Source organism: Acinetobacter sp. 789_lipA (genome assembly GCF_058242845.1).
The window spans coordinates 2,075,960-2,537,332 of sequence record NZ_JBZAYS010000001.1 but is presented as its reverse complement, the minus strand read 5'-3'; the positions used below and the strand labels follow the sequence as shown (position 1 = coordinate 2,537,332).

The window sequence follows — 461,373 nt, the reverse complement described above, 5'->3', positions numbered from 1 at the left end:
GCAGCCAATATCTCCACTTCATTTGGAAGCAGTTCAACATTTTCTGAACTTGGTTGTAACTTCACTTCAACACCTGAGCTTAAGTGCTGAATATCTGTCACATCCATACCAAAACGATACTTCACACCTAACTTTTTGGTGACTTCAGCCAAACCTGTGGTGTACTTATGAATATCACCCGTCGCATCACCTTCACAATAAAATCCAGCATAATATTCGCCGGTCAATGTCGGCTCAATTTGCTTAATTTCTTCATTGCTTACGCCACAACGTTCAAGTCCACCTTTATTGAGTAAATCATTGACTCGAATGGCAACGTCATAATCTTGTTTATTATGATAAAAATGCAAAATACCACGTTTTTCTAAATTGAAATCGATTGACTCTTTATCCGCAATTTCGAACAAGCGTTGACGAGCCAATAAAGCCAAACGTACTGTTTCGTGGGTATTGGCCTCATAATGTTTAATATTGCCCAAAAATTCCATCAGCCATGCATATTTATGTACACTAAATGCAGGATTGAGCAATAAAGGAGCAGATTTTTGAGACATCCATTTCATGCCTTTCAGCACTGTCGATTTTTGGTTCCAAACTTCCGCATTGCATGCAGACAGTTGTCCACCATTTGCAAAAGAAGTTTCCATGGCTGGAAATAAATGCCGATCCACAACTGTCACTTGATAACCCAGTTGACTTAATTCATACGCAGTTGTGACGCCTGTAATTCCAGCACCAATGACAACGACATGACACATAGACACCTCCTTTTTATTGTTTGATGTCAACCCCATCTGTCATGTGTACCTGAGAGCTTCGACCTAAAACATACCATGATGTTTTAAACCATCCCCTTCGGTGAGTGATTGAACACTTCTCTCCAGAGTTTTTTCATTATTACAGTCCTTTTGCCTGAGAGTTTCCGGGGTCGTTGCTCCTTCGGCGAATGCAGAACATTTCTCTCCTGCAATAATGCTTATTATTCTATGAGCAATTTATATACCATGTAATCACCCGATTGGAAACTGCTCTTAAAGTATTATCTTTCGTTTATTTTTATAGAGCACAACCTCAGCTTAGGACAAGCGTTGCACTATACTGGCTAACATGACTATCTTTTTGCTTTAAAAGAGGACACGTACTGTCGGACATTAGCGCTATCCTAAGGTCATCTAAACATCTTTGAGCATAGGTACGGTCTATACTCTTCGGATGTTTCATTTTATTTTTTCTCAACCTTAAAAGAATGAATGAGTTGTTCTGCATCTTGATAAATTTCTTGCCAATGCGGCAGTAACTCACTATGAAATTTTATAGTGATATAACTCGTATTAAACCCATAATTGGGCTGATGTGTATTAAATTCACATTTTGTTGCCCCATCCTTAAAATAAAGACACTTAATGGTTAGGCTTACCCCTTTACCTTTACGTTCCTGCCAATACACCTTTTTTCCAACACCGTCATCACTTTTTACCTCTATTTCATAGAGTCCCAAATCTGAGTTAAATGTTTTTGTTTCATCTATCCATACTCCACTCACCTCTTCCCCACCAGAAAACATTCCTTTTCTTAAGTATTCTTTTAAAAGCAAAAACTCATTAAAAAAGTCTTTACTTCCTTGCTCCTCTTTCCAATCTGAGCGTTGGTTTAATGCTATTGTGATCTCATTTTTATACTCAGAACCTAGTCTAAAGCCTTCACTCGACGTTGTCATTTCAGGCCATTTCACTTTCAAAGCAATACTTTGAATTTGATCATCACAACCTTTGGCCTCGTGTTCTTCTTTGATATTTTTCCCCCAATAATTCACACCTTGATAAGTCACTCTGCCAAAAAGTAAATACTGCTTATCAATAAGCATGTGCCGATCACCAAATTTTCCACAAGCATATAAGCGCGCTTTAACTTTTTCAGGGTCATGCATACTGTCATAGCCGTATATCAACAATGAAATAACCAAAACTGTGAGTAATGACAAAAATATAATGGTGCCTCGTCTGACTGTGCTTATTTTTTTATTCATATCCCCCTTCCTTTTTTTCTTTTAAAAATGAACTCTCTAAATTTTCTTACTCAGTAAGACCAAATTTGGCACTTAACTTAATAGGTAAGATGCTGTTTTCTGAGTATCGTGATAACCATAGCGGGCATAATATGCCAACAGCTCTTTTCTTACATTTAAGATTAGCTTTCATACGTAAATAAAAAAAGTCAGACCGAAGTCTGACTTTAATGTGTATTCTCTTAAATATAAAGAGAATTTTCTAGTATTCAATCGGTGCAAATGGTGCAACGACGTCTGCATTTTGAGCACGATGGCGCATAAAGTGATCCATTAAAACAATCGCAAGCATTGCTTCTGCAATCGGAGCCGCACGCACACCTACACAAGGGTCATGACGACCTTTGGTTAATACGTCAGTATCTTCACGATTAATATTGATCGTTTTACCCGGTGTAGTAATAGACGCTGTTGGTTTAAGCGCAATTGCAACACGAATGGTTTGACCACTCGAAATACCGCCTAAGATGCCCCCTGCATGGTTCGCAAGAAAGCCATCAGTGGTTAACTCATCACGGCTCTCATGTCCAAACTGACCAGCAACGGCAAAACCATCGCCAATCTCAACACCTTTGACCGCATTAATGGACATCATGGCATGTGCAATATCAGCATCTAAACGATCAAAAACAGGCTCGCCCCAACCTACAGGCACTTTTTCAGCCAAAATTTCAAGCTTTGCACCGCAACTGGTACCTTGTTCACGCAATGAAGTCACAAGTGCTTCAAAACGTGGTACGGCATCGACATCGCCACAGAAAAATGGATTATTGGGTACTTCATTCCAATCCAATTTTTCAGCAATTTCAGTCCCAATTTGGGTCACATGACCACGAATTAAAATACCAAACTTTTCAGCCAAGTATTTTTTCGCAATTGCACCCGCAGCCACACGCATAGCCGTTTCACGCGCACTTGAACGGCCACCACCACGGTAATCACGAAAACCGTACTTTTGTGTATAAGTATAATCTGCATGTCCCGGACGGAAGCTTTGTGCAATATTGCCGTAATCTTTGGATTTTTGATCAGTGTTACGGATCAATAAACCAATTGGTGTGCCTGTTGTTTTACCTTCAAACACACCTGAAATGATTTCAACTTCATCAGGTTCTTTGCGCTGCGTCGCAAATTTAGAAGTGCCCGGCTTACGACGGTCTAAATCTTTTTGTAAATCATCTGCTGTAAGCTCAAGGCCCGGTGGAACACCATCCACAATCGCCATTAAGCCTACACCATGAGATTCACCACAAGTCGTTACACGGAAGAGTTGCCCTATACTATTACCTGCCATGTCTAACGACTCCTTTTATGCTTGAACAGATTGAATGAATAAATCACGGAATTGACGGCATTGAGCAGCGGTCAATGCAAAGATTCCTGTACCGCCTTTTTGGAACTGTAACCAGTAAAAATCAACAGTATTAAAGTTTTGGCGCATTGCCCATTCAGAATTACCCACTTCAATCACGATGAGACCATCTTCAGTTAAGTAATCTGGCGCTTGAGCTAACATTTTACGAACCAAATCTAAGCCATCTTGACCTGCTGCCAGAGCCAATTCTGGTTCATGGTGGAATTCTTCAGGTAAATCTGCCATGTCTTCAGCGTCCACATAAGGTGGGTTCGACACGATAAGATCATATTGATTTTCAGCAGGAATTTTGGAGAACAGGTCAGACTCAAGTAAAGCCACTTGATACTGTTTGTCGTGGTGTTCCGAGTTAATTTGAGCCACTTCTAAAGCTTCTTTAGAAATATCTGTTGCATCTACTTCTGCATCTGGGTACGCATAAGCCAAAGCAATCGCGATACAACCTGAACCCGTGCACATATCTAAAATACGTTGTGGCGTTTTTGGATTCGGGTTTTCTGGCAAGTTATTGACTGCTTCACCCATTTGTCCATTTTCACCTAAGCAATAAGGTGCAAAACGGTTTTGAATCAATTCTGCAATCGGTGAACGTGGAATCAGTACTCGTTCATCGACATAATATGGTTTGCCATCAAAATAAGCCAAATTAAGCAAATACGAAGTCGGTACTTTTTCATTAATACGACGTTCTAATAAGCTTAAAACTTCTGTCTTTTCGCTTGGTAGTAGCTTCGACTCTAAGATTTCAGCATCCGCATTCCAATCTAAAGATAAAGTTTGTAAAACCAAAGCTGAGCTTTCAGCAAAATAGTCTTCTGTACCTTGACCTAAATGTGCATCGTATTGACGTAATGCTGTCACTCCAAAACGGATAAAATCACGAATTGTGCTTAAGTTTTCAGCGGCTTCCTGTATATGTTCAGGGCTAATAGTCGGGCGATCCACTAAAGGCGTCTCCAAGGTCATAATAAAAACGCCTTATGATACCCTGTTTTTCTATGATTTATAAAGTTTTGATGCGCAGCAAACACATTTTCATACGCTTTGCTCTTATTTGCTGATACGGCCTGTACGTGCTTCGTACATATCTGCACGGGTTTGCGTCATTTGCATCAGACAAGAAATACGCTGTAATTCAGTCTTTTCATTTTTCACGATAGGTTTGTTATTACAAATCTGATCACGCTGCGCCAGCCATTGCTGATGAGACTGTTTAACTAATCCTTGCTCTTCTGCAGGAGTCTTCGCTAAATACGGCTTAAATACTTTCTTTAAGCGTTTTTTTTGTACTTTATATTCTTTACTCATGCATGCATCAATTTCACTCAACACATTGCCAGTTTGCTTCATGCATGCTTCATATTTTTTAGTTGGGCCCATTGCATAGGCTGAACCACTGAACAATCCCACAACAAGCAACGTACTGAATATTTGTTTCAATTCCTTTCCCCAAAGCAAATTTTCTTCATTCATTTTTTAATCTAGTCATTCACAACATCTACGTGCTGCAGCGCTTTAATATAACATCCTATTTTGTATGAACATACTAGCCCTCTATAAAATTTCCACCACACAGCTTTTTACATGAACTCACAGGCTTTGCATTGAAACCTGATCAAACAGCCTTATTATAAAGTGAGTTCTTCTGCCAATATTCTCCAAACTTATGAGTTATAAACACAACAACTTAATGGCGATGCGTGAACGCTATTGGAATGACACCGAAAACAATCATGTCGACACTGAAAAAGCCTATTTCCAAAAGCTGTTACAGCAACAAGGGATCTATGAATGTGCAACCATTGAAGATGCTCGATACTTCTTTTTTAGCCTACCGAGCATCATCATTGTTAAAGGTTATGCACATGGATTTATGCACCAACCGGTACAAGAAATGATCCTCCAACACATACAAATGCATAAAGATGAATTGATTCAGAAAAATACGCTTAAAGTAAAATTTCGCATGTAACAATCCCGATGAGGCTTTATTTAGATGGTTGCTTAACACTTATGGCCTTTTTTAACTCGAGATTCAGCAAGTTGAACTTTTTTAATACGTGAATACACGATATTATCCGTTACAATCTAAAATGCTGCCCTTGCTGATGAAAGGATTTTACTGAATTATGTCAGATCACAACGATAAGCTTAAACAACTGAAAACCTCCTCTATGGATCGTCGTTTATCGATTGCCAAAGCTTCGTTGCTTGCTGGAACACGTTGGGCTGCTTCTAATGCGACAACTATGTTTTCTAGCGAAGAAGAAAAAGAAAAGAAACGCAAAAAAGCAATGAAAGAACAGGCCGATTATCTTGTTTCTGAAATAGGCAAACTTAAAGGTTCTATCGTCAAAATTGGCCAAATGATGGCACTTTATGGTGAACACTTTCTACCTGAAGAAATCACGCAAGCCTTAAATACTTTAAATAATCAAACAGTCGCTTTAGCGTGGCCTGCGATAAAACAGCAACTGCACAGCCAGTTGGGTTCTAAACTAGATGATTTAACCATCGATCATGAGCCACTGGGCACTGCATCACTGGCACAAGTCCACCGTGCAACGCGTAAGTCTGATGGTTTAGAGATGGTATTGAAAATTCAATATCCAGGCGTTGCTGAAGCCATTGACTCAGATATGAGCCTGTTTAAAAACATGCTTAAACTGACACGTATGGTGCCGCAAACACGCGAATTCGACCAATGGTTCGATGAAGTTCGTGAGATGATGCACCGTGAAGTGAATTATAAAATTGAGGCTGCAACCACACGCCGCTTTGCTGCTCGCTTAAAAGAAGACCCACGCTACATCGTGCCGCAAATTATAGATGGTTACTGCACAGACCAAGTATTGTGTATGACATTTGAACGTGGCGTGCCGATTAACAGCCCTGTCATGCTGTCTCTGCCGCAAGAACGTCGCAACAAACTTGGCGAAGCATCACTTGAAATTGCGGTACGCGAGATTTTTGAATGGGGTGAAATGCAGACCGACCCGAACTTTGGTAATTACCTCGTTCGCTTAGGCAATGGCAATGACATCTTGGACAAAATCGTTCTGCTTGATTTTGGCGCAATCCGACAGTTTGATGAACACTTACTTGGTGTCGCACGTAAGCTCATTCATGCTGGGTTTAATCATAGTAGTGAAGAAATGGTTCAAGCAATGACAGGCTATGAGTTTTTCGACTCTATCCCTCAAAGCATTAAACCGGATATGGCTAAAGTCTTCTTACTTGCAACTGAAGCATTCAGCAGTCCAAGCAATAACCCAGACTTACCTACTGGTGTTATGGATGAGCACTTTGCTTATGACTGGAAAGCAAGCCAACTTCATAGCCGTGTAATGCAGCAAGCTTCAAAGTCGATGGCGTCTCGCTATTTTAGTGTTCCACCGAAAGAATTTATGTTTATCAGCCGTAAATTCATCGGTGCTTATACCTTTATGACTGTGATTGAAGCGAAAACTAATGTTCGCGCAATGGTGAAAAAATTTATCTAAAAGTACATTGACCAAAATGACGCGATGTCATTTTGGTCAATTGATCAATCATTTCAATTCCAAACGATTCAATAAAAAACTTAAAAAACAAAATATTAGAATAATTTAAAATACGCCACATACCGTTTATCTTTGACAATACGTCATGTCAGTCATGACATAGTTATTCGTGTGCCGCTATGTCAGCATAAAACCACAGAATAATTCTGCTGGATGAAAATAATGACAAATATGGTAAATAAGGCGCAGGGATTTGGCTTATCACTGATCACAAAAATGGCAAGTAGCGACGTACTTGACCAATTAAAACTTAGAAAATTTATGGAGAAATCGCTTTATCAAGGCTCAAAAGCGGGCTATAAGACTCTATCAAAAACACAAAAAGCCTTTAAAGCCAATAAAGATCTACATAAACAACGGCTCAACAATCAAGAAAAATCATTATTTGATCTGAGCTATTCAGAAGATCAGCAAATGACCATCGACACCATGTCACAGTTTGCCGCCGATATACTTTACCCATTAGCCGCAAGTGCCGATCAAAATGAAACTTTTCCAACAGAACTTTGGCAATATATCGAAGAGCTAGGTCTGAACTTTTATGCTTTGCCTGAGGCACTCGGTGGTGTCGCTGCTGAGAAAAATATTCTGAGTAATGTGCTTATCGCGGAGCATCTGGCCAAAGGTGACTTTAGTTTAGCCGCGGGTATGCTCTCTACCTTTAGTGTAATTAATGCCATTACGCAATGGGGTTCGGAGCAAGTACAAGCTTTATATTTAAACAGTTTTGCGCAAGACAGTAGCATTCGCGCTAGCTTTGCAATTCAAGAAGTTACGCCTGCTTTTAATCCTTACCAGTTAAAAACCAAAGCCATTTCACGTGATGGTCAATATTTTATTCAAGGTGAAAAGACACTGGTACTATTGGCTGAAAGTGCAGATATTTTCCTTGTCAGTGCTGAACTTAATGCTCAAACTGAAGTTTTTATTCTCAGACGGGATGAAAGTATTCAGTTTAAAAAATCTCCCGCTATGGGGCTCAAAGCAACGGAAACAGCAACTTTAATTTTTAATCAAACCCCTGCTTTACGCTTAGGTGATGAAGATTTCAACTACACGGCATTTTTAGACCTCGGCAATTTAATGTGGTGTTCAATGGCGGTCGGCACATGTGAGGCGGTCAAAAAATATTGTATTGAATATGCCAATGAACGTACCGCCTTTGGTGAACCCATTTCACATCGTCAAAGTGTTGCTTTTATGATTGCCGATATGGCCATTGAAATTGATGCAATGCGTATGCTCATTCTAAATGCCGCAAGTCTAGCTGAATCTGGGCAGACATTTCACCGTGAAGCCTATTTAGCACGCTTACTTTGTGCCGAAAAAGCCATGAAAATTGGCACCGATGGTGTACAGATTTTAGGTGGGCACGGATTCACCAAAGAACACCCTGTTGAGCGTTGGTATCGTGATTTACGTGCAACAGCGATTGTTCACTCTGGTCTACATGCATAATAAAAAGGAAAATTGGCATGAATTTACAAAACCCTAAAAAATTTAAATTACTGATTGATCAAGCCCACCAAGTGGCCATCAATGTACTTCGCCCTATCTCCCGAAAATACGACAAAGCTGAACACAGCTATCCTAAAGAACTGGATATGTTGGCATCTTTAGTCGATGGTATGAATGAAGGCGGTGAAGGTATGAACGCAGGGGCCGCTGTCGGCAAGCGAGGTACCAATGAACAAGGTAATAAAAATGGAGTGAATCTCTCTACCGCTTTAAGTGTAATTGAAATGTGTTATGGAGATACCGCTTTACTCCTATCAATGCCCCGTCAAGGGCTGGGAAACTCAGCAATTGCAGCTGTTGCCAATGAAGAGCAATTACAACGCTTCAAAAACACATGGGCAGCTATGGCAATCACTGAACCAAACTGTGGCTCGGACTCTGCCGCTATTCGCACCACGGCAATAAAAGATGGTGATGATTACATCTTAAATGGTGAAAAGATTTTCGTGACTTCGGGGGAGCGTGCCGATGCTATCGTCGTTTGGGCAACTCTGGATAAAAAATTACGTCGTTCAGCAATCAAATCTTTTGTAATTCCTAAAGGAACTGCTGGCATGACAGTGGACCGTTTAGAACTTAAGCTAGGAATCAAAGCCTCTGATACCGCAGTTATTCGTTTAATCGACTGCCGAGTGCCAGCCAATAACCTACTGGGAAATGCGGAAATTGATATTGCTAAAGGTTTTGCTGGCGTGATGGAAACTTTTGATAATACCCGTCCGCTCGTTGCAGCGATGGCTATAGGTTGTGCCAAGGCCTCACTAGAACGCATTAAAGAGATATTCAACGATTATTTAGATCCTCAGTATATAACACCATACTTACAGACGACTCATATTGCGAGCCAAATTTATCGTATGGAAGCCGAATGGGAAGCGGCACGTTTACTCACCTTAAAAGCCGCATGGATGGCAGATAACAAGAAACTGAACTCAAAAGAAGCCTCCATCTCCAAAGCCAAAGCTGGTCGAATTTGTAATGAAATTACCCTTAAGTGCGTCGAACTTGCGTCAACGGTCGGCTACAACGAAGATGAGCTTTTGGAAAAATGGGCAAGAGATTCTAAAATTCTAGATATTTTTGAAGGTACGCAACAAATTCAGCAACTCATTATCGCACGCCGTGAACTAGGAAAGTCATCGAGCGAATTGAAATAATATAAAACGTCCCATTCGGATATGTTGAAGTCATGGTTTTTATAAATAGAAGATTATGGCCTCACATTGAAAATAATATAAAGGAAGAAATTACTGGACTTAAATTCATGTTATCTAACAACGGCTTAAAATATTTCCTGCGCTTAAAAAGCGTACCACAATCACAGAGTTTAACTTTCTTAAGCATGCTTCATATTAAATGAATGCTTATAATTTTTTATGTAGCCTCACTCTATTTTTTAAATAGTATTTGTTGAGCATCATCATAAAACAAATAGCCGATACTGTTTTCTGCTATGTATAAATCACTCTTTTTTGAAATTTAAAAGTTTTTTATAAGTCGTCAACCATGTCTTTACATTAGGATTTATATTCTCCTAATTTCCACCCTAATATTTGGAGAATAGCCAGTCTTACAAATTTAGATGCTTAGACTCTGCTTAGGCTATTTATTATAAGCAATAGAAATTTTTTACTTATCCATGCAATCACTTATGGAAAACTTAAATACTTTGAGTTTATGTGACAGAACTGTCTTTGCAAGCGGCTCTACTCACCGCATAAGAATATAGATTTTTGACTAATCGCCACTATTTCGCTTAAATAAAGTACGGATTTAACAAAACCATAAAATAGTACCTTCTGTCTCAACTTGACTGTAATTGCACAGCTCAATATGATCTTCTCAGACATTACACCAATGGATATACAGTTTGCTGAATTATCAACGATACTTGCCAACACCTCATATTAAAGCTAAATCAGTTTTAATTTTAACAACAACTTTAATATTTACTGGTTGTGCATCACTGGGTGGCGGTTCCGTTGAAAAGCGTTCAGCAAAATTAGCCAATGGTATTCAAAAGGCATACGCTGTTGAACCCAATACAGCACTACGTATTGCACCCATGATTGTACAAAGTGCCGATCGCTATAATGTCGATCCATTATTAGTTGCAGCGGTCATAAGGCAAGAGTCTAGCTATAGAAATTATGCTGTTTCCCCTGCTGGTGCTATTGGACTTACTCAAGTTATCCCACGCTATTGGCAACAAACCTGCCCTGGCGATTTATTTGAAGAAGTTAATAATATTAATTGTGGTACGTATATTCTTGCCAACTATAACCAGAAAGCAGAAAGTTGGCCCAAAGCTTTGGCTTATTATAATGTCGGTCCAACAGGCTACCATTCGAGTTGGAAAATGAAGCGTCAAGGTAAGAAATACGCCAAACAGGTTAAAGCACATCAAGAAACGTTAAAAGGTGCTCTGTGACCTTTTTAAATATGACATAAAAGTCAGAAAATGCTGGCTTTTTACCATTTATATAGATACATATTCTCGGCTCTTCACTTTTTTCTCATTTATATTATTTAACCTTCCTTGCATAAAAAAATCCCCCTATCTCATTTGAGTTAGGGGGATTTAGAATTAATGAGCTGGCGATGACTTACTCTCACATGGATAACTCCACACTACCATCAGCGCTAAGAGGTTTCACTTCTGAGTTCGGGAAGGGATCAGGTGGTTCACTCTTGCTATTGTCGCCAGCACAACTGTTTATGACTATTCGTTGGGTCTTATTTACACATTGTGTATGCCTAACTTTCATCAAATGAGTTATTAACAGGTATATTTGAGTTGATTTTAACATAAAGCATAGCTTTATGTCTTGCGCTCGGACAAACATAATTAATGTTTGTTTATTTCTCGCTCATGTATCTAGCTTTATAACTAAATCAAGTTGTTTGCAGTGATTTGAACCACAACACCAACTGTTTGGGTGTTGTATAGTCAAGCCTCACGAGCAATTAGTATTGGTCAGCTTCACATATCACTATGCTTCCACATCCAACCTATCAACGTCGTAGTCTTCAACGGCTCTTTAGAGGACATAAAGTCCTAGGGAAATCTTATCTTGAGGTAGGCTTCCCGCTTAGATGCTTTCAGCGGTTATCCCTTCCGAACATAGCTACCCGGCGATGCGACTGGCGTCACAACCGGTACACCAGAGGTTCGTCCACTCTGGTCCTCTCGTACTAGGAGCAGATCCTCTCAAATTTCCAACGCCCACGGTAGATAGGGACCGAACTGTCTCACGACGTTCTAAACCCAGCTCGCGTACCTCTTTAAATGGCGAACAGCCATACCCTTGGGACCTGCTTCAGCCCCAGGATGAGATGAGCCGACATCGAGGTGCCAAACACCGCCGTCGATATGAACTCTTGGGCGGTATCAGCCTGTTATCCCCAGAGTACCTTTTATCCGTTGAGCGATGGCCCTTCCATACAGAACCACCGGATCACTAAGACCTACTTTCGTACCTGCTCGACTTGTGGGTCTCGCAGTTAAGCGCGCTTTTGCCTTTATACTCTACGCGTGATTTCCGACCACGCTGAGCGCACCTTCGTACTCCTCCGTTACTCTTTAGGAGGAGACCGCCCCAGTCAAACTACCCACCAGACATGGTCCTCGTCCCGGATAACGGGACAGAGTTAGAACCTCAATATTACCAGGGTGGTATTTCAAGATTGGCTCCACCGAAACTAGCGTCTCGGTTTCAAAGCCTCCCACCTATCCTACACAAGTAAGATCAAAGTTCAATGTCAAGCTGCAGTAAAGGTTCACGGGGTCTTTCCGTCTAGCCGCGGGTACACCGCATCTTCACGGCGAATTCGATTTCACTGAGTCTCTGCTGGAGACAGCGCCCCCATCATTATGCCATTCGTGCAGGTCGGAACTTACCCGACAAGGAATTTCGCTACCTTAGGACCGTTATAGTTACGGCCGCCGTTTACTGGGGCTTCGATCAAGAGCTTCGCTTACGCTAACCCCATCAATTAACCTTCCAGCACCGGGCAGGCATCACACCCTATACGTCCACTTTCGTGTTTGCAGAGTGCTATGTTTTTAATAAACAGTTGCAGGGGCCTGGTTTCTGTGGCTGCCAATAGCTCAAGGAGTAAATCCTATCACCGTCGGCAGCGTACCTTCTCCCGAAGTTACGGTACCATTTTGCCTAGTTCCTTCAGCAGAGTTCTCTCAAGCGCTTTGGTCTACTCGACCTGACCACCTGTGTCGGTTTCGGGTACGATTCCTATGTAACTGAAGCTTAGAGACTTTTCCTGGAAGCATGGTATCAGCCACTTCACTGTACAAGTACAGCTTGCTATCAGTTCTCAGCATACAGTACCCCGGATTTGCCTAAGATACATGCCTACAACCTTCCACCTGGACAACCAACGCCAGGCTGACTTAACCTTCTCCGTCCTCTCATCGCATTACATAGAAGTATTGGAATATTAACCAATTTCCCATCGACTACGCCTCTCGGCCTCGCCTTAGGGGTCGACTCACCCAGCCCCGATTAACGTTGGACTGGAACCCTTGGTCTTTCAGCGTGCGAGTTTTTCACTCGCATTGTCGTTACTCACGTCAGCATTCGCACTTCTGATACCTCCAGCATACTTCTCAATACACCTTCATCGGCTTACAGAACGCTCCCCTACCACTTGCAATAAATTGCAAATCCGCAGCTTCGGCATATAGTTTTAGCCCCGTTACATCTTCCGCGCAGGCCGACTCGACTAGTGAGCTATTACGCTTTCTTTAAAGGGTGGCTGCTTCTAAGCCAACCTCCTAGCTGTCTATGCCTTCCCACATCGTTTCCCACTTAACTATAATTTTGGGGCCTTAGCTGGCGGTCTGGATTGTTTTCCTCTTGACTACGGACGTTAGCACCCGCAGTCTGTCTCCCGGATAGTACTCATTGGTATTCGGAGTTTGCATCGGTTTGGTAAGTCGGGATGACCCCCTAGCCGAAACAGTGCTCTACCCCCAATGGTATTCGTCCGAGGCGCTACCTAAATAGCTTTCGGGGAGAACCAGCTATCACCGAGTTTGATTAGCCTTTCACCCCTATCCACAAGTCATCCCCTGGCTTTTCAACGACAGTGGGTTCGGTCCTCCAGTTAGTGTTACCCAACCTTCAACCTGCTCATGGATAGATCACCCGGTTTCGGGTCTACACCCAGCAACTAAACGCCCTATTAAGACTCGATTTCTCTACGGCTCCCCTATGCGGTTAACCTTGCTACTGAATGTAAGTCGCTGACCCATTATACAAAAGGTACGCAGTCACCGAACATGTCGGCTCCCACTGCTTGTATGCATGCGGTTTCAGGATCTATTTCACTCCCCTCACAGGGGTTCTTTTCGCCTTTCCCTCACGGTACTGGTTCACTATCGGTCAGTCAGGAGTATTTAGCCTTGGAGGATGGTCCCCCCATATTCAGACAAGGTTTCACGTGCCCCGCCCTACTCGACATCATCATATAAGCCCTTTCGTGTACAGGACTATCACCCACTATGGTTGCACTTCCCAGAGCATTCCACTAGAACTTATATGACTTAATGGGCTTTTCCCCGTTCGCTCGCCGCTACTGAGGGAATCTCAATTGATTTCTTTTCCTAAGGGTACTGAGATGTTTCACTTCCCCTCGTTCGCCTCGTATGACTATGTATTCATCATACGATACCTGCCTTATGACAGGTGGGTTTCCCCATTCAGAAATCTCCGGATCACAGGATATTTGCCGCCTCCCCGGAGCTTATCGCAGGCTATTACGTCTTTCATCGCCTCTGACTGCCAAGGCATCCACCACATGCACTTAATTACTTGACTATACAACCCCAAACAGTCGTAGCACCTACAAGTAGTACTAGGACAGATCGATTGCTCGATCATACAGTTTGTTGCTCTGTGTACTTAAACACTGTACAGCTTCAATTCAATTCACATACCAAAACGCTTGATTCAGTTAATTTCGCTAGTAACTCATTTCTTCAACCTTCATCAATCAGTAATAAATCACTGTTAATGTCGATCTTAAAAACGAGTATGAACAAATTATTTCAACTCAAATATATTCTGTTAATGATTTTTCCAGCCTTCGTCAGGTCAGGAAACTGTGATAAATCACAGAAGTTAATAAAATGTAAACCAATGTCTACCTCTTACTAATTTCTATAATCTAACTACTTAGCTTATATATTGAAGAACAATATATGGTGGAGACTAGGAGAGTCGAACTCCTGACCTCCTGCGTGCAAAGCAGGCGCTCTACCAACTAAGCTAAGTCCCCAGCTTATCAATAAGTCAATGTCTCTGTTTTTCTGTATTCAGCATTTAACAATGCTTGTTAGTCAGATTTGGTGGGTCTGACAAGACTTGAACTTGTGACCCCACGCTTATCAAGCGTGTGCTCTAACCAACTGAGCTACAGACCCTCAGATACATCGTCATGAAGAACAACTTGTTGTGGATTCTTACCAATCGTCAATCTTTCGTTAAGGAGGTGATCCAGCCGCAGGTTCCCCTACGGCTACCTTGTTACGACTTCACCCCAGTCATCGGCCACACCGTGGTAAGCGTCCTCCTTGCGGTTAGACTACCTACTTCTGGTGCAACAAATTCCCATGGTGTGACGGGCGGTGTGTACAAGGCCCGGGAACGTATTCACCGCGGCATTCTGATCCGCGATTACTAGCGATTCCGACTTCATGGAGTCGAGTTGCAGACTCCAATCCGGACTACGATCGGCTTTTTGAGATTAGCATCCTATCGCTAGGTAGCAACCCTTTGTACCGACCATTGTAGCACGTGTGTAGCCCTGGTCGTAAGGGCCATGATGACTTGACGTCGTCCCCGCCTTCCTCCAGTTTGTCACTGGCAGTATCCTTAAAGTTCCCGGCTTAACCCGCTGGCAAATAAGGAAAAGGGTTGCGCTCGTTGCGGGACTTAACCCAACATCTCACGACACGAGCTGACGACAGCCATGCAGCACCTGTATGTAAGTTCCCGAAGGCACCAATCCATCTCTGGAAAGTTCTTACTATGTCAAGACCAGGTAAGGTTCTTCGCGTTGCATCGAATTAAACCACATGCTCCACCGCTTGTGCGGGCCCCCGTCAATTCATTTGAGTTTTAGTCTTGCGACCGTACTCCCCAGGCGGTCTACTTATCGCGTTAGCTGCGCCACTAAAGCCTCAAAGGCCCCAACGGCTAGTAGACATCGTTTACGGCATGGACTACCAGGGTATCTAATCCTGTTTGCTCCCCATGCTTTCGTACCTCAGCGTCAGTATTAGGCCAGATGGCTGCCTTCGCCATCGGTATTCCTCCAGATCTCTACGCATTTCACCGCTACACCTGGAATTCTACCATCCTCTCCCATACTCTAGCTTCCCAGTATCGAATGCAATTCCTAAGTTAAGCTCAGGGATTTCACATCCGACTTAAGAAGCCGCCTACGCACGCTTTACGCCCAGTAAATCCGATTAACGCTCGCACCCTCTGTATTACCGCGGCTGCTGGCACAGAGTTAGCCGGTGCTTATTCTGCGAGTAACGTCCACTATCCTAGAGTATTAATCCAAGTAGCCTCCTCCTCGCTTAAAGTGCTTTACAACCAAAAGGCCTTCTTCACACACGCGGCATGGCTGGATCAGGCTTTCGCCCATTGTCCAATATTCCCCACTGCTGCCTCCCGTAGGAGTCTGGGCCGTGTCTCAGTCCCAGTGTGGCGGATCATCCTCTCAGACCCGCTACAGATCGTCGCCTTGGTAGGCCTTTACCCCACCAACTAGCTAATCTGACTTAGGCTCATCTATTAGCGCAAGGTCCGAAGATCCCCTGCTTTCCCCCGTAGGGCGTATGCGGTATTAGCATTCCTTTCGGAATGTTGTCCCCCACTAATAGGCAGATTCCTAAGCATTACTCACCCGTCCGCCGCTAGGTCGTATAGCAAGCTATACTTCCCCGCTCGACTTGCATGTGTTAAGCCTGCCGCCAGCGTTCAATCTGAGCCATGATCAAACTCTTCAGTTAAAAATCATTAGTAGCTTATGGCTACAAATCTTGGCTCATCAATTTTCTGACAAATATTTCTCAAATAAACTTCGAGTAATTCTTACCATCAATCAATGAAATATTTTCGATCGATCAATCAGTAAAAATCCACACAAGTTGTTCTTCATAATCTCTTAATGATCTTCTTACTGATTCGTCATCAGCAAGGCCTTCGCTTCAAGTTATTCACTGCATTGCGTTGGTATGCTGCGTATTCTATACAGATTTATTTGCAGCGCAAGTCATTTCATACAAATAGCTCCAAAAAACCATTTGATTGATTATTTTTAAATCAAAACACTTGATTTTGATTAAACCATGTACAATATTGTCGACTTATTCACTATATAAATGCGCTATCCAAATAATAAAAACAGCTAATGCTGTTTTTATTTAGACTATGTAAAAGCTACTGTGCTTGTTCAGCCAGCCAAGCCATAAACGCTTGTCGTTCAGTTTTAGATGCACTTTTCCAAGTATTAATTAATTGTTGAGCGTTGCTAGGGCTTGGTAGATCTTTTTGTTTCTCTGTCCCAGCTTTAGCCACAACAGCTTGTGATGTATAGACCGGTGCAGGCTGTACCACTATCGTTGCTTTTTGAGTTAAATCGGTTGGTGCGTCGCTAAATAAATTTTGAAGAATGCCTGCATTTTGAGTTTTACTGCCCTTTTGCTCAACCAGTAACTGATTCTTGGCATTGTAGAGACCAAAAATCGGCTGCTTAGCATAAGCCTTGGCATCATCATGGTTTTGCGGAGGACTGATCAGTGCCAAACGGTAAGACTGTTGGTCTTGTAAAATTGGGGTCTTAATATTCACAATCCCTGAGCGAACGATATCGTGTGAGCCAATACCTGGATGCTCTTCAAAAAACTGGGTATAGCGAACACTGATAATATTCTCACCTGCATCAATATTATATTTATTGTCAGAACTGAATAAACGACTCTTAACCTCTTGCCCATTTAAGCCTTCAATTTTTATTTCCTCTGGGGCAGTAATAGTCACTGCTGAAAATACTGAAGTACTCAACATCAATGCTGCTGTTACAAGGGTTATGCGTAAGGTCATTTTTACACTCTATCGATGGTTTATTAAAGTTTAGTTGCACTATGCAGTGTATAAATGACAATTTTATGACAATTTCTGAGCTTAGAACCAACTCGCAACTACAATATATATTGCTAAGCTTTGATATTTTAAAGATAAATCCCTAAACAAAAAAAGAGCAGATCAACTCTGCTCTTTTTCATTTTAATGACTAGCTATTAATTAAATGTTTTAAAGCGATCCACTTCCGCCATAAATGTTTTCTCACCTGCAGGTGCTTCAATCGAACCAAAAACAAGTTGAGCACGGAGTTTCCAATTTGCGGGGATATCGAAGATCTCTGTAATCTCAGCATCTACGATTGGATTGTAGTGCTGTAATGACGCACCAATATTTTGTTCAGATAACGCAGTCCATACGGCAAATTGAGCAATTGCAGAAGAATGTTCAGACCACACTGGGAAATTATCTGCATAAAGCGCAAATTGTTCCTGCAATGCTTTTACAACATCTTGGTCTTCATAAAATAAAACCGTACCATAGCCTGCAGCAAAGCTATTAATTTTGGCATTTGTGCCTTCAAAAGCAGCTTCTGGAACAATTTTACGTAAAGTTTCACGCACGATATTCCAAAATTGTAAATGCGACTCACCAAACAAAGTTACAATACGAGAAGTCTGTGAGTTAAATGCAGACGGACTGTGATTCACTGCTTCTTTAATTACAGATTCAATTTGTTCTGGTGTTAATGCTACATTTTTACCAACAGCATAAATGGTACGACGTTGTTTGATGTGGTCTAAAAATGACATGTTATTTTCCTCAGCGATCTCTCGATCTTGTTATATGCAGATTCATATTCATCATAGCTATTATTTTGAATTTGAACATGCTTAATTCAGCGACATAGTGTCTTAAAAATAGAACAATATGCCACAGGTCTAGGCCAATAAAGATTACCTCGTGTCATCATGTATAGATCATAAAGCGCTCTTCGTCTCTATGATGTTCTTTTTCTGCGACTTTTTCCTCTATCGAACCAAAGACTAATTGGGCACGTAATAGCCAATGTTTTGGAAGCTCAAAAATCTTAGAAATGTCAGCATCAATACTTGGGTTATAATGTTGCAATGAGGCACCTAAACCTGCATCTGCTAAACATGTCCATACAGCATATTGGATCAATTCAGCTAAATACACCTGACTTAAATGCACACGCTTCCCTAAAACATAAATACTACGGCGCTTTTTTAGTTGATCGATAAATGTGGTTTGTTTTAGGTCTTCTGCGTGATTTTTTTAAATTTTAAGTCTTTGGTTAAATCCGTTGTTAGAACTTGCCCAATTTTATGTAATAAAGCCATACCGTGTTCCCCAAAATGTACAGTGATGCCTATTGTGTTAGACGTTAGTGTAATCTCAGGAGAATCACTTATATTCATTAAGTGATTCCTAAATGTTTGTTTTTAAGACAAACAAATTGAATAAAAAAATAAACTCCGCATTTAGCGGAGTTTATGTGACTGATCTAACACTTTAAAAACAGTATTGTTGAATCTTATTTCTCTGTTTCGAACAAAGCAGCAACAAAGGATTTTGCAGAGAATGGACGTAAGTCGTCAATTTTCTCACCAACACCAATGAAGCGAATTGGAACATGCGTACGACTGGCAATATTAAATAGTACACCACCTTTCGCAGTGCCGTCGAGTTTGGTAATCGTCAGGCCTGTCAAACCAACTGCCTCATCAAACATTTCTACTTGATTAATCGCATTTTGACCTGTTCCTGCATCGACCACCAACATAACTTCGTGTGGCGCAGTCGCATCGATTTTTTGCATGACACGTTTTACTTTGGTCAACTCTTGCATGAGATGCCCTTTGTTATGTAAACGACCTGCGGTATCTGCAATCAAGACATCAACACCTTTCGCACGCGCACTTTCAAACGCATCGAAAATTACGGAAGCGCTATCAGCGCCATGACCCTGTGCGACTACAGCAATATTATTACGTTCACCCCAAATTTGAAGCTGTTCAGTCGCTGCCGCACGGAAAGTATCCCCCGCAGCAAGCATCACTTTCTTGCCTTCACCTTGTAAACGTTTTGCCAATTTACCAATGGTTGTGGTTTTACCCACACCGTTTACACCCACCACTAAAATCACATAAGGCGTTTTGTTCGGATCGATATGTAAAGGTTTCACACGTGGTGCAAGTAATGCCACCAACTCTTCCTGAAGTGCTTTATATAGTGAGTGCGAGTAAATTAAATCGCCACGTGCAGTACGTTCAGTTAAGTTGGTAATAATGATTTTCGTTGCATCAACACCGATATCAGCTACTAGAAGCTGTTCTTCAACTTCTTCAAGCAGTTCATCATCAATTTCCTTACCGCCGATCAAAATATTGACCATACCATCGGCAAGGTTTTTACGGGTTTTGGTTAACCCTTCTTTCATGCGGCTAAAGAAACCGCCTTTTGCAGATGCATCTGCTTCTTCTGCGCTTGTTTCAGCAACCACAACTGGACTAACAACTGTTTGCTCTTTTGTTTCAACGATTGGCACATTGACCACAGGTAAACTTGGTAGTGTGACATCGTCATCCCCGATATCAGCATCAATCAAAAATTTGTTCTGCTCATTAGATTGCTGTTGCATGCCGAATCCTTGAAAAGCACTGCGTTAAAAAAGACGGATTCTACCATAAAAGATAGGCTTTCGCTTAGCAACAATACTTTATGTAAACACTTAACAAATCAATACTTCTGGCGCTTGATCTACTTCGCATTTTTCTTAAGAATGGTTATTTATTGAAATGCTTTAACTTCACTTCAACCTGAGCCCAAATTTTATATGCATCACTTATTAGTCACGCATTCTTATAAAAAAAGTTTAGTTGCACTGGGTTTAACTCTACTTTGTTTACCTATTACCACCCATGCACAAATACGCAGCGAACTTACCCGCAGTAGTTTTGAAACCACTTTAAGCAATGGCTTACAGGTGATTATCCGTGAAGATCACCGCTCCCCGATGGTCATGACCCAAATTTGGTACAAAGTCGGTAGCACTGATGAGTCTGGAAATATAACGGGTATTTCGCACGTACTGGAACATATGATGTTTAAAGGCACATCCAAGGTCCCCAATGACGAATTCAGTCGCTTAAGTCGAATTTATGGCGGTACAGTAAATGCCGCAACATTTACCAATTACACCAATTACTATCAGCTTTATCCCAAAACTTACTTTCCGATGGCTTTAGAGCTTGAAGCGGATCGTATGCGCAATCTCTTACTACGGAAACAAGACTTTGACCCTGAAATTAAAGTGGTGATGGAAGAGCGACGCCTGCGTACCGATGACAACCCCCGCTCACTCGCTTTCGAACGTTTCAAATGGATTTCGTATCCCACGAGTCACTATCGTCAACCCGTCATTGGCCACATGAAACACTTGCAAAATATAAGTCTAGATGACGTGAAGCAGTGGTATCAAAAATGGTATAGCCCAAACAATGCGATCTTGGTGATTGTGGGTGATGTCAATGCAGAATCCGCCCTCAGACAAGTTCAAAAATACTTTGGTGACATCAAAAGCCATCCAACACCTGTACGCAATGATGTGACTGAGTTTGAGAACGTTGGCTACCGTCATATGGAGCAAAATACCAATGTTGAGGTGCCAAATTTATATATGGCTTGGAATGTCAAATCGCTTGCAACAGCAAGCAATCCAGAAAATGTTTACGCGCTCACACTTATTCGAAGCTTGTTAGATAGCGGGATCAGCTCTCGATTACAACAACGCCTTGTACGCGACAAAAAATTAGCGACCGCACTGAGTGTCAGTTATGACCCCTATAACCGTGGAGACAGTTTGTTTAGTATCTCTGCACTTCCAGTCACTGGCGTGGAACTTCCTGAGCTACAAAAAGCCATTGAATATGAAATTGAGCGACTCAAAACAGAACTTGTTCAACCACAAGAGCTTGAACGGATTAGCACACGCTTTGTTGCAAACTTAATTTATGGCCAAGATGACATTATCGGGCAAGCAAAGATGATTGGAAACTTAGCCGTGAATGGCTTGAATTATCGACTAATGGATCAGCTTCCACAGCATTTTGAAGCGGTTACACCTGAAGATATTCAGCACGTTGCTCAAACTGCTTTTATCAGAGATAACTTAAGTACGTTGTACCTTGAACCAGAAAAGTAGGCCGCAAAATAATGAAAAATCAAAAGACCGCCTTTCGCCTGCTATTTATTACCATGTCTGCTTTTTGCACTACCAATGTAATTGCAGATGTAAGTACAAGTAGTGTTAGCAATGATGACCCACGTACATTACAGTCTATTGCTTCTCTACAAAGCTTAAAACAAGTTCAAACTAGCGACCTTTATACAGCACCACATGTACATGAACTTAAAAACAAATACAAAGTTCGAAGTCTATTTGTTGAGTCACCCGCCTTACCTATGGTGGATATTCAACTTACCTTTAATGCAGGCTCTGCACGAGATATAGAAGTAGAAAAAGGACTATATGGCGTTGCCAATATGGCGGCACAACTCATCGATGAAGGCACTACGCAACGTGATGCAGTTGAAATCGCGAATGCCTTTGAACAAGTCGGGGCTCGTTTTAGTGTAGCTGCACACCGTGACATGTTTGTGGTTCGACTGCGTTCGTTGTCTGACCCTAAAAAACTAGATGCTGCGGTAAGTACGATGCTTGAAGTATTAAAAGACTCTACTTTTAAAAATAACAGTATTAGTTTGATGGTGAGCAATACTCAAGTAGGTCAGAAGCAATTGAAAGAGAGCCCGAGTCGATTGATGAGCATTCGTTTCTATCGTGCGCTCTACGGTTCACACCCTTATGCGGAACCGATTACGGGAACCAATGGCAGTATTAAAAAAATTACGACTCAGCACTTAAAAAAATTCAGAGATGAATTTCTGGTTAGTCAAAATATGAATATTGCACTGACAGGCCAACTCAGTGTTAAACAAGCGCAGAAACTGGCTGAACGAATAAGTGCAGCCCTTCCGCAAGGTAAAGAAGCAAAGCCACTTGCTGTACCACAAGATAAACCTAACTTTGATATTCAACATATTGTATTTAATTCAACTCAAGCCCACGTCACCATGGGACATCTATCAACCACGCGGGATGATCCTGATCGTTTGGCGCTCGAACTGGCTAACCGTATGTTGGGTGGGGGTGGATTTAGCTCCATTTTAATGAAAGAACTACGCGTTAAACGTGGATACACCTATGGAGCAAACAGTGCTTTTACATTTAGTCAAGCGGCTGGAAGTTTTAGTCTAAGTTATTCAACCCAGCAAGATCAGCTCATGGACAGCATACAAGTGGCGCATAAAGCCCTAGTTGACTTTGTCCATCAACCAATTGATGCACAGCAGTTAGAAGAAACTAAAGCCGGTATGTTACGCAGCCTACCTAACAGCTATAGCAGCAATGCAAACATCAATGCACAACTCGGCTCTATAGGGTTTTATCAGCAAGATGCGAATTATTTAGCAGACTACCCAAAACGTTTAGCTACAATCACGCCTTTAGATGTTCAAAATGCGATACGTAAACATATTCACCCTGAGAGTCTTACCCTTGTGATTGTCAGTAACGCCTTAGATAAAGAGCAACTTCGACATATTTTAGAATTGAATCTTGATCCGAACATTAAGCAAAGCATACCGCATCCTGATCAAATTCCTGCGATTATTGAACCTCCGGAGCCAATGCCGGAAGCTGCTTCGCCCGATTCTGTTCAAACTGATGAGCCTGCATTAATCTAAAGTAATCAATATAGGAAATCTGGTTTTCCAAAACCAGATCTTGTGCCATCTCTTGTGTTTCTGGGAAAGTCGCTTGATGAGATAAGCGACTTACATTTTCAAATTGGCTTGGAGAAATGGGTCGAGATAAGGCAATACTCGATAAAATGACAATAAGCATAATGATCGATGCCATCAGACCATTATAAATTTGTACAAGCGTAATCTGTGATTTTAATTTAAGAATTTTTTGGATCGCAATGTGCATAACCTACCTCTAGTGAAACTAGTGTAAGTAGCGAATTGCATAATCACAAGTTGAAATGCTGAAAAATGCCCCCCATTAATGCTAAAGAGGACATAATTTCAGCAAGTCAGATTGTTTGTAAAGCAAAAGTCTAACCAACAATGCTACGAATAACTGCAAAATAGAGCACCAAGGCAATTACCCCCAATGCAATCATAATGGCGAAAGCCCCAACACCATTTTCTGCATCTGCAGGGTGTGCAGGATCGTCATCGGCAATACGTCTTAGCTCCCCATTGTATGTTTCATAAAAATCAGCCCGTTGATTTTCATCAAGCTGACGTGTGAAATCATAAACTCGTTTACGTTGTGCCAAACAAAAATCCCCAAGATGAATTTCTTGATGGAAAACTGCTTCATCTAATAGCGTTCGGTGATATTGCGCCAACGCTACAATTTGAGAAACAGTTGGAGGCATATCAAAATCAAAACCGTCTAATGTATTTGTCATGTTATTCTCCTTATAAAATACAGTTTCCTGTTTTATTATCATATTCAATCTTTTGATTGTTCATTGTTTAATCATGTAAACAAAATAAGATAAAGAATACTCGACAATATATTTGACAATTCCAGCAATTTGTAATAAATATTTAACATTAGCGTGATATTTATATCTAAAGGTAAAATTACCTTTAAGTGATCATAATTAGAATAAGGAGCTTAATATGATTCAACAAATCTCTCATCATGACTTAGAACATGCGTATGCGGATGCAGTAAACACCATTCAATCACAAATGAACTTCGTAGAAGCAGTACAACAGTTAGAAAGCGTTGCACGCGCTGGCCACGGTAAAGCAGCACTGTTTTTGGCAGAACTTTATTATCAAGGTTTCCGCGTAGAACGTGACTCGCTGAAAGCACAATACTGGCAACAGCTTGCCACCATGAAAGCATAATAAAACGTCACCTAGGTGGCGTTTTTTTTGAGGCTAACATTTTGATATGACATATTTATTTACATAGTTATGCAAAGCTTACACTGAACTTTCATCTTAATTATTTAAAATAGCGTCATGTTCCTTACTGACATAACGCTATGTACAAAATTTTAAAACTCCAACCGATTTCAAATCATTTATATTTAAAAATCAATATTCTAAGAGGCATGATGTACTGCGGTATTCTTTGGGGGCTTTACAACACTGAACAGCAAGGCTGGGCGATGACCTCAGATCATGATGACTATGTTTTCCCTTTTTGGCTCAATGGTTTACACGCACATCAATATGCTCAATTGCACTGGCCAAACTATATTCCTAAAAAAATCACACCGCAGGATTTCCAGAGCGCATTACTGCCTACTCTATCACGCTTAAAAGTCACCCCTGCGCTATGTAATGGCACAAAGCGTATGAAGCTCAGTACGTCTCAAATGCGTCACTTTTTCTTCAATGACGCTATTCTAGAGCCAGCTTAAGGTTCATTGAGAACAATAAAGTTCAATGAACTTATTATTTTATTGAGAGCTATGACTGTAAAGTATTTGCTTTTTTTTTAAATCGCGCTAATTTAAATATAAAACAATAACCACAACTGAGGATATGCCCTATGACCAATGTTGCTCAAGTATTAAAAGATAAAGCACATCAAGCAATCTACACCATCAGCCCTGAAGCCACGGTTCTTGAAGCAATTTCACTTATGGCAGATAAAGGCATTGGTGCACTTGTGGTCACACAAGAAGAACGTGTTGTAGGTATATTGTCCGAACGTGACTATATGCGCAAAGTCATGTTGATGGAACGTACTTCAAAGCAAACCACAGTCAATGAAATTATGACAGCAAAAGTACTGACGGTCACAACAGCAGTTACGGTTGAAGAATGTTTAGACCTGATGACAGATCGCCACCTACGTCACTTGCCTGTGGTTGAACAAGATAAATTATTAGGACTCATTTCTATTGGTGACTTGGTAAAAGCGGCAATGGATGATCAAAAGAAACTGATTGAGCAACTACAACAGTATATTTCAGGTTAAGTTTTAATGTTTAGGTGTTCAAGCATAAACATATACTCAGCATTGGCTATTAATGATAAAAACGAGATCATAAAAAATCCCTGCTCTAAGTAGGGATTTTTATATAACTATGAGAGGCTTAAAATTTAATTCAGACCTAATTTTGCAGCAACATAGTCTGCATCTTTGTCGCCACGACCAGATACGTTCACCACAATTTTAATATCTTTGGCCAACTTTGGAGCTTCACGAAGTACCCACGCCACGGCATGTGAACTTTCAAGCGCAGGTACAATTCCTTCAACTCGCGACAACCGCATAAATGCATCCAAGCACTCTTGATCAGTCGCAGTGGTGTATTCAACACGACCCAAGTCTTTCAGTAGACTGTGCTGTGGCCCGACACCAGGATAATCTAAACCTGAAGCAATCGAATGCACTGGTAACGGTTCACCTTGATCATTTTCAAGTACATAACACGCCATACCATGAATCTGACTTGGTTTACCTAAAGTTAAGGTTGCCGAGTGCATGTCGGTATCTAAACCATGACCTGCTGGTTCGACACCAATCAGTTTCACATCTACATCGTTTAAAAATGCGGTGAAAGCACCCATAGCATTTGAACCGCCACCCACACATGCAACCATATAATCTGGGTTAGCACCAAAGCGATCATGGGTTTGTGCTTTAATTTCTTTACCAATAATCGACTGGAAGTCTCGCACCATCATTGGAAATGGATGTGGCCCAACAACCGAACCAATAGCATAGATATAATGGGTTGGATCTTTTAAATACTCTTCAAAAGCACTGTCCACAGCATCTTTCAATGTTGCAGTACCACGTGTCACTGAAATGAGTGTTGCTCCAAGGATTTTCATTTTGACGACATTGGGATGTTCTTTTTCAATATCCACCTGCCCCATATGAATTTCACATGGAATCCCCACCAAAGCACAGGCTGTTGCTAATGCAACGCCGTGTTGACCTGCACCCGTTTCTGCAATCACTTTGGTTTTACCCATATATTTTGCAAGCAGCGCTTCACCCAAACAGTGATTAATTTTATGTGCGCCTGTGTGGTTTAAGTCTTCACCCTTTAGATATATCTTTGCCCCGCCCAACTGTTCAGATAACCGTTTTGCATAAAACAACGGACTTGGACGACCAACATAGTGTGCAAACAGTTCAGCAAGTTCAGTTTGAAATTCTTCTGTTACACGAATTTGCTCGTAAGCGACTTTAATGTCATCCATTGCCACTTTTAAGTGAGGTGGGATAAACTGACCGCCATAGTTCCCAAAAAAGCCCGCGTCATTCGGCAAAGCAATACCATTAATTTGATGATCCATTTTTTATGATCCTTATTCTTAAAATGTGCTTTCTTTCCAGCTTTATCGTGCTAAATACTTAGTCATATCCTCAACGCCTTTGAGGGTCATTGGGTACATATGGTCTTCAAAAATTTGCTTAATCAAACCAATCGTATGGGTGTAATGCCAATAACGATCTTCTTCTGGGTTCAACCATGCTGTTTTTTCAAAATGGTTACGTAAACGCTGTAGCCAAACATTGCCTGCTTCATCATTCATATATTCAACCGAACCACCCACAGAATTGAGCTCATAAGGTGCCATAGAAGCATCCCCAACCACAATTACACGATAGTCGCGTCCATAGGTATTGAATAAATCCCATGTATTCATTCGGGTGCTTGAGCGACGTACATTGTCTTTCCAAACATAGTCATATAAACAGTTATGGAAATAGAAATACTCTAAGGTTTTAAACTCAGTTTTCGCCGCACTAAAAAGTTTTTCGCATTGTGCAATGTGTGAATCCATCGATCCACCCACATCAAACAACATCAGCACCTTAATGCGATTACGACGTTCAGGCACGAGCTGCACATCGAGTATGCCTTGCTTCGCGGTTTCACGAATTGTACCGTCGATGTCTAACTCTTCAGCCGCACCTTGTCTGGCAAACTTACGCAAACGACGCAATGCCATTTGCATCTGACGCGTTCCGAGAATTTGATCATCATCCAAATTCTGATATTTACGTTGTTCCCAAACTTTTACAGCAGAACGTTTACGTCCCGGCCCACCAATACGCACCCCTTCAGGATGATCACCATAAGCACCAAATGGAGACGTTCCTCCAGTGCCGATCATCTTGTTTCCACCCTGATGTTTCTTATGCTGTTCACGCAAGCGTTCTTCCAGCATTTTCATGAGTTCTTCTAATGAACCTGCTTTCTTTAATTCTTCACGCTGCTCAGGAGTTAGATGCTTTTCTAAGAGTTCTAAATCGAACCAGTCTTTCGGTAACTTTTGAACTTTATTGAGTAAATCATCTAAATCAAAAGTTGAAATTCCATCAAAATAGTCCTTCATACCTCGGTCAAATTTGTCAAAGAAGCGTTCATCTTTCACCATAATGGTTTTGGCGAGTTGATAAAACTCTTCTTGATCGGCAAAGACCAAACCTGAAGCAACAGCTTCATTCAAATCGATCAGTTCACGCGTCGAGACAGGAACACCGTATTTGCGTAAGGTATAAAACAAGCGCACAAACATGCGTGTTTCTCCTTTAGCGACGTGACGTGAAGGCTAAACGCTCAAGCAACTGTACATCTTGTTCGTTTTTAATGAGTGCGCCATATAAAGGTGGAATGGCTTTAGACTTATCATGATTACGCAGTACATCTTCTGGCATATCGTCGGCCATGAGCAAGCTTAACCAGTCAATCAACTCAGAGGTTGATGGTGGTTTTTTTAGACCCGGAACTTGACGTAATTTGAAGAAAACTTGTAATGCTTCATTGACCAATGCCGTTGAAATTTGCGGGAAATGAACATCGATAATTTCACGCATGGTTGCGTCGTCTGGAAATTCAATATAATGGAAGAAACAACGACGCAAGAATGCGTCTGGAAGTTCTTTTTCATTATTTGAAGTAATAATCACAATAGGACGTTGTGATGCAGTAATGGTTTCGCCCGTCTCATATACATAGAAAGACATCTTATCCAATTCATGCAACAAGTCGTTTGGAAACTCAATGTCCGCCTTATCAATTTCATCAATCAATAAAACACAACGTTCTTCACTGGTGAATGCTTCCCACAATTTACCCGGTTTAATATAGTTTTTAATGTCATAAACACGGTCGTCACCCAGTTGGCTGTCACGTAGACGTGAAACCGCATCATACTCATATAAACCTTGCTGGGCTTTTGTGGTTGACTTGATGTGCCAAGTCAATAATTTTAAGCCTAAGCTCTCAGCCACTTGTTCAGCCAGTAAAGTTTTGCCCGTACCCGGCTCACCTTTGACCAATAAAGGCTTTTGTAAGCTACGTGCAGCTTTTACAGCAAGTTTTAAACTATCGGTAGCGATGTACTGATCTGTACCCGTAAATTGTTGTGTTTCAACAGACATGATTAAACCTTATTTTTATTAATTACAGCGGTGAATGATTGTTACTGATAACTACTTTGGTTTTATTAGCCACATATTTTGACCAAAAGAAACCGATCACAAGCCCCACACCCATGACAAAGAGAATCAGTGACAAATTTGACCAAATGAGTGCTGATTCTTTCGTTAACACACCGAAAAGCAAGCCAAAAATAGCCGGTGCAATCGATGAATTTGGCCCTTCGGAAACCGTTGGCGTCAATAAAATGGCAAAGATCATCATCCATGTGATGCCACCCAACAGCTTCGGTAGACGTGTGGCAATGGAATACCAACACCACAAAATCAGCAAACTGCCCAAAAGGTAAACTGTGACAGCAATACTGTCTTCAGGAATTGAATCGAGCATTGAAAGAAAACTATCCACGGTGCAACTCCTGAATTATGCTTTATGCGCCACGAAGGCCTTCTGGTGCCGCAGCGTTCGGATTGATTAATCCTTCTGGCGGCATTTGTAGAAAGAAGCCTTGAGTTTGAATCGAATCCATGACATGCAATACATTTACACGGGCCAATTTACGCGCTTCACTCAGCTCTAATGACATCACAAAAGTCGCTCGACCAAATGCAACACGAACAGCTTCAGGTAAAACATTCAATGGGCTAAAATCTTCAACGGCTTGATCGGCTTCAGTTGGACAAGCAATATAAAGATACATTTCATCTTTTTTACTTGATTTATAAATAGAACATTGCATATCTAAAACAGCACTCAAATAACTCAAGCCACAGGATACATCAAATAAAAGCAGCTGACATTAGTCATGATTAACGCATCAGTCGTGATTTTGTATAAATATTCAAACTTCAGACCAATTGACTAATTATTAATCCATGACTTTCATTTGCGTCGAAAGATAGCTTTCATCACGGCGTAGGAGTTGAATTAAAGGTTGGGTTAACAAATCATAGCGCCAACCTAATAAATAATCAGGCAAGTCTTGCTCATCATTATGAAAAACGACATGCTGATGTAAGGCATTCATCCACTTTTTGCGCATCAACACTTCTTTAGGAATGCTGGTTTCATTGACCACATTTTGAATTAAGTGATCAATCTTCTCCCCCACATCTTTTGAAGAGTGACGGATGGGACGTGCCATGCGTAGCGGCCAATCTGCTTGCTCAGGCAAGAACTTCACCAAATCTAAAATGGTTTTGCCGTGCTCGCGGACGACGTTTTGACGTATGTTTTTTACACCCGATAACTGAAACGCATTTTTCGGATTTTTCTCAACCAAATCAATCATGCTTGAGTTTTTCAAAATGAAACTACGTGGTGTATTTAGCGCTTTCACCATGTGTTCACGCCATACAGCCAACTGCTGCAACTGCATTAACTGACGACGTGAATGTCGATAGTTACCAATATCTTGATAGAGTAAATGCAAAGGCGTTTCTGTCGCGATCTCTTGCGTCAGATGCTGACAGTCTTCAAGTGCAAAATGTAAGAGTGACTTTGAATCAAGTTCTTGTTTAACTTTTTCAGAGAGATTCATTAAGTACAGCACATCGTTTGCCGCATAGCTCAATTGTGCAGGGCTTAATGGACGTGCCAACCAGTTTGAACGCGTTTCCCCTTTGTCGATATCGACATCCAACATTTGTTTCAGTGCATTTTGATAGCTCACTTGTAGACCATGTCCTAAGAAAGACATGCCCACTTGGGTATCAAATACATTGTTTAAGGTTTTATGCTGTGCATAGTGATAAATCAGGTCGATATCTTCACTACAGGCATGAAAGACATTTTGCTGTGCACGAAAAAGTTTATTCCAAAATTCAGTTAAATCGAGTGTCGTACCATCGAGTAAATAGACATTGTTTTCGACATTGATTTGAAATACGCCTAACTTTGGCCATAAGGTATCGACTTTGATGAATTCTGTATCGAGTCCATAGACTTCGTTACGATCCATTTTTTCTAAGACTGGTGTTAAGTCTTGTTGCTGCTGAATAAACTGAAACATATCCTACTGCGTCTAATGCTAGATGCTCTTTGGGCTATCTTACCTGAATAAGATGATTTAGCTATCAAGATTTCTAAGGGTTTTTTAATTATTTGCCGTTTTTTGTGATTTTTTTATACAACTAGATTCAAATTAATATTTTTTTTATCTTACTCAAGATTTCAATCTTGTAGCTCAACTAAAAAATGAAACAAGTATCGAAATACTTATTTCATTCGCATTCTATTATGTACAGCTTGGCTTAAGGTATGGCTATCGACATATTCAAGTTCACCACCCTGTGGTACGCCTTGTGCAATACGCGTCATTTGGATCGGTAAATGTTTCGTTGCCTCAACCAAATAATGCGCTGTGGCCTGACCTTCTACCGTTGCATTGGTCGCCAAAATCACTTCTGTTACTTTACCATCGCCTAAACGCTGGATTAGATAAGGAATGCCGATCTCTTCAGGCCCAACACCATCAAGTGGGGATAAATGCCCACCCAATACATGATACTTACCACGGAAACTGCCACTTTGCTCAATCGCCATCACATCTGCTGGAGACTCAACCACACAAAGTAGTTGATCGTCACGTTCATGCGAGATGCAAATATCACAAACTTCGTTTTCAGTCAGTGAGTGACACAAACTGCATTCGTGAATATAGCTGGTGGCTTCGTTCAAAGCATGTGCAAGACCCACAGCCCCTTCACGATTTTTCATAATCAGATGAAGCGCCATGCGCTGAGCCGATTTTGGCCCAACACTTGGCAAAATACGTAAAGCTTGTACCAATTGATCAAAACGATCGCTAAACACTATACGTATTCCTTAATTAGAATAAACCAGCTAGACCTGGTGGTAAGCCTGCACCTGAGTTCGCAGCTTTCATACGCTCTTCAGTGATTACTTCGGCTTGACGTGCAGCATCATTCATTGCCGCAGCAATTAAGTCTTCAATCATATCTGCATCATCTTGCAATAATTCAGGATTGATTTCGATACGTTTTACCACATTACGGCAAGTCATCGTCACTTTAACCAAACCACCACCAGCTTCAGCATGCACTTCAGTTTGCGCAAGCTCTTCTTTAGCTTTTTTAATGTTGCTTTCCATGTCTTTTTGCATGCGTTGAGCTTGTTGCATTAACATATTAATGTTCATTAAAATCTCCGAACATAAAATTAAAAAATTAGATTAAGTCTAAACCACGTGTGATATCGCGAATAATATCATCAATATCTTCTAAACCAACAGAAACACGAATTAAACCTTCACGAATTCCTGCGGCTTGTTTCGCTTCTGGTGAAAGTTTGCCATGGGTAGTCGTTGCAGGATGGGTAATGGTCGATTTGGCATCGCCCAAGTTGCCTGTAATTGAAATAAACTGAGTATTGTCAATAACAGTCCATGCCCCTTCGCGCTCGCCTTTCACTTCAAAAGAAACGATCCCACCAAAGCCTGTTTGTTGCTTCGCTGCAAGTTCATGCCCAATATGCTCTGGTAAACCTGCGTAATACACTTTTTCGACTTTCGGGTGTGTATTTAAGAATTCTGCCAGCTTTTGCGCACTTGCTGAGTGCTCACGCATACGTAAACGTAAAGTCTCTAAGCCTTTTAAAAATACCCATGCATTGAAAGGACTCATTGAAGGCCCTGTAGTACGCACATAACCAAATACTTCTTCGAGTAGTTTATGACTACCCACTACTGCACCACCAAGAGCACGACCTTGACCATCCAAATACTTCGTCGCTGAATAAATCACCAAGTCCGCACCAAACTCAATTGGACGCTGTAATACTGGTGTGCAGAAACTATTATCAATCGCTAAAAGTGCGCCATTGGCATGTGCGATATCAGCAAGTGCTTGAATGTCTGCCACTTCAGCCAAAGGATTCGACGGAGACTCAACAAAGAGCAATTTAGTTTCAGGCTTAACGGCATTTTTCCATGCATCTAAATCTGTTAAATCGACAAAGTCGACAGTTACACCAAACTTAGCCACATATTTTTCAAACAAAGATACGGTCGAACCAAATACCGCACGTGAACAAATCACATGATCGCCCAGTTTTAAAAATGACATTGCCACGGCCATAATTGCGGCCATACCTGAACTGGTTGCCACTGCCCGCTCTGCACCTTCTAAAGCTGCAAGGCGTTTTTCAAACATTGCAACAGTTGGGTTGGTAAAACGCGAGTAGATGTTCCCTGGCTCTTGACCTGAAAATTTTGCTGCGGCCTCTGCTGCATTTTCATAGACAAATGATGAAGTTAGAAAGATAGGTTCGCCATGTTCTCCCTCGAAACTACGCGTATGCCCAGTACGAATGGCTAAGGTATCTAATTGGTATTCAAATTCGTCTTGTAGGCTCATGGCTCTGGTTCAGTCGACAGACTGCCTTTGTAAAGAATTGCCAACATTTTGAGCGTCTAGGCTATTTAAGGTCAAGGTAAAATACGCGAATATTGATTAGACTTCGATCAAACTTTCTGCTTATTTGAGATCTAAGACCTATATGCACGCTTTAAAAACTAAAATTTCAACGCATCAAAATAAATTAAAGAATCTTTCTACGCGCATTTTTAATGGAAAGTCACTCATTTTGTCACAAAGCACACCTTATGAAGTGATTGAAACATTTGATCTGACCCAAATTCGCTATTACGCACCTGAAGTGCGTAAGTATAAAGAACCCTTGGTTTTTGTGGTCCCGCTAGCCATCAATATGTCTATTTACGACCTTTACCCTTATCGCTCACTGGTGAAGTACTTCCAACAACAAGGCTTTGCCGTATATGTGATTGATTGGGGGAAATTAAATATTCATAACCGTCATTTTAACTTTCTGACGTTTATTGATCATTATATTCCACTCTGTATACAAAGCATTTTAAAACATAGTGATAGCGAGCAAATTTCTCTGCATGGTTGGAGTATGGCTGGCATTTTCGTGACCTTGTATACCGCCCTACATCAACCCAATTTTGTGAAAAATTTAATGGTTTTAGGGAGCCCAATTGACAGTTATAAATCTGGGCGAAATGGACAGTTCTTTGCATATCTCAATCGAATCATTTCAAAAAGCAAAGCAATACAACAGCAAATTTATCAGGGCAAAATACCAAAGCGCCTGCTTCATACCACTGGGAGATTAAATACTTTTGGTTTTAAAATCATTGATCCTATCGGTTGGTTTCAAAGTCATAAAAACCTACTGCTTAATTTAGATGATCATGAAGCTTTGTATGAACATGCCACCATTGGCGGTTTTCTCAATCGTATGATTGATTATCCCGGCGGCATTAACCAAGACATGCTTTTTAATGTTTGGCTGCGTAATCCACTCAAAACTGGACTAATCACATTAAATGAGAAAAGCATTGCTTTAAAAAATATACAGTGCTCATTGCTTGTAGCTGCGGGGACAACAGACCAACTTGTTACAGCAGAGGCAGCTCAACCATTAACCCAATTGACAAGTAGCACCGATGTCACGTTTACTCTTATCCCAGGGGGACATTTAGGACTGATGTCGAGTAAGCGTAGTGCCGATGAATTTTGGCCACAACTGGCTCAGTGGTTAAGTGAACGTTCAAGTAAAATTTAAATACTAAGGTTTGAGATGATTCAGTCAGTTGCATTTATCGGTCTAGGCGCCATGGGTTATCGCATGGCATCACACTTACCTAAACACTTTGAACACGTGTGGGTATGGAATCGCAATTTTGATAAAGCAAAACAACATGCGGAAGCCTATGGCACGCAGGCGGTCGAACTTGCGCAAGCCGTTCAGGCCGATGTAGTCTTCTCTTGCCTTCCAACCAGTCAAGATATTGAAGACTTACTTGCACAAGTTGAGCTTAAAGCAGGCAGTATTTGGGTCGATTGCACCAGCGGTGTACCTTCTTCTGCAAAAAAAGTAGCTGAACTGCTTAAACAGCAAGGTGTGGACTTTTTAGATGCACCTGTGAGTGGTCAAACCATTGGCGCTGATAATGCAACCCTTACGGTTATGATCGGTGGTGATGCCGCAGCTTTTGAACGCGCACTACCAGCGATTCAAGCGTTTGGTAAACTGATTAAACACGTGGGCGAATCGGGTGCTGGTTTTGCAGTTAAAGCCGTAAACAATATGCTTTTGGCTGTGAACCTCTGTGCTGTTGCCGAAGGGTTTACCACACTCAAGGCTCATGGCGTAAACTTAAACGAAGCATTGGATTGCATTAATGCATCGAGTGGTAAAAGTGGCGTCACTGAAACTGTTTTGCCCCAGCGCATTCTCAACCGCAGCTTCCCGCTTACTTTTGCACTCCCCCTATTAGCAAAAGATACGGGCATTGCCGTTGATTTAGTCCGCGAAGCAAAACTATCCGCACCTGTGATTGGACTGGCTCAAAGTTTAATTCAAAGTGCCAGTGATTTATCTGAAGCAGACAGCGATTTTTCTTCCGCAGTTAAACTATATGAGTCATGGAGCAAAATTACTTTAGAGTAATGCTTATCATAGTCAGTCATACTTTAACTTTAATCATAAGTAAAGCTATTCCGATGGCCGAACAAAAAGCCTCATAAAGAGGCTTTTTGTATATTTCTAATTTTATTGACGTTTTGATTCATTAAATGTCTAACTACATATTTAAAAATTATACGCTGTATCGGACTGAGCTCTTGTTGATGTAGATTATAAAAATCATCTGGGCTATCAAATAAACCGAAATCTTGGTTAATCCCCTTGTCTTGGATAAAAGTATCATTCAAATTCCAATCAATAGGTGGATTTTCAAAGTTCTCGGTAAATACCCCAAAACCACAAAAGGTTGTTGTTTGATGCTTATTTATACTTTGTAATTTTTCTAGATAGAGTCGATCAAGAATTACACCCTCCTGAATATACCATTGTCCATTCACATGAACTTCGACCCAACTATGTAAAATATTCTTGGGCGATAACTTATACCAAATGCCTTTGATTGCGCCTTTTTGTAGGGCTTTATCGATGGTAAACCCATGTATCCGCGTGGCTACACCCACTGCTCGGAGTAACGCCATCAATAACGTTGCTTTGGTATTACACTGACCATAACCGTCGCTTAAGACTTGAGATGCCTGTATCGTATCTCCCGTGTTATAGCCAAATTGAACTTCATCACGAACAAAGTTATAAATATTCCTCACCTTATTAACTTCATCAAGATCTCTCCATTTGCGTTGTTCAATCAAGTTTTGAATCGATGGATGGTAGTAATCTAAAATCGGCGTCTGTTCTAACAGCCTTTGCATACTCAGCTCTCCAATATAGTCATTTTGATTTAAAAACATGGAGTTAGTCCAAGGTCAATGTTTTTACTGCCCACTTTTATAATGAATTAAGATTAAAGATTGTTTTGAGCTTGATTAATTTTATAGCAGAGCTCTATATACTCAATTAATTCGGCACATATACTTGTGTATAAAAAAACTAATTAAATTTAGGATAAAAAATTTATGCTTAAAGTCATTGCTCAGGATTTTATTAAACTAGAACATCTTAATAGAGTCATGCCTTTATATCGTGAACTTGTAGAAAAAACAAAAGCTGAACCGAGATGTATATCCTACGACCTATTTATTGATCAGAAAGATGCTGGGCATTTTATATTTATTGAAGAATGGCCTGATCGCGCTGCACTAGATGCGCATTGTGAAACGGAGCATTTTAAAAGACTAGTACCGTTAATTGACCAATACCAAAGTGCTGCAGGAACCTATATATTAATGGATGAGTTTTTACACCAAAGTAGCTTCACCTAGATCGAATATGGTATCGAAAAATAAAACTATCCGATAAATACGTCCCTGTATAATTGCAACCAAACATCTTGATTTAAATATTTTCATCTTTCATTGCAGGCATAAGGATTTCTTTAACACAAGATGCATTACTGGTGGAGATGATAAATATTGTGGCTAAAATAACATCGGACAAAGGAATTAAAGCATGATTGGTCTCTGCCAATACAGTTGCGGTTGGAACATCTGCTTCATATTCTGTTGCCAAATACCCTAGGTTTAAAACACTTACCCCAATCAGGTCATTACGCAAAATCTCCCGCAATGATTGAGCAATTCCACGCAAAGCATATTTCGTTGCAGAAAAGACCAACTCTTTGCCATTATGATTATCTACACCCCATGTAGAACCAATCAATATGACTTTAGCGTTATCCGATAACTTTAAATTTTCTATCAAGGACTGAAGAGACTGAATACAGGTATTAATGTTTGTATTTAGAATGGTATTTAACTCGGCAGATGAAACCTCTTCAAAGTTATAATTCTCTGTAAAAGCATTATTTTCCCAGATTCCAACATTATAAATAAGAACATCTATTTTCTCTTCTTTGACTGCTTTTTTTACTTTATCCACCGCATCTTCAGGAGTAGATAAATCTGCACAAATCCAATTCAATTGAGCATTATTTTTAGGAATAGAACGAGAGACACCATAAATTTTATCCTGAGCTTCAAGCACTAAGTTTACAATCGCTTTGCCTAAGCCTCTACTTGCGCCATAAATTAGAAATGTTCGACCTAAACCATTCATATTTTAATTCATCCTTTCATAACGAACTGCATAATGATTTAAACTTAAGTTAAGTTTAAATCAAGCTTTATTCATCATTTTATATTTAGCCGTTAAAGATTATGATTACCTAAGTCACAGACAATAATTTATTTTCTACCCACTTATTTCAAGTAAATCCCCAGCACAAGGGATTCAATAATAAAATAGCAATAAATAAAGCTTTTAGACTGTCTAAAATAAGCATGCAAAAGAGTCCATTTAAGACAGAAAAATATCATTAAACGATAATGATGCATAAGCGCTTAATTCAGAAAAAAATGAATAACTTAAAAAATTCATTGCTAATCGTATAAAAATGCCTGAAATAGCATTTGAGATGAGGCGAACATTAAAGGTTAAAAATGCTGACATACCCAAGTACTGCGCCCCCCTAAATGAAATTTAAAAGCGTTAGAGCCTAAAAAAGTTATAAAAATAGGCTAAATTACATAAAAAACTGAAATATCTATTTCTATCTGGTATTTTAAAAGCTATTGATATATATAAACTTTATGTATTATATGCAGCAATTATGAAGTAAAATTACAATTGAGTAAGAACTCACCATTGAATAAACAGAACAAACCCCTATAAAGTAATAGCGTGACTACATACAATGTTACAAACTGAGGAAATTCTCATGAAAAAGTTGACTGTAGCGGTTTTTGCCAGTCTTGCAACATTCATCGGGGCGCAAAGTTTTGCGGCATCACCTGAGCAAGAGTGTCAAAAATTAAAAGATGATCATGATGTCATTTATGCATCTAAAGGTTTCTGTTTTAAGGACCCTGAAGCGAAAGCAAAATTTGGCAATGATAACTGCTACACCACTAAACCGAAATTCTCTGAAAAAGAGCAACAACGTCTTGACGCCATTAAAGAACGTCAAAAAGAATTAAACTGTAAGTAAATCAGTTTAAGCGAAACTTAAGGAATAGACATGGTTTACGATGAGCAAAACATTTTTGCACGAATTTTACGTGGTGAACTTCCAGCCATTAAAGTATATGAAGATGACCAAGTTCTTGCATTCATGGATATTATGCCTCAAGCAGACGGTCATACTTTAGTCATACCCAAAACACCTGCGGTGACTTTACTCGACCTCCCTGCCGATGCTGCTGCCTACACCATTCAAGTGGTACAAAAAGTAGCAAAAGCAATTGAAGTCGGTTTGGATGCCCAAGGCATTGTCCTCATGCAACTGTCTGGAGCGGCTGCTGGGCAAACCGTTCCCCATGTTCATTTCCACCTCATTCCGAGTTCGGTACATGAGTTAGGTAAGCATGCATTACAAATGGGTGATCAAGAAAAAATCAAAGCACAAGCAGAAAAAATTCGTGCTGCTTTGTAATTCCATCCATTCAATCAAGGAGCTTCGGCTCCTTTTTTAGGTCTAAAAATAAATAAGATCAATAACCTAAGCACTCAAAATCAACCTTAACAATTTATCGCGGAAATACATTTGACATTGAGTTGTTTAATATTTTTGTAATATTACCTTAATATTAATGACTTATTTGTAATCAATAATGAGCGCCAAGAGACAGAAGTCTGATGAATAAAAAGACGACTGAATAACCTTTTATAGACGAATCAACAAAAAGTCTTTCTTGGAGCTACACATGAAAAAAACACTTTGCGCATTAGCAGTTGGGGCAACTTTACTTACACCAGCTTTAGCGATGGCTGCTGACGTAAAAATTTATGGCCGTGCGCATGTTTCTTTAGACTATCTGGATGATGGCGCTGACTATAACGAAGTTGGTCTTTCTTCAAACAAATCACGTTTAGGCTTCAAAGCTGAACAAAAATTAGAAAACGGCATGACTGTTTTTGGTCAAATCGAGCAAGAAATTAACTTTGCTAGCGGCGACCAAGATGACAAAAGCGTTGATTTTTCTACTCGTGATACCTTTGTAGGTTTAAAAGGTGACTTTGGTCAAGTACGTGCAGGTCGCTTTGACAGCCCATTTAAAGTGGCTCGTGGTCCAGTGAACTTTTTTGGTGACATGGTTGGTGACATTCGTAACGTCACCCGTGCTGATATGAAGTTTGATGAACGAAACGAAAATACCGTTGAATATAAATCTCCTAAATTCGGTGGTGGCTTTAACGTACTTGCAGCTTTATCATTACATCCAAAAACTTCAATTCCAAAAGATGCAACTACTGGTGAAGGTCAGGACGATAATAAAGCTTACGATCTAGCTTTAACTTATAACGAAGGTCCGGTTGGCTTTGCTGCTGCTTATGAACGTTACGAAGAAAACTCTGCAATTGGCGCAGGCGAACGTGATGGTTTCCGTGTTGCGGCAGCATATAAAATTACACCTGAATTAAACTTCGGTGGCTTATACCAATACCTTACACATGATTTAGAAGGTACTGCAGCAAAATATGCTGATGCACAAGTATTTGGCGTAGCAGCAGACTATAAAGTGGCACCGAAAACTTATGTACGCGGTCAGGTATTCCACCGTGACGTTGACACCGATGATGCAAACTCTACCCTTTTAGCGGTTGGTGTTGAACATCGTTTAGACAAGGCAGTACGTGTATATGCAAACCTTGCAACCATGTTAAATGATAAAAATGCAGACCTTACTCCTTGGAAAGAAGGTCGTAGCTTTGGTAACTCTGTAAAAGGTGCTAAAGACGAAAACTCTACAGCACTTTCTTTAGGTTTCCGTTACGACTTCTAAGTCTTAACCGAACTTAAAAAACAAAAAAACACGCTTCGGCGTGTTTTTTATTGCAACAACTTATAGGCAAATAAAAGCCAGCAAATTTGCTGGCTTTGTTTATCTAGGTAAGTTTTACAAAGATGATTTTTTAACATTAACGCTTTAAAAAGCCAGATACTAAATTCATCACCTGTTGAATATCAGCATTGGCTTCTTGTTTACTGGTTTGCTCACCCTGCGGTGTCAATGAGTCAATAATTTGTGGTAAGACTGTAGAAATCGCACTATAAATATCTTGCTTCGGCGCTTGAGTTTGCTCTGCAACTTGCTCCACCGCGGCATCATCAAACAAGTTTTGCACTTGCTCTGGATTTACACTGGCGTTTTCTCCTGGTCCTGTAGAAACCCAGTCCTCAACCTGACTGCTTAAACCTTGCCCTTTGAGTTTATCTAAAGCTGCCTGCAAACCACCTTGCTGTTGAATCCATGCCAAAATCAAAGGCAATACCGCAATCAATAAACTTTTTCCACCGCCTGCGAATCCTGAGTTCTGCGAGTTTGGCGCCTGCTGCGACTGCCCACCAGTCAAACCACCCAACACCGAGCCTAAAATATCACCCAGACCACCCTGTTGTGTTTGGCCCGTACTACCCGCTCCGAGTTGCCCAAGCACCGAACCCAAAATCCCACCCAAACCACTTTGCTGATTTGACTGTTGCTGACCACCCATGGCCTGCTTTGCCAAAATTTCTATAATATTATTCAGGTTCGTCATCACTCTATCCTTTCTAGGTTTTTAAACAGCATACGGTGTTTAAAAAAACCCTATAGAGATAAATTGTTAATTTTTGCTATGAATGAAAAAATAGAGTCGCAGTCGAATCACCAACGGAATTTATTCCAGTTTTCAGGATTCGCCCAAAATTTTGAATTGAACCAGTCAGGCACATGCTTATAGGTCAAAATATTAAATTGCCATAAAGCAAAGTCTTTACCATGCGTCGTTTTATCGATCAGTTGAGTAAAACCTAAAGCACGAAGTAGTTGTTCATCCTGCAATTGACTCACCACCACAATACGCTTTGCCATCAAATCTCTTAAACGCACCAATAGTTGTGATTTTTGTTGTGAGCTTATATTTTGCATTTCTGCTGTGTCAAAAAGCACAAAACCTAAATCATAGCGCTGGGTAAAAGGCAGACTTAAAAAGTCAGATACGCTAAAATATTGCCATTGAATAGATTGATGATAATTTGGGCTGAGATCCTGCCCAATGCACAATGCAGTTGAAATAGGCTGTTCTTGAGATAAATCGTCTAGCATAGAAGTAATGACGTTCAGTTCAGCCATAACCGCATCCTTAATATTGAGTGAGTAATTCTGTATGGAACTTCAAGGCATTTGCCATAAAATGCATGCAGGTCTTAAGGACCTTAGTGTAACTGATCAACATACACACAAGGCAAATGTTGAATATAAATTTATCCTAGATCGTTCAGAAGTTGACCTTCCATTTAACTTGGGTCAAGAAATCGAGATTGAATGGACTGGTAAAATCTTCTGTGTTTCATGTGGTACGAAAACCTCTAAATCGTTTTCACAAGGCCATTGCTTCAAGTGCTTTAAGACCAAAGCCTCTTGTGACATGTGTATTATGAAACCTGAAACCTGTCACTACCACTTAGGCACCTGCCGAGAAGACAGCTTCGCGCATGAAGTTTGCTTTCAGCCTCATATTGTTTATTTAGCTAACTCAAGTGCCTTAAAAGTTGGGATTACACGGATTAGCCAAATGCCAACTCGTTGGCTTGATCAAGGTGCAACCCAAGCCCTTCCAATTATGAAAGTCGGTTCGCGTCGTCTTTCAGGCCAACTCGAAATTATGTTTGGAACACAAGTGGCAGACAAAACCGATTGGCGTAAACTGCTCAAGGGCGAAGCTGAACCACTCGACTTGATTGAAGTTCGCGAACAACTCATCGAAGAATTTGCATCTAAAATCCAAGCCATTCGTGAGGAATTTAGTCAAAACCTTGAGTTCAATGAAACTGTTGAGCTTTTGGAAACCGAACTGCCGCGCGAGTTTGTTTATCCAGTTGAGCAATACCCTGAGAAAATCAAATCCCACAATCTGGATAAAACCCCAGTTATTCGCGGCAAGTTACAAGGGATCAAAGGTCAGTACCTGATTTTAGATACAGGCGTGATTAATATTCGTAAATATTCAGGTTATGAGCTCAAAATTCGTGCCTAAGCTTGTTTATCCTTAAATAAAATTTGTTTATCTACACACATAAAAAAACCTGCACGAATGCAGGTTTTTTTATGTCATACGATTATTTAATTTTTGCATGTGCTTTTAAGTATTGCACATAATCTTCAGCTTCTTGCTGACCACGAAGTTGTTGATATAACTTCGAAAGCTCAGCCAATTGCTCATCCGTCAACGCACTAGACGTCGTCTTGTTTACGTTTGATACCGCTACCACCACCATTTCTGTTGGCAATAATGCTGTTGTTACAGACCACTGTCCTGCTTTTGGTGCCGCTTGGCTAAACGCCGCACGCTCAACTGCACGTGGTAAGCCTTGTGAACGAATAAACACTTGCGGTGGAGTAAAGGTCAAACCGCTCTTGGCAACAACAGATACTGCTGGTTGAGTTTTAAAGTCTTTTAAACTTTGAGCAATTTTGGCTTTAGCAGCATCATAAGCTTTTTGTTCAACCAATTTTGCTTTCACACGTGGTGTTGCTTCTTGAAGCGTTTGGACACCTGCCGCATGATAATCACGTACTTTTGCCCAAACCACATCCCCATTCGGAAGTTGAATGCTGCTGGTCGCGTTACGATCACCGTTTTTAACGTCATCGTTAAACAGTTTCACTTTTACCGCAGCATTACTTAATACAGGATGCTGTGTAGATAAGGTCATGCCTTTTACAGTTTGAACTTGTACACCTTTAACTTCTTGAGACACCACATCTAAAGCATCTGAGTCTACAACCAGTTCATTTAAACTGTTTACAGTATCAGAGAATGCATTGGCTGTTTTATTCTTTTGAACTTCCGCCGTCAAACGTGCTTTTTCATTTTCAAAAGATGGCAACTTCACAGCTGGCGCATCAGTTTCAATGACATGGTAACCAAATTCAGTTTTTACAGGCGCTGATACTTGACCTGATTTAAGTGATGCTACAGCTTGGTCAAAAGCATCACCAAAAGTGCCTTTGTTATAAACTGCTAAAGCACCACCATTCGCTTTAGATGCAGTATCTTCAGAGTATTGAGCCGCAGCTGCTGCAAAGCTTGTTCCTGCTTTAATTTTTGCCACAACCTCTTCTGCACGTTTTTTCGCTTCAGCATCTGTACGTGCATCCGTCGTAATCAGAATATGTTTAACCAAAGGCGCAACATTATCTTTTTGTGCTTCAACAAACTGTGTATAGGCTTGCTGCAACTCCGCATCTGTTACAGGTGAAGCAGCAGCAGGTACATTGGCTGGTGTTAACAGCACATAGTCAACATCTACACTTGCCACTTGTTTAAACATAGCTGGGTGTTGCTTGTAATAGTTTTCAATCTCTTGTGCTGAAACCTTGACGTTCTTTTTATATTCATCAAGATTTACATTGGCAAACTGCACAGTACGCTGTTCTGTTTGTAAGTTAGCAATTTGTTGAATATCTAGTTTACTCACCAATGCATAATCAACAAAAGTCGAACGCATCATTTTTAATGCATGGTCTTGACGTAAGTTTGCAACGAGCGCATCACTACTCATACCCACAGACTGCAAATAGCTTGAATAACGCGTTTCTGAAAATTTTCCATTTTCTTGAAAACTTGGCTGTTGAGCAATCATCTGTTCAATTTGAGTATCACTGAGTGAAATGCCCAGCTTTTCAGCCTGTTGCAATAACAAAGTGTTTGCGATCAGTTGGTCCATCGCCTTATCTTTAATAAAGCTTTGGTTGAGTAAAGTTTCATCCCCATTGGCATAAGTTAAGAATTGTTCTTTAAAGGAAGCGGTTAAGGTCTCTAATTCCTTTTCAGAAATATCTTGGCCATTGACTGATTTTACAGCGTCTTTTGATCCGCTACTAAAATATCCTTCAATACCTACAAGTGCTAAAGGGGTCAAAAACAAAATGAGCAAAGCTTTGCCCAACCAACCCTTAATAACTTTACGAAAAGATTCCATAAGTATTCCAATATTTTATTTGCCCGAGATTTTAACTGAAAAGCAGCAATGAATGAATGTGTTATCGACACATTTTCTAATGTTTAATAAAAAACGCGCCGAAAAGGCGCGTTTAGTATTTATTTAAAAGATTAAGCAACAGAATCTTTTAAACCTTTACCAGCTTTAAAGCTTGGTACTTTGCTTGCTTTAATTTCTAAAGTAGCACCAGTTTGTGGGTTACGGCCAGTACGTGCAGCACGTTCTTTCACGTTGAAAGTACCAAAACCAACAAGTGTAACTGTATCACCAGACTTAAGCGCTTCAGTGATTGAAGCAATTGTAGCGTCTAAGGCCTTACCAGCATCAGTCTTAGACAATCCCCCTTTCTCTGCAATTGCATCAATTAATTCTGATTTATTCATGTGGATCGCGTCCTCTTAATATCGTTTATTTAAGGTCCAAAAATTTAGTATAAATTACCGTAACGCCTTTATAGCAATGCTTTAGGTGAAAACGCAATACTCTGTATATGCTTTTTTGGAAAATAAATCACAAAAAAACGTTGAAAAAGGTACAAAAGCACAACCAGATCACTTTTTATTCACTTTTTCGTTTAACTTCTTATTTTCTTCAATCAAAACATCGATTTTATCATTCAGTTGAAGAATCAGGTTTTCTAAGTACTGAATGTCTTTCACCGTGACCAATCCAATCCGGTTTAAGGAGTGATTTACTCCACGATCCACAATCTTCTCAACCTTGTCTTTAGTATCCGTCACCGATTCACGCGCTTTTTCAGATACCTTTTCAACCGTTTGGTCAGCAATCTCAGTGGTTTTAGATTCTAACTCTTCGCCGACTTGGACCAACGAGTCAAATAATTTATTCCCCTCTTCCTCTGCACGTGAAAAAGCACCCAAACCGGCTAACCAGATTTGCTTGGTATACTTTCTAAAATCCAAACTATTTTTACGATGAAAATGATGCTTAGTTTTTGTTTTTTTTAGTGTTTCATCTTCTTGCGAAATATCATCTAACTCTATATCTGCTTTTTCCATTAACACCATCTCCTGCATGATTTATGTGCAAAAACATCCAAAAAATCTTATAGATTGCACTATACTAGCAAATATTAGACTTGATCGATTTGTAAAACTGTTCTACAAAGCATCTTTATTACATTTTTATTTTTAAGTCTGAAGTTTTTGCGAGCAGGATGCTCATTTCAGGTCAGGATTTAGGTTACTACTTATGAGTGATTCTCAAAAAGAATACAATCAAACACATATGCTACTCACTATGGTGATGATTGTTCTTGAGACGATCTTTTCTCTTATTTTAAAACACGACCGTGTGGTTGCACTTCACTGTAAAAAGTTTGTTGAGCAAAATATTGCGATTAAAATAAATAGCTATCTGCCTTATTTTGACTTCTATATCACCTTTACCGCTCAAGGTGTTTTATTTGATGCCAAAGCACCTGAAAAACCGGTCGACCTAGATGTACGCACCACATTGATGGATTTAATTAAAATTTTCGTCTTTGGAAACCGTCGCAGTATTAAAACCATGCGTATTGATGGTGACATCACCTTAAAAGATGAGTTCCGAGATTTAATTTTACATTTTAGTGCACCTAAAGTTCTTGCCGACTGGAAAAACTGGTTAACTGAACCAACTGATCCACAAAATGTCGTTGCATCCAAAAAACGTATTGCACCTCTTTTAGAGAAAATTGAAGAACAACGTTCTAAAATCAACACTCTACAGGTTGAAGTGAAACAATACAAAAATCGTATCCGCCGTATCGAGCAACGTCAAAAACGTATAAATGTCACATTTTTTGTGTTTTCTATACTTTTGATTGGCTTATTGGTATATAATATTTGGCTTGCATAACTACATAATATTTCAAGCAAATTAAATACGCACAATCCCTATTAAAAAAACTTGACTATTTTAGTCAGGATTCTTAAAATCGGCACATCTAGTCTAATCATGTGTATCGAATCATGCGCTTAACAACTCGCGGACGCTACGCAGTGACTGCTCTACTTGATTTAGCTTTGCAGCCAACTGAACAAACGATCACGCTTGCAGAAATTGCAGCTCGTCAAACTATCTCTGTTGCTTATCTTGAACAGTTATTTGCGAAATTAAAGCGCCACGGCTTAGTTTCTAGTATTCGTGGTGCCAACGGTGGTTACCACTTAGCTCGTCGCGCTGATGAAATCACGGTATTAGCAGTTATTGAAGCTGTAAACGAAACAGTTGATGCCACTCGCTGTGACCACAAAGGCAACTGCCAAAATGGCGCAATGTGCTTAACTCACGATTTATGGCAAGAACTCTCCCATCACATTGCCGACTATCTCGCTAAAATCACTCTTGCTGACCTTGTAGCACGTGACAACGTTCAAAAAGTTGCCATTCGCCAAAATACAGCACCTTCAGATTCAGCCCTTTTATCGGTAACAGGTATTTGACATGAAACGTCCAATTTATCTTGATTATGCAGCAACAACTCCTGTAGACCCGCAAGTCGCTGAACGCATGATGGAATGTCTGACATTTGACGGCACATTTGGCAACCCAGCATCTCGTTCTCATGCTTACGGTTGGCAGGCAGAAGAAAAAGTCGAATATGCACGTGAACAAGTTGCGAACTTGATCAAAGCAGATCCACGCGAAATCGTTTGGACTTCAGGTGCAACTGAATCAGACAACTTAGCTCTTAAAGGAGTAGCACAATTCTATGCGTCTAAAGGCAAGCACATTATTACAAGTAAAATTGAACACAAAGCTATTTTAGACACTTGCCGTGAGCTTGAGTCTGAAGGTTTTGAAATCACTTACCTTGAGCCACTTCCAAACACGGGTTTAATTACCCCTGAAATGGTTGAAGCAGCTATTCGTCCAGACACTATTCTTGTTTCACTTATGATGGTGAACAACGAAATTGGCACTGTGACTGATGTTGCGGCAATTGGTGAAATTACTCGTGCACACAAGATCTTCTTCCATGTCGATGCGGCGCAAGCTGCAGGTAAAGTTGAAATTGACCTTTCAACCATGAAAGTTGACCTTATGAGCTTCTCTGCTCATAAAATTTATGGCCCTAAAGGTATTGGCGCACTCTATGTACGTCGTACTCCACGTGTTCGTTTAAAAGCGCAAATGCATGGTGGTGGTCATGAACGCGGTATGCGTTCTGGTACACTTGCAACACACCAAATCGTTGGTATGGGTGAAGCATTTGAACTTGCAGGTAAAAACTTAGCTTCTGAACAAGCACGCATTCGCGTACTTCGTGACAAGCTTTGGAATGGCTTACAAGACTTAGAACAAATTTTCTTAAACGGCCACCCAACACAAAACGTTGCGAACTACTTAAACGTAAGTTTCAACTTTGTTGAAGGTGAATCGTTAATGATGTCATTGAAAGACGCTGCTGTATCTTCGGGTTCAGCTTGTACTTCAGCAACATTAGAACCTTCTTATGTATTACGTGCACTAGGTTTGTCTGACGAACTTGCGCACAGTTCAATTCGTTTCAGTTTTGGTAAATACACCACTGAAGCAGACATTGACCATGTACTTACAGTGACGCGTTCTGCGGTCGAGAAACTTCGTGAACTTTCTCCACTTTGGGACATGTACAAAGACGGTATCGACCTTTCTACAGTTGAGTGGGCTGAACACTAATTTTTCCTATTGAAGTCATCCACATACTGGAGGGCTTCATTGAAAAATCAAGTTTTGACCCCATATTTAATATTAACGCTGACCCCGAGGTTTGGAGACGCATCATGGCTTATAGCGAAAAAGTAATTGATCATTACGAAAACCCTCGTAATGTAGGTGTATTAGACAAAAATGCTGAAAACGTAGGTACAGGTATGGTTGGAGCACCTGCATGTGGCGATGTTATGCGTTTACAGATTCAAGTAGATGACAACGGTGTGATTGAAGAAGCACGTTTCAAAACTTATGGTTGTGGTTCTGCTATTGCATCTAGCTCTTTAGTGACTGAATGGCTAAAAGGCAAAACTTTAGATCAAGCTCAAGCGATCAAAAACATTGATATCGCAACTGAACTTGCTCTTCCTCCAGTAAAAGTACACTGTTCTGTACTGGCTGAAGATGCTATTAAAGCTGCTGTTGAAGACTACCGCAGCAAAAAATCTAAAGCTTAATTGCTTCGCATTTTAAAGAAAGATTAGGGAGTTTTCATGATCAACTTAACTGAAAATGCTGCAACTCATATCAGCAATTATTTAAAAAATCGCGGTAAGGGTGAAGGTATTCGCGTTGGCGTGAAAACTTCAGGCTGTTCTGGTTTGGCTTATGTGCTTGAATTTGTCGATTCAATTGATGCACATGACACTACCTTTGAGCAGTTTGGGGTGAAAGTATTTGTAGACCCAAAAAGCTTGGTTTATCTCGATGGTATGGAGATGGACTACGTGAAAAATGGTTTAAACGAAGGCTTTGAGTTTAACAACCCAAACAAAAAAGGCGAATGTGGCTGTGGTGAATCTTTCACCGTATAACAGTTCATTAACTTGCTTTTCAACATTAAAACAGTGTGTATCACACTGTTTTAATTGCATTTACATAGAGTGTTTTTGCTTTCGCAATGACCCCCAATTTAGCGCGGAATCCCTCTCCTATGAATCATTTTGAGTTGTTTAACCTCCCAGTAGCACTCGATATTGATTTAGCAACCTTAAAATCAGAATTTTTAAAGTTGCAGCAACAATATCACCCAGATAAAGCTCTCGATAAAGATCAAGCCCTCATAAAATCAAGTGAGATCAATCAAGCATTCAAAGTTTTATCTCAGGTTGATAGCCGTGCAGGATATTTATTAGGATTAAAAAAACAAGATTATCATCTTGATCAATCCATCAATGATTTTGAATTTCTCCAGTCTGCCTTAGAAATCCGTGAACAACTTGATGAAGCACGTTCAGCAGATGAATTACAATCACTCAAATTAGACGTTCAACAATGGATTGATGGTTTAGTCCGCGAATTCAAAATTGATTTTGAAGAGGAAGATTGGGCTGAGGCACGTGATGATGTCCGCAAACTTCGCTTCTTTGTAAAAGTCATGCATGACATAGATAAAGCTGAAGATCGTTTTGAAGATGACGATAGCTTTGATTTAGATGATGAATTTTAACTTATTTTTAATTTTTGACGCTCAAAGGATGTAACACATGGCTCTCTTGCAAATTGCAGAACCAGGACAATCAAGTGCGCCACATGAACACCGTATTGCCATTGGTATCGACTTAGGTACAACTCACTCTCTAGTTGCAACCGTACTCTCAGGCAAGGCAAAAGTTTTGCATGATGAACAAGGTCGTGTCTTACTCCCATCGATCGCGCATTATGGTGTAAGCCAAACCCAATATGGCGACGAAGCAAAACCATTTTTGACTGCTGACCCTAAAAATACCATCGTTTCAGTCAAACGTTTTATGGGGCGCTCTAAAGCCGACATTAAGTTTCAACACCCCTACACTTTAGTGGGTGAAGATAATCAAATGCCTGCTTTTGAAACTGCTCAGGGCCGCAAAACCCCTGTTGAAGTGTCCGCTGAAATTTTAAAGCAACTGAAAGATCGTGCTGAAGCGAGCTTAAAAAATGAAGTCAATGGTGCAGTAATTACCGTTCCTGCATACTTCGATGAAGCTCAGCGTCAAGCGACACGTGATGCCGCACAACTTGCTGGTTTAAACGTATTGCGTCTTTTAAATGAGCCTACTGCTGCTGCGGTTGCGTATGGCCTGGACCAAGAAACCAATCTTGCGCATGATCACAACTATGTGATTTATGACTTGGGTGGCGGTACCTTTGACGTTTCAATTTTACGCTTTTCACAAGGCGTGTTTGAAGTGTTAGCAACGGGTGGCCATACCGCATTAGGTGGTGATGATCTTGACCGTTTAATCGTAAAATGGGCGAAAAAAGAACTCAATATCGACCAATTCGATGACACTGAATATGCACACGTTTTAGTTGCTGCACGTAAAGCCAAAGAAGCTTTAACTGATGTAGAAAGCGTTCATTTACACGTCCTAGAGCACAGCTTAACGCTTGATCGTGCGACATTTGAAAGCATTATCAAAGTTGCTTTAGATAAAACGATTAGTGTCTGCAAACGTGTCCTCCGCGATGCCAAACTCGAACTCAACGACATTCAAAACGTAGTTTTGGTCGGTGGCTCAACTCGCTCTTATGCTGTACAAAACGCTGTACGCGATGTGTTTGCTCAAGAGCCATTATGTACCATCAACCCAGATGAAGTTGTTGCTATTGGTGCATCGATTACAGCCAATCAGTTGATTGGAAACACAGCCGATGGCGCATTACTGCTTGATGTAACTCCGCTTTCTCTCGGTCTGGAAACCATGGGCGGCTTGGTTGAGCGCCTTATTTCACGTAATACCGCAATCCCAGTTGCACGTCGCCAAGAGTTCACCACCTACCAAGATGGCCAAACCGCGATGCTGATTCATGTGGTTCAAGGTGAGCGTGATTTGGTTGAGCATTGCCGTAGCTTAGGTCGTTTTGTCCTTCGCGGCATTCCACCAATGACTGCGGGTCAAGCGCGTATTGAAGTGACCTTCCAAGTGGATGCCGATGGCCTACTGACGGTTTCAGCTAAAGAAACAACCTCTGGCGTACATGCACAAATTGATATCAAACCATCATATGGTTTGGCTGATAGCGATATGGAACGCTTACTGCTCGATGGTTACAAGTTTGCTGAAGAAGATAAAAATCTTCGTCACTTACAAGAAACCAAAGTTGAAGCAAAACGCGAACTCGAAGCTTTAGAGCAAGCCCTAAAAGTGGATGCTCACCTGCTCACGAGTGAACAACAAGTTGCATTAAATGCGGCCAAAACTTCATTAGAAGCAACACTTGAAACAACAGAAATCAAAGCAATTGAATCTGCTGTTGAACAGCTTAAAATATACAGTGATGCTTTTGCAGCAGCACGTATGAATCAGCATATCGATGCAGCGCTGAAAGGCACAAAACTCGACGACTGGTCAAACTCAAACTAATTTATAGGTAAAGACTATGCCACGTATTAAAGTTCTCCCACATGCGCAAATCTGCCCAGAAGGTGCTGAGTTTGAAGTTGAACAGAATGCGAATCTTTGTGAAAGCTTACTGAAAAATGGAATCAAAATTGAACATGCGTGCGATATGTCCGCTGCATGTACAACTTGCCACGTTGTGGTACGTAAAGGCTTTGACAGTTTAGAAGAAATGAATGATGTTGAAGCTGATCTACTGGATCGTGCTTGGGGCTTAGAACCCGACTCTCGTTTGTCTTGCCAAGTAAAGTTAGTGGATGAAGACTTAGAAGTTGAAATTCCTAAATACACGATTAACCACGCGTCTGAAAATCACTAATTTTTTTCAAAGCGTAAAAAAGCCACTCATTGTAGTGGCTTTTTTACGCTTCTTACTTTTGTATCTCACACCATCAAGTTAATGATATTCATTTTTCTGAACAGGCTCTATTACTTCATCTTCAAGATTGAGTTTGACGATACCTTGTGAATTGGTCATCTTTTGTTGGGTTTGAATGCGTTGAATCATTTTTTCTAAGACTTGAATCAACTGCGGATATTCAAAATTCTGCACTTCATCTAAGTTCAGCAGTAAATGAAACCCTTTATATTCATAATCAAACCAGCGTTGATAGTCTGATTTTTGCGAGGTATATTTTTCAACGACTTGCCACGTCTTTACAGCACCTTTAATTCCCTTAAGGAAAATTGGCGCTTTCGGTGCACAAAGATAATCATTTTTTACTAAATTATGTGTATCGTCCGAAATTAAGATTTCATCCACTTGCGCTGCACTTTGTAAACGTGCAGCAAGGTTTGCATCACGACCAACAATGGTATAGGCCATACGGTGTGATGCGCCATAGTTCCCTACGTGACAATACCCTGTAGAAATCCCCATACGAATATGCAATGGTGGATAACCCATTTTCACCCAACGCTCGCGCAGGATTTTCATTTGCTGACGCATCGCCATAGCCATTTCCAAACAGTTTTGAGCATCACGCTCCACACCTTCGGAATTAGGGTCACCAAAGAACACTAAAATTGCGTCGCCCATGAATTTATCAACAGTACCTTCATATTGCTTCGCAATCTCGGTCATGTGTTTTAAATAATCATTGAGTAGGAATGCTAAATCATCCGGAATTAGGCTTTCAGAAAGCTCGGTAAAACCCTGAATATCTGAAAAGAAAACTGTCAGTTTTTTACGTTTGTATTCAATTTTCGCTTCAGATTCACCTTTCATGATCGATTGCCACAATTGAACCGGTGCATAGCGACTCAGTTGATTGGCAAACTCCATATAACGGTTCATCTGATCAAAATAGTGATTTTTGCGGCGGTATATGTCTTGCATTTGGTTGCGCTGATAATAGCTACCCACGCCAAAATAAGTGGTGAGGCACAAAAAGCCCAATACGATCAGTTCGGTACTAGTAGCCTCGAAATACTCACTAAAACCAAAGACAAAGATAATAGAGATATAAAAGACAACCACCCCAATCAGGCTGGCCAAAGACACCATCAAAAAAGAAATTTTATTGCTAATAGCCGTATAAAGCATAGCAAAAATGGTTAAAAATGTGAGTACGATACTGAGATGTACAGCGGCTAAAATGATCGCTGTAATGACAATATCTATAACAAACATCACACCGCGTTGCATCGTATTATTGAAGCGATAACCTAACCACCTTGAAAATGGGGGGTGATCAATAATACAATGAGCAACAGCAGCGGCACGTAAATCTGATATTTGGTATCTGCCATCGTATAATGATAGACGATGGTTATTAAAGACAGCATGCCATATCCCATCGCACGATGGAAATACACAAATTGTTTGGGCTCTTTAGATAACCAATGATCTAATGGCACTGCTCGTTCCCCATTATGCACACGATCAAATCATCCCTGATTTGATTTCTCACGTGTATTAGTCCATACACCAATCGAATGGCATATCACCTTGGCCACGTAGTGCAAGCATTAGAGTTTGACGCATATGCGCAAGCACTTCATTGCTATAAGCAACAGCGGGTGTACCCCAAACTGGTTTTGGCCATGCGACGTCGTTTTGATAACGTACAACATGGTGAAAATGGAGCTGCGGAACCATATTACCTAAAGCAGCAACATTCATTTTGTCAGCACGGAATACACGAGCCAATTGGCTTGATAACCAGCTTGACTCACGTAAAAACTGTTCTTGGTCGGCTTGACTGAGCTCATATAACTCAGTGATGCCTGGCACGCGTGGAATTAAAATTAGCCACGGGAATTGCATATCATTCATTAAGCGACATGTTGAAAGTGGAAAGTCGCCTACAAAAAACGTATCTTGAGCAAGTTGTGGATGCAAACTAAACATATCTTTATAAATGATGCAAATTAGAATAATGGCTAATACTATCACATCCAATCAGAGGTGAATATTGTAAGCAATGTGTTTCAACACAAATAAACTACGTTTTACTTTGAACCACATCACATTTATTACTCTAATAAATTTCATCAAAAAATCAAGTCTTTCTTTTTATAGCGCAAGTCCGCAAGAAAAACCTGATATCTGTATGAAATCACGGCAAATTAAAGCTAAATTTTAATGCAACTCTTTCAACAAACTTTCCAATAAGTCATTGATAAATTGAATCCGTTTTTCATATTCCTCTAGCATCACCATGACCTTTAAGCGCTGACCACCCTCCATCCTAAAAAAGGTCGGATGTTTTTGCATCATCTGAATAATACTAATAGCTTGAACAGGAGTATCAGGTGAGAATTCAATCACCCCCCCATTGGCAGAAATATCCACCTTGGTAATGCCCAGTATTTCTGCTTTCAAACGCATCTGATGTACAGCAAAAAGCTGCTTTACAGGTTGTGGTGGTATCCCAAAACGGTCAATCAACTCCATACGAATGTTATCGAGTTTTTCCTGACTGTCCGTATTACTAATACGCTTATAGAACAATAAACGCTGATGGACATCTCCCAGATATTCATCTGGAATCAAGGCCGGCATATGTAAATTGATTTCTGCGGTCAGTGAGAGTGGCGCATCGAAATTTGGGGTTTTGCCCTTTTGAATGGCTTTGGTCGCCTTTTCGAGCATCTCCATATATAAGCTATAGCCAATGGCTTGCATTGAACCACTTTGTTGCTCGCCAAGTAGCTCACCCGCTCCGCGAATTTCTAAGTCTTCCGTCGCTAACATAAAGCCCGCACCTAATGTCGATGCCCGCTGAATCGCATCCAGACGTTTTTCAGCATCACCTTTTAATCCTTTGATGGATGGCACCAACAGATAGGCATAAGCTTGGTGATGCGAGCGCCCTACACGCCCACGTAGTTGATGCAACTGCGCTAAACCCAGCTTATCTGCCCGCTCAATTAAAATGGTATTGGCATTCGGAACATCAATCCCTGTTTCAATAATGGTTGAGCAGACCAGCACGTTATATTCTTTATGGTAGAACTGCTGCATGACTTGTTCTAACTCGCGTTCACGCATTTGACCATGTGCAACAGCCACACGTGCCTCAGGGACCAACTCTCGAAGACTCTCCGCTGCACGCTCAATGGTTTCGACCTCATTATGCAAGAAATAAACTTGGCCACCACGCAGTAACTCACGCAAGATGGCTTCTTTAACTGAATCACCCGTATGTTCTTGCACAAACGTTTTTACCGCTAAACGTCGTGCAGGTGGTGTAGCAATAATGGATAGATCACGCATGCCACTAAAGGCCATGTTTAGAGTCCGTGGAATTGGAGTTGCAGTCAGAGTCAACATATCCACATCTGCACGCATTGCTTTAATCCGCTCTTTGTCACGTACACCGAAGCGGTGTTCTTCATCCACAATCATCAAGCCTAAGTCTTTAAACTGGACACTTTCTTGTAGAATTTTATGCGTACCAATCACGATGTCGACTTTGCCCTCAGCTAAGTCTTCAATCGTTTTCGTATGTGATTTACTGCTGCCAAAACGTGATAAAACTTCGATACGAATAGGCCAGTCTGCAAAACGATCTTTAAACGACTCATAATGCTGTTGAGCCAGCAACGTCGTCGGCACCAAAACAGCCACTTGTTTATTGTTCTGTACCGCTAAAAATGCTGCGCGCATCGCAACTTCGGTTTTACCAAAGCCCACATCACCACAAACCAAGCGATCCATCGGTTTAGCCAATTGCATATCATACAAAGTTGCCTCAATCGCATTGGCTTGATCGAGTGTTTCTTCATAGGCAAAGCCACTGGCAAACTGCATATATTGACCTTGATCTAACTCAAAACCAAAGCCTGGTTTGGCTTGACGACGGGCTTGGATATGCAACAACTCCGCTGCTACATCATGGATTTGCTCTAATGCTTTACGCTTTGCTTTGCTCCAAGCATCAGTACCCAACTTATGCAAGGGTGCTAAGTCTGGATCGCCGCCACTATAACGGCTGATCAAATGTAAATTGGTGACAGGAACATAAACTTTGGCCGCATCGGCATAATCGAGCTGCAAGAACTCATAGTCTTGACCATCAATGCTTAAAGTAACTAAGCCCGCATAACGCCCCACACCATAGTCAATATGCACCACCGGAGCGCCCATACTCAGTTCAGTCAAACTGCGGATGAGAAACTCTTCTGAAACCTCTTGCTGGCGTTTACGACGGCGCTGTACAACGCGATGCTCATACAACTGATTTTCAGAAATGATGCTAATGCTGTCTTTTAATACCAAACCACGCTCTAATGGCGCACTGGTAATTGCAATGGCATGTAAGGATTTTTGAAATTCAGCAAAATTCTCAACATTAGGAATCTCTCCCAATGTCGCACGTAAGGCATCTTTTAAAGTTTCACGACGCCCCGCACTTTCAGCAACCAGTAATACTGAATGGTTAGCAGCATCAATATACTGTTTAACCGCATGAAAGGGCTTTTCATTTTTAGGATCGACCGCTAAACGTGGTGGAAGTACGGTGTTTAAATTGGTCACACCCGCTTTTAGATCAAAAGCCTCGACTGAGGCAATAATACGGGGAAAGGTATTGAGCTGTTCTAAAACTTGATTGGTCGAAATAAAAAGATGGTTAGGGGCTAAAATTGGCTGGTCAACATTATGGCGGCGGTCTTCATAACGTCGATCGATTTCTTTCCAAAAACTATCTAAACCATCATCAACCTGCTTATCTGTAATGACAATGGAATGACTTGGTAGATACGAAAGCAGTGTACTTTGGGTTTCCATCTGCGCTGCACTGAAAAATAGTGGGAAATAGAACTCAATCCCTGGCGATGCAATTCCTTCTAACACATCCTGATAAATTGGATTTTTCTTTGGATTTGCCGTCGGAAACATTTCTGCATAGCGATCACGAAATATGCTGCGAGCCTCTTTCAGCGGAAACTCTTTAGCGGGCAATACGGAAAACTGTTTTAAGTTTTGCGTAGTACGCTGTGTTTCAGGATCAAAAAATTTGAGGGTTTCAATTTCATCATCAAACAGGTCTATGCGAATTGGTGCAGCTTGACCTGAGGCATAGATATCCATAATGCTACCCCGAACCGCAAATTCACCATGGTCATATACTGTGTCGACCAAATGATAGCCTGCTTGAATCAAACGCTTCTTTTGCTGTTCCAATTCAAACTTTTGACCAACGTGAATATCAAAGTGTTCTCCCAACACCCACGACGTCGGCGCTACACGCTGCACCAAGGTCGAAGCCGAAATCAGTAAGACGCCTGTTTGCGGCATATTGGATAAAATTGCGAGACGCTCAGACACAATATCTTGATGAGGAGATAAACGGTCATAAGGCAGAATTTCCCAGTCTGGGAAAATGGTCGGTCGAATACCGTAAAATTCAAATTCACTTTCGAGTTGTGCTAAGTGTTGATTATTTTTTGCCACAACCACAAAGAGCTTTTTATTTTGTGAACTTAACGTTTGAATGAATAATGCAGCTGAAGAGCCGAGCAAATTTCCCAGCCAACGTTTTTCGCCTGCTTTTAGTTGTTGCACATTCAGTTGGGAGATTTCTTCTTGGAGCATGGACATGGCTTTAGCGTTTAAAAACATGCGTCATATACTAGCATGATGTCCTCACGCTGCATGTTATTTTTCACGACAACAACATCATCAATCTAGCGCTAAGTCCTTTTTACAACTCAAATTTATGATTTTTAAAAGACTTATTTTTTGTCACGTATAAACTGGTAATAATAGTCATTGAGTAGCTTAATCATTCGCTTTAACTCAATTAAGTTTTCTAGATTATTGCCTAAACGTACAACAAATCGCTCATTGGCAATTTCCAAGTCGATCTTTTCATTGATTAACATAGCACTATAAAAAAGTGCATTGAGGTCATCAAACTGACTAATTCTACGATTTGAAAAATAGACCAAACGTTCAGCATGTATAGCATTTAGTACAATACCTTCAATGATAAAGCCTTTTTCATCATCATATTCAATCTGATGCTGCTGCAAAAATAGTTGTTCTGGCGCATCTTTCTTTAATTTAAATAATTGGCTCAATTTACTCAGCATAGACATCTAATCATGGTTCCTCACTCAGGCTTATTGTAGTTCTAACTGCTACCTTTTGTTAGCACGGATTGGCTTAAAAGTATAAAAGCAGCGCATTAACTACTTTTATACCTATATATAGTTATAAATGTCTTAGCGAACTTATGCTAAAGGTACAACCTTCGTCGTCACCTCAGTAACCAAATTTTCAAATAAAAAATGCGACCTAACGGTTCCCGAGTAAGTAACCCTTGCCCCAATACTACGCATGACTACATCCAAGCATAGGTGTTCATTGGCTTGAATATATTTGGTATTTAAGGCTGCAATACCATTAATAAATTGCTAAACGCAGCGGCGTTGGATAAACATCATTGGTCGATTGAGATTTATTGACAAGGTCATTTGGATGAATAACCTCGTATTTACCTTAAGAAAGGAATACATGCTTTAATGCAAAATTGGTCAACACTTCGTTGCTATTCATATTAATTTGTGGTGCCCGCTCTATCTTGATAGACATCTATAGGGAAAAGCGTATGTCTAACCTTCAATAGTTTGGCTCAATTGATCACATACCACCGCAATGGTCTGCACAATTTCAGGAGAGATTTTGCCAAATGTGCAGTTAATTTATACCGACTCTATTTTCACTTGTGCCAAAGCAAGCAGAAAATGCCATTGAATTCCTATTTTCTAATTAGAAATTTGAAAGTTTTCCAATGCTCTCAAAGCAAAAACGCCCTAACAGAATTAGGTTAATGGTGAAATATTCGTCTTTTTCACCTATTTCATGACTGTAAATACATTTCATAAATGAAACATTTTATATGGAAATGCGCCTACTCTGCAGGTAATGTAATTTTTCGTAAGCAATAAAAAATCATAAATTATAACTAGCTTGCTGATTTTACGAAATAAAAGCTTAGAATCTCATTTACCCTATAGAAAAGAATAATAATTGACCAATAAATAACATATTTTCAACAACTTATTGTTTAATTTTAAAAAACAATTAATAATTACACAAAGCATACAAAAACACATCACAACTGTTACAGAGTGTAATTTTATTTTTATGCTTGAATCGCCGTCTCAAACAAAGCGATTAAAAAATCTCCCAAGTCGGATTTTGCCAAGGAATGCCTATGAGTCAAATTAACCCCACCCTCGTCACATTTTTAGTTTATATCATTGCCATGGTTGGCATCGGTTTGTATGCATACAAGTCCACAAACAACTTTGATGATTACATCTTAGGTGGTCGTAGTTTAGGAAGTGTGGTTACTGCGCTTTCTGCAGGTGCATCAGACATGAGTGGCTGGTTACTGATGGGCTTACCGGGCGCAATTTATTTGTCTGGTTTGTCTGAAGCGTGGATTGCTGTAGGTCTAATCGTTGGTGCATGGCTCAACTGGTTATTGGTTGCAGGGCGTTTACGTGTACATACTGAAGTCCAAAACAATGCCCTAACCCTGCCTGATTATTTCACAGGTCGTTTCGCAGATCGTAAACGTATCTTGCGTATGATCTCAGCGATCGTTATTTTAGTATTCTTCGCGATTTACTGTGCTTCAGGCATGGTCGCTGGCTCACGTTTATTTGAAAGCATTTTTGGCTGGGACTACACCACTGCTCTTTGGATTAGCGCAATTGCAACCATCAGTTATGTATGTATCGGCGGCTTCCTTGCAATTAGCTGGACAGACACCTTCCAAGCAGGTCTAATGATTTTTGCTCTGCTGCTTACCCCAATCATGACTTACCTTGCGATTGATGGTAATGCTGCACAGTTCACAGTCTTACTTGAAACGGCTCGCCCACAAGCGATGCATATTGTTTCTGAACTCAGCACTGTTGCCATCCTGTCATCATTGGCATGGGGCTTAGGCTATTTTGGTCAGCCACACATTTTAGTGCGCTTCATGGCTGCGGATTCTGTGAAAACGATTCCTGCTGCGCGTCGCATTGGTATGACATGGATGATTTTATGTCTAGGTGGTGCGGTAGGTGCTGGTTTTATTGCCATCGCGTACTTCCAACAACACCCTGAACTGGCGGCTGTGGTTTCTCAAAACCCTGAAACTGTGTTCATGGAACTGACTAAACTCTTATTCAACCCTTGGATTGCGGGTATCATTTTAGCTGCAATTTTAGCTGCGGTGATGAGTACATTAAGCTGTCAGCTATTGGTTTGTTCTACAACATTGACAGAAGACATGTACAAAGCCTTCATCCGTAAAACCGCTTCTCAAAAAGAATTAGTTTGGGTGGGTCGCTTCATGGTTATTGCTGTTGCTGTTCTTGCAATTTGTTTAGCAAGCAACCCTGACAGTAAAGTTCTAGGCCTTGTAGCTTATGCATGGGCAGGTTTTGGTGCGGCATTTGGTCCACTGATTATCTTGTCTTTGTTCTGGAAGCGCATGACCTTGAATGGTGCTATTGCAGGTATTATTGTTGGCGCGGTAACCGTGATTGTGTGGAAAAATGCATTAGGACACTTAGGTCTATATGAAATTATTCCAGGCTTCATCTTCTCTTGGATCAGCATTGTAGTGGTAAGCTTAATGGGTAAAGCTCCTGAAGCTGAAGTGGTACAACGCTTTGAACAAGCAGACAGTATGTACAAACAAGCGATGGCTGAAATGAAAGAAGAATCTACACAACGTTAATTGAACGTGTAGATCAAAAAAAGGGGCTTTTAAGCCCCTTTTTTGCATCTCATGTACTCAATTATTTCGACAAAGGTTTGTATTTGAGTTGAATACGTGAACTTTCTTTGATGACTTCCATCACGGGATAACTGCGCGTTTCTTTAACGCCCGGCAGTTGCCACAATACTTGACCTGAGATTTTTCGGAACTCATCCATACTGGCACAGCGAATCTTCACCACAAAATCAAAGCCTCCACTGGTCATATGACACTCCACAATTTCATCATGCTGTAGCACGGCATGGCGAAAATCTTCCAAGACATGTGGCGTGGTTTTATCCAAAAGGATCTCCACAAAAACCACAAAACTGGCATTAAGCATGTTTGGATTTAAGCGTGCTTCATAACTCAGAATAAAACCCTCCTTGGTTAATTTCTGTACTCGAGCCAAAGCAGCCGTCGCTGATAAGTTCACCTCTTCGGCAAGTTTAATATTCGATATTTTTCCATCTCTTTGAAGAATATCCAATATTTTGATATCTGTTCGGTCCAAGCTAAAAATTGGGCTCGTCATCTGAATTAATCTCTAAATAGCATACAAATTATAGTGAGTTATTCGGCATTCTTTCTGTAATCATAAATTAATTACTATAGATCTCTCAACACATTATTGTATGCACAGGATGTAGGCATGAATATGATGGAAAGCAATACGCATTTCAACGACGCTCAAACTCAATTTGAATATATTACCGAATTCAAAGAAAAAAGTGAGCTTGAAGTTGAAATCAATACCGCTTGGCGACGTGCCGAAACTGACTGTGTTCAAAACTTATTAGACCACAGCAAAATCTCTGACGAGATGAATCAACGCATTCATGAACTTGCTTTTGATTTGGCTCATACTTTACGTGAACGTAAAAGCGGCAGCGGTAAAGCAGGTATTGTACAGGGTCTCTTACAAGAATTTGCACTGTCTTCTCAAGAAGGCATCGCGCTGATGTGTTTAGCTGAAGCATTGCTTCGTATTCCAGACATGGCGACACGTGACCTATTGATTAAAGACAAAATCAACCAAGGCAACTGGAAAGAACACGTTGGTCAAAGTAACCTGATGTTTGTCAATGCGGCTGCATGGGGCCTCATGTTGACTGGCAAGCTCATGGAAACACCAAAGCAAAATAGCTTATCAGGCACTTTAACAGGCTTATTGGCACGTAGTGGTCGTGGCATCATCCGTAAAGCAGTTGATGTGGCTATGCGTATGATGGGCGAACAGTTTGTGACTGGCGAAACCATTGGTGAAGCATTACAACACGCTGAACGTCTTGAAGAAAAAGGCTTCCGTTATTCATACGACATGTTGGGTGAAGCAGCATTGACCGATCATGATGCTGATCGTTATATGAAAGACTATACCGATGCCATTCATGCCATTGGTCAAGCGTCAAAAGACAAAGATGTTTACGACGGTCCAGGTATTTCAATTAAATTATCTGCTCTACACCCTCGCTACCAACGCGCACAAGTTGCACGTATGCATGAAGAGTTGTACGGCAAAGTCTTTACCCTTGCTAAATTAGCACGCGGCTACAACATCGGTTTAAATATCGATGCAGAAGAATCTGAGCGTTTAGAAATTTCTTTAGAAATGCTTGAACGCCTATGCTTTGAACCAGAACTCAAAGACTGGAAAGGCATTGGTTTCGTTATCCAAGCATATCAAAAACGTTGTTTCTACGTGGTTGACTACATCGTAGACTTGGCTAAACGTAGCGAAAAACGCTTAATGATTCGTTTAGTGAAAGGCGCGTACTGGGACAGCGAAATCAAGAAAGCACAAATCGAAGGGATGACCGACTACCCTGTATTTACCCGTAAAGTACATACAGACTTGTCGTATATCGCTTGTGCGAAGAAATTATTGGCTGCACCAGAACAAATCTACCCACAGTTTGCAACGCACAATGCGCAAACCTTGGCGACCATTTATGAAATGGCCAACCCAGAGAAATACTATGTGGGTCAGTATGAGTTCCAATGCTTACACGGCATGGGCGAGCCACTGTATGAACAAGTGGTCGGTGAAAAGCAAGATAAAAAGTTGGGTGTACCGTGCCGTATTTATGCGCCAGTGGGCAACCATGAAACACTATTGGCTTATCTTGTACGTCGTTTACTTGAAAATGGTGCAAACACCTCTTTTGTCAACCGTATTGCAGACAAGTCACTCGCAATTGATGATTTGATTGAAAACCCAACTCAAACCATTTTAAGCAGTGCAAAACGTGAAAATATCGTGGGTCAAAAGCACCTTTCGATTCCACTTCCTGCTGAGCTTTATGGGCAGCTACGTGCAAACTCCAAAGGTTTAGACCTTGCAAATGACTCTGCATTAGCTCAACTGAACCAAACAGCTCAACAGTTTGCTAAGCACCAATGGTCTGCTGCACCAATGGGTGAGCACATTCAGACCAATGACGCCGTTGCTCCGCAAAGCATTATCAACCCAGCACGTCACACAGATGTTGTGGGTTATGTACAAGAAGCAACAACCGAACAAGTTGAGCAAGCATTAAACAATGCGCAGGCTGTTCAAGATATTTGGGCACGTACGGCTAAAGACACCCGTGCGAGTTACCTACTTCGCGCTGCTGACTTAATGGAAGCTCGCTTAGAAGAACTGATGGTTTTACTTTGTCGTGAAAGTGGTAAAACGTATGCCAATGCCATTGCAGAAGTTCGTGAAGCTGTAGATTTCTTACGCTACTACGCAACGCAAATGATTGATCTAGATGCAAACGCAGAAGTTGAGCCTTTAGGCACTATGCTATGCATTAGCCCATGGAACTTCCCATTGGCCATCTTCACAGGTCAGGTTGCTGCTGCGTTGGTTGCGGGTAATACAGTGATTGCTAAACCAGCTGAACAAACGCCATTGATCGCAGCGCAAGCAATTCAAATCTTATGGCAAGCAGGTGTGCCTCAAGCTGCTGTACAGCTGATGCCGGGTCGCGGTGAAACTGTGGGTGCACAACTCAGTGCAGCCGAGCAAGTTCAAGGCATCATGTTCACAGGTTCAACTGAAGTTGCCAAGATTTTGCAAAAAACTGTGGCGAAGCGTCTAAGCAAAAATGGTGAAAGCATTCCACTGATTGCTGAAACAGGCGGTCAAAATGCCATGATCGTTGACTCATCAGCACTGACTGAGCAAGTTGTACTTGATGTCGTCAGCTCAGCTTATGACAGCGCAGGTCAACGTTGTTCTGCTCTTCGCGTACTGTGTGTACAAGAAGACAATGCCGATGCTGTGATTCAAATGCTTAAAGGTGCAATGCAGCAACTTCAAGTGGGCAACCCATATCTACTTAAAACAGATATTGGTCCTGTAATTGATGCTGAAGCGCAAGAAAACATTCAAAAGCACATCGACAAAATGCGCCAAAAAGGTCATCGCGTACACCAATTGATGCGTAATGATGCTCAAGACACTGAGATAAATGCAGGAACGTTCATTACACCAACATTGATTGAACTGCCAAATCTCAATGATTTAGAGCGCGAAGTGTTTGGTCCTGTGCTGCACGTGATTCGCTTTAACCAAGGTTCACCCAAACAATTACTTGAGCACATCAACAGCAAAGGCTATGGCCTGACGATGGGTCTACATACCCGTATTGATGAGACCATTCAAACTGTAATGACCCATGCTGAAGTAGGTAACCTCTACATCAACCGTAACATCGTGGGTGCAGTTGTCGGTGTACAACCTTTTGGTGGCGAAGGTTTATCAGGTACAGGCCCTAAAGCGGGCGGTCCAATTTATCTATATCGCCTAATGCAAAACTGTTCTGCGAAAAAGTTAAATAAACCATTTGCAACAGGTGCTGACTTAAACCCTCAAGTCGAGTTCAGCAACTCTGCATTGTTCCTTGAGTGGGCAGCTAAAACCTTCCCAGCAGTAAAATTGGCAAAAATTGAGAACTTCTGTTCAGGCCATCATTACGAGCTGCAAGGTCCAACAGGTGAAAGTAACCAATACATGGTAATTCCGCGTCATGCAGTGTTGTCATTAGCAGAACAAGAAGCGGATCAGTTACAACAGTTGAATGCGATTTTTGCAGTCGGTAGCCGTCCAGCAGTGCTTGCAGATAACAGCTTTGTGTTAAAACACATACCAAGCATGCCTAAAGCATTGGCTCAAGCGTTCCATGTCATCAAAGACATCAAAACTGATGCTTTTGATGCGGTATTGCACCATGGTACAACGGCGCAGCTTTTAGCGTTGCAACAGCAGATTGCTGAGCGTCAAGGTGCGATTGTGGGTATTACTCATCTTAGCCCATCACAAACTGCCATTCCTTTAGAACGCTTTGTGATTGAGCGCGCTATCAGTGTAAACACTGCAGCTGCTGGTGGTAATGCAAGTCTCATGACTTTGAACTAAGCCCAATTTAAACCTGCAGTCCTCATCAGGACTGCAGGTTTATTACTATGTTTCCTCTATTGCCAAGTCAACATCTCCTGGTCTGTTTACTTGGCATTTTTTATGCGACTCGGTTTGACTTAATCTGCTCGAAAATTTCCGATGTAGCACAGCATCAAACCACTTGTAGCATGAATAAACCCCACGCTTTTGCTGAATATCTTTAGGCTAATTCGGCAAACTTTGTTACCATCTCTTTTTTCAATATGTTTGCGATTTTTACTGCATATGACTTCTTCTTATCAACAACAACTTGACGCCAAAATTGAACGAATTACAGCTCAATTTGCTGAATTCACTCCACCTTCGCTTGAAGTTTTTCAATCTCCTGAAAAACACTTTCGCATGCGTGCAGAATTCCGTATTTGGCATACCGAAGATGATATGTTTTATGCCATGTTTGAACGCGATGAAGACAATCAGAAAAAAGTCATTCGTATTGATGACTTCCCAATCGCTGATGCCAGTATTAATCAGCTCATGCCTGTTTTATTGGCAGAATTGAAAAGCAATGATCTCCTCTCAAAACGCCTATTTGAAGTGCATTTCTTAGCAACCTTAAAGGGTGAAATGCTGGTTTCACTGATTTATCGCTGCCCACTCGATGAACAATGGCAGGTTTTAGCCAAACAACTTTCAGAAAAATTAAATATTAAGTTGATTGGCCGTAGCCGTGGTCAAAAAGTGGTACTCACTGATGAATTTGTGGTGGAAGAACTACAAGTTTTTGAGCGCAAATATCAGTACAAACAAATTGAAAGCAGCTTTACGCAGCCCAATGCGCAAGTCTGCCAAAAAATGCTCGAATGGGCCTGTAATGCTGCACAGCAGTCGAACAAAGATTTGTTAGAACTTTACTGCGGCAATGGTAACTTTACCCTACCGCTCTCAACCCGTTTCAACCGTGTCTTAGCCACTGAACTGGCTAAGTCTTCGGTGTATGCAGCACAGTGGAACATCGAACAAAACCACATCGATAATATTCAAGTCGCGCGTTTATCGGCAGAAGACTTCACACAAGCCTATAACGGCGAACGCGAATTCCGTCGCTTACAAGAAGCAAATATCGATATGAGCAGCTATGAGTTCGATACGGTGTTTGTTGACCCACCGCGTGCGGGTATTGATGATGAAACCTTGAAATTGATTCAGCGTTTTGAACGAATCATCTATATTTCGTGTAATCCTGACACCTTACATGACAACTTACAAACACTCAGCCAAACCCATAAAATTTCACAGTTTGCGCTGTTTGACCAATTCCCCTACACCCATCACGTCGAGTCTGGGGTATTGCTGGAAAAAATTTAAACAATTTGTTGCAACTTAAACCGTATAAAAAAGAAGCTTGAATGAGCTTCTTTTTTAATTTTCATGAAAAAAGATAAGCTTATATAAAATGCAAGTATTTCAACTGTCATAATAACGTTAATACCTTGCGCTATAATCGGAATTTTTCGACATCGATCGCTGCTTTTATCTCTCACGCTGACTTGCATTATTTTACAGATTGGTTATATTTCACCCTATGTTAGGTTGTAAATGAAGTCTATATGAGTTTTTGGCAAAAGCTGTTTTCAAATGAACAGCAAAACGAGCATAAAAATCAAATTGCTTGTGTTGAAAATGACTGCTCTTGTAAAACCAATGAACAGCTCATCGAAAAGCTTAAAACAGCGACCGATGAAGAAGTGATTGTTGGGATTAAAAAGGTATTAGCTTCTCGTGGCTATGGCCGTAAGGAGTTAAATGAACTTCAGCATCGACCTCTACAGTAGTAGAGTCACTGAATATTCATCAAAAAGGCACTTAGATTGATCTAAGTGCCTTTTTTAATGGCTGTACATCATTCTGCGTATAAAAAACCACGGTATATGAAGCACAGCACACTTTGCACGTTTAAATATTATACAAAGTCTTAAATTTTTGTTACCTTACAGGCTCAATATAAAAATCAATAATGTTTGAAATTAAAAGGTTAAGTAATGAAAAAACTACTCATAATCAGCACATGTATTACCCTTTTATCTTTAACAGCATGTAGCAAGATGCCGAAAGCTTGTGTTGAGTCTTGGGAAAAAATGGAAAAACTTGCCGAGCAGATGGGTTTGCCTGAAGAACAACTCAAAGAACAAAAAAAGAAATTTGAAGAAGACGTGAAAGCGATGAACACTGAAGAAGCAACACGCATGTGCAGTACCCAAAACTCACTTTTAGGTCTAGTGGATCAATAAACACTACTTCATCTTAAAAGAGGATGCTTGCATCCTCTTTTAATGCGATCACAAAAGCTAGATACTCCTTTCCAATCGGTCTCTTTTATTTCTATCATCGTAAACTCAAATAACCGAAACCCACTAAACAGTCGCTAATTCACAGCAGAAGCTTTAAAATACAGATAAAAGACAACTGTAATGAATTAGCACGTATTAGGCATGCAACAACAAAAAGTCCACTACCCCTTGGGGGCTCATCTTATAGTCAAACATTTTGGCTATACGCATCACGGCATATATGCGGGGCGTGGACGTGTGATTCATTATTCAGGTTTTGCACATCTTTTTAAAAAGTATCCGATTGAAATCACCTCCATCGAGAACTTTAGCCACGGACGTAAAATTACAGTTAATCAGTACCAAGCCCCCAAATATAAAGGCCGTAAAGTGGTTCGCCGTATGCGCTCACGCATGCATGAAAACAACTACCATCTTATTATCAATAACTGTGAACACTTATGCACATGGGCCATTACAGGCGTTGAAAGTAGCCCACAAGTCATCAAAATGATGAACAGACTTACTACTATTGGCTATGTCAGCTCTATGATGAGTTTCATGAACAGCCTGATGTTAACGCTGACCACCACCTGTTTTGCCTTGGTGCTCTACATCAAAAAGAAATTACGTGATAAGGCCAAACAGCAGCTTGGGAACTATTTTGAGTTTAAAGAGGAACGCTCTAAAAAAGATCACTGATGTGAACGCAGTTGAAAAGGCGGAAATTTATCTTCAACCAAGTTGAGCTGGATATCGTATTCAAGCCATGCCTTGGCACCATCTAGCACTGTAGTAAAGCCACCTGTTGCATCCATCACATAATGAATCAGCTCATTACCTTGTAACTCAATGTCATAATTTCGAATGATCACATAGGTATTCATGCTGTCGATTTTTTCAAATACAAAATCCACTTTAGTTTTAGGCGTGCCCCATTCGATGCAGATCAACTCATTTTCAACGACTTGTAGGACATGAGTCGAGTGTGTAATTTGGTATTTATCCCAGGTCCAATCGACCATTGCGCCTTTTTCTAAATAGCCCGAAGACTGACTAAACCAAAACTTGGTGGTTATAAGTGGATCAACAAAAGCGTTAAACACAATATTGACAGAACGGCGAATCAACATCTGAGTTTCGATCACGGTAGTCATTGTTATATCCCTATCACTTTTAAACTTAGTGATAGCACATCTCAACAAACCAATCATATCGAAAATTTGTTATGGCTCAGGCAATCCGCTCATTTTCTGTTATGGATTTGTTCACTGCTTTAACTTAAATTGGCTCTATGCGCACTTACTGGTTCTGGCAAAGATTCATTTAAAGAACTGAGCATTTCGCGCTCTATGCCCCGCACAATAGCATCTAAAGGCAAATCATTTTCCTGAAGCCCGAAGGGTTCTTCTAACTCTGCACTTAGCGCATCTAAACCCAATAATAGATAGGCAATTAAGGCCACGATCACCGGTGACCAAAAACCGAGACTGGAACTTAAACTAAAAGGTAAAATGAGACAGAAAGAGTACACGGCACGGTGTAACAAAACTGAATAAGAAAATGGCAGAGGTGTAGATGAAATACGGTCACAACCAGCGTGAATATCTCCCATTGCCACCGTATGCTTAGTCAGCATACTGTAAATAATATCGCTAATCTCACCACGCTTATACAACACCGCCAGATCTTTCTGCGTAAGCTCTAATAGATATTGCGGTGGATTAATATGCGTAGCCAATACCTCCCACTGCTCTACTGTCAGTTGTACTTTGGCTTGATAGTGGTCATAGGTATGACTTTGCTGCCGTAAACGATCTCGAAGCAAATGACTAAATAACATCACGCGATACATCAAAACTGTACGCTCTGCATCATTTAAGACATAACTATCACGGATCATATGCCGTGCGTTGGCAATCATTGCGCCCCATAGCTTACGCCCTTCCCACCAGCGGTCATAACACGCTGTATTTCGAAAGCTTAAGAAAATCGAAAGAATCACACCAAATACAGTAAACCCAATGACAGGCACTGCAGGAGCTGTCACGTAATGTTGAGTCGCTAGATAAACCAAAAGAGTTGAAATTAAAACACCGACCATCAGTGCCGGAAACACTTTCGGCAAAATGGTGCCACGCCAAGCAAAGAGTAATGCAAAGCTATTGGTTTTATCTCGAACGATCACAGTATATTCCTATTGGTTTCGCTACGAAAAGGCTCAACCGAAGTTGAGCCTTATATCTATCCAAATCAAGCAAACAGCGCTTATTTAGGCTTAAAGCTGTCTTTTAAGTCTAAAATACGGTTAAACACAGGTTTCTCTGCTGTATGGTCGTATTGATCTGCAACAAAATAACCTTCACGCTCAAATTGGAAACGGTCTTCAGGCTGTGCTTGCGCCAATGCAGGCTCAATCACCGCGTTTACAATTTTCAATGAATCAGGATTCAAGTTCGCTAAGAAATCATCGCCCACTTCAGGGTCCGACTCTGTAAACAGGCGATCATAAATACGCACTTCAGCAGGAATGCCTTTAGTCGCAGATACCCAGTGAATCACCCCTTTAACTTTACGACCTTCTGGATTTTTGCCCAAAGTTTCAGGGTCGATTGAACATTTCAACTCAACCACTTTACCGTTTTCATCTTTAATCACTTCATCACACTTAATGACATAAGCATGACGTAGACGAACTTCACCACCCGGAATTAAACGCTTGAAGCCTTTTGGTGGTTCTTCTTCAAAGTCTTTACGGTCAATGTAAATTTCAGAGGTTAACGGAATTACACGCTCACCCATGTCTACATTTGGATGACGTGAATGAGTTAAATCTATATCGTTAGGCAAATTTGTGAGTGTGACTTTGAGTGGATTCAATACTGCCATACCACGAGCAGCTGTATTTTCCAAAGACTGACGGATGCAGTATTCAAGCATTGCAACATCAACAATACCATCTGACTTCGACACACCAACACGCTTACAGAAGTCACGTAGGCCTTCTGGGGTAAAACCACGACGACGCATACCTACAACGGTTGGCATACGTGGGTCATCCCATCCATTGACATAACCACCTTCAACCAATTTACGCAATTTACGCTTAGAGGTAATGGTGTAGTCGATATTTAAACGGCTAGATTCATACTGACGTGGTACTGCTTCAGAATGAACTTTTTCAACCACCCAGTCATAAAACGGACGGTGATCTTGAAATTCCAAAGTACATAATGAGTGAGTAATGCCTTCAATTGCATCGGATAATGGATGCGCATAATCGTACATTGGGTACATTTTCCATTTATCACCTGTTTGGTGATGCTCTGAATGGAGTACACGATACAAAATAGGATCACGCATATGCACATTTGGAGATGCCATATCAATCTTGGCACGCAGAACAGCTTCACCTTCGGCAAACTCACCATTGTTCATTTTTTCGAAACGCGCAAGGTTTTCTTCAACTGAAGTATTGCGGTAAGGCGAGTTTTTACCTGGCTCAATAAAGTTACCACGGTTCAAACGAATTTCTTCAGGTGACTGCAAATCAACATAAGCATCACCCTGTTTAATCAGTTGAATCGCCCATGCATGGAGTTGATCAAAATAGCTTGATGCATAGCGTGGTTCACCATTCCATTCAAAACCTAACCATTTAACGTCGTTGGCGATCCCATCTACATACTCTTGTTCTTCAGCATCTGGGTTGGTGTCATCAAAACGTAGGTTGCAAAAACCATCAAACTCGTTGGCAATACCAAAGTTTAAGCAAATCGCTTTCACGTGACCAATATGTAAATAACCATTCGGCTCTGGCGGGAAACGCGTGACTACTTTTTGCGTACGACCTTCAGCCAAATCATCGGTAATCACTTGGCGAATAAAGTCTAAGCCTGGCTGTTGTTCTTGCTGCGCTGCGACAGAGGCATTGTTACTTGGTGTCGGGTTATTTGGCAGTGTTGAAACAACATCATTCGGCTTCATAGTTTAAAAATCACTTTGATGAAAAAAATTAAGGAAAAATAGGGTCCTGCTATACGAGCATAATTCTAACTGATCTATCAGTCGATTTATGAATATTTTACAGCCCCTTAAACGATATTTGATCTATTTTACAAAGAAAATAACGTTTTTACTTGCCTTGTAGTTTACAGTTTGCTTATGCTTCTCACAACCAAAAAACCCATGGCTTTGATGTCCATGATTAGGAGATTACACAATGAGTTTTCCTCAAGTCGAATTAAACACCAATAAAGGTCGTATTGTTCTTGAACTTAACAACGAAAAAGCACCAATTACTGTTGCTAACTTCTTAGAATACGTACGTGACGGTTTCTATGACGGCGTAATTTTCCACCGCGTGATCGATGGCTTCATGATCCAAGGTGGTGGTATGGATGAAAACTTCAAAGAAAAAGCAACACGTGATGCAATTGAAAACGAAGCTGATAACGGCTTAACCAATGACCTTGGTACAATTGCAATGGCGCGTACACAAGCACCTCACTCTGCATCTGCGCAGTTCTTTATTAACGTGGGTAACAACTCTTTCCTTAACCACTCTGGCAAAAATGCACAAGGTTGGGGTTATGCAGTTTTCGGTAAAGTAACTGAAGGTCTAGACGTAGTAAACGAAATTAAAGGCGTTCGTACTGGCAACCGTGGCTACCACGCTGACGTTCCACTAGAAAACGTTGTGATTGAATCTGCTAAGATCATTTCTGAGTAAGAATCCCTCCTAACCTCCCTTTAAAAAAGGGAGGAAGTCCCTCTTTTAAAAGAGGGATTTAGGGAGATAAATTAAAATGGAAACTTCCGTGACCTATTTGTTTATCGCTGATTTACACTTGTCACCAGATCACCCTCGACTCGTTCGGGGGTTTTTAGATTTATTAGATGCTTATAAAAACAAGAATACCCAGCTCTATATTTTAGGCGACTGGTTCAATGCATGGATTGGTGATGACTACACAGTCCCTTGGCTAGATGAAATCATTCGCGCCTTAAAAAAGTTTTCAAATGCAGGCAATCACATCTATTTCTTAGCAGGTAACCGTGATTTTGCCCTAGGACAACAGTTCCTCGACCAATTTAATGGTCAACTGTTAGCCGAAGTATGCACACTCAATCTTTCAGATCACACCATTCGTATTGAACACGGTGATCTACTTTGCACGGACGACGTATCCTATCAGCGCTTTCGTAAAATTATTCGTAATCCACTTCTGCTGAAGTTTCTAAAAAGTACGCCGCTTGGCTTTAGACAAAAATTGGCCAATGGGTTTCGTAAAAAAAGCCGTCAAGCGCAACAGTTTAAAAGCTATGAAGTCATGGATGTGAATCAAGATGCTGTTCAATCAGCATTAAGCAATGCGGATTTACTAATTCACGGACACACCCACCGCGCCAATATTCATGATATCGATGGGAAAAAGAGAATTGTACTTGGTGACTGGAAAGAAGATTCAGCTCAGATTTTAGAAATTAATGCGAATGGTCATCTACAAAATTTGGCATTAAAAAAATGGCAGTATTAATGCCATTTTTTTACTATACCAATCAATATTACACATAATGCTTAACTCAAGTACTTATCGCCTTAGTTCAACTCATTTAGACGATACAATTGATTAACACCGGTATAAAAGCTCAAACCATCTAAGTTCATTGGAAGAGTTTCGCCAGATTCAAGTTGAATCATATGCCCCACTTCAACCCAAATTAAACCGTGATTTGTATTTTGTTGACGTTTAAGTGGCACCAATTTTACATTGATTTCACTACCATTTACGGCTGTAGCAACACGCCATGTATTTAAAGTTGTCAAAATTTTAACTCACTAAGTGAGCTTTTTGTGATGGAACAAAGAGATTAATAAAACGGGTTTTGAATAATAATTCTGTAGTTACAATGATGATATTCAAGTCATATGCTTGAACTCAGATAGATCACAATCAGCTATATCATAGAAAAGCAGGAACAATACCTACTCGTAGTCTGCATTATACTAGGTTGTCAAGATTTAAGCAAAAGTAGCCCATTTTTTAATAGTATGATTTTTTTATTATTTTATCTGTTTGAAATAAAAAACTTTTCATGTAAATACTTTATTCACCACCACCAAATACTAGGACTTGTTCTTCTATTTTGTGTTGAGCTATCCGCACTTTGAAAGCATGCATAGACATCCTGACCTATATACTAATTAAATACATCCTCACAAAAGTGCCAAAACCATGTCATGTCATGTCATCCTATTACTTAGGGCTAGATCTATTTATAGCTATCATCACAGGCGCTTAAATGCGTATTCCGCTGGTACACATATTCAACTAAAATCTAAGTCTGTTCTGATTGTAACGTGATCACAAGTCTCCTTTCATCGGTTAGAATGAGACATCAACAATAAATTGAGTGTGATTATGGATCTGCTAAATATTTCAAAAAGTCGTTATACCACCAAAGCTTATGACCCAAATAGAAAGATCCCTCATGAACAGTTTACTCGATTATTAGAAATTCTCCGCTTAACGCCATCGTCTATCAATATCCAGCCTTGGCACTTCTTCATTGCAGAAAACACAAACGCCAAAGAGCGGATTGCAAAAGCACTAGTAGGTAAATACTCATACAATGCACCCAAAGTGCTAGATTCATCACATACGATTTTATTTTGCACCAAAGCCGATATTTCTGAGCAACATTTGGAAAATTTATTGCATCAAGATGACCTACATGGTCGTTTTAAAGATGAGGCAACTAAGCAGGGCCAAAAAGACAGCCGTTCAGGTTATGTCAACTATTACCGCAATAAAAAAGGTGATGTGCAGCGTTGGGCTGAGAACCAAACCTTTATTGCTTTAGGTCAAATTCTATTGGCTGCTGGTATTGAAAAAATTGATGCGACACCAATTGGTGGTTTTGATGAATCCATTATTAGTGAAGAGCTGGGTTTAGCCGAACAAGGTCTAATCCCTTCTGTATTGCTTACACTAGGCTATCGTAGTGATGCCGACTTTAATGCAAAATTGCCAAAGTCTCGTTTAAGCAAAGAAGATATTTTCACGCAGCTGTAATGCTATTTGTATATAAAAGGGACTTTAGTCCCTTTTATATTTTGGGCCTGAAAATTGCATTATCATGTTTAATGTCAAAACAAAAATAGTGAGGTTGCTGATGTCTGTTAAGCCCAATATGCCGATGGAATTTGAATGTGCACACTGTAATAAAATCTATTTAGGTCAGTATCAACATATCATGCGCCCTCACTATCCCGATTGCCCCAGTTGTGAGCAACCAGGGCTGTTATTAGGAATTGCAGTAATTGAAGATCTGCTCAAACACCCTTTTTCCTTTGTGCAGAACTATTTTAAACAGACATTGCGTAAGCTAAACAAGCCACGCTTGTGATACCCAACACCAATCCGATGACTGTTGGGAGTTTGAGCTTCTCTTTAAAGAAAAGCAGCCCACTGAATACACCTAACAGCACCACCATAATATTCATGCCCGCAAAAACCACCGCTGGGCTATCCTTGAGTAGCAGATGAGCTTTGACATAAAGTGCGATATTGGCAAAGTTCAACACCCCAAGACATAGACCTGCCACGACGTTCTTGGTTAAGCCGATATTTTTCGTAATCACGGCAACATAACCGACTGACAATAAAAACGCACAAATAAACATCAGGTTTAACGCAACGGAAAACTGCACACCCAGCCCTGTTGTATATTTGAGTAAGACATCAATCAGCGCATAACCAAACCAGACTAGTGCTAAATACCACACAGCCTGTTTTTGACCTTCTCCACCACCAGAGGCATTGGTAAATAAAATGCACATCACGGCGGCAAGCCCCAAGACCACCCCGATAATTTTGAGCTGATTAAACTGTTCTTGAAAAATAAAATAAGCCGCCAATAAAGATAAAATCACCGACAAACGCTGTGCGATTTCTGTTTTGACAATGCCTGCATATTGTAAAGATTTAGCTAAAAATAAAAATACACTCGGCAACAAAACACCAAGCGCGACAATCAGCCACCAAGGGGTATTTGAAATAGAAACGTGGCTTAGATCAGGTTTAAACCAGAAGTAACACAGTAAACTGGCTGAAGCATAGTTCCAGCTAATCATCTGGATCGGATCAAATCCTTTGTTTTTGCCCCATTTTAAAAGAATGGAGACCACCACACTACAACAGGCCGCAGCAAATATCAGTTCCATAGCACACTCTTATTATTGTCGCCTCGAATATAAACACACATAGAAAAGCCCACATCAGGGTGGGCTTTTCCAATATAAATGATTCAAAAAGAATTATTTATAACGATCAACCATTTTCTCTAAAGAAATTGGACGAATCTTATCGGCATTACCCGCAGTACCAAATGCTTCATAACGGTCAACACAAATTTGTTTCATTGCATCTACAGTTTTCGCGAAGAATTTACGAGGGTCAAATTCGCTTGGTTGTTCAGCCATCATACGACGCATTGCACCAGTCGATGCTAAACGCAAGTCTGTATCGATGTTGATTTTACGAACACCGTGCTTGATTGCTTCAACCAATTGCTCAACAGGAACACCATAAGTTTCTTTGATGTCGCCGCCATACTGGTTAATGATCGCTAACCATTCTTGTGGTACAGAGCTTGAACCGTGCATCACAAGGTGGGTATTTGGAAGTGCCGCATGAATTTCTTTAATGCGGTCAATTGCCAAAATATCGCCTGTAGGTGGACGCGTGAACTTGTATGCACCGTGTGAAGTACCTACTGCAATTGCAAGTGCATCTACATTGGTATCTGCAACGAACTGACGTGCTTCTTCAACTGAAGTGAGAAGTTGAGAATGATCAAGAACACCTTCAGCGCCTACACCATCTTCTTCACCCGCTAGACCAGTTTCAAGGCTACCTAAACAACCGATTTCACCTTCAACTGAAACACCACATGCATGCGCCATTTGTACTGTACGACGAGTTACATCAACGTTGTACTCATACGTTGTTGGTGTTTTACCGTCTGCACCCAATGAACCATCCATCATTACTGATGAGAAGCCCAATTGAATTGAACGTTGGCAAACGTCCGGATCTGTACCATGGTCTTGATGCATTACCACTGGAATGTGTGGCCATTCTTCAATTGCAGCCAAAATAAGATGACGTAAGAATGGAGCACCTGCATATTTACGCGCACCCGCTGATGCTTGTACGATAACAGGTGAATTTGTCGCATCTGCTGCAAGCATGATTGCGCGCATTTGTTCTAAGTTGTTTACGTTGAATGCTGGTACGCCGTAAGCATGTTCGCCGGCGTGATCCAAGAGCTGGCGCAATGAAATAAGAGCCATAATGTCCTCCCAGTTGATGCGACATATTCTACATGCTCAAAGGTTTCAATTCAGCAACAAATAACACTATTTAAAAAAAATCCCCGCAATTGCAGGGACTTTTTACGAAATTCGCGTGTATTTAGTGTGCTGTAGCAGCCGAAGCCTCTACGGCAGGATCCGCAGTTGCAGCATCTGCAGATGCATTTGCAACTTCAGCAGGAATGTCTTTGTTCTTTTCATCCAATTCTGGCTGATCAATCGCATCAATTGCCGCTTGTTGTTCAGCCGTTACAGCTTCTTCAACTGCTGCTGTTTCAGATGCCGCAGCGGTTTGCTCTGGTGCTTCATTTTTCTTACAAGCAGTCAGTGCCAATGGTGCTAACAAAAGTGCAGCAAGGGTCATTTTTAAATTCATAATGTTTTCCTAGAACAGATGATTTAATGCCCTGTAGTTTATTTCAGCATTATTTCATTTTCATGACTGAATGATGAATAGATTTGTTAAGCTCATAAAAAAGGTTGACCGAAGTCAACCTTTTTACAACAGCATGAGCACACAATAATTATTGTGCACGCTCTATCAGCGCTGCAACTGCAGGAAGTGTTTTGCCTTCGACAAACTCAAGGAATGCACCACCACCAGTTGAGATATAACCGATTTTGTCAGCAACTTCGTATTTATCAATCGCAGCTAAAGTATCACCACCACCTGCAATAGAGAAGCCAGCAGATTCAGCAATCGCTAAAGATAAAGTTTTTGTGCCTTCGCCGAATTGATCAACTTCAAATACGCCCACTGGGCCATTCCAAAGAATCGTTTTTGACGTTTTTAGAATTTCTGCAAATGCTTTTGCCGTTTCTGGACCTACATCCAAAATCATGTCATTGTCAGTCACATCTTCAACTTTTTTCACGACAGCTTTTGCTGCTGCCAATGAACCTAAGAAGTCTGCAAAATCGATTTCAGAAGCATCTGCTACTACAACATCCGTTGGAAGCGGTACAGAAACTTTCGCAGCAATTGCTTTTGCTGTATCGATCAAATCATTTTCACACAATGATTTACCGACATTGAAGCCTGCTGCGGCCAAGAACGTATTGGCAATACCACCACCCACGATCAATTGATCACAAATATCAGAAAGTGATGTCAACACATCTAACTTAGTCGATACTTTAGAACCCGCAACAATAGCAACCATTGGTTTTTCAGGGGTTTGTAATGCACGACCAAGTGCATCTAACTCAGCCGCCAATAGAGGACCAGCCGCCGCAACTTTCGCTAAACGTGCCACGCCTTCAGTTGATGCTTCTGCACGGTGTGCTGTGCCGAATGCATCCATCACAAATACATCACAAAGTGCTGCATATTTTGCCGCAAGTTCTGGGTTGTTTTTCTTTTCACCCACGTTAAAACGGCAGTTTTCAAGGAGTACCACTTGACCTGCTGCCACTTCAACACCATCAAGGTAATCCGTCACTAATTGAACGTCTTGACCCAATGCTTCAGTCAAATACGCTGCAACAGGTGCTAATGATTGTTCTGGTTTTGGCTCACCTTCAACTGGACGACCAAGGTGAGAATAAACCATTAGGGCAGCGCCTTGTGCTAACGCTGCTTTAATTGTTGGTAAAGCGGCACGTAAACGTGCATCACTTGTAATCACACCATTTTTAACAGGAACGTTTAAATCTTCGCGAATAAGAACACGTTTACCCGTTAAATCGAGGTCAGTCATACGCTGAAAATTCATGTAGAGCTCTCTTTCTATATATAAAAATCGCGTCGATTTTAAATGATTATGCAGAAAAAGGTTAGCTTCTTTTGCAGAAAAGCAAACGAAAGGCAAAGTTTTGCTATCATAGTGAAAAGTCTCACTAGATTTAGCATTTATGTCTATTCATCCTGATCCAAATCTAAACCGTTTAAACGTTTTGGGTGAACCTTTATCCAGCTGTTGTTATTCCCCGATTACGGGATATTTCCGTAATGGTTTTTGTCATACAGCACCTTCCGATTTGGGACAACACACGATCTGTGTTGAAATGACCTCTGAGTTTTTAAATTTTTCTCAGCGTGTAGGTAATGATCTCATTACCCCTGTGCCTGAAGTTGACTTTCCAGGTCTACAACCTGGTGACTTTTGGTGTATCTGTGTGACCCGTTGGGTAGAAGCTTATCAGGTCGGTTTTGCGCCTCCTGTTAAAGTTCAAGCTTGCCATCAAGCTGTACTGTCCTATGTACCACTGAATGTGCTTATGGAATATGCAGTCGAATGAATACTTCAGAAATCATCTTGGCATCAAGCAGTCAAACTCGTAAAGACCTCATGAACCGTTTACGCCTAGACTACCGCTGCGTTGTCCCTGATATAGACGAATCGCCTCGTGGTGAAAGCCATGCCGATGATTTAGCCAAGCGACTGGCTTTTGAAAAAGCGCATGTCATTGCGTCACAAAACCCTGAAGCAATCGTGATTGGTTCAGATCAAGTGGCATGGCGTGAAGGTGCACCCGATATTTTTATTGGTAAGCCATTGAGTACTGAAAAAGCCATTAAACAGCTACAGGCCAATTCGGACAAAATTGTCTACTTCAGTACCGCACTCAGCGTGCAGCAACACTCAACAGGTTTTGAACGTAGTCTAGTTGAGCACTATAAAGTTAAGTTCCGTAAACTGGGACTGCCTGAAATTCAGCGTTATGTTGAAATTGAACAGCCACTGATGTGTGCAGGAAGCTTCAAGTGTGAAAGCCTTGGTATCAGCTTATTTGAACAAATGATAGGACAAGATCAAACCACGTTGATGGGTATGCCTATGATTCAGTTATGCAATATTCTGCGTGAATTAAAAGTACTTGTGCCATAATTATTAGAAGTGTTTTTAGTTGATTCCCAATAAATTGAACGGCAGCAGATGTTGCCGTTCAATTCTGAATATTAAATTTAACAAGATCATGAATATAATTATGGCCAATCGCTCAAAGCTTTTTAGACGAATTTGCTGAGAGATAAGCTTGAATGAGTCGTTTAAAGTACATTCGAATGAATAGACTACGGTACAGCGTAATCAGCATAAAAAGAATAAGAAATGAAAATAGACCAATATTATTAGGGTCAAAGCTACTCACATTTTCCCTCTGTCTAAAGAGATATTTGACAAATAACAATGCCAATACCAAATAGCCATACCACATTTTATTATATAGCGGATGATCTTCAGCAAGACTTTTGGCTTGTCTAAAAAGTAAAATATGCTGATATTGCGGCACCTTAGCCAAATTTTTTGTTTTGTATATCCTATCGATTGAGGATGATTTTTTCGCTAATTTGGACTGACTTTTCCCTCTTTCTTTTTGCAATATCTCATTCGCCATTTTCTCGGCATCTTCTTTACTTAACATTAGGGTGTGTTGACACTTTTAGCTTAAAAAAATAGCGAAGTAGTAAAATCAAATCGCCAAACCCAATTTTACTATTCGCTATGCCTCGTACCATGCTGACAGATCAACACTGGCAAAAGTTGAAAGTTATTCTGCGTAATTTATCCATTCACCACAACTCAAATTTACGCAATTTTATTGAAGCTATTCTCTATAGAATTAGAACAGGCTGTCCGTGGCGAGATATTCCTTCTTGTTTTGGTCATTCAAACTCTATTTTCAAACGTTTTAATCGTTGGTCAAGCAGCGGTAAGTTACTTAGATTATTCAAATTACTAGCCTCATGCCCCGATATGGAGTGGATTTTTATTGATGGCTCTCATGTACGTGCTCATCAACATTCTGCCGGCATAGCGAATCAATCTATTTCTAAAAGTGTAGGAGGAAACTCCTCAAAAATACATTTGATTGTTGATGCACATGGCAATCCTATTGATTTCATGATTACCGATGGAACCACACATGATGTTAAAGTTGCACCTGATTTAATATCAACATTAGATTTAAAAGAGACAAAAGTGGTATGTGCAGATAAAGGCTATGATTCAGAACCACTGCGTGAACAGATCAGGAAAACAGGGACTAAAGCGAATATACCAAAGAAAACAAATAGCCAATCGAACAATGACCATATGGACTGGTATTTATATAAAATCAGGCATTTAGTTGAAAATATGTTTTGTAGATTAAAGCAATTTAGAGGAATAGCTACTCGATATGACAAGCTCAAAAGAAATTATCAAAGTTCTGTTGCTTTAGCCTGTATATTTTTATGGCTACCTTTATAGGGTTAATTATGAACAGTAAATGTCAACAGACCCTATTTTTCTTCACTATATTTTAGACCTATTATGCTGTAAAAATTTTGATGCCTGCAATCATAACGACTCAGACAAACTTAATTTATTTAAATCAACCAAGCGCATTTAAATAAATCTAACGATACTTGCACATAGGCCTTCGATCATAAGACAATAGTCACAATATTGTTTTAAATTTGCTTAGGCTATTTCCATGTCCCAATCTCTTGATGTTCTTGGCGGTATTACAGCTGAACAGTTCCTTGCCGAATATTGGCAAAAAAAGCCATTATTGGTCCGCAACGCGCTGCCTGAAATTATCAATATTTTAGAACCTAGCGATATCATGGAACTGGCTTTAGATGAAAATGTCACAGCTCGTCTCATCAAACAAAAAGACCGTGACCCAAATCAGTGGTCGGTCAAGTCTTCACCGCTGTTAAAAACTGATTTCCAAAAGATGCCAAAACTCTGGACTTTATTGGTTCAAGCCGTAGATCACTACTCTTTTGACTTAGCAGCACTGTGGAAAAAATTTCCTTTTATTCCGCAGTGGCGCCGTGATGACATCATGGTGTCTTATGCGCCTAAAGGTGGCTCTGTCGGAAAGCATTTTGACTTTTACGATGTCTTTTTAGTTCAAGGTTATGGACACCGTCGTTGGCAATTGGGTCAAATGTGCGATGCTGAATCTGAGATTGTTGCAGGCCAACCTTTAAAATTACTACCTGAAATTGACGTACATTTTGACGAAGTATTAGCACCAGGTGATCTACTTTATGTACCACCAAGTTTATCACATTTTGGTGTAGCTGAAGATGACTGTCTGACCTTCTCTTTTGGCTTCCGTATGCCAAACGTCACCGACATGGTAGACCGTGTAGGCGATAAACTATCTGATAACGCTCTGCTGCGTAATCCTTTGCTCGATATTGTCCGTGATCAACAAAGCCCGATCGGTCAATTAACACAAAACGAATTGGATTATTTAAAAGCAGAAATTTTGGCTCAGCTACAAAATTCAACTTTGCTTGAAGATGCTATTATGACCTTGATATCAGAGCCGAAATACCCTGAAAATATTCCTGAAGCTGAAGAAATTGGCACAGGAGATTTAGAAGGTATTTTAGACCAAGGCTATCAGCTGATCTTAGAACCCGCTTCTCGCCTACTTTATACTCACGATGAAGATGAATTCTTATTTTGGGCAAACGGTGAAGGGCTATGCATTTCGGAGCAATTTGCACCATTACTCAAGAATTTAGCAGATGGTGAAGCACTGTTACTTGATGAAAGCTTATATGATGCCGATATTCTAGAAGACATTGCGATGCTGATGAACGAATCCGTCTTAATGCTACTCCCACCTGACGAAGCTTAAGCAAACCAAGTGCTGGGTAGTCTAATCTACTCAGCACTTTCTCCCTCACCAAACCTTAAACTGGCAATAATTTTGGTACAGCCTTTTTCAGATTCGATATTGAGCTCAGCACCAATTTTTTCTAAACGCATTTTCATACTGCGCATACCAATGCCCATCCCGTGGTTAAGCACACACTCCACATTAAAACCTACGCCATCATCCTGAATAATCATGACCAAGTGAGTTGTACTTGGATAATACATTTTTACATCAATATGCCGTGCTTGACTGTGCTTCATAATATTAGTCAAACTTTCTTCAAGAACACGAATTAAAGTCAAACATTGTAGTGCTGTCGGTTGTATTTCCCATGCCTCTGGAATGCTCCAAGTCGCCTCAATATCCAACTCATCCATGATCTGACTAAACCGATGCCGAACAGGAGCAATCCATAACACAGGATTATCTGGCGTTTTGTTATTGGTTAAAGAACCACTATCAATAATTTGTCTTAAATCATCTCGAAGCAATTTGAGGATGGATAAAAATTGTTGATTCGACATGGTGCTGGAGCTCTGATCCACTAAAATCATGGAACGAACCAAAGATGCACCCAAACCATCGTGCAAATCATGCGCTAAATGAATACGCTCTTGTAGGCGGACATTTTCAAGCTCTAATTGATGTCGAGCATATAAACTAGAGGACAGATTACTGGTCACAAAGCTCACTCGTTGCTCAAGTTCACTATTAAATCTTTGTATTTTTTTAATATTTTTATCTAATCGTGTTGCGAGAATAATCACAATAAAAAAAGTGATCACCGGTGAGGTATACGGCGACAAAGGCTGATGGTCATTAATATGTCCATCAAAAAGTAGTGAAATATCGTAAAGCATGACGATAAGAATCACACTTAAACAAACCGCCAACAAAATAAAATCACGGCGCTTGGTTTTATAAGCGCGATAAATCACAAAGCAGAATGATGCGATAAATAATGCAATACATAACAAGAAAATCACAGCAAATACGATATTGACCATCAAACTTGGGATAAACAAGATGGTGACAATACACACTGCAGCAACTAAAAATAAGGTTTTCTCTAATTCAGCAAACTTTGTTTTCACAAAGCGCAGTAAGTAAATGGAAAAGCAAACATTGTATAAAACAAAAAAAGTCAGGTTAGTTTTCATGACCCACAAGGAGTTTGGATATGGAAACACTTCTCGGTTGATGACATTCCAAATAAACAATACCCAAAACAAACAGCTAACAGAAAACCACAGAAATGTCGTTTCATTGCGTCTAAAAAACCAAATGACAAAGCACACCAAACCTAAGGTGGTGGAAATGACTAAATTGACTTGAAACAGTGCTCTCTTGTTCCAAATTCTTTTTTGTTGTTTATCATGTGCTGTTGTGATATCAGAAAATTCTAGTTTGCCTAAACCCGGACTTTCATAACTATTACCAACCACATAGACCCAAATGTCATTGTTTTTTTGTTTTAAGCTTTCGACAGGAAGGATCCAAAAACGCGGAGTATTCCAACTTTTTGATAGGGGTTCAACTAAATGCTTATCTTTCCAAAGCAGGTTTCGATTAAAAAAAACAGCGCCTGCGCTACTCATGCCTTCCACAGAAAATGCTAAAGGCTGCTTCAGTTCATTACTGTCGTTACAACTCCAATGCCAATTAAAATGGTACCAAACGCCGCCATCGTAATGTGGCCAGCGTTCTGTCCACACGTCAGGGTTTTTAACCTCTACCCATCCCGTCTTCGGAACAACATCGATAGAACTTGTTTTCACCGCAGAAATTTTATCGACATTCACTTTACAGGTTGGACTAACAGCAAAGTTCGTTTGTGCGGAACTGGCAAAACTAAGCACACAAAAACACAGTGTGACAAAAATGCTCAGCCAGCCATTTCTCATAAAATACCTAAAGAACGAGCAGTGCTGACTGCTTTGGTTCTTTTTGAAACAGAAAGCTTGCGGTAAATATGCTTAATATGGCTTTCAACGGTATAGCGCGAAACAAATAATTGCTCAGCAATTTCGCGGTTACTCAGGCCTTGTGCCACCAAGTTGAGAATTTCAGTTTCTCGATTGGTCAGTTGGTCATAGTCCTGACCATCTAACTGCTCTACACGCTCAGTTTGGGGAGTATTTGAGGTTGAGATTTGATTTAAAATTTCGCGAGCAATAAAGGGGTCAATCGGTGCACCACCGCGCAAAATACTCCGTATCGACATTAGCACTTCGGCATCATCACGTTCTTTCAATACATAGCCATTCGCTCCTGCCTTAATCGAGGCAAATAAACTTTGCTGTGTACTCCATGCCGAAATCACCAAAATTAAGGCGCTTTCGTCTATCTCTCTAAGTTTTTCAATTAAGGTGATGCCATTTCCATCAGGCAACCCTAAATCAACTAAAGCTAAAGAAATCGGTTGTGATGCAATGATTTGCATGGCTTCAGCTAAATTTTTAGCAAAAATCAGCATATCTTGACTATAGCCCAGCTCCGACAGGATCAGATCTAGGCGCGAGCGAATCATGGCTTCATCTTCCACGATTAAAACAGGTGCAGGCAAAACAGTTTCCTTATTTTTCACTGAAGCTTCCCCTTTTTCTTATCATTCTTCAAGCACACTATACCGATGCAAGCTTGGCCTAACCTATCCCTAGAAGTAAGTAATTTATAATTTTTTCTTTTGAACAATAAGCGCTTGTTCATATTCATTTTATATACTTTAAATTCTGAAAGATATCGATCTGTATAAAATTTATCCGCAATTTTAATATTGGATTCCTCCTGCAAATAATAACGGGCTTAACAACAATTTATTACTTGTAGATGAAATAGAGACTTGGCACATTAGGTCTAAACAACCAGGAAGGATGCCCAGCCATATGTCTAGCCCTGCTCAATCCATACGTCATAAATTACTCAATACTTTTTTTTCACGGCACTCCATTTGGCTATTGTGTATTTTTATTTTTTTGAGCATTACTTTTTTTCATTTTAGCCATACCCCTATCTATATTAATTATTTTATTTCGGATACTTTACTGAACAGTATTTGGCTAATCACAGGTTTACTGAGTCTTGTTGGCTTGCATGATGTTTTACAAAATAAACATTCGATCTTAAAGAACTACCCGATCATGGGGCACTTTCGTTTTATTTTTGAAGATTTCCGCCCTGAAATTCGCCAGTATTTTATTGAGGCCGATCAAGATGCACTGCCTTTTTCGCGTATGCAACGTAGTTTAGTCTATCAACGTGCAAAAAACCAAAATGCAGATAAGCCATTCGGCTCCATTATCGATGTCTATGCGGACAATTACCGCTTCATGACTCATTCACTGAGCCCATGCACACCTGCTGACCCTAAAACCTTCCGTATTTTGGTGGGTAATTCGCAATGCTCACAACCTTATAGTGCTTCTATTTTCAATATTTCAGCCATGAGTTTTGGCAGCTTAAGCGCCAATGCCATTCGTGCTTTAAACAAAGGAGCGCAAATGGGTGGTTTTTACCATGATACTGGCGAAGGCAGTTTAAGTCCGTACCATCTTGAATATGGAGGCGATATTGTTTGGGAGTTAGGCAGTGGTTATTTTGGCTGCCGTACTCTAGATGGTCAATTTGACCCTGAAAAATTTGCCGTTCAAGCCAAACGACCTCAAGTCAAAATGATCGAAATCAAGCTCTCGCAGGGAGCAAAACCCGGTCATGGCGGGATTCTACCGAAAGATAAAATTTCTGAAGAGATTGCAGAAATACGGGGCGTCAGCCGCGATCATGACTGTGTTTCCCCCTCAAGTCACTCTGCCTTCAAAACGCCAATTCAGATGATGCATTTTATTCAAAAACTGCGTGAGTTATCTGAAGGTAAACCAGTCGGTTTCAAGCTGTGTATTGGTCAGCCTTGGCAGTTTATGAGTATTGTTAAGGCCATGCTACATACTCAAATTATTCCTGATTTTATTGTTGTAGATGGTTCCGAAGGCGGTACAGGTGCAGCGCCTATCGAGCTGATAGACAATATGGGCGTACCACTACGTGAAGGCTTACTTTTTGTACACAATACACTGGTCGGTGCTGGTTTACGTGACCAGATCAAAATTGGTGCCAGTGGCAAATTGGTTAGTGCCTTTGATATTGCCAGTACCATGGCAATTGGTGCAGATTGGGTCAATTCTGCACGAGGGTTTATGTTCGCGGTGGGCTGCATTCAAGCGCAAAGTTGTCATACCAACCAATGCCCTGTTGGTGTTGCGACACAAGACAAAGAGCGTCAAAAAGCAATACATGTGCCCACAAAAGCCGAACGCATTTTGCATTTTCATGACAACACATTAAAGGCACTTTCAGAAATGATTGCTTCAGCGGGCTTAAAACATCCAGCAGAAATTAAAGCACGCCATTTAGCACAGCGCATTAATGACCGAGAAATTCGAAACTATGCGCAGCTGCATTTTTGGTTAAAAGATGGTGAACTGCTGTCTTGTGAAAATAAAGATGAAGAGAACTTCTATTTCCGTATGTGGAATATGTCCAAATTAGAACATTTCTAAATAAAAAGGAGGCTCTATCAGCCTCTTTTTTTATTTTCGATAACAGAAATCACAGAATGTTAGTAATAACCACTCGATGAACCTTGCGCATGTAAAAAGGCTGGAATTAGACCTGTTAATGCCGCACGAATATCTGAACGTTCATTGATCAATTGATGTGAACCTTCCTCCAACATCAATAAAGTTTGTAAGCGGAACTTTTCACGAATAAACTCAATGTTATAACGCCAGTCTACCGTCTGATCCAGCGCACCTTGGGCTAACCAGACAGGAATGCGGCAGGCTGGGCGCTGCTCCATTTCCAACATCCATTTGGACATAGCCAAAATCCAATCCATACCCATCATGCGAGGTTGTAGCGGATCTTTTAAACGAACAAAGCGTAAGAACTCTGGGTTGTGATTATTCCGCCTAAAATGACGCGGCACTTGACGTTTAATCCGACGAATAATGCCTAATCCAACCGAGTTATGCCACCAAGCGGATTTTGCAGGTCGAATGAGTGGCGACAACAACAAAACACGTTGCACATAAGGGTTTTCACGGCGTTCGGCAAACTCAAGCAAATGATGCATCAAAATTGCACCACCCGTGCTCTGTCCTATGCCTAGCCACGGTTGCGGTAACTGTTCTGCATGTTTGACATAGCGCACCACAGCATGTAACACATCTTGATAATGATCAAAATTTTGGATATTCGCAGGTGATCCATCACTGAGTCCATGCCCCGGAAGATCATAGGTCAGTACACTAAAGCCTTGTTCAAGCAACTCTTTAATAATGGGTTGATAAATTCCGCTATGCTCTAAATAACCATGCAACAGACAGACTGAACCTTTGATTTTTTCAATTTTTGGTGCAAAAACTTGGACATGCAGCTTAAACAAAGGCATTTGAACATAACCTTGCCAGTGATCACAGTCCAACGCATCTAAACCATATAAACGACGATAAGATACCATCTCCACCGATGCCTCATACGGCTGGTTCAGATTCAAAGGCATTAACAGCTGTGGTGTCGTCTCACGACTCGGCACAGGAAGTTCAAGCTGTTTGAGTACCGATGGATTTAAAAAAGGAAGTTCAGGCATTATGGAATCTCCCTACAGTCACTCGAACCCAACAGTACATCGCGTATCGTTGCGAGCATTTCATAATTGGCACGGCGACTATGATCATAATTTTGTTCACTTGGACGCCATTGGGTTAATTGGGTCGGCATAGGTGCCTCAATCGGCTGTGTTTCGATACCATTTAAAGCAAATAAACGGCGTGTACGAGGCATATGATATTGATCTGTAATTAAAATCACTCGTGGTGCGCCACCTTTTTTCTGCAACAGCAAAGAGCTAAAGCGCGAGTTTTCGCAGGTATTCATACTACGATCCTCCAATAATTTCGCGTCGACGCCACGCGCCTTTAACCATTTTTGCATATACGGAGCTTCGACACCGCTAAGCACAATGGGGAGCTTGAACTGTTGTTCGACCTGCAATGTGGTTTCAAGACGTAATCGCGTATATTCATTCACCACAATATCTTTACGATTTTTATCTAAAGTTAATCCGCCACCCAAAACAACTATGGCATTCGGCATGTTTAATGCCGCTTTTCTCTCTTCATTTTGTGCATGTATTTGTGCGATGTCCTGATAGATTTGTTCATCTATCGGCTCTTCCTCTACAGTCTCAACTTTATGTGTTTTTAAAAAGTCGAGATAATGTTCCATCAAGGCTTTATTTTCTTTGCTATTCAGCTCTAGCAGTTCTTTGACATTTTCAGTCGGGTCAACCTCGGAACTTGCCGTCTCAACCACCAAAGGAATTTGAGGCTTTTGCTCTTTTTCTTGTTCTTCACGCTGTTCAGAAATAATCAACTCTTGCAGTGCTTTATAACGTGCTTGAATCGTGGTTAGGTTTTGCGAATTATGTTCTTTAATTTGTTCTTCCATCAACTGTAAGTACGCTTGACGGGCAATCCACAAATCAGAACCTGGTTCTAAGCTCTCTTGCTCACTGAGTGCCGCCATTTTTTGACTTTGTGCTGCAACTTCATTGACATCTACAGGGACAAAGGCATTCAATGTCGCCACAATCAGCTTAGAATAAAAAGGTGTATAAATAAAAATCATTAAACAGCCGAAAAATGCAAACAGCACCGAAGTGATTTGCATTAAACGCACCATTTTATGGGTTTTACTCATACTTTTAACGATCCTAATGGGATTGGATGAGACCCGCCGAATTAAATAGCACAGGCTCAGGTTCCAGCAAAACTTTAAATTTATTATACACATCCTGCTGTACTGCACGGTATGTGCTCTGTACATCGTTCAAATCTGCATTGGCATAATTCACTAAAACCAAGGCTTGTTTGGCAAACATCCCGACCACACCAAGCTGCTTACCTTTCCAGCCCGATTGATCAATCAACCAACCTGCTGCAATTTTAACATCACCATTCGGCTGCGGATAATGTGGCAATTTTTCAAATTGTTGGGCTAAAAGGTCATAAGCTTGCTGACTAATAATTGGGTTCTTAAAAAAACTGCCTACGTTAGGAAATTCTTTCGGATCAGGCAATTTACTTTGACGAATCTGAATCACTTGTTGTTGTAAATTAAAAGCAGTGAGCTCATCACCCACGGCTTGTTTTAAGTCGCCATAGCTAATTTTCAAATCTTCTTTTTTCAACAACTTGAAAGTCACATGTGTAATCACATAGCGATTTGGATCATCTTTAAAAATACTATGACGATAACTAAATGCACAGTCTTTAGCTTGAATATCGCTAAATGTTTTCAACTGTCGGTCATAGACTTGCACGCTTTCGATGAACTCACCGGCCTCTACACCATAAGCCCCAATATTTTGTACAGGAGATGCGCCCACGAGGCCTGGAATCAACGCCAAATTCTGTAAGCCAAATAAATGGTGTGCTGTCGTCCAAAGCACAAAGTCATGCCAAACTTGACCCGCACCGACCCGTATAGTTTTGGTCGTTGCATCTTCAGACAGGTTTTCTACGCCTAGAATGTTCATATGCACAACCAAAGCATCAATTTGTGCAGGAAGCAGCATATTACTTCCACCAGATAAAATCATGACATTCAAAGCGTGTTGCTGTGCATAGTCCAATGCTTCTACAAGCTCATCTGGACTGTGAATTTGAACATAATGAGAGGCTATCGCATTTAAACTTAACGTATTAAAAGGTTTAAGCTGTTTTTGTGTTTCGATTTGCATGCACGAACCTTAATTACTGTTCAAAGTGTTGTTTAAAAATACTGACCCACGCTTGGCTGCTCGACTCACATTGGTCAAGAACACGTTCAAAACCATCAGAGCCACCATAGTAAGGATCAGGTAATGCTTGCTGCGGATACTGCGCGTCATGTTCAGACATCAGTGCAATTTTAGCGCGGAGAGGCTGAGTACCAAATTCAGTTTGCGCTGTTTGATACAAGGCTTGAATATCATCAAAATTAAGATGATCCATCGCCAAAATTAAATCGAAATGAACAAAATCATGGGTCTGTAACTGTCGTGCGCGTAAGCTGGATAAATCATAGCCCCGTTTTAAAGCATGTTCTTGACTACGTAAGTCAGGTGCTTTGTTGGGATGGTAGTTACTGGTTCCCGCCGAATCGATTTCGATATTGAGCTGATGTGCATCACAAAAATGTCTGAGAACCACTTCTGCCGTGGGAGAACGACAAATATTTCCTAAACAGACACATAACACCTTATAGGGCGCTGTGAATGACATAACCACCTCGAAACAGCTTTATTTTCAAGTGTCTTATGTTAAGTTATTTAGAGGATGAATCCTATAGAAGTACAAAACAATATTGTTGGATAAGATATAAAAAAGGATGCTGATATGAACCAATTTCAATTTCAAACTGTGCCGAATATTATTTCTGGCTTAGGCAGCATTCAACAGCTCAGAGGCATTTTAACAGCACGTCCTTATCAGCATCTGTTATTGGTTACAGATGCAGGCATGTTAAAGCATCAGCTTCATCTTCCCATCTTAGAAATTTTAGAAGATCTCTTGCTCACTTATAGTATTTACAGTGAGGTTGAAGCGGATCCGAGTGAACAAATTGTTTTAAATGCGGTTGATTATGCCAAACAGCAAAAGGTAGATATCGTTTTAGGCTTTGGTGGCGGCAGCTCTATGGATGTTGCAAAAATTATTGCCATCCTCAGCCATCCCGCACAGCAGCAAAAGTTATCAGATCTTTATGGGATGAATAATGCCCAAGCACCTCGTCTACCCTTAATTTTAGTCCCTACCACTGCAGGGACAGGCTCTGAAGTCACACCGATTTCGATTGTCACCACAGGTGAAACGACAAAGACTGGCATCGTAGCACCCGTTCTTTTTGCCGATGTAGCGATTTTGGATGCGACATTTACTGAAAACCTGCCGCGTCATATTAGTGCTGCTACAGGCATTGACGCGATGGTACATGCGATTGAAGCTTATACCTCTAAAATCAAGAAAAATCCCTATGCTGACATGTTGGCGAAACAGGCTTTAAAACTGCTGAATCAAAACCTCAGTTTGGTGCTAGAAGATGGTCGAAATTTAGAAGCTCGACAAAATATGTTGGTCGGTTCAATGTTGGCAGGACAAGCCTTTGCCAATGCCCCAGTAGGTGCTGTTCATGCGTTGGCTTATCCATTAGGTGGACATTTTCACATTTCTCATGGACACAGTAATGCCTTAGTGCTGACAGAGGTTTTAAAGTTTAACCTCCCCCAAGCCAAGCATCATTATGCGGAACTGATCTGCTGGCTCGACCCAAAAAGTACAGGCTGTACCGATGGTCTTTCTGATCTTTTCGTCGATCATATGCAAAACCATTTAGACCGCAGTGGTTTAACCTTAAAACTCAAGGCATTGAATGTTTCTGAACACAGTCTAGACCAGCTTGCAACCGATGCCATGTTGCAAACACGCCTACTACAAAACAACCCAAGAGAAATAGAGTGGCAACAGGCACGCGAAATTTATCAAGCCATTTACAGCTAAGCCATATAATTAACTTAGGCTATTTATAATACGATTTTAAGGATGATATCGATGAGACAAGCTGCAAAGACACGTGACCAATTTCATTATTTTCTACCGATTCAAACACGTTGGTCGGACAATGACCTCTATGGCCATGTCAACAACGTCACCTACTATAGTTATTTTGATACTGCCGCAAATGCCTTACTGATTGAAAAAGCAAATTTTGATATCCACCAATCACCTATTATTGGTTTAGTGGTCGACTCAGCATGTAGTTTCTTACATGAGCTGTCTTATCCTGAGATTATTGATGTTGGTGTGACTATTTCCAAAATAGGGAACTCTTCACTCACTTACGAACTTGCCATTTTCAAATTTGGTCAAGAAACTGCTTCAGCTCAAGGACATTTTATTCATGTTTTTGTAGACCGTGAAACACGCAAAAGCACCCCGATCCCACCTGAAATGCGGAGTGCTTTGCGCCACTACTTAAGCCATGACATTACTTAAGTTGGATATTATGTAATTCACCATCAAAAGTTTGTACAAGGCCTTTGACCGTGTCTTCATTTTGCAGTAACTCATGCGCACGTTGAAATGCTTTTTGCTTGCGCTGCGCCTGCATGGTGTACGGGGTAATCGTTTCAACTTCTGCATATTTCACATCAAAACGCGTCTGAGGCCATTCAGCTTTGAGCGCATCTTCCAAAACATGACGTAATTGGGTGAGGAGTTGCTCATAACGCTGCGGAATCATAAACACCGATTCTGCATTAATTTGCCCAGCCATTAAACCTTGCTGAGCCAACTCTTGTACCGCGGGCGATAAGCCACTGCTTCTGAACCAGTACTCCCACTTCTCCACCGTCCACTCACCGACTAACTGCTGCGGTTGTAGTTGTAAAATATCTTGCGGCATTAAATCGACTGATGCAGATGAAACCTGTTCAAGTTGAGCAGACTCTACAATAGTAGCAACAATTTGCTGGCTTTCATTTTCTACAACTTGGGTGTCCTGTACGCTATCTGCTGAAAGCACTTCATTTGCTAAATCAGAAGACTCCGCTTGCACAGCAGGTTCAGCTATTGCTACGACATCTTCAAGGGAAGCATCATTTTGACTTTCTAGGTCTAGCGGTACAATTTCATCAAATAAGAAATCATCACTATTGGGCTCATCGTCATTGCTTCGAGCATTAAATTCGTCTGCTTCATCTAAATCGAATAGCACTTCATCACTTGAAGGATCGAATACGATTTGATCAGATTGCTGAGATGAGTCCACTGGTGGTTTATTATCTTCGGCGCTTTCTGAAAGATCGACATCATCAAGTCCAGGCTTAAACTCAGGTTCTGCATTCTGAGTTATTGCAGCATCTTCAAATGCAACTTCAACATCTGCGTCTTGATGCAAAGTCGTTTCTGGATCTGCACTCGGTATTACCGCTTGATGTACAGATTCAACTACAGCGTTATTCGTCTGAGCCACCAGCACTTCATTCGGTTGTAATGGACGGAACGCCAACATGCGCAGCACTGACATTTCAAAGCCTTGCTCTTGTGTGACTGCTAGCTGTAATTCAGCACGCCCTTTACATGCAATTTGGTAATAAAGTTGTAAGTCTTGCGCAGCAATCTGCTGAGACAATTGCATGATCTTTTTATTAATTTCAGCACTATATTTGAGACTAAGTTCTGGCAAATATTGTAATAGAGCCAACTCATGTAAAGTCGAAATCAGTTGATCCAAAACTAAAGATACATCTAATGCTTGCTGGCGGAATTGCATCAGCAATTCACTCACCCGTTGTTTTTGGTTTTGATGTATCGCAAGGATCAAATCATAAATAATGGTACGGTCGATTAAACCCAACATTTCTTTGACATCTTGGTGCTGGATAGCGCCCTGACCGTAAGCAATCGCTTGGTCAGTCAAAGAAAGTGCATCACGTAATGAGCCTTGGGCAGACTCTGCAATTTGCCAAATTGCATCTTGTTCGGCTTGGATGCTCTCTTTATTTAAAATATTAGCCAGATGCTCGGTAATTTCATCTACAGCCAAAGGGCGTAATGTAAATTGCAAACAGCGCGAGATCACGGTAATTGGGAGCTTTTGCGGATCTGTCGTTGCAAAAAGGAATTTCACATGTTCAGGCGGTTCTTCCAATGTTTTGAGTAAAGCATTAAAAGAATGCGTAGACAGCATATGCACTTCATCGATCAAATAGACCTTAAAACGACCTTGCGTCGGTGCATAAGGAACATTGTCTAAAAGCTCTCGCGTATCTTCAACTTTAGTCCGTGATGCCGCATCAATCTCAATCAAGTCAATAAAACGGCCTTCATTCACGGCGGTACAGGTTGGGCAAACTTCGCACGGCGTAGAAGTCACACCTGTTTCACAGTTCAAGCACTTCGCCAAAATACGGGCAATGGTGGTTTTTCCGACCCCACGCGTTCCTGTAAATAAATAAGCATGGTGCAAACGCCCGCGCTCTAAAGCACTGGTTAGCGCTCGAGAGACGTGGTTTTGACCCACTAGCTCATTAAAATTACGAGGACGATATTTCCGTGCAAGTACTTGATACATGTATGCTCCTTTTTATAGGCCTAAGCATACTGTTTTTTTGTCAAAGAGTGAATGAATTACTTCACCCCCTTCTCGCATTTCTAAGCTATAAAGCTGATTTAGATCAATAATTCAAAAACCATTAGCTCCATTTTTATCCCACTCCCTATCTCAAGCTATTTATGTATTTAGATTATGGATTTGAAATAAAGTGAGAGCTTTGGAAAAGCAAAAAGATGTAAATATTAAAATGAATTTCTAAAATACAGATATTTAGAAAATTAAGCTGGTTTCACCAAAACAAAATCACTCTGCATTTGGTATTTTTTTCCAGTCACATCTTCACGTATTTCTAGAACACGATCTTCTAAATCGACATAAAGTAAGTTTCGCGTTGTCACATTCACCAACTCTACCTTGTGCTGATCTTGAGCATTAAAACGAAGTGGTCCAGTCAAAGTTTCGATTTCATTATGGCCACTCAAACTTTCTCGTTTTAGGGTGTAGGTCATGTTTTCATGCAGCTCAAGTGCAACTGCCATACCTGGACAGTCTTCACAACGGGACAAACACCCCATACACGGCGTTGTCCCCTGATAACCCCCAACCCACGCAGGAATAATCTGCTTGTGTTCTGCCACTTGTACTTTAGACTGATCATGTTGCGTTTGATTGGCGTCGGAACAACCTAAGAGTAATCCTGTAGCAACCAGCGGGATAAGAATGGGAGCCTTCATGTCACAAATATTCAAAACCTAAACCGCGACGAACATAACATATTTTAGACGATGACTGAATCTCAGACCCGTCAAAACCAGCCTTTTTTGCCTTTTAAAACCGCATCTGCGCAGCGTAAACTTTCTTGGCTTAAAGCCCAAAGTCGATAATCCCCAGTTAAAGAACCTGTAGCAAAGTTATGTGTATAGGCAAAACTTAAGCCACGCTCACTATCGCCACAAGCCCCTGAACCATTAAAGACCATATGACCAAAACCCTGCTCTGCGGTTTTTCCTAAAGTTAATATACGGTGATATCCCAAGCGCCAATGCATAGGTATCGGCATCACACGATCTCGATAGCTATATTGCACTTGACTCAATTCAGAAAACACATCTGGACGAATCAACTGCTGACCTTTCCAAATCCCTTTTTGAGATAGCATTGCATACACTTTGGCTAAACTATTGGCTGTAAATACACCATTTGCAGCAGGAATGATCGCCTGAATCGCATCATCATGATAAAAGCTGACCTTTTTCATGCCTTTGGGAATCATGCCATCTTGAAAGTCTTGTGGATCTTGCCCTGACCACTGCATCACTTTATCAAGCAATGAAACTTTACGCACCTTCGTTGGACTTTTTTGATTTGGTTGGATAGGTACAGGACGAGTAATAGGTCGTGCGATACGTTTTAATTCAGCACTGGGTGCACCAAAGTAAGCCCCATCTAGCTCAAGTGGCTTAACTAAATATGTTTGGAAGAGTTCAGTTAAAGGTTTCCCTGTTGCTTTTTCCAAAGCACCACCGACCAGCCAACCAAATGACAAAGGTTGATAGGCAGCATCTTCACCAATTGCAAAGCGTGGTTGCGCCCTTTCAAATACGTCTAACATATGCGTCCAGTCCAACATTTCTGTCGCATCGGCAATGTTATTACGAATATCAAATAATCCACTTTGATGACTCAGCACGTGTCTTAGCGTCATCTTCCCTTTGCCATTTTGGGCAAATTCAGGCCAATAATCCGCAATCGGTTGGTCGTAGCTCAGTACACCCTGACTGACTAAAATATGTGCCAAGGTTGCGAGCACGCCTTTGCCCGTCGAATAACACACCGACATAGTATTGGCCTGCCAAGGAGAATCTACCGCTGCCAAACCCGTATAGATATCGACAACTTTTTCACCCTGAAAATATAAAACACAGGCTGCACCGCCATATGCTGAACGAGCATCCTGTAAACGGCTAAACAGATGGGCAACACTTTGAAAACGTGGGTCAACATAGCCTTGATAATGGTTCGGATTCGCTTGTAAATATTGTTTTAAAATTTTCATTTACACATCCTTGTATTTTAAGCTGGCATAAAAAAGCCCAGTGTAATCTAAACTGGGCTTTTAAAAATTATAGTGCTTTCACCTGTCCCGTCACATGCGGTTTTTGATTCTTACTATTTCGAATTAAGAAAGCGGTATTTGCACCTTCTGTCGCGGTCATAAAATCGACTGTTGACGGTAAATACATCGGCAGTTTAAACCAAACATCCGCTTCATAAGCATCAGGCAATGTAATCGAAGCCAACGCTCGGGCCTTACTCCACATGCCGTGCGCAATGGCCTGTTTGAAACCAAAAGCTTTTGCTGTCACTGCATGAATGTGGATGAGGTTGAAGTCGCCCGAGGTCATTGCATAACGACGACCTGTGTTTTCAGAGACTGCCCAGACTGCATTCGGCTGATAATCTGGAGTCGTTGGTTCAACTAATTTTGGTGCTGTTTTACCATCGGTCTTTTGACGTGCTAAATACGTGGTTAAGGCTTCAACCACCACTTCATTGCCAACTTTCACCGTGGTAATGAAATCGAACTGAACACCTTTATCATGTGGCTCAAGCGCGCCATATTTACATGATAAAGTAAGGGTTTCATTGACGCCAACTTTACGCATTTGTTTAACTTGATTGCGAATATGCACCAAACCTAGCACAGGAAATGGAAACGGCTCTTGCCCCATCATGTGCATTTGTAGGCTTTGCGATAATACGGCCAAATAAATCGCAGGAATATAACCATTATTTTTAAAGCCACACACTTGGTTATAAGCTTTCAAATGCTTTTGATCGACGTTAAAAGAATCCACCACATACTCAACCTGCGGTAAGACTTTTTCACCTTTTGGCTTTTTAAAGATCAAACCTTGAATGACTTTCGGATAAGCCATATATGGTTTTGGAAGTTGACTAAAATGGCGAGTCTTCATACTGAACCTTTGAGAAGTTTTTATTTCAATATTTTTGAAAGCTCCTTCTCCCTCAGGGAGAAGGTTAGGATGAGGGAAAAATACCATCCCACTTATAATATAAAGAATTTATCCCCCTCTAAAGGAGAGATAAATTCAAGCTTTTAAATTAAGCACCCAACAAGCTTTGACCACAAACACGTACCACGTTGCCGTTTAAACCAGTCGATGCTGTCGCTGCAAATAAAGCAATGGTTTCAGCAACATCTACAGTTAAACCACCTTGGCTCATCGAGTTCATACGACGACCCGCTTCACGGATTGCAAATGGAATTGCAGCGGTCATTTGCGTTTCAATGAAACCTGGCGCAACCGCATTGATGGTAATGCCATTCGTCAAAGTTGGAGCAGTAAATTTAACTACACCAATTACACCTGCTTTCGACACAGCATAGTTGGTTTGACCTAGGTTACCTGCAATACCTGAAATAGATGATACACAAACAATACGACCATTGGCATTTAAACCCTCGTTCGCAAGTAAATAATCATTTACACGTTCAATTGCAGACAGGTTAATGTTAATCACCAAGTCCCAAAGCTCAGGCTTCATATTTGCCAACGTTTTGTCGCGGGTAATACCTGCGTTATGCACGATGATGTCTAAACCACCTTGAGCAGCTGCCGCAGCTTTAATTTTTTCACCTGCATCGTTTGCTGTGATATCAATTGCCAGTGTTGAACCACCGATCTCATCTGCAACACGGTCAAGATCTGCTTGTTGCTGTGGCACATCTAAACAAATCACATGCGCACCATCACGTGCCAAGACATGTGCAATCGCTTCACCAATACCACGGCTCGCACCTGTCACTACAGCAGTTTTACCTGCCAATGGTTTAGCCCAGTCGACATCTACAACAGCAGCTTTAGAAACACGAATCACTTGACCAGAAACATAAGCAGAACGTGGTGATGCTGCAAAACGTAAAGTTGACTCAAGATTTGCCTCTGCACCTGCATCCACATAAATCAAATGTGCTGCAACACCCTTTTTAAACTCTTTACCGACAGACTTCACGAAGCCTTCAAGCGCGCGCTGTGCAATCGCTTTTTTCACACTACCCGCAGTTTCAGGTGTCGTACCTATCACAATCACACGACCAGAAGCAGCCACTTGACGTGCGATAGGGTTAAAGAAGTTATATAACTCATTAAGTTGCTCTGATGACTCAATGCCAGATGCATCAAAAATAACAACTTTGAATTTAGACTCTTTGTCGCCTGCATTAAATGCGCTTAAGTTTAAGCCCACTTGAGCCGCAACTTGTTGTAACTGTGCATTGTTACCTGCATAGCTATTGGCATGAACATTTGCCAACACTTGCGCAATTGCACCTGATAATGAACTGTTTGCTGCTGCACCCAGTAAAACAGCACCTTTAATCACAGGCGTTGCTGACTCAAAACGGTCTAAAAAAGTTGGTGCAGGTAAACCCAAATTTTTAATGACAAATTTACCAATCGGAGATTTTGCGAATGTTTGGTATTGATCAGTCATGTTTTTTATCTCTCATACAAATTAATTGTTGATGGATTCAAAGATATCCTTTTAACTTCAAAGTGATGTCTAGAGTCTTATATTTCAATAGTTCCATCGGTTTCTATAGAATCATACTTGAGTTATAGATGATATGTCTTGACCTGAAAGCCTGTTGCAATGTCATTCTAGTCAATTCAGCCCTTTTTATAATATGCTAATGTACACCCTAAGAATAGATTAACATGCTTGGAAAAGCCTTATGAGCAAAACAACTCAAGAAAATCCAGCAGTGGAAAATTCTGCTACGGAAACTGTGTCAAATACATCAAAAAGTACACCGCCTAGAACTAAAAGTACTGGCACAACAACCCAATCAGTAAATAACACGACTAAGCCGACTCGCACTCGTGCTGCGTCAACTCGTAGTAAAAGCTCCGCTTCTTCTACAAATGCTTCAAAACTAAAAACTCAAACTGCTGTTCAACAGGATCAAACCATGAGTCAAAACACTGTTCGCCGCGTGGCTATTATCGGTGGTAACCGTATTCCTTTCGCTCGCTCAAATGGCGCATATTTCACCGCTTCGAATACAGATATGTTCACAGCAGTGCTAAACGGTCTTGTTGAACGTTTTAACCTTCAAGGTCAACGCCTTGGTGAAGTGGTTGCTGGTGCTGTTCTTAAGCACAGCCGTGACTTTAACATGACCCGTGAATGTGTACTAAACACTGCACTTGCACCAGAAACACCTGCTTACGATATTCAGCAAGCATGTGGTACTGGCTTACAAGCAGCTTTCTTAGTTGCCAACAAAATCGCACTAGGCCAAATTGAAGTGGGTGTGGCTGGTGGTGTAGACACAACTTCTGATGCACCAATTGCATTTGGTGATGGTTTACGTAAAGCATTGCTTGAACTCAACATTGCAAAAACAGGTAAAGACCGTTTAAAAGCTTTGACTAAAATCAATCTAAAAGACTTGATGGATGCGCCAAAAAATGGTGAACCACGCACAGGTCTTTCTATGGGTGATCACCAAGCGATTACTGCGCTTGAATGGGGTATTGCACGTGAAGCACAAGACGAACTTGCTGCATCTTCACACCAAAAAATGGCTGCGGCTTACGAAGAAGGTTTCTTCGATGACCTCATCACACCATTCTTAGGTTTAGAGCGTGACAACAACTTACGTGCTGACTCTACGGTTGAAAAACTTGCTAAGCTCAAACCAGCTTTTGGTAAAGGCGATGCGCGTACCATGACTGCGGGTAACTCAACCCCACTTACAGATGGCGCGTCTTGTGTGCTTTTAGCATCAGAAGAATGGGCAAAAGTAAACGGTCACGAAGTGCTTGCTTACTTAACCTTCCAAGAAACGGCTGCTGTTGATTTCGTTGAGAAAAAAGAAGGCCTATTGATGGCACCTGCTTATGCAGTTCCACGTATGCTTGAACGTGCTGGCATTAAGCTTCAAGACTTCGACTACTACGAAATTCATGAAGCATTTGCATCGCAAGTTCTTTCAACGTTGAAAGCTTGGGAAGATCCAAAATTCTGTAAAGACCGTTTAGGTTTAGATGCTCCACTCGGTTCAATTGACCGCACTAAACTCAACGTAAAAGGTTCTTCACTTGCAGCAGGTCACCCATTTGCTGCAACTGGTGGTCGTATCATTGCTACTGCTGCGAAGCTGATCAACCAAAAAGGTTCAGGTCGCGTACTGGTTTCAATTTGTGCTGCTGGCGGCCAAGGTGTAACAGCGATTATTGAAAAATAATTAACTGTTTTCACTTTTGAAAAAAAGACCCTTGAAAGTTGTACTTCCAAGGGTCTTTGCATTTTTATAGATGAAATAAAAATTATGGTTAGAAAAAGCATTCCTAAATGCTTTTTCGCTGATTAGATTAAAAACGATAACCTACGCCAAGGTAAGTAATTAAAGGATCGATATCGATTTTAGTAGAAGAATGAATTAAACGATTTCCTGTATTCCTATCTATAACATCGATCGTAGTTTTATTATTTAATTTTGAATATGAAACAGATGCCACGCCGTACCAATTAGAAGTTATGTCATATGTTGCACCAAGACTTACGATTGGAGCAAAGGCATCTTCAGACTTTACTTTTACATAAGGAGATGCACTTGATTGCTCCCGATCTAGAGCGGCGCCAGCTTTTCCATCTAGAATATTTTGAATCATATGGCCTGCTGCCACTAAGTCAGCCTTGGTTTCTCCATTCACTTTAATGCTACCAAAATGTGCATACATGATGCCTAAGCCAACATATGGGCGGAATTTATTTATCCCAGACTTACCAAACTGATATTGTGCTTCAAATGCAGGAGTCCAAGCACGGACTGTCGCAACTTTAGACTTACTTCCTAAATTTGTAATTGGAATATCTTGTGCTACTTGTGCTAAAGGCAAATCAAGACCTATACCTGTATGGCCTATACCTGACATAGGCGCTAATATTTCTCCTTTTCCTTTAATATCGACTTTTGGCGGTATTCCTCCAATCAGCTGTAATGAAACATTATCATTTACATAATAATTCATCATTAAACCGAGCGTATCTGCATCTTGAACTTCAAGGCCACTCCCCCTGCTGTCCATTGTTCTAAACCGTATAAGTCTGCACTACCTGACAAAGCATCTTTTAAATAGACCTCATCTGTGCCATTCACATTTTTTAACTCAAAGAACTGGCTCAATTCAGGTTCGTTCGGATTTTCTTTATATATATCTCCAAGCATATTAAGAATACTTTTCATAGCATCTGCATTTACATCCGAAGGATCAATTGAATTAACAACAGCATTCAATGAGACCGATCCAATATTTGCATTCCTACCATTTGCAATTGGAGTCGAAATATTAAATGGATTGGCCTTTCCTTGAGGCATAGCATGTAACCACCCCGCAGAAACAGAAAACCGTTTAAAACTTCCACCTGTAGCTGAAAAGCCTGACTGTGTAACACTCAGTAAAGCTATAGATATAACTAAAGCGCCTATTTTCATCGTCTAACTCCTTGTACGATATATTTTTTATTAAGTTTTATAAAACACATCTTTGTTTTTATATTTAGAAGTTATGTAATAAATGGAGTTATTTATACGATCAAATTGTGATCAATTTTTATCTTTTGTTAAAATATAAAGTATTTGATATCAATAAAGGCCTTACTTTATCAGATAAGGCCTTTATGACTAATTAATGGATTTTTTAATTAATTATAATGATATTTTGGTTTGTAACCCAACTGCTCTTCTAGGCAGTCATAACACCACTGGAAAATAAAGGTATAAACCAAAATACACATGGTTAAACTGAAGTCGAGCACGATAGCTTGCCAAATAGTCATTTGCATTGCATATGCGACCATTGGGATGGTTGCAAGCATCAAACCACCTTCAAAACCAATCGCGTGGAGGACACGTACGCCGATGGTTCTTTTTAGCTTTCTTTTCGCTTCAAACTTTTCAAAAAAATGGTTAAACACCATATTCCATATGACCGAAGTGACTGCCATGGCGATACCAAGTACACCTGTGACTTCTAAAGGCATATGGAATATGAAACTTAAGGCAACAGCAATGATCACCAATAGGATGATTTCATAGCTGAGCGCATGAATAATCCTTCTTTTGGAAATCAACATTTTTAATTACTCTTTCATGATTGGATGTTGGCTATTTTATTTTTATAATATTGATTAATCGAGTTAGGTTCTTTCAATAAAACTGAAAGATAGGGAATTATGAATATCAATCAAGAGCAACTGATTATTTTTAAAACCGTAATTGAGTCTGGTTCATTTTCAGCTGCTGCACGCAAGTTGGGTAAAGTACCATCGGCCGTGAGTATGTCAATTGCTAACTTGGAAATAGACTTAAACTTACAACTCTTTTTACGTGAAGGACGTGAGCCCACAGCAACAGCACAAGCCATGACTTTGTACGAAAAGACCGAGCAACTACTGACTGAAATGAATCAATGGAAACAGCATGCCTATGCCCTAAGCCACGGTTTGGAGTCCTCGCTCAACATTGTAGTGGTATCTGAACTACTGCATATGCAATGGATCAACTACATCACAATATTAGAAGCCGAATTTCCCAGTCTACAAATCAATATTTTTTCTGCACCTCAAGAAGATGCGCAGAAAATGTTACTCAACGGCACAGCACAACTGGCACTGATGTTTGAACGTGAGCAACTGGAAAGCAGCGAACAGTTTGTAGAATTAAAACTCGAAACTTTAGTTCCCGTCGCCAATAAAGATTTTATTCTGGCGCAATTTCCACAAGTCAGTTTTGAACAAATTCAACACAGCCGTCAAATCGTGGTTGCCAGTCGCGATAAAAGCATTAAGCCAGAATTGTTATATTCCAAACAGTATTGGCGGACAGACAACCATCACTCGGCTTGCGCCTTAATCATGCAAAACTTTGGTTGGGGTGTTTTGCCCTTAGAAATGTTAAATGAAAACCCTCAGCTCAAAAAGCAGCTCAAAATATTAGATCTGCTGGATTTCACCCCCAAGTTTGAATATTTTGTAGACTTGGTCTGGAGTCGTGAAAGTGAATTGGGCGCAGCTGCACGTTTTTTAATCCAATACATTAGAAATCAGCGTAAAAAAGTATAATAACTGCTGTTAAAACGTCCGAATCCACTTGGGTTAAAAGCAGTTTGTGTTATAAATAATTTACGGGTAATAACTTTAAGAACGAACGATCAATGACACAAACCGCATTAAACCAATTAAAAAGCTTAACCACCATTGTTGCCGACAGTAGCGATTTAGCGGCGATTAACCAATTTCGTCCGCTCGATGCAACCACCAATCCATCTCTAATTACAGCCGCTGCAAATCAATCTGAAAATAAGGAATTAATTGAAGATGCTTTCGCTCAAGCCAAAGCTGAAGGCTTAGAAGATGACTTACTTATTGAACGCACAATCGACATTCTTACCGTCAAATTTGGTGTTGAAATTCTCAAGTTGATTGAAGGTCGTGTTTCCACAGAAGTAGATGCAGCGCTGTCTTATGATACCGATGCCACCATTGAAAAAGCCAAAGAGCTGCTGGCGCTATATAAAAACTACGGCGTAGATCAGGATCGTATTTTAATTAAAATTGCTTCGACATGGGCAGGCATTCAAGCAGCGAAAGTGCTGGAAGCTGAAGGCATCCATACCAACTTAACGCTTTTGTTTGGTGTGCATCAAGCACATGCTTGTGCGGAAGCGAATGTCACTTTAATTTCACCTTTTGTTGGACGTATTTTAGATTGGTACAAAAAGGTCGAAGGCGTGGAAAGCTATCCCGTTGAAAAAGACCCTGGCGTACTTTCTGTGAAGCAAATTTACCAGTTCTATAAAGCTCATGGGGTTAAAACAGAAATTATGGGCGCAAGCTTCCGGAGCATTGACCAAGTGTTGGGACTAGCTGGCTGCGACCTACTCACTGTTGCACCTAATTTATTGGCTGCACTTGAGCAAGATACGCGTGAAGTCAAAGCACAACTGTCTGCAAGTGATGTTATGCCTGCGACAGCACCACTTGACCCACTCGGTGAAACTGAGTTTAGAGATCAAATTGAACATGACCTCATGGCAACGCAACTGCTACAAGGGGGGATTGATGGATTTATTAAAGCTCGTCAACAACTGAACACACTCTTACGTCAGTCTTTTGGTTTAGATGAAGAAATTTCAGCTTAACTTGATTTTTCTTCTTTTAAAAGCCGATTTTGTTATCATGCAACATCGGCTTTTTTATTGAGAATACGTTGTGTTTGGTATTATCGATATCGGTACTTATATCATCGGTACAATTCTAATTGTGATTTTGCCAGGCCCAAATTCTCTTTATGTGATGTCCATTGCCTCACGATTTGGTATTAAGACAGGTTACTGGGGTGCATTAGGTGTTTTCACAGGCGATTTGATCCTCATTCTATGTACCGTGCTGGGTGCAGCATCTCTTTTACATGCTTTTCCTTGGCTGTTTATTTTATTAAAAATTGTTGGTGCACTGTATCTATCATATTTAGGTATAAAACTCTTGATTGCAGGAGTCAAAACCTGGAAGTCCAGCCCACAACAGCTTGCAGCAAGTACAGGCCAGAGTACTTTACAAAGCTTGCATCCTTTTCGCTCAGCGCTGACCATTAGCCTTTTAAACCCAAAAGCTATTTTGTTTTATCTGTCTTTTTTTGTTCAGTTTGTCGACCCAAATTATGCTTACCCAGCACTGAGCTTTGCCTTACTTTCCATTATTCTACAAATCATCAGTATGGCCTATCTTAGTATCCTGATTTTTTCAGGTATTAAGCTGGCGAGCTATTTCAATCGTCAGTTTAAAGTTGCAGCCGTTGCGGTGGCGACCGTCGGTCTGCTGTTTTGTGGCTTCGGCTTAAAACTGGCACTTTCTACACTGTAATTTTCGTGAATAATCTCATTATTTTCGATAAAAAATCTATCATGTGCTGTTTTGTTTTTCAAGGACCAGCGTATGACCCTTGAACAATAGTAATTTTCACTCATTCAAATTATGTTTTGATCTTCATGCAAAAATTATTTCAAGATTTCTCAGTTCCAGCTGTATTCGCAGGTTTTATTACCTTCCTCATTGGCATTAGTGTGTCTTCAGTCTTGGTCATTCAATCCGCCCAAGTCTTAGGTGCAAATACCGCGCAAATCAACTCATGGTTCTGGGCTTTAGGTCTAGGTATTGGTTTGAGTGGCCTGCTTTTATCTTGGAAACTTAAATATCCTGTATCGACCTCATGGTCTACGGCAGCACTGGCCTTAATTATTGCGACAGGCAGTGGTTATAGTTTGCATGAAGCGATTGGCGCATTTTTGGTCTGTGGTTTGGTTACTGCCATTTTGGGCTTTTTCGGTATCTTTGAAAAAGTACTGACGTATATCCCTCAAAGCCTAACCAGTGCCATGCTGGCAGGTGTGTTATTGAAGTTTGGTATTTCATTGTTCGCCAGTATGCAAGATCATTGGGGTTTTATTTTATCCATGCTAGCGGCCTATATTGTTTCTAAGCGACTTACTCCACGTTATTGCATTGTCATTACAGTGATTGCAGGCTTGTTACTCTGCCCGTTATTCTTAGACTTCCATACTCCTCAAATCACATGGAGCCTAGCGCAACCTGTTTGGATGGCACCTGAGTTCAGCATGTCTGCTATTTTAGGTTTAGCGCTGCCTTTGTTTGTGATCAATATGGCATCGCAATACTTACCGGGTATTGCCATGATTAAAAGCTATGGCTATAACCCACATGTCAATCAACTGATTGGTTGGACGGGTACCGCTCAAGCCTTACTCGCACCTTTTGGCTGTTATAGTGTCAATACCGCAGCAATTAGTGCAGCCGTCAGTTTAGATGAACAAGTTCACCCTGATCCATCAAAACGTTATATTGCGGGCATGAGCTGCGGTTTCTTCTACATCTTAATGGGACTATTCGCAGCCACCCTGACCAGTCTTTTGCTGTCTTTCCCTGCGATTTTTATTACAGCCTTGGCTGGTATTGCTTTGTTTGGCACGATTAGTCATAACATCGCGATTGCATTTGAAGCGGTATCAGACCGCGAAGCAGCCCTCATGACCTTCTTATTTAGCGCATCTGGTGTACAGTTCTTTGGTATTGGCTCTGCCTTTTGGGGACTACTCTTTGGTTTTGCAGTTATGCTTATATTTAAGTTTAAAGCTAAAAAAGTTTAGGCCCTCATATAAAAAAGCCCTCATATGAGTAATGCCAGTCAGTTAAGAAATTGACTGGCATTTTCTTGGGTACTTTTGAGGCTTTATTTTGACGACTCTAGGGCATTGCCTTGATCTTCTTTCAGGCAAAACAAACATTTTAGACTGTTCCAGCAAACGCTCTAAATGCTTGGGCAAATTCCCTGCCGATTCCAGCGGAGTATGCCTTAATATATTGATAATGCTGATTGAAGCAATATGGAAACTGATACGCAAAGGGCTGACTTTCGCCCGTTGAGCCATAAATTTCATTTGCCTTCTAAGAATATTATAAGCAATCAATACACCCCATAATTCCTGATACACCAATTCAGGCTGCTTGCTTCTTAAATGCATCCCATCTTGCAGGTCGCTCTTGATTTCACGGTAGCACATCTCGATTTCCCAGCGCTGAGCATACAGCGTACTGACCTCTTCCAGAGGATAAGCCTTTGAATCTAATAATGATGTAACGTATCGTCTAACCCTTCCAGACTGTTCAGTTTCAATCAGGCGGGCTTCCCAATAGTCACCTAAATCCGGATTCAGTTTCTTCGCTCTTGGAGAAACAGGCATTCTGATTTGAAAGTCATGCGCTGAGTTTTTCCTGATAATTTCATAGCGCAGATTGTCTTTAGCCCGCATAAGCCAATGGCAGTTTTCCCGAGACTGCCACCCTGATAAGAAATCAGCAGAGAAGTAGGCCCGGTCAAATAAAGTCAGGCTATTTGCAGGCACTTTCAATTTCTTCGCTAAAGTCAGCTCGCCTTGATCCATACTTCCAATCCCGGCATCAATCACTTCATGAGTATTGGTGTTGATCAGGCAAACCGCTCTGGCTTGCGGCCAAGGTGCTGCTATCGTTTTGCCTTTGGAAGAACCGAAGTGCCTGAAGTTCTCATCTGTGTGGGGCATGGACCAGACGGCTCCATCTACAGCGCAGATGCTTAGGCCATGAAAGGCGGAATATTGCGGCTGAGAATCTTCAAACCATGTCTGACTCAGTGTGTTGAACAGGACATTTAAAGGCTCCAGACCCAAGCGCTGTCTGGCCTGCACTGATGCGCTTGGGGCGCAGCTTTCAGCCGTGCCAAAAACCAGCTGCAGCTGCTGAACAACATACCAGATGGGCTGGTCGCGGAACAATGCAAGTCCAATAACTAGCCATACAGCATGCTCTGCGGGGAGTTTTCTTTTTCTGACCGATGCTTTCCCGGTCCGTTTTAAACAGTCTTCAATCCAGTTTAAATCAATTAATTCGCTAAAATTAGAAAGTGAAGGAGCTGTCTGCTGAAATGCTGAACTTAAATTCTGAGAAAAAGTCATAAAAAAATGAGCGTATCTGGATACGCTCATTTTTACCGCATTTCAGCTATTTTGTCTTAACTGATCAGCATTACCTCGATGGGTGCTTTTTTATTTTCAAATATTGCTAAATTGAAAAATTAATGCTGATAACTTCGTTGAATCAATTCTTGCTTAAGTTGCATGGTCTCAGACAAATTTTCCACCTCAGTAAATGCCGTGAGCCAAATGCCATCTGCAGCATAGCGCAAAATTTTAAGCTCCAAATCATTATCTGTATCCTGATGTCGCGCTAAACGTTTTTCTAGCCACTCAATCCAATACTCATTAAAGGTCCGATCCGTCAGCATAATCATCGAAATAGCTGACCAAGAATGCTCCAAGCCTAGCACCTGCTTTTCCAAAGTAATCTCGATATAGGCTCGGGTAAAGCAACCATAATGATCACGGTCTTGGCTAATCAACTCATCAATAATACGATCTAATTGTTCAAGCTTTTCCACAACCATCGCTTCAAGTAGCTTTTGTTTGTTTGGAAAATGATGAAAAACACCACCCTTACTCACGCCAACCAAATCAGCCACTGCTTGTATGGAAACCCCAGTCACGCCTTTTTCAGCAGCCAAACAGATCGCATGTTGTAGAATACTTTGGCGAACCTGTTCCGGTGCCTTTTTACGTGGACTTGCTTGTTGCATCGAACTTAATGCCCTGTTGAGTTTGAAAATAAGTTAATTACGACCACACCAGAAACAATCAGTGCAATACCGATCATTGCTGCGAAATCTAGACTTTGTCGGAAAACAAAGTAACCAATCAGAGCGGTTAAAACAATACCAACACCCGCCCAAATCGCATAAGCAATACCCAATGGAATCACTTTAATCACTTGAGACAATAAATAAAATGCCAACGAAAATAAAACTACTACCGCCAGTGAAGGCAATAGCTTGGTAAAACCTTCCGACTTTACCAAAAAAGTCGAACCAATCACTTCAGAAATAATTGCCATCGCCAGCAAAGCATAAGCCATTAATATAGGATTCATCAGAAACTCAACAATAAACATACCGATCGGTCGGTATGTTTATTAAAATAGCAAAAACTAAACAAGGCTTTCTGCATACTTTTTTATTTTGTTTCAGTCGGCCTTGAGGCTTGCTTTATAAAATCAATAGTTCGATCAAAGGTGATCTGACTCGCTTGTTTGCTCATCATGAACTGATATTCATGCACCAAAAACTCCTTAGAGTCTGGATAAAAAGCCTCCGTGACTGCAACCTGATGCTGCTTCAACACCTCGACGAAAGGTAAAGACTGGCTCTTGGTTAAAAAGTCTTTATTTCCCCCACTGATAAAGACAGGTGGATACTGTGGCGTAATATGCTCACTGGTTGAAATTGACTTTAAAAAAGCTGCATCCTCTTTACGCTCTCCTGTATACGCTTGAACCAAGTTATAAACGCCCCATTCAATGAACCTGAGTTCCTCAGGAGCGGTGTTCACAAAGCGATATAAGTCATAAATACCACAATGCAAAATTAGCCCTTTAAGCTGTTTCGGCTGAATGCTCGGCTTAAAATTGGATGCTTGAGCAAATGCGGGATTCGTCAAAAGTGCAGCATAATGACTGGCAATATTGGCTCCAGCAGAGTCTCCTGCTAGATACAGCTGGTTCGGGTTAATATGATACTGAGCAGCATTCAATTGTAAGAAATTCAGTGCATGATCGACTTGCTGTAACTGAGTGGGATAAATAGCCTCAGGTGCAAACTGATACTCTACCGAGACCACGTTAAAGCCTTGATTAGCTAAAAGCTTGAAATAACCTCGCGCATGCTCTTTTGACCCCGAAACCCACCCGCCGCCATGAATCCAAACCACCGTGGGCACTGTGTTTAATTGCTCAATATTTTGGGGTTGATAGATGTCAACATTCAGCTCAGGACTAGCTTGATATGGAATATTATTATGTACGATGACATCGGGAGGAGCAAAACGATCCAGCATTTTCATTTGAATACTGGTTGCTGTGTTAAATGTACCCGCAATCAGTTTGGTGTTCTTTTCTACACTTTGACACGCGCTCAATAGCACAATCATGAAAACAGTACTAAGTACTTTTATTATTGATTGAAAAATCATACTGTTCGGCTCTCCCCTTTTTTCAAATGATTCTAATACAATCTCTATCACACCGCATGATTAAACAGGTCTCATTTCAGCCTCATTTAAACACTAGAAGCACCTTTTAAAGAATATTGCTTTAAATCTGAAACTTGAGTTTTTTACTCAACATTTTGGACACGTAAATTGGCTGTTTTTTGAATTATTTTCTTTAAATTTCATGAATTTTTAATTTTTAGCCCGATCAAAATTGAACATTTAATGGCAGTGTGTTATCAATAAATTAAGAACTAAATCTTATACAAAAAGGAGTCCCTCTGATGGCTTACCAACATATTTTAGTCCCTGTTGACGGTTCACAAATTTCTTTTTCTGCGGTGAAACAAGCGGCTGAAATTGCCAAAGTTTTTGGCAGTCAACTCACATTGATTAGCTTAGTTGCTGAAGACCCTCTCAAAGATGCTGATTTTTACTATACGTCTCCAATCATGAAAGACTATTTCATACAAGCCTATAACAATGCTGAGAAAGCCCTTCAGGATGCAGTTCAAATTGCACAAGAACAAGGTGTGACAGCTCAGTCTAAAATCATCAAAGGTGAAGTCTCTGAGGATGCTGTGGTCGAAGCGGCTGCTTCACTAAAAAATGACTTGATTGTGATGGGTTCACATGGCCGTAAAGGCTTTCAAAAATTCCTATTAGGCAGCTTTGCTCAAGATGTTCTCAAGTCTACTGAGCTCCCAGTTCTCATTGTTAAAGCTTAATCAACCATAACGCGTCTTTATGTGAGCTGATTTCGCATGTACTGCAAAATGATCCGCAAAAAGACGTACCCTTAAGGAGAAAATAATGAGCTACAAACACATTTTGGTTGCCGTCGATGAATCCCCGATGTCTTATGCTGCTGTTGAACAAGCACTTGAGTTAGCCAAAGATTTAAATAGTCGTGTAACGCTCATGAGTGTGATTGCGGTCGATCCATTTGTCGGTGTCGACTTCTATAAAGTTGCACCAGCCATCACCGACTATTTCCTACATGCTGAAAAAGTCGCTCAAGAACGTTTAGCCGAAGTAAAGCTCTCATTTGACCGTGATGAAATTGAGGTGGATACCAAAGTGATTCGCGGCATCTCTCCTTCTGAAGGTATTATTCATGTGGCCGATGAAGTCGGTGCAGACCTGATTTTGATGGGCTCACATGGCCGTACAGGCTTTAAAAAGATGATGTTAGGTAGTGTGGCGCAAAATGTTCTCACACAGTCTCCGATACCTGTGCTGATCGTAAAAGTTTAAGTATTGTTTTAAACAAAAAAGACTGCCGAAGCAGTCTTTTTTTGTTTGGCAGAACTTGTTCACTTTATTAGCTTTTACTAATCTGCTGATGCAAATTTTGCAAATAATGCTCTGCTGCCGACTGTTGCATAAAAGTTTTTTGAAATAACCCCGAAGCCTGATGGTTATGCGGGCTATATTCAACATTGACTTGAAATGTTCCCAGTTCAGCACTTTTCGCAATACGAATAGCAATAATATGAACGGTATTTAAATAAAACCCATCTTCAATTTTAACTAACATATCTGTTTACACTCTACATGTTTGTGTGCCCAATAGCCTGTATACAGAAGCCGAAAAAATACAGAATATTGAGCTAATCATCTGTTATGCCATAACATTATACCCATAAAATGCGATTCAATTCACACTATTCACATGAATGTTCATTATTTAGAAAAATACCAATGTGAGCTCTTCATGCTGTCATTCTTCAGTTCGCATAAAAAAAACCAGTCTACTGACTGGCTTTTTTTATGCGAAGATCAGTTAAATACTTAACATACTGCTTAAAGTTTCACTGACATTTTTAGATTTCACTTGTGGTTTTAAAGCCTCAAGCTTCGCTTTCACTTCGCTACGCTGTGGCTCTGCCAATGTGTACCAACGTGACAAAACCTGAAGTAAACGAGAACCAACTATTGGGTTTTTCTCATCTAAATATTTTGCCAGTCCAATGAAATGATCCACACCAAAACTCCATGTGTTCACTGGGTTTGCATTTAAGCCACCACTCACAGAACGAATACGGTTCGGCACGCCCAAATCATAATCGACATGAGAAGTGAGGTATTGAATGGTTTCCGTCGTAGCACAAGGATGTGCCGCTTGAAGTGTGAACCACTGATCTAGTGACAAAGCCTCATCTTTAAAACGTAGATAAAAGTCACGTAAAGCCGCTTCTGCTTGCGGTGCATCATTCCAAACCAAGACACGTAGGGCACCTAAACGTTCAGACATATTGGCTGTAGCTTCATATTGCTGATATGCCAGCTCAAAAGCGGTTTCATCACCTTGACGCGCCATCATACTGAGCATGATGTTTTTCAGCGCACGGACACCCATGGCTTGTGAGAACTCTTTTTGCAAATCTGGGTCTAAAGCCAAATAAGTGTCTTTACAGAACTCACCTAACTCACGTGCTAGTTTTTCAATTAAAGCATTACGCTGTTCTTTAATCTTCGCTGGTTCGTAGTCAGTGTCGATACGACTACCCAAATAACCTTCACTTGGTACATCAAATAAACGTGATGCCAAGAGTGGATCTTGTTCAACAAGATCTGGCAGTGTGTTTTTAATGGCTTGAATATAAATATGCGCATCATGACCATTGAGTAAAATACGCTCAAGCAGCGTTTGCGTTGCTTGCCATTGGTTAAAACCATTGTTTTCGTATTGAATCAGGAACGCCAACTCTTCATCGGTATAGTTAAATTCTAAGTTGACGGGCGCAGAAAAATTACGCAGTAATGACACGACAGGTTTCGTGCTTAAACCGCTAAACACAATGCTGGCTTGATCTTGATCGAAAAGATACACACCGTCTTTGACGGCATTTTCAAATAAACTGTCTGAGTTTAAAACCAATTGCTCACCTGTTGCAGCATCGAACAGCGCTAAAGCGACAGGGATTGGAACAGCTTTTAGATTCGGATACTTAGGATGTGCTTTTAAACTTTGCTTAAAATTTAAGGTATAAGTTTGTGCAGCAGCATCATAATGACCTTCCGCTTCTAACTTTGGTGTACCCGGTTGGTTATACCATGTTAAGAAGTTGGATAAATCTACGCCTGAACCTGCGGTTAAAGCAGCTACCCAGTCTTCAACGGTCACGGCTTGACCATCATGGCGTTCAAAGTATTCATCAGTTCCTTTACGGAATTTTTCTTTGCCTAATAAGGTTGCCATCATGCGGTTAATTTCCGCACCTTTTTCATAGACCGTTGCAGTATAAAAGTTATTGATTTCCACAAAATGGTCTGGACGCGGTGGATGAGACAATGGGCCTGAATCTTCTGGGAACTGATGCGCTTTGAGTACCGCAACATCGTCAATACGTTGAACCGCAGCAGACTGCAAATCTTCTGAGAAAGATTGATCACGGAAAACCGTTAAGCCTTCTTTTAAACACAATTGGAACCAATCACGGCAAGTAATGCGGTTACCTGTCCAGTTATGGAAGTATTCATGGGCAATGACCGACTGTACACGCATGATCGCGGCATCTGTCGTATATTCTTCATCTGCCAAAACACATGACGTGTTAAAAATGTTGAGACCTTTATTTTCCATCGCACCCATGTTGAAAGCACTGGTAGCCACAATCATATAGTTGTCTAAATCATAGGGACGACCATAGTGTTCTTCATCCCAACGCATTGAATGCTTTAAGGCTTCCATCGCAATATGACATTTCGGAATATCTTTTTCTTCGGCATAAATTTCCAAAGCCACATCACGGCCTTCAGAGGTCACATAACGGTCTTTTAAAACCGCCAAATCACCAATCACACAAGCAAACAAATACGCTGGTTTTTTGGTTGGATCTTGCCAAATGGTATAGTGACGACCTTCGCCTGCCTCGCCCGCTTCAATCAAGTTACCATTGGCAAGGAGCACTGGATATTTTTTATCGGCTTCTACACGTGTGGTGAAAACTGAAAGGACATCAGGACGGTCTGGGTAAAAGGTAATTTTACGGAATCCTTCAGGCTCATTTTGGGTAACAAACAAATCTGATGCGGCTTGGTATAAGCCTTCAAGTTGTGTATTTGACTCAGGATGAATGATCACCGATGTCTCAAGCTTGATCTGATTTGGTGCATTACGAATCACCAACTGCTCAGTATCAAGCACATATTGCTTTTGGCTGAGTTGCTGACCATTCAGCACCAAACTTTTCAGCTCTAAATCACGCCCAAGTAAAACCAAATCACCCTCAGTTTGGCGCGTCAGCTCCAGTACAGCATCAACTTGGCTATGCTCATCATAGACTTGAATATCGAGGTGAATGCTGTCTACTAAAAAAGATGGTTTTTGATAGTCTTTTAAATAGACGGTTTGATCTGCTTCAATAATTGGATTTGCCGCAATATTCATGTCATGTCCTAATGCTATTGGTCTACAGCTTTATATTGTGTATGTTTTGATCATACGACAAGTTTGCCATGCTGTCTGTGTATGTTGAATGATATTTATATGGGCACGTTGAATAGGCTTTTCAATTCTATTTGTCTTATCCCGCTCATATGATTGCACCAAGTGAATAAGAAACAGTCAACGCCCTTATCGTGCCGTGCTTGTATAGCAATATTTGCACCAGCCTTTAGACTTGCTCAGTACCATTAGCTCTCCGCCATTCAAACGCTGAGAAACTTAAAGACATCGATAAAATATAAAGCCAGCTCTTTTCAAATATCTAACTTAATTTTCAAATCGGCTACATTTTGTGCACAGTTTTTGCTTGTATCTAAATATGCATATAGTCAAATCATTATAAAACTAATACAAATAAGTCGATGAATTATTTCGAGTTTTTTTCGAATCCTGTATGGATAATAAAGTAGTTTGACTATAGCGCATGATAAAACTTAAGCAAAACAAATAGAGGTGTGAGATGTACTTAAAAGACCATATCGTCCGCGTCGAAAATATAAAAATGCTGCAAGCAATGCATGCTGCAAAAATTGATCATAAAGTCATTGCCCTGTTCATGAGCTGTGAAGGAATGCCTTTACAAGCACACGATGTCAGTAGCATTTTAAATCACTACGACACACTAGGGAGTAAAAAGTTGCCGAGCAAAAAAGTTCAAGCCATTATTGAAGCTAAAAAATTAGGTATGGAAGATGACTCTCTACCTTGCCCCGTTTAAATTCTACTTTTACAAAAAATACGGTGCATGCCGTATTTTTTCGTCCTATATTCACCACTGCATTACTTCACCCTTCTAGCGTTTACAAAGCACCTCTGCTTGTTCAATTACACTGCAATTTACAACGCCTTTCTGAAATTTTAGCGTGTATAATTTGAGAAAATCCTGAGTTTCAAATTCATCTTATGTCGCTTCAAATTTTGCACAAACAACTTGATGAAAGCACGCCTTGTCCACTTTGTCAGGCGGCCATGTTTTGGGTGGATGCTGAACAATACGACAAAGAAATTAACTTTCATGAATGTAGCCACTGCCAACATCGTGTTTTTAGCAATTCCAATCTAAATTGCCACTGCGACAGTTGTTTAGCCCAGCGCAAAAAAATATTGAAAGAAACTCGTCAGCAAGAACAGCGCAAAACTAAAAATCAAAAAGACATTTATGAGTTTGAGCTGGGCCAGCTCAGTTTTATGCATAAATTATTTTTATTGGCTCTATTAGATGACTACGCACAAGAACATACACAACATCAAGAATTTATTGATTGGGAACAGATCAAATATTTTAGCATCACCCCCAATTATCTGTTTCAAAATAGTCTCGTCAAACAATTGGTAAAAGAACAAATCCTCGTTGCCAAAGATTTTGCCAGTGAAGCCCATCAGTATTATATTAATGTACGTTTGGACGGCTATTCTGAACCTAGCCTATTTAGTGTTACGCAGCAATTACGTTATTGGTTTTATGAAAATCTTAGCCTTGGTGTGCCTTTTAAGACCGCGGATGAAGTCAAAAATGCCTTGTACCAATTGCTCTATCAGGAAATTATCCAATTTATGCAGTTTTACTGCCGTACTTGGGGCATTCAAATTGCGGGAAATAACAGTTTCCAAGTGATTTGTTATCGTTTACTCGATGTACTCGCAGTCGGACAAATTTATTATTTAATCCAAACTGCATTGGAGTATTTATATCAACGGAAAGCCTTACAACCCAGAAATGAAAACTTTATTAACACCAACTTGTTGAAAAAAACTTTACAACAATACCGTGAACGCAGTGTGGCTGAAAAATGGGAAACTTCAACGCTGCCTCGACCGCATAACCTACCATTCAGCAAAATGAGCGAAGTCTTATTTTTCCGCTTTTTAGGCTATGACGAAGCCATTTTCTTCCAGCCTGTCTCTCGTTCATGGCAAAAAATTGAACCACGTTTAAGCTTCTATTCACAAAAACGCTGTATGTACTGCGGTTCAAATGAACTCACTGTAGATTATGATGCTGACCAATATGTGACTTTATTTTGTCGCAAATGTAAGCATCAAGACCACTATTTCACCAAATAAGGGCACCCGCTATGACCCAGCTTTTAGACCTGTCCTTGCTTAACACAAAACAATCGATTCAAGACCAAACCGATGTCTTGGTGGCATATGTTGCTGAAGCTTGGACTGCCCTGCAAACGCAACAACCTTTGGTGCAATGTATCACCAACAGTGTGGCTGCCAATTATGCAGCGAACGTTTTATTGGCTGCGGGGGCCTCACCTGCCATGATTGATAATCCCTTTGAGGCGGAAAGTTTCACCCGTATTAGTGCAGCGCTCAGTATTAACCTAGGTACACCGACATCTGAACAAATGCAAGCCATGCAAATCTCGGCACAAACCGCACAGCAGCAAAACATACCTTGGGTATTAGACCCTGTAGGATATGGGCCATTTTTAAAATGGCGCTCTGAAATGGTAGATCAGCTTTTAGCTTTTCAACCCACCGTTATTCGTGGCAATGCATCGGAAATCAGCACACTTGCAGGGAAGCAGATCGAAACCAAAGGCGTTGACAGCACGGCAAGCAGTGCAGATGTCTACCATCAAGCAAAAACACTTTTAGCACAGGCTGAAGTCATTGCCATTTCTGGTGAGTCTGACTATATCCTTTCCAAACAGCTTGATGCTGTGATCCAAGTCAATGGTGGTTCGCATTTACAACCCAAAATTACAGCTACGGGTTGTGCCCTTGGTGCCTTGATCGCAGCCTATAGCGCAGTCACCAATCCTGTCATTGCAGCGCTGTCTGCGCATGTCCACTTTGCCATTGCGGGGCAACTTGCTTATGCCCGAAGCCAAAGCACAGGAAGTTTTAATGTAGCGTTTATGGATCACATTCATCAAATGAAGGCTGAAACCATTTATGAATATGCAGATATACAGCTTATCCGTACCTCAGCCTAAATAAAGTATGGCGAGAGTTTCTGCTTAAGCAACTTCTCGCCCTAAAAACACGTTCATCGCCGCTTCTAGCAGAGTCAACAAATCTAATTTACAAATGCACATTAAGCCCATACCAATAAAATAATCAGGCGTATGTTGCATATAAAAGTTGATATGACGACTGGCTCGATTTCGAAGCCGAATCAATTGTTCAGGCGTGGTCTGCGGCAGTACACAAGGATGCACAAACACATCCTCACTGCGCTGTTGCACATTCACATGACGGTTTTGTATGAAATCAAGTACCTGTAAATAATCCTCAGGCATTGGCACTTCTGCACGTGGATAAAAACGTTTTGAACGTGAAGCAAACAGCCGATATACTTTTGGCTGCATCAAACTCGAAACAAACCATAACTGACGCGTGGGATATTTTAAACGATAACCCAAGGTCACTCGAATTGCAGATAAAAGCGTTCTGTTTTGATTTCGGTAGTCAGGTAAAAAAGCTGCACGCGAGCTAAGAATATATAAAGGTTGATGCGCTGTCTTAAGCTTCAAGATGGCAATAATATTTTGCCCAACTATTTTTCCGCGATGATAAAAACGAATAATTGGTAATGCCACTACATCAGGGTTATACAACAATTGATACAGTTCTGCTGGGATTGCATTTGGGAAAATTTGTCGATCAAAAGTTTCAAGCTCTTCAAATAGAACTTGTTTTTTCTCTACTGAAAGCTTTTTAAAATCAACGACCTTTTCCATAAGTTGCATGAAGTCTTTCCATTCTTATTTTGATCACTTGTTTTACTGCTATGGTCTAAATGCAATGCTTTGATGAGCATCTGGATAGAAAAAAATGTCTTCACCAAACAGGTAATTTCTAGTACGAAATACGACAGCCCAATTGCGGGCATAGAATAACTGCTTTTTATTTAAGTGCATAGCGCTTATTTTATAAGCAGAAAAAATGCCAGCACGAAGCTGACATTTTTCTCACAATCTAGTTTTGCAATGATTAAGCAGTACGATAAGTAATATTGACTGTCTTAATTCGGTTCGAATCTAATTCAAGTACTTCAAAGTGAACACCACGGTAGTCCAGCTGAGTTCCAACGTGTACATCACCATGAGTTTTATCTAGGATTAAACCTGCAACACTGATATAGCCAGCATCTTCTTCAACCAAGTCGATCATGCCAAGTTCTAGTTCAAGCTGATATAAATCCAGCATACCTGTCGCCTTCCACGTCTGATCATCTATCTTCACCAAATCAAGTTGCTCATCGGCATCGGGAAATTCACCAGCAATCGCTTCAAATACGTCAAGCGGTGAAACAAGGCCCTGCACATTACCAAACTCATCGCTCACCAAGACCAATGAACCTTTCGACGTTCTTAGCGTATTTATCGCATCAATGACTTTCATTTTTTCAAAAATGTAAATTGGACGATGACGTTTGATCAGGTCTTTCAATTGCTCTTCATCATCTAAGACATCGAGCAATTCTTTGGCGCGCGCAATACTGATCACTTTATCCAAGCTACCGCGGCACACAGGAAATAAACTGTGCGGCACAGACAATACTTGTTCACGAATTTTCTCAGGTGAATCATCAAGATTGACCCACGAAATTTGACTACGCGGTGTCATGATCGACGCGACTGAACGTTCAGCCAATGTCAGTACACCGCCAATCATATAACGCTCTTCATCCGCAAAAGTTTCTTGCGCTTGAAGCTGATCAGGATCTTCAGCTTGGAGCTTACCACCCATGAGTTTCAAAATAGAATCCGCGGTACGATGACGTAGTGGAATTTTCGCTTCATGTTTTGCCGCATTGCGCTCACCAAACTGATTAAAGGCTTCAATCGCAATGGCAACGCCGATACCTGAATAGATATAACCCTTAGGAATGTGGAAGCCGAAACCTTCCGCAATCAGGCTGATACCAATCAACAGTAAGAAGCTTAAACACAAGATGACCACAGTCGGATGACGGTTTACAAAAGTCATTAATGGTTTCGACGCCAACAGCATGACCACCATGGCAACGACCATAGCCACCATCATCACATTAATGTTGTCGACCATACCAATCGCGGTAATCACCGAATCCAGTGAGAACACCGCGTCAAGGATCACAATCTGTGCCACAACTGCGGTGAAACCTGCATAGACTACATTGGTGGTCAGCTTAACTTCGGGCTTACCTTCAATTTTTTCATGCAATTCGGTAACGGCTTTATAAACTAAGAATAATCCACCAAATAAAAGAATCAGATCTCGCCCAGAGAATGTCCAATCCAATACCGTAATCAGCGGTCGAGTCAACGTGACTAACCAAGTAATGATAAACAACAAGCCCAAGCGCATTAAAAGTGCAAGCGACAGACCAATGACACGCGCTTTATCACGTTGCTCAGGAGGAAGTTTTTCGGCCAAAATGGCAATAAAGACTAGGTTATCAATACCTAAAACTATTTCTAATATAATCAGTGTAAGTAAACTTACCCATATTCCCGGATCTAATAAAAATTCCATTATTTTATTACCCCAGAATTATGTTTCTGTTTTAAAAGCATAGACCTGCACGGCGACGGATCCATATTTGTGACCTGTTCAACTAAAGATGAAATAATTATGCCTGAGATGTTTGGCTTGTAATAATTTTTTTATAGTTTTTAACAAAATTTTAATATTCGACCACTTATTATGCAAAAAATACATAAAAATATCGAAATCTCTGTTCGAAATTTTGTCACTTAATGCCAATTGTCGCATTCTATAAAGATTAGACGCGGCGGTCATTTTTTAGTTTTTCTAATAAAACACATCTTAAATAAAACTCATATTATTGTTTTTATTTAATTATTTATTTTAATAATAGTTAAAAAATATCAATTCACTACAATTATGATTTCCAAGAATGACATTTTTTGTTAAAAACACTAGTTCACAAATCCATTTTTTTCACTAAAATGAAACACGACCAGCATTGTTGTAAAAGTGGTCAATTACCCAAACCAAGGATGCGCGGATTGACAATCCGATCAAAGTAATCGAAGACAGGATTCATCGCTATGAACAATGAAAAAGCATTGACCTTCAATAAGACGTCAAAAATGCTTGCCAATACTAGCTATGAAGGCGCATATCTGCATTTAGACTCCTCATTTGATCAGCATCAAGTTAAAGTTGTGGTTTCGCATAATAACCAAAAGTTTGAAATGCACTTGCCTATCGTTCTACAGGACGGTGTTCCCATGGCTAAACTCTCTTTAGATTCTCACCAGAATGCTGAAGTCGAAGATGAAGTTGTACAATTTGCACAAAGCATTGTGAGCTTCCATCAAGATAAAGACGGCTATACCCTGTCTCTTCTAAACAGCCACGCTTAACTTTTCTTGATTACTGACAAAGGCTATCCTTTAACAGATTTCCTTTATGATGATAAATCCAGTAATTTTGTATTGATAAGTGTATGAGTGTTCACATAAAATGTGTTCAAATGATCTATAAAATAAAAATACGATTCACGGGGAATCCGTCACATGACCAAAAAGTACAGTAAGTTCCTACCAGGTTCTGAAGATTTTTCTTTAGAAAGTTTTCCATTTTACTGGGTAACGCAAGTACATGCACAGTATGTACTCAATGTCGATCACGCTTTAAAAAAGTATGGTTTAGATAACTCACGTCGTCGTATTTTACTAGCTCTAGATTCAAAGCCACATGCCAGTGTTTCTGATTTATCTGACATGGTGGTCTCTAAAATGTCGACAACCACCAAAATTGTCTATCGGTTAAAGGATGAAGGATTGGTTGAAACTTATTCTTGTGAAGACGATGCCCGTATTACCCGTGTCCTTCTCACCGAAAAAGGTGTTGAAATGACCAATAAGATTAATGATCTCACCAGTGTTGTGCTTGAGCAATCATTTGAAGGCTTAACACCTTTGCAAATTGAAAAAATGATGGAAAGCTTAAAACACGTGTTTAAAAATTTAGCTCGCTAAACCGTTTAAAAGTCGAAAAAGTTGAGTTGGGGACTCTCTTTTTTGACTTTTATTTTCGGAACATGTGAACATTCAAACTCTTCAACAGGAAAGCCTTGTACAAAGGATTGAATATTCGGTGATTTCCAGCTGAGCCACTCCTCTAAGCGTTCATGTGGAATCACGATCACTGAGCGTTTCACATTCCCCAGCTCATGAAACTCCCGCATCATTGGGTGGTCTATAGCATCCATTGTAAGCATGGTGGCTGAACGCACTACCTCGCCTGCTATACGACAGATTTCATAAAGTGCAGCAACAAATATCACTTGCCCATCCTGTCGTCTGACACCCCATCTCTGCGGCTTTTGTTCTATATATTTTGACTCATAAAATTCAAAAACTGGGATCACCCCAAACTGATATTTGGAAGTGGCCTCAATAAAACTGGCCTTTTGCAGAAGTGTCTCACTTCGAGCATTATAGGTTTTGCTTGCAATACTCTTATCTTCTGCCCATTTTGGTATTAAGCCAAAATGTACCTTTCGCCACTCAAAACCTATATTTGATTTGAACAATAAAGGCAGCTCATAACCAGGATAGACTTCTTCGACATAATCAAACGGAATTTCAGGTAGACCAAACTGTTGTATTTGAGCAAGGGTTAGAGGTTTAAAATTAGCGCACATGGATTTTCATCCAACTTGATGGTTAACAATAGTATGACGAGCTTTATATAATGAATTGTATAAGGCTTTTATCCGCAGCGTCTAGCTGAAATACTTGTTTAGCCCTATGCTTAAACCCATTCATAGCTCTAAGCAAGCGCCAATCTATAGATCACTATTACCCAAAATTAAATCAGTCTTATTGTTTTCCTCCATAGACATAGTGCGACTTATTTCAGCCAATAAAAAAGCCTCCGAAGAGGCTTTTTTAGCTTTACAGATTAGTCACCTGTATAACCTTTTAACTTCAAACGTGCAGCATGCAGAAGTGGCTCTGTATAACCTGATGGCTGCTCACCGCCTTTAAACACTAGGTCATACGCTGCTTTGTATGCATAACCATCGAAGCTTGGCGCCATAGGTGTGTAAAGCGGATCGTTTGCATTTTGCTCATCAACGATTTTCGCCATACGCTGCATCACTTCTTCAACTTGCGCTGCAGATACGATGCCGTGACGCAACCAGTTTGCAACGTGTTGAGATGAAATACGTAAAGTTGCACGGTCTTCCATTAAACCCACGTTGTTGATGTCTGGAACTTTCGAACAACCTACACCCAAGTCAACCCAGCGTACAACATAACCCAAGATCCCTTGAAGATTATTTTCAAGTTCTTTAGTTTTCTCTTCGACAGTCCAGTTTGTGTCTGTTGCTAAAGGCGGTGTTAACAAATCATCTAATGATAAAGGCTCTGTATTCAATAATTCTTTTTGACGCTCAGACACGTTGCATTGGTGATAGTGAATCGCATGAATGACAGCACCAGATGGAGAAGGAACCCATGCACAGCTTGCGCCCGCTTCTGGATGTTCAATCTTGGTTTTGTACATGTCTAAAAGCATATCTGGTTTTGGCCACATGCCTTTACCAATTTGTGCTTTACCACGTAAGCCCGCTTGAAGACCGATCATCACGTTACGATTTTCATATGCTGGGAACCAAATTTGTGATTTCACTTCACCCTTACGAACAAATGGACCTGCTTCCATAAAGGTATGGATTTCATCTCCTGTACGGTCCATGAAACCAGTGTTAATGAAGATGGTACGGTCTTTTGCTTGCGCAATACAGTTTTTCAAGTTTACAGATGTACGACGTTCTTCATCCATAATACCGATTTTTAACGTTTTCTCAGGTAAACCTAATGCTTGCTCTGCACGTTCAAATAATTCAACTGCAAAAGCAACTTCTTCAGGACCATGCATTTTTGGCTTAACGATGTACATAGAACCTTTACGGGAGTTCTTGTTTTCGTTTTCACCTTTAATGTCTGCAAAAGACAAAAGCGGAGTGATTAATGCATCCATGATACCTTCGTAAATTTCAGCACCATCTACCAAGATCGCAGGGTTGGTCATGAGGTGACCCACGTTACGAAGAAGCATCAATGAACGGCCATGAAGTTTCGTTTCACCACCAATCAAGTTTTTGTGCGTACGGTCTTTATTCAAAGTACGCGTAACGGTTTTACCATTTTTCTCGATAGACTCTGAAAGTGTACCTTTCATCAAACCTAACCAGTTACGGTAGCCTTCAACTTTCTCTTCTGCATCTACGGCAGCGATCGAATCTTCTAAATCCTGAATAGTCGTTACAGCAGCTTCAAGAACTAAATCTTTTACGCCAGCAGCATCTGTTTTACCAATTGGGCTGTTTGCATCAACTTCAATCACAACGTGTAGGCCGTTGTTTAAAAGTACGATTTCTGTTGGAGCAGATTCTTCGCCATTAAAACCAACAAATTGTGCTTCTTTAGCCAAAGTCGATGTCGAACCGTCTTTTAACGTCACAACTAACTTTTTGCCTTCAACTGCATATTTTGTCGCCTCAGCATGCGAACCATTCGCTAATGGGAAGGTTTCATTTAAGAAGTTTTTAGCAAATGCAATAACTTTGCCGCCACGTACAGGGTTATAACCTTTACCCTTTTCCGCGCCACCGTCTTCTGGGATCACGTCAAAACCGTAAAGTGCGTCATATAAAGAGCCCCAACGTGCGTTTGCAGCATTTAAGCAGTAACGTGCATTACGCACAGGTACCACCAATTGCGCACCAGCCAATAATGCGATTTCTTCATCTACATTTTCTGTGCTGATTTGGAAATCTTCTACTTCTGGTACCAAGTAGCCAATTTCAGTAAGGAAAGCTTTGTAAGCTCCAAGTTCAAATTTGTTGTTGCGGTGCCATTCATCGATCTTCGCTTGAATGTCGTCACGCTTAGCCAATAGTGCTTTGTTCTTTGGGCTAAGATCGACAACGACTTGTTCAAAGTTTTTCCAGTAAGTTTCACTGTCCAAACCTGAACCTGGAAGTGCTTCATTTTCGATGAAATCGTAAAGCTCTTTAGCAATCGCTAACTTGCCTTTTTGAATACGTGCAGTCATTGTCTTTCCTGATATTGCTACTTTTTATACAAGAGATTCTAGTATACCGATTTAAACTTGGCTGAATAGTAATATCACCGTGCGAAATAGTGATCATTTTTTATTTAATAAAGTATACAAACTACCAAATAAAATACTGCTCAAGGCACAAGCATTATCAATTTACAAAATGCTCTTTAGTAGTTTATTAAGTTTTTGAAATGCCGAAATTAGACTTAAGTGCAGTTTTGTATATTTTTTACACTTAAAACCAATATTCTCCCTATTTTCAATCCTGATTAAGCCATGATTATTCAAAAAAGTCGATAAATTAATCGATGAAAATGCACATAAAAAAAGCACCCTTTTGGGTGCTTTTATTTTTAAATTTCTTCTTGTTGTTTACTTGCTTCAGCTTGTATTTGTCGATGCGCTTCATTCAAGTAATCATCTGATTGCATTTCCAATAAACGTGAACGCGTGCGTTCAATTTCAAAGGCTAATTTATCACCAGAGTACAAATCGATAATTGTATCTTCTGAGGTTAAAATCAGTTTTACCCCACGGTCATAAAACTCATCGACCAGATAAATAAAACGACGTGTGCCTTCAGAAAGATAATCGGTCAAATGCGGAACATTACTCACCAACACAGTATTATAAATATTTGCAATTTCGATAAAGTCAGCAGGACTACGTGGTTTTAAACACAGCTCTGAATACTCACACCATAAAACATCTTCAGTATGCCCGACCGTTTCTACAATACGATTATTAATAATAATCGGCTCATCTGAAATGGTTTGGGTTTGGGTCAATGCGCTAAAACGCTGTGCGATCCAGCGTTGGTGCTCATGTGTTAAAGGAGATTTAAAGAGTTGCGCTTGCTTTAAAACACGCAAACGATAGTCCACGCCTGCATCTACATTTAAAATCACACACTGCTGTTTCACCATTTCAATGGTTGGAATGAAACGATCACGGTGAATACCGTTTTTATACAAACCATCTGGCGCAATGTTTGAGGTTGCCACCAAGGTAATGCCACGTGCAAAAAGCTTTTGGAACAAATCACTGAGAATCATGGCATCCGTCACATTCGAGACGAAGAATTCATCGAAACAAATAACCACTGCTTCTTTATAAATTTGATCCGCAACTGCATCTAAAGGGTTACGCTGACCTGAAAGCTTGTTGAGCTCACGATGTACATGTTGCATAAAATGGTGAAAGTGCATCCGTGTTTTACGACGAAATGGAATTGAGTCATAAAACTGATCCATCAACCATGTTTTACCACGGCCTACACCACCCCACATATATACACCACGTGGAGAAGTTTGACGGCGGAAACGACGGAATGCTTTTTTAGATGCCTTAAAACGTTGAATTAATTCATGCCAAACGCGATCCAACTCATGAACGGCCTGAGCTTGTGCCTCATCAGACATGAACTGCCCGGATGCTAAGGCTTGAGCATAACGCTCTGCAGGAGATAAAGGACTGAATACGGTAGGTGAATTAAAATCTGACATATCATTTAATACTGTTTTTAGGCTATATCAATTATAGCGGAGTAGAAAAGTTAATATATAACACTTTGGCATAATTATGCTTAGGCTATTTCCCATATTGTCGTGGACTGTAACCAAACCATCGTTTAAATGCATGATTAAAGGCTGCAGGCTCCGAGTAACCCAATAACTCTGCAATCATTTCAATGGAATATTCCTGATATTCCATCAAATGTAGTGCACGGTCTTTCATTAATTGCTCACGAATTTGTTTATAACTGCTATTTAACTGTTGCAACTGGTGTCTTAAGGTTCGCTCTGGCAAATTCAACGCTTGCGCGGTTTCAGCCATGTTCGGCAGTAAACCACGTTGCAACTCCAAATAATCCTGTACACGTTGAATCAGACTCGGCTGCTCCGCCGTTTCTTCCAAACGCTGCAATTCCGCCTGACATTTGCCTGCATAAACGTTAAATGTCATCAAATCTGCTGAAGGAATCGGCACATTTAAAACCCATTCATCAAACCAAAATTCAGCTTGCTGCGTACCAAAACTCACTTGCTGGCCATAAACCTGCTGATAGAGCGCCAGTTTTTTCGCATCATCTGGTCGTGCAACAGGTAAAGTAATTCGAATCTCAGGCATTTCCAACCCAATCATCTTATAAATATCCTGTAAAAACTTATAGGTTCCCGCTATTTCAGAATGTGCACGCAACTGTCCCACAGGTGTTTGCAAGTCTCGCGGTAGATAACACAGTGCGACTTGATCATTTTGTTTTTTCAAACCCAATAAGCCACTCAAATGCGTCAAACTCTGATAGCGAATACCCTGTTCTAACGCGGTATGTGTCGTTGGACTGGTCATCAATAACATCAGTAAAGGGCTATATTCTGCCAAAACATAATGCTGACCAATAAACAAGCCTTGCTCAGGCTCAATATCCTCTGCAATGATTTTCAAAATATCCCACTCTAGAGCAGGATGAATGATCGCATTCGGATCAAGCGACTCCACACGTAAGCCAATGCTTTGTAACTTTTGATCGACTGCGACTCCTGCTTTACGCATTCCTTGAATCAAATACATCAAGCCAAGTACAGAACGTTTCATAATCAATTAAAAGCAAAATATTGGCCTATGTTTTACTACAGCCACCTAGCGTACAACAATTGCCGAATCTATCAATTTTCTTGTCAGGGCTATCATAGACCTTCTGGATAGTTGCTCTACAATAAAGCAAAACAAAAAGGAAAAACAAATGCAGGCAGCAAATTCAACAACTCCTCAGGTAAAAATCGCCATTATTAGTGCAGGCTTTGGCGGTTTAGCGATGGCTATTCCTCTTTTGCAAAACAATATTCGTGATTTTGTCATTTTGGAAAAGGCCAGTGAAATAGGTGGCACATGGCGTGAAAACCAATATCCGGGCGCTGCTTGTGATGTACAGTCACATCTCTATTCTTTGTTTTTTTCACCCAAGACCGACTGGTCTAAACGTTATGCTGAAGTACCTGAAATTTATCAATATATCCAAACACTCACCGCTGAGCATCAATTGCAGTCTTATATCCGCTTTAACACCGAAGTCAGTGCTGCACATTACTTAGAAAATCAATGTTTATGGCAACTCACCCTTAATCAAAATGAAACACTAACCGCTCAATTTGTCATTTTCGCATCTGGTCCGCTGCATGTACCACGAATTCCGCGTATTGCGGGTATCGAGAAGTTTAAAGGCAAAGTTTTCCATTCATCACAGTGGGATCATAACTATGACCTCAGCAATAAAAATGTTGCCTCTATTGGCACTGGGGGAAGCGCGATTCAATATATTCCTGAAATTGCAGAAAAAGTGAAGCAACTCTACGTACTACAAAGGACAGCTGCATGGGTTATTCCTCGGGATGAACGTCGTTATTTACCGATTGAAAAAACACTGTTTAATCGATTTGATTGGTTTCGAAAACTTCATCGAGCTCGTCTGTATTGGACAAATGAATCTCGTGTAGTTCCCATTATGAAACCACAGGTCATGAAATATGCACAAAAACTAGCAGAAGCGTATATTCGCCATCAAGTCAAAGACCCTGTAACTGCAGATAAGTTGATTCCCAACTATATTATGGGTTGTAAACGCATTTTGGTCTCCAACAAATATTATCCAAGCTTTAACCGTAAAAATGTTGAATTGGTTACCGATGATATTTTGGAATTAACTGAGGACAGTATCATCACCAAAGATGGGAAAAAGCGTAAAATTGACTGCCTCATCTATGGCACAGGTTTTGTGACTGACCCACGTATTTATCTTAAATCCTTTAGCTGTACAGGGCTGAATCATGTTGAGCTTACAGACGCGTGGAAAGATGGAGCCGAAAGCTTCTATGGGATTAGCACCAAAGGCTTCCCAAACTTATTTCAGCTTTTAGGGCCCAATACAGTCTTAGGTCATAACTCGGTTATTTTTATGATTGAGTCACAAGTAAATTACATTCTACAGCTCATCGAGATGGCACAAAAAATCCAATCTCAAGCAATCGTTGTGAAAGCAGATATTCAAGACCAATTTAATCACCATTTACAAAGTCAATTTACAGATACCATTTGGCAATCTGGCTGTGTCAGCTGGTATCAACAAGCGGACGGGAAAAATTTCTCTTTATGGCCAAGCTATACATGGAAATATTGGCTAAAAACACGAAAAGCCAATCCAGCAGACTATCGTTTTTTAAATTCTAAGCAAGATAGTCAAGCAATAAGTTAAGATCGCGGTCATAATAAGTTAGTATTTTTTCACACTTTATTTGACATGCAATCGTTTTGGTTGATTTTTCAGCTTCTTATTTGTTTAGCACTTGGATTTGTTTTGGCGCGTCGTTTACCCAAATGGCTTGAACAATTTGCCTTTCAAATCCTGCCCTATTTTACTTATATTCTCTTAATCGCAATTGCGATTGAGTTTTCAACGACTTTGCATAGCATTGCCGAACCTTGGCAGATACTCAATCATGCAGCGCTTTTAGCAGTTATGACCAGTATCGGTGCTTTCGTCTGTTGTTACATATTATTTAAACTTTTTGGCTACCAACCGAGTCATGGCAAAGTGTCCATGAGCCTTGTGAGCAAATCATTAATCAATATCAGTTATGCATTTATCGCACTGGCCTTAGGTTATGGTTTAGCAGAGCTATCTTCAAGTTTCGGCTATACACTTCATATCAGTACATGGAACTTGTTACTAGTTTTCATGTTCCTGATCGGGCTTGATTTAGCCTATTCGCCACTAGATCGTTCATGGTTGAACTGGCAAATCCTGCTCGTTCCACTTGGTTGTATTCTGGGTTCAATTATTGGGGCGTTTGTAACGGCCTATTTTGTACCGAGCATTCAACTAAAAGACCTGATTATGTTGTCTCAAGGTTATGGTTTCTACTCCATGACTGGCATTGTGGTCACGGAGTTAAAGAATGCACATTTAGGCAGTATTGCGCTAATGAATGATTTGTTTAGAGAAATTTTTGCGATTGTATTTATGTACATTATTGGCTGGCGTTACCCTCGCTCCGCAATTTCATCTGCAGGAGCTACAGCAATGGATGTCACTCTACCGATGGTCAAACAAGCCTGTGGGAATGACTTTATTCCACATGCCATGGTGAGCGGTTTCATCCTGTCAGTTTTGGCGCCGATTGTTGTCAGTGTATTGGCGGCTCTATAAAGCATAGTGCTCTATTCAATGCTGTCTTTTTATTTTGCTATTGCCACTACTTCGCTCACCAACAATTCTTTTTAAAATTTAATCCATAAAAAAAGCCTTTCGAATGAAAGGCTTTTTAGATTTCTAGTCGCTTAAAGCGTCGCTAAAATATCTTTGAGCATCTGACACGGGTTTGCAGACTGCGTAATTGGTCGACCAATCACTAGATGTGTTGCACCGTCTAACATTGCTTGTTTTGGCGTTACGATACGCTTTTGGTCATCCGCACTTGAACCCTCAGGGCGAATGCCCGGTGTTACCAATGCAAACTCTGAACCCAAAGTCTCACGCAGCATTTTTGCTTCTTGCGCTGAACATACCACACCATCTAAACCACTGTCTTTAGTCAATTTTGCTAAACGTTTGACTTGTTCAAATGGTTCAATATCCAGACCAATATCGGCTAAATCTTCACGTCCCATCGAGGTTAACACCGTTACTGCAATTAGTTGAGTGTTATAGTTGCCAGCCTTTAAGCGCTCAACGCAGGTTTCCATCATTTTACGGCCACCTGAAGCATGGACGTTTACCATCCAAACACCCATATCTGCAGCAGCACATACCGCTTGCGCAGTCGTATTTGGAATATCGTGAAATTTTAGATCTAGAAAGACTTCAAAGCCTTCACCATGTAAAGCTTTAACAATAGATGAGCCTTCATGGGTAAATAATTCTTTACCGACTTTTACACGGCATAATTGAGGGTCTAATTGCCCAGCAATCGTCATTGCGTCATAATGACTTTTTGCGTCTAAGGCAACAATAATACTCATGGGGAGACCCTTCAAACTCACAAAATTATGGCATTATACGGATTAAGCCCAAAACGACCAAGACTATTTTTCTAAAAACTATTTAAAATTCAAACTAAGTTCTTTATTCATATACTTTTTATATAGTTATCAATATATTAAAGCACAATAAAAAACGCCTTTGATTATATATCCAAAGGCGTTTAAATCAAACTTGCTTCAATACTTCTAAGATAAAAATCTTAACAAGTATTGTGGCTTAAAGCGGTGTAGATTGACGATCATTAGGATTGATATCTAACACCGTTTTTTCATGTCTTGTATGTGCTGCAGCTTCAGCAGCAGCCAGCTGAGCGGATTGAATCTGCTCTTTACGAAGGTGATCAATGTCTTTACGTAGTCGCTTAATTTCCCAACCTTTCTGGAATACACGAAATACCTGAACACCAATTAATAAACCCAACACAATCCCTAAAGCCATTGTCAACAATAACAATAGACCTAAACGCATTGCTGGCACCTGTATAAACAACAGATCAACGGTTAGCTCAGTTCCGTTTTGTAGTACCAAAGCTAGGCAGTAGCCAAACAGTACAATTAATAATGCGAATAATACGTAACGCATAAGCACCCCAATAAATTTTATTCGCCTGCAGTCTCGTTTACTGCATCACGTAATGCTTTACCTGGTTTGAAATGTGGAACAGCTTTAGCAGCCACTTCTACCGACTTACCTGTTTTAGGATTACGCCCAACACGAGGCTCACGGTGATGGAGTGCAAAACTACCAAAACCACGAATTTCAATACGATTATCAGAAGACAAAGATGCAATCATTTGATCAATCATAATCTTAACAGCTTCTTCCACTAATGGCTCTGCTAAGTGCGGGTTTTTAAGAGAAATACGCTCTATTAAGTCAGACTTATTAAGTGCTTCAGTAGTCATCTGCGACCTCTTTAATTATCAAGCTACCTTGTAGATAGATTGATAATAACCTGTTTAAATACAAAACGGTAGCGTAATAAGTGAATACTACGCTACCGTTTATTGTATTTGTGTAAAAAGTATTAGTTAACTTACATTAACAATACAATTCAAACATCTACTTAGTTGCCCATTTGAGCTTTGATCAAATCACCAATAGTCTTAGGACCATTGTCTTGACCAGTAGTTGCTGTCTTCAAGTTAGCAACTGCTTCTTTCTCTTCAGCTTCGTCTTTCGCTTTGATAGACAAGTTGATAGAGCGAGATTTACGATCTACGTTGATGATTTTCGCTTCAACTTCTTGACCAACTTCAAGGAACTTAGTTGCATCTTCAACGCGGTCGCGGTTGATTTCAGATGCTTTAAGAGTCGCTTCAACTTCGTCAGCTAACTTAAGTGTTGCGCCACGAGCGTCAACAGCAGTTACAGTACCTTTTACAAGTGCACCGCGTTCGTTAGCAGCTAAGAAATCGTTGAACGGATCGCTGTTCATTTGCTTGATGCCAAGGCTGATACGGTTGCCTTCAGCGTCTACAGACAAGATAACCGCTTCAACTGTGTCACCTTTCTTGTAACGACGGATAGCTTCTTCGCCTTGTTCGTTCCAAGAAATGTCAGACAAGTGAACTAGACCATCGATACCGCCTGGTAGACCGATGAAGATACCGAAGTCAGTGATTGACTTGATAGTACCTGAAACTTTTTCACCTTTGTCGTGGTTCTTAGCAAACTCTTCCCATGGGTTAGCACGAGTTTGTTTGATACCAAGAGAAATACGACGACGCTCTTCGTCAACTTCAAGAACCATAACATCAACTTCATCACCAATCTGAACAACTTTAGATGGGTGGATGTTTTTGTTAGTGTGGTCCATTTCAGAAACGTGTACTAAACCTTCAACGCCTTCAGCGATTTCTGCGAAACAGCCGTAGTCAGTTAAGTTAGTTACGCGAGCTTTAACGATTGAACCTTTAGGGTAACGGTTCATGATCGCTAACCATGGATCTTCGCCTAATTGCTTAAGACCTAAAGATACGCGGTTACGTTCTTTGTCAAACTTAAGTACTTTAACAGTAACTTCTTGACCAACTTCAACAACTTCTGATGGGTGCTTGATACGTTTCCAAGCCATGTCAGTGATGTGAAGAAGACCATCAATACCGCCAAGGTCAACGAATGCGCCGTAGTCAGTAAGATTTTTGATAGTACCAGTAACTGTTTGACCTTCTTCAAGCTGAGCAAGAAGAGCTTCACGGTCAGCTGAAGATTCAGCTTCCATAACAGCACGACGAGATACAACAACGTTGTTACGTTTAGCATCAAGTTTGATTACTTTGAATTCTAACTCTTTACCTTCTAAGTGAGTAGTATCACGAATAGGACGAGTATCAACTAAAGAACCTGGAAGGAACGCACGAACTGGACCGATGTCAACAGTGAAACCGCCTTTAACTTTACCAGAGATAACACCAGTAACGATTTCGCCGTCTTCAAAGATTTTTTCAAGTTTAGTCCAAGTTTCAGCACGTTTCGCTTTTTCACGTGATAAAACTGTTTGACCCATGCCGTTGTCAAGCGCTTCAACAACAACATCAACAGTGTCGCCAACTTGAACTTCAAGTTCGCGTTGTTCATTTAAGAATTCAGCGCGGTCAACAATACCTTCTGATTTAAGGCCAGTGTCAACTGTTACCCAATCAGAATCGATGTTTACTACAACGCCTTGGATGACAGCACCCTTTTCAACGTTGAGGTTTAATTCGCTTTCTTCAAAGAGGGCTGCAAAAGATTCGGTCATGATATACCTGATAAAGTCAGCGGTCTTGGATCAGACAAGGCCGGTTTAGTTAAGCGTCTACATAGTCCATTTTGAACTGATCAAGCTATGCTTCTGCTGAATATAAAAATTCGTTAGTTTGCTAATTGCTTATCGATATAAGCCGTCATAAGCTGAAATACATCATCAATGTTCAATTCAGAACTATCAATGATGTAGGCATCAGCTGCTGGTCTGAGTGGAGCAACTTCGCGCTCCATGTCACGTTTATCACGCGCCTCAATATTAGCTAAAATATCGTTTATTTTAGCATCCAGCCCCATACCCTGCAACTGCTTTACTCTGCGTTCAGCACGAGATTGGGCTGAAGCGGTTAAATAAATCTTGGCTTGAGCCTCTGGAAAGATGGATGTTGCCATGTCTCGGCCATCTGCAACCAAGCCTGGTGCTTGTGCAAAAGCATGCTGACGATCGACTAGCGCAGCTCTAAGCTCAGGAATTGTTGCAACTTTTGATGCAAACTCACCAATTCGTTCTGTTCGAATGGTTTGACTAACATCTTCACCATTAAGCAAGACTTGTGTGCCTTGTGCAGAACTTAAAAATTGTATGTCTAAATGTTTAGCGATTTCGACACATTGACTCAGTTCGCTTGACAAAGCATCCAACAAATCCTGTTGATGCAATGACAGGCCCAACAAGCGATATAACGCTCCCGAATCAAGTAAATGAAATTGATAATGAGCTGCTATTTTTGCAGCCAGTGTGCCCTTACCCGAACCACTTGGACCATCAATTGTGATTATTTGAACTGTCATTGCTTACCCAAAGTTTGTTATACAGATTTAGCGAGTTTCGAAAAACCTAGTTTAATCGCAGATTTAAGCTGTGCAAGGATTAATTTACTTACAAAAGGTGCACGTGCCTGTAATTCAATCGTATAGGTTACTAAAGTTTTATTCGAGTCAATCGGCTCAAACTCAATAATACCCAAATGATGTTTGATGAGTGGATTTTTAATAATCTTGTATTCAATACGCTCATTCACATTCATTAATGTAATTTGCTCTTGTAGTGGTTTAATTGGACCAAAACCCATACGACGCACAGAACCAAGCCCATCCGGACGTTCTGGATCTGCTGAATCTTTCACTCGCACCACTTGAACTGGTGCAAAAGCGACGTTATAGGTTGAGTGTTTAGAAAGTAAATCAAACACCTGCTCTACGGGTGCATTAAATTCTTTTTTAATCTGAATATTGTTCATGGTGGTTCCAGCGCTTTATTTGACAATAATTATTGTCATTTCATTTTACATGAAATTATTATTTTACGAATTCATTCATCCCTTTTCTTGTAGACGGGATAGTCGCTTTTGTTCGCGGCGCATTTTAAAAAAGTGACTGAGCTGCTGTGAGCATTGCTCATGTAAACAACCCGACTCAACCAAGAACTGATGATTATAATAACCCGTTTCAAATAATTTACGTGCACTTATAAGAGAACCCGCTTTCGGCTCTGTCGCACCAAATACCACTTTTGAAACGCGTGCATGCACCAAAGCACCTACACACATGGTACAAGGCTCAAGCGTCACATACATGACCGCATCATCAGGTAAACGATAATTTTGTGTATTTTGGCAAGCATCGCGAAGTGCTTGAACCTCAGCATGCGCGGTAGGGTCATTTAGCGTAATAGGCGCATTAAAGCCCGAACCAATAATTTTATTTTGACTCACAATGACTGCCCCGACCGGGACTTCACCTTTTGACGCTGCAATAGCAGCCTGCTCTAAAGCAAGCTGCATCCATTCACTATCTATTTTTAAAACATCAGTCATAAAGATTAGATTACATCGTAATGTTTAAGGAGTTCATTCCAGCTTTCAATGCTCGTTGTTGGTGGATTACCAGCGAAAATACCCTTTAAGCTATTACTAGCCCCTTGTTTCCATGCTGGTGACAAGTCTTTATCCACTAAACGCGCACGCACACCCTCAACAAAGTCTGCATGACGAATTTTCCAGTCCGAAATTTGGGTTTCAAGCTCGAACACTTCATTCCAAGAATGAACCTGCTTGCCCCACTGCCATAGCAACCATGTTAATGCAGCAGTTGTTGGTGAGCCTTTTTGTAAGTTCTCACTGGCTTGACGAAGCCAATCGCTACGCGCATCACTTAAACCAACAATAGCATCATAATCATGCTCGAAGTTCACACCACGACATACACTATGAATGACATCCAAAGAGTTCTGTAATGGACCTGGGCCTACCGGACGATGCATACTGTTTAATGTGTCATCAATGGCTCTAAAATCACCTGCTGGATAATGACTCCAGTCTATATTGATAACTTTCTCAAGCACCGTATTACGCTGCGCATCACAGATGTGTGTTGCCCAACCAATACCATATGCGCCCGCAGCCGTCATGATTGAACCCGTTAAGCCCGTGAACAAACCAATTGCCCCACGATCCGCTAAGAAACGCGTTGCACCCACATCTGGGTACAAACCAATATTAATTTCAGGCATCGCTAATCGTGAATGCGGCGTCACCAAACGGAATGGCGCTGCCATAAAGAGACCCAAACCGCCACCCATGACATAACCTTCACCCCATACCAAGACAGGCTTAGCATAGTTGTGTAGTAACAAATCTAAAGCATATTCTTGCTCAAAGAATTGATTGGCTGTTTCAACTTCATCATTAATAACCAGTTGACGAAGTTTACGTACATCACCACCCGCACAGAATGCTTTTGGTGTGGTTGAATCCAACCAAATGGCTTTTACTGCGTCATCGCAATGAAAATCTTGAAATACTTCAAATAAAGCTGAAACAATCGTTTCATCTAAAGCGTGAAGTGATTTTGGTCTATTCAGACGAACAATGCGCCAACCATTTTTTGCTTCTTCTACAATCAAATCTGGATGGTAGTTTTTAGAAACGGGAGAATATGTCATGCGTCCAGCTGCCAATCTATAGGCTCAATGCCATGTTGTTTAAGATAATTATTGGATTTTGAGAAAACTTTACAACCGAAGAATCCACCACGGTTTGCTGCTAAAGGTGACGGATGTGCCGCCTTTAACACCAAATGCTTTTCTTGATCAATCCGTTGTCCTTTCCGCTGCGCATATGCTCCCCAAAGAATAAAAACAATATTCTCGCGCTGTTCATTTAAAACATCAATCACATGATCGGTAAAGTCTTCCCAACCTTGTTTTTGATGAGATGTTGGTTGACCAGCTTCAACGGTTAATACACTGTTTAACAGCAAAACTCCTTGCTGCGCCCACCGAGTTAAATCCCCATGTTTAGGAATATCAATTCCTAAATCTTTATTTAACTCATGGAAAATATTACGTAAAGATGGTGGTAAAGCAAGCCCCTTTTGCACAGAAAAACTAAGCCCATGTGCTTGATTAGGCCCATGATATGGGTCTTGTCCGAGTATTACCACTTTTACATTCGCCAAAGGCGTCGTATTAAATGCATTAAAAATCAGCGCATTTGGCGGATAAATCACTTTATTCGCTTTTATTTCTGTAACAAGAAACTGCTTTAGCGCATCCATCTTTGTACTAAGCAAAAAGTCACTTAATCCATGTTTCCAACTGGCATCCAGCTGAATTTTATCAAGCTTGGTTTGCTGTTGTTCTGTTAAAGACATACTTGCGCCTTATTCCCTTACTGTATATTCCGTGACAAATTTCACAGTTTGACTTGCAATTCTACATTCGGATTGTGAAATTGGATACCTTCTTTTAATTTAGTATACATTTCAGTATCCGCCCATTCCGCTTGGATTTGTTCTGAAAACTCAATCTGACTTAAATCTAACAGCCCCATCTGTGTATTTTCAATATCTTCAATAAAACTCTGCGCATAGCCCGTATCAGTCTCATGCACAATCACCGAGTACACTTCCACATCGCCTTCACCATTTTGAGTCACGGTCGACGCGAGTACTTGCTGTGCAAGATAAAAGAAAATACGTGAAAATTGTTCAGCGGATGGCGAAACAGGCAGCGACACCCAACGTGCACTAAATGTTTTACATGCTTGGATATATTCTGGATCATCGTTTTGCCAAAAACAAATCGCATGATCAAAAGAGTCATAAAGGTCTTTAATCACCCCTTTCAGCAAGCCAAAGTCATAAACCATTTGACCATGATCTAATTTCGATGCTTTGAGGAGTAATTCAACTTTATAACTATGACCATGAATAGAGCGTTTACAACGATCCGATGTACAGTTGCGTACAATATGGGCATTTTCAAACTTAAATAACTTACGAATTAACATATGCCGTAATGCAATCAAACTTTCTGAGAATTGACTTTAATTATAAAGCAAAAGTAAACCTATGCTTATTTATTTTATTGTTCAATCCAATTTGCAAATCATATCAGTCTTATATTTACCCTTTATAAAGGTGACATACTCCGATAAGCCACATATACCGCTTGATCTTTTCGCACCAAATCACTACTAAACTGACGCTTACGCTCACTCAGCAACACTTCAATTCTCGCTTTAAAATAGTTCGATTGTACCCCGAGAAAATCATTAACAGCAGCCCGCTGAGCCTCGTCCACTTGCTTAAACGGATCAATCTCCCACAGTTCATTAGCATTGGAAAAATGCTTCAAATTGGCCTGTCTTTGCTTTTGTAAATTTTGAATAGCAGATACATCCAACTTAGGATCAATGCTGGCCAACACCAGCGCAGGTGCAGTATTTATATTTACCCTTAATTCGTTATTCGGTAAAGCACTCACATAAGGTGCAATCAGTTGATAATTGCGCCCCTCAAACCCCCGCACCAACTTCAACTGTTCAACATTATAAAAAGCACGATTTGATGCCAAATACCCCTGTGCTAAACTTTGATAATAAGCAGATTCAGCACCCATCGGCCCACTGACTTCATCATCTTCATCTTGCCAGTCAATCACTGCTTCTGAAAGCTGTGCAGGCAATCCAACACGGACCAACAGCTTTTCAAACCAAAGTTTTGCAGCCTCATTCGGCTTTTTATCCGACTTAACTAAAGCATTTAAATTAAATTTTCCTGACTCATCTTCTAAACGCCCAGAAACAAAACCATCCTCCACTGGAAAAGCAGGCATGGGCTTCGCCCACGTTTCTTGTAGATGATCGACTTCTGCTGCATTTTGAGCATCATCCACCAACAGCTCAGAAAAAAAAGCTTCAGCACTTTTTGCGTATAATAGAGCTTGGTTTTGTCGCATTAAATAAGCCGTACTCTCTGCGGTATTGCGCTGATGTTTCGCAATCGTAGCCGCAAGGATGGTTGCTAAAGCCACCATCACCAAAATGGTGATCAATGCAATGCCATGCTGAGAGCGCTTCAAAACATCCACCTATTTACAACGAATACATTTAAGGAAAAATGGTTTTGCATAGAGTCCGTGAGTTTCATATCCTGCAACTTAATTTTTTTGTTTTAAAAAGTCTGTATTTAATAAACTAAACACCCATTCATAACTCACTTCATTGACAGTGAGGTTTATTTTTAAACCGCGCGGTAGTATTTTTGCCTGAGTCACATCATTTTCACTCAATGCCACCTCAGGCCATTGTGCCATTTCATTGGGATTGAGTAACATAATTTGAAATTGATCAACTGAATCAAGTAGAACACTGGTTTCAGGTTGATCATTACCTGTTTGATTTAAATTTTTATATTTATAACGGTACAGTTTTTTTTCATCTGCTTTATAAATATATTCAACTCGCTCTTCAGGCGGTATGCCTTGCATCAAAGGATCAGTCACGCCAGTTTTACTAAAGGTTAACTGACCATTTTGCAACATGACTGCGGGTTGAACCTGCCCCGCAACATTGGCAGTAATTGGTACAATTTGCACCGTGTCACGTAACACTTGCTGATATGCTTCTTGTAGCTGACCTAAGCGTTGTTCATGTTGGGTATTTCGCTCTTTAATCTTGATCAGATAATCAAAAACCTTCCAACCCAAAGCTGAAAGCACAACAAAAATCGCGATTGCCACCAATAACTCAACCAAAGTAAAGCCTGAGCGTTTTTTCATGGTTGGCTTCCATCACGATGGTTGAAAAAAACTAAACTCGTAACACCCGAATCTACTTTTCCAGTTTCAGTATTCACCAAGCTCACCTGTACATTGACGCGTTGCACATTAGTACTAATCGTTGCTTGCGCTGATTTATCAATTTGCCAAGTTTCACCTTGTTGGGTGATTTGTTTAGAGGCCGTGCCTTGTAGCCAATCACGATTGATTTCCATCATCGAAATTTCATTCAAGGCAACAAATTGTGCCTTGGTACGCAAGATGGCATGGGCTGTAGACTGAGTATATTGCATACCCACTTTGGTTAAAGCGACCGCTGCCGTAGCAAAAATAGCCAGCGCCACCATCACTTCCAGTAACGTAAATCCTGAGACACGGTTAACTCGAGCAAGGCCAAAAGCTATGCTTGAGGTACGAGAATTAATGAAATAGCATTTCATTCGAGCGCAAGCCGGCAGACTATTCTTTAAATCTTTAGCTCGCATTTATTTTACCCAAATGATCAATTTCAATTTCTGCACCCACGGGCTCATTGGCATAATAAAATTGAATACGAACAGGTTTGGCTTCGCCATTCCCCAACCAAATCAGTTTAGGTGCATTCTCTTGGGTTAAATCATCGTTTTGGGCTTGGGAAACATCATAGTCTAAGGATTGCACAGCAAAAGAAACATTTTTAGCTAACATTTGCTGCGGGAACTCATTATATTTTTGCCATTTTTGATGATTCAACATTACATTATTTTGTTGTTCTGCTTGCATGATGAGTTGTGGGTTTTTATATTCAACGACAGCATAAGAAAAATCAGCCACATCAGTCGCAGGATAGATTTCTAATGCCAAAACACGTGCTTGATCATTTGCCTCACGTGCAATTTTCTGTACATCCATGATAAAAAAATCACGGGCTTGCGCAGCTTTACGTTGGTCAACTCCATTGATATTTAACATCACCAATGATGCCAGAATGGCCATAATAACAATAACCACCATCAATTCAACCAGTGTAAATCCTTGAATCCTTGAAGGTGGTTTCTGTTTCATACATCCTATCCGCTAAGCAAGATATCCCGCTGCGCCCGTTTGTTTAGGCATCGCCAGAGCTTGGTCGATGTAGGCCACGCGCAAAGTATCGCGCGACCCCAAATATCGTTGATAAAAACTAGAGTTCAAAATCGCTGCGGCACCGTGCGTCAAAGACCAAATAGATGCTAAATAGTCACGTACTGTCATTTGACTCTCTATCGACTCCAAATACCGCTCGGTCATACGAATAATTAAACGCAGACGTTGCTTCCGAATTTGATAAAGTTCAGTAAACAACTGATAGATCCCAACACCTGTGGTGGATAATCGCTCTTCTATTTGGTGAAATAGCACCGTGCGTTCTGGATGATGCAAATGGTGTAACATAAAAAAAGCCAGATGTTCAGGGAACTGCTTATCTGTATCTTTAATCATTTCAAGCAACATCTGCTCATTACGAATAATGAGCAACATATACAGTTCATCTTTACTTTGAAAATGCTTATAAAGTGTACCTTTTGCTAGATCTAATTCCGCAGCCAATGCATCAAGGGTCATTCCTGCTTCGCCATTTTCTAAAAGTAACTGTTCAGCCACTTGGAAAATTAACGCTTCTCTTGCTCGAAACTGAGCCTGACGATCCATTTTCACCCTAGTACTCTCTTATACACTTTTATCGTTTCAATTTATTTACTTCATGTTGAGAAGGTTTTCAAAGTTCTGTGTTGTGATGAACGCCATCTCTTCTAAGGACTTATCATATACATCTGCCAAGGCTTTGGCTACATAAGGTACGTACTTTGGCTCATTAGACTTTCCTCTATATGGCATCGGGGCTAAATAAGGACTATCCGTCTCAATCAACAAACGATCTAAAGGAACTTGCTTCGCCACATCACGTAAATCTTGCGCATTTTTAAAAGATACAATTCCTGAAAATGATACATAATAACCACAGTCTAAGACAGCTTTAGCCGTTTCCCAGTCTTCTGTAAAACAATGCAAAATTCCATGGGTCGATTTTTCGGCACGAATAATATCGACAGTATCGTGCTTGGCAGAACGGGTATGCACAACAACTGGTTTTTTTACGGCTTGTGAAGCATGAATATGTCGTGCAAAACAGTCTTTTTGCTCAGCGATAAAATCTGTACTATGAAAATAATCGAGCCCAGTCTCACCAATTGCCCAAACTTTTTCAGGCTGCGCCAACTCAATTAAATAGTCTGTGGTCGCACGAGCCATGGTTTCAGGGTCTTCACAAGGATGCACCCCGACGCTATAGCCCACATCATCATGCCGTGCCGCAATTTTTGCTAGCTCAATATGATCATCAAGATCAACCGAGATACTCATAAAGCGATGAACGCCCGCTGCACGTGCTTGCGCTAATGCTAAATCCAAATCCCCATCATAAGGGGTTAAATCTAGCATGGTTAAATGGCAATGCGTATCTACAAACACAGGCGTTTCCTACTTCATGTACTTAATTACATAGTGTAACTAGTTCGCCCTTCAGACTTAAGACCTGCAAGCAACTTTTCCGCTTCTGATTTGTAATAAATCCCTTTCTCCCCAGAAAGTTGAATACCAAATCCTTGCAGTTTGATTCCATTTTGCTTTTGCGAGATCCAAATCACTTTACCTGTTAGAGGAATTTTCTGTGCTTGCTCTGGCAATGTTGCCAAAACAAAGACTTCCTCCCCCATTTTTACAGGTTGCTTGGATGGAATAAATAAACCACCACCAACCACAAAAGGCATGTAACTTGCATATAACGTTGCTTTATCTGGAATATTGGCTTGAATGATTCCGCCCATACGTGGTTGCATAAAATTCCCCTGTTTTAAACATCCATCAACCGAATGCACAATTGGTCGAGCACTAAATTAGTTTGTACGTTTTGTTCAATATATTGTTTTGACTGTTGCAACTCGGCGTAAATTGAAAACAAAGTTTCAAGTGAATACCGTTCTGCCAGCACACTGAAATCCAAATCAGTGTTTTTTAATTGCTGATTTAGCTTGACACAAATCAAATCTGACAACAAGTACTCAAACATTTGACTAAAATCACTAAATGTAAGCGCTTTATTCCACTTGGTCGCAATTGCCATCGGCATATTTTTATCCATCACCAACTTTTGCCAATCTTTTAAAAATTCAGCACGTTGAGGAATCCATTCACTCTCGGACAATGTAATTGCCTGCAACGGCATATGATTGGACAAATTCATCAACAAATGTTGCTGTGCCAAATCGCTATGGGACAAATGCTGATTTAAAAATTGCTCTGCTTGCTGTTCATTTATGCGATCCAAAGCAAAATGTTGCAAACGACTGCGAATGGTTGCAGGCAGTTTTAAATAATGATCTGCCAATAAAATGATAACAACACGATCACCTGGTTCTTCAAGCGTTTTCAATAAAGCATTGGCTGAAGCTGTATTTAAAGCTTCCGCTGGTTCAATAATGATGACGCGCCAACCATCTACCGTTTGCTGCACAAAAGGCAGCAGATCACGAATTTTCTCAATTTTGATCTTGGCATTTTGTTTCTTATTGTCTTCATCGGTAGTGATGTGCACATAATTGGGGTGTGTATCCGCCTTTAACCACTGACAACTCCCACACTCCCCACAGGCCAAATGATTTGGCTGCCGCTTCGCACATAAGACCCAAGCAAGAAACTGCTCAGCAAAAATCTCTTTACCACAACCTTTTTTGCCATAAAACAATAAGCCATGACCAATATTGGGAAATCGCGTGGTTAAAGTTTCCCAAACATTTTGATGCCACGGATAAATCTGCTCAGGCAGCGTTTGTTTCATGTAGACGACCTAAGTTCTATTATGCAAAATAAGCCACATCCATGGCATTTAAACGATCTAAATCTTCTTGTGTATCCACACCCGGTGGTAAGTTCGCTTCTGCGATATCAATGGCAATATGATGTCCATTCTCCAAAACACGCAGCTGCTCTAAGCTTTCGAGCTTTTCAAGTGCACCCATATCCCATGTCACATACTCTTGAAGTAGTTTCACGCGGTAAGCATACAAACCCAAATGACGGAAGGCTTGATTATGCAACGTTTGTTGCACTTGCTTTGCAGCATCTCGGTCATATGGAATAGTGGCGCGACTAAAGTAAAGTGCTTGTTTGTACTTCGACATTACCACTTTAACAATACTGTCACGTTTAAATTCATCTAAATGCTGAATTGGTTCGCACAAGGTCGACATTGAACAATCGGCTTGTGACTCTAAAAGTTGCGCGACTTGCTTAACCAAAGCTGCAGGCAACAAAGGCTCATCACCTTGAACATTCACAATGATATCTTCGCTGGCCCAGCCCTTAATTTTTGCCACTTCACTTAGGCGGTCTGTTCCCGAGGGATGATCCGCAGAAGTCAACACCGCATCCACACCTTCAGCCATGCAAAGATCATAAATTCGCTGATCATCCGTTGCGACGCAAAGATCATCAAAACCTTCCACTTTCTTCGCCTGATCAACGACCCGTAAAATCATTTCACGGCCATGAATTTTAAGGAGTGGTTTTCCAGATAAACGTGTGCTTGCGAAACGTGCAGGAATAACAATATGCTTCATAAAAGACCTTAAGAAATTTCAATACCTACAGCGGCGAGCTGTTGATGTAAGGTGTCATAACACGCCGTCGATAACACTGCATCGACAGGAACAACCCAAATATCACGGGCAAAACTAGGATTTTGTTTGAGCAACGCTAAAATTTTCACTGCATCTTTTTCAGTGGTAATAATGGGATTGGCATCGTCAAAAACCAAATCCTCTAACTCATATTCATAATGATCGGCAAACTCATGACACTGGAACTGCTGCACCCCCATACGCTCTAAAGTACGATAAAAGCGCTGCGGAAACCCAATCCCCACGACCGCATAAAAATCATCTTGCGGATTGAAAGCTTTTGCTTCAGTACTGTTCAACAAATAAGGCTCTGCAACTTCTAAGTGCATGTGCATAGTACGAGTAGGATGATCTGCATGCTCGATCACTATGCCTTGATCCAACCTAGACTTTGGCTCTCGTAAATAACCTTCGGGCAATAACTTTTCATTGCCTAGTCCACGATTATTATCTAGGACAATCCATTCAATTTGGCGACTCAATGCCCAATGTTGAAGCCCATCATCACTAATAATCAGATCAATGGGATAGTGAGATAAAAGCAGTTCAATACTTTCTTGGCGATTTGGACCCACCGCCATCGGCACATCAGTGGATTGCACGATGAGAGTTGGCTCATCACCTACATTTTCAGGCAATGAGTTGAGATCCACCATAGTCGGAAATGGGCCTTTGGCACCATAACCACGACTGATCACACCCACTCGAATATTCTTACTTTGCAGATAACTCACCAAGTGAATGAGCAGAGGGGTTTTACCACTCCCACCCACGGTAATATTACCAATCACCATGACAGGTACAGGAGCCGTATAGGCTTTTTTAATATTGCACCGATACAACTTACGGTTTAGAAGAAAACCGCCTCGATATAACCAAGACAACGGACGAAGCACAATTAACCACTTTGCCTGTGAGTTCCAAGCATCCTGAATAAACTGTGCACCTGACATGACTTAGTTTTCCTCAAAATTACGCTGATGGAGCTGATAGTAAGCACCCTGCTTCGCAATCAGTTCAGCGTGTGTACCTTGCTCTACTATACGCCCTTTATCCATCACCACAATACGGTCTGCATTTTCAATAGTGGATAAACGATGCGCAATGACAATCGTGGTACGATCCCGCATTGCAGCATCGAAGGCACGCTGAATAAAATACTCTGATTCATTATCAAGCGCGCTGGTGGCTTCATCTAAGATCAATACAGGCGCATTTTTCAAAATCGCACGAGCAATGGCTATACGTTGACGTTGGCCACCCGATAAATTAAGGCCTTGCGCCCCCAACTTAGTGTTGTAGCCTTGTGGTAAAGCCATAATAAAGTCATGTGCATAGGCCGCTTTTGCTGCTGCAATTACCTCTTCATCAGAGGCATTTTCAAGCTGACCATAGGCAATATTGTCACGCACAGTGCGGTTAAATAAAACCACTTGTTGATTGACCATTGCCACTTGGGTACGCAGACTATTGATTTCAATATCGTGAATATCAATACCATCAAAGAGGATTTGGCCCGAGGTCGTATCTTGGAAACGCACTAACAAGTTCACCAAAGAGGTTTTACCAGCGCCAGAACGCCCCACTAAAGCAATCGTCTCACCCTCTTTGACACTCAGATTAAAATCATGCAGCGCTTGATAACCATCCACATAAACTAAGTTCACATCTTTAAAGTCGATATTACCTTTCAGTACTGGAGTTAAAGTCCCAGTATTTTTTTCTTCAGGCAAATCTAAAATTTCAAAAACTGAATGTGCTGCAGCCATACCCCGTTGAATTTTTTCATTCACATCAGTCAATGCTTTAATTGGCCGACTCAACATACCTGCTGCAGTAATATACGCCACAAATTGACCCGCGCTGGTATCTTGTAGAATTTCTGGGCGTAGTGCGATCCACATCACAATACTCAGAGCAATTGACATAATCAACTGTACAATTGGACTATTGAGCTGTTGCACAACCACCATTTTCAAACCGCGTCGTAAATTCTCCAATGAGGTATCTTTAAAACGTTGTTGCTCATACCCTTGACCACCAAAACCTTTTACCACCAAGTGACCATTGACCGTCTCTTGTACCACGTGATTGACATCACCCATGGTATCTTGGACTTGAATAGAAAGCTTACGCATGCGCTTTGCCGCTTTACGGATAAGTAAACCAATCAACGGTGCAAAAATCAAAATACACAAGGTCAGACGCCAATTGCTATAAATCAGGTACCCCAACAATGCAATGGTGATTAGGCCTTGTTGAACAATAGTTTTTAATGATTCTGAAGATGCAGCGGTAAGCTGCTCCACATTAAACATAATCTTCGCAGTGATATGACCACTATTATTATCTAGATAATACTGTGCAGGAAGACGCAATAATTTTGCAAAAACTTCTTGGCGAATATTAAAGACCAAGTTTCTAGAAATGACCGCTGTAAAGTAGCCTCCCATGAACAAACCCAGCCCACGAAAGAACATTACCACAACAACCAAAATTGGGAACAATGTCGTAAAACCTTGATCACGGTGTTGAATCGCTTCAATAATTTTTTCAAGTAATTTAGCGACAGAAACTTCTGTCGCCGCATTCATAGCAAAACCAATCACCACAAGAATCGCTACGCCCCAATACGGTTTTAAATAGCTCAGTAGACGTAGATAAACTTTTAAATCGTGTTTCACTAATAACCTCGAGAAGGCACTTTGGTACTAATATTGATATTTACAAATCCCAACTGACCTGCTACATCCATCACACGGATCACATCCTGATGGGTTGCTTTTGCATCTGCAGCAATCACAAACATTAGATCACGACGGTCATTGGAAATCTGTTTAATTGCGGTATTTAATTCTGAAACATCTTTCGATGCAATAGACTGACCATTAATTGAATAATGCCCTGTGGAATCTACCACCACTTCAATTTTATGATCAAATGTTTTCGGTGGAACCCCTTGCGCATCAGGCAAGGTTAAATTCATACGACTAAATTGATTGAATGTGGTGGTCAGCAATAAAAACACCAAAATAAATAATAAGCAATCAATCATTGGTGTAAGGTTAATATGAACATCTTCAACTTGTGAACGTTTGAATTTCATACTTCACCTTAGCTCGCTTGTTTCACAACAACATCATCATGGTTTTCAAGCACAGTTTCTGTTTGCTTATAAAATAAAGCCGCATGAAACAACGTCGATTGCTGTTCTAATTCAGCAACATACTCTTGAACCAAACGCTGAAAATAACGATAAGCAAATAATGCGGGAATCGCAATGAACATTCCTGCCGCAGTTGTAATCAGCGCTTTAGAAATCCCTGGTATCATCAGTGTTGGATTACTACTATTCCCAATATCAATCATTAAGAATGACTCGATAATTCCTAATACCGTTCCCAATAATCCTAAAAGAGGCGCAACAGCGCTCAATGTTCCCAAAAAATTGATATTTTTTTCAAGATAACCTATTTCCTGAGAAGCAGTTGCTTCCATCTGCGCACGTGCAAACTGTTCACCTTGTGCCTTACTTTGGTAACCAACTTCCAAAATACGACCCAATGTCGTTGCCTGTAAATCCTGATTTTGTTTAAGTTTAGGCAAAACCATTTGTACGCTTTGCGCTGGGTTTAATAGCAAATCTTTCGGTAAAATAGTAGTTTTCTTCAAGCGAATAAAACGCTCTAAGCTAATCGCAACAGTAAAGATCGAACAGAGCACAAGGGGCAGCATAAGCCACCCACCTGCTTTTACCAATTCCCACATAACACTTCCCCAAGTATTTAGAAATAGAAAATAAAATTATTCAGCTAAGCAAATATTCAAAATACCATCCAACTCATCGAGTGAATGATAATGAATCGTGAGCTTGCCTTTCCCTTGTTTATTATGATCAATTTTGACATTTGCACTAAAACGATCTGTTAAGCGCTGTGTCAATTGTTGAAGATCTGGTGCAATTTCCGTTTTGGATTTTTCTTGTTTCGGCGCATTTAGATCACGGACATATTGTTCAGTTTGGCGAACAGATAAACTCTTCTCTATCACCAATTCTGCGACTTTCAGTTGATCTTTCCCTTTCAAAGTCAAAATGGCACGGGCATGTCCCATGTCCAGTAAACCTTGTTGCATAAAGTCTTTAACTTGCTCAGCTAGACTTAATAAACGTAGTAAATTACTCACTGTGGTACGCGCTTTGCCTACAGTATCTGCAATTTCTTGATGACTTAAACCAAACTCTTCATGAAAGCGCTGTAATGCCATCGCCTGATCAATCGGATTGAGATCTTGACGTTGAATGTTCTCAATCAACGCCAGTGCAATTGCAACTTGATCTGTTAAATCACGAACAATGGCTGGAACTTGCGTTAAACCGGCAAGTTGAGCCGCACGCCAACGACGCTCACCCGCAATAATTTCATAGGGGTGCTTTTCATTATCAATTGGACGAATCACAATCGGCTGCATCACACCGTGTTTTTCAATCGATGCCGCTAACTCTTGTAAGTCTTGCTCATTAATAAAACGACGTGGCTGATATTCACCACGTTGTAATAGATGCACATCAATTTGTTTTAGCTGACCGTGATCAAGAGCTTGTGCTTCAAGTTGTAATTTCTCTTTTTGAATGGAACCGAGTAAGGCATCTAAACCACGACCTTTTGCCAGTCCACGTTTTTTAACGGTCATGCGTTACTTCCTTTTTTCACTTTGCTTTTCTTAATCATTTCAGCTGCTAAATGTAAATAAGCAACTGCGCCCTTCGAGCTTTTTTCAAAATAAATCACAGGCAAACCATGCGCAGGTGCTTCAGCTAGACGCACATTACGTGGAATGACTGTGTCATAGAGTTTTTTGCCAAAGTATTGTTCTAATTCTTCAGACACATCACGTGTCAGCGCGTTACGTGCATCATACATGGTGCGTAGAACACCAATAATTTTTAACTCAGGATTTAATGCTTGTTGAATGCGATCAATGGTCTGTGTTAAATCTGCCAAGCCCTCCAAAGCATAATATTCACACTGCATTGGAATCATCACACCATCCACGGCTGCCAGTGCATTAACCGTGATCAAGCTTAAGCTGGGCGCACAGTCCACGATGATGTAGTCATATGCTTGTTCAATTTCTTGCAACGCATCACGCAGAATAAATTCACGCCCTTCTTGCTCAGCAATCGCAAGTTCAACTCCCGCCAAATCACGATTTGCACCCAAGACCTTATAACCCACTTCCGCCTTGGTAATCGCAGTCTCTATAGGTACTTCACCCAGTAACACATCGGTCACTGAATACAGTAAGTCATTTTTTTGAATGCCTGAACCCATGGTCGCATTACCTTGCGAGTCCATATCAACCAATAAAACACGCTTTTTAAGTACTGCTAAAGATGCAGCCAAATTTACTGCGGTTGTGGTTTTACCTACACCACCTTTTTGGTTCGCAATCGCAATAATTTGTGCCATGACCCGCCCAATCCTTTGAATTTTTTTAGATACGTTTTAATAAAAGTAAGTGTCGTTGTTCGTCCAAACGTGGAACTTTTAACGCAATAATGTCACAACTAAATTCGTTTTTGAACGCTTCAACTTCGTCATGCGGAACCAAGCCTTTCATAGACGCAATGATGCTGTCTGGGTGCATATAAGGCTTCGATGCATTGATAAAATCGGTTAAAGAGGCAAATGCACGACTGGTAATCACATCAAACTGACCCAAATCATGGATGCTATCTTCATTCTCAACACGCGTTTGAACTGCAATTACATTGGTTAATTTTAAGTCTGCAATAAACTGCTTTAAAAAACGAATTTTTTTGCCATTTGAATCGAGCAAAACACATTGGCGCTCAGGTTGGCATAGAGCAATAATCATGCCCGGCATACCACCGCCTGTACCAATATCCAGCAAACGACCTTTCGGCAAATCTTTTAAAATACTTAAACTATCTAATAAATGCTTCACCAGCATTTCTTTAGGATCACGAATCGCTGTTAAATTGTAAGCTTTGTTCCACAGCACAAGTGCGTCTTGATACTTCAGCAATAAATTTAATGCTTCTTCACTCAAATCTAAGCCAAGCTTTTGACTACCTTGCTTTAAGTCTTGAAAAAATGGATGCATAAAGAAGACATCTCAATAAAATTAAACTGAAGTATACCGATTTCTCAGCCGTGGAACAGTAGCTAACGCTTAGTGATTATGCACTTAAACGTACATACCTTGACGAATCTGTAGATCTAGATCACTTAATCGCTCAGGTGTGCCAACATCCACCCATGCGGCTTGCATTTTCTCAGCAGAAACTTTTCCCGCAGACATCGCTTCTTTTAGCAATGGAGCCAATGGACGCTTACCTGCTTCCAAGCCCTTAAACATCTGTGGATGAATAACCGCAACACCACTATAAGTCAGTGCTTCACCTGACTGCTCTTGTTCAAAGGTATAAGCACGCCCTTGATTTAAGATAAAGTCTCCTTTGGGATGCTGTGTCGGGTTGGGTACAAATACCAGATGCGCAAAATCGGTGTCCAACTGCACATCAAGTAAAGCTTCGAAATCAAAAGTGGTCCAAACATCACCATTCACTAAAATAAACGGTTCTGTCCCCAGCAGTGGCAGAGCATTAATAATACCACCCGCTGTTTCAAGCCCCTCTTCTTCACGCGTCCAACGAATAGTCACACCAAACTGTGAACCATCCCCAAGCGCACCAATCAACACATCGGCCAACCAGGCAGAATTAATCACAATTTCTGTGACCCCAATTTGCTTGAGTTTTTCAATATGCCAAACGATCAGTGGTTTGCCACCAACTTCAAGCAAAGGTTTCGGTTTATAGAGTGTTAAAGGACGCATACGGTTTCCAAGCCCCGCGGCCAAAATCATTGCTTTCATGCTGCAACAACCTCATATTTGCCATATTTTGCTTCAAATTTCGGCATCACTTTATCGCAAATAAATTGCATGAAAGGTTGTAGTTCTGCATATGGTTTGCTTTCTTCAAGTAAATACCACATCACACGTGGTAAATCTTTCAGATAACCTGATTTTCCGTCACGTTCAAATAAACGCACAAAAATACCTAAAATTTTAATATGACGTTGAATTGCCATCAGGTCAGCGTCTTGCTTAAACTGTTCAAAGTCACGCCCTTCTTTAGCAGAAGCTGGCAATAGGTCATAAAACACTTTAAACCAATGATAAACGCGCTCAGGATTCCACTGTACATACGCATCACGTGTAATTGAGATCAGATCATAAGTATCTGCACCAATCACAGCATCCTGAAAGTCAATTACACCTTGCTCTTGTTCGTCTACTAAAAGCATGAGATTACGACTATGGAAATCACGATGTACAATCACTTGAGGCTGAGCCAAAGCAGCATTGGCTAAAATTGCAAATGTACGTTTAATCAGCGCAGACTCATCATCAGAAGGTTGAATCTGTAAACTTGGCAATAACCAATCTGTCAATAGCGACATTTCGGTCATTAACTTCTCATAAGAATAAGCTGGGAAACGACCTTCACCATCAATAGATTGCAATTGAATCAACTGCTTAAAACTTTGCTCATAATGTGCATCGACAGTCTTGTCATCGAGCTGTGTAGACAGTAGCACATCACCAAAATCTTCAAGCAATAAGAAGCCTTGCTCCAAATCTTTCGCCACAATATGTGGTACACGAACACCATTCGTATCAAAAAATTCATCAATCGTCACAAAAGGCACACAATCTTCTTTTTCTGGTGGTGCATCCATCAGCATAAATGTTTTATTATTCAACTTGATTCGTGCATAACGACGGAAACTTGCATCGCCTGCTAAAAAGTTAATTTCAAATTGATCTGAACCAAGTACAGATGAAATCCATGTTTGTATCAATTGTTCACGTTGTGTATTCATTTGCGATAAATTCTAATACAGGCTGAGTTTTTAAAGTGCTAAGTGTAGCCACTTATCAACTTTTTCTCTATGATGCGACAATAATTAATTGCGTTTTAAGCATACTTGGTAAATGAGACACATGAAGCATCAGTTTAAATTTAATCCTTTAGCGACTGCGATATTTACCCTTCTTTGTGGTAGCTCAATCACAAGCTATGCTGCAACACCAACCACGTCTATTTCAGACGAACAACAATCGCTAAAACAAGCACTACAAGAAAGCTATCCTGGGCAAAAGTTTTTCGAACAATACTATGTCGATAAGTCATCTCCTGAAGCTCAACAGCGCCAAGGTCGTTACTTAAGCTCCGCGTATTGCCAAGGCACATGGCTAACCCCAGTAAGCCCTGAAACCAAAGCCGCTGACGCAGCCAATGCGACATCTACCATTACAGCGGACTATGGTCACTACAACCCACAAGGTGACTCTGTTCTTGAAGGTAATGTCCTGATTGATCAAGAAGGTCGTCAAATCCGTGCCGATAAAATCACCATTGATCAAACCCAGACCTTTGCCAATGCTGAAGGTCGTGTACAAATGGCGCAAAGTGGCTTATTAGCACAAAGTGACCAAATCAATTACAACCTAAAAACTCAGCAAGGCGACCTGAAAAACAGTTTCTATATTTCAGAAGAACAACATGCGCATGGGCGGGCCGACCAAATCCTACGTGAATCGCAAACGACCACTACGCTAAAAAATGCAACTTATAGCACCTGCCCCCCAGAGCAATCGCCAACATGGAAAATCCAAGCAGACGAAATTAAGTTAAATCAAGAAACTGGACGTGGTGAAACACGTGGTACAAAACTTTATGTTAAAGATGTACCCGTTCTCGCTGTTCCTTATTTCAACTTCCCAATTGATGACCGTCGTACTACCGGTATTTTGACACCAAGTTTTGGCTTCACCAATGATGGTGGTGTCGAGCTTGCAGTGCCTGTTTATCTCAACTTAGCACCCAACTACGACGCGACTGTTACGCCACGCTACATCAGCGACCGCGGCCCAATGTTTGAGGGTGAGTTTCGCTATTTGACCGAAAACTTTGGTTCAGGTCAAATTTGGGGGGGGTACTTAGCTGGTGACCGAAAATATGACGATGAAGACCGTAAAGATTTGCACTTTTTACATAACTGGCAAATCAATGAACAGTTCTCAACCAATCTTGAATATAACTATGCGTCAGACAAAGACTACTTTACTGACCTAAGTAACAACCCAAACACCAAAACAGACTTAAACCTGCGTCGTGCGTGGGAGTTAAACTATAAAAATGGAATTCCTGGTCTAAAAGCCCAACTGAAAGTTGAAGACTTCCAAACACTAGACGAAACCACACCCTACGTTGACCGTCCGTATGCGCGTTTACCACAGTTCTTACTCAACTATAAAGCGGGTAATGCACTGGGCTTAGAATACGAGTTCAACAACGATACGGCTTACTTTAAAAAGGACTTTGGGACTATCGACGGCGATACCAACGATAGCTTTGAACCAAGCGGCACCCGTGTCTATAATGACTTTTCTGTACGCTATAACTACCGTACACCGTGGGCTTTCGCCATTCCTGAAGTATCTATTCGCAATGTGAACACATTCTACGATCAAGATACCATCAATGAGTTTGACAACACCAACCGCTCATCGAATGACAAATCTTATGTTGTGCCACAGGTGACTTTTGATGCAGGTTTGACTTTTGAAAAAGAAGGCACTTTCTTACAGACGTTAAGCCCACGCATGTTCTATGCCTATGCACCCTATAAAAATCAAGATGGCGCACCAAACTTTGACTCTGCAACAGCATCGATCAACTATGATCAGTTATTTAGTGCAAATCGCTTCTATGGCCATGACCGTCTAGAAGACAATAACTTCTTGTCACTGGGCTTAAGCTATAGTCTATTTGATACGGTGGGTCTAGAGCGCTTAAAAGCCAGTGTGGGCCAAAGCTATTATTTCGAAGACCGCCGCGTAACGCTTGACCAAACAGCAGATGTCTTTGACAGAGAAAATCACTCTGGTCCGATTGTCAGCGTATCTAGTCAGCTCTCACAAAACTTTACCCTCGGTGCAAACTCAGCATGGATGGCAAATGGTGATAATGCGCAACGCGACTTACAACTTTACTTTACGGGTGATAAAGGCAACCTCTATAACGTTGGCTATTTCTACCGTAAAGAAATTGCAGACCGTCAAGAACATTACGACCAAGTGGTTGCATCTTTTGTACAACCGATCCATAACAACTGGCGTATTATGGGCCATGCTCAATATGACTTAGACAACAATGTCGCTCGTGAATACCTCCTTGGTGTCAATTACGAGTCTTGCTGTTGGGGAATCTCCGTTTATGGTCGTGAGTACTATAACGACTTGGATGACGTCAATGCTGCAGGTGTAGAACCTAAACGTGCAATTATGGCCGAAATTACACTTAAAGGCCTAGGCGGACTCAACAGTAAACTTTCATCATTACTAGAAAATCGTATTCTAGGCTTTAACAATATTAATCAGACTTGGACAGACCGTTAATGAAGACAAAACAGTTCAAACAATTTTTTAAAGCGAGTGCTTTGGCTTTAGCTCTCGCAACCGCTATTCCAACTTTTGTACATGCGTCGGATGAAGTTGTTGCTGTAGTCGATAACAGTGTCATTTTGAAGAGTGACTTAGAAGCAAGCATGGCTGAGCTCAAACATCAACTTGAGAGCCAAAAGAAACAAGTCCCACCAGAGCAATATTTGGCACAACAAGCATTAGAGCAACTGATTATTCGTCAGACTCAACTTGAACAAGTGAAGCGTTACAACATTCAACCTGATGAAAAAAGCTTGAATGAAGCGGTTTTAAATGTTGCAAAACAATCCGGTAGCACAAGCCTAGAAGCATTCCAACAAAAGCTCGATAAAATGGCACCCGGAACCTATGCTTCTTTGCGTAGTCGCGTTGCTGAAGATTTAGCAATCAATCGTTTGCGCCAGCAAATCGTTACCTCTCGTATCCAGATTTCAGATCAAGACGTTAAAAACTTCTTAAATACCCCACAAGGTCAAGCAGCACTCGGTAACCAAGTGCATGTGCTACATGTGCGTGTTTCAGGTGACAATGCTGACGCTGTGGCGAAGCAAGTTAAAACGGTACTAGCAAACGACAATGACGTTGCTGCAATTGCTAAAAAGTTCAGTACTGCTGGCACCAAAGTTGAAGGTGCAGATATGGGCTTTAGAGCACTTTCTGACATCCCTAGCGAGCTTGCAGCACGTGTGAGTCCACTCCAAGTGGGACAAACCACAGATTTAATTACAGTGCGTGATGGTGTACATCTTTTAAAATTAGTTGAACGCAAAGGTGCTGAGCAAAAAGCGATTGTGCCTCAATACAAAGTACGCCATATTTTGATCCAACCGTCTGAAGTGGTTAGCCCTGAAAATGCTAAACAAATGATCGAAAGTTTGTATAACCGCGTCCAAAAAGGTGAAGACTTTGCCGTTTTGGCTTCCACCTACTCTAATGACACAGGTTCAGCACGTGATGGCGGGAGTTTGGGTTGGGTCAGCCCAGGTGTGATGGTTCCTCAGTTTGAAGAAACCATGAAAAATACACCGGTAGGTCAAACCAGTAAACCTTTCCAAACCCAATTTGGCTGGCATATTCTTCAAGTGACTGAAACACGTCAACAAGACATGACTGCTGAATACCAAGAACGTATGGCACGTCAAATTTTAGGTGAGCGTCAATTTGATGCAGAGCTTGATAGCTGGTTACGCGAAACACGCAACAGAGCTTATGTCGAAATTAAAGATCCTAACTTAGACCGTAAGAACAACAAGTCATAAATTTGAACACATAAAAAGACCAGCATTAATGCTGGTCTTTTTTTCGCTTGGCCGAAAACTAAAAATTAGACATAAAAAAAGCCTCTCATGTGAGAGGCTTTTTTTACAATCAATTAACGATTATTTTCGTCATCTTGAGTGTCTTCAAATTTTGATTCGCCATCAAAACCAGTCGATTGACCACCGAAGCCACCTTGACCACCAAAGCCACCTTGACTACCAAAGCCACCTTGACCACCGAAGCCACCTTGACCACCGAAGCCACCTTGACCACCGAAGCCACCTTGTTGACCACCAAAGCCGCCTTGTTGACCGCCAAAGCCACCTTGTTGACCGCCAAAGCCGCCTTGTTGACCGCCAAAGCCGCCTTGTTGACCGCCAAAGCTACCTTGTTGACCAGCGCCAGCAGGTGCACCAGCAGGACGTGGATTACGTGCAGGAACAACTGTAGAAATTGCATGCTTGTAAACCATTTGGCTTACTGTATTTTTTAATAAAACAACATATTGGTCGAAAGATTCAATATGACCTTGTAACTTAATACCGTTTACAAGGAAGATAGAGACAGGAATACGTTCTTTACGGAGAGAATTTAAGAACGGATCTTGCAAAGTTTGACCTTTAGACATGTTATAACTCCAAAAAAATTTAAAAATCAGCGCAAAAAACTATCTTTATTTTTCAATTAAAAATTATAAAAAAGATAGTAGCTAAATTTTGCTTTATCCGTAGCAGTTTCGCAAGTCTTCTTGTGCCTGCGTGATAGTAGAATACGTTGTAAATTTATGTGCCTCTTGCAAAGATCTTAACCAAGTGTATTGACGTTTGGCAAGTTGTCGTGTCGCAAAAAGTGATTTATCCTCCATTTCACGTTGTTTTTCGACAGTTTTATCTCCTTTCTGTAAAAATTCGAGTGCTTGTCGATACCCAACTGAGCGCATAGAGGGTAAATTTTCATCTAAATCGTATTTTTTCATAAGTGCTTCCACTTCATTCAAAAATCCGATGTCCCACATAATTTTCAATCGTTGTGCAATTCTTTGGTGCAATTCGGCACGGTCTGGCATCAAAGCATAATTATGAAAATTATAGCGATAAGGCACGTTTTTAGGTTGTTCAGCTTGAAGTTTAGTAATAGGCTGCCCTGTCAATTTGTAAACTTCTAAAGCCCGAATAATACGTTGTTTATCACTCACTTTAAATTTTTCGCCCGCCAGTGGATCCACACTACATAATTCAGCATAGACCGCAGACCAACCCTCACTTTCACCTTTAGCTTCTATTTCAGCACGAACAGCATAATCTGCGCTCGGTAAATTGCTTGAAAGACCTTCTAAAAGTGCCTTGAAATAGAGCATAGTTCCACCCACCAAAATCGGGGTTTTACCTCGTGCATGCATATCATCAATTAGACCACATGCATCTTCAACAAAGTTTGCAGCCGAGTAGACTTCTAATGGGCTAATAATATCGATAAGGTGATGTGGATATTGCAGTAACTCTTCTTTGGTCGGCTTTGCTGTACCAATATCCATATCCTTAAAGACCAATGCTGAATCTACAGATATCAGTTCAAAATTCCCTTGCTCATAGAGCTGACATGCCAAAGCAGTTTTACCACTTGCAGTTGGCCCCATTAAATTGATGACCGGCAATTGTGTTGACATGTACAACTACTCTCCTCGAGCAAAAAGCTTATCTAGTTGAGCCAATGGAAACGCACGCCAAGTTGGGCGACCATGGTTACATTGGCTGGCAAATTCAGTTTGTTCCATTTGACGAAGCAAAGCATTCATTTCAGAAAGACCCAAAATGCGATGGGCGCGAACAGCACCATGACAGGCCATACCCGCTAGAATTTGATCACGCTTTTGCAGTAAGCCCTGCGCTTCATCATTTGGATCCAAATCGTTCAGTAATTCAGGTACCAGCGCCTCAAAGTTGGCTTTATGTAAAATCGCAGGCACACCACGAACAATGACCTGCTCATCGCCATATTGATCAATTTCAAGACCCAAACGCGCCAATTGATCTTTGAGCTCTTCCACTCGCATAGCTTGCATTCGCGTGATATTAATCACTTTGGGAATAAGTAACTGCTGAGAAGTCCAAAACTCTGGTTTATCCCACGCTGACTTCATTTGCTGTAGCAAAATACGCTCATGCGCTGCATGCATATCAACAATAATCAGCCCTTCTGTATTTTGAGCCAGCACATAAATACCATGCAATTGTGCAATTGCAATTCCCAACGGATGTTCATCGACTTTTGGGCTTTGCACTGTAAAATCAGCCAAAGGCTGAGCTTGATCAACACCAGATGATGTATCACGTAGAGGTGCTAAATAGCTTTGTAAGGCATTATTGAGCTGTTGTGAGCCCTGATAGCGTGAAGGTTGCGCCGAATAATGGACACCTTGCGGTTGATTTGAACTAAAGTCAGTGAGCACATCCGATGGGGCTTGCTCACCAGTTTGTGTAGACTCAACACGACGATGCAACTGCAAAGGCTCTTGATAACGAGGCTGCACAGACATCGAAGCTTGATTCTCTGCAATCTTCATTGCATCAGATAAATCTGCGGTTGCCGTTTGAAACTGCGATAAAGTCTCTTTGGCATAATGACGTACAAATTCATGTACTTCACGTTGATTTAAAAAGCGAATTTCATGTTTAGTCGGATGTACATTGACATCAATATTTTCAGGGTCTACTTCCAGAAAAAGTAAATAACCCGCATGCTGATGTCCATGCAAAATACCATCATAAGCCATACGCAGCGCATGAGAGATGGTTTTATCTTTAACAATTCGACCATTCACATAAACATACTGTAAGTCAGCCTGAGCCCGCGCATCGGAGGGATGTCCCAACCAACCTGTTAAACGCATGTTGATGCTATCTGCATCCATCCAATAAGCATTTTCAGTAAATGTGCGCCCTAGCAACTGTTGTACGCGCTGAAAACGTAGCTCACCACTATCTGCAATCGGCAAGTTCAGTTTGATGCTTTGATTATGTTCAAGCACAAAACGAATATCGAAATGCGTCAGCGCTAAACGCCGAACAATTTCCTCAATATGACCAAACTCTGTGCCAGGTTTTTTGAGAAATTTTCGACGCGCAGGCACATTGAAAAATAAATCTTGTACCCGAATATGCGTACCTTTCGGTGCAGCTACAGCCTGAATCTCTTGACGGTCAAATGCAGTTCCATTGACTTCAACTTGGTAGCCAATTCCATCATCCGCTTGACTACTGGTCAAGGTTAAACGCGACACCGCTGCAATAGAAGCCAATGCCTCTCCGCGAAAGCCTAAACTGACAATTGCATGTAAATCTTCAGCGGTTTGGATTTTACTGGTCGCATGGCGCATCACCGCCAAAGGGAGATCTTCAGCGTGAATCCCTCGACCATTGTCCATGATTTCAATTAAAGTACTGCCGCCTTGCTCTACCCGAATAATCAGCTCTGTCGCACCTGCGTCAATCGAGTTTTCAAGTAACTCTTTGACCACAGACGCTGGACGCTCAATGACTTCACCTGCTGCAATTTGGTTGGCTAAAGCAGGATTCAAAGTATGAATACGACGTATCTTTAAATCATCACGCATTGTTTAATTGGCTCTCTAATGCTTGTAATAATGCTACTGAATGGAAACTTAAGGTAGCAGACCGTGTCAGTTCATCTTCCGATTTTTGAATATCAATAATTAAGTCCGCCTCAGGGATCTCATCGCCCCCTTTAGACGGCCATTCAAACAAAAACAGTGCATTGGGCGTTTCCAAATAGTCACGAATGCCCATTAGCTCCAGTTCATACGGATCGTTTAAACGATACATGTCAAAATGGAAAATATCACGCCCTTGAACTTGGTAAGGTTCAACCAAGGTATAGGTTGGGCTTTTCACGGAACCTTGATGGCCTAAATGCTGTAAATAGTGTCGTGTTAGCGTGGTTTTACCCGCACCCAAATCCCCAATCAAATACACTACACCCGTCGTAAAATGCTGTGCCAAAATTTGCGCTAAATTTTGGGTATCTTGTTCATTATTGAGCGTTAAATTAAATGAATACTGCATAATACTCACGACAAGTGACAAAAGAACAATTATGATAGCACTGCACTCACAAAATGCCCAAGCCACAAGCTTGAAATCTCGTATTTAACTGCGCCAACCGATTAGATATTGCCTGCACATCATGCTCAACATAAAACCTGCTGAATTTTGTCCTCCCACGCTCAATGGCGTGAGCGCAAGTAAAGTGTTCCTACCTAAATTAAAGCCATCACCACACACCGTATTGGCTTATTTATCTGACCAATTTCCGCATATTGAAGCAACTGAGTGGCAGCAACGCTTTCATGATGGCTTGGTCTATGACGCTGTAGGTAATGTACTCCATACAGATTCGGCATATCTTGAAAATCAGCATGTGTTTTATTACCGCTTTTTAGCGCATGAAATTGAAGTTCCATTTCAACACGGCATTTTATTTGAAAATGATCATTTCTTAGTGGTGGATAAGCCGCACTTTTTGACCATCAGTCCAACGGGGCAATATGTTCAACAAACCCTATTGGTGCGCCTGAAAAAACAAACAGGTATTGAGTATTTAACGCCCATCCACCGCCTTGACCGTGAAACCGCTGGCTTAGTGATGTTTTCCAAATGTATTCACAGTCGAGGGCTGTATCAGCAAATGTTTGCAGATCGACAGGTTCAAAAAACCTATCATGCGATTGCACCGTTTAACCGCGAACTCAACTTTCCACATACTGTAAAACTACATATGCAAAAAGGTGAACCGTTCTACACCATGCAAGTCCTAGACAAAGCACCGAACAGTGAAACCGAGATCTTGCTTTTAGAGCATGGTGCAATATGGGCAAAATATGAGCTTAAACCCAAGACAGGGAAGCAACATCAACTCCGTGTACACCTCAACTTCTTAGGTCTCCCGATTAAAAATGATCCGTTCTATCCTAAAGTTGTACATAAAGCCGACGATGATTTTAGTCAGCCTTTACAGCTCTTAGCTAAGCATCTTTCATTTAAAGATCCAGTAACTCAAAAGCTTATGCAGTTTAGCTCCAATCTTGAATTGACATTGTAATCTGCTTGTCATTACAAAATAATTTAAATTTCCATTGTATGAATATTGAAATTACAATGGAATTGATTAAAATAACTTCTAACCTTAAGTCGTTCAAATTATTTAAAAAATCATGAGAAAAACAGAAGTCTATCAAATTCGACTCGATTCCCAAGAAAAGAAACAAGCTTTTGCAGTGTTTAAACAACTGGGAATTACGCCTGCGCAAGCCGTTCGTTTGTTCTTCAAACAAGTGGTTTTAACCAAATCCATCCCTTTCTCAATCGAAAACCAGAACATCAATATTGAACAGCTGATTAAACTACGTAAGCTCAAGCAAGAACAGAAAGCGGTTGAACACATCACTAGCGCAGACTCAACAGCAACCAATGATTTATTTGCAGACGATGAACACATTGATCTTTTTGAAGAATTAGCTGCAATCTTGGGAGAAAGTGACAAAACTTAACAGTGTTGCATTTCTAAACAAATTTTAGAAATATCCCTTTCAAAACTTAGGTATGCTTCATGTAAACACTATAAATACAGCATGGAGTAATACATGATCGTTAGACGTGCCACTTTAGAAGACTTAGAAAAACTTGCTGTATTATTTGATGAATATCGCCAATTTTATGGTGCATCTTCCAACTTGGCGCTTTCCCAAAAGTTCCTTAAACTTCGCCTTGAAAACGAACAAAGTGTCATCTTCATTCATGTCAAAGACGATGTGATTACAGGTTTTGTGCTGCTGTATTTAGGTTTCTCTTCTGTGGCCTGTGCAACTTATTATATTTTAGATGATGTTTATGTTTCTCCACCGCATCGTCGCCATGGCTCAGCAAAACAATTGATCGATACCGCGATTTTGTTTGCAAGACACGAAAAAGCCATTCGTATTACGCTTGAAACGCAAAAAAATAATTATCAATCCCACAGCTTATATGAAGCCATGGGCTTTGTAACGGATAATGAGTTTAAGACCTATCATTGCTTTTTATAGCATTCAGCGTCTAAAGACCTTCACTCTCAAGATCATTGCGTGTCTTGGCTAAAGCCACTTGTTCAGCATTTAAATAGATCCAACGTCCCTCGACTAAATCTGGTATCCCCGTTAAGTCGAGCGCTCCAATTTGCTGACGATGCAAGCTCTCAACTTTATTTCCCACTGCCGCAAGCATACGTTTCACTTGATGATATACCCCTTGATGCACGGTCATTTGCAGTTCACATTCAGCTAAGCGTTTTACATCTGTTGCAGCAAAACTCCCTTTTTCATTTCGCAGTTCAACCCCTTGCTCCAGCTGTTGAACTTGTTCATCTGTAACAGAGTCGGCCGTTTTCATCCGATACACTTTTTCCACATGCTTTTTAGGGTGAGTCAGCGCTTGTAAAAACTGACCATCATCGGTGAGTAACAATAAACCTGTGGTGTCTTGATCTAGACGACCTACACACTGAATACCACGATTCAAGAGCACATCGTTAAACAAATCAAAAACACTAAAATGATGCGTCGCCTGATGTGAACATTCATAGCCTTCAGGTTTGTTTAAGGCGATATAGACTTTTTCACGGTATTCAAAGCTCTCGCCATGTACCTTGTAGTGAAGCGCATCCAATTTGAGTTTATGTTTAGGGTCAGTAATGATCTGCCCATCAATTTCAATGGCTGCATTTTTAATCAACTGTTGGCAATGCTTTCGCGAACCAAATCCTTGCGACTGCAACATTTTTTCCAACAGCATCAGCACACCACATTTTTAAATAAAGGCTCATTTTATACTGAAATACAGGAACATCAATCAAAGGACTCGGATCATTCGGCAAAGTGGCTAAAAAAACGTTACAATGCACATGTTTTTTTGACCAGTCTCGCCCCCTATGCCGAACTTAGATTTGAACCTGATCGTCCTCCTGATCCTACTGGCTTGCGGTATTTTTAGTCACAATTCTGCAGTAACCATTGCTGCGGCAGTACTCATTATTTTGCGGATGACACCGCTAAGCGAATACTTCCCACTCATCCAACAACATGGATTGAATATCGGGATCATCATTTTAACCATTGCAGTTTTGGTACCTATTGCAAGTGGTAGAATTAGTGGTGAAAGTATTTTTAAATCTTTTTTAAGTGTTAAATCGTTACTTGCCATCGCGATTGGTGTTTTGGTTGCATGGCTAGGCGGCCGTGGCGTAAAACTGATGTCAAACCAACCCGATGTTGTTGCAGGCTTGCTGGTCGGAACCGTTGCAGGAGTTGCTTTACTACGTGGCGTTCCAGTCGGCCCACTCATTGCGGCTGGTTTACTTACCCTAATCATTGGTACAGGACAGCCCTAGCCTAGCGAATACAAAAAAAATCCAAATTCTCAAGCTAGGTCGAATTAATCTGTATTTGCTGCCTTTAAATTTGACTTCTTTTTATAGAATGTCCACTCAATATAGCGCTATGAATAAATATTCATCGTGCAGAACCTTCAGAGTTCATATGAATATTACGCTTGCTTAGTTCACTTATAACTTTTTCGAACAACCAAATTTTCATGTGATAAAGAACGTATAATACTTTTCATTTTCTCCTCTATTTATGTCCTCTCAAGAAAATAGCATCTCTCCCACAAGCCACTTATCTGTCATTATTTTGACATTAGCACTCGGTGGTTTTTGTATTGGTACGACTGAATTCGTTGCGATGGGACTCATCCAAGAGATCTCACAAAGTTTCAATCTCAGCATTCCTGTCACAGGGCATTTTATTAGTGCCTATGCTTTAGGTGTGACTATTGGCGCACCTGTGATTGCCATTTTGGCCGCAAAGGTTCCGCGTAAAACGCTCTTAATTGGTCTCATGCTATTTTATGGTATCGCCAATGCCAGTACAGCTCTCGCAAACAGCTATGAGTCTATGCTGATATCACGTTTTATTGCAGGTTTCCCTCACGGCGCTTACTTTGGTATTGCCACTTTGGTGGTTGCCGAGTTTGCTGGAAAACAAAAGCGTGCTTCGGCAGTCGCCATGCTCATGATGGGGCTGAATGTCGCGACCGTGATTGGTGTGCCTTTTGCGACATGGCTAGGTCAGCTGTATGGTTGGCGTGCAGGTTTTGAGTTTTCTGCATCTATCGCATTTTTGACCGTAGTCGCGATTTGTTTTGGCCTACCCAAAATGCAACTGGATCACACAGCCAGCATTCAAAATGAACTGTGTGGACTTAAAAATACACAAATGTGGCTAACGCTTGCTGTCGGTGCAATTGGATTTGGTGGGCTGTTTTCTGTCTATAGTTATGTATCGCCTATTTTGACTGAATATACCCATGCCAGCATTCAAGTCATTCCATTTGCACTGGCATGTATTGGGCTCGGGTTGGTCATTGGTGGTGTCGTCGCAGGACACTTTGCCGATAAAAACTTAAACAAGGCGATTATTTGGGTCTTAGTTTCCAATGCCTGCTCTTATGTACTTTGTGCCCTGTCTATGGATCACCTTGCCACTGCTTTTATTGCACTCTTCTTAGTCAGCTTCAGTATTGCTGGTTTGGGGCCTTTACTACAAACCCGCTTAATGGATGTCGCTGGTAATGCACAAGGCTTAGCAGCTTCGCTGAATCATTCTGCATTTAATATTGCCAATGCCTTTGGTGCCTTTCTCGGCGGCTGGTTAATTAGCCAAGGTTTAGGTTGGCTAGCCCCAATCTGGGTCGGGGTTTTACTGAGTTTGGGCGGACTGATTATTTTGCTACTGGCTTTTCAGCATGAGAAAAAGTCGATATCCGCATGTAAAAATGATGCAAATCAGACTTGTTAGACCAATCTAGATTTCTATTCAGATAAAGTAAGGCATGTGTATAAACGTACAATTTTAACGTTGATCACATGCCTTTTTACACCAATTTATTCAGGTAGTTTCTTCCCACAATGTGGGCAATATGTATACTGATCACGCTCTTGCCTTAAAGATTCTTCTTTTTGTTCACGAATGAGTTGTAAAATAATATCGTGTGTTTGTTCTTTGGTCAGCCCCACATCTTTACGAATCTCCTCAATTTTTTCAGTTTCTAAGACAAAATCAATATCGCTATTTTGGATTAGCTCTCGAAATCTGAGTTCAAGTTTTTCTTTACGCTGCTCAAGTTCATTGGCTAAACCATTGGCTAAAATACCCGCAGGCAATGCCGCTAAACCTACCCCTAAAATGGTAATAATCGCACCCAAAAAGCGTCCTAGCGGCGTAATAGGTGTCACATCACCATACCCCACGGTGGTCAGTGTGACTACGGCCCACCACATTGAAGCTGGAATAGAGCTAAAAACTTCAGGTTGTGCCTGACTTTCAATCAGATATACCCCCGCAGCCGCCATAATGATCATAATCATTAAGATGAAAATAACTGCTTGAAATGAGCCTTTTTCGCGCTCGATGACACGTAATAAAATTTGTAGAGACACAAAATAGCGGGTTAACTTAAGAAGTCGGAGCAAACGAACAATTCTTAAGAATCGCAAATCGAACTGAACAAAGAAATTTAAATACGCAGGTAGAATAGCCAAGAGATCGATAATCGCCCCACCGCTTTTGACCCAATTTAGACGGTTTTTCCAATCCGACTCAAAACTATTAGTTTCAGCAATTGACCAAAAACGTAAGAGATATTCGACGCTAAAAACGACAATAGAAAAGATTTCAAAATAATAGAAAAAGTCTTGATACAACACATAATACTTTTGCACCGACTCCAGCAAGACCGCAGCAGCATTACTCATAATCAGTGCAATCAGAAAATAGTTCAACCCTCGACTTAAGGGTGTCTCATAATCCTCATTATGCAAATTGTTATAAACAAATTTGCGTAGCGTGTACCAAGCTGTCAATTTCATTACGATTCTGAGTTATTCTTATCCCTTAAAATTCAGTTTAACTGAAGTTCGGAGCAATGTAAGTAACTAATTTCTGCGCGAAATGCCCTGGTTTTAAGATGTTATTCAATATATAACAGCGCTAGACGAACTTGGTCATAGCCCATACGTGGATTAGTCAGTTCCACAATTGGACGAAGCTTAATCGCACCATCCTCACTAAAGTGTTCTGTTTGCTGACGCTTCATTAAGCGTTTATAAATTTTCCGCACTTGCTCCACCACTTCTTCCCCAGGATGTGCCACGGAAATATCCAAGCCCTGCTCTTTATGCAACTTTGCCAAATGGTTGATAATGGTTGCTGCCGTTAAACCGCGCTCTTGTGCGATATCTGCAATTTCATAACCACCTTCAAACAGTTCACGTGTTTCATCGAGTGTTGCAGAAGCATAGTTGGCTTTACCTGCATTACGGGCAATTTTCTTTTCATTCCGCTCAATCTCAATTTCATTGAGCGTTCCACCACAGTGACGAATAAAGGCCTTGTGCTGTGGCTCAAGATCAATGGCCTCAAAATGTGTTTCAGCTTCATCGGACAGTTCTTGGAAGCGGCGGTCTGCCTTAATGGCAAGACTATCTAGCTCCAGAGCTTGTTCATTAAATCCCAGCAGCCTTAAACCATCCAAAGTCTTTAAGCGCGACAAAGCCACATAGCCCTGTCCTTTTTCAAAAGTATGACTAAGATTAATTTCCGCTGCCGCCAAAGTCATCCCTTGTGACTTATGAATGGTGATGGCCCATGCCAAACGTAATGGAATTTGCTGAAAACTGGCAATGGTTTTGCCTGCATCATTGTCCACTGACCACGTTTCAGGCTCAACCACCAGTACCGTACCATCAGTCAGTTTGACCTTCGGCAAGATCCCAAAATCATCATCTTCTTCAAAGCCCACCACTTCGCCTAAGCTACCGTTGATATAGCCCACATCGAAGTTGTTCTTTACAAACATCACTTTGGCATTTTTCTTGAGGGTTAAATTTTCAGGTGCACGCACAGAAGACTTTAAGGTTTCAATAAGCTTGTCATTGCCATCACACACTGCCTCAAACTGTCGACCTTCATTTTCAATTTCATTCAGATGTTTGAAGTTGATGGTGTCCACGTCCATATTATGTGTATATAAACGTGTAAAGGTTTCTCCAATATCTTGCTGACGTGTAGCTTGTAAAGCCTGCAAGTGCTGAGAGTTAATACTCTGACTGCGGATGGCATTTAAAATATCATTGAGGTAATCATTGCCCTGACGGTGCTGCTCAGTCAAATAGCACACACGAAACTTGGCTTCGACCCAAGCATCAGACATAAAACAGAATTTATCGCGATTACGCTCTTCATTTTTACCGACTGGCGGTAACTGGAAGAAATCACCTGCAACAATCACTTGAATCCCGCCAAATGGCTCTTCACTTTCTTTAAAGAACTTAAGGACTTTATTGACCAAATTGAGTTGCTTGGCATGTAACATCGAAATTTCATCAATGATTAAGACTTGGGCATTTTCTAAATGCTCTTTTAAGTATTTACGTTCTTTCATGCGTTTGAGTTCATCTTCCCCCAACGCATCTTTAATTCCAATGCCAGCCCAAGTATGAATAGTCATGCCATTCATATGCGTCGCGGCAATACCTGTAGAAGCCGTAATCGCCACAGGCACTTTACGAGCTTTTAAATAGTTAATGTATTGGTTCAGCGTATAGGTTTTTCCTGCACCAGCGGAACCGGTTAAAAAGACATTTTCGCCCGCTTTTAAGAGTTTGAGTGCAGTTTCTTGCTTCATAAGACCTATACCATTAATGAACGGCTATAGCCTACCGAGTTTTTGCAAAAAAGTTAAGCAGATCTCGTCACACAGTAAATGATGTGCGACAAATTAGGTCCATTGTTGTTTAATTTTTAAGAGCTTGGTTATTGGGTTTGATTCAGCATGGCAATAAATTGTTCAGCGACCACAACATCATCAGGTAACGCTTTTTGGTTGTTTGGATATTCAAGCTGATCAAATAACAGTTGTCCTGCAATATAGTGACAACCGAGCGTCAAGTGCCGCTGTGCGTCGGTATGACTCATATGAAATGCAGCATATTCACGTACAATGATTCGCTCAGCAAAACTGGCTGCTAAACAATGTTGAAAGCGACGTGACTCAGCAATGATGCGATCAATATCTTTGAGCTCCTCAAGCACCCAACTCTCAATAAAATAATAAGCTTCATGGCTGATCGGTTGCCATGAGACATAACCAAGCTTTCGTTTCAGCTCCGCAAGTAGCTCTTGGCTATGCAATTGATCATGCCACTGCACAGCCTGATGAAATAGGCTCTTCCATGTGACATTTTTTAAAACCTCCTTTTGCGTCTCAAAATGTTCAGGCAAATAATCGCGCACATAAGCATCAAACACCGAAACTCGTAAAGGCGGCCGATTTAAATAAAACAACTGTCGAAAGCTTTCAATATGCAGTTTATGTTGCTTTAACTGAAGATAAAAATCACGGTGTTGTTGCTTATCTTCGCTAAAATAAATCACTAAGTCTTCTGGGAGTTTCTGCGCAATTTTATCTAGATGTTGAATATAGGCCTGCATTATGCGACTCAATTTTGTGTATACCCGTTTCCCCCATTCGGGCTGCTGTTCTACCACACGGCGTAGCAGTTCGAGCCATTCATCTAAATACAAAATAGACGGGCTGATCGCTATACGCTGATCATCCATATCTTGGCGTCTATTTTTTAAGACCACATGCTGGTTGGCCTCCAGCTCAAACCAATGCTGTTGTAAGGCATGTTCATAGCAACTTTGTATAAATAAACGCGCCGCGACATGTTGGAAGTACTTTAAAGTCGTGACAATAATTTCAGGATGATAAGACTGCGTATCGAGATAACTTAAAGCCGTTACGGCAACGCGTATACTACTGTGCTGAATATTTTGACTCACCCAGTCTGTCACCACCGCTTTTTGTTTGAATAACCAATTTACGGTACGGCTTTCATCAAAAATCGGGAGTTTGGCGACCTTCTTTTGCCATAGCTTGGTTTCAGTTTTTAAAAAATGCTGCTTTGACAACAAATCACGCGATGACCAAAGATCCCGATGCATAAGCCGCACAAAGCCGAGCATATGGGACTGCTCTTTAGCATGCGGATATAACAAGTGAATGTCGTGCGTATGATCCATCAACTCTTGTAAAGAAAACCGTTCAGGAAATGCCGTTTGTATAATGCGATAAACATACGGATCTAATAATTGATTAGCACTGCAACACAGCTCATCATAACTATTCATCAAAGACTGTAAGGGTAAAATATCTTCCGCCTGATCTGCATCTAAGCAGCATAAGCGCTGCAACTCGGCCAGCAAACTTCGCTCAGAGGTTGAATCATCTGTATTGAATTCAACTTGCTGGCACAGCTGTTGAAAGAGTTCTGATTGCGTTTGCCGTATTTCAGTCAAAATTGTTTGTACGCGACTCGGTCCATCGAACAAAAAAAACAGCTGTTGAAGAATCAGCTGACGCAACTGTTTAACTTTATTACGCAAATACAAAGAATGTTGTGGGGACTGATCACCCACTAAAAACACAATATCGTGTAAACAAAACTCTTCGAGTGCTTCCGCATAGTGCCCTTGATAGATAAACTGTGGAACACACAGCTCCGCCTGTTCCGTCGGTGTATAAAACTGAATATGAAAACAATGATTTAAAATTTGAATCCGTTGTTGTTTTGCATCGACACTTAAAACGTTTTGCACATTGAGTGTGGAAAGAAAAGCGGCCTGCTCGTGATAAAGCTGCTGAATACTCGGAACAACTTGTCTTAACTGTATAGCAAGACTTTGATATTGCTTAAGCTTATCGTTTTTCTCCACGGCTGGCCCTCTTTGAATTTGGCTATTTTCACCACAACTTCAAAACCAATATAAACAAATCCTGAACCACAGGCTATGCCTTTTATCGATAGCCATTTTGTTCGGTGAAGCCATTTTTCCTCATTCCCTTACTCATGGTAGGTATTTGGTAGGTACACAAGTTTTTGGAATCATTCAATACTCTAAAAACGGTAATGAGCACCGATAACAACATAAATAATGGTAGAAGGAATCGCACCATGGCTTTTAAAAATATTGCAGATCAAACGAACGGTTTTTATATCCCTTGTGTTTCACTTTTTGGACCAGGCTGTGCCAAAGAAATTGGTGGCAAAGCACAAAACCTCGGTGCAAAGAAAGCACTGATTGTAACCGACGCAGGTTTATTTAAATTTGGCGTAGCCGACACCATTGCAGGATATCTCAAAGATGCAGGTGTTGATAGCCACATCTTCCCTGGTGCAGAACCGAACCCAACTGACATCAATGTCCACAACGGCGTGACTGCATATAACGAACAAAGTTGTGACTTTATTGTTTCCTTAGGTGGTGGTTCTTCGCATGACTGCGCTAAAGGTATTGGACTCGTGACTGCGGGTGGTGGTCATATTCGTGACTACGAAGGGATCGATAAAAGTACGGTTCCAATGACCCCTCTTATTGCAATCAACACCACGGCAGGTACAGCATCAGAAATGACGCGCTTCTGTATTATTACCAACACAGATACGCACGTAAAAATGGCAATTGTGGACTGGCGCTGCACTCCACTAATTGCAATTGATGACCCTAAACTGATGATTGCAAAACCTGCAAGCTTAACAGCAGCAACAGGTATGGATGCCTTAACCCATGCAGTAGAAGCTTATGTTTCAACAGCCGCAAATCCAATCACCGATGCCTGTGCTGAAAAAGCCATTTCGATGATTAGCGAATGGTTAAGTCCAGCCGTTGCGAACGGTGAAAACTTAGAAGCGCGTGATGCCATGAGTTATGCACAATATTTAGCAGGTATGGCATTTAACAATGCATCTCTAGGTTATGTCCATGCGATGGCTCACCAACTCGGTGGCTTCTATAACCTACCTCACGGCGTATGTAATGCAGTCCTACTTCCACACGTCTGTGAGTTCAATTTAATTGCCTGCCCTGACCGTTATGCACGAATTGCTGAACTGATGGGAGTTAACATCACAGGTTTAACTGTGACAGAAGCTGGATATGCTGCCATTGACGCAATTCGTGAACTATCTGCATCGATTGGTATTCCATCGAGCTTATCTGAACTTGGTGTGAAAGAGCAAGATTTGGGTGTTATGTCTGAAAATGCGCAAAAAGATGCCTGCATGCTGACGAACCCACGTAAAGCAAACCATGCTCAAGTGGTCGACATCTTCAAAGCTGCACTCAAATCAGGTACTTCAGTGGTCGATTTTAAAGCAGCGGTCTAAGTTCTCTCCTTAACTTTTTGTTTGCTTTGACAATTTAAGTGGAATGAAACAGACGTCCATACTGTTTCATTCAGGTAAGCCTAATCCTTGCTTACCTGTGCACTTAAATTGTCTTTTTTTATTTGTGGTTGACAAAGTTTTGCACTTCATCAAGGATAAGAAAACTCATGACAATAACAACCAGAGCAAATTATGTCAGCAAATCAAACTCATCCTGCGTATCAACCTGATGTCCTCGGCGAAGGCTATGAACAATTAAAACTCAGTTTTCCAGACGATTATGAAGGTGCTGTATGCGCAACCCTCGTACGTAAAAAATCCCCGCAGAATACTCAAAAAGCTGTACTGTATATCCATGGTTTTATTGACTACTTTTTCCAAACCGAAATGGCTGAACAATTTAATCAGCATGGTTATGATTTTTATGCGCTCGATTTAAGAAAATATGGTCGTTCTCACTTGAGCCATCAAAAATATTACAACGTCCGTGATCTCAGCGAATACGATGCTGAAATTACCCAAGCCTTAGAAATCCTTGGCAATGAAGGCCATAATACGGTGCTACTTGCAGGGCACTCTACGGGTGGCTTAATCACGACTTTATACGCTGCACACAACCCTAAGCATCCGCTGATCAAAGCACTTTGGGCCAATAGCCCTTTTTATGATTTTAATATGCATCCCGTTAAGCGCAAACTTGGCGTGCCGCAGCTCAGTCGACTCGCAAAGCATTTTCCTGACCTCAAGTTTCCAAGTGAACTGAATAAATGGTATGTACCGAGCCTACATCAAAACGAGCATGGTGAATGGAACTTTGATTTGAAGTGGAAACAACCAAGCTATTCTATGGTTCGCATCAGCTTTGTACGTGCAATTCATGAAGCACAGAAAGAAATTCATCGCGGTGGTTTAAAGCTCTCTGTTCCTGCACTCATTATGCATTCACATCAAACGCTTAACCCGAAGAAATGGGGCCTAGCCGCGCAAACCAGTGATGTGATTTTAGATGTTAAAGACATTGAAAAGCAGGCTAAAAATTTACAAGGTGACGTCAGTGTCGTGACTATTCAAAACGGTTTACACGACTTAGTCCTCTCCGCACCTGAAGTTCGTGCCGAAGTCTATGCTGAGCTGTTCCAGTGGCTCGAGCAAAAAATAGTGTAACTACACCTTCCCAACACAATTCATAATTTTTAAACTTTATATTTCTCAAGTAGCTGATGCGCAGGATGTCCATCCGGTGTCAGCTCAATGAGTCGCTCAACGGCATCAATCGCCTCTGGGTAACGCGCGACATGTTTAAACAACATATCGGTTTCATTGGCTTTAAAAATCGCACTGCTTAAACGTGACTCCAAGCAGTCGCGCCATGCACATAGAAATGGACTTTCTGTTTTAGGCAGTAAAACCCCTGAACAAAGTTTTAATGCGGTCTCAATATATGCAGCATCTAAGGCTTGCTCAGCTTGTAAAAAATCGGCCTCAATATGCGCCAAAATCCGATAGGGACGAGATCCCAACATACCACCAAGCAAGTCACGCAATTGTGACATTTCGGCCTTAAGTGTTCCCACACTCACCTTGCGCTCACCATATAAGGCCTGATGCAAAGTATCTAACGTCATGCCCTGTGGGCACAGCGCCAAGATGGTCAAAATTTCAATTTGTCGCGGTGTGAGGACCATCACTTTGCCATTGAAATGTACTTGTGGAACACCAAAAGCACGGATATACAACTGTTGACGCTGATATTCTAAGAGTGCCGTTTGGATGATAGATGCACAGCGCTCTGCTGCGAGTAGACCAAGGCTATTGTGGTTTTTCCATGTGGTGGATAAATCAATTACCCCAAGGACGTGTTTTGAGTAAGGGTCAATGATCGGCGCCGCATAACAGACCCAATCATGAATGGAGCTCATATAGTGTTCATTTGAAAAGACACAACTGGATTGTTGGGTTTTTAAGGATAAGGCCAATGCATTGGTCCCCACCAATTCCTCTCGCCACTGCCCGCCTTCAACAAAATGTACACTTTCTGCCGCATTACGCATTTGTCTGCTAGATGCACTCCAAATAATGGTACTACCAATATCGCCTACAGCCACCACCATAGACGACTGTTGTGCAATATGTCTCAGTTCATCTGCGCAATAACTCAAAGCATGTTGCAACGCTGAACCTTGTGACATGGAACCCTCAGAAATGGGCGCAGCAAAGCGATCTTTTGGAATTTCTGCGGAGTTAGAGCGCTGCCATGAACTTGCAATACTTTTTCCCAATTGTTCAGCTTGTACCGTCGAAATACTGCTACTGGTTCTAAGCTTTTCTATTTCTTGTCTTTTCTGTATTAAATGTTGCATTGCCATCATTCCTTATACTCAAAACAATTCCTGATATACGTCCACTGTATTACTTGGTTGTAAACATTTGTCAAAGCCGTGTAAACCTCCTTCCTTCCAACCTTTTTCCAACCTTATATTAGTTATGCTACTTAAATATTGTACAGATGTACCTTATACCAAAGCTGTAGATGCTTTTAAAAAATCAATAAGCAAAGGAACTTCAATATGCGCTATGTAGACCCTAACCAATCTGGTTCTAAAGTAGAATTTAAAGCACAGTATGACAACTTTATTGGTGGCGAGTGGGTTGCTCCAGTAAAAGGTGAATACTTTGAAAATATCTCTCCTGTCGACGGTAAAGTTTTTACAAAAGTCCCTCGCTCATCTGTAGAAGACATCGAACTTGCACTGGATGCTGCGCATAAAGCCAAAGAACAATGGAACAAATCTTCTCCTACTACACGTTCAAATTTACTCCTTAAAATTGCAGATCGTCTAGAACAAAATCTAGAAAAATTGGCTGTGGCTGAAACATGGGATAACGGTAAACCGATTCGTGAAACACTTGCAGCGGACATTCCTTTAGCCATTGACCATTTCCGCTATTTCGCAGGTTGTATCCGTGCGCAAGAAGGTGGCATTTCTGAAATTGATGAAGATACCATTGCCTATCACTTCCACGAACCATTAGGCGTGGTAGGACAAATCATTCCATGGAACTTCCCAATTTTGATGGCAACATGGAAAATTGCTCCTGCTTTGGCTGCGGGTAACTGTATTGTACTTAAACCTGCAGAACAAACCCCTGCGAGCATTTTGGTTTTAATTGAACTCATTCAAGATTTATTGCCTGCAGGCGTACTAAACGTAGTCAATGGTTACGGCGTAGAAGTTGGTCGCCCATTGGCAAACAATCCACGTATTGCCAAAATTGCATTCACAGGTTCGACTCAGGTCGGTCAATTGATCATGCAATACGCCACTGAAAACATCATTCCAGTGACTTTGGAGCTTGGTGGTAAATCTCCAAATATTTTCTTTGAAGATGTTATGGCGCAAGATGACGACTACCTAGACAAAGCACTCGAAGGCTTTGCTATGTTTGCGCTTAACCAAGGTGAAATCTGTACGTGCCCATCGCGCGCTTTAGTTCAAGAAAGCATTGCGGATAAATTCCTTGAAATGGCAGTTGAACGTGTAAAACGCATTAAAACGGGTCATCCGCTCGATACAGAAACGATGATTGGTGCGCAAGCTTCACTGGAACAACAAGAGAAAATCTTGGGCTGTATCGCAACAGGTCGCGGTGAAGGTGCACAAGTACTAACAGGTGGTAGTGAGCGTAATGAAGTGGGTTCTGGTTTCTATATTGAACCAACCATTTTCAAAGGCACCAATGACATGAAAATTTTCCAAGAAGAAATTTTTGGGCCTGTACTTTCAGTGGCAACATTCAAAGACTTTGACGATGCTATTAAAATTGCCAACGACACTATTTATGGTTTAGGCGCTGGTGTATGGTCACGTTCAGCACATACCTCTTACCGCGCAGGTCGTGCAATTCAATCGGGTCGCGTTTGGACCAACTGTTACCACATCTACCCTGCACATGCCGCTTTCGGTGGCTATAAAAAGTCAGGGATTGGTCGTGAAAACCACAAGATGATGTTAGAACATTATCAACAAACTAAAAACTTACTTGTGAGCTATGCAACCAAGCCTATGGGCTTCTTCTAAGCACTTAGCTTATTCGTATACAGTTCTCTATGTGTTTAGGGTGATTCGTTACCCTAAACATTTCTCCATCAAACATCAAACATCAAACATCAAACATCAAACATCAAACATCAAACATCAAACATCAAACATCAAACATCAAACATCAAACATCAAACATCAAACATCAAACATCAAACATCAAAACAATAATTCAAAACTGTGTCATATAAATATTAGACAGGACGTCTAGTCGCTTGGTACTGAAATTGCATAAATATTGCATCCATCAAGCCATCTATAAAACTCAAGATATGGAGCTTCACATGACAGATTCTCCCATTAACAGCTCAACGACTCCGCTCTCTACTTCAACAGTAAGCACATCTGACGACTATTTTGAAAAAAGGCAACTGAAACAAGGTGCTGTAGGCTGGCTATTATTAGTCGGTTTAGGCGTAGCGTATGTCATTTCAGGCGACTTTGCTGGCTGAAACTTCGGCCTCGCGCAAGGTGGCTGGGGCGGTATGTTTATCGCAACGGTTGTTGTAGCCATCATGTACTTATGCATGTGCCTGTCGATGTCTGAAATGGCCACCATGCTGCCCACTGCAGGAGGTGGCTATAGCTTTGCACGTACCGCATTTGGCCCATTTGGTGGCTATCTCACAGGCACGGCGATTCTAATTGAATATGCCATCGCCCCTGCGGCTATCGCATGCTTTATTGGTGCCTACTGCGAGTCCTTATTTGGTGTCGGTGGATGGATCATTTATCTCATCTGCTATCTGGTTTTTATGGGCATTCATCTTAAAGGTGCAGGTGAAGCCCTCAAGATTATGTTTGTCATTACCGCCATTGCAGCCGTAGCTCTTTTTGTCTTTATTATCGCAATGGCACCACATTTTAACAGCGCCAACTTATTTAACATTGCACCGACTGAAAATATCGGTGCAAGTAGCTTCCTCCCGATGGGTTATATCGGCATTTGGGCGGCGGTGCCCTATGCCATTTGGTTCTTTTTAGCGGTAGAAGGTGTTCCACTGGCAGCAGAAGAAGCTAAAGATCCATCTAAATCATTACCGCGTGGTTTGATCGGTTCGATGCTGATTTTGGCCGCTTTTGCCCTACTTATTCTGTTCTTAGGTGCTGGTGCTGCTGGTGCAGAACAACTTAAAGAATCAGGCGCACCCTTAGTTGATCCACTAGTAGCCGTCTATGGTCAAAACAGCTGGTTAGGCAGCTTTGTCAATTTTGTCGGTCTGGCAGGTTTAATTGCGAGTTTCTTCTCCATCATCTATGCCTATTCACGTCAAATTTTCGCCTTATCCCGTGCGGGTTATTTACCAACCTCGTTATCCCTGACCAATAAAAACAAAGCGCCCTATTTAGCGATTATTATTCCCGGCATCATTGGTTTTTTATTGTCCCTAACAGGTGAAGGTGATCTGCTCATCCTGATGGCGGTATTTGGTGCGACTATTTCTTATGTCTTGATGATGCTTTCTCACATTAAACTGCGCATCAGCCGTCCAGAGTTGCATCGTCCCTATAAAACCCCAGGTGGGATTGTCACCTCATCAATTGCTTTGATTTTAGCCAGTATTGCGGTGATAGCTGGTTTTGTAGTGGATCCTAAAGTTTGGTTTATGGCTGCCGCTATTTATGCGGTCTTTATTGCCTACTTTATTTTCCATAGTCGCCATCGACTCGTTCAAGGTACACCTGAAGAAGAGTTTGAAAGTATTCGTAAGGCCGAACAAGACTTATAGAAGGACCTATGACATGGCTTATAAAACGTTGATTGGACATCAGCACTATGTGTTTAATGATTTAAAAACTTTAATGGCAAAAGCAACCCCGCTGCGCTCAGGTGATCAACTTGCAGGTGTTGCGGCGGAAAATGCCACTGAACGTGTTGCCGCACAAATGGCATTGGCCGATGTTCCATTGAAGCAGTTTTTAACTGAAGCGCTGATCAGCTATGAACAGGATGAAATAACCCGCCTGATTATCGATGAGCACCGTAGTGATTTATTTGCGCCTATTTCACATTTTACCGTAGGAGACTTTCGTAACTGGCTACTCAGTGAAGATGCGACTACGCAGAAATTACAACAACTTGCGCTCGGTTTAACCCCTGAAATGGTGGCTGCGGTGAGTAAGATTATGCGCAATCAAGACCTCATCTTGGTTGCGAGTAAATGTGAAGTCGTCACCCAATTTCGCAACACCATCGGTTTAAAAGGTCATCTCTCGACCCGTTTACAACCGAATCATCCGACCGATGATCTCTTGGGGATATCTGCTAGTATTTTGGATGGCTTGATGTATGGCAATGGCGATGCCGTCATTGGGATTAATCCTGCAACCGATAACCTACAAAATTTATCGGAGCTGCTCAAACTACTCGATCATGTGATTCAAGAGCATCATATTCCAACCCAGTCTTGTGTGCTGACGCATATCAGTTCGGGGATTCAACTGGCAGAGAAAAATGTGCCGATTGATTTAATGTTTCAGTCGATTGCAGGCACTCAGCGCGCCAATGAAGGTTTCGGCATTAATCTCGAATTACTGCGTGAAGGCTATGAAGCAACACTGGCTCTCAAGCGTGGGACTGTGGGACAAAATGTGATGTATTTTGAAACAGGTCAAGGCAGTGCTTTATCTAGTAATGCGCATCACGGCGTAGATCAGCAAACCTTAGAAGTCCGTGCCTATGCAGTAGCTCGTAAATTTAACCCACTACTGGTAAATACTGTGGTTGGGTTTATTGGCCCAGAGTATTTATACAATGGCAAACAAATTATCCGTGCAGGCTTGGAAGACCATTTTTGTGGCAAGCTCCTAGGCTTACCTATGGGCTGCGACATTTGCTATACCAACCATGCCGATGCCGACCAAAATGACATGGATGTACTACTCACCCTTTTCGGTGCAGCAGGTTTGAACTTTATTATGGGCATTCCGGGTTCGGATGACGTCATGCTGAACTATCAAACCACGTCATTTCATGATGCGCTGTATTTAAGGCAACTTTTAGGCTTAAAAGCCGCACCTGAGTTTGATCTGTGGTTGGCAGAACAAGGCATCTTTAAACAACAGCAGCAGCACATTCTCTGGCCAGAACATATCCCGCCACAATTTGAAAAACTTTTACATATATAAGGAGCAACTTATGTCACTTGTTCCTCTAGAAAACTATCAATCTGAACAGCATCAGGATGTTTGGGAAAACTTAAAGAAATTTACCGATGCTCGTATCGCCATTGGACGTGCAGGCTGTAGCATCCCGACCCATGAACTGCTGAAATTTCAACTAGCACATGCGGAAGCGCAAGATGCGGTACATCAAGCTTTAGATGTCGAACACTTAGTTGCAAGTTTTAATACACTAGGTTTGGATAGTCTGACGGTACACAGTCAAGCTGAAAATAAACAAGAATACTTAAAACGTCCTGACCTAGGTCGCCTGTTAAGTCCAGCTTCACAACATGGCTTAGAGGTCTTTAAAGCCAGTAACCCGCAAAACTATGATGTCTGCATTGTGATTGGTGATGGACTATCTGCACGGGCAATTGAAGAAAATGCAGTGCCTTTTATTCAACACCTTATCCCGCAGTTGCAAGCGGAACACTGGAGCATTGCACCGATGGTTATTGCTACTGGAAGCCGAGTCGCTTTGGGTGATCCAGTTGCAGAGTGCCTACACGCGACTATGCTCGTGATGCTGATTGGCGAAAGGCCTGGCCTAAGCTCACCTGATAGTATGGGCATTTACTATACATGGAAAGCAGCCTCAGGTACGTTGGATGCTAAACGGAACTGTATTTCAAATGTTCGACCTGCGGGCTTAAGCATTCCTGTTGCAGTACAACGGCTAATGTCTCTCATGCGTGGCTCTAAGAAACTCGGTTACTCAGGTGTAGACTTAAAAGATGAACATAAAATGGTGAGTCTAGACACGGAACATGCGCCTAAGCGTTTATTTTAATTTGAAGCAGATCAGCCGTGATTTTACGGCTGATCTTAAATAGCATGTTATGTTGATTTAGTTTTTTTAGCTTGCTTTATTCAGCGCTTGTTCTACAAAATGTAGGCGATCTTGGCCCCAATACATTTCATCACCCACAAAGAATGTCGGTGCGCCGAAAATGCCACGTTGAATGGCCTGTTCTGTTTCAGTGATCAGTTTTTGTTTCACCACATCCGACTGAACCATACTCATAATATCTTCTACAGAAAAGCCACTTGGTTCTAGCACTTCTGCCAAGACAGTAGGTTCATTCAGATTTTGTGGTGTACCAAACATCGCATCGAATAAAAGTTTTAAAACTTGCTCAAACTTTTCTAGATGCAACAATTGAACGCCTGTCAAAATGCGCATTAGGGTTAAAGTGTTCATTGGAAAATGCGGATTCATTTGCATTGGGATATGGTAATACTCCGCCCAGCGCTGCATATCTAAGATTGAATAAACCCCTTTGACAGGAATCTCTATCGGACTACGATTACCTGTTGCTTTAAACACCCCGCCTAATAAAATAGGCTTATACACAATCTGAATCTCTTGCTGCTCTGCTATTTGCAGTAAACGATAGTAGGCCAAATAGCTATATGGGCTGCCCAAATCAAAATAAAATTCTACGCTTTTCATGCTTTGTCCTTTTACCACGTTTCCATCCAAGGTCTTAAATCTAACTCATGCGTCCATGCATCGCGCGGTTGCTGCGACAAATGCCAATAATTTTCTGCAATATGCACGGGATTTAATATGCCATCCTGTTCTTTGCGCGCGTACATGTCAGGAAAAGTGTCTTTAATAAAATCGGTATCAATTGCACCATCCACCACCACGTGTGCCACATGAATATTTTTCGGGCCGAGCTCACGCGCCATACTTTGGGCTAAGGCACGCAGTGCATGTTTCGCCCCTGCAAAAGCGGCAAAGTTTGCAGCACCCCTTATTCCAGCAGTTGCACCCGTGAAAATAATGCTCCCATGTTCACGCACGACCATACGCTTCGCCACTTCACGCCCTGTCAAGAACGCACCGAAGCAAGCCATTTCCCAAATTTTAAAATACTTACGTGCAGTTTCTTCTAAAATACTACATGGCACATTCGCCCCAATGTTAAACACTAAAACATTGATTTCACCAATATTGGCTTCAATTTCTTCTACCAAAGCGATGACTTGATCTTCTTTACGTGCATCAGAAGCAAAGCCATATGCAAGACCACCTTCGGCTTCTATCTCTGCAATTAAGGGCTGGAGTTTTTCGGCATTTCTTCGCGTCATGCAGGCGATGTATCCACCACGTGCAAAACGTTTCGCGATTTCGCCCCCTGTAGCATCTCCTGCGCCAATCACTAACGCGACTTTCTTTTTAGCATCAGCCTTTTGCAACTGCTGTTCTGGCTGTAATTCATCCATAAATACACTCCCTCTATAAAATAACGATCGTTATCATAACGATCACTATGTTATAGTTTTCAGCATCAGTCAATTTTATTTTGATGAAACTCCTATGCGCTATAAAACAGGCTATAAAGAAGAAAAACGTCAAGAGCTGCTTAAAATCAGTGCTCAACTGGCCAAGAAGCAAGGCTTTGCCAATACTGGCGTCGACGGTTTTATGAAAGCGGCTCAAATGACCAGCGGTGCTTTTTATTCGCATTTTTCATCAAAACATGAATTATTTGAAGCACTGATCGAGTCCGAGTTACAACACAGCTTTCAAGCATGGCAAGCCAATCCGCATGACAACCTCGAAGAGTGGATTGACTTCGAAATTGAACGTTATTTAGCGCTGTCTCATGTGCAACGCCCAGATCAAGGCTGTGTTATTCCCTCTCTTGCAGCCGAGGTAGCACGTAGTAGTGAAACAACAAAACTGTGTTTTCAACAGGAAATGCTTCGTGGTCACGCACTCTTTACACAACATCTAGGCAGTGAAACACAAGCTTGGGCGGTACTGTGTCAACTGGTCGGTGCAATCGTCATGGCGCGCAGCATGGCGGATGAACATGTACAACGAGAAATTTTAAGCTCAAGCAAATGGATGATTAAAAATATGCTACAGCTCAAGTAAAATCTTGGATTGAATTTATAGTTTTTTTCTAAATATTTTCTGATTTTTTGCCTTCAACTTCTGCGCATTTCCCTGTACATTTTTACACTCCTTTACCCCCCCTGTGAACGAGCCTGCTATGACGACACTACCCGATACCATTTACGCGATTCAGCATCTTGCTTTTGAAGATTTGGGTGCATGGGAAGATGTGTTATATCAATTGGGTTATCGGGTACGATATTTCGAAGCAGGCAAAGATGACTTAGCTAAAGCGTTAAACTACACAGGTCTAACCGTCATTTTAGGTGGACCGATTGGAGTATATGAAACTGAAGACTACCCTTTCTTACAAAAAGAAATAGACTTACTCAAAGTTCGTTTAGAAAAGAATTTACCCACTTTAGGCATTTGCTTAGGTGCACAATTAATTGCACATGCACTCGGTGCAAAAGTATATGCAGGTCATAGCAAAGAAATTGGCTGGAGTCAGTTACAGCTCAATATCGTTGAACATAACCCATTACAAACACTGGTAGGAACTGAAGTCCTACATTGGCATGGCGACACCTTTGAACTCCCTGCTCAAGCTGAACTGTTGGCCAGCTCAGAAGTTTATCCCAACCAAGCTTTTCGTGTAGGCAAAAATATTCTAGGCTTACAGTTCCATCCTGAAGTCGCAGCGGATGGTTTAGAAAAATGGCTAATTGGGCATACTGCTGAACTTCGTCAAGCAAACATCAATATTCCAGCATTGCGTGCAGACAACCAACGCTGTGCAGCTCAACTAGAACATGTCTCTGGACAAGTTTTGGCAGCATATTTAAAAGCACTGGTTTAATAATTCAGCCATAATCCGTCAATGCGCCTATTGCTCTAAATTTTAAGTTTAGAGCAGACATAAAAAAGCACCTCTATGAAGGTGCTTTTTTGGTAGATATCGCTTATTTTGCAGCAGCTTTAGGCTGTGGAACTGATGCTTCAGTGGTGATATTCACAGTGATTTTATCACCCACGTTTGGCACGTATGCGCCTACACCAAAAGCAGAACGGTCAAATGAAGTGGTTGCATTGAAACCAATTGACTGTGCTTTGGTCATTGGGTGCTCACCTTGCTTATTCAACACGGCATCTAAAACGACAGGCTTTGTCACATTTTTAATGGTTAAATCACCTGTGATTTTGTATTTGTTTGCACCAACCGCTTGTACTTTTGTACTCTTGAAAGTGATCTTTGGATATTTTGCTGCATCAAAGAAATCCCCGCCTTGCAAGTGCTCATCTAAAGCTTTTACGTTGGTGTTTAAGCTAGATAAAGGAATCGTTACATTCACCGATGAATTTCCAGGTTTTGCATTATCAACATTAATTACACCCTGAATGTCGCTGAAGTTAGCAGATGGAGTTGAAAAACCAAAGTGGCTCCATGTGAAAACTGTTGCTGTATGTGTAGGGTCAATTTGATAGGCCACAGGTTTCGCCATAGCAAATGTAGTCGCAGTTGCAACAGCCAAACCGATTGTTAAAGCTTTAAAGTTCATGTTTTTATCTCACATTGGAATACTGCTTAGTCTATAGAGTTCTACAACGAATACATCTATAAAGATAAAACGATATGTTGCAACTTTAGAACGATATAATTGTTTTTAAATGTAGCGACTTACCTACACCTGATATTGAATAAAACCCGTCTTCTTCACGACTTTATTATAAAGTTGTTGTGCGACCAAATTGTCCTGATGGGTGAGCCAATAAACCCGATCACAGGCTCGCTTTTCGGTATGCATTTTGACGTGTTCGATTAAAGCTCTTGCAATTCCTAGCCCATGATAGTCCTCATGGGTAAACACATCTTGTAAGTATGCGTACTATCATGCTCTATCACATCCACAATGCCTACAAGCCGACCTGCTATATAAGTGCAGCAAACCATACATATATAGTCAAACTACTTTATTATCCATACATTATTATAAGAAAACTCTAAATAATTCATCGACTTATTTGTATTTGTTTTATAATGATTTGACTATATTCACGCTTAGAATCAGTCAGTTTATGCCACGTGTTTTCAGATATCTGTTCCAATAAATCAACCTGATAAAATGCCTGATAAGCTTGCCATAGTGTAACCCAGATCGACTGATCGATTTCTGTCAGTGGCACAATTTGAATATTTCGTACTTCCATTTGGCTCTCAAAGTACTATTTATTTTTGTAAGGCTTATATTTAAGCTAAAATCACCACAAAGAAAAAGCCTTATTGAATCGCTTCAATAAGACTTCTTTTAGACGTGACAACCATCATAGTTTTTCAATCAGAATCCGATCAATCAACTTCATACCTGTCTGCTTTTCATGGTTTTTACGACGGATCTTAATTTGCTTATCTTCTGCTAAATCTTGCAATAACAGTTCAACAGCAACCATCGCCTCCAAAGGTAGATCTGGTCCAATCCACTTCTGTTCGCCCGCATCCATCAATACAACTTCATCATGAATTTGATCGTACAAGCTCATATCATCACCTAAAATTTATGCAGCTACTTCAGCAGCAGCTTGCATATTATATACGCCATTCAAAATAAAAGACGCCCCTAAACTGGAGCGTCCTTCAAACAGTTAATTTTAAAAATTAAGCTGTCAATTCTTTTACCGCAGCAACAACTGCTTCAGTGGTAATACCGAAGTATTGGTATAAGTCTTTCGCAGGTGCAGATTCACCATAAGTCGTCATACCAATTACACGACCGTCTAAACCTACAAACTTCCACCAGTAGTCTACGTGCGCTGCTTCAACAGCAACACGCGCACGAATATTTGATGGAAGAACCGCTTCACGGTACGCTGCATCTTGCTTCACAAATTCTTCTGCACATGGCATAGACACGACACGCACACCTTCAAGTTGAGCATGTGCTTCCATTGCTAAAGATACTTCAGAACCCGTCGCGATAATAATCGCTTTTAATTCGCCTTTTTCTTCAGCCAATACATAACCACCTTTCGCTACATTTGCAATTTGTGCATCTGTACGTGTTTGGAATGGTAGGTTTTGACGAGAGAAGATCAACGCAGTTGGGCCTTCTGAACGTACAAGTGCAGATTTCCAAGACACCGCTGCTTCAACTGTGTCACATGGACGCCAAGTATTTAAGTTTGGTGTACCACGTAAAGACGCAATTTGCTCTACAGGTTGGTGCGTTGGACCATCTTCACCCAAACCAATTGAGTCATGTGTATATACATGGATTACACGTTGTTTCATTAACGCAGACATACGTACTGCATTACGCGCATATTCCATAAACATGAGGAATGTTGCAACGTAAGGAATGAAACCACCGTGAAGCGCAACACCGTTTGCAATGGCAGTCATACCAAACTCACGTACGCCATAGTGTACGTAGTTACCTGCTGGATTGTCTTGAACGCCTTGGCAACCTTTCCAAAGTGTTAAGTTAGAGCCAGCTAAGTCCGCAGAACCGCCTAATAATTCAGGCAATAATGGACCGAAAGCTTGTAATGTGTTTTGGCTTGCTTTACGTGTAGCAATGGTTTCCGCTTTTGCATTGGTGTCAGCAATAAACGCATCTGCTTGAGCAAGGAATTCAGCTGGCAATTCACCTGAAAGGCGACGTTTCAATTCAGCTGCTTCAGTTGGATATTTTGCTGCATATTGAGCAAATAATTCATTCCAAGCTGCTTCAGAAGCCGTCCCTTTTGCTTTTGCATCCCATGCTGCATAAACGTCAGCAGGAATTTCAAATGGACCTTCAGTCCAGCCCAATGCCTCACGTGTTAATGCAATTTCGTCATTACCTAGCGGTGCACCGTGGCAGTCTTCTTTACCTTGCTTATTTGGTGAACCTAGACCAATAATCGTTTTACAGATAATGATCGTTGGTTTTTTCGTTTCAGCTTTTGCTTGCAAAGTTGCAGCACGTAATGCATCTGCATCATGACCATCAGCTTTAAGTACTTGCCAACCATACGCCAAGAAACGTTGCTCTGTATCGTCAGAGAACCAACCTTCTACTTCACCATCAATCGAAATACCGTTGTCGTCATAGTAAGCAATTAGTTTACCTAGACCTAGTGTGCCTGCAAGTGAACATGCTTCGTGAGAAACACCTTCCATTAAACAGCCATCACCTAAGAAGCAGTAAGTGAAATGATCAACAACACTCATCTCATCTTTGTTGAACTGTGCTGCTAAAGTTTTTTCAGCTAGAGCAAAACCAACTGCGTTTGCAATCCCCTGACCAAGCGGGCCAGTCGTAGTTTCGATACCTGGTGCATAACCTAATTCTGGGTGACCTGGCGTTTTAGAGTGCAGTTGACGGAATGCTTTTAAATCTTCAATTGATAAATCATAGCCCGTAAGGTGCAATAACGCATATTGCAGCATAGAGCCATGACCATTTGATAGTACAAAGCGGTCACGGTTCGCCCATTGAGGGTTAGTCGGGTTATGGTTAAAAAACTCACGCCATACCACATCAGCGATATCAGCCATCCCCATTGGCGCACCTGGATGTCCAGAGTTTGCTTTTTGCACAGCATCCATTGCCAATACACGAATTGCGTTTGCAATACGACGTTCGTTAAGCGGGGTTGTCATAGGTCAGAGTCCAAACAAATGATTTAAAGAGTAAGATGAATAGAATTCAAAGATAGGTGTATTGTCTTAAAAAAAGAGGAATGGGTAAAGCCTAATGGACAATATTTCGCTATTTATTCATCATCAATGTCTAATAAATGCGGGCATTGCCTAAAATCACAACAATTTCACTCAGAAATGTCTCTCTCGCTTTTCTCCAGTTCAAATTCTACACGATAGAATCATCAGCTTTTAAAAGCAAAGCTCAGCCACCCTATTCACTAATCAGAACAAACCGTTATCCTTGAGTATCAAACACATCACAAGATACATTTGTATTTTTTACATACAATTAAACATTCATGGTGAATTTTATTCACCTTTTTAAATTATTCATGAATTAGTACAAATTATAGATTATTTTCTGATACTTATTTTGAGCATTTTTATTTACCAACTTAACACCCAAGCCAAAAAAAACTCAAACAAACTATTGTTTTACAATTAGATATAACCAAAGCACAAAATCTCATGATACGCACCCATAAACTTTGAATCAGAACCCGTTATTTTGTCATTTCGAACTAAAAATAAACGCTATATCAATTTTTTAGATGCTTATATCAGATAAAAAGTCGTTGAATTGAAATAAATTCAGTCATTTTGGTCGTGTAGAACTGGCTCAAACGGCTAAGTCGATGTACCATATTGCGTCTTTTAAATTAACTGTGATAGGACTTATGCGCGAGTACGCTGTATTTACCTCGGAATCTGTAAGCGAAGGCCATCCAGATAAAATGGCTGACCAAATCAGTGATGCTATCTTGGATGCGATCTTAAAAGAAGACCCATATGCGCGGGTTGCTTGTGAAACGCTTGTAAAAACGGGTGCGGTAGTACTTGCAGGTGAAATCACAACAACTGCAAATGTTGACTTTGAAGCGATTGTTCGTCAAACCGTAAATGGCATTGGTTACCACCATTCTGACCTTGGTTTTGATGGTTCAACATGTGCCGTGATCAACATGATTGGTAAACAGTCACCAGAGATTGCTCAAGGTGTAGACCGTCAAAAGCCTGAAGATCAAGGTGCAGGTGACCAAGGCTTAATGTTTGGTTATGCAAGCCGTGAAACTGACGTGCTTATGCCTGCTCCAATTTCATATGCACACCGTTTAATGGAAAAGCAAGCTGAGCTACGTCGTAGTGGCGCTTTACCATGGTTACGTCCAGATGCAAAAAGCCAAGTGACTTTTGCTTATGAAAATGGCATGCCTGTTCGTTTAGACGCAGTCGTATTATCTACCCAGCACGATCCTGAAATTTCTCAAAGCAACTTAAAAGAAGCTGTGATTGAAGAAATCGTGAAAAAAGTGATCCCTGCTGAAATGTTCCATGCAGACACCAAATTCCACATTAATCCAACAGGAATGTTTGTGATTGGTGGTCCAGTGGGTGACTGTGGTTTAACAGGTCGTAAAATCATTGTAGACACTTACGGTGGCATGGCACGTCACGGTGGTGGTGCTTTCTCTGGTAAAGATCCATCTAAGGTTGACCGTTCTGCTGCTTACGCAGGTCGTTATGTTGCGAAAAACATCGTAGCTGCGGGCCTTGCTGACAAATGTGAAATTCAAGTGTCTTATGCCATTGGTGTGGCTGAGCCAACATCTATTTCGATCAATACCTTCAATACAGCAAAAGTATCTGAAGAGTTGATCATTGCATTAGTCCGTGAACACTTCGACTTACATCCATACGGGATCACTCGTATGCTTGACCTCATTCAACCGATGTATAAGCAAACTGCTGCTTATGGTCACTTCGGTCGTGAAGGTTCAGATACAGCATTTACGTGGGAAAAAACCGACAAAGTGGAAGCACTTAAAGCTTCAGCTGGTCTATAAGTTTGATCCTAAAAGAAACCCGCTTAATGCGGGTTTTTTTATTTGAACTGATGGAAAATAGCCCATCAGTTAAGTCGTGAAGTCATTGAACCTCACTACTTGGGTTTGTTGTCATGATTGAGCACATCAAAGAGCGAAGTCACGGCAGCGGGTTCGCTGTTTCGGTCGGCCAAATAGACTTGTACAGATTTAACAATAATCGCTGCTGCAAGACATGCAACAATACAGAAAATCCAAAATCCAAAAGGACTTCGAATATTATGTGATCCACAGTTTGGACAGTCTTTATCTGTTGATGCGACAACTGTTTCACAACATGCGCAGTGGTATTGATAGAGCATCGCTTTACCCCTTTGTTTTTGTCCTTTCTTGTTTTTATTGTCCATCACCCTGCCTCACAGAATGTTAGATTCATTTATCTTATGTGAGTATTTGTTGAGACTCAAGCGCCATTCACCTGAAGTGATGTCAGCAACGGCTTACACTGAAAGATTAATCAATTGATTTAACGCATATTCCTCTTTATAACACCGAATCATGACAATTTCATTTTGTAACATAATAGTTTTTGACGTATTCCAAAGTATTTGCTCGAAACCCTTTAGTTTTCTCGCGATTGTTTATTAAAATAACATGCAACGATGAGGAAGAAAGAATGGTTCAGTTGATTAAAAAAGGCGGTTTACGCGAACGTGCCAACCGCAGTCGTAGCTATAAGGGCTCAGAAAATACCGAAGCGACATTGCAGCCCAACCGCTATGCGCAAAGTAAAAAAGACGAAGTGTCTAGCTTGGAACAGGCCCCATCATCTCAAGAGCTTAAAAATGACTTAGATGTAGATTGCAAGAGCATTGTACCAAAGCCATAAAGCAAAAATCAGGAACAACCCGCCAGAAAAAATGTCGATATAACTCCCTGAACGTTGGTATGCCGCCTTAATTTTAGGTAATGACAAAAGCAGCATTAGCAATGCAAAAGTCATAAAAGTTTGGATTGGAATAATGACCGCGAGTTGCATTTTTAAATAGGAACTTGCGCTAGAACTTAAGGCTAGTGAAAACACACTACTGAAATAAATCAGCGTTTTCGGGTTAGACAAGTTCGTCAGTAAACCTGACATGAAATAATGGTTTGCCTTTGGTGGAGGCAGTTTTTGACCATCATCTAGCAAGGCTTCTTGCTGCATTGTATTGAGGCCAGCTTTCAACATCAGCCACCCCATACGTGCAAGGAACACCCCACCAATCACCATCAATACCTGTTGAATCCATGGCATTTTTTCGATGAGTACGGTAAAACCTAACAAGGTTAAAACCACCCAAACGACGATGCCAACAGAAATACCTAAGATCGTTTTTAAAGTGTTTTTTTGTGTGGTCGAAGCTGAACTTTTGGCAATCAGTAAAACATCAGGACCAGGACTTAGCTGCGCAACAAAATGCAATGCGCAAATCGTGAAAAGCAATGACATAAAAAACGGCATAAATTTTAAAAAATAATTATATCGTTTGTTATATTTATTTTAAATCATAAGCACTTAAAACATTTTCATAAAGATAAAAAAAGCCGAGTTAGAACTCGGCTTTAAAATTAGGGATGAAATTATTTATTCACATCTTTCATTTCAATTTTTTTCGCCTCTGGCGTAACTTCTCGTGCTTCGCCATCAATAATACTAGAGTCACGATAAGTTGAACCGCCCTGCTGTTGCTGCATTTCTTGCATCTGACGCATGATATCTGCAAATGGGTTTTGACCTTGAGCACCACCGCCCATGCCATTCATATCCCCCATCATGCCACCCATCATTTTTTCCATCATCGCTTGCTGACGTTTCATCATCACGTTCATCAGCGCGCCCGTCATGGCTTTTTGTACTGCTGGAATAAGCAATAACACGGCAACCACATCTGTCACCAAGCCAGGAATCAACAAAAGAAAACCCGCAATGATTTTTGGCAGATTGTTTGTTAATGCAGGATCTGCACCCATCTGGCCCGCTTGCATTTGCTGCATTTGTGGCATTAAACCTGCTGAATACTTACGAATCAGGCTCATACCAATAAAGAAAGCGGCAATAAACCAAAAGAACACGTACCACATGCTACCAACGAGGTCGCCCACGCCAATCCATACAAAGACTTCGAGAATGACACCAGCTAATATAAAAAGAAATAATTTCATGAAAATTAATCTAATCTCAACAAAATGAATAAGGTGCAAGAATCAAGTGCTCAATCTACATCAAGCTTTTTTGATACGCTTATGTAACAATATGGGCATATTATTTTTTTTAAAGGGCAAGCATGTCATTAATTATTGGTATTGACCCCGGTTCTCGCCTCACAGGCTACGGTATTATTCAAAAAGAAGGTCAAAAACTAATTTTTGTCGATGCTGGCACCATTCGTACCGAAGCTGCTGATATGCCTGAACGGCTAAAACGTATTTTTGCAGGGATTGATCGTATTGTAAAATTTCATGGCCCAACTGAAGCCGCAGTTGAGCAAGTATTTATGGCACAAAACCCTGACTCCGCACTGAAACTGGGGCAAGCACGTGGTGCTGCTATTGCTGCACTGGTCAACCTTGACCTACAAGTTGCAGAATACACCGCACGTCAGATTAAACAGTCGGTGGTCGGTTATGGCGCTGCGGACAAAGAACAAGTACAAATGATGGTGATGAGACTCCTAAACCTGAGCATCAAACCACAGCAAGATGCCGCCGATGCTCTCGCTGCTGCCATCTGTCATGCACATGCTTCAGGCAGTATGACCAAGCTTGCTGTACTCAATGCTCTTGGCGGTATGGCGCGCGGACGCAGCCGTAGTAGCTCTCGTCGACGCTAAGTGTTAAGTGACATAGTCTTTAAAGTCTTTACGCATTTCACGTACCGATGGTGCTTTGGGATAAGTTGCTATCAGCATTCTTCCCGAAATGCGTAAATTTTTCTTTTGAGCAGGATCGATACGTATAAAGACCAATTCTTCTGGCTCATTGCGATGGTTGATCTCACAAATCATAATGGTGTAGTTTTTTTCGATCACTTTATAACGACTAAATGCCTGCTGTACGATTTGCTTAAAATTTTTCTGTCCACCTGATGGTGCAAGTTGGGTGTAAATCACCAGCAATATGCATGCACCAACCACCAAGGCCACTAGTAAGTATTTATCCATTCTTCCTCCCCACTTTTACCATTATTCGAAGTCTTTAAATTTTAGGCTTGATTGCGTTATATCGCATTTTCTTAGTACTCAATAGTTCTTATGCTACTTCAATATTCTTACTTGGAAGCATTTACTTTATTTTCTTCTATCTGAAAAGAATTAAATAATTTTAAAGAATCACGCTGAATTTTTTCCCAATGTGGAAGTAATTCAGCATGAAAATAAACATTTAAATAACTTGTATTAAATCCATAATCTGGCACATGACTACTTAACTTACAATCACTTTCGCCAGTCTTAAAATAAAGACATTTAATTACTAAACTGACTCCTTTCCCCTTTTTCTCTTGCCAAAAAACCTTTTTTGCGACATTTCCAACTCTGTCAAAACTTATTTCATAAAGACCTAGATCTGGATTAAATACTTTATTTTTATTAGGGTCTGTTGACATTTACTGTTCATAATTAGCCCTATAAAGGTAGCCATAAAAATATACAGGCTAAAGCAACAGAACTTTGATAATTTCTTTTGAGCTTGTCATATCGAGTAGCTATTCCTCTAAATTGCTTTAATCTACAAAACATATTTTCAACTAAATGCCTGATTTTATATAAATACCAGTCCATATGGTCATTGTTCGATTGGCTATTTGTTTTCTTTGGTATATTCGCTTTAGTCCCTGTTTTCCTGATCTGTTCACGCAGTGGTTCTGAATCATAGCCTTTATCTGCACATACCACTTTTGTCTCTTTTAAATCTAATGTTGATATTAAATCAGGTGCAACTTTAACATCATGTGTGGTTCCATCGGTAATCATGAAATCAATAGGATTGCCATGTGCATCAACAATCAAATGTATTTTTGAGGAGTTTCCTCCTACACTTTTAGAAATAGATTGATTCGCTATGCCGGCAGAATGTTGATGAGCACGTACATGAGAGCCATCAATAAAAATCCACTCCATATCGGGGCATGAGGCTAGTAATTTGAATAATCTAAGTAACTTACCGCTGCTTGACCAACGATTAAAACGTTTGAAAATAGAGTTTGAATGACCAAAACAAGAAGGAATATCTCGCCACGGACAGCCTGTTCTAATTCTATAGAGAATAGCTTCAATAAAATTGCGTAAATTTGAGTTGTGGTGAATGGATAAATTACGCAGAATAACTTTCAACTTTTGCCAGTGTTGATCTGTCAGCATGGTACGAGGCATAGCGAATAGTAAAATTGGGTTTGGCGATTTGATTTTACTACTTCGCTATTTTTTTAAGCTAAAAGTGTCAACACACCCTAATCTCTTCATCGTTAATTTCCATGTCAGCACCATCTGGACTTAAATACAGTTTCAGAACTGGAACAGAGTTAAAAAAATCTTTGTCTTCTTGCCTACCAGTCCAAATTGTGCGTTGATGAATAGAAAATGTGATGCCATTTAGCTTATTTGAAGAAAGTTGAAATCCATTTTTAGAAGGTAGCATCTCAGGCCATTTCACATTAAATGAGGCACTTTGGATTTGATCATCACATCCTTTGGTGTCATGAACTCGTTTGTGACCTTTGCCCCAATAGTTTACATCTTGATATTCAACTCTTGCAAAAAATAAATATCGTCGATCAATACGCATTTTCTGATCGCCAAAACTTCCGCACTCATAAGGTTTTTCTTTTAAGCTCGGTATATCACTTGGTTCTAATACACTAACAATAACACTCAAAATAACGATAATGATTGGTGACAATAGTATAAAGATCAAAAAATGTTTTAGCTGAATAGGCTTTCGAAGAAAATTTAAAATCATAAGTCATCTTATTTAATTATTCATTTTTTCATGCACTCCTAAAATTAACACAAAGTATTTGAGATATAGTATTTTTTATTCAAAATACCCATCATAAAAAAGCCCATCAAATGAGATGGGCTTTTTAGCAAGGACAAATACTTACTTCATGCTTGCTAAAACTTCTTTCGCTGCTTGCAGCGTAAATTCTATATCTTCATCAGAGTGAGCAGCTGAAATAAAGCCAGCTTCAAATGCGGAGGGTGCAAGGTTCACACCACGGTCTAACATACCGTGGAAGAACTTACGGAATGCATCGATATCACACTTCAGCATCGAGTCGAAGCTGGTAATGTCTTCTTGATCGGTAAAGTACAAACCAAACATACCGCCTACTTGTTGTGTTTTAAAAGCAATACCAGCTTCATCAGCTGCGGCTTGTAAACCTACAAGAAGTTTTTCTAGCTGCGCTGTCAATTTTTCATAGAAACCATCTTGGCGCAGGTGTTTAAACATCTCAATCCCTGCACGCATTGCAAGTGGATTCCCCGACAGTGTTCCAGCTTGGTAAACTTTACCCAGTGGAGCAATACACTCCATCACTTCTCTTTTCCCACCAAAAGCACCAACGGGTAAGCCTGCACCAATAATTTTACCCAAGGTGGTTAAATCAGGAGTCACGCCATAGTGAGCTTGCGCACCACCCAATCCAACACGGAAACCAGTCATCACTTCATCAATGATAAAAACAGAACCATGTTCATCACATACATCACGAATCGCTTGTAAGAATCCGTCGATTGGTTTGACTAGGTTCATGTTCCCTGCCACAGGCTCCACAATCACGCCTGCAATCTCTGAACCAAACTTAGCAAAGCACTCTTTTAAAGTAGCAATATCGTTATATGGAAGAGTCAGTGTGTGTTTGGCAAAGTCGGCAGGAACACCTGCTGAAGTTGCTTCGCCTTCGCCGCTGGTTAACAAACCAGAGCCTGCCTTGACCAACAGTGAATCTGAGTGACCGTGGTAACAGCCTTCAAATTTTACAATCTTGTCACGACCTGTATAACCACGCGCAAGACGAATGGCTGTCATGGTTGCTTCAGTACCTGAGTTGGTCATACGAACCAGCTCAATTGACGGCATAATTTCGCAAATAATGTCAGCTAAAGTTGTTTCATGTACGGTGGGTGCACCGAAACTTAAACCATCCACTGCAGCATTTTGAACTGCTTTAATAATTTCAGGATGAGCATGACCTAAAATCATTGGTCCCCATGAGCCCACATAGTCTACATAGCGCTTACCATCCACATCGTACAAGTATGCACCTTGCGCCTTTTCAATAAAGACAGGCGTTCCGCCTACGCTATTAAATGCACGTACAGGTGAGTTCACACCACCCGGAATATGTTTGCTTGCTTGTTTAAACAATTGTTCTTGCTTTGGAGATAAGCTCATGAAGTTACTCAACTCAAAAAATAAAAAAACATCTAAAAACGCTTAAGCTTTAGATGCAAATAAATCAGCCCACTGTTCTATACGATCAGGAATCGCAGACATTGATAGCCCTAATATATCACTAATCACCGCGCAAAGGTCGGCACCGGCTTCGATCACTTCACCTGAATTTTCAACTGTTAAACCACCAATCGCACAAATCGGCACATTCAATTTGGCTTTGGCTTCCTTTAAAGTCTGCAAGCCAATATTGCCTGCTTCTGGCTTGGTCTCAGTTGCGTAAATTGCACCAAAAGCCACGTATGTTGCACCTTCAGCAATAGCTTTCTCTGCCAGCTCAATCGAGTTCAAACACGTACGACCAATCACCGCATCTTTTGGCAGACGTGCGACAGCTTCGGCAACTTCACCATCACCTTGCCCTAAATGCACGCCAACACCGTATTTCACTGCCATTTCTAAGTCATCGTTGATCACAAAAGGAACACGATACTCAGCGCACATCGCTTTCATATACTCGACTTCGTAAGCCTGTTCTTCTTTGGGTACTTTTTTACGGCGATACTGCAAAATGGCAACTTCACGTGTTGCCATTGCACCTTCTAATTTAGCCAAAAGTAGCTCTAAAGGATCATCATTTGTAATTAAATATAAACCGCGCATTTAACTCTACCTTTGGGTTATGTCATTCTATTATAAAGCTAAAGGCGACTGATGCTTTAATGAATTGGAACTGAAAATGCGTTGCTTTGTACAAAAATCCCGCGACCAAGCCCAAGCTATATAAAAATACCTATTTTCAGTGATAGTCGCCCCACCGCTTTCGCAGTTTAATGGATACAGAAAGCAACAAGAATAAAATAAAAATAACAACTTTATAACAAGAATAAGAGACACGCAGCGATCTGATACGGCTTTTTAGCTTTTTAAACCAGTGATGTTGAAATAACATCATAAAAGCTAAAAAGCCGCATATTTTATTTAAAATCCACATAAAAAAAGCCTAGAGAAGGTCGCTCTAGGCTTGGAAAACTAAAAGCACTTTAAAGTTCAAAGCACTTATATATTATTTGATGAAAATATAATCAACGACCACATTATTAGAACATTAACTCATACTTTGCAACTGTTAATTTCAAGATTTTAATAAAACTTTCATGATGACGTCACAAAGTGCTTCACTAACTTGGAATTTTATCCAAAGCACGATCTTGTAAGCTTAAATTTCCACGTAAAACATCGGAAAACATGCGCCAGTCAGAAATAAAACTATACAAAGGCTGTTTAAAACTAGCTGGCTTATTTTTTTCAAAAACAAAATGACCTACCCACGCACAGGCATAGCCAGAGACTAAGCCGTATATAAAATAACGCGGCTTGCGTTTAAGTATGGCTTTAGAGAAAAAGTACAGTCCAATCGAACTGCCCGCGACATGTAGCCGACGACTCATGATGTTGCGGTGCTCTGTTAAATAAAAACGATAAAACTGGTGATAGTCCTTAATCGGCAATTGAAAATTAGGTTCAGCGTCGTGTTCCTGTTTCGGTTCAACCTGAGCATTCATCTGTCATCATCCTGATGTTTTTCTATCAACATAACTGAAAATATGCAATCTGCAAAGTGCAATCGCCTCTTGGAGCGCGTCCACTAAAAACAGAATTGTTTTTTGATCAATCTCGCACTGCAACTTTGTTTTATTGTGTCGTCAAGTCTTACATACTGTCTCTTTTTCGCTACAATCCAGTGGTCCATTGGTGTGCCTTTAGCGCACATAAAAACAAACTACAGATCATGCATCTAAATACATAAAGGCTTGGCACTGACCTAGCCCCTCAAATTAGGAATTTTTCATGGTTGAAATTGAATTAAAATTTCAGATTAGCGAAACACGACGTACCGCCCTTCTTAAAACTTTAGATCCTAAAAAATCTGAAACGATTCAACTTCAAGCCAAGTATTTTGACACGCCTGATCGCCTCTTGGCCCAACACGGCGCAGCTTTGCGTCAGCGTCTTGAAGGTACTTGCTGGATTCAAACCCTCAAAGCCGCAGGTAAAAGTCATTTACACCGTTTTGAACATAATCATAATTTGGGTGAGTTAGAGTCATCTCCTGTACTGGACTTAAGCATTTATGACGCTATTCCAGAGGCTCAGCAAATTTTAACCCAAGCTTTAGGCTCAGATGCAGCTGCGTTAAAGCTCACATTTGAAACGGACATCCAACGTACCTATCGCGTCATTGAATTTGAAGACGCTGAAATTGAAGTCTGTTTGGATGTTGGAGTGGTTCGTGCATCTGGTCGAGAACAGACCATCCATGAGGTAGAATTCGAACTCAAATCAGGCTCTGTTCAGTCACTTTTGGCTTTTAGTTTTGAATGGGTGAAGAAGTATCAACTGTGGTTAGATGTCCGCAGCAAAGCCGAAATGGGTAATCTACTGGCACTTGAGCAAACCGTAAGTCCAGCACGTTTTGAAAAAGAGTTTGTCTTATCGAAAAAAGAAAGTGCTGCACATAACCTGAGTTTGTTGATTGGTCAGCAAATGCAACATTTACTGCCAAATATTGCTGCAATTTCAGCAGGTGTTGCTGAGCAAAGCCATATTGACCAGGCTCAAACCGCTTTAGAGCACTTACAACTAACCTTGGCTTTGTTTAAAGACTGGAATAGCAATATTTCTGATAAATGGGCGATGCAACTTGCTGCATTTAAGCATCAGTTTGATCATTTACAACATTTGCAGCATATGCAAAGTACCCTAGGCGCTTTTCTTCAAAACCCAACCACTACTGAAAATCTTGCCAAAGACATTTTATATGCTCAAGAAAAGCTTGGAAATTTAGTTAAATCGACGCAGAACGTGCATCATTATCTTGAATTATTGACTTTTAGTTTAAGTTCACATGATTTGGTACAAAAGCAGGATTTAAAAACCTATGCACATAACACCCTGCAAAACCAATATCGACAGCTACAAGAAAGCTTAAATGCTGCGGATATTAGCCACTTTGAAAGCTTAGATGTATTGGCACAGAAAATTAAGGAATTGAAGTTTAGCTTTCCTATTTTAACATCCATTTATGATGTGAAAAATTTGCAGAAATACAGTAAAGCGTTAAATGATGCCCAACAAGCCGCACATGAATATCAAATCTTGGCGACTTCAGCTACATACATTCAACAGACCGAACTTGAAGCCAGTGATTGGTTTGTTTTGGGTTGGCTCACGGCAAAGCTTGAAGTTTATGCCGATAAACTTTTAGAAGCGACAGAACAGTTCTTAGTTAGCCGTAAATTCTTAAAATAACGCTCTGTATCCCATAGCAGTCATGTTAAATACATGACTGCTATCGACTCTCCATGAGGCTTGATAAGCCCCAAAACCACGATAGACAATCGTGGTTGGTGGCATGGATGTCACCAATTTATCTGTGATAAAAAAACATTATCAGAACAATACAGGCTTTCTATCACTTTTCATCTTTAAGAAGATATAGCTATGCACCCCTACTTAACGTCGAGTTATAGTCACTTCACGGCGACAATCCATACTTATTAACCCTGCATGTTTCTCAACCACGATCTTATTTTAAAAGTGACATCTAGCCCACTATTTCTGCTCTTTTAGCTTATACCTATTCAAAACTGGTCTTTTTTTGCTCAATTTAGCATATAGTAAAACGTAGATTGTCATGAGTCAGGGCTATGCAAGAGATTGAATTTAAGTTTCAAGTTCCAGTTAAGAAGCGTAAGGCCTTGCAAAAAGCCTTTACACTGCTCAAGGCTGAGCCGATTCATTTGGCAGCCCAATACTTTGATACAGTCGATCAAACGCTTGCTAAGCATTGCATCGAGATTCGACGGCGTCTGGAAAATGATGCATGGAAACAAACCTTCAAAGCAGTGAACAGCGCAAAAGCATTGAGTCGCTTTGAACTTGAATTTGATATAGCGCCACCTGAGACGACTACACTCGACTTAGAGAACTATAAAGATTATTCCGCTATCTACAAAAAATTAAAACGCGCTTTGGGGCTTCCACTTCCAACCCTTGAATTGCTCTTTGAAACCAATATCCAACGTTTACGCGTTTTGCAAAATATTGAAAGCAGTACAGTTGAAATTGCTCTCGATATTGGCAAAATTTTTAAAGAACAAAACAGTGTTGATATTTTCGAGATCGAATTTGAATTAAAACAAGGATCAACAGAGGATTTGATCGCATTTATACGACCTTGGGTTCAAAAATACCAACTGAGTCTCGACACACATAGCAAGTCAGACTATGGCCTTCTAGCTGTTCGTCAGCAAAGTTGCTTTCCTGCACAGTATCAAACACTTCTTCTACTGAACAGAAGCTCAAGAGAAACTGAAGCGCTACAAAGCATAGTGGCCAATTGCTTACAGCACTTACTTCCGAATGCCAGTTCAATTGCTCGACAGCAGTACTCCACTGAGCATGTGCATCAGGCCCGCGTGGCAATCCGCCGCTTGCGTACCGCACTGAAAAGTTTTGCTGCATGGTCGGAGGACATTCAACCACACTGGAAAAAGGAACTCACCACTATTTTTCAAGCCTTAGGTGGAACACGTGACATCGATGCGCTAAACGAAGACTTACTCCCTCAACTGATTGAGGCAGGTTATCCTTTAGACCATCTTGCTCCAAATACAGAAGCCATCACTGATGTCTGCGCCCTATTCCAACGAGCAGAAACGACGCAACTTTGGCTTGAATTAATTTTATTTACAGAGCAAGAACTAGATTCGCCTTCAAAAGCCAAACTGAAAAAGCATGCACTCAAAGTTATACATGCTTTACACGATAAAATATGTGCACATGCCGAGCACTTTAGCCAGCTTGAAGATGAGGAAAAACACCGTATTCGTAAACAAGTCAAACAACTGCGTTATAGCATTGAGTTTGTGACGTCTTTACTCGATGTAAAAGCATTAAAAACCTATTTAAAAAAACTCAAAGCAGTTCAGGAAAGCCTAGGGCACTATAATGATTTGGTGGTTGCAGATGCCTTATTTCAACAAGCCCCTGAACCAGAAGCTGCTTATAGTTTTGCCACAGGATGGATCGCCGCGGAAAAAAATAGAATGCTGAAATTGGTTGAACAACAGCTGATGCTGTTCAGTCAAACCAAAAAGCTGAAATAGTCTTTTAAATTAAAATATAGATCAGCAGCGAAAAGTTCTTCTATAGGTGAATTCCCTGTCTACACCTAAGTTAACGATACTTTCCGTACACCTTCCACGTATTGTTATCTGCTAAGGGGGCGTTATAGCTATCACTGCGCTGCTTACGTGGTTTGTCTCGTGCATCGACCAATTCAAAGTGTGCTTCGGTACTTAACACGATACCATTTACATAAAATCGGGTACGGGTATATTCACTCTGCCCATGCTGAAACACATAGGTTCTGAGGTCAATAAATTCCCTATGCGCAACCAAGGCGGCGTTATCATCGCTGTCCAACCAAGCGCGCATGGCTTGGACTTGCTCTGGCTCAAACTGCCCACATTTTTCGATTAAGCTTGCAATACCGCGAAAACTTTTAGATTCTTTGGCGCGGGTTTTATTAATCCGAATACGATCGACGTGAAAATAAAACAGCGGTAAGTTCAAATGACTAGGTAAATGAATTGCATCCAACACTTCATCTTCCATAAAAGGTTGGAACAAGTCTTGTGCCCGCTCAATCAAACCCATCCACTGACGGTAGTAGTCCTCAACTTCCGCTTTCGTGCCATAGTAGATCGGTAAGCCTTCGACATTGGCTAAATTTTGTGGTGGCCAAATGTTTTGACGCAATAAAGCAATATCACTTTTTAAACTTTGTACCGCAATCGCGTCTTGCATGGATATTCTCTATTTTATTGCTTAGGCTATTTTTAGATTAAGGCAAAGGTTTAGTTTCTGCAAGGCTTTGCCTATAATGCAGTCTGAGTTATTTATGTATTTTAGGACAAGTTCATGGTTCAGAAGATTGAAGCAACAGATGTAACCGAAGAAGAAGCGTTGAATGCTGCTTTTTTTGAACGTGCAGATGAATTTATTAAGCAAGCCAACGATTTTTGTCGCACTGAAAAAGGTTCACAAGTGAAACCTGCTGAAATACGTGGCCAAGTGAGTGCTGCGATGTTGTTTGGTACAGCCCGTTTTAACACGTGGGTGGCAGCCAACAACTTTAAAGATGGCGATGAAATGCGTGATGCCAAAGAGCAAGTGATGTCTTATATTTTGCAACAGTTCCAAATGATGCTTGAAGACAACTATGACGAATATTGTGAACAGTTTGAAAACTACCTTCGTTTCCGTCATAACGAAGAATTTCATGCCAACAAGCATGACCACAAACACGATCACTGATCAATCCAAGCCTGCCTTGCGCAGGCTTTTTTTATTTCGTCGTATTTGAAACGAAATACAATGTTGCAACACCTCAATTTACAGTAAGGTAATCGCTAAGGAATATGACTTAGGGAAGAACATGCAGCATTTGGACTTTGCACTCATCGATCCGCACATCCATCAGTGGGACCCCTATAACACGCCACATGCAGCGGCTTTGGCAGTCAAATTATTGGGTAAGCATCCTAAGCTTTTGGACAAAATGGTTCGTTTGGTGAAACCTAAAGATCTGATTGAAACCCTAGGCCTAACCCGTCATATCACACGTCCTTATTTGCCCCAAGACTATAAACTCGATACTGGCCCATACACAGTAGAGCAAGTGGTACATGTTGAAGCCAGTTGGCATCACAGCAAAGGTAAAGGTGTGGTTGAGGAAACTCAGTTTATCGAGTCTTTAGCTTTTGGGGCAGATACGGTCAAATTGGGTGGCATTGTCGCAACAGCTGACCCACGTGATCGTAACTTTAAAAAAATCCTAAAATTACACCATAAAGCTTCACCACACTTTCGTGGTATTCGTAAAATGGCGTCTTTTCATGAAGACAAAGCAATCCATTCGTGGACAGATGAGCCACACTTATATCGCAATAAAAAATTTCTCAAAGGCTTCGAAGTGCTGTCCCAATACAACTTGAGTTTTGATGCTTGGGTTTATTCCACACAGCTTGAAGATGTGATTTATCTGGCCAAGCAGTTCCCTGAAACTTCCATTGTGCTAGACCATCTAGGTACACCCGCAGGTTTATTTGGTCCAATTGGTGCAAATACAGGGATAACACAAACGGCGCGGGAAAATATTTTCTTCCGTTGGAAGGACGACTTAGCAGAACTCGCCAGTTGTCCAAATGTCTATACCAAAATGTCAGGGCTCTTCATGCCTGTATTAGGACATCGCTTTCATAAAGAAGGTCGACTGGCTTCCAAACAAGAAGTCTTTGACCTTGCACATCCCATGATTACACATGCCCTTGCCTGTTTTGGAACCTATCGGGTAATGTTTGCCTCGAACTTTCCTATGGATTCGGTCAGTACATCGTTGGTGAATATTATCGATGCCTTTAGCGATGTCGTCGCTGCCTATGAGCCTGATGCTTTAGAGCGCGTATTCCATCACAATGCCAAACAGTTTTATCGGCTTTAATTAAAAAAAATAAGAAAACTATTTTATAAAACCTATGATACAAAGAACCCCTCAATTTTGAGGGGTTCTTTTTAAATGAAAACTGAAATCTTTAATTTTTCAGCGCTGGTTGAGCTTTGCCATATTGGTCAGCCATCACTTCAACCAACTGATCCAGCTTAATATACTTCTGAATCACCGCATCAACATCGGCTTTGCCAATTTTTGCCAATGCTAAATCACGCTGCTCACGATCCAGTAAAGTACGATTACGTTTCATTTGAGGAATCAGCATGCGATGGATATTGCGACTATCTTCAAGTGCAGTCACACGCTTTTTCAAAATATCGGCCTTGGCAGCTTCCACTTCCTGTTCAGTAACGCCTTTTGCCAGTAACTCATTCAACACTTTATAGACCGCCTGAGACACTTGAGCCGATTTACCTGCGCTATAGTTTGCATCAATCGTCAGCGCTCCTGACTCCGTCCAGTCATCCAGCGAAATGCTGCTGCCAAAACCATAGACCAAGGCATTCTTTTCACGTAGCTCTTGCGCCAAACGAGAAGATAATTGCGACTCACCTAAAATGTGCTCGAGTACCTGTAAGGCTGGTGCATCTGGGTGGTATGTGCCCACGGGGAACGTCATAATGCTCTGATAGCTACCAAACTCACGCTGCTCTGACAGTGCATGTACACGCTGCGCTTTATATGCAGTAAAGTCAGAAGTAATTCGCTGATAAGGCGCTGCCGAATTCCAGTTTGCAAAAGCCTGATTTAAAGTCTTTTTCATCTTTTTCGTATCAATCACGCCCGTTACCGAAATTTGTGCATGATTCATCGCAAAAAACTGCTGATACAGCTGTTTAACCTGAGCTTGTGTTGCGGCCTGATACTGCTTCTTGACATATTCAGGCTCGAAGTGATGTCGAATATCCCCAATTGGATAAGTTTCAAGTAACCGAGCAATGGTTAAAGCCGCTACAGTTTCAGGCTCAGTATACGGTCGATCTAGACTTGCTAAGCTTTGTGACTTAATCAAATCAAACTGGCTTTGTTCAAAAGTTGGATTTTTAAGTACATCGATCACGAAGTTAAAAAATTCATCAAACTTTTCTTTCTTCGCCACGATTGAGATATTGATGCCGTTACCATTACTTGCTGCACTTGCACCACCGCCTGCGTCGATCGAGTGATCAGCAATATCTTGCAAACTATATTGAGTTGACGCTCTGAGCAGTAAATAAGAAGTCAGGTCTAATAACTCTGCTTTATTAAACAAACTTTCTGCTGTACCAAAGTCAATCGAAATGGTGGCATAGGTCTTATCGTCACGCGTAGTACTTGGGTACAGCGCATATTGCATGCCATTTTTTAACTTGCCACGCTGAATTTGTTTTTCAGCACTTTCTAAATATTGCTTTGAACTTTTTACATATCCAACCACTTCTGCTTTATACGCACTGACATCTTTCAATGGTTCTTCAGCCACGGTTTGCTGATCTAAAGTTTTTGTAGGCGTGGCTGCTGCCGCATGTTCAAGTGCTTTTTTCTGATCTTCTGGGGTTGGTAAAATAGTGCCTGAAATACGATGCTCGGGTACTAAAAAGTCATCTAAACGTTGGTTCACATCAGTAACGCTGAGCTGTTGTAACTGTTGCTGATCTTTAAAGTATTGTGTCCAATCACCATTGGCAGAAACCACGTAGTCACTGAGCATGCCACCGACTGCCGTTGCGCTGCTGAACATGCTTTCTTGTGCATTTTTAATCATGCTCTTCACACGGTTGAGCTCAACCTCGTTGAAGCTTGGTGTTTTTTCTACACCAGTAACCAAAGCCGACTCGACTTGTTTCACATCATGGTTGGGGGCATAAACTGCGCCCATAAACACCATATTAAAATCTTGGTCTAACCATGTGGTCGACTGAACTGCTGTCGCCGTTCCCGTTTCTACAATGCTTTGGTACAAATGCCCACTGGGCTGCATAGTGTATAAATACGGTGACACCGCCAGCGCGGTCTTAATGTTCTCGTTTTTACCATTCAGGTAAATATTGTATTTGGCAAAGTTACTGCCTTTTTTCACCACAAACTGGCGATCTTTAATCTTACTGGCATCTAAGACAGGCACTTTAACTTTCGCAGGCACAGCGCGCGTTTTAATCGCACTAAACTTTTCATCAATCTGCTTCAGTACAGCTGCTTGGTCAAACTTACCTGAAATGACAAATACCGCATTATTCGGTGCATACCAGTCACGATAAAACTTATTCAGTTCAGCCATTTTGATTGACTGTAACTCATTTAGATCACCAATCGGTAAACGCCCTAAATATTGATTACCATAAGCAGACTTCCACATCTGATCCATGAGTACCGAAAAAGGCTGATCCATACGGACTTCACGCTCGCGTTTTACAATCGCGATTTCAGACGGTACATATTTTTCTTGGAGCACCAAGCCGTCCATACGCTCTGCTTCAAGATGAATCAGCTCATTAATCGCATTTTGTTCAGGACGAACCACATTAATATATTTGGTTGAATAATAGTCCGTGCTGGCATTATTCATTAAACCGTACTGATCTAAACGGCGCTGAAACTCGTCCCCTGGAACATTTTTAGTTCCCTTGAACGCTAAATGTTCCAGTAGGTGCGCCAAACCGCCCTTACCTTTGGGATCGTTCAATGAACCAGTCAAATAGACCATATTCATATACACTTTATTTTCTTTATCGTTTGGCGCAAGAATAATACGTAAACCGTTATCTAATTTATATTCTTCAATTTTCTGTTCCGATTTTACCAATACGGGTTGTGCCCATACTGTGCCCCCAAAGCCAAGTAGCAATACCGACAAACTCAATGTTTTAAAACGCATTAACATTATTTTTCCAAATAATTCGACAAAATATGAATGATTCTCAACATCATAGAGGAAAGTGAAATTATTTTTATAGTAATTTGGTGAAAAATAGCATTTTAATCAATGCTTATTTTTCACCAGTAGTTTTAATTTAAGAGAATTACAACTTAATCTAAGTAAAGTTCAGCCGTCATATATAACTTGGCATAGCCTGAGATTTGGATCCGTGTTTCAGACTGAAGATCGCAGTAAAGCAATCCTCCACGGCTCGATGCCTGATAGGCAATCAATGAGGTTTTACCCAACTTCTCCGCCCACAAGGGCGCAAGACCTGTATGCATGGAGCCTGTCACAGGGTCTTCATTGATGCCTTTATGCGGTGCAAAATAACGCGCGATATAGTCATAGTCTTGAGACGTTGAAGTCAGGGTAACATCCAAGTTTTCAGCAGTAATCGCAGTACTGACTTTATGCTTTTCTGCCAGTTGACGAATTTTATCTAAGTTCGGTTTGGCATCCTTAACGGCCTGCTCAGACTCACACACTAAAATATAAGCCTGTGGGTTTAAATAGACTTCTTTAATTTCACAATCGACCAATTCATGAATTTCCGCAGGATAGTCTTCTAACTTTTGCGGTGTTCGAATTGGAAAATTCATATGAATCTTGCCGTCAACATCTTGATCAATGATAAAAACACCCAAGTCTTTTACATGAAACTGGATACGTTTGGCATCGGTATAATCCCGAAACAGGACGAAACTACTGGCTAAAGTCGCGTGCCCACAAAAGTCCACTTCAACCTGAGGAGTGAACCAGCGAATTTCATAGCTTTCAGCATCAATCACTTTCACAAAAGCCGTTTCTGCCAAATTATTTTCCAAGGCAATATTCTGCATCAAATCTAATGCTAACCATTCATCACGCACAATCACAGCGGCAGGATTACCTTTGAATAATTCAGTTGTAAAGGCATCGACTTGATACATTTTCATCGTTTTTCTCCTAAATTGAAGCTTTATTTTGCAAAAAACTGAGTAAAAAAGTAGATACAGTTTTTAGTCATTTATGGATACACGCCCAATAAAAAGAAGCCTAATCATGAAGATAGGCTTCTTTTCAGTTCATAAGCTATATATTTCTCAGCTTAGACTTCTTTTAAGTCCACATTGTCTTGCTCAAAAATACGCTTATCCGTTTGACCTAAGACTTGACTGGTCACAACACCTGCGGTCATAGAACCATTCACATTCAAAGCCGTACGCCCCATATCAATTAAAGGCTCAATTGAAATAAGCAGTGCAACCAAAGTCACAGGCAAGCCCAGCATCGGCAGGACAATCAGTGCTGCAAATGTTGCTCCACCACCTACACCCGCCACCCCAATCGAGCTCAAGGTCACGACACAAACCAAAGTCAAAATCCAAAGTGGATCGAGCGGATTAATACCCACTGTCGGTGCAACCATAACGGCCAACATCGCAGGATACAGCCCCGCACAGCCATTTTGCCCAATGGTCGTACCAAATGATGCTGAAAAGCTGGCAATCGACTCTGGTACACCCAGACGTCGTGTTTGCGCTTCAATATTTAAAGGAATACTGGCAGCACTTGAACGGCTGGTAAATGCAAAGGTCAGCACAGGCCAAACCTTTTTAAAGAACTGAATTGGGTTCACACCTGTGAGCGCCAAAATCACGGCGTGCACGATAAACATAATCGCCAAACCGATATAAGATGCAACCAAGAAGCCACCTAAGTTTAAGATGTCTGCCATTTTAGAGTTGGCCACAATATTGGTCATGAGTGCGAACACACCATAAGGCGTGAGCATCATAATTAGACGCACCAACTTCATGACCCACGCTTGCAAGATGTCAATTGCAGACAACAGTTTTTGCCCTTTCTCAGCATCCGCTTTCATGAGGTTCAAGCCTGCAATGCCTAAAAACACTGCAAAAATGACTACACTGATAATGGAGGTTGGATGTGCCCCTGTCAGCTCGGCAAAAGGATTGCTCGGAATAAATGACAGAAATAAATCAGGCACTTGCAAGTCAGCCACTTGCCCGACATAGTCAGTTTGAATCGTATTTAAACGTTCAGTTTCTTGTGTCCCTTGCACTAAACCTGCCGCAGTTAAGCCGAACAGATTGGTCACCACCACACCGACAAATGCAGCAATCGCTGTGGTAAATAACAAAGTCCCAATACTGATAAAACTAATTTTACCCAATGAACCCGCATCGTGTAGCTTAATCACAGCGCCTAAAATGGAAACAAATACCAAAGGCATCACCACCATTTGTAGTAGTTTGACATAGCCTTTACCGACCAAATTAAACCACTGTACCGACTCTTGCAGTACAGGCGAATGCGTACCATAAAACCCATGTAAAGCGAGACCAAAAACAATACCGAGACAGAGACCTGCCAGTACCTTCTTCGCTAAACTCCAATCGGTTTTACGGGTTCGGCCCAGTAAAAAAAGCAATGCAATAAAAATGATGACATTGACGATTAAGGGGATATTCATATTGTTTCCCTAAATGATGCTGTCATAATTATAAATCAAAATTTAAACGGGCTTACTGTTTTGCGCCATATTCCACGCTGAATGTACAAATTTAGACTGAATTGGCAGTTTTAGAATGTGGTATAAAGCATTTAAACGGCTGTTAAAGTGTTCTTTTACATGAATCAATCTTTGCTTAATCCTCACATTCTGCCCGTCCCTTTAGAAAAAGCATATCGGCTACTCAACCACGGCCCAACCGTGCTGGTTTCCAGTCAAGATAATGAAAGCACCGATGTCATGGCCGCGGCTTGGGCATGCGCCCTAGAGTTTAGCCCAGCCAAAGTGACGGTGGTACTCGATAAATCGACAAAAACCCGCAGTATTATTGAAAAATCGGGTTTGTTTGCGCTGCAAGTCCCTACACTTAAACAGCTGAAAATGGTCTACGCACTGGGCATGATCAGTCAATATGATGCTCCTGAAAAGTTACGTCAATGTGGGGTCGAACTTTTTCAGTTTGGTCACAGCCCAATTCCAGTGGTTGAAGGCTGTAGTGCATGGATTCTGTGTGAACTCATTCCTGAACCGCATAATCAGCAGCAGCATGACTTGTTTATTGGCAAAGTCATTGCCGCTTATGCAGATGATCGTGTTTTTAGAGATGGCCATTGGTACTACCATGAAGCCGCAGATGAATGGAAAAGTATCCATCATGTTGCAGGCGGGCATTTTTATACCATTGGTGATGCAGTGGATATCAATCAACTCAAAGATACTGATTAAATTGACTGCGCCTTTACTCCGCTCGACTAAAGGTGGACATCACCCGATTGTTTTATTGTAAATTTCATCTTATAGTTCAAGTGTGTTTTTTAAACAATAGTCAAATTATGATGAACAGGACGTTCTCAAGCACCGTACAACTGAGTCTCTTTCTCTGCCTGAGTATGTGCTTGGGAATTGGCATCTTACGTTTTTCTTATACAGCTCTACTGCCGTCCACTCGCGAAGCCTATGAATGGTCACACAATTTCGCCAGCCTACTCGGTAGTGCCAATCTGCTGGGCTATCTGATCGGCGCATTTTGGGCAATGAAGTTGCCACAAAATGCAAAAATGCCAATCTATATCATTTTTGCTGCGCTCTTTGGTTCAATCAGCCTATTTGCCTGTGCATTTTCACATTTTAATGAAGTTTGGTATTTGGTGTGGCGCATCATTTCAGGTATCGGCGGTGGTTTGCTGATGATTCTATCGCCCAGTATTGTGGCGCAGTGCAGTGAGTTACAGCACCGTTTTAAAATTAATCTCATTGGATTTAGCGGAATAGGAATTGGTGTATTGGCAGCCACGCTGTTTATGCCGTATTTAGACCGTATTGCAATCAGTAGCGCATGGTTCATTCTCTGTGGCTTTGCATTTGTCATTACATGGTTATTATGGATACTGGTTCGTCCTTTCCAAAAGCAACTGCACAGCATCCCTACAAGCCAGCCCCAAACTCATACAGTGAATAAAATTTACTATAGCTTACTCATTGTTTATGCCTGCAGTGCCTTTGCGTATATTCCCCATTCTTTGTTTTGGATTGATTACTTAAGCCATGTTTTAACGCTAAATTTATATTGGATCAATTTTAACTGGATTTTATATGGCTTAGGCAGCGCTTTGGGTGCAGCGACAGCTTATGCTTTAGCACGTAAATTTGGCAACTTTCACGCTTTAAAGATTTTATACAGTGTCTATATTGCGGCAGTTTTTATTGCGGTTCTGAGTTTCTCGCCTGTATTTACGCTCCTGTCTTCATTTCTCACAGGCCTACTGAACCCTGCGGTGGTCTTTCTCACCTCCTACACCATCTTACAACTCTACGGCTTGGCCTATAAAAAGTTGTGGAGTATGGCAACACTCAGCTTTGCAACGGTCCAACTGGTCGGTGGTTTAAGTTTTAGTACCTTGCAGCATTTGGGTTGGTCATATCACTTTCAGTTTATGCTTGCTGCGGGAGTTCTCGGTTTAGGAACATTGCAACTATTTTACTTTACCCGTAGGACATCCACCTCCAATCCAACAACTAAAAAAGAAGCCTTTTAATCCTTCACATAGAAGGAAATCGAAAAAGAGTTGTAGGTTCCGTTATAAAGGGCCGTCCATGTTAAATACCTGTGATATTTTTAACTTACCTCTAAATACTACAAATGTACGGTTTAAGTATAAGAAAAGAACCCAATTGATGTGCCTTCTATAACCAATACAATTCACGCATTCAAACTTTTACAGCTGTAGATCAAAGCTCGGTTATTTCAATGCATTTAAAGTTAAATACGGATAAGGATTTACGGCTCCTTTTCCAGTCCTATAAATTCCATAGTGCAAATGTGGTGGCGTATTCTTGGCATTGCCCGTGTTCCCGACATAGCCCAATACTTCTCCCACTTCAACCCAATCACCCGTTTGAATATTAGGCGCATAAGCATCTAAATGTGCATAGTAGTGACGGCTTAAGTTTGGTCCCATTACCCATACTACTTGTCCACCTAGACTATTGAGGCCGACATCCAAGACAATGCCTGATGTAGCACTTAAGACAGGTGTTCCGCGTTTAGCGAAGATATCAATACCTTGATGTTTTCGTCCCTGACCACGTGCTGCCCCCCAAGTATCTTGTATCTGCTTATGGCTTACACCTTGTACAGGCACATTTAAGTTTTTTGCTAAAGGCGTCTTATATAACTGCCAATATAAATATGGATAACTCAAACCTGCTGCTTCACCCGAAGCCGGCGGCTGACATCCACTCATCAGCAGACTTGTACTTAAAATAGCTCCACTCAGAACTAAACGAGACATGATTCAACTACTCAGCTAATTTTTAGATATTAAAATAAGATAAAGTTACTTATTCATACTAAATGCTTCATATATTGAAAGATATCTTACAAATGTAACGACAAAGCCCTCATATAAAATGAGGGCTTTGCTTCAAATAAATCACATAAATTACTTACGTTTCTTCAACTTTTTCTCTAAAGCTTTCAGCTTAGACTGATGCTTAGAAATCTTTTTTAAACGTGCTTTGATCTTCTGTTTTAATGTTTTCACAACATTATTCGACATAAGGTCCTCCTTTGGTTCAACTCCCTTTGATCGACACTTCCTTGAAATGCCTTTGGCATTCGTTCATGAAATAGCAATACGCCTAGCGTTGTTGCTGATCTGGGTTCGGTTGTTTTTGATTCGGTTGTTTTTGCGGATTTTGCTGTTCTTGTGGCTGGTTCGGCTGTTGCTGTTGTTGCTGCTGATCTTGCTGCTCTTGTGGTTGATTCGGCTGCTGTTGACGTTGCTGCTGATTATTTTGTTGTTGATTAGCCATGAGACTACTCCTTTTTCATCATTTGCCGTAGTTGACAAGTCCCACCTTACAGTAATAGGGAGAAAACCCAAGCCATAAGCTGTATCAAGGTGATTCAATGTAATTACATATATAAATTATGGTTAAGAATCAACTCCCCCTTATTATTCAGCCTTACCTATACTCACTCAAAACACTGATCCCTTAACCTAGCCTTACATTGCAATCATATTTCCACAGCTATTCTCAAGCCAACAAAAGAAAACCCGCAGTATATGCTGGTTTCTATCATTTTTAGCTTAAGGCTTATTCCATATTCGCAATAATAGCCTCACCAAACTCCGAACAACGCAATAAGGTCGCATTCGGCATTAATCGCTCAAAATCATAAGTGACTGTTTTCGCCTCAATTGCCCCTGAAATACCTTTAATAATCAAATCTGCCGCCTCTACCCAGCCCATATCCCGTAGCATCATTTCAGCAGAAAGAATAATGGAGCCTGGATTGACTTTATCTTGACCGGCATATTTTGGCGCTGTTCCGTGCGTGGCCTCATAAACAGAAATAGCCCCACCAATATTCGCACCCGGCGCGATACCAATCCCTCCGACTTCAGCAGCCAGCGCATCAGAAATATAGTCACCATTCAGGTTTAAAGTCGCAATCACTGAATAGTCCGCAGGACGCATTAAAATCTGTTGCAAGAATGCATCGGCAATCACATCTTTAATGATAATGTCTTTACCATTTTTTGGGTTTTTAATTTTTACCCATGGCCCGCCATCAATGAGCTCACCACCGAAACGGTCCATCGCAAGCTCATAGCCCCACTCTTTAAACGCCCCTTCGGTATATTTCATGATGTTGCCTTTGTGAACCAAGGTCACACTCGACTTATCATTATCAATCGCAAATTGAATCGCTTTACGCACAAGACGCTGCGTTCCCTCTTTCGATACGGGCTTAATCCCAATACCACAGTTATCTTCAAAGCGGATTTTAGTCACGCCCATTTCTTCTTTGAGGAACTTAATCACTTTCTTCGCTTCAGGAGAGTCGGCTTTCCACTCGATTCCTGCATAAATATCTTCTGAGTTTTCACGGAAAATAACCATATCGGTCAGTTCAGGATGCTGAACAGGTGATGGTACGCCTTCAAACCAACGTACAGGGCGTACACAGACGTACAAATCTAATTCTTGGCGTAACGCCACATTTAAAGAGCGAATCCCCCCACCAACAGGTGTGGTTAAAGGACCTTTAATTGAAACCACAAACTCGCGTAGCGCATCAAAAGTTTCTTCTGGCATATAAGAGCCATAAATTTTATTGGCTTTTTCACCGCAGTAGACTTCCATCCACTCAATCGAGCGTTTACCGCCATATGCTTTTTGTACTGCAGCATCTACTACCGTTTTCATGGCTGGTGTAATGTCGACACCAATACCATCGCCTTCAATAAAAGGAATAATCGGTTGATTTGGAACATTTAATGATAAATTTGCGTTTACGGTAATTTTACTACCATCCGCAGGAACGATGATCTTCTGATAACCCATTTTGCAGGCGCTCCCTTTTATTATAATTGGCAAATTTAAAAAATAATTGCCGATAGACAATACTTTCCACTCTTCTTATCGCATAATAGCTTAATCGAATTCCGCTGTTTTTGAGATTTATACGAGAAATAACTACATTTCTCTATTAAATAAATCTTGATATTTCTTATTTTATGTAATTACAGAAGTTATTGACTATGAAAATCGTCATCCTGAATAAGCCCTATGACGTCCTCTCCCAGTTCCGTAAAGATGAAGCACATATGACGATGTCTGACTTTGTCAGCGACTCTACTTTGCGCTTGGCTGGTCGTTTGGATATGGACTCTGAAGGCTTGGTATTTTTAACCGACCATGGTGGTTTAAACCAATACATCACTAACCCTGCCAATAAAAAATTTAAAACATACTTGGTTCAAGTTGAAGGTGATGTCACTGAAGAAGCCCTTGAGCAGTTGCGTAAAGGTGTGGAACTGAAAGATGGTATGACTTTACCTGCTGAAGCATCTAAAGTTGAACAACCTGAGTGGTTATGGGAGCGTGATCCTCCTGTACGTTTCCGTGCGTCTGTGCCGACTTCTTGGGTCGAAATTTCAATTTGTGAAGGCCGTAACCGTCAAGTACGTCGCATGACTGCTGCTGTAGGTTTTCCAACCTTACGTTTAATCCGTACTAAAATTGGTGCAATTGATTTGGTTCAAATGGGTTTACAACCAGGTGAATCCAAAGAAATCGAACCACTTTTATACCCTGACTTTCAAAACATTCCTGCGGAAGAACCTTACCGTTCACGCTCTTATGTGAAAAAACCGGGTGGTACAGGCGGTAAGCCTATGGTTCGTAAGAACAAAGATGGCTCTGTGAAAAAGTCAGGTACAAAGCGTATTTGGCAAATGGATGATAGTGAGAAACCAAAGCGTAAAACCAATGGTACTACTCGTCCAAATACAAAAGCGCCACGCGGTCGCGGACGTAATGGTCGTTAAAAATTAAGTATTTTAAAGCCCACGTCAGTGGGCTTTTACTTCAGAGGAACTTCTCTTTGTAAAATAAATTTATCACTTACAGATTTATTTTTTTCTTCATAATGCACAACCAACGATAAATACATTAAAGAGTTTCTAACAAGTCTCGCTATGTGCATTACACACTCTTCAAATTCCGAAAAAGGCATTTCGAAAATATACTTAGATTTTATCTCTTTTTCTTTTATGTAATTTATAACTTCTATATATTCATCAGAACTCTGAAGGTTTTTCTTCTCCAACTCCTCTTTTTTCTCTAATAACTCTTGATACCAAAACACTTCACTAGAATTATACTTTGTATTTAATTCATAGCCAAAATCATCAATCACTCGAAAAGACCTATGCTCCAAATGGTTCCTAATTTTTGCTAATCGATGTTTTTCTAAATTTGCAAGATTTTCCATCTTATTCATATTTTCAATGGAATCTCTGTTTTTCCCTTTCGGTTCAGTCTCAATCTCTTTTAATAGACTTCCGTCATAAATCAAAAAACGTACAATTTATTTGATCTTAAATTAATCAGCAAAATTATTTAATTCAAGAGATAATCCTTGGATGAAATTCAAAGATATTCAAAAATTATCAGACGTTAAGTTTCGTAGGCTTACCGGTGTTAGTTGGGCTACATTTAACCTCATGTTGGCCGAGCTAAATAAGCATTTACCTCGTCATATTGGTAAAGGACGACCGCATAAATTACCGTTGGAAGATCGTTTGCTCTTATGTATAGAATATTGGAGAGAATATCGAACATTTTTCCATCTTGGTATGAGTTACGGTGTATCTGAAACGAGTGCAATTCGTATCACACGTGTTATTGAAGATACCTTAATCCGTTCTGGAAAATTTAACTTGCCAAAACAACTTCCTAATCGAGATGAAGTGGATTGGGAAGTTGTTGTGATTGATGCAACTGAAATATTAGTTCAACGTCCAAAAAAAACAGAAGAAATGGTATAGCGGTAAAAAAAAGCGACATACCTTTAAATTTCAGCTATCTATGCACTATACAACAGGTGAAATACTGAGTGTATGTGGAAGTCATGGAAGCATGCATGATTTTAAAATATTTAAAAAAAGCATGAGGAAATTAAAATTTAAGCCCTTTTTTATCGTTGATAAGGGGTATTTAGGGATAAAGAAATTGGGTTTTGGATGCCTCATGCCATCTAAAGCAAAGAAAACTGAAAAACTAGATTCTGAATTAAAAAAGTTAAATAGAGAGATTGGTCGTAGACGAATTCAAGTAGAGCATGTATTTGGAAGGATGAAATGTTTTAAGATTTTATCTTGTGTATATAGAAATCGTCGTAAAAGATTAAACCTGCGGTTTAATTTACTTGCTGGCATATACAATTTAGATTGGGTGAAAGATAAACAATTAAATTGATTGAAAAATGATTTATGAAGGAAGTCTAATATATAAAATAAAGCATGCAAGAAATAGTTTTTAGATTCAAAAAATCTACCACGAATCTTATCTAATTTTCCTTCATAAAATATTCCTTTAATGCTAATCTCATGATCTTTAATAGATAAATCAAAATACTTTGCAATAAAATATGAAATCTTATCAAAAATTGAATATAAAATCCTAAATGCAGATTTCATATGTGAAGTCTTTAAATTATCTAGAGCATGCAATGTATCGTAAATATGTGAATAAGTCCTGTTATAAAAATGCTCAGAATCCCCCTTTAGTTCAGAAGCTTGAAAAATTAAGTATCTAGCATATGTGTACTCATTTCGTAACTCATCAAAATTTGAATGAAATACTAATGATTCTTTTAAACTTAAAGCACTATTAATTTTTTGAACCATAGATGGAAGACCTAACACATCCTGAAAAACTATTTGCTCATTCAAAAGATCATTCAAGTCATTAATAAATAATTTATTCTGAGCAACCCAATTCAAATAACGAGACTCAGTTTTTGTAATTGTTTTCTGTTTATACTCCATTAAATAATCAAATTCATTTTCTTTAAAATTCTGTGCATACCATCGCTGAAAAATATACAATTGACGACATTGCATAAGTGGTATTTTTTGCTCTTCTTCCAATTGATCAATATTTAAATAAGCATCTGATATCAACTTATTTGCAAAATGATAATGAATAAATTTATGGGAATCATCATATAATTTTTCGGCTCTAAACAGAATATCAGTTGCTTTAGATACTAAAGCAACTGGATTTCTATTAATATCAATTGCTTTATCCCAGTAATACTGGGCACAAAAACCCCGCCCTTGCGAAGAAAGAAAATTTCCTAAATTTGTTAATGCATCAGAAAGCAAACCAATATTTTTAGTTTCATCCCTAAAAAGTGAACAGATTTTTGATACAAGTTAACCGTATCAATTAAGTTTTTTGAATACCAATCTTGATCTCTATATTTATAAAGACCAGAACTACAATTTCCTAAAATATAATAAAAATATCCTTTACAAGTATCATTTTCAAATGTAAAAGATGTTTGTAAATGTACATTTAATAATTCTACTAACTCTTCTTCTCTATTTGTATCTAATAATAATTCATCAGCTAACTGAGCTAATGCATTTAGTTGCTTTATATTTAATTTAAACATTCTAATTAAATGTGAGGTTGATACTATACTTTCTACATGAATTCCAACTGAGTTACAAATTCTTCCTCGGTAAAATATATAGTATTTAGTTATAAAAAAAGCCGACGCATATGCATCGGCTTTTTTCACTTCATCGGTAAATTTACCAATTTAGTTTTGACTTATATCGCTTCAAGTGCAGCGTTCAAAGTCTCGCTTGGACGCATTACAGCATTTACTTTAGCTGTATCTACAGCATAGTAACCACCGATGTCAGCAGCTTGACCTTGAACTTGAGCAAGTTCAGCAATGATCTTGTCTTCGTTTTCAGCAAGTGCTTTCGCAAGTGGCGCAAACTTCGCTTTCAACTCAGCATCTTCATCTTGTGCAGTAAGCGCTTCAGCCCAGAACTTCGCTAAATAGAAGTGGCTGCCACGGTTATCTAACTCGCCTGTACGACGTGATGGAGACTTGTCGTTATCAAGTAATTTGCCAGTCGCTTGGTCTAAAGTCTTCGCAAGAAGTTTCGCCTGAGCGTTATCTTCTTTAATACCTAGCTCTTCTAAAGAAACAGCAAGCGCCAAGAACTCACCTAAAGAATCCCAACGTAAGTGGTTTTCTTCAACAAGCTGTTGTACGTGTTTAGGCGCTGAACCACCCGCACCAGTTTCGTACATGCCACCGCCCGCCATTAACGGAACGATAGACAACATTTTCGCTGAAGTACCCAATTCCATAATTGGGAACAAGTCAGTCAGGTAGTCACGTAGGATGTTACCCGTTACAGAAATCGTATCTAGGCCACGCGCTACACGTTCAAGTGTATAACGCATTGCACGTACTTGAGACATGATCTGAATGTCTAAACCATCAGTGTCGTGGTCTTTCAAGTATTTTTGTACTTTCTTGATCACTTCATTTTCGTGCGGGCGGTATGGGTCTAACCAGAAGATTGCTGGCATACCCGAGTTACGTGCACGGTTTACTGCAAGTTTTACCCAATCTTGAATCGGTGCATCTTTCACCTGACACATACGCCAGATGTCGCCTTCCTCAACATTTTGAGTCATCAACACTTCGCCAGTTTCTAGGTCAGTGATGTTTGCAACACCCGCTTCAGACATTTCGAAAGTTTTGTCGTGCGAACCGTATTCTTCAGCTTTTTGCGCCATCAAACCAACGTTAGGCACAGTACCCATCGTACGTGGATCGAAGTTACCATTCCACTTGCAGAAATTGATCATTTCTTGGTAGATACGCGCAAAAGTTGACTCAGGCATTACTGCTTTACAGTCATAAGGTTTGCCGTCAGCGCCCCACATTTTACCGCCACCACGAATCATTGCAGGCATTGAAGCATCTACAATTACGTCGTTTGGTGAATGAAAGTTTGTGATGCCTTTCGCCGAATCAACCATTGCAAGTGCAGGACGGTGTTCTTGGCAAGCGTGTAAGTCTTCGATGATTTCTTCACGTAAAGATGTCGGTAAAGTTGCGATCTTCTCATAAAGACCAGCCATACCATTGTTTACGTTAATGCCTAGCTCATCGAACAATTTACCGTGTTTTTCAAAAGCATCTTTGTAGTAAATTTTCACACAGTGACCGAAAACGATCGGGTGTGAAACTTTCATCATGGTTGCTTTCACGTGTAAAGAGAACAAAATGCCCGCTTCTTTACAATCATCAAGTTCTTTTTCATAGAAATCGCAAAGCGCTTTCTTGCTCATGAACATTGAGTCGATGATTTCGCCGTCTTGAAGTGCAACTTTTGACTTCAGAACAATCGTTTCACCAGACTTGGTGATGAGTTCCATTTTCACATTACGTGCACGGTCTAAAGTCATCGACTTTTCACCGTGGTAGAAGTCGCCTTCATCCATGTGAGAAACGTGAGTTTGAGACCATTGCTTCCACTCGCTCATAGAGTGCGGGTGTTTTTTCGCATAGTTTTTCACTGCAGCTGGTGCACGACGGTCAGAGTTACCTTCACGCAATACAGGGTTTACAGCTGAACCAAGACATTTGCCATAGCGTGCTTTAAGCGCTTTTTCGTCTTCAGTGGTTGGGTTTTCAGGATAGTCAGGAATCGCGTAGCCTTTTGATTGAAGCTCTTTGATACATGCTGTTAACTGAGCAACAGAGGCACTAATATTCGGGAGTTTGATGATATTAGTATCTGGATCTTGGGTAAGACGACCTAGTTCTGCAAGATTGTCTGGAACTTTTTGCTCTTCTTTTAGGTATTCAGAGAATTCTGCGAGAACACGTGCGGCAACAGAGATATCAGTTTTAATGATCTCTACACCAGCAGGTTTAGTAAAGGTCTCAATGATCGGCAGTAGCGAATAAGTCGCTAACAATGGCGCCTCGTCGGTCAGTGTGTAAATGATGGTTGACTTTCCACCAGCCATATATAGCCCCTTGCGTTAGATTGAGTTTTTTAGGGTGATGAGCTTCTGGCTCAACCCCTGCGAACCGATGTGCTTGAATAAAACCCTGAAAGTATCGTCCCTCAGGGCTTTCCAGTCAACGTAATATCCAGTGATAACGACATTTCGCCAGAAAATACCACTACAGCCTTCGTTTTTCAAAATCACGTCTTTCCACAAGGCTTTAGCTTTTGCTTAGCAAATAAACAAATTTTTTAGCGAAATGTGTTATTTACCTCATTTAAGCCACAACAACAGATAGTTTTCACATAATACAGTCTTCAAATCGTTTTTATAGTCTTATAGCCCTACATGCATCTAGCCCTACATGCATCAGAATGACTTTTCTCAGCGCTAAATTTAAATCGGCAGAGCCATTCAACATGCCGCAGCTTAAATATTGATAAATAAACCCTCTACGCGTACTCCTCAATTTTTACATTTTTAAACCTATGTTTTTTATAGGGTTGGTTAAACTGAATCTTTTTCCTGCAACGGTAAGGGTCAATTCAATGCTAAAAATGCTGCTTCCGCTCATTGGACTTGGTTTTTCTTCTTGGTGTTTTGCTCAAAATCCATTGAGCGTCCATGTGCTGAATTTGGAAAATGGTCTCCCTTCTGCCAATGTCAAAGTGACACTTGAAGCCCAACAAAATGATAAATGGACAGAAATCAGCTCAAGCATGACCGATGACCAAGGTCGAATCAATGATTTATATCCCAAAGATACGGCCTTACAAAAAGGTGTATACAAAGTTACCTTTAAAACGGGTGATTGGTTTCGCCAAAAAAATCAGCGCTCATTCTTTCCAGAAGTGCCCGTGGTGTTTGTAATTGATGGCTCATTAGATCATTACCATATCCCGCTGTTAATTAGCCCATATGGCTATTCCACTTATCGTGGTAGTTAATATTCAAAAATGAACAAATATAAAAAAACCGATACCTAGGCATCGGTTTTTATTTCAACAGAATGACAAATAAAGTGGCTTAGGGACTAAGCCTTGAACCACTTCTCTGCTTTTGCTTGGTCTTCAACTTTCAATTCAACTTCCGTCAGCTCTGAGCCAGCAGCTTTCACATCAAAGCTCATCAACTCATCACGGCGGAATGCCAAAATGCTATATATACCTTCTTGCTTGGCATACTTTTCTATCAGTTTCACCGTTGCTTTGAGACCATCAATCACAATGATCACATCATGGGCAGAAAGGCCAGCTTGAGCAGCAGCACCATCACGACGTGCGCTTTGCACCAACACGCCTTCTGGCTTATTTACAAGCTTTAAACCTAACGGTAATGACTTATCATTTTTCAGGCTATAACTTAAACCAAACTCAGGGAAAAGTTGATCGAGCGGCAACTCATCTGTGGTGTTAATTAAGTGATTGATTTGCTCAATCCAGTTATCACCCGTCAGCTCATTGCACAACTCAACAATTGTACGCTCATGTACTTGTATGCCCTTTTGCGCGTTCTCATAAAGTTTACGCATAAGTGCATCTAGACTTGAACCACGTAAGCGCAAACCTAAGTCTAAGCATAGGGCAACTAAACAACCTTTGTTGTAATAGCTGGTGCCTGCATTGTTCGAGTTTTCATCCTGACGGTAAAATTTCACCCATGCATCAAAGCTGGACTCAGACACAGACTGAACAAAACGACCCGGATTTTGTAAATAACGATCAATCTGAGTTTTGAGTAGTTTGATATATGAGGCTTGGGAAATCACACCACTACGTAGCAAAATCAGGTCATCATAATAAGACGTGAAACCTTCAAAAATCCAAAGCAAAGAGGTATAGCCTTCTTTGTTTAGATCATAATTGACAAAGTTTTCAGGACGAATGAATTTGACCAACCATGAGTGGAAATATTCATGGCTACATAAACCTAAGAAACGTTGATAGTCTTCAGATGGCTCTTCAGGCTCATTGGCTTTTGGTAAGTCTTCACGTGGACTAATCAAACTGGTTGAATTTGGATGCTCCAAACCACCATAGCTATTTGCTGTTGCCATCGTCATAAAGGTGTAGTTTGAAAATGGCGCTGAGCCAAACATTGATATTTCTGTTGCACAGATTTTTTCAATGTCTTGCTGCATGCGTGCAGCATTCATGGCATGTTTACCTGACACCACAAACTCGTGCGGAATACCATTGGCTTCAAAACCAAACCGAGTCTGCTCTGCCAACTCAAATGGTGTATCAATCAGCTCGGCATAGTTTTTGGCTTTTAAGGTAAAACGACCTTTAACGAGGCTTTTTGAAACCATACCGGTGGCCAATTGGAAGTGTTTTAACTCATCAGGAAGGAACAATTCAACTTCAACTGCTTTGTCCTCTTGACCCTCCAAACCTAAGCAAGCACATGCGGGGTTTACATATAAACGGTTTTGATCTACATACGCACCGCGCACCGACAGATCATAGGCATAGACATCATACTCAACCGTAATCAGTTCATGATCGGTATTAAAAAGACGCCATTTATTCTTTTCAAATTTTTGGATTTCTAACAAACGCCCTTCTTCATCATAAGCACGAACCGACTCTATATGCTTTGAAAACTCGCGAATGAGGTAACTACCCGGAATCCAAGTCGGTAATGAAAGTACCTGTGTTGGGTCTGCTACAAAACGTAAAGTCACGTGTATAAGGTGCTGACGATAATCGTCAAATTCGATCTGATAATGCAACATAATGGGCGATACAAAATAAAATGAAATGAGTTATAACTTAGCTTAACATTATTTACGCCAGTTTTGCGTCGCAGTCACATTTGTCTGCATTTTTGACTGGTCATTGAAGTAAAAAAGGCATAGCATTTGCAGCTGTTTTAGGTTTAAAAGTCACGGAATGGCTTGGTTAGGGAATTTCATTGAAAGCTGTCATCTACTTCATCGCTACACTCTTCGCCTTATGTTCAAGTTTCACTCAAGCGGCATTGCTCAATATTGTTCCTGAAACAGTTGAAGCTCAAGCTTGGACAGTTTTTGACAGCCAATCGGGGCAAGTCATTGCAGAGCATAATAGTCATGTTCAACGTGCACCCGCTTCGCTCACCAAAATGATGGTGGCTTATATTGCACTCAAAGAAATCAATGCAGGAAAGCTCAATAAGAGCGAAATTCTTACCGCAACACCTGTGGTCAGTACTGTGATGTGGGATGAGTCCCAAATGTACTTAAAACAAGGCGAACAGATTTCTGTGGATCAGCTTTTAGCAGGTTTAGTTGTCATGTCTGCCAACGACGCAGCGGTGACTTTAGCGGAACGCATCTCAGGTGATATTCCAAACTTTGTTGCACGAATGAACCAAGAAGCCAAAACACTGGGAATGACTGAAACGCATTTTCAAAACCCTGCGGGCATCACCATGCCAGAGCACTATTCGACCGCACATGATTTAGCGCTCTTAGGCCAAGCCTTGGTGAATGAAACACCAGACTATTTACACTATTCAAAACAGCAAAGTTTTAGCTATAACCAACGCTTTCACCGTGCAACCAATATTCTGTTAAAACAAGACCCGACAGTAGATGGCTTAAAAACAGGTTATACCAAAGCTGCGGGATACAATTTAGCACTGACAGCAAACCGCCCAACCATGAATACAGATAATCCAAACCGTCGTTTGGTGGTCATCGTTTTAGGTACAGAAAGTGCAGCAAAACGCGCTGAAGTTGCTCACAATCTCATGAATTTGTCTTATACCTATACTCGCAATGAAGTTGCACTGAAAGATAAGCAAATTATCGCAGAACTGCCTGTAGTCAAATCGACATTGAAAATGTTCAAAGTGGAAAGTAAGCAACCGAAAATTGTGACTACATCATTGTACGATCAACCATATGCCATTGACTTACATGCCTTTGACCAGACCAACCAACGCATTATGCTCAATACAGGCAATGGTACTATTCAACGCATTGATCCATTAGAGTCCACAAAAACGCATTTCAATATTGAAGTGTTGCAAAACAAGCTGACCGCTCCGCTGGCTGAAGTGATGCAACTGGCGAAAGTGCAGGTCTATCAAAACAATCAGCTCATTCAAACGTTCACCATTGAAGAAGATGTACAAATTGAAGAAGCCAATATTTTCCAGCGTCTAATGTTTTGGTTCAAAGGCTTGTTTCCATTTTTATCAAGCGATGAACCTAAAGTAAAAACCTATACACTCGGTTAAGTTCGAGCAGTATCCCGAGTTTTATACTTTATGTAACTTGTAAGACAATCTAATTATCAATAAATCAAGAAGATGGCATATTCAATGTCATCTTCTTTTTTTAATAATAAATAGGTTGCTTCATATGGCTGTACAAACAGAACAAGTGCCACACCATATTGTTATTATTGGCGGTGGTGCTGGTGGTCTAGAGTTAGCAACGCAACTCGGTGACAGCTTCGCAAAATCCAAGTGGGTGAAAATCACCCTCGTCGATCAAAATCTCACCCATATCTGGAAACCCTTACTCCACGAAATTGCGGCAGGTACACTCAACCCAAGTGTTGAAGAAATCAATTATTTTGCACATGCGTCTAAACATCATTATGAGTTTGTTTTGGGTCGTTTTGTCGGCTTAGACCAAGAACATAAACAAGTAAAACTTGAAGCACGCCAATATACCAAACAAAGCACGGAAACCACGCAGTTTGAACTCGACTACGACACCTTAGTCCTAGCCGTCGGCTCGACCTCTAACGACTTTGCGACCGAAGGCGCTAAACATTACTGCCATTTCCTCGACAGTCGCCAGCAAGCTGAAATTTTCCAGCAAGACCTTTTACATTTATATTTGGATGCACAAAACCGTCCTGAAACACGCGCACTCAATATTGCTATTATTGGTGCAGGTGCCACAGGAGTCGAGCTTGCTGCCGAATTGGTCCATGCGAAAAGTACCTTTTTTAAATACGGTCTCAATAAAATTGACCCAAACAAAGTCAAAGTGACCTTGGTTGAGGCAGCAGATCGTATTCTTCCCGCCCTATCCACCAAAATGGCAGTGCACACCCATACTCAATTGGAAAAGCTTGGCGTTGAAGTCCTCACCCATCACCGTGTTGCCAAGTTAGATAAAGACCATGTCTATTTTGCTGACGGCTCACAAATCGATGCCGATCTAAAAGTCTGGGCGGCAGGCATCAAAGCACCTGTCGTTTTAAATGCGCTTGAAGGCTTTGAAAAAGATGCGATTGGCCGCCTTAAAGTTTATGCGACTTTGCAAACCCGTTCCGACCCCAACATTTTTGCCTTTGGTGATTGTGCTCATTGCCAACCTGCGGCCGATGAACCAGTCCTTGGCCCACGCGCTCAAGTGGCTAGTCAACAAGCGGCCTTTTTGGTTCGAGCGCTTAAAGCGCGCATTCGTGATCAGTCTTTGCCGATGTTTAAATTTTCTGACAAAGGCTCTTTGGTTTCCCTCAGTCAATACAAAGCTGTCGGCGAGCTACTGGGCCAAGTCAATGTGCAAGGCGTGCTGGCAAAAACCATGTATGTTTCTTTATATCGACTCCATCAGGCCACCTTACATGGCTATACCCAAGCTGGGCTGATGACCGCAAAAGACCTGATGAATAAAAAAGTCGGTCCGAAAATAAAATTGCATTGAAATCTAAAAATGCGTCCCCACTAATAAAAAAACGCCATAAGAACGTGGAAAATGCAGTTTTTTTGCTAAATTTAGTCTACAAAAGCTGCTTTTCACTTTATGATATACCCCTTAAATTCTAAATGAATGGACGAAAAACATGACTGCTATCGCAAATGATCACGTGGTTTCTTTCAACTACAAATTGACTAACGCTGAAGGCGAAACGCTAGACCAATCACAAGGTGAACCACTTGCATATTTGCACGGCGCAGGTAACATCATCCCAGGTTTAGAAAATGCATTGCTAGGTAAAACTGTAGGTGAAAAATTCACTGTTACTGTTCCTGCTGCTGAAGGTTATGGCGAATACAACCCTGAACTCGTTCAAGAAGTTCCAGCGCAAATGTTCCAAGGCGTAGACAACATCCAAGCGGGTATGCAGTTCCAAGCTCAAACTGATGATGGCGTTCAAATCGTAACTGTAAAAGCAGTTGAAGGCGAAAACGTAATTGTTGATGCGAACTTCCCACTTGCTGGTCAAGACTTAACTTTCGAAGTTGAAATCGTAGAAATCCGCGATGCAACTGAAGAAGAATTACAGCACGGCCATGCGCACGGTGCTGGTGGTCACCACCACTAAGATTTAACATCTTAGAAAAAAGGGCGAAAGTTAAACTTTCGCCCTTTTTTTATTTTTGCATACTTGATCATTCGCGACGTATTTGAAAATCTGTAAATCTTTGCTGTTCTGAAGCCAGTTCTACGATGACCACATCCGTGACTACCGCATGAGTTGGCCCGACTTTAGCACGATTTACCAGTTCGGCAACCATACCATCATCCCCCAAAAGCAGTGCTTCAACTGCACCTGAAGCTAGGTTCTGTACATAACCCTTTAAACCTAAAGCAACAGCATATTGTGCAAACCAGCGTCGATATCCAACACCCTGAACTTTTCCCGATATGGTCAGTTTTACTGCTTTCATACTGTATGCTCTCGGTTCACGACCGTATAAATAGCCTGACTCATTTGCTGTGCTTGTAAACCACGTTCACCTTGCTGAGCCAAAAGGTCACCTGCTTGGGCATGTAAGGTCACAATTTGATGTAAAGCAATATCATCTTGCAACTGTGCTTTTAAACTGGCAATCATGCCTGCCAATACATCTCCCATACCACCTGTACCCATCCCCGGATTACCTGCGGTACAAATCCAAAGTTGCGTATCCAAAATCAAGCTTCCCGAACCTTTCAGCACCCATTGTCCTGCATATTTTTTTTGTAAAGCATAAATAGCTGCAATACGGTCGGACTCCACCGCTGAGGCACTGATACCGAGTAAAGTCGCAGCCTCGCCAGGATGCGGTGTTGCGTACACCTGTTTACCAAGCTTTACTGGCTTTACTGGCTTTTCAGCCAAAAACCATAAAGCATCTGCATCTAATACCACTTGCAAAGCACTGGTCTGAATGAGTGGAAACCATGCTTCAAACTGCTGCTGAGCCCATGCATCTCTTCCCAAGCCCATGCCAAAACTGACTGCATCCACATGTGCCACCAATGCTTCACGCTCTTGGAGCGACATTTGGTTAATATCGCGCAGCATAATATTGGGTGCACGAGCTAAAATTGCAGTATGGTGTTTTGCATCACATACCACGGTCACCTTGCCAGCTCCCGCATGAAAGGCAGCTTCAGCGGCTAACATCACCGCACCACCCATCTGTGCATGTCCCCCAATCACCAGTACGTGCCCATAGCTTCCTTTATGTCCAAAGGCTTGACGCGGTACAAGGTGCATATGTTGTGGAGCAAGCGAAGCTAAAGGTTTTAAAGCACTGTCTACGGGAAGTACCGAAATAAGCTCAACGACTCCTGCATAAGCTTTACCCAGCCCAGTAAATAAACCCGCCTTTAAGCCCAGAGCCGTAAAGGTATAATCGGCGACAACTGCACAAGGTAAAGCTTGCCCCGTGTTGGCCTGTAAACCACTCGGAATATCAACGGCAATTTTTAAGCCTGTTTGCCTGTTGATCTGTCGAATAACCGCCTGCCAGTCTGAACTGAGTTCACGGTTTAACCCAATGCCAAACAAAGCATCAATATACGCATCATGGGAGTGTTCAAAAGCAAAACCGCTATGAATCATTATCCCCTGTTGCACAGCTGCTGCATGTGCTTGTTGCAGTGAAGTAGATTCTCCCAAAGCTGCTGCATAAATTTCAACATCATAGCCATGCGCGGCTAGATACGATGCAATCAAGTAACCATCACCTGCATTGTTGCCTTGACCACAACACACCGCAACGCTTTTGACTTGCTGCTGTTTAAGCCTAGGCAGCATATGTTCAGTTGTTGCCCATGCGACTTGTTGCATCAGCCCATAAGCGCTATTTTGCTGCGCGAACCAACGTCCTTCCCATGCTTGAATCTCACTGCTGTGGTACACTTGCTGATGCATGATTTTTCCTTTGTTCTTGGTTATGACAACATCCACATCTTCCTCAAAAATCCCTGTAGATCAATATGATCCAGAGCAGCTTAAGGCTTGGATTAAAGCTGAAGCACTGGCTTTGGGATTTTCTGATTGTGTCATCGCCAAACCAGATGCTCAAGTTGAATTGCCGCGTTTTAAAAAATATTTAGAACTTGGTTATCATGGTGACATGCATTTTCTTGCTGAAAACTTAGAAAAACGCGCAGATCCAACACTGCTTGTTCCGGGCACCAAAAGTATTATTTGTGTGCGTATGGATTATTTGGTAGCCGTTCCTGAACCACGTCTTGTGCCTTTTGCACCAAATAGCGCCATCATTGCGCGTTATGCACGCGGACGTGACTATCACAAAGTCATGCGTGGGCGTTTAAAGACCCTTTCTCAGAAAATCAAAGCCAAAGTTGGCGATTTTGAATCTCGCCCCTTTGCAGACTCGGCACCCATTTTTGAAAAATCATTGGCTGAAAATGCGGGCATGGGCTGGGTCGGTAAACACACCTTACTCATTCATAAAACATCAGGCTCATTTTTTGTTTTGGGCGAGCTCTTTACCTCTTTAGAGCTACCTTTTGACCAAGCCACCACCAAACACTGTGGTTCATGTAGCGCGTGTATTGATATTTGCCCGACCCAAGCCATTGTTGAGCCTTATTTATTAGATGCGCGTAAATGCATTGCCTATTTAACTATTGAGTTTCAAGGCATTATTCCTGAAGAACTACGCCGCGGTATTGGTAACCGTGTGTTTGGTTGCGATGACTGCCAGCTCATTTGCCCGTGGAATAGCTTTGCCAAAACCACACCAATTGATGATTTTAACCCGCGTCATGGTTTGGATGACATTCAACTGATTGACCTTTGGCAATGGGATGAAAACAACTTTATGGCAAATACAGAAGGGAGTCCCCTACGTCGTACAGGCTACCAAAGCTTTATGCGTAACGTCGCGATTGGTCTAGGTAATGCACCATTTTCAGATGAAATATTGCAGCAATTACAAGCTTCTCGCCCAGAGCTTAACGATATTGTGCAAGTCCATATTGACTGGGCCATCCAAGAGCAGCTGATGAAAAAGCACTAAAACTTGCTTCAAACAGACTCAATCAATAAAAGTTCAATCAAACAGCCATTTGCTTGCATAATTTTATTTATTTTATCTATTTAGCTGCATTTTCAGTGTAACTCAAAATCCAAATAAATAGAATTTTGCGGCCAAATTTCCGAAAAAACGCTCAACTTTGCAACTATTTTTACAATCTCATAAAAAGATAAAATTAAAAACATAATCGGGAGATACTATTAAAACTGAGCAATAATGCCTTTTAAGTTGGCACGTTAAATGTATGATGTATACAAGTTAGAATTAAAAATGGATCGCCATTATGAACCTACGCAATGATTGGACGCGTGAAGAAATCGAAGCTTTGTATGATCAGCCCTTTCTTGATCTCGTCTTTCAAGCGCAGACCGTACATCGCCAACATTTCCAAGCCAACACCATTCAAGTCAGTACTTTATTGTCAATTAAAACAGGAAAATGTCCTGAAGACTGTAAGTACTGCTCTCAGTCAGCACGTTATGACTCAAAACTTGAAGCCGAAAAGCGAATTGCTGTAGACAAAGTGATTTCAGAAGCTAAAGAAGCTTTAGCCTCAGGCTCATCCCGTTTTTGTATGGGCGCGGCTTGGCGTAACCCACATGAACGTGACATGCCTTATGTACTAGAAATGGTTAAAGAGGTGAAAGCACTTGGTTTAGAGACTTGCATGACTTTAGGGATGCTGAATGAGTCTCAAGCTGGACGTTTAAAAGATGCAGGTTTAGATTATTACAACCATAACCTCGACACTTCACGCGAGTATTATTCACATATTATTAGTACACGTACCTTTGACGACCGTTTAAATACCTTAGAATATGTCCGTCAAGCAGGCATGAAAGTGTGTAGCGGTGGTATTGTTGGTCTAGGTGAAAAGAAAGAAGACCGTATTGGTTTATTGCAAGAACTTGCAACGATGCCAATTCACCCAGAATCTGTGCCAATCAACATGTTGGTTCCAATTGAAGGCACACCACTGGCAGATGTTGAAAAACTCGATGTGACGGAATGGATTCGTACCATTGCTGTTGCGCGCATTATCATGCCGCACAGCTATATCCGCCTATCTGCGGGTCGTGAAGCACTTTCTGACTCAGACCAAGCACTTGCATTTATGGCGGGTGCAAATTCGTTGTTCTCAGGTGAGAAACTACTGACCACACCAAATGCAGGCGAAGGTAAGGACCGTCAACTGTTCACCAAATTAGGTTTAGTAGCAGAAAAGCCAAAACCAACGGTGGCAGACCTTAGCCTAGATGCCATGGCAAGCTAATTCCCAAGATTTACTAAGCATAAAAAAGCTCCTTATTCAGTATGGGGCTTTTTTAATGTCTATCTATTTAACCTTCAGGCGACTGAGCAAAATTATGTGCAGTAATTAAAATACCATAACTGGCATTCAGATAATCACCTTGGAAGATCTCATCTTCACCATTGGCATGGCGTACCGTTAAGGTTTGGCAAATCGCGTCATAGTGAAAAGAATCAAAACACTCTTGATGCTGACACAACCAGCTTAAGGTATCACTCAGATTATCATCGACAATATAAGTCTGTGCTTGAAAATTTTTAGTCATTATCTGTATACGCTAAACACTGTTATTCAGCTATTGTAAGCCGTTCTGCGTCAATTCAGTCGAACTAAGCCATAAAAAAATACAGGCATTAAAAAGTGAGCCTACGCTCACTTTTCCTTAAGATGATTAGTCAGTTTTAGAATCACCGCACTTTCGGCATTCCATATGCTCTCCTATTTCAGTCATTTGTTCATATTCATAAACGTGGATGCAAAATAATTTTTTAAACAACTGAAGCATTTTTAACTCCTGTAAATGATTTTTTAAAAATTCACTTCTTAAAATAGGTATATCTTCCTGAAATACTCACAACTCATATCTCATGAGCTATACACAGTTTTAAACATACTTTTTATAAATTTCAAGTGCCTTTTGTCGAATAACATCATAAAGTGATAAATGGTCATTTACTTTTTTAAATGATGCTTTTTATTTACTTATTGTTCTGCTTCACATCGCTTTTAAAAATGCGGCTGAGAATGAAACAATGCTTGATTTAAATTTGGATCAAGCTAGGATAAAAATACAATCAATGCTCAAAACAGATGTTTCGAGCAACCAATAAAGAGTTTGATAAAAAAGCAACGATAAGGATATTTATACATGCTTGGACGTATGATGTTTCAACCGCTATTAATTAGCAATCTTATTGATCACGCAGAACGCTACCATGCGGATACAGCCATTATTTCTAAAAATACAGACGGCAGTATCACTGAAACCAACTGGGCCAACGTCGCAGCCAATTCTAAGCGATTTGCCAATGTACTCAAAGATTTAGGGCTTTCGCAAAGTGACCGCGTGGCGACCATCGCATGGAACAACCATCGTCACCTAGAATCTTGGTATGCGATCTCTGGCAGTGGTTATATTTGCCATACTATCAACCCACGTTTATTTCCAGAACAACTGATTTTTATTATCAATGATGCCCAAGACCGCGTGGTGTTATTTGATAAAACCTTTGCGCCACTTATTGCTGCAGTAAAAGCACATTTACCCCATGTAGAACACTTTATTTGCCTAGATGCCGCAGATGAGGCTATTACAGAAAAAATTGCCGATGTGAAATTTTATGATGACTTGGTCAGTAAAGAGTCTGAACAGTTCACTTGGCCAAGCTTTGATGAGCAAACTGCAAGCTCTTTGTGCTATACCTCAGGCACAACTGGAAATCCAAAAGGTGTACTATATAGCCACCGCTCTACCATATTGCATAGTTTTGCTATCAGCCTACCCGATTCTCTCAATCTGTCTGCAAATGACATTATGTTGCCTGTAGTGCCAATGTTCCATGTTAATGCTTGGGGTACACCTTATGCAGCAGCTATGGTCGGTTGTACGGTTGTATTACCAGGGCCAGGCTTAGATGGGCCAAGTTTAGTGAATATGATTGACACATATAAAGTCACTGTGGCTTTGGGTGTACCAACCATTTGGCAAGGTTTACTGGCAGCAGCCAAACAAACAGGCAGCCAGCTAGCAAGTATGAACCGTAACGTTGTCGGTGGTTCAGCCTGCCCACCATCCATGTTAGCGGCCTTTAAAAATGACTATAACTGTGACACCATCCATGCATGGGGCATGACCGAAACCAGTCCTTTAGGCTCTGCCAACCAACTTAAAGCCAAACATCAACAGCTCTCTGAACAAGAGCGTTTCAAGCTACGTCTTTCTCAAGGCCGTCCGCCTTTTGGCGTAGATTTACGTCTTACCGATGAAGAAAAAGGCAACCATGAAATTGTCCGCGATGGTGAGCAGATTGGAAATCTACAAATTAAGGGCCACTGGATTATTGACAGTTACTTTGGTAAAGATGAATCTGCCCTCACGACCGATGGCTGGTTTGACACAGGTGATATTGCAACCTTAGATGAAGACGGCTTCTTATGCATCAGTGACCGCTCTAAAGATTTAATTAAGTCTGGCGGCGAATGGATTTCATCGGTTGAACTTGAGAACCTTGCGATGGGACATTCAGACATTCTTATGGCAGCCGTTATTGCAGCTGAACATCCAAAATGGGATGAGCGTCCTATTGTCATCGCTGTAAAGAAACCCGATAGCACGGTCACTGAACAAGGTGTCTTAGACTACTATACTGACAAAATTGCGAAATGGCAGATCCCTGACCGTGTGATTTTTGTCGACAGTATTCCACTGAGCGGTACGGGTAAAATGCTAAAACGTGAACTCCGCGCCCAATATGGACAAGTACTACTGGAACAAAATCCTGTTTAATGTTGTTGAGAATAAAAGCCTGATCTTATGGTCAGGCTTTTCTCATGTTCGGATAATGTAAATACCATCAATACAATTTATTTGAAAGCACATCCAATAAAGACGCTTTAAACACCTCACCATGCTTTAGATTTGGATAGATTAAAAATTTAGACTCTACGCCCTGCTGATCGAATATAGACAAAATTTCTCTATTTTTATTGATGCCATTTGCATCAAAATTAGTGCTTTGCTGTGCTCCAGTATGTGTTAAAAGATCACCTTCCATCAGCCATACATGTTTTTGTGGCTCTTTGACTAATTTTACTGTTCTAATTTTTTGCATCATGCGCTCATCAGCCCAAGAAAGTGATGGACTTGCAGCAAAGAAATGGCTGAAATAACGCCCATCGAGCAAGCTATCAAGCACGAAAAGCCCTCCATAGGAATGCCCCCATAACGCTCTTCTTTGCGCATCCAGCTTTACATTCTGCTCAACCCAAGGAGCGATATCCTTCAAAATCACTTTTCTAAAATCAGCACTTCCCCCGCTCATCCGCTCTGGATTTCTTGGATCTTGGGCGGGTTTCCCCGTTAATAAATCTGCTGGAGTATAATCGAGTGAACGAAAAGCTGTGGCAAATGGCAAATTGGTTTTATAACCAATGGCAACCAATACAGGGGCATCATTTTCATACAAAGACTTAAGTATTTTTTCATTCAGATGGGACATCGCAGAGTTCCCATCCAGCATAAAGACCGATGCATAGGCGTTCTGCGTCTTCTGTACCGTCTTTGGAATACCTAACCAAACGCGATAAGTTTTATTTGGATCTGTAGTTGCAAATTCTTTAACTTTAAAACTGTAATAAGCCGAGCCTATTTCTGCAATATTGGCAGGCAAAGGTTTTATTTCAGGTTTCGCATAAATACTTAAACTGGCACCCAAGATCAACAACGAGCTAAAAATTCGCGAAAGCAGAGAAGTAAAAATCTTTCTCTTTGTACACGACAAAAAAAGATAACTCATTGAAATAATGGCATAATACTTGTTTTCTGACGACGAATATGATGACACATTTCAATGAGTTACATCTCATCTTAAACAAATATCTAAAGTGGAACAAGTCACATGTAAAATGTTTTACACTGATTATGATTGCATTAATTGTAAAACAGACATGTAATCTTTCTTCTGCATCTAAAGCCTTACCCATCAAGTGCTTACCACAATCATTTTATCGACGTATACAACGCTTCTTTGCAGGTCAGTATTTTGATTATCGTCAAATTTCTCAGTTAATTTTCAATATATTTTCATTCGACAAAGTGCAACTGACTTTAGATAGAACCAATTGGAAATGGGGAAAACGAGATATCAATATCTTGATGTTAGCCATCGTCTATCGTGGAATAGCGATACCTATTGTTTGGACATTGCTCAATAAACGTGGAAATTCAGATACAAAAGAGCGTATTGCTTTGATTCAACGCTTTATCTCTATTTTTGGTAAAGACCGTATTGTGAATGTGTTCGCAGACAGAGAATTTATCGGTGAGAAATGGTTTACATGGTTAATTGAAAATGACATTAACTTCTGTATACGTGTTAAAAAAACTTTATTGTGACCAATCACTTAGCCAGGAATCATAAAATTAGTGATTTATTTCGTCATCTTCAAGTTGGTCAAACTGAATGTCGTAAACGACGTATTTGGGTTGGTCGAGTAAAACTGTATATTAGTGCGCTACGATTAGAAGATGGAGAACTTTTACTTGTTGTTTCTCCTATGTTTAATGCTTCTGCTATTCGTGATTATGCATTACGCTGGGAAATCGAAACCTTATTTAGTTGTCTCAAAGGACGTGGATTCAATCTTGAAAATACTCGTTTAACAGACCCTGGACGAGTCAAGAAATTGATAGCAGTGCTAGCTATCGGTTTCTGTTGGTGCTATTTAACAGGTGAATGGCAACATGATCGAAAAAAAGCGATAAAAATAAAGAAGCATGGACGACTTTCAGTAAGTTTATTTCGCTACGGTTTGGACTATGTTCAAATGGCTATTCTACGTTTGATTGGTTTTGGAAAAAAAGAAGAATTTAAGAAAGTGCTAGCAATTTTAAGAAAGAAAAAGCCTGATAGGACAAGGATCCTATGAAATTTGTCGTGTACAGAGAATCTTTCTATAAAGATGAGTCATTTTTCGTATACACAGCCATGAAATACTGAATCTTAACACATGATAATAATAATCATTATTAATCATCTCTCTTCATTGTATAGACAAAATTTTATTTGAATACTCACTAAGAAAGATGATTTTTCCTTTTTATACGGATTAAGCAAATCTAGCAAATACCCTTCCAGCTTTTTTATCCATAAAAAAGCCACCGCACTATGAAAGTGCAATGGCTTTATCGACACAATCAAAAGACTTAAAGCTTTTTCCATGTCATGCTGCTCAAACCTTTCGCATCTTTTGCTGAGGCTTGTACCTTCATCTGATCTTTACCTGCATTTAACTGCGCAGTATTGATGTTATACACACGGCCATCTTGAGGATTCAGCCATTGGCCTTTTGCGAATTTTTGACCTGTTGCATCACCCATTAAGCCATTCAGCACTTGCATACCAAAAATCGGTTTATCCTTGAGTCCACCCTGACACTTACTACATACATCACTCACAGGCGCTCCAGCCAAAGGATAGTACTTGGTCACCACTGCGCTATATTGTGATGTTTTAGAATTCTTACGAATCACAATATCTGAAATATAATACCCTGTCCGATCATCAATCACTTTCCATGTTCCAATAAGTGGATCAAATGGCATGGCGAAAGCAGAATGAGACAACCCCAAAAACAGTGCTGATGCACACAAAAACTTATGTTTCATAAAGTAAATTACAATAAAAATGAAGAAATAAACGGTCGCGATTATAGCAATTCTATTCTTTTAATTATCTATTATTTCATTAAAATTAAATATTAATATGAATTAACCCGTGAGAAAAATCAACAAAAAAATTACATATAAAAAAAGCCTCCGAAGAGGCTTTATTACAAATTTTTCAATTTAAGCCGCTGAACGTTCTTCAATTGGCACCACTTTACGCAGCTCAGGCCCAGTATAGTCCGCACTTGGGCGAATAATACGGTTGTCCGCACGTTGTTCCATCACATGCGCCGCCCAACCTGTCACACGGCTCATCACAAAGATTGGTGTGAAGAGTTTGGTCGCAATATCCATGAAATGGTAAGCCGATGCATGGAAGAAGTCTGCATTACAGAATAATTTCTTCTCACGCCACATCACTTCTTCACAACGTACTGAAACTGGATAAAGAACGGTATCACCAACATCTTTCGCTAAGCGCTCTGACCAAATTTTAATGATGCCGTTACGTGGGTCGTTGTCTTTGTAGATTGCATGTCCAAAGCCCATGATCTTTTCTTTACGTTCCAATTTGCCCAGCATTTCTCGCTCAGCTTCTTCAGGTGACGTCCAGTTTTCAATCATTTCCATCGCTGCTTCGTTTGCTCCACCGTGTAATGGACCACGTAGTGAACCAATTGCACCCGTGATGCATGAATGCATATCGGATAAGGTTGATGCGCATACACGTGCGGTGAAGGTCGATGCGTTGAATTCATGCTCTGCATAGAGGATCAGTGATACATTCATCACTTGTTCATGCAATTCATTTGGCTTTTCACCACGCAGCAGGTGTAGGAACTGAGCACCGATTGAATCGTCATCGGTGTTTTCTTCAATGCGTACGCCATCATGGCTAAAACGGTACCAGTAGCAAATGATCGCTGGAAGCGTTGCGAGAATGCGGTCTGCAACATCTTGCTGTTCTGCAAAGGATTGTTCTGTTTCTAGGTTACCTAGCATCGATACACCTGTACGCATCACATCCATTGGGTGTGAATCCGCAGGGATACGCTCTAATACTTCTTTGAGTGCTTGTGGCAGTTGGCGCAGTGATTTAAGTTTAGCCTTGTAAGCGGTGAGTTGTGCTGCTGTTGGTAGTTCACCAAAGAAGATCAGGTAGGCCACTTCTTCAAACTGGCAGTTTTCAGCGAGGTCTTGTACGTCATAACCACGGTAGGTTAGACCTGCTCCGCTTTTACCTACAGTTGAGAGTGCTGTCTTTCCTGCGACTTGTCCGCGCAATCCTGCGCCTGTGAGGACTTTTCCTTCAGCCATTTTTAATTCTCCTGTTTAAACAGCTTGTCTAATGTGTTTTCAAAGGTGTGGTAATCGAGAAATTCGTAGAGTTCTTTGCGCTGTTGCATTTTGTCGAGGACGTTGACTTGGGTACCGTCATTGCGAATGGCATGCATGACTTCCAGTGCTGCCTTTTGCATGGCACGGGTCGGTGACAGTGGGTACAGCACCATCGAGATGCCTTGTTCTGCCAGTTGTTCTTTGGTGTAGTATGGGGTATCGCCAAATTCGGTAATGTTCGCCAGTACTGGAACACCGACTGCATCACAGACGGTTTTGTACATGGTAATGTCAGTCATTGCTTCAGCAAAGATCGCATCAGCACCGGCTTCTACACAAGCACAGGCACGATCAATTACCGCTTGTAGGCCTTCTTTTTGTAGGGCATCGGTACGTGCCATCACCACAAAGTTTGCATCGGTTTTGGCATCAACTGCGGCTTTTACGCGGTCGACCATTTCTTGTTGGGTGACGATTTCTTTGTTGGGGCGGTGGCCACAGCGTTTTTGTGCTACTTGGTCTTCGATGTGCACTGCGGCTGCGCCTGCGGCAATCATTTGTTTCACAGTGCGGGCAATGTTAAATGCCCCACCCCAACCCGTGTCGATATCGACCAGTAACGGAGTGTCTACACGTTCGGTAATGCGGCGTACATCTTCCAAAACATTATCCAGACTGGTCATGCCTAAGTCAGGCAATCCATAAGAGTAGTTGGCTACACCAGCACCCGAAAGGTAGATGGCCTTGTAGCCCACCTGTTTCGCCATCATTGCTGCATAAGCATTGACTGTACCGATAATTTGTAATGGTTTTTCCACTTCCAGTGCTTGTCTAAATCTTAAGCCTGCAGATATTTGTTCTGTCATCGTCCTTTCCACGGCATTTACTTTAATTTTCGAGTTTTGAGTATAGCCATAATGACTGAATTGGCTATGACATTTTAGAATGAAAACTCTAAAACTTTAGTCCCATGGTTCACGCTTTTATTGTGTAATTTTCTTCCACGCACTGAGGTTTAGTGGTAAACAGATAAGCCCCAAAACAACAATGTGTACATATTTTTGCTATGATAGCAACTAAAGATCCACATTTATTAGGCTGTTGTTAGTTATATGCACGACTCAGTTCAACTAGAACCCCTTACACGTGACATACCTCACACAAAACGAGGTCATGAACGCTGTCTTGCATTTTTATTAAGTGCAAACGAGTTGTTTTTGCAACATGGCTACGATGCAGTTTCACTTGATGATATTGTCAATCATGCGGGTGGTTCAAAAGCATCGATTTACAAATATTTTGGAAATAAAGACGGTCTTTTTACAGCAATTTGCGACTACCGTCGTGAGCTGTTTTTTAAAGATATTTGTATGCCTTTTGATTTTACGAAGGACAATTTGCGCGTTTATTTAATACAAACCATTTTAAATATTCAAACACATCTTGTGCTTCCAGAAAATGCTTCTTTTTTAAGACTCATTATGGAACAAGTACAGCGTAATCCGCAGTTGGCCTTTCATATTCACAAACAAGGACCTAAACATATTGAAGATGCTGTGGCTTGTGTTTTAACCAAAGCAGATGAAATAGGTATTATTCGATGTGAACATCCGAATTATTCTGCGCAGCTTTTTTTTGGCATTGTGCGCGAATTAGAGTGGCGAGTACTCATGAACATCTATGTTGAAGAAAATGAACAAGAAAATCTAGAATATGTTCATTATTGTGTAGATCGCTTCTTAGCAGGTCATCAAAAAGTCTAGTTTTTTTGCAATTTCCTTTGCATATAGTATATTAATCGACTCTCTTTTTCTTTCCACCAACCAACAACTAATTGTTGTTCTGTACCTATTTCGGTTTTCAGCAATTATTGTGGAGTAACAATGGCTCTACGTCACTTTCTTACCTTACGCGATTTATCTACTTTAGAACTGAACCAAGTTGTGCAACGCGGTATCGAACTAAAGCGTAAACAGCACAACAGCGAAGTATTCCAACCGTTTGTTGGTAAAGTCATGGGTATGATTTTTGAAAAATCGAGCACCCGTACCCGTGTATCGTTCGAAGCAGGCATGAGCCAATTTGGTGGCAGTGCAATTTTCCTCTCCCCACGAGACACCCAATTGGGTCGTGGTGAGCCGATTGAAGATTCTGCACGCGTAATTTCAAGCATGTTGGATATTGTGATGATCCGTACTTTTGGACATGACATTGTTGAACGTTTTGCCTCTTATTCAAAAGTTCCAGTGATTAATGCCTTGACCGATGATCACCACCCTTGCCAACTACTTGCAGATGTTCAAACTTTTGTTGAACACCGTGGTCCCATTGCAGGCAAAACGGTAGCGTGGATTGGTGATGGCAACAATATGTGTAATTCATATATTGAAGCTGCACATATGTGGGGCTTTAAATTAAAAATTGCTGCGCCTAAAGGTTATGAACCCAAAGCAGAATTTTTAAGTGAATTTGCACATTGTGCAGAACTGGTGAACTCAGCTGAAGATGCTGCCGTAAATGCAGACCTTATCGTGACCGATGTATGGGCAAGCATGGGCCAAGAAGAAGAGCAAAAAATTCGTGAAGCTGCTTTTGCAGACTATCAAGTGAATGAACGTCTTATGGATCTTGCTCATTCTGATTGTTTATTTATGCATTGTTTACCTGCGCATCGCGGCGAAGAAATTTCTGAAAAGATGCTCGACCATAAAAATGCTGTGGTTTGGGATGAAGCTGAAAACCGCTTACATGCACAAAAAGCATTGGTTGAGTTTTTAATCAATGAAAATACCAAGAAAGATTAATTAATTTTTCCAACGAAAAGCACCTAAGGGTGCTTTTTTTATAAGAGCAAAGCTATAATCGGAACATAATTTTTATAAGCGACACTTTCCATGCATTTCAAAAAAACTGGCCTGTGCCTTGCTACAATTCTAAGCTCTACATTTTTTCAGATTCAAGCCTCAGAGTTTGATGACTACTTACAGTCCAAACAAATCATTGATCAAAATTTTAAAATTAAACAACCAGAAACGTTGAACGAGATCTTAACGGTATTAACCGCAGAAGACTCACGAACTCTCCCAATTGAAATTGATAACAACACCATCATTGAACAATTTAATCTATATGCAGACCGTACCGAGCTTAAAGGCTTGATCATTACCCCTGATTTTGCGCAGTTTGAACAGGATTTGGGTGCGAAAGCAGTTCAAAAAGTGATTAAAAAGAATGTTGTGCAAAACTGCAATATTTTCTTCGAGCATCAATATCAACGCCATAACCCCTACATTATAAAATTACAGCTCAGCTCTGAGAAAAATAGCTACGATTTAGAATTAAAGCAAAAAGATTGTGGTATCAAATAGTACCTTTTTAGCGATTGGTTCTCTACTTTAGCGAACCAATCCTTGCGGTTGTAAGATAATCATGGCCGCACCAATCAACACCACTGTCCCACCCATTATGTCCCAACGGGATAAATAAACTTGATCGACATAACGCAACCATAGCAATGCGGTAAAAATATAAATTCCGCCATAAGCGGCATAAATACGTCCCGAAGCAGCCGGATGTAAGGTCAACAACCACACAAAAGCACCTAGCGCTAAGGCTGTAGGAATCCACAACCAATGACTTCTTCCCTGATTTAAAATCAAATAAGGGAAATAACAGCCTAATATTTCCATCACAGCGGTTACCAAAAACAGTACAAATGTACTTAAAACTTTCGTCAATTGAATATCCATGCAACCTACTTTTATTACTTCTAACTGTTAAATACTTTTTTCAATAAAAAACCCGTGCGAACACGGGTTTTTTATTATGTAGCAATTCTTAAGCAGGTTCAGCCGTTTGGTCTTCAAAAACTTCAAGTTTTAGACCCACCGCTTTACCATTTTCGTTCTTCACAGAGACCGCAACATTGCCACCATGTTCTGCAAGCTCACCAAATAGAATCATTTCAGCCAGTGGTTTTTTCAAATGCTCTTGGATGAGTCGTTGCATTGGGCGAGCGCCCATTAAACGGTCATAGCCATTTTCAGCCATCCACTCACGCGCACTTTGATCCACTTCTAGAATGACTTTTTTCTCATCCAGTTGCGCTTGTAGTTCAGTTAAGAACTTATCCACCACATTTTCAATTACTGTCGTTGGCAAAGCTTTAAACTGAATCACACTGTCCAAACGGTTACGGAACTCTGGAGAAAACGCTTTCTTCATCGCATCTTGGTTATCATTACTGTTGTCTTGATCCATGAAGCCAATACTCACGCGAGAAATAGTTTCTGCGCCAATATTTGTGGTCAAGACCAACACCACATTACGGAAGTCTGATTTACGACCATTGTTATCGGTCAATGAACCATGATCCATGATTTGTAGCAATAAGTTGAATACGTCTGGATGCGCTTTTTCAATCTCATCTAGCAATAATACACAGTGCGGATTTTTATGAATCGCATCGGTCAACAGACCACCTTGGTCAAAGCCGACATAACCTGGAGGCGCACCAATCAAACGTGAAACTGCATGGCGCTCCATATACTCTGACATATCGAAGCGAACCAGCTCAACACCCAGTAATTTCGCAAGCTGCTTGGTGACTTCTGTTTTACCTACCCCAGTTGGGCCTGCAAAAACAAAACTACCCACAGGCTTATCTGGTGATTTTAAGCCTGCACGCGACAGTTTAATTGCTGAGCCTAAAGCTTCAATGGCTTCATCTTGACCAAAGACCACACGTTTTAAATCACGCTCAAGATTTTCAAGAACGGTCTTATCATCTTTAGATACGGTTTTTGGTGGAATACGTGCAATTTTCGACACGATATCTTCAATATTTTCCACGGTAATCAAGGTGTCATCTTGTTCAGCTTTCAGACGACGTTGTGCCCCTGCTTCATCAATGACATCAATGGCTTTATCTGGCAAGAAACGATCATTAATGAACTTTGCAGACAGCTCAACCGCAGAAATTAAAGCTTTGTCATCATATTTAACATGATGGAAATCCTCAAACTTGCTCTTCAAACCACGTAGAATATCAATCGTTTCTGAAATAGATGGCTCATTGACATCAATTTTTTGGAAACGGCGTGACAATGCATGATCTTTTTCAAAGACTTGGCGGTATTCTTGGAATGTGGTTGAACCAATGCAGCGCAATGAGCCATTGGCCAAAGCGGGTTTAATCAAGTTTGATGCATCCATCGTACTGCCCATACTTGAGCCCGCACCAATAATCATGTGGATTTCATCAATAAACAAAACTGCTTCTGGTTTCTTTTTCAACGCGTTCAAAAGCTGTTTTAAACGTTTTTCAAAGTCACCCCGGTATTTGGTTCCTGCTACCAAAGCACCAATGTCCAAACTATACACTTCAGCATTTGCCAATGGTTTCGGTGCTTTACCATTAACAATGAGCCAAGCTAAGCCTTCAGCAATCGATGTTTTACCGACGCCAGGATCACCGACCAATAACGGGTTGTTTTTACGACGACGGCACAAAATTTGCGCAGCACGTTCAATTTCTTTTTCACGACCAATTAAAGGATCCGTTTTGCCCTTTTGTGCCTCAACATTTAAGTTGGTTGTATACAGCTCTAAAGGGCCTGCGTTGCTTGAACTGGTCGATTCACCATCGAGATCTTCAATTTCTTCTTCCACTTGCACTTCGTCTTTACGTGTGCCGTGGGCCAAGTATTGTGTCAGAGTTAAACGGTTAATTTGATGGCGTTTCAAGAGGTAGACTGCAAAAGAGTCACGCTCAGAGTACATCGCCACTAAAATGTCTGCGCCTTCAACTGTACGATCACCACCGCTTGATTGCACATGAAAAATTGCACGTTGTAAGATACGGTCAAAACTTTCAGTTGGATGCGGAGCTTGGTCACTGTTTTCGCCCAGCTTAGGAGTGTGCTGCTCTACATATTCTTCAAGCTCTTTGCGAAGCACAATAATATCTGCACCGCAGGCTTTCAATGCATTTACGGCCGAATCATTATCGAGTAAAGCCAATAATAAATGTTCAACGGTTAGGAATTCATGTCTCTTTTGTCGAGCCATACTAACAGCCAAACGTAAGGATACTTCTAATTGACGACTGAGCATGGAACCCCCTTAATCTTTCGGCTCAATCTGACAAAGTAAAGGATGACCTTGAGACCGAGCGTAATTATTGACTTGGTTTGCTTTTGTTTCCGCGATGTCTCTCGGGTAAACGCCTGCAACACCTTTTCCTTCATAATGTACAGTTAGCATTACTTGAGTGGCTTGGTCAAGATTCAAAGCAAAGTATTGTTGTAAAATTTCAATAACAAAGTCCATTGGGGTGTAGTCATCGTTCATTAAAACGACAGCATAGAGTGGCGGACGCTTAAGTTCTGGTGGCGCGGTTTGGACAGCGACATCCCCATTTTCTTCTTCATGCGGTTCATCATTGCTCAAGCGCGGGCTGATATGCCAATCGACATAGCCAGATTCATGAAAAGACTGCTTGATTTCATTTAAACACGTTGAACGCTTAGAGATACCCATAAACTTACAATTCACAATTATTGTGCATTCGCCTCAGCCTGAGGAATTTCAGAGACAAATGCTGATTGACTTTCTACGGCTTCACCACGTGACCAACTAAAGCGTCGTGTCACTGGTGTGCTACCTGTTAAACGGACTTCGATAAACTGCGGCGTAAAGCCTTTAGGCATTGTCCAACGCCCTGTTAAACGCTCATAGTTTTCAAAGTTAAAGTTTTTGTCTTCAAGAGGCACAACTAAAACCTCTGTACCACGAATGAGTCGGAGTTCAACTGTACCTGAAGCTGCACGTTTAGATGGACTGACTTGAACCAAGTCGAGTTGATATTCAAATGCATTTTCAGGCAAAGGTTTAATCGCAATATGCTGCACTGCCAGTGGAATACCACCGCGTTGACGCAAAACCTCACGGTAAATCACCGCAGTGGTTTCAGATTGCGCTTGTTGATCCAGAGCTTTTTGCAATGACAAATACAGCTCATTTGAATTGGTCACAGCAACGTCACGCTCCTGAACAGCAGCGTTATAGTTTTTATTTAAAGCATCCAGACTGGTCTTTTGCTTTTGTACCACTTCGACCAGTTGCTCAGCATCTGCATCAAAACCTACCACCGTTAAACCCTGACGATGTCCGACGGTATAGCCCAATCCCCCACTTGCAAGCATCAATATTGCAGCACCAATTGCCAAGGGCTTATTGGTCTGTAAAAACGGCTTTGCAGGTTCAGGCTGTTGTGACGTCATATTTGTGTCAGTGTTCGGCATCGTCATCTCTTATTTTGATTCAATTCAAAACACACATTTAAATCGAAATCTAAATGTGTGTGAAGTTTTAAAACGTTTTTTATGGTAATAAACCAATTCCGTCTAGGCCCGCTGTTTCAGTAAATCCAAACATTAAGTTCATGTTTTGAACGGCCTGACCTGCTGCACCTTTAACCAAATTGTCTTGTACTGAAATGACCACTAATTTTTTCGGTTGTGGTTTATACAGCGCAATACGTAGTTGATTTGCACCCCGCACAGAACGTGTCTCTGGTGAACTTCCCGCAGGCATCACATCGACAAAAGCTTCATTGGCATAAAACTGTTCATATAAACTTTGCACATCAGCAGCTTCACCTGCATCGGTTAAGTCCACATAAATCGTGCTCAGCATGCCACGAATCATTGGCACCAAATGCGGGACAAATAAAATGTGGTTAAACACCTCTTTTAAGCCTGAAATATTTTCCAACGCTTCCACAATTTCAGGATGATGACGGTGACCTGCAACGCCATAAGCTTTGAAATTATCTGCATTTTCAGAATAGATCATCCCAAGGCTGGCTTTACGGCCTGCACCAGACACACCCGATTTTGCATCAATAATAATGCTTTCAGGTTTAACTAATGTGTCGTTTTGCTTAAATAACGGCGCTAAACCCAGTTGTACTGTTGTTGGATAACAACCAGGGTTACCAATGACATTGGCTTGTTTAATCTGCTCACGGTTTAATTCTGACAAACCATAAACCGAGTCTTTCAGTAGTTCAGGGCACGCATGCTGCATACCATACCATTTTTCAAACTGTTCTAAGTCTTGTAAACGAAAGTCTGCGGCAAGGTCAATCACTTTAGTATTTGCAGCCACCAACTCTTCGGCATGCTTCATGGCAACGCCATGCGGTGTCGCAAAGAACACCACATCACATTTTTTCAGTTCATCAATATTCAAATCTGAATATTTGAGTTCGGTATGTCCACGTAGGCTTGGGAACATATCATCTACACGGCGACCGTCTTCTGTACGCGATGTTAATACGCTTACTTGCACATTTGGGTGTCGTAGTAAAAGACGCAACAATTCAACGCCTGTATAACCTGTACCGCCGACAATACCAACTGAAATCACGTGTATTACCTCAAACTTAAACTGTCCATTTCGTAACTGCCTAGTATGACAGGAAGTTTCTGCTTTCTAAACTGTTTTACTTGGAATTTATGCGTTTTTAGTGCTATCGACACCTAATGAGACACATCCAATATACTCTGTGCAGGCTCAAAACCAATCTGATTTCGTCCCGAATGTTTCGCCTGATATAACAATTGATCGGCAGTATGTATGGCATATTTTAAGTTAGGCTGATGTACCGCAGCCAGTCCGAAACTTGCTGTCACGGCAATACTTTTGGAGGATAGTCGTGCATCGGCAATACCTAAACGAATACGATTGGCAATATTATAAGCCAGCGTGGCGTCATCAATTTGCAATAAGACAATGAACTCCTCTCCACCAAAACGCCCCACTAAGTCGTGCGCACGGACGTTTTGCCCAATAATTTGACCGACTTGTTGTAAAATTTGATCACCCACCAAATGCCCATAGGTATCATTTATTTTCTTAAAATGATCAATATCACACATGAGCAAGAAATAAGACTGTTTAGAGAGCTGATGCAACTTCCGTTTAGCCGCTTCGTTAAAACCACGTCGATTGAATAAATGCGTTAGCGGATCTCTTAGTCGCTCATCATTAAGTTGATGGATAATATCGCGCACCAAGGTTCCGAGCAGCACTATTGCAAACCACATACTTAAGATAATGCTCGCAGCAAGCATCATCAGCCACCAAACTGAATTTGCCAGCATGTCTGCTTCGATATTTCTTAAAAAGAGAAAAATAATGATTCCGCGAACAAAGGTATACAGCACAATAAACAAGTAGGAAAAGTCGACTATTTTATTGAGCAAATCAATCCCTTGATAATGTTTAAACATTGAAAACAAAACCAAAGACTCAACCAATGCAATTGAAATGTTTAAAATCAGCATTCTGATCCACAGTTGATCATCTACGTAGGAATAATAACTGAGTGAAAGTAAAGCCATCACGACCAAGGCCAGACACCAATATGGACGTGCATTCGCGTTCTTTCTTAAGCCCATGGCATAAGCGCTGGCCCATGCGCCAAACAAATACATACTGCCTAAAATGGGTGCCGACAAAGCCAACTGCTTATTCGACATAAAACTTTGCGCGGCCACAGAAAACGAAGGCACAATATATCCAAGCCCGAGCCACAATAAATATGAGGGAGCCCTAAAAGCAAAATGACATATTAAAAGTAAGCTTCCCATTAAAATCAGGCAAGCTGGAACGATTAATATAAAATAGTGGATATCTGTAAAATTCACATTTGAGGTCTTTGGACTGAAATTGAGGAATGTTTACCTTAGATCATGAAGTTTAGAGCATTTTTTGACTCACCCTCAATCAATCAGAAGAAATTATTTTTCAATTTTGTACGTAAAATTAACTTTAAACGCCTGCCCACCAATGCGGCAATGCGATTGTTTTTAAAGTTTTTCGATGCTGTTGAAAAGCAGCATCATATTTGGCAACTTCCGCCCAAAAGCGTGCACTATGATCAAAATGTTGCGTATGTGCGAGTTCATGCACACAGACATAACGCGTAATGGCTTCAGGAAACAACACTAAAGCACTGTTAAGCATAATGTCGTGTTTGGCACTACAACTCCCCCAACGTGTTTTGGGCTGACGAATTGAACATTGTGCAAATTTTAAACCAGTTTCATGACTAATCTGTTGCAAATAAATAGGCAAGTGCTGTTTGGCATATACAATCACAAAAGATTTTAAATAACTTTCAGGCTGACGGTCACTGATCCAAAGCTGGTGATTGTGCTCATCCAAAATATACGCATTTTTTTGTGTTTGATAGCTCACCGTTAAAGCATTTTGGCGATTAAATAACCGTAATTCTGTGGGAAGGGTTTGATCTATCTGTAGCAGACTGGCTTGTTGCTTCTGCCAAGTTTCAACCATCCACTGTTCAGATTGATTTAAAAAATCCTGAATTTGCCGTTTGCTACAAAATTTAGGCACGGTTAAACGAATTTGAGTTGGTTCAACACGAAGTCGTAACCGGGTCGCACGTGCATGATGGGTGATTTGAATTTCAGGTAGGTCTGCTAAGGTCATTAATATTATTCTTTTATTGAATCATCCTCCCGACCCTCCTTTTGAAAGGAGGGAGAAAAACATAAGATAAAAATGTTTTTGCTTTTAGCCCCTCTTTTTCAAAGAAGAGCTCAGGGAAGATTTAAAATTAAACCGCGGTACGCTCTTCAATACCACTGTCTGTTGCAACAACTGCCACATCTGCTTTATTGATTGCAAAAATACCATTACACACCACACCTGGAATGTCGTTAATGGTTTTTTCAAGCTCAAGCGCATTTAAAATATTCAGGTTATAAACATCTAAAATCACATTACCGTTATCCGTCACCACGCCTTCACGGTAAGCAGGATCACCACCGAGCGCTACAATTTTACGTGCCACAGCCGAACGTGCCATAGGAATCACTTCAATCGGAAGTGGGAAGTCACGGCCTAATTGATCGACCCACTTAGAGTCATCAACGATACAAACAAATTTTCTCGCAATTGAAGCTACAATTTTCTCGCGAGTAAGTGCAGCCCCACCACCTTTAATCATATGCATATGACGGTCAATTTCATCTGCACCATCTACATAGGCATCTAAACCGCCCACAGAGTTCATATCAACCACTTCAATGCCTAATTTTTTTAAGCGCTCAGCCGTTGCTTCTGAACTTGCCACAGCCGCTTCAAGCTGAAGCTCAGGTAAAAGTTCAATTAAGAAATTGACGGTGCTGCCTGTACCCACCCCTAAAATGCCACCTTTAGGTAAGTGCTTTAAGGCAGCTTTTGCAGCAGCTTGCTTTTTTTCATCTTGGGTAGCATACAGACTCATAATTTGGCTCAACTATTTTTTGACATTTGTTGCTGATTTTACAGCCCAAATGTACAGGGGTTTGTTACAATGATCCTCTATTTTAAACTGTTAAATGGGAAATTAACATGCTGTCTCGTTTGGTTCGACAAATATTACAAGCAACAGTCTACGATGTTGCAATCGAAACTCCACTCGAAGCGGCACCTCGAATTAGTGAGAAACTCAATAACAACATTCGTTTTAAACGTGAAGACTTACAACCAGTCTTTTCATTTAAGCTGCGCGGTGCCTATAACCGCATTAGCCAACTCCCTAGAGCCCAACTTGAACGTGGCGTGATTACTGCGTCTGCTGGCAACCATGCCCAAGGTGTAGCACTGTCAGGTAAAAAACTCGGGATTCGCGCCATTATTGTGATGCCGAAAACCACCCCAGATATTAAAGTTCAGGCAGTCAAACGCTTAGGCGGTGAAGTAGTTCTCCATGGCGACTCTTTTGATGTTGCCAACAAATATGCAATTCAACGTGCTGCAGAAGACGGTATGAGTTTTATTCCACCCTATGACGATGAACTGGTCATGGCAGGTCAAGGCACGATTGGCAATGAAATTTTGCGCCAATGGCGCGATGTCGACTATGTCTTCGTCGCTGTTGGTGGCGGTGGTTTAATTGCTGGTGTAGCAGCCTACTTAGGCGATGTTGCACCACATGTCAAAGTCATTCCAGTTGAATATGACGAATCTGCTTGTTTAAAAGCTGCATTTGAAGCAGGTGAACGTGTTGTACTGCCTCAAGTCGGCTTATTTGCTGATGGCACAGCTGTAGCACAGATTGGTGAAAAACCATTTGAAGTGATTCAACTACAAAAGTCAGATAACTCAGGCCCGCTCGTTGAGCGTGAAGTAGTTTTAGTCAATACAGATGAAATTTGTGCCGCAATTAAAGACACCTATGATGAATGTCGTAGCATCGTTGAACCATCGGGTGCGATGGCCTTAGCAGGGATTAAAAAATATGTTGAAACACACGAGCTAATTGGGCAAAACATCGTCTCAATTGTATGTGGTGCAAACATGAACTTTGACCGTTTACGTTATATTGCAGAACGTACTGAATTGGGTGAACGCAAAGAAGCTATTTTTGCTGTGACCATTCCAGAGAAAAAAGGTTCATTCCTGAATTTCTGCCGAGCGCTACAGGGCCGTAATATCACCGAGTTTAACTACCGTGCGAGTGATGCCAGTGCAGCGCAAGTCTTTGTCGGCATTAGCTTAAAAGGCGGTGAAAAAGAGCGTCATGATATTTTTGAAGCACTCAAAACTCAGTTCGATGTCGATGACTTATCTGATGATGAAGTAGCAAAACTGCATATTCGCTACCTGATTGGTGGTCATGCAGATCTTGAAAATGAGCGTTTGTTCCGTGTTGAGTTCCCTGAACGTCCAGGTGCTCTGTTAATGTTCCTCGAACGCCTTGGCCCTACGCATAACATTACCCTATTCCACTACCGTAACCACGGTGCTGCGGAAGGTCGTGTCCTTGTAGGTTTAGAAGCAAGTGACGCGAAACAAAACCCAGATGGTTTGATTGAAACCTTAGAAAGTATTTCGTATCCATATGAAGAAATTACCAATAACCTAGGTTATCAACGTTTCTTAAAATAAAAGATTCAATACATACATAAAACCGCCCTTCGAGGCGGTTTTATTCTATGAGCTGCATCGGCTCTTCATCACCGAACGTGTGATTATATGTAACAATAATTCTATCGATCAGCTCATCATTATGCGGTACCAACAGCCAATAAGGGTTTTCCCGCTCAATAACCAGCAAACTGAGTTCATAAGGCTCGATAAAAATTTTAATGTGGTTAAAAATAACATCAAAACTAAACTCAAAATCATAACCATGCATGTCTGAGGTTTCTTCTTCCTCACTGTCATACATTTGATAAAAAGACGCCATATCATCATTAATTTGGTTTTTCAGCTCGTCTAAGTCAATACCTAACTGTTGGAGTCGATGGCATTCATCAATACCATTTTGTCGAAAATCATCGAGTTCTATTTTTTGAATGTTTGAATAATCGCTATTCAACCAACGTACAAAGTGCTCGAACTCATCTTGTTCTTCTGGAATTGCGGTATCATTCAATTCTGGAAACGCGATCCTGAGGGATTCATACAGTGTCTTCCGCATTTATATACTCCTTTGGATGAGTGATATATTGGTATAAGGCAAAGCGCGGTTGAGCGAAAAAAGCGTGTCTGTATAAAGATGACATCTTGTGAAATTTGGCACAACATTCGTTAACAATCGACGTATAAAAAATTTAAAGGAAAGATGACATGGCACAATTTGCAGTGATTGGTTTAGGAAGCTTTGGAGCCACAGTTGCAACTCAACTCATTGAACTGGGACATGATGTCATTGGTATCGATAGCGAAAAAAAATATGTTGAAAATATTTCTGAGCAGGTGACCCATGCTGTCATCGCCGACGCAACAGATGAACATGTCCTCGATGAATTAAATATTAAAAACTGCGATGCCGTGGTGGTCGCAATTGGTGAAAATATTGAAGCCAGTATTTTGTGTGTGCTGCACCTCAAAAATATTGGGGTTGAAAAAATTTGGGTCAAAGCCAAATCAAAGTCGCACCATATGATTTTAAGCCATTTAGGGATTAGTAAAATTATTCACCCTGAAGAGGACATGGGCGTACGGATTGCGCAGTCTTTATGCTACCCCATGGTCAGTCGCTATATGGCGCTTGAAGATAACCACTATATTGTCAAAATTGAAATTGATGAAAAACTACAAGGGACTCGCTTCCGCCAATTGATGGATCAAGCACCTGATGTGAAAACATTACTCCATAAACGTGGCAAAGACGTTTTGTACAGCATTGACCCCAATTTAATTTTACAAGTGGGTGATATTCTAGTTGTTGAAGGTTTACTCGAAACATTACGTCGTCTTTCAGCACGGTTCAAATCATGAAAAAAGTCAAAGAATGGCAAACCCAACCAAACAGCACCATTAATTTAAGCCCGCCCAGCCTGCTGGCCTTGGGTTTTTTGAGCTTTATTATTATTGGGACTCTATTATTAAAGCTACCCATTTCACACCACGGTGAACTCAGTTGGATTAACTCTTTGTTCACCGCCAGCTCAGCCGTCACCATTACTGGACTGTCTGTGGTGAATGTCGGTGAAACTTTTACCGTAACAGGTAAAATCATCATTATGCTGCTGATTCAAATTGGTGGCTTAGGCTTTATGACTTTTGCAATTTTAGCCGCACTGAGTCTGTCGACCAAACTCGGTTTAAAGCAACAAATCATGGCGCAAGAGACCATTGGTCAAACCAGCTTATCCAAAGTATCCTTCACCATTAAAGGTGTACTGCTATATTCCTTATTTTTTGAGGCGATCGGCACGGTTATTTTGACCATTGCATGGTTAGAAGATTACAATTTCAATCAAGCTCTGTTTTATGCGGCTTTTTATAGTGTATCCGCATTTAACAATGGTGGCTTTTCACTGTTTCCCAACAGTCTAATGAACTTCTCGGGTCAGTATCTCATTACCTTTACCATCAGTATGCTATACATCATTGGTGGGACAGGTTTTGTGGTGTTAATGGACATTAAACGCAGCAAACGTTGGAAAGGCTTAAGTACCAATAGCAAATTGATTTTATCCACCATTGCAGGCTTGAACCTGATTGCTTTTGTTCTTTTATGGGCGATTGAATCGAACAATCCCCTCACTTTAGCGCCAATGAGCTTAGGTGACCAAGCTTTAAATGCATGGTTCCATGCCACCGTGCCTCGTTCATCGGGCTTTAACAGCCTTGATTTGGCACAGATGAAAGATGCCTCGACCCTCGTGACCATGTTACTGATGTTCATTGGGGGAGGCTCGATGAGTACCGCAGGCGGGATTAAAGTAGGTACATTTATTATTGTTTTACTCAGCGTGATTAGCTTCCTTAGACGTGAAGATGAAATTCGTGTGTTCAATCACTCTGTTTCTCAAAAAACCTCTTTTAAGGCAATGGCTGTTGTCTCTATTACTTCGGCACTTATTTTCTTAGGCATCTTTAGTTTATCTTTAATCGAACCTAATCATCAGTTTATGGATTTGTTATTTGAAGCCATTTCCGCTGCTTGTACTGTCGGTTTGTCACGCGGCATCACGGGCGAACTTCAACCTGCAAGTTTATTTATTCTGATGCTCTTGATGTTTGCAGGTCGTTTAGGTCCTTTAACACTAGCCTACCTGATTGCGACGCCAAAAAAGAGCCGTTTAAAACATCCAACTGCCGATATTCAAATTGGTTAAAACACCTAACACTTAAACATAAAAAAACCACGTATCAAACGTGGTTTTTTTATGTCTCTAAATTAGTACCAATTCATTAAGGACACACCCAAGCCCACATAAGTCGCTCGGTGGTTATAATCAATTAAGCTTTCGCCATAACCATCAAACAACTGGAAATGGCCACGCAACTTCCCTGAAATAGGAAAAGCCCAGTCAAACTGTGCAGCACCGCGCGCGTCATCGCCACCTTTTAAACTATGACGTAGCATGAGTGAAAAATCATGTTCATTCCAACGATAGAATGCTGTTAAATCACCCCGTCCGACATAATCCTTAATATCAGGGTTATTATCATCATCTGCATCTTCATCTAGACGGTACCAAGGGCGCAGCATGAGCGCAAAGTTGTCTCTTTCAAAACCCACATTCAACATGACACGGTTCCAACTACGCGACAGCGGATCGGAACGACCATTAGACTGGTGGTTGAAAGTTAATCCCAGTAAGCGACCATTTAAACCCAACAGTTCATAATTGGTACGGAAAACCAAACTGGCTTCAGGCTCATAGTTGGTTTCACGGAACGGACGTGATTCTTCACCGTTATACACCTGCCAACGAGAAGACTGGGTATAACCCAACCAAACATCGCCATTGTCTCCAAATAAGTTCTCGACTGCTTTGGTTTTTAAAGACAGTTGAAATTTCGCTTCCATCGACTTCAGGTTTTGCTCTCGATCGGCATTTACAGTATTGTTTTCATTTGGGCTCGATGGACGTTCATTTTTATCTGTCGTCCAAAAACCAGGCATTAAGTACACAGGTTGATAAGCACGAATATTCCAAGTCCCTAATTTACTTTCGGGTGAAAGCTCCCAACGGCTATCCATTAAAGATAAATTCGGGGATATTTTAGGACCTTCAGAAGCGAAAACAGAGCTCACACCTTGTGCAATTTTCCCTGTAATATTTTCAGGTTCTGGCGCAATTTCCATGGCTGCACGTTGCTCAGAAACAATGCGTGGCTTTACTGCTTCAGGAATTTTGAATAATGCATCATAACAAGCCAAACGGTCTGCATTCGATGCGAATGCAACACATGCCTCGGCTGTTGCAGGAGTTGCAGGTACTTCGGAAATTTGTGCATGTGTTTTAGCGACACCCAAAGTAGTGAGCACAGTCATGCTCAGTACTAAAGTTGAACGCTCAAATGATTTGAACGCCATACGACCCTCTTATTGTTTTACTGAACTTGTTGAATACTAAAACCTAACTCAATTAAAGTATCACGCTTCGCCATAGGTGCAACCACGGCTTTCGTTGGTTTTTGTTCAAGCAAGTATTGTACCGCCACACGTTGCAAGTCCTCTAAACTCACAGCCAAAAGACGGCTACGTAACTGCTTACGGAAGGCTGGTGTACGTGCATGTAAAAGTGCATAACATGCCGTAATCGCTTCACCCGCTGGTGAACCTGGTTTGTCCATACCCGCAATCAAACCTAAAATTGCTTCTTCAAGCTGATGTGGTTTTTGCTCAGTATTGAGCAACCATTGCACACTGGCTTCAAAGTCATTAAAAGTTTCAGCCAAACGCGGATCACGGTAGCTATAGAAGCGGAATGAACATGCATTGCCGTCATAACTTGCGCCACCACCATAAGCCCCACCTTTTTCACGAATTGCACTGTGTAAGAAACCATTACGCAAGTACGCTGCCAGTACCATTAGCGGTGCAGCATCTGGATGTGACACCTCAACGGCTTGATAAGCCGATGAACAGAATTGAACATTGGCTTGAATTAACCACGCCTCATCTGCATCGGTATCGATCTGCTCAGTAGCTTTTAAAGTCACAATTTGCTCTGGAATGGCTAACTTGTCCCACACATTTTGAACTTCTTCAACCAAGCGGTCTGACTGATGTTCTTCACACACCAGTAAGAACTGTTTTGGTGCTTGTAAAAGTTTTAAATGAATCGCTTTTAATTCATTGATCAAATCATCATAAGCTGCTGCATCTTTTTCAATACGGCTGACTAAATCACCTAACCAGTTTAATGCACCCAAGCCCGTGTTGTGATAATCACGTTTTGCCAAAGCACTGTGGTTACGTCCTGCAATTTGCATGGCATAACTGTGTCCTGAACCTGACAGACGAGATGCCCAACGCGTTTTACGTTGTTGCAATAACTCAACAATGCGATCTTTTTCGTCAAAACGCAGTTGTTCAAATGCCAGTTTCAACAAAGCGATACTGTCAAAATTACTCACCAACGATTTTGTGGTCAGCGTTAACCATGCACTGATTTGATTTTTGTCATTTACTTGAGAACGCAAAGAGGCGCCCATACCTAAACCACCACTCACCGCTGTTTGCAGTTGTTGTAGTTCTAGATAGTCATATTGACCTGCACCAACTTCACCCATCAAAATGGACAGCAAGTTAAAGTAAGGTGACTGCACTACATCTTGCGGAATTTGGATCAGGACTTGATTGTAGTAAATACCGTTGGTACCCGCATGATAAAGATTCAACGGATAATCGATACGATTTGAGATAATCTCGCGCAACTGCCCTTGTACAATTTGCAGTTCAGCAGGCACATCTTCCAAGCCCACTTTTGGCAGAAGGTTAAGGTCATCTGGGGTATCTTGACGGACTTTGAGTGCTTCAGTTTGTGCTTCAATTTCTGCTTTTTCAGCGTCTGTTAGCTGCGCACCAATTTCGGCTAAACGTGTTTTTTCTGCTGCCGCTTCCACCGCAGATTTATTGGCATCAGGCACCAAAGTCATTTGTACACGGTGTGCGTTATCAATCAAATAGGTTTTGATTAAGTTTGACAACCACATTGGATCTTTCAGTTCTTCTTTTACCGCAGCAATGGCTGAGTCCACATCCCATACAGTGACTGGGTCGCTGTGGTGAATCGCACTCCCCAAACCATTTAAAATCAGGCTTAGACCATAAGGCATGCCATCACCATTGATTTCACGTTGGTGCAATTCAATTTGATGTAAAATCGCATCCACCATGTTTTGATCGACAGGTTTTGAAGCGACGTCTTCTAGAACCTTAAACACACCTGCTTTAAACTCAGCTGTATGTTCAGGGTTTGAACCCTGTACGCCACAGTAGAAGGTCATTTCGTAGTTTGAATCATCTACGCCCATAATCGGGCCAGTAGACTGTGCATAACCACAGGTCTCAAGGTAATGACGTAACGGAGAAGCTGAATCTTCTAACAGTACACCCTCAACAAGGCGCATACCTAGGCGTAGTTTGATCTCACTGGCTTTAGGCAATAACCATGAAATGATGTGATAAGTTTTGTCTTTTAAATCTTCTGCATCTACCGCATAGGTTTCAGTCACTTCTAGCGGCGCAGTCAGACGTCGCTCTTCTTTAGAAAAGAGCGTTTCACCTTTTGAAAACTTCGCCAAGGCTAAAGTTTCAAACTGCTCTTGTAGATTGTAAGCAGGCTCATTACCAAAGGTCATGAAAACTGCGTTACTTGGGTGATAATGTGACTTGTAGAAATCCACCAACTCAGGATAAGTCAAGTCTGGAATATCTTTAGGGTCGCCACCTGAGTTGTAGTGATAAGTGGTTTCAGGAAATAAGTGATGCGCTAACTGATGATACAACTGGTCTGAAGGCGAACTCATAGCCCCTTTCATTTCGTTGAAAACCACACCTTTATAAACAGGCTCACCGTTTTCAAGCTCAATGCGGATCCCTTCTTGGGCAAAATCCAACGGATTCAAATTGGCTGCAAAAGCCGCATCTAAATATACTTCAAGTAAATTTTGGAAATCTTTTTTATTCTGAGTCGCAAATGGATACGCTGTCCAGTCCGCCGCAGTAAAGGCGTTCATAAAAGTATTCAGTGAACGACGAATCATTAAAAAGAACGGATCACGAACAGGAAATTTTTCCGAACCACACAGTGCTGTGTGCTCTAAAATATGCGCTTCGCCTTTTGAATCCATAGGTTGGGTGCGAAAGGCAACCAAGAATACATTTTCATCATGATTGGTGGCCAAGTGATAATGCACTGCCCCAGTGACTTTATGTTTATATTCAGACACTAAAATGTCTAAAGCTTCAACATGGTGTTGACGTACCAACTGAAACGCAGGATGTACAGTTTGAGAAATGGTTTCAGTGACATCTACAGTCATGTGATCTCCTAACAATAATTAATACACTGCCTGCATTATAGCTTTAGTTGTCAAAAGATTTCACGCTGAAAACCCGAGTAATTTGCTGGAAATTTGAAAAGCATCTCGCTGCTTTCCAAATTTCAGTCTTTTTGAGGGAAGTGTTCTCAGAAAGTAAAACTAGATGAGATATTTAAAATAATTATAGTTCGGGTGATTTTCCACAAAAACATAGTTTTGCTTTTGATAAAAACTGGCTGCGGATAAATCTGCGGTATTTAAACACAGCGCAGAAAAGTTCGGACGCGCACATTTTTCTAGATGCGCCAACAACTGACGACCCACACCGCTCTTACGGTATTTAGGATGAACATAAAAACGGCGTACGCGCCCAATCCGCGCCTCGATTTCATTTTCACCCCATTGCTGATTTAAACCGCCACAGGCAATCAATTGGTCTTGATCGTAGGCCAATAACAACACTTCACCCTTTTGATCAAAACGATTTTTTCCGCTTTGATATTCTTCGATCAAGCGGGTCAACGGTTCATATCCTTCTTTTGCTGCGAGTTGTGCCAAAGCTTGTATTTGAGGAGGTAATTGTTCTGCCGCTTGAATTAAAATTTCCATCTAAACTTCCTTGAATATGAGCAAAGCCATTTCACTACATTTGCCACGTAAATAAAATGAATTTTCCTCAACAAACTACAGCAATCTTGAGCATTGGTGTAAAATGTCGCTTTATTTTCAATACGTGACGAAAAAAGACATGGCAACTGTTGATCTTTTTGCAATTGGTAATGCACTAATCGACCAAGAATTTAAAGTCTCTGACGACTTCCTTATTCAACAACATTTGCAAAAAGGCACTATGCAGTTAACTGATGGTGAAACACAAGCAGATCTTTATAAAAAATTAAAAGAAACACAAAGCTATAAAGGTCAGGCTTCAGGTGGTTCAGCAGCCAACACCACCGTTGCCTTTAGTGCTTTGGGTGGTTCAGCATTTTATGCATGCCGCGTGGGTAATGATGAGCTAGGGCAAACTTACCTCAACGGTTTGCACGAAGCAGGCATTAAAAACACTGATAAATCAATCAGTGAAGGCGTAACAGGCACGTGTATGGTTCTAGTCAGTGAAGACTCTGAACGCACTATGCATACCTATTTAGGTATTACAGCCGAGTTAACTGAACAACAGATTGACTTTGAACCCTTAAAAACCGCGAAATGGCTCTATATCGAAGGTTATCTTTCAACCAGCGATAGCGCACGTTTAGCTGTTAAGCAGGCGCGTGAAATTGCCAAAGCTCATGGTGTTAAAATTGCATTAACCCTGTCTGACCCTGCGATGGTGCAATACGCGCGTCATGGTCTAGATGAAATGATAGCGGATGGTGTGGACTTATTGTTCTGTAACCAGCAAGAAGCCATGATGTACACCGAAACTGAAACAGTTGAGGCGGCTTTAGCAAAACTCAAAACACTGAGCCAGCATGTGGTGATTACGCTTTCAGCTGAAGGTGCACTTATTTCAAATGCACAAGAAACATTTAGTGTCGCGGGTCGTAAAGTACACGCTATTGATGCCAATGGCGCAGGTGATGCCTTTGCTGGTGCCTTCCTTTATGTAGTAAATGCGGGCTTAGGCTTACATACAGCTGCGCAACTTGCAATTTTGATTTCAAGTGAAGTGGTGTCACAGTTTGGCCCTCGTTTGGCTGTGACAGATTACGCTGAATTGTTCCAACAACTGCAAAAGGAATGTGCATGATGCAAAAAATTTGCATGACAGAAGACATCCCAGAACGCGAAGCGCGTTCTTTTGAAACACCTAAAGGGGATACGATTTTTATCACCCAACGTGACGGTGCCTTCTTTGCTTACCAAAACATTTGCCCGCATTTGCAAGTTGAACTTGAATTTTTGGAAAACCAGTTCTTAGACCGCGACCAAGAATTTATTGAATGTTCGACCCATGGTGCGTTGTTTATGGTGGAAACAGGTGAATGCATTTCTGGCCCCTGCCAAGGCGAAGCACTTGAAAAAGTAGCGATTACCGTGCATTCTGACGGTGGGATTTATCTCACAGAAGAATAATGAAATTGGACGTTCACCATGTATGAGTTGCTACATCACCCTGATTTGATGCTCTTTCATTTCAGCTTATTGACTTTAGTCATACTCAGCATGGTGGAAACCTTAGGCTACTTTTTTAAATCTCGCCCAAGTCATTTCCTTAAAAGGCTCTCGCCACAAAAACTGACTGAATCTCCGCTGCTGGACGTTAAGTTTTCTAAAGTACTGATTGTAGTTTTTCTCTTACTTAATTTTAGTGTTGCAGGTTATTTCCTTCAGTTCTGCATCTACGCCAAAGAACAGGCCTTTACTTCGGCTTACTACCTGATTTTGCCTGCGCTGATTATTGCAATTTTCTTTACCGTTTTTATGATCCACTGTTTGGATCAAGTTATTAAACCCAGACCAGATAAAAAACAAACCAACTTACTGGGTCGTCTGGCGACTATCTCCAGCGGGAATGCACGTCCTGGTTTTTCGGCTCAAGCTCGCGTTCGCGATGAATATGGTCAACTCCACTATGTCCAAGTTGAACCTGAGTTTGGTGAACTTGAATTTCAGTCACAAATTATTCTCATTCGTCTAAAAAAGTCGCATTACATAGCAAAGAAAATTTCAAAATCCAATCAACTTTTTAGTGGTGAAAGTACGCGCTAAACAAGCACCCCATCTGATCCCATTTCAACACTCTACGTCTTTATGAGCAAGTTTATCCTTTGCCATGGCCACTGCGTTAGCCTCCAACAAACGCCTCACAACGCGCTGTTTAAATCGAACCCTTGCCTCATCTTCTTGCTCAATCTTTTCAAAGCAATCTTTCATTTACAATCCAGCTTTCTGGATTCTAAGAAAATTTACCCAGAATAAGCTCAGGATGAGAATTTTACTCCCCGCCTCTGCCTTCAAGCTTAGATGACACAATAAAAGACTTTTTAAATATTAATTCGATTTTTAATTCCTAATTTCCTTGTGGTATATGCAACAGATCAAATCATCCATGATTCATATCCGTTAAAATCCATCATTTAAAAGCCCTATCACTTTTATATTCTTAAGATGAATTATCAATAAAATAACGATGAACGTTAAATATAAGCGTTTTAGTCGGATTTAAAATAAATATATACAAGTATTTTAGTCAGGTATTTAAATATAAACATAAGTAATTTGGTCAACTTTAAAATACAAAAATATTAGTTTATTTTTCATCACACCATTATTTTAAGTATATGTATTTAAACAACTTAATAATATATTTTTTATTTAAGTTTAAAGACTATTTATCTTTTGTATGTTTTTGTTTAATAATATAAAGCAAGTTAAAAAATAGGCTTTGTGAAATGAGCTTAGTCCCCAAAAATCTCAATCAAAAAGTCACCAGAGAGATTGTGGCCATTTTAATCATTAAGGTGATTATTTTAATGGTTATTAAGAACATCTGGTTTGACGCCCCAACGATTCCTAAAAATTTTGACAATCAAGTTGCTGAGCGTATTGCTGGCAATCCATCCCCAATCAAGGAGACACGTTGATGATATCTGAAAGCGTGGTCGATCTTTCGCGGTTCCAGTTCGCTATGACCGCGATGTATCACTTTATTTTTGTTCCACTTACACTGGGGCTTGCCTTTATTCTTGCCATTATGGAAACCACCTATGTGATTTCAGGTAAAGAAATTTATAAAGACATGACCAAGTTTTGGGGGAAACTCTTCGGTATTAACTTCGCTTTAGGGGTCACTACTGGCTTAACCATGGAGTTCCAGTTCGGGACTAACTGGGCATATTACTCACACTATGTGGGGGATATTTTCGGTGCTCCATTAGCCATTGAAGGATTAATGGCATTCTTCTTAGAATCGACATTCATCGGTCTGTTCTTCTTTGGATGGGATCGCTTATCCAAAGTGCAGCACTTATGTGTGACATGGCTGGTTGCACTCGGTTCTAATATGTCTGCCTTATGGATTTTGGTTGCAAATGGTTGGATGCAAAACCCTGTCGGTTCTGTATTTAACTATGAAACCATGCGCATGGAACTGGTAGATTTTGGTGCTCTCATTTTTAACCCAGTTGCACAGGTAAAATTTGTACATACCGTGTCTGCGGGTTATGTGACAGGTGCTATTTTCGTTCTGGCTATTTCAAGCTACTACTTACTGAAAAAACGCGATATTCCGTTTGCGCGTCGTTCATTTGCCATTGCCGCAATTTTTGGTTTAGCTTCAACACTTTCAGTGATTTTACTGGGCGATGAGTCAGGTTATGAACTGGGTGATGTTCAAAAAACTAAACTCGCAGCCATTGAAGCAGAATGGGATACTCACCCTGCACCTGCACCCTTTACTTTGTTTGGTATTCCAAATAAAGAAACCATGACTACAGATTATGCAGTGAAAATTCCATATGTGATGGGTCTTATTGCAACACGTTCTTTAGACAAAGAAGTGACTGGCATTAAAGATTTGATCGTACAACACGAAGATCGTATTCGTAACGGTATGGTGGCTTACTCACAACTGGAAAAACTACGCGCGGGTGATACTTCTCCAGAACTAAAAGCTGCATTTGCTGAAACTCAAAAAGACTTGGGTTATGGCTTACTGCTGAAAAAATACACACCAAATGTAGTTGATGCATCTGAAGATCAAATTAAATCTGCTGCAAAAGACACGATTCCGCACGTACCAAGCTTATTCTGGGCATTCCGTGCCATGGTTGTATCTGGTTTCCTTATGCTGTTGTTATTTGCTCTAGCAACCTTTGCTGTGGCAAAACGCAATGCAGAAAACAAACCATGGTTACTGAAGTTCGCGCTTTTCGCTCTGCCTCTGCCATGGATTGCTGCACAAACAGGTTGGTATGTTGCTGAAGTAGGTCGTCAACCGTGGACGATTGGTGAAGTTCTACCTACACACTTGTCAGCATCAAGCTTAAGCACAGGTGATGTATGGGGTTCTATCGCTGCCTTAGCTGCGTTCTATACCGTTCTTTTGATTATTGAAATGTATTTAATGATCAAATTCTCACGTCTTGGTCCAAGTTCGCTTCACACTGGTAAATACCATTTTGAAAAACTTGAAGCAGCTCGTAATGAGGAGACTCAAGCATGATCGAATATGAATTACTCAAAATCATTTGGTGGGTTTTAGTCGGCGTCTTGCTGATTGGCTTTGCCCTCACCGATGGCTTCGATATGGGCTCTATGGCGATCATGCCATTTGTGGGCAAAACAGATGAAGAACGCCGTGCGGCTATCAACACCATTGCTCCGCACTGGGACGGTAACCAAGTTTGGTTCATTACTGCTGGCGGCGCATTGTTTGCCGCATGGCCAATGGTTTATGCAACAGCATTCTCAGGCATGTATTGGGCGCTACTTTTAGTACTGTTTGCCCTATTCTTACGACCTGTAGGTTTTGACTACCGCTCTAAACTACAAAATACCAAATGGCGTACGTCATGGGACTGGGGTTTAGCAGTCGGTGGTGCTGTACCTGCACTGGTCTTCGGTGTGGCATTTGGCAACATGTTCTTAGGCGTGCCATTTAGTTTAGATGATACCGTCCGCTCAACCTACACAGGGAGCTTCTTTGCTCTACTCAACCCATTTGCTTTAGTCTGCGGCCTAGTTAGTTTATCAATGCTGTGCGCACACGGCGGTGCATGGCTCATGCTTCGTACCGATGGTGACTTACGCAGACGCTCAGCACAAGCAACGAAACTTATGGGCATTGTTTATCTCATCTGTTTCTTAGGTGCTGGTGCTTGGTTGTACTTTGGTGGAATCGAAGGTTATACCTTAGTGACTCCATTTGACACCAACGGTGTTGCTAACCCATTGGCAAAAGAAGTCTTGACCAATGCCAATCATGGCTGGATGAACAACTACTCGACTTACCCAATTACTATGATTGCGCCTATCGCAGGTATCTTAGGTGGTTTAATTGTGGTGCTTGCAGCAAGCAAGAACAAAGCAGGCTTTAGCTTCTTGGGTTCAAGTCTAGCAGTCGTAGGTGCAATTTTAACTGCTGGTTTTGCGCTGTTCCCATTCTTAATGCCATCAAGCATTCAACCTGTTGCAAGCTTGACCATGTGGGATGCCGTTTCAAGTAAAACGACGTTAACTGTAATGACAGTTGCTGCATGTATCTTTGTCCCACTCATTTTGTGCTATACCACTTGGTGTTACTACAAAATGTGGGGTGTTATTACCAACACACACATTAAAGAGAATTCACACAGCCTTTACTAAGGCTGTGTCTAAGGAGATCAAATTATGTGGTATTTTGCATGGATTCTCGGCATTTTGATGGCTTGCTTTGCAGGTGTACTCAGTGCTTTGTATATCGAACATCATCAAGACCTTGATGAGGAATAAACCATGACAGACGTTGCTATGGAAAACCAAACTGTAGATAAAAAGCCGAACAAATTTGCGATGCTAATTTCCTGCCTATTGGCCTTTCCACTTGCAGCGGTGTTGTTAGTGCATCCTGCTGCTATGTTGGATGACAATGGTCACTATAGCCACAGTGCACTGATGTATATCATGATTGGTATCTCAGGTGGCTTTATCCACGGCGTCGGCTTCGTGCCACGCCACTGGATTTGGAAATGGCTGTTTAGCCCGTTTATATCGTGGCCACTGATGATCTGGGGTTATTACACTTGGTTCTTCAGTTAAATAAAAAAGCCCTCATTGACTGAGGGCTTTTTTATAGTTCGTTTTTCTTGGATTCTACATTTCAGCCATGACACCAATAATGCCATTAATAATCATATCTACCGCAATGGTTCCAATCAGTAAGGCCGACAGTCGCCCGACAATATCAACATAACGGTCAATATATTTGGCATGCTTATAACGCAAATGGTCATGCGCAAATTTCATTAAAATCATCAAACCACAAGTCAACGCCAAAGTCAGGAAAATAATCATGGCCGCGCCGCTGATTGGCAGTGCCATACCTGTCACCACAGCAGCACTGATGGTTCCTGGACCAATCATAAAAGGCATCGCAATGGTTCCTGCCAAATGCTCAGGCGCCCCACGCATTTCACCAATGGTATCTGCCCCCTGAAACACGTAACGATAACCAATCACCAAAAAGATCAGACCACCAAATATTTGAAAGGCTTCAAAGCGTACATTTAAATATTTACTAAAAATCGCTTCTCCGCCCCATGCAAACAGCATAAATACTATAAAGGCAATGAGACAGCCCTGAATCAAGGCCTTATTAAACACTTTAGCTTCGGAATTCCGAATCATGCCAATCATGTAAATACTCATTAAAAACGGATTCAGCAATGAGAAAAACAAAGCAAAAGCATGTAAGTATGAGGTTAACATGGTTCCTCCTAATTATCCTTGAGGGTCTGGAAATAAGGGACGATTCCCCGGACTGATTCGATTGATATGTAAGAAGGTCATGTGACGTTCATAACGATCCAGCACATCATTAATCACTTGCTCTTTGGTATAACCAACAAGGTCGTTGCCTTGAGAACCTTCATACAAATAAGTTTCAAGACGATAATAGAAGCGTTTACCCAGTTTGCCACGTTCACTAAAGGTCGGCGCGATATAACGTACTGGCCAAATTTGATAGACAAAGTTTTGTTCTTCTTCCAAATGAATCATCAAATCTAAATGATACAGATTTAGGTCTTCTTCTAATGCACTCTCTTGAACACTGATGTCGATACCTCGTTTTTGCATTTCTTCTGCAACGGCCATCACCGCAGGTCGGCAAATATCATCGAGCATACGCCGAGTATCAGTTGTTCCTGGATGGTGCATGACTCGGGACAAACGCTTTTTCCAGTTGAGGATGTCGACATTGCCCACCACGGGTGCAGCATTTAAACTGCTACTGGCTTGTCGATAGTCTTCTAACCGCAGTGATTTATACAAACCTGCCATCACCAAGAACATCACAAAACTAAACGGCAACCCCATAATAATCGTGGCATTTTGTAGTGCCGTAATCCCGTTAGCCATCAACATTGCAAGGGTCAATAAACCAATGGCTATGGCCCAGAATACACTCAACCATCGCGGTGCATCATGATCGACATTGGTAAATTGAGTAGTGAAATTACCCAATACCAGTGCACCAGAGTCCGCTGAGGTCACATAAAATAGTAAACCAGTAATTGTGGCTACACCTGCAATAAACGGAAACCATGGATACTGTGCTAGCAAGTCATAAAAACCATGTGCAGGATTTGCAATGACACTTTGTGCAAGGGCTAAATTACCATCAAAAATCACACTATGTAGTGCACTATTTCCAAAAATTGATAACCACGTAAGTGTGAAAAACAGAGGAATAATGAGAGTTCCACTAACAAACTCACGAATGGTTCGACCACGTGAAATACGTGCTAAAAACAAACCTACAAATGGTGACCAAGCCACCCACCATGCCCAAAAGAATAATGTCCAACTGTTCATCCATTCTTTCGGTTGTTGAAAGGCAAAACTTTCCAAAGTCATACTTGGAAAACGGTTAATGTAGTCCCCAATATTTTGCACAAAAGCATTCAGTAAAAATTCGGTATTGCCTAAAAACAAAATAAACAGCATTAAGCCGACAGAAACATAAATATTGATCTCGGAGAGAACTCGCAGTCCCTTATTCACCCCTGAAGTCACTGAAATAATGGTCATTACCACCGCAACCACAATTAATGCGGTTTGCATCCAAAGGTTTTCAGGTAAATCAAACAACACATGTAAGCCATAGTTCAGCTGTACTACCCCAATCCCGCAGGTCGTCGCAATACCAAAAATAGTCCCGATGACCGCTGCGGTATCAACACTATGACCAATCGGCCCATGAATCTTATTGCCAAAGATCGGATATAAAGCAGAGCGAATAGTCAGTGGTAAGTTATAGCGATAACTAAAATATCCCAATGCCATGCCAATCAAGGCATACATACACCACCCAGTTAGACCATAGTGAAACAGGGTCCACACCATGCCTTGACGTGCAGCCTCTAGGGTCTGCCCCTCACCCACGGGTGGATGCATATAGTGGGATAAAGGTTCCGCTACCGAGAAAAACATCAAATCGATGCCGATCCCAGCTGAGAACAGCATTGCAGACCAACTTAAAAGACTAAATTCAGGCTTGGAATGTTTGGGGCCTAATTTGATGTTGCCATAGCGAGAACAGGCAATAAAAATGACAAAGACCATATACAAGGTCGCTGCGAGTAAGTAATACCAACTAAAAGTTGAACTTACCCACGCCAAAACCATATTTAAGGTTCGGTTAGCAAAGTCATTAAACAAAATGGTGGTAAGAGAAAAAATTAAAATAATGAGAGCTGAAATATAAAAGACCACACCATTTAAACGGTCTTTAGGCGCTAATGTTTGATCATCAACTGCTCTTGGATTATCTGTTGCCATACAATCCTCAAGAAAGTAAATAAAAAAAGACAAAAGCCAATTTTTAAACTTCTCGTGGTCGAGAGCTTAAAAATCGACTAACGAAATCGACAGTATTTTTATCAGAAATAAAAACGCTATCTTCTTTAAACCTGAAGGTCTAAATCATTTATACGGTGCATTTGCTACACAGTTTTGAAATGTGAGCCACCCTTGTTCATCGATATTTTGATAGAAATCTTACACATATCTCCCTTCAACATGACTATAAGAGCTTTCTCAGCTCAAAAAAAGTATAAAACCGTAAGCCCATAGCTCATCAGCTCACTTTTCTGAAAGATGTCCTGAGATTAAACCCTTATGGCACATCCATTTGATAAATAAAAAGTTATGTCGAATACTCAAAGCAATTTAGCAGTATTTTGTTTCGAATTTAACCATAAGTGTACTTTTTATTGATTGAACGTTCAATCAATAAAAAGTATCATAAAAAAATGCTATGATGCTTTCCATGTAAGTTATTGAATCTAACGCCTTTAAATTTAAGGCAAATTGTTCTGGATTGTCATGAATAAACGTAGAGTAAAACCTGAGCATGAGCGCCGTGAAGAAATCATTAATGCTGCCTATGCAGTCATTTATGAAGTGGGCTTATCCAACACCACTATTGCTCAAATTGCGAAAAAAGCACAGCTTTCTACGGGCATTGTGAGTCATTATTTTGGCGATAAACAAGGCCTCATTCACAGTTGCATGCGCCAAATGCTCAATGTCTTAGCCAAGACTACGGCGAGCTATAAAGCAAAGGTGACGCAGCCCAGTCCAGAACATTCGCTCAAAGCCATTATTGATGCCAACTTTGACATCAGTCAGGTCAACAACACTGCTATGCGGGTTTGGCTGGATTTTTGGTCTGCCAGTATGCACCTACCCGACTTAGGTCGACTGCAACGAATTAATGACCAACGGCTTTATTCAAATTTGAAGTTTCATTTCTTGCAGCTCATGCCAAAGGCCCAAGCAAGCCAAGCCGCTAAAGGTCTAGCAGCACTGATTGATGGATTATGGTTACGTGGAAGTTTAAGTGGTCATCAAGCATTTGATCGTGATTTGGCACGTTCTATTGCATACGACTATGTCGATATGCAACTTCGCTTAATTCAACAAATACGGCAGGAACAACAAAATGAATGATGTACAGCTTCACTCGCTTTATATTCACGGACAATATGTCAATGCCACCAGTGGTCAAACCTTTGACAGTATCAATCCTGCCACAGGTCAAGTCATTACTACCATTCAACAAGCCTCTAAAGCTGATGTCGATGCAGCCGTACAAAGTGCTGTACAAGGGCAGCGTGAATGGGCTGCCAAAACAGCGGTCGAACGTGCCCGTATTTTACGTCGTGCAGTCGATATTTTACGCGCTCGTAATGACGAATTAGCACGCCTAGAAACACTGGATACAGGTAAAGCGTTCAGTGAAACCTCTACCGTCGATATTGTCACTGGTGCTGACGTTTTAGAGTACTACGCAGGACTTGCAACGGCCATTCAAGGTGAACAAGTGCCGCTACGTGAAAGTAGTTTTTTCTACACGCGCCGTGAACCTTTAGGTGTGGTAGCAGGCATTGGTGCTTGGAATTATCCAATCCAAATAGCACTTTGGAAATCAGCTCCGGCCCTCGCTGCTGGGAATGCCATGATTTTTAAACCTAGCGAAGTGACCCCTCTTACAGCCTTAAAGTTGGCAGAGATCTATACTGAAGCAGGCGTACCTGCTGGGGTTTTCAACGTTGTACAAGGTTTTGGTGCTGAAGTGGGTCAATGGTTGACTGAACACCCAGATATTCAAAAAATTTCATTCACAGGTGGTGTGGCAACGGGTAAAAAGGTCATGGCCAGTGCTGCGGCTTCTAGCCTCAAAGAAGTCACCATGGAGCTCGGTGGCAAATCACCTCTGATTATTTGTGCCGATGCCAACCTTGATCGCGCAGCCGATATTGCGGTGATGGCGAACTTCTTTAGCTCAGGTCAAGTATGTACCAATGGCACCCGTGTGTTTGTACCACAAACCCTCAAGGCTGCATTTGAACAAGCAGTGATTGAGCGTGTAAAACGTATCCGCATAGGTGACCCGATGCAGGCTGAAACCAACTTTGGACCTTTAGTCAGCTTTCCGCATATGGAAAAAGTCTTGTCTTATATTGAGTCAGGCAAACAACAAGGTGCGACCTTATTGATTGGTGGACAACGTGCCACCGAAGCAGCACTTGCTCAGGGCGCATATGTATTACCAACCGTGTTCACCGACTGTCATGACGACATGCACATTGTGCAAGATGAAATCTTTGGTCCGGTTATGAGCATTTTAAGCTATGACAATATTGAAGAAGCCATTCAACGTGCCAACAACACCAGTTATGGTTTAGCCGCAGGTGTGGTCACACAAGATATTTCCCAAGCACATCGCATTATTCATCAACTTGAGGCAGGTATTTGTTGGATCAATACATGGGGCGAATCCCCTGCTGAAATGCCTGTAGGTGGTTATAAACAGTCAGGGGTCGGACGTGAAAATGGCATCACCACACTTGAACACTATACTCGCATCAAATCGGTTCAAGTCGAACTGGGTCAATACCAAAGTATTTTTTAAAATCTGAATTTTAACTATCTAAATCCTTACTCCATTTTTATTTATTCTTCTTTCATCCTCAACTCAACATGTGGCCACGTTCTCATGCAACGTGGTCCTGCCATAGAAAAAGGATCATTATGCATTCTCAACACTACGATTATATTATTATTGGCGCAGGTTCAGCAGGTAATGTACTGGCTGCTCGCTTAACCGAAGACCCAGATGTTTCGGTACTGTTACTCGAAGCTGGCGGACCTGATTATCGTCTCGACTTTCGCACCCAAATGCCTGCGGCTTTGGCCTATCCCTTACAAGGGCGTCGTTATAACTGGGCATATTTAACCGACCCAGAACCCCATATGAACAACCGTCGTATGGAATGTGGTCGCGGCAAAGGCTTAGGCGGTTCGTCCCTCATTAATGGTATGTGCTATGTCCGTGGAAATGCCATGGATTTAGAACAATGGGCCAGCCTTAAAGGTCTTGAAAATTGGAGCTATGCGGACTGTCTGCCTTATTACAAAAAAGCTGAAACCCGTGATATTGGTGGCAATGATTATCATGGCGATGCTGGCCCTGTTTCTGTTGCCACGCCTAAAGCAAACAATAATGTTTTATTCCACGCCATGGTTGAAGCGGGTGTGCAAGCAGGCTATCCACGCACTGATGACTTAAATGGTTATCAACAAGAAGGTTTCGGCCCAATGGATCGAACCGTGACCCCCAAAGGTCGACGCTCAAGCACAGCACGTGGCTATTTAGATATGGCCAAAGGTCGAGCGAATCTAACCATTATTACCCACGCCATGACCAATCAAATTTTGTTCAATGGCAAACAAGCGATTGGTGTTGAATATATTCAAGGTGCTAATCAAAACAACTTGCTTCAGGTCTATGCCAATAAAGAAGTTCTACTTTGTGCAGGGGCAATTGCATCACCGCAAATTTTGCAACGTTCAGGTGTGGGTTCAAGCACCTTACTTCAATCTCTCGACATTCCAGTCGTGCATGACTTACCGGGTGTCGGTGAAAACCTGCAAGACCATTTAGAAATGTACTTACAATATAAGTGTAAGCAACCTGTTTCTCTCTACCCTGCTTTAAAATGGCAAAATCAACCTGCAATTGGTGCAGAGTGGTTGTTTAACGGAACAGGGATTGGAGCAAGCAACCAGTTTGAAGCAGGTGGCTTTATTCGATCCTCCAAAGAGTTTGCTTGGCCAAATATTCAATACCACTTCTTGCCTGTTGCAATTAACTATAATGGCAGCAATGCCGTCAAAGAGCATGGCTTCCAAGCCCATGTCGGTTCGATGCGCTCACCTTCACGCGGTCGAGTACAGGTGACATCTAAAAACCCTTTCGATCATCCAAGTATTTTATTTAACTACATGTCGACAGAACAAGACTGGCAGGAATTTCGTGACGCGATTCGAATCACCCGCGAAATCATGCAGCAACCTGCGCTTGATCCTTACCGAGGCGAAGAAATCAGTCCCGGAAAAGATGTGAGTAGCGATGCTGAATTAGACGAATTTGTGCGTAATCACGCTGAAACGGCTTATCATCCATCCTGTAGTTGTAAAATGGGTGAAGATGATATGGCGGTAGTCGATGGACAAGGTCGTGTGCATGGTCTGCAAAGTTTACGTATGGTGGATGCATCGATTATGCCGCTGATTATCACGGGTAACTTAAATGCAACCACCATTATGATGGCTGAAAAAATCGCGGATCAAATCCGTGGCCGCCCAGCCCTACCTCGCTCTCATGCACCTTTTTATCAAGCTGAAACTGAATAAGTTTTAATAGCTCAGCACCTGACTTTAATTAGCTTTAAAATAATAAAGTCAGGTGCTTATTCATTTTTTCTTAAACAACAATGCTGAGTTTTGTATAAACAGTGCTATTTCTATTAGCATCCAATTTATACATTTTAGCTTTTAAAAAAATTGAATGCCTGTATATATATTCAACATCAATATCTTAAATATCAAAGCTTAACAAAAATAAACACCAATAAAAACAATGATTAATATTACACATCACTCATATTTATAGTTTAACCCAACTCATTTACAATAAAAATTACTAAGTCAATACATATTTAGTCTAAAATATTCATAAATCAGAACTGTGTGATAGGCTCAAAAGTTATATTTTTTGTGCGCTTTTCAGCTTTTAAGTATTACTTCAACTATACCAAGCTGATCATTTATAAGCAGCTCTATCATTCTTCTTATTTTTATTCTATTCGCTATAAAGCGATCCAAAACCTGCTCCCCAAGGTCATAATCGCATGAACAAATTTTTAAAATACCTTTTGGTATTGATCGTACTGCTTATTATTGCAGTCGTAATTTTCTTATTTAGACCCGTCACGTCTAAAAAAATTCAAACCACCAGCAATGAGCCTGTTGTTGACGCAGTCTTAGTCGGCGGTGGGATCATGAGTGCAACTTTAGGCACATATCTAAGCGAGCTTGAGCCAAACTGGCAAATTCGCATGTATGAACGCCTAGACAATGTTGCCCAAGAAAGCTCAAACGGCTTCAACAATGCTGGCACAGGCCACTCCGGCTTTATGGAAATGAACTATACCTCTGAAAAAGATGGGAAAATGGACATTTCTAAAGCGGTGAACGTTGCGGAACAATTTGAAGTTGCAAAACAGTTCTGGTCTTATCAGGTGAAAGAAGGCGTTTTGGGTCAACCAAATAGCTTTATCAATCCTGTGCCGCACATTGCCTTCGTTTGGGGCGATAACGTGAATTTTCTCGAAAAACGTTATGCTGCAATGGTTAAAAACCCAATGTTCTATGGCATGAAATTCTCTGAGAATCCTGCTGAAATTAAACAATGGGCGCCATTGGTAATGAATGGCCGTGATGCTGCACAAAAAGTAGCCGCAACACGCATGGATGTCGGTTCGGATGTGAACTATGGTTCGATCACCACTCAATTGGTCGATCACCTTAAAAAACAATCTAACTTCAAACTACAAACATCGACTGAAGTGACTGGCATTAGCCAAAACGATGATAAAACGTGGACCGTTGCATTTAAAAACCTCACTACAGGTAAAACAGATCACGTGAAAACGCGCTTTGTCTTCATTGGTGCAGGCGGTGCAGCGGTTAAACTTTTACAAATGACAGGCTTACCAGAAGCGAAGCAATATGCTGGCTTCCCTGTAGGTGGCGTGTTCTTAATGACCGACAACCCGAAAGTCACTGAAGGTCATACTGCAAAAGTTTATGGTCGTGCTGAATTAGGCGCACCCCCAATGTCTGTTCCACATATTGATACACGTTATATCGACGGTAAAAAATATGTGTTGTTTGGTCCATTTGCGACTTATTCAAATAAGTTCTTAAAACAAGGTTCTCAGCTTGATTTATTGAAATCAACCACGAAGAACAACGTTTTACCAATGACTGCTGTGGGTATGGAAAATCTTGATTTGGTGAAATACTTAGTTAGCCAAGTAATGATGACCGATGCTGACCGTTTTAATGAGTTGAAAAAATATTACCCTGATGCAAAACCAGAAGACTGGCGCATGAATCAAGGTGGTCAACGTGTTCAAATCATTAAGAAAGAACCAGGTAAACCTGCAAGCTTGCAATTTGGTACCGAGATTTTTGCGTCACAAGACGGTGCTGTGACTGCCCTATTAGGTGCTTCACCAGGTGCTTCAACTTCTCCTTATATTATGTTGAGCTTGCTTGAGAAAGCATTCCCACAACACGTAGAAGGTAAATGGAATCCGAAATTACATGAAATTGTAAAATCGTACCAACAAGAACTCAGCACTAATCCTGTTCTTCTTGACCAAGTTCGCCAGTACACCAGCACAACACTAGGTTTGAAATACACACCTATGGCTAAGGCTGCAAATGACGAAACTATTGCGGTAGCAAAAGCACAGTAATCTGCTTTAAACCCTAAAAAGGATGGACTTTGCACCATCCTTTTTTTAATTCATATTTGAAACTATTCTGTTTATGTCGCTTTTCCATTCCGACGCTTTTTTGGCTTTTCGTTCACGTGATTTTTCACTTCTGAGTGTCAATCAGTTGTGCTTAATTCTAGCCATCATTATTCAAGAAGTCGTCATTGCCTATAGCGTCTACCAACTCACTCAGAACCCTCTCAGCCTTGGCATGATTGCATTAATTGAGTTACTTCCCTTTATTTGCCTCTCCCTGATTAGTGGCGACTGGGCTGACCGCTATAACCGACAAAAAATTGTGCAGTGGAGTTTTAGCTGTAGCACTCTAATTCCATTATTATTTATTGTTCTTTTTTCTCAGTACCAACAACAGCACATTCAACAAAATACTCTTTTATGCGGCATTTATAGCCTCATCTTTTGCTTAGGCATACTTAGAGGCATTTACAGCCCATCTTTTAATTCATTACGCCCTTTTCTAACCCCCGAGTCAGCCTATAGCAATGCAGCCACATGGACTGCGCTCATTTGGCAAATGGGCGGTATTTTAGCACCCTTATGCGCAGGGCTTTTACTCGGCCAACTTGGGCTTGAAAAAACCCTCTTGATTGTTTTTTTCTTGTGTTGCGTGGGTAGCATCTGCTTATTCGGATTAAGCGCTCGTGACTTCCCTAGCACGCATAAACAACATTTAAGCAAAAGTTTGAAAGAAGCCTATTTGTTTATTTTTAAACATCCACTAATGTTTTGGAGTATGTTGCTGGATCTCAGCGCCATGCTTTTTTGTAGTGTCATTATCTTACTGCCTATTTTTGCACACGATATCCTGCATCTTGGTGTTGAAGGCTTAGGTATACTCAGAGCTGCACCAGCCATTGGCGCCTGTATCATGATGTTGATGTTGACCTGTTATTCTCCGATGCAAAATGCATGGAGAAATATGCTCTATAGTAGTTTTGCAATTGCTTTGTGTACTTTAGCCTTTGCACTATCCTCCCATGTTTGGCTCTCAGTCTTCTTCCTTGTTTTAATCGGTGCCTTTGATAGCATCAGCATGGTGATTCGACAAACTTTATTACAGCAACTCCCCCCAAAAGCACTATTAGGGCGTGTAGCGGCTTTAAATGGCATATTAGTCACTTCAGGCAATCAACTCGGTGCCCTACACATGAGCCTGATGACGCGCTATTTTTCGGTAGTGCCAGCAGTACTTATTGGCGGGACGCTGTGTTTAATAATCTGTGGTCTAAGTTCTACTCGTACGCGACATTTACTCAAGCCATCTCCAACACAACAAAAACATGCCACAGTGGCAAAAAGTGAATAGCATGTTAAGCTTCAAATCCTCTTTTAATATGATGTGAGTTTTCAATAGAGCAAATTATGAAACAGATTCTCCCCTTTTCACACACACTCTATGCCAAACTCTATTCTTTCGTACTATCCGTGTTGTTGGCTTATTGCCTATTCAATGCAATCTATAGTGTGATTATTGGTGGAAAAAGCGCATACCTTTTCAGTAATCTGATTTTAATATTTCAAACGATTACTGTTTTTAAAACATCTGTAAATAAAAAGATCTATAACTATATGGGATTGATTGGACTCATTTTAAGTCTGGTTTATCTCAATCATTGGAGGTTTCTTTCTCAGCCTGAGAGTATTGCCATTCTTCCCTCAGTCATACTCACCTTACTTAGCTTAGGCTATTTTTCACAGCAACATTCGCGTTTAAATCTATTGAAGGCAGCTTTAATTTTTGGGTTTTTAGTACTAGCTTATACGCAACACCATGACTTAAACACTCTGCAAAACTATTATGACAGCCTGCATACAGGCGAAACATGGCAACAATATGGTGCTTTATAAAGATCAAAAAAACGTTAGAGTTTTTCTCTTATTTTAAACACAAAAAAGCCAGCAATACCGCTGGCTTGATTCTTTTAAACTTTAGCGATGAGTATGAATTGACATCACAATTCCCATGCTCGCCAGCATAGTAATCACCGCGGTTCCGCCATAACTCATCAGTGGCAATGGATCACCTGTTACAGGTAAAATCCCACTGACCATCCCCGAGTTTAACAATACAAAGAAGAAGAACGTTAATCCCACAGCACCCGCGTATAAACGCCCAAAATTATGGAAGCTGTTCATACCAATAATCAAACAACGAATGATAATGGCCGCAAACAAACTAAACAGCAAGAACACCCCAATAAAGCCAAACTCTTCCGCATACGTCGACATAATGAAGTCGGTATGGTGCTCAGGCAAATACCCTAAATGTGACTGCGTGCCTTCTGTGAATCCCTTCCCCATTAAACCACCTGAACCAATGGCAATTTTGGATTGGATAATATTCCAACCTGCGCCTAATGCATCTGACTCTGGGTCAAATAAAGTGAGCACTCGCTTTTTTTGGTACTCTTGCAAAAAGAACATCCAAAGTAAGGGAGCCACAACAGCCAACGCACCACAGGCCAAAGCAATGAGCCGCCAAGAGATACCGCTGAGGAAAATGACGCACACACCAGGAATCAAGAGACCTAGGTTTAAGTCGGGCTGTAAAGCTGCCAATAAAAACGGCAACATCATGATACCCAACGAAATCACAATATGCATAAACTTCGGCGGGAATGCGCGGCCTGCAAAGTACCACGCCATCATCAAAGGCATGGCAAACTTCATAAACTCAGAAGGCTGCATGCTACCAATACCAGGTAGACTAATCCAACGTCTGGCTCCCATGCGGGTTTCCCCCACTACCAAAACCAATACCATTAAAATCACAGCGAAGATGAAAAAATAAGGACTAATGGCCTGATAGACTTTGGGTGGGATTTGCGCACAGATCATCATCACAATGAAGCCCACAGCAAAGCTTGTGGCTTGGCGAAACACCATGCCCATATCTTGCGCTGAAGCACTATAAATGACCAACAATCCCAACACGGCATTTAAAATCAGAAAGCATAAAAGCCATGGATCTAAATGTAATTTAGCCCAGCGAGATGAGTCATGTTTAATGCTTCTACCGTCACGTAAAGACTGACGTAAAAAACGATACTGCTGTGATGGTATCATTTGCGTAAATTGAATGAGCTAAAGACAGGGCAAATTATAAGTTCAAAGTGTTTTAGATAACATCATTCAAACCTATATTTCTGTAGTTTTAGCTCAATAAATCCAAATAATTTTTATTGTGCCGCCAAAATCAGGCGTGCAAGCTCAAGGTCATCTGGATAGGTAATTTTAATATTATCGGAGCGCCCTTGTACGACTTGAACCTTTTCACCTACAAACTCTAAAGCACTGGCTTCATCAGTAATTAAAGCTTGTGCCTCTAGCGCATGTTCAATTGCTTTTTTTAGTACCTCCAGTTTAGCAATCTGTGGGGTTTGTGCCTGCCAAAGCTGTGAACGATCAACGGTTTCTTGAATACCTTGCACTGAGATCACACGCTTTAAAGTATCTCTAACAGGAATAGCTAAAATCGCCCCTGTATTGGACTGAATAGCAGTATCAACCAGTTTTAATAAACAATCCTGCGTGACACATGGACGTGCTGCATCATGCACAAAGACCCAGTCGTCAGCATCAGCGATTGTGGCAAGATAGTTGAGTGCATTGAGCACTGAGTCTACACGCTCAGCACCACCTTCACAAAAATGTGCTCTTTCCATGTTGCTAAAAGGCAAACTTTGAGCGACATCATCATCTGAACCAATCGCCAAAACATAGCCCTGCAAGGGCAATTGATTAAGACGTAAAACCGTATGTTCAAGTACGGTCTTTTGTCCAATCATTTGATATTGTTTTAGTTCAGTTTTAGAAAAGCGACTACCCGAGCCAGCAGCAGGAATAATAGCCCACAATTTATGGGGTAGCTGGAGGGGTTTCAGGCTCATCGTCTTCATTGGTTCGCAAATCAATTTGGGCGTTAGGATCAATATAAACAGGCTTATATTGAGTACTGATGGTACTCATTTGAATAAACGTTTCTCGGGGTTTGATTAAACCCAAATCTAGACGCGCATGCTCTTCAATGGCTTCAATACCATTTTTCAAATCATACACTTCTGCCGCCAAGACACGATTACGTTCTTTTAAGTCGTTATTAATTTCAGTTTGTTGTTGGATTTTTTGTGTGAGTTGTAAATGGTCTTGATAACCACCCTCACCAAACCAGTATAAATACTGAAACCCTGCGATCAAAATGATCGCAAGGCCTAGTAGTACTTTACTCATCAACGAGTCGAATACATTGAACATTGACATCAGTCGCTTAGTTTAAACCTTTAAACTCAGCTTTACCGCGGTAAGCAGCATTTGTCAATTCTTCAATACGAAGCAATTGGTTGTATTTCGCTACACGGTCAGAACGGCACAGTGAACCTGTCTTAATTTGACCAGCTGCAGTACCCACCGCAAGATCCGCAATCGTAGAATCTTCAGTTTCGCCAGAACGGTGTGAAATCACTGTAGAGTAACCATTTTCTTTCGCAAGATAGATTGCATCTAGAGTTTCAGTCAACGTACCAATTTGGTTGTACTTGATTAAGATAGAGTTACCCACTTTCTCATTAATACCACGTTGAAGGATTTTCGGGTTTGTAACGAACAGGTCATCACCCACCAACTGGATTTTGTCGCCAAGGATAGACGTCAAGTAAGACCAACCTTCCCAATCTGACTCATCCAAACCATCTTCAATTGAGATAATTGGATATTGGTTTACAAGACCTGCTAAATAGTCAGAGAACTGGTTGCTTGTAAATGCTTTATTACCTTCACCAGCAAGAATGTATTGACCATTTTTGTAGAATTCTGAAGATGCACAGTCAAGAGCAAGCATAATATCAGAACCCGCTTTGTAGCCAGTTTGACCAATCGCTTCAAGAATAACCGTAATTGCTTCTTCGTTTGAACGTAAGTTCGGCGCAAAACCACCTTCATCACCAACAGCAGTATTTAAACCTTTTTTGTTTAAAACTGATTTTAGAGAATGGAAGATTTCAGCGCCTGCACGTAATGCTTCAGAGAATGACGTGAAGCCTACAGGCTCTATCATGAACTCTTGAATATCCACATTGTTGTCTGCATGCGAACCACCATTGATGATGTTCATCATTGGTACAGGCATAGTTAAAATAGTTTGACCACGTAAGTCTGCAATGTATTGGAAAAGAGGAATTTTCTTTTCATCAGCAGCAGCACGTGCAGCAGCTAGTGATACCGCTAAAGTTGCATTCGCACCCAATTTTTCTTTGTTTTCAGTACCATCAAGCGCAATCATGGTGTTATCGATGTCTTTTTGTTCAAATACTGATTTGCCCACTAAAGCATCACGGATAATCGTGTTTACGTTGTTAACCGCAGTTTTAACACCTTTACCCAAATAGCGTGCTTTGTCGCCATCACGAAGTTCTAAAGCTTCACGAGAACCAGTTGAAGCACCAGATGGTGCACATGCACGGCCAACTACGCCAGATGCTAAGATTACGTCTGCTTCGATGGTTGGGTTACCACGAGAGTCCAAAATTTCACGTGCACGAATGTCAACGATTTGGCTCATGAACAATTCCTCAGTTGATTAATAACGAGATGCTTTAGATGGCATCAATGAGTTTATAATTTAGTGTGTATCTAGCTTTTGGAAGCCTTTAACCAAGGTATCCAATTCTTTTAGCTGCGCCAAGAAAGGCTCAAGCTGAGACATACGCAACGCGCATGGTCCATCACACTTGGCTTTTTCTGGGTCTGGATGCGCTTCCAAGAATAAACCTGCTAGACCTGTTGCCATTCCCGCGCGAGCAAGTGTCGTGATTTGCGCACGGCGACCGCCCGCAGAATCCGCACGACCACCCGGAGTTTGAAGCGCATGGGTCACATCAAAAAACACAGGAACATTCATTTCTTTCATGATGTCGAAGCCCAACATGTCTACAACCAAATTGTTGTAACCAAATGCCGAACCACGTTCACAAATAATGAGCTTGTCATTCCCTGCCTCTAAACACTTATGCAAAATATGGCGCATTTCATGAGGTGCAAGGAATTGTGCTTTTTTGATGTTAATGATGGCATCCGTTTTGGCCATCGCTTCAACCAAATCCGTCTGACGACTTAGAAAAGCAGGAAGTTGAATAATATCCGCAACTTCCGCTACAGGTGCAGCTTGGTAAGGTTCATGTACATCAGTAATAATGGGTACATTAAAATGTTTTTTAATGTCAGCTAACCACTCAATCCCTTTTTCTAGGCCCGGCCCTCGAAACGAGTTCAAGCTTGAACGGTTGGCCTTATCAAAACTGGCTTTAAATACGTAAGGAATCTCCAAACGCTTGCAGATATCGACATAGGTCTCTGCAATTTCAAAAGCCAAATCTTTAGACTCAAGTACGTTCATGCCGCCGAATAGTACAAATGGCAAGTGGTTTGCCATTTGTATATCGCCTAAACGTACAATTTCTTGTGGTTTTAATTGTGACATTTAAACTTCCTAGTTTATTGCTTAACCCAAATTACTTCGCTTTTTTGTACTGTGCTTTCGCAGCATCAATAAAACTAGCAAATAATGGGTGTCCATCACGTGGTGAACTTGTAAATTCCGGGTGGAATTGTACAGCAATAAACCAAGGATGTTGAGGAATTTCAACTGTTTCTACTAGGTGCTGTACAGGTGAATAGCCAGAAATTTTCATGCCAACTTCTTCAAGCGCTGGAATAAAACGGTTATTCATCTCATAACGGTGACGGTGACGTTCAATAATATCTGCTGAACCATACACTTCACGTGTTTTAGTGCCTTCAACCAATTCTGATTTTTGGGCGCCCAAACGCATCGTACCACCAAGATCAGAGTCAACATTACGCTGTTGAACCTCACCGCGCTCATCTAACCATTCAGTGATTAGACCAATCAATGGAGATTTAGTCGAACGGTTGAATTCAGTCGAACTCGCGTCACTAATACCCACGACATTACGTGCATATTCGATCACAGCCAACTGCATACCTAAACAGATACCCAAGAATGGAACACCGTTTTCACGTGCGAATTTAATCGCTTGCATTTTCCCTTCAGTACCACGTTCACCAAAACCACCCGGTACCAAGATTGCATCCATATCTTTCAATACTTCATTGACATCTTGGCTTTCAAGTTCTTCAGCATTGACATAGTCAATTTGAACTTTAACGCGATTCTGAATACCCGCATGTAAAAGCGCTTCATTCACAGACTTATACGCATCTGGAAGTTCAACATACTTACCAACCATTGCAACACGAACCGTGTATTCAGGGTTTAGTAGCGCCTCTACAACATTGTCCCAATCTGTTAAATCAGCTTCAGGCAAGTCATTGAAACCAAAACGTTCACAGATTAAGTCGTCAACATTTTGCTCATAGAATGTACGCGGAATTTGGTAAATGCTGCGCGCATCTTTACACACCACAACTGCACGTGCTTCAACGTTTGTGAACAAGGCAATTTTACGGGTCGTGTCTGCATCAACATCATATTCAGTACGACAAATTAAAATGTCAGGCTGAATACCAATCGATAACAATTCTTTTACCGAGTGCTGAGTTGGTTTAGTTTTCAACTCTGCCGCAGATTTGATATATGGAAGCAAAGTTAAGTGCATAAGCATAGTGCGCTTATGACCTAGTTCAACCATAAGTTGACGTACAGATTCCATGAATGGGAGAGATTCGATGTCACCTACTGTACCGCCAATTTCAACAATCGCAACGTCATAACCTTCGCCTGCGCGAAGTACACGTTCTTTGATGTTGTCTGTAATATGTGGAATAACTTGAACAGTTCCACCAAGGTAGTCACCACGGCGTTCTTTATTTAAAACGTCTTGGTATACGCGACCAGAAGTAAAGTTATTTAACTTGGTCATTTTCGCACGACGCAAGAAACGTTCGTAATAACCCAAGTCTAAATCGGTTTCTGCACCATCCTCTGTGACAAAAACTTCACCATGTTGGAACGGGCTCATAGTCCCTGGATCGACATTAATGTATGGATCCATTTTTACCATGGTTACTTTTAATCCACGGGCTTCTAAAAGCGCAGCAACTGAAGCAGCTGAAATACCTTTACCTAGTGATGAAACTACACCACCAGTCACGAAAATAAAATGGGTCATTGGGTTTCTCGTACAATCGAGCCTAATTCGGCCTGCAATGTTGCGCAATTTTACTTTACCTTGTACCAATAAAGCAAAGTCAATCCGCATCAATTCATAGAACAATAAACAATTGGATATTCTATCAGCATTTGGCAGATAAAATTAAGCTAAGTTCATAGGATTTTCATCTTGCATTTTGCTGTTATAATGGCGCGATCCTTCAAACACTCGATTTTATGTAATTATGAATAAAAAACTTTTAATTTGTGGTGCCATTGCAGCAGGCTTACTATTAACAGCATGTGTAAAGAAAGAAGCGCCTAAAGAAGATGAACAAGAACAAGTTGAAGTCGTTACTACAGAGCAACAACAAACTGTTGAACTGCAACCTTTAGCAGCGTCTGAGCCGGAGATTCCAGCGCAAGTTGAAGTGATTCGCGAAGAAACACCGAATACAACTACCGAGATCCGTCGTGAAACGCCAGCACCTGCTCCAGCAGCTCAGCCTGCACCTAAAGCAGAAGCACCAAAAGCTGAAGAAAAACCAACGCAAGCACGTCCAAGTAATACAAACCCAAATGCACAAACTGAAGACGATGCCGTTGCAGCAGCCATTGCAGCAGCGACACCAGCTTTAGAAAACTAATTATCACTATTTAGATGATTAAAAAAACCCGATTGATATCGGGTTTTTTATTGCTGATTTATAAGTAGTCTTTTAATTTTTCTACAAGAAAATCAATAAATAAACGAATACGCTTTGGCACATAGTTCTGTTGATAGTAGACTGCATGTATTTTCTGCTCTTTGATCTGAATTTGGTCTTCCAACAAAGCAATAAACCGCCCATCTTGAATATCTTGCTCGACCATAAAACGTGACAAACACGCAATCCCTGCCCCTTGCAATGCCAACTGACGAACCGTTTCACCATTTGAGCATTTAATTTTGGCCTGAATAGTTAAAGGTTCATCCTCCAACTGAATAGGCCACGTATTTAAATGTGCAGGCTGACTAAAACCAAGCAAAGTATGTGAGCTTAATTCTGCTGCATTTTTAGGTAGACCATGTTTTTGTGCATAAATCGGACTTGCCACAATATATAAACGACTTTTGCAAAGCAGCTTGGCATGTAAGCTTGAATCCGCCAACTCACCAAACCGAATCGCGACATCGGTTTTATGTTCAAGTAAGTCTATAACCTGATCGTGATTGGTAATTTCTATATCAATTTTTGGATAGCGCTGCATAAACTCTTCAATCAGCGGCACTATCACATGCAGCACAAAAGGCGTTGCTGAATCAATCCGAATTAAACCAGATGACTCAGCATCATTATTTTGCAGACTTTCTTCAGCTTCGGTCAGATCGAGTAAAATTTTACGTGCCTTTGCCAAAAACTGCTGCCCTTCATAGGTCAACTTGAGCTTCCGTGTCGTTCGCTCTAGCAAAGTCACATTCAACTTTGACTCTAGACGTTGCAAGGCTCGGCTGACACCCGATGTGGTTTGATCCAATTGCTGCGCAGCTTTGACGATAGAGCCACTATCAACAATGCTCACAAAAGCCGTTAATTCTTCTATGGTTGATTTCATGTGTAATTATTGATTAATAGTCAATAATATTTTGCAAATTACCCAGTTTTTAAGCAAGTCTTTTTCTACAAAATAGCCTCATTCCATGAAACAAGTTATCGAGTAAAAAATGAATATCGTTCCTCAATTCGGCCTAGGTACTTTCCGTTTAACAGGTGACACTGTCATTGAGTCTGTGAAAACTGCACTAGAAGTCGGTTATCGTGCGGTCGATACTGCTCAAATCTATGGTAATGAAGCCGAAGTTGGTCAAGCCATTGAACTCAGTGGTATCAATCGTCACGATCTTTTTCTCACCACAAAAATCTGGACGGAAAATTACTCAGCAGAAAAATTGATTCCAAGCTTAAAAGAAAGTTTGCATAAACTAAAAACCGATGCAGTGAATCTAACCTTGATCCACTGGCCTGCCCCAAGTACAGGTGTAAACATTACAGAACTCATGCAGAACTTATTGGAAGCGAAACAACAAGGTTTGACCGAACACATTGGTATTTCTAACTTCAATATTGAGCTGACTCAACAGGCGATTGAGAGTATTGGGCTAGAAAACATCGCAACCAACCAAATTGAACTCAGTCCTTACCTACAAAACCATAAGTTGGTTGATTTTCTCCAAGCTCAAAACATTGATGTCACTTCATATATGACACTGGCTTACGGTAAGGTTTTGAATGATCCTGTTTTAATGCACATCGCGCAGCAACATCAAGTATCGACGGCACAAATTAGCCTAGCTTGGGCCTTACAACGTGGTTTTGCAGTCATACCATCTTCAACCAAACGTGAACACTTGATGTCCAACTTAAAGGCACAAGAGATTCAACTGTCGAGTGAAGAAATGATGGAAATTACGCAATTAGACCGAAATCAACGTGAAGTTAATCCTGAAGGATTAGCACCGATTTGGGATTGAGCATCGCTATGAAAATTAATTTTCCACTTTTGGCGCTTGCGGTGGGTGCTTTTGCCATTGGAACCACCGAGTTTTCACCCATGGGATTTTTGCCTGAAATTGCCAACGATTTGTCCGTTTCAATTCCACAAGCCGGACTGCTGATTAGTGCCTATGCAGTAGGTGTCATGATTGGGGCTCCGCTCATGACCTTATGGCTGGCACGCTTTCCTAAGAAAACAGCTTTAATCCTATTGATGGCTATTTTCACGATTGGGAATGTGTTGGCAACCGTTGCACCTGATTATATGAGCTTAATGAGTGCACGTTTAATTACCAGTTTAAACCATGGTGCATTCTTTGGCTTAGGTTCGGTGGTGGCAGCCAGTGTTGTGCCTAAAGACAAACAAGCCAGTGCGGTCGCCATGATGTTTATGGGGCTCACCATTGCCAATATTGGCGGTGTGCCACTTGCGACGTGGCTCAGTCAAAATACCAGTTGGCGCATGGCCTTTGCTGCTATTTCAATCTTAGGCATTATAACCATGTTGGCGCTATGGAAAGCGCTCCCGCAAGATCACGATGTGGTTAAACCGAATGTAGCAAAAGAATTGCGCGTTTTAACACGTGCGCCTGTCGTCCTTGCTTTATTAACCACAGTCATGAGCGCGGGCGCAATGTTTGCGTTATATACCTACATTGCTCCGAGCCTACACGTATTTATGCAGGCATCACCGCAAACCATCACCTTGATGTTGGTGTTAATCGGAATTGGTTTCTCCATTGGTAATCATTTGGGTGGAAAGTTTGCCGATCTATCCCTAGAGAAAACCCTGATTGGCTTCCTTGTACTTTTGATGGTGATGATGCTTGTTTTCCCAGTATTAGCACAAACAACCGTTGGTGCAGCGATTGGCTTGGTGATTTGGGGTGCGGCGGCATTTGCGGTAGTACCGCCACTGCAAATGCGCGTCATGTCGGTCGCAGCAGATGCGCCTGGGCTTGCCTCTTCAGTTAACATTGGTGCCTTTAACTTAGGCAATGCCTTAGGTGCCTTTGCAGGTGCAACAGTACTGAGTATGCAACTCAGCTATGCAGCGGTTTCGTATGCAGGTGCCGCACTCAGCTTTATGGCCTTGATCTTGGTCTTACTGCAAATGAAGTTCGGTCTTAGCAAGAAAGCTTGTGAAGCCATTTAAGCTTTTAGAATACTGAACTAAACAAAAAAAGACCTACACTGCTGTAGGTCTTTTTATATTTAGTGTTTTTGTTGTTCCAATTTCAAAAAGTCCGCAATCAGCTTGGTTGCCCAAGACTCTGTATTAAGAGCCCCTTCATAGAAGCCACAATGGCTGCCTTTTTTGGTGGTCACAACGGCAATATTCGGCATTTGACGGATCATGTCTTTATACGGTTCAAAATTTTTAATGTGACAGACAGGATCATCCTCTGCATTTAAAATCAGCAATGGAATGGTGACATTTTCAAATACATAAATTGGATTTGTAGCTTGGTTATAACTGTCATAGTCCACATAACCCGCCATTTCATAATAACTCGACTCAAACTCAGCCAAGGTTTTGGTCATTAAGACTTGCGACACAGACGCTGTTTGTTGCCATGTTTGCTGGTAGGGAAAAATAAATTTCTTAAACAGCTTCTTAGTCATGACTTTACTGTAAAAGGGATGCACATTTACAAAACCTAACTCGGTGTTATAGCCTGGACACAGCGCAAAGGCCGCCTTAAAAGGGGTTTGACTCCCTTCTTCGCCTAAGTAACGCACCAAAAGCCCCGTTCCTGCAGAAGAGCCTACCGCATACAACGTTGAACTTGGAAATGTGCTTTGAATAAAGGCAATTTGCTCACGTAAATCATCGGTTGAACCGAAAAGATTCATTTTGGGTACAGGCATTGGAAGGTCTGCATGTCCACGGCGTAAGCACAGTGCAACGCGCCAACCTGTATAACGATTTAAGTCACGCACCACTTCACGCATACTTTCAGGAGAGCCCGTAATCGTATGCATAACCACAACCGTTGGCGTCACTTCAGGCAAGTCATAACCGAACCACATAATGCCAGTGACCCCACCATCTTGCATCTCTAACTGATCAAAATGATCGTATTCCAATTGAATCTGACGCTTGCGAATCACATCAAAATACAAAAGATGGGCATGCGTGTTGGATAACCACGGCGTTGGTCGATACTTTTCTTGAAGCTGTGTAAGCGCCCCAACAGTCTCTTGAATTTGCCCTTGTGGGTTAATATAGAGCTTCGGTTGTTCCGCACCAGTCACTCGATCCCACGCCGTTTGGCTTAATTGGTTTAGCAAACTGAACACAGCATTCATATCAGTACCTTCTTTTTCCTATCTTTCTTGGTGATGCATCAATTTTCGTGCCTAACTATAAATAACAAGTCACACGTTTATCATCCAGCTTGAGGTGCAAAAGCTGCCATTCGCTGTCCCATTTGTACAGCTAAGGCCTCTAGCCCAGATTTAGGACGGATCATCACTTCAAAATCTACAATTTGACCTTGCTCATTAAAACGAATCATGTCAATCCCTTTGAGTTTCTTTTCGCCGACATTGGCAGAAAACTCAAGGACAACACTTAAACCATCTTCTGTAAAAAACTCACGATGGTAAGTAAAGTTTTCAAAAACCTGAATCACATTACTTAAAATAAAAAAAACCACTTGCTTACCCGGATAAGGATTAAACGCCACAGGAGAGCGAAACACTACGTCTTCGGCCAAGAGTTCACTCAAAGTACTCATATCACGGTTGCTGATCATCTCATGCCAACGTTGCAGTGCTTGTTTTGTTATTGCTATGCTCATTATTCTATCCTTATGAATTTGAATGACTTTAATAGATTAAATGAAGACAGTTTGTCCCTCTAGAAAAGGCAGAGATGAGAAAAAATACTCATATTTTTGACAACACCTCTCATCCCCCCTCCTTAAAGGCATAGGTATCTACACAATTTCCGAGCTTTGCGTTAAATTGAAGAGCATGCTCTTCAATTTAACATCTCTGGTCTGGATCAGCGTCTTGTCAAACGTTATAACAGCCTTGTAAAACTCAATATGAATCCTCTTGCTTCACTTGCTCCCGCAATCAAAGACCTGGCCTCTACCCAAAAGTCGAGTTTCTCAACTACACAGGCTGTTTGGCGATTCCTGAATAATAATAAAATCTCTTTTAGTCAATTAAACCAGCCGATTAAGCTTCTTGCATGCGAACAGATCAAGACATCACCGCATCAGTATGCATTAATCGTTCATGACTGGTCTCAACTGCAGTATGTGAAGCACAGTCATAAGGTTCGGCGTCTTCAAAGAACAGAGGCGAATTCAGGCTATGAATTGCAAAGCAGTTTACTTGTCGATGCGTCATCAGGGCTCCCAATTGCGCCATTAGCTCAGACGCTAACAGATGCATCCGGCTGTTATTCCACATTCAGTGAACAATACAGCGAGCGCAAGTCCCATTTGGACTCACTCGCAGAACAAATCAAAACGATTGAACAGTATCCGATTGAGAAAACAAAAGTCCATATCATTGACCGTGAAGGAGACTCGATTGCCCACTTGAGGGAAATCAGCAGCCATGGTTTCAAATGGTTGATTCGGGCCAAAGAAAGCCATCGGATTGAGCATCAAGGGGAAACCTACAAAGTTGCAGAAGTCGCAGAAAAAGTAGTAACTCAGCAAGTTAAGCCGATTGCTTATAAAGGAAACAGGCATATGCTGCATGTTGGAGAAACCGATATTCGGATAACGCGTGCAGCAAAACCGAAGAGAAAAGATGATTTAGGCCAACGGGTTGCTCCCCAGCCAGGCAAGGCAGTTACAGCCAGATTAATTGTTGCTGTGGTGAAAGATGCTCAAGGTAAAACAGTCGCGAGATGGTCGCTGATCAGCAATGTTTCTTCAGAGATTGATGCGGTAGAATTAACCACCTGGTATTACTGGCGCTGGACAATTGAGTGCTATTTCAAGCTTCTGAAGCAGGCAGGCCATGACGTTGAATCATGGCTTCAGACCACACCTGCAGCGATTTTAAGACGGCTCCTGATCAGCAGTATGGCGTGTGTACTGACTTGGCGAATACAGCGTTCTGAAGATGAACAAAATCAGAAAATTCGTATATTTCTGGCCCGTCTTTCAGGCCGACAGCAGAAGAGAGGTAAGTTGGAAAGTGCACCTGCAATATTGGCAGGACTTTCGATTTTACTGAACACTCTTCAACTGCTCTCAGAATATTCAATAGATGAACTGAATGAAATCGCAACAATTGCATTAGGTACATCAAGATGTGTAGATACCTATGCCTTAAAGGAGAGGGACCTCTTTACAATTTATTCAACTGATTTAAAAATGATGATGTTTTAAATAGTTGCAGCCAATTCAGCACCTTGACGAATTGCACGCTTTGCATCTAACTCACCCGCTTCTTTTGCACCACCAATTAAATGCACATTCTTACCATCTGCTTTTAACTGATCATACATGGCTGTGTAAGATTCTTGGCCTGCGCAAATAATCACATTATCCACTTCTAACACTATTGGCTGATCATTGACGGTAATGTGTAGTCCTTGATCATCAATTTTGTCGTAGCTTGCGCCTGCAATCATTTTTACATCGCGATGTTTTAACCCTGTGCGGTGAATCCAACCCGTGGTTTTACCTAAGCTTGCACCGACTGCCTTCGCTTTACGCTGTAGAAGGTAAATTTCACGATCTGACTGCTCCAAGACTGGCTGTTTTAAGCCACCGACATGTGCATAGCTGGTATCAATTCCCCACTCATCATAGAATTTTTGTGGGTTTAAACTACCGCTTTCACCTTCATGGCTTAAGTATTCTGCTGTATCGAAACCAATACCACCCGCACCAATAATCGCGACTTTTTTACCGACAGGCTTACGCTCACGTAGAACTTCGATATAGCTCAACACTTTCGGGTGATCAATCCCGTCTATAGTCAACTCACGTGGAGTCACACCCGTTGCAACCACAATATCATCAAACTCAGACTGGCTTAATTCTTCATAGCTTGCAGTATGGTTCAGCACCAATTTAATATTCGGTTGTAATTCAATTTTACGTTTGAAATAACGCAGTGTTTCGTAAAACTCTTCTTTACCGGGAATAGTCTTCGCAATATTAAACTGACCACCAATTTGATTGGCTGCATCAAACACTGTTACTTGATGCCCACGCTCAGCAGCATAAGTAGCAAAGCTTAAACCCGCAGGGCCAGCCCCAATCACTGCAATATTTTTCTTTTCTGCACTTTCTTTAAAAATCAGTTCAGTTTCATAGCATGCACGCGGGTTGACTAAACATGTTGCAATTTTCATCGAAAAAATATGATCTAAACATGCTTGGTTACAGCCGATACAGGTATTGATTTCATCACTACGACCCTGCTCTGCTTTGAGTACAAACTCAGCATCTGCAAGCATTGGTCGTGCCATAGAAATCATATCTGCGTGACCTGACGCCAATACATGCTCAGCCATTTCAGGAGTATTGATACGGTTTGACGTAATCAATGGCACCTTGACAATGCCTTTTAATTTTTCAGTTACCCATGTAAATGCAGCACGTGGCACTTTAGTTGCAATGGTCGGAATACGTGCTTCATGCCAACCAATCCCTGTATTAATAATCGTTGCGCCCGCTTTTTCGATTTCTTTAGCAAGCTGAATTACTTCTTCTAAAGTCGAACCACCTTCAACCAAATCCAACATTGAAAGACGATAAATAATAATAAAGTTTTCACCCACTTCTGCACGAGTGCGTTTTACGATTTCAATCGGAAAACGAATACGGTTTTCATAGCTTCCGCCCCATTCATCATCACGATGGTTGGTACGTGCGGCGATAAATTCATTGATTAAGTAGCCTTCTGAACCCATGATTTCAACACCATCATAGCCAGCAACTTGTGACAATTTTGCACAATTCACAAAGTCCGCAATAGTCTGATTCACTTCAGCAGAAGTAAGAGCGTGGGGTTTTACAGGGTTAATCGGTGCTTGAATTGCAGAAGGTGCAACGTTTTCAGCCTGATAAGAATAACGCCCTGTATGTAAAATCTGTAATGCAATTTTACCACCCGCATTATGTACGGCTTGTGTAATGACTTTATGCTTTTCCGCTTCTTCTAAAGTATCTAACTTAGAACCACCGTGAAAAGTCACACCATGATCATTCGGTGAAATACCACCTGTTACGATTAGCCCTACACCGCCAGCGGCACGCTCTGCATAAAATGCCGCCATGCGATCATAACCACCTTCAACTTCTTCAAGTCCAACGTGCATAGATCCCATCAATACGCGGTTTTTTAATGTGGTAAAGCCTAAATCTAAAGGCGCAAGTAAATGCGGATAATTAGACATGTGTACTCCTTGGCGTGCTTTCGCTGGCTGGTATTTTAAATACAAGGTTAGATCAAATTATTTAATGCAACAAGTTGCATAATGTTTATCTTTATAATCGAGATTTGTTTTTTATGCAACATGTTGCATAATAACTCTACGTCCATTTTATTTGCGAAATATTACCGAAATGTCATTAGCTCATGTTTTATTGACCAGTTTGATTGAAAAACCAAGCACAGGTATTGAGTTAGCGCGTCGTTTTGACCGTTCAATGGGCTTCTTTTGGAATGCAACACATCAACAGATATATAGAGAACTCAGCGCTATGCAAAGCAAAGGCTGGATTTCAACGATAGAAGATGATGGTGCAACCTCGCGTAAAAAAACCTATCAGGCAGAACAGCTCGGACGTACAGAACTTGCCGACTGGCTGGTAAAACAAAGCTCACCTGCCCAGCTCCGTGAAGAACTGATGGTGAGACTGCGTGTTGAAGCTCAACTTGGCGGCAACACGGTTTTGCCTGAACTTGAACGACATCTCATACTACACAAAGAAAAACTACAAATTTACCAAAGCATTTTTGCCAAAGACTTTGGTCATGCTGAAGAAAATGATCGCACCTTATACATCCATAAAATGATTTTACAACTTGGAATTAATTTAGAAAGTGGTTGGATTGAGTGGCTAGAGACCATGATTCCAGCTCTTAGAAACTTCGAAAAATAATAAACAACGCAAAGGATTGACCATGCCACATTATTTAATGCCAGATGGCGAAAAACTCTATGTTCGAGAATTTGGACAAGGCACACCTGTACTGGTTTTATCTGGCTTAGGGATGCAAAGTTGGCAATGGCTGCCATTTTTATATCAACACCGTAAAAAGTACCGCTTTTACATTCCTGACTGGCGGGGTTTTGGTGGTTCAGCACAGTGTAAAATTCCCACACTGGATGCGATTTCCAGCCACTGGCAAGATTTAAACTGCTTTCTAAATCGATATGCTGATACAGCATTCCATGTGATTGCCTATTCTATGGGCGCCACGACAGCCATGCATGGCATGCAGTATGGTCGCTTTCAAAACCATATCCGCAGCTATTTACACATTGACCAAACCCCCAAGATTAGCGTTGATGCAGACTGGCCACATGGTTTATTTGCTGAAAAGCATGCTGACTTCAAAATCATCCTACAAAACATTGCAGACCTATTGGCCCAAAATGCACAGTACCGTTTAGTCTCAGACTTAACAGCGTCCATGCGTACAGAACTGGTCAAGCAATGGTTGGCTTTTATTCAACTGCAAGCCACACCATCTCGAACTGCGGCCTTATTTCAAAAAGCATTTCAACAGCCATACTTGCAAAAGTTCATGCTCCCAATCCAGCGTTTAGACTATATGGCTTGGTATATTCAAAATTATCTTGACCATCAAGAAGACTATCGCAGTGCGCTCAGTCAGATTGACCGACCAGCTACATTTTTTATTGGTGAAGATTCAAAACTTTATCCTGCTCAAGGACAAAAGCTGATTGCCTCAAGCGTACCGCATGCCAAAACGGTGATCTTTAAAAAATCTGGGCATACACCTTTATTGAGTGAACCGCGCAAATTTTCCCAAGAAATTACACGTTTCCTCAAGGCTACAGACGTTTAAATGTGTGTCGCACTATCAAGCCAAATGATGAATATTTTTATAACATCTGAAGATAAATACAATTAATCATTCCATTGTAATGACAAAAATCAGATCAACCCGATAAAACATCAATACTTAGGAATTAAAAAAGGCATCTCTAAGAGATGCCTTTTTCTTATGCTGCATAGGTCTGCTTGAGATAAGCAACAATATCCGCCGACTCAAACAAAGCTGTTTCAGTGTTCGGATCAACCAAATATGGCACTTGAATATCACGCCCCATCACCTGCATGACTTGCTCACGCTTTCCACCTGCCAAAGGTACATATTTGCCCGGCTTTAAACGCAGTACTGCTGGGCCTTGATCTTGCCAACGTTCTTTAGGCACATTATGAAACTTAAAAGGGAGCTCCAACTCGGTCAGTAAACCACGGACAATCCGAGTATAAGGACTGGCTTCAAATCCCCAAAGTTGTAACAGCTGTTCTGGCGCTACGCGATCTTTAATACTCTTGTTGATCCACACCCCACTCGCACCATTTACCAATGTCCCGACATAAGCAACATAAGGTGTTTTGGGATAATGTGCATACTTTTTCGGTGTTTTACCACTGCGTCCATACTGTTCAAACAAGTAGTGAATAATATCTTCAGATTCGTACAACTTGGTGTCAGTGTTCTCATCGAGTAAAAAAGGAAATTGGGTTTTTCCACCCAACTGTTTCACCAAAGGACGATATTTAGTTCCACCCTTAGGACATGGATACACTTCATAATCCAAGTTCAACAAAGTCAGTACTTCACGCACACGACGACAATATGGCGAGCCTTCAAACTCATAGAGCTTTAAAGGTTGCTCAGGTTGTTTAGGATGCGGCGTTCCAGTTACACCACGCCCACCTTGCGCAAGCCCCGAAAAAAGAGCCTGAATCACTTTAATTTGATGCTTCACCATATTACACGTCCATATCTTTTGTTTATGTTGTTATGAGTCTGGTTGCTACTTATGCATCGACCAGTTTTTCTTTTGCAATGACAATACCGTTATTATCCGCATAGAGATAATGACCTGATTGAATGGTGACACCACCAAAATGCAGGCTGATATCAACTTCCCCTACACCCTTACGATTACTTTTTTGTGGAATGGCGGCTAAAGCATGCACCCCTAAATCCAGTTCAGCAATCGCATCTACATCACGGACACAGCCATAAATCACCACACCATTCCAGTGATTTTTGACTGCTGACTCTGCAATTAAGTCTCCCATCAAGGCACAGCGCATCGAAGCGCCACCATCCACAACCAATACTTTACCCGTACCATCTGTTGCTAACAGCTCTTTCACCCGAGAGTTATCTTCAAAGCATTTAACCGTAACCACCTGACCACCAAAGGTTTTACGCGCACCATAGCTCTTAAAGAACTTACCATCCATTGATGGGCTGACCACTTGTAAATCAAGTTCAGGATGATCATCCAATAAATCGCATGTCACAAATGCTGTCGTCACCACACTTCCCCTCATTTTGTCTTTTGTATGCGTAAATTATCATATATTTCAAATTTCTCGGTCTGCGTTTGGGCAGCCTCGACCATAGTATGAGCCACTTGTTCTGCTGTCACTGGCTTATATTTAAAATGCTTTGGTATAAAATGCGATAGTTTGGTATAAGCCTTTTGGAATATATCTTCCAACATACGACCTTCATTACGCTGTCCGATCAGTAAGGATGGCTGCAAAATACTGACCTTATATAAATCGAGTCCTCTAATAGTCTCTTCAAGCTCACCTTTGACGCGATTATAGAAAATTTTTGAATTGGCTTGCGCACCCAAGGCACTGATCAACACATAATGGGTTTTGGTCAAAACAAACAACTCAGCAAAATGTGCATTCACCACATAGTCGATGGCATAAAACTGCTCTTTTGAGCCAGCTTTCTTTAAAGTCGTCCCCAAACAACTAAAAGCATGACTGTAGCCCTGAACATCTTCATGGTTAAGTAATAAAAAATCATCCAGCTCCAGTTGCTGAACTTTGTCATAGTGATCGAGCTGCACATTATGCTTTCTGACCACAGCCAGTATTTTGCTACAACTTGGCAGTTGTTGTAATTGTTGAATCAGGTTTAAGCCCACCAAACCCGTTGCTCCAATTACAATGGCTTGTTCTATATTTTGTGTCATTTTTATACAAACTCCCATGCAGATGGCTAATCTTACCTTTTCTTTAGAATTTTTATGTATCTTAAATATAGTCAAAGCATGTCAAGACTTGACTTCACTGCGTATATTAATCAAAATATGCCACTTGTTTACGGGCTGGTGATTGTTCTTCTGATGTGGTTTTCAGTTTGAATTTCAGCCCGCCCAGACCAATCTATTTCAAGGAGTGCACGAGTGGCAAACTCTGCTCAAGCTAAAAAACGTGCTCGTCAAAACGTTAAAGCACGCAAACACAACGCAAGCTTACGTTCTATGGTTCGTACTTACATCAAACGTACAGTAGCTGCTATCTCTGCTGGTGATTACGCAGTTGCTTCTGAAGCATACAAAACTGCTGTACCAGTAATCGACCGTATGGCTGATAAAGGCATCATCCATAAGAACAAAGCTGCTCGTCATAAGAGCCGTTTAAATGCACAAGTTAAAGCTTTAGCTAACTAATTTATGCATTAAAAAAAGCCCTTTTTAAAGGGCTTTTTTTGTATCTATTTTTTGAACCTTCTAACGCCTACACCTTTTCCAATACATCTCTGACTTAACAATACAGCTTAAAACTCAAATAAAATCTAGCAAGTGCTCTCTGGCACCCACGAGAACATCTACTTACAAAAAAAGCCCCCTTTTTAGGGAGCTCCTTTCATTTCATGTTAAATCATTTGCCAGATGAGCAGTGGTTTAATTCAAAGATTGAGTTTTCAAGTTTTTCACTAAAATACCAATGTTTTTTGAGGTTGCCCCAGCCAAAATCATACTTGTATTTTGATTCAGCATTGTCCATCTTTGATTATTATTTCCAGAGCAACTATATCGAATTGCAATTTGACGGTTATTTACCAAATTACCCGAGTTTAGATCTAAGCACTGTCCTGATTGTTTAATAGCAGACGTCGTGGCATCCATTGACCACACTTGTGCTGCATTATTCGCCACACAGTCAGTCAAGGTGACTTTCGCACTTCCTCCATTCCCCGTTAAACACTGTCCCATAGCCGCTTTGCTGTGGATACGCCCTAAACTGTCATAAACCCACTGCTCGGTATCATCAGCAGTACAAGCCGACGGCCCACTAATGTAAACATCCATTTTTTGGTTAGATGCCAGCTCTGTTTTCAAGCAATTCTTGTTATTTTTGAACAATCCACTTTGTGCAAGTGGGTCATCTTGTTGTAAACCTAGCTGTTTGATAAAAGCATTGAGTGCATCAATCGCAGCAGGTACATCTTTGGCCAAATCATCATAATAAACATTTACCCAACGATTTAAACGCACCCATCTAGTTTCTTGCTCTTCATAACGCTCAAGTACCTGCTGTGCAGCCAAACTCATCTCATTTTTATATGATTTATAAGACTGATAAAGCATTGAGCCATTTGGTGACAAAACACTAATATTGTTCGCCGCCTGATTCAGTAGCTCTTGCTCAAGTAAAGGCAACTCTACATCGCGTAAGGTTTTATAACCCTGTGCTTTACCAATCTTAACTGCAGGTGTAATAGCCGTAGCATATTGGGGAATCACTGTCGTCGATAATAATTTGGCAGCAGCATTGGCCTGCTTACAATATAAATCAACTTTTTGAGGATAATCTGCAAGCGCTAAATTGACATGTAATTTATTGGCATTACTACCTAATCGTGTTGGAGCCAGTGCAATATTAGTCACCGTATTTGGATACTGTACATTTAACCAACATGTATCCTGATTTAACGCAGTATTTGCAGCGGGTAAATCATAGACATTACCCCAATTTGAACGTGCTGCAGGATATAGTAGCCCAACCTTTGCAACAGGGTCATAGCCACCCAAAATGGTCACTACAGGCTCACCAAAGACACGTGGGCGTAAATAGTTTTGCTTTGGTTGATACCAAACAGGTGCAGCAGAATCTGGCATAGTAGGCTGAACCACTTCCATCTGCCGTGTGACTTCATTCCATTTTTTATAGCCTGTAGGTGAAGTCTTGTCCCACACATAGCGGTTAAAATGCGGTTGAATTTTTAAATAAGTGCTATAGCCCGTATAGTGGGTATAACGTGAAACTGAGCTTGATGCATAACCACCAGACATTGCATCTCGGCTATGTGGATATAAAGCTAAGAAGTTTGCAATTCCTGTAGAGGCAGCCCATAAATCCTTATTATTCCAAGTCAAATTACCCCGCATCATATTGCGATAGGGAATATAACCCCAACCACTATCCGCATGATGTGAAGTCCAGAACTGGTTATCACCCTCCTGCCCAGGATAATGCCCCAGTCCATAGTGGTGTCCAATTTCATGACTAAACTCGTTGCCAACTGAATCATACAACGTCAGCATGCCGTTACCACCACTTAAACCATGGCTAATTTCGCCATTGGCATATTTTCCACGACTATGGTGTGCAACTACTGTTTGAGTTAATTGAGGCTGATTTTGACTTGCCATCGAAGCACTGGTAATGCCCCAGTTTGCTAGGTTAATGCCCACGCTAAATGTCGACTTACCCACGTTTTCACGCATGTCACCCTCATAAACCCCACCTTGGCTGGCACTTGCAGTATCGTAAATCGTCCCGTCTGCAATCATGACGCGATCCAACTGAATATCATCATATTTTGCAACGGTCATTTCAGCAGCTGGAATCGTTTGAAAGTAATCTGAACCTGCCCGAACAGGATCATTCAGCATATAGTGACCATTGAAAACAGGGGGAGCAGTTAACATGCCGATACGAATATTATTTAAGACCAACTCTCCCGGAGAGGCAAAATCAATTTTATCTTCCGCAATTTGCCCCTGACGTCCAAGAGAATCTTTGAGCTGAATACGCAAACCTGGACGTATTTCATCCCAATTGAGTTGAGCACTCCACGCACGCTTACTATATTGCACACGCGCACGCTCATCGGTATTGGTTTGATCAGACTGAGGAATCTGAGTTGGATCGTTAAATGTAACTGTGCGGAGCAACTGATTATTCATGTAAATATCAGCACTCAGACCATCAATTTTCCCCATGCTATCAGTTGGCGTAACTAACAATAGCGCTTCTTTTTCCATCGTCAGACGCGGCATTTTTTTACTTTCATTACCATTTGGATCAACCACATGACTCTGACCAAATTGCAGCATTGCTTCGAAGTTACCAGTTAAGTCATTTCGTATCATACGTGTTCTTGAGTTTGCATCGTAATCAAAATAACCCAATGTATTTCCATCAGCCACATCCTGTGTAGGTTCAGCATAGGTTTTCACTACAGACGTTGTAGAGTTTTCGGTTCCACTTTCTCCACCACACGCAGCTAACATCAGTGTTACAACGCAAAGACTTAGCTTGCAATACAAGAACTCATTCACACTTTTCACATCTTCCCCCCAAAATAGTCACAAATAAAAAATTAAAAAACCATTAATAATTTATATAAATCAAAAGCTTAATTATTTAACACTATTTTCTATACATATTCAATTTACATAATTTGTCACTTCAGGACATATTTTTTATCGGTCTTGAAACTAATGCCCGAAAAATAAAAGTTCTGTGACAGGGCTTGAATTTATGAAAAATAATGATGAGTTATACATTTAAATTTGCACCAATATAGTGCCAATATTTATCAATCAATAAAAAAAATATATTTCAATTAATTTTCTTTGTAAGCATGTAACTTATTTTAATTTTTAAATCCAAAATGATTAAAATTAAAATCCCATAAATAAATTATGGTATTCTGTTTTCTTATAATGAAACCACATAGAATGTTCTACTGGGGAATAGCATGATTAATAAATTTCTTCCAACACTTGAAAAATTCCAACTGACAGAACAACAATATATTGAGTATTTTCATGCCAAAGGTGAAAAAGACATACTCGCCAAAGTCATCTCAAATATGCGTGGAACCGCAGAAATTCAGGCTTCTCAGGGCGTTGATGCGTGGTTAGGCTATGGCGTCTATTTGCCTGCAATTGAACGTATTTTTGCACTACACCAAGGGGAAAGCGAAGCTGAGTTTTATGACCGTACTCAATATCCAGCCGATGTTGTCAATGCATATACCCTTTCGAATCATGAGATTGCCACACTCATTGCTGCAGATAAATACAATCGCATTCATCAGCACAGCGTAGCAGTGAATACATCATTATGGCCTTTAAATGATGAAGGCCTAAGTATCGACTTGCTCGATTTTCCCAATCGACTCAAAGCAAAAATTTAAACTGATGCGATATAGCATTTAATAAGGTTGACGAATGATCGATCTATAAATCTCGTATATTCTTTTTTCGTTCAAACAACTGTCTAAATGAAGAAACGAGATTTATAGCTGATTTTTATTAATAAACAAATCACTTACAGATTTTGAAATTCATGAATATTCAGTTCATTCATTTCTCCGCGCCAAATCCATTTCAATTTTGATTCCAAAAACACATCTCCCTCAAACCACACAAAAAGACCTTCCATCATTTTCGGCCAGTCTTCTTTGGTCACAATCGTGCGCCCTGAAATAACCGCCAAAATCGCAGCTAAAATCGTGTCATGACTGACCGCAAGGCTCAAACCATAAGGGTTGTTCGGATGCGTGTTATATATAAGCTCCAATACATCTACGACGCCATGAATCGGATGCTTCATACCGGGTAAGGCATTATTAACAAAGCTATTAATAAATCCTAGAGCACCTTGACGCTGAAAATAAGGCCCAGCTTGCTTAATATCCAAAACAAAACTGCCTGGCTCAACCAATAAACCTTGTTCGATAATTTCAATACGGTGGGTATTTGGCTCAAGGGTTTGTCCATCTGCCCCTTGAATCATTAGCGCAGCGGTATCAATACAACGTTGAATTGGGCTAGAAATACAGTGTTGTATCACTCGATCCGTATTATCGATCAGATAGGAACCCCATGCCTGTGCCAAATCGCGCCCTTGATGCGTCAACTGTAAATCATAGCCTGCAAGCCCCTGACCCGTAACAACTTCACGAATGGAATGACGTGTAAACAACGTCACTGGCGTTTTTGCATCTGGCAATAAATCGATTGCCTTCAACATACTAGGCGGGAGTAACTCTAAGGCCATAATCACTAGCAACTCAATAATTCAAAAAACACTATAGCACGCTCAGTTTTTAGCTCAAGCCGACGAAGGCATTAGTTCAAGTGCTTGTAATGCCAGTTTTTTCATATCGTTATTTCGATATGCAATAAAACCGCCATTCAATAAACTCAATCTTTGGTTATATACGAATGGTCGTCCCTGAAAATCAACCAAACCACCACCGATTCGCTCTAATAAACACTGTCCAGCACTGGTATCCCACTCACTCGTTGGGTGAAAGCGCGGGTAAATATCGACTCGGTCTTCTAACACCATGCAGAACTTATATGCACTCCCTGCGCGATACTCTTGAATAGGCGTAAGTTTTTCCAACTGCTCTAAATATACTTGATACTGCGGCTTACTCTGACTACTTTGACTTAAGCCGACTTGAACAGCACTGTGGTTTTCAACTGGAGCATATTCAGACCATACGTCTTTTTCCATATTGTATTTTAACGGCTGACCGTGTAGTGGACAGAAGTAAACTTGCTGTTCACAAGGAATAGCCAACACCGCAAAAGTTGTATGCGCACCCTCGATAAGACTGAGATTGATAGTGAATTCTGGACGTTGATGCAAAAATTCTTTCGTACCATCTAAGGGATCAAGCATCCAAAAAGACTGCCACTGCTGTCTATGCACATGCTGCCCTTCTTCAGAAAGAACAGGCAAATGAGGAAAGGCTTTGTTTAAAGCATCGGTAATAAATTGATTGACACGATAGTCAGCTTGCGTGACAGGTGAATGATCGGATTTTCGTTCAACTGTAAAATCACCACCTGCAACATAAGCTTGATACTCCTCTCGCAAAATCTCGCACGCTTGAGTCACAATCGGTACAAGTTGCAATATCAGTGCATCTTGAGGTGCAGTTGTGGGCTTAAACATGAGACCGCCTTTTTATTCATTAAGTTATAGATCGAGAAGTTCATCTATTGGGATAGCAGCATTCTCATCGCCTTGTATTCAACGGTATGCTGTCACCTCAAAGTGAGAACACGTGAACACTTTTTTCAACACTGCCTTAAAAATATTATACGCCTAAGACACTCAGGAAATATCACTCAATTCCAATTCTTCTTTTGACTTTGGGTTGAGTAGTCCAATCAACCTGACTTTACCTTTACCCACACCTTAAATATTGAGACCAGAGAAAGTCACAAGCTGACCGTTTCTAATTTGTGCTTACTCTTAATTTCTTTTCAGCTTTATACATCCAAGTGATTACTTTAGGAAAAATCATCGCGCAAAAAAATCCCACGCATGGGAGCGTGGGATATAAAACAAGAAAAGCTACAGCGCTTTAATTTCGAGTATAGTATAAACCTGTATTTCAAATACATCAATTAAAAAAATGCGGTATCCCTGCAGTTTTTTTAAATTACTTTACAGCGACTCATTTTTATCTGAACACTTCACTTCTAATTGATACTCATCCTGCGTCACTTTGATCTTAATCTTTTGATACTTTCTTTTATTCGGATCCATAGCCGAACTAGCGACTTCATGCAAAAACTTTCGGTCATTCATAAGCTCGCTATATGCTTTATAACCAATCAAAATCTTTTCAGGATTTTTATTTTTGGAAATTAATTCTTTTAGAATATCGTCTAGTTCATTTGCAGTAACAATTGACATATCGAAGCAACTCAAAATAAAAAAGATTATCCATAAATAATATGATCAAAAGATGTCAGAAATCATCTTTCTCACTATTTTCATTTCAATAGAAAAATAAAAGCCCGATCAGTATGAAAACAAATCGGGCTTTTTGTCTGTAATCACTCAGACCAGAAAGTTATTATAATAAAAAACCTGTTTACCTCTCTCCAAATAAACAGGCTTAACTGCACAAACATCATCTAATCATTATATTTTCATTGCTTTATGTCACACACTCTACAGCTCAAATATTTCAAATAAATGAAACCTTAAGGTTTTTTAACACAATAGATCTCTTGCGAAAGTCATTATTGCAAGTTTATCCGGTTTACGAGTGCAGCAATTAAGTTAATGCGTAAACCGAATCTTTTCCGTCTATTTCGATAGCGTTCACTTAATATTCTAAATGTTTTCAATTGACTATTAATGTGTTCGATCACAACTCGTATTTTTCCAATCATTTTATTGTACCTTTTCTCAACATCAAATAAGGGTAAATTCTTCTTTTTCTTTATTGGCATCAATAATTTAAAGCCATCTTGCTCTAATCCGTAGTACCCTAAATCGGTCATAACATATTCACAATGTTTGAATTTCTTAACCGTTTTTCTTGCCAATTTAATATCATGCTGACTGCCATTCGATATATCTAGCCCTATGATTTGTTTGCTGTTCGGATGATAGATCACTTGTGCTTTTAGCGTATGTTTCTTCTTTTTACCACTGTAGAACTTACTCTGATTTTTTTTTCGGACGTTCTATTGAACATTCTGTCGCATCAATAATGACCCAGTTAAAGTGTTCGTCTGCTGTGGTAATGCTTCGTTTTGGCAGAGTAAAACGTCTTGATTTCATCAATGCATCTTCAACCTTTTTAATGGTTCGATTCACATTACTTTCAGCGATATGGTAATTTGCCGCTAATTCCAGTTGAGTGCTGTAGTTCCGTAAGTAATTGAGAGTTAATAACAACTGATCCTCTATATCTAAAGTATGAGGACGACCTGATTTCTTTTTGAGTGATTCTGCTTTTTCTAAAACCTCTACCATTTCAGTAAAAACTTGTCGAGGTACGCCAACCAAGCGTTTGAATTCAGAATCTGAAAAACGATTTAATTTCTGATATCTCATGAAATTTATATTGAGGTGGTTTTTACTTTCGCAAGAGATCTATTTCAATACTTAATCATCATTACGTAAAAAGGTTAACTCATATTCATCATGCGTAATTTTAATCTTGATATTACGATAAGTCCGCTTATTTGGATCTAAAGATGAACTCATTACATTTTCTGCAAATTTTTTATTCGACATAAACTTTGCATAGAGCATATAACCAATACGGATTTTTTTAATGGCCTTTTTCTTACCTTTTGCTTCATATTTATCCAAGGTTTCATCTAAAAAATCTAAATTTAATTCACTCATCCATTCCTCTCTATTTTATTCTCATTCGCCACATCTTTTTTAACCGATTCTTGTGTAAATAACCAGCAAAACCACTTTTTTTTATTTTCATTTTTGTCAGAAAACTTACGTTTATCGCATTAATCCGCTAAATACAGCCAACCTTTCTCCACCAGCTGAAGTGGTTTAAATTTAGCTTCAAACATAAAAACCACCCTCAGGTGGTGTTAATGGTATCAATATAAAATGAACATTTGATGAAATAGACATGAGAGCCGAATAGCTAAGTAGTACTGAAAAGCTGACAAAACCAATGATGCTGTCCGTTGTAATCCATGGCTGATTTAGGTCAGCAGCAACAGTGGAGATTTTCCATAATAATGACAGCGCTAGGCGCTCTCATCGGATGTTTACAAAAACTCTTCCTTCTCCATAAGGTGAATCATTTCTTATGCTGAAGTTCAATATTGTTGTGGATCAATGTGCGATTAACACATCTTATATACTCTTACTTAAAAAATTGAGATCCCGTATTCTTCAATTTTTGACAATGGGCTATGCAAATCCGTCATCTTATGCAGCTATACGCTATAATTACGCCATATTTGCATAAAGCAAAACTGCTAAATCTGTTGTTAACTGTTTTCTATCGCGATTGCTGAACTTTGAAACATTGGAGATTTTTTGAGTGGAAAAGCCAATTATCATTTTTGATATGGACGGTACATTACTGGATCTTGCCTATGATGATTTTATTTGGAATCATCAGCTTCCTATCCGTTATGCTGAACAACACCAGTGCTCTTTAGAACAAAGTACTCAAGCGCTGTTTCAGTTTTATCAAGCCCATAATCACACACTCAATTGGTATTCTACACGCTTTTGGACAGCCAAAGTCGGCGTAGATACACTCGCCTTACAGCAGGAATTTAAGCATAAAGTTAGCCTACGTGAAGGCTGTCTTGAACTTCTCGACTATTTAAAAAGTAACGGCTACCCTTGCTGGCTTGCCACTAATGCTGACTGCGAGGGACTCAAGTTCAAACTCGAACACACGAAACTGGCCTCATATTTTGATGTCATTATTAGCAGTGAAACTCTCGGCCACGCCAAGGAATTTACTGAGTTCTGGCAACGTCTCCATGAACGCCATCCTTTTGCAGCCACACAGTGTTACTTTATCGATGACACTGAAAAAGTACTAAAGGGTGCTGAAAGTTATGGTATTCAAAGCCTATTTACCATTGCTCAACCCTCATCACTAGGTCAAAGCAAGACATCCAGCCCTTATCCGATCTTAAATCAGCTCACCGATTTAATTCCTTATTTAGAGCAAGCTGAGGTCACGGCCAGATATGCGTAAATCCACTTTAGCGGAAGATGCTGTAGGCATGCGCATTGACAAATGGTTATGGGCAGCACGCTTTTTTAAAACGCGCTCCATTGCCAAAAATGCAATTGAGGGGGGCAAAGTTCACCACAATGGCGAACGTGTCAAAGTGTCGAGAGAAGTTCGGGTTGGAATGGAACTCACCATACAACAAGGTATTGACAAGAAAACCGTAGTGATCAAAGAACTCTCTGACGTGCGTGGCCCCGCTCCTGTTGCACAAAAATTATATGAAGAAACTGAAGTCAGTATTACACGACGGGAATTGATTGCAAGCCAAAGAAAGTTGCATAATCTAGCTCGACCTGATCATCGTCCAAGTAAAAAAGACCGACGCGATATCAGTAAGTTTAGACAAGAAAATGATCAACAATTTGACCAATATTGGTCTTATAATGATGATGAATGACATGCGTCATATTGTGTCGCACACGATCTGACTTTTATAGAAGATACAGACTAAATCTGTCACTATACTGAGCATATTCAGTAAATATCCGTGACATCGTTTTGAGGTTGTAAGATGGATGATAATAAAAGCAAGGCGCTCAATGCTGCGCTAAGCCAAATTGAAAAGCAGTTTGGTAAAAACACAGTAATGCGTCTTGGCGATAACACCGTACAAGCTGTTGAAGCGGTATCAACGGGTTCTTTGACACTTGATATTGCTCTAGGCATTGGCGGCTTACCGAAAGGTCGTATCGTTGAGATTTATGGTCCTGAATCTTCAGGTAAAACAACCATGACTTTACAAGCGATTGCCGAATGTCAAAAAGCAGGTGGTACATGTGCATTTATCGATGCAGAACACGCTTTAGACCCACAGTATGCGCGTAAACTTGGCGTAGATATTGACAATCTCTTGGTTTCTCAGCCGGACCATGGTGAACAAGCACTTGAAATTGCAGACATGCTAGTTCGCTCTGGTGCTATTGACCTCATCGTTGTCGACTCTGTTGCAGCATTGACACCACGTGCTGAAATTGAAGGTGAAATGGGCGACTCACACATGGGTCTCCAAGCACGTTTAATGAGCCAAGCATTACGTAAAATTACAGGTAATGCAAAACGCTCAAACTGTATGGTGATTTTCATTAACCAAATTCGTATGAAAATTGGTGTAATGTTTGGTAGCCCTGAAACCACGACTGGTGGTAATGCGTTGAAATTCTATGCGTCTGTGCGTTTAGACATTCGTCGCGTAGGTCAGGTCAAAGAAGGCGATGAAATCGTTGGTTCTGAAACCAAAGTAAAAGTTGTCAAAAACAAAATGGCACCTCCATTCCGTGAAGCGCTCTTCCAAATTTTATATGGTAAAGGCGTCAACCACTTGGGCGAACTCGTAGACTTAGCTGTTCAACAAGAAATCGTACAAAAAGCAGGTGCTTGGTATTCATACCAAGGTGACAAAATCGGTCAAGGTAAAAACAATGTGATCCGTCACCTTGAAGAAAACCCTCAGTTGGCTGAAACCATTGAGAAAATCATTCGAGAAAAACTACTGACGACTGCAAACGCTGCGCCTGTAGAAGAGAATGAAGAAGAGCCAGACTTTTTAGATGCTTAATTAAAAGTATCGAAAAAGATTAAATGTTATTACACGACATTTAGGCTTACACTAAGAACGCCCTACGGGGCGTTTTGTTTATTCAGATCTACTTCATACCCAATTATGCCTAATTCAAAATTTCCCAAACTCCTTGACTACGATGCTCTCAAACAACAATTTGGCGAGGAAGAATCCCCTGCTACTCAATACTGCCACACGCAGGTAACACAAGAAACTGATGATGCTTTAGATTTTGATGAAGAGAATCAGCCCAAACCCACAGGTTTAACAGGTTCCCGTCTACGCTCTTATGCCTTTGCTGTATTAACACGTAAGGAATATTCAAAAGCAGAATTGATTGAAAAACTGGCTACATGGGCGATGCACCGTGAAGAAGTGATTACACTGGTTGAAGAGCTTTCAGCACAAAACTATCAGAGTGATCAACGCGTAGCTGAGATCATGCTATCGAGCCAAAAGCGTAAAGGCAAAGGTCCTAATCGCATTAAAATGGCGCTAAAAACCAAAAAGATTGACACTGGTTTAATTTTAGAAGAATTGAAAGAAACGGATTGGGTCGAACAAGCCTATCAACTCAAAGTTAGAAAGTATGGAACTGAGGTCGCAACAGATCCAAAACTAAAAGCCAAACAAATCCGTTTTTTAATGTACCGTGGCTTTGAAATGGACGCGATTATGAAAGCCATTTCGAGAAAAATTGAAGATTAAACGGCTATTTACCTGCACTGGCCCACACATGATTGATCTGTCATCTAGCTATATCAAGAAAACGTAAACAAGCTTATCAGCTATTAAACCTTAAATACTAAAATCTAATTTACTGCAGCTCATAAGCTGACCAAGTAATGCCTAAGTTACCTTTATGTAGTGTCATCTTATAACCACCATCAACATTTGTATTATAGTAGTCACCAGATCTCACTTTGACACACTGTACCGCACCATCAGACATTCGTACATCTAAATAATAATGCGAAAGCGAATGACGACGCGCGCCTACTCTCCAAACACCCTCGCTCTTCTCCTTATTTACGACCTGCACATCTTGAGAACTTAAAATACTATTATCATTTATGCTATTCACAATACGCACCAAACTCGCAGAATAAATACCAACAACAGGTATAGCAAGTGCGATCACCATGATCATTTGCCGCTTCATTTTCTGAGCAAACTTCTTTTTAAATACAATAGGCTTTGTTGCACAAACCTAGCCTATAAGGTTTATTCAGTCCTATAATTTCAAAATGAATAAACCTACTCCTAAAACTTATCGTACAACCAACTGGTCTTCCTATAATCGCGCTCTCATTAATCGGGGCAACATTTCCATTTGGTTTGATCCAAACACTCAGTGGTATGCACAACCACAAAACAAGCAAGGTCGAAATCAAACTTACTCCGATACGGCTATTCAATGCTGTTTAATGATCAAATCTTTATTTAGACTCTCTTTACGCATGGTCACAGGTTTTGTTCAAAGTCTGATTAAACTTTGTGGATTAAATTGGACCGCACCAGATTACAGTACGCTTTGTCGAAGACAAAAACATATTGATATTGCGATTAGCTATCAAAAAAGTAGTGATGGGCTACATCTACTCGTCGACTCAACTGGCTTAAAGTTTCTAGGTGAAGGTGAGTGGAAACGTAAGAAACATGGACCTGAATATCGTCGCCAATGGCGTAAGCTTCATATTGGCATCGATGCTGAAACCTTGCAAATACGTGCAGTACAGCTTACTACAAATAATGTGAGCGATTCGCAAGTACTCGGTGATTTACTTGCTCAAATTCCCTTAGATGAACGAATTGATTCGGTCTATACCGATGGTGCTTATGACACGAAGCACTGCAGACAAGTCATTCTAGATCGAGATGCACATGCGCTCATTCCGCCAAGAAAAAATGCAAAACCATGGAAAGATCAGAAATTGAGATCTTTAGAGCGGAATGAGTTACTGAAAACAGTTAAACGTTTAGGAAGAACGCTTTGGAAAAAATGGTCTGGTTATCATCGTCGAAGTTTAGTTGAAACCAAGATGCATTGCATCAAACTATTAGGTGATAAATTAACAGCAAGGAGTTTTTCTAGTCAGGTGAATGAGATTCATGCACGCATAGCCGTATTGAACAAATTTACAGAATTAGGTCGTCCTCATACCCAAGTTGTCACTTGAATTCTGTTCAAATGAGCAGAGTGTTATCTTTTAAATCTTTGTGCAACAAAGCCAATACAATATATAGAGAAGATAATAGAAAGCTCATGCATATCAATGAATAAAATAAAAAAGCTAAATCGTAATGCTGGATAATACCCCTAAGAAATAAATAATTGCATACAAGCATAATCAGAAAAGACAGCACTTCTGTAGAGATTTTAGCCTTTTGCATATAAATAATATAAAAATTATGATGCTTTGGATAACTAAGGTATAGATAAACCAAAGCCATACCATGAAATAAAAGATCTGACCAATCAAATATAGGGGCTAAAAAGAAAATAATAACCGTCAATACATCTAAAATTTTTCTAAATCTTAATGCATATTTTAAATATTTTTGTTGCTGTTCACTGGAAATATTTTTTGTATGTTCTTGTATAAAATTTTGTTCTTGCTCTCGTTTATTAACAACCTCAATATCTTCAAAATGTGCCATGAACATATTACAAATTCTTTTATATGACTCAAAATCTGAACTAATATTAACGATTTGATGATGCTGATCAATCAGTAGCAAACGACTTCTTTTTCTAAAAGATAAAATTTCATAGCCTTTTATTTCACTATAGAGCACTTTTTTAACAGTGAAAACTTTACGATAGAGAAGATGATCTTCATTAAAAACAATTTCGGTATTTATGCTTTCAAGCAACAAATAAAAAATGCAGAATAAAACACAGAGACAAGATACAACAAAGCCTATGGCAATATAATTTAAAAAACCATTTGAAATAAAATATAGAATTGAGAAATAGATAAAAATAGTGGTAATTGCAAAAAATAGAAGAAAAAGCAGAATACTTTTCACTTTCTCAGAGGATTCAATACTTACAACTAGACCTGCATCAATGCCATAGTAGTCTTTCATTTTTATTCTTTTTATTTATAAAACTGGTGGCAACCCTACCAGCAAGACTTCGGCACATCATATTTCTACTACCGTTGCTACCTTCCGGTCCTGGCGGGGTTCGTAGAGTACAATTGCGAAGTAACCGGCAGGGCTACCATTGCAAGAACAGAGTATAGAGATTTTTCCCTAAGTTGCAAGCCTATAAACGACTTTTCAATAAGCATTTCATTCAATTGACTATTTATAAAACAAACTTAAGAAAAATCGCTCAATTATTGGTAACGACTAGGCTACATTCATTTACCTAAATATACGACAACAATGTAAAAGCTTATTGCAATTCATAACGTTGCCGTTTTTAATGGGGTAAATGAATTTCGTTTGATGTTTTCCCCATCAAAGCCTTATAACACGGATATTTTATGATGCTAAAGAAGCATAGCCTATGTGCCCTCACCCTACTTTGCACAACGCCTGTTTTCGCCAATATTCCAATTGAATCTCGCGGCTTAAGTCAAGCAACGAACAATAGTGTCAATCCAACCAGCGTCGCAGTAGACACAGGTGCGAGTGCAACAGCAACCAATATTAATTGGCAAATCATGCAAAAGAACCAACAATTAGAAAATGATTTGCGTAGCTTACGCGGTAAACTTGAAGAGCAAGACAACGAGATCGCTCAACTCAAACATGAGTTGGAAAACCGTTACGCTGACCTAGATCAACGCTTAGAGTTACTTCAACAAAAAGTAGACCCTGAAGCGAGCAATACAACGGAGGATAACCAACAGGATACTCCTCCCAGTAACACCACAATCACCAACGCCAGCAGTAGCACAACCACGGTCGCAGTAAACAAAGCACCTGTAGTGGTCAGTACGCAAAACACATCAGAGCCATCTGAGCTAGAAAAAGCCGCGTATACTGTCGCATTGGATGCCTATAAGCAAGGTGGTGCGAAGAAAGCGATTGCACCCATGCAAAATTTTATTAAAAACAACCCCAACAGTGTTTACATCAGCAATGCATATTTCTGGTTAGCGGAATTTAATTTAGCGATTGAACCTACCAACTATGCAGAAGCGAAAAAGAACTACGGGATTGTGGCAAACCAATACCCAAACTCTTCGCGTGCGCCTCGAGCAGTCTATCAACTCTATAATATTGCAAAAGAAGTGGATAAAAACTCGACTCAGGCCAACCAATACAAAGCCAAACTCCTTAAGCAATATCCTAAGTCTGAAGAAGCCTCTTTCTTTAAGAAATAATTTTCCTATAGATATAAAAAAAGACACGCGAAGTGTCTTTTTTATCTTTGGAATAAGCTTAACGCACAATGCCACGCTCTGACTGTTCTAACGAGTCAATGAGCAACTGTGCTTCAGCAACTTCAGGCAAAATTTCTGCACGGATACGTTCTAAAGCCTGCTCTGTCGTTAAACCTTCTTTATAGATCAGTTTAAATGCAGTACGTAAACCTTGAATCACATTTTTAGACCAACCTTTACGACGCATGCCTTCAACATTCATCGCAAAAGCATGTGCAGGATTACCAGAAACCATCACATAAGCAGGGACATCTTTTACAATCAATGATGCACCACCAATCATGCTATAAGAGTCAATTTTACAGAATTGGTGTATACCCGAGTTACCGCCGACAATCACATAGTCACCTACATGAACATGGCCAGCCACGCCGACATTGTTTGCAAAAATATTATGATCACCGACCACACAGTCGTGTGCAATATGCGTATTCACCATTAAAAGATTATGGCTACCAATCTTGGTTATACCGTGATCCTGAACCGTACCACGGTGTAAACTACAATGCTCACGAATTTTATTATGGTCACCAATTTCTAACCAGGTTTCTTCACCTGCATATTTTAGATCTTGGCAGACCTCACCCACGCTTGCGAATTGGAAAATTTCATTTTGTTCTCCAATACGCGTATAACCACCAACCACCACGTGCGAATGTAACTGCGTACCTGCACCAATAGTGACATTTGGACCAATAATACAATACGGTCCAATCTTTGCATCTGCTGCAATCACGGCAGATGCATCAATGATTGCTGTTGGGTGAATAAATTCGTTATTGCTCATGATTGCTCTATTTTCTGATGCGAAACCATAATTTCCGCAGATGCTGCTACTACACCGTCAACGGTGGCAATACAATTATATTTGTAAATACCACGCTTCTGCATAACCAATTCTGATTTTAACACCAATTGGTCACCTGCAACGACTTGCTTTTTAAAGCGAACTTTCTCTGCACCTGCGAACAAGAACAAAGAACCTTCACTTGGTTTCTCATTGTTCATGATGAAACCAAGAATACCTGAAACTTGCGCTAATGCTTCGACAATCAAAACACCAGGCATAATTGGATAATTAGGGAAATGGCCTTGAAGAAACTCTTCATTAATAGACACATTTTTATACGCCACAATTCCATTTTCAGTCACATCAACAACACGATCGACCAATAAAAAAGGATAGCGGTGTGGTAAGTACTCACGAATAGTTTGAATCGTCATTGGCAATTCAGGTTTCGTGAAACTAGTAGAATTCGACTCAGTCATCATATTTCTATTTACGCAATTTAATTGTTGATTCAAGGGACTCAATTTGAGCCTGCATATGATCAAGTTTTTTTACCAATTGGGTCAATGGCACATCTGCTAATTGTCTTAAACGAACAACGGTGCGTTTCCACTTTTGATTTTCAAACAGCCCAATTCCTGAGGAATACGTTCCAGCCACAGAAATATTATTTGTGACCATTGACATTCCAGTTAACGTAACATTATCAACAATATTTAAGTGCCCTGCAATTGCAGACCCACCACCTACGATGCAATTTTTGCCAATGGTTGTACTACCGGCTATTGCAGTATTGGCAGCAAAAGCCGAATTAGCACCAATTTTAGCGTTATGGGCGATTTGCACAAGGTTATCAATAATGACACCATCTTCCAAAATTGTGTCATCCAATGCACCGCGATCAACACTACAATTTGAACCAATCCGTACATCATTTCCAATGATGACCGAACCCAATTGAGCAATTCGATGCCATTTCCCTTGATAAGGGGCAAAACCAAAACCCTCACTACCAATCACAGTATTGGCATGAATACGAACACGATCACCAATTTTGCATGACATCAGATTTACATGCGATTCAATTAAACCGCTGCGGCCAATTTCAACCCCATCATGTATGCTGACATGTGAATGAATAATCGTGTCATCGCCAACAACGCAATTTGCACCAATGACCACATAATGTCCAATATAAGCAGTATCTGAGATGATTGCAGAAGGATGTATCTGCGCAGTGCTTTCAATACCCTGCTCAGTGTGTTTAACCTCAAAAGCATGGGTTAAAATGGCAAAAGCTAAATAAGGATTGGCAACAACAATAAAGTTTTGATGTTCAACCAAGTGATCTTTCAGATCTGCTGTAACAATGAATGCTCCAGCTTTAGACTGCCGCGCTTGTTCTAAGTACTTTTCACCATTTACAAATGCAAGATGTCTAGATTCTGCTGAATCTAGACTTGCTAATCCCTTAAGGATTAAATCAGCTTGACCTATACACTCACCTTGGACTAAACGAGCAAGATCTTCTAAGCGATACTGTTGAGGATTCATTGATTACTTAATTGCGTTAACCTTTTGAATCATTTTATCAGTTAAATCATACTTAGCGTCATAGGCAAGTGCTGAGTTTTTATTCAAAACAACATCTAATTGATTTTCTTTACGCAATTGTTCAGCAACTTGCTTCACGCGACCATCAAATACACTACGTACTTGCTGAATAGAGCTTTGCACACTGCTTTGCATGGTTTGCTGCAAAGTATTGAACTCATTCATTTCGGTTTGATACTGAGTCACCATTTTTTGCTTATCCGCAGCGCTCAGCTTATCACCTGTTTGTAAACGCTGTTGTAAGTCTTGAAGCTCTTTACTAAGTTGATCAAGCTTCGTACTTTGAGGTTGAATTTTCTGTTGAAAACTCGAATTTTGCTGTTTTAAATACGTGCTATTTTCAACAACACGCTCAAGATCCACCACACCATAGCCAGCAGCATTCACCACTGTAGAAGTTAATGCTGTAAGTGTTAAAGCTGTAAGAATTTTTTTCATATTTATATCTTTCATGTAGAGAAAAGGTCGACCTTAGAAGGTACGACCGATTTCAAATTGAATGTTCTTTGTTTCATCGCCATCTTTATCATTCAATGGGTATGCATAGCTAAGAGACAATGGACCAATCATCGTAATCCAAGTAAAGCCTACACCCACGCTATAGCGCATGTTATCAAGCTCAAAACCGAAGTTGTCTTTACAGTATTGCTTCGCATCTACACCAGCATCAGTTTTACTTCCAGTCATATATAACTGACCAGATGGAACATCACACTGCGTATCAAATACTTGCGCGCCTTCAGCAAAGATAACTGGGCGAACCTGACGCGTCCAATCCCCTTTAAATGGCAAAGGCAAAGCCAATTCTGTACCAAATTGGATCAGTGCGTTACCACCCACTTCCTCATAGTCATTATCTTTAGATCTTGATTCACTATAAGTTACGCCTGGGTATTTCGGACCTAAGGTACTGTTATCATAACCACGTACCGAACCAAAACCACCTGCATAGAAGTTTTTATAGAATGGTAAATCATTACCATAACCCAACTTACCATAGCCACGTAATACAAAATCTTTCGCAAGCGGGAAGTAAGCCTGAGCATCATAAGTCAGCTTTTGATATTCAACATCACTGCCTGGTAAGGCAATTTCACCATTGATACGATGCGACATACCCGATGTTGGGAACACTGGACGGTTTAAGGTGTTATATGACCATCCTAAGTTTAAGTTATAGGTTAAGAAGTCACCGGTAAACTCAGAACCATAAGGAGCAGATGTCTGACCATCTGGGCAAACATAAACGCCTTCCGAATCAGGAACTAAATCCACCATACAATAAGTCGATGTACTTTTTGTCTTACCGCCATGCGCCAACAAGTAATCACGCACATAAGTAGATACATACGGACCTGTGGTTACTTCAGTTTGGTCGATGTTTAAACCCGCGCTAATGCTTTGGTTTTCATCAATTGGATAACCAAAATTGATACCACCACCAAGACTATCCGTCACATAGTTATTGACGTTATAGTCTTCATCCAACTTGGTTTTACGGTAGTACATGTTATAACCACGACGTACACCATCAATCGTAAAGTACGGATCCGTCACACTTAGGTTGTAATAGTCTTGCGTTTCTGAGCGGGATAAATCAATTGCAACCGAGTTACCTGTACCCATGAAATTGGTTTGACTTAAACCCGCTTGGAAGGTTACACCACCACTTTGTGAGAAACCAACTGCCAAGGTACTGGTACCCGAGTGCTGCTCTTCAACATTAATGTTTAAATCAACTTGGTCGGCTGTGTTCGGAACACGTGCTGGTTTGATATCTACAGTTTTAAAGAAGCCTGTACGCTCTAAACGAACTTTAGATAAATCAATTTTCTCATTACTTGCCAGCGCACCTTCCATTTGGCGCATTTCACGACGTAATACTTCATCCGCAGTTTTCGTGTTGCCGGTAAAGTTAATACGACGCACAGTCACTTGCTGACCTGGATTCACGTAATAATTTAAATCCACCAGATGAGTTTCTTTATCGATCTGAGGCACGACGTTCACTTCTGCATAGTAATAACCCGCATTACCGTATTTACGTAGAAGCAACTGTTTAACCGCATTCACTTTTTCTTGTGAATAGATATCGCCATCTTTATATATTTGTAAAGCTTTCAGTTCTGCTGGGGTGTATAAAGCATCGCCCAAAAATTTGGTTTCGCCAAATTTAAACTGTTCGCCTTCATCCACTGAAACTTCAACAAAAATATTCTTTTTATCTTCACTTAAATTTAAGCTTGAGTGATTGATATTAAAGTTGATATAGCCTTTGTTTAAATAAAGTGCACGTAAAGACTCTAAGCTTGCAGCCATCTTTTCACGTGCATAACGGTCATTACGTGAAATAATGGATGTCCAACCACTCTCTTTTACCGCAAACGCTTGTTCAATTTCGCTTTCTTTAAATACTGTATTACCAATAATATTGATATCTACGACTTTTGCAGCCTTACCTTCAACAAACTCAATAGTAAGGTCTACACGGTTGTTCGGCTTCGCTGTTGTGACCACTTTGACATCAGCATCATAACGACCTTGCTGCATGTATTGTTGTTCAAGCTCAGATTCAACCGTCTGGAGCGCTGATTTTTTCAGCACTTCACCTTCGGTAATCCCCATCTTCTTCAAGCCTTCTTCCAAGGCCTCTTTAGGAATGAGTTTATTACCTTTAAATTCAACTTTAGAAATTAGTGGGCGTTCGACAACTTTGAAAACCAGCGTATCACCCTGCTTTTCTGTTTTAATGTCATCAAACAAACCTGTTGCATATAAACTACGAATGGCATTGGCAAGTGCTGCATCGCTCACACGATCTCCACTATTCAACGGAATCATTCCATAGACATTTGCTGGCGTTAAACGAACAAGTCCATCAACCTTAATATCACGTACTATATAATCTTCTGCTGCATATACTTGTTGTACTGTTGCCATAGCACTGATGAGCGCCAAAGGCATAAATAAATGTGTGTGCTGCATGCCAGTTTTTTCCGATGTAAAATTTAATTCCGTATCTACGCTTTTTTACAAACGCATAAAATCATTGAATAGTGCCAAAAGCATCATACTTCCGAGCAATACCATACCAATTTTTAAACCAACCAATTGTATTTGTTCAGAAACAGGTTTACCACGTATTAGTTCTATAAAATAATAGACCAAATGTCCACCATCAAGCATAGGAATAGGCAATAAATTTAATATCCCTAAACTTACACTCATCAGTGCCATAAATGAGATAAAAGTTTGCCAACCCATTTCCGCACTTTGTCCTGCGACTTTGGCAATCGTGATCGGTCCTGATAGGTTGTCTAGACCAATCAAACCGCGCACCATTTTCACAATCGAGTTCAAAATCATACTCGACAGTTGACCGGTTTTATCCACTGCCATAATGAAGGCTTCAGCAGGATTATATTGTATCGTTTGTTTATATTCTGTAGGAATACTGATTTTCCCAGGGTCACTTTGTACACCTAAGACACCAGAAACCTTGCCCATATTGTCACGTTTACCTTGCGGCATCACCTCAAGTTGTACCAATTGATTTTGGCGAAGCACATCAATTTTTAACAATTTTTCAGGCGAGGCTTGAACCACTTGTACCACATCAAACCAATCATTCATCTTGATGCCATCAATCGCGACAATTTTGTCACCTTGTTGCATACCCTGACGAATGGCTGCACCATCTTCGCTCAACTTAGTCACGACCGCAGGAATTTTTGGTCGATAAGGCGTAAAACCCAGAACATCAAGCGGAGACTGTGTTTGATCTTTCAAGAAGTTTTGAATAGGCAAACTAAATGTCTTAACTTGTCCCGCACGTTCGGCCTGAATTTGGATTGATCCTGTCTCACCTACACGGTCAACCAAGGCAAAATTCAATTTTTCCCAAGTGGGTGTCGTTAAGCCATCAACAGCGGTAATTTTATCGCCCACTTGCATTTGAACTTGTGCTGCAGGTGTATTAGGTAGCACTTTACCCACACGTGTATTCAACTGCTCTTGTGCAGGCAAAAACAAAATCCAAAACAGAAAAATGGCAAATGCCAAGTTAATCAATGGGCCAGCCGCAACAATTGCGATACGCTTCCAAGGTGACTGATGATTAAATGCTTTGGGCACATCCTCTTCAGCAACATCACCTTCACGCTCATCTAGCATTTTGACATAACCACCCAAGGGCAATGCCGAAAGCTGATATTGAATACCTGACTTTTTAGAGGTCCACTTTAAAACCGTTGGTCCAAAACCAATGGAATAAACTAGAACTTTTACGCCCAATTTACGCGCAACAAAATAGTGCCCAAACTCATGTATTGCAATAAGTGGGCCTAAAAGCAAAATTGCCGCAACAATCATAAACAAGGCGCTCATGCTTAAATTCCTATATTCACCACATATTGCTGAGCAACATGGCGTGCGTTTCGATCGGCTTCTAAAATAACATCAAGTTGTGTTGCTGCTTGATGTGGGATGGTATTCAAAGTGTGTTCAACAATAGCAGGAATATCCATAAACCCCACCTGTTGATTTAAAAATGCAGCAACCGCAATTTCATTGGCTGCATTTAAAATCGCAGGGGCTGTACCCCCAGTTTTCATCGCTTGACGTGCCAAGCTTAATGCAGGGAATCGATGCGTATCTGGCGCTTGAAAATCCAACTGATGATTTTTAAATAAATCTAAAGCTGGAACATGGGTTTGAATACGCTCAGGCCATGCCAACGCATGTGCAATTGGCGTACACATATCAGGATTTCCCATTTGCGCCAATGTTGAACCATCCACATATTGCACCATGGAATGAATAATACTCTGCGGATGCACAACTACTGTAACAAAATGTTCTTCAATTGAAAAAAGATGACAAGCTTCAATTAGCTCCAGCCCTTTATTCATGAGGGTCGCCGAATCAACCGAAATTTTCTGCCCCATGGACCAATTAGGGTGTTTGCACGCCTGCGCAGGCGTTACATTATGTAATTCATCTAAACTATGCTTAAGAAATGGCCCACCAGATGCGGTCAGAAGAATACCAGAGACTCCGAGTTTCGGCTGTCCGTGACGCTCAGCTTGTAAGTAGGTCTGCGGCAAGCATTGGAAAATTGCATTATGCTCAGAGTCCACAGGCAGTAAAAGAGCCTGATGATCATGAGCAGCCTGCATCATGATGTCACCCGACATCACCAGCGCTTCTTTATTTGCCAAAAGAACACGCTTTCCTGCCTTTACCGCTGCTAGCGTCGGCATTAAACCTGCCGCGCCAACAATGGCTGCCATTACCACATCCACTTCTGGATGTTCAGCAACCGCGATAAGGCCTGCCTCATCCGCCAAAATTTCAATGTTTTGTAAATTGGCTGCGACTAGAAGCTGGCGCAGTTCATCCACTTTAGCCTGAGGTACAACTGCAATTTTAGGTTGAAACTGCTGACAAATATCAACAAGCTCTTGCATCCGACTATGTGCCGTAACAGCAAACACAGAGTAGCTTTCAGCATGTTGTTGCAATATTTTTAAGGTGCTCTGCCCAATCGAGCCCGTCACACCCAAAATACAAACAGATTGAGACATTTACAAATCTACGCCAATAAGTTTTAACACATATACACCCGCAGCAAAGATAGGTGCAGCAGCCAGTAGCGAGTCAATGCGATCCAGTACCCCACCATGCCCCGGCAAAATACGACCTGAGTCTTTAATTCCAGCACGACGTTTAATCATAGATTCAAACAAATCACCTAAAACTGAGCTAAATACAGTCACTACAGATAAAATAAGAAATAATAAATGCTGTGCGTACGTTAAGTCTAAATAGAGGATTTCAACAGCAACCACGATGATCATGGCCGTAATCACACCACCATAGAGACCTTCCAATGATTTATTTGGACTCACTTCAGGTGCAAGTTTACGCTTACCCAGTTTACGCCCAACAAAATATGCCCCGCTGTCAGCACCCCAAACCAATAAAAACAGGTACATTAGCCACCATGGAGACATCTTCCAGAGTGCAAAAATAGCGGTCACAGCTGAAGATATCAGAACAATACCAACCACCTTAAGGGTTGAATTATACCAAGCATCATAATTTGGATAGGATTTAACCCAATACAGGCTGAGCAGCCAACATAGGATAGAGGCAGCCCAAAGTAGAAGCGCAATATCGGTAAAGTATAAAGCAAGTGTAGCAAGGCCAGCACTTAGTAAACCAAAACCCCACGCTAGAGGTTTATTAACATTTTTTGTTGTACGGGGCATGAGTTTAAACCACTCATAGCCTGCAACCCCTGCCGCAATAATCATCAGCACAAACATTGGATAGTGTGACTGGCTTGCAAACATACAACTCAGTACAACGGCCACCAAAACCAATGCGGTTATAATCCGCTCTAACATTTATTAGTTCTCAATTTTATCTTGTAGAATTTGTTCCGTCGTTTTCCCGAAACGACGTTCACGCCCACCAAATACAGCCAAGGCGTCATCAAACTCTTCTACACTGAACTCTGGCCAAAGAGTTGGAGTGAAGTAAAGCTCTGCATAAGCTGCTTGCCACAACATAAAGTTCGATAAACGAAAATCCCCACCTGTACGAATCAATAGATCCACAGCCGGTAAATCACTCAAACTTACGTATTGGCCAAAAATATGTTCATCAATTTGCTCAGGATCTAACGCTTGAGATTGAACAGCAAGCGCAATCTGCTTAGCCGCATGCGCCATATCCCACATCCCACCGTAACTAATTGCGATGGTCAAAGTCATCTTGTCGAAATTAGCAGTGTCTTGTTCGGCATGCAACATTAAGTCACGCAATTGCGGAGATAATTTAGAACGATCACCAATAAAACGTAAAGACATTTGATATTGATGCATACGAGGCAACTGTTCATGAATCGTGTCTTCCAACAGTTTCATGAGCAAATCAACTTCAGCTTGAGGGCGCTTCCAATTTTCACTCGAAAAAGCAAAAACGGTTAATGCTTGAATATTTCTTTTTCGACAATGCTCTACAATCGGGTCCAGGACATTTTTTCCTTCACGGTGACCATCGCCCTTTTGCATTGCATTTTTTTTGGCAAAACGATTGTTGCCATCCATGATGATGGCAACATGTTTTGGAAGAGTAAGCTTATCTTCTGAATCGGTCATTATACAAATTAGACCTTCAACAGCTCAGCTTCTTTATTCGCAAGACGTTTGTCGATTTCAGCAACAAACTTATCTGTGATTTTTTGAATATCATCAGATGCACGACGTTCATCATCTTCAGAAATTTCTTTTTCTTTCAACAATGCTTTGATGTCGCCCAGTACATCACGGCGAATATTACGTACTGCAACTTTTGCATTTTCAGCTTCGTTACGCGCCACTTTTTGCATGTCACGACGTGTTTCTTCCGTCAATGCAGCCATTGGAACACGAATCGCATCAGCCGTAATCGGGTTTAAACCCAAATCTGATTCACGAATCGCTTTATCAATTGCTGCAACCATCGTGCGCTCAAATGGCTGAATCAACAATGTACGCGAGTCTTCAACACCCACGTTTGCCACTTGGTTTAATGGCACATCTGAGCCATAGTAAGGAACCATTACCCCGTTTAAGATAGATGGATGCGCACGTCCTGTACGAACCTTGGCAAAACCGTGTTCTAACGAGTCAAGTGACTTGTTCATACGTTCTTCTGCGTCTTTTTTAAGATCGTTAATCATGTGATCTTCCTTACTTAATTCGAAAAGATATAAATTCTAAAATAGCGTGTAGTATAAAGAGCTTTCGAGGTCACGTACATTAGTTCGTTACGTGAGTACCCTCTTTTTCGCCCATAACCACTGAAAGCAATGAACCTGCTTTATTCATGTCAAAGACTTGAAGCGGTACATTGTGGTCACGACACAAACAAATCGCGGTTAAATCCATCACACCCAATTTCTCATCTAACACTTGGTCAAAAGTTAAGGTGTCATATTTAACAGCATCATCATATTTGCTTGGGTCTTTGTTGTAGACACCATCAACTTTCGTTGCTTTTAGGATCAGGTTGGCTTCAATCTCGATACCACGTAAGCATGCTGCTGTATCTGTGGTAAAGAACGGGTTACCTGTACCTGCGACAAACACACAAACTTCACCTTGTGTTAGGTGACGAATCGCATCACGGCTTGAGTATGATTCAACCACAGCACCAATTGGCAATGCTGACATCAAACGGGTTTTGATATTACGACGTACCAAAGCATCACGTAATGCCAAACCATTCATCACGGTTGCAAGCATACCCATTTGGTCACCGGTTACACGACCAACCAAACCATCTTTTTGTAATTGACTACCGCGATATAAATTACCACCACCCACAACAATCCCGACTTGTACACCCAAACCCACTAAGTGCGCAATTGCCAAAGACATTTGATCAAGTACTTGAGCATCAATACCCATATCTTTATTTCCAGCCAACGCTTCGCCAGAAAGTTTCAGTAAGATGCGTTCAAAACGTGGTTTTTTAGAATCCAACATCGCAATAACTCCAATATCTAAATTTTAAAATTTTATTTGTGTCTTAATTCGATTTAATCGAAATCAACTGTGCATACAGATCATATTCATCTGCATCGGTAATTTCGACTTCTAACAAATCGCCTGATTTAATCTGGCTTTTATCAATATCTTCCACAAAGACATTGCCATCAATTTCAGGAGCATCTGCGTATGAGCGTGCAATCGCAACTGGGAATTCTTCATCCAACTCATCGACCAGCACCGTCATTTTCTGACCAACACGCTTTTGAAGTTTGGCAGCAGAAATCGCCTGTTGCACTTCCATAAAGCGTTCATAACGCTGTTGCTTAATCTCTTCAGGCACGTGATCTGGCAAGTCGTTTGCTGTCGCACCCTCAACAGGTGAATAGGTGAAGCAGCCTACGCGATCAAGTTGTGCTTCTTTCAACCACTCAAGTAAGATTTCAAAATCTTCTTCAGTTTCGCCAGGGAAACCCACAACGAAGGTTGAACGAATCACCAAGTCAGGACATTTTTCACGCCACAGCTTTAAACGCTCAAGTGTATTTTCACTATGCGCAGGTCGTTTCATTAGTTTTAAAACTTTTGGGCTGGCATGTTGGAATGGAATATCCAAATAAGGCAAAATTTTACCTTGTGCCATCAAGTCAATCACTGCATCCACATGTGGATATGGATAGACATAGTGCAAACGCACCCAAATACCCAGTTGACCTAAGGCCTCACACATGTCATAGAACTTCGTCTTAACAGGTTGACCATTCCAAAAGTCTAATTTGTATTTGGTATCGAGGCCGTAAGCAGAAGTATCTTGGGAGATAACGAGTACTTCTTTTACACCGGCACGTTTAAGCGCAGCCGCTTCTTCTAAAACAGAACCGACTGGGCGAGACACTAAGTCACCACGCATACTTGGAATAATGCAGAAGGTACAACGATGGTTGCACCCTTCTGAGATTTTTAAGTACGCATAATGCTTCGGCGTTAAACGAATCCCTTGTTCTGGAACAAGGTCAATAAATGGGTTGTGTTTTGGTGGCTCAGGCACGTATTGGTGCACGGCTTCCATCACTTCTTGATATGCAGCCGCCCCTGTCACTTTTAAGACATTTGGGTGCATTTGGCGAATTTTGTCTTCGTCTTTACCTAGGCAGCCCGTAACGATTACACGACCGTTCGCACTCATGGCTTCGCCAATGGCATCTAAAGACTCTTGCACTGCAGATTCAATAAAACCACAGGTATTTACAACAACTAAATCCGCACCATCATAATCTGATGCTACATCATAACCTTCAGTCTTCAACTGAGTTAAAATTCGTTCGGAATCAACCAATGCCTTAGGACAACCTAAAGAAACAAAACCGACTTTGGGGGATTTCATGAATCTGCGCTCCACTAGAATGCGCGTATTGTATGTCTTTTCTGTTTATAAAAACAGATCGATTCCACACTCTTTGTTTAATGCACCAAAATAAAACCAACACTGTAGTAGAATCAGTATAACGCACCATTTTAAGTCACTTTCAGTTTACTTGATTTTTAGAATCCGCTATATCTTTAGCTAATCGTTCATTTACAGCGCATTCCGCAAAAAAAGTGTGCTCATTTCATTATACAAAATCAAAGTTGGCGTGCATTTTGCTTTATTTGCATCAATTCAGTCCGCTATTTGGAACGGTTAATGCTTTATCAAGATGCCATTGCGCTATTTTAATACAGGATACATTCGCTAATGGATCACCCTATTTCTATCGACTATCGCCTTTTAGTGGACAATTTGACCACTGCGATTCTATTGGTCGACAGTAAATTAAATATTTTTTACTTAAATTCCTCTTGCGAAGCATTATTTGATATCAGTCTTTTACGTGCCTCTGGCCAACCTGCACTTAATTTACTCCATGCACCCAATGATGAGTTCAATACAGAAGAAGCACTTCTCAATACTCTAAACTCGGGACAACACTACACCCGTCGTGAAGCCATCATTAAGGTCAACTTTAAAGATATTCATGTTGACTATACCGTGTCACAGTTGAATTCAAATAAACCCTATCATCCTTTGCTTTTAATTGAGATCAATCCGATTGATCGGATGCTCAAAATTTCCAAGGAAGAAAACTTCTTACAACAACATCAGGTTGCACGCCAACTGATTCGCGGTGTTGCACATGAAATTAAAAATCCGCTAGGCGGAATTCGCGGTGCTACACAACTTTTAGCACGTAGCCTCAATGATCCTCAATATAGCGAGTTCACCGACATTATTATTAGTGAAGTCGATCGCTTACGTAATTTAGCAGACACCATGCTTGGTTCACGTCAGCTCCCAAGTTATGAGTTGGTCAATGTACATGAGCCTTTAGAGCGTGTTCGCTCACTCATTACCAACCAAACCAAAAAGAAAATTAAGATCACCCGTGATTATGATTTGTCATTACCTGAAGTGATGGCCGATCGTGATCAACTGATACAAGTTATGCTGAACATTAGCGTCAATGCAGTGCAAGCCATGACTGAAAATAAAGAGTTCTTTGTCGACCACCAACCTGAACTAATGTTACGCACCCGTATTCAACGTTTAGTGACCATCAATGGTGTACTGCAACGCTCTGTGGTACGGATTGATATCGAAGACAATGGTCCGGGCGTTCCAGAAGAAATTTTAGAATCCGTGTTTTACCCACTGGTCACGGGTCGTGCTAAAGGCACAGGACTGGGTTTAAGTATTGCGCAAAATATTATGCATCAACATAACGGAATGATTGAATGTCAATCTGTTCCCGGAAAAACAACTTTTAGCTTATATATACCTTGGGAGTTAAACCATGTCGCGAAATAAAATATGGGTAATTGATGACGATCGCGCCATGCGCTGGGTGCTGGAAAAAACGTTCAAAGAAGAAGGTTTTGACGTCACAAGTTTTGAAGAAGCTCAATCTGCTTTAGACCAACTCAGTTTAGATGCACCCGATGTGATCTTGACCGATATTCGTATGCCCGGCATAGATGGCTTAACTTTTTTAGCGAAAGTTAAAGCCAACTATCCTGATCTACCTGTCATTATTATGACGGCTCACTCTGACCTAGAGTCTGCTGTTTCAAGTTATCAAACAGGCGCATTTGAGTATTTACCCAAGCCTTTTGATATTGATGAAGCCTTAGCTTTAGTGAATCGTGCGATTTTGCACATCACCAAAATGCAGCAGCAAGAATCGGCAAAAACGGTACCACCGATTCAATCGACCGAAATCATTGGCGAGTCTCCTGCTATGCAGGAAGTTTTCCGCGCGATTGGTCGTTTGTCTCAATCACACATTACAGTGTTAATTAATGGTGAATCTGGTACAGGTAAAGAGTTAGTTGCGCATGCGCTACACCGCCACTCACCACGGAGCAGCAAACCTTTTATTGCACTCAACATGGCCGCGATTCCCAAAGACCTAATTGAAACAGAGCTTTTTGGTCATGAGAAAGGTGCATTTACTGGCGCCAATACCCAGCGCCAAGGTCGCTTTGAACAGGCCAATGGTGGAACGCTGTTTTTAGATGAAATTGGCGATATGCCTTTTGAAACACAAACGCGTTTACTGCGTGTCTTGGCTGATGGCGAGTTTTACCGTGTTGGTGGGCATATCCCAGTAAAAGTAGATGTACGTATTGTCGCGGCAACGCACCAAGACTTAGAAAAATTGGTACATGATGGTCGCTTCCGTGAAGACTTATATCACCGTCTGAACGTGATTCGCATTCACATTCCAAAACTGGCGCATCGTAGCGAAGACATCCCAATGTTAGCGCAACACTTCTTGGCACGTGCAGGCAAAGAATTAGGTGTAAGCCCTAAAATCCTTCGTCCTGAAACGCAAGAATATATGCAACAGCTGCCTTGGCAAGGAAACGTACGTCAGCTCGAGAACACTTGCCGCTGGTTAACGGTCATGATTACAGGACGTGAAGTTTATCCTGAAGACTTACCATCAGAGCTGAAGCAAATTCCAATTACCCGCTCAGGTGAAGATGCACAAGCCGCGCAGAACTTAGATCGGATTGCAGTCCACCATTGGGACGAGTTATTGGGTCAATGGGCTGTGCAAAAGCTGAAAAACGGCGAGATGAAAATTCTCGATATCGCCACCCCTATGTTCGAACGTACATTGATCATTGCTGCGCTCCAACAAACCCGTGGCCGTAAACGGCATGCGGCTGAGTTACTCGGTTGGGGGCGTAACACCCTTACGCGTAAACTTAAAGAGCTGGGTATGGATACCGCAGATGATGAAAGTGAAGAAGAAGCTTTAGAAAACTAAGGCAGATTCAAATAAAAGCGCCATTGCGGCGCTTTTATTTATTAAGCCGTAAAACCCAAATAACGTGAATAACCTTCAACACCTAGTGGTGCTTTTAACATGATAAATTTTGGGTAACTGGCTTGGGTTAACTCTTCAAACATAATCACTTGATCATCATGCGCATGGAGATCATCAACACTGCGCTGCATGGTCGCTTCAAATTCATCTGTGATATATTCGAAACCAATGTCCATCGCAATAAATAAGGTATGTTCACAAGGCTGAACGTATTGTTCCTGAGACCAATCAATTACCTGTTGTTGGCAGTGTGGGCACGCTACAGGATCTGTCGCTTCACAGTCTAGTGGGATCAATTGATAAGTCATAATTTAGCTTTTAAACAAAGATGCTGCGAAGTTTAGCATAGGATAAAGTGCCTAGAATAATCATGTCGACTTTAGAAAAAGCCATTGCACTGGCTGCAACCCAACATGCTGGCCAACTCGATAAGGGCGGACAAGCTTACATCTTGCATCCACTACGCCTCATGTTGCAATTTTCCAATCCCACCCTACAAATCATTGCGGTGTTGCATGACATTTTGGAAGACACCGCAACGACTGCTGAAGACTTAGAAGCGCTTGGTTTTAGTGCCGAGATCATTAAATCCATACAAGCACTGACCAAACAAACAGGTGAATCACGTTTGGAAGCGGCTAAGCGCACTGTATTAAACCCTCTTGCAACCCAAGTGAAATATGTTGATGTACTCGATAATATGAACCTTACGCGCATAAACAATCCAACAGCACACGACTTTGCACGACTTGAAGAATATAAAGTGGTGCTTGAAATACTCAAACAAGCGAAAACTCAGCGAAACCCTTAAAATAGCTGAGTATTTTCAATTAAATCTCTACAATTTCAAAATTGACAAACTGCAACGATCACTTTTTAATTAAGCCTATCGTTGCACAAATGGACATCGTGAATGTTAAGCGATTTAGATGATTTTTATTGTTTTGCTCAAGTGGTTGAACATGGTGGTTTTAGCGCAGCCGAACGCGCAACAGATATTCCTAAATCCAAGCTCAGTCGACGTGTGTATAACCTCGAAGAACGTTTGGGTGTACGCCTAATTCAACGCAGCTCTCGACATTTCGCAGTGACCGATATTGGCATGAACATTTACCGTCATGCGCAAGTGATGATGAATGCTGCACAAGCCGCACACGACTTGGTCGATCATCTCAGCTTACAACCGCGTGGTGTAATTAAACTCAGCCTGCCAGTATCGATTGCACAAAACGAAATTGCACGCATTTTACCAAGCTTCTTAAAAACCTATCCCGAAATTAAAGTGCAAATGATGGTGACCAATCGCCGTGTAGATATTATTAACGAAGGTTTTGATATCGCGCTGCGGGTTCGCTCCAATCTAGACGATGATCCAAGTTTGGTAATTCGTAAATTTGAAAATATCGAGCAGCATTTATTTGCCAGCCAAGCCTACTTGAATGAATTTGGCGAACTAAAACAACCTGAAGATTTAAGCCAACATCATATACTGAGTATGGTTGATGAGCATTTAGATCAACATATCATCGTGCATAATGATGCGCAGCAACAAAAGAAAATACGTGTAAACCCTGTGGTGATGGGCTCTGATTTGAGTATGTTGGCTCAACTGGTGCGTAAAAACTGCGGTATTGCCTTACTTCCAGACAGCATCGTACAAGATATGGTGAAAAGTGGTGAACTGGTTCGCGTACTACCCGACTGGAAAGCACCACACGGTATTTTTCATGCGGTGTATCCTTCACGTCGTGGTTTATTGCCTGCTGTCCGCGTGTTTATTGACTATTTAATTGAACACCTTAGCTCAAATAAATCACTTTAAACTCTACACATGCTCAATGACATTGAGCCAATCCATGAGACAAAAAAAAGAGCTTAACCGAGGTGGATAAGCTCATAAACTTTCAAAATAAGAAACTACAGCGAGTATCTTGGAAACAATTTTAGTGACAAAATAAAGTCTAGACCAATAGCTTACATGTATAAGTTTTAATCAAAAAATATCAAAAACACGACAAATAAAGGGTTTCAGAAATATCAGTGATTGCTTTTAAGACTTAATTTAGCTTTTAGGCCACAAAGCTAGACCAAAGTCTAAAATTTAATCACCGACAAAACATCAACTTAAATTTCTGGATAACTGCCCGTACCTTCAGGCCAAGGTGATAGTAACTCAAAACCGGTTTCAGTCACGAGTACCATATGCTCCCACTGCGCAGTTAAAGACTTATCGGCAGTCACGACTGTCCAACCATCCTTAAGTTCTTTGACATGCGCTTTGCCCATATTAATCATCGGTTCAATTGTGAACACCATGCCCGCTTTAAGCTGCATCCCCTTACCTGGTTGACCATAGTGCAATACGCTTGGCTGTTCGTGATAAACTTTGCCAATACCATGACCACAATACTCGCGTACCACACTATAACCTTCACGGTGCGCAACAGTTTGAATGGCATAACCAATATCACCAAGCGTCGCACCTTGCTTCACAGCATGAATACCTGCAACCATCGCCTCATAAGTCGTATCGACTAGCTTTTTGGCTTCCGGTTTCACTGTACCCACATAGTACATACGACTGGTATCACCAAAGTAGCCATCTTTAATAATCGCCACATCAATATTAATAATATCGCCATCTTTAAGTACAACATTCGGCGATGGAATACCGTGACAGACCACTTCATTTGGAGAAATACAGGTGGTTTTGGTATAGCCATGATAACCAATATTGGCAGGCGTCACTTTTAAGGTATTTACAATGAAGTCATGACAAATATCATCCAGATATTCAGTCGTAACACCCGGCTTTACATGTTCACCAATCATCGCTAAAACTTCGGCAGCCAAACGACCAGATATACGAAGTTTTTCTACATCTTGTTCAGTTTTTATGCTCACATTTAAGCCACGCATTGAAATATCCTCAATTATGAAGTCGCAAGTATAGACCTTTTCTCAATATTTTTGTTCAAACTTAAATCTTAGGCTAGCCTTCAACAACTGACCTCTAAATAATTTGTGTAATTTTAAAGCATTTGCACTACAACTTTTAATTTAGGAAAAATAGCGACTCAAGCTTTTCATATTTATAATTTTTATATTTTAAAATGGATAATCAATCACATATATCAACCTATTTTTTACAAGTTGATATATTCACTTTTCATCTTATAAAAAAATTTAATACCACCCATGAAATAAATTAGCCAAAAAAACACTTATGCACTAAAATCGTCCCCTTTGTTCAACTCGATCTCCCTTTTATGACAAGTCTGCGTACTCGGGATATTGTTGCTTTGGGTTTTATGACTTTCGCACTCTTCATTGGTGCGGGCAACATTATCTTTCCACCGATTGTGGCTCAACAAGCGGGTGAGCATGTATGGCTAGCAGCTTTTGGTTTCTTAATCACTGCTGTGGGCTTACCTGTAATCACCATTATTGCGCTGTCACGTGTCGAAGGTTCGATTCAAATTTTAAGTTCACCTTTGGGTAAAATAGCCAGCCTCATTTTAACCATTACGTGTTACCTAACTGTCGGGCCACTCTTTGCAACACCACGTACTGCAACCGTTTCTTATGAAATTGGTTTTTCATCTTATCTTGGAACATCAAGCAGCAGCTTGCTGATCTACAGTGCAATCTACTTTAGTGTAGTCACCCTCATTTCACTGTATCCAAACAAGATTTTAGACACGGTTGGCTATGTACTCTCGCCACTAAAGATTTTATCTTTGGCCATCCTTGGCATTGCGGCGATGATGATCCCAACAGGTTTCGTGCCGCCAGCCATCAATAATTATATCGACAGCCCTGTTTCTGAAGGTTTTGTAAATGGTTACTTAACCATGGACACTTTAGGTGCTTTGGTTTTTGGTATTGTGATTATTCAAGCGATTCGTTCACGTGGTGTCAGCAACCCTAAACTGATTACGCGTTATGCAGTTATTGCGAGTATCATTTCTGGTATTGGTTTAACTGTAGTTTACCTCAGCTTATTTAAACTTGGCCTTGGAAGCCATGAAGTCGCAGCAAATGCGAGCAATGGTGCAGTGATCCTGCATGCATATGTTCAACATGCATTTGGTGACTTAGGTTCTATCTTCCTTTCTGCCATGATTTTTATTGCTTGTATGGTCACTGCGATTGGCCTGACCTGTGCATGTGCTGAATATTTCAGTTCAATCACTAAAATTAGCTATAAAGTTTGGGTCTTCATTCTGATTGGTTTCTCTTTCATTATTTCAAACTTAGGTTTAACCAAACTTATCGCCTTTTCTGTGCCTGTTTTAAGTGCAATTTATCCACCTGCAATTGTAGTGATTATGCTGAGCTTTGGCTGGAAATTCTTTAATCATCCTCGCCGAGTGATTGCACCTGTTACCGCAGTGTCTTTGGTCTTTGGTCTTCTAGACGGTTTAAAAGTTGCGAACTTTGAACTGCCTTATGCGCTGACTCACTTACCTCTTGCAGAACAAAACCTTGCATGGCTTTTCCCATCATTGGTGGTTTTTGTAATTGCCGTTGTAATCGACAAAGTGAAAAAGTAAGCAAAAACTGATGTTGTTAAAGTCTGGTTTTACCCAAACCTGATTTTAAGCATGATCAATATTTGTCACATTTTATCCAAATGGACACATATTGTTTCATTTCTTTCTACATCAGTTTTTGTACATACTGACACATTTCATATACACCGCTAAAGTCGTATATCAACACCTTCATATCTCTTATAAATTTAATATTAGAAAATAAAAAATTCTTTAAAGCCTGTCCTAGCAAGCCATTCATGGCATCAATATTGCTTTATACAATTTATGTATAAGCTTACATACATCATTTATTTGTCATCTTATACGGTAACGAAATACTATTTATTCACTAAAAAAATGCTACATATATATTTTCTGATTGGTATAGCATAATTTCTCTGAAAAATAGTTGTTTTTGCTCTTGATCAACGCAAGTTTTAGCAGTACAACATTAAGAACTAATCCGACTAAACACATTGGTTTTTAGTCAAAAACTCAAGGAGGGATGGAGATGTTATCATTACATTTCAACAAGCAAGTCTTCATTAACGCTCTGAAGGCAAACAAGAATATGGTGACGTATTTAAGTACCACCATTGCCCTGATGGTCATTATGATCATGCATGGCTTAATTCAAGGTAACCTTAAAGCTGAATATTTTGCTTACGCTATCGTCGTATCATTTGCCTTTTATTTATGGGCAGTCGTCGATCAAAAATTCCGAAAGGCCACACAGTCAATTGACTAGCAAACAGGTGGATGATTAGTCATCCACCTTTGTAAAAGTATAAAAATTAAAAAAACTATAAGAACAACTTAAAATAAACCTAAAAACATTCCCCACAACAAGCCTAATGTCGCCACAATTTCTCCCACAACCAATGCCATCATTGCCATCAGCATGATTGATTTGGGTAAAGTCCATTTGCCTAAAACATGTGGACTACGAAATTGGTTATTGGTGTCTTGTAATAGCCCATGCACAATATAACTCAGTATCGAAAAGCTAAAAAAGAATAAATTAATTCCCACAAACAGCATATTCACAGGTTCAGGCCAGACTGAAATTGCGGCCGTTACCGCAATAATTAAACTTGCAGGTGCATATAGCAAACTGCTGCGGTGTGCGATATCAACATAATAGTGCGCGCGAAACTGTGGTGAATGGCGAATTTGTGCATATTTCCATACCCCTGTCAGCATCCCAACGAATAGAAAAATCCCACTAAATAAAAGTGCAAATTTTACCGACATATCTAATTCAACAAACTGCATGTGTTTTCCTTTTTTATTTTCACTCTATTCTATACAGATCTACTTGACTTCAAAGTCATAGATTAGACAAGTTTCTTTTTGGAACTTAGGTAGAGTAGAAAAAAATTCTATGCTTAACCGATTATGCAAAATTACGAAACTTTAGCTATTACCTGCTCTGACCATTATTCACTCAGTGGACGCTTTTATGCAGCCCAAGGTACACAACAAGCCCTACCTGTTTTAATCTGCCCTGCCACAGGTATTACCCAGCAGTTTTACCACCATTTTGCATCATGGCTTGCAGAACAAGGCTATGCCGTTTTGGTTTTTGACTTTCGCGGTATTGGTGAGTCTCTGCATGAACCACTGAAAAAGTCGAAAGCCAGTATCGTGCAATGGGGGCAATTAGATATCCCAGCGGCGATGGAGGTATTATTGAATAAGACCCAAGCGAAACAAGTGATCTTGCTCGGTCATAGTGCAGGCGGGCAACTGTTAGGTATTAACCCAAACTATGAAAAAGTCGCAAAAGTCGTTGCTGTTGCAGGCTCAACCGGACACGTAAAAGATTTGAAAGGTCGTACCAAACTCTTGGCTCCTGTGATGTTTAAACTGATCTTTCCTATTGCACGTTATACCTTAGGTTACGGACCGACCAATGCCATTGGCATGGGCGAAAACCTACCCAAAGATGTGGCACGTGATTGGGCACAGTTTTGCAGCAAACCGGGTTATGTAATTAATGCCCTAGGCAAAACAGTACAAGATGACTTCCACCGTGATATTCGCTGTCCAATCACAGCCATTTGGGCATCGGATGATGAAATTGCCACGCAAGTGAATGTCAAAGGCTTACTCAGCCTTTACCCAAATGCACAAACAGATCAAATTAAACTCAAACCACAGGCTTATGGCCACAAAGCCATTGGTCATATGGCGATGTTTAAGCGTTCCCATCAAAACATATGGCCTGAAATTGCAGCACAGCTTTCATTTTAAAGCGGCACATATCAAGCCAAGCCTGTCGCCAGTTCAAGCAGCACTTGCTTGACTGGCTTTATTTTCACCGCAAAATTGCAGCTTTCAGATAAAAACCAACGCTATTGATAAATTTAATTTCATTAATCGATAAATAAATATTATATTTCCACCACGAATTTTTATTAAGTCATAGTTCATGTGATGTCTATCGCATGTGCTAGAGATGGATGAATAATGTCTGCACAACAGCAACCCCAGCTTAAGCATGGGCTGAGCAACCGCCATATTCAGCTGATTGCTTTAGGCGGCTCTATTGGTACAGGCCTATTTTTAGGCATTTCGCAAACCATTAAACTGGCGGGCCCTTCTGTTATTTTAGGCTACGCACTGGCGGGCTTAATTGCATTTTTCATGATGCGCCAGTTGGGTGAAATGGTGGTTGAAGAACCCGTGAGTGGTTCTTTTAGTTATTTTGCCTATAAGTTTTGGAGTCCTTTTGCGGGCTTTATGTCGGGTTGGAACTATTGGGTACTCAATGTTTTAGTCTGCATGGCGGAACTGAGTGCCATCGGGCTCTATGTCCAGTATTGGTGGCCTGAAATTCCCACATGGATTTCAGCACTTGGTTTCTTTGTACTGATCAATACCATCAACCTGCTGCATGTAAAAGTGTTTGGTGAAACAGAATTTTTATTCTCGATGATTAAAATTCTCGCGATCATTGGCATGATTGGATATGGCGCTTGGTTACTGGCAAGTGGTCACGGTGGTGCACATGCCTCTATTTCCAACCTCTGGGCTCTAGGTGGTTTCTTTCCCAATGGTATTTCTGGCTTAATCATGGCGATGGCCATCATTATGTTTTCCTTTGGCGGGATTGAACTCGTTGGTATAGCAGCTGCGGAAACTAAAAATCCGACCACAACTATTCCTAAAGCAGTCAATCAAATTGTCTACCGTGTGTTACTGTTTTATGTGCTTACGATCATTGTTCTGCTCTCATTGTTTCCATGGAATCAAATCGCAGAAGGCGGTAGTCCTTTTGTTTTGATATTTGACTCCTTAGGTAGTCAAGGCGTTGCAACTGTGCTGAATTTTGTGGTCTTAACCGCAGCTATATCGGTGTATAACGGTACCAGCTATGGCACGAGTCGTATGCTGCTAGGTTTGGCAGAACAAGGCAATGCCCCACAGTTTCTAAAGAAAATTAACCAGCGTGGCATCCCTTATGCAGCCATTTTATGCTCTGCGTTGGTGACCTTACTGTGTGTCGTATTGAATTATATCTTCCCAGAAAAAGCCTTTAAACTACTAATGAGTCTTGTAGTTTCAGCCATTGTGATTAACTGGATGATGTTGGCGTTGACCCACTTAAAATTCAAGCAACGTATGCTGGCATTGCAAAAATCAACCTTGTTTCCAACTTTGATTTACCCTATCAGCAACTATATCTGTATTGTATTTATGCTTGGTATTTTAGTGGTGATGTGGCTCACACCTGATATGCGAATTGCAGTGATGCTGATTCCACTTTGGATTGGCTGCCTAACGCTAACTTACTGGTTTAAACAAAGATCAAAAACGCAAAAAATACAATAAATAAGTCAGCAAACAGCGCCGTTAAAAGGCACCCTTCCCTTTAAAGACGCTGTTTGCAAATCAAAGCCAATTTCCCAAATGACTTTGATTGAATCACTTTATTGTAGTCATGACCAATGCAGAGTGTTTCTCTTTTATTTGCTTATTTTGAGTATTTATTGAGAAATATTTTCACATAAAATAGTTTATAAAGAAAATTATACGCAGGAATACGTTATGAATGACGCTCACTACGTTTTAGATAAAATTGACCGCCGTATTTTGTCTGAACTTCGCCAAGACGGCCGCCTCACCGTTACCCAGTTGGCTGAGAAAGTTGGGCTGTCCTCTTCTCCTTGCTGGACACGTGTAAAACGCCTAGAAAATCTCAATATTATTGAAGGCTATACAGCAAAGATTAATTCAAAAGCCATTGGTATTAATGAGCTGTTTTTTATTGAAATTACGCTTGAACGCCATGATGATGAAATCTTAGAACAATTTAGTGAAGCACTGGCTTACATGCCTGAAGTGGTTGAAGCACATTTAGTGACTGGCGATTACGACTACTTACTCAAAGTTGCAGTGAAAAATGCGGAACACTATGAACGCTTTTTGCGTAAAAATTTATACTCAATGAAAGGTGTACGACATACACGCTCCATTTTTGCCTTACGCCCTTTGAAGCTCGAAAATAAATCAGACCTCATTATGATTGAGTGATTGCTGCAAATATTGTGTAAATGTGGTTTAATACACGCAGTATGAGATGAGCCTCTTACAGTATGTGCCTTAGATGTGCATACGACTAGCCCCTAACCATGGGGCTTTTTAATGTCTATACGTTTTAGAATACTGATATTTTAGATAGTGCAAATTATTCAAATACAAAATGGTAGCCAATAAAAAAGCACCCCAAGGTGCTTTTTTATTAACGATATCATCTCTAAAAATATTAACCCAAAATACCAATTGAGAGCTGAATCACAAAAGCATTCACAATATCGACAAAGAATGCGCCCGTCAGCGGAATGATCAAAAAGGCTTTATGGGATGGTCCGTAAGTATTGGTTACCGCTTGAATATTGGCAATTGCTGTAGGTGTCGCGCCTAAGTTGACGCCACATTGGCCTGCACAGAGTACCGCAGCATCATAGTTCTTACCCATCACACGAAAAGTCACAAAGTACAAATAAAGTGCTAAAAACAGTGTTTGAACAATCAGGATAATCACCAGTGGACCCGCCAAATCTGCCAACAACCAGAGCTGTAAGGACATCAATGCCATGGCCAAAAACAGTGCCAGTGAAGCATTGCCAAATACATCGATACAGCGGTCAAAAACCTGAACTCTCAACCCATGCTCTAAAATATTACGTAAAACCACACCACACATTAGCGCCCAAACAAAACTTGGTAGCTCAAACCACTGCCCTTTAGCTACCGCTGTCATGAAGTATGCAAAGCTGATACAAATGGCAAACATCCCCATGGTTTTGACCGCATCATCTGCCGTAATTAGACGCGTTTTTTCAGGAAATTCAAATGGCGCCGTTTGTGCTGAAGGTGGCGCTTCATTACGCCCTGTTGCAGCTGGAATTTCTTCAGCCAACTGGTAGCGACGTATCAGAAATTTAGCGATAGGTCCACCTATTACCCCACCAATGATTAAACCAAATGTTGCACTTGCCATACCCACCACAATCGCACCATGCACACCATGTTCTTGTTCAAATATCGTGCCCCATGCACCTGCTGTCCCATGACCACCTGTGAGTGTGACCGAACCGGTAATTAAACCAATCAGCGGGTCTAGACCTAAAACTTTGGCAAGACTAATACCAACCACATTTTGCAGCAGGACAAATACAATGACGCAGACTAAAAATATAAGCAGCGACTTCCCACCTTCTTTGAGCTTAACTAAGCTTGCACTTAACCCCACAGAGGTGAAGAACATCAGCATAAAAATTTGCTGAATATTGGTATCAAAGTTGACAGTTATGTTTGAACTTTTAAATAAGATATAAGTGATAACAGCTGCAACCAACCCACCCGCAACAGGTTCGGGAATGTTATATTTTTTTAAAATACTGACTTTATTCACAAATACATAACCGACCAATAGTACAGCAACTGCTGCAACAATGGTCATAAATGCATCGAATTGATAGTTCATGAGGTATCCAATGATGCTTATTGCATTAATTCTAAAACAGATAAGTCAGTGATGAACAGGCTAAAGTTTCTCAATGTACAATTTCTATGCTTTAGATTACATGATGTTTTAAAACTGAGTTCAGTATTTTAAAAATACATAGTCTTAAAAAACAAAAAAGACCCAATTGAGTCTTTTTTGTTTTTACAGCAACATAACTTTAAAATTAAAATTTATAATGAAAGCTTAATGTTGCATTTAATGGATCACCCCAAGCCATAGCATTTGGACCAATGCCTTCATAATACTTCTTATCAAAGATATTATTTACGTTTGCTTGCATACTCATATTTTCATCAAATTTATAACCTAGCATCGCATTTGCAAGATACAAATCACCCCGATCAATTCGTGCAGCACCTGTACCGATATAAATTTTACTGTAGTAGTTTAAACCTGCACCTGCATACCACGAATCATTTTTATATTTTACAAAAACATCAGCCGTGGTACGTGAGTTTGTAGGATTGTAGTCATCACCTTTGGCATCCTTAGCATCAAAATTGGCAACACCAAAGCTGAGCCCCCAGTTATCATTGATTTCACCATCAATATTTAACTCAACCCCTTTGCTCACGACACCATCTGTCCCGTAATAAGCATTTTCATTGGCTGTACCATCAACTTTAACATTTGTACCATCCGCTTTCAGTAAAGCTTGAGCTGCATTACTTTGCTCGATGCGAAACACTGAAAGCCCTGCATTTAGACGCTTATCAAGAAACTCCCCTTTTACACCAGTTTCATACGTTTTACCTTCTACAGGATCTAAGTAGTCACCCGACTGATCTCTATTTGTTTGTGGTTTGAAAATACTGGTATAGCTTGAATACCATGAATAGTTCGGTGCAAAGTCAAAAATAAGGCCTGCATAAGGGGTTAATTGATTTTCAAATTTGCGATCCGTTGTGCGCGTTTCTGACTTATATTCCCAATTTGAAACACGTAAACCTGCAACTGCTTTTAATGGATCTAAAATGTGGAATTTACCTGCAATATACCCAGCGGTTTGCGTGGTTTCATTCAATAGATTGGTTTTATCCATTTCTAATGAGCCAGTTAAACGCGTATTCATGTTATTAAAATCAATAAAATCTTGACCTAATAAGTCAATTAGGTTTTGCTTTGTTTTTGCTGGATTACCCTGTACAAAAGTTTGACCATAGGTATTTTTCTTAAGTTCCGCTTTATTCCATGAACCACCTACCACAATTTCCTGATTACGCCCTGCAACTGTAAAAGGCGCCGAAATGTACACATCGACATTACTTTCATCGTTTTGTTTATGATCTTTGTAAACGGATGCATTTTCAATTGGAATCGTATTTGTTGCTTTATCAACTTGTCCTGCAGTGTAGAAAATAAAGCTATCGGTGTCATCACGACGGTATGAGTATGCAACATTTAAATCAACGTCATTAAATAAGTTTTGCTTTAAGTTTGCAAACAGTGCTGTGGACTTTACATCCCAAAATGTCCAATCTGAACTCACAATCGATGATCGGTCAAAATTGGTTTTTGTGCCATCGGTATAAAAAGCGGGTAAGCCCCCCCAGCGTACTCCATCTCGGTTTAATTCTTGATAAGAGGCAGCCAAAGAGAGTGAGGTTTTATCGCTAAGATCATAGTCAATTGCACCGTATGCCACATTGCGCTCTTTTTCATAAAAATCCATAAATGATTTTTCATCAGAATGTTTTACAAAAACGCGCCCACGCAGTGAACCATCACTGTTTAAAGGTGCTGACAAATCTGCTGAGCTTGAGTAGCTATCCCACGAGCCTACCGATGCTTCCACCTTTCCAGTGAACTCTTTTGCATTTGCTCGTTTACGAATCAAATTTAGGGCCATAGCAGGACTACCTGCACCTGTCATTAAACCATTGGCACCCTTTACGACTTCGACACGGTCATAAATACTGAGGTCTGGATCACCAGCGCCTAAAGTTAAGTTACTCGGCATACCATCAACTAAGTAATAGTCAATTTGAAAACCACGGGCAAATGCACTCTGCCGTTCATCCGTACGTGTAGTCGACACACCTGTAATATTACTCATCAAATCTTGGAAGGACTCAATGTTTCGGTCATCTAAATATTCACGGGTATAGACTTTGACTGTTTGTGGCGTTTCACGCAGTGATAAATTTAACTTGGTTGCGGTATTTGTGCTACTCGTCGTATAGCTACCAGTATTTTCTGTGACTGCTGTTTTGTCTTGGGCTGTAAGGGTAATAGTCGCCAACTGTGCCTTTGGCTGAGACGTTGCATTCGCCTCCTCCTCTTCCACAGTATTTGCATGTGTCATCGGCAGCATGGCAGCTGAAGATAGGAAAATAATTTGCATCGCCAAATAAAGTGGCTTTTGCGTAGATAGAGGACGTTTAAACATATCAGGACATTCACAGCTAATGAGAAAAAATAAGACAATGAATTGATAATTTTAAAGTGTGCACGTGCCAACTATGCTTAAGTAAAACAAGCACCTTTGTAGCATCACAAGTACTAAGATTCGTAAAATCCTTTTCGAACATCTCAGTGGTTTGAGTCATTACATATCAATCCATGTCGAAAAATTATAAACAAAAAATAATACAAATGATACTAATTATCATTAGCAAATACATCTTTAATTTAGATTTAAGATATTTTAATTGCAGATATAAGTTCCTTTGCACATAATTATGGCTAAAAAATAGACAATAGATATTTATAATGCTCTAATTTTTTATAATTATAAATATGACAACAAAAAAAATAGACCACGTGTATTTTGGTCTATTTTTAGCTCATGGTCTTGTCGATGACTTACTCGATGTCATAGACCCAGTTTTTAGCTTGTTGGTCTGTTGTCGTTTCACACACATAGTAGTCTTGATCCCACGCGTCTTGATGGAAAATTTCCATTTTTCGATAGGTCACTTGTTTAGCGTTTTCTACACAGACAAAGCTGTCACCTTGGTCTTTAACCTGAGTTCCGTTGAGGAAACCACCAATACAGAGGAATCGGGATTGTTTGGGCATTTGCTTAGATCTACTTTTAATCTTACTAAATAATGAGGTAATTAAACGATTTATTGAAAACACTGTAAAGCGTAACCAAGAACAATTCTGACCTTATCAAGAAGCAAGTTTACTCAGCATCTTTTCCATGTAATGATCATAGTTGCCTAATTGCTTTGACCAAAATGTATTTTTTTCAATTGATTCTAAAAATTGGATAGGATCAATTTTCACTTCATCTTTTTCAATATCAAATTGCTCATCAACAAGTTTTTGCATAAATTCAGATTCACAATTTGATGTAATGATGACTTCATCTAAAGATACTTTTAAATGATTACCAAAATATTCATGATCAAACTCTAAGGTTGTATCTATAATCCAAGAGTGAATAATTACATCATTAATGTCTTCAAAATGCCTACTTAGAAAGTGTCTTTTTATATATTCAACTTTATTATCTAATTGATAACTTGCTTTATTCAAAACGAATTTTTTATATTCATAAATTTCTTGAATACTACTTCTTATATAGGTAGATTTCACTTCTGCTACAATCACATGATTGTCATACATAGCGATGAGATCTATTTCACCCGCATTACCCTCTGAAGGGACATACTGGCAAAACACTTGGAAACCAATTCTGTCAAGTTTTTCAGCCAAATTAAGCTCAATTTGATCAGTTTCACTTTTTAACTCAAGACGGTTCTTATGTAATTTACGTACATAATTAATCATGGCAGTATTTAAGTTCTGGAATGCAGTAAGCCACGGAAATTGAAAAATAAAATCATCGATTCGATAAAATGGCTTTTGCATATAAGTTGATTGATCATTTTCATCATATAAATCAAAACTCCAAAACTTTAGAATTTTCTTCATTTGTTTGAGTTTTTGATTATTACTACCTTCTGTAATCCAAGACGACATTTTTTTAGATTTATCATTCTCTAAAGCAAATGTCATTGGCATACGATTTTCACCTATTATAAAACCATGCATCATAAGTTTACTAAGTGCTTCTAAATTAAAATTTGAATCACTTAAAAATTGTTCGAACTTATGTATATGATCTTTTAAATAATGTGCTTGTGATAATGAAAGCGTCATCATCACATCAAATAAATCTAAATGTACATTATCAACTTTTAAATACTCAATTCCATAAATTTGTTTTAGTTGTTCTTTCACACCAAAAGCTTTCGACAGAGCAATTGCATTTGCTTCTAAATTATCACCCGTCGGTAAAATTCTATAAATATAATCTGAATCAAATAATCTTTGACTGCCCACTATCAACCAGTAATTTAATAAAAGTGAGTGCTTTTCAAGCCAATTATCTTTTACATTCCGTTGATTTAAATATGATAATGATTCATTTTTTAAAATATATTTTACAGTAGAGTCGAAACTAAAAGACTCTAATACATTCCTTTTGTAATTGGCTTTGTTGCATAAATATGTAAGCATCTGATTTAAATAAATTTAATTTTGGATCAAAAAATAATCAAAACTTTTAAAATCATATAGTTATGAAATCTTTGTGCAACAAAGCCGAGCCAAAATATAATTCTCACTCCTAACCTCATCAACTGTAAGTAGCTTAATAAAATTTGACTGCCAAAACATATCAAATTTATTTTTATAATCAAAATATTTTGGTTGTGAACATTTATATAGTAAGTCTTCGACTATTTTTTCTAATGCTTTTTTTGGATCAAATTCTGTAAATAATGAATCAAATTTTTCTTCGTAATAATTTTTCATAAAAAAATAAGGACTGATAAATCAGCCCTTATTCTAAACTACTTTTTAATCAACAATTAAGTCAATTGAGCAGCAGCAATTTTCTTAGTATCAACGTCTTTAGCAGCGTTAGTATATTCGCTCATCTTGTCGAAGCTTAAGTATTGATAGATGTCAGCTGACATGCTGTCAATTTGAGCTGCATACTGTTGGTATTCTTCTGGAGAAGGTAATTTACCCAATACAGCAGCAACAGAAGCAAGTTCAGCAGAAGCCAGGTAAACGTTAGCACCTTGACCTAAACGGTTCGGGAAGTTACGCGTAGAAGTCGATACACAAGTCGTGTTCGGAGCTACACGTGCCTGGTTACCCATACACAATGAACAACCTGGCATTTCAGTACGCGCGCCAGCTTTACCATAAATGTTATAGAAACCTTCTTCCATCAACTGATGTTCGTCCATACGCGTAGGTGGAGCAATCCACAAACGAGTTGACAACGCACCACCAGGAACTTTCTCTAACAATTTACCAGTCGCACGGAAGTGACCGATGTTAGTCATACAAGAACCAACGAATACTTCGTCAATTTTCGCGCCTTGAACATCAGAAAGAAGTTTTGCATCATCTGGATCGTTCGGGCAGCAAAGAATAGGTTCTTTGATGTCTGCAAGATCGATTTCATACACTTTCGTGTATTCAGCATCAGCATCCGCTTTGATCAGGCTTGGATTAGCCAACCATTTTTCCATGTTCTCAACACGACGAGCCATAGTACGCGCATCGCCATAACCTTCAGAAATCATCCACTTCAACATAGTGATGTTTGAACGAAGGTATTCAGCAACTTTCTCTTCAGAAAGTGTGATAGAACAACCTGCAGCAGAACGTTCAGCAGAAGCATCAGAAAGTTCGAACGCTTGCTCAACAGTCAGGTCAGTTTCCATTTCTGTTAAGTCGATCTCAAGGATACGACCAGAGAAGATGTTTTTCTTACCTTTCTTCTCTACAGTTAAGTCACCTTCCTTAATTGCGTAGTAAGGAATTGCATGTACAAGGTCACGTAGCGTGATACCAGGCTGCATTTTACCCTTGAACTTCACAAGTACAGATTCAGGCATGTCAAGTGGCATAACACCAGTTGCTGCAGCGAACGCTACAAGACCAGAACCCGCCGGGAATGAAATACCGATTGGGAAACGAGTATGCGAGTCACCACCAGTACCAACAGTATCCGGAAGAAGCATACGGTTTAACCAAGAGTGAATAATACCGTCACCTGGGCGTAAAGACACACCACCACGGTTCATGATGAAATCAGGAAGCGAGTGTTGCATTTGAACGTCAACTGGTTTTGGATACGCAGCTGTATGACAGAAAGATTGCATAACAAGGTCAGCAGAGAAGCCTAGGCAAGCCAAGTCTTTCAATTCGTCACGAGTCATTGGACCAGTTGTATCTTGCGAACCCACAGTAGTCATCTTAGGTTCACAGTAAGTACCTGGAAGTACACCTTGACCTTCAGGAAGACCACAAGCGCGACCAACCATCTTCTGAGCTTGAGTGAAACCTTTACCAGTTGCAGCAGGCTGAACCGGAGTACGGAACATTGTAGATACTGGAAGACCTAAAGCTTCACGCGCTTTAGTCGTCAAACCACGACCTACGATCAGGTTAATACGACCACCAGCACGAACTTCGTCTAGAAGTACTGGAGTTTTAAGTTCAGCTTCAGCGATTTGTGCGCCGTCTTTGAACGCAGTTACTTTAGCAGCAGCGTGATCGATCTTAAGAACGATTTCGTCGCCCATGTTCATGTTGGCAACATCGATCTCGATCGGTAATGCACCCGCATCTTCCATGGTGTTGAAGAAAATCGGAGCGATTTTAGAACCTAGGCAGTAACCACCGTCTTTTTTGTTCGGGATGTGCGGGATGTCGTCACCGAAGAACCAAAGTACAGAGTTAGTTGCAGATTTACGAGATGAACCTGTACCAACAACGTCACCCACGTAAGCAACCTGGTTGCCTTTCGCGATCAGTTCTTTAATCTGGTTAAGTGGACCCACTTCACCAGGAACTTCTGGATTGATTCCGTCACGTACGTTTTTCAACATTGCATTTGCGTGCAATGGAATGTCTGGACGGCTCCAAGCATCTTGTGCAGGTGACAAGTCGTCAGTGTTGGTTTCGCCAGTTACTTTGAAAACAGTCAGTTTGATTTCTTCAGGAACGTCTTTACGGCTAGTGAACCATTCAGCGTCAGCCCAAGACTGCATAACTGCTTGAGCATTTGCGTTACCAGCTTTTGCTTTATCAGCAACGTCATGGAACGCATCAAATACTAGAAGTGTTTTCTTAAGCGCTTCAGCCGCTAATTCAGCAAGTGCAGCATCGTCAAGAAGAGCAACTAAAGGAGCAACGTTATAACCACCAAGCATAGTACCTAGTAAGTAAACCGCACGTTCTTTAGAAACTAATGGAGAGGTCGCCTCGCCTTTAGCCAAAGCAGCTAAGAATGCAGCTTTAACATATGCAGCTTGGTCAACACCCGCTGGAACACGGTTTTCTAGTAAATCAACTAAAAATGCTTCTTCGCCAGCTGGTGGGTTTTTTAATAATTCAACTAATGCAGCTGTTTGAGCATCATCAAGTGGCTTCGGTGGGACTCCGAGTGCGGCACGTTCTGCAACGTGTTGGCGGTAAGCTTCTAGCACGGTGTTATTCCTCTTTTTTAAAAAATTATTTACGTATTCCTGCTTTAAATAAAGCTACGTAAATAATATGGACTGCTTAATTTTACTAAAATTCCAGTTAAAAGTTAATGCGCTACAAGTGTTTCTTCGTGATGCCCATTATTTTCTAACTAAATGATGCTCATATCGATTGAACATAAAAACAGCAATATAGTCAGATCGTTTGGAATTGTTTCACATTAACTTTGAACTGCCATTTAAAAATAAAAAAGGCAACCTATGTTGCCTCTTTTTACGCAATATAAATATTCAACCTTAGTGTACCGTTGTCGCTTGAATATATTGTTTGAAACTTTCACGACAGCCTTCAAATTTCATCTGAATTTCGTCCTCATGTAAATTTTGATGTGCAGAGCTTGCAAAAGAAATTTGTACTGAAATTCGTGTAGGTTCATGGTCAAGTGCGTGTTTGAAGTATACATGGTCACCCAAGCTAAGGACATAATGACCACCGCCAATTACGGCCACACCATTTTCATCTTCCAAGAGTAAATCTGCGTGATTTAAATAGCCAACAACTTCCATTTTCTGCTCCTCTCATTTTTTTATTCTAGGTTCATTATTCTTTATTTTTATATGCTTTGCTATATATATGATTTAGAGTTTTGTCACAAAAAGTTCCATGCAAAAAATAAAAAACCGTTCCTTAGAACGGTTTGTAATCTGGCATTTCAGTATGCGGTGTTGCAATACATTTTTCAGTATATTTCACACGAATTTTTTCACGTGCACCTTCAATATCGGACTTAATTTCAGCCTCATGTAAAGCATAAACATCTTCAATAATTTCTAACGCAAATGCCTTAGTCATTTCGTCTTCAACTTTATTGGCATGCTCAATCGCTTTATCTTTTTCAATGGCATTTTGACGGTCTAACATAATTGAACGTGCTGCATGACCAATACTTTTACAATAGCCATGCCATTGCTCTTCTGGTGTTAACGGTTTTTTTTCAACACAACCCACCAGTGCAATCACAGCAGCCAAAGCGAATAACTTTTTCATTACAACTCTCCTATTCGCCCTATCATAATCAAACTTTTTCAAATGAAGAACCATTACCCACTTTAAATAGTATAAAAGCCCAAATTTGGGCTTTTATACTTAGAAAAATTAACCGCAGCTTGCTTGAACTACTTTATTGGTTTTCGGATCGACTGTTACTGTCACACGGTCTTCGCGATAATCCATAGTCACAGGCTGCCCTGATTGTACTAAGCGTACCATCTTCGCACTGGTTTTTTGCTTAATCTGTGCTTCAGTTAAATTTGACTGACCAATCAAAGCTGTCGCTTGCTCAGCAACACATTTGCTTTGACTAGCACGGAAAAGTGCCCATTCTTTAATGACCTGACCATTCGGCAAATGGCAATAGCCTACTTCACCATTGGCCTCTTTTCGAATCTCTACTTTACCACCCTGTTCAACACAGTACGTACTGGCAGGATTAGCCATACCTAAAGTTGGCTTTTCAGTTTCATTCTTTTGCGCAGTACTACAACCCGAAATAGCAGCAACCATTAATCCAAGCATTACGATTTTTTTCATAAAAAATATTTCTTTAAATAAAAGATCAACATAGCAAATATGTTTAAAAAAAAACTGTGCGAGTTTTGCAACATTTAAGATTGCATAAAAAAGCCCATCACTTGACGGACTTTTTATTTTGAAAAGCTAGATTTTCAGGTCAATTTTAATTGACTGAGTGAATATCAAGCTCTTCATTTTTTGCTAAAACTACAGATGCTAGAATTGGAGTACCTAAAATGAACGGCATAGCAAAGATCCAAAAGACCACGGTATAGTGCGGATCAAAGAAAAACTGGATAGCAAGCGCCACTAAAATTAAAACTGAAAATAAAATCACTGCAAAGCGTATTACAAAATTGATCGGCATAGGGATCATCACTCTAAATTTAGCAAGTCCATTTACTATACACCTACTTTCATTATGGTTTAATTGATTTTAAGTATCTAGTGTCTGTTATTCATAGGTTTTCTTCATCTATCAAATAAAGAATTTTATCAAATGACGAATTAAGCTTTTTTAACACCTAAAAATAAAGCCTACATGATGTAGGCTTTATTTGGCAGAAGAGCAGCTTTAGAACTTCCAGTTATAGAAGACGTCGATGGCACGCTCTAATGACTGACTCGCCTCTAAGTACATACGTTTGTTCATTTGATAACGCAGAGTCAGTTTATTAACTGGTGTAAAGACACCCACGCCATAACGGATATATAAGTCAGGTGTAATATAACCCGTCAGGCTGACTTGTGTGTCATCCCCTGTGCCTTGCGCATCCAGCGCTAAACCGCTTAAACCAAAAGTACGTCCAATTTGGTTAGTAAAGGCGCGTGTCCCGCCTAAACCTAAACTAATCCCTGCGGCAGCAATGGTGTTATTGACATCTGACTTAAAGCCTTCCGTTTGACTTAAACCAGTTGTACCTTCATTAATGCGGCCTGTAATTAATGCATTCAAAGCTTCTTGCTCGGAAAGCCCTGCATCGTTATAGACTTGAATATTGGGTGATGTTGCCGTACCCGTCACACGGAAACCCACCGTGCTGCCTTGTACATTTTTATTTGCATCGACATCCAGTGTTGGATTGCTCAACACACCGTTAAAACGCGCAATGGCACGGTTTAAGTCCAAACTCTGCCCATAGGCTTCAATTTTAACTTTCTGACTTACCCCAATTGCACCATTGGCACGCATTGCGGTTTCAGCACCGCGCTGCGATAGATATAAACGACCTAACAATGGAATACGACTATTAAACCCTTGGAAGACAACTTGATTACCTAGTCCAACCATCAGATCAGCACGAATGTCCCAAGGTTTTGCGCTATTTAAAATCGCCAATTGGTTTTGACCTTCTCTGACCACGCGTACATCAGACGATACGTTCACCACAGGTACAGATGCTTCAGGCATCGAAATAAGCGCACGAGGAACTTGAATTTCACCGTTTAAGGTTAATTTCTTACTCAACGGTAAAACATCCAGTGTGATTTTCGGCGTCACTAGCGCGGTAATTAATGGCGCTTGGCGAATCAGTAGATTTTCTCCATTCAACTGAAGCTGAATACGTGGATCATTTTTCCAATCTACCGTCCCTGTAAGTGTACCCACACCACGACCACTGTTAAAAGCACTATTGATGGTGGCTTGGTCTTGGCGTATAGCGGAATACAGCTGAATATTGGTCAAATTGACTGGAAGTGAGATCATACTAATTGAACCATCTTTCAGACGGACATCGCCTGTAAGTAGTGGTGCTTTTAGCGTTCCATTAATTTTACCTGCATACGAAATTGTTCCGCCCATCGAACGTACATCAGCAATGAAAGGTTTAAAGACTTTGAGTTGTAGCTGATCAAATGCAATTTCACCGCGCATAGGCATATTGTCCCGATACGGATCAATAACCACATTGGCATAGCCCACACCAATTTCAGGTGTTTTGACATCCAAACGGATTTGTAAACCTTCCGCGATGCTTTTGGCAACCAAAGCCACTTGTTCATATTTTAAGGTTGAACCCATATCTTGTGGGTCATCCGCCGCCAAGCCAATCACACCATCACGGGTGACTAAGCGCGCATCAATTTTTGGTTTAGATCCTTGTGCCCAAACCGCTTTAGCATGTCCATTTAACTTACCTGTAATCGCTAATCCTTCAGGCATAAAGGCAGCAAAGTCGTTTAGGTCGAGGTTTTGAGTCACGAATGAAATATTGCCACGTGTTTTACTGACACGAATCGGCTGGTCAAAACACAACTGACTTTGTTGACTCATCCAACAATGCGCACCAATCAACAAATCTGCTTTGGCACTGTTATAGACCACGGCTGCACTTTGGCGCTGTACCAAACGTGCACGCAAAGAGTCAAAATCACCTTTTTGGATTTGGCCTAACCAATCATTTTGCGCATTAAAACCACCTGCCAATTGCACATAAAATTTCGACTTTTCGTTTTGCGCAGAAACTTTTAATAAATGGGCTTTACGAATACCTGCCAGTGAAATTTCACCTTGTTGAATTTCACGATTACCACTTCTTAAGCTTTCCATTTTTGCAGTTAATAATGACGGTGTTGTTTCCGATGTCGGTAATTGCCCAACAATGCGTAATTTACGCATATCAATCAGATCTTTAAAGCCAAAATTATCCACTGCTAAGTTTGCCGTAGCTCTTAAACGTGGTTGAGATTGGATATTTAAATAGCCGTAGGCACGGCCACGTAGGCCCGCATAAATTTCATACAGAGCAGGTGCATTAATATTCAGTCTTAGGTTTTGTGCATTACCCGTCGCTTGTACTTGGTTTTTGGCATACGCCAACAGTAGATTATTCGCTTCAAACTGTTGCGGTAAAAAGCCTTTTTCGCTGGAGTTGAGCACCAAAGCTAAATTACCTGTGCCACGGACTGGCTTATTGTTCAGCGTACCCGCTAGGTTTAAGCTTTCAATGTTAATGCGTTTTAAAGCATCCGACCATGTACCTTTGGTTTTCACTACACCAGACAACTCGCCTTTAACACTAGACGCAAAATATTGTGGTTTAAAACGAATGAATGCTGCATTCACATCCCAAGTGATGCCGTGAATAAAATGTACCAAACCACTGGCATTAATTTGGCCTGCCACACCATTATGTTTCAGCTCAGTCACTTTAATAAATTCAGGCGTTCCTGAAAGTTTTAGGTTTAATGTGCCCTGACTGGCTTCAAACTGGCTGGCTTTTAAAGCGCCATCATAGTTCACTGCATAGCCTTTGAAAGCACCACCTGCTTTTTCATCATTGAACAGGAGTGCCGCGGTTGACTGACCCGTTAAGTGAACCGTTTCATTATTGCCCACCAGTTTTCCAGTCAAATCAATACCCTGTAGCTGAATGATCTGCTGATTCGGTTTGGCATAGCCACTTGCTTGGAGCTTTCCATTCAATAGATTAACTGGTGAAGCTTCGGCTACCATTTGCGGGTTAAAATCTTTCGCGTTTAAAGCGGCCTTCCACTTCAGTTGACGTTTCTCATCTGGTAGTTCAACCACCGCATTGCCACTTAAGCTTCCCTTACCAGCGACATAACTAAAACTCGACACATTTAAATTATTATTTTTAAAATTTAACTGTGCGAGGTAATTACCTGCAGGTAAGGTCGCTTTTTCGTGTTGACTCACAACAGTAGCAACATGAATATCTTGCTGACCTTCAACTAACGCCAGTTTTACATCCCCTGAAGCACTACTTAACCAGCCGATATAAGGCACGGCACGGTCAATATTTTTCCAAGAGACATCCATCAACATTGGCTGGACTTTGTTATTTTTCGCTGGGTTTTGGTCTAGTGCGAGATGCCATGCTTCATAACGATCAAAGTCTAGATCTGCGGTTAAGTGTAAACCCTTTTCAAGCGTACCTTGTGATGCAATTTTTGCATCCAAGCTTGGCGGTAGAAAGTCAGAAACCACTTGTGGCAGTACATCGTCTTTAGGATTGATTTTATCTAAACGACCTTGTATGTCCCAAGTAACATGATCTTTCCAACTCACCACACCACCCAGATTGACCGAACCTTTCATCAACTGAGCATTTAGGTTATCAATGTCAAGTTGATGAACCAAATCGGTATGCATCAAAGCAGTATATTGACCTTTTGGAATATCTTTACCACTCAGATCTGTATTTAAGTCAATATTTAAACGTTCGATATCACCTGAAAATTTAGCAACGCCTTTTTCAGCATAGAGTTTGTAATCGGTCAGGAGTGGTAAGTTGTAATGATTAAATTTAAGCTGACCTTGCATCGGTACATGCTTACGTACAGGGTGCAAAATAGCCCAACCCGTCAACAGGTCAGGTGTCCGCGTTGCAAAACCCGCTTGGATAGTGTCCAATGTCCCTGTTGCGTGTACAGCAATATCATGCACATTTAAACTATCACGCAGTGCCGGTAGGTTGGCAATAGCAGTCGCCTCAAGTGGATATTTCCCTGAGAATTTCATTTTCCCAGTTGCATTACGAACTGCTAAATAGCCCATGTCCATGCGAGAGTCTTCAAACTCAAGTTCCGTCCCCGACCAGAGGGCATTATTTAAATGCACATCATAAAAATCTACTTGGGCATCGGATACAGTCCGGATATTTAAATGATCAACATCTGCTGTATCTAAACGTAAAACAAAGGGTAATTTAATTTCGCTGAACTTAAAGGGTTCATCACTCGGTTCACCTTTGGTAATGATGCGCAAATTGCGCACATCAGCTTCACGTAGATGAATCTCTTTATCTAAGATGGCGCGCCAACCCAAACTCACGTCAGCACGGTCAATTTTGACATCGACAGGCTTTAAGGTAACCACCACATTTTTAAGGATAATGCCTTTCCACAGATTACCGCCTTCATACTCATATTGGATAATCTGCTGACGTTGTAAAACTTGGTCGAGTAAAAACTTACTGCCTTTATCGGTAGAAAACATGACTGCAAGCGATATCACCAACAAGATGAGCGTCAACAACAGCGTCAAAATGACACTTCTAAAAATACGTCGCTGTTTGGCAAGCGGCGCAGGTGGTGTTGGTTCTTGCTGCTGTTCTACTTCAGCCATAGTCTTCCCAAAAAAGTGTTAAATATTATAATAATGAGCCAATAAAGAAATGCACACGTATCGGATGACTATCATCAGAAATACCTGAAGCTACATCAATCCGAATGGGGCCTATCGGTGATGCCCAGCGCACACCAAGACCGACACTGTATTCGGTGTCATTGCTAAAATCTGTATCATAAGCATTACCAAAGTCGCTGAATACTGCTGCACGCCAGCCTTCTTTAAACTGGTAATTGTATTCCATGGAGCCGACAGCCAAGGCCTGACCACCCACTTTAAAACCATCGACCACAGGTGATAAACTCTTGTAGTCAAAACCACGAATGCCTTGGTCTCCACCCGTGAAATAACGTAAGTTATAAGGAACTTTATTAAAGTCTTCAGTAAAGATATAACCGAGATCACCACGTCCGACAAACTGGTGGTTGTCATTTTCACCCAATGAATAGATAAAGCGCCAACCCGCATTTACGATGGCCATATCTGCATCTGAAAGTAGGCTTTCGCTTCCAAGTTCAATTTTATAAGTTTGTTTAATTCCCTTACTTGGGTTTACACGTTTATCGCTATCGATTCTAGAAATTTCATAACCCAATAAAAGCGACTCTTGCTCAGGGTCATTATTTGCAATAAATGCATCCGGCAAATCATCTACATTCGCTGAACCCTTTTGCGTCAATCGATCTAAACGGTAACGTACACCATAAGTATGTTGCCAATTCCCCATTGGGTTTTTAATAACACGGTCAGCCCCAGCAACAGCAGATTCAGTAAGCAAGTTTACGCCTTGTCCGATGTCATCTCTTTCTTCACGCTCATACCCCCCCACGAGACTGATATAATCATTTAGTGGATGCTTATATGGGATATTATAGCGACCATCAATAGCCTGTCGAATTTCTGAAAGTTCTAAGTTGGCATCAAAAGAGTGTCCACGCTGGTTCACAATCGCACGGCGATACTGTGTACGTAAGCGTGCACCTGAGTCACTACCGTAACCTGCACCGACTTCTACACTATTTAACTGGTCTGCATTTAAAGTAACTTTAACAGGAATTACTTTTGTTTCCCGAGCTTCAAGTTTTAAACGCTCTTCTTCACTCTGTTTGGTTTCTTGTGCGGTGCGAAGCGCTGCTTGTGCTTTATTCTGCTCAGGATCATTAACGCCTGCGAACTGTGCTTCACTCACCACAGACTGCGTCACTTCACGATTCGAAGCGACTTCCTGTTTCTCTTGAACCAGAACATCCTGACGAGAAAGTTGTTGTTCATCGACCAACTGCTGTAAATCAGGCGGTAACTCACGGATTCCTTCAACCGGATCAGGTCGAACAGCATCTACCAAACTGTAGTTGAAGTAACGTGAGTTGGTCAAATTATTAGCCAAACCATTAACACGCCAAAAGGTATAGTCCGCGCCAGGCTCCCAAGTCACTAAACTTTGTAAAACATCTAAATCAATAGGCAGTGGTTTGCTTGGATCACTCATCACAAACTCAACACCGCCGAGTTTATAGCGTTCACCTGTTTCATAACGTAAGTTAATGTCTGCGGTATTTTGCGGCTGTTCAACTTTCACATCATGTAAGCGCCAGTAACTATCAAAGAAACCGTTATTGCTAGCCGCTTCATTAATTCGTGCTTTCGTCGACTCGTATAAGCCGTGGTGCAATACATCACCAACGTCTTGTTCAGGTAAGACTTTAATCACTTGGAACTGCGGTAAGTACTGACCTGCACCACTAAACTCGATGTTTTGTTCTTCAATCCGCACAGGGGTATTCGGTACCACTTGAATGCGCACACGGTTACTGCTGGTTTTTTCAAACTTAAACTCAGCATTATAAAAACCGACAGCTTGTGCGGCTTGGTTGGAAAGTGAACGCAACTGTGGCAATGCCGAAGGAAAGTCTTCAAAAGACTCTTCGGTAAAGCTTGAAACTTTTCCTTCAATATTTTCTTTTAAATTAACCAATGCGGCCTGATACGCTTTATTGGATATTTCACCTTCATATTTCGCATTGATGATTTCAACATCCGCACTGATTCGCGGTACTTTTGCAGTATCCAGTTCTCTTGGTGGTCGAATTTTATAAAGCATGCGCTTAAAGAAATTAGGTTCTTTGGCAATTTGCTCTTCAGCACTCATGCCAAAATCTAAAGTATTGCCTTCCGTGTTGGCTTCTACTGAAATTTTACTGTCTGCTTGAATGCTTTGCATCAGTTGATCAACATTGACCGGAGCTTGATTAATTTCCGCCATTTCCTGCTGAGTTGCATCACTCACCACCAACTCTGTCGTTTGACCACTTCGGTAAGCTTGGGCTTCTGCTTTCGCTTGCTCAGCCACCTGATAAATATCATTGGCCATGCCTTGATCAACTTGTACAGTTGGCAAATCTTCAAGATCATCAAACTTAATCGGTGCAAATTCAGGTAAATTTTTTAAAGCTGTCTGTTGCTGTTGCAACATTTGCATACTGTCTGGAACCGTGGGCCGAATTACAGCATTTTCAACTTTTTTTAATTTGTCCGCGCTACCCATACCTTGACGAATCGCTTCTTTTTTAATGTCTTCAGTGAATTGTGTAGAATTTTGTGGCTCGACTTGTACGTTACTTGGTTCAATCACAACGGGGGTTTCAGCCAAAGCCGCTTGTGACAAAAGCGTTAAAAAGATACTCAGACACAAATATTTATTGTTATGATGCCACGGTATGAAAGAATTCATACTCAATGAAAGAGTCGACTTTTTAAATTGTGTTTTGGCAAGCATAGAAAACTCTAAATTTATTTAATCGTTATGGATTTGCTCTAATGAATTGTCACAAAAGAACTGAAATCTATTGATTATTTTACCCAATTTCAGGTTTTAAATATCTTACATGATTTTATTGGACGTTTGAGCAATTAGTCACATTTCTTAATAAAACTTAATGCAGTGCAAAAAGCATGAAAAACAATGAACATCTATTAAGTACCCGTCGTTTTCTTCCCATGTTTATTACCCAATTTTTTGGTGCTTTAAACGACAATGTCTATAAACAAGCTTTGCTTTTAGTCATTACTTATGGATGGATTAATCAACAAGCTACAGATGTCAGTACCTTAAATAATTTGGCCGCGCTGTTATTTATTTTGCCTTACTTCATTTTTTCTGCAACCGCAGGACAAATTGCCGATAAGTTTGAGCGCTCACAACTCATTCGTGGCATCAAAGTTCTAGAAATTGTGATTATGCTCATCGGTTCCGCGGGTTTCTTATTGGGCAATTTATGGCTACTGCTCTTGGCTCTATTTATGATGGGCACACATTCCACCTTCTTTGGCCCCATTAAATACGCCATTTTACCTGAGATTCTAAAACCGAATGAACTCATGTCAGGCAATGCGCTATTTCAGTCGGGCACCTCCATTGCTATTTTAATCGGGATGATTTTGGGTGGCGCAGTTATTTCGGTTTCTCAAGGCAATCTTATTTGGATCAGCCTGACTGTCGTCATCATTGCTGTTTTGGGTTATCTATCCAGTCGATTTATCTTAAAACAACAAGTCAGCTCACCCGAGTTAAAAATTGATTGGAATTTCTTTAGAACCAGTTTTCAAACACTCAAATATGCCAAAAGCCTCCCCCTCATCTTTATGATTTTACTGGGGAATTCGTGGTATTGGTTTTACGGCGCAACCTATCTCACCCAAATTCCACAGTTGACTCAACAAAACCTACATGCATCAGAAAATGTCGTCAGTCTTTTACTCACGTTCTTTTCTGTCGGGATTGGAGTCGGCTCACTGCTGTGTCGTAGAATTGGTGGCTCTGAAGTGAATATTAAAATGGTGCCAATCGGTGCAATTGGGCTCACTCTATTTGCCTTTTACTTAGCTTTGAGTCTGGCTTTTGTACCTGAGCGTACAGGCGCAATGATGAATGTTGCAGATATGTTTAACCACGGTGCAATTTACTACCATGTCATGCTTGCGGTGACCTTGCTCGGCATCAGTGGCGGTTTTTATATTGTGCCGCTATACGCCATGATGCAAGCCTATTCACCGCGTTCACACCGTGCACGCGTTGTTGCCGCAAACAACATATTAAATGCGGTGTTTATGGTGTCTTCTGCTATATTTTCGATTATCATTTTAAGTGTTTTGAAGATTGATATTAAAATACTTTTCAGCATTACTGCTGTATTAAGTGCGGGCTTTACGCTGTGGTTGTTATATCGACTCAAACCCATGCTAAAAACTGTACAACCTGAGTTAGAGGACTAAAGTTATGCGTCATTACACTGGCATCGATAAATTTATCAATTCTTTTGATCAAGCCCTGCGTAGCTTAGTTCCAGGCACAACGTCTGCTCAACGTGAAAACCCAGGCAAGGCGGTCGAAACTCAACTCGCAGTGAGTGAAGCGCGTCATGTTGCAGGTTTAATGCGGGTCAACCATAGTGGTGAAGTCTGTGCGCAAGCGCTTTATCATGGGCAAGCATTAACCGCAAAATTGCCAAATGTACGCCGCGAAATGGAACAAGCCGCGATTGAAGAACAAGACCATCTTGCATGGTGTGAAGATCGCTTAAAAGAGCTAGACAGCCATACCAGTCTGCTTAATCCAATTTGGTACGGTTTATCCTTTGGTATGGGTGCAATCGCAGGCATTGCAGGTGATAAATATAGCTTAGGTTTTGTTGCAGAAACTGAACGCCAAGTGAGCCTGCACTTACAGCATCACATCAGCCAACTCCCTGCTCAAGATGACCGTTCACGTAATATTCTTGTGCAAATGAATGAAGACGAATTGCATCACCGTGATACAGCACTGAATGCTGGCGGAGTCGATTTGCCAATTCCTGTCAAAATTACCATGACGGCTATTTCAAAACTCATGACCAAGACCAGTTATTTTATTTAAGCAAATATGCCTTACTCTTATAAAAAAGCAGTGGTTATGCCACTGCTTTTTTATTGACTCTAATTTGCTTATTCCGCTGATATCGGCAGTAATAAAGTATTACCCGCTTGCTTTAAATTCGCCGTATATTTTGACGCTAGTGATGGATTGGATGGATAGCTTTTCCCATTGTACTTCAGTATGACCTGTCCTAAACCTCGGGTATAGACCGATAAATCACGCCAACCTTGGGTTTGAGTACTTAAAGCATAAATCGGTGTAGATGAAACAGTCATTTTGCTATGCGGTTGGAAACTCCCATCTGCAAGACCTTTAAAGACCAGCAACGTACAGCCACCTGAACCACACCACTCCATCCCACTTAATAGCACCACGGCATCATCGATTCCGTCTTGGTTTAAATCATATAGGCTAGTTTGATAATCCGATTGATCTTGGGTATAGGTCTGAACAGCTAGTTTTAACCCTTGTTTTTCAGTCCTTTGAGATACACTCGTTTTATCCATAGCAGTTGTCGCTGTCATTTTGGACGGAGTTGAATGACAGGCCGCTAGAAACACTGCTAAAGAAAGAGCACTCAAAATTTGTATTTTCATGAAAATAGCTCGCTGTGAATTGTGTTTTATGAGCATGTTAAGCCAGTTCAAGTGCCTATCACACTTCGATATGTTACTTGGCTTCCAAGCAGCTCACCGTTGGAAATACATGCGCTTGATGTTGAAATGCATTATCCTTCCACACATCGAACATTGGAATTTTAACGTCTAGCGCCAAAGGCAATTTTTTGGGATTGAACTGCATATGTTCTAAGTCCCCCCCCCATGCAATCAAATCGACATCCAATGAAATCTGATGCGATGGGCGGATACGCCCAGATGTGGCTTCCATATTTTTCAGCAATACTGAAATATCGGTAACGGACAAAGACGATTTCAACAAACAGGCTGCATTCCAATAATCTGCCCCAACCCCATCACGGCATGGAATTAAATAAATATTCGAAAATTGCAGTTGCCCAATTTTAGCAAGTTGCTCAGAGGCATATAAAAAATGTTGCTTTGGATTATTATTACTCGCCAGAGCTAGGGCGAAAATCGTTTCGGTGGCGTTCAAGACGAATTCCTACAGAATTTGCTTGCGCGATAATGGCAGGCTTACGGATGGTAATATTAATCGATTCAATCGCATGAAAGGTAGAAAAAAGTGCATTGATGACCAATTTTGCCGCATGTTCAATCAGTTCAGGCTTAGCATCTTGAATGACCTTTGCTGCAATTTCACAAATTTCAGCATAATTTAAGGTATGGTCTAAGTCATCTGAGTTTGAAGCTTGCTCCAAATCTGTTTGAATAATCATATCCAACATTAAAGGCTGAATAATCTGACGTTCCCAATTAAAGCAGCCAACCACTGTTTCAACTTTTAAGCCTTCAATGATAATTGCGTCCACATTATTACCTTTAACAGATTTTGACATTTTAATCCCTGTCTTAGGAAACTATGTTTTTCATCCCCTAAACAGGAAAGCATTTTTCAGTCCCTCTTTTAAAAGAAGGACTGAAAGGGATTTTTTGGTGAGTGTGCTTCAAAAGAACTTAGTTTTTTAACAACACATTTGGATCCATAGTTTGCACCATTTGCAAACGCTGGTCAGCATAGATGTCGGTATACGGTGCAAGGATGCGCATGAAACGATCGAAATACAGCATCTGTTTAAATAACAATGCAAAATCACGCGGGAAGCGAATACCGTGACGCTCGCCCACTGCGACCATATCCATCATGATGTCATTCAAATCTGCTGGGTTTGAACTCAGCAATTCTTGCGGATCTGCCAACAACACACCACTAAATAAACGCTCAAGATCTGCAGCCAACACCTGAGTATCAATCTTCACAGCGGTCATGCCCATTTTCAGCATGTTTTCCGCCATGAGTTCATAATCCGTTTTTTGTAAGGCATCCATAAAGGCGATACAAGCTGTCCACACTTCAGGTTTCAACTGACCCACAATGCCGAAATCAATAAAACCGACACGACCATCATCAAGCAGCATTAGGTTTCCAGCATGCAAGTCGGCATGGAAGCTATTACACATCATCAAACTACCAAACCATGTATTCATGGCAGTTATCAGGACTTGTGAAGGATCTTTACAGCGCTGTTTCACCACATTGAAATCGGTTAATGGCACACCGTAAAGACGCTGCATGGTGAGTACACGGCGAGTCGAATATTGGTGATAGACCTTAGGTGCCATCGCCTTATGGTTTTGCGTGATATTGAGATAGTTCACAAAGTCATCCAGATTACTGGCTTCTTCAATAAAATCGACTTCTCGAACCATGCGGGTTTTAATTTCTTCCACAATGTCTGCAAGAGATGCAAATTTGACTTTAGGCACTGCTTTTTCTAAAACCTTGGTAGCCCAGTGCAGAACATTTAAGTCGGTATAGAGAATTGTTTCTACACCTGGCTTTTGTACTTTAATCACCACATCTTCGCCCGTCACCAGCTTTGCGGCATGGACTTGGGCAATAGATGCTGAAGCTAACGGTGTTTCATCAATCGATGCAAAAATCTCAGACAGGTTTCGCCCTGCAAACTCAGACGCCAAAACCCCTTGTACATAACTAAACGGTAAAGATGGAGTTTGGTCTAAACAGCCTTGAAACTCTTCAACATATTCACGTGGAAAAAGTGAAGGTGTACTCGCAATAAACTGACCCAACTTGATATAGGTTGAACCTAGAGACTCGAAGGTTTCACGCATCAGTTTGGCATTACTTGGTTTTTCAGTTGCGTACTTAATACCCGCACGTGCTGCAATGACTGCTGTTTCCCCAACACGGGCAACAGAGCGCAGTCCATCTAAAAAGATATTGTTTTTCATAATATCGGTCAAAAATAAATTGTATTGAGTGTATCAAAGAATAAAAAAATTGCAGGCTTATCTTGCCTGACAAACTGGACAATCTGTATCTTTTTCGAAAGCAAGCAAACGTTGTTTCATACTTAAACCGTCCCAAAGCAACAAGCGTTGTTTGAGTGCGGTCACATTTAAACCCAAGTATAAAAGTGCATGATGCGCTTGAAGACTAGCAATCACGTTTGGCGTGGTAGCTAAAACGCCCGAATCTGCACAGCGCAGACTTTCATTCGCATGTTCTTCTTTCGGGAACAGACATTCATAGCAAGCGGACTCTCCTTCCACCATAAACAACTGCCCTTGAAAGCCAATGGCCGATGCACTGATGAGTGGAACATTGGCCGCTTTACACTGCTGATTGACCAAATACCGTGTCGTAAAATTATCACAACCATCAAGGACTAAGTCTTGACCTGCAATTAAACGAGCTGCATTGGCTGTATCAAGTTTTACAGCATACGCATGAACTTGGATGTAGGGATTGATCTGCTTTAAACGCTGGGCCAAAACCTCTGCTTTATAAAAACCGACATTGTTTTCTACATAGGCAATCTGTCTTTGAAGATTGCTTACTTCGATGGTATCAGCATCAATCAGGGTGATTTGCCCTACGCCAGCACGTGCCAGTAACTCCGCTGTCATACAACCAATACCACCACAGCCTACGATAAGTACATTGGCCAACTTTAATTTTTCTTGTGCCTCTATATCCCATCCGTCCAATAAAATTTGGCGGCTATAGAGATGTATTTCAGCATCACTGAGTTCTAGACTTTCATCTAACTCGTCCATGATTCAGCCTTTCGCTAAAGAAAATGTTGATGGTGAATTATAACCATGAAACCAAAGTTAGCTATGCACAAATTCAATAAATGCTATGAGCTTTAGATGGCTCAACTTTTTTCATTTTTAAGTAATGGAGATTGAATCATACTAGTTGCCTAGTTAAATTTTCTTAGGCTATTTATACATCTAACTATATTTCTAGCGGTGTTCCACAAGTTACATCCCGCTATAAATGGTTAAAAGAAAAAGCCAGCCTATTTAGAACTGACTGGCTTTAATTCTAATTAGAGTTCAACAAAAAATATGATACGCGAAAATGTCATCTGCAACCTGCATGGTCTAAGCAAGATAATGTTTCTTCGATATCTTTTAATAAATCCAAGAAAAGAACAGGTTTTGCAGGTGACAATGGTTTTGCCTACTTTTGCCGAAACAAAAGTAGGGCGAGCCGCAGGCTAATGACGAAATTGGATGAAAATTCGATAAAACTCCGCCAAGATAATTTTTTTCAATCGGTTAGATCAACAATTACTGCGAATTCGACTTACCACTAAGACCCTTTTATTTTTAAATTAAATTGCAGCTTGTAAAGTTTGCATCTTTGCCACTTCTTGCTGTTTCAGCAAATTACGTTGAATTTTGCCACTCGATGTTTTCGGTAAGCTTTCAACAAACTCTATTTCTTTCGGATAAGCATGTTTAGATAAACGTGAGCGTACATAGGCTTGGAGTTTGCTATCCAACTCTTTTGATGCTTGGTACTGTGGCTTTAGCACCACAAAAGCTTTCACCACTTCAGTGCGCTCTGGATCAGGCTTACCAATCACAGCTGATTCGAGTACTTCAGCACACTCAAGCAAAGTACTTTCGACATCAAAAGGTCCAACACGATAGCCTGACGTTGTAATGACATCGTCAGCACGCCCAACAAAGTCAATACCGCCAATTTCATTGAGCTTGACCGTATCACCTGTTAAATAATACTGTCCCACAAAGGATTTACGATTATTGCCACCATAGCCTTTAAACCATGTCAGTGGTGACTGGCTAAAGTCTATAGCTAGCGTTCCAATTTCACCGCACTTCACTTCTTGGTGGTTCGCATCAAGTACAGCAAAGCGGTGTCCGGGGTTAGCAAAGCCTGCCGACCCGACTTTTTTCTCATGCTCCAGTGCATGATGGTTGGCAATCACCATGCCCAACTCAGTTTGTCCATATTGGTCATAAATGTTGACATTCAGATCATTATTAAACCAATGAATCACTTCTGGGGTTAAAGGCTCACCTGCACTACTGACGGCGCGTAAATGGGTCTTAATGGAAGGATCAAACTTTTCTTTAAAACCAAAGAACATCCGAAAAGCTGTAGGCGAACCCGTTAAGTTACTGACGCGATACTTTTTAATGACTTCAACCGCATGATCGACGCTAAATGCACGCTCATCCATAATGATGCTATGCCCCAAGCTGAGCGGGCCTGTGATTCCGTAGTACAACCCATAAGCCCAGCCCGGATCGGCTAAATTCCAAAATGAATCGTCTTCTCTTAAATCGACTGCATGTTGCATATAACCCTTAAACGCCAAAACAGCTTTTAAAGGGACAGGCACTGATTTCGCCAAACCTGTGGTGCCTGAGGTAAACATCATCAGAAAATCATCATCAAAGCTACGCAAAACAGCTTCACACTGATCGGACTGTTGTTTGACCTCTTGCCAAAAATCAGCTTCATTACTAGTTAAGTTTGTTCCCGCATTTACTGTAAGGATATGTTTGACTTCAACGTGATTTAATTTTGGACGTTGCTCTGCATTGATCACAATCAACTTGGTGTTCGCAGTTAAAACTCGATGTTCAATCGCCTTCGACTCAAAAGCAGTAAACAAAGGCTGATAAATCGCACCGATCCGCCATGTTGCTAAAATCGTAATCAGCAGTTCAGGCGTACGCGGTAACAGCCCTGCGATACAGTCCCCCACTTGAATCCCGATCTTTTTAAAATAATTTGCCAACTGTGCTGAGGCAACATCGAGCTGTTCAAAACTCCATTGCTCTGACTCACCATTTTTTCCTTCCCAGATGAGTGCTGTTTTTTGTAACCCGACATAACGCTGACAGCACTCAATATAGGCATTTATTGCATTGGGTTGGCCGACCAATTGTTCCTGAATCAGTTGCTCATAGTTAAATTCTTGGTGGGCTTGTTCTAATGTCTTCATCACGACAACCTCGTATTATCCATTTTTTTAAGGCCAAATCCACTTTGGCCGTCCATGTTCTTTATCGTTTTAAGCGTTGAACTGACCTCATTGTCAGTTCTATATTATTTGAAAACCTAGAGCAGCTCAGCTGCTCTATTTAATGACTGTACTTAACCGCTGTACCTAGATAACCATGTTTTAAATGCACCTACAATTTCCAAATCCCTCAATGAAAGTGCAGGCTTTGAACATCGACCAAGGTCTAAAACTGAGTCGACTTAAACCTTGGTGACTTCACGTGCAATGACAAGACGCTGGATATCAGATGCCCCTTCATAAATCTGGCTCACACGGACGTCCCTATAAATTCGTTCAACAGGAAAATCTGAAACATAGCCATAGCCACCATAAATTTGAATAGCATCAGAACAAACACGCTCTGCCATGGTTGAGGCAAACAGTTTGGCCATAGAGGCTTCTTTTAAACATGGCAATCCTGCATCCTTCAAAGCGGCTGCATGGAAAATTAACTGACGTGCCGCTTCAATTTGCGTCGCCATATCGGCTAAACGAAAAGCAACTGCCTGATGTTGTACAATTTCAACACCAAAGGCTTTACGGTCATTGGCATATTCAACCGCAGCATCTAAAGCGGCACGAGCCATACCCACTGATTGGGCTGCAATACCGATACGTCCCGACTCCAAATTTGAAAGCGCAATTTTATAGCCTTCGCCTTCAGCACCTAGCAAATGATCTGCCGGAATGCGGCAGTTCTCCAAAACAATGGTTGCCGTATCCGAACAGTGCTGCCCCATCTTTTCTTCTATACGAGAGACAATATAGCCTTCGGTATCGGTTGGGACTAAAAAGCAAGAAATACCTTTCTTCCCCGCAGCTTTGTCTGTGACTGCAAAAACCAAAGCGACTTGTGCATGCTTTCCTGTGGTAATAAATTGTTTGGTTCCATTCAGCACCCACTCATCGCCCTCACGAACAGCTTTACACTCCAACGCACCTGCATCTGATCCTGCTTGTGGTTCAGTGAGACAAAAGCACCCCAACCACTCACCTGTGGCAAGCTTGCTTAAATATTTCTGCTTTTGCGCATCAGTTCCATAACGCTGGGTAATGCCACACGGCAGTGAGTTTTGCACACTGACAATGGTCGAAATCGCACCGTCACCTGCTGCAATCTCCTCAAGTGCCACCACCAGTGAAATATAATCTAAGCCTGCACCACCCCACTCAGGTGAAACAGTCATACCCAAAGCACCTAACTCACCCAGCTCTTTAAGTTCTTGCGCAGGAAACTGTGCGGTTTTGTCACGTTCAGCTGCAGTTGGCTTCAGTTTTTCCTGCGAATAACTACGCAGCATATCCTGAACCATTTTTTGTTCTTCATTTAAAAGCATTAGATATCCTTTTCTATATCAATTATATTCAGTTCAAAATTTCTACTATTTACAGCATTTGGATAGATGTGACGGCGACATGGATGTCGCCTCCGAAACTGAGATACAAGGATGTATCTTCAGTTTCGAAAAGGATTTTTGTTTCTTTTGATCCTTCAAAAGAAAATGAATACGGACACAACGCTATTTTAATTCGATTAGAAATTTGTAGCTCTGTACAGATCATCATTTTCTATAAAAATCTAACTTATTTAGGCTGCATACGAATCGCGCCATCTAAACGAATCACTTCACCATTCAAATAACTATTTTCAAAAATATGCCCCACAAGCTGAGCAAACTCTTGAGGTTTTGCCAACCGCTTCGGAAATGGCACCATTTCACCCAACGCATCTTGTACATTTTGCGGCATCGCCTTCAACATTGGCGTTTCCATAATGCCTGGAGCAATGGTCATCACTCGAATTTTTTCACGTGCTAGCTCGCGTGCCAGCGGCAAAGTCATTGAGACAACCGCGCCTTTCGATGCTGCATAAGCGGTCTGGCCAATTTGTCCGTCATAGGCTGCAACTGAAGCTGTATTCACAATCACGCCACGTTCTTCTTCACCAGATTGAGGTTCATATTTCGCGATTAACTGCGCAGCAAAACGCAGCATATTAAAAGTACCTGAGACATTGATGTTTAATACTTTTTGGAATAACGCCAGCTCATGAATACCATCACGACCCAACACTTTGGCTGAAGGCGCGACACCCGCACAGTTCACCAAACCATTCAATTGTGCATATTCCACCTCGACTTCTTGGAAGAAACTTTGCACGGCGTGCTCATCCGTAACATCAAGGCTTTTAAACTGAGCATTTTCACCCAACTCACGCTGTAGCTCTTCACCTAAAGCTTGGTTCATATCTACCAAAATGACTTTCGCGCCTTGTTCAATCAAATGACGTGCTGTTGCCGCACCTAAACCCGATGCACCACCTGTAACGACAAAAACCTTCCCTTGAATCTTCATTTATTTTTCCTTGTATGATTGAATGCTACGACTTAAGAAGAAATGTAAACACAGAACCCTTTAAGTACAATTTCCAAATATTGCATCTTCCATGATGGTTTTGGACAATGCTCAAAATGCACAATAAAAATATGGAAGCCACTATGACTGCATCGGAACATGCAAACGCCCAGAAAGATTCCATTTCAATTGCTTTGGTACACGAAGCATTGTTTGAAGCTGAAAAGCAGGGATATACAGTTGCTGATATTTTAAAAAATGCAGGCATCAATAGCGAATTGTTAAGTGCGACAAAAGCACGAGTCTCAGTCAATCAATATGCACAGCTCTGGACTGAACTGGCCAATGTGATGAATGATGAGTTTTTTGGAATGGATCGCCATGCTATGCGCCGTGGCAGTTTTCAGTTTTTATCTAAAACACTGTTACACACCACCCAGCTGGACCAAGCCATTCAGCATATTTTGCAGTTTATGAATCTGGTGCTAGACGACTTTAGCAGTCAGCTCATGGTACAAGAACATTATGCCTATATTGTGATTTACGAACGACAACAGCCCAAGCGTATGTTTAGTTACGCAACTTACATCATGCTAATTCATGCCCTAATGTGTTGGCTGGTTGGGCAACGAGTGATTTTGAATCAAATTCAACTCAAATGTGATACACCTACAGATGACATCGATTACAAAGTTCGTTTTTGTGAAAATATCCAGTATCAAATGGCTGAAAACTATATTCAGTTCGATGCCAATTATTTAAAAATGCCCATAAAACAGGACAGTAAATCGTGGTATCAATTTATTCAGCAAACCCCACATATTTTATTGACCCGTTATAAAAATCCACATTCAACCAGTGCCCAAATTCGTCGCTATTTAATGCAAGAACCCCCGACCCAGTGGCTTGAACTGTCTGAAATTGCCCATCATTTCAATATGTCTGAGGCGACTATTCAGCGGCGACTGAAAAGTGAAGGTTTTAGTTATCAACAGCTCAAAAATGATATACGCCGCGATATGGCCATTGAGCTGCTCAGTAACAGCCAAGTATCATTACAAGACATTAGCACTGAACTCAATTTTCATGATCCGAGTGCTTTCCATCGTGCTTTTAAAAAGTGGACTGGGGTCAGCCCCGGCGCCTATCGTCAAAATAAGGATACTTAACTTAGGTCGATTGGTATAGGCAACTACGTGACGCCCTTGCTCTTTCCACATAACAAATAACCAACCCATACCATTCTCTCGTTAAAGTAAACCTCAACATTCTATTGTTCTGGGTTTGGTTTTGATTGGCCAAAGGAAATGTCAACAGAGCTTATAAATTAAATTGAATTTTTGATGCTCACTCATCGGAAAATCAGGGTGCTGTCGCACTTTGTCACTGACTTAAAAAAATTACCTGCCATAGTGATCTCGTCATATTGTTTTACACAATATTGAATAAAAACATCATGGAGGGAACACATGAGCACCCAACTAAATAAAAACTTAATGAAAAATATCAGATGGTTATCATTACTGCTGTGTACGCAGCAAGCGATAGCAGACTCATACATTTATGTGACCAATACTACCCCTGAAACAGTATCCGTCAATATTAATCATCATGGTACACGCACCTTAACTCAAGGGAGTCAATGGGCTCAAGAAGCCACCCAAATTGCACCTTATGAAACCAAACGTGTACTGCGTTTTAACCGTTATACTGGGGTAAAGTCAGGTCAAACCTATAATTTTGATACCGTGATTACTGGCGGTGGTTCAAGCATCACCCTGAAACAATCGATGACTGGCACTTGGTCTGGCAGTGATATTAAACACTCTGCATCTGGCAGTGATTTCTCTGCACCATGGTTTAACGATCGTAACATTCAGCGCTTCAACACCAATTATGCAGGAAAAGCAGCGCAGACTGCTTTTAAAGCTGAATACACTGGTGGCTATGACGACTTCCACTACACTATCCATCAAAATACCGTGCCAGAACCCGTTGCCAGCAGTGCCGATGAGTTTAAAGTTTTAACCTACAATATTTATGCTCTTCCTTTGGTGGCAAGTAAAATTGATTCGCGTTTAGGGCAACTGCCGCAAAACCTAAAAGGCTACGATGCGATCTTGTTCCAAGAAACCTTTGCTTCTGGTCGTACTGCCATGTTGGCCAAATTAGCGCAGGAATATCCGTACCAAACTTATATTCCAATCGGTTCAGGCTTCAATATTTATGACAGCGGCATATTGGTTGCAAGTCGCCATCCAATTGTAAAAACGGATCATTTTATTTACCCGAGCTGTACGGGGATTGACTGTTTTGCCGATAAAGGCGTGATTTATGCTGAAATTCTCAAGAATGGCAAAGCCTACCATGTGACCTCCACGCATACCGCATCGTTTGATACCGACGCGGCACGTGATATGCGCCAGTAACAATTTAAGCAAATCCGCGCTTTGGTCGATAAGCAAAATATTCCATCATTTGATGCCGTGCTCATGGGCGGTGACTTTAATGTCAACAAACTCCTGTGGCCGCAAGATTATGCGCAAATGCAAATCAACTTGAATGGTACGGTCCCAGTCAGCACAGGATATACCGAATCGACCTTCGATCCACGAGTGAATAAACTCGCAGGTGCAGGACTTACGGGTGGCTCTACCGTAGAGTATTTAGACTACGTGGTGTCATCCAATAACCACCGTCAGCCTATGCAAGCACGTAATGATGTCCGTATTCTTCGCTCGGCTGCCGCCCCCGTATTTATGACTTGGGACTTATCTGACCACTTCCCAGTAATGGGTCAATTCCAATACAACCCATAAGGAAGAATAATGAAGCGCTTTGGGCTTATCGCTTTGGTGCTGAGTGTATTGGTAATCGGTGTGGTGATATGGTTGGGCCTTGGCTCATCATATGCCACATCGGGTCAAACTCAGGCATCCTCACCGTCCCTTACAGAGACTGCTCAACCCAGCAGTTTGCAAGAGAAGCTTGCCGCTGCAAACAATGACGAGTCAAGAATGCAGCAACAACAGCAACAAGAATCCATCCAAAAAATGATTCAACACTTTCAAAAAAACCCGGGCAATATCACACAATTATTAAACCCGTTACAACAAAACTGCCCTGATACCAACTGTCAGGCATTATTAAAACAGGTATTGGACGAATATCCAGATCAACAGTTTGCTCAAACTTTAAAACAATTGATAGAACGCCTACCACTGTACGAAAAAGAAATGCAAGCTAAAACCATGTCCACACAAATGACACCGCAACAGCGTTATCAGGAGATTTGGAACTTACGTGAGCAGACTTTAGGTAAGCAAGAAACCCAACTCGGCTTTGCTGAAGAAAAAGAGTTTGCCAGCTATCAGTTTGCTTATGGTGAACTCTTGAGCCGCGCACCGCACTTGACCTTACAACAACGACTGAGTGAACTTGCGCAACTACAGCAACAATATAAAAACCCGAGCAAAAATATTGATGGTCAGAGTGGTAGTTATGATAAAGCCCTTAAATTGGCTTTAATTGGCGTCACCGACCCAATACAGCAACAAGAAATTACCCAACAAATTCGTAACAGCTACTTTTCAGGCAAAGAAGCGGCGCAGTTGGCTGAACGCGAACAACAAGTCGCTCGACAACAACAACAGATCGCCAGTTATCAATCTGAGCTTGCTGCTCTCAACCAAGAAATGAACCAGCAAAAACAAAACTTAGCTGAAAGTGCATGGCAACAGCAATATCAACTCCGTCTAGAACAACTGAGGCAAAAGCACTTTAACTAGTGGCTTAAACGTTCATCATTCTCCACACCAAACAAAGATAGCTAAAGCAAGGTGATATACCTCATGTTGCTTTAGCTGGTCCTTATAAATTGCAATTCCACGATGTTTTGAGTTCGCATCAGTGATGCGTAAAATATAGACCATTGCAATGACAATATTAATAAATTATTATAATTCAACATCTTAAATAAAAATAAAAGAACTTTTTGATTAAAACTCCACAATATTTCACATTGAATACTTCTTTTTGATCGATCCGAGTCCATTGGAACAATAGTGTAAAATTCAAATAGGAATTCTATTTAATAAATTCAAGCTTTTCACTTACTTAACAAATCCATCTTTCATTTATCGGAATCTATTTGCAAAAAGTTCCAAAATGGATTATTTTTCAACCAATTTTAAAGCATTCTTTAATGCTTATTTTCCGGCTGTACTCCCCCTGTTTAATCACCTTATTTCTTTTAAAGGTTATGACATGCTTAAAATGATTGATGTTCTCGATCAACGTCTGGTGCAAAACTTTACTCAAGCTTTGCAGTCTCCTACCCCACAATTTGAAGAGCAACTGGATCAAGGTATTCTCAATGCATCAGACCTTGAATTAAATCATGCTGTTACTGCATTTTTTAATGAAGTTAATGCGATTGAAGCTGCTCAAGCATTGGATATTAGTGCTGACCGTATTCAAGCCCTGCAGTTAGGTGCATCGTTTAAAGATGAACAATATTTAGCTGATCTAAAGAAAATTGTGACACTTTGTCTTGCACTTGAAACTGATGCTTTAGAGCAAGTTGAAGTGTTTGACAGCTTACAAGACTATCCTATGTAAGCTTGCAGCCCCCTTAAAAAAAGCGACTATTACAGTCGCTTTTTTACATTCAAAATGAATGATTTAGTTATGCAATCTTCATATAAGAAGAAATTATTCTATGCTTTTTTAAAGTTATTCTATACTTAAAAAACCGCAAAAAGCTCAATCAAGTTATTAAAATTCAGATACTTAAATTAAGATTATCTGCTTATTTCAATTTAATATTTTATTATCCATTTTTCTTTTTTTATTTTTCGCATACATAAGGTTAAAAGAACCCACAAATGAACTTATTTAAATGATGCAACATGAAAAACTTTAAACTACTGAGCACTTCACTGATTTTAGGTTTGATCGGCTCGTATGCCCATGCCGCTATTCCAGACACGCTCAAACTCGATTATGCCTACTACGCACCAACCAGCCTCGTAGTGAAAGAACAAAAGCTGTTAGAAAAAGCCTTACCTAAAACTGAAATTAAATGGGTGTTTAGCCAAGGCAGTAACCGTTCACTGGAATATTTAAATAGTGGCAGTGTAGATTTTGCTTCAACCGCAGGGCTTGCAGCCGTACTCAGTCGTGCCAACGGCAGTCCAATCAATACCGTTTATATCCAAGGCCAACCTGAATGGACCGCTTTGGTGGTTGCTAAGAACTCCCAAATTAAAAGCCTAAAAGACTTAAAAGGAAAAAAAATTGCCGCAACCAAAGGCACAGATCCATTTCTGTTTACCTTACAAGCGCTGGATACAGTGGGTCTAAATAAACGTGATGTACAACTGGTTCACTTACAACATCCGGATGGCAAAACGGCTTTAGAACGTGGTCAAGTCGATGCTTGGGCAGGCTTAGATCCATTGATGGCATCGGCACAAGTGCAATCTGGCGCAAAACTGCTGTATCGAAATATTGGGTTTAACAGTTATAGCGTGCTCAGTGTCAAAGAGTCTTTTACTCAGCAAAGTCCCGAAGCCATTGAAGCCGTGATTAAAGCTTATGAGCAAGCACGTAAATGGGCCAAAGCTAATCCAGAGAAATTGGCGGAGTTACTGGCACGCGAGTCCAAACTGCCGTTGAATGTCGCAAAATTACAACTAAGCCGTACCAACTTTGATCAAAACATTCCGTCAGCCAAACAGATTGCTGCATTACAAAAGTCTGGCGGCATTTTGAATGAAGAAGACTTAGTCCGTAAAGGCACCAATGTAAATCAAGTCGTGACTCAGTTGTTTAAGCCACAATATGCACAAAAGGTTGTAAGCAAATAATGACTAAGTCAGTCGCGAGCTCTTTCAGCCCTATTGTAGTAAAAAAAAGTTCCTCATTTCAGTTGAAATTGAAGAGTTTTCTCAAAGCGATCACCCTTCCAGTACTCTTACTGATTGCTTGTGAATATCTGGTCCGAGCAGGTTTTATTGAATCTTATTTATTGCCTGCTCCCACTAGTCTATGGCAAACCTTTCTAGATTTATGGCAGGCAGATTTATGGATGCATGTCTGGACCAGTACATGGCGGGTGTTTTTAGGATTTTTTATTGGGAGTGCTCTGGCTTTAATGTTTGCGATTTTGGTGGGACTCAATAAACAGGTTGAAGCATTTTTAGAACCCAGTTTTTCAGCGATCAAATCCATCCCGAGCTTAGCGTGGATTCCTCTACTTTTACTGTGGTTGGGAATTGATGAAGAATCGAAGATTACCCTAATTGCAATTGGCGCATTTTTTCCGACCTATACCAACACTGTCGCAGCCATTAAAGGGGTTGATCGCAAGCTCATCGAAGTCGCACAAGTCTATCGACTGAAGTACTGGCAACAAGTGCAACAGATTATTTTGCCTGCGGCATCTCCGGGAATTTTAACGGGACTGCGCAACAGTTTAAGTTTGGCATGGATGTTTATGATTGCAGCAGAACTCATTGCAGCGACACAAGGCATAGGCTACTTACTGAGTGATGGCCGAGAAACTTCACGTCCTGATATTGTGATCTTAGCGATTATTCTTTTAGCCGTGCTCGGAAAATTCAGTGATAGCATCATGAAAGCCATCGAGACTTGGCTACTCCGTTGGCGTGACGTATTTGGAACATAAGGTAGAAAAAATAAAAGCGCATCGAATGCGCTTTTATTTTGGAGGGAACAATGAAATTATTGTGTCCACTGCCCTAAAGTAACGCGGTCATTTCCACCATAATCTTTCACCGTACGGACTTGTTTATAGCCCGCTTCTTTAAAGATTTTCTGTACAGCGTCACCTTGATCATAACCATGCTCAAGTACCACCCAGCCATCAAGAGTTAAATGCTTTTTACCTTGCTGGATAATGACTTTCAAATCAGCCAAACCATGATCTGCCGCAATTAGAGCACGTTCAGGCTCAGTTGCTAAGTCTTGCATGTGAGCATCATCGGCATCGATGTACGGTGGATTCGATACAATCACATCAAAAAACTTTCGATTTAGCGGTGCAAACCAACTGCCACACACAAAAGTCACATCATTTAAGTCATGCTTTTCTGCATTTTGCTGCGCAACGGCTAAAGTTGGCTCATAAATATCGGTCGCCGTGATGTCCCATGTGTCCCGTTCACTGGCCAATGAAAGCGCAACCGCACCCGTCCCCGTACCTAAATCGACAATGCGGGCATCTTCAGGTAAGTCTAATCGTAATACAGTTTCTACCAGTACCTCGGTATCTGGACGTGGCACTAAAGTGTCAGGAGTGACAATCAAATCTAGCGTCCAAAACGGCTGTGAACCTGTCACATAGGCCAAAGGTTCACCTGCTTCGATTCGTGCCAAGGCAGCAACATAGGCCTGCTCTTGTTCATTGGTCAGCACTTGATCTTTTTTCATAACCAAATCGAAAGAATCAATTTTGGTGATGTGTTCCAGCAACCATGCGTTCTCTTGACGTTCGTAACTCTCAGCTTCACCACGTAAAGCCAAAGCTTGGGCAATATTCATTATCCACCATTCTGCTGTGCAAGCATCGCAAGCTGATCTGCTTGATATTCACGATGTAAGCTATCTAATAGTTCAGTTAAATCGCCTTCCATAACCGCGTCTAACTTGTATAAAGTTAAGTTAATACGGTGATCGGTCATACGACCTTGCGGGTAGTTATAGGTACGGATACGTTCTGAACGATCACCCGAGCCGACCAAGTCACGACGCATTTCAGAAGTTGCTGCATCAGCTGCCGCACGTTTTGCATTTTCCAAGCGTGAAGCAAGTAAAGCCATCGCTTTGGCTTTGTTTTTATGTTGTGAACGTTCTTCCTGACATTCCACCACGGTTCCTGTTGGAATATGAGTAATACGCACAGCCGAATCGGTTTTGTTGATGTGCTGACCACCCGCACCTGAGGCGCGGTAGGTATCAATACGTAAGTCTGATGCATTAATCTCAACCGTTGTATCAACATCAATTTCAGGCAAAATCGCAACGGTACACGCCGAAGTATGTACACGACCTTGAGACTCCGTTGCAGGCACACGTTGTACACGGTGCGCGCCACTTTCAAACTTCAAACGGCCGTAAACACCCTCACCATTCACCAAACAAATAATTTCTTTATAACCACCGTGTTCGCCTTCATTTTCAGACAACACTTCAATACGCCAGCCTTGTGATTCAGCGTACTTGGTGTACATGCGGTATAAGTCACCCGAGAAAATAGCGGCTTCATCACCGCCTGTTCCCGCTCGAATTTCCAAATATGCAGAGTTCGCATCATTTGGATCTTTCGGAATCATTAAAATATTTAAATCAGCTTCTAAAGACGCAATAATGGCTTTATTTTCTTTAATTTCTTCAACAGCCATTTCCTTAAAATCAGGATCTGACAGCATCGCTTCAGCCGTTTCAATATCAGCTTCAGCTTGTTTGTACTTGGTCCAAACTTCTGTGATTTCGCTTAAATCACTATGTTCACGTGACAACTGACGAAAGCGTTTGTTATCCGAAATGACTTCTACATCTGCAAGTAATGCTGTTAATTCTTCGTGACGGTCAGAAAGTTGATCTAATCGTAAACGTAACGATTCTTTCATTAGGAAAATATCTCAATATAAAGGCTGCAATACAGTTTCACAGCACCAAAAAATTTGCGCTTAGTTTAACGGCTCTATCACGCAAAGAACATCTTTATTCAATCCTGAGCGACGTTTACTTTATACGCCTCAGTAGATTGATACACTTTTAAAGCATGTTTATGACCTTACTAACGCTTAAAAAATGCAAAACAGCTTATTTCATATACACCTTTTTAATAGGCCATTTCAGCTCAAAATTCAGAGTGTGAACTGCATCACTCCTAGGTTTATCCACATTTGCATGATTTTGGATAAATTTCATTCTGCTTATTCACATTTGTAATAAAACTGATACAAACAAGAAACCAACGGGTTTCAATTTAGTTTTAACTCTCCACAATTAACTGGAATCTTTTTGTTACATTAGCCACATCGAAAAAAGTAAGACAGTTCAACCAATGTTGGACATGGAGAAACACATGAAACTTAATACACTCTTAATGTCAGCAACATTAGCAACGGCATCTATGTTTACTGCAACTGCGTATGCAGACAGCACAACTCGCGTTGCAGCAGCCAGTGCTTTAGGTAGTGTTGCAGGGACAGCAATTGGTAAAAACATGGGCGGCACAACTGGTGCAACCATCGGTGCAGCACTCGGTGGTGCAGGTGGTGCAGCAGTTGCAAGTGACAAACGTCATCGTACTGAATCTGCTATTGGTGGTGCGATCGGTGGTGGTGCGGGCTATACCGTAGGTAAAAGCATGGGCGGCACCAATGGTGGCTATGTGGGTTCTGCATTAGGTGCAGCGGGCGGTGCAGCACTCGGCAACAAAATCTCAAAAGATAAACAGTATGACTCTTACCATGGTAAAAAATGGAAGAAAAAACATAAACACCATTAATTAGCTGCATCGTAAAGATGTCATTGAAAGCACCTTCGGGTGCTTTTTTATGGCACAGATTTAGACGCAATAGTACTCTAGCCAAACTGGTAGAAAATACGAAGAGTCGTTACACAGCACTTACCAAAGCAACGGTTTCGATAAAATTTCTCTTCATTATTCTTCCCACTTGTTTCGCTAAAGTGAAATCAAGACAAAATAGACATGCTCTTAGGAGTTTAAAAATGAAAATTAAATCAATTTTAATGAGTACCGTAATTGCAGCTTCAGCATTAACGATGACCACAACATATGCAGGTAATACAACCAATACTGCACTAACATCTGCATTAGGTGGTGTTGTCGGTGCCGCGATTGGTAACCAAATGGGTGGACAAACAGGCGCGATGATTGGTTCTGCCATTGGTGGTGGTGCAGGTGCAGCCGCTTCAGCCAACAAACGTGACCGTAATGGTGCAATCATTGGTGGAGCACTCGGTGGTGCTGGTGGTTATACCGTAGGTAAAAACATGGGCGGTACCAATGGTGGATATATTGGTGCAGGTCTCGGTTCAGCGGGTGGTGCAGTTCTAGGTAAAAAAGTCTCTGAAGACCGTCGTTATGATGACGAATATGACCGCCGTTACGACGACCGTTATGATCGTCGTTATGACAGCCGTGGCTACCGTAATAGCAATTATAAATATAATGGTCACAACTACCGTGGTGACAATGGCCGTCACTTAGGCTGGTACAAAAACGGTAAACGCTAAGTACCGCATAAAACATTTTCAAATAAAAGAGCACCTTCGGGTGCTTTTTTATTTATCTGACAACTACACTCAAAAAAGACACTGCATCGTTTCTACTGAATGCAGCAGCTTACCACTTTGGTTTTAAACGCATGTGTGGCTGGTGCTGTTCAACGATGTTGAATATAAATTTTGTTTCATTTTTAAATCAATACCTTATATAAAACAATCAGAACATCGAATAAAATCGATATACAAGATAGCACTTATATCGTATTATTTCGATATATAAAACAAAACTGAGAAATAGAATGCGCACGTTGTCCGAGACTCAATTTTCTATTTTAGAATTAGCTCCTGTCCGCGAAGATCAAACTGTACAACTCACCCTACAGCATAGCTTAAAGTTGGCCCAACAAGCTGAGCGTTTAGGCTATAGTCGACTTTGGCTTGCAGAACATCATAATATGGATGGTATTGCCAGCTCTGCAACTGCGGTGCTACTCGGCTATTTACTCGCAAATACCTCAACCTTAAAGGTAGGTTCAGGTGGTATCATGCTCCCGAACCATGCCCCACTGATCGTAGCGGAGCAATTCGGTACGCTTGCGACACTCTATCCAAACCGGATTGAATTAGGTTTAGGTCGAGCACCAGGTACAGACCAAGTGACCATGCGCGCACTTCGCCGTGGCCGTCAAGAAACTGAAGATCAGTTCCCACAAGATGTCTTAGAAATTCTGCATTACTTTAAAGACGCTGAACCAAATCAGCGCATCATTGCAACTCCGGGGCAAGGGACACATGTGCCTGTATGGCTACTCGGTTCAAGTTTATTTAGTGCACAACTGGCTGCAAAACTAGGTCTTCCCTACTCTTTTGCATCACACTTTGCACCGCGTATGCTGAAACAAGCGATTCAGCTCTATCGTGAAAACTTTGAACCCTCTGAGTACTTATCCAAACCTTATGTATCTATGGGTGTCCCGACGGTCGTTGCTGAAACCGATGCTGAAGCTGAATATCTAGCAACCAGTGCCTACCAACGAGTTTTAGGTCTCATGCGCGGTCAAAGTTTAAAGTTAAAAGCACCAATTGCCAGTATGGACGGTCTATGGTCACCTTCGGAAAAAATGTCAGTAGACAGTTTTTATGCCATGGCGCAAATCGGCTCCAATGGCACGGTGAAAGAAGGCTTGAAACAGCTTCTTTTGGAATATGATGTTGATGAGTTTATTTTCACCTGTGACATCTATGACACGGACAAACGTTTAGAAAACTTTGAACGTCTCATGCAGATCAAAAACAGTTAAGTACAAATGAAGTGAATCGCCTTATGCGTATTAATGCATACCCATAAGGCGACGTGCATAAATGAATAACCAAAATCTTAGCCGATACTTAAAAAATCCTTAAAGCCCTGCAAAACTGCTGCTATGTCTAGACTAAAGTTAGCGTGACTGCTCAGACAATTTATCACTTTGCTTTTTTAGAGCAAAAGCACTAAAAATAATAAATTAAGGAAAGACGATAAAAAACAATTAAGGATCAAGCATGGTCAATTTGTATTCAACAGACAACGTATCTGGTTTATTTCAAAACCATCCCGAATATTTTCAGCATTTTAAAGGGCAATTGATTACCGCATCAGAAATTAAACAACATGCTTTTACTGAACAACGTGTCGCAATTATTGGTACCAACCAGCATACAGTAACTGCCCTTGAGTCGGTTTGTCAGGTCGCTCAATCGGTCTATGTTTTTCAAAATGCGCCACAATTTATCTTGCCAAAAACAGAGCGTGGAATTCAGCGCTTAATTCAACATCCACTGGTTATTAAGAACCGACGCCTATTTAACACACGTATCAAATGCCTACTGGCTTTACGCTTCTTAGAAACCCAAGTTCAAGACCCATGGCTTAGACACCAGCTCAAACCTAACTCCGCTGCCGATAAACTTAAATTTTTTAAGTCCGATCATTATTATCATGCCTTACAGCGCGACAACTGTAAGCTAATCACTTGGCCGATCGTCAAAATTCGAGAACATGATATTCAAAGTTTAGATGGCGCTGAATATCCCGTCGATGTGATCATTACCACCTATAGCCATTAACCATATAGGGTAAGTTTTAGCCACTTACCCGTTGTTTATTTCGTCACACCTGTATATTGATAGCCTGTATTTGAACGTTGATAACGTAAGTACTTTCCAGTCGGGCGGCTGTTTTGATCTAATAAAGTGATATCAATCTTGTTTAAGTCTTTTGAAACACGAATATATGAACCGCGCCGCTCTTCGTCATAGTGACAGTCATAATCTACTTCAATCGAACTTAGTTGCTTGTTCTTGGTCTGAAAAACTGGTGTTGCTGTCAAAGCTTGGGCGTGCATTTTAAAGGCTTGAATTTGATAAAGACCGTGACAACTATCGCCTTTGTAATAACTTTGAATCAGATAAATCGGTTGTGCACCCCATTTCACTTGGTCAATCTTTAAAATATAGCCAGCTTCTAAAGGCTGAAGTTTAGTGGAATTGCTCGATTTCATCTACACATAGGATGAAAATTCACCCATGGTACCGCCACCACCTACATCAAAGGTATAGAATTTAAGCAGTTGGTCCGGTGAGGCATTAATCTTTAGTCTAAGATTTTCAGTCAATTTGGGGAAAGAATAAGCATAACTTTCTGCATTTTCACGGATTAAATCAACCACATCATTTTCGATCTGTTGATTCACTGCATAAAAATCTAGCGCTGCATATTTTTGATCAATCGCCTGCTCAGCCTGCTGAATTGATATATTTTGCGCATATACAGCCATATTAAAATGAGCAAAACAAAATACACCTAATAGGCATTTTGATATTATTTTCATTTGATCTAATCTGTATTTTTATATTGATCAACATTATAAAGCATCATCAATATGACGCTTTATAATGTAATGACAATATCAACCAATGCGACGTTTTAAACCCGTCATTTGGAGTACACGAGTTGAAATTTCTTCAATCGACATTTCCGAGACATTTAAGTATTTAATCCCTTCAGAGATATAAATCCCTTCAATTGCGCGAAGCTCCATTTGACACTGGCTGAAGCTTGCATAACGGCTATTGGCTTTACGTTCAGAGCGAATAGCGACAAGGCGTTCAGCATCAATCATCAAACCAAAAAGCTTCTGCTTATGTGCGCGAAGTACCGCTGGTAAACGGTTGTCATCCAAGTCTTCTTCGGTCAATGGATAGTTTGCTACACGAATCCCAAACTGTAATGACAAATAAATTGAAGTCGGTGTTTTACCCGAACGTGATACCCCAATCAGAATCAGATCGGCCTTGTCATAGTGGCGTGTACGTGCACCGTCATCGTTATCCAAAGCAAAATGCACCGCATCAATACGTGCTTTATAAGACTCCGAATCGGTCACTGCATGGGTCTGTCCGACTAAAGTTGTAGGCGGTGTTCCCAACTCTTCAGATAATTTACTAATAAGCCCTTCAAATACATCAAGATTTATAGCATTTGCAGTATTAATAATGTCACGCACGTACGGGTCGACTAAAGTGTCAAAAACCAGTGGCTTTTGTCCGTCTTGTTGCGCCCTTAAATTGATCTCAGCAACCACATTTGTAGCAGCTTCTTCAGAGCTAATATAAGGAATAATATGAATGTCAAAGTCAACATTTGGAAACTGCGCCAATAGCGAGTGCCCAAGGGTTTCAGCGGTAATTGCAGTACCATCTGATACAAAAAAAACACTCCGCTTAAATTGTTTACTTCCTGACATTAAAATTCTCCTCAAAAATTTGTCTTAGTGCTATATAATCTTTATAGTAAACCGATCTTACATGACTGTCGCTTAGTAAAATCAAAAAGCTAAGTAGATTTGTTATAATCTGATGCCAAGATAGTGATTAAATACTGCAAAAGTGGAGTAACAACTTTGGAAGCGCGCGTAATTGGTCTAGAAAAATTAGGGAAACACGACGTTGAACTTGTAGGTGGGAAAAACTCATCTTTAGGTGAAATGATCAGCCACCTATCAAATGCAGGTGTATCTGTACCAGGTGGCTTTGCTACTACAGCTCAAGCATATCGTGAATTTCTCGAGCAAAGTGGCCTAAACGCTAAAATCAATGCAGAGTTAAAAGTCCTCAATGTTGATGATGTAAATGCTCTTGCTGAAACAGGCGCGAAAATTCGCCAATGGATTGTAGATACTCCACTGACGGCAGAACTCGAACAAGAAGTTCGTAAAGCATTTGCAGAGCTTTCAAACGGCAACCCAGCCATCGCGGTTGCCGTTCGTTCTTCTGCGACAGCAGAAGATTTACCAGATGCATCTTTTGCAGGCCAACAAGAAACCTTCTTAAACATTCGCGGTATCGACAACGTATTGATCGCGATCAAAGAAGTATTTGCATCACTGTATAACGACCGTGCAATTTCTTACCGCGTACACCAAAACTTTGCGCATGATGTTGTGGCTTTATCTGCTGGTATTCAGCGTATGGTCCGCTCTGAAACTGGTGCAGCGGGTGTAATGTTTACACTCGACACTGAATCAGGTTTCCGTGACGTAGTGTTCATCACTGCATCTTACGGTTTGGGTGAAATGGTTGTTCAAGGTGCAGTGAACCCTGACGAATTCTACCTTTCTAAACCACTTTTAAATGCAGGCAAGCATGCTGTACTCCGTCGTAATCTAGGTTCTAAACACCAAAAAATGATTTATGGCGAAGAAGCTTCTGCGGGTAAATCAGTTGTTGTGGTTGATGTTGAAAAACAAGAGCGTCAACAATTCGCATTAAACGACCACGAACTACAAGAACTTGCAAAACAAGCGCTGATCATTGAAAACCATTATGGTTCTCCAATGGACATCGAGTGGGCAAAAGATGGCGATGACGGTCAAATTTATATCGTTCAAGCGCGCCCTGAAACAGTGAAGAGCCGTGAAAACGTCGGCACCATGGAACGCTACCTTTTAAAACAAAAAGGCACTGTGATTTGTGAAGGTCGTTCAATCGGTCAACGTATCGGTTCTGGTAAAGTACGTATTGTTACGTCTATTAAAGAAATGGACAAAGTACAAGACGGTGACGTGCTTGTATCTGACATGACTGACCCAGACTGGGAACCAGTAATGAAGCGTGCCGCTGCAATTGTCACTAACCGTGGTGGTCGTACTTGTCACGCAGCGATTATTGCGCGTGAATTGGGTGTTCCAGCAATCGTCGGTTGTGGTAATGCAACTGAAGTTCTAGTAGACGGCCAAGATGTAACTGTTTCATGTGCTGAAGGTGATACAGGTTTCATCTACGAAGGTTCTTTAGATTTCGAAATTCAAACCAACTCAATCGAATCTATGCCAGAACTTCCGTTCAAAGTAATGATGAACGTCGGCAACCCTGACCGCGCATTTGACTTTGCACAAATTCCAAATGAAGGGATTGGCCTCGCACGTCTTGAGTTCATCATTAACCGTATGATCGGTGTTCACCCTAAAGCATTGTTGAACATTGACAGCTTGCCACGTGAAACACGTGCTGCGGTGATGGCGCGTACAGCGGGTTATGCATCGCCAATCGAATTCTATGTTGAAAAACTGGTTGAAGGTATTTCTACCCTTGCTGCAGCATTTGCAGACAAACCTGTCATCGTTCGTATGTCTGACTTTAAGTCAAATGAATACGCAAACTTGATCGGTGGTAAGTTATACGAACCTGAAGAAGAAAACCCAATGTTGGGCTTCCGTGGTGCAAGCCGTTATGTGTCTGACAACTTCCGTGACTGTTTCGAATTAGAATGCCGCGCGTTGAAAAAAGCACGTGACGAAATGGGCTTAACCAATATTCAAATCATGATTCCTTTCGTACGTACTGTACATGAAGCGAAACGTGTAATTGAATTATTGGCGTTAAACGGCCTGAAACGTGGTGAAAATGGTCTGAAAGTGATCATGATGTGTGAGTTACCAACGAACGCATTATTGGCTGAACAGTTCCTTGAACACTTTGATGGCTTCTCTATCGGTTCGAACGACTTAACCCAGTTAACACTTGGCCTAGACCGTGACTCTGGTATCGTATCTCACCTATTTGATGAACGTGATCCAGCCGTAAAAGCGCTTCTTTCTATGGCAATTCATGCATGCCGTAAAGCAGGAAAATATGTGGGTATCTGTGGTCAAGGCCCATCAGATCACCCAGATCTTGCGCAATGGCTTATGGAACAAGGTATCGAATCTGTATCACTTAACCCTGACTCAGTATTAGACACTTGGTTCTTCCTTGCAGAAGAAAAAGTTCAAAAAGCTTAACTCTTTGATGCGAAAAAAAGACCCTTTCATGGGTCTTTTTTTATATCTACACTTTCAACGTATCCACATTAAAACAAGCATATTGATACAAAAATTTAGACTAAGTTTGGCATTCATGCAGCAATATCTTGATTGAGAAGAGATCGCATTGCGATAAAGCTAGAAGAAGCAGCATAATCCTTGCTACACTGTCCTGCATTTTGTGTAGTTTTGGTTAATTTCAGCTTGAAATTCTCTAGACTATCCGCATGTTTTACCATAGATTTTTTATTTGTTTTTCATCTGAAGCAAATACATTTATTATTTGAATATCCCAATTTATATTTTGAGATTAAGTTTATATGCAGATTTACTTGGCACGAAATAATCAACAAGCCGGTCCATATACCTTAGAGCAGTTGAATCAGATGCTCGCAAGCCAACAAGTTTTATTGACGGATTTAGTTTGGCATCAGGGTATGCCTGAATGGAAAGCTTTAGGTGAACTCACCCAAGGAAAACTGGCGTATGAACCTGTAGGTTATCAACCTCAGCCCCCTATTCCTGAGCCAATGCATACGCCAAATCAATTTTCACAACCAAACCGTACAGCGGCGAAAGTTGCTCAACCTGAACTGGCATCGATAGGTACACGCGTCTTAGCCAAAGTCATTGATTTACTTCTTTGGCTCCCTGCCGCTGCGATTCCCTCGTTCTTTTTACAAGCAGATAAATTTGGTGAACTCACTGAAATTCAGCAAAAAATGCAAGCGGCTACCACAGCAACACAGGCCAGTGAACTGCAAGCACAACTGTTCAGTTTGATTCCAACTGAAGCATGGACCACCATGGGAATTTACCTGCTGATTATGCTCGGCATACAGGCCTTTTTCTTAGCCAAAAGTGGCCAAAGCATTGGTAAAAAAATCACCAAAATTAAAATTGTAGACGTTGAAACGAACGAAAAAGTCAGCCTTTTGCGTGTATTCACATTGCGCAGTGTTGTCTTTATTGTGCTCAATATGCTGTTCATGCCGTTTATTACCATCGCCGATCACGTCTTTGGTTTAACTGCAAAGCGTCAAACTTTGCACGATAAACTAGCGAAAACCAAGGTCATTAAGCAGTAATTTGACCATATTTAAGCTGAGGTTTGGCTCACCTCAGTTTTCCGCAGTTTATTGATATTCAAAATAAATCCACAAAGAAATTATAAAATTCCGAGTGAAAAAATCGGTTTTTATAACAGTCATTTAAAGCATCTTTACGTATAGCTTAGTTTGTCGATATGAGGCATAATGCCCTACAACGTAGCGGTGTCTTATGATTGAGAAGTGTTTTTAGACTTAAAAAGAAACTTTTCAATCATGCGACACTTTAATCGCTATCCCAATTTTATTAGGGAATGGGACTCTTCACCGAGGTTGTAAAATGAGACAAACGATTTTAGCTGTATTGTCTTTATCTGCGATCGCCGCGCTCTTAACTGGGTGTGGTGGTGATATGGTACTTCTAAACTCAAAAGGTCCAGTTGCACAAGGTCAATCTGACTTAATGATGACTGCGATCTATTTAATGCTATTGGTGGTTATTCCATCAGTCGTAATGGCATTATGGTTTGGTTGGAAATATCGCGCGTCGAATAAAGATGCAGACTATAAACCTACATGGGCACACTCTACTGCAATTGAAATTGTAGTTTGGGGTATTCCTGTCATTATTATTGGTATTCTGGCTTGGTTAACTTGGTGGGGTTCACACAAGTATGACCCTTACCGCCCACTCGAATCTGATAAAGCACCTGTAAATATTCAAGTCATTGCAGAACAGTTTAAATGGATCTTCATTTACCCTGATCTTAACATTGCGACGGTTAACGAAATTCGTTTCCCTGAAAAAACTCCAGTTGCACTTAAAATTACCTCTAACTTCACGATGAACTCGTTCTTCATCCCTGCGTTAGGTGGTCAAATTTATGCAATGGCAGGCATGCAAACGCACTTGAATTTGTTAGCAGATGGAACTAGCCCAGCTGAAGGCTACCGCGGTTTCTCTTCAAACTATTCAGGCTACGGCTTCTCGCAAATGCGCTTCCGTGCTCACTCTGTAACTGACGCTCAATTCGCTGAATGGGTTGCTGCAGTTAAAGCAGGTAACGGTACAAGCATTAATCCTAAAGCTGTACAAAAAACAATTTTAGATCAAGCTGAATTTGAGTCTTTACGTGACGGTAACCGTGGTAAACACCAAATTGAAGTTTTGATTTCAAAAGCAAAAACTCCTGAAGAGAAGGCTGCTGCTGAGGCAATGAAGCCTTATCCAACTAAGCCACACCCTGTGACTTACTACTCTTCTGTAGAGGAAGGCTTGTTTAAGTCAGTCATCAGCAAATATATGAGCAACTATCACGGTGCTGATCACTCAGCGACTGCGGGTGCTCACGGGGCTGCTTCATCTGAAGCACATGCCGCTGTTGAACCTGCTTCATCAGTTGTAGGGGAATAAGACATGAGCTTCTTAGGTAAGTTAGGTCCGGACGTTATTCCGCACGATCCAATTGTACTGGTCACAGTTGCAATGATGATCTTAGGTGGTATCGCAGTTGTTGCTGGTATTACCTACTTTAAAAAATGGGGCTACTTGTGGAACGAATGGTTCACATCAGTCGACCATAAAAAAATTGGTATCATGTATCTTTTCGTATCGATCATCATGCTTTTGCGTGGTTTCGCCGATGCGATTATGATGCGTCTTCAACTGTTCCTTGCAAAAGGTGGCGGTGAAGGTTATTTACACCCAGAACACTACGATCAGATCTTCACCGCACACGGTGTAATCATGATCTTCTTCGTAGCAATGGGTCTAGTTGTTGGCTTAATGAACATCTCTGTACCACTTCAAATTGGTGCACGTGACGTTGCCTTTCCATTATTAAACTCTCTAAGCTTCTGGTTATTTGCTGGTGCTGCAGGCTTAATGATGGCATCTCTTGCAATTGGTGAATTCGCTGCAACAGGTTGGATGGCTTATCCTCCTCTTTCAGGTATCGAATACTCTCCAGGCGTGGGTGTGGACTACTATATCTGGGCACTTCAGATTTCAGGTTTAGGTACGCTATTAACGGGTGTTAACTTCTTCGTTACCATCATTAAAATGCGTGCGCCTGGTATGTCTCTTATGGACATGCCGATCTTTACTTGGACATCTTTATGTACTGCGGTATTGATCATTGCGTCGTTCCCAGTGTTAACAGCAACAATTGCGATGTTAACGCTTGACCGTTACTTCGGTTTCCACTTCTTTACAAATGACATGGGTGGTAGCCCAATGTTGTATGTAAACTTGATTTGGACATGGGGTCACCCAGAAGTATACATCTTAGTATTACCAGCATTTGGTATTTACTCTGAAGTTGTATCAACGTTCTCTCGTAAAACGTTGTTCGGTTACAAATCAATGGTGTATGCAACAATTGCGATCACAGTACTTGCGTTCGTAGTATGGCTTCACCACTTCTTCACCATGGGTGCTGGTGCGAACGTGAATGCGTTCTTCGGTATCATGACCATGGTTATTGCGATTCCTACAGGTGTGAAAATCTTCTCTTGGTTATTCACAATGTATAAGGGTCGTATCACCTTCACTACTCCTATGTTATGGACGCTTGGCTTCCTTGTAACATTCGGTATTGGCGGTTTAACTGGTGTATTAATGGCGGTTCCACCTGCGGACTTCCTTGTACACAACTCATTGTTCTTGATTGCTCACTTCCATAACGTAATTATCGGTGGTGTGGTGTTTGGTATGTTTGCCGGCATCATTTTCTACTGGCCGAAAATGTTTGGTTGGAAGCTCAATGAAGCATGGGGTAAAGCTGCGTTCTGGTTCTGGTTCTTCGGTTTCTACTTCGCATTCATGCCACTTTATATCCTTGGTTTCATGGGTATGACTCGTCGTTTGAATACATATGACAACCCTGAATGGGATCCGTACATTGCTATTGCATTCTTCGGTTCTGTGTTAGTCGCGATTGGTATTGCATGTTTCGTTATGCAGATTGTTGTTGGTTACTTACAACGCAACGACAACCTCGACCTTACAGGCGATCCATGGGATGGTCGTACACTTGAATGGGCGACTTCGTCTCCTGCTCCGTTCTACAACTTTGCTCATCTTCCAACAATCAATGGTATTGATACGTTCTGGAATGACAAAGAGAATGGCGTAGCGTATGCGAAACCTACTTCATACGAAGACATTCATATGCCAACGAATCGTGCTGCTGGTGTTGTGATTGCCATGTTCATTACTGTTATGGGCTTTGGTTTAATCTGGCATATCTGGTGGTTAGTTGTTGTGATGTTCATCGCTGCTATTATCAGCTTCATCGCGTCTTCGTTTACGAAGAAAGTGGACTACTATGTTCCTGCTGCTGAAGTTGAGCGTATTGAAAATGAACGTTACGCGATTCTTGAAAAACATTTGAAGAAGGACTAAGACAATGGCTGACGTACTTCATCACGAAAACCACGGACACGATGAGCATCATCACCACGATGATACCGACATCACCGTCTTTGGTTTTTGGACTTATTTGATGAGTGACTTGATTCTATTCGGTACACTCTTCATTGCATTCGCTGTTTTAAGTAGCCATGTGCCTATGGGCACACCAAGTGCAAAAGAATTATTCGGTGAGTCTTTAGGTTTCGTTTTAACTGAAACTTTCGCTCTCTTGATCTCTTCTGTAACTTTTGGTTTTGCGGTTCTTGCTGCATACAAAAAGAACGTCAACCAAGTTTTAACTTGGTTAGCGATCACTTGGTTATTCGGTGCTTCATTCATCGGCATGGAACTATATGAGTTTAATCACTTAGTTCATGCTGGCCACGGTCCAAGCGTAAGTGCGTTTTTATCGTCGTTCTTTACTTTAGTAGGTACGCACGGTATTCACGTAACTTCAGGTTTGGTATGGATGATCATTTTGATGATTCAGATCAAGAAAAATGGTTTGACTCTTCCAAACACTCGTCGTCTTGCTTGCCTAAGCTTGTTCTGGCACTTCCTTGACATCGTTTGGATCTGTGTATTCAGCGTAGTTTACTTGATGGGAGTTCTATAATGAGTCACGATCATAACTCAGCTGGTGCTTCACACGGTAACACCAAGCAATACACGATCGGCTTTATCCTTTCAGTTATCCTGACCGTAATTCCATTCGGTATGGTAATGGCTGGTGGTTTTGGTCGCGGTATTGTTATGGCGGTTATCGCAATTACAGCGGTTGCTCAGGTTCTAGTTCAATTAGTTTACTTCTTGCACATGAACTCATCTTCAGAGCAACGTTGGAACGTGATTGCATTTATCTATACAGTACTTTGTATTGCTGTACTTCTAGTCGGCTCTGTATGGATTATGAACTACTTACACTACAACATGATGATCTAAACTGATCGTCATGTTGAAAAAGTATTTATTCCTGACTAAACCAGGAATTCTCTTTGGTAACTTCGTTACCACTCTGGGCGGCTTCTTTTTAGCCGCTCAGGGGTCTGTAGATTTCCTCCTCCTTCTCATCACTCTACTCGGTACAACACTGGTTGTTGCTTCTGGCTGTGTCGTCAATAACGTCATTGATCAAGATATTGATCAAAAGATGGAACGGACGATGAACCGTGCATTAGTTAAAAAAACCATCAGGCCTTCCGTTGCTTTGGCATTTTCTGCTGCGCTTGGAATATTAGGTTTCGCCCTACTCTGGTTCTTTGTTAATGCTTATGCCTTTGGCTTTGCTGTACTTGGTTTTGTGGTTTATGTGATTTTTTATAGTCTATGGAGCAAACGCACATCCATTCACCAAACCGTGATTGGAAGTATTTCTGGTGCTAGTCCACCAGTGATCGGCTATACAGCTGTGACCAATGAATTTGATGTTGCCGCACTGTTGCTTTTCTTAGCATATGCACTTTGGCAAATGCCTCATTCATGGGGAATTGCGGTATACCGCTTTGACGACTATAAAAATGCAGGCATACCAATTTTACCTGTAGCACGTTCAATTTTTCGCACGAAAGTTGAAAGCTTGATTTATGTCTTGCTGTTTGCTGCGGTGTTAAATGGTTTGTATTGTTTTGGCTATACCAATATGTTTTTTCTTATCACCTTTAACGCACTCTGTGCTTATTGGGTATATTTATCAATCATTGGTTTTAAAGCTGAAAATGATCAGGTTTGGGCAAAACGCTATTTCTTATATTCAGTGATTTTAATTACTGCATTAAGTTTTAGTTTTAGTTTTAGCTATGTCTCACCTGCTCCACATTTGCCGCTGTTTTAAAAAGATAGAGTTCTCTCTATCTTTTTTTTATTTCAACTTATTCAATATTTAAGTCTAGTCTTTAAATTGTTACCATAGCAGACACAACAATAACTCATACTCTGTAATGAAAATGCCATCACAATTTTTTAAAAAATCTATTTTTATTAGTCTATTCCCTATCACTCTTGCTTATAGCACGCACAGTTTTTCTGGTTTTGATGTTACTTGCTACCCATCGACCAACATTCAAACCAATGCCTATACAGCCTGTGACAATTTGCCTGCGCTCACGCCCGCCAATGACAATCAAACCAATATGCTCCTACTCCTGAGCGACATGGGCTTGGCCAAATTGAATTTTAATCAGCCAAATAGTCCGCTTTGGGAAACTGAATATAGCAACGTACCATTTGCGGCTAAAACATTGTTTGAAAGCGCAACCAATAAACGACCGAATGCCCGATTAAAACCAAACAATCAAAAGACTCCTTACCAAGAACATTGCAGTAGTCTAGACAATGGTGCGGATCAATTTACCCAACAGGTGAAAGCCGACCAAAATCTCAGCAAAGTGGAAAAAGATTTACTGATTCAAGAAAGACAAAATATCTCGGCCTGTGACCGTGATCTTGCCCTCATCCAAGTCAATCCGAACTGGTCTATACAAGCACGTCAGTATGCGTCTTATTTAAATGCAACCATTGCCTTTTATAATAGTAACTTTTCCACAGCTACTAAAATTTACTCAGTATTAACTACGGTTGATCAGTCTTGGATCAAAGAAACATCGCAATATATGTTGATCCGTAGCAGCCTCAATGAAAGCTATCAGTCGGGTATCGGTGAATATGGTGATTTAAAAATCGATAAAGTAAATCAGACTTTACTCAAAAATACCTATGAGCATATCACTACCTACTTCAAACGCTTCCCTGAGGGAAAATATGCGGCAAGCGCACGCGGTTTACTACGTCGTTGTTATTGGCTGAGTGGAAATACCGAACTCCTGACCAGCGAACTCGCATGGCAAATCAATCATCCTGATTCCAAATACTATAATTTAGAGCTCGATAATCTAGCCTTTGAAATGGATCGCCATGTTTTTCAAAGCCACTCATTCAATCCAAAAAATCTAAAAGATCCCTTCTTTCTGACCATTTCAGATTTAATGCAAATGCGTCAGGCAACATCAGCAGAAGATAAAGTCTTAAGCTGGTCTGAACTCAACAACCAAAAAACACTATTTAAGAGTCAGCCAGAACTATTCCAATACCTACAAGCCAATCACTTATTCTTTGTGCAGAACAAACCAGCTGAAGCTTTAAAATATTTGCCAGAACACTCTTCTAATTCAATCGATAGTTACCTTCAACTCAGTCAAATATTATTAAAAGGTCGTATTTTAGAAAAACTCGGACAAACTCAAAATGTGCAGCAATATTGGGAGGGTTGGCTTAGTCGATCAAAGTCCATCGAACAGCGTGGCTTGTTTGAGCTGATGTTGTATCCACATTATGCCCAACAGCAAAGCGCGAACCTATTCATCGGTTCAGATGCTAAAATCAAACAAGCTTCATTACAAAAAAGTTTTATTGAAAATGAAGCCAATGAAAAAAGCTTAATGCAAATTGTCCAGAGCAAAGCATCAAATACAGATCAAAAAAATTTAGCTTTATATAAAACTTTGCAAAAGTCATTGGTACATCAAAACTTTAAACTGTTTAATCAAGCCTTTGTACTGCTACCACAAGATGCCGCGAAGTATAAATATGATTCAGAAACATATAAAAATTATAAAAACCAACCGCCTTTCAGTGATTTCATTTGGGCAGGAACAAAAATCACGCCACAAATGCAATGCCCTGACTTATTCAGCCTGACTCAAAAACTTGAAAATTCACCTCAAGATCTAAAGCTCCGACTTTGTTTGGGCGAATATGCACGCTCGTCTCAAGGCTACAACATAAGCTATGTCACTGCTTTAGAAAAAGAAACTGCTCGCTTCCAAGGTGCAATTTTTGCCCGTGGCCAAGTGTATAAGGACATCATCAAATCCAGTTCTGTACCTGATTTAAAAGCGTATGCGCTTTATCGCTCAATCATGTGTTATTCACCAAGCGGGATGAATGACTGTCAGGATGCAGAGGTTGAAAAATCTACCCGTAAACAATGGTTCGACCACATTAAACGCGACTATCCAAGTACCTCTTGGGCACAATCTTTAAAGTATTACTGGTAAGACTATATGTTGAAGCAGATTTTTTCCGTTGTTATGACGCTGATCTGTATGCTCAGCATCATGGCTTGTCAGCCGAGTCAGTTAGCTTCAACATCTGGTCAGGTAAATGCCGAAGACTATGATGCATTTTGGATTTGGGGCAATATTTCATCTACCCCTTACCTAAATGCGGCTAAAGAACTTTATATTTTACAAGGTGAAATCCGTTTAGATTCCCAAACACATCACTCTAAGCTCATACCGCAAGGCGTAAGCGTCTTAACAATTCCTCAGCAAAAGGTGTGGCTGGTTTTTCGTAATTATCATTTAGACTGGCAAGGCCAAGAGCTTACACAAATTTTAAAACGCGTTCAGCAATGGGAAAATGCAGGGAATCATATTCAAGGCATACAAATTGATTTCGATGCCAAAACCAGACATATCCACCAATATGCCCTATTCTTAAGTCAATTAAGAAAACAATTACCGCAGCACTATCAACTCAGTATCACTGGTTTAATGGACTGGACCAATGTGACAAACCAAGAGACTTTAAACCTCCTGAATAACACCATCGATGAGTTGGTCATTCAAACTTATCAAAGTTCAACCACCATACCCAACTATGCAGCTTATCTAAAAAAAGTTTCAGCACTAAAACTGCCTTATAAAATTGGCATTGTTCAATATGGTGAGTGGCATAGACCGCCCAAGCTTGAAAATGATCCGAACTTTAAAGGCTATGTCGTCTTCCTTTTACGCTCAAAACCTCAAAATAATTAGGGCTTTTTAAGAGAAGTTCTTGAATTTGGCGAGCAAAGTCTCTAAAATTCCCCCTTCGCATCTAATGCGACACAACCTAGGTTGTGACTCCTTGCTTCTAACAACTTTTTTGTTAGGGGCTGTTTAAACCGTAAGGAGCTGACAATGCGTCATTACGAAATCGTACTTTTAGTACACCCTGATCAAAGCGATCAAGTCGTTGGTATGGTAGAACGCTACCTAACTCACATCAAAGAAGCTGAAGGTCAAATCCACCGTCTTGAAGACTGGGGCCGTCGTCAATTGGCTTACCCAATCAACAAGATCCACAAAGCTCACTACATTCTTATGAATGTTGAGTGTGGTCAAACTACTCTTGATGAGTTAGAAGAATTGTTCCGTTACAACGATGCAATTATTCGTAGCCTTATCATCCGTCGTGAGAACGCTATCACTGAAGAGTCACTATTGGCTAAGAGTGCTGAAGAAAAACGTGCGCGTAAAGCTCAACGTGAAGAAGCACAACACGCTCAAGACTCTGCTGAAGCATAAGGAGAACATCAATGGCACGTTTTTACCGTCGTCGCAAGTTCTGCCGCTTTACAGCTGAGAACGTTACGTACATCGACTACAAAGATATCGACACTTTAAAACAGTACATCACTGAAAACGGCAAGATTGTTCCTAGCCGTATTACAGGTACTAAAGCTCGTTACCAACGTCAATTAGCGCTTGCTATTAAACAAGCTCGCTACTTGTCTTTGATCCCTTACACTGACAATCATAAGTGAGGTTGAGCTGTGGATATTATCTTATTACAACGCATTAAAAACCTTGGTAAATTAGGCGATAAAGTTTCAGTTAAAGCTGGTTACGGCCGCAACTACCTTATCCCTCAAGGTCAAGCAGTAGCAGCTACTGAAGCTAACACTGCTGCTTTTGAAGCTCGTCGCGCTGAACTTGAGAAAGCTGAAGCTGATGTTTTAGCTGCTGCTCAAGCACGTGCTAGCCAATTAGACGAAGTTAACATCGTAATCACTGCGAAAGCTGGTGACGAAGGTAAACTATTCGGTTCTATCGGTACTCGTGATATCGCTGACGCGTTAACAAATGCTGGTCTTGAAGTTGACCGTGCAGAAGTTCGTTTACCGAACGGTGCACTTCGTCACACTGGCGAATTCAACATCGCAATCCAATTGCACCATGATGTTGTTGCTGAAGTTCTCGTTACTATCGTATCTGAGTAATTTCTTGCAAAAAAAAGAGCATGCTTTTGCATGCTCTTTTTTTTATCTCTATGAAAAAGTAGTTTCTTCGCTCAGCTTAAAACTTCATCAGCCTGCCCCGCAAAATGCCAAATTTGAATATTATGGGTTTTATCCATAAGCCTTGAATTCAGCACACAGCAGCTGCATTTTTTGATAAAGTGCATACAGTTAAATGGCTGTAATTTTTTCCAAATTTACAGTGAAATTTATCTTAAGTTATCCCTCTTACTGTATTAAAAATCAGGGCGTTATATGTCACAGGCGAATGCCACTGCTCAAAAGAGCTCATCGAAACAAGACAATAAACCGAATGAGTCAGGGCAACTGAAAGAATTCCGTACACCTCCGCATAACTTAGCATTGGAACAAGCCGTACTTGCCGCTTTAATGACGGTTGCTGAATCCTTTGAACAAGTTGGCGATGTACTCACTGAAAATGACTTTTATGCGACGCGCCATAAATATATTTTTCGCGCGATTGCACAACTCTCCAAAGACAGCTCACCCTATGATGCGGTTTTAGTGCATGACTGGCTCACCACACAAAACCTACTCGATGCGGTTGGTGGTGAAGAGTACCTGATGCAATTGATGGCAGACTCCCCGTCTAGTTTCTATAACATGGAAACTTATGCCACCAAGATCAAAGAATTTTCGACTTTGCGCAGCATGATCAAGGTTAGTTCTGAAATTTTACAAAATGCCTATGACACCAAAGGTCGTAACGTCAGTGAAATTTTAGATTTGGCCGAAACTAATATTTTCTCTTTGGCAGAACAACACAATAACAATGCCAAAGCTCAAGGGCCTAAAGCCATCAATACAGTTGTAGCTGATGTATTTGATAAGCTGAATGAGCTGTCGCAAATGGAAGGCAGCATTACAGGCTTAACCACAGGCTTTCTTGAACTCGACAATAAAACCTCGGGCATGCAAGCAGGTGATTTGATTATTGTTGCAGCGCGTCCATCGATGGGTAAAACCACTTTTGCCATGAATTTAGTGGAAAGCGTGCTGTTTAATAATGACTTACCTGCCTTGGTTTACTCCATGGAGATGCCAGCCGACTCCATCGCCATGCGTTTAATTTCATCTTACGGGAAAGTCCATCAGGGACATTTACGTTCAGGTAAACTCGATGGCGATGAATGGTCAAAAGTGACGGGCACCATTTTGCAACTGCAAGAGAAAAAGCTCTATATCGATGACTCCTCTGCTCTTCCGCCTACAGAAGTTCGTGCTCGCGCACGTCGTATTGCCAAACAGCACGATGGTAAACTCGGCTGCATCATGGTCGATTATTTACAGCTGATGAAAGTGCCAGGCATGGGTGATAACCGTGTAGGTGAGATTTCAGAAATTTCACGAAGCTTAAAAGCTCTTGCCAAAGAAATGATGTGCCCTGTAATTGCACTATCGCAGCTTAACCGTTCCCTCGAGAACCGCCCAAACAAACGCCCCGTGATGTCAGACTTACGTGAATCCGGTGCGATCGAGCAGGACGCCGACTTAATCATGTTTATTTACCGTGACGAAGTCTATAACAAAGAGTCCAAAGAAGCGGGCACTGCCGAAATTATTATTGGTAAACAACGTAACGGCCCTATTGGTACCGTTCGACTTGCTTTCGAAGGCCAATATACCCGCTTTAGTAACTTATCCCCTGAGTTTTATGCTCAGTACGATGATGAGGAATAATTAAAGCCTCATCGTCGCCTTTCCATGACCCTGTAGGAGTAATTAGGGTGCGTCAAGCAACAGTTTATATTGATAGCCAAGCGCTGCAATATAATTTAAACCGTGTCAAACAACTTGCCCCAAACGCGAAAATCGTCAGCATGGTCAAAGCCAATGCTTATGGACACGGAGTCAAAGACTGTTTAGCAGCCTTAAGTGAAACCGATGCCTTTGGCGTCGCCTGTTTACAAGAAGCATTAGAGATTCGTGAACTCGGCTTTACACAACCGATTACACTGATTGAAGGTGTTTTCTCAGCAGATGAAATGCAAACCGTCATTGAGCAAAATATCGAGTGTGTGGTTCATCAGCAACAACAAGTCGATTGGTTAATCGCACATAAAACCGCGTATATCGCACAAAAGCTTAAAGTATGGGTCAAACTCAATAGCGGTATGAACCGTTTAGGCTTTAAAGTTGCCGAAATCATTGATGTTATCAACACTTTAAAAGCAGAAGGCTTTACATGTGTCCTAGCAATGCACTTTGCCAATGCCGATGCGGATCACCCACTCAATGAGCAGCAACGTGCGCAATTCCTACACATCAAAGAAGCGTGCTCACCAATTCTAGCCTCATGTTGTAACTCAGCTGCTATTTTTAAATGGCCTGAACTTAATTTTGATTTTGTTCGTCCCGGCATCATGCTATACGGTGCATCACCTTTTGCCGATAAAAATGCACATGACTTAGACTTAAAGCCAGTTATGACCTTCACGGCGGAAATTATTGCATTAAATACCATTCAAGCAGGTGAAGGTGTCGGCTATGGTTCGCATTTTGTCGCGAACCAAGAAACTGAACTGGCCATTGTTTCGATTGGTTATGGAGATGGCTATCCACGTGCATTTTCAAAGCAAAACTATGTTGCTATAAATGGTCAGGCAGTAGCTGTTGTGGGCCGAGTAGCAATGGACATGATTGCGATCGATGTGACGGGTTTAAATGCCGGCCTCGGTACAAAAGTTGAGCTCTGGGGTGAAAATCGCTTAGTTGACGATGTTGCGGAAGCCAATGGAACCATTGGTTATGAGCTACTTTGCCGGTTAAGCAATCGCCCTACACGTAAGCAAATCTAGCCATAAAAGCCCAAGTAGAACTTGGGCTTTTATCAACCTAAACTCTCATCAGACTGGGCATCGTAAAGATCTTGCAACAACTGATCAATTTGTTGTTGACTCATACTCTGCGGTTCAAATGTTGCAAAACCCATCTCACGCATTTTGGTATGTACGCGACTCATACGTTGCACATACTTCATGCCCCAAGCTCTAAAATGTGCCGCGCGAATGGTTTTCGCCTCAAAGACTTTAATATCTTTATGTCTAGGGTCTTTCAATAATTTTGACATTAATAATTCTAAAGCAGCTTCATCCCCTTCTAAGCACTGGAAATAATGCTGATCTGCATAATAAAGAACACCTGAAATATTATGTACTGCATTAAAATCACGCGCTTCGCTTAAAATGTCCCGAACATCTTGAAGAAGCTGTACATGATCCGAAGTTGAAGTACTTGCATAGCAAATTTGCTGCATAGACTTCCCCAATTGATTGATTTCATTATTTTTAGCATTTAGCACGTTTATACTAAATAGTCATCCGTCGGCTTTGCCAATTCTTGCAATCCTTTTCTTAATGTATCTGACCATTGCTTGCTAATGCTTGAAAAATACGGATCTTCTTCATCAATCCGCTTACCCACTGGAATATGTAAACTATCTCTCGTGTACACCAAAGCATCTAAGGGCAAACCTACAGAAACATTAGACCGCAAGGTTGAATCAAAAGAAATCAAACTACACTTCACCGCTTCGTCTAAGGGCATGTCATACCGTAATGCACGATCTAGAATTGGCTTGCCATATTTACTTTCACCAATTTGAAAATACGGCGTATCTTTGGTCGCACAAATAAAATTGCCCTGCGGGTAGATATTGTAAAGTTGCATTTCAGCCCCTTTAATTTGCCCACCGACCAATAAGCTACAGTAGTAATTACTTTGTTCTTGTGTGTCTGGTGCCATATCCGCCAAGACTTTTTTCAAAGTATGCCCGACCAACTCAGCTGCTTCGAACATGGTATTGACACTATATAAATTCGGTTCTTGGCTTAACTCCAGATGATTTTTTAAATGCCCAATCACCGCTTGGGTCGTTGCTAAGTTTCCTGAGGTTTGAATCGCAATAAAGCGTTCACCCTCCACACCAAAGGTATACAGTTTCCTAAACACGGATATATGGTCTACACCTGCGTTCGTACGTGTATCACTTATAAAAACCAAACCATCTTGAAGACGAAGTGCACAACAATAGGTCATAGAACATCCTTTTTCAGCTAAACCTTAACAACTTAAAACTTGTACCATGGAATGCATCGATTCCATCCCACCTTTTTCACGTACGCCACGAACGGGAGCTACATCCCAATAATCGCGCCCAATAGCTACATAGATATGTGACTGTGGTTTGAACAATTGATTACTGGTATCAAAACAATACCATGCATCATCAATATACACCTCGGCCCACGCGTGACTGGCGAGGTGTGAAGTTTCAGGCACATGCAAATACCCCGATACATAACGTACCGGTAAGCCCAGATGCTTACACATGGCAATAAAAACATGACTATGGTCCTGACATACGCCTTGCTGCCCATTGAATGCATCGATTGCCGAAGTGAGCACCGAGGTTTCGGCAGATACATAAGGAATATGCGCTAAAACTGCTTCTGACAGTTTCATCAAATTTTCCCGATTCAGCTCAGGCACATACTGATGTGCAAATGCCTTCATTTCGGCATTGCACTGAGTATTGGGCGTCGGTTGTAAAAATAAATTGGGATTCAGACGATCTTGTATGCCATGTTCTGCCAAGCTATTAATTTCAACAATGCCCTGCGCCATTATGGTCAGCTGTTGATAGGCTTCACGTTGCGAACTGGTAATCCAAATATTTTGGAAGGCATCCCGTTTTTCTTCACGCTCTCCTGGCACACTCACATGCCAATGACATACCTTTTGGTGTGAATTATTCGTAGGTGTCATTTTGATATATTGAATGCTATTCAGGGCCAATTCACTATATTGATAATGCGTTTGATGATTGATCATAAGTTTCATACATCAACCTCAAACAATTGTTGAATATAATCACTAAAATGATAAAAATTCATCGCATCAGGTTGCGATTTGAGCTCTAGCCAAGCCTGTGCCAGATTTAGCCAGCCCATTTCTTTTAACAACATGACGATGTTTTCTATTTCAACTAAAGTATTTTGTGCATCTTGTTTCAGGCGAATTTGACGGTCAAGCTGCTCAATCATTTGCCCCAAACTAAAGAATAAAAAGACATCACTGGCTTCAGACTCAATCACATCCTGGCACTCTCCAACCACATCACAAATATAGGCGGTGTTTTCAGTGGCATTTTTGATAAATTGATTCAGTTCTGCATAGGCCTTTGCAGATAGAATCCCACGCAAGTCTTGAACATTACTCTTGGCGCTTTGAAATTGCTGGTTAAATGAAGCAGGGTTGTTTGGGTTTAAAATCAGCTCATTCAGTGAGCACGCATCAAAAGCAGGCAAACAAAATGCATGCGCATAATCCATTGCAGGCTGGTCTTGGGTAAAAGGAAACTGAGCACACAAATATTGAGTACGTGTTAAATAACGCCCTAACCAAAAAATATTTTCAGCATTGGTGCTTAATAAAATCATAGTTCTACCCTCATATTTGTTTATTTTATGAATGTAAGTTTTCCACGACCCAAGTGTCTTTAATTCCTCCTCCTTGGGATGAGTTGACCACCAACGAACCTTCTTTCATCGCAACACGTGTTAAACCGCCAGGGACAATTTCGGTACGATAGGGTGAACTGAGCACAAACGGTCTAAGGTCAATATGACGCTCAGACACACCCGATTCAGTCATGGTTGGACTAACTGAAAGCTCTAAAGTAGGCTGGGCAATATATAAATGCGGCGTCGCCATGAGCTTATCTCTAAATTGCTCAATTTGGCTTTTACAGGCTTGCGGTCCAATCAGCATACCATACCCACCCGAACCTTGCGCCTCTTTGACCACTAACTGCTCAAGGTTCTCCAGTACATAAGCCAAATCTTGCTTGTCACGGCATTGATATGTCGGAACATTTTTTAAGATAGGTTTTTCACCTAAATAAAACTGAATCATTTTATCGACATAAGGATAAATCGATTTATCATCCGCAACCCCTGTGCCTGGTGCATTCGCAATAACCACGTTATGACTCAGATAAGCGGACATCAGCCCTGCAACACCTAAAGTGCTATTCGGCATAAAGCACAGCGGATCAAGATAAGCATCATCCAAACGTCGGTAAATCACATCTACTCGTTGACGGCCCCGAATGGTTTTGACATAGACTTTATCATGCTCTACAAACAAATCACGCGATGTCACCAAAGGCACATCCATTTCACGGGCTAAAAAAGCATGTTCATAATAGGCACTATTAAAACGTCCCGGTGTCAACACCACGATGAAAGGCTGATCGACATAAGCATTTTCAGCCAAGATTTCTTTTAGTAATTGTGGGTATTGTTCTATGCCTAAAATATGGTTCTTCTGCATCAAATCTGGCATGAGTTTTTCACTAATCTTACGACTTTCAAGCATATAAGATACACCCGATGGCGTTCTTAAATTATCTTCGAGTACATAAAACTCACCCTGCCCATCACGGATAATATCAATCCCACTAATTTGGCTATAAATCTGACCTTTTAAACGGTGCTCATACATATGCGGTTGATAAGCTTCATGCGTCAACACTTGCAGTTCTGGAATAATTTTCGCTTTGAGAATGTCTTGTTGATGGTAAATATCATGTAAAAATAGATTTAAAGCTCGCACACGTTGTGCAGAGCCAAGGGAGATTTTATTCCATTGTTGTTTAGCGATCACACGTGGAATTAAATCATAAGGAATGGTGCGCTCAATGCCCTCAGATTCACCATATACAGTAAACGTAATACCTTCATATAAAAAATGCTGTTTGGCAATTTGGTTTAGTTCTTCGAGTTCTTCTACACTATGCTGTGACAACCAGTGCTCAATACGCGCACAAGCCTCACCAGACATCGCTTGGTCATCTGTCATTTCATTAAAGAAATTCGAGGTCATTTGATGAAACAATCCAACAGACTGGCTCGATAGACGATCATGAGAGTGAATCGGATTTAATACAGGAGAGTTAAGCTTATATCCGTCCAACATCGTATTTACATTTGTATCTTTATCTTCTTTAAACATACAAACCTCTCAATTGTTATCGATATGTAACCCATACGTAGCAATATCTATGCCATGGATTTCTAAAGATGCTTTGTTTATTAATCGATAAAAAACGCATTGCTTCAATTCTATTTCGCATTAAGTTGTGTCAAAAAATATAACTGAAAAATTTCAAGCAAAGCTTGCTTAAACGAATGAGTTTTCTTATTGTGTTCACATTCAAGTAAGTAATTTCGACTCCTATATTTTATTAAACTATGTCTATACAAGAAAAAGAAACGTCCAATAGTCTCTATCGCCAATGGCAAATTTTGTCTCGCCTTTCCACTGGAAAATGGATGGGCACTCGAGAGCTGCAAGAGATTTTACAACGTGAAGGTATCGACATTACTTTGCGAACTATTCAACGTGATTTAAACCAAATCTCTCAACGCTTCCCAATTGAAAACAATGGGGCTGTGCCTCAAGGTTGGCGTTGGCGTTCTGATGCTCCAATTCAAAGCTTACCGCACATGACCAGCTCTCAAGCGGTGACATTTATGATGGTTGAAGAACACCTTAAACATCTTCTTCCACCAAGCTTAATTGAAGAAATGAACCCATGGTTTGACTTAGCACGTCGTAGTCTCTCTACCCAAAACAATGTACGCCAATGGATTAACCGTGTACGCATTGTGCCTGCGACACAACCGCTGATTCCCCCGATTGTGGAAAAAACAGCGCAGCAAGCCATCTATGAAGGGCTGCTCCAAGACAAACAGCTGGAATGCGTTTATCAAGGCTTAAACCAAGCGGTTGAAGCAAAAACCTATACGCTCAATCCACTCGCACTGGTTCAAAAAGGTGCAATTATTTATCTGATTTGTACCCGCCACGACAAAACTGATATTCAAACCTTTGCACTGCACCGTTTCAAATCAGCGACGGTTTTAAACACTCGTGCCTTACACCCAGTCAATTTTGATATCGATGAATATATCGAATCGGGCGCATTAGGTTTCCGTGTAGACTTTTCAAAACCTACAGAAACCGTTGCACTTACCCTGACTATGACTGAAATAGATGCGCTGTATTTGGAAGAAACCAAACTCAGTACCAATCAGGTTTTAGAACCGCTTGGAAATGGGCAAATCTTGGTTCATGCTACCGTACCTTTTACCAATCAACTGGTGTGGTGGTTACGTAGTTTTGGTCATAAAATTAGTCACATTGAACCCAAAGAAGTTCGTGATGCAGTTAATCAGACCATCACCGACTAAAATAAAAAAAGCCCCAAGTATTAGGGGCTTTACAGTCTTTTTGGTATTAGATATTTGAATTGCTTGGGTTTGTCGTTTTCATTGCTCATCTTGGTTTAATGCCTCCCCTAAACCAAGATAAGTGCGCTGTTTTTGGTGATTGATACAAACTAGCATTGGCATGCAAGCTCTCCACTGTTAAAACGGATCGATTTCATCGTCATGGTGTTGACCTCATGTTAAGAACGTAAAATCAATTTAAAAGATGGCAATACTTTTGTGAAATAACATGATTGGCTATTTTTATCTGTTTTTATCTTAAACAACTATTTTGCTTTGTTTATCTGCCAAAACAAAAAGCCAGCCTTATGGTCAGCAGGCTTATGATTAGGCCCTTGCATTTCCAAATGCCGATCGCAAAAACCTTTCTCATCAGCAATCGTTACAAATCATCCGCGTTTATTTCTTCCAAAATTGCCACTTGCTACGTTTAGGCCGCTTTTCTTCAATACGCACTAATCCCTTGAGGGCTTCATTATTGATTCTGTCATACATTTTCAAATACTCAGGATTCAACTGCTCTCCGATATATTCAGGCGTATACGATGTACAAGGTTTTCGTAATGAGCGCTCATACCATTTTTGTGCAACGTCTAAATCAGCATTAAAATAGAGCCCTTTTTCATACAAATAGCCAATTTTACATTCCGCATATTGGTCTTTTTGATCAGCCGCTTTTTGAATCCAATACACAGCCTCTTCCAAATCTTTCTCAGTGTACAAGCCATTTAAATACCAATAACCCACTTGGTACTGTGAAGATGCCTCACCTTTTTGGGCATTCAGTAAAAATAGTTTGAAGAATAGTTGTTTGGCTTCATCCATATGCAGAAATGAATCAATCTTTTGGATTTGTTCATTAACCTGATCAATTGAGTAGTCCCGTGCATTTTTGAGAACATGTTGAGCCTGTTGCAGTGGACTTTCTTCGGTAAAGGATGCGATTAATTGCATTGCTTCTGCCTGCATCTCATCTATCCCAGTGATACGCGCATCCAGTACTACATTTAAATGTTTTCGAGCCAATTCGAAGTCTTGCTCAACACCTCGTCCTTCTAAATACATACGACCCAAACTTAAATCTGCCGCTATGACCTGACCTGCTACTTGTTGATACAGTCCAATTGCCATATCTAAATCAAGTGGTACACCTAAACCATGCTCATACTTATCCGCTAAATTATTGATCGCAACGGGATTACCCAGATCAGCAGACTTTTGATACCAATAGACACATTGCTCGTAGTCTTGTTGAGTCCCAATACCATCTTGATACATCCAGCCTAAATGATAATAAGCATTTGCCAAAACACCTTTTTCAGTTTCGGGCGCTTGTGACGAGATTCGATGATACAGATAAAATGCTCGTGCCGAATTAATCACATGTTCGCTCACCACGCCATAATTTGGATAAACTGAATTGACCAAGAAACACGTTAACCAGCCAAAACGATAATAAGCCGCCAACCCCAATGTGGCTGCCCAACAACCCTGTTCGGAGGACTGTTCCAAGAGCTGCAAACTTTTTTGTAAATCTTGTTCGGTGCCATGACTTCGTGCATAGCATCCCGCCAACTGATATAGCGCTATGCTATCCTTTTTGGACGCGGCTTCTCGATACCAGTTAAAGCTTCCTTCTAGACTTTTTTGTAAAATTCCGCCTATGAATAATTGCTGCGCTAACTGACACATCGCAGGGGTATAACCCGACTGAGCAGATTGACGTAGTAAATCAATATAGAGCTGAAACTCACGCTCTTGGTAGGCTTGATCTGCCAAATAATATTGATAAATACCCCGATGTTGCTCGGCTTTACCTCGAATGAGTTGAAGGATTAACGCTCCATGTCCTGTTTCATGCTCAGAAAAACACTCAATACGTTCAATCAATCCCAAACTTTTAGATACTTGCTCCAAGGGTAAAAACCATCGTGTAATGGTATAGAGTCCCGGAACATCTTGCATTTTCACAATGTCAGAAGATGGCTCAGGATCTTTGGGTCGAACCAAAGCTCTCAGCATCTGCATAGGAGATTCTGCTTCTGGTGGCATTAAATTTACCCCAACCAGTTCTCCATCATTGGTTTTAGCAACCTCCCAAACTTTCATAATGGCTTGATCAAATTGATAAAACTCACTACTTTGATTGAGCCAGATAACCACATCACCCGCGCGAATCTCTTCTCCGCTTTTATAATGTAATGACATAATTCACCTTATTTTTTATTGTATATTTCCCCTGCACAGATTTTACCCAAAAAAAAGCCCGCATAAAGCGGACTTTTTCAATAACTTTCAAATATTAAGCAGATTTTTTCGCTTGTGCATTTTTACGGATCGTAATCATGATTAATTGCACTGCTGCAGGTGTTACCCCCGGAATACGATTTGCTTGAGCCAATGTCTCAGGACGTACATCTTTCAATTTTAAAGTAATTTCACGAGATAACCCTGAAACGACATCATAATTAAAATCGGCTGGAATTTTGGTTTCTTCCAAACGCTTCATTTGCGCAACGTCTTCATGCTGACGGTTAATATAACCTGCATATTTCACCGCGATTTCAATTTGATCGCCCACTTGTGCAGACACTTCTGAACCTGTGAGCTCCGCAATTTGAGCAAATGAAATATTCGGACGTTTTAACAAATCAATCGCAGAGCATTCTTTCGATAAATCTGCACCCGTCATTTCGACAAACTTTTTGCCCATTGGGTTGTTTGGTGCCGCCCAAAGGTGTTGTAAGCGACCTGTTTCCAGTTCAACCGCTTCCATTTTTTCACAGTAAGCTGCCCAACGCTCATCATCCACCAAACCCATTTCACGACCCACTGGCGTTAAACGTTGATCCGCATTGTCTTCTCGTAGCATCAAACGATATTCGGCTCGTGAAGTAAACATACGGTACGGTTCTTTCGTACCGAGCGTAATCAAGTCATCCACCAATACGCCCATATAGGCTTCATCACGTTTTGGTGTCCATTGCTCTTGATCCCACGCACGACGCGCAGCATTTAAGCCTGCTAGTAGACCTTGTGCACCCGCCTCTTCATAACCTGTCGTACCATTGATTTGACCGGCAAAGTACAAGTTATTGATGGCTTTGGTTTCTAAAGTAAACTTCAATGCTTGCGGGTTGAAATAATCGTATTCAATAGCATAGCCCGGACGTAAAATGTGCGCATTTTCCATCCCGCGAATTGAACGAACCAATTCAAACTGCACATCAAACGGAAGTGAAGTTGAAATACCATTTGGATAAAGCTCATGTGTATCTAAACCTTCAGGCTCTAAGAACACTTGATGTGAGTCTTTATCGGCAAAGCGGTGAATTTTGTCTTCAATAGATGGGCAGTAACGTGGGCCCACGCCTTCAATGACACCAGTGTACATCGGAGAACGATCTAAACCACCACGGATGATGTCATGGGTTTTTTCATTGGTATGTGTGATATAACAATTCACTTGTTCAGGGTGCATAGATGCATCACCCATGAATGACATAGTCGGTGATGGGAAATCACCCGGCTGTGGAATCATCACAGAAAAATTAACTGAACGCGCATCAATACGTGGTGGCGTACCTGTCTTTAAACGACCCACTGGCAAATTCAATTCACGTAAACGGTGTGCCAGTGAAATTGAAGGTGGATCACCTGCACGGCCACCGCTTGATTTTTCAAGCCCTACGTGGATTACACCACCTAAGAACGTCCCTGCGGTGAGTACAACTGTTTTCGCATCAAAGCGAATACCCGTTTGAGTTACAACACCCTTTACAGTATCACCCTCAACAATCAGGTCGTCTGCGGCTTGTTGGAAAATATCGAGATTTGCTTGGTTTTCTAAAGTGTCACGAATCGCGGCTTTATAGCGAATACGGTCTGCCTGTGCACGTGTTGCACGAACGGCTGCACCTTTACGTGAGTTTAGGATACGGAACTGAATACCACCTTTATCGGCAGCCAATGCCATTGCACCGCCCAAGGCATCAATTTCACGCACCAAATGCGATTTACCAATACCACCAATTGCTGGATTACAGCTCATCTGCCCTAAAGTCTCAATATTATGAGTTAAGAGTAAAGTCTGTCGCCCCATACGTGCCGCAGCCAATGCTGCTTCTGTACCTGCGTGACCGCCGCCGATAACAATGACATCGTAAACTTTAGGATAATGCATAGTGGTAAAGGAGATTAAAAAATGATAACGAAAGATTATAGCAAATTTTCGATTGTAAGTTGACAGATTCCGTGGAATTTATTGTATATGCGGTGCTGTGCTTACTGCGCCAGCACTAGGTTTATGTAATTTTACTTGCAGAGCAGTAGCAAAAACTCAACAAAGGATGCGTTTTGTTACCTGAAAAGCCTTGCATTAATTTGATCATTTTTTATCCTATAAGTTGATCATACAACAACCAAAGGTAAGCATTATGAATAAGAAGATTCTTTTTTCATCCATTCTCTGCGGTTTATTTTTTTCGCCTTTTGTATCAGCCAACGACAAAGTTGAAAAAGTCTATGATAGTCAACGTTATCAACAAGTCTGTAAAGGCAAGTCACAAGGAACAGCGGTTAGTTTTGCCTATCGAGGCATTATTTGGAATGGTACCTGTGAACCTCAATTTTTCCCAAGCTCAAAAAATGCCAATATTCATGGTGATGAAGCTGAGTTAGCCAGCATTTGCCAAGGCGACTCAAAAGCGACATCAATCAATATCGAAGGTAAAGAAATTAAAGGCAAATGTGCCCTTGGTTTTGTAGCACCTAAACCAAGAATGTAAGCAAAACAATTTAAAGTTCATGCTGTATTGAGGGTAAAAAATAGTCCATTTTTTACCCTTTTTTCGACCTTGTAAATTATTGAATTCTGTATACACTCAAAAACACAAAAGATAAAAAACGAATAAAAAAGGTATTCCATGGATTCGGAATTGTTTACAGTTTTTTTGCCTTTGACTTTGGCATTGATGATGATGGGGCTTGGTTTACACCTACGCCCAGCTGATTTTTATCGCCTCACACTGCACCCCAAAGTCATTTTCATCGCGTTATTTTCACAGTTAGTGCTGCTAGTTGGCATTGCGTTCCTGATTTGCCAATTTTTAAATTTAGCGCCTATTTTCGCGATTGGTTTGATGCTCGTTGCAGCCTCACCGGGCGGACCAACGTCAAATCTATTGACCTATTTATTTAAAGGTGATGTTGCGCTCAACATTACTCTTACAGCCACGAACTCCATCATTTCAACACTAACCCTGCCTTTTATTATTAATTTTTCACTGATGTACTTTCTACAAACATCACAACCCGTTGACATGCCCGCCATGAAAATGATGAAAGTTTTTTTCATCACTTTACTTCCAGTCAGTATGGGCATGTTTTTACGTTATTACTTTCCAAAACTTGCCGACAGATTAAACCGCCCAATGCGTATTTTGTCTGCAAGCTGTCTTCTTTTTATCTTTTTTCTCGCACTGTACTTAGAGCGACATAATTTTGTTGAATATGTGTTTGAGATTGGGCCTGCCGTAGCCTTATTCTGCTTCTGTAGCATGTTTATTGGTTTTTTTGTGCCACATCTTGCCAATATTCCAGAAAAGCAAGCCTTAACTTGCTCCTTTGAGATCACCATTCATAACACCGCACTTGCCATTACGGTTGCCCTGTCAGTCTTAGGCAACACTGCCATGGCCATTCCTGCCGGTATTTATTCTATTTTCATGTTTGTATTTGCTGCGTTATTAGGCCTATTAATCTCGCGAAGAAATGACAGTTTATTTTTGAAGAAAGAGACCGTAGCTGAATAAGTTCACGGTCATGATTTATATAATTTTAAGGAGAATATGCACCTATGGATTCAGGAATTATAACTATTATGTTACCCCTAGCTCTTGCCATCATCATGATTGGCTTGGGCTTAGAGTTAACTCCGAAGGATTTTGCACGCGTCAGCAAGCATCCCAAAGCAGTATTGGTTGCTTTATTTTGTCAGTTGGTACTTCTTGTTGGGATTGCCTTTGTAATTTGCATAGTACTCAACTTACCGCCACTGCTTGCCGTCGGCTTAATGCTCTTAGCGGCTTCCCCAGGTGGGAGCACGGCAAATTTATTTAGCTATTTGTTTAAAGGTGATATTGCGCTCAATATTACTTTAACCGCGATTAACTCCGTTATTGCAGCGTTTACCTTACCGCTAATTGTCAATTTTGCCATTCAATACTTTATGCAGGATGGACAACACGTCAGTATGCAGTTTAGTAAAATCTTACAGGTTTTCGCTATTATTCTTATCCCCGTCTGTATTGGTATGTTGATTCGCCACTATGCACCCTCTTTTACCAAGAGGCTGAATAAACCATTGCGTATTTTTTCTGTTGTATTTTTGGTCTTAATCATTGTTGGAGCAATAGCCAAAGAACGCGCACATATTCTGGAATATCTGACTCAGGTCGGTTTAGCCACAGTCATTTTCTGTATTTGCAGTTTAATGATCGGTTATTTTGTACCAAGACTACTGGGGATCAATAGTGCTCAAGCTCGGGCCTGTGCCTTTGAAATTGGCATTCATAACAGCACCCTTGCCATGACCATTGCACTTACCGTGATGGCCAGTACCACCATTGCCATGCCCGCAGCGGTCTATTCTATTTTTATGTATATCTTTGCAGCCATCTTTGGGACATTACTCAACCGTTATGCTCCATCGGTTCAAACCAGTACAGAACAAGCCTAGAACAGATGTAGATCTAAGGATGCTTCGGCATCCTTTTTTATTTTGAGGAATGCTGTCGAACTGCCCCCCGTTCCGCTACAATATTTATTTATACATAAATATTAGGTTATTCCTGTGAAGTGGTTACAAATTCATATTACGGTTGATCAAGCGCAAGTCGATTTTACTGAAACCCTTTTAGAATCTTTGGGTGCAGTCAGTGTCACATTAGATGATGCAGAAAACCAAGACTTACTTGAACCACTTCCAGGTGAAACGCCACTTTGGAATAAAGTCATTGTGACGGGTATCTATGCGCAAGAAGACGACGAAGAAATTGATGTCAATGCATTAGAAACTTTTATTCGCACTCAAATGCCTGATGCACCGATGCGTAGCGAATTTCTTGAAGACCAAGAATGGGAACGCACATGGATGGATGCCTACGAACCAATTCAAATTGCTGACAAATACTGGATCGTTCCTGAATGGATGGAAGCACCAGAACCAGATGCAGTCAACATTAAACTTGATCCAGGCTTAGCGTTTGGCACGGGGAACCATGCCTCTACTTTTCTTTGCCTGCAGTGGTTAGGTAAAACTGATGTTAAAGATAAAATCGTGATCGACTATGGTTGCGGTTCAGGTATTTTAGGTGTTGCTGCTCTACTTCTAGGTGCAAAAAAAGTCTATGCCACAGACATTGACCCTCAAGCAATTTTAGCCACTGAACAAAATGCGGCGCTCAATGGCGTGGCTGAGAACCTTTATGTCGGCTTACCAGATGAGTTTAATTTAGAGCTTGCTGACCAAAAAGCAGATGTCTTTGTTGCAAATATTTTGGCAGGCCCGCTCATGATGTTAGCGCCTGAATTCGCAACTTTAGTCAAATCTGAGGGAGAGTTCGCACTTGCAGGTGTAATTGAAGAGCAAGTTTCTGATGTTTCTAGTGTTTATTCTGAGTTTTTTGATATATTAGAGGTCGAGAAACGTGATGAAAACTGGTGCCGAATCTCGGGTAAACGCCACACCCTTTAAATGAACCCTTAATACACTATGAGCGACAAACAAACCTCTTGCCCTAAATGCCTAACCATCTACAAAGTAAGTGTTGCGCAACTCACTGTTGCGCAAGGTATGGTTTGTTGCCCAAAGTGTTCGATGACCTTTAATGCGCTCTCGCATTTAACCACGGGTCATACTTTTGACACAGGTGAGGAAAGATCGTCGAATCAGAATGACATGAGCATGTCTTCAAATTCAGCATTTTCCTCTCCTCGCGTAGACAGCATTCATTTTGATTTATCGCAATCTGCTGCGCTTTCAATGTCGACATCAAATTTGCTTGATATTTTCAATCTGAAAGTTGAGCACTCCAACATTGACCTCAAAACCTATTTAAACAATTTAAACTATTTTAGTACCGACCCGATTGGTAACTATCCTGCCATGAATTTGGCAGACAACAATCCAGCGAAACCGCAAAAAAGCCCGATGTACTATATGCTTTGGGGTGTGATTAACTTCAGCTTATTGGCATTATTGTGTTTCCAATACTTATGGTTTAACCCACATATCCTCAATAATAGCCCCGCATTAGGTGCAACCTATAATAAAATTTGTCTCGTACTGAACTGTAGCAGCCTACAAGAACGGTACAGTCTGATCAGCATTAATAAATTAAAAGTAAAACGTCTCGATGCACAGAAAACTCAATTTTCAGGTGAACTGATCAATTATCATGACACCAGCCTTCCGCTACCAGATCTTAAGGTCATTTTAAAAGTGGATGGTGAAGTCGATTCAACCTATCAACTGCATGCAAATGAATACTTGATTGATAGCCTGGTTGGAATCAAACGAATTCCTAAAAATAGTCCGTTCAAATTCAAATTTAGCCTGCCAGTCAGCCGTAAAAGCTTCAATCATTACAGTTTAGAAATAGTCCAGCCCTAAAATTTAAAAAAAATGTAAAAAAAGTGAAAAAAAATGCAGTTTTCTTGCTCACTTTTTCTTAGACAATGGTATGATACGCGCCACAAAAGCTTAGTGCTGCAATCTCCTCAGTCTTTTAATACAAATAGAACATCAGCAAAAATGCGCGTTATCGAAATATCGCGTATTGAGCAGATTTTTTTGTTTAAAAAAGGTCGGTAACAAATATTTAACTATTGTTACGCTTATATTTCGACCAACTTAGCGATATTGTGGCATGCTAAATGTACAGTTTTAGAACTAGTCGTTTTAGGATCTAAAACGAAGTTCATTTTAATTTTAGACCACTTTATATATGTCACTTTACCCAAGTGATATTTAGATTTTTCGGATTACTTCGCATGAATAGCAAATCTCCTATTTTTACTGCACAGTCTGATGTCGCTCTTCGTATTCACGTAGATCGCGCAGTTCGCCACTATTTTGCACAACTGCAAGGCGAGCAACCATCTCAGGTCTACGACATGGTGCTGGCAGAAATGGAGAAACCTCTTCTATCTGTAGTTTTAGAATATACCCGCGGTAACCAAACACGTGCTGCGGAGATTCTAGGACTTAACCGTGGAACTTTACGTAAAAAGTTAAAAGCTCACGGTTTAATGAGTGAATAAATGATAAAATGCTTGCGGCTTCCGCGGGCATTTTTTTTACCTGCTATTTTTGGCTTTTTGTTTTAATTCTTGATAACTGTGACGAAGATCATGACCATTAAACGCGCTTTAATCTCTGTTTCCGATAAAACTGGCATTGTTGAGTTCGCTCAAAACCTTGTTGCTCTAGGGGTAGAAATTTTATCTACTGGCGGTACATATAAGTTGTTAAAAGACAACAATATCGCTGTAGTTGAAGTTTCAGAGCATACGGGTTTCCCAGAAATGATGGATGGTCGTGTAAAAACGCTACACCCGAAAATTCATGGTGGTATCTTAGCTCGTCGCGGTCTAGACGAAGCTGTGATGGCTGAACACAATATCGATGCGATCGATCTTGTGGTTGTGAACCTTTATCCATTTGCTGCAACTGTCGCTAAACCGAACTGCTCACTTGCAGATGCGATTGAAAATATCGACATCGGCGGCCCAACTATGGTGCGTGCTGCTGCGAAAAATCATGCTTCTGTCGGTATTGTGGTCAATGCTACAGACTACGACACTGTTGTTGCTGAGCTTAAAACAAATGGTGCTTTGTCTTACGAAACTCGTTTTGATTTAGCCGTTAAAGCATTTGAACATACAGCACAGTATGATGGCATGATTGCTTCTTACCTAGGTGCTCGCGTAGGCAAGGAAGAAGGTCAAGCAGACAAGTTTGCACGTACGTTCAATACACAGTTAAATAAAGCTCAAGACTTGCGTTATGGTGAAAACCCGCATCAGTCAGCAGCATTCTATGTAGAAAGCACAGCAACTGAAGCCTCTGTTTCAACAGCGAAACAACTTCAAGGTAAAGAACTTTCGTATAACAACATTGCAGATACAGATGCCGCACTTGAATGTGTCAAATCATTTGCAAAACCTGCTTGTGTTATCGTTAAACACGCAAACCCATGTGGCGTTGCTGTGTCTTTAGATGGTATTCAAGCGGCATATGACTTGGCTTATGCGACAGATCCTGAATCAGCTTTTGGCGGCATCATTGCATTCAACCGTGAATTAGATGTTGCAACTGCACAAGCCATTGTAGATCGTCAGTTTGTTGAAGTTATCATTGCACCGAGCATCGCTGAAGGCGTGCTTGAAGTCACTGGCGCGAAGAAAAATGTTCGTGTTCTCATTTGTGGTGAATTACCTGCACTTGATGAGCGTGCGCCACAACTTGACTATAAACGCGTAAATGGCGGTTTATTGGTTCAAGACCAAGACTTAGGCATGATCACCGAAGATGATCTAAAAGTCGTGACGAAACGCGCACCAACGGATGCTGAGATTGATGATTTGATCTTTGCATGGAAAGTTGCGAAATACGTAAAATCAAATGCCATTGTTTATGCTAAAGGTCGTCAAACCATTGGTGTAGGCGCAGGCCAAATGAGCCGTGTTAACTCAGCGCGTATTGCTGCCATTAAAGCGGAGCACGCAGGCTTAGTGGTTGAAGGTGCTGTAATGGCATCTGATGCATTCTTCCCATTCCGCGATGGTATTGATAATGCAGCAAAAGCAGGTATTAAATGTATTATCCAACCGGGCGGTTCTATGCGTGACGAAGAAACCATTGCTGCTGCAGATGAAGCAGGTATTGCAATGGTCTTCACTGGCATGCGTCACTTCCGTCATTAATTTACAATAATTCATATTCAAAAATCCCCCTAAATCCCCCTTTTTAAAGGGGGACTTGTCATGAATTAAAGGACTCTTTAAATTCGTGATGCCCCTCCCTTTTCAAAGGGAGGTTGGGAGGGATTAAAAAAGGATAGTAAGATGAACATGTTAGTTTTGGGTAATGGCGGTCGTGAACATGCATTGGCATGGAAAATCGCTCAAGATGAAAAAGTTGCAAAAGTTTTTGTTGCACCAGGTAATGCAGGAACTGCAACAGAAAACAAATGTGAAAATGTTGCACTCAACATTTTAGACAATGCTGCAATTATCGACTTTGCAAAAAACAATGCAGTAGATTTGATTATTGTGGGTCCAGAAGCACCGCTGGTAAATGGTGTAGTTGATGCTTGCCGCGCGGCAGAGCTTCAAATTTGGGGCCCAACTCAATTTGCTGCCCAGCTAGAAGGCTCAAAAGCATTTGCTAAGCACTTCTTAAAACGCCACAACATTCCTACTGCGTTCTACGATGTATTTACTGAGGTCGATGCAGCGAAAGCATTTGTTGAAAAAAATGGCGCGCCAATCGTGATCAAGGCCGATGGTCTTGCTGCGGGTAAAGGCGTAATTGTAGCCATGACTAATCAAGAAGCTTTTGATGCGATTGATGACATGTTGGCGGGCAACAAGTTTGGTGATGCTGGTTCTCGTGTTGTGATCGAAGAATTCCTTGCTGGTGAAGAAGCATCTTTCATTTGTATGATTGATGGCGACAACATCTTACCAATGGCAACATCTCAAGACCATAAGCGTATTTTTGAAGGCGACCAAGGTCCAAACACGGGTGGTATGGGTGCTTACTCTCCTGCTCCTGTGGTGACTGCAGATGTATTTGAAAAAACCATGAATGAAGTGATGCGTCCTACCGTTGAAGGTATGAAAAAGGACGGTCACGTTTATACAGGTTTCTTATACGCAGGCTTGATGATTGATGACAAAGGTCAACCAAAAGTGATCGAGTTCAACTGTCGTTTTGGTGACCCTGAAACTCAGCCGATTATGATGCGTTTAAAATCATCATTGGTCGATCTGGTTGAAGCTGGTATTGCAGGTAATCTTCCAGCAGAAGCTGAATGGGATGAACGCAAATCAATTGGTATTGTCCTAGCAGCAGAAGGCTACCCAGAAACTGTTCGTCAAGGTGACGTAATCTCTGGTCTTGGTCAATCTCCTGAAAACACAAAAATCTTCCATGCGGGCACTACAATGAGTGCCGACGGTCACATCTTGACTGCGGGTGGTCGTGTTTTATGTGTCACAGCTCTTGGCGATACCGTACTTGAAGCGCAAGTCAATGCTTTAGAAGTCTGTGGTCAAGTGACATTTACGGGTATGCAATATCGTACAGATATTGGTTATCGTGCTATTGCGCGTGAAAATGCTTAAAAGCATCCATACTGTAAAAACCCGCTAAATGCGGGTTTTTTTATTGCAAACCGCTGCGAATTTTTTTAAATATATCCGTATGAATATAAATTAATTTCTAAAGATATAGCTATATTCATCCTATATTCTGAGACATACTTTTTGCACTTTATACTCGTTATATCTATTTTTTGTATTTAGTTTAGATAAAATCTTATAAAGCACAAAATTTATGCAAATTATTATTTTTAAATAGATTAATTAAAAATAATATATTGTTTTCATTATAAAATTATAAACAAAATGCAAATTACTAATCTTTAAATAAGATAAGTATTGAACTTTTATGCTCTATATCGAATATTACTTTGTTGATATGATGTGCAAAATTTAACGATTGAGCAGAGATGTTTCTAGTGATTTGAAAAAGTTAATCTTTTCCAAAGTGAAAGTACATATTCGACTGATATCGAATTGCACACTTGCAAAACTCACATTACAGTCATATGCATCAAATCAGGAATACCTGATTTAAAATCAATCGATCTCTCTATTGTTCAGCTAAGTTAAGCCTCGTTTGGGTGCTTACTCGGGAAGAAAAAATGAAAAAAATTCTAGGAATTGCGCTGGGTTTATCTGTTGTTTTAACGGGTTGTAGTAAACCTGAAGCACCTGCAGCAGATGCGGCTAAAACGGATACTGCAGCAGCTGAGCAAACAGTAACCATCGCATCGACTGGGTCTGATGCAGACATTTGGCGCTATATTGCAACTTTGCCAGAAACTAAAGCAGCTGGCTTAAAGTTAGACATTAAAAACTTCACTGACTATGTTGCAATGAACACTGCTGTTGCAAACAATGAAGTCGATGTCAATGCATTCCAATCTTATGCTTACCTTGTAGCATATAACGAAGCGAACACAGCGAAGATTGCTCCACTTTCAACGACCTACCTAGAGCCAATGGGCATCTATTCAAGCAAAGTAAAAACTCTGGCTGAATTTAAAAATGGTGCAACGATTGCGATTCCAAATGACGGTGCGAACGAATCACGTGCATTGTTATTATTACAATCTGCGGGTCTTGTGAAGTTAAAAAATGACTTTGACTTTGTGAAAGGTACATCTCAAGACATCGTTGAAAATAAAAAAGCATTGGTGATTAAACCCATTCAAATGGCAACGGCTGTACGTGTGAAAGACGAAGTTGATGCAATTGTCTTGGGGAATACCCTTGCAATGGAAGGTGGTCTAAACGTATTGAAAGATGCGATTTACTATGAGCCAATCGACCAAACCACGAAAATGAACGTCAACGTTCTTGCTGTGGCTGAAGCGCGTCAAAACGACCCTGTACTGAAAAAAGTCGGTGAGCTTTACCATGTTGCTGCAGTCGGCAAATATGTTCAAGAACATTTTGGCGGCACAAAAATTGATGTGAACAAGCCAGTAAGCTACCTTACTCAAGCTAAATAGTAATATAATCAAATCAACGAAACAGGCAAAGTCTCTTTGCCTGTTTTTTCATTTTTGTGTAGTTTTTGACGATATGATTCAATTTAAAAACATTTCAAAGCACTATCAGCTGAAAGGCCAAACCATTCCTGCACTGGACCAAATCAATTTGGACATTCCAGAAGGCAGTATTTTTGGCGTTATTGGCTATAGTGGTGCAGGTAAAAGTACCCTCATTCGTTTGATCAATTTACTTGAACGCCCAACTCAAGGCCAAGTGATTATCAATCAAAAAGACTTTACTGCATTAGATGCAAAAGCATTACGTCAAGAACGTGCAAATATTGGCATGATTTTCCAGCATTTCAACTTACTGCAAACCAAAACCGTTGCAGCCAATATTGAAATGCCCATGAAACTTTTAGGTTATAGCAAAGCTGAACGTGAAAAGCGTTTGAATGAGCTACTTGAGTTTATTGATCTCAAACACAAAAAAGAAGCTTATCCAGACGAACTTTCGGGTGGTCAAAAACAACGTGTCGGTATTGCACGTGCGCTTGCCAACCATCCTAAAATATTACTTTGTGACGAAGCGACTTCTGCACTCGACCCACAAACCACTAAGTCAGTTTTAGACTTGCTCAAAAAAATCAATCAAGAGCAAGGTATTACCATCGTCATGGTGACACATGAAATGGATGTGATCCAAAGCATCTGCTCACATGTAGCCGTAATGGAACTCGGTAAAGTGGTTGAAACTGGAAAAACAGTGGACCTGTTTAGTCGTCCGCAACATGCAACGACACAGAATTTTATTCAAACGATTTTGCATCAACAGCTACCGATTAAGCTTCTGAATAACCTCGAGCATAAGCATCACCATAGTATTTACCGCTTACAATTTCTTGGTAACTCTGCACACGAAACCGTAATTCAAAACTTAATTAAACAGTTTGATATTAGTCTCAATATCCTGTTTGCCAACATGATTGAAATTGATGGCAATGTGATTGGACAAATGTTTGTTCAGCTTTTGGGCAATGAAAGTCTGATCGCTGAAGCAGTTGAGTTTTTAAAACAACATGGTGTGGCTGTTGAACAATCAGGAGAGCTGGCATGAGAGATTTAATTGTCCAGTGGTTAACTCAAATCACAGCACCTTTTTGGAAAAGCTCTTTATCGATTGATCAGTTTATTACAGCTTTGCAAGAAACATTTCATATGGTGTTTTTTGCAATGCTGTTTGGCTGTATTTGGGGCTTTATTCAGGCCATCATTTTATTGGTCACCCGTCCTGATGGTATTTTGCCCAACAAAGCAATTTATCACAGCCTGAACCCGATTGTGAATGCCCTGCGCTCTCTGCCTTTTATTATTTTACTGATTGCGGTTTTACCTTTAACCAAACTCATCGTCGGTACATCGATTGGCACGTGGGCTGCAATTGTTCCGCTCACCATCTATGTCGGACCATACATTGGTCGTTTGGTGGAAACTTCATTACTTGAAGTGAATGAAGGGATTATCGAATCTGCACAAGCAATGGGTGCAACGCCACTACAAATCATCTTTAAGTTTATTTTACCTGAAGCACGCAGTTCACTGATTTTAAACTTAACCACAGCCACGATTAGCTTAATTGGTGCAACCGCGATGGCTGGGGCCGTGGGTGCAGGCGGTATTGGTGACCTTGCTATATCTTATGGTTATCAACGTTTTGACACCAGTGTCGTGATCCTCACGGTGATTGTGCTGTTGATCATGGTGCAAATTGTACAATCCGTTGGCGATTGGCTATCTAAACTGCGCTAACAAAATCAAGCTCTCAATATTGGGAGCTTTTTTTCAGGTCTAAGTTTTATATAATGCGGCAAACAAAACTTTTAAAAGCTATAACGATGAAAATAACAACTCTATTGATCAGTCTAAGTCTTTTGCCGATGCTCAGCCATGCAGCTTCAAATCCCTATAACTACGTCACCAGTGTGAAAGTGAATCAGGTTGAACTCAATGCACCTGTGACAGCAAATCAAGTCAGTCAATTACTCGCTCCAACGACTGGAAAAACCAGTAAGCTATATGCTGAATGTACAGGCAACTATGAATACACTATTACAAGTGCCCAACCCAAAACCCTAAAGTTTGAGATTTTTAACGAAGATAATCCCAAGATTCAGACTGAAAAATTCTATAAAGACAAAACGAATTTCAAACAACTCGGTCAAACCAAAGGCCGTGTTTGGCTTGACTGGGAAAGCACTCAAGCGATGAGCGAAAACATACGCGTGCAAAATATTCAGATCACACCGAATTATACTTTACAGCAGTTGGTGGTGTTTCAAAAAGTATGCTGAAAAAAAGCAGGTTGGATTTTGATAAAATAGAGAAATGCGAATAACTCTAGAAATCAAGTGTCCAGCCTGCCTAAGTGACAGTATAAAGAAAAATGGCACAAAAGTAGATGGTAAGCAAAATTACCAATGTAAAATATGCAGACGTCAATTTATTGGTGATCATGCTCTCAGTTATCAAGGCTGTCACTCAGGTATCAAAACCAAAATATTACACCTCATGGTGCGAGGCAGTGGTGTCAGGGATATAGCAGAAATTGAAAGAGTAAGTATCGGTAAAGTTCTACGGACACTTAGCCAATCAAAATATCAACTTCGAGCACAGCAAAGTCATTATGAAACCCTTGAAGTAGATGAGTTTTGGACTTTTGTTGGTCATAAGCAAAATAAACAATGGCTAATTTATGCCTATCATCGAGAAACAGGTGAAATTGTTGCTTATGTATGGGGTAACCGAGATTTAGCCACTGCAAAACGACTTAAATTAAAATTGAAGCAGTTAGGTGTAAGCTATACATGTATATCAAGTGACCATTGGGATAGCTTTGTTACGACCTTTAAAGAATGCAAACAGTTGATTGGTAAATTTTTCACTGTGGGTATAGAAGGCAATAATTGTCGATTACGGCATCGAATCAGGCGAGGCTTTAGGAGAAGCTGCAACTTCTCCAAAAAGCTTGAAAATCATTTCAAAGCCTTTGATTTAGTGTTCTTTTATATCAATAATGGATTCGTTTAATGCCAGCATACTTTTTGAAACACCACCCAGCAGTTTAAACAAGACTTTAAATACAGTGCACAAGGTATGGCAGCATCAGGTGAAGCCCAAGTTTTGCTCTTGCAGCCCAATGAAATCAAAGCCTTTCTGAAAGAACCCCAAGACTTTGCCCCACCCTACACGGCTTATCTCAACTTTGGTTTTAAAAATGGGCGGTTAAGCAGCTTTACCATTCAGCAAGCAGTGGCCTGCTAAAGGCTTTTATGCCAAGAAACAATGCGACTGACATTGCCTTTTTTAAGTCGTTTAGAACTTACTGACAATAAAATAAACAGTCCAAACACTGTAGCCTATTAAATTTTGCCAATTCATTTGAATCGCACTCAGAATGAAGGCAGAGCATGTTAAACTATTCAGCGGTTTTTGCAGGGACTCACTTATGCACTTTGTACATCTTGGTATTCATACAGAATTTTCAATCACAGAATCAATTGTACGTATACCTGATTTAGTCAAAGCTGCTAAGGCAGAAGGTATGCCAGCCCTTGCCATTACTGACTTATCTAACTTACATGCTGCTGTAAAATTTTATGGTAAATGCTTAGATAATGGTATCAAACCGATTATGGGTTCAGAAGTTCGCTTGAACGATGCTGAACATCGCGTGACTTTATTAGCAATGAGCAATGTTGGCTGGCGTAATCTAACCGAACTGGTTTCAGAAGGTTTTATCCGAGGTCAACAGCTTGATATTCCTTGCGTTGCAAAAGACTGGATTTTAGAACAAAACCATGACCTGATTGCGCTACTTGGCATGCGATCTGATGTCGGCAAAATGCTTTGTACATCGAATCCGCAAAAAGCTGAACCTTTACTCGAAGAATGGATTGCAAAGTTTGGCAATCGTGTTTATTTGGCTCTATGTCGAACAGAACGCTCCGGTGAAGATGACTTCAATTATGAAGCCATAAAACTGGCTAAAAAATACAATATTGGTGTAGTTGCGCACAACGATGTGCACTTCATGAAAGAAATCGACTTTGAAGCACACGAAGCTCGGGTCTGTATTGCCGATGGTTATGTATTAGGGGATAACCGCCGACCAAAAAATTACTCTCCAGAACAATATTTTAAATCTGGCCAACAAATGGCGGAATTATTTGCAGACATTCCATCTGCAATTGAAAATACTTATCAAATTGCTAAGCGTTGTAACGTTACTCTGCAATTAGGTAAATACTTCCTGCCTGACTACCCTATTCCTGAAGGCCATACCATTGACACCTACTTTGCACATTTATCCAAAGAAGGTTTAGAAGAGCGTTTAGACTTTTTATATCCACCTGAAACGCGTGATGAATACTGGCCTCAAAAACGTAAAGAATATGATGATCGTTTAGAATATGAAATCGGGACCATTCTTAAAATGGGTTTTCCGGGCTATTTCTTGATTGTCATGGACTTCATCCAATGGTCCAAAGGTAATGGCGTTCCCGTTGGTCCGGGTCGTGGTTCAGGTGCAGGTTCACTTGTTGCTTACAGCTTAAAAATTACGGATCTCGATCCTCTCCCATACGGACTACTCTTCGAACGCTTCTTAAACCCAGAACGTGTTTCAATGCCCGATTTCGACGTCGATTTCTGTATTGCTGGTCGTGATCGTGTGATTGACTATGTGGCGCGTACATACGGACGCGATGCAGTATCACAAATTGCCACTTTCGGCACCATGGCAGCCAAAGGTGCTATTCGTGATGTGGCACGTGTCTTGGGTAAATCCTATGGTTTGGCAGACCGAATCTCAAAAATGATTCCGACCAAGCCTTTAGGTCTTAGCCTCGAAGAGTCGATTGAAGCAGAGCCACAGCTTAAAGATATTGTCACTAACCCATCCAACCCAGACAATGACGATGCGGCTGAAATTTGGGAAATGGCATTAAAACTCGAAGGCATTACCCGTAACACAGGTAAACACGCAGGTGGCGTGGTCATTTCCCCGACTAAAATTACCGACTTTTCTGCCGTGATGTGTGATGCAGATGGTACAGGCCGTGTTGCGCAGTACGATAAAGACGATGTTGAATCTGCAGGTCTAGTAAAGTTCGACTTCTTGGGTCTGCGCAACTTAACGGTCATTGAAGATGCCGTGAAGAATATCAATAAGCGCATTCAGCTAGATGTGCCTTTAGACATTGCGTTCATTCCGCTTGATGACAAAGATGCATACCTCATCTTTGCCAATGCCAACACCACAGCGGTCTTCCAGTTTGAATCCGTGGGCATGAAAAAAATGCTCAAGGAAGCACGTCCAAGCAAATTTGAAGAAATTATCGCCTTCGTATCCCTTTACCGTCCGGGCCCAATGGACCTGATTCCAGACTTTATCCACCGTATGCATGGTGGCGAGTTTGAATATCTTCACCCCCTACTTGAAGGTGTACTTGAGCCGACTTACGGCATTATGGTTTACCAAGAACAGGTAATGCAGGCAGCACAGTATTGTGCGGGCTATAGCTTGGGTGGTGCGGACTTACTACGTCGTGCGATGGGTAAGAAAAAGCCCGAAGAAATGGTCAAACAGCGCCAAATTTTCACGGAAGGTGCAGCCAAAAAAGACATTGATGAAGCCACTGCCAACCATATCTTTGACTATATGGAAAAGTTCGCAGGTTATGGCTTTAACAAATCGCATGCCGCTGCCTATGCCCTTGTAGCTTATCAAACGGCATGGCTCAAAGCGCATTATCCAGCTGAATTCTTAGCAGCGGTGATGTCATCGGAAATGCAAAACACCGATAACGTGGTGTTCTTGATTGATGACTGTCGCCACAATGATATAGAGGTATTGCCGCCTTCGGTCAATATGTCTATCTATCAATTCCATGCTTCGGACGATAAAACGATCGTTTATGGACTCGGTGCAATTAAAGGCGTCGGTGAAGCGGCGATGCAGTCGGTCATTGACTCGCGTATTCAAGATGGGCCTTATCGTGATTTGTTTGATTTCTGCCATCGTATTGATCTGAAAAAAATCAATAAACGGACTTTAGAAGCATTGATTCGCTCAGGTGCTTTAGACTGCCTCGGCATTGAGCGCTCAAGCCTAATGGCGCAGCTACCTGAAGCGGTACAAGCGGCAGATCAAGCTCGCTCAAACCGTGAAACAGGCATCATGGACTTGTTTGGTGAGGTTGAAGAAGTACAACGTAAACCCGCCAAACCTGTTAAACCTTGGTCAGATGAAGTCCGTCTCAAAGGTGAAAAAGACACTCTAGGGTTGTATTTAACCGGTCACCCAATTGATGTATATCGCACTGAGTTGAAAGCGTTTATTCCGAATAAAATTAATGAACTTACCCCAACCCGTCGTGGTGTTACTACGGTTTTTGCTGGGCTTGTGGTTGATGTAGCTAACTTCCCGAACCGAATGATGGTGACCTTAGATGATGGTACCTCACGGATCGAAGTCTCTGCGAACCATGAACGCTTTATGCGTTTTAAAGACATCATTCAAAATGAAAAAGTGGTGGTAATTGAAGGTGAAATTTACGAACGTGAAGGTTTTGACCGTCCAATGGGTCGCTTAACCAAAGCATTTACCCTAAATGAAATTCGTCAAAAACGCGCCAACTGTATTCAAATTCGTCTCGACCCAACACATAGCACAAAAACACTGAGCCAAGATTTAAAAAATATTCTTGCACCCTTTTGTAATGTCGATATGTGTAATCACATCCCACTGCAATTGCTGTTGGACTACCCGTATGCCACGGCTGAATTGCACTTAGGGATTAATTGGAAAGTGGCGCCACTGGATGACCTTCTGTCTAAACTGCGTGACTATTTTGGTAAAGAAAATCTTCATGTGGAATATCAAGTCAAATCCAAAGCAGCCAAAGCGGTGAGCTATGAAGAAGCCAAACCTGTAGATGTACCACCGCCCCCTGCGGATATGAGCATGGATGATGCCATGGACTTATATCAAGCTGAAGTCGGTCAGTTCTCTTAATTATTTAAATTTTAAAGATTCATTGGAAAAATCATGAGCCAATTTGACAATGCCGCTGTTTCAGCGCATCTCTCCCATGTGCGTATTGTCATGGTCAATACCACACTCCCTGCAAACATTGGTAGCGCACTGCGCGCCATGAAAACGATGGGACTCTCAAAACTGGTTTTGGTTGCGCCAAAAACCTATCCGCATCCCAATATTGATGCTTTGGCTGCGGGTGCAACTGATTTAATTGAGCAGATTGAAATCGTTGAAACCCTTGCTGATGCCATCAAAGACTGCCATTTAGTGTTTGGCACGAGTGCGCGTAGTCGTACCATTCCTTGGCCTTTGCTAGACGCACGTCCCGCAGCTGAAAAATCAATTTCAGCAGTGGTGAATGATCAGCAAGACGTTGCTGTTGTATTTGGCCGTGAAGACCGCGGACTGACCAACGAAGAACTCGCCATGGCTAACTATCATGTCACCATTCCTGTAAATACAGACTATGGTGTACTAAATGTGGCTCAAGCGATTCAAGTGATTTGTTATGAAATGCGTATGGCCACACTGGCTGCTGTGGAAAGCGGTAAAGATGAAACTGCAACCATGCCTGTAACAGATACTGAGTCTATGCAATGGGATGAGCCTTTGGTCACCCATGAGCAAATGGAACAGTTCTACCCGCACATTGAAAAAATGTTGGCCGAGATTGAATTTTTAGATCCAAAAAATCCTCGATTACTGCCTTTACGCTTGCGTCGTCTTTTTGGACGTATACAATTAGATCGTATGGAATATCATTTACTTCGTGGTATTTTTAGTCGTGTACAAGCTTTAAATAACGGCACATGGAAAAAGTCAAATACGGATCAAACAGAGGATCAATCTAATGCTTAAACAGCTCAAAGAAGATATACATGCTGTATTCGCGCGCGATCCTGCGGCACGAAACACTTTAGAAGTTCTAACCACATATCCAGGCATTCATGCCTTGATCATGCACCGCATGGCGCATGAGTTATGGAAAAAAGAATGTAAAGGCTCAGCTCGTTTATTATCTTCTTTTAGCCGATTTGCAACAGGTATTGAAATTCACCCGGGTGCTAAAATTGGTCGTCGTTTTTTTATTGACCATGGCATGGGCGTCGTGATTGGTGAAACCGCTGAAATTGGCGACGATGTGACCTTATATCACGGTGTCACTTTAGGTGGAACCACATGGAATAAAGGCAAACGTCACCCGACCTTAGAAGACGGTGTGGTGGTTGGTGCTGGTGCTAAAATTTTAGGCCCTTTTACTGTTGGTAAAAATGCGAAAGTCGGCTCAAATGCAGTCGTCACCAAAGCAGTTCCAGCCGACACCACAGCAGTTGGTAACCCTGCACGCTTTATTTCTAAAGATAAACCGAAAGATGAAGCAGAAACACGTCGTCGCGATTATGCAGAAAGTATTGGTTTCCAACCTTATGCTGCAACGCAAGACCAGTCTGATCCAATTCTTGAAGGTATGCGTGTTCTACTTGACCGTATTCAGCTGAATGAGAAACGGATGAGCACCCTATGCCAACGTTTGTCTTTGCTTGATCCAACTTTTAAAAAGCAACAACAAAATGAACAACCCTTTAGTGCTGAAGAATTGAAAATTTTGGAAGATGTACGCCGCGAATGTGAAGCTCAAAGCCTACCATCCAATGACTAAACATGAAAAGTGTTAGTTTTTGAAACCCTGCCTATAGCAAACCTTGCATGTTCATCAGAGTTTTTTTAGACTGACGAACATGCCTTTTATACCACTTCTTAAAATAATGAATGGATGAACCTTATGATGCTTAAACCCTTAGCGGTTGCTGTTCTTGCTGTCTCGTTTTTAACAGCGTGTAGCTCAAACCCAACGAAGAACAATAGCGATACCATCGTTTTTACAGAGCCTGAATTAACTGCACCATTTTATGCACTCAATCCATTTAATTATGATGCGCCACCTCCATTTGAAATTAACTTAAAAAAAGCAGCGGCTCAACCCGTAACTAAAATGGAAGTGACTCGCTCTGACGATCCATCTAAAAAACTGGTTTTAGACACCAATAAACTGATTATTCCAACCGTAAACAGCAAAGACCGTCAGTTGAAGTTTGCCGTACTGGCGGGCGACAATGAAGTCGACATTACTGAAATTGATGACTTCTTACAGTTGGTTGAAGGCAAAGCCCGTCACTACCCACCACGCTTTACAGAACGCCAAGAACGTAAAGGTTTTGAGTTAAAACTAAAAGAAGTGACACAACAGCTCGATACGTTAGCGTCGAAAGACAATGCTTCATTTGATGTACTGGTTCGTGCGTTCAAAGCTAGCGTTATGGCACGTAATTTAGACCTTGGTTCAGTCTATACCACCAAGTCTTTGGCTTATGCACAGCGTATTTTAAAAATTAACCAAGAAGACCCTGAAGCAAACTTCTGGTTCGGTTTTGCCTTGTCTGAAGGTGGTGGTCAACGTGAAGCGATGCCATACCTCGATAAAGCAATGAAATCTGGTGTTCAAGAAGCCTATTTAGCGACAGCAAATAACTACATCGCGATGGAACAAAAGAAAAATGCGGTGCAAACCTTGAAAAACTACAAGCTGAAATATCCGCAAGAAGCTGAAGTTGCGGATCGCTTGATTAATGAAATTGAAAAACAAGGTCGTTGGAATGTTTGGCAAGTTCTAAATACTGCAAAATAATCCCATCATTTATGATGTACCTAAAAATAGACCGAATTTTCGGTCTATTTTTATTTTAGGCGAATTGATAAATCCGAGAATTATCGTATGATTTAAAAAATTCAAAAGAATAAACGGTAGTCGACGCTTTTTATGCCTAAATACATCCGTAGCACCTTGATGATGACCACTCTCGTTTCGCTTTTGAGTGGTTGCCAAGTGGTCAGTGTGAAAAATCAATCACTGAACGTCACGATTACCAATGAGCGTGAGAGTATTTTAACGCGGGATAAGCTCAGTGAAGCGAGTCTAAACGTGCTGTCTATGACAGGCCGAGAAGCAAAAATCTGTTCAGAGCAACCTGAGGAATGTGTCAGCGAACTCAAACAAATTCCACAAATTCAAGATGAACAGCTCCTCTCTACTGCTAGCGAACTTTATCTCGCTAAAGCACTTTCCTTAGAAAAATCATCAGCCTGTAAAGTGAGTATTTTAGCCAAGACCCAGTCGGAAGAAAAACAGGCGCTGCAAAAACAAAACTACCAAAGCTGCTTAGATCAACAACTTGGCATGCTGGATAAAAGCATTCGCTATAGTTATGCCTACATGTTTAACACCAAACGTGGCCCGCAAGACCGTATTTTTGATAACAGACAAGTCCAACTCCGTGACTTTTATAACCAAGCTATCGCTAAACTTGTAAATAGTTATGGCCTGCGCCATGGGCCATCTGAAGTCGGTAATCAAATAAAAGTGGGACAAAGTATTTACCGCATAAATTATGATAACTACCCACTTTTAAAAAACCGTCAAGTTGAACAACTGATGTCAACTTACAATATGAACTTTTCAGGCCTGCGCTCTATCACACGTCGCGATGGTTTTGGTTCAGAGTTTCTGATTGTCCTCCCACCTGAGCACAATGACACCTCACCCGAAAAAGCCAAATATATTGTCGATCCACTGCATTATCAGTACACCAATGGTCGTAATCCTAACATTCACAATGCCCGTTATTTAGCAGCAACTATTACCGCACAGCCACGCTCTGCATCCAGTATCGATGAGATCTTAAACAACCCTGAGTTTGAAATCTCAGCTTATGATCCCTATAAGTTTGAATCTGCGAAAATTGCAGGCAAAAGTTACCCTCTTGCTGCAAACTTTTCTGCGCCTTATGGCTTATGGTTAGCACAAAACAATTTAGGTAAAGCCGCGTATTTATCACTGATTGATCGTGATGCACGCCTCACTATGCCGCACCTATACATGCTTGAGCCGTACAACCCAAATAAAAAAGTGGTGGTGCTCGTTCACGGACTAGCCAGTAGTCCAGAGGCATGGATTCGTCTGACGAATGATGTAATGGGCGATCCCGTACTACGTGAGCACTATCAAGTTTGGCAAGTGTTCTACTCGACCAATATGCCAATTTTGGAAAGTCGTTTCCAAATCTATGCAATCATTCAACAAAGTTTTAATTTGGTCGATAGCAAAGCGCCTGCCAAAAAGGATGCCGTGCTAGTGGGTCATAGTATGGGCGGTATTATTGCACGGCTTTTGGTAAGCGATGCTGACTTAACCCCTGCGGCAATGAAACTGCTACCCAATCGACGTGCGCAACAATTTAAAAATGACCCTCTGTTTAAATCACGTCTCGACATTCAACCGATTCCAAACTTTAGTCGGGCCATTTTCTTGGCAGCACCACATCGTGGGACAGAGTTTGCTGACCGCTGGTTTACCCTTGCGGCACGTAAAGTCATTCGTCTACCAGGTGCGTTTTTGGGGGCACTGACCGATGTTATACAAAGTAGTGACCCTGACCTACAAGCCTTCATTAAAGATGTCGATAATGGACTCATTCAAAATGGGCCAAGTGATCTCAGCAAAAACTCTAACTTTACTCGGTTAACTAAAAACGTCGTTCCATACAAAGGCATGAAATTCCACAGTATCATGGGGAATGCGACCAAAAGTGATGACCTCAATATCATTACAGACGATGTCGTGCCTTATACGAGTGCCCATCTAGATGGTGCATTGTCTGAGAACATTATTAAAGGGGGACATTCTATTCAAGAAACGCCTGAAGCTGTTCTTGAGTTACGTCGTATCCTGCGGTTGCACCTGACTGAACTTGGTCTGTATAAGCCTTAAATCCTTAAAAGCCTAAACAGATGTTTAGGCTTTTTATTTTTGCTTTACACCTAACGCCTACAACAATAATCACTTGGCTGTTTAACAACTGTTCGCTTTATAGATGATTTATTGTTTAGTCGTTTTCAATTTTGCTAAGATATTACCATTCATACAATAGCTGTTCATAGCGCATAAATACACACGGTAAGCGGTGTCGCTCGGTCTATTTTTATATTGTGTATTTTCAAAGATTTAAGGATTTCACCTACATGAGCAATTCGGGAATCATAACTGATTTGTCCACCCTCACCCCTATGATGCAACAGTACATGGGCGTCAAAATGCAACATCCGCACTCTTTGATGTTCTATCGTATGGGGGACTTCTACGAGCTATTTTTTGAAGATGCACACAAGGCCGCTAAACTTCTCGGAATTACCTTGACCCATCGTGGCAAAGCCAATGGTGAACCCATCCCTATGGCAGGTGTTCCTTACCATGCAGCTGAAGGCTACCTTGCTCGCTTGGTGAAAAAAGGCGAAACCGTCGTTATTTGCGAGCAAATTGGTGAAGTTACAGGTAAGGCCCCTGTTGAACGTGGCGTTGTCCGGATTATTACACCAGGTACGCTGACTGACGATGCCTTACTGACGGCACATCAAAGTTCAAACCTTGTGGCGCTTTGCGTACAACAAAATGAAATTGGTATTGCATTGTTAGATTTAAGTGCAGGTTTATTCAAAGTTCAACAACAAGAGTTTCAACTTGAGCAACTGGGTATTGAACTGTCTCGCCTCATGCCAAGTGAAATTTTGGTCGATGAAAATATTGTCGACCCCAACATCATTGAACACATTAAAAAACTGCTCGACTGCCCTGTAACACGCCGTCCAAATGTCGACTTTAATTTAAACAATGCACAAAAAACTTTATGCGATCAGTTTGCTGTATCGACTTTAGCTGGTTTCGGTATTGACCATTTACCGCTTGCCAAAGCAGCAGCAGCATCCCTGATTCATTATGCCAAAGAAACGCAAAAGACTGCCTTACCACATATTCGCTCTATTCAGCTTGAACAAAGCAGTGATTTCATTGCGCTTGATCCTGTGACACGTAAAAACTTAGAGCTGGTTGAGCCTCTGTTTGAACATGGCACGTCATTATTTCAACTCATCAATGACTGTCAAACTGCAATGGGTGGACGTTTACTTAGTCGTACACTGATGCAGCCCTTACGCGATACAAAGCTGCTAGATGCACGTTTAGATGCCACCAAGAGTCTTGTGGATGGTTACCATGAATCACCAGTCCGTTTAGTATTAAAAGAGATTGGAGACATTGAACGTGTTCTCAGCCGTGTGGCTTTAGGCAGTGCCCGTCCGCGTGACTTAGTGCAACTGCGCCAGGCCTGTGCGCAAGTCCCTTATTTACGTCATGCCATTCAACCCGTGATCCAAAGCAAACAGTCTGCACTCATTAGCCAATTGAATGAGGAATTGGGTGATTTCCATGGCTTACATCAACGTTTAATGTCCGCCATCGTTGAACATCCACCTGTGCTTTTACGGGATGGAAATGTAATAGCCGAAGGCTTCGATCATGAACTGGATGAACTGCGTAAAATCCGCGATCATGCAGGACAGTACTTGATCGACCTTGAAATTCAAGAACGTCAAAATACTGGAATTTCGACCTTAAAAATTGGCTATAACCGTGTCAGTGGGTACTACATTGAACTGACCCGTGCACAAGCCGAGCAAGCACCTGATCACTACATTCGTCGTCAAACCTTGAAAAATGCGGAGCGTTATATCACGCCTGAGCTGAAAACCTTTGAAGACAAAGTACTTTCGAGTGAGTCCCGTGCATTAGCTCGCGAAAAAATGCTGTTCGAAATGCTCTTAGATGAACTGCGCGCCGACATTGGTCATTTACAAATGATGAGTAGCGCTATTGCGCAAATCGACCTCTTAGCCAACTTTGCACATCAGGCTCGCTTACGCAATTGGTCACGTCCTGAGTATAGCCCAGAAATTGGGGTTAAAATTATTGCGGGACGTCATCCAGTGGTTGAGGCTTTGAACAAAGCCACATTTACACCGAATGACACGACACTTGATTTTAACCACCGCATGGCCATTATTACCGGTCCTAACATGGGGGGTAAATCAACCTTTATGCGTCAAACGGCTTTAATTAGCCTATTGGCCTATTGTGGCTCATATGTACCAGCCCAATCGGCAGTATTAGGTCCTATTGATCGAATCTTTACCCGCATTGGTTCTGCGGACGACCTATCTACAGGCAAATCGACCTTTATGGTGGAAATGACTGAGACCTCGCAAATCCTACATCATGCAACCAATCAGTCACTGGTTTTGATGGATGAAGTTGGTCGTGGCACCAGTACCTATGATGGTTTATCTTTGGCATGGGCTTGCGTACTTGACTTAACTAAACGTATTAAATGCTTATGTTTATTTGCCACACACTACTTTGAACTGACCGAGCTGGCGAAAGAAACTGCTATTGATAACTACCATGTCACTGCAAAAGAACTCAATGGCAACCTCATTTTGTTACATAAAGTCCAACATGGGCCAGCGAGTCAAAGTCACGGCTTACAAGTAGCAAAATTAGCAGGTATTCCTGCCAGTGTGATCAAAGAAGCACAAAATCGTCTGAAAATTTTAGAGAAGCAACAACTGCAAAAACCTAAAGTCATTCAAAATGATTTGTTTGCTGTAATAGAAACGCCTGAACTTGAAATTATTGAACGTGTGGTCGAAATTGAGAAACCTTCTGCCGCACTTGAACTACTCAAGAGCATTGATGTCGATAACTTAAGCCCACGTGAAGCGTTACAGCAGCTTTATGCATTGAAAGATCAGTTACATTCATAGTAGTTTTCTATTTTTGTAACCCATCTAGACCGTCAAAATGACGGTCTTTTTTATTGTCAAAAGCAGTTTTCAGCAAAATGTTCAGTTTTTATCAAATTTAACAGCAAGAAACTCAATCATACTTAATTTTTATACAGGACAATCAGTTCACCAATGGATTAGTAATACCAACTCATAAATGACTAAGTTCTATGCATTCAGATCAAAAATTACATGGAATGATTTTGATATTGGAATCTCTTTACCATTTGCAGATGTGACATAAGTTGCACCTAAAAAACTATTATTTAAGTTATTGTTTTCTATAATTTCTTAAAGCTCGATTTCTCCCATAAAAACCCCTTTAAAATCAATACACATTCTAATAAAAATCATAAACATAGTCTTATTTCACGCATATAAATAACAAATATCAATAAAAGCAATTGTTAGTTGGTGCTGTTTTTGCCTAAAATACACATTAGTTATTAGAACCATATTTTTAGGTAGCCTTCGCCATGACCTTTGTTGTCACTGAAAATTGTATTAAATGTAAATATCAAGACTGCGTAGAAGTTTGTCCAGTAGACTGTTTCTATGAAGGTCCAAACTTTCTAGTGATCAATCCGGATGAATGTATCGATTGCGCACTTTGTGAACCTGAATGTCCAGCAAATGCAATTTTCTCTGAAGATGAACTGCCAGAAGGTCAAGAAGTATTTATTGAACTAAATGCTGAGTTATCACAAACTTGGCCAAACATCACCCAGATTGGTGACCAACCTGCTGACCGTGAAGAATGGAATGGTAAAGCAGATAAGTTACAATACTTAGAAAAGTAAGCCACAAAAAGATCAGCATAAGCTGATCTTTTTTTATACCTAAAACACACATTTGATTGCAATATTTCCAATTTTTCCTCACAAATTTGGATTAAAATAATAGGCGTATTTTTTAAATATTTGATTTCTATAATGAAGAAATTTTTAAAGGGATTATTTGCGGTTAGCATAATCCCCTTGGTGATGATTGGCTGTACGACTTCATCCCACAAAGGACAGACCATCACAACTCCTGATGGAAAACGCATTTTTATCCCGCAAGAGAAAATTAGTTTTGACCGCCCTGCTCCACCTAAAATTATTCCTTATAACTACAATTCATGGATGTCTGTCGGTGACACGCTAGCACGCGTACGTGAGTATGAAGTTTTTCTTGAACGCAATGGTGTGGGAAATATCATCCCAAGCTTTGAACTGCTCAGAACAGCGCGTGATTGGCAAAAATGTGGTCGTTCACAGTACATGATTCCAAACCGTGAACTTTGGAAAAACCAAATTGCGACCTTAAAAGTTTTTAAATACTTAGTTGCAGCCAAAGTACTGACCGATTTTGAAGTCACTTCAGTTTATCGAGATCTGCCTTTAAACCAATGTGCTGGCGGTGCAAACTCGTCACGCCACTTATTCAATTCTGCCATCGATTTTCGAATTGGGTCTGAAAACCCACAACCCGAAGATTATGCTTATATTGAAAATACAAAATATCGTCTATGCCAATTTTGGACCCAGCATGGTCAGAGCTTGAACATGGGCTTAGGTTTATATGCTTCTGGTCAGATTCACATTGATACCCAAGGATATCGTACATGGGGCCCAGACCTCAGTCGCAATTCTTCGATGTGTAGTTACTAGTTTTTAAAAATTAAAAGAGGTCAATATGACCTCTTTTTTTGAGCATTGATTTCAACAAATATGGTCGGAAAAATTGCACTCTGAAAATAAAAGTTTAAAATGCTCCACATCGCAACCAAGGTGAACATGCTATGCAACAAATGTGGACAGAGATTGATAACTATATCGATGCACATTTAATTCCTGAAGATCCCATTCTACTGCAAACTTTAGAAAATACAGAGAAGCATGGTTTTCCAGATCACTTAGCTGTTGCACCGAACCAAGGTATGCTTTTACAGATGTTGATTCAAATGAATCAGTGTAAACGTGTGCTAGAACTCGGCACTTTTGCTGCGTATAGCACCATGTGGTTAGCGCGTGCCTTACCTGAAGATGGTTATATTTTAACGATTGAAGGACGTGATACGCATGCCGCGATGGGCCAAGAAAATATCGACAAAGCTCAGCTTAAACAAACCATTGAACTCAAATGTGGACGTGCAGCAGATATCCTTAAATCACTGCCTGCAGACATTGAACCTTTCGACTTTATTTTTATTGATGCCGATAAACAAAGCTACCCAGAGTATTTGGAATTAAGCCTGAACCTATCTCATTCAGGTACTTTGATTTTCCTTGATAACGTGATTCGTGCAGGCGATATTATCAATCCTGAAAATCACAAACCAAGTATTGAAGGGATTCGAGATATGTTCAAAGCGATGCAAAGCCATCCGAAAATTTTGTCTTGCACCGCACTTCAAACTGTCGGTAGCAAAGGACATGATGGATTTGCCTTAGCCATTGTAAAATAAGTCAAAATTTAGATTAAAAAACAATCGATTAATTTAAGCTTATATAAATTATAAACTTACATTTACTGTCCATATAGTTATCCACAATTAATGCGGATAACTATGGATAAAACAGTTCCAATTTAGAGAATTCACTCTAAATTAACGGGCGACCAGTAAGGGAACTTTGGCATTCCTAAAAATGGTGGTTGCAATGCTGCCCAAGAAGAACTGATGAATTTTACTGTGGCTGAACGCACCAAGCACAATCAGTTGTATGCCATGCTCATTTTGGTATTCCAGAATATTTTCAGCCACGTCGCCATAACGATATTCTGTAATCACATCCAAATTCGCATCTTTCAGATACTGTTCAGGCTCTCTTAAAATTTCAGGGTGGTCCCCGACATAGACCAAATGGCATTGTAAGAGGCGCAGTAGATCACTTTGCGCAATCCGCTTCATCATCTTCACACACGTCGGTGAATACTCGTAGGCAAAGATAAAGCGCGTAGGTGGCTTAAAGCTATCACCTACCGTCATGACGGTACAGTTTGCACCACGGATAAAGTTTTCAACATTACTGCCCAATGGTTTATTGCGTTCAGCCGATTTCTCACCCACACGGCCAATCACCACAATGTCATCTTCATGCAATAAGTTAAAACTTTGCTCTAGAAAGTCACCCTTTTCTTGAATATGCGTTGTATGTAGGCCATGCGTTTCGAGAATGAGTTTAGAAATATGATCGAGCAAATTATTGCTATAACTGAGCGCAAGTTCACTTTGTTTTTGCTCTAATTCAGCCAGCTCTTTAAGCAACATTGCATTGCTTTCAAATCCAATTACCCCGCTAATTTCACCTAAGTGATAACTTGCAGGATAATAATCCAAAACTTGTAAAAGGACCAATTCCCGCCCCGTCTGTTTTGCAATCCATGCCGCAGCTTCTGCTAGAGCATTGATACAAGGGGAAGAATCAATACATGCAATGACTCGTTTCATTATCGCCTCTCATTACACCGCATTTGGTATAAGGTCTCATTGTTGTTCTAAACTTAGCATATCTTTTTTTTTGATGGCAGGTTTTTATGTAATTAAGTATTGATAAATGTTCAATATTCTTTGATATCTTAATCACGTAAACGGATAAACTGTGCAGGATTTCCAGCAACAATCGATTGCTCGGCGATATCTTTAGTCACCATGCTATTCATCCCCACTACAGCATGTGCACCAATTTTCACCCCATCTTTCACGCCCACATGTGCACCCAACCAAACATCCCGACCAATTTCTATCCCTTGTGAACGCACAGGTTGTTGATAAATCGGATCACTGAGCGCCATGCCATGATCAAAGGCATATAAGTGACAATAGGCTGCAATACGCACTTGATCATGTAACTTAATCCCCACACGACCACCATCTAAAATACAATGGTGGTTGATCGCGACTTCGCTGCCAATCTCTAGAGGCCCATGCAAAGTACAATCGGCAGCAATAAAAGTGTTGTCCCCAATGACAATTTTGCGACCAGGCTCTGCAAAAATGTGTGCCAATGGAGAAATAAAACAGTTTTGACCAATTTCAACGGTTTCCATTTCCATTAGATAAGCTTGGTATTCTTGCTGCCATACTTCAGCCCACACACGGTTTTTAGGCTTGAGCGACCAATACAACCAGGGCATATAGTTTAAGCGATGCTTATGCTGCTCACGATATTTTAATAAGGGATCAGTCATGATGGTCATCCACAATTTTTAAGGCTTCACGTCCACGGGTCACATCTTGTATTTTAAGAGCGAGCGCTTCAATCTGATGCACTTGTAATAATGCCTCTACAAGCACGCCATCCGCAGTATATTGCTCATTAAATTCAATCTGCTGGCTATTCAGCTCATACTGGAAAATCGCCCATTCATTAAATTGGCAGGCAAAATGCACTTTTTTCTTCTCAATGAGCTCTATTTTTTCAGCCAATAGTAAACACTGCCCTGCAGTTCCACCATAAGCACGTACCAGCCCGCCTGTGCCTAACTTGACACCACCATACCAACGATTGACCAAAACCAAAACATTGGTCAGTTCATTTCCTTCAATGGTCGCTAAAATAGGACGACCTGCAGTACCTGAAGGTTCACCGTCATCATTAAAACGAACATTATGACCAATTTTCCATGCCCAGCACTGATGCGTGGTACTGATATCTTTATATTGCTCTAGAAAATCTTTAACGGCTTGTTCATTTTCTACAGGCACAGCAAAAGCTTGAAAACGACTTTTTTTAATGTCTTCTTCATAGCTCACTAAACTAGAGATGGTAAATGGCATAGCGTAATTTTAAAAAAATTCACAAAAAATTATAACGTATTTTCAATCAGCTATCGTATGAAAATGGCTTTTCGCATTAAGCCAATACGAAATAAAAAGATATGCATACTGTGAAGCATGCTGAAAAAGCGATTTCAAAAGGATGGCAGGGCGCGCGGTTTGAATATAAAGGAATGCCCTATTCTTAATTCAATACAAAGCGATGGATTAAAAATATGAGGTGGTGTTTCAAAAAGTATGCTGAAAAAAAGCAGGTTGGATTTTGATAAAATAGAGAAATGCGAATAACTCTAGAAATCAAGTGTCCAGCCTGCCTAAGTGACAGTATAAAGAAAAATGGCACAAAAGTAGATGGTAAGCAAAATTACCAATGTAAAATATGCAGACGTCAATTTATTGGTGATCATGCTCTCAGTTATCAAGGCTGTCACTCAGGTATCAAAACCAAAATATTACACCTCATGGTGCGAGGCAGTGGTGTCAGGGATATAGCAGAAATTGAAAGAGTAAGTATCGGTAAAGTTCTACGGACACTTAGCCAATCAAAATATCAACTTCGAGCACAGCAAAGTCATTATGAAACCCTTGAAGTAGATGAGTTTTGGACTTTTGTTGGTCATAAGCAAAATAAACAATGGCTAATTTATGCCTATCATCGAGAAACAGGTGAAATTGTTGCTTATGTATGGGGTAACCGAGATTTAGCCACTGCAAAACGACTTAAATTAAAATTGAAGCAGTTAGGTGTAAGCTATACATGTATATCAAGTGACCATTGGGATAGCTTTGTTACGACCTTTAAAGAATGCAAACAGTTGATTGGTAAATTTTTCACTGTGGGTATAGAAGGCAATAATTGTCGATTACGGCATCGAATCAGGCGAGGCTTTAGGAGAAGCTGCAACTTCTCCAAAAAGCTTGAAAATCATTTCAAAGCCTTTGATTTAGTGTTCTTTTATATCAATAATGGATTCGTTTAATGCCAGCATACTTTTTGAAACACCACCAAATATGAAAGGGAAATCTGCGCCAATTATTTTCATTGACGCAGAAAAAGCTTATACAGTGAAGTCATCACCAAGGTAAACTTGACGCACGGTTTCATTGGCTAAGATTTCATCTGGAGAACCTTCAGCAATCACCGCACCCTCACTCACGATATAAGCACGTTCACAAATCGCCAAAGTCTCACGAACGTTATGATCCGTAATAAGAACGCCAATACCACGGTCTTTTAGAGTGCGAATAATATCTTTAATGTCGCCCACGGAAATTGGATCAACCCCAGCAAAAGGTTCATCGAGCAACATAAATTTTGGATCGGCTGCCAGTGCACGTGCAATTTCAGCACGACGACGCTCACCACCAGACACACTCATACCCAATGAATCTTTAATATGGCTAATTTTGAAATCGGCTAATAATTCATGCAGACGCTGTTTACGTTGTTCTTTATTTAGATCTTTGCGCGTTTCCAAAATCGACATAATATTTTCAGAAATAGTGAGTTTTCTAAAAATTGAGGCTTCTTGAGGTAAGTAACCAATGCCTTTACGTGCACGTTCATGCATGGCCAAATCAGACATATCTAGGTCATCAAGATGAATTTCACCTTTGTCCATACGCACCAGTCCAACCACCATATAGAAACTGGTGGTTTTCCCAGCACCATTAGGGCCCAGTAAACCTACGATTTGTCCGCTTTGCATGCTAAAAGATACATCTTTCACTACCCAACGCTTACTGTAGTTTTTCGCGAGATGCTTAATACATAGGGTTTGTGGCTGATTGAGAGTTTGCTCCATTAGTCACGCGCTCCTGGGAAGGATTGAGAACCTGAAGGTGGGATCACAATCTTAACACGACCACTCGACGAACCACTGCTGTTTGGTGTACCAATCGCTTCGATATCACCTTTGTTCATACTATAACGTAATGTATTACCGCGAATACTGGCACCATCTTGTTCTAGAAGTGCACTACCCGATAAGGTAATAATGCCTGTTTCTGCATTATAAATAATTTTTTGCGCCTGACCCTTGGCAATACCTTTATTGGTACTGACTTGCTGCTGGAAACGTGCAGGCTTACCATTGGCCGTAATGGTGCTAATTTGGCGGGTTTGATTTAAATTGGCAACAATTGAATCTGCTTGTAGTTTCATCGTACCCTGTTCAATGATGACATTGCCTGTGTACGTCGTAACACCCGTTTTTTCATTAAACGTTGCTCGATCTGCCACCAACGAAATCGCTTTACTACGGTCACTTGGCAATGCCAAAGCAAAAGTTGAAACAGCCACACCTAAACTCAGTGCAAGTGTTTGCTTGAGGAAAGTTTTCGAAATAGAAAATTTTGGATTATGGTTCATACTTCCCTCGAATATGGAAAAAGTCATATTGACCCGTATTTAAATTCGCTTTTAAGCCCTGACTAACAAATTCGGCTTGTGGTGTCGTAACAACCACTTGATGCTGAGATTCAAGTTCACGCGTCTGTGGAAACGCAGTCAGTTCTGCTGTCTCAAACTGCATCTGACCTTGATCCAACATTTTCTTTGCAACCACTTGGTTTGTCAGAACGACTTTTTCGTTGTCGTTGATGCCATTGGCTTGCTTGGCATAGAAAGTCGCATCCACTTTTCCATCTTTATACATCTCAGCATTTAAGTTCTCTAACTTAGAGGTCTTCTTTTGCATGTCCTGCTCAAGACGATCTACTTTTGCGCGGACGTATAAATTACCCTGCTCATCTGTTTGAGTCAGTTGGATCTGCTCAGCAGAATAGGTCATGCTTTGCGCACCATCGAACTCGAGCTTTTGCCCTTTTCCGCTGTAATAGTAATAACCACTACTGATAGCCGCAATGGCTACAGCAGTGATATATAAAACTTTAGTATCCATAAATGTTAACTAAACTCTCATGCATGCATACAGATTAATGCGGGACTGCGGTGTACTTTTCAAGTAAAGTTTCGTATACACCTTTGGCTTGTAAAATCATATCGCAGATTTCACGTACCGCGCCACGTCCACCCATCGCTTGAGTCACCAAATCGGCACGACGACGCACTTCTAAATGACCATTTGGCACGGTCACTTTCATGCCTGCAATGGCAAATGCAGATAGGTCAGGCCAGTCATCGCCCATGTATAAAGAGTCTTCTGGTGAAATACCAAATTTTGCACAAGCCTCGCACAGTGCAACACCTTTGTCTTCACGGCCTTGATAAACAAGGTCTACGCCCAAATCAGACATCCGTTTTTCTACGATCTGGCTTTTACGTCCTGTGATAATAATCACTTTCACACCAGCTTGCTGAACCAGTTTCATGCCTAAACCATCACGGATATCGAAAGATTTGATTTCGTCCCCCGAGTTGGTCAAAGTCACAAAACCATCACTTAAAATACCATCAACATCCAAAACTAGAGCTTCTACATAACGCGCTTGTTCTAACAAAATATAAGAAGCCATTTTTTAATTTACCCCAGCTTGAATCAGGTCATGCATACTCAAAACACCAATGACTTTATTGCTCTCATCAACAACGACAAATTGGTTGATTTTCTTTTCATTCATTCGCTCTAATGCTTCAACAGCACGTGCTTCCGGTGAAATCGTCAGCGGGCTCTTAATCATCACATCAGACACCGCCAAGTTCACATCAAAACCTTGCTGTTTATCAATCAAACGGCGTAAGTCACCATCGGTAAAAATCCCCAATAGATGATCATTGTCATCCACAATTGTGGTTAAACCTAGGCGTTTGTTAGAGATTTCGTACAGAACTTTGTTCATTGCTGTATCTGGAGACACTTTCGGTAGTTCGTCCCCAGTGTGCATTAAATGCTTCACATGTAATAACAAGCGTTTACCCAAAGCACCCGCAGGATGCGAGCGTGCAAAGTCATCTGAAGTAAACCCGCGTGCATCTAACAGTGCAACAGCCAATGCATCACCTAAAGCTAAAGTCGCCGTTGTACTCGATGTTGGTGCTAGACCTAATGGACAAGCTTCTTGGATATTACCCAATGTCAGTGCCACATCAGCATTTTGTGGCATCGGCCCACGCTCATCCCCACTGATGGTAATTAAAGGCACACCCAAATATTTGATCAAAGGCATCAGCATCATGATTTCATCACTCTTACCCGAGTTTGAAATCGCAATCAGCACATCACCTGCAACCAACATCCCTAAATCACCATGCCCCGCTTCACCAGGATGCATAAAGAATGATGGCGTACCTGTAGAGGCAAAGGTGGCAGCCATTTTTCGGCCAATATGCCCTGATTTACCCATGCCAGTAATGACTAAACGACCTTTACACTTTAAGATAATTTCACAAGCACGGCTAAAACGATCATCGATTTGCTTAGCAAGTACCGAGAGTGCCTGACGCTCTATCTCTAGTGTTTCTAAAGCAACTTTTTGGAAATCAATGGGATTTGACATATTTTCAGAATTCAACGTTGTTTTACCTGAACCGTGTGACGAAATGAAACGTCAGCACATAAAAAATAATTTTCGCAATTTTATCATATCTCTGTAGACAACTAGCGCGGAAATCTTTGGATTTTCACAACATATCTACAAATGTGTTTTGCTGATGATGGAAGACCTTTGTTTCAGATGCATATAGCTCGTTTCCTTTTTATTATTTCTTCTTTCGGTCACGTATGACTGCACAACCTTCACACTAAGAGGCTCTTATTTATTCCGTAACTTAAGTGAAATAAAAAGTAGCCATCACAAAACTAAACAATGTCGCTAATTCAATTATTTCAATACTGGCACCAATGGTATCTCCCGTCACACCACCAATACGCCGTATAAATTTATATCGCAAATACCACAGTACCAGATAAAACGTGGCAATCACCACAACACCAATCCATGCCCAATACAAAGCCACCAAAGGTATCAGCAGTAAAAGTGCCATTGCAATTGGTCGTGCTAAATGTTGGCTCAACTGGCTGCCGAGTCCTTTAGCACGCACATAGTCTGTGCTTAAAAAGAAAAATAGCGGCACGAGACGCCCTAAGACAGGAAATAAAATGAGTGTGCTATAACACTGCTGCTGCAATAACACATACAATGCCGACCACTTTAATATGCATACAATAACAAGACTGAGTACACCTATCGGCCCACAACTCGGATCTTTCATGATCTCAAGTGTGCGTGCTTTATCGCCAAAACCACCGACCCAAGCATCGGCAGTATCGGCTAAACCATCCAGATGCAAACCACCCGTCAACCAAATCCATAACACCAGAACCACACTGCTTAACAGCACAAGTGGAAAAGCATGCAATAACAGGGCGATCCCATACAGAATGCCGCCTATGAGCAAACCCACCACAGGATAAAATAACAGTGCTTGCGCATTTTGCTGAGGCGTTGGCATTGCGCTTAAGCGAACTGGAAACGTCGTTAAAAACTGTAATGCAATCCAAAACGGTGTCATTATACGTCCCCACTTTGAATAAACTGAAGTTGCCCTTGTTCGAATACAAAGCGGTTTAACTGTCCCAACTCTGCGGACATTTTTAAAAGATCGTTATCATGCTGTTTCAGCGCTTGGCATTTTAAGAGTTTAATCACTCCACCATGGGAAATAATCAATGCGCGTGTCCAGCCCCGCGCATACATTTGCTGGGTCAAGGTCTCTACAGACTCTAGAACACGACTTTTAAATGTCAATAAACTTTCTGCCTGAGGCGGGGTGAAGCTTAACGGTGTTTGCCAAAATTGAGCCAATTCATCTGGGTAGAGTTGATAGAGTCGCTCAGTCGACTGAGCCTCCCATTCCCCAAAATCTATTTCTTGCAAATTCTGTTCTATATACAAAGGGAGCTGTTTTTGCTCCGCCCACTGCTCTGCAAACAGACGACAGCGCTGTAATGGTGAGCTATAAATGACATCCCACGCCTGACCAGTCTGCTCAGACTGTGTGATGGTAGATCGCATTTGCGACCATCCTTTCGCAGTCAAAGCATCATCCGTTCTACCCCGTAAGGTATGGCTTAAGCTGGTTTCGCCGTGGCGTAGGAAGTCTAAATACAACATCCTTAAACTTTCTCACCAATCACGGCAGCTTCAGCAAATGTCGCCATTTCATTATGTAAGCGACACGCTAGCTTGATCAACCCCAGTGCGGCCCCTGCTCCACTGCCTTCACCTAAACGCAGATTCAGCTTCAATAAAGGCATCGCTTTAAGTTCTTCTAACAAACGTACATGACCATATTCAGCCGACTGATGCCCAAAAAGCATCCAAGCGCGAACGTCTGGATTTAAGCGTACTGCGAGCAATGCCGAAACGGTACTGATAAACCCATCTACCACCATTGGCAGCCCCAATTGCGCACAGCGAATATACGCAGCTGTCATGGCTGCAATTTCAAGTCCACCCACTGCACATAAGGCTTTAAATGGATCGTTTCCGACATATTGGGCATGGAGTGAAACTGCTTGATCAATCACCTGTTTTTTATGTATCAATTGATCAGTACGGATACCCGTTCCAACACCCGTGAGCTTTTCAGCGGGTTCAGCCAATAAAAAGCAAGCGACAGCTGAGGCTGAACAGGTATTTCCAATGCCCATCTCCCCCGCGACATAGATATCTGCCCCATAAGCGATGGCATCTTCCACACTTTTTTGCCCCAAAGCAAAAGCTGCTTCACATTCAGCTTCAGTCATGGCTTGGGTTTGAGCAAAGTTAGCCGTCCCCGCGCGGATGCAGTGGCGTTCAACCCCGACATATTCATAAGCTTCACCGACTGAACCACAGTCGATGACTTGTAACTTGGCTTGATATTCTTTGGCAATCACACTAATACACGCCCCGCCAGTTGCGAAGTTCTGCAACATTTGACGTGTCACCACTTGTGGGTAGGCAGAAATATTTTCTTCCATCACCCCATGATCACCTGCAAAAATTGTAATCCATGGGCGGTCAATCTTGGGTTTTACAGTGTTTTGCAAACTGGCTAAAGTCACTGCAACCGATTCAAGCTCCGACAACGAGCCTGTCGGTTTGGTCAACTGTGACTGGCGTGCTAGGGCTTGAGCCAATACAGACTCACTCGGACTTTGACATGCTTCTAACCACCAACTCACACTTGTTCTCCTTTTAAAATCATTGGAAATCCTGCTACGCAGAACACCACTTTTGTAGCAATTTGACCTAACTGCTGATGCAATCGTCCTGTTTCATCGACAAAGCGTCGGCTAATTTGTCCTATAGGAACCACACCTAGGCCTGTTTCATTACTCACTAAAATCAGCTCGGACTGTAAATTTCCGACAACATCTAACAACTTTTGGCATTCTTGAACTTGCAAATCTGGGTCAGTATGCATCAGTAAATTACTCATCCATAAAGTCAGACAATCGACCAAAATGGTTTGGTTTGGGCGGTCTAATTTGAGCAACTGCGCTGCAAGATAAATGGGTTCTTCACACAGCCCCCAATCTTCGGGTCGTTGTTGCTGATGGTGTTGAATACGCGCTTGCATCTCCCCATCCAAGGCTTGTGCAGTTGCCACATAAACCACAGGCTGCGCCAACTGTTGTGCAATCTGCTCCGCCAAGCGGCTTTTCCCCGAACGTGCACCACCTAAAATCAGCTGCATTGTGCATTCCCCAACTCAATCTGTGTATGTGAAAACAATGGCCCTTGTAGGACATGGGCCTGATAAAAACCAAACGTGAGCTTTGAGACGTTTAAGCTATAGCTAATATCTTCAATTTCAGCCATCCGTGCCAATACATGATCACTGCACACTGCTTCACGGTATAGACCTAATGTAATATGTGGACAATAACTTAATGCCGCGACTTCCTGCGATGTATGCAGCAATGTTTTTCTAATTTTATCCAACACGCCTGCGGTATCATCCATTTTTAAAAATAAGGCACTTTCAAAACTATTTAATTCACCCATCTGTAACTGAAAAGATTCTAGTTTTAAATTTTTAAGGCGTTCAATCTGCTGAGTCAGTTGCGCTCGACTAAAGTCATCCGACTGTGTCACCTGTTCCACCCAAAAACCAGCAACAAATAAAGTGATATGGAACTGCCGTTGGTTTGGTTGATAAAGTAGATCTGAAAACTGCTCACGAAGCTGTTTTAAATAGTTGATCAAAACGGGATCATCCACTTCAATATACCAAAGTGCATAGCGTTCTCGTCCCAAATGCCATTCAGGATAGTCTCGAGCTTCAGTCGGCACTACAGTGCTATGGGGTTGAAGAAACACTATTTTATTCACAAATGAAGATGAATGATTTAAGCATATTTTTGTCAAATTTATGGTCTGACACACCGAGATAATTTCACATTTAAATGAATTATTTTCAACACACTCAAATTACAGGCATAAAAAAACCCCAAGTTAAACTTGAGGCTTTTTAAATTTTGGAGCGGGAAACGAGACTCGAACTCGCGACCCCAACCTTGGCAAGGTTGTGCTCTACCAACTGAGCTATTCCCGCAATATGGATGTGCATTATAGAGAGTTTCATCAAACTGTCAACACTCTATAATGCAATTGCTGAATTAATCAGCACGACGCCAGATTGTCCCTTGGCGAGTGTCTTCCAAAACCACACCTTGATCTAACAAGGACTGACGAATTTGATCCGCTTTGGCAAATTCTTTGGCTTTTTTCGCATCTTGACGTTGTTGAATCAAATCTTCAATTTGCTCTTCAGACAAAGCCAAAGCCTCTTGCCCAATATCAGACTTCAGGAACTCTTCAACATTGTGCTGAACCAAACCTAGAGTATTGGTTAAATGACGCAAAGTTGCATAGTAAATCGCCGCTTGTTCCGCTTGTTGCTCTTTCACGGCACGGTTCAATTCTTTGTTCACTTCAAACAATACCGCAATGGCTTCAGCGGTATTGAAGTCATCACGCATGGCACTATTGAAACGTTCAAGCAATGTTTCATCTAAGGTATCGACTTGTGTATCGCCATAGGCTTGTTGATAAGCTTTAAATGAATGATAGAAGCGTGACAGCGCTGTTTTTGCTTCTTTTAAAGCAACATCAGAGAAGTTCACAGGGCTACGATAGTGTGATGACACAATGAAGTAGCGAATCACTTCAGGATGGAACTTATCCATCACATCCCGAATGGTAAAGAAATTGCCCAATGACTTCGACATTTTCTCGCCATCAACGTTGATGAAACCGACATGCATCCAGTAGTTAACATACTGCTCGCCGGTTGAAGCCTCAGACTGTGCAATTTCATTTTCATGGTGCGGGAACATCAAGTCTGAACCGCCGCCATGAATGTCAAAATGGTTCCCTAGGCAGCATGTCGACATCGCAGAACATTCAATATGCCAGCCCGGACGACCTTTGCCCCACGGCGAAGCCCATGCAGGTTCATTTTCTTTGGCATGTTTCCAAAGTACAAAGTCAAAGGGATGTTTTTTCTCAACTTCGACATCGACACGTTCAGATGCACCCGCCTGCATATCTTCCAGTTTACGTCCTGAAAGACGACCATATTTAGCGAATTTTTCCACTTGGAAATACACATCACCATTGGCAGATGGATAAGCTGTGCCCTTTTCAACCAGATTACCAATCATGCATTGCATTTGATCAATATAATCCGTTGCACGCGGTGCTTCGTCTGGATGTAGGCAGCCTAGATTTTCAGCATCTTCATTCATCGCTTGAATAAAGCGGTCTGTCAGTTGAGTAATCGACTCGCCATTTTCATTGGCACGTTTAATGATTTTGTCGTCAATGTCGGTAATGTTACGTACATATTTCACGCTCCAACCTTGGCTACGCAGGAAGCGAATAATATAGTCAAATGCAACCATCACGCGCGCATGTCCAATATGACAGTAGTCATAAACCGTCATACCGCAGACATACATATCAATATGTCCCTCAACACGAGGTACGAATTCTACTTTTTTGCGTTGCTCTGAGTTATATAGAACAAATGGTTGCATAGCGATTCAAAAGACTTCAAATATAAGAATGGATCATCTTAACCTAAGCATTATTTTTCATAAAGTTTTCAGAAGATTTTTCTTTCAATTATCTCGCCACTTTTCATTCATACGCAACTATTACTAAATTTCCTTTATTCAGATCTGAAAGGAATTATTGGTAAATATTGGCAGTGCATGATGCATTTGTTAGGGATGAACATGTGCATGCTCGCAATGCTCATGGCTATGAAGTTTTGGCGCTTCATGATCTGTTCGAATACAGCAACCCTCGACATACTGACTGGTACCGTCCATATAAAATTCCTCTTTCCATACAGGAACTTCATGTTTCACCCGCTCTACCGCTTCCTCACAGGCTTGAAAGGCTTCACGGCGGTGCGCAGCGTACGCCATCGCAATAATGGCTGTATCGCCAATATCTAAAGCACCTATGCGATGCACCACCCGAACGTAGGACACGCCATATTTTAATTGGATCTCTTGTTCGATTTGACGAATCATTTTTTCAGCGACAGGTGCATAAGCGGTATATTTTAATGCTTTTACAGCTTTGCCTTGATGATGATTCCGCACCGTACCAATGAATATGCCTATGCCGCCACACTCAGGAAAATGCTGGATGCCATCAAAGTCATTTTGGCTAAAAGTCACTGTTTGAATCCGTGGAAATTGTTTTAATTCCATATCAACCTCCTGCCACAGGGGACAACAACACCAAAGTACAATCTCGACTTAAAATGGTCTGCCTTGGAATAATGTCTTCACCGATTGCACAGGCACAGCGCTCCAATAACGTGTGGACAGCTGGGTATTGAGCAACGAGATCCTTTAAAACCACCGTAACCGATGAATCAGGCTCACATTGCAGCATTAAATTGGGGGATAACTGCCGTTCAATCGCACCAAAAGCTTCGATCTTCACTCTAATCACATTGTTTAATTCCTGAGTCATCCTAACCTCCAATCATATGCATACTGATTTTTCGTACGGGCTGATGCAATTGCTGTTTTTGAATAGCATGAAAGCCTTGCTCTTTATGCCAAACATAAGTTGAAAGTTTCCCCTCTAAAACAAAGGGTTCATACTGATTGATTTGGGCAAGTTGTTGAATGTCTGACTTTAAATTTAAGCCTTGCTTGGCAAAAAGACAATTATAAAACTCACCTTGCGCATTCAACCGCAGTCGATCACACTCCCCACAAAACGAGTTGCTAATGGTGGAGATAATCCCAATGTTCGCACCATCTACCTGATAACTACGTGCTGGATTGGCACCTTGTCCTTCAAGCACTTGCACCGTAAATTGCGAGCTGAGTTGCGACAAAATCTCTTGTTCAGTGACGACATCGGCTTGCGACCAATTTTGATCGCCATCTAAAGGCATAAACTCAATAAAACGCAGTTCTACCTTTTGCTGCTTTGCCCACTGCACCAAAGGGACAATTTGATCGTCATTGATGCCTTTCATCAGCACGGTATTGATTTTGATGTTAAAACCAACCTGTTGTGCGGCATGAATGCCTTCCAGCACTGTATGTAGTTGTTTTTTTGTGAGGTGTTGAAATTGCTCGGCATCTAGACTGTCTAGACTAATATTTAAATCATCTAACCCTACTTGCTTTAAAGCAACGGCATATTGTTTTAAATAATGACCATTGGTGGTCATGGAAATACGCTTCAGCCCCTGCTTTTTTAGGCTTTGTAGTTGTTCGATAAAATGCACCACACCTTGGCGCATCAACGGTTCACCCCCCGTGATACGAATTTGCTCAATGCCATGCTGCACCATCAATTTGCAAAAATGATAGAGTTCTTCAAAACTGAGCAAGTCGTGTTTTTTCATCCATTCGGGATGTTCGGGCATGCAATAGACGCATTTAAAATTACAACGATCCGTCACCGAGATTCGTAGTTTGCGCTTTTCACGTCCAAACTGATCTTGGAATACTTTAACTGCGGATACATGGGTCATGCTGTTCATCTGTCTTGCCTATGCGTCCTTTGAGCGGTGTGGGTGCAGTTCATATTTCACGCCCTATTTTCTGAAATATAATTTGCAATAAGTGTTCCAACTTTGTGCACTTTTTACATTTTGAGTATTTCCAGTTCAATGCCGTAATGCGTGATCACTGCTACATACGTTCAATATATAAATAAGATAATGCCTTCCCCTAAAACCATTTCAAATGATTGTTTTTATAAAAAATTTAATATCAATATGAATACTTATTTGGTTCTTTTATAGATTTTTATTTAAACAGTCAAATCAGCTTATGGCAACATCGTCTACTCTCGACACAAACCTCCTCTCTTCAATATCTGAGGTATTTATAAAAAATTGAGTTGCCGATGCTGTTGTAACTCATCCAACGAGTTAATGCTGTGAAAAAACAGTGCATGATTTTTAAATCGTGCCACTTGTGGGTGCAAATCTGCAAAACACTGCCTTAAGCTGCGCTGATTTTGTTCAAGGTGCTGAATCAATGTCGGTAGACTGCTCCGTTTTAACAAACAAAACGGATACAGTGCACGGTCATTGATTTCTACAATAACGACACCACAGTTCGGATCTTGTTGCATCGCCTGATGTAATCGTGAAAACACTTTTTTCGGAATAAAAGTCACATCACAGGGTACGAACAGTACATAGTCTGATTGCACATGTGCCCATGCACTTTTCATCCCCATCAAGGGTCCTTGAAAGCCTGTTGCCTCATCTTCAAAAAAGCCAATCGACGGAATCAACCGCTCATAAATGGAATGATCCCTATGGCTGTTGACCCATACCTTGGTTGCACGTGACTTTAACTGCTGATGAATTTTGATAAGTTGAATTTCATCATCAAATTTTTGCAAGAGTTTATTGATGCCATTCATACGGCGCGCCTGACCACCCGCCAAAATAACAACTTCAGTTTCTGGGTAACTCACGGGTTTGAATATTTTTCTTTTCATTCTACATCCTCCGTTTGACACGCTTTGATCAGACCTCGAATTTCAGGTAAGCAAGAACCGCAATTGCCTCCTGCCTTTAAGCATGCAGTGACTTGTTTTTCATGGGTGATATTTTTTTCTTTAATGACATCGATAATACGATTTTTCCCAACTTTAAAGCAGCTACAGACCAGTGGGCCATCACTATTAGTTATTGACATGGCTTGCCCTGCCAATAAAGCTTTCCTATGCATAGCACTTAAGCGTTCGCGCTTAAACAGACTTGCCACCCAGTCTCGATCTGGCAATAAGGCTTTGGGCGCAATATACAGACTTGCAATAAGGTGTCCATCTTGTAACACCACACTATGACTGATATGGGCAGTTTGATCTTCTACATTGAGCCATTCAAAACTTTCATCATCAAAAGGCAATAAAGCTTTGAGTTGTTCTGTCGTTTCCGTAAAACGTCGACGGTCTGCCAGCTCATAACGAATAGCTTTGGACGTTTTGATTTTGGTCCACCAAATGCTTTGTTCAATACTTTGTTGTACCAAATGTTCAAAGCCCGTTCTGACATAAAACACACCCTGCCATTGCGTATAAAACGGATGAATCATCACAGGGGTATGTTTGAACTCAGGTTCTCCCGAAATCGCATCCACCACAGGATTCACCACTTTACCAATCCGTGCATCTGATGCGAATTGATCACTCCAGTGAATCGGTGCAAAAATCTGTCCACGGCGGATATTGTCACTGACCGTGGCACGCAGTACGCAATTTCCCCAAGCCGATTTGATCTCGACCAACTCACCTTCTTTCAAACCATATTTCAAGGCATCATTTGGGTGAATTTCACAATAGGGTTCTGCTTTATGTGTACTTAAATTGGCTGATAAACCTGTACGTGTCATGGTATGCCATTGATCGCGGATGCGTCCTGTATTCAGCACCAATGGATACTCACTGCTAATTGGATTCACTGCACCAACTGCTGTTGTTGCAATAAACTTGGCTTTACCATCTGGATGACTAAACTGACCATCTTTAAATAATTGAGCAAAAGTGTTTGGTTTGGTTTTGCCATTTTTCAAAGGTACGAGCACAGGCCATTGCGTCGGTTCAAGCTCTTGGTAGTCATCAAATGAAAGATTCGTCAGACCTGCCAAATTGAAATAGCGGAATGTTTCAGTCGATGAACGTAAAGCAATTTCTGCATTTTGATAAGCTGAGAGCTGGGCATGTTCTTTGAAAATGTCATGACTACTTTCAAAGTCAAAACCCTGAAACCCTAATTTTTTCGCCACTTGTGAAACTGACCACCAATCCGCTTGTGCTTGTTCTGGAATGTCTAAAAAAGCACGCTGTCTGGAAATACGGCGTTCAGAATTGGTCACCGTGCCGTCTTTTTCACCCCAACCCAATGCAGGCAATAACACATCGGCATATTGCGTGGTATCTGTATCTAGACAAATGTCTGACACCACCACAAACTCACATTTCTCTAGTGCACGTTTCACCTGATCGGCATTGGGTAAACTCACCACAGGATTGGTCGCCATAATCCAAATGGCTTTAATTTTACCGCTTTCAACTGCTTCAAAAAGGTCGACAGCCTTTAAACCCACTTGCTTGGCAATCGTTGGACTGTGCCAAAACTGCTGAACCAATTGTTGATGTTGTGGATTATCCAAGTCCATATGCGCAGCCAGCATATTGGCAAGTCCACCCACTTCACGTCCGCCCATTGCATTCGGCTGGCCCGTCATGGAAAAAGGTGCAGCACCCAATTTTCCAATTTTGCCAGTCAGCAAATGACAATTGGTAATACTATTGGCTTTGTCTACCCCACGTGAAGACTGATTCACCCCCATTGAAAATAAGCTCATCACTTTTTCTGTTTGAGCAAATTTTTCAAAAAAGAGTGCTAATTTTTCAACAGAAATCCCCGTCCGTTCGCTTACACTCGCTATTGATGCTTCAGAAGCACTGCTTGCCAGCGCTTGTTCTAAGCCTTGAGTATGCTTTTCAATAAAATCGGTATCGGTATAATGATTGGTTGCTAAATACTGTAATAGACCATTGAACAGCGCGACATCTTGACCCGGTAAAATCGGTAAGTGTAAGTCAGCCGCCTCACAGGTGGCTGTAAAACGTGGGTCAATCACGACGACAAAAAGATCTCGCTCCTCTTTGGCTTTCATGATGCGTTGATACAGTACAGGATGACACCATGCGGTATTTGAACCCACCAAAACCACCATATCGGTATGCTCAAAATCACTATAACTGGCTGGGACTACATCTTCCCCAAAAGCGCGTTTATGCGCAGCAACGGCTGAAGACATACACAACCGTGAATTGGTGTCGATATTGGCCGTACCGAGGTAGCCTTTAACAAATTTATTGACCACATAATAGTCTTCAGTCAGCAGTTGACCTGAGACATAAAAAGCAATACTTTCAGGCCCATATTGATCGATATAATGTTGAAATTTGTTGGCGATTAAATCTGTTGCGGTATCCCATGAACTTACTTCACGTTGCGGTTTACGCCCCAACATGGGATGTAAGACGCGCGTTTCTAAACCTACCGTGTCGGCTAAATTACTGCCTTTAATGCACAACTTTCCGAAATTAGATGGATGCTGAGCATCGCCCACTACAGACACATTTTGCCCTAAAGCCGTTTCTTCAACAGTTGCTGTTACCCCACACCCCACCCCACAATATGGGCAGGTGGTTTGCGTGGTTGTAATCATTTTTTCTGTGGAGCTATGCAGTTCCATTACAGGGATACTATTCATTTCTGCTTCGCTCCTTTATCTATGGCAAATACTTAAAATCACCCCCTCCTTTTTAGAAGGGGTTAGTGGAAGGTTTTACCCTGCTTTTTTTAATGCAAAATCTTTACCAAATAACAGTTTATTTCGAATTGAGGAAATTGGGGTTTGATCCGAAATAAGTTCTGCATACCAAACACCATCTTCGGTATCACCAAACAATACCGCACCGACAACCTTATCCTTTTGAATAATAATGCGTTTATAAATCTGACGTTTTTCATCATTTAAAATGATGTCTTCAAAGTCATCCTTCGGTTCAAAATTACCCGCTGAGAACACATCACAGCCACTTACCTTTAACTGTGTTGGAACAGTTGGTGCTTTGAACGTTAAGCTGCCATGCTCTGCCAAATGTGAGGCACAAATGAACGCCTGCCCCCAAAGTGGCTCAACCAAGCCAAAAGTCTGGCTACGATGTTCAATACACTCTCCCACGGCGTAAATACTTGGGTCAAAAGTCTGCATGGTGTCATTCACCAACACACCACGGTTACAGCGCAGTCCTGCACTTTGTGCAAGTGCCATGTTCGGACGAATACCGACTGCAAAAACCACAAGATCCGCCTCTAGGACTGTACCGTCTTTCAAGCGAATTTGAGTGACATGACCATCTACACCTACCAATGCTTCAGTATTGGCCTCAGTGATAATGGAGATACCCTTTTGTTCAATACTATGGCGTAGCATTTGGCTGGCTTTACTGTCTAGTTGGCGCTCCATGATGCGATCCATCAGATGTAAAACTGTGACATTCATCCCGCGTTGTTTGAGGCCATATGCAGCTTCAAGTCCCAACAGTCCACCACCGATTACCACGGCATTTTTCTTGGTCTTGCAGTATTCCAGCATGGTGTTGATGTCATAGATATCTCGGAAACTAATGACACCTTTCAAATCCGCTCCAGCAATTGGAGGAATAAACGGTTTCGAACCTGTCGCCAGGATCAAACGATCATAATCGACCACTTCGCCTTTTTCGGTATAGACCTGCTTACGAGGACGGTCTATACGTACCGCAGGATCACCCGCAATGAAACGAATTCCTTTGTCGCTATACCATGCATGTGGATGCAACATGATGTCGTCAATGGTTTTATCTCCTGACAACACTGGCGATAACATAATACGGTTGTAGTTTCCCCAAGGCTCTTCACCAATCACCGTCACTTCATAACGGTCTGGTGCCATGTCGAGTAAATCTTCCAAACAACGCATGCCCGCTAAGCCATTGCCAACCAGCACCAGCTTCATTTTTTCCTGAGATGCACCTGTGTTGGTGATATAAGTTTTTTGTGGTGTCGGACTAATCCACACTCGGCCATTTTCAATTTTGCTTGGAAAAACCAATAGTTTTTGATCTTTATCTTCCAAACAGCGTCCTGTGGCTAAACTAAAATGCTGTTTATAAATCGGGGATGCCACCACACGCTCACCTTGCAAATCACCAATAATGCCGCGCGACATCACAAAAGCTTGGCTAAATGGGTCTTGGTTACTCAAGGCATATACCCGCTTTTCAGCACCGACACGAAAAATAGCAATTTGCTGATTTTCAATAAGTGCACCTACGCCTGTATTTGGTGTTAGATCATCTAGCGCACAGACATCAACCCAATCTAGCTCATTCATTTCTTTTAAAATTGTCATCATCTTGATCCTTTTAAACTTTTTCATTCATTTAGCCCCCTCTAGCTTTGCTTTTGAGAGAGTGCTGAAGAAAGAAGTTTGAATACCCTAATTTAAGCTTCAACCACTGGAATACGGCTACGATCTCGTTCAGCCGTAGTTTTAGGTCGAATCTGGCCACGAACTTCTGCAAACTGAATATGTGGATCTTGTTGTTGCTCAGCTTTGGCATTGATAAAGGTCACGAAGCGTTTACGTACTTCTGGGTCTTCGACAGCTGTACGCCATTCATCTTGATAAGTACCCACCACATGGCTCATACGACGTTCCAGTTCAGCAGCTAGACCTAAAGAATCATGCACAACCACATCTTTGAGATAATCTAAACCTCCTTCCATGTTGTCGCGCCATACCGAAGTTCGTTGTAAACGGTCTGCGGTTTGCACATAGAACATAAAGAATCGGTCGATATACTTAATTAAAGTTTGGGTATCTAGGTCTGAAGCCAATAACTCGGCATGGCGAGGCTTCATCCCGCCATTACCGCAGACATACAGATTCCAGCCTTTTTCAGTGGCAATCACACCGACATCTTTACTTTGTGCTTCGGCACATTCACGGGTACAGCCTGAAACAGCCATTTTTAATTTGTGCGGTGAGCGCAGTCCTTTGTAGCGGTTCTCTAGGAAAATAGCTAAACCCACCGAGTCATCCACACCGTAACGACACCATGTGCTGCCGACACAAGACTTCACTGTACGCAGCGATTTCCCATAAGCATGGCCTGACTCAAAGCCCGCCGCGATGAGCTTTTCCCAAATTTCAGGAAGTTGGTGAATTTGCGCGCCAAACATATCGACACGTTGCCCACCAGTGAGCTTGGTATATAAACCATATTCTTTAGCAATTTGCCCCACAGCAATTAAGCCGTCAGGCGTCACTTCACCACCTGCCATCCGTGGAACTACAGAATAAGAACCATCTTTTTGAATATTGCCTAGGTAGTAATCATTACTATCTTGTAGACCTGCATGGCTTGGTTTCAAAACAAAGTCATTCCAACACGATGCTAAAATATTGGCTGCTGTTGGCTTACAAATATCACAGCCCAAACCATGGCCATGTTGTTGAATCAGGTCATCAAATGTTTTGATTTCATTGACCCGTACCAAGTGATACAGCTCTTGACGTGAATAGGCAAAGTGCTCACAAATGTGGTTATTCACGGTCACGCCTTGGCGTTGTAATTCAGATTTTAAAACTTGTGTAACCAGCGCTGCACATCCGCCACAAGCCGTTGCAGCTTTGGTGCATTTTTTCAAAGCGCCTAATGAAGTTGAACCATCCGCAATCGCGCTACAAATATCAGATTTGGACACGTTATTACATGAACAAATGGTTGCACTGTCCGGTAGCAAATCTACACCACTGCCGCCCGATTTACTTGAGGCTTGTGCATAACCCGGCATGATTAAACTTTCAGGATTTTCTGGAAGCGCTAAACCATTCAGCATCATTTGTAGTAAGTCGTTGTACTCTTTTGCACAGCCCACTAAAACTGCGCCAAGTAACTTGGTCTTTTCGCCGTTCACCACGATTTTTTTATAAACTTGTGTATCTTCGTCAGCATAGAAATAACTGAGTGCATTCGGTGTCATCGCATGTGCATCACCGACCGAAGCAACATCAACGCCCATCAGTTTCAACTTGGTGCTCATGTCTGCACCCGCAAATTCAGCACAAGCTTGTTCAGTGACATGTTTTGCTGCAATACGTGCCATGTCATAGCCCGGTGCCACCAGACCATAAATTTTGTTTTGCCACAGTGCACATTCACCAATGGCATAAATATCTGGATTTGACGTTTGGCAATAATCATTAATCGTGATCCCGCCACGCTCTCCAAGCGTTAAACCGCTTTGACGTGCCAACTCATCACGTGGGCGAATACCCGCTGAGAACAAAATGATGTCTGTTTCAAGCTCAGAACCATCTCCAAATTTCATCACATGCTTAGTTGCAGTACCTTCCTCAATCGATGAAGTTGCTTTTTGGGTATGGACTTTTACGCCTAAGTTTTCAATTTTTGCACGTAGAACCTTTCCGCCCAAGTCATCAATTTGGACTGCCATGAGACGCGGTGCAAACTCAACCACATGGGTTTCCAAGTTCAAATCCCGTAGCGCCTTAGCGGCTTCTAGGCCCAGTAAACCGCCACCAATCACCACACCCGATTTCGCATTAAGACTTGCAGCACGAATCGCATCTAAGTCGTCAATGGTTCGGTAGACAAAGCAGTTTTCACGGTCATTGCCCGAAATAGGCGGAACAAAAGCGTATGAACCTGTTGCCAAGATTAATTTGTCAAAACTAAGAACATCACCATGATTCGTCGTCACCGTTTTATGACTTTGATCAATTGCAACCGCTTTGGTGTTTAAACGTAAATCTATGCCATAAGCATCAGCAAAATCTGCACGACAAAGGGTTAAATCCTTTACTGATTTACCACTGAAATATTCAGTCAAATGTACGCGGTCATAAGCCAAGCGCGGTTCTTCGGCCAAGATGGTAATTTCAACATCATCACCCACATGTTCGAGTACTGATTCGATAAATTTGTGGCCAACCATGCCATGACCAATCATGATGATTTTCATATTCTTTCTCCGCAATATTTCATTTGTTCTGCCTGAGCCTTGAGGCTTGGGTTTAATCTCTTTATTTAGTTTTGCGCTTCAGCAATGCTACGATCATGTACTGCTTGTTCGAATAAGCGCTGTTCCTTTTCTTTATGCTCAACAGAGAACCGAATCATCAGGACAAAACTTGCAGCGATGACCACCAAGCCACCTAAAATCATCAGTGTGGTTTGAATATCCAACATACCTTTGAGTAGGAAACCTGCTGCCACTGCACCAACGTTACCCCCTGCACCAATGATGCCTGCCACACCGCCTAAGGCATCACGATCAATAAAAGGTACCAAAGCATAAGTTGCACCACATGCCATGTGCGTGAACAATGCGAAGACTGTCATTGCGAGTATCGCAAAGATAGGGGTATTCATTTGAGAGAATAGGACGAGGAAAAGGCCTTCCAGCAAAATCATGCCAAACAACACTTTGGTACGACCATCAAGCCCTTTTTTGGTTGCGACTTTGTCTGACACAATGCCGCCCAGAGCACGAGCGAACAATGCCAGTAAACCGAAAATACCTGCCGCCATCCCTGCTTCTTTTAAACCAAAGCTAAAATGGTCGACGTAGTACATCGCGACAATGTTATGAATAAAGATTTCGATCCCGAAACACGCGGCATAGGCACCAAATAGAATCCAAACACGGTAGTTTTTCGCAGCATGCATCAGAATCGCTACACCACCTTTTTTATCTGAACCAACACTGACGCCCTCTGCACGAAGTTCTTTGAAGTTGCCTTGTGGACAATCTTGAGTAAATTTCCAGTACATCAAACCCACGATCAGCATCAGGACACCCGGAACAATCAGTGCAATTCTCCAGCCCATCGCTTGCTCTACACCAAACATCACCAAGGCACCGAGCATCAATGGCATAAGTACTTGTGTTGCACCACCGCCTGCATTCCCCCAACCTGCTGTCGCTGCATTTGCAGTCCCGACTACGTTTGGCGCAAACATTATGCTGGTGTGATACTGAGTAATGACAAAGCTCGCCCCAATCGCACCAATCAATAGACGGAAGAACAAGAAGGATTCATAGCTATTTGCAGACGCGACTCCAAAGACTGGAATGCTGCCGAGTACTAGAAGTGCGGTATAGGTTTTACGCGGGCCGTATTTATCACACAGCGGCCCCACAATAAGACGAACTAAAATGGTGATGGCTACGGCCGCAATATTAATATTGGCAATTTGATCTTTGGTTAAATGAAATTCACCCGCGATCACTGGCATCAGCGGAGCACAAGCGAACCAAGCAAAGAAGCAGACAAAAAAGGCGAGCCAACTCATGTGGAAGGCTCTCATTGCTGCGCCGTTAAAACTGAAAAGACTTATTTTTGTTGCTTTTTTAGCATGTAAATTTGAAGACATAACCTTCTCCAGACTGAACTGAGCGTATAGTTTTTCTACAGCACAAACTCTTGGGATGTAGAAGCGATCAGAACGGACGTCGTTGGCCGTCTTACAAATTTGATTTAGAGTCGTCTTTGACTCATTAAGGATAATGCAACGAGTGTGCCAATATTTATAATTAAATAACAACATATTGTTTTTTAAAAATTTATTTAAAAAACAATCTTATAATTCGATATAGTCAGCTCTTTTTATTTTTAAAGCACAACAGCTAATTTTTCCGACTTTTTAAAACCCTGCTACCTCTTGGTGCATTTTGCATTATCGATGAGCATCTGCTTTCTCAAATAAACGACATTGCTTTGTTCTAAGCACGACATCTAGAAGTTCTCCCTTAGATGTACAAATCGACTGTGAACATCAACACTTCAATTTACTGAATCCATATCCGTAAACTCTTTCATGAAAACTCCGATCACAACATATGCAACATGCATACTTTGTCTGTAATCGCGACCATAAAGATTGACTGCCTAATCCGAGATAAAGCTGGCATTTGTTAAGTTTGGCATTTAAATTGCTTGTACACTTTTAGATCTCATTTTCAGGTTTTCCTGAGCACTGTACAGTATGCCTAAACTGAAAATTGCATTGATTGATGACAATCAAGAACGCGCACAATATATTCGAAGTTCCCTCATCGAACATGATTTTGATGTGGTTGCCTGCCTGATTATCGATCACATCAATATTAGCCGTCTTGAACAATTAAGTGCTGACGTCATTTTGTTAGATATGGACCATCCGCAACGTGACATTATTGAAAGCTGTGTAAGTCAATTTAATCTACCCACTGTTTTATTTACTAAAAATAGCCATAAAGACACCATTAAAAGTGCCATAGATGCTGGGGTAACAGCTTATATTGTGGATGGGATCGATCCTTCAAAGTTAGAAAATATTTTAGAAATCTCGATCGAGCAGTTTCGTAAACACAAAAAGTTGCTCACAGACTTACAAGACACTAAAAATAAACTCGCCGATCGTAAAGATGTAGAGCGTGCGAAAGTCTTACTGATGCAATTACATGGACTATCTGAAGACGATGCCTTTCAATTGCTGCGTAAAAATGCCATGAGCCACCGTATGACCATCGGCGAAATGGCAAGACGTCTGTTGGATGCTCAACAGCTTTTACAATCTCAACTCAAGGACTAAGTCATGGCTCAACTCGAAAAGTCACAACTTCATCTGGGCTATATTCCACTTTTAGACTGTGTTGCTTTACTCTGGGCTAAACAACGCGGTTTTTTTGAGGAAGTAGGCTTAGACGTAAGCTTAGTGAAAGAAGCGTCTTGGGCAAGTTTAAGAGATCGTTTGGCTTTTGGTTTCCTAGACGCTGCACATTGTTTGTCTGCCATGTTGCCTGCTGCCGCACTCGCTCAAGATCAACTCGGCATTCCGCTACAAACCCCTCTTGTCTTAAGTTATAACAGTGCTTTTATCAGCTTAAGCCAAAAACTATGCTACGCGCTTGATATCAAAAAAACTGACGATGCAGCCACCACTGCACAGAAATTCTTTAGTGCCATGCAGCATGAACAGTATCTTCCGATTGCCCATGTGTTTAAGCAGTCTATTCATCATTATTGTTTACGTGAGTGGTTGGCATTGGCCAATCCTGAATTTGCCAAACGTGTACATCTCCGCACTTTACCGCCGCCCTATATGGTGGAAGCCATTTCAAATCAATTGATCGATGGTTTTTGTGTTGGGGAACCTTGGAACACACAAGCGGAAATTCAAGGCTATAGCCAAATCATTGCGACTGGCTCAGACATTATTCCTCGCGTCGCAGACAAAGTACTGGCTGTGACTCAAGAATGGGCTATATCCAATCCCAATACACTTGCAGCCCTCGCCCAAGCCATCCAAAAAGCACAAGTTGAACTTAAACAAATGCAGGATCTTGAACCTGTTTGGCAAGTCTTGGTCGATTACAACATCATTCGCTTTGCATGTTCAGCAAGTGTTCACGTCGAAAAATATCACCTGATTCAGAACATCATTCGTGGTTTTATTCCCGAACAAGCCCAGCCGCAAGTTTCGGATTTTGTTTGGCTCACACAGCAAATGCAAAAATGGGATGATATAAATTTAGATAGTGATGAAATTCGCGGTATTAGTGAAAATTGCGTCCTTCAAACAAATACTTGATTTTTAAATTACTTTGTACACGACAAAAATAGATAACTCATTGAAATAATGTCACAATAATTGTTTTCTAACGACGAATACTATGACACATCTCAATGAGTTATATCTTATCTTAAACAAATCTCTAAAATGGAACAAGTCACATTTAAAGTGCTTTGCGCTCATCATGCTTGTGATTATTTTAAAGCAAACATGTAATCTTTCTTCTGCATCTAAAGCCTTGCCCATCAAGTGCTTACCACAATCATTTTATCGACGTATGCAGCGCTTCTTTGCAGGTCAGTATTTTGATTATCGTCAAATTTCTCAGTTGATTTTCAATATGTTTTCATTCGACCAAGTGCAACTGACTTTAGATAGAACCAATTGGAAATGGGGAAAACGAAATATTAATATCCTGATGCTCGCAATCGTTTATCGTGGAATAGCGATACCTATCCTTTGGACATTGCTTAATAAACGTGGAAATTCAGATACGAAAGAGCGTATTGCTTTGATTCAACGCTTTATAGCCATTTTTGGTAAAGACCGTATTGTGAATGTGTTCGCAGACAGAGAGTTTATCGGTGAGCAGTGGTTTACATGGTTAATTGAACAAGACATCAACTTCTGCATTCGTGTTAAAAAAACTTCATTGTCACCAATCATTTAGGAAAGAATCATAAAATTAGTGATTTATTTCGCCATCTTAAAGTTGGTCAAATTGAATGTCGTAAACGACGGATTTTGGTTGGTCGGGTGAAACTATATATAAGTGCACTACAGTTAGAAAATGGAGAGCTTTTACTCGTCGTTTCTCCTCAGTTTAATGCCAATGCTATTCAGGATTATGCATTACGCTGGGAAATTGAAACCTTATTCAGTTGTCTCAAAGGACGCGGGTTTAATCTTGAAAATACGCGCTTGACAGACCCTAGACGAGTGAAAAAATTGATTGCGGTGTTAGCTATAAGCTTCTGTTGGTGTTACTTAACGGGTGAATGGCAACATGATCAAAAAAAAGCGATAAAAATAAAGAAGCATGGACGACTCTCAATGAGTTTATTTCGCTATGGTTTAGACTATGTTCAAATGGCGATTCAGCGTTTAATTGGTTTTGGGAAAAAAGAAGAGTTTAAGGAAATTTTGGCAATTTTAAGAAGGCAGAATCCTGATAGGATAAGGGTTCTGTGAAATTTGTCGTGTACAGAGTTTAAATTATTACTATATGTTACTTGATACGTAATTACGCACCATTTTAAAACATTTATTCTGAAAAATATTTTGAAGTAAATCTGCGATCTAACTTTACTGCCACTTTACTAGATATTTTTCTTTAGCTTCCACTTATCTGAGCACGCTATTTACTCATGCGAAAAGCACGCTAAGATCTTTTAAAATATGAAAACAATAGATAAATAATATTCATCACCACTTCTTTTTTAAACGTCAAACTAACCCAAGGACAGCGGGGTGTATTATGTTTACCGAGGAAAATCGACATGTTTCTTTATTACATGCGATTAACAAAATACTGATTAAAGACTGGGATCCGCTGCGGATCTATCGTAATCCTGCACTACAAGATGAATATGAGGAATACTTACCCAGTTTATTTCGGTTCATTTGTGAACAAGCCAGTGAAACTGAAATTTTTGAATATTTATGGTGGGTGGAAAATAAGGTTATGGAAGTTAAAGGGAATAAGACCCATACTTTAAAAATTGCACATTTGTTGAAAGATTTACAGGAAGACTAAGCCGAGTTTACGCCTGTAAATGCTCAATCAAATCGGTCACCATGTTGCTGTTGACGCAATACTCTTAAGTCTGCAAGCCCAGTATACATTTCTGCTGCAATCAGGTCTCGGAACTGCTGTAACTGTTCTAGGTTTTCAATATGCATCAAACTTTGTCTGGGCATAAACTTAAAATAAAAAGGCAAGCGTTTCGGAATCAAATGTTTCGGTAAAGATGGAATCACCTCCCCTTTACGTAGCAAGCGACTTAACTGCGGCACTTGTAGCAACTTTTGAAAATATTGGTGCTGAACCACTTTATTTGCATCAAAACCTATATCAAAGACTTCATCTCCACCCAAAGCGGCAAAGGGTACAATGTCATAGCCAAATTCTTGAGCGAGCTTTAAAAAGCCGTAGCGCTGTTTCCAAATCAGTTGGTACTGTTCACCCTCACGTTTTAGAACTTCGCGTCCGCCACCAGGAAAAACCAAAATGGAATAGCCTTGTTGCATGGCTTCACGCACATAGGCTGGAATACCATCAACCGCACCAAATTTTTTCACCACACTGCGCCACAGTGGCAAATAAAAGTGGCTATGATCAGCAATACTGACCACAGCCACTTGATGCTCATTGTAGAGATAATCAATCAACATAGGTGAATCAAGCACACCATACATAGAATGATTTCCTACATACATTGCAGGTTGTGATGCATCTAAATGTTCAGCACCGATAAATGTCGGTGTGAAATAGACCTTGGATAAAGCACTCAGGCGTTTAATCCATTTTGCATCATGCTCAACCTGCAACATACGGGCTTATGCGACGTGTTTTTTCACAAGCACAGCACCAACAGAGTAACCCGCGCCAAATGAACACAAAACACCGTATTCACCATCATTGACTTGGTCTGCTGTGCGGTGCAACGCAATAATGACACCTGCTGAAGAGGTATTTGCAAACTCATCTAAAATGATCGGCACTAAATCAGGCTGAGCATTTTCTTTGCCTACGACCAGTTTCAGAATCAGTTCATTCATGCTGGCATTGGCTTGGTGTAACCAAAAACGCTTCACATCAGTCGGTGCAATATTGTTTTTCTCAAGTTGAGCTGTAATCATTTTGGCAACCAGTGGACAAACCTCTTTGAACACTTTACGACCGTCTTGAGCGAAACGATTATTTTCAATGTCTGCATCGACTTCACTTAAGTTTAGGAAACCAAAGTTATTGCGGATGTTATTTGAAAACTGTGTGAATAAGTTAATGTCTTCAATTTCAAAACCAGTTTTGCTGTCGGTTTCTTCAATGATTGAAGCCGTTGCAACATCACCAAAGATAAAGTGGCAATCACGTGAACGGTAGTCGGTATGACCAGAGGTGATTTCTACATTCACCAATAATACACGGCGTCCGCCCGCTTTGATCGCATCATAGGCTTGTTTAATGCCAAAGGTTGCGGCCGAACATGCCACATTCATGTCGTAGGCATAGCCTTGAATACCCAATGCTGTTTGGATTTCAATTGCAACAGCTGGATAAGCACGCTGTAAATTAGAGCACGATAAAATTACCACATCGATATCTTCTGCAGTTACGCCTGCATTTTCCATCGCTTGTTTTGCAGCGATCACGCCCCATTCGGCTTGAATCGAGAGTTCATCATTTGAACGCTCATGTAACAATGGACGTAAACGCTTCGGATCTAAGATCCCTGTTTTCTCAACCACATAACGACGTTTTACACCAGATGCTTTTTCAATAAACTCTGCGCTTGACCCACGACGGGCTTCCAACTCGCCCGAAGCAATTTTGTCAGCATTGTCTAGGTTATACTGTTCCACATAAGCATTTAAACTTTCAACTAACTCTTCATTGGTAATGATGTCTTCAGGATGATAAAGACCCGTACCTGTAATGCGGATGCCCATGTAAAACTCCTTCTTTAAATTACCTATATCTTAACTGATTCCAAGTTTTTCCCATACTTTTTGCAAGCGAGTCGGAGAAATGGGCATCTTTGTTTTCATCGGTTGAGAGAATAAAGAAATCCGAAACTCCTCAACCATGAAATACAATTCTTTAAGGCGAGTGTCATTTTTAAACTTAAATAATTTTTCCATCCACGGGTCAACTTGATCAATGGCAGAATTATCCCTCTGTAGGTTATTGGGCAGGCGCTCCAAACGCAAGACCAATGCTTTCAAATATCGAGGAAATTCAAGCCAAATGTCGGAAGATTTTACGTAAACAAAGTTTGATAAGCACATCAAATCTAGCTGATCTTCAACATCATCAATATTTTTCCCAAACACTGCATCATCTAAGACCAACAGTTTTCGACGTATATCCTGCCATTGAATATAGATCTCTGTCACATCTGCCAGTGCTTTTTGCCCATGGGTCAGAAAAGTTTTTTTGACATTTACAACCAAGTTTTCAAACTCTTGTGCGTTGACAGGCAGTTCATTGATCGACATTTGCAGTGTGGCATAAACTAACATTTGCTCCAACTGCGCCTTATCGCCCAAAGGTGAATACGCCAATGCCAACGGTTTGGAAATTTGCTTTTTCAACTGACGGACCAAATCCCCCAGTTGTATATGCACCAAACGGAGTACACCCTCACGGTGCTGTTTAATCGCCTCAGCTTGATCATTAAAGGTCTGAATCACCACACCAGACTCATCCTTTTGTTCCAGTGCAGCAAAGGCCTTGGTCGGGACTAAAGCTTGATACTGCTTCACCACCACACCCGTCACTTTTTGTGATGCTTCAAACACAAAATTTTCAGGAAAAGTTTGGAACTCACCTTTGAGCTGTTTGACTGGACTATGAGTTTCTGTTCGACAGCGCGCTTTTAACTCAGACAAGTCACGACCTTGTTCAATCACACGGCCTTTGTCATCTATCACCTTAATCAATGACAATAGATATTGTTCAATCCGCTCAAAGCTAAAGTCTTTTTCAGTGATTTGTTCGCCACGCAACTGGAAGGCTAAAAAGCTAAAAATATGCTGTTGCAAATGCATCGCATCTACTTTCGCCATTAGCTTTGCAGCCGTATCAGGGATAGGCACCAAATGACGACGTTTATCTTTAGGCAGCGCCTTGAGTAAGGCTTCCATTAAATCCTGACGCCAGCCGGGAATGCCCCACGACCACAAGTTTTCATCCACCTGAGGCAAGGCTTGCAACGGAATTTTCACTGTTGCACCATCTTCGTCATGGCTTGGATCAAAACGGTAACTGGCTGCTAGGCGCAGTTCGCCATTGCGTAAAAAATCGGGAAATTGTTGTGTGGTTGGACGGTCGTTCATCCACAGCGCATCATCATCGATAAATAAATAACGTGGGTTTTGCGGTTCAACCGTAGCGCGCCAGTCTTCAAAACTACGACGGCTTGCCACCTCTTCAGGAACTTTAGCCGCATAAAACTGGTAAATAGTCTCTTCATCCACCACCAAATCACGGCGGCGTAGCTTATCTTCGACCCGCTCTACTTCTTCAAGTTTAAGCAGGTTGTGTTTTAAAAATGGTGGCGTAATGCCTAAATGTCCTGTCGTCAGTGCATCTCGAAGGAAAATTTCATGTGCTGCAACATGGTCGACTTTTTCATAGTTGATTTGACGTTTCGGCTCAATAATTAAGCCAAATAGTGAAATTTGGTCATAGGCATTGACCACACCTGCTTTTTTCGACCAGTGCGGCTCAAAGTAATGGTGCTTCAGCAAATCACCTGCTGCAAGCAAAATCCACTCAGGTTCAATTTTTGCCAGTGTACGAATGTAGACCTGTGAGGTTTCTACCATCTCAAAAGCCATGACCCAAGGCGTATTGGTCTTATGTAAAGTAGATGCTGGAAAAATGCGGGCCTTTTGCTGACGTACCGCCATAAACACATTGCGTTCATCGGTTTTATTGGCAATAAAAGACAACAAACCTGTTAAAAGCGCACGGTGTAAATTTTCATAACTGGCTTTTTTCTCATTAAAAGACAGCTTTAAGCCTTTTGCTAAATCGACCAATTGCTCATGAGTTTTCTTCCATTCACGTAAACGCAACCAACTTAAAAAGTGATTACGCGCAAAAGTACGGCGTTTGTTTTCACTCATGTCTCGGTTGGCAACCAGCGCTTCCCAAAGTTTGATATAAAATAAAAAGTCAGAATCGGCTTCACGGAACAACGCATGTTTTTGATCTGCCTGCATTTGTTTATCCGCAGGGCGTTCACGTGGGTCTTGTACGGCCAAAGCAGCAACAATCACCAAGACTTCATTCAACACTCCAAAATGTGCCCCACCCAAAATCATACGGGCCAAACGTGGATCAATTGGCATTTTGGCCATTTGTTGACCAATTTTGGTTAAATCTCCTTTACCTCCCCCTTTGGAAAAGGGGGATTGAGGGGGATTGACTTCAGATGAATCTCCCCCAACCCCTCTTTGCAAAAGAGGGGCTTTACCTTTCTCCATCATAGCCCCAAGTTCAACCAACAACTTACGACCATCGTTGACTAACCGATGATCTGGCGGCTCAATAAAATCAAAATCTTCTAAAGCACCCAGCCCTAAACTTTGCATCTGCAAAATAACTGAAGCTAAGTTCGTTCGCTTAATTTCGGGTTCGGTAAACTCAGGGCGGCTTTGAAAGTCTTCCTCAGAATACAAACGAATACATACACCTGGGGCAATACGACCACAACGGCCTTTACGCTGATTTGCCGCTGCTTGCGAAACCGCTTCAATCGGTAAACGCTGTACGCGTGAACGATAGTTATAGCGAGAAATACGCGCAAAACCACTGTCAATCACATAACGAATATTGGGTACAGTCAGCGCTGTTTCTGCAACGTTGGTGGCGATAATAATGCGTCGCCCACCACCTGATGGATTAAAGATTTTTTGTTGTTCAGCCAAGGCCAAACGCGCATATAAAGGTAAAATTTCTGTATGTCGCGGCCCATGCTTTTGCAAAGTTTCTTGTAATTCACGAATCTCTTGTTCGGTACTGGCAAAAATTAAAGTATCGGCATATTCAGGATGGCCTTTTTCTTGTGCATCCCGAAAACATTCCTCTACAGCTTGCACGACAGCACGAGGTAGATTTTCTTCAAAGTCATCAAACTCATCATCATCACTACCGACAATGCTCATCTCAGAGACTGGGCGATAACGTAGTTCGACTGGAAAGCTACGACCTTCTACTTCAAAAATAGGCGCATTGTTAAAGTACTGACTAAAACGGTTTACATCTAAAGTTGCTGAAGTGATGATGACTTTTAAATCTTTACGGCGAGGCAAAAGCTGTTTGAGATACCCCATGATAAAGTCGATATTGAGCGAACGCTCATGCGCTTCATCGATAATAATGGTGTCGTATTTATTGAGATAACGGTCATTGGCCAACTCTGCCAGCAAAATACCATCCGTCATTAAACGGACAATAGAATCCTGCGATCCTTGTTCATTAAAACGAACTTTAAAGGAAATTGACTC

421 protein-coding genes, 3 tRNA genes, 3 rRNA genes, 1 other RNA gene, 9 pseudogenes and 1 riboswitch (2 of these 438 only partly in view) are annotated in these 461,373 nt (G+C 41.0%); of the genes and pseudogenes, 188 read left to right on the top strand and 249 right to left on the bottom strand.

Features of this window, described 5'->3' with window-relative positions; all coding sequences use genetic code 11:
- The 5 genes from AC4CUZ_RS12335 to AC4CUZ_RS12315 all read right to left on the bottom strand — a co-directional run.
- Positions 1-758, bottom strand: partial view of a D-amino acid dehydrogenase gene (locus AC4CUZ_RS12335; protein ID WP_490747659.1) — the 5' portion only. It extends 487 nt beyond the left edge of the window; the window shows 758 of its 1,245 coding nt (coding positions 1-758); it begins with the start codon at positions 756-758; the stop codon falls past the left edge of the window.
- Positions 759-890: 132 nt separating this feature from the next.
- A riboswitch (glycine riboswitch) is annotated at positions 891-977 on the bottom strand.
- A 245-nt stretch (positions 978-1,222) separates the two neighbouring features.
- Positions 1,223-2,026 carry a hypothetical protein gene (locus AC4CUZ_RS12330; protein WP_490747658.1) on the bottom strand — a complete coding sequence of 268 codons (804 nt, stop codon included), beginning with the start codon at positions 2,024-2,026 and terminating at the stop codon, positions 1,223-1,225.
- A 241-nt stretch (positions 2,027-2,267) separates the two neighbouring features.
- Entirely contained in the window at positions 2,268-3,359 is a 1,092-nt protein-coding gene (gene aroC, locus AC4CUZ_RS12325) for a chorismate synthase (protein ID WP_234950202.1), read from the bottom strand.
- 15 nt (positions 3,360-3,374) lie between these two features.
- Positions 3,375-4,385, bottom strand: coding sequence for a 50S ribosomal protein L3 N(5)-glutamine methyltransferase (prmB, locus tag AC4CUZ_RS12320; protein ID WP_010326759.1), 1,011 nt, complete (start codon positions 4,383-4,385; stop codon positions 3,375-3,377).
- 105 nt (positions 4,386-4,490) lie between these two features.
- The gene (locus AC4CUZ_RS12315) at positions 4,491-4,913 is read right to left on the bottom strand and encodes a lysozyme inhibitor LprI family protein (RefSeq protein WP_490747657.1); all 423 of its coding nucleotides are present in this window, start codon (positions 4,911-4,913) and stop codon (positions 4,491-4,493) included.
- Positions 4,914-5,106: 193 nt separating this feature from the next.
- Here AC4CUZ_RS12315 and AC4CUZ_RS12310 point away from each other — a divergent pair, with 193 nt between their 5' ends.
- The 5 genes from AC4CUZ_RS12310 (at position 5,107) to AC4CUZ_RS12290 (ending at position 10,952) form a co-directional block, all read left to right on the top strand.
- Positions 5,107-5,412, top strand: coding sequence for a hypothetical protein (locus AC4CUZ_RS12310; RefSeq protein WP_279692592.1), 306 nt, complete (start codon positions 5,107-5,109; stop codon positions 5,410-5,412).
- A 157-nt stretch (positions 5,413-5,569) separates the two neighbouring features.
- On the top strand, positions 5,570-6,943 hold the full coding sequence (locus AC4CUZ_RS12305; RefSeq protein WP_078390325.1) for an ABC1 kinase family protein: 1,374 nt from the start codon (positions 5,570-5,572) through the stop codon (positions 6,941-6,943).
- 231 nt (positions 6,944-7,174) lie between these two features.
- Positions 7,175-8,461, top strand: coding sequence for an acyl-CoA dehydrogenase family protein (locus AC4CUZ_RS12300; RefSeq protein ID WP_171065398.1), 1,287 nt, complete (start codon positions 7,175-7,177; stop codon positions 8,459-8,461).
- Positions 8,462-8,478: 17 nt separating this feature from the next.
- Entirely contained in the window at positions 8,479-9,678 is a 1,200-nt protein-coding gene (locus tag AC4CUZ_RS12295) for an acyl-CoA dehydrogenase family protein (protein WP_490747656.1), read from the top strand.
- A gap of 713 nt (positions 9,679-10,391) precedes the next feature.
- A complete protein-coding gene (locus AC4CUZ_RS12290; protein ID WP_490747655.1) occupies positions 10,392-10,952 on the top strand; it encodes a lytic transglycosylase domain-containing protein in 561 nt (186 codons plus the stop codon).
- A gap of 162 nt (positions 10,953-11,114) precedes the next feature.
- Here AC4CUZ_RS12290 and rrf read toward each other — a convergent pair.
- The 9 genes and pseudogenes from rrf to ftsY all read right to left on the bottom strand — a co-directional run bounded on the left by rrf (position 11,115) and on the right by ftsY (position 20,302).
- Positions 11,115-11,229, bottom strand: a 5S ribosomal RNA gene (rrf, locus tag AC4CUZ_RS12285).
- A 238-nt stretch (positions 11,230-11,467) separates the two neighbouring features.
- Positions 11,468-14,361, bottom strand: a 23S ribosomal RNA gene (locus AC4CUZ_RS12280).
- A gap of 384 nt (positions 14,362-14,745) precedes the next feature.
- Positions 14,746-14,821, bottom strand: a tRNA-Ala gene (locus AC4CUZ_RS12275).
- A 68-nt stretch (positions 14,822-14,889) separates the two neighbouring features.
- Positions 14,890-14,966, bottom strand: a tRNA-Ile gene (locus AC4CUZ_RS12270).
- A gap of 61 nt (positions 14,967-15,027) precedes the next feature.
- Positions 15,028-16,565 (bottom strand): 16S ribosomal RNA (locus AC4CUZ_RS12265).
- Together the 16S, 23S and 5S rRNA genes with 2 tRNA genes alongside form the textbook arrangement of a ribosomal RNA operon.
- A gap of 430 nt (positions 16,566-16,995) precedes the next feature.
- Entirely contained in the window at positions 16,996-17,658 is a 663-nt protein-coding gene (locus tag AC4CUZ_RS12260) for a DUF2057 family protein (protein WP_004697090.1), read from the bottom strand.
- Between the two features lie 197 nt (positions 17,659-17,855).
- Complete coding sequence (locus AC4CUZ_RS12255) at positions 17,856-18,449, bottom strand: nitroreductase family protein (protein WP_004697089.1); 594 nt, start codon at positions 18,447-18,449, stop codon at positions 17,856-17,858.
- 157 nt (positions 18,450-18,606) lie between these two features.
- Positions 18,607-19,001, bottom strand: a pseudogene (locus AC4CUZ_RS12250) (hypothetical protein).
- Positions 19,002-19,195: 194 nt separating this feature from the next.
- Positions 19,196-20,302, bottom strand: coding sequence for a signal recognition particle-docking protein FtsY (gene ftsY / locus AC4CUZ_RS12245; protein ID WP_490747654.1), 1,107 nt, complete (start codon positions 20,300-20,302; stop codon positions 19,196-19,198).
- A gap of 195 nt (positions 20,303-20,497) precedes the next feature.
- Here ftsY and AC4CUZ_RS12240 point away from each other — a divergent pair, with 195 nt between their 5' ends.
- Both AC4CUZ_RS12240 and AC4CUZ_RS12235 read left to right on the top strand, forming a co-directional pair.
- Positions 20,498-21,865, top strand: coding sequence for a M16 family metallopeptidase (locus AC4CUZ_RS12240; protein WP_490747653.1), 1,368 nt, complete (start codon positions 20,498-20,500; stop codon positions 21,863-21,865).
- Between the two features lie 11 nt (positions 21,866-21,876).
- A complete protein-coding gene (locus AC4CUZ_RS12235; protein ID WP_279692280.1) occupies positions 21,877-23,469 on the top strand; it encodes a M16 family metallopeptidase in 1,593 nt (530 codons plus the stop codon).
- A gap of 377 nt (positions 23,470-23,846) precedes the next feature.
- Here the strand turns inward: AC4CUZ_RS12235 and AC4CUZ_RS12230 are convergent, their stop codons facing one another.
- Positions 23,847-24,206 (bottom strand): hypothetical protein, encoded by a 360-nt coding sequence (locus tag AC4CUZ_RS12230; protein ID WP_004697078.1) that lies wholly within the window; start codon positions 24,204-24,206, stop codon positions 23,847-23,849.
- Positions 24,207-24,423: 217 nt separating this feature from the next.
- On the opposite strand from AC4CUZ_RS12230, the gene AC4CUZ_RS12225 reads away from it, so the two are divergent.
- The 3 genes from AC4CUZ_RS12225 to AC4CUZ_RS12215 all read left to right on the top strand — a co-directional run bounded on the left by AC4CUZ_RS12225 (position 24,424) and on the right by AC4CUZ_RS12215 (position 25,741).
- Positions 24,424-24,657: an SEL1-like repeat protein gene (locus AC4CUZ_RS12225; protein WP_004697075.1), complete on the top strand. Its 234-nt coding sequence runs from the start codon at positions 24,424-24,426 to the stop codon at positions 24,655-24,657.
- Positions 24,658-24,797: 140 nt separating this feature from the next.
- Positions 24,798-25,178 (top strand): DUF2750 domain-containing protein, encoded by a 381-nt coding sequence (locus AC4CUZ_RS12220; RefSeq protein WP_114837285.1) that lies wholly within the window; start codon positions 24,798-24,800, stop codon positions 25,176-25,178.
- A 131-nt stretch (positions 25,179-25,309) separates the two neighbouring features.
- Complete coding sequence (locus AC4CUZ_RS12215) at positions 25,310-25,741, top strand: CBS domain-containing protein (protein ID WP_114837284.1); 432 nt, start codon at positions 25,310-25,312, stop codon at positions 25,739-25,741.
- Between the two features lie 125 nt (positions 25,742-25,866).
- On the opposite strand, the gene trpB is transcribed toward AC4CUZ_RS12215, so the two are convergent.
- The 9 genes from trpB to AC4CUZ_RS12170 form a co-directional block, all read right to left on the bottom strand.
- Positions 25,867-27,075 carry a tryptophan synthase subunit beta gene (gene trpB, locus AC4CUZ_RS12210; protein ID WP_490747652.1) on the bottom strand — a complete coding sequence of 403 codons (1,209 nt, stop codon included), beginning with the start codon at positions 27,073-27,075 and terminating at the stop codon, positions 25,867-25,869.
- A 42-nt stretch (positions 27,076-27,117) separates the two neighbouring features.
- Entirely contained in the window at positions 27,118-28,305 is a 1,188-nt protein-coding gene (locus AC4CUZ_RS12205) for a vWA domain-containing protein (RefSeq protein WP_004984640.1), read from the bottom strand.
- 13 nt (positions 28,306-28,318) lie between these two features.
- Complete coding sequence (locus AC4CUZ_RS12200) at positions 28,319-29,170, bottom strand: AAA family ATPase (RefSeq protein WP_490747651.1); 852 nt, start codon at positions 29,168-29,170, stop codon at positions 28,319-28,321.
- A gap of 22 nt (positions 29,171-29,192) precedes the next feature.
- On the bottom strand, positions 29,193-29,576 hold the full coding sequence (locus tag AC4CUZ_RS12195; protein ID WP_058951935.1) for a hypothetical protein: 384 nt from the start codon (positions 29,574-29,576) through the stop codon (positions 29,193-29,195).
- Positions 29,577-29,598: 22 nt separating this feature from the next.
- Positions 29,599-29,907, bottom strand: coding sequence for a YcgL domain-containing protein (locus AC4CUZ_RS12190; protein ID WP_279698139.1), 309 nt, complete (start codon positions 29,905-29,907; stop codon positions 29,599-29,601).
- 129 nt (positions 29,908-30,036) lie between these two features.
- Positions 30,037-31,179 (bottom strand): ribonuclease D, encoded by a 1,143-nt coding sequence (locus AC4CUZ_RS12185; RefSeq protein WP_490747650.1) that lies wholly within the window; start codon positions 31,177-31,179, stop codon positions 30,037-30,039.
- 206 nt (positions 31,180-31,385) lie between these two features.
- Positions 31,386-31,982, bottom strand: coding sequence for a recombination mediator RecR (recR, locus tag AC4CUZ_RS12180; protein WP_005401228.1), 597 nt, complete (start codon positions 31,980-31,982; stop codon positions 31,386-31,388).
- A 16-nt stretch (positions 31,983-31,998) separates the two neighbouring features.
- A complete protein-coding gene (locus AC4CUZ_RS12175) occupies positions 31,999-32,328 on the bottom strand; it encodes a YbaB/EbfC family nucleoid-associated protein (RefSeq protein WP_004697049.1) in 330 nt (109 codons plus the stop codon).
- 28 nt (positions 32,329-32,356) lie between these two features.
- Complete coding sequence (locus AC4CUZ_RS12170) at positions 32,357-33,544, bottom strand: O-succinylhomoserine sulfhydrylase (RefSeq protein ID WP_234304983.1); 1,188 nt, start codon at positions 33,542-33,544, stop codon at positions 32,357-32,359.
- Between the two features lie 142 nt (positions 33,545-33,686).
- Here AC4CUZ_RS12170 and AC4CUZ_RS12165 point away from each other — a divergent pair, with 142 nt between their 5' ends.
- Both AC4CUZ_RS12165 and AC4CUZ_RS12160 read left to right on the top strand, forming a co-directional pair.
- Positions 33,687-34,778, top strand: coding sequence for an alpha/beta fold hydrolase (locus tag AC4CUZ_RS12165; protein WP_078426762.1), 1,092 nt, complete (start codon positions 33,687-33,689; stop codon positions 34,776-34,778).
- A gap of 15 nt (positions 34,779-34,793) precedes the next feature.
- Entirely contained in the window at positions 34,794-35,666 is an 873-nt protein-coding gene (locus AC4CUZ_RS12160) for an NAD(P)-dependent oxidoreductase (protein ID WP_005401225.1), read from the top strand.
- 71 nt (positions 35,667-35,737) lie between these two features.
- Here AC4CUZ_RS12160 and AC4CUZ_RS12155 read toward each other — a convergent pair whose 3' ends face one another.
- The gene (locus AC4CUZ_RS12155) at positions 35,738-36,490 is read right to left on the bottom strand and encodes a transglutaminase-like domain-containing protein (RefSeq protein ID WP_419381392.1); all 753 of its coding nucleotides are present in this window, start codon (positions 36,488-36,490) and stop codon (positions 35,738-35,740) included.
- Between the two features lie 165 nt (positions 36,491-36,655).
- Between AC4CUZ_RS12155 and AC4CUZ_RS12150 the strand changes: the two genes are divergently transcribed.
- Positions 36,656-36,961, top strand: coding sequence for a putative quinol monooxygenase (locus AC4CUZ_RS12150; RefSeq protein ID WP_004697038.1), 306 nt, complete (start codon positions 36,656-36,658; stop codon positions 36,959-36,961).
- Positions 36,962-37,034: 73 nt separating this feature from the next.
- On the opposite strand, the gene AC4CUZ_RS12145 is transcribed toward AC4CUZ_RS12150, so the two are convergent.
- Positions 37,035-37,754: an SDR family NAD(P)-dependent oxidoreductase gene (locus AC4CUZ_RS12145; RefSeq protein ID WP_490747649.1), complete on the bottom strand. Its 720-nt coding sequence runs from the start codon at positions 37,752-37,754 to the stop codon at positions 37,035-37,037.
- Between the two features lie 661 nt (positions 37,755-38,415).
- Here AC4CUZ_RS12145 and AC4CUZ_RS12140 point away from each other — a divergent pair.
- The 3 genes from AC4CUZ_RS12140 (at position 38,416) to AC4CUZ_RS12130 (ending at position 40,480) form a co-directional block, all read left to right on the top strand.
- Complete coding sequence (locus AC4CUZ_RS12140; protein ID WP_078426548.1) at positions 38,416-38,685, top strand: YARHG domain-containing protein; 270 nt, start codon at positions 38,416-38,418, stop codon at positions 38,683-38,685.
- 30 nt (positions 38,686-38,715) lie between these two features.
- Positions 38,716-39,129 carry an HIT family protein gene (locus tag AC4CUZ_RS12135; RefSeq protein ID WP_490747648.1) on the top strand — a complete coding sequence of 138 codons (414 nt, stop codon included), beginning with the start codon at positions 38,716-38,718 and terminating at the stop codon, positions 39,127-39,129.
- Positions 39,130-39,400: 271 nt separating this feature from the next.
- Positions 39,401-40,480: a porin gene (locus AC4CUZ_RS12130; RefSeq protein WP_490747647.1), complete on the top strand. Its 1,080-nt coding sequence runs from the start codon at positions 39,401-39,403 to the stop codon at positions 40,478-40,480.
- 136 nt (positions 40,481-40,616) lie between these two features.
- On the opposite strand, the gene AC4CUZ_RS12125 is transcribed toward AC4CUZ_RS12130, so the two are convergent.
- Positions 40,617-41,237: a YidB family protein gene (locus tag AC4CUZ_RS12125; protein WP_490747646.1), complete on the bottom strand. Its 621-nt coding sequence runs from the start codon at positions 41,235-41,237 to the stop codon at positions 40,617-40,619.
- Positions 41,238-41,344: 107 nt separating this feature from the next.
- Positions 41,345-41,812 carry a DUF6231 family protein gene (locus AC4CUZ_RS12120; RefSeq protein WP_490747645.1) on the bottom strand — a complete coding sequence of 156 codons (468 nt, stop codon included), beginning with the start codon at positions 41,810-41,812 and terminating at the stop codon, positions 41,345-41,347.
- A gap of 34 nt (positions 41,813-41,846) precedes the next feature.
- On the opposite strand from AC4CUZ_RS12120, the gene AC4CUZ_RS12115 reads away from it, so the two are divergent.
- The gene (locus AC4CUZ_RS12115; RefSeq protein WP_004697022.1) at positions 41,847-42,716 is read left to right on the top strand and encodes a DUF2797 domain-containing protein; all 870 of its coding nucleotides are present in this window, start codon (positions 41,847-41,849) and stop codon (positions 42,714-42,716) included.
- 82 nt (positions 42,717-42,798) lie between these two features.
- Here the strand turns inward: AC4CUZ_RS12115 and AC4CUZ_RS12110 are convergent, their stop codons facing one another.
- The 3 genes from AC4CUZ_RS12110 to AC4CUZ_RS12100 all read right to left on the bottom strand — a co-directional run bounded on the left by AC4CUZ_RS12110 (position 42,799) and on the right by AC4CUZ_RS12100 (position 45,704).
- Positions 42,799-44,664: a SurA N-terminal domain-containing protein gene (locus tag AC4CUZ_RS12110; RefSeq protein WP_004697019.1), complete on the bottom strand. Its 1,866-nt coding sequence runs from the start codon at positions 44,662-44,664 to the stop codon at positions 42,799-42,801.
- Positions 44,665-44,795: 131 nt separating this feature from the next.
- Positions 44,796-45,068 carry an HU family DNA-binding protein gene (locus tag AC4CUZ_RS12105; protein ID WP_004697018.1) on the bottom strand — a complete coding sequence of 91 codons (273 nt, stop codon included), beginning with the start codon at positions 45,066-45,068 and terminating at the stop codon, positions 44,796-44,798.
- A 168-nt stretch (positions 45,069-45,236) separates the two neighbouring features.
- Entirely contained in the window at positions 45,237-45,704 is a 468-nt protein-coding gene (locus AC4CUZ_RS12100; protein ID WP_004984677.1) for a phasin family protein, read from the bottom strand.
- Positions 45,705-45,897: 193 nt separating this feature from the next.
- Here AC4CUZ_RS12100 and AC4CUZ_RS12095 point away from each other — a divergent pair, with 193 nt between their 5' ends.
- From AC4CUZ_RS12095 to fdx, 8 genes are all read left to right on the top strand, one after another.
- The gene (locus AC4CUZ_RS12095) at positions 45,898-46,545 is read left to right on the top strand and encodes a hypothetical protein (protein ID WP_490747644.1); all 648 of its coding nucleotides are present in this window, start codon (positions 45,898-45,900) and stop codon (positions 46,543-46,545) included.
- A gap of 113 nt (positions 46,546-46,658) precedes the next feature.
- Complete coding sequence (locus AC4CUZ_RS12090; protein WP_004697011.1) at positions 46,659-47,132, top strand: Rrf2 family transcriptional regulator; 474 nt, start codon at positions 46,659-46,661, stop codon at positions 47,130-47,132.
- 1 nt (position 47,133) lies between these two features.
- Positions 47,134-48,351, top strand: a complete 1,218-nt coding sequence (locus AC4CUZ_RS12085; protein ID WP_058869682.1) for an IscS subfamily cysteine desulfurase — start codon at positions 47,134-47,136, stop codon at positions 48,349-48,351.
- Positions 48,352-48,455: 104 nt separating this feature from the next.
- Entirely contained in the window at positions 48,456-48,842 is a 387-nt protein-coding gene (gene iscU / locus AC4CUZ_RS12080) for a Fe-S cluster assembly scaffold IscU (RefSeq protein WP_004697007.1), read from the top strand.
- Between the two features lie 36 nt (positions 48,843-48,878).
- Positions 48,879-49,199 carry an iron-sulfur cluster assembly protein IscA gene (iscA, locus tag AC4CUZ_RS12075; RefSeq protein WP_004697006.1) on the top strand — a complete coding sequence of 107 codons (321 nt, stop codon included), beginning with the start codon at positions 48,879-48,881 and terminating at the stop codon, positions 49,197-49,199.
- Positions 49,200-49,318: 119 nt separating this feature from the next.
- Positions 49,319-49,834 (top strand): Fe-S protein assembly co-chaperone HscB, encoded by a 516-nt coding sequence (gene hscB / locus AC4CUZ_RS12070; RefSeq protein WP_004697004.1) that lies wholly within the window; start codon positions 49,319-49,321, stop codon positions 49,832-49,834.
- A gap of 37 nt (positions 49,835-49,871) precedes the next feature.
- Positions 49,872-51,731: a Fe-S protein assembly chaperone HscA gene (hscA, locus tag AC4CUZ_RS12065; RefSeq protein WP_279691704.1), complete on the top strand. Its 1,860-nt coding sequence runs from the start codon at positions 49,872-49,874 to the stop codon at positions 51,729-51,731.
- Positions 51,732-51,747: 16 nt separating this feature from the next.
- Positions 51,748-52,086 (top strand): ISC system 2Fe-2S type ferredoxin, encoded by a 339-nt coding sequence (gene fdx / locus AC4CUZ_RS12060; RefSeq protein WP_004697000.1) that lies wholly within the window; start codon positions 51,748-51,750, stop codon positions 52,084-52,086.
- 78 nt (positions 52,087-52,164) lie between these two features.
- Here fdx and AC4CUZ_RS12055 read toward each other — a convergent pair.
- The 4 genes and pseudogenes from AC4CUZ_RS12055 to AC4CUZ_RS12040 all read right to left on the bottom strand — a co-directional run bounded on the left by AC4CUZ_RS12055 (position 52,165) and on the right by AC4CUZ_RS12040 (position 58,316).
- Positions 52,165-53,627 (bottom strand): annotated as a pseudogene (locus AC4CUZ_RS12055) (adenylate/guanylate cyclase domain-containing protein).
- 58 nt (positions 53,628-53,685) lie between these two features.
- Positions 53,686-54,120, bottom strand: a complete 435-nt coding sequence (locus AC4CUZ_RS12050; RefSeq protein WP_490747643.1) for an HIT domain-containing protein — start codon at positions 54,118-54,120, stop codon at positions 53,686-53,688.
- Positions 54,121-54,351: 231 nt separating this feature from the next.
- Positions 54,352-57,810: a transcription-repair coupling factor gene (mfd, locus tag AC4CUZ_RS12045; protein WP_490748069.1), complete on the bottom strand. Its 3,459-nt coding sequence runs from the start codon at positions 57,808-57,810 to the stop codon at positions 54,352-54,354.
- Positions 57,811-57,950: 140 nt separating this feature from the next.
- The gene (locus AC4CUZ_RS12040) at positions 57,951-58,316 is read right to left on the bottom strand and encodes a hypothetical protein (protein ID WP_078388842.1); all 366 of its coding nucleotides are present in this window, start codon (positions 58,314-58,316) and stop codon (positions 57,951-57,953) included.
- A gap of 1,121 nt (positions 58,317-59,437) precedes the next feature.
- Between AC4CUZ_RS12040 and putP the strand changes: the two genes are divergently transcribed.
- A complete protein-coding gene (gene putP / locus AC4CUZ_RS12035) occupies positions 59,438-60,961 on the top strand; it encodes a sodium/proline symporter PutP (protein WP_490747642.1) in 1,524 nt (507 codons plus the stop codon).
- A 61-nt stretch (positions 60,962-61,022) separates the two neighbouring features.
- Here the strand turns inward: putP and AC4CUZ_RS12030 are convergent, their stop codons facing one another.
- The gene (locus AC4CUZ_RS12030) at positions 61,023-61,517 is read right to left on the bottom strand and encodes an Lrp/AsnC ligand binding domain-containing protein (RefSeq protein ID WP_004696989.1); all 495 of its coding nucleotides are present in this window, start codon (positions 61,515-61,517) and stop codon (positions 61,023-61,025) included.
- 117 nt (positions 61,518-61,634) lie between these two features.
- Here AC4CUZ_RS12030 and putA point away from each other — a divergent pair, with 117 nt between their 5' ends.
- From putA to AC4CUZ_RS12005, 5 genes are all read left to right on the top strand, one after another.
- Positions 61,635-65,390 carry a trifunctional transcriptional regulator/proline dehydrogenase/L-glutamate gamma-semialdehyde dehydrogenase gene (gene putA, locus AC4CUZ_RS12025; RefSeq protein WP_490747641.1) on the top strand — a complete coding sequence of 1,252 codons (3,756 nt, stop codon included), beginning with the start codon at positions 61,635-61,637 and terminating at the stop codon, positions 65,388-65,390.
- Between the two features lie 267 nt (positions 65,391-65,657).
- Complete coding sequence (trmA, locus tag AC4CUZ_RS12020; protein ID WP_281962975.1) at positions 65,658-66,740, top strand: tRNA (uridine(54)-C5)-methyltransferase TrmA; 1,083 nt, start codon at positions 65,658-65,660, stop codon at positions 66,738-66,740.
- A gap of 242 nt (positions 66,741-66,982) precedes the next feature.
- Positions 66,983-67,207: a hypothetical protein gene (locus AC4CUZ_RS12015; RefSeq protein ID WP_004696983.1), complete on the top strand. Its 225-nt coding sequence runs from the start codon at positions 66,983-66,985 to the stop codon at positions 67,205-67,207.
- Between the two features lie 207 nt (positions 67,208-67,414).
- A complete protein-coding gene (locus AC4CUZ_RS12010; RefSeq protein WP_004696981.1) occupies positions 67,415-67,663 on the top strand; it encodes a hypothetical protein in 249 nt (82 codons plus the stop codon).
- A gap of 201 nt (positions 67,664-67,864) precedes the next feature.
- Positions 67,865-68,404 (top strand): lecithin retinol acyltransferase family protein, encoded by a 540-nt coding sequence (locus AC4CUZ_RS12005; protein ID WP_004696979.1) that lies wholly within the window; start codon positions 67,865-67,867, stop codon positions 68,402-68,404.
- On the opposite strand, the gene AC4CUZ_RS12000 is transcribed toward AC4CUZ_RS12005, so the two are convergent.
- The 3 genes from AC4CUZ_RS12000 to AC4CUZ_RS11990 all read right to left on the bottom strand — a co-directional run bounded on the left by AC4CUZ_RS12000 (position 68,398) and on the right by AC4CUZ_RS11990 (position 71,689).
- Complete coding sequence (locus AC4CUZ_RS12000) at positions 68,398-68,859, bottom strand: SRPBCC domain-containing protein (protein WP_004696977.1); 462 nt, start codon at positions 68,857-68,859, stop codon at positions 68,398-68,400. The two genes, AC4CUZ_RS12005 and AC4CUZ_RS12000, sit on opposite strands and share 7 nt — an antisense overlap.
- A 119-nt stretch (positions 68,860-68,978) precedes the next feature.
- Positions 68,979-69,890, bottom strand: coding sequence for a bestrophin family protein (locus AC4CUZ_RS11995; RefSeq protein ID WP_004696975.1), 912 nt, complete (start codon positions 69,888-69,890; stop codon positions 68,979-68,981).
- Between the two features lie 80 nt (positions 69,891-69,970).
- The gene (locus tag AC4CUZ_RS11990; RefSeq protein ID WP_490747640.1) at positions 69,971-71,689 is read right to left on the bottom strand and encodes a glutamine--tRNA ligase/YqeY domain fusion protein; all 1,719 of its coding nucleotides are present in this window, start codon (positions 71,687-71,689) and stop codon (positions 69,971-69,973) included.
- Between the two features lie 235 nt (positions 71,690-71,924).
- On the opposite strand from AC4CUZ_RS11990, the gene AC4CUZ_RS11985 reads away from it, so the two are divergent.
- Positions 71,925-72,434, top strand: coding sequence for a peptidylprolyl isomerase (locus AC4CUZ_RS11985; protein WP_004696971.1), 510 nt, complete (start codon positions 71,925-71,927; stop codon positions 72,432-72,434).
- A gap of 88 nt (positions 72,435-72,522) precedes the next feature.
- A complete protein-coding gene (locus AC4CUZ_RS11980; protein ID WP_490747639.1) occupies positions 72,523-73,242 on the top strand; it encodes a UDP-2,3-diacylglucosamine diphosphatase in 720 nt (239 codons plus the stop codon).
- A gap of 62 nt (positions 73,243-73,304) precedes the next feature.
- On the opposite strand, the gene AC4CUZ_RS11975 is transcribed toward AC4CUZ_RS11980, so the two are convergent.
- Positions 73,305-73,532, bottom strand: a complete 228-nt coding sequence (locus tag AC4CUZ_RS11975; protein ID WP_004696967.1) for a hypothetical protein — start codon at positions 73,530-73,532, stop codon at positions 73,305-73,307.
- Positions 73,533-74,127: 595 nt separating this feature from the next.
- Between AC4CUZ_RS11975 and nfsB the strand changes: the two genes are divergently transcribed.
- Positions 74,128-74,781, top strand: coding sequence for an oxygen-insensitive NAD(P)H nitroreductase (gene nfsB / locus AC4CUZ_RS11970; protein ID WP_005401202.1), 654 nt, complete (start codon positions 74,128-74,130; stop codon positions 74,779-74,781).
- Between the two features lie 293 nt (positions 74,782-75,074).
- Here nfsB and AC4CUZ_RS11965 read toward each other — a convergent pair whose 3' ends face one another.
- From AC4CUZ_RS11965 to AC4CUZ_RS11950, 4 genes are all read right to left on the bottom strand, one after another.
- The gene (locus tag AC4CUZ_RS11965; protein ID WP_114837888.1) at positions 75,075-75,932 is read right to left on the bottom strand and encodes a DMT family transporter; all 858 of its coding nucleotides are present in this window, start codon (positions 75,930-75,932) and stop codon (positions 75,075-75,077) included.
- A 93-nt stretch (positions 75,933-76,025) separates the two neighbouring features.
- Positions 76,026-77,063 carry a class II fructose-bisphosphate aldolase gene (gene fba / locus AC4CUZ_RS11960; protein ID WP_004696956.1) on the bottom strand — a complete coding sequence of 346 codons (1,038 nt, stop codon included), beginning with the start codon at positions 77,061-77,063 and terminating at the stop codon, positions 76,026-76,028.
- Positions 77,064-77,184: 121 nt separating this feature from the next.
- The gene (locus tag AC4CUZ_RS11955; protein WP_114837420.1) at positions 77,185-77,460 is read right to left on the bottom strand and encodes a hypothetical protein; all 276 of its coding nucleotides are present in this window, start codon (positions 77,458-77,460) and stop codon (positions 77,185-77,187) included.
- A gap of 148 nt (positions 77,461-77,608) precedes the next feature.
- Positions 77,609-78,799 (bottom strand): phosphoglycerate kinase, encoded by a 1,191-nt coding sequence (locus AC4CUZ_RS11950; RefSeq protein ID WP_490747638.1) that lies wholly within the window; start codon positions 78,797-78,799, stop codon positions 77,609-77,611.
- 139 nt (positions 78,800-78,938) lie between these two features.
- Here AC4CUZ_RS11950 and AC4CUZ_RS11945 point away from each other — a divergent pair, with 139 nt between their 5' ends.
- A complete protein-coding gene (locus AC4CUZ_RS11945; protein ID WP_490747637.1) occupies positions 78,939-79,325 on the top strand; it encodes a DUF2237 family protein in 387 nt (128 codons plus the stop codon).
- Positions 79,322-79,915, top strand: coding sequence for a Maf family protein (locus tag AC4CUZ_RS11940; RefSeq protein WP_004696948.1), 594 nt, complete (start codon positions 79,322-79,324; stop codon positions 79,913-79,915). The genes AC4CUZ_RS11945 and AC4CUZ_RS11940 overlap by 4 nt, the downstream gene beginning before the upstream one ends.
- 112 nt (positions 79,916-80,027) lie before the next feature.
- Here AC4CUZ_RS11940 and AC4CUZ_RS11935 read toward each other — a convergent pair whose 3' ends face one another.
- Positions 80,028-80,450, bottom strand: coding sequence for a hypothetical protein (locus tag AC4CUZ_RS11935; protein WP_004696946.1), 423 nt, complete (start codon positions 80,448-80,450; stop codon positions 80,028-80,030).
- A gap of 80 nt (positions 80,451-80,530) precedes the next feature.
- Here AC4CUZ_RS11935 and AC4CUZ_RS11930 point away from each other — a divergent pair.
- Positions 80,531-81,296: pseudogene (locus AC4CUZ_RS11930) on the top strand (IS5-like element ISAba31 family transposase).
- Between the two features lie 207 nt (positions 81,297-81,503).
- The gene (locus AC4CUZ_RS11925; RefSeq protein WP_490747636.1) at positions 81,504-82,670 is read left to right on the top strand and encodes a ribosomal protein uL16 3-hydroxylase; all 1,167 of its coding nucleotides are present in this window, start codon (positions 81,504-81,506) and stop codon (positions 82,668-82,670) included.
- Positions 82,671-82,696: 26 nt separating this feature from the next.
- On the opposite strand, the gene AC4CUZ_RS11920 is transcribed toward AC4CUZ_RS11925, so the two are convergent.
- Together AC4CUZ_RS11920 and AC4CUZ_RS11915 are read right to left on the bottom strand one after the other, a co-directional pair.
- Complete coding sequence (locus AC4CUZ_RS11920; RefSeq protein WP_490747635.1) at positions 82,697-84,595, bottom strand: sensor histidine kinase; 1,899 nt, start codon at positions 84,593-84,595, stop codon at positions 82,697-82,699.
- Positions 84,592-85,278, bottom strand: a complete 687-nt coding sequence (locus AC4CUZ_RS11915) for a LuxR C-terminal-related transcriptional regulator (protein WP_004696942.1) — start codon at positions 85,276-85,278, stop codon at positions 84,592-84,594. Before AC4CUZ_RS11915 ends, AC4CUZ_RS11920 begins: the two co-directional genes overlap by 4 nt.
- A 298-nt stretch (positions 85,279-85,576) precedes the next feature.
- Here AC4CUZ_RS11915 and AC4CUZ_RS11910 point away from each other — a divergent pair, with 298 nt between their 5' ends.
- Positions 85,577-87,247, top strand: coding sequence for an FMN-binding glutamate synthase family protein (locus tag AC4CUZ_RS11910; protein ID WP_490747634.1), 1,671 nt, complete (start codon positions 85,577-85,579; stop codon positions 87,245-87,247).
- Between the two features lie 59 nt (positions 87,248-87,306).
- On the opposite strand, the gene AC4CUZ_RS11905 is transcribed toward AC4CUZ_RS11910, so the two are convergent.
- The 4 genes from AC4CUZ_RS11905 to AC4CUZ_RS11890 are packed head-to-tail and all read right to left on the bottom strand — an operon-like array spanning position 87,307 to position 91,015.
- Complete coding sequence (locus AC4CUZ_RS11905) at positions 87,307-88,338, bottom strand: alpha/beta hydrolase (protein WP_004696940.1); 1,032 nt, start codon at positions 88,336-88,338, stop codon at positions 87,307-87,309.
- Positions 88,338-89,450, bottom strand: coding sequence for a YdcF family protein (locus tag AC4CUZ_RS11900; RefSeq protein ID WP_004696939.1), 1,113 nt, complete (start codon positions 89,448-89,450; stop codon positions 88,338-88,340). The genes AC4CUZ_RS11905 and AC4CUZ_RS11900 overlap by 1 nt, the downstream gene beginning before the upstream one ends.
- Before the next feature lie 13 nt (positions 89,451-89,463).
- Complete coding sequence (gene murB / locus AC4CUZ_RS11895; protein WP_279691961.1) at positions 89,464-90,492, bottom strand: UDP-N-acetylmuramate dehydrogenase; 1,029 nt, start codon at positions 90,490-90,492, stop codon at positions 89,464-89,466.
- 13 nt (positions 90,493-90,505) lie between these two features.
- Complete coding sequence (locus tag AC4CUZ_RS11890) at positions 90,506-91,015, bottom strand: low molecular weight protein-tyrosine-phosphatase (RefSeq protein WP_004984748.1); 510 nt, start codon at positions 91,013-91,015, stop codon at positions 90,506-90,508.
- A 114-nt stretch (positions 91,016-91,129) separates the two neighbouring features.
- On the opposite strand from AC4CUZ_RS11890, the gene AC4CUZ_RS11885 reads away from it, so the two are divergent.
- Complete coding sequence (locus AC4CUZ_RS11885; protein WP_490747633.1) at positions 91,130-92,290, top strand: iron-containing alcohol dehydrogenase; 1,161 nt, start codon at positions 91,130-91,132, stop codon at positions 92,288-92,290.
- Between the two features lie 51 nt (positions 92,291-92,341).
- On the top strand, positions 92,342-92,785 hold the full coding sequence (locus AC4CUZ_RS11880; protein WP_005401190.1) for an acyl-CoA thioesterase: 444 nt from the start codon (positions 92,342-92,344) through the stop codon (positions 92,783-92,785).
- Here AC4CUZ_RS11880 and dnaX read toward each other — a convergent pair.
- The 5 genes from dnaX to AC4CUZ_RS11855 all read right to left on the bottom strand — a co-directional run bounded on the left by dnaX (position 92,778) and on the right by AC4CUZ_RS11855 (position 99,365).
- A complete protein-coding gene (gene dnaX / locus AC4CUZ_RS11875) occupies positions 92,778-94,865 on the bottom strand; it encodes a DNA polymerase III subunit gamma/tau (protein WP_490747632.1) in 2,088 nt (695 codons plus the stop codon). The genes AC4CUZ_RS11880 and dnaX overlap by 8 nt on opposite strands.
- Before the next feature lie 260 nt (positions 94,866-95,125).
- Positions 95,126-95,581 carry a copper resistance protein NlpE N-terminal domain-containing protein gene (locus AC4CUZ_RS11870; RefSeq protein ID WP_490747631.1) on the bottom strand — a complete coding sequence of 152 codons (456 nt, stop codon included), beginning with the start codon at positions 95,579-95,581 and terminating at the stop codon, positions 95,126-95,128.
- Between the two features lie 71 nt (positions 95,582-95,652).
- Positions 95,653-96,897, bottom strand: coding sequence for a serine hydrolase domain-containing protein (locus AC4CUZ_RS11865; protein WP_490748067.1), 1,245 nt, complete (start codon positions 96,895-96,897; stop codon positions 95,653-95,655).
- A gap of 73 nt (positions 96,898-96,970) precedes the next feature.
- Positions 96,971-97,825 carry a MaoC family dehydratase gene (locus AC4CUZ_RS11860; RefSeq protein ID WP_114837407.1) on the bottom strand — a complete coding sequence of 285 codons (855 nt, stop codon included), beginning with the start codon at positions 97,823-97,825 and terminating at the stop codon, positions 96,971-96,973.
- Positions 97,826-97,973: 148 nt separating this feature from the next.
- Complete coding sequence (locus AC4CUZ_RS11855; RefSeq protein WP_490747630.1) at positions 97,974-99,365, bottom strand: 3-oxoacyl-ACP reductase; 1,392 nt, start codon at positions 99,363-99,365, stop codon at positions 97,974-97,976.
- Positions 99,366-99,606: 241 nt separating this feature from the next.
- Here AC4CUZ_RS11855 and AC4CUZ_RS11850 point away from each other — a divergent pair, with 241 nt between their 5' ends.
- Positions 99,607-101,124, top strand: a complete 1,518-nt coding sequence (locus AC4CUZ_RS11850; protein WP_279691954.1) for an acetyl-CoA C-acetyltransferase — start codon at positions 99,607-99,609, stop codon at positions 101,122-101,124.
- A 127-nt stretch (positions 101,125-101,251) separates the two neighbouring features.
- Here AC4CUZ_RS11850 and AC4CUZ_RS11845 read toward each other — a convergent pair.
- Both AC4CUZ_RS11845 and aceI read right to left on the bottom strand, forming a co-directional pair.
- Positions 101,252-102,375 (bottom strand): annotated as a pseudogene (locus tag AC4CUZ_RS11845) (OmpW/AlkL family protein).
- A 209-nt stretch (positions 102,376-102,584) separates the two neighbouring features.
- The gene (aceI, locus tag AC4CUZ_RS11840) at positions 102,585-103,016 is read right to left on the bottom strand and encodes a chlorhexidine efflux PACE transporter AceI (RefSeq protein ID WP_490747629.1); all 432 of its coding nucleotides are present in this window, start codon (positions 103,014-103,016) and stop codon (positions 102,585-102,587) included.
- Between the two features lie 99 nt (positions 103,017-103,115).
- Between aceI and aceR the strand changes: the two genes are divergently transcribed.
- From aceR to AC4CUZ_RS11820, 4 genes are all read left to right on the top strand, one after another.
- The gene (gene aceR / locus AC4CUZ_RS11835; RefSeq protein ID WP_078425042.1) at positions 103,116-104,003 is read left to right on the top strand and encodes an HTH-type transcriptional regulator AceR; all 888 of its coding nucleotides are present in this window, start codon (positions 103,116-103,118) and stop codon (positions 104,001-104,003) included.
- Between the two features lie 92 nt (positions 104,004-104,095).
- On the top strand, positions 104,096-105,082 hold the full coding sequence (tal, locus tag AC4CUZ_RS11830) for a transaldolase (RefSeq protein WP_178927974.1): 987 nt from the start codon (positions 104,096-104,098) through the stop codon (positions 105,080-105,082).
- Between the two features lie 70 nt (positions 105,083-105,152).
- Positions 105,153-105,803 (top strand): leucine efflux protein LeuE, encoded by a 651-nt coding sequence (leuE, locus tag AC4CUZ_RS11825; RefSeq protein ID WP_178927975.1) that lies wholly within the window; start codon positions 105,153-105,155, stop codon positions 105,801-105,803.
- A gap of 125 nt (positions 105,804-105,928) precedes the next feature.
- Positions 105,929-107,104, top strand: a complete 1,176-nt coding sequence (locus AC4CUZ_RS11820) for a benzoate/H(+) symporter BenE family transporter (RefSeq protein ID WP_010326831.1) — start codon at positions 105,929-105,931, stop codon at positions 107,102-107,104.
- A 42-nt stretch (positions 107,105-107,146) separates the two neighbouring features.
- On the opposite strand, the gene AC4CUZ_RS11815 is transcribed toward AC4CUZ_RS11820, so the two are convergent.
- The 4 genes from AC4CUZ_RS11815 to AC4CUZ_RS11800 form a co-directional block, all read right to left on the bottom strand.
- Positions 107,147-108,448, bottom strand: coding sequence for an IS4 family transposase (locus AC4CUZ_RS11815; protein ID WP_039891156.1), 1,302 nt, complete (start codon positions 108,446-108,448; stop codon positions 107,147-107,149).
- Between the two features lie 119 nt (positions 108,449-108,567).
- Positions 108,568-109,125, bottom strand: coding sequence for a TetR/AcrR family transcriptional regulator (locus AC4CUZ_RS11810; protein ID WP_078425038.1), 558 nt, complete (start codon positions 109,123-109,125; stop codon positions 108,568-108,570).
- Between the two features lie 5 nt (positions 109,126-109,130).
- Entirely contained in the window at positions 109,131-109,475 is a 345-nt protein-coding gene (locus tag AC4CUZ_RS11805; RefSeq protein ID WP_005401176.1) for a DMT family transporter, read from the bottom strand.
- A gap of 83 nt (positions 109,476-109,558) precedes the next feature.
- Positions 109,559-110,572, bottom strand: coding sequence for an alpha/beta hydrolase (locus tag AC4CUZ_RS11800; RefSeq protein WP_195728016.1), 1,014 nt, complete (start codon positions 110,570-110,572; stop codon positions 109,559-109,561).
- Between the two features lie 302 nt (positions 110,573-110,874).
- Between AC4CUZ_RS11800 and AC4CUZ_RS11795 the strand changes: the two genes are divergently transcribed.
- Entirely contained in the window at positions 110,875-111,318 is a 444-nt protein-coding gene (locus tag AC4CUZ_RS11795; RefSeq protein WP_004696902.1) for a universal stress protein, read from the top strand.
- Positions 111,319-111,403: 85 nt separating this feature from the next.
- Positions 111,404-111,847, top strand: coding sequence for a universal stress protein (locus tag AC4CUZ_RS11790; RefSeq protein WP_005401174.1), 444 nt, complete (start codon positions 111,404-111,406; stop codon positions 111,845-111,847).
- Positions 111,848-111,914: 67 nt separating this feature from the next.
- Here AC4CUZ_RS11790 and AC4CUZ_RS11785 read toward each other — a convergent pair whose 3' ends face one another.
- Together AC4CUZ_RS11785 and pepN are read right to left on the bottom strand one after the other, a co-directional pair.
- On the bottom strand, positions 111,915-112,130 hold the full coding sequence (locus AC4CUZ_RS11785) for a hypothetical protein (protein WP_004696898.1): 216 nt from the start codon (positions 112,128-112,130) through the stop codon (positions 111,915-111,917).
- A 246-nt stretch (positions 112,131-112,376) separates the two neighbouring features.
- The gene (pepN, locus tag AC4CUZ_RS11780; protein ID WP_490747628.1) at positions 112,377-114,986 is read right to left on the bottom strand and encodes an aminopeptidase N; all 2,610 of its coding nucleotides are present in this window, start codon (positions 114,984-114,986) and stop codon (positions 112,377-112,379) included.
- Between the two features lie 517 nt (positions 114,987-115,503).
- Between pepN and AC4CUZ_RS11775 the strand changes: the two genes are divergently transcribed.
- The 3 genes from AC4CUZ_RS11775 (at position 115,504) to thiM (ending at position 117,994) form a co-directional block, all read left to right on the top strand.
- Complete coding sequence (locus AC4CUZ_RS11775; RefSeq protein ID WP_224469088.1) at positions 115,504-115,761, top strand: hypothetical protein; 258 nt, start codon at positions 115,504-115,506, stop codon at positions 115,759-115,761.
- A 185-nt stretch (positions 115,762-115,946) separates the two neighbouring features.
- Positions 115,947-117,107 carry a hypothetical protein gene (locus AC4CUZ_RS11770; protein WP_490747627.1) on the top strand — a complete coding sequence of 387 codons (1,161 nt, stop codon included), beginning with the start codon at positions 115,947-115,949 and terminating at the stop codon, positions 117,105-117,107.
- Between the two features lie 11 nt (positions 117,108-117,118).
- Positions 117,119-117,994 carry a hydroxyethylthiazole kinase gene (thiM, locus tag AC4CUZ_RS11765; RefSeq protein WP_279689967.1) on the top strand — a complete coding sequence of 292 codons (876 nt, stop codon included), beginning with the start codon at positions 117,119-117,121 and terminating at the stop codon, positions 117,992-117,994.
- Positions 117,995-118,018: 24 nt separating this feature from the next.
- Here the strand turns inward: thiM and AC4CUZ_RS11760 are convergent, their stop codons facing one another.
- Both AC4CUZ_RS11760 and AC4CUZ_RS11755 read right to left on the bottom strand, forming a co-directional pair.
- Positions 118,019-118,750 carry a hypothetical protein gene (locus AC4CUZ_RS11760; RefSeq protein WP_490747626.1) on the bottom strand — a complete coding sequence of 244 codons (732 nt, stop codon included), beginning with the start codon at positions 118,748-118,750 and terminating at the stop codon, positions 118,019-118,021.
- A gap of 244 nt (positions 118,751-118,994) precedes the next feature.
- Entirely contained in the window at positions 118,995-120,521 is a 1,527-nt protein-coding gene (locus AC4CUZ_RS11755) for a TerC family protein (RefSeq protein WP_004984799.1), read from the bottom strand.
- A 539-nt stretch (positions 120,522-121,060) separates the two neighbouring features.
- On the opposite strand from AC4CUZ_RS11755, the gene AC4CUZ_RS11750 reads away from it, so the two are divergent.
- Together AC4CUZ_RS11750 and AC4CUZ_RS11745 are read left to right on the top strand one after the other, a co-directional pair.
- Entirely contained in the window at positions 121,061-121,378 is a 318-nt protein-coding gene (locus AC4CUZ_RS11750; RefSeq protein WP_058869726.1) for a hypothetical protein, read from the top strand.
- Between the two features lie 153 nt (positions 121,379-121,531).
- Positions 121,532-121,996 carry a MarR family winged helix-turn-helix transcriptional regulator gene (locus AC4CUZ_RS11745; protein ID WP_004696885.1) on the top strand — a complete coding sequence of 155 codons (465 nt, stop codon included), beginning with the start codon at positions 121,532-121,534 and terminating at the stop codon, positions 121,994-121,996.
- A gap of 5 nt (positions 121,997-122,001) precedes the next feature.
- Here AC4CUZ_RS11745 and AC4CUZ_RS11740 read toward each other — a convergent pair whose 3' ends face one another.
- The 4 genes from AC4CUZ_RS11740 to AC4CUZ_RS11725 form a co-directional block, all read right to left on the bottom strand.
- Positions 122,002-122,664, bottom strand: coding sequence for an SOS response-associated peptidase family protein (locus tag AC4CUZ_RS11740; RefSeq protein WP_279689970.1), 663 nt, complete (start codon positions 122,662-122,664; stop codon positions 122,002-122,004).
- A gap of 260 nt (positions 122,665-122,924) precedes the next feature.
- The gene (locus AC4CUZ_RS11735; protein ID WP_490747625.1) at positions 122,925-125,087 is read right to left on the bottom strand and encodes a malate synthase G; all 2,163 of its coding nucleotides are present in this window, start codon (positions 125,085-125,087) and stop codon (positions 122,925-122,927) included.
- A 362-nt stretch (positions 125,088-125,449) separates the two neighbouring features.
- Positions 125,450-126,601 carry a cell division protein ZapE gene (gene zapE / locus AC4CUZ_RS11730; protein WP_490747624.1) on the bottom strand — a complete coding sequence of 384 codons (1,152 nt, stop codon included), beginning with the start codon at positions 126,599-126,601 and terminating at the stop codon, positions 125,450-125,452.
- An 85-nt stretch (positions 126,602-126,686) separates the two neighbouring features.
- Complete coding sequence (locus AC4CUZ_RS11725; protein WP_490747623.1) at positions 126,687-127,694, bottom strand: AraC family transcriptional regulator; 1,008 nt, start codon at positions 127,692-127,694, stop codon at positions 126,687-126,689.
- Positions 127,695-127,842: 148 nt separating this feature from the next.
- On the opposite strand from AC4CUZ_RS11725, the gene AC4CUZ_RS11720 reads away from it, so the two are divergent.
- Positions 127,843-129,348, top strand: coding sequence for a flavin-containing monooxygenase (locus tag AC4CUZ_RS11720; RefSeq protein ID WP_490747622.1), 1,506 nt, complete (start codon positions 127,843-127,845; stop codon positions 129,346-129,348).
- Between the two features lie 45 nt (positions 129,349-129,393).
- Positions 129,394-130,302, top strand: a complete 909-nt coding sequence (locus tag AC4CUZ_RS11715) for a LysO family transporter (protein WP_490747621.1) — start codon at positions 129,394-129,396, stop codon at positions 130,300-130,302.
- Positions 130,303-130,433: 131 nt separating this feature from the next.
- Here the strand turns inward: AC4CUZ_RS11715 and pyrF are convergent, their stop codons facing one another.
- From pyrF to AC4CUZ_RS11575, 28 genes are all read right to left on the bottom strand, one after another.
- Positions 130,434-131,114, bottom strand: coding sequence for an orotidine-5'-phosphate decarboxylase (pyrF, locus tag AC4CUZ_RS11710; RefSeq protein ID WP_004696869.1), 681 nt, complete (start codon positions 131,112-131,114; stop codon positions 130,434-130,436).
- A gap of 238 nt (positions 131,115-131,352) precedes the next feature.
- On the bottom strand, positions 131,353-131,718 hold the full coding sequence (locus AC4CUZ_RS11705) for a lipopolysaccharide assembly protein LapA domain-containing protein (RefSeq protein ID WP_183175032.1): 366 nt from the start codon (positions 131,716-131,718) through the stop codon (positions 131,353-131,355).
- 17 nt (positions 131,719-131,735) lie between these two features.
- Positions 131,736-132,041 (bottom strand): integration host factor subunit beta, encoded by a 306-nt coding sequence (locus tag AC4CUZ_RS11700; protein ID WP_004696865.1) that lies wholly within the window; start codon positions 132,039-132,041, stop codon positions 131,736-131,738.
- 161 nt (positions 132,042-132,202) lie between these two features.
- Positions 132,203-133,879 (bottom strand): 30S ribosomal protein S1, encoded by a 1,677-nt coding sequence (gene rpsA / locus AC4CUZ_RS11695; protein ID WP_004696863.1) that lies wholly within the window; start codon positions 133,877-133,879, stop codon positions 132,203-132,205.
- Between the two features lie 113 nt (positions 133,880-133,992).
- Positions 133,993-134,676 carry a (d)CMP kinase gene (gene cmk, locus AC4CUZ_RS11690; protein WP_490747620.1) on the bottom strand — a complete coding sequence of 228 codons (684 nt, stop codon included), beginning with the start codon at positions 134,674-134,676 and terminating at the stop codon, positions 133,993-133,995.
- Positions 134,677-134,693: 17 nt separating this feature from the next.
- The gene (locus tag AC4CUZ_RS11685) at positions 134,694-135,125 is read right to left on the bottom strand and encodes an SRPBCC family protein (protein WP_004696860.1); all 432 of its coding nucleotides are present in this window, start codon (positions 135,123-135,125) and stop codon (positions 134,694-134,696) included.
- Positions 135,126-135,200: 75 nt separating this feature from the next.
- On the bottom strand, positions 135,201-135,701 hold the full coding sequence (gene tadA, locus AC4CUZ_RS11680; protein WP_005401161.1) for a tRNA adenosine(34) deaminase TadA: 501 nt from the start codon (positions 135,699-135,701) through the stop codon (positions 135,201-135,203).
- A 5-nt stretch (positions 135,702-135,706) separates the two neighbouring features.
- Positions 135,707-136,828, bottom strand: a complete 1,122-nt coding sequence (locus tag AC4CUZ_RS11675; RefSeq protein ID WP_078425026.1) for an enoyl-CoA hydratase/isomerase family protein — start codon at positions 136,826-136,828, stop codon at positions 135,707-135,709.
- Positions 136,825-137,538: a uracil-DNA glycosylase gene (gene ung / locus AC4CUZ_RS11670; protein WP_490747619.1), complete on the bottom strand. Its 714-nt coding sequence runs from the start codon at positions 137,536-137,538 to the stop codon at positions 136,825-136,827. Before ung ends, AC4CUZ_RS11675 begins: the two co-directional genes overlap by 4 nt.
- 41 nt (positions 137,539-137,579) lie before the next feature.
- Positions 137,580-138,176: a 6-pyruvoyl trahydropterin synthase family protein gene (locus tag AC4CUZ_RS11665; protein ID WP_004696854.1), complete on the bottom strand. Its 597-nt coding sequence runs from the start codon at positions 138,174-138,176 to the stop codon at positions 137,580-137,582.
- Between the two features lie 122 nt (positions 138,177-138,298).
- Positions 138,299-139,249 (bottom strand): type II secretion system minor pseudopilin GspK, encoded by a 951-nt coding sequence (gene gspK, locus AC4CUZ_RS11660; protein ID WP_490747618.1) that lies wholly within the window; start codon positions 139,247-139,249, stop codon positions 138,299-138,301.
- A 78-nt stretch (positions 139,250-139,327) separates the two neighbouring features.
- Complete coding sequence (gene gspJ, locus AC4CUZ_RS11655; protein WP_279043800.1) at positions 139,328-139,948, bottom strand: type II secretion system minor pseudopilin GspJ; 621 nt, start codon at positions 139,946-139,948, stop codon at positions 139,328-139,330.
- Positions 139,945-140,388, bottom strand: a complete 444-nt coding sequence (gspI, locus tag AC4CUZ_RS11650; protein ID WP_373863453.1) for a type II secretion system minor pseudopilin GspI — start codon at positions 140,386-140,388, stop codon at positions 139,945-139,947. Before gspI ends, gspJ begins: the two co-directional genes overlap by 4 nt.
- Positions 140,389-140,422: 34 nt before the next feature.
- Positions 140,423-140,992, bottom strand: a complete 570-nt coding sequence (locus AC4CUZ_RS11645; protein ID WP_078388685.1) for a type II secretion system protein — start codon at positions 140,990-140,992, stop codon at positions 140,423-140,425.
- Positions 140,993-141,004: 12 nt separating this feature from the next.
- Positions 141,005-141,619 carry a TetR/AcrR family transcriptional regulator gene (locus AC4CUZ_RS11640; RefSeq protein WP_114836892.1) on the bottom strand — a complete coding sequence of 205 codons (615 nt, stop codon included), beginning with the start codon at positions 141,617-141,619 and terminating at the stop codon, positions 141,005-141,007.
- Between the two features lie 45 nt (positions 141,620-141,664).
- Positions 141,665-142,438 carry a TatD family hydrolase gene (locus AC4CUZ_RS11635; RefSeq protein WP_078425022.1) on the bottom strand — a complete coding sequence of 258 codons (774 nt, stop codon included), beginning with the start codon at positions 142,436-142,438 and terminating at the stop codon, positions 141,665-141,667.
- Between the two features lie 26 nt (positions 142,439-142,464).
- On the bottom strand, positions 142,465-142,806 hold the full coding sequence (locus AC4CUZ_RS11630) for a PilZ domain-containing protein (RefSeq protein WP_078425021.1): 342 nt from the start codon (positions 142,804-142,806) through the stop codon (positions 142,465-142,467).
- Between the two features lie 14 nt (positions 142,807-142,820).
- A complete protein-coding gene (locus AC4CUZ_RS11625) occupies positions 142,821-143,804 on the bottom strand; it encodes a DNA polymerase III delta subunit-related protein (protein ID WP_078425020.1) in 984 nt (327 codons plus the stop codon).
- Positions 143,805-143,823: 19 nt separating this feature from the next.
- Positions 143,824-144,585 carry a 3-deoxy-manno-octulosonate cytidylyltransferase gene (gene kdsB, locus AC4CUZ_RS11620; protein WP_078425019.1) on the bottom strand — a complete coding sequence of 254 codons (762 nt, stop codon included), beginning with the start codon at positions 144,583-144,585 and terminating at the stop codon, positions 143,824-143,826.
- Positions 144,586-144,593: 8 nt separating this feature from the next.
- Positions 144,594-145,598 carry a tetraacyldisaccharide 4'-kinase gene (lpxK, locus tag AC4CUZ_RS11615; protein WP_078388680.1) on the bottom strand — a complete coding sequence of 335 codons (1,005 nt, stop codon included), beginning with the start codon at positions 145,596-145,598 and terminating at the stop codon, positions 144,594-144,596.
- Between the two features lie 3 nt (positions 145,599-145,601).
- A complete protein-coding gene (gene msbA, locus AC4CUZ_RS11610) occupies positions 145,602-147,329 on the bottom strand; it encodes a lipid A export permease/ATP-binding protein MsbA (protein ID WP_078425018.1) in 1,728 nt (575 codons plus the stop codon).
- Positions 147,329-147,751 carry an ExbD/TolR family protein gene (locus AC4CUZ_RS11605; RefSeq protein WP_004696832.1) on the bottom strand — a complete coding sequence of 141 codons (423 nt, stop codon included), beginning with the start codon at positions 147,749-147,751 and terminating at the stop codon, positions 147,329-147,331. The genes msbA and AC4CUZ_RS11605 overlap by 1 nt, the downstream gene beginning before the upstream one ends.
- A gap of 8 nt (positions 147,752-147,759) precedes the next feature.
- The gene (locus AC4CUZ_RS11600) at positions 147,760-148,413 is read right to left on the bottom strand and encodes a MotA/TolQ/ExbB proton channel family protein (protein WP_279043798.1); all 654 of its coding nucleotides are present in this window, start codon (positions 148,411-148,413) and stop codon (positions 147,760-147,762) included.
- A gap of 36 nt (positions 148,414-148,449) precedes the next feature.
- Positions 148,450-149,337: a ParB/RepB/Spo0J family partition protein gene (locus tag AC4CUZ_RS11595; protein WP_004696828.1), complete on the bottom strand. Its 888-nt coding sequence runs from the start codon at positions 149,335-149,337 to the stop codon at positions 148,450-148,452.
- Positions 149,334-150,116: a ParA family protein gene (locus tag AC4CUZ_RS11590; protein WP_004696827.1), complete on the bottom strand. Its 783-nt coding sequence runs from the start codon at positions 150,114-150,116 to the stop codon at positions 149,334-149,336. The genes AC4CUZ_RS11595 and AC4CUZ_RS11590 overlap by 4 nt, the downstream gene beginning before the upstream one ends.
- Positions 150,117-150,141: 25 nt before the next feature.
- The gene (gene rsmG / locus AC4CUZ_RS11585) at positions 150,142-150,774 is read right to left on the bottom strand and encodes a 16S rRNA (guanine(527)-N(7))-methyltransferase RsmG (RefSeq protein ID WP_004696825.1); all 633 of its coding nucleotides are present in this window, start codon (positions 150,772-150,774) and stop codon (positions 150,142-150,144) included.
- An 84-nt stretch (positions 150,775-150,858) separates the two neighbouring features.
- A complete protein-coding gene (gene murU / locus AC4CUZ_RS11580) occupies positions 150,859-151,548 on the bottom strand; it encodes an N-acetylmuramate alpha-1-phosphate uridylyltransferase MurU (protein WP_078388676.1) in 690 nt (229 codons plus the stop codon).
- The gene (locus AC4CUZ_RS11575) at positions 151,545-152,561 is read right to left on the bottom strand and encodes an aminoglycoside phosphotransferase family protein (RefSeq protein WP_419276225.1); all 1,017 of its coding nucleotides are present in this window, start codon (positions 152,559-152,561) and stop codon (positions 151,545-151,547) included. Before AC4CUZ_RS11575 ends, murU begins: the two co-directional genes overlap by 4 nt.
- Positions 152,562-152,682: 121 nt before the next feature.
- Between AC4CUZ_RS11575 and AC4CUZ_RS11570 the strand changes: the two genes are divergently transcribed.
- Together AC4CUZ_RS11570 and AC4CUZ_RS11565 are read left to right on the top strand one after the other, a co-directional pair.
- A complete protein-coding gene (locus AC4CUZ_RS11570; RefSeq protein WP_062032897.1) occupies positions 152,683-155,142 on the top strand; it encodes an LPS-assembly protein LptD in 2,460 nt (819 codons plus the stop codon).
- Entirely contained in the window at positions 155,142-156,446 is a 1,305-nt protein-coding gene (locus AC4CUZ_RS11565; RefSeq protein ID WP_178927922.1) for a peptidylprolyl isomerase, read from the top strand. Before AC4CUZ_RS11570 ends, AC4CUZ_RS11565 begins: the two co-directional genes overlap by 1 nt.
- A 113-nt stretch (positions 156,447-156,559) precedes the next feature.
- On the opposite strand, the gene hfq is transcribed toward AC4CUZ_RS11565, so the two are convergent.
- The 4 genes from hfq to tsaE all read right to left on the bottom strand — a co-directional run bounded on the left by hfq (position 156,560) and on the right by tsaE (position 160,529).
- The gene (gene hfq / locus AC4CUZ_RS11560) at positions 156,560-157,075 is read right to left on the bottom strand and encodes an RNA chaperone Hfq (protein ID WP_058869749.1); all 516 of its coding nucleotides are present in this window, start codon (positions 157,073-157,075) and stop codon (positions 156,560-156,562) included.
- 93 nt (positions 157,076-157,168) lie between these two features.
- Positions 157,169-158,113 (bottom strand): tRNA (adenosine(37)-N6)-dimethylallyltransferase MiaA, encoded by a 945-nt coding sequence (gene miaA, locus AC4CUZ_RS11555; RefSeq protein ID WP_490747617.1) that lies wholly within the window; start codon positions 158,111-158,113, stop codon positions 157,169-157,171.
- Positions 158,114-158,119: 6 nt separating this feature from the next.
- Entirely contained in the window at positions 158,120-160,060 is a 1,941-nt protein-coding gene (mutL, locus tag AC4CUZ_RS11550) for a DNA mismatch repair endonuclease MutL (protein WP_348929382.1), read from the bottom strand.
- Complete coding sequence (tsaE, locus tag AC4CUZ_RS11545; RefSeq protein ID WP_490747616.1) at positions 160,053-160,529, bottom strand: tRNA (adenosine(37)-N6)-threonylcarbamoyltransferase complex ATPase subunit type 1 TsaE; 477 nt, start codon at positions 160,527-160,529, stop codon at positions 160,053-160,055. Before tsaE ends, mutL begins: the two co-directional genes overlap by 8 nt.
- A gap of 121 nt (positions 160,530-160,650) precedes the next feature.
- On the opposite strand from tsaE, the gene AC4CUZ_RS11540 reads away from it, so the two are divergent.
- From AC4CUZ_RS11540 to AC4CUZ_RS11530, 3 genes are all read left to right on the top strand, one after another.
- A complete protein-coding gene (locus tag AC4CUZ_RS11540; protein ID WP_490747615.1) occupies positions 160,651-161,565 on the top strand; it encodes a pseudouridine synthase in 915 nt (304 codons plus the stop codon).
- Positions 161,566-161,677: 112 nt separating this feature from the next.
- A complete protein-coding gene (locus tag AC4CUZ_RS11535; RefSeq protein WP_004984882.1) occupies positions 161,678-162,013 on the top strand; it encodes a type II toxin-antitoxin system RelB/DinJ family antitoxin in 336 nt (111 codons plus the stop codon).
- A 93-nt stretch (positions 162,014-162,106) separates the two neighbouring features.
- Positions 162,107-162,547: a GNAT family N-acetyltransferase gene (locus AC4CUZ_RS11530; RefSeq protein WP_348929387.1), complete on the top strand. Its 441-nt coding sequence runs from the start codon at positions 162,107-162,109 to the stop codon at positions 162,545-162,547.
- A 10-nt stretch (positions 162,548-162,557) separates the two neighbouring features.
- On the opposite strand, the gene AC4CUZ_RS11525 is transcribed toward AC4CUZ_RS11530, so the two are convergent.
- A complete protein-coding gene (locus AC4CUZ_RS11525; RefSeq protein ID WP_348929389.1) occupies positions 162,558-163,292 on the bottom strand; it encodes a pseudouridine synthase in 735 nt (244 codons plus the stop codon).
- Positions 163,293-163,428: 136 nt separating this feature from the next.
- Between AC4CUZ_RS11525 and AC4CUZ_RS11520 the strand changes: the two genes are divergently transcribed.
- Both AC4CUZ_RS11520 and AC4CUZ_RS11515 read left to right on the top strand, forming a co-directional pair.
- Positions 163,429-163,887, top strand: coding sequence for a DUF441 domain-containing protein (locus AC4CUZ_RS11520; protein ID WP_004696797.1), 459 nt, complete (start codon positions 163,429-163,431; stop codon positions 163,885-163,887).
- A gap of 247 nt (positions 163,888-164,134) precedes the next feature.
- Positions 164,135-165,355 (top strand): MFS transporter, encoded by a 1,221-nt coding sequence (locus AC4CUZ_RS11515; RefSeq protein WP_490747614.1) that lies wholly within the window; start codon positions 164,135-164,137, stop codon positions 165,353-165,355.
- Between the two features lie 86 nt (positions 165,356-165,441).
- On the opposite strand, the gene AC4CUZ_RS11510 is transcribed toward AC4CUZ_RS11515, so the two are convergent.
- From AC4CUZ_RS11510 to AC4CUZ_RS11500, 3 genes are all read right to left on the bottom strand, one after another.
- Positions 165,442-166,425, bottom strand: coding sequence for an ion transporter (locus tag AC4CUZ_RS11510; RefSeq protein ID WP_490747613.1), 984 nt, complete (start codon positions 166,423-166,425; stop codon positions 165,442-165,444).
- A gap of 101 nt (positions 166,426-166,526) precedes the next feature.
- Entirely contained in the window at positions 166,527-168,242 is a 1,716-nt protein-coding gene (locus AC4CUZ_RS11505; protein ID WP_078425006.1) for an AAA family ATPase, read from the bottom strand.
- 128 nt (positions 168,243-168,370) lie between these two features.
- A complete protein-coding gene (locus AC4CUZ_RS11500; RefSeq protein WP_490747612.1) occupies positions 168,371-170,335 on the bottom strand; it encodes a hypothetical protein in 1,965 nt (654 codons plus the stop codon).
- Positions 170,336-170,574: 239 nt separating this feature from the next.
- Here AC4CUZ_RS11500 and mdh point away from each other — a divergent pair, with 239 nt between their 5' ends.
- Positions 170,575-171,786, top strand: a complete 1,212-nt coding sequence (gene mdh / locus AC4CUZ_RS11495) for an iron-dependent methanol dehydrogenase (RefSeq protein WP_490747611.1) — start codon at positions 170,575-170,577, stop codon at positions 171,784-171,786.
- A gap of 192 nt (positions 171,787-171,978) precedes the next feature.
- Entirely contained in the window at positions 171,979-172,950 is a 972-nt protein-coding gene (locus AC4CUZ_RS11490; RefSeq protein WP_490747610.1) for an alpha/beta hydrolase, read from the top strand.
- Positions 172,951-172,979: 29 nt separating this feature from the next.
- Here the strand turns inward: AC4CUZ_RS11490 and AC4CUZ_RS11485 are convergent, their stop codons facing one another.
- On the bottom strand, positions 172,980-174,155 hold the full coding sequence (locus AC4CUZ_RS11485; protein ID WP_195728031.1) for a helix-turn-helix domain-containing protein: 1,176 nt from the start codon (positions 174,153-174,155) through the stop codon (positions 172,980-172,982).
- A 198-nt stretch (positions 174,156-174,353) separates the two neighbouring features.
- Here AC4CUZ_RS11485 and exaC point away from each other — a divergent pair, with 198 nt between their 5' ends.
- The 4 genes and pseudogenes from exaC to eutC all read left to right on the top strand — a co-directional run bounded on the left by exaC (position 174,354) and on the right by eutC (position 179,841).
- Positions 174,354-175,865 carry an acetaldehyde dehydrogenase ExaC gene (exaC, locus tag AC4CUZ_RS11480; RefSeq protein WP_490747609.1) on the top strand — a complete coding sequence of 504 codons (1,512 nt, stop codon included), beginning with the start codon at positions 174,354-174,356 and terminating at the stop codon, positions 175,863-175,865.
- A gap of 305 nt (positions 175,866-176,170) precedes the next feature.
- A pseudogene (eat, locus tag AC4CUZ_RS11475) lies at positions 176,171-177,616 on the top strand (ethanolamine permease).
- A 13-nt stretch (positions 177,617-177,629) separates the two neighbouring features.
- Entirely contained in the window at positions 177,630-179,015 is a 1,386-nt protein-coding gene (locus AC4CUZ_RS11470) for an ethanolamine ammonia-lyase subunit EutB (protein WP_114836911.1), read from the top strand.
- Positions 179,016-179,025: 10 nt separating this feature from the next.
- The gene (gene eutC / locus AC4CUZ_RS11465; RefSeq protein ID WP_078425000.1) at positions 179,026-179,841 is read left to right on the top strand and encodes an ethanolamine ammonia-lyase subunit EutC; all 816 of its coding nucleotides are present in this window, start codon (positions 179,026-179,028) and stop codon (positions 179,839-179,841) included.
- A gap of 66 nt (positions 179,842-179,907) precedes the next feature.
- Here the strand turns inward: eutC and AC4CUZ_RS11460 are convergent, their stop codons facing one another.
- Positions 179,908-180,504 carry a 2-hydroxychromene-2-carboxylate isomerase gene (locus AC4CUZ_RS11460; RefSeq protein ID WP_279043781.1) on the bottom strand — a complete coding sequence of 199 codons (597 nt, stop codon included), beginning with the start codon at positions 180,502-180,504 and terminating at the stop codon, positions 179,908-179,910.
- A gap of 11 nt (positions 180,505-180,515) precedes the next feature.
- Positions 180,516-181,283, bottom strand: coding sequence for an SDR family oxidoreductase (locus AC4CUZ_RS11455; RefSeq protein WP_490747608.1), 768 nt, complete (start codon positions 181,281-181,283; stop codon positions 180,516-180,518).
- A gap of 94 nt (positions 181,284-181,377) precedes the next feature.
- Here AC4CUZ_RS11455 and AC4CUZ_RS11450 point away from each other — a divergent pair, with 94 nt between their 5' ends.
- A complete protein-coding gene (locus AC4CUZ_RS11450) occupies positions 181,378-181,941 on the top strand; it encodes a TetR/AcrR family transcriptional regulator (protein WP_490747607.1) in 564 nt (187 codons plus the stop codon).
- 118 nt (positions 181,942-182,059) lie between these two features.
- Positions 182,060-182,761, top strand: coding sequence for a glutamine amidotransferase (locus AC4CUZ_RS11445; RefSeq protein ID WP_279690013.1), 702 nt, complete (start codon positions 182,060-182,062; stop codon positions 182,759-182,761).
- A 103-nt stretch (positions 182,762-182,864) separates the two neighbouring features.
- Here the strand turns inward: AC4CUZ_RS11445 and AC4CUZ_RS11440 are convergent, their stop codons facing one another.
- The 4 genes and pseudogenes from AC4CUZ_RS11440 to tkt form a co-directional block, all read right to left on the bottom strand.
- Positions 182,865-183,461 (bottom strand): YceI family protein, encoded by a 597-nt coding sequence (locus tag AC4CUZ_RS11440; RefSeq protein WP_490747606.1) that lies wholly within the window; start codon positions 183,459-183,461, stop codon positions 182,865-182,867.
- Between the two features lie 123 nt (positions 183,462-183,584).
- Positions 183,585-184,110: pseudogene (locus AC4CUZ_RS11435) on the bottom strand (GNAT family N-acetyltransferase).
- A gap of 114 nt (positions 184,111-184,224) precedes the next feature.
- The gene (locus AC4CUZ_RS11430; RefSeq protein WP_004696769.1) at positions 184,225-184,440 is read right to left on the bottom strand and encodes a hypothetical protein; all 216 of its coding nucleotides are present in this window, start codon (positions 184,438-184,440) and stop codon (positions 184,225-184,227) included.
- Positions 184,441-184,555: 115 nt separating this feature from the next.
- A complete protein-coding gene (tkt, locus tag AC4CUZ_RS11425; RefSeq protein ID WP_279045414.1) occupies positions 184,556-186,544 on the bottom strand; it encodes a transketolase in 1,989 nt (662 codons plus the stop codon).
- Between the two features lie 719 nt (positions 186,545-187,263).
- Between tkt and metK the strand changes: the two genes are divergently transcribed.
- Positions 187,264-188,430 carry a methionine adenosyltransferase gene (metK, locus tag AC4CUZ_RS11420; RefSeq protein ID WP_490747605.1) on the top strand — a complete coding sequence of 389 codons (1,167 nt, stop codon included), beginning with the start codon at positions 187,264-187,266 and terminating at the stop codon, positions 188,428-188,430.
- Positions 188,431-188,525: 95 nt separating this feature from the next.
- On the opposite strand, the gene AC4CUZ_RS11415 is transcribed toward metK, so the two are convergent.
- Positions 188,526-188,771 carry a hypothetical protein gene (locus AC4CUZ_RS11415; RefSeq protein WP_005401120.1) on the bottom strand — a complete coding sequence of 82 codons (246 nt, stop codon included), beginning with the start codon at positions 188,769-188,771 and terminating at the stop codon, positions 188,526-188,528.
- A 314-nt stretch (positions 188,772-189,085) separates the two neighbouring features.
- On the opposite strand from AC4CUZ_RS11415, the gene AC4CUZ_RS11410 reads away from it, so the two are divergent.
- Positions 189,086-189,298 carry a hypothetical protein gene (locus AC4CUZ_RS11410; RefSeq protein WP_490747604.1) on the top strand — a complete coding sequence of 71 codons (213 nt, stop codon included), beginning with the start codon at positions 189,086-189,088 and terminating at the stop codon, positions 189,296-189,298.
- Here AC4CUZ_RS11410 and AC4CUZ_RS11405 read toward each other — a convergent pair.
- Together AC4CUZ_RS11405 and AC4CUZ_RS11400 are read right to left on the bottom strand one after the other, a co-directional pair.
- Complete coding sequence (locus AC4CUZ_RS11405; protein WP_490747603.1) at positions 189,260-189,901, bottom strand: LysE family transporter; 642 nt, start codon at positions 189,899-189,901, stop codon at positions 189,260-189,262. The two genes, AC4CUZ_RS11410 and AC4CUZ_RS11405, sit on opposite strands and share 39 nt — an antisense overlap.
- Before the next feature lie 131 nt (positions 189,902-190,032).
- A complete protein-coding gene (locus AC4CUZ_RS11400) occupies positions 190,033-190,614 on the bottom strand; it encodes an FxsA family protein (protein ID WP_195728039.1) in 582 nt (193 codons plus the stop codon).
- Between the two features lie 122 nt (positions 190,615-190,736).
- Here AC4CUZ_RS11400 and ruvC point away from each other — a divergent pair, with 122 nt between their 5' ends.
- Complete coding sequence (gene ruvC, locus AC4CUZ_RS11395; protein ID WP_004984936.1) at positions 190,737-191,282, top strand: crossover junction endodeoxyribonuclease RuvC; 546 nt, start codon at positions 190,737-190,739, stop codon at positions 191,280-191,282.
- A 3-nt stretch (positions 191,283-191,285) separates the two neighbouring features.
- Here the strand turns inward: ruvC and AC4CUZ_RS11390 are convergent, their stop codons facing one another.
- The 7 genes from AC4CUZ_RS11390 to AC4CUZ_RS11360 form a co-directional block, all read right to left on the bottom strand.
- On the bottom strand, positions 191,286-191,612 hold the full coding sequence (locus AC4CUZ_RS11390; RefSeq protein ID WP_151836738.1) for a hypothetical protein: 327 nt from the start codon (positions 191,610-191,612) through the stop codon (positions 191,286-191,288).
- A 107-nt stretch (positions 191,613-191,719) separates the two neighbouring features.
- Positions 191,720-192,055: a hypothetical protein gene (locus AC4CUZ_RS11385; RefSeq protein WP_490747602.1), complete on the bottom strand. Its 336-nt coding sequence runs from the start codon at positions 192,053-192,055 to the stop codon at positions 191,720-191,722.
- Between the two features lie 19 nt (positions 192,056-192,074).
- Positions 192,075-192,821 carry an IS5-like element ISAba31 family transposase gene (locus AC4CUZ_RS11380; RefSeq protein WP_005262957.1) on the bottom strand — a complete coding sequence of 249 codons (747 nt, stop codon included), beginning with the start codon at positions 192,819-192,821 and terminating at the stop codon, positions 192,075-192,077.
- A 67-nt stretch (positions 192,822-192,888) separates the two neighbouring features.
- A complete protein-coding gene (locus AC4CUZ_RS11375; protein WP_490747601.1) occupies positions 192,889-193,407 on the bottom strand; it encodes a hypothetical protein in 519 nt (172 codons plus the stop codon).
- A gap of 141 nt (positions 193,408-193,548) precedes the next feature.
- Positions 193,549-194,847, bottom strand: a complete 1,299-nt coding sequence (gene hemL / locus AC4CUZ_RS11370; RefSeq protein WP_490747600.1) for a glutamate-1-semialdehyde 2,1-aminomutase — start codon at positions 194,845-194,847, stop codon at positions 193,549-193,551.
- A gap of 42 nt (positions 194,848-194,889) precedes the next feature.
- The gene (gene thiE / locus AC4CUZ_RS11365; RefSeq protein WP_339400940.1) at positions 194,890-195,510 is read right to left on the bottom strand and encodes a thiamine phosphate synthase; all 621 of its coding nucleotides are present in this window, start codon (positions 195,508-195,510) and stop codon (positions 194,890-194,892) included.
- A gap of 518 nt (positions 195,511-196,028) precedes the next feature.
- Positions 196,029-196,412, bottom strand: coding sequence for an Mpo1-like protein (locus tag AC4CUZ_RS11360; RefSeq protein WP_005401111.1), 384 nt, complete (start codon positions 196,410-196,412; stop codon positions 196,029-196,031).
- A 286-nt stretch (positions 196,413-196,698) separates the two neighbouring features.
- Here AC4CUZ_RS11360 and AC4CUZ_RS11355 point away from each other — a divergent pair, with 286 nt between their 5' ends.
- Positions 196,699-198,159, top strand: coding sequence for a CYTH domain-containing protein (locus tag AC4CUZ_RS11355; RefSeq protein WP_490747599.1), 1,461 nt, complete (start codon positions 196,699-196,701; stop codon positions 198,157-198,159).
- A gap of 398 nt (positions 198,160-198,557) precedes the next feature.
- On the top strand, positions 198,558-200,018 hold the full coding sequence (locus AC4CUZ_RS11350; RefSeq protein ID WP_279690027.1) for a CYTH and CHAD domain-containing protein: 1,461 nt from the start codon (positions 198,558-198,560) through the stop codon (positions 200,016-200,018).
- Between the two features lie 70 nt (positions 200,019-200,088).
- Here AC4CUZ_RS11350 and AC4CUZ_RS11345 read toward each other — a convergent pair whose 3' ends face one another.
- Positions 200,089-200,721 (bottom strand): hypothetical protein, encoded by a 633-nt coding sequence (locus tag AC4CUZ_RS11345; protein WP_178927894.1) that lies wholly within the window; start codon positions 200,719-200,721, stop codon positions 200,089-200,091.
- Between the two features lie 114 nt (positions 200,722-200,835).
- Between AC4CUZ_RS11345 and AC4CUZ_RS11340 the strand changes: the two genes are divergently transcribed.
- Positions 200,836-201,231 (top strand): DUF3144 domain-containing protein, encoded by a 396-nt coding sequence (locus AC4CUZ_RS11340; protein WP_004696747.1) that lies wholly within the window; start codon positions 200,836-200,838, stop codon positions 201,229-201,231.
- 121 nt (positions 201,232-201,352) lie between these two features.
- Positions 201,353-202,417: an amidohydrolase family protein gene (locus AC4CUZ_RS11335; protein ID WP_490747598.1), complete on the top strand. Its 1,065-nt coding sequence runs from the start codon at positions 201,353-201,355 to the stop codon at positions 202,415-202,417.
- 91 nt (positions 202,418-202,508) lie between these two features.
- Here AC4CUZ_RS11335 and AC4CUZ_RS11330 read toward each other — a convergent pair whose 3' ends face one another.
- From AC4CUZ_RS11330 to AC4CUZ_RS11320, 3 genes are all read right to left on the bottom strand, one after another.
- Positions 202,509-205,286, bottom strand: coding sequence for a M16 family metallopeptidase (locus AC4CUZ_RS11330; protein ID WP_490747597.1), 2,778 nt, complete (start codon positions 205,284-205,286; stop codon positions 202,509-202,511).
- 146 nt (positions 205,287-205,432) lie between these two features.
- Positions 205,433-206,260: a PhzF family phenazine biosynthesis protein gene (locus AC4CUZ_RS11325; protein WP_490747596.1), complete on the bottom strand. Its 828-nt coding sequence runs from the start codon at positions 206,258-206,260 to the stop codon at positions 205,433-205,435.
- Positions 206,261-206,412: 152 nt separating this feature from the next.
- Positions 206,413-207,801, bottom strand: coding sequence for an L-cystine transporter (locus AC4CUZ_RS11320; RefSeq protein ID WP_490747595.1), 1,389 nt, complete (start codon positions 207,799-207,801; stop codon positions 206,413-206,415).
- A 159-nt stretch (positions 207,802-207,960) separates the two neighbouring features.
- Here AC4CUZ_RS11320 and AC4CUZ_RS11315 point away from each other — a divergent pair, with 159 nt between their 5' ends.
- Positions 207,961-208,566 carry a flavin reductase family protein gene (locus AC4CUZ_RS11315; RefSeq protein WP_490747594.1) on the top strand — a complete coding sequence of 202 codons (606 nt, stop codon included), beginning with the start codon at positions 207,961-207,963 and terminating at the stop codon, positions 208,564-208,566.
- Between the two features lie 107 nt (positions 208,567-208,673).
- A complete protein-coding gene (locus tag AC4CUZ_RS11310; RefSeq protein WP_490747593.1) occupies positions 208,674-209,876 on the top strand; it encodes a YbfB/YjiJ family MFS transporter in 1,203 nt (400 codons plus the stop codon).
- A 204-nt stretch (positions 209,877-210,080) separates the two neighbouring features.
- On the opposite strand, the gene AC4CUZ_RS11305 is transcribed toward AC4CUZ_RS11310, so the two are convergent.
- From AC4CUZ_RS11305 to icd, 3 genes are all read right to left on the bottom strand, one after another.
- Positions 210,081-210,632: a M23 family metallopeptidase gene (locus AC4CUZ_RS11305; RefSeq protein ID WP_490747592.1), complete on the bottom strand. Its 552-nt coding sequence runs from the start codon at positions 210,630-210,632 to the stop codon at positions 210,081-210,083.
- Positions 210,633-210,981: 349 nt separating this feature from the next.
- A complete protein-coding gene (locus AC4CUZ_RS11300; RefSeq protein WP_164996884.1) occupies positions 210,982-211,155 on the bottom strand; it encodes a hypothetical protein in 174 nt (57 codons plus the stop codon).
- Between the two features lie 285 nt (positions 211,156-211,440).
- Positions 211,441-212,694, bottom strand: a complete 1,254-nt coding sequence (gene icd, locus AC4CUZ_RS11295; protein WP_490747591.1) for an NADP-dependent isocitrate dehydrogenase — start codon at positions 212,692-212,694, stop codon at positions 211,441-211,443.
- A gap of 197 nt (positions 212,695-212,891) precedes the next feature.
- On the opposite strand from icd, the gene AC4CUZ_RS11290 reads away from it, so the two are divergent.
- Complete coding sequence (locus AC4CUZ_RS11290) at positions 212,892-213,680, top strand: pseudouridine synthase (RefSeq protein WP_078424948.1); 789 nt, start codon at positions 212,892-212,894, stop codon at positions 213,678-213,680.
- Between the two features lie 35 nt (positions 213,681-213,715).
- Here the strand turns inward: AC4CUZ_RS11290 and AC4CUZ_RS11285 are convergent, their stop codons facing one another.
- Positions 213,716-214,210: a hypothetical protein gene (locus tag AC4CUZ_RS11285; RefSeq protein ID WP_490747590.1), complete on the bottom strand. Its 495-nt coding sequence runs from the start codon at positions 214,208-214,210 to the stop codon at positions 213,716-213,718.
- A 67-nt stretch (positions 214,211-214,277) separates the two neighbouring features.
- Here AC4CUZ_RS11285 and AC4CUZ_RS11280 point away from each other — a divergent pair, with 67 nt between their 5' ends.
- Both AC4CUZ_RS11280 and AC4CUZ_RS11275 read left to right on the top strand, forming a co-directional pair.
- Complete coding sequence (locus tag AC4CUZ_RS11280) at positions 214,278-214,682, top strand: transposase family protein (RefSeq protein WP_008942454.1); 405 nt, start codon at positions 214,278-214,280, stop codon at positions 214,680-214,682.
- A 37-nt stretch (positions 214,683-214,719) separates the two neighbouring features.
- A pseudogene (locus AC4CUZ_RS11275) lies at positions 214,720-215,022 on the top strand (transposase family protein); the annotation flags it as partial.
- Here the strand turns inward: AC4CUZ_RS11275 and AC4CUZ_RS11270 are convergent.
- From AC4CUZ_RS11270 to AC4CUZ_RS11260, 3 genes are all read right to left on the bottom strand, one after another.
- The gene (locus AC4CUZ_RS11270; RefSeq protein ID WP_490748066.1) at positions 214,965-215,543 is read right to left on the bottom strand and encodes an LA2681 family HEPN domain-containing protein; all 579 of its coding nucleotides are present in this window, start codon (positions 215,541-215,543) and stop codon (positions 214,965-214,967) included. The pseudogene AC4CUZ_RS11275 and the gene AC4CUZ_RS11270 overlap by 58 nt on opposite strands.
- Before the next feature lie 461 nt (positions 215,544-216,004).
- Positions 216,005-216,445, bottom strand: a complete 441-nt coding sequence (locus AC4CUZ_RS11265; protein ID WP_490747589.1) for a hypothetical protein — start codon at positions 216,443-216,445, stop codon at positions 216,005-216,007.
- A 32-nt stretch (positions 216,446-216,477) separates the two neighbouring features.
- Positions 216,478-218,709 (bottom strand): NADP-dependent isocitrate dehydrogenase, encoded by a 2,232-nt coding sequence (locus AC4CUZ_RS11260; protein WP_279744225.1) that lies wholly within the window; start codon positions 218,707-218,709, stop codon positions 216,478-216,480.
- A gap of 530 nt (positions 218,710-219,239) precedes the next feature.
- On the opposite strand from AC4CUZ_RS11260, the gene uraH reads away from it, so the two are divergent.
- On the top strand, positions 219,240-219,638 hold the full coding sequence (gene uraH / locus AC4CUZ_RS11255) for a hydroxyisourate hydrolase (protein WP_004696732.1): 399 nt from the start codon (positions 219,240-219,242) through the stop codon (positions 219,636-219,638).
- An 86-nt stretch (positions 219,639-219,724) separates the two neighbouring features.
- Here uraH and AC4CUZ_RS11250 read toward each other — a convergent pair whose 3' ends face one another.
- Complete coding sequence (locus AC4CUZ_RS11250; protein WP_419381359.1) at positions 219,725-221,428, bottom strand: M61 family metallopeptidase; 1,704 nt, start codon at positions 221,426-221,428, stop codon at positions 219,725-219,727.
- A gap of 179 nt (positions 221,429-221,607) precedes the next feature.
- Between AC4CUZ_RS11250 and AC4CUZ_RS11245 the strand changes: the two genes are divergently transcribed.
- The 3 genes from AC4CUZ_RS11245 to slyD all read left to right on the top strand — a co-directional run bounded on the left by AC4CUZ_RS11245 (position 221,608) and on the right by slyD (position 224,966).
- A complete protein-coding gene (locus AC4CUZ_RS11245; protein WP_279687356.1) occupies positions 221,608-222,918 on the top strand; it encodes a D-alanyl-D-alanine carboxypeptidase PBP6B in 1,311 nt (436 codons plus the stop codon).
- Positions 222,919-223,042: 124 nt separating this feature from the next.
- Positions 223,043-224,344 carry an NAD(P)/FAD-dependent oxidoreductase gene (locus AC4CUZ_RS11240; protein ID WP_279687358.1) on the top strand — a complete coding sequence of 434 codons (1,302 nt, stop codon included), beginning with the start codon at positions 223,043-223,045 and terminating at the stop codon, positions 224,342-224,344.
- A 139-nt stretch (positions 224,345-224,483) separates the two neighbouring features.
- The gene (gene slyD, locus AC4CUZ_RS11235) at positions 224,484-224,966 is read left to right on the top strand and encodes a peptidylprolyl isomerase (RefSeq protein ID WP_004696728.1); all 483 of its coding nucleotides are present in this window, start codon (positions 224,484-224,486) and stop codon (positions 224,964-224,966) included.
- A 67-nt stretch (positions 224,967-225,033) separates the two neighbouring features.
- Here the strand turns inward: slyD and AC4CUZ_RS11230 are convergent, their stop codons facing one another.
- Positions 225,034-225,312, bottom strand: coding sequence for an acylphosphatase (locus AC4CUZ_RS11230; protein WP_078390268.1), 279 nt, complete (start codon positions 225,310-225,312; stop codon positions 225,034-225,036).
- On the bottom strand, positions 225,309-226,787 hold the full coding sequence (locus tag AC4CUZ_RS11225) for an NAD(P)H-hydrate dehydratase (RefSeq protein WP_490748065.1): 1,479 nt from the start codon (positions 226,785-226,787) through the stop codon (positions 225,309-225,311). Before AC4CUZ_RS11225 ends, AC4CUZ_RS11230 begins: the two co-directional genes overlap by 4 nt.
- Positions 226,788-226,809: 22 nt before the next feature.
- On the opposite strand from AC4CUZ_RS11225, the gene queG reads away from it, so the two are divergent.
- Positions 226,810-227,904 (top strand): tRNA epoxyqueuosine(34) reductase QueG, encoded by a 1,095-nt coding sequence (gene queG / locus AC4CUZ_RS11220; protein WP_490747588.1) that lies wholly within the window; start codon positions 226,810-226,812, stop codon positions 227,902-227,904.
- A gap of 301 nt (positions 227,905-228,205) precedes the next feature.
- The gene (gene bioB, locus AC4CUZ_RS11215) at positions 228,206-229,195 is read left to right on the top strand and encodes a biotin synthase BioB (RefSeq protein ID WP_004981788.1); all 990 of its coding nucleotides are present in this window, start codon (positions 228,206-228,208) and stop codon (positions 229,193-229,195) included.
- 67 nt (positions 229,196-229,262) lie between these two features.
- On the opposite strand, the gene AC4CUZ_RS11210 is transcribed toward bioB, so the two are convergent.
- Positions 229,263-229,499: a hypothetical protein gene (locus tag AC4CUZ_RS11210; RefSeq protein WP_078390266.1), complete on the bottom strand. Its 237-nt coding sequence runs from the start codon at positions 229,497-229,499 to the stop codon at positions 229,263-229,265.
- A gap of 603 nt (positions 229,500-230,102) precedes the next feature.
- Between AC4CUZ_RS11210 and AC4CUZ_RS11205 the strand changes: the two genes are divergently transcribed.
- Positions 230,103-231,740 carry a long-chain-fatty-acid--CoA ligase gene (locus AC4CUZ_RS11205; RefSeq protein ID WP_279700912.1) on the top strand — a complete coding sequence of 546 codons (1,638 nt, stop codon included), beginning with the start codon at positions 230,103-230,105 and terminating at the stop codon, positions 231,738-231,740.
- Positions 231,741-231,807: 67 nt separating this feature from the next.
- Here AC4CUZ_RS11205 and AC4CUZ_RS11200 read toward each other — a convergent pair whose 3' ends face one another.
- Positions 231,808-232,749, bottom strand: coding sequence for an alpha/beta hydrolase (locus tag AC4CUZ_RS11200; protein ID WP_490747587.1), 942 nt, complete (start codon positions 232,747-232,749; stop codon positions 231,808-231,810).
- A 41-nt stretch (positions 232,750-232,790) separates the two neighbouring features.
- On the opposite strand from AC4CUZ_RS11200, the gene AC4CUZ_RS11195 reads away from it, so the two are divergent.
- Positions 232,791-233,881, top strand: a protein-coding gene (locus tag AC4CUZ_RS11195) for an IS4-like element ISAba33 family transposase (RefSeq protein ID WP_115736667.1) whose coding sequence is annotated in 2 segments (ribosomal slippage) — positions 232,791-233,331 and positions 233,331-233,881 — 1,092 coding nt in all. Because the reading frame shifts where the segments join, the coding sequence is not laid out codon by codon here.
- A 277-nt stretch (positions 233,882-234,158) separates the two neighbouring features.
- Here the strand turns inward: AC4CUZ_RS11195 and AC4CUZ_RS11190 are convergent.
- The 3 genes from AC4CUZ_RS11190 to prpB all read right to left on the bottom strand — a co-directional run bounded on the left by AC4CUZ_RS11190 (position 234,159) and on the right by prpB (position 236,824).
- On the bottom strand, positions 234,159-234,620 hold the full coding sequence (locus tag AC4CUZ_RS11190; protein WP_279746802.1) for a DUF2147 domain-containing protein: 462 nt from the start codon (positions 234,618-234,620) through the stop codon (positions 234,159-234,161).
- 180 nt (positions 234,621-234,800) lie between these two features.
- Complete coding sequence (gene prpC, locus AC4CUZ_RS11185; protein WP_004696709.1) at positions 234,801-235,937, bottom strand: bifunctional 2-methylcitrate synthase/citrate synthase; 1,137 nt, start codon at positions 235,935-235,937, stop codon at positions 234,801-234,803.
- 2 nt (positions 235,938-235,939) lie between these two features.
- On the bottom strand, positions 235,940-236,824 hold the full coding sequence (prpB, locus tag AC4CUZ_RS11180; RefSeq protein ID WP_151836137.1) for a methylisocitrate lyase: 885 nt from the start codon (positions 236,822-236,824) through the stop codon (positions 235,940-235,942).
- A gap of 246 nt (positions 236,825-237,070) precedes the next feature.
- Here prpB and AC4CUZ_RS11175 point away from each other — a divergent pair, with 246 nt between their 5' ends.
- The 3 genes from AC4CUZ_RS11175 (at position 237,071) to AC4CUZ_RS11165 (ending at position 239,326) form a co-directional block, all read left to right on the top strand.
- Positions 237,071-237,721 carry a TetR/AcrR family transcriptional regulator gene (locus AC4CUZ_RS11175; protein ID WP_005401081.1) on the top strand — a complete coding sequence of 217 codons (651 nt, stop codon included), beginning with the start codon at positions 237,071-237,073 and terminating at the stop codon, positions 237,719-237,721.
- Between the two features lie 120 nt (positions 237,722-237,841).
- A complete protein-coding gene (argF, locus tag AC4CUZ_RS11170) occupies positions 237,842-238,762 on the top strand; it encodes an ornithine carbamoyltransferase (protein ID WP_151836136.1) in 921 nt (306 codons plus the stop codon).
- 90 nt (positions 238,763-238,852) lie between these two features.
- Positions 238,853-239,326 (top strand): hypothetical protein, encoded by a 474-nt coding sequence (locus AC4CUZ_RS11165; protein ID WP_151836135.1) that lies wholly within the window; start codon positions 238,853-238,855, stop codon positions 239,324-239,326.
- A gap of 27 nt (positions 239,327-239,353) precedes the next feature.
- On the opposite strand, the gene AC4CUZ_RS11160 is transcribed toward AC4CUZ_RS11165, so the two are convergent.
- From AC4CUZ_RS11160 to rpiA, 8 genes are all read right to left on the bottom strand, one after another.
- Positions 239,354-239,707, bottom strand: a complete 354-nt coding sequence (locus tag AC4CUZ_RS11160) for a YnfA family protein (protein ID WP_126036920.1) — start codon at positions 239,705-239,707, stop codon at positions 239,354-239,356.
- Between the two features lie 88 nt (positions 239,708-239,795).
- Positions 239,796-242,072, bottom strand: a complete 2,277-nt coding sequence (gene clpA / locus AC4CUZ_RS11155; protein WP_151836134.1) for an ATP-dependent Clp protease ATP-binding subunit ClpA — start codon at positions 242,070-242,072, stop codon at positions 239,796-239,798.
- A gap of 9 nt (positions 242,073-242,081) precedes the next feature.
- Positions 242,082-242,498 (bottom strand): ATP-dependent Clp protease adapter ClpS, encoded by a 417-nt coding sequence (clpS, locus tag AC4CUZ_RS11150; protein WP_004981811.1) that lies wholly within the window; start codon positions 242,496-242,498, stop codon positions 242,082-242,084.
- A gap of 17 nt (positions 242,499-242,515) precedes the next feature.
- Positions 242,516-243,262 carry a DUF6776 family protein gene (locus AC4CUZ_RS11145; RefSeq protein WP_078424936.1) on the bottom strand — a complete coding sequence of 249 codons (747 nt, stop codon included), beginning with the start codon at positions 243,260-243,262 and terminating at the stop codon, positions 242,516-242,518.
- Between the two features lie 79 nt (positions 243,263-243,341).
- A complete protein-coding gene (gene argC, locus AC4CUZ_RS11140) occupies positions 243,342-244,397 on the bottom strand; it encodes an N-acetyl-gamma-glutamyl-phosphate reductase (protein ID WP_171262485.1) in 1,056 nt (351 codons plus the stop codon).
- A 107-nt stretch (positions 244,398-244,504) separates the two neighbouring features.
- Entirely contained in the window at positions 244,505-245,539 is a 1,035-nt protein-coding gene (locus tag AC4CUZ_RS11135) for a GGDEF domain-containing protein (RefSeq protein ID WP_151836133.1), read from the bottom strand.
- 259 nt (positions 245,540-245,798) lie between these two features.
- Positions 245,799-246,482 carry a YgjP family zinc-dependent metalloprotease gene (locus AC4CUZ_RS11130; protein WP_004696687.1) on the bottom strand — a complete coding sequence of 228 codons (684 nt, stop codon included), beginning with the start codon at positions 246,480-246,482 and terminating at the stop codon, positions 245,799-245,801.
- Between the two features lie 127 nt (positions 246,483-246,609).
- Positions 246,610-247,281: a ribose-5-phosphate isomerase RpiA gene (gene rpiA, locus AC4CUZ_RS11125; RefSeq protein WP_004696685.1), complete on the bottom strand. Its 672-nt coding sequence runs from the start codon at positions 247,279-247,281 to the stop codon at positions 246,610-246,612.
- Positions 247,282-247,388: 107 nt separating this feature from the next.
- Between rpiA and ilvA the strand changes: the two genes are divergently transcribed.
- On the top strand, positions 247,389-248,927 hold the full coding sequence (gene ilvA / locus AC4CUZ_RS11120) for a threonine ammonia-lyase, biosynthetic (RefSeq protein WP_004696682.1): 1,539 nt from the start codon (positions 247,389-247,391) through the stop codon (positions 248,925-248,927).
- Between the two features lie 40 nt (positions 248,928-248,967).
- Here ilvA and AC4CUZ_RS11115 read toward each other — a convergent pair whose 3' ends face one another.
- Positions 248,968-249,462: a hypothetical protein gene (locus tag AC4CUZ_RS11115; protein ID WP_062033183.1), complete on the bottom strand. Its 495-nt coding sequence runs from the start codon at positions 249,460-249,462 to the stop codon at positions 248,968-248,970.
- 149 nt (positions 249,463-249,611) lie between these two features.
- Between AC4CUZ_RS11115 and AC4CUZ_RS11110 the strand changes: the two genes are divergently transcribed.
- Positions 249,612-250,265 carry a potassium channel family protein gene (locus tag AC4CUZ_RS11110; protein ID WP_168158807.1) on the top strand — a complete coding sequence of 218 codons (654 nt, stop codon included), beginning with the start codon at positions 249,612-249,614 and terminating at the stop codon, positions 250,263-250,265.
- Positions 250,262-251,611 carry a TrkH family potassium uptake protein gene (locus tag AC4CUZ_RS11105; RefSeq protein WP_279669938.1) on the top strand — a complete coding sequence of 450 codons (1,350 nt, stop codon included), beginning with the start codon at positions 250,262-250,264 and terminating at the stop codon, positions 251,609-251,611. Before AC4CUZ_RS11110 ends, AC4CUZ_RS11105 begins: the two co-directional genes overlap by 4 nt.
- A 62-nt stretch (positions 251,612-251,673) precedes the next feature.
- Here the strand turns inward: AC4CUZ_RS11105 and AC4CUZ_RS11100 are convergent, their stop codons facing one another.
- The 3 genes from AC4CUZ_RS11100 to AC4CUZ_RS11090 form a co-directional block, all read right to left on the bottom strand.
- Positions 251,674-252,819, bottom strand: a complete 1,146-nt coding sequence (locus AC4CUZ_RS11100) for a phospholipase A (protein WP_490747586.1) — start codon at positions 252,817-252,819, stop codon at positions 251,674-251,676.
- A gap of 17 nt (positions 252,820-252,836) precedes the next feature.
- Positions 252,837-255,776, bottom strand: coding sequence for an insulinase family protein (locus AC4CUZ_RS11095; protein ID WP_490747585.1), 2,940 nt, complete (start codon positions 255,774-255,776; stop codon positions 252,837-252,839).
- A gap of 159 nt (positions 255,777-255,935) precedes the next feature.
- A complete protein-coding gene (locus AC4CUZ_RS11090) occupies positions 255,936-256,385 on the bottom strand; it encodes a GNAT family N-acetyltransferase (protein WP_004696669.1) in 450 nt (149 codons plus the stop codon).
- A gap of 139 nt (positions 256,386-256,524) precedes the next feature.
- Here AC4CUZ_RS11090 and AC4CUZ_RS11085 point away from each other — a divergent pair, with 139 nt between their 5' ends.
- From AC4CUZ_RS11085 to AC4CUZ_RS11050, 8 genes are all read left to right on the top strand, one after another.
- Positions 256,525-257,529, top strand: a complete 1,005-nt coding sequence (locus AC4CUZ_RS11085) for an adenosine kinase (RefSeq protein WP_078388818.1) — start codon at positions 256,525-256,527, stop codon at positions 257,527-257,529.
- 14 nt (positions 257,530-257,543) lie between these two features.
- Positions 257,544-257,855 (top strand): Rieske (2Fe-2S) protein, encoded by a 312-nt coding sequence (locus tag AC4CUZ_RS11080; RefSeq protein WP_010326961.1) that lies wholly within the window; start codon positions 257,544-257,546, stop codon positions 257,853-257,855.
- An 18-nt stretch (positions 257,856-257,873) separates the two neighbouring features.
- The gene (locus AC4CUZ_RS11075) at positions 257,874-258,491 is read left to right on the top strand and encodes an OB-fold-containig protein (RefSeq protein WP_010326962.1); all 618 of its coding nucleotides are present in this window, start codon (positions 257,874-257,876) and stop codon (positions 258,489-258,491) included.
- Positions 258,492-259,174: 683 nt separating this feature from the next.
- Positions 259,175-259,366, top strand: coding sequence for a cytochrome oxidase putative small subunit CydP (cydP, locus tag AC4CUZ_RS11070; RefSeq protein WP_004696660.1), 192 nt, complete (start codon positions 259,175-259,177; stop codon positions 259,364-259,366).
- The gene (locus tag AC4CUZ_RS11065) at positions 259,366-260,946 is read left to right on the top strand and encodes a cytochrome ubiquinol oxidase subunit I (protein WP_004696658.1); all 1,581 of its coding nucleotides are present in this window, start codon (positions 259,366-259,368) and stop codon (positions 260,944-260,946) included. Before cydP ends, AC4CUZ_RS11065 begins: the two co-directional genes overlap by 1 nt.
- Positions 260,943-262,088, top strand: coding sequence for a cytochrome d ubiquinol oxidase subunit II (cydB, locus tag AC4CUZ_RS11060; protein WP_004696656.1), 1,146 nt, complete (start codon positions 260,943-260,945; stop codon positions 262,086-262,088). The genes AC4CUZ_RS11065 and cydB overlap by 4 nt, the downstream gene beginning before the upstream one ends.
- Before the next feature lie 24 nt (positions 262,089-262,112).
- The gene (cydX, locus tag AC4CUZ_RS11055; protein ID WP_002120988.1) at positions 262,113-262,214 is read left to right on the top strand and encodes a cytochrome bd-I oxidase subunit CydX; all 102 of its coding nucleotides are present in this window, start codon (positions 262,113-262,115) and stop codon (positions 262,212-262,214) included.
- Between the two features lie 3 nt (positions 262,215-262,217).
- Positions 262,218-262,520, top strand: a complete 303-nt coding sequence (locus AC4CUZ_RS11050) for a cyd operon YbgE family protein (RefSeq protein WP_490747584.1) — start codon at positions 262,218-262,220, stop codon at positions 262,518-262,520.
- Positions 262,521-262,574: 54 nt separating this feature from the next.
- Here the strand turns inward: AC4CUZ_RS11050 and AC4CUZ_RS11045 are convergent, their stop codons facing one another.
- Positions 262,575-263,189: a MarC family protein gene (locus AC4CUZ_RS11045; RefSeq protein ID WP_004981851.1), complete on the bottom strand. Its 615-nt coding sequence runs from the start codon at positions 263,187-263,189 to the stop codon at positions 262,575-262,577.
- A gap of 12 nt (positions 263,190-263,201) precedes the next feature.
- Positions 263,202-265,262, bottom strand: coding sequence for a choline transporter (locus tag AC4CUZ_RS11040; RefSeq protein WP_490747583.1), 2,061 nt, complete (start codon positions 265,260-265,262; stop codon positions 263,202-263,204).
- 546 nt (positions 265,263-265,808) lie between these two features.
- Between AC4CUZ_RS11040 and betI the strand changes: the two genes are divergently transcribed.
- From betI to AC4CUZ_RS11010, 6 genes are all read left to right on the top strand, one after another.
- Entirely contained in the window at positions 265,809-266,435 is a 627-nt protein-coding gene (betI, locus tag AC4CUZ_RS11035) for a transcriptional regulator BetI (protein ID WP_078388798.1), read from the top strand.
- Positions 266,428-267,900, top strand: a complete 1,473-nt coding sequence (gene betB / locus AC4CUZ_RS11030; protein ID WP_078388797.1) for a betaine-aldehyde dehydrogenase — start codon at positions 266,428-266,430, stop codon at positions 267,898-267,900. The genes betI and betB overlap by 8 nt, the downstream gene beginning before the upstream one ends.
- Positions 267,901-268,019: 119 nt before the next feature.
- Positions 268,020-269,684, top strand: coding sequence for a choline dehydrogenase (betA, locus tag AC4CUZ_RS11025; RefSeq protein WP_078388796.1), 1,665 nt, complete (start codon positions 268,020-268,022; stop codon positions 269,682-269,684).
- Between the two features lie 497 nt (positions 269,685-270,181).
- Positions 270,182-271,816 (top strand): malate dehydrogenase (quinone), encoded by a 1,635-nt coding sequence (gene mqo / locus AC4CUZ_RS11020; protein WP_078388795.1) that lies wholly within the window; start codon positions 270,182-270,184, stop codon positions 271,814-271,816.
- 73 nt (positions 271,817-271,889) lie between these two features.
- Positions 271,890-273,164: an MFS transporter gene (locus AC4CUZ_RS11015; RefSeq protein ID WP_490747582.1), complete on the top strand. Its 1,275-nt coding sequence runs from the start codon at positions 271,890-271,892 to the stop codon at positions 273,162-273,164.
- A 56-nt stretch (positions 273,165-273,220) separates the two neighbouring features.
- Positions 273,221-273,706 (top strand): hypothetical protein, encoded by a 486-nt coding sequence (locus AC4CUZ_RS11010; protein ID WP_279692049.1) that lies wholly within the window; start codon positions 273,221-273,223, stop codon positions 273,704-273,706.
- A gap of 81 nt (positions 273,707-273,787) precedes the next feature.
- Here the strand turns inward: AC4CUZ_RS11010 and rodA are convergent, their stop codons facing one another.
- The 6 genes from rodA to pyrG all read right to left on the bottom strand — a co-directional run bounded on the left by rodA (position 273,788) and on the right by pyrG (position 280,005).
- A complete protein-coding gene (rodA, locus tag AC4CUZ_RS11005) occupies positions 273,788-274,924 on the bottom strand; it encodes a rod shape-determining protein RodA (RefSeq protein WP_005401056.1) in 1,137 nt (378 codons plus the stop codon).
- 113 nt (positions 274,925-275,037) lie between these two features.
- Complete coding sequence (gene ispD, locus AC4CUZ_RS11000; protein ID WP_279692052.1) at positions 275,038-275,757, bottom strand: 2-C-methyl-D-erythritol 4-phosphate cytidylyltransferase; 720 nt, start codon at positions 275,755-275,757, stop codon at positions 275,038-275,040.
- Positions 275,717-276,118, bottom strand: a complete 402-nt coding sequence (locus AC4CUZ_RS10995) for a septum formation initiator family protein (RefSeq protein ID WP_010326966.1) — start codon at positions 276,116-276,118, stop codon at positions 275,717-275,719. The genes ispD and AC4CUZ_RS10995 overlap by 41 nt, the downstream gene beginning before the upstream one ends.
- Positions 276,119-276,125: 7 nt before the next feature.
- Positions 276,126-277,415, bottom strand: coding sequence for a phosphopyruvate hydratase (gene eno, locus AC4CUZ_RS10990; RefSeq protein WP_078424917.1), 1,290 nt, complete (start codon positions 277,413-277,415; stop codon positions 276,126-276,128).
- Positions 277,416-277,475: 60 nt separating this feature from the next.
- Positions 277,476-278,333, bottom strand: a complete 858-nt coding sequence (gene kdsA, locus AC4CUZ_RS10985) for a 3-deoxy-8-phosphooctulonate synthase (protein WP_004981871.1) — start codon at positions 278,331-278,333, stop codon at positions 277,476-277,478.
- 31 nt (positions 278,334-278,364) lie between these two features.
- Complete coding sequence (gene pyrG, locus AC4CUZ_RS10980) at positions 278,365-280,005, bottom strand: CTP synthase (protein ID WP_078388817.1); 1,641 nt, start codon at positions 280,003-280,005, stop codon at positions 278,365-278,367.
- Positions 280,006-280,231: 226 nt separating this feature from the next.
- On the opposite strand from pyrG, the gene AC4CUZ_RS10975 reads away from it, so the two are divergent.
- On the top strand, positions 280,232-280,633 hold the full coding sequence (locus AC4CUZ_RS10975) for an internalin (protein WP_078388789.1): 402 nt from the start codon (positions 280,232-280,234) through the stop codon (positions 280,631-280,633).
- A 58-nt stretch (positions 280,634-280,691) separates the two neighbouring features.
- Here AC4CUZ_RS10975 and AC4CUZ_RS10970 read toward each other — a convergent pair whose 3' ends face one another.
- Positions 280,692-281,582, bottom strand: a complete 891-nt coding sequence (locus AC4CUZ_RS10970; RefSeq protein ID WP_078388788.1) for a LysR family transcriptional regulator — start codon at positions 281,580-281,582, stop codon at positions 280,692-280,694.
- Positions 281,583-281,691: 109 nt separating this feature from the next.
- Here AC4CUZ_RS10970 and dkgB point away from each other — a divergent pair, with 109 nt between their 5' ends.
- Positions 281,692-282,498, top strand: a complete 807-nt coding sequence (gene dkgB / locus AC4CUZ_RS10965; protein WP_279692057.1) for a 2,5-didehydrogluconate reductase DkgB — start codon at positions 281,692-281,694, stop codon at positions 282,496-282,498.
- 8 nt (positions 282,499-282,506) lie between these two features.
- Positions 282,507-283,676: an MFS transporter gene (locus AC4CUZ_RS10960; protein WP_279692059.1), complete on the top strand. Its 1,170-nt coding sequence runs from the start codon at positions 282,507-282,509 to the stop codon at positions 283,674-283,676.
- Positions 283,677-283,735: 59 nt separating this feature from the next.
- On the opposite strand, the gene AC4CUZ_RS10955 is transcribed toward AC4CUZ_RS10960, so the two are convergent.
- Both AC4CUZ_RS10955 and AC4CUZ_RS10950 read right to left on the bottom strand, forming a co-directional pair.
- Positions 283,736-284,833: a YheT family hydrolase gene (locus AC4CUZ_RS10955; RefSeq protein WP_195728061.1), complete on the bottom strand. Its 1,098-nt coding sequence runs from the start codon at positions 284,831-284,833 to the stop codon at positions 283,736-283,738.
- A gap of 80 nt (positions 284,834-284,913) precedes the next feature.
- Entirely contained in the window at positions 284,914-285,327 is a 414-nt protein-coding gene (locus AC4CUZ_RS10950; RefSeq protein WP_078388785.1) for a nuclear transport factor 2 family protein, read from the bottom strand.
- Between the two features lie 249 nt (positions 285,328-285,576).
- On the opposite strand from AC4CUZ_RS10950, the gene AC4CUZ_RS10945 reads away from it, so the two are divergent.
- Positions 285,577-286,884: a transposase gene (locus tag AC4CUZ_RS10945; RefSeq protein ID WP_490747581.1), complete on the top strand. Its 1,308-nt coding sequence runs from the start codon at positions 285,577-285,579 to the stop codon at positions 286,882-286,884.
- On the opposite strand, the gene AC4CUZ_RS10940 is transcribed toward AC4CUZ_RS10945, so the two are convergent.
- Positions 286,881-288,905: an NADPH-dependent 2,4-dienoyl-CoA reductase gene (locus AC4CUZ_RS10940; protein WP_078388784.1), complete on the bottom strand. Its 2,025-nt coding sequence runs from the start codon at positions 288,903-288,905 to the stop codon at positions 286,881-286,883. The genes AC4CUZ_RS10945 and AC4CUZ_RS10940 overlap by 4 nt on opposite strands.
- A gap of 169 nt (positions 288,906-289,074) precedes the next feature.
- On the opposite strand from AC4CUZ_RS10940, the gene AC4CUZ_RS10935 reads away from it, so the two are divergent.
- Positions 289,075-289,614, top strand: a complete 540-nt coding sequence (locus AC4CUZ_RS10935) for a PadR family transcriptional regulator (protein ID WP_078388783.1) — start codon at positions 289,075-289,077, stop codon at positions 289,612-289,614.
- Positions 289,615-289,636: 22 nt separating this feature from the next.
- Entirely contained in the window at positions 289,637-290,548 is a 912-nt protein-coding gene (locus tag AC4CUZ_RS10930) for an alpha/beta fold hydrolase (protein ID WP_078388782.1), read from the top strand.
- 157 nt (positions 290,549-290,705) lie between these two features.
- Here AC4CUZ_RS10930 and AC4CUZ_RS10925 read toward each other — a convergent pair whose 3' ends face one another.
- Genes AC4CUZ_RS10925 through AC4CUZ_RS10915 form a run of 3 tightly spaced genes read right to left on the bottom strand, consistent with a single transcriptional unit; the run spans position 290,706 to position 292,721 of the window.
- Complete coding sequence (locus tag AC4CUZ_RS10925) at positions 290,706-291,485, bottom strand: glutathione S-transferase N-terminal domain-containing protein (protein WP_004696607.1); 780 nt, start codon at positions 291,483-291,485, stop codon at positions 290,706-290,708.
- Positions 291,486-291,534: 49 nt separating this feature from the next.
- Positions 291,535-292,047, bottom strand: coding sequence for a ribonuclease E activity regulator RraA (rraA, locus tag AC4CUZ_RS10920; protein ID WP_004696606.1), 513 nt, complete (start codon positions 292,045-292,047; stop codon positions 291,535-291,537).
- 8 nt (positions 292,048-292,055) lie between these two features.
- Complete coding sequence (locus AC4CUZ_RS10915) at positions 292,056-292,721, bottom strand: Rossmann-fold NAD(P)-binding domain-containing protein (RefSeq protein ID WP_094148188.1); 666 nt, start codon at positions 292,719-292,721, stop codon at positions 292,056-292,058.
- Positions 292,722-292,934: 213 nt separating this feature from the next.
- On the opposite strand from AC4CUZ_RS10915, the gene rpsT reads away from it, so the two are divergent.
- Complete coding sequence (rpsT, locus tag AC4CUZ_RS10910; protein WP_078388780.1) at positions 292,935-293,201, top strand: 30S ribosomal protein S20; 267 nt, start codon at positions 292,935-292,937, stop codon at positions 293,199-293,201.
- A gap of 234 nt (positions 293,202-293,435) precedes the next feature.
- Here the strand turns inward: rpsT and AC4CUZ_RS10905 are convergent, their stop codons facing one another.
- A complete protein-coding gene (locus AC4CUZ_RS10905; protein WP_419381294.1) occupies positions 293,436-296,108 on the bottom strand; it encodes a M66 family metalloprotease in 2,673 nt (890 codons plus the stop codon).
- A 413-nt stretch (positions 296,109-296,521) separates the two neighbouring features.
- Here AC4CUZ_RS10905 and AC4CUZ_RS10900 point away from each other — a divergent pair, with 413 nt between their 5' ends.
- Positions 296,522-296,962: a hypothetical protein gene (locus tag AC4CUZ_RS10900; RefSeq protein ID WP_058869816.1), complete on the top strand. Its 441-nt coding sequence runs from the start codon at positions 296,522-296,524 to the stop codon at positions 296,960-296,962.
- 134 nt (positions 296,963-297,096) lie between these two features.
- Here the strand turns inward: AC4CUZ_RS10900 and AC4CUZ_RS10895 are convergent, their stop codons facing one another.
- From AC4CUZ_RS10895 to AC4CUZ_RS10875, 5 genes are all read right to left on the bottom strand, one after another.
- Positions 297,097-297,828: a histidine phosphatase family protein gene (locus tag AC4CUZ_RS10895; protein WP_078388778.1), complete on the bottom strand. Its 732-nt coding sequence runs from the start codon at positions 297,826-297,828 to the stop codon at positions 297,097-297,099.
- A 54-nt stretch (positions 297,829-297,882) separates the two neighbouring features.
- Positions 297,883-298,737 (bottom strand): 3'(2'),5'-bisphosphate nucleotidase CysQ family protein, encoded by an 855-nt coding sequence (locus AC4CUZ_RS10890; RefSeq protein ID WP_078388777.1) that lies wholly within the window; start codon positions 298,735-298,737, stop codon positions 297,883-297,885.
- 498 nt (positions 298,738-299,235) lie between these two features.
- Entirely contained in the window at positions 299,236-299,487 is a 252-nt protein-coding gene (locus tag AC4CUZ_RS10885; RefSeq protein WP_279690765.1) for a hypothetical protein, read from the bottom strand.
- A gap of 332 nt (positions 299,488-299,819) precedes the next feature.
- Positions 299,820-300,642, bottom strand: a protein-coding gene (locus tag AC4CUZ_RS10880; protein ID WP_087554504.1) for an IS5 family transposase whose coding sequence is annotated in 2 segments (ribosomal slippage) — positions 299,820-300,260 and positions 300,262-300,642 — 822 coding nt in all. Because the reading frame shifts where the segments join, the coding sequence is not laid out codon by codon here.
- Between the two features lie 51 nt (positions 300,643-300,693).
- Positions 300,694-300,939, bottom strand: coding sequence for a hypothetical protein (locus tag AC4CUZ_RS10875; RefSeq protein ID WP_078388776.1), 246 nt, complete (start codon positions 300,937-300,939; stop codon positions 300,694-300,696).
- Between the two features lie 667 nt (positions 300,940-301,606).
- Between AC4CUZ_RS10875 and AC4CUZ_RS10870 the strand changes: the two genes are divergently transcribed.
- The 4 genes from AC4CUZ_RS10870 (at position 301,607) to AC4CUZ_RS10855 (ending at position 304,586) form a co-directional block, all read left to right on the top strand.
- Positions 301,607-302,281, top strand: coding sequence for an HAD-IA family hydrolase (locus AC4CUZ_RS10870; protein WP_078388775.1), 675 nt, complete (start codon positions 301,607-301,609; stop codon positions 302,279-302,281).
- The gene (locus AC4CUZ_RS10865; protein WP_004696588.1) at positions 302,274-302,717 is read left to right on the top strand and encodes an RNA-binding S4 domain-containing protein; all 444 of its coding nucleotides are present in this window, start codon (positions 302,274-302,276) and stop codon (positions 302,715-302,717) included. Before AC4CUZ_RS10870 ends, AC4CUZ_RS10865 begins: the two co-directional genes overlap by 8 nt.
- 114 nt (positions 302,718-302,831) lie before the next feature.
- Complete coding sequence (gene recA, locus AC4CUZ_RS10860; protein ID WP_005401034.1) at positions 302,832-303,875, top strand: recombinase RecA; 1,044 nt, start codon at positions 302,832-302,834, stop codon at positions 303,873-303,875.
- A gap of 105 nt (positions 303,876-303,980) precedes the next feature.
- Positions 303,981-304,586, top strand: a complete 606-nt coding sequence (locus tag AC4CUZ_RS10855) for a regulatory protein RecX (RefSeq protein ID WP_078388774.1) — start codon at positions 303,981-303,983, stop codon at positions 304,584-304,586.
- A 109-nt stretch (positions 304,587-304,695) separates the two neighbouring features.
- On the opposite strand, the gene AC4CUZ_RS10850 is transcribed toward AC4CUZ_RS10855, so the two are convergent.
- Positions 304,696-305,028, bottom strand: a complete 333-nt coding sequence (locus AC4CUZ_RS10850) for a hypothetical protein (RefSeq protein ID WP_490747580.1) — start codon at positions 305,026-305,028, stop codon at positions 304,696-304,698.
- Positions 305,029-305,125: 97 nt separating this feature from the next.
- On the opposite strand from AC4CUZ_RS10850, the gene AC4CUZ_RS10845 reads away from it, so the two are divergent.
- Entirely contained in the window at positions 305,126-306,058 is a 933-nt protein-coding gene (locus tag AC4CUZ_RS10845; RefSeq protein ID WP_001040037.1) for an IS5-like element ISAha2 family transposase, read from the top strand.
- Positions 306,059-306,065: 7 nt separating this feature from the next.
- On the opposite strand, the gene AC4CUZ_RS10840 is transcribed toward AC4CUZ_RS10845, so the two are convergent.
- On the bottom strand, positions 306,066-306,971 hold the full coding sequence (locus AC4CUZ_RS10840) for a hypothetical protein (protein WP_419381159.1): 906 nt from the start codon (positions 306,969-306,971) through the stop codon (positions 306,066-306,068).
- A gap of 33 nt (positions 306,972-307,004) precedes the next feature.
- Positions 307,005-307,101, bottom strand: an RNA gene (gene ffs / locus AC4CUZ_RS10835) — signal recognition particle sRNA small type.
- A gap of 274 nt (positions 307,102-307,375) precedes the next feature.
- On the opposite strand from ffs, the gene AC4CUZ_RS10830 reads away from it, so the two are divergent.
- Entirely contained in the window at positions 307,376-308,221 is an 846-nt protein-coding gene (locus AC4CUZ_RS10830; RefSeq protein WP_078388773.1) for a YbgF trimerization domain-containing protein, read from the top strand.
- Between the two features lie 58 nt (positions 308,222-308,279).
- On the opposite strand, the gene lpxA is transcribed toward AC4CUZ_RS10830, so the two are convergent.
- From lpxA to rimO, 12 genes are all read right to left on the bottom strand, one after another.
- A complete protein-coding gene (lpxA, locus tag AC4CUZ_RS10825; protein ID WP_078388772.1) occupies positions 308,280-309,068 on the bottom strand; it encodes an acyl-ACP--UDP-N-acetylglucosamine O-acyltransferase in 789 nt (262 codons plus the stop codon).
- A complete protein-coding gene (fabZ, locus tag AC4CUZ_RS10820) occupies positions 309,065-309,550 on the bottom strand; it encodes a 3-hydroxyacyl-ACP dehydratase FabZ (protein WP_010326983.1) in 486 nt (161 codons plus the stop codon). The genes lpxA and fabZ overlap by 4 nt, the downstream gene beginning before the upstream one ends.
- A gap of 7 nt (positions 309,551-309,557) precedes the next feature.
- Positions 309,558-310,625, bottom strand: coding sequence for a UDP-3-O-(3-hydroxymyristoyl)glucosamine N-acyltransferase (gene lpxD, locus AC4CUZ_RS10815; RefSeq protein ID WP_419381158.1), 1,068 nt, complete (start codon positions 310,623-310,625; stop codon positions 309,558-309,560).
- 3 nt (positions 310,626-310,628) lie between these two features.
- Positions 310,629-311,123, bottom strand: a complete 495-nt coding sequence (locus tag AC4CUZ_RS10810; protein ID WP_419381157.1) for an OmpH/Skp family outer membrane protein — start codon at positions 311,121-311,123, stop codon at positions 310,629-310,631.
- Between the two features lie 33 nt (positions 311,124-311,156).
- The gene (bamA, locus tag AC4CUZ_RS10805) at positions 311,157-313,670 is read right to left on the bottom strand and encodes an outer membrane protein assembly factor BamA (RefSeq protein WP_419381156.1); all 2,514 of its coding nucleotides are present in this window, start codon (positions 313,668-313,670) and stop codon (positions 311,157-311,159) included.
- A gap of 45 nt (positions 313,671-313,715) precedes the next feature.
- On the bottom strand, positions 313,716-315,071 hold the full coding sequence (rseP, locus tag AC4CUZ_RS10800; protein ID WP_078388768.1) for an RIP metalloprotease RseP: 1,356 nt from the start codon (positions 315,069-315,071) through the stop codon (positions 313,716-313,718).
- 2 nt (positions 315,072-315,073) lie between these two features.
- Positions 315,074-316,270: a 1-deoxy-D-xylulose-5-phosphate reductoisomerase gene (ispC, locus tag AC4CUZ_RS10795; protein WP_148825855.1), complete on the bottom strand. Its 1,197-nt coding sequence runs from the start codon at positions 316,268-316,270 to the stop codon at positions 315,074-315,076.
- Positions 316,271-317,095, bottom strand: coding sequence for a phosphatidate cytidylyltransferase (locus AC4CUZ_RS10790; RefSeq protein ID WP_419381155.1), 825 nt, complete (start codon positions 317,093-317,095; stop codon positions 316,271-316,273). It abuts the gene before it with no gap.
- Between the two features lie 3 nt (positions 317,096-317,098).
- Entirely contained in the window at positions 317,099-317,851 is a 753-nt protein-coding gene (uppS, locus tag AC4CUZ_RS10785; RefSeq protein ID WP_004696563.1) for a polyprenyl diphosphate synthase, read from the bottom strand.
- Between the two features lie 8 nt (positions 317,852-317,859).
- A complete protein-coding gene (frr, locus tag AC4CUZ_RS10780; RefSeq protein ID WP_419381154.1) occupies positions 317,860-318,414 on the bottom strand; it encodes a ribosome recycling factor in 555 nt (184 codons plus the stop codon).
- 79 nt (positions 318,415-318,493) lie between these two features.
- Positions 318,494-319,222 (bottom strand): UMP kinase, encoded by a 729-nt coding sequence (gene pyrH, locus AC4CUZ_RS10775; protein ID WP_004696558.1) that lies wholly within the window; start codon positions 319,220-319,222, stop codon positions 318,494-318,496.
- Between the two features lie 43 nt (positions 319,223-319,265).
- A complete protein-coding gene (gene rimO, locus AC4CUZ_RS10770) occupies positions 319,266-320,609 on the bottom strand; it encodes a 30S ribosomal protein S12 methylthiotransferase RimO (protein WP_004696556.1) in 1,344 nt (447 codons plus the stop codon).
- 351 nt (positions 320,610-320,960) lie between these two features.
- Between rimO and glnL the strand changes: the two genes are divergently transcribed.
- Entirely contained in the window at positions 320,961-322,070 is a 1,110-nt protein-coding gene (glnL, locus tag AC4CUZ_RS10765) for a nitrogen regulation protein NR(II) (protein ID WP_004696555.1), read from the top strand.
- A complete protein-coding gene (glnG, locus tag AC4CUZ_RS10760) occupies positions 322,057-323,538 on the top strand; it encodes a nitrogen regulation protein NR(I) (RefSeq protein ID WP_004696552.1) in 1,482 nt (493 codons plus the stop codon). The genes glnL and glnG overlap by 14 nt, the downstream gene beginning before the upstream one ends.
- Positions 323,539-323,579: 41 nt before the next feature.
- Here the strand turns inward: glnG and AC4CUZ_RS10755 are convergent, their stop codons facing one another.
- A complete protein-coding gene (locus tag AC4CUZ_RS10755; protein WP_004696551.1) occupies positions 323,580-323,906 on the bottom strand; it encodes a hypothetical protein in 327 nt (108 codons plus the stop codon).
- A gap of 62 nt (positions 323,907-323,968) precedes the next feature.
- Between AC4CUZ_RS10755 and AC4CUZ_RS10750 the strand changes: the two genes are divergently transcribed.
- Both AC4CUZ_RS10750 and AC4CUZ_RS10745 read left to right on the top strand, forming a co-directional pair.
- Complete coding sequence (locus AC4CUZ_RS10750; RefSeq protein WP_419381153.1) at positions 323,969-324,409, top strand: phosphohydrolase; 441 nt, start codon at positions 323,969-323,971, stop codon at positions 324,407-324,409.
- 102 nt (positions 324,410-324,511) lie between these two features.
- Complete coding sequence (locus AC4CUZ_RS10745) at positions 324,512-325,420, top strand: LysR family transcriptional regulator (protein WP_004981950.1); 909 nt, start codon at positions 324,512-324,514, stop codon at positions 325,418-325,420.
- A gap of 302 nt (positions 325,421-325,722) precedes the next feature.
- Here the strand turns inward: AC4CUZ_RS10745 and map are convergent, their stop codons facing one another.
- Positions 325,723-326,517, bottom strand: a complete 795-nt coding sequence (map, locus tag AC4CUZ_RS10740) for a type I methionyl aminopeptidase (protein WP_005400725.1) — start codon at positions 326,515-326,517, stop codon at positions 325,723-325,725.
- Positions 326,518-326,867: 350 nt separating this feature from the next.
- Between map and brnQ the strand changes: the two genes are divergently transcribed.
- Together brnQ and AC4CUZ_RS10730 are read left to right on the top strand one after the other, a co-directional pair.
- The gene (gene brnQ / locus AC4CUZ_RS10735; protein WP_490747579.1) at positions 326,868-328,154 is read left to right on the top strand and encodes a branched-chain amino acid transport system II carrier protein; all 1,287 of its coding nucleotides are present in this window, start codon (positions 326,868-326,870) and stop codon (positions 328,152-328,154) included.
- Between the two features lie 493 nt (positions 328,155-328,647).
- Positions 328,648-328,884 carry a hypothetical protein gene (locus AC4CUZ_RS10730; RefSeq protein ID WP_004696541.1) on the top strand — a complete coding sequence of 79 codons (237 nt, stop codon included), beginning with the start codon at positions 328,648-328,650 and terminating at the stop codon, positions 328,882-328,884.
- Between the two features lie 68 nt (positions 328,885-328,952).
- Here AC4CUZ_RS10730 and AC4CUZ_RS10725 read toward each other — a convergent pair whose 3' ends face one another.
- On the bottom strand, positions 328,953-329,411 hold the full coding sequence (locus tag AC4CUZ_RS10725; protein WP_419381151.1) for a hypothetical protein: 459 nt from the start codon (positions 329,409-329,411) through the stop codon (positions 328,953-328,955).
- Positions 329,412-329,534: 123 nt separating this feature from the next.
- Between AC4CUZ_RS10725 and AC4CUZ_RS10720 the strand changes: the two genes are divergently transcribed.
- The 3 genes from AC4CUZ_RS10720 to AC4CUZ_RS10710 all read left to right on the top strand — a co-directional run bounded on the left by AC4CUZ_RS10720 (position 329,535) and on the right by AC4CUZ_RS10710 (position 332,675).
- The gene (locus AC4CUZ_RS10720) at positions 329,535-330,392 is read left to right on the top strand and encodes an alpha/beta hydrolase family protein (RefSeq protein ID WP_490747578.1); all 858 of its coding nucleotides are present in this window, start codon (positions 329,535-329,537) and stop codon (positions 330,390-330,392) included.
- 216 nt (positions 330,393-330,608) lie between these two features.
- The gene (locus tag AC4CUZ_RS10715; RefSeq protein WP_419381149.1) at positions 330,609-331,973 is read left to right on the top strand and encodes an amino acid permease; all 1,365 of its coding nucleotides are present in this window, start codon (positions 330,609-330,611) and stop codon (positions 331,971-331,973) included.
- 216 nt (positions 331,974-332,189) lie between these two features.
- Entirely contained in the window at positions 332,190-332,675 is a 486-nt protein-coding gene (locus tag AC4CUZ_RS10710) for an Lrp/AsnC family transcriptional regulator (protein ID WP_004696532.1), read from the top strand.
- Between the two features lie 232 nt (positions 332,676-332,907).
- On the opposite strand, the gene gltS is transcribed toward AC4CUZ_RS10710, so the two are convergent.
- The 11 genes from gltS to AC4CUZ_RS10655 all read right to left on the bottom strand — a co-directional run bounded on the left by gltS (position 332,908) and on the right by AC4CUZ_RS10655 (position 351,080).
- A complete protein-coding gene (gltS, locus tag AC4CUZ_RS10705) occupies positions 332,908-334,131 on the bottom strand; it encodes a sodium/glutamate symporter (RefSeq protein WP_419381148.1) in 1,224 nt (407 codons plus the stop codon).
- Between the two features lie 205 nt (positions 334,132-334,336).
- A complete protein-coding gene (locus AC4CUZ_RS10700; protein ID WP_419381147.1) occupies positions 334,337-336,562 on the bottom strand; it encodes a TonB-dependent siderophore receptor in 2,226 nt (741 codons plus the stop codon).
- Between the two features lie 416 nt (positions 336,563-336,978).
- Positions 336,979-337,194, bottom strand: a complete 216-nt coding sequence (locus AC4CUZ_RS10695; protein ID WP_126037028.1) for a hypothetical protein — start codon at positions 337,192-337,194, stop codon at positions 336,979-336,981.
- A gap of 96 nt (positions 337,195-337,290) precedes the next feature.
- Entirely contained in the window at positions 337,291-338,646 is a 1,356-nt protein-coding gene (locus AC4CUZ_RS10690) for a hypothetical protein (protein ID WP_419381079.1), read from the bottom strand.
- Between the two features lie 353 nt (positions 338,647-338,999).
- The gene (locus tag AC4CUZ_RS10685) at positions 339,000-341,639 is read right to left on the bottom strand and encodes a bifunctional aconitate hydratase 2/2-methylisocitrate dehydratase (protein WP_078389343.1); all 2,640 of its coding nucleotides are present in this window, start codon (positions 341,637-341,639) and stop codon (positions 339,000-339,002) included.
- A gap of 294 nt (positions 341,640-341,933) precedes the next feature.
- Positions 341,934-342,203, bottom strand: coding sequence for a hypothetical protein (locus AC4CUZ_RS10680; RefSeq protein ID WP_004696516.1), 270 nt, complete (start codon positions 342,201-342,203; stop codon positions 341,934-341,936).
- 121 nt (positions 342,204-342,324) lie between these two features.
- A complete protein-coding gene (locus tag AC4CUZ_RS10675) occupies positions 342,325-342,684 on the bottom strand; it encodes a hypothetical protein (RefSeq protein ID WP_490747577.1) in 360 nt (119 codons plus the stop codon).
- A gap of 108 nt (positions 342,685-342,792) precedes the next feature.
- Positions 342,793-343,227 carry an I78 family peptidase inhibitor gene (locus AC4CUZ_RS10670; RefSeq protein WP_078389341.1) on the bottom strand — a complete coding sequence of 145 codons (435 nt, stop codon included), beginning with the start codon at positions 343,225-343,227 and terminating at the stop codon, positions 342,793-342,795.
- 145 nt (positions 343,228-343,372) lie between these two features.
- Entirely contained in the window at positions 343,373-343,576 is a 204-nt protein-coding gene (locus tag AC4CUZ_RS10665; RefSeq protein ID WP_004696512.1) for a hypothetical protein, read from the bottom strand.
- Between the two features lie 207 nt (positions 343,577-343,783).
- Positions 343,784-348,301, bottom strand: coding sequence for a translocation/assembly module TamB domain-containing protein (locus AC4CUZ_RS10660; protein WP_419381078.1), 4,518 nt, complete (start codon positions 348,299-348,301; stop codon positions 343,784-343,786).
- A gap of 25 nt (positions 348,302-348,326) precedes the next feature.
- Positions 348,327-351,080 (bottom strand): autotransporter assembly complex protein TamA, encoded by a 2,754-nt coding sequence (locus AC4CUZ_RS10655; protein WP_490747576.1) that lies wholly within the window; start codon positions 351,078-351,080, stop codon positions 348,327-348,329.
- Positions 351,081-351,256: 176 nt separating this feature from the next.
- Between AC4CUZ_RS10655 and AC4CUZ_RS10650 the strand changes: the two genes are divergently transcribed.
- Together AC4CUZ_RS10650 and coq7 are read left to right on the top strand one after the other, a co-directional pair.
- Positions 351,257-352,576, top strand: a complete 1,320-nt coding sequence (locus AC4CUZ_RS10650; RefSeq protein ID WP_078389338.1) for an MFS transporter — start codon at positions 351,257-351,259, stop codon at positions 352,574-352,576.
- Between the two features lie 4 nt (positions 352,577-352,580).
- The gene (gene coq7 / locus AC4CUZ_RS10645) at positions 352,581-353,216 is read left to right on the top strand and encodes a 2-polyprenyl-3-methyl-6-methoxy-1,4-benzoquinone monooxygenase (protein ID WP_004696505.1); all 636 of its coding nucleotides are present in this window, start codon (positions 352,581-352,583) and stop codon (positions 353,214-353,216) included.
- A 68-nt stretch (positions 353,217-353,284) separates the two neighbouring features.
- Here coq7 and AC4CUZ_RS10640 read toward each other — a convergent pair whose 3' ends face one another.
- The 8 genes from AC4CUZ_RS10640 to AC4CUZ_RS10605 form a co-directional block, all read right to left on the bottom strand.
- Entirely contained in the window at positions 353,285-353,812 is a 528-nt protein-coding gene (locus tag AC4CUZ_RS10640; protein ID WP_490747575.1) for a COG3650 family protein, read from the bottom strand.
- 73 nt (positions 353,813-353,885) lie between these two features.
- On the bottom strand, positions 353,886-354,329 hold the full coding sequence (locus AC4CUZ_RS10635) for a 2-amino-4-hydroxy-6-hydroxymethyldihydropteridine diphosphokinase (RefSeq protein WP_419381076.1): 444 nt from the start codon (positions 354,327-354,329) through the stop codon (positions 353,886-353,888).
- Positions 354,286-354,666 (bottom strand): dihydroneopterin aldolase, encoded by a 381-nt coding sequence (gene folB, locus AC4CUZ_RS10630; RefSeq protein WP_010327015.1) that lies wholly within the window; start codon positions 354,664-354,666, stop codon positions 354,286-354,288. The genes AC4CUZ_RS10635 and folB overlap by 44 nt, the downstream gene beginning before the upstream one ends.
- 145 nt (positions 354,667-354,811) lie before the next feature.
- The gene (locus tag AC4CUZ_RS10625; protein ID WP_419275276.1) at positions 354,812-356,110 is read right to left on the bottom strand and encodes an ABC1 kinase family protein; all 1,299 of its coding nucleotides are present in this window, start codon (positions 356,108-356,110) and stop codon (positions 354,812-354,814) included.
- A 57-nt stretch (positions 356,111-356,167) separates the two neighbouring features.
- Positions 356,168-356,938, bottom strand: coding sequence for a HesA/MoeB/ThiF family protein (locus AC4CUZ_RS10620; RefSeq protein ID WP_078389334.1), 771 nt, complete (start codon positions 356,936-356,938; stop codon positions 356,168-356,170).
- 566 nt (positions 356,939-357,504) lie between these two features.
- Positions 357,505-359,151, bottom strand: coding sequence for an AMP-binding protein (locus tag AC4CUZ_RS10615; protein ID WP_078389333.1), 1,647 nt, complete (start codon positions 359,149-359,151; stop codon positions 357,505-357,507).
- A 260-nt stretch (positions 359,152-359,411) separates the two neighbouring features.
- The gene (locus tag AC4CUZ_RS10610; RefSeq protein WP_078389332.1) at positions 359,412-360,548 is read right to left on the bottom strand and encodes an acyl-CoA dehydrogenase family protein; all 1,137 of its coding nucleotides are present in this window, start codon (positions 360,546-360,548) and stop codon (positions 359,412-359,414) included.
- A gap of 247 nt (positions 360,549-360,795) precedes the next feature.
- The gene (locus AC4CUZ_RS10605; RefSeq protein WP_114836743.1) at positions 360,796-361,566 is read right to left on the bottom strand and encodes a 3-hydroxyacyl-CoA dehydrogenase; all 771 of its coding nucleotides are present in this window, start codon (positions 361,564-361,566) and stop codon (positions 360,796-360,798) included.
- 143 nt (positions 361,567-361,709) lie between these two features.
- Here AC4CUZ_RS10605 and AC4CUZ_RS10600 point away from each other — a divergent pair, with 143 nt between their 5' ends.
- The 6 genes and pseudogenes from AC4CUZ_RS10600 (at position 361,710) to AC4CUZ_RS10575 (ending at position 368,257) form a co-directional block, all read left to right on the top strand.
- Entirely contained in the window at positions 361,710-362,735 is a 1,026-nt protein-coding gene (locus tag AC4CUZ_RS10600) for an AraC family transcriptional regulator (RefSeq protein WP_114836744.1), read from the top strand.
- 327 nt (positions 362,736-363,062) lie between these two features.
- Positions 363,063-364,385, top strand: a pseudogene (locus tag AC4CUZ_RS10595) (sphingomyelin phosphodiesterase).
- Positions 364,386-364,394: 9 nt separating this feature from the next.
- Complete coding sequence (locus AC4CUZ_RS10590; protein WP_419381075.1) at positions 364,395-365,354, top strand: lipase secretion chaperone; 960 nt, start codon at positions 364,395-364,397, stop codon at positions 365,352-365,354.
- Between the two features lie 478 nt (positions 365,355-365,832).
- Positions 365,833-366,186, top strand: coding sequence for a hypothetical protein (locus AC4CUZ_RS10585; RefSeq protein WP_029575052.1), 354 nt, complete (start codon positions 365,833-365,835; stop codon positions 366,184-366,186).
- A 290-nt stretch (positions 366,187-366,476) separates the two neighbouring features.
- Positions 366,477-367,436, top strand: coding sequence for an aliphatic sulfonate ABC transporter substrate-binding protein (locus AC4CUZ_RS10580; protein WP_490747574.1), 960 nt, complete (start codon positions 366,477-366,479; stop codon positions 367,434-367,436).
- Positions 367,436-368,257 carry an ABC transporter permease gene (locus tag AC4CUZ_RS10575; protein ID WP_490747573.1) on the top strand — a complete coding sequence of 274 codons (822 nt, stop codon included), beginning with the start codon at positions 367,436-367,438 and terminating at the stop codon, positions 368,255-368,257. The genes AC4CUZ_RS10580 and AC4CUZ_RS10575 overlap by 1 nt, the downstream gene beginning before the upstream one ends.
- 56 nt (positions 368,258-368,313) lie before the next feature.
- On the opposite strand, the gene prmC is transcribed toward AC4CUZ_RS10575, so the two are convergent.
- Entirely contained in the window at positions 368,314-369,132 is an 819-nt protein-coding gene (prmC, locus tag AC4CUZ_RS10570) for a peptide chain release factor N(5)-glutamine methyltransferase (protein WP_419381073.1), read from the bottom strand.
- Positions 369,132-370,220 carry a peptide chain release factor 1 gene (prfA, locus tag AC4CUZ_RS10565; RefSeq protein WP_004982013.1) on the bottom strand — a complete coding sequence of 363 codons (1,089 nt, stop codon included), beginning with the start codon at positions 370,218-370,220 and terminating at the stop codon, positions 369,132-369,134. The genes prmC and prfA overlap by 1 nt, the downstream gene beginning before the upstream one ends.
- 461 nt (positions 370,221-370,681) lie before the next feature.
- Between prfA and AC4CUZ_RS10560 the strand changes: the two genes are divergently transcribed.
- The 4 genes from AC4CUZ_RS10560 (at position 370,682) to AC4CUZ_RS10545 (ending at position 373,956) form a co-directional block, all read left to right on the top strand.
- A complete protein-coding gene (locus AC4CUZ_RS10560; RefSeq protein WP_004696467.1) occupies positions 370,682-371,107 on the top strand; it encodes a glycine zipper domain-containing protein in 426 nt (141 codons plus the stop codon).
- A gap of 224 nt (positions 371,108-371,331) precedes the next feature.
- On the top strand, positions 371,332-371,859 hold the full coding sequence (locus AC4CUZ_RS10555; protein WP_078389325.1) for a YMGG-like glycine zipper-containing protein: 528 nt from the start codon (positions 371,332-371,334) through the stop codon (positions 371,857-371,859).
- Positions 371,860-372,149: 290 nt separating this feature from the next.
- Positions 372,150-373,151, top strand: coding sequence for an LLM class flavin-dependent oxidoreductase (locus AC4CUZ_RS10550; protein ID WP_078389324.1), 1,002 nt, complete (start codon positions 372,150-372,152; stop codon positions 373,149-373,151).
- Between the two features lie 241 nt (positions 373,152-373,392).
- Positions 373,393-373,956, top strand: a complete 564-nt coding sequence (locus tag AC4CUZ_RS10545) for an NAD(P)/FAD-dependent oxidoreductase (RefSeq protein ID WP_078389323.1) — start codon at positions 373,393-373,395, stop codon at positions 373,954-373,956.
- A gap of 35 nt (positions 373,957-373,991) precedes the next feature.
- Here the strand turns inward: AC4CUZ_RS10545 and AC4CUZ_RS10540 are convergent.
- Positions 373,992-374,666: pseudogene (locus AC4CUZ_RS10540) on the bottom strand (hypothetical protein).
- A 132-nt stretch (positions 374,667-374,798) separates the two neighbouring features.
- On the bottom strand, positions 374,799-375,635 hold the full coding sequence (gene ppsR / locus AC4CUZ_RS10535) for a posphoenolpyruvate synthetase regulatory kinase/phosphorylase PpsR (RefSeq protein ID WP_005400687.1): 837 nt from the start codon (positions 375,633-375,635) through the stop codon (positions 374,799-374,801).
- A gap of 156 nt (positions 375,636-375,791) precedes the next feature.
- On the opposite strand from ppsR, the gene ppsA reads away from it, so the two are divergent.
- The 14 genes from ppsA (at position 375,792) to alr (ending at position 391,532) form a co-directional block, all read left to right on the top strand.
- Complete coding sequence (gene ppsA, locus AC4CUZ_RS10530; RefSeq protein ID WP_490747572.1) at positions 375,792-378,170, top strand: phosphoenolpyruvate synthase; 2,379 nt, start codon at positions 375,792-375,794, stop codon at positions 378,168-378,170.
- Between the two features lie 341 nt (positions 378,171-378,511).
- A complete protein-coding gene (locus AC4CUZ_RS10525) occupies positions 378,512-379,279 on the top strand; it encodes an RDD family protein (protein ID WP_332476799.1) in 768 nt (255 codons plus the stop codon).
- Between the two features lie 301 nt (positions 379,280-379,580).
- Positions 379,581-380,654: a ubiquinol oxidase subunit II gene (gene cyoA, locus AC4CUZ_RS10520; protein WP_004696450.1), complete on the top strand. Its 1,074-nt coding sequence runs from the start codon at positions 379,581-379,583 to the stop codon at positions 380,652-380,654.
- Positions 380,655-380,657: 3 nt separating this feature from the next.
- Positions 380,658-382,646 carry a cytochrome o ubiquinol oxidase subunit I gene (gene cyoB, locus AC4CUZ_RS10515; RefSeq protein ID WP_004982033.1) on the top strand — a complete coding sequence of 663 codons (1,989 nt, stop codon included), beginning with the start codon at positions 380,658-380,660 and terminating at the stop codon, positions 382,644-382,646.
- Between the two features lie 4 nt (positions 382,647-382,650).
- Complete coding sequence (gene cyoC / locus AC4CUZ_RS10510; RefSeq protein WP_004696446.1) at positions 382,651-383,271, top strand: cytochrome o ubiquinol oxidase subunit III; 621 nt, start codon at positions 382,651-382,653, stop codon at positions 383,269-383,271.
- Entirely contained in the window at positions 383,268-383,597 is a 330-nt protein-coding gene (locus tag AC4CUZ_RS10505) for a cytochrome o ubiquinol oxidase subunit IV (RefSeq protein WP_026056475.1), read from the top strand. Before cyoC ends, AC4CUZ_RS10505 begins: the two co-directional genes overlap by 4 nt.
- Positions 383,598-383,607: 10 nt before the next feature.
- The gene (gene cyoE / locus AC4CUZ_RS10500; RefSeq protein ID WP_419381317.1) at positions 383,608-384,486 is read left to right on the top strand and encodes a heme o synthase; all 879 of its coding nucleotides are present in this window, start codon (positions 383,608-383,610) and stop codon (positions 384,484-384,486) included.
- A 112-nt stretch (positions 384,487-384,598) separates the two neighbouring features.
- Complete coding sequence (locus tag AC4CUZ_RS10495; RefSeq protein ID WP_490747571.1) at positions 384,599-386,707, top strand: PA5441 family protein; 2,109 nt, start codon at positions 384,599-384,601, stop codon at positions 386,705-386,707.
- Positions 386,708-386,713: 6 nt separating this feature from the next.
- Positions 386,714-387,469 carry a DUF3142 domain-containing protein gene (locus AC4CUZ_RS10490; RefSeq protein ID WP_419380821.1) on the top strand — a complete coding sequence of 252 codons (756 nt, stop codon included), beginning with the start codon at positions 386,714-386,716 and terminating at the stop codon, positions 387,467-387,469.
- 144 nt (positions 387,470-387,613) lie between these two features.
- Entirely contained in the window at positions 387,614-388,000 is a 387-nt protein-coding gene (rpsF, locus tag AC4CUZ_RS10485) for a 30S ribosomal protein S6 (protein WP_004278789.1), read from the top strand.
- 11 nt (positions 388,001-388,011) lie between these two features.
- A complete protein-coding gene (gene rpsR / locus AC4CUZ_RS10480) occupies positions 388,012-388,239 on the top strand; it encodes a 30S ribosomal protein S18 (protein ID WP_004278792.1) in 228 nt (75 codons plus the stop codon).
- A 9-nt stretch (positions 388,240-388,248) separates the two neighbouring features.
- A complete protein-coding gene (rplI, locus tag AC4CUZ_RS10475; RefSeq protein WP_004696433.1) occupies positions 388,249-388,695 on the top strand; it encodes a 50S ribosomal protein L9 in 447 nt (148 codons plus the stop codon).
- A 273-nt stretch (positions 388,696-388,968) separates the two neighbouring features.
- On the top strand, positions 388,969-390,414 hold the full coding sequence (dnaB, locus tag AC4CUZ_RS10470; protein WP_004696432.1) for a replicative DNA helicase: 1,446 nt from the start codon (positions 388,969-388,971) through the stop codon (positions 390,412-390,414).
- Positions 390,415-390,461: 47 nt separating this feature from the next.
- Positions 390,462-391,532: an alanine racemase gene (alr, locus tag AC4CUZ_RS10465; protein WP_114836755.1), complete on the top strand. Its 1,071-nt coding sequence runs from the start codon at positions 390,462-390,464 to the stop codon at positions 391,530-391,532.
- Between the two features lie 32 nt (positions 391,533-391,564).
- Here the strand turns inward: alr and AC4CUZ_RS10460 are convergent, their stop codons facing one another.
- Genes AC4CUZ_RS10460 through AC4CUZ_RS10440 form a run of 5 tightly spaced genes read right to left on the bottom strand, consistent with a single transcriptional unit; the run spans position 391,565 to position 395,751 of the window.
- Positions 391,565-391,990 (bottom strand): BLUF domain-containing protein, encoded by a 426-nt coding sequence (locus tag AC4CUZ_RS10460; RefSeq protein WP_419380820.1) that lies wholly within the window; start codon positions 391,988-391,990, stop codon positions 391,565-391,567.
- A gap of 47 nt (positions 391,991-392,037) precedes the next feature.
- Positions 392,038-392,772 (bottom strand): proteasome-type protease, encoded by a 735-nt coding sequence (locus AC4CUZ_RS10455; protein WP_004696423.1) that lies wholly within the window; start codon positions 392,770-392,772, stop codon positions 392,038-392,040.
- A gap of 24 nt (positions 392,773-392,796) precedes the next feature.
- Positions 392,797-393,576 (bottom strand): transglutaminase family protein, encoded by a 780-nt coding sequence (locus tag AC4CUZ_RS10450; RefSeq protein ID WP_058869872.1) that lies wholly within the window; start codon positions 393,574-393,576, stop codon positions 392,797-392,799.
- Positions 393,573-394,175 carry an alpha-E domain-containing protein gene (locus AC4CUZ_RS10445; RefSeq protein ID WP_114836757.1) on the bottom strand — a complete coding sequence of 201 codons (603 nt, stop codon included), beginning with the start codon at positions 394,173-394,175 and terminating at the stop codon, positions 393,573-393,575. Before AC4CUZ_RS10445 ends, AC4CUZ_RS10450 begins: the two co-directional genes overlap by 4 nt.
- Positions 394,176-394,200: 25 nt before the next feature.
- A complete protein-coding gene (locus tag AC4CUZ_RS10440) occupies positions 394,201-395,751 on the bottom strand; it encodes a circularly permuted type 2 ATP-grasp protein (protein WP_114836758.1) in 1,551 nt (516 codons plus the stop codon).
- Positions 395,752-395,990: 239 nt separating this feature from the next.
- Between AC4CUZ_RS10440 and AC4CUZ_RS10435 the strand changes: the two genes are divergently transcribed.
- Positions 395,991-396,992 carry a helix-turn-helix transcriptional regulator gene (locus AC4CUZ_RS10435; RefSeq protein WP_078389314.1) on the top strand — a complete coding sequence of 334 codons (1,002 nt, stop codon included), beginning with the start codon at positions 395,991-395,993 and terminating at the stop codon, positions 396,990-396,992.
- Between the two features lie 438 nt (positions 396,993-397,430).
- Here AC4CUZ_RS10435 and AC4CUZ_RS10430 read toward each other — a convergent pair whose 3' ends face one another.
- Together AC4CUZ_RS10430 and mnmG are read right to left on the bottom strand one after the other, a co-directional pair.
- Complete coding sequence (locus AC4CUZ_RS10430; RefSeq protein WP_419380819.1) at positions 397,431-399,239, bottom strand: tetratricopeptide repeat protein; 1,809 nt, start codon at positions 399,237-399,239, stop codon at positions 397,431-397,433.
- 94 nt (positions 399,240-399,333) lie between these two features.
- The gene (mnmG, locus tag AC4CUZ_RS10425) at positions 399,334-401,214 is read right to left on the bottom strand and encodes a tRNA uridine-5-carboxymethylaminomethyl(34) synthesis enzyme MnmG (RefSeq protein ID WP_078389200.1); all 1,881 of its coding nucleotides are present in this window, start codon (positions 401,212-401,214) and stop codon (positions 399,334-399,336) included.
- A gap of 253 nt (positions 401,215-401,467) precedes the next feature.
- Between mnmG and AC4CUZ_RS10420 the strand changes: the two genes are divergently transcribed.
- The 23 genes from AC4CUZ_RS10420 to AC4CUZ_RS10310 all read left to right on the top strand — a co-directional run bounded on the left by AC4CUZ_RS10420 (position 401,468) and on the right by AC4CUZ_RS10310 (position 428,160).
- A complete protein-coding gene (locus tag AC4CUZ_RS10420) occupies positions 401,468-401,818 on the top strand; it encodes a hypothetical protein (RefSeq protein ID WP_004696401.1) in 351 nt (116 codons plus the stop codon).
- A 138-nt stretch (positions 401,819-401,956) separates the two neighbouring features.
- A complete protein-coding gene (locus AC4CUZ_RS10415) occupies positions 401,957-402,844 on the top strand; it encodes a bile acid:sodium symporter family protein (RefSeq protein WP_004982071.1) in 888 nt (295 codons plus the stop codon).
- Between the two features lie 44 nt (positions 402,845-402,888).
- Positions 402,889-403,770: a bile acid:sodium symporter family protein gene (locus tag AC4CUZ_RS10410; protein WP_004696396.1), complete on the top strand. Its 882-nt coding sequence runs from the start codon at positions 402,889-402,891 to the stop codon at positions 403,768-403,770.
- A gap of 114 nt (positions 403,771-403,884) precedes the next feature.
- Complete coding sequence (prmA, locus tag AC4CUZ_RS10405; RefSeq protein WP_004696394.1) at positions 403,885-404,787, top strand: 50S ribosomal protein L11 methyltransferase; 903 nt, start codon at positions 403,885-403,887, stop codon at positions 404,785-404,787.
- A gap of 18 nt (positions 404,788-404,805) precedes the next feature.
- On the top strand, positions 404,806-405,705 hold the full coding sequence (locus AC4CUZ_RS10400; protein ID WP_148825806.1) for an MJ0042-type zinc finger domain-containing protein: 900 nt from the start codon (positions 404,806-404,808) through the stop codon (positions 405,703-405,705).
- Positions 405,706-406,085: 380 nt separating this feature from the next.
- Positions 406,086-406,355 carry a DNA-binding transcriptional regulator Fis gene (gene fis, locus AC4CUZ_RS10395; RefSeq protein ID WP_001086304.1) on the top strand — a complete coding sequence of 90 codons (270 nt, stop codon included), beginning with the start codon at positions 406,086-406,088 and terminating at the stop codon, positions 406,353-406,355.
- 90 nt (positions 406,356-406,445) lie between these two features.
- Positions 406,446-408,020: a bifunctional phosphoribosylaminoimidazolecarboxamide formyltransferase/IMP cyclohydrolase gene (gene purH / locus AC4CUZ_RS10390; protein ID WP_490747570.1), complete on the top strand. Its 1,575-nt coding sequence runs from the start codon at positions 406,446-406,448 to the stop codon at positions 408,018-408,020.
- Positions 408,021-408,161: 141 nt separating this feature from the next.
- Positions 408,162-409,445: a phosphoribosylamine--glycine ligase gene (purD, locus tag AC4CUZ_RS10385; protein ID WP_419380817.1), complete on the top strand. Its 1,284-nt coding sequence runs from the start codon at positions 408,162-408,164 to the stop codon at positions 409,443-409,445.
- 581 nt (positions 409,446-410,026) lie between these two features.
- Positions 410,027-410,899, top strand: coding sequence for a MetQ/NlpA family ABC transporter substrate-binding protein (locus AC4CUZ_RS10380; protein WP_419380816.1), 873 nt, complete (start codon positions 410,027-410,029; stop codon positions 410,897-410,899).
- A 73-nt stretch (positions 410,900-410,972) separates the two neighbouring features.
- On the top strand, positions 410,973-411,998 hold the full coding sequence (locus AC4CUZ_RS10375) for a methionine ABC transporter ATP-binding protein (protein WP_490747569.1): 1,026 nt from the start codon (positions 410,973-410,975) through the stop codon (positions 411,996-411,998).
- On the top strand, positions 411,995-412,690 hold the full coding sequence (locus AC4CUZ_RS10370; protein WP_004696373.1) for a methionine ABC transporter permease: 696 nt from the start codon (positions 411,995-411,997) through the stop codon (positions 412,688-412,690). Before AC4CUZ_RS10375 ends, AC4CUZ_RS10370 begins: the two co-directional genes overlap by 4 nt.
- 86 nt (positions 412,691-412,776) lie before the next feature.
- Positions 412,777-413,232, top strand: a complete 456-nt coding sequence (locus AC4CUZ_RS10365) for a hypothetical protein (protein WP_490747568.1) — start codon at positions 412,777-412,779, stop codon at positions 413,230-413,232.
- Positions 413,233-413,266: 34 nt separating this feature from the next.
- Positions 413,267-413,968: an IS1 family transposase gene (locus AC4CUZ_RS10360; protein ID WP_004282341.1), complete on the top strand. Its 702-nt coding sequence runs from the start codon at positions 413,267-413,269 to the stop codon at positions 413,966-413,968.
- A 66-nt stretch (positions 413,969-414,034) separates the two neighbouring features.
- A complete protein-coding gene (locus AC4CUZ_RS10355) occupies positions 414,035-414,202 on the top strand; it encodes a hypothetical protein (protein ID WP_490747567.1) in 168 nt (55 codons plus the stop codon).
- Between the two features lie 184 nt (positions 414,203-414,386).
- On the top strand, positions 414,387-417,956 hold the full coding sequence (gene dnaE, locus AC4CUZ_RS10350; protein ID WP_490747566.1) for a DNA polymerase III subunit alpha: 3,570 nt from the start codon (positions 414,387-414,389) through the stop codon (positions 417,954-417,956).
- A gap of 33 nt (positions 417,957-417,989) precedes the next feature.
- Positions 417,990-418,838, top strand: coding sequence for an RNA methyltransferase (locus AC4CUZ_RS10345; RefSeq protein ID WP_419380812.1), 849 nt, complete (start codon positions 417,990-417,992; stop codon positions 418,836-418,838).
- A complete protein-coding gene (gene cysE, locus AC4CUZ_RS10340) occupies positions 418,831-419,640 on the top strand; it encodes a serine O-acetyltransferase (protein WP_490747565.1) in 810 nt (269 codons plus the stop codon). The genes AC4CUZ_RS10345 and cysE overlap by 8 nt, the downstream gene beginning before the upstream one ends.
- Before the next feature lie 123 nt (positions 419,641-419,763).
- Positions 419,764-420,666: an ABUW_2363 family tetratricopeptide repeat lipoprotein gene (locus tag AC4CUZ_RS10335; protein ID WP_078425893.1), complete on the top strand. Its 903-nt coding sequence runs from the start codon at positions 419,764-419,766 to the stop codon at positions 420,664-420,666.
- A 132-nt stretch (positions 420,667-420,798) separates the two neighbouring features.
- A complete protein-coding gene (locus AC4CUZ_RS10330; protein ID WP_490747564.1) occupies positions 420,799-422,805 on the top strand; it encodes an esterase/lipase family protein in 2,007 nt (668 codons plus the stop codon).
- 251 nt (positions 422,806-423,056) lie between these two features.
- Positions 423,057-425,690 carry a DNA mismatch repair protein MutS gene (gene mutS, locus AC4CUZ_RS10325; RefSeq protein WP_419380810.1) on the top strand — a complete coding sequence of 878 codons (2,634 nt, stop codon included), beginning with the start codon at positions 423,057-423,059 and terminating at the stop codon, positions 425,688-425,690.
- 497 nt (positions 425,691-426,187) lie between these two features.
- A complete protein-coding gene (gene fdxA / locus AC4CUZ_RS10320; protein ID WP_004696359.1) occupies positions 426,188-426,511 on the top strand; it encodes a ferredoxin FdxA in 324 nt (107 codons plus the stop codon).
- A gap of 132 nt (positions 426,512-426,643) precedes the next feature.
- Positions 426,644-427,363: a D-Ala-D-Ala carboxypeptidase family metallohydrolase gene (locus AC4CUZ_RS10315; RefSeq protein ID WP_005400653.1), complete on the top strand. Its 720-nt coding sequence runs from the start codon at positions 426,644-426,646 to the stop codon at positions 427,361-427,363.
- A gap of 131 nt (positions 427,364-427,494) precedes the next feature.
- Positions 427,495-428,160: an O-methyltransferase gene (locus tag AC4CUZ_RS10310; RefSeq protein ID WP_078389211.1), complete on the top strand. Its 666-nt coding sequence runs from the start codon at positions 427,495-427,497 to the stop codon at positions 428,158-428,160.
- A 141-nt stretch (positions 428,161-428,301) separates the two neighbouring features.
- Here AC4CUZ_RS10310 and AC4CUZ_RS10305 read toward each other — a convergent pair whose 3' ends face one another.
- From AC4CUZ_RS10305 to AC4CUZ_RS10295, 3 genes are all read right to left on the bottom strand, one after another.
- Positions 428,302-429,144, bottom strand: a complete 843-nt coding sequence (locus tag AC4CUZ_RS10305; RefSeq protein ID WP_004696353.1) for a universal stress protein — start codon at positions 429,142-429,144, stop codon at positions 428,302-428,304.
- 128 nt (positions 429,145-429,272) lie between these two features.
- Positions 429,273-429,884: an acyltransferase gene (locus AC4CUZ_RS10300; RefSeq protein WP_062033549.1), complete on the bottom strand. Its 612-nt coding sequence runs from the start codon at positions 429,882-429,884 to the stop codon at positions 429,273-429,275.
- Positions 429,877-430,473: an IMPACT family protein gene (locus AC4CUZ_RS10295; RefSeq protein ID WP_078389212.1), complete on the bottom strand. Its 597-nt coding sequence runs from the start codon at positions 430,471-430,473 to the stop codon at positions 429,877-429,879. Before AC4CUZ_RS10295 ends, AC4CUZ_RS10300 begins: the two co-directional genes overlap by 8 nt.
- Before the next feature lie 278 nt (positions 430,474-430,751).
- Between AC4CUZ_RS10295 and AC4CUZ_RS10290 the strand changes: the two genes are divergently transcribed.
- On the top strand, positions 430,752-431,453 hold the full coding sequence (locus tag AC4CUZ_RS10290) for an IS1 family transposase (protein WP_004282341.1): 702 nt from the start codon (positions 430,752-430,754) through the stop codon (positions 431,451-431,453).
- 78 nt (positions 431,454-431,531) lie between these two features.
- Here AC4CUZ_RS10290 and lptB read toward each other — a convergent pair whose 3' ends face one another.
- The 20 genes from lptB to AC4CUZ_RS10190 form a co-directional block, all read right to left on the bottom strand.
- Positions 431,532-432,278, bottom strand: a complete 747-nt coding sequence (lptB, locus tag AC4CUZ_RS10285) for an LPS export ABC transporter ATP-binding protein (RefSeq protein ID WP_004696348.1) — start codon at positions 432,276-432,278, stop codon at positions 431,532-431,534.
- The gene (gene lptA / locus AC4CUZ_RS10280; RefSeq protein ID WP_490747563.1) at positions 432,278-432,844 is read right to left on the bottom strand and encodes a lipopolysaccharide transport periplasmic protein LptA; all 567 of its coding nucleotides are present in this window, start codon (positions 432,842-432,844) and stop codon (positions 432,278-432,280) included. The genes lptB and lptA overlap by 1 nt, the downstream gene beginning before the upstream one ends.
- Positions 432,834-433,376, bottom strand: coding sequence for an LPS export ABC transporter periplasmic protein LptC (gene lptC / locus AC4CUZ_RS10275; protein ID WP_419380809.1), 543 nt, complete (start codon positions 433,374-433,376; stop codon positions 432,834-432,836). Before lptC ends, lptA begins: the two co-directional genes overlap by 11 nt.
- 34 nt (positions 433,377-433,410) lie before the next feature.
- Complete coding sequence (locus AC4CUZ_RS10270; protein WP_419380808.1) at positions 433,411-433,950, bottom strand: KdsC family phosphatase; 540 nt, start codon at positions 433,948-433,950, stop codon at positions 433,411-433,413.
- 3 nt (positions 433,951-433,953) lie between these two features.
- The gene (locus AC4CUZ_RS10265; protein ID WP_004982125.1) at positions 433,954-434,931 is read right to left on the bottom strand and encodes a KpsF/GutQ family sugar-phosphate isomerase; all 978 of its coding nucleotides are present in this window, start codon (positions 434,929-434,931) and stop codon (positions 433,954-433,956) included.
- Between the two features lie 271 nt (positions 434,932-435,202).
- Positions 435,203-435,946, bottom strand: coding sequence for an adenosylcobinamide-GDP ribazoletransferase (locus AC4CUZ_RS10260; RefSeq protein ID WP_419380807.1), 744 nt, complete (start codon positions 435,944-435,946; stop codon positions 435,203-435,205).
- Positions 435,946-436,548: a histidine phosphatase family protein gene (locus AC4CUZ_RS10255; protein ID WP_419380806.1), complete on the bottom strand. Its 603-nt coding sequence runs from the start codon at positions 436,546-436,548 to the stop codon at positions 435,946-435,948. Before AC4CUZ_RS10255 ends, AC4CUZ_RS10260 begins: the two co-directional genes overlap by 1 nt.
- Before the next feature lie 2 nt (positions 436,549-436,550).
- Positions 436,551-437,603, bottom strand: a complete 1,053-nt coding sequence (gene cobT, locus AC4CUZ_RS10250) for a nicotinate-nucleotide--dimethylbenzimidazole phosphoribosyltransferase (protein WP_490747562.1) — start codon at positions 437,601-437,603, stop codon at positions 436,551-436,553.
- Entirely contained in the window at positions 437,600-438,118 is a 519-nt protein-coding gene (gene cobU, locus AC4CUZ_RS10245) for a bifunctional adenosylcobinamide kinase/adenosylcobinamide-phosphate guanylyltransferase (protein WP_419380804.1), read from the bottom strand. Before cobU ends, cobT begins: the two co-directional genes overlap by 4 nt.
- On the bottom strand, positions 438,109-438,756 hold the full coding sequence (locus tag AC4CUZ_RS10240) for a 2'-5' RNA ligase family protein (RefSeq protein ID WP_279690343.1): 648 nt from the start codon (positions 438,754-438,756) through the stop codon (positions 438,109-438,111). The genes cobU and AC4CUZ_RS10240 overlap by 10 nt, the downstream gene beginning before the upstream one ends.
- 147 nt (positions 438,757-438,903) lie before the next feature.
- A tRNA-Gly gene (locus tag AC4CUZ_RS10235) sits at positions 438,904-438,979 on the bottom strand.
- A 64-nt stretch (positions 438,980-439,043) separates the two neighbouring features.
- On the bottom strand, positions 439,044-440,465 hold the full coding sequence (gene cysS / locus AC4CUZ_RS10230) for a cysteine--tRNA ligase (protein ID WP_419271601.1): 1,422 nt from the start codon (positions 440,463-440,465) through the stop codon (positions 439,044-439,046).
- Between the two features lie 189 nt (positions 440,466-440,654).
- Entirely contained in the window at positions 440,655-441,152 is a 498-nt protein-coding gene (locus AC4CUZ_RS10225) for a molybdenum cofactor biosynthesis protein MoaE (protein ID WP_419380803.1), read from the bottom strand.
- A gap of 1 nt (position 441,153) precedes the next feature.
- Positions 441,154-441,420: a MoaD/ThiS family protein gene (locus tag AC4CUZ_RS10220; RefSeq protein WP_078425903.1), complete on the bottom strand. Its 267-nt coding sequence runs from the start codon at positions 441,418-441,420 to the stop codon at positions 441,154-441,156.
- A gap of 1 nt (position 441,421) precedes the next feature.
- Complete coding sequence (gene moaA / locus AC4CUZ_RS10215) at positions 441,422-442,450, bottom strand: GTP 3',8-cyclase MoaA (RefSeq protein ID WP_419380802.1); 1,029 nt, start codon at positions 442,448-442,450, stop codon at positions 441,422-441,424.
- Positions 442,451-442,797: 347 nt separating this feature from the next.
- Complete coding sequence (gene mobA / locus AC4CUZ_RS10210; RefSeq protein WP_125273474.1) at positions 442,798-443,424, bottom strand: molybdenum cofactor guanylyltransferase; 627 nt, start codon at positions 443,422-443,424, stop codon at positions 442,798-442,800.
- Positions 443,421-446,213, bottom strand: a complete 2,793-nt coding sequence (locus tag AC4CUZ_RS10205) for a molybdopterin-dependent oxidoreductase (RefSeq protein ID WP_490747561.1) — start codon at positions 446,211-446,213, stop codon at positions 443,421-443,423. The genes mobA and AC4CUZ_RS10205 overlap by 4 nt, the downstream gene beginning before the upstream one ends.
- A gap of 75 nt (positions 446,214-446,288) precedes the next feature.
- A complete protein-coding gene (gene nirD, locus AC4CUZ_RS10200) occupies positions 446,289-447,899 on the bottom strand; it encodes a nitrite reductase small subunit NirD (RefSeq protein ID WP_490748064.1) in 1,611 nt (536 codons plus the stop codon).
- Positions 447,900-447,991: 92 nt separating this feature from the next.
- Positions 447,992-450,538: a nitrite reductase large subunit NirB gene (gene nirB, locus AC4CUZ_RS10195; protein WP_490747560.1), complete on the bottom strand. Its 2,547-nt coding sequence runs from the start codon at positions 450,536-450,538 to the stop codon at positions 447,992-447,994.
- 65 nt (positions 450,539-450,603) lie between these two features.
- A complete protein-coding gene (locus tag AC4CUZ_RS10190; RefSeq protein ID WP_058869915.1) occupies positions 450,604-451,953 on the bottom strand; it encodes an MFS transporter in 1,350 nt (449 codons plus the stop codon).
- Between the two features lie 612 nt (positions 451,954-452,565).
- Between AC4CUZ_RS10190 and AC4CUZ_RS10185 the strand changes: the two genes are divergently transcribed.
- From AC4CUZ_RS10185 to AC4CUZ_RS10170, 4 genes are all read left to right on the top strand, one after another.
- Positions 452,566-453,153 carry an ANTAR domain-containing response regulator gene (locus tag AC4CUZ_RS10185; protein WP_004696311.1) on the top strand — a complete coding sequence of 196 codons (588 nt, stop codon included), beginning with the start codon at positions 452,566-452,568 and terminating at the stop codon, positions 453,151-453,153.
- Positions 453,154-453,156: 3 nt separating this feature from the next.
- Positions 453,157-454,152 (top strand): ABC transporter substrate-binding protein, encoded by a 996-nt coding sequence (locus AC4CUZ_RS10180; RefSeq protein WP_490747559.1) that lies wholly within the window; start codon positions 453,157-453,159, stop codon positions 454,150-454,152.
- A gap of 82 nt (positions 454,153-454,234) precedes the next feature.
- Positions 454,235-455,325 (top strand): IS4-like element ISAba1 family transposase gene (locus AC4CUZ_RS10175; RefSeq protein WP_085947913.1). Its coding sequence is split into 2 segments (ribosomal slippage): positions 454,235-454,775 and positions 454,775-455,325, totalling 1,092 coding nucleotides; the frame shifts between segments, so codons are not numbered across the junction.
- A 286-nt stretch (positions 455,326-455,611) separates the two neighbouring features.
- Positions 455,612-455,890: a hypothetical protein gene (locus tag AC4CUZ_RS10170; RefSeq protein ID WP_004696307.1), complete on the top strand. Its 279-nt coding sequence runs from the start codon at positions 455,612-455,614 to the stop codon at positions 455,888-455,890.
- A 23-nt stretch (positions 455,891-455,913) separates the two neighbouring features.
- On the opposite strand, the gene AC4CUZ_RS10165 is transcribed toward AC4CUZ_RS10170, so the two are convergent.
- The 3 genes in view from AC4CUZ_RS10165 to hrpA are tightly spaced (at most 30 nt apart) and all read right to left on the bottom strand, a layout consistent with a single transcriptional unit that may run on beyond the window.
- On the bottom strand, positions 455,914-456,687 hold the full coding sequence (locus AC4CUZ_RS10165; RefSeq protein WP_490747558.1) for a 1-acyl-sn-glycerol-3-phosphate acyltransferase: 774 nt from the start codon (positions 456,685-456,687) through the stop codon (positions 455,914-455,916).
- A gap of 6 nt (positions 456,688-456,693) precedes the next feature.
- Positions 456,694-457,806 (bottom strand): beta-ketoacyl-ACP synthase III, encoded by a 1,113-nt coding sequence (locus tag AC4CUZ_RS10160; RefSeq protein ID WP_004696303.1) that lies wholly within the window; start codon positions 457,804-457,806, stop codon positions 456,694-456,696.
- 30 nt (positions 457,807-457,836) lie between these two features.
- Positions 457,837-461,373, bottom strand: partial view of an ATP-dependent RNA helicase HrpA gene (hrpA, locus tag AC4CUZ_RS10155; RefSeq protein WP_490748063.1) — the 3' portion only. Its footprint extends 402 nt past the window's final position; only the last 3,537 of its 3,939 coding nucleotides appear in the window; the start codon falls outside the window, past its right edge; it ends in the stop codon at positions 457,837-457,839.

Excerpts from the sequence above, each read along its gene's own strand:
- AC4CUZ_RS12330 (WP_490747658.1), bottom strand. The coding sequence starts at position 2,026 with ATGAATAAAAAAATAAGCACAGTCAGACGAGGCACCATTATATTTTTG.
- aroC (WP_234950202.1), bottom strand. The coding sequence starts at position 3,359 with ATGGCAGGTAATAGTATAGGGCAACTCTTCCGTGTAACGACTTGTGGT.
- AC4CUZ_RS12315 (WP_490747657.1), bottom strand. The coding sequence starts at position 4,913 with ATGAATGAAGAAAATTTGCTTTGGGGAAAGGAATTGAAACAAATATTC.
- AC4CUZ_RS12310 (WP_279692592.1), top strand. The coding sequence starts at position 5,107 with ATGAGTTATAAACACAACAACTTAATGGCGATGCGTGAACGCTATTGG.
- AC4CUZ_RS12305 (WP_078390325.1), top strand. The coding sequence starts at position 5,570 with ATGTCAGATCACAACGATAAGCTTAAACAACTGAAAACCTCCTCTATG.
- AC4CUZ_RS12300 (WP_171065398.1), top strand. The coding sequence starts at position 7,175 with ATGGTAAATAAGGCGCAGGGATTTGGCTTATCACTGATCACAAAAATG.
- AC4CUZ_RS12295 (WP_490747656.1), top strand. The coding sequence starts at position 8,479 with ATGAATTTACAAAACCCTAAAAAATTTAAATTACTGATTGATCAAGCC.
- AC4CUZ_RS12260 (WP_004697090.1), bottom strand. The coding sequence starts at position 17,658 with ATGACCTTACGCATAACCCTTGTAACAGCAGCATTGATGTTGAGTACT.
- AC4CUZ_RS12255 (WP_004697089.1), bottom strand. The coding sequence starts at position 18,449 with ATGTCATTTTTAGACCACATCAAACAACGTCGTACCATTTATGCTGTT.
- ftsY (WP_490747654.1), bottom strand. The coding sequence starts at position 20,302 with ATGCAACAGCAATCTAATGAGCAGAACAAATTTTTGATTGATGCTGAT.
- AC4CUZ_RS12240 (WP_490747653.1), top strand. The coding sequence starts at position 20,498 with ATGCATCACTTATTAGTCACGCATTCTTATAAAAAAAGTTTAGTTGCA.
- AC4CUZ_RS12235 (WP_279692280.1), top strand. The coding sequence starts at position 21,877 with ATGAAAAATCAAAAGACCGCCTTTCGCCTGCTATTTATTACCATGTCT.
- AC4CUZ_RS12230 (WP_004697078.1), bottom strand. The coding sequence starts at position 24,206 with ATGACAAATACATTAGACGGTTTTGATTTTGATATGCCTCCAACTGTT.
- AC4CUZ_RS12225 (WP_004697075.1), top strand. The coding sequence starts at position 24,424 with ATGATTCAACAAATCTCTCATCATGACTTAGAACATGCGTATGCGGAT.
- AC4CUZ_RS12220 (WP_114837285.1), top strand. The coding sequence starts at position 24,798 with ATGTACAAAATTTTAAAACTCCAACCGATTTCAAATCATTTATATTTA.
- AC4CUZ_RS12215 (WP_114837284.1), top strand. The coding sequence starts at position 25,310 with ATGACCAATGTTGCTCAAGTATTAAAAGATAAAGCACATCAAGCAATC.
- trpB (WP_490747652.1), bottom strand. The coding sequence starts at position 27,075 with ATGGATCATCAAATTAATGGTATTGCTTTGCCGAATGACGCGGGCTTT.
- AC4CUZ_RS12205 (WP_004984640.1), bottom strand. The coding sequence starts at position 28,305 with ATGTTTGTGCGCTTGTTTTATACCTTACGCAAATACGGTGTTCCTGTC.
- AC4CUZ_RS12200 (WP_490747651.1), bottom strand. The coding sequence starts at position 29,170 with ATGTCTGTTGAAACACAACAATTTACGGGTACAGATCAGTACATCGCT.
- AC4CUZ_RS12190 (WP_279698139.1), bottom strand. The coding sequence starts at position 29,907 with ATGCAATGTTCTATTTATAAATCAAGTAAAAAAGATGAAATGTATCTT.
- AC4CUZ_RS12185 (WP_490747650.1), bottom strand. The coding sequence starts at position 31,179 with ATGTTTCAGTTTATTCAGCAGCAACAAGACTTAACACCAGTCTTAGAA.
- AC4CUZ_RS12175 (WP_004697049.1), bottom strand. The coding sequence starts at position 32,328 with ATGAACATTAATATGTTAATGCAACAAGCTCAACGCATGCAAAAAGAC.
- AC4CUZ_RS12170 (WP_234304983.1), bottom strand. The coding sequence starts at position 33,544 with ATGAGCCTACAAGACGAATTTGAATACCAATTAGATACCTTAGCCATT.
- AC4CUZ_RS12165 (WP_078426762.1), top strand. The coding sequence starts at position 33,687 with ATGCACGCTTTAAAAACTAAAATTTCAACGCATCAAAATAAATTAAAG.
- AC4CUZ_RS12160 (WP_005401225.1), top strand. The coding sequence starts at position 34,794 with ATGATTCAGTCAGTTGCATTTATCGGTCTAGGCGCCATGGGTTATCGC.
- AC4CUZ_RS12155 (WP_419381392.1), bottom strand. The coding sequence starts at position 36,490 with ATGTTTTTAAATCAAAATGACTATATTGGAGAGCTGAGTATGCAAAGG.
- AC4CUZ_RS12150 (WP_004697038.1), top strand. The coding sequence starts at position 36,656 with ATGCTTAAAGTCATTGCTCAGGATTTTATTAAACTAGAACATCTTAAT.
- AC4CUZ_RS12145 (WP_490747649.1), bottom strand. The coding sequence starts at position 37,754 with ATGAATGGTTTAGGTCGAACATTTCTAATTTATGGCGCAAGTAGAGGC.
- AC4CUZ_RS12140 (WP_078426548.1), top strand. The coding sequence starts at position 38,416 with ATGAAAAAGTTGACTGTAGCGGTTTTTGCCAGTCTTGCAACATTCATC.
- AC4CUZ_RS12135 (WP_490747648.1), top strand. The coding sequence starts at position 38,716 with ATGGTTTACGATGAGCAAAACATTTTTGCACGAATTTTACGTGGTGAA.
- AC4CUZ_RS12130 (WP_490747647.1), top strand. The coding sequence starts at position 39,401 with ATGAAAAAAACACTTTGCGCATTAGCAGTTGGGGCAACTTTACTTACA.
- AC4CUZ_RS12125 (WP_490747646.1), bottom strand. The coding sequence starts at position 41,237 with ATGACGAACCTGAATAATATTATAGAAATTTTGGCAAAGCAGGCCATG.
- AC4CUZ_RS12120 (WP_490747645.1), bottom strand. The coding sequence starts at position 41,812 with ATGGCTGAACTGAACGTCATTACTTCTATGCTAGACGATTTATCTCAA.
- AC4CUZ_RS12115 (WP_004697022.1), top strand. The coding sequence starts at position 41,847 with ATGGAACTTCAAGGCATTTGCCATAAAATGCATGCAGGTCTTAAGGAC.
- AC4CUZ_RS12110 (WP_004697019.1), bottom strand. The coding sequence starts at position 44,664 with ATGGAATCTTTTCGTAAAGTTATTAAGGGTTGGTTGGGCAAAGCTTTG.
- AC4CUZ_RS12105 (WP_004697018.1), bottom strand. The coding sequence starts at position 45,068 with ATGAATAAATCAGAATTAATTGATGCAATTGCAGAGAAAGGGGGATTG.
- AC4CUZ_RS12100 (WP_004984677.1), bottom strand. The coding sequence starts at position 45,704 with ATGGAAAAAGCAGATATAGAGTTAGATGATATTTCGCAAGAAGATGAA.
- AC4CUZ_RS12095 (WP_490747644.1), top strand. The coding sequence starts at position 45,898 with ATGAGTGATTCTCAAAAAGAATACAATCAAACACATATGCTACTCACT.
- AC4CUZ_RS12090 (WP_004697011.1), top strand. The coding sequence starts at position 46,659 with ATGCGCTTAACAACTCGCGGACGCTACGCAGTGACTGCTCTACTTGAT.
- AC4CUZ_RS12085 (WP_058869682.1), top strand. The coding sequence starts at position 47,134 with ATGAAACGTCCAATTTATCTTGATTATGCAGCAACAACTCCTGTAGAC.
- iscU (WP_004697007.1), top strand. The coding sequence starts at position 48,456 with ATGGCTTATAGCGAAAAAGTAATTGATCATTACGAAAACCCTCGTAAT.
- iscA (WP_004697006.1), top strand. The coding sequence starts at position 48,879 with ATGATCAACTTAACTGAAAATGCTGCAACTCATATCAGCAATTATTTA.
- hscB (WP_004697004.1), top strand. The coding sequence starts at position 49,319 with ATGAATCATTTTGAGTTGTTTAACCTCCCAGTAGCACTCGATATTGAT.
- hscA (WP_279691704.1), top strand. The coding sequence starts at position 49,872 with ATGGCTCTCTTGCAAATTGCAGAACCAGGACAATCAAGTGCGCCACAT.
- fdx (WP_004697000.1), top strand. The coding sequence starts at position 51,748 with ATGCCACGTATTAAAGTTCTCCCACATGCGCAAATCTGCCCAGAAGGT.
- AC4CUZ_RS12050 (WP_490747643.1), bottom strand. The coding sequence starts at position 54,120 with ATGTTTAGTTTGCATCCACAACTTGCTCAAGATACGTTTTTTGTAGGC.
- mfd (WP_490748069.1), bottom strand. The coding sequence starts at position 57,810 with ATGCTCCAAGAAGAAATCTCCCAACTGAATGTGCAACAACTAAAAGCA.
- AC4CUZ_RS12040 (WP_078388842.1), bottom strand. The coding sequence starts at position 58,316 with ATGTCTATGCTGAGTAAATTGAGCCAATTATTTAAATTAAAGAAAGAT.
- putP (WP_490747642.1), top strand. The coding sequence starts at position 59,438 with ATGAGTCAAATTAACCCCACCCTCGTCACATTTTTAGTTTATATCATT.
- AC4CUZ_RS12030 (WP_004696989.1), bottom strand. The coding sequence starts at position 61,517 with ATGACGAGCCCAATTTTTAGCTTGGACCGAACAGATATCAAAATATTG.
- putA (WP_490747641.1), top strand. The coding sequence starts at position 61,635 with ATGAATATGATGGAAAGCAATACGCATTTCAACGACGCTCAAACTCAA.
- trmA (WP_281962975.1), top strand. The coding sequence starts at position 65,658 with ATGACTTCTTCTTATCAACAACAACTTGACGCCAAAATTGAACGAATT.
- AC4CUZ_RS12015 (WP_004696983.1), top strand. The coding sequence starts at position 66,983 with ATGAGTTTTTGGCAAAAGCTGTTTTCAAATGAACAGCAAAACGAGCAT.
- AC4CUZ_RS12010 (WP_004696981.1), top strand. The coding sequence starts at position 67,415 with ATGAAAAAACTACTCATAATCAGCACATGTATTACCCTTTTATCTTTA.
- AC4CUZ_RS12005 (WP_004696979.1), top strand. The coding sequence starts at position 67,865 with ATGCAACAACAAAAAGTCCACTACCCCTTGGGGGCTCATCTTATAGTC.
- AC4CUZ_RS12000 (WP_004696977.1), bottom strand. The coding sequence starts at position 68,859 with ATGACTACCGTGATCGAAACTCAGATGTTGATTCGCCGTTCTGTCAAT.
- AC4CUZ_RS11990 (WP_490747640.1), bottom strand. The coding sequence starts at position 71,689 with ATGAAGCCGAATGATGTTGTTTCAACACTGCCAAATAACCCGACACCA.
- AC4CUZ_RS11985 (WP_004696971.1), top strand. The coding sequence starts at position 71,925 with ATGAGTTTTCCTCAAGTCGAATTAAACACCAATAAAGGTCGTATTGTT.
- nfsB (WP_005401202.1), top strand. The coding sequence starts at position 74,128 with ATGGATCTGCTAAATATTTCAAAAAGTCGTTATACCACCAAAGCTTAT.
- AC4CUZ_RS11965 (WP_114837888.1), bottom strand. The coding sequence starts at position 75,932 with ATGGAACTGATATTTGCTGCGGCCTGTTGTAGTGTGGTGGTCTCCATT.
- fba (WP_004696956.1), bottom strand. The coding sequence starts at position 77,063 with ATGGCTCTTATTTCATTGCGCCAGCTCTTGGATCACGCCGGCGAACAT.
- AC4CUZ_RS11955 (WP_114837420.1), bottom strand. The coding sequence starts at position 77,460 with ATGAATTTAAAAATGACCCTTGCTGCACTTTTGTTAGCACCATTGGCA.
- AC4CUZ_RS11950 (WP_490747638.1), bottom strand. The coding sequence starts at position 78,799 with ATGAATTTTCAGCGTATGACTGACCTCGATTTAACGGGTAAACGTGTT.
- AC4CUZ_RS11945 (WP_490747637.1), top strand. The coding sequence starts at position 78,939 with ATGTCTATTCATCCTGATCCAAATCTAAACCGTTTAAACGTTTTGGGT.
- AC4CUZ_RS11940 (WP_004696948.1), top strand. The coding sequence starts at position 79,322 with ATGAATACTTCAGAAATCATCTTGGCATCAAGCAGTCAAACTCGTAAA.
- AC4CUZ_RS11935 (WP_004696946.1), bottom strand. The coding sequence starts at position 80,450 with ATGTTAAGTAAAGAAGATGCCGAGAAAATGGCGAATGAGATATTGCAA.
- AC4CUZ_RS11925 (WP_490747636.1), top strand. The coding sequence starts at position 81,504 with ATGTCCCAATCTCTTGATGTTCTTGGCGGTATTACAGCTGAACAGTTC.
- AC4CUZ_RS11920 (WP_490747635.1), bottom strand. The coding sequence starts at position 84,595 with ATGAGAAATGGCTGGCTGAGCATTTTTGTCACACTGTGTTTTTGTGTG.
- AC4CUZ_RS11910 (WP_490747634.1), top strand. The coding sequence starts at position 85,577 with ATGTCTAGCCCTGCTCAATCCATACGTCATAAATTACTCAATACTTTT.
- AC4CUZ_RS11905 (WP_004696940.1), bottom strand. The coding sequence starts at position 88,338 with ATGCCTGAACTTCCTTTTTTAAATCCATCGGTACTCAAACAGCTTGAA.
- AC4CUZ_RS11900 (WP_004696939.1), bottom strand. The coding sequence starts at position 89,450 with ATGAGTAAAACCCATAAAATGGTGCGTTTAATGCAAATCACTTCGGTG.
- murB (WP_279691961.1), bottom strand. The coding sequence starts at position 90,492 with ATGCAAATCGAAACACAAAAACAGCTTAAACCTTTTAATACGTTAAGT.
- AC4CUZ_RS11890 (WP_004984748.1), bottom strand. The coding sequence starts at position 91,015 with ATGTCATTCACAGCGCCCTATAAGGTGTTATGTGTCTGTTTAGGAAAT.
- AC4CUZ_RS11885 (WP_490747633.1), top strand. The coding sequence starts at position 91,130 with ATGAACCAATTTCAATTTCAAACTGTGCCGAATATTATTTCTGGCTTA.
- AC4CUZ_RS11880 (WP_005401190.1), top strand. The coding sequence starts at position 92,342 with ATGAGACAAGCTGCAAAGACACGTGACCAATTTCATTATTTTCTACCG.
- dnaX (WP_490747632.1), bottom strand. The coding sequence starts at position 94,865 with ATGTATCAAGTACTTGCACGGAAATATCGTCCTCGTAATTTTAATGAG.
- AC4CUZ_RS11870 (WP_490747631.1), bottom strand. The coding sequence starts at position 95,581 with ATGAAGGCTCCCATTCTTATCCCGCTGGTTGCTACAGGATTACTCTTA.
- AC4CUZ_RS11860 (WP_114837407.1), bottom strand. The coding sequence starts at position 97,825 with ATGAAGACTCGCCATTTTAGTCAACTTCCAAAACCATATATGGCTTAT.
- AC4CUZ_RS11855 (WP_490747630.1), bottom strand. The coding sequence starts at position 99,365 with ATGACTGATCAATACCAAACATTCGCAAAATCTCCGATTGGTAAATTT.
- AC4CUZ_RS11850 (WP_279691954.1), top strand. The coding sequence starts at position 99,607 with ATGAGCAAAACAACTCAAGAAAATCCAGCAGTGGAAAATTCTGCTACG.
- aceI (WP_490747629.1), bottom strand. The coding sequence starts at position 103,016 with ATGTTGATTTCCAAAAGAAGGATTATTCATGCGCTCAGCTATGAAATC.
- aceR (WP_078425042.1), top strand. The coding sequence starts at position 103,116 with ATGAATATCAATCAAGAGCAACTGATTATTTTTAAAACCGTAATTGAG.
- tal (WP_178927974.1), top strand. The coding sequence starts at position 104,096 with ATGACACAAACCGCATTAAACCAATTAAAAAGCTTAACCACCATTGTT.
- AC4CUZ_RS11820 (WP_010326831.1), top strand. The coding sequence starts at position 105,929 with ATGCAAAAATTATTTCAAGATTTCTCAGTTCCAGCTGTATTCGCAGGT.
- AC4CUZ_RS11815 (WP_039891156.1), bottom strand. The coding sequence starts at position 108,448 with ATGACTTTTTCTCAGAATTTAAGTTCAGCATTTCAGCAGACAGCTCCT.
- AC4CUZ_RS11810 (WP_078425038.1), bottom strand. The coding sequence starts at position 109,125 with ATGCAACAAGCAAGTCCACGTAAAAAGGCACCGGAACAGGTTCGCCAA.
- AC4CUZ_RS11805 (WP_005401176.1), bottom strand. The coding sequence starts at position 109,475 with ATGAATCCTATATTAATGGCTTATGCTTTGCTGGCGATGGCAATTATT.
- AC4CUZ_RS11800 (WP_195728016.1), bottom strand. The coding sequence starts at position 110,572 with ATGATTTTTCAATCAATAATAAAAGTACTTAGTACTGTTTTCATGATT.
- AC4CUZ_RS11795 (WP_004696902.1), top strand. The coding sequence starts at position 110,875 with ATGGCTTACCAACATATTTTAGTCCCTGTTGACGGTTCACAAATTTCT.
- AC4CUZ_RS11790 (WP_005401174.1), top strand. The coding sequence starts at position 111,404 with ATGAGCTACAAACACATTTTGGTTGCCGTCGATGAATCCCCGATGTCT.
- AC4CUZ_RS11785 (WP_004696898.1), bottom strand. The coding sequence starts at position 112,130 with ATGTTAGTTAAAATTGAAGATGGGTTTTATTTAAATACCGTTCATATT.
- pepN (WP_490747628.1), bottom strand. The coding sequence starts at position 114,986 with ATGAATATTGCGGCAAATCCAATTATTGAAGCAGATCAAACCGTCTAT.
- AC4CUZ_RS11775 (WP_224469088.1), top strand. The coding sequence starts at position 115,504 with ATGTACTTAAAAGACCATATCGTCCGCGTCGAAAATATAAAAATGCTG.
- AC4CUZ_RS11770 (WP_490747627.1), top strand. The coding sequence starts at position 115,947 with ATGTCGCTTCAAATTTTGCACAAACAACTTGATGAAAGCACGCCTTGT.
- thiM (WP_279689967.1), top strand. The coding sequence starts at position 117,119 with ATGACCCAGCTTTTAGACCTGTCCTTGCTTAACACAAAACAATCGATT.
- AC4CUZ_RS11760 (WP_490747626.1), bottom strand. The coding sequence starts at position 118,750 with ATGCAACTTATGGAAAAGGTCGTTGATTTTAAAAAGCTTTCAGTAGAG.
- AC4CUZ_RS11755 (WP_004984799.1), bottom strand. The coding sequence starts at position 120,521 with ATGGAATTTTTATTAGATCCGGGAATATGGGTAAGTTTACTTACACTG.
- AC4CUZ_RS11750 (WP_058869726.1), top strand. The coding sequence starts at position 121,061 with ATGAACAATGAAAAAGCATTGACCTTCAATAAGACGTCAAAAATGCTT.
- AC4CUZ_RS11745 (WP_004696885.1), top strand. The coding sequence starts at position 121,532 with ATGACCAAAAAGTACAGTAAGTTCCTACCAGGTTCTGAAGATTTTTCT.
- AC4CUZ_RS11740 (WP_279689970.1), bottom strand. The coding sequence starts at position 122,664 with ATGTGCGCTAATTTTAAACCTCTAACCCTTGCTCAAATACAACAGTTT.
- AC4CUZ_RS11735 (WP_490747625.1), bottom strand. The coding sequence starts at position 125,087 with ATGACTGCACGTATTCAAAAAGGCAAGTTAGCGATTGCTAAAGAGCTT.
- zapE (WP_490747624.1), bottom strand. The coding sequence starts at position 126,601 with ATGTCAGATTTTAATTCACCTACCGTATTCAGTCCTTTATCTCCTGCA.
- AC4CUZ_RS11725 (WP_490747623.1), bottom strand. The coding sequence starts at position 127,694 with ATGAAACGTTCTGTACTTGGCTTGATGTATTTGATTCAAGGAATGCGT.
- AC4CUZ_RS11720 (WP_490747622.1), top strand. The coding sequence starts at position 127,843 with ATGCAGGCAGCAAATTCAACAACTCCTCAGGTAAAAATCGCCATTATT.
- AC4CUZ_RS11715 (WP_490747621.1), top strand. The coding sequence starts at position 129,394 with ATGCAATCGTTTTGGTTGATTTTTCAGCTTCTTATTTGTTTAGCACTT.
- pyrF (WP_004696869.1), bottom strand. The coding sequence starts at position 131,114 with ATGAGTATTATTGTTGCCTTAGACGCAAAAAGTCATTATGACGCAATG.
- AC4CUZ_RS11705 (WP_183175032.1), bottom strand. The coding sequence starts at position 131,718 with ATGCGTTACGTATTATTCGCATTATTAATTGTACTGTTTGGCTACTGC.
- AC4CUZ_RS11700 (WP_004696865.1), bottom strand. The coding sequence starts at position 132,041 with ATGACTACTGAAGCACTTAATAAGTCTGACTTAATAGAGCGTATTTCT.
- rpsA (WP_004696863.1), bottom strand. The coding sequence starts at position 133,879 with ATGACCGAATCTTTTGCAGCCCTCTTTGAAGAAAGCGAATTAAACCTC.
- cmk (WP_490747620.1), bottom strand. The coding sequence starts at position 134,676 with ATGACAGTTCAAATAATCACAATTGATGGTCCAAGTGGTTCGGGTAAG.
- AC4CUZ_RS11685 (WP_004696860.1), bottom strand. The coding sequence starts at position 135,125 with ATGAACAATATTCAGATTAAAAAAGAATTTAATGCACCCGTAGAGCAG.
- tadA (WP_005401161.1), bottom strand. The coding sequence starts at position 135,701 with ATGACTGATGTTTTAAAAATAGATAGTGAATGGATGCAGCTTGCTTTA.
- AC4CUZ_RS11675 (WP_078425026.1), bottom strand. The coding sequence starts at position 136,828 with ATGACATATTCTCCCGTTTCTAAAAACTACCATCCAGATTTGATTGTA.
- ung (WP_490747619.1), bottom strand. The coding sequence starts at position 137,538 with ATGTCTTTAACAGAACAACAGCAAACCAAGCTTGATAAAATTCAGCTG.
- AC4CUZ_RS11665 (WP_004696854.1), bottom strand. The coding sequence starts at position 138,176 with ATGTTAATTCGTAAGTTATTTAAGTTTGAAAATGCCCATATTGTACGC.
- gspJ (WP_279043800.1), bottom strand. The coding sequence starts at position 139,948 with ATGAAAAAACGCTCAGGCTTTACTTTGGTTGAGTTATTGGTGGCAATC.
- gspI (WP_373863453.1), bottom strand. The coding sequence starts at position 140,388 with ATGAAATGCTATTTCATTAATTCTCGTACCTCAAGCATAGCTTTTGGC.
- AC4CUZ_RS11645 (WP_078388685.1), bottom strand. The coding sequence starts at position 140,992 with ATGAAACAGAAACCACCTTCAAGGATTCAAGGATTTACACTGGTTGAA.
- AC4CUZ_RS11640 (WP_114836892.1), bottom strand. The coding sequence starts at position 141,619 with ATGGATCGTCAGGCTCAGTTTCGAGCAAGAGAAGCGTTAATTTTCCAA.
- AC4CUZ_RS11630 (WP_078425021.1), bottom strand. The coding sequence starts at position 142,806 with ATGCAACCACGTATGGGCGGAATCATTCAAGCCAATATTCCAGATAAA.
- AC4CUZ_RS11625 (WP_078425020.1), bottom strand. The coding sequence starts at position 143,804 with ATGAAACAAACGCTGCCTGAGCAGATTTATCCGTGGCATCAAAATGTT.
- kdsB (WP_078425019.1), bottom strand. The coding sequence starts at position 144,585 with ATGAAGCATATTGTTATTCCTGCACGTTTCGCAAGCACACGTTTATCT.
- lpxK (WP_078388680.1), bottom strand. The coding sequence starts at position 145,598 with ATGTCAGGTGCACAGTTTATTCAGGATGCTTGGAACTCACAGGCAAAG.
- AC4CUZ_RS11605 (WP_004696832.1), bottom strand. The coding sequence starts at position 147,751 with ATGAAATTCAAACGTTCACAAGTTGAAGATGTTCATATTAACCTTACA.
- AC4CUZ_RS11600 (WP_279043798.1), bottom strand. The coding sequence starts at position 148,413 with ATGTGGGAATTGGTAAAAGCAGGTGGGTGGCTTATGCTGCCCCTTGTG.
- AC4CUZ_RS11595 (WP_004696828.1), bottom strand. The coding sequence starts at position 149,337 with ATGACCGTTAAAAAACGTGGACTGGCAAAAGGTCGTGGTTTAGATGCC.
- AC4CUZ_RS11590 (WP_004696827.1), bottom strand. The coding sequence starts at position 150,116 with ATGGCACAAATTATTGCGATTGCGAACCAAAAAGGTGGTGTAGGTAAA.
- rsmG (WP_004696825.1), bottom strand. The coding sequence starts at position 150,774 with ATGCATCCATTTTTTCAAGACTTAAAGCAAGGTAGTCAAAAGCTTGGC.
- murU (WP_078388676.1), bottom strand. The coding sequence starts at position 151,548 with ATGAAAGCAATGATTTTGGCCGCGGGGCTTGGAAACCGTATGCGTCCT.
- AC4CUZ_RS11575 (WP_419276225.1), bottom strand. The coding sequence starts at position 152,561 with ATGAATACACAACGTGAACAATTGATACAAACATGGATTTCATCTGTA.
- AC4CUZ_RS11570 (WP_062032897.1), top strand. The coding sequence starts at position 152,683 with ATGAAGCATCAGTTTAAATTTAATCCTTTAGCGACTGCGATATTTACC.
- AC4CUZ_RS11565 (WP_178927922.1), top strand. The coding sequence starts at position 155,142 with ATGAAGACAAAACAGTTCAAACAATTTTTTAAAGCGAGTGCTTTGGCT.
- hfq (WP_058869749.1), bottom strand. The coding sequence starts at position 157,075 with ATGTCTAAAGGTCAAACTTTGCAAGATCCGTTCTTAAATTCTCTCCGT.
- miaA (WP_490747617.1), bottom strand. The coding sequence starts at position 158,113 with ATGTCAACACAATTGCCGGTCATCAATTTAATGGGGCCAACTGCAAGT.
- mutL (WP_348929382.1), bottom strand. The coding sequence starts at position 160,060 with ATGCGTGATGATTTAAAGATACGTCGTATTCATACTTTGAATCCTGCT.
- tsaE (WP_490747616.1), bottom strand. The coding sequence starts at position 160,529 with ATGCAGTATTCATTTAATTTAACGCTCAATAATGAACAAGATACCCAA.
- AC4CUZ_RS11540 (WP_490747615.1), top strand. The coding sequence starts at position 160,651 with ATGCTCAACATAAAACCTGCTGAATTTTGTCCTCCCACGCTCAATGGC.
- AC4CUZ_RS11535 (WP_004984882.1), top strand. The coding sequence starts at position 161,678 with ATGAGAAAAACAGAAGTCTATCAAATTCGACTCGATTCCCAAGAAAAG.
- AC4CUZ_RS11530 (WP_348929387.1), top strand. The coding sequence starts at position 162,107 with ATGATCGTTAGACGTGCCACTTTAGAAGACTTAGAAAAACTTGCTGTA.
- AC4CUZ_RS11525 (WP_348929389.1), bottom strand. The coding sequence starts at position 163,292 with ATGCTGTTGGAAAAAATGTTGCAGTCGCAAGGATTTGGTTCGCGAAAG.
- AC4CUZ_RS11520 (WP_004696797.1), top strand. The coding sequence starts at position 163,429 with ATGCCGAACTTAGATTTGAACCTGATCGTCCTCCTGATCCTACTGGCT.
- AC4CUZ_RS11515 (WP_490747614.1), top strand. The coding sequence starts at position 164,135 with ATGTCCTCTCAAGAAAATAGCATCTCTCCCACAAGCCACTTATCTGTC.
- AC4CUZ_RS11510 (WP_490747613.1), bottom strand. The coding sequence starts at position 166,425 with ATGAAATTGACAGCTTGGTACACGCTACGCAAATTTGTTTATAACAAT.
- AC4CUZ_RS11505 (WP_078425006.1), bottom strand. The coding sequence starts at position 168,242 with ATGAAGCAAGAAACTGCACTCAAACTCTTAAAAGCGGGCGAAAATGTC.
- mdh (WP_490747611.1), top strand. The coding sequence starts at position 170,575 with ATGGCTTTTAAAAATATTGCAGATCAAACGAACGGTTTTTATATCCCT.
- AC4CUZ_RS11490 (WP_490747610.1), top strand. The coding sequence starts at position 171,979 with ATGTCAGCAAATCAAACTCATCCTGCGTATCAACCTGATGTCCTCGGC.
- AC4CUZ_RS11485 (WP_195728031.1), bottom strand. The coding sequence starts at position 174,155 with ATGATGGCAATGCAACATTTAATACAGAAAAGACAAGAAATAGAAAAG.
- exaC (WP_490747609.1), top strand. The coding sequence starts at position 174,354 with ATGCGCTATGTAGACCCTAACCAATCTGGTTCTAAAGTAGAATTTAAA.
- AC4CUZ_RS11470 (WP_114836911.1), top strand. The coding sequence starts at position 177,630 with ATGGCTTATAAAACGTTGATTGGACATCAGCACTATGTGTTTAATGAT.
- eutC (WP_078425000.1), top strand. The coding sequence starts at position 179,026 with ATGTCACTTGTTCCTCTAGAAAACTATCAATCTGAACAGCATCAGGAT.
- AC4CUZ_RS11460 (WP_279043781.1), bottom strand. The coding sequence starts at position 180,504 with ATGAAAAGCGTAGAATTTTATTTTGATTTGGGCAGCCCATATAGCTAT.
- AC4CUZ_RS11455 (WP_490747608.1), bottom strand. The coding sequence starts at position 181,283 with ATGGATGAATTACAGCCAGAACAGCAGTTGCAAAAGGCTGATGCTAAA.
- AC4CUZ_RS11450 (WP_490747607.1), top strand. The coding sequence starts at position 181,378 with ATGCGCTATAAAACAGGCTATAAAGAAGAAAAACGTCAAGAGCTGCTT.
- AC4CUZ_RS11445 (WP_279690013.1), top strand. The coding sequence starts at position 182,060 with ATGACGACACTACCCGATACCATTTACGCGATTCAGCATCTTGCTTTT.
- AC4CUZ_RS11440 (WP_490747606.1), bottom strand. The coding sequence starts at position 183,461 with ATGAACTTTAAAGCTTTAACAATCGGTTTGGCTGTTGCAACTGCGACT.
- AC4CUZ_RS11430 (WP_004696769.1), bottom strand. The coding sequence starts at position 184,440 with ATGAGCTTGTACGATCAAATTCATGATGAAGTTGTATTGATGGATGCG.
- tkt (WP_279045414.1), bottom strand. The coding sequence starts at position 186,544 with ATGACAACCCCGCTTAACGAACGTCGTATTGCAAACGCAATTCGTGTA.
- metK (WP_490747605.1), top strand. The coding sequence starts at position 187,264 with ATGCGCGAGTACGCTGTATTTACCTCGGAATCTGTAAGCGAAGGCCAT.
- AC4CUZ_RS11415 (WP_005401120.1), bottom strand. The coding sequence starts at position 188,771 with ATGCTCTATCAATACCACTGCGCATGTTGTGAAACAGTTGTCGCATCA.
- AC4CUZ_RS11410 (WP_490747604.1), top strand. The coding sequence starts at position 189,086 with ATGGTTCAGTTGATTAAAAAAGGCGGTTTACGCGAACGTGCCAACCGC.
- AC4CUZ_RS11405 (WP_490747603.1), bottom strand. The coding sequence starts at position 189,901 with ATGTCATTGCTTTTCACGATTTGCGCATTGCATTTTGTTGCGCAGCTA.
- AC4CUZ_RS11400 (WP_195728039.1), bottom strand. The coding sequence starts at position 190,614 with ATGAAATTATTTCTTTTTATATTAGCTGGTGTCATTCTCGAAGTCTTT.
- ruvC (WP_004984936.1), top strand. The coding sequence starts at position 190,737 with ATGTCATTAATTATTGGTATTGACCCCGGTTCTCGCCTCACAGGCTAC.
- AC4CUZ_RS11390 (WP_151836738.1), bottom strand. The coding sequence starts at position 191,612 with ATGGATAAATACTTACTAGTGGCCTTGGTGGTTGGTGCATGCATATTG.
- AC4CUZ_RS11385 (WP_490747602.1), bottom strand. The coding sequence starts at position 192,055 with ATGTCAACAGACCCTAATAAAAATAAAGTATTTAATCCAGATCTAGGT.
- AC4CUZ_RS11380 (WP_005262957.1), bottom strand. The coding sequence starts at position 192,821 with ATGCCTCGTACCATGCTGACAGATCAACACTGGCAAAAGTTGAAAGTT.
- AC4CUZ_RS11375 (WP_490747601.1), bottom strand. The coding sequence starts at position 193,407 with ATGATTTTAAATTTTCTTCGAAAGCCTATTCAGCTAAAACATTTTTTG.
- hemL (WP_490747600.1), bottom strand. The coding sequence starts at position 194,847 with ATGAGCTTATCTCCAAAGCAAGAACAATTGTTTAAACAAGCAAGCAAA.
- thiE (WP_339400940.1), bottom strand. The coding sequence starts at position 195,510 with ATGCGCGGTTTATATTTAATTACAAATGATGATCCTTTAGAGCTACTT.
- AC4CUZ_RS11360 (WP_005401111.1), bottom strand. The coding sequence starts at position 196,412 with ATGAATGCTCAGGTTGAACCGAAACAGGAACACGACGCTGAACCTAAT.
- AC4CUZ_RS11355 (WP_490747599.1), top strand. The coding sequence starts at position 196,699 with ATGGTTGAAATTGAATTAAAATTTCAGATTAGCGAAACACGACGTACC.
- AC4CUZ_RS11350 (WP_279690027.1), top strand. The coding sequence starts at position 198,558 with ATGCAAGAGATTGAATTTAAGTTTCAAGTTCCAGTTAAGAAGCGTAAG.
- AC4CUZ_RS11345 (WP_178927894.1), bottom strand. The coding sequence starts at position 200,721 with ATGCAAGACGCGATTGCGGTACAAAGTTTAAAAAGTGATATTGCTTTA.
- AC4CUZ_RS11340 (WP_004696747.1), top strand. The coding sequence starts at position 200,836 with ATGGTTCAGAAGATTGAAGCAACAGATGTAACCGAAGAAGAAGCGTTG.
- AC4CUZ_RS11335 (WP_490747598.1), top strand. The coding sequence starts at position 201,353 with ATGCAGCATTTGGACTTTGCACTCATCGATCCGCACATCCATCAGTGG.
- AC4CUZ_RS11330 (WP_490747597.1), bottom strand. The coding sequence starts at position 205,286 with ATGTTAATGCGTTTTAAAACATTGAGTTTGTCGGTATTGCTACTTGGC.
- AC4CUZ_RS11325 (WP_490747596.1), bottom strand. The coding sequence starts at position 206,260 with ATGAAAATGTATCAAGTCGATGCCTTTACAACTGAATTATTCAAAGGT.
- AC4CUZ_RS11320 (WP_490747595.1), bottom strand. The coding sequence starts at position 207,801 with ATGAATATCCCCTTAATCGTCAATGTCATCATTTTTATTGCATTGCTT.
- AC4CUZ_RS11315 (WP_490747594.1), top strand. The coding sequence starts at position 207,961 with ATGAATCAATCTTTGCTTAATCCTCACATTCTGCCCGTCCCTTTAGAA.
- AC4CUZ_RS11310 (WP_490747593.1), top strand. The coding sequence starts at position 208,674 with ATGATGAACAGGACGTTCTCAAGCACCGTACAACTGAGTCTCTTTCTC.
- AC4CUZ_RS11305 (WP_490747592.1), bottom strand. The coding sequence starts at position 210,632 with ATGTCTCGTTTAGTTCTGAGTGGAGCTATTTTAAGTACAAGTCTGCTG.
- AC4CUZ_RS11300 (WP_164996884.1), bottom strand. The coding sequence starts at position 211,155 with ATGGCTAATCAACAACAAAATAATCAGCAGCAACGTCAACAGCAGCCG.
- icd (WP_490747591.1), bottom strand. The coding sequence starts at position 212,694 with ATGGGTTATCAGAAGATCATCGTTCCTGCGGATGGTAGTAAAATTACC.
- AC4CUZ_RS11290 (WP_078424948.1), top strand. The coding sequence starts at position 212,892 with ATGAAAATCGTCATCCTGAATAAGCCCTATGACGTCCTCTCCCAGTTC.
- AC4CUZ_RS11280 (WP_008942454.1), top strand. The coding sequence starts at position 214,278 with ATGAAATTCAAAGATATTCAAAAATTATCAGACGTTAAGTTTCGTAGG.
- AC4CUZ_RS11270 (WP_490748066.1), bottom strand. The coding sequence starts at position 215,543 with ATGGTTCAAAAAATTAATAGTGCTTTAAGTTTAAAAGAATCATTAGTA.
- AC4CUZ_RS11260 (WP_279744225.1), bottom strand. The coding sequence starts at position 218,709 with ATGGCTGGTGGAAAGTCAACCATCATTTACACACTGACCGACGAGGCG.
- uraH (WP_004696732.1), top strand. The coding sequence starts at position 219,240 with ATGCTAAAAATGCTGCTTCCGCTCATTGGACTTGGTTTTTCTTCTTGG.
- AC4CUZ_RS11250 (WP_419381359.1), bottom strand. The coding sequence starts at position 221,428 with ATGTTGCATTATCAGATCGAATTTGACGATTATCGTCAGCACCTTATA.
- AC4CUZ_RS11240 (WP_279687358.1), top strand. The coding sequence starts at position 223,043 with ATGGCTGTACAAACAGAACAAGTGCCACACCATATTGTTATTATTGGC.
- slyD (WP_004696728.1), top strand. The coding sequence starts at position 224,484 with ATGACTGCTATCGCAAATGATCACGTGGTTTCTTTCAACTACAAATTG.
- AC4CUZ_RS11230 (WP_078390268.1), bottom strand. The coding sequence starts at position 225,312 with ATGAAAGCAGTAAAACTGACCATATCGGGAAAAGTTCAGGGTGTTGGA.
- AC4CUZ_RS11225 (WP_490748065.1), bottom strand. The coding sequence starts at position 226,787 with ATGCATCAGCAAGTGTACCACAGCAGTGAGATTCAAGCATGGGAAGGA.
- queG (WP_490747588.1), top strand. The coding sequence starts at position 226,810 with ATGACAACATCCACATCTTCCTCAAAAATCCCTGTAGATCAATATGAT.
- bioB (WP_004981788.1), top strand. The coding sequence starts at position 228,206 with ATGAACCTACGCAATGATTGGACGCGTGAAGAAATCGAAGCTTTGTAT.
- AC4CUZ_RS11210 (WP_078390266.1), bottom strand. The coding sequence starts at position 229,499 with ATGACTAAAAATTTTCAAGCACAGACTTATATTGTCGATGATAATCTG.
- AC4CUZ_RS11205 (WP_279700912.1), top strand. The coding sequence starts at position 230,103 with ATGCTTGGACGTATGATGTTTCAACCGCTATTAATTAGCAATCTTATT.
- AC4CUZ_RS11200 (WP_490747587.1), bottom strand. The coding sequence starts at position 232,749 with ATGAGTTATCTTTTTTTGTCGTGTACAAAGAGAAAGATTTTTACTTCT.
- AC4CUZ_RS11190 (WP_279746802.1), bottom strand. The coding sequence starts at position 234,620 with ATGAAACATAAGTTTTTGTGTGCATCAGCACTGTTTTTGGGGTTGTCT.
- prpC (WP_004696709.1), bottom strand. The coding sequence starts at position 235,937 with ATGGCTGAAGGAAAAGTCCTCACAGGCGCAGGATTGCGCGGACAAGTC.
- prpB (WP_151836137.1), bottom strand. The coding sequence starts at position 236,824 with ATGACAGAACAAATATCTGCAGGCTTAAGATTTAGACAAGCACTGGAA.
- AC4CUZ_RS11175 (WP_005401081.1), top strand. The coding sequence starts at position 237,071 with ATGCACGACTCAGTTCAACTAGAACCCCTTACACGTGACATACCTCAC.
- argF (WP_151836136.1), top strand. The coding sequence starts at position 237,842 with ATGGCTCTACGTCACTTTCTTACCTTACGCGATTTATCTACTTTAGAA.
- AC4CUZ_RS11165 (WP_151836135.1), top strand. The coding sequence starts at position 238,853 with ATGCATTTCAAAAAAACTGGCCTGTGCCTTGCTACAATTCTAAGCTCT.
- AC4CUZ_RS11160 (WP_126036920.1), bottom strand. The coding sequence starts at position 239,707 with ATGGATATTCAATTGACGAAAGTTTTAAGTACATTTGTACTGTTTTTG.
- clpA (WP_151836134.1), bottom strand. The coding sequence starts at position 242,072 with ATGCTCAGTCGTCAATTAGAAGTATCCTTACGTTTGGCTGTTAGTATG.
- clpS (WP_004981811.1), bottom strand. The coding sequence starts at position 242,498 with ATGGGTATCTCTAAGCGTTCAACGTGTTTAAATGAAATCAAGCAGTCT.
- AC4CUZ_RS11145 (WP_078424936.1), bottom strand. The coding sequence starts at position 243,262 with ATGCCGAACACTGACACAAATATGACGTCACAACAGCCTGAACCTGCA.
- AC4CUZ_RS11130 (WP_004696687.1), bottom strand. The coding sequence starts at position 246,482 with ATGACCTTAGCAGACCTACCTGAAATTCAAATCACCCATCATGCACGT.
- rpiA (WP_004696685.1), bottom strand. The coding sequence starts at position 247,281 with ATGAGTCTGTATGCTACCCAAGATGAAAAAAAGCAAGCTGCTGCAAAA.
- ilvA (WP_004696682.1), top strand. The coding sequence starts at position 247,389 with ATGCTGTCTCGTTTGGTTCGACAAATATTACAAGCAACAGTCTACGAT.
- AC4CUZ_RS11115 (WP_062033183.1), bottom strand. The coding sequence starts at position 249,462 with ATGCGGAAGACACTGTATGAATCCCTCAGGATCGCGTTTCCAGAATTG.
- AC4CUZ_RS11110 (WP_168158807.1), top strand. The coding sequence starts at position 249,612 with ATGGCACAATTTGCAGTGATTGGTTTAGGAAGCTTTGGAGCCACAGTT.
- AC4CUZ_RS11105 (WP_279669938.1), top strand. The coding sequence starts at position 250,262 with ATGAAAAAAGTCAAAGAATGGCAAACCCAACCAAACAGCACCATTAAT.
- AC4CUZ_RS11100 (WP_490747586.1), bottom strand. The coding sequence starts at position 252,819 with ATGGCGTTCAAATCATTTGAGCGTTCAACTTTAGTACTGAGCATGACT.
- AC4CUZ_RS11095 (WP_490747585.1), bottom strand. The coding sequence starts at position 255,776 with ATGACTGTAGATGTCACTGAAACCATTTCTCAAACTGTACATCCTGCG.
- AC4CUZ_RS11090 (WP_004696669.1), bottom strand. The coding sequence starts at position 256,385 with ATGGAAATTTTAATTCAAGCGGCAGAACAATTACCTCCTCAAATACAA.
- AC4CUZ_RS11085 (WP_078388818.1), top strand. The coding sequence starts at position 256,525 with ATGGCAACTGTTGATCTTTTTGCAATTGGTAATGCACTAATCGACCAA.
- AC4CUZ_RS11080 (WP_010326961.1), top strand. The coding sequence starts at position 257,544 with ATGACAGAAGACATCCCAGAACGCGAAGCGCGTTCTTTTGAAACACCT.
- AC4CUZ_RS11075 (WP_010326962.1), top strand. The coding sequence starts at position 257,874 with ATGTATGAGTTGCTACATCACCCTGATTTGATGCTCTTTCATTTCAGC.
- cydP (WP_004696660.1), top strand. The coding sequence starts at position 259,175 with ATGAGCTTAGTCCCCAAAAATCTCAATCAAAAAGTCACCAGAGAGATT.
- AC4CUZ_RS11065 (WP_004696658.1), top strand. The coding sequence starts at position 259,366 with ATGATATCTGAAAGCGTGGTCGATCTTTCGCGGTTCCAGTTCGCTATG.
- cydB (WP_004696656.1), top strand. The coding sequence starts at position 260,943 with ATGATCGAATATGAATTACTCAAAATCATTTGGTGGGTTTTAGTCGGC.
- cydX (WP_002120988.1), top strand. The coding sequence starts at position 262,113 with ATGTGGTATTTTGCATGGATTCTCGGCATTTTGATGGCTTGCTTTGCA.
- AC4CUZ_RS11050 (WP_490747584.1), top strand. The coding sequence starts at position 262,218 with ATGACAGACGTTGCTATGGAAAACCAAACTGTAGATAAAAAGCCGAAC.
- AC4CUZ_RS11045 (WP_004981851.1), bottom strand. The coding sequence starts at position 263,189 with ATGTTAACCTCATACTTACATGCTTTTGCTTTGTTTTTCTCATTGCTG.
- AC4CUZ_RS11040 (WP_490747583.1), bottom strand. The coding sequence starts at position 265,262 with ATGGCAACAGATAATCCAAGAGCAGTTGATGATCAAACATTAGCGCCT.
- betI (WP_078388798.1), top strand. The coding sequence starts at position 265,809 with ATGAATAAACGTAGAGTAAAACCTGAGCATGAGCGCCGTGAAGAAATC.
- betB (WP_078388797.1), top strand. The coding sequence starts at position 266,428 with ATGAATGATGTACAGCTTCACTCGCTTTATATTCACGGACAATATGTC.
- betA (WP_078388796.1), top strand. The coding sequence starts at position 268,020 with ATGCATTCTCAACACTACGATTATATTATTATTGGCGCAGGTTCAGCA.
- mqo (WP_078388795.1), top strand. The coding sequence starts at position 270,182 with ATGAACAAATTTTTAAAATACCTTTTGGTATTGATCGTACTGCTTATT.
- AC4CUZ_RS11015 (WP_490747582.1), top strand. The coding sequence starts at position 271,890 with ATGTCGCTTTTCCATTCCGACGCTTTTTTGGCTTTTCGTTCACGTGAT.
- AC4CUZ_RS11010 (WP_279692049.1), top strand. The coding sequence starts at position 273,221 with ATGAAACAGATTCTCCCCTTTTCACACACACTCTATGCCAAACTCTAT.
- rodA (WP_005401056.1), bottom strand. The coding sequence starts at position 274,924 with ATGATACCATCACAGCAGTATCGTTTTTTACGTCAGTCTTTACGTGAC.
- ispD (WP_279692052.1), bottom strand. The coding sequence starts at position 275,757 with ATGAAGACGATGAGCCTGAAACCCCTCCAGCTACCCCATAAATTGTGG.
- AC4CUZ_RS10995 (WP_010326966.1), bottom strand. The coding sequence starts at position 276,118 with ATGTCAATGTTCAATGTATTCGACTCGTTGATGAGTAAAGTACTACTA.
- eno (WP_078424917.1), bottom strand. The coding sequence starts at position 277,415 with ATGAGCCAAATCGTTGACATTCGTGCACGTGAAATTTTGGACTCTCGT.
- kdsA (WP_004981871.1), bottom strand. The coding sequence starts at position 278,333 with ATGTCACAATTAAAACCACAAGAAATTGTACGTTTAGGCGATATACAA.
- pyrG (WP_078388817.1), bottom strand. The coding sequence starts at position 280,005 with ATGACCCATTTTATTTTCGTGACTGGTGGTGTAGTTTCATCACTAGGT.
- AC4CUZ_RS10975 (WP_078388789.1), top strand. The coding sequence starts at position 280,232 with ATGAATAAAAAACTTTTAATTTGTGGTGCCATTGCAGCAGGCTTACTA.
- AC4CUZ_RS10970 (WP_078388788.1), bottom strand. The coding sequence starts at position 281,582 with ATGAAATCAACCATAGAAGAATTAACGGCTTTTGTGAGCATTGTTGAT.
- dkgB (WP_279692057.1), top strand. The coding sequence starts at position 281,692 with ATGAATATCGTTCCTCAATTCGGCCTAGGTACTTTCCGTTTAACAGGT.
- AC4CUZ_RS10960 (WP_279692059.1), top strand. The coding sequence starts at position 282,507 with ATGAAAATTAATTTTCCACTTTTGGCGCTTGCGGTGGGTGCTTTTGCC.
- AC4CUZ_RS10955 (WP_195728061.1), bottom strand. The coding sequence starts at position 284,833 with ATGAATGCTGTGTTCAGTTTGCTAAACCAATTAAGCCAAACGGCGTGG.
- AC4CUZ_RS10950 (WP_078388785.1), bottom strand. The coding sequence starts at position 285,327 with ATGAGCATAGCAATAACAAAACAAGCACTGCAACGTTGGCATGAGATG.
- AC4CUZ_RS10945 (WP_490747581.1), top strand. The coding sequence starts at position 285,577 with ATGAATCCTCTTGCTTCACTTGCTCCCGCAATCAAAGACCTGGCCTCT.
- AC4CUZ_RS10940 (WP_078388784.1), bottom strand. The coding sequence starts at position 288,905 with ATGTCTAATTATCCGCATTTACTTGCGCCTTTAGATTTAGGCTTTACC.
- AC4CUZ_RS10935 (WP_078388783.1), top strand. The coding sequence starts at position 289,075 with ATGTCATTAGCTCATGTTTTATTGACCAGTTTGATTGAAAAACCAAGC.
- AC4CUZ_RS10930 (WP_078388782.1), top strand. The coding sequence starts at position 289,637 with ATGCCACATTATTTAATGCCAGATGGCGAAAAACTCTATGTTCGAGAA.
- AC4CUZ_RS10925 (WP_004696607.1), bottom strand. The coding sequence starts at position 291,485 with ATGGTGAAGCATCAAATTAAAGTGATTCAGGCTCTTTTTTCGGGGCTT.
- AC4CUZ_RS10915 (WP_094148188.1), bottom strand. The coding sequence starts at position 292,721 with ATGACACAAAATATAGAACAAGCCATTGTAATTGGAGCAACGGGTTTG.
- AC4CUZ_RS10900 (WP_058869816.1), top strand. The coding sequence starts at position 296,522 with ATGATTAATAAATTTCTTCCAACACTTGAAAAATTCCAACTGACAGAA.
- AC4CUZ_RS10895 (WP_078388778.1), bottom strand. The coding sequence starts at position 297,828 with ATGGCCTTAGAGTTACTCCCGCCTAGTATGTTGAAGGCAATCGATTTA.
- AC4CUZ_RS10890 (WP_078388777.1), bottom strand. The coding sequence starts at position 298,737 with ATGTTTAAGCCCACAACTGCACCTCAAGATGCACTGATATTGCAACTT.
- AC4CUZ_RS10885 (WP_279690765.1), bottom strand. The coding sequence starts at position 299,487 with ATGTCAATTGTTACTGCAAATGAACTAGACGATATTCTAAAAGAATTA.
- AC4CUZ_RS10875 (WP_078388776.1), bottom strand. The coding sequence starts at position 300,939 with ATGAGTGAATTAAATTTAGATTTTTTAGATGAAACCTTGGATAAATAT.
- AC4CUZ_RS10865 (WP_004696588.1), top strand. The coding sequence starts at position 302,274 with ATGCGTAAATCCACTTTAGCGGAAGATGCTGTAGGCATGCGCATTGAC.
- recA (WP_005401034.1), top strand. The coding sequence starts at position 302,832 with ATGGATGATAATAAAAGCAAGGCGCTCAATGCTGCGCTAAGCCAAATT.
- AC4CUZ_RS10855 (WP_078388774.1), top strand. The coding sequence starts at position 303,981 with ATGCCTAATTCAAAATTTCCCAAACTCCTTGACTACGATGCTCTCAAA.
- AC4CUZ_RS10850 (WP_490747580.1), bottom strand. The coding sequence starts at position 305,028 with ATGATCATGGTGATCGCACTTGCTATACCTGTTGTTGGTATTTATTCT.
- AC4CUZ_RS10845 (WP_001040037.1), top strand. The coding sequence starts at position 305,126 with ATGAATAAACCTACTCCTAAAACTTATCGTACAACCAACTGGTCTTCC.
- AC4CUZ_RS10840 (WP_419381159.1), bottom strand. The coding sequence starts at position 306,971 with ATGAAAGACTACTATGGCATTGATGCAGGTCTAGTTGTAAGTATTGAA.
- AC4CUZ_RS10830 (WP_078388773.1), top strand. The coding sequence starts at position 307,376 with ATGATGCTAAAGAAGCATAGCCTATGTGCCCTCACCCTACTTTGCACA.
- lpxA (WP_078388772.1), bottom strand. The coding sequence starts at position 309,068 with ATGAGCAATAACGAATTTATTCACCCAACAGCAATCATTGATGCATCT.
- fabZ (WP_010326983.1), bottom strand. The coding sequence starts at position 309,550 with ATGACTGAGTCGAATTCTACTAGTTTCACGAAACCTGAATTGCCAATG.
- lpxD (WP_419381158.1), bottom strand. The coding sequence starts at position 310,625 with ATGAATCCTCAACAGTATCGCTTAGAAGATCTTGCTCGTTTAGTCCAA.
- AC4CUZ_RS10810 (WP_419381157.1), bottom strand. The coding sequence starts at position 311,123 with ATGAAAAAAATTCTTACAGCTTTAACACTTACAGCATTAACTTCTACA.
- bamA (WP_419381156.1), bottom strand. The coding sequence starts at position 313,670 with ATGCAGCACACACATTTATTTATGCCTTTGGCGCTCATCAGTGCTATG.
- rseP (WP_078388768.1), bottom strand. The coding sequence starts at position 315,071 with ATGAGCGCCTTGTTTATGATTGTTGCGGCAATTTTGCTTTTAGGCCCA.
- ispC (WP_148825855.1), bottom strand. The coding sequence starts at position 316,270 with ATGTCTCAATCTGTTTGTATTTTGGGTGTGACGGGCTCGATTGGGCAG.
- AC4CUZ_RS10790 (WP_419381155.1), bottom strand. The coding sequence starts at position 317,095 with ATGTTAGAGCGGATTATAACCGCATTGGTTTTGGTGGCCGTTGTACTG.
- uppS (WP_004696563.1), bottom strand. The coding sequence starts at position 317,851 with ATGACCGATTCAGAAGATAAGCTTACTCTTCCAAAACATGTTGCCATC.
- frr (WP_419381154.1), bottom strand. The coding sequence starts at position 318,414 with ATGATTAACGATCTTAAAAAAGACGCAGAAGAACGTATGAACAAGTCA.
- pyrH (WP_004696558.1), bottom strand. The coding sequence starts at position 319,222 with ATGTTGGATTCTAAAAAACCACGTTTTGAACGCATCTTACTGAAACTT.
- rimO (WP_004696556.1), bottom strand. The coding sequence starts at position 320,609 with ATGAAATCCCCCAAAGTCGGTTTTGTTTCTTTAGGTTGTCCTAAGGCA.
- glnL (WP_004696555.1), top strand. The coding sequence starts at position 320,961 with ATGGATCACCCTATTTCTATCGACTATCGCCTTTTAGTGGACAATTTG.
- glnG (WP_004696552.1), top strand. The coding sequence starts at position 322,057 with ATGTCGCGAAATAAAATATGGGTAATTGATGACGATCGCGCCATGCGC.
- AC4CUZ_RS10755 (WP_004696551.1), bottom strand. The coding sequence starts at position 323,906 with ATGACTTATCAATTGATCCCACTAGACTGTGAAGCGACAGATCCTGTA.
- AC4CUZ_RS10750 (WP_419381153.1), top strand. The coding sequence starts at position 323,969 with ATGTCGACTTTAGAAAAAGCCATTGCACTGGCTGCAACCCAACATGCT.
- AC4CUZ_RS10745 (WP_004981950.1), top strand. The coding sequence starts at position 324,512 with ATGTTAAGCGATTTAGATGATTTTTATTGTTTTGCTCAAGTGGTTGAA.
- map (WP_005400725.1), bottom strand. The coding sequence starts at position 326,517 with ATGCGTGGCTTAAATGTGAGCATAAAAACTGAACAAGATGTAGAAAAA.
- brnQ (WP_490747579.1), top strand. The coding sequence starts at position 326,868 with ATGACAAGTCTGCGTACTCGGGATATTGTTGCTTTGGGTTTTATGACT.
- AC4CUZ_RS10730 (WP_004696541.1), top strand. The coding sequence starts at position 328,648 with ATGTTATCATTACATTTCAACAAGCAAGTCTTCATTAACGCTCTGAAG.
- AC4CUZ_RS10725 (WP_419381151.1), bottom strand. The coding sequence starts at position 329,411 with ATGCAGTTTGTTGAATTAGATATGTCGGTAAAATTTGCACTTTTATTT.
- AC4CUZ_RS10720 (WP_490747578.1), top strand. The coding sequence starts at position 329,535 with ATGCAAAATTACGAAACTTTAGCTATTACCTGCTCTGACCATTATTCA.
- AC4CUZ_RS10715 (WP_419381149.1), top strand. The coding sequence starts at position 330,609 with ATGTCTGCACAACAGCAACCCCAGCTTAAGCATGGGCTGAGCAACCGC.
- AC4CUZ_RS10710 (WP_004696532.1), top strand. The coding sequence starts at position 332,190 with ATGAATGACGCTCACTACGTTTTAGATAAAATTGACCGCCGTATTTTG.
- gltS (WP_419381148.1), bottom strand. The coding sequence starts at position 334,131 with ATGAACTATCAATTCGATGCATTTATGACCATTGTTGCAGCAGTTGCT.
- AC4CUZ_RS10700 (WP_419381147.1), bottom strand. The coding sequence starts at position 336,562 with ATGTTTAAACGTCCTCTATCTACGCAAAAGCCACTTTATTTGGCGATG.
- AC4CUZ_RS10695 (WP_126037028.1), bottom strand. The coding sequence starts at position 337,194 with ATGCCCAAACAATCCCGATTCCTCTGTATTGGTGGTTTCCTCAACGGA.
- AC4CUZ_RS10690 (WP_419381079.1), bottom strand. The coding sequence starts at position 338,646 with ATGCTTACATATTTATGCAACAAAGCCAATTACAAAAGGAATGTATTA.
- AC4CUZ_RS10680 (WP_004696516.1), bottom strand. The coding sequence starts at position 342,203 with ATGGAAGTTGTTGGCTATTTAAATCACGCAGATTTACTCTTGGAAGAT.
- AC4CUZ_RS10675 (WP_490747577.1), bottom strand. The coding sequence starts at position 342,684 with ATGAAAAAGTTATTCGCTTTGGCTGCTGTGATTGCACTGGTGGGTTGT.
- AC4CUZ_RS10670 (WP_078389341.1), bottom strand. The coding sequence starts at position 343,227 with ATGAAAAAAATCGTAATGCTTGGATTAATGGTTGCTGCTATTTCGGGT.
- AC4CUZ_RS10665 (WP_004696512.1), bottom strand. The coding sequence starts at position 343,576 with ATGCCGATCAATTTTGTAATACGCTTTGCAGTGATTTTATTTTCAGTT.
- AC4CUZ_RS10660 (WP_419381078.1), bottom strand. The coding sequence starts at position 348,301 with ATGGCTGAAGTAGAACAGCAGCAAGAACCAACACCACCTGCGCCGCTT.
- AC4CUZ_RS10655 (WP_490747576.1), bottom strand. The coding sequence starts at position 351,080 with ATGCTTGCCAAAACACAATTTAAAAAGTCGACTCTTTCATTGAGTATG.
- AC4CUZ_RS10650 (WP_078389338.1), top strand. The coding sequence starts at position 351,257 with ATGAAAAACAATGAACATCTATTAAGTACCCGTCGTTTTCTTCCCATG.
- coq7 (WP_004696505.1), top strand. The coding sequence starts at position 352,581 with ATGCGTCATTACACTGGCATCGATAAATTTATCAATTCTTTTGATCAA.
- AC4CUZ_RS10640 (WP_490747575.1), bottom strand. The coding sequence starts at position 353,812 with ATGAAAATACAAATTTTGAGTGCTCTTTCTTTAGCAGTGTTTCTAGCG.
- AC4CUZ_RS10625 (WP_419275276.1), bottom strand. The coding sequence starts at position 356,110 with ATGAAAAACAATATCTTTTTAGATGGACTGCGCTCTGTTGCCCGTGTT.
- AC4CUZ_RS10620 (WP_078389334.1), bottom strand. The coding sequence starts at position 356,938 with ATGGACGAGTTAGATGAAAGTCTAGAACTCAGTGATGCTGAAATACAT.
- AC4CUZ_RS10615 (WP_078389333.1), bottom strand. The coding sequence starts at position 359,151 with ATGAAGACATTAGAACAAGCCCACCAAGAATTTAACTATGAGCAACTG.
- AC4CUZ_RS10610 (WP_078389332.1), bottom strand. The coding sequence starts at position 360,548 with ATGCTTTTAAATGAAGAACAAAAAATGGTTCAGGATATGCTGCGTAGT.
- AC4CUZ_RS10605 (WP_114836743.1), bottom strand. The coding sequence starts at position 361,566 with ATGAAGATTCAAGGGAAGGTTTTTGTCGTTACAGGTGGTGCATCGGGT.
- AC4CUZ_RS10600 (WP_114836744.1), top strand. The coding sequence starts at position 361,710 with ATGACTGCATCGGAACATGCAAACGCCCAGAAAGATTCCATTTCAATT.
- AC4CUZ_RS10590 (WP_419381075.1), top strand. The coding sequence starts at position 364,395 with ATGAAGCGCTTTGGGCTTATCGCTTTGGTGCTGAGTGTATTGGTAATC.
- AC4CUZ_RS10585 (WP_029575052.1), top strand. The coding sequence starts at position 365,833 with ATGCTTAAAATGATTGATGTTCTCGATCAACGTCTGGTGCAAAACTTT.
- AC4CUZ_RS10580 (WP_490747574.1), top strand. The coding sequence starts at position 366,477 with ATGAAAAACTTTAAACTACTGAGCACTTCACTGATTTTAGGTTTGATC.
- AC4CUZ_RS10575 (WP_490747573.1), top strand. The coding sequence starts at position 367,436 with ATGACTAAGTCAGTCGCGAGCTCTTTCAGCCCTATTGTAGTAAAAAAA.
- prmC (WP_419381073.1), bottom strand. The coding sequence starts at position 369,132 with ATGAATATTGCCCAAGCTTTGGCTTTACGTGGTGAAGCTGAGAGTTAC.
- prfA (WP_004982013.1), bottom strand. The coding sequence starts at position 370,220 with ATGAAAGAATCGTTACGTTTACGATTAGATCAACTTTCTGACCGTCAC.
- AC4CUZ_RS10560 (WP_004696467.1), top strand. The coding sequence starts at position 370,682 with ATGAAACTTAATACACTCTTAATGTCAGCAACATTAGCAACGGCATCT.
- AC4CUZ_RS10555 (WP_078389325.1), top strand. The coding sequence starts at position 371,332 with ATGAAAATTAAATCAATTTTAATGAGTACCGTAATTGCAGCTTCAGCA.
- AC4CUZ_RS10550 (WP_078389324.1), top strand. The coding sequence starts at position 372,150 with ATGCGCACGTTGTCCGAGACTCAATTTTCTATTTTAGAATTAGCTCCT.
- AC4CUZ_RS10545 (WP_078389323.1), top strand. The coding sequence starts at position 373,393 with ATGGTCAATTTGTATTCAACAGACAACGTATCTGGTTTATTTCAAAAC.
- ppsR (WP_005400687.1), bottom strand. The coding sequence starts at position 375,635 with ATGTCAGGAAGTAAACAATTTAAGCGGAGTGTTTTTTTTGTATCAGAT.
- AC4CUZ_RS10525 (WP_332476799.1), top strand. The coding sequence starts at position 378,512 with ATGCAGATTTACTTGGCACGAAATAATCAACAAGCCGGTCCATATACC.
- cyoA (WP_004696450.1), top strand. The coding sequence starts at position 379,581 with ATGAGACAAACGATTTTAGCTGTATTGTCTTTATCTGCGATCGCCGCG.
- cyoB (WP_004982033.1), top strand. The coding sequence starts at position 380,658 with ATGAGCTTCTTAGGTAAGTTAGGTCCGGACGTTATTCCGCACGATCCA.
- cyoC (WP_004696446.1), top strand. The coding sequence starts at position 382,651 with ATGGCTGACGTACTTCATCACGAAAACCACGGACACGATGAGCATCAT.
- cyoE (WP_419381317.1), top strand. The coding sequence starts at position 383,608 with ATGTTGAAAAAGTATTTATTCCTGACTAAACCAGGAATTCTCTTTGGT.
- AC4CUZ_RS10495 (WP_490747571.1), top strand. The coding sequence starts at position 384,599 with ATGCCATCACAATTTTTTAAAAAATCTATTTTTATTAGTCTATTCCCT.
- AC4CUZ_RS10490 (WP_419380821.1), top strand. The coding sequence starts at position 386,714 with ATGTTGAAGCAGATTTTTTCCGTTGTTATGACGCTGATCTGTATGCTC.
- rpsF (WP_004278789.1), top strand. The coding sequence starts at position 387,614 with ATGCGTCATTACGAAATCGTACTTTTAGTACACCCTGATCAAAGCGAT.
- rpsR (WP_004278792.1), top strand. The coding sequence starts at position 388,012 with ATGGCACGTTTTTACCGTCGTCGCAAGTTCTGCCGCTTTACAGCTGAG.
- dnaB (WP_004696432.1), top strand. The coding sequence starts at position 388,969 with ATGTCACAGGCGAATGCCACTGCTCAAAAGAGCTCATCGAAACAAGAC.
- AC4CUZ_RS10460 (WP_419380820.1), bottom strand. The coding sequence starts at position 391,990 with ATGCAGCAAATTTGCTATGCAAGTACTTCAACTTCGGATCATGTACAG.
- AC4CUZ_RS10455 (WP_004696423.1), bottom strand. The coding sequence starts at position 392,772 with ATGACCTATTGTTGTGCACTTCGTCTTCAAGATGGTTTGGTTTTTATA.
- AC4CUZ_RS10450 (WP_058869872.1), bottom strand. The coding sequence starts at position 393,576 with ATGAAACTTATGATCAATCATCAAACGCATTATCAATATAGTGAATTG.
- AC4CUZ_RS10445 (WP_114836757.1), bottom strand. The coding sequence starts at position 394,175 with ATGATTTTATTAAGCACCAATGCTGAAAATATTTTTTGGTTAGGGCGT.
- AC4CUZ_RS10440 (WP_114836758.1), bottom strand. The coding sequence starts at position 395,751 with ATGTTTAAAGAAGATAAAGATACAAATGTAAATACGATGTTGGACGGA.
- AC4CUZ_RS10435 (WP_078389314.1), top strand. The coding sequence starts at position 395,991 with ATGTCTATACAAGAAAAAGAAACGTCCAATAGTCTCTATCGCCAATGG.
- AC4CUZ_RS10430 (WP_419380819.1), bottom strand. The coding sequence starts at position 399,239 with ATGTCATTACATTATAAAAGCGGAGAAGAGATTCGCGCGGGTGATGTG.
- mnmG (WP_078389200.1), bottom strand. The coding sequence starts at position 401,214 with ATGCATTATCCTAAAGTTTACGATGTCATTGTTATCGGCGGCGGTCAC.
- AC4CUZ_RS10420 (WP_004696401.1), top strand. The coding sequence starts at position 401,468 with ATGAATAAGAAGATTCTTTTTTCATCCATTCTCTGCGGTTTATTTTTT.
- AC4CUZ_RS10415 (WP_004982071.1), top strand. The coding sequence starts at position 401,957 with ATGGATTCGGAATTGTTTACAGTTTTTTTGCCTTTGACTTTGGCATTG.
- AC4CUZ_RS10410 (WP_004696396.1), top strand. The coding sequence starts at position 402,889 with ATGGATTCAGGAATTATAACTATTATGTTACCCCTAGCTCTTGCCATC.
- AC4CUZ_RS10400 (WP_148825806.1), top strand. The coding sequence starts at position 404,806 with ATGAGCGACAAACAAACCTCTTGCCCTAAATGCCTAACCATCTACAAA.
- fis (WP_001086304.1), top strand. The coding sequence starts at position 406,086 with ATGAATAGCAAATCTCCTATTTTTACTGCACAGTCTGATGTCGCTCTT.
- purH (WP_490747570.1), top strand. The coding sequence starts at position 406,446 with ATGACCATTAAACGCGCTTTAATCTCTGTTTCCGATAAAACTGGCATT.
- purD (WP_419380817.1), top strand. The coding sequence starts at position 408,162 with ATGAACATGTTAGTTTTGGGTAATGGCGGTCGTGAACATGCATTGGCA.
- AC4CUZ_RS10380 (WP_419380816.1), top strand. The coding sequence starts at position 410,027 with ATGAAAAAAATTCTAGGAATTGCGCTGGGTTTATCTGTTGTTTTAACG.
- AC4CUZ_RS10375 (WP_490747569.1), top strand. The coding sequence starts at position 410,973 with ATGATTCAATTTAAAAACATTTCAAAGCACTATCAGCTGAAAGGCCAA.
- AC4CUZ_RS10370 (WP_004696373.1), top strand. The coding sequence starts at position 411,995 with ATGAGAGATTTAATTGTCCAGTGGTTAACTCAAATCACAGCACCTTTT.
- AC4CUZ_RS10365 (WP_490747568.1), top strand. The coding sequence starts at position 412,777 with ATGAAAATAACAACTCTATTGATCAGTCTAAGTCTTTTGCCGATGCTC.
- AC4CUZ_RS10360 (WP_004282341.1), top strand. The coding sequence starts at position 413,267 with ATGCGAATAACTCTAGAAATCAAGTGTCCAGCCTGCCTAAGTGACAGT.
- AC4CUZ_RS10355 (WP_490747567.1), top strand. The coding sequence starts at position 414,035 with ATGGCAGCATCAGGTGAAGCCCAAGTTTTGCTCTTGCAGCCCAATGAA.
- dnaE (WP_490747566.1), top strand. The coding sequence starts at position 414,387 with ATGCACTTTGTACATCTTGGTATTCATACAGAATTTTCAATCACAGAA.
- AC4CUZ_RS10345 (WP_419380812.1), top strand. The coding sequence starts at position 417,990 with ATGAGCCAATTTGACAATGCCGCTGTTTCAGCGCATCTCTCCCATGTG.
- cysE (WP_490747565.1), top strand. The coding sequence starts at position 418,831 with ATGCTTAAACAGCTCAAAGAAGATATACATGCTGTATTCGCGCGCGAT.
- AC4CUZ_RS10335 (WP_078425893.1), top strand. The coding sequence starts at position 419,764 with ATGATGCTTAAACCCTTAGCGGTTGCTGTTCTTGCTGTCTCGTTTTTA.
- AC4CUZ_RS10330 (WP_490747564.1), top strand. The coding sequence starts at position 420,799 with ATGCCTAAATACATCCGTAGCACCTTGATGATGACCACTCTCGTTTCG.
- mutS (WP_419380810.1), top strand. The coding sequence starts at position 423,057 with ATGAGCAATTCGGGAATCATAACTGATTTGTCCACCCTCACCCCTATG.
- fdxA (WP_004696359.1), top strand. The coding sequence starts at position 426,188 with ATGACCTTTGTTGTCACTGAAAATTGTATTAAATGTAAATATCAAGAC.
- AC4CUZ_RS10315 (WP_005400653.1), top strand. The coding sequence starts at position 426,644 with ATGAAGAAATTTTTAAAGGGATTATTTGCGGTTAGCATAATCCCCTTG.
- AC4CUZ_RS10310 (WP_078389211.1), top strand. The coding sequence starts at position 427,495 with ATGCAACAAATGTGGACAGAGATTGATAACTATATCGATGCACATTTA.
- AC4CUZ_RS10305 (WP_004696353.1), bottom strand. The coding sequence starts at position 429,144 with ATGAAACGAGTCATTGCATGTATTGATTCTTCCCCTTGTATCAATGCT.
- AC4CUZ_RS10300 (WP_062033549.1), bottom strand. The coding sequence starts at position 429,884 with ATGACTGATCCCTTATTAAAATATCGTGAGCAGCATAAGCATCGCTTA.
- AC4CUZ_RS10295 (WP_078389212.1), bottom strand. The coding sequence starts at position 430,473 with ATGCCATTTACCATCTCTAGTTTAGTGAGCTATGAAGAAGACATTAAA.
- AC4CUZ_RS10290 (WP_004282341.1), top strand. The coding sequence starts at position 430,752 with ATGCGAATAACTCTAGAAATCAAGTGTCCAGCCTGCCTAAGTGACAGT.
- lptB (WP_004696348.1), bottom strand. The coding sequence starts at position 432,278 with ATGGAGCAAACTCTCAATCAGCCACAAACCCTATGTATTAAGCATCTC.
- lptA (WP_490747563.1), bottom strand. The coding sequence starts at position 432,844 with ATGAACCATAATCCAAAATTTTCTATTTCGAAAACTTTCCTCAAGCAA.
- lptC (WP_419380809.1), bottom strand. The coding sequence starts at position 433,376 with ATGGATACTAAAGTTTTATATATCACTGCTGTAGCCATTGCGGCTATC.
- AC4CUZ_RS10270 (WP_419380808.1), bottom strand. The coding sequence starts at position 433,950 with ATGGCTTCTTATATTTTGTTAGAACAAGCGCGTTATGTAGAAGCTCTA.
- AC4CUZ_RS10265 (WP_004982125.1), bottom strand. The coding sequence starts at position 434,931 with ATGTCAAATCCCATTGATTTCCAAAAAGTTGCTTTAGAAACACTAGAG.
- AC4CUZ_RS10260 (WP_419380807.1), bottom strand. The coding sequence starts at position 435,946 with ATGACACCGTTTTGGATTGCATTACAGTTTTTAACGACGTTTCCAGTT.
- AC4CUZ_RS10255 (WP_419380806.1), bottom strand. The coding sequence starts at position 436,548 with ATGTTGTATTTAGACTTCCTACGCCACGGCGAAACCAGCTTAAGCCAT.
- cobU (WP_419380804.1), bottom strand. The coding sequence starts at position 438,118 with ATGCAGCTGATTTTAGGTGGTGCACGTTCGGGGAAAAGCCGCTTGGCG.
- cysS (WP_419271601.1), bottom strand. The coding sequence starts at position 440,465 with ATGCAACCATTTGTTCTATATAACTCAGAGCAACGCAAAAAAGTAGAA.
- AC4CUZ_RS10225 (WP_419380803.1), bottom strand. The coding sequence starts at position 441,152 with ATGGAATTAAAACAATTTCCACGGATTCAAACAGTGACTTTTAGCCAA.
- AC4CUZ_RS10220 (WP_078425903.1), bottom strand. The coding sequence starts at position 441,420 with ATGACTCAGGAATTAAACAATGTGATTAGAGTGAAGATCGAAGCTTTT.
- moaA (WP_419380802.1), bottom strand. The coding sequence starts at position 442,450 with ATGAACAGCATGACCCATGTATCCGCAGTTAAAGTATTCCAAGATCAG.
- mobA (WP_125273474.1), bottom strand. The coding sequence starts at position 443,424 with ATGAAAAGAAAAATATTCAAACCCGTGAGTTACCCAGAAACTGAAGTT.
- AC4CUZ_RS10205 (WP_490747561.1), bottom strand. The coding sequence starts at position 446,213 with ATGAATAGTATCCCTGTAATGGAACTGCATAGCTCCACAGAAAAAATG.
- nirD (WP_490748064.1), bottom strand. The coding sequence starts at position 447,899 with ATGACAATTTTAAAAGAAATGAATGAGCTAGATTGGGTTGATGTCTGT.
- nirB (WP_490747560.1), bottom strand. The coding sequence starts at position 450,538 with ATGAAAATCATCATGATTGGTCATGGCATGGTTGGCCACAAATTTATC.
- AC4CUZ_RS10190 (WP_058869915.1), bottom strand. The coding sequence starts at position 451,953 with ATGTCTTCAAATTTACATGCTAAAAAAGCAACAAAAATAAGTCTTTTC.
- AC4CUZ_RS10185 (WP_004696311.1), top strand. The coding sequence starts at position 452,566 with ATGCCTAAACTGAAAATTGCATTGATTGATGACAATCAAGAACGCGCA.
- AC4CUZ_RS10180 (WP_490747559.1), top strand. The coding sequence starts at position 453,157 with ATGGCTCAACTCGAAAAGTCACAACTTCATCTGGGCTATATTCCACTT.
- AC4CUZ_RS10170 (WP_004696307.1), top strand. The coding sequence starts at position 455,612 with ATGTTTACCGAGGAAAATCGACATGTTTCTTTATTACATGCGATTAAC.
- AC4CUZ_RS10165 (WP_490747558.1), bottom strand. The coding sequence starts at position 456,687 with ATGTTGCAGGTTGAGCATGATGCAAAATGGATTAAACGCCTGAGTGCT.
- AC4CUZ_RS10160 (WP_004696303.1), bottom strand. The coding sequence starts at position 457,806 with ATGGGCATCCGCATTACAGGTACGGGTCTTTATCATCCTGAAGACATC.